Source organism: Altericroceibacterium endophyticum (assembly GCF_009827595.1).
Taxonomy (GTDB): domain Bacteria; phylum Pseudomonadota; class Alphaproteobacteria; order Sphingomonadales; family Sphingomonadaceae; genus Altericroceibacterium; species Altericroceibacterium endophyticum.
Genome location: NZ_WTYT01000005.1, coordinates 1 through 427979, shown reverse-complemented (window position 1 = coordinate 427979; position 427979 = coordinate 1). Strand labels below are relative to the sequence as shown.

Below are 427979 nucleotides of genomic sequence, written 5' to 3'. Positions count from 1 at the left end.
CGTGGCTCTCGGCGAATAGCTGCCGGTCCGCTTTCGGGCATTCTCTGGCAGAGCTCGGACGTCCGAAATTAGGGCGCAAAACAGACGTCCGGTATCCCGATTCGAAACGTTCGCCCTCTAAATCTGTGCTCTTGCAAGTTGCCCTTCCGGAGCACCCAACAAACAATCACAAAAAATCATGGAAAAATTGGTATTTTTGCCATGTATTGAAATGGCTGGGACCATCCGAAAGCGCTGATAGAGATAGCAGATGTTTCGATCGGTGATGCCGCACGTTCTTTGCGCCTAATTCCGGTCATTCGATCACGCGTGGCATGATCCTAAAAGTTGCCGCTCACTTCGGAGGGGCTTCGCCATCAATTCCCGCTCGGTGGCCAGTTCTCCAAGAGGGAGGCGCATCCACTTTGTCTCCTCGCTGGGATGGCGATGGAAATACCGTTTAACATCGCGGCTAAAATGCGCCGCGCTAGCATAGCCGACCCGCGCCGCGATTGATAGTGTGGGGTATGCACTCGCGTGGAAAGACAAAGTATTGGTAAAATAATATAACTAGAAAATTATTAATTTAGAATTATTTATATTAAATAAACACTGAAATTTATAATTATCTTTTATTATTATTTTCTTAAATACATAAAATATCACCCATTTCTGAATGATGAGTTCCATTCCTCGACCTCTTCTTGACGGTATTGGGAATGCTGCATATCCTCCATTGAAAACAATAAAGGCGAGGATTGAGATGGTGGGGGAGAGGCCACAATCTGCAGTTTCGGCAAGGGGCTGGTCTACTGATTATGCCATTTATCCGTCTGCGAAGTATTCAGGTGCGCCTCCGCGTCCAATACTGCTCGGCGCGAATTCTAGCGGAGTTGATGGAGTACAGCTTCTCGACTGGATTGTGCCGGATCGCGTCGAAGTTGTCAGCGAAGGGGCCCGCTCCTGTAAGCCGATCGGCGAACGCTCAAGCAAATTCTGCATTTATATGGCGGATCGCACAACTTGGGTCGGCCGCGACCGGGGAGACTTGCGTCAGGCGCCCCCACATCGCGTGGTAGTCATAAACACTGATGAACCGATTATCACTGTTAGCCCAGAGGATACGCGGCATTTGACTTTAGTGCTCCCCGGCTGGTTGGTCTGTCGACATGCACCGATCCCCGAACAGTTGGTATTTTTTCAGCAGCCAGCGGAACACGTAAATTTTGCTGCGGCCCGTGAAATCATGCTCGCCTTGCGCGCATGCTTGGATATCTCACAGTTTAGCAGCGTCAGCTCTGATCTCGTCGCAGGTCTGCTCAAGACGCTTTCGGGCTCCGGACACGTATCGCTGCCGCATGCGACACGTCACTCGTTGTCGACGCGGATGGAACTGGTGAAACGTACAATTGCAGAGAACTACAGCGATCCTGATTTCGGGACGGAGGAGCTTGCTAAAATATTATGCGTATCGCCCCGACATCTTGCGACTATCTGTGCAGGGGTCGACTCACCGGGAAAGCTGATCCGCACTTTTCGGCTTGAACAAGCATTGGCGCTTCTTCGTTCGCCGCCTTGGCGCGATCGATCGATCACCGACATTGCCTTTGCCTGCGGATTTAACAGCAGCAGTCATTTCAGCACGGCATTTCGCCATTATGTCGGATGTTCGCCGCGGCAATGCCGGGCGCAGGCTGAACAGCACGGGAATTCGCAACTTCTCTGCTGATTTATGAAAGACAGCAGCCGGGTTGCCCAGTTACCCATCTCAGCAACAATAAGAGATTGGGAAGGATGACTGGTATGAAAATGGCGTCACGCTGGCCGCTTGGATGCGCTCTACTCGCTTCCGTCGCAGCTCCACCGGCCTTGGCACAGGCGCCCTCTATGCAAAAGGCGCCATCAACTGCCATTCCCGAAATCGTAGTCACCGCACGTCGTACTACCGAAACGCTGCAACGAGCTCCGGTGGCCATCACTGCACTTGATGGCGATGCAATCCAACGGTCCGGCATAACCTCGGTTACCGAGTTGGAAAGCAACTTACCGGCAGTCCAGTTCCAAGTTGCGACCAGCATTCCGATCATCACCGTTCGGGGCGTGGGAACTTTCAGCACCCAGGCCGGTGTCGATTCTGCTATCGCCTACACGGTTGACGGCATTTTTCTCGCCCATCCGCAGGCCTATCCGCCAGTGCTGGTCGACATTGCTCGGGTCGAATCTGTACGCGGCCCCCAGGGAACTCTATATGGTCGCAATTCCAATGGTGGGGCGATCAACTTCATCACGAACGAGCCACGTTTGGGGCAACTCGAGGCCAACCTTTCGCTGACGGTCGGCAATTACGACTCCCTCGCCTCCGAAGCTGTGCTGAACGTCCCTGTCGGTGAAGACGTTGCGATCCGTGGTGCGTTCGGTTCCAGCCGGCACGATGGATATTATGATGATGGCTACAGCAATGCCGATGATTGGGTTGGTCGTGTCCGGTTGCTGGTACAGCCGAGCAATCAGTTCCGTATGGTGCTCAGCGCTGACAAGTATAGCCTCGACAACGTCGGTGCGGGATGGGACTACTGCCCTCCGAATACCGCAAGTGCGCAATGCGCCAATCAAAAATTTCAGCCGTACACTGGCCTAAGCGGTCGCAATCCGGATGATTTCGGTCGCACTCGCACTTGGGGTGTCTATAATCAGGCCGACCTGACGCTCGATGGGTTAACTATCACCTCGCTCACAGGGTATCGTGATAACGATTTTCTCGCTCGGCAGACACAGATCCTCGCTCCCGCTCGATCGTCCGGGTTCATTCAGGGAGTCATCAGCCGGCTGTTCACTCAGGAACTGCGTCTGGCGGCTCCTGATAGTTCCGATGTAAAGTGGTTGGCTGGCGCTTTCTATGCACGCGAGACCGGTCCCGCCTCGCAGACATTCAATCAGGATGGTGTTCCTTATTTCTCGAGCGAACCGTTTCTGAAGTCCATTTCCACAGCCGTCTTTGGTGAGGTCACGGTCCCGCTGACAGAGGGTTTCAGGTTGATCGGCGGCCTACGCTATACCGACGAACGCAAGTCTGCTGTCGGTGTCGTCAGCACGGTCAATGACGACACCACTGCCCAACTGCCGATTGATCAAAGGTTTCGTACAAAGAAGTGGACGTGGAAAGCCGGGGTGGAGCTCGACTATTCTGATAATGCGCTCGCCTATGCCAACATCAGCACCGGCTTCAAGTCGGGAGGAATCAACCAGGTCCCATCATTACCGGGCTTCACTGGATCGTACCGGCCTGAAACGATTACCGCCTATCAAGCGGGTCTGAAGACCCGCCTGTTCGACGATCGCCTCCAGCTAAACGGCGAGGGATTCTACTATGACTATACTGATTTCCAGGCCCTGCAGGTGATCCGCGATGCTGCGATCCCGGGCTTCTTCATTCAGACCACCAATTCGCAGAAATCGTCGATGTACGGCGCTGAATTGGAGGCGCAAGCCGCCATCTCAGGCAATACGCGAATATCTATGCAAGGCACCTGGCTGCATGCTCGGTTCGACAAATATATCATTGGCTCGACTGATCTATCAGGCAACCAAATTCAGGCTGCTCCCGACTTTACCGTGGGCGCTGCGATCGAGCACAGTTTCGATCTCAGCAACGGCGACCGTATCCTCTTTGGCGCAGACACCAAGTGGGTGAGTGGTCATTTCGTAGCCAATAGCAACGCACCCGGCTCGTACCAAGACGATTACCTGCGTAGCAACGCGAGTCTGACATACAGTTTAATTGACCTCAGTTTGGAACTTACTGCCTTCCTGCGGAATATCGAGAACAATGCCCAAATCGCTGCCTATCAACCGAGTGCCAAGGGCGATCTGGTGCTACTGAATCCACCGCGCACCTTTGGTATTCAGGCCTCGTGGCGATATTAGGCCTCTGCTGGAAGATGGTTGGATCAGTATGGATGAGAGAACAACCATGAATATGCGGGAATCTCGATTGTTCGAGCCCTTCGAAGTACGCGGTATGAAGCTGGCCAACCGCTTTGTTCTGCCAGGGATGCAACGCGGCTGGAGCGTGGGCGGCGCACCGACAAGCAACCTCATCGACTATTACGTGCGGCGGGTGCGAGGCGGTGTAGGACTTCTTATCACCGAATCTGTGGCAGTCGATCATCCCAGCGCGACGCGCGGGCCCACGTTTAGTCGGCTCAATCGCGAGACCCTTGAGGCCTGGCGAACCTGCATCGCTGCGGTACACGACGCCGGCGGAAAAATCATGCCCCAGCTTTGGCATGAGGGTGCGATCCGCAAAGAAGAGGAACCGGGCTCCGGCGGCAAAGTCGTGCCGACGCTAAGCCCCTCGGGCCTGATGAAGGAGAACCGTCCGCGCGGTCGTGCAGCCACCAAGCAGGAACTCGAGGATATCAGGCGCGCCTTTGTCACCAGCGCCCAATTGGCGCAGGAAGTAGGGGCCGACGGGGTAGAGCTGCATGGCGCTCACGGCTATTTTCTCGACCAGTGTTTGTGGCACGAGACCAACCAGCGCGACGACGAATTCGGCGGGCCGACGCTTGCCCATCGCGCGCGCTATCCAGCCTCGATTGCGCGCGCCGTGCGTGAGGCGTGCGGGGACGACTTCGTCATCTCATTCCGCTTTTCGCAGTGGAAGGAAATCGATCTGAACGCCCGAATCGCCGAGACAGTGGAGGATCTAGGCCACTTCGTGTCGATACTTCGCGACGTGGGGGTGGACCTGCTTCACGTTTCGACGCGGCGCTTTTGGGAGCCAGCGTGGCCCCATTCTGACAAGACAATGTCTCGCTGGGCTAAGGAGCTTTCGGGATTGCCGGTGATCGCCGTTGGAAGCGTTGGCCTCAGTTCCGATATTATGGAGACCGCCCAGGGCGTCGAATCCGAAGACCAAATCAGCAAGAGCGTTGCCTTGCTCGAAGCTGGAATTTTACGCGGCGATTTCGACCTTATAGCCGTCGGCCGCGGGCTGATCAGCGATCCGGAGTGGGTAAGCAAAGTGCGCGAAGAGCGCTTCGAGGATATCATCCGTTTTGAGCGGAGCCACATAGGCCGCCTTGACGGCGAGACTGACCACATGGAAGGCGTCGCCCCGAAGGATAAACGATGACTCCACCGTCGGCATCCAAGGTCGCGTCGCTTGCGCCGCTCGCAACCAAGTCAACAAATTCCCGTGTTTCATCGGTAGCACTGTCGATCCTGCTGCTCGCCTATTTGCTCAACAACGTCGACCGCTTCATCCTGTCGATCCTCTCTCAGCCAATCAAGGAAGACCTCCAACTTACCGACACGCAACTAGGTTTACTTACCGGGTTTGCGTTTAGCCTACTCTATGTGGTGTGCGGTTTTCCAATGGCACGTTGGTCGGATCGTGGCAATCGCAAGGTCATTCTCTGCACCTGCATTACGTTTTGGTCAGTCATGACAGCCTTGTGCGGTCTCGCTGCAAACTTCGTCCAGCTTTGCCTGTTCCGCGCCGGAGTGGGCGTAGGTGAGGCCGGGTGCTTGCCCGCATCCCATTCACTCATCAGCGATATGTTCCCGGCTGAAGCGCGCACCAAGGCGATGGCAATCTTCGGTCTCGGCATGCCGCTGGGAGGGCTGGCTGGCATGGTCATTGGCGGTTTTGTTACCGACCATTGGGGCTGGCGTGCGGCACTACTGGTGGTTGGCCTGCCGGGACTGATAGTCGCCGCGCTTATACTACTTGTGATTAAGGAGCCGGAGCGTGGCCGTTTCGACGAGGTTTCCGCGGCCCCGACCGTTCGCACCGAAACTATGCTTGATATCGGCAAGGTGCTCTGGCGCTCACCGGTCGCGCGCAATGTAATTTTGGCACTGATCGGCGCCGGATTGATGGGCGCCCCGAACGTGGTTTTCATGGGCCCCTACATGATCCGCCGGTTCGATCTCGGTTATACTGAGCTAGGCGTAATCCTTGCTCTGACCTTCATGCTCGGCTCGGCAATCTCAACCTTGGGTGGGGGGCTGCTAATCGACCGCGTTGCGCGACGGGATCGGCGATGGACTCTTTGGATTCCAGCTATCGGAATTGGCCTGAGCGCACCAGTGTACGTCATTGGCTACGTGCAGTCTTCTTGGCCGGCATTCTCGGCTCTGCTTTTTATCGGTGCGGTCCTTAACTCGACGTACCTCGCTCCGTCTTACGCGGTACTTCACGACACCGTCGGCCCAAGCGGCAGAGCCTCAGCTTCAGTAATCGCCGCTTTTTTCCTCAGTATGGTGGCGGGTGGCATTGGTCCGCTGCTTGGCGGATACGCGATTGACTGGCTGGCCAGCGGACTATTCGACAGCGCATTAGCGGCGAGCTTTTTAGAGTCATGTCCCGGCGGGATCGCCCCTGCCGGCTCCGGCTCCGAGCTGGCGATGGCGTGCGATACGTCCCTTATCTCTGCCACCCAATATGTTATCGCAGGGACGCTCGCGTGCATGGTATGGCCCGCTTGGCATTATGCGCGAGCAGCCAAAGCGATGGGATCTCGGACGGCGGCTCAGGCAGAATGTTAGTCTACAGCTCGTCGCAACCGTCATGAGGATGCTACTTGAGCGGACCACGACGACGGCCGGTCCCAAACCTGTCAAAGATTTTCAGTTGGGCGGTTGGTTATGCACTGAACCGTTGAAGCTCCGATTGTAGCTAGAAGGAGCCCGGTGCGGATGGAGCGTTCGCCGATCCAGCTGAGCCACTCCTAGACGACATTTTTCATAAGCTTTGTACCGTCGTCGGACCTGATATCTGCCGGAGCGCGGACGTTCAACAGGTCGGCAAGCGACGCCAAGACGTCTTGGCGCAGGATCCGTCGCCTCACCACCAGCCCCAAGCATCCTGCCGACCTTATAAATATGATCAGGATCCGGAACTTGCGACCGTCATGGGTTGCTCCTTAACTGAAATCATCGCCCAGAGCACGGACATTCAGGTCGGAGCCGGATGTACGAACCGACATTGAGGAGGAAGTGGCCCAGTAACTGTTCGCCATTCTAACTTTAAACTCGCTATTAATGGCACTTGTATAATTTTACCATGATTGACTGAGATTGGGCCGGGAGCGGACCGGCAAGTTTCGGCGTGGAATTGGCGATGACAGCCGGTTGAAAGCTGTACTGATAGAGCGGCTTCAATTCGTCCCATTGGGCCGTTCCAGCGCAAAACAGCACGCCCAAAAGCGGACATGAAACTGCGGGGCGCTATCGGCTTCAATCGGGCCGTGCCCTGATTAAGCCGATCGCGTTCGGGTGCTTAGCGCGAACAAAAGCAGTGAAAATTGCCATCCCGTCGCTCTCTAATCTTTGAAGAATAGGCGCGACGGAATGGCGAATGATGCCTAAACGGGAAGCCTCAGGTGAGGGGCGGGTAGTCCGTGTAGCCCTGCTCGTCGCCCACATAGTAGCTGTCTGGGTCAGACGACGCCAAGGCGGCATTTTGACGGAAGCGTTCCGGCAGATCCGGGTTGCTGATGAAGAGCGTTCCGAAGGTCACTGCGTCGGCTAAGCCCGACGCGATCGCCTGTTCGCCGGTTTCCCGATCATAGCCTACGTTCACGATGAACACACCGGAGAAGCGCTTTCTTGCTTCGGGGGCCAGCGGCTTGAGGCCATCGGGAAGTTCCGCCGCTTCCATGAAGTGAAGTATGCCCACCTTCCTGGCCTCGAGAGCCTCTACGGCAAACATGTATGTGCCTTCCAAATCGCTGTCGCCCATGTCGTTATAGGGAATCCGAGGTGACAACCTTACGGATACCCGCGATGGCCCAAACACCCGGATGGCAGCGTCAGTCGCTTCGAGCAGGAAGCGGGCGCGGTTCTCGATAGGCCCGCCGTAAGCGTCCGTTCTCTTGTTTGGACCGTCTTCGAGGAATTGGGCCGGGAGGTAGCCATTGGCACCATGCACTTCAACACCATCGAAACCTGCGGCTTGGGCTGCGCGTGCAGCGGCCTCGTAGTCTGCAATTGTGGATTGGATTTCCTCCAAAGTCATGGCGCGCGGGGTGACGGTTGGCTTCGGCCCCTCAGGCGTAAAGGCCTGGCTTTCGAAGGGCACTGCCGAAGGCGCCACCGGCAAAGCTCCGTCATGGAAGTCTGGATGAGACGCACGGCCCGTGTGCCAGAGTTGCGCAAAGATAAGGCCACCTGCTGCATGAACAGCGTCAGTAACCTTGCGCCATCCTTCAATCTGTTCGGATGTATGGATCCCAGGTGTATTCGTCCAGCCGATCGCTTGCTCGCTGATCTGCGTGCCTTCCGAAATGATCAGGCCTGCCGAGGCACGTTGGGAGTAGTAAAGTGCAGTCCGATCATTTGCCACATGGTCGGGCGTTCTAGCCCTTGTCATGGGAGCCATGAACACTCGGTTCTTGAATTCGAAGGTGTCGGTTTTTAACGGGGTCAGTAGTTTCAGGTCAGTCATTTGATGCTCCAGTAAATCTGGAGGCCTAGATATACATTGTAGACCTGACATCAATTAGGCACCTTGGGTCGCCTAGGTAGGACTGAGTAAACCTACCACCCGTTTGACGAGACTTAACCCGCACGTTTTCCCACCTGAACACCACTGAAGCCGTCATCCGATTGGCGCGCATCGAACGCTTCCCGTGCAGCATTGACATCCGGAAGATTGTCTAGCGTCCACTGGTGAAGTTTTCGCAATGGCTCTTGCAAGGTGCGGCCCAGCGCGGTGATCTCGTATTCGACAGCAACTGGCGAAAGGGAAATGACGCGGCGGGTGATCATCCCATTGCGCTCGAGTTTGCGCAGGCATTGTGTAAGCGCTTTCTGACTAACGCCCTCCAACCGCCTGCGAAGAAGGTTAAACCGATGAGGCTTGTCGGACAGGACCGTCAGCACCATCGTCGACCATTTGTCGGCGATCTGATCGAAGAGGCCCCGGCTCGGGCAGTCCGATGAGAAGCAAATCGGATCTAATTCCGTGACATCACGCATTTTATGTTCATCCAAAAATTTGTGTTTCGGACATGCTGGTATAAAATCTATACCTAGCTTCTTGGCTTGGCACTTGCACGAAGAAAGTCGGAATGCGGCTTAAGGTGGGCACAGGAAACATAGTCCCACACGAATGCCGGACGATGGTATACGCGCTGGGCTGTTTATGCCGGTGCAGCGGTCACCCAGCGGGTAAACACAGCAACGCCCTCGGGAACCGCCCATCCCAACGCACTTCAAAGAAGCCGTGGAGTCGCAATTGGTCGAATAGCTGCCATCAGACCAAAGCTCATCGAACGGCCGGTTTCACGGTTCTTAATGGGCTTGCCCGGTGCTCGAAGCTTGAGCGCGTAACCGCCGCCATGGGTATGTTGATCGAACGTCTGCTCTCGGATGCTTTGGGCTGCAGCCGGAATTACCGATCTTGGGGCGCATAGCTGACACGCCGGTTTGCCGCCCAGAGTCCGCTATCCAGTTCTGCACTTCCGAAAGCAGACTTACCGGATTGTCCAACGTTGCGGTCGTTCTTGTGAGAGACGATTGATGTCCGCTTTCGGGCGGCGCGCCAGATTGGGCACGATCAAATCCGCATGGTGCGCGATGTGTTGTCCGATGCGGAGGCGCCGCTGCCCGCTGAAGCGCTCGCCAACCTATTCAAGGGGCACACCTCGTCCAAGCGCAAGGCCTGTGTATCAGGGGGGACGAACTGCTCTTCGCCACTGGGGCTGCGCACCGCAGCGACGAGGGATATTTTCTGTCGCTCTGCCGTAATGATGTAAGGTCTATTGAAACACTTTGCTTAAGCGGTATACATTTATGTAAATCAAGTGGCTGTAAGTACTGAAAAAATGTTACGTTTTCGTGGAATGTCTACATTCCCCTCGGCTCCACCAGTGACCAGCTAAGTCCTTAAAGCGGAACGAATAGCTAGAAAATTAGCCATTTATGCCATCGGGATACCGGACTGAAGAAGCTATGTGATCATATAGGTAGCTGCAAGTCTAAGAGAACCCACCAAAGGTTACATAGACTTTTCCATATAGACGGCCTGGCCACCATAGGTCGCAAGTTTGGCATTTAGCGAGGGGCTTTCCTGAGGCTCGAAACCCTGCGCTTTCCAGAAAGATGTCGCATTGCCCACAGCAACCAGGCCGCAAAGCGCCAGATGCTGACTAATCGCGTACTCTTCGATTTGTTTCAATATCCGGGAAGCGGCACCGCTTCCGCGCGCGGCAGGGGAGATTGCGAGGTCGTGGATATAGAAGAGCTCGGCTTGCGCGGGAAGGGCGCCGAGCAGCGTGTCCAATGCCGGCGGGGAGGCGCGCTGCCATGGATGGGAAATGAAATAGCCTTCGCACTTTTCTCCGCTGGCGAGCACGAAGCAGCCCTCCGGGTAGAGGGAGAGCTTTTCTGCAAATATTTCCGGACGTTCGGGATAATCTTCGTGAATTGCGTCCGCCAGAGCGGAAACTTGCGGTAGGTCGCCCTGTGTCATGGGGCGCCAGACTAGCTTCCTCTCAGCCATTTTTCACTCCTCTCCATGCAGAAATCGTGCGTGCTTTGCCTTTGATCGCTTTATTGTGCAAGATTGAGGCCTTGCGCATTCAGGACCTTACCTACACCCATGTCTGACGAAAAACCATTCGGCGCCCTTCCCGATCGCAAGGACATTCCGCCCTTTGCTGCTTTGCGCGCTTTCGATGCGGCTGCGCGCCTTGGCGGGGTACGCAAAGCTGCCCGTGCTCTTCAGCTCGATCATGCTGTGATCAGCCGTCATATTCGCTCGCTTGAGAGTTGGACCAATCTCATGCTGGTGGACCGCTCTCATTCCCGTCTGACGTTGACCGAGGAAGGCCAACAATATCACAAACGCGTTGCGCAAGGGATTGATCTGTTGGCTGAAGCGACCCGCGATCTGATCAAGCAGCACGATGCAAGTGAACTGACGATCTGGTGTACACCGGGCTTTGCATCCAAATGGCTGCTTCCACGGCTCGGTCAGGTTGAAGAGGCGCTGCCACAATTGGGAGTGGATGTTCGTCCGGCCGATCAGCTGCCCGACTTCAATCGGCAGGAAGGTGATATCGATATCCGCTACGCTCCGATTTACGGGCAGCCCCTCGTTTTGCCTCCTAATGTACGTAGTTTTGAATTTGCTTCACCTGATGTGATCCCGGTCGCATCGCCGGCCTATCTTGAACAGGCGCCCCCGGTCCGCACAGCACGCGACCTTGTCGATCATCCCCTGATTCACGAAGAGAGCTTTGAAAACTGGCAGACCTGGCTGACCCGTCATGGTGCTGATGCGATCGCGGTTAGTGGACCAAAACTCTGGCATGCGCATCTTACGATTGATGCAGCAGTGCAGGGTAGGGGCATCACACTCGCCAATCATTTCCTGGCAGCAGACGCGCTAGCAAAGGGAGATTTGGTGGAGGTCGAGGGCAGCGAAGACCAGTTTGAGCGTATCTCGCTTGGGTCCTATCTTCTTGTGGCCCGAAGCGACCGCTGGAATACCTTGCCAATTTCGCGTTTTCGCGACTGGCTTGGGGCTGCTGTGGCCAGCTCCACCCGGAATGCCGCCTGATGCGGTGACTGTGGTGCACCAACAAGGCCTCGGTTGGCATCTTGTTTTCAATCACCCAAGATGAAAATCTCACCTTCTCGAATTCTACTCAGAAGGGGGTACTCTTGTCCCGAAATGCCGATCTCCAGTCCCGCCGTATCGCGGCTATTCCACGCGGCGTCGCCAATGCGACCGATCGCTATGTCGCGCGAGCGCGCAATGCCGAGATCTGGGATCTGGATGGGCAGCGCTTTATAGATTTCGCTGCGGGCATCGCGGTGCTCAATACCGGTCATTGTCATCCGCGGGTACTCACCGCCGTGCGCGAGCAACTCGACCGTTTCACCCACACTGCATTTCAGGTGCTGCCTTACGAGCCCTATGTCCAGCTGGCCGAGCGCCTGAATGCCATCGCGCCTTTTTCAGGTGAGGCGCAAACTATCCTTTTTACAACCGGCGCTGAGGCCGTTGAAAATGCAGTCAAAATTGCCCGTCGTCACACGGGTCGGTCGGATGTAATTGCTTTCACAGGCGCTTTTCATGGCCGCACGCTGTTGGCTTCCACGCTTACCGGTAAAGTCACACCCTACAAAGCCGGGTTTGGCAATTTGCCGGCGGGCATTCACCATGTTCCTTTCCCCTCCGGCGAAGTGAGTGTGGAAGAAAGCCTAAGGGCGCTCGACCTCATGCTGAGTTGCAGCGTTGATCCTCAGCAAGTCGCCGCCATTATTATTGAACCGGTGCAGGGGGAAGGCGGGTTTTATCCCACGTCCCATGCTTTGCTCAGGGCGCTGCGCGAGATTTGCGATCGCTACGGTATCATGCTGATCGTGGATGAGGTGCAGACCGGATTTGCCCGTACTGGCACCATGTTCGCGATCGAGCAGAGCGGCGTTGAACCCGATATCGTTTCAGTGGCCAAGGCGCTTGGTGGCGGTTTCCCGCTGGCTGGTGTCATCGCGCGCAAGGATATTATCGATTCCGTGCCTCCCGGAGGGCTCGGTACGACCTATGGCGGATCGCCGCTTGCTTGTGTCGCTGCGCTTGAAGTTCTGGATATCATTGAGGACGAGGCGCTGGCAGCCAGAGCGCAGTCTATCGGAGCGAAATTGCAGCGGGCGATCGCGAATTTCGGTAAGCGGAATGATGCAGTCCGCATTTCGGCTCCGCGAGGGCTGGGCGCCATGGTGGCTTTCGATGTGCTGGATGAGAACGGTGATTACGATCCAGCGGAAGCCAAGGCTATCGTTTCCCGGGCGCTCGAAGAAGGTCTGTGCATTCTGACCTGTGGTGCGATGGGGCAGGCAATCCGAATTCTGGTGCCGTTGACGATCGAGGACGACCATCTGCATGAAGGTATCGCCATGCTGGAACGCGCGCTTACGGGAGCGGCCTCATGAGCGATTTTGCGTGTCTTTCGCGCCGGGATCTGGTTCGGGAAGCGGCTTATATCGCGGGTAGATGGCAGGCAGATGGCTCCTGCATCAGCGTGACAAACCCCGCAAATGGCGAACTGCTCGGGAGCATTCCCGATTTCGGTGCAGAAGAAACCCGGCAAGCTGTGACAGCGGCGCACCAGGCCTTGCCCGCGTGGCGCGCCTTGCCCGCCCGCGAGCGAGGAAGGATTCTGCGCCGCTGGTTCGAACTTGTGCGAGATAATCTCGAAGATCTGGCTCGTATCCTAACGCTCGAGCAGGGAAAGCCACTCGCCGAAGCGCGTGGGGAGGTCGCCTCCAGCGCAGCCTATCTGGAATGGTTTTCGGAAGAGGCGCGGCGCTCTTATGGTTCGGTCATCCCCGCAAATCAAACCGATAAGAGGCTGCTGGTGACGAAAGAACCGGTCGGTGTGGTGGCCGCGATCACGCCGTGGAATTTCCCTTCCTCCATGATCCCGCGCAAGGTGGGCCCGGCGCTTGCCGTCGGATGCACGATGGTGTTGAAGCCCTCGGAACTCACCCCGTTTTCAGCGCTGGCGCTTGCCGTTCTGGCTGAAGAAGCGGGTGTGCCAGCGGGCGTCTTCAATGTCGTAACCGGCGCCCCCCAGCCTATTGGGGATGTGCTGGTCGAAGATGAAAGAGTCGCCAAGTTTACCTTCACCGGCTCGACCGCAGTGGGCAAGGCTCTGGCAGCGCGCTGTATGGGCACGGTCAAGCGGGTAAGCCTTGAACTCGGCGGAAATGCACCATTCATCGTTTTTGCCGATGCTGATATCGATGCCGCAGTAGACGGCGCATTGATGTCGAAATTCCGCAATGCAGGCCAGACCTGCGTCTGCGCGAACCGCTTCTTCGTTGAAGATGCGATCTATGACGTCTTCGTTCTGCGGCTGGCGGCAAAAGTGAACGAATTGCGCTCCGGCAACGGGCTGGAAGAAGGCATCACGCAGGGACCTCTTATTAATATGCAGGCACGCCAGAAGGTGGAGCGGCATCTTGAGGATGCGGTGGCGCGGGGCGGCAGAATTCTCACCGGTGGCTGTCCGGATAACAGGTCGGGAACTTTCTTTCCCCCGACTGTGCTCGCCGATGTCGATCGCGATTCCTTGCTTTGCCGGGAGGAGACTTTCGGCCCGATTGCCGGCATCATTCGGATAAGCGGGGAAAATGATGCCATTGCGCTGGCGAATGATAATCGGGCCGGTCTGGCCGCCTATGTCTATACAGGTAATCTGACCCGAGCGCACCGGATCAGTGAGCGGTTGGAATATGGTATGGTCGGCGTCAATACGGGCCTTGTGAGTTCCGAAGTGGCCCCATTTGGCGGTATGAAGGAATCTGGGTTCGGACGCGAAGGGGGCCGGGAAGGGCTTGATGATTACTGCAATACGAAGCTTACGGTGCTCGATATTCCGGCTGGTGGAACATGAGTGAAGCCACCCCGCCCCCCGGCCAGTTCGCACCCGAAGCCTACCGCGCGGCTGATCCCGCCGCCATCGTGCGGGCCTACCCGTTCGCAACGCTGACAACGGCGAACAAGCAGGGAATTTACGCTACGCAGACACCGATCTTTTTTGAGCATGACGATGACGAGATGGTGCTGATTGGCCATCTCGCGCGGCGCAATTCGCAGGCGCCCGCGCTTGCCACCGGTCAGCACGCTCTGGTTATGTTTACCGGACCGCATGCCTATATTTCGAGCCGTTGGTACAAGGACAAGCCGCAAGTTCCGACTTGGGATTACATCTCTGCTCAGGCGCGGGGGACGCTGGAAGTACTGGACGACGATGAAAGCCAGTTGATGGTTCTTCGGCGCAGTGCCGATTTGCTTGAACCTAAGGATGGCACGGGATGGACACTGGAGGATGCGCCGGAGGACCGTATCGAATTGCTGCTGCCTATGATTCGGTCGTTCCGGATAAGGCTGGACAAGCTGGAAGGCGTGACCAAGCTCACTCAGACTCACCCGCGGCCCGACCAGTTGCGCGTTGCCGAAGCTCTGGCGCAAAGCGAGGATAGTCGGGCGATTTCCCGGATGATCAAAGCCCTGCCTGAAGACGGGTGACCGAGACGGTCAGATTGCAGAAGGAAAGCCCGGTGTCGCAGCCGGGCTTTTTTGTGCCCCGGTTCACCCGCCCGGCTGTTATTTTGGCCTTAAAGTTGCGCGTGTCGCCTCTCAGATAGTATCAGAATATAAACAATGGAGAATGCCATGAGCAGCCAACCGACCAATCCGATCATCTATGTCAAAAGTGCCTGTCCGTTCTGCCTCAAATTGCGGATATTTCTGACCGAGGCCGGACTTGCGGATATTTTCTACTTTGTCACATTCGAGGATGGCGATGAAACGCATAAGGCGCTGCGCAAGCGGATGCAGGATGCCGGTCAGGAACCGAGCTTCCCCGCCGCTGAACAAGCCGACAATTCGTTGAAAACGGGCAGCGACGATCTGATTACTCTCTATGCTCGGGAGGCGAATATCGATCCTGCGCAACTGGATCTTCTGACCTATTACGAAAATGGCGTTTTTCCCGCGCATATCGAGATGTTTCGCAAACTCCAGTCCTAGGGCTGAAGGCGCTTTTCGCATAGTCACGGAGAGCAAAAGAGCCGGGCGATTGGCCCGGCTCTTCCCGCACGATCTTTCAACTGGGGAATGCCCAGGCCTAATAGCGATAGGCAGCCGTGATGCCGACGGTTCTGGGCCTGAACGTTGAATTGGTCAGCAGCGGTGAGCCGTAGAACAGCCGGTAACGGCCTAGTTCGGGCCTGCTATCCAGAAGATTGTTCACGAAGAGCGAAATATCGACCGGTCCGCGATCGATGCCCGCGCGCAGATTGAGCATATTGGTCTCATCCGCATTGGTAATCATCGGATCGTAATCATAGGCGTTCGGGTTGGGGGCGGGTGCCTTTGACCCGTAGGAATAGTCGACCCGGGCATATCCATCGCGTTCCGGCCCGAAAAGCGGGAAGGCATATTCACCCGAAAGAGTGAAATTCCAGCGAGGGCCATTATAGACATATTGCCCATCCTCCACGATCACGACGCTGTTGCTGACGATAATGTCCTCGTCGAATTTTGCATCGACGAAACCCACAGCGGCCCCCAGCGTCAGACCATCCGTTGGCCGCGCTTGCAGAGAGAGGTCGAAACCGTTGCTGGTCGCTTCACCCGTATTCTCGATGAAACTTGACCCGCATGTCGGCAGATAGAGCGACGTTTGAATGTCGTTCCACTTGATATGAAACGCGCTCGCTTCGACTGACAGGCCGCGTCCGAAGGGAGAACTTTTGACCCCGGCTTCATAGGACCACACACTATCGGAATCGTAGGTGGTCGGCGATTCATCATAGCCAAGACCCTGCACATCTGCGCTGCACAATTGCGGAACCTGTGTCTGCGCGCCGCCCGGACGGAAGCCCTTGGCAACGGTGCTGTAGAGCATGGTATCCGGCGTTGCCTGCCACTTGACACCGAAGCGCGGCGTGACTGAGGTTTCACTTGCTTTACCCCTTGTCTCGATCGTGCCCCCCGCAAAGGGTCCCACGGCATATTGCTGATGCGTCACCTTGATGTCGGCGACACGCACCCCAGCAAGCAGCGTTACCCCGTCCGTCACTTGGAAATTGGCTTCGCCAAAGCCGGCAATCTGCTTGGTCTTGGTGAAAGTGGTGCTGTCATAAATATAGAAGTCGTCGAGATAGCCTTGGCCGAAGAAGGTCTCTATACCGAAACCATAGGCATTCTGGATCAGTGTATCGAGATATTCATCGCGGTTGCGCTGATAGGCTGTCTGGCGCTGATTGCTGTAAAAGCCGCCGATGACGACATTGAAGGCACCGCCATCGTCATATTGCGCACGAAGTTCCTGCGTGAAGTTGCGCTGACGGTCCCCGAAATATCCGGTTGCGATCTGTCCCTCCAAGGTAGGATAAGGGCTGCCAGGAAGAACAAGCTCGGCATCGAAATTGGTGTAATCGCGAATTTCGTCCTGATCGCGATGAAACCACGATGTGGTCGAGATCAGCTGAAGCGATCCCATGTCCCATTCGACATTGACCGAGGGGATGTAGAATTCGTCATCCTGCGATTGCGGCTGAACATAGGCGTTTCGGAAATCGCCTTCACCGGAATTGCTCAGACCTTCCCAATAGCCGCTCGTATCGTCGATTTTGACCTTTTGATAGAAAATCGATGGCGTGATGCGCAGATTGGAAGTCGGTTCCCAAGCGAGAGCACCCTTCAGCGCCAATGTGTCCTGGCTATTGGCATTTTCGCTGACCACATCGCCGCTTACCCGATCGACCCGGTTCACCCATCCACCATCGCGGCGATAATAGGCGCTGGCGCGAAAACCGAGCGAACCTTGCGCCAATGGGCCGCCAAGTGCCGCGCCGGCTTCATAGCTGGCAGCACCATCGCGGGTGGTGGCAAGTTCCGCCCGGCCGTAGGCCGAGTATTCGTCGAGATCGGGCTGCGGCGTGATAAAACGCACAGCCCCGCCTTCGGCCCCGGCACCGAACAGCGTGCCTTGGGGCCCGCGCAGAACTTCGACCCGCTGGAGATCGAAGACTTTCGGATAAGTGTTGGCAGAAGAGAAACCCACAGCGCGCGATTGGATCGGTACGTCGTCAATATAGATTCCGGTCGTCGCGGCACCATCTGTCGACTGGATACCGCGGATCGAGATATTTGTGTTGGAACCTGAAAAGCGGCTTTCGCGCCGGAAGTTGAGGCCGGGGGTCAGGCGGGTGAGATCCTCGACCGAGCGAACACCCTGATCATCCATCTTCTCCTGCGAAAAGGCGGCGATGCTGGCTGGTACATCGCTCACCCGTTCAGCCCTGCGGGTAGCGGTAACTACAATGGTGGTGTCCGTTCCGCTGCGCTCAGCACTTTGTCCACCGCCGGTTGTCTGGGCGTGCAGCGCAGCGCACCACCATGGGGATGCAAGCATGGTCGCCGCTACAGCAGTGGTTTTGATTGTTTCCCTGAACCTTTTCATATCGGCCCCTTTTCTTTGAAGGATGCCCAGCTGCCCTCTGTCACGTGGCTGCAGTCTTGCTGCATTATCCTGAGCCGTCTTGTTGTTCCTGCGGTGGGCATGATCGCCCAAAAGCCGGTTTTCGTAAGTTGCCAATGATGTGATCAGTGGTGCGTGAACGGCACCATTCAGAGAGACACCACACCAGCCTCTCGCAGAGCTGGCTCGCAAGCGTCCAGTGCATCACGGGCAATCAGCATGATCCTGTCGATTTCCTCGTGGGTAATGATCAGAGGAGGGCTCATGACCAAAGTGTCCTTAACAGCACGCAGCATCAGCCCGCGCTCGATACAGGCATCGCGGATCAGCGCGCCGGCTAGTCCGGGCTTTGCGCCAAAGCGCTGCGAGGTGCCTTTTTCGGATGTGATTTCAATGGCGCCCAGCAGACCGATCGAGCGTACTTCGCCCACCAGAGGATGATCCGACAATGTTTGTAATGCTTGCGCAAGATAGGGGCCTGTGTCGGACTTCGTCCGCATTACCAGTCCTTCGCGCTCGATTATATCGATATTGGCCAGCGCGACCGCTGCTGCGGTCGGGTGGCCTGAATAGGTATAGCCATGAACGAAGGGAGCGTGGGCGGCGCGAATGGTTTCCACCACATGGTCTGCCATGGCAGTGGCTGAAATTGGCAGATATCCTGAGGACAGCCCCTTCGCCATCGAAACCAGATCAGGCTGGATGTCGAAATGCTGGAAGCCGAACCATTCTCCGATCCTGCCATAGCCGCAGATCACTTCGTCGCAGCCCAGCAGAACGCCATATTTACGGGCGATTTCTTCCACGCGTTTCCAGTAACCGCGCGGGGGTATGATAACACCGCCAGCCCCTTGCACCGGCTCGCCGAAAATCATGGCCACCCGTTCAGGCCCGACTTCGATCAGCTTGTTCTCAATCGCCTGTGCCGCGCGTGCGGAGAAAGCGTCTTCATCTTCATCCTCGCGCTGTTCCTCGAAGGAATAAGGCTGCATCACATGTTCATGGTCAGGAACCCAGGGGCCGCCCTGATTATGCATGGAGACCATGCCGCCCATGCTGACACCACCGATGGTGGAGCCGTGATAGCCATTCTTGCGCCCGATGATCACGGAGCGCTGCGGCTCACCCTTTGCCTGCCAGTAATAGCGGGCCGTGCGGACCAGCGTATCAACCGCTTCGGAGCCCGAATTGTTGAAGAAGACATGCGAGAGCGAACCGCCCAGCAGATCTGCGATGCGCGCAGCAAGCGCGATTGTCGGCGGAGCGGCGGTGCGGAAGAAGGAATTGTAGAAGGGGAGCTGCACCATCTGTTCATGCGCGATATCGGCCAGTTCCCTGCGCCCGTAACCGATTTGGGTACACCACAGGCCAGCCATCGCATCGAGGATTTCGTTGCCTTCCGCGTCCCAGATGGTGGAACCTTCCCCCCTGACGATGATCCGGCTGCCTCCGGAGCTTTCCTGAAGGGCCCAGTCCTGTTGCGGAGGAAGGTGATGCGCCACATCGAGACGGCGCAGATCAGCATTGTCGTAGGAAGGCGCAGAACGCATAGGAAATCCTTTCCGAAATCAAGAAGAAGAGCATCAGAGGCGCATGGCGCGTCCTAGCGGGCGGCCCAGAAGCAGGATGGCGAGGCCACCGCTCGCGACGATCGCCGCATGCATCAGCCAGAAGGTTGCGCTTGGGACAACCTCGTAGAAGCGTCCCATCCAGCCGCTGGCAATGGAACCGAAGAAAATCGCGATGTAAAATACGGACATCATCAGCGCGTTGATCGATGCCGGCGCAACTCTGGCGAAGAGAGCGAGCCCGATCGGCACCACGAAAAGATAGCCCGATGCGCAGATGAAATGAAAAGCGATCGGCCAGATAATGGCGACCCGCCCGCTGCCGGCAAGGAACTGCCCCAGCGCCAGTGTCAGGCAAGCTGCGGCAAAGAGAAAGCAGCCGGTCATCAGCTTGCCCAGATCGCCCGGCTCGATATTCCGTGTCGCCTGTTTGCGCCATAGAAACATGATGGCCGGCGCCAGCAGCAGCACGGCGAGGGCGTCGATGGACTGAAACCAGGTGATCGGAACAGTCAGACCCATCAGGCCGCGATCGACATTATCGCGCACCCAGAGCGGATAGGTGTTCCACACCTGCGTCTGCGCGGTCCAGAACAGGGTCAGGATCACCAGCATCGCGAGCAGACCGAAAATCGCTCTGCCGTCGCCAGGCTGTAATGTCGCTCTGTCCTCTCCGGTGGTTTTCGGCTCAGCCGGAAGATGATGCCGCCCGGCCAGATAGGCGATCAGGCCCAATGTCATGCCGACACCGGCAGCGCCGAAACCGTAATGCCAGCCATAGACTTCGCCCAGCGTGCCGCAGATCAAGGGCGCAATGAACGCCCCCAGATTGACGCCGACATAATATATGGAGAATGCCCGGTCGCGGCGCTGATCTTCAGGCTTGTAAAGCATGCCCACCTGCGCGGCGAGATTCCCCTTGAGCAGCCCGCAACCCAGCACGATACACAGCAGCGCGATAAGGAAGGCGAATTCGAACGCCATCAGGAAATGGCCGAGCACCATCACACCCGCGCCGAGGCTGACGGAAAGCGTCCGCCCCAACACCCGGTCGCCCAGCAATCCGCCAAAGACCGGCATAAGATAGACCAGCCCGCCATATATTCCGAAAATCTGCGTGGCGAGCGCCTGTGTCGTCAGGGGACCGAAAACCGTTTCCACGAGCCAACGAAACATCGTGAAGCCGGCGACATTTTCGATTGTACCGGGATGCAGAAGATAGCCGGTCATATAGAGGACCAGCAGCGCCTGCATGCCGTAGAAGGAAAACCGCTCCCACGCTTCGGTGAAGACGATATAGACGAGGCCGCGCGGATGGCCGAACAGCTCCGCGCTCTGCTTCGGCGCGCGGGTTGGTTTCCCGGCAAGGGCGGTCATTGCAAAGCCTCCACTGCAGCATTGAAGAAATCGTCATCTGCGACCGCTTCAGCGCCCAGCGCTTTGGAGCGTGCGCTCCAGACCACGATCACCACATTTTGCGCGGGATTGACGTAAATATACTGGCCGAAAATGCCGCCCGCCCGGAATGCGCCGTCGCGATACGATCCATCCGACCCGCAGACGGGCCACCACATATAGCCATAATGGCCCAGGCCCGGCGCTTCGATTGCGGGCCCGCCGGCATCGCGCACCCAGCCTTCGGGCAATAGTCGCTCGCTGCCGATTTTGCCGTCACTGGCCATGAACAGACCCAGCCGTCCATAATCGCGCAGGGTCGCGCTCAGGCCGCTGCCCGCCACTTCCAGCCCCCCAGGGGCTTCCAGCCACCAGGCCGCGTCGCTGTCCATGCCGAGGCGCGACCAGAGCGTTTCGGAAAGATAATCGGCGAGAAATTTTCCGGTCGCCGCCTGAACCAGCGCGCCTGCAATATGCGTCTCGCCGGTGCTATATGTCCATTGTTCGCCCGGCTCAGCTACGCGTGGCAAGCCTGCCATATAGCGCATGATCGCGCCCGGCTCCTGCGAGAGTTGCAGATCAAGCATGGTCCGCCTGTCCGACGCCGGATCATTGTAATCTTCACGCCAGCGCACACCGGAAGCCATGCGCAGCAACTGGCCGACGGTCACGCCGTCATAAGCGCTGCCATGCAGGCCGGGGAGGTAGCCGGTCAGAGGATCATCGATACTGCCAATATACCCCTGATGCAGCGCGATGCCTGCGAGTGTCGATGTGACCGATTTGGCCATCGACATCGACATCCAGCGCGATTGCGCATCATGGCCATATTCGTGATTTTCAAAGCGGACCGCACCGTCTTTGAGGATCAGCAGACCGACCCCGCGATTGCGCGAAATATAGTCATAGATGTCGCAGGTCTTGCCGCTCGATAGAAACTGGAAATAAGGCAGTTCTTCGGTGTGTTTGACCAGCGGAGAGGACGCGTCCCCTTTCCGAATGATGCGGGTGGGGAAGGCATGGCGAATGGCGCGAAACGCTTCAATCTGTTCGCCGGGCAAGAGACGCCCGCCATAAATCGCGTGCAGCCAGTCGGCCGATAGAGGGCGGGCCGACAGCTCATTCTGCGGGCCGATACTGCCAAGAACCTTGTCCGTGTCGGCCCCCAGCAGCGGAGGTGCGCGGCGATAGGTGACGGGGGTTGCCGAAAATTCGATCGGACAGGCGACCCCCGGCAGATCGCCATGCGTCCTGGAATGAAAGCTGATCTGGCGTCCGCGCTCGCGAATCTGCCGCTCGGCAAACAAATCGCGGATTGTATTGACCGGGCCGCTAGGGATGCCCGCAGCGAGCAAGGCTGCCAGCCAGTCTTTGGCACTGCGTTTCATGAGCTGGACGGTGACAAGGTCGCGCAAGGCGCTGCGATGAGCCACCCGGTCGGCATTGGTGACAAAGCGGGCATCGTTGGCCAGTTCAGGAAGGTCGATGACCTCGCAAAAGCGGGCGAATTGGGCGTCATTGCCGACCGCCAGAATGATATCCCGGTCGCTGGTGGCAAAAACGTCATATGGGGCGATGCTGGGATGCGTGTTCCCGAGGCGCTGCGGATTTTCGCCTGATACGAGATAGGAAAGCGCCTGATTGGCAAGGGCAGCCGTCATGCTGTCCAGCAGCGACACGGAAATATGCTGTCCCCGGCCGGAAATTGCGCGCTCATGCAGCGCCGCCAAAATGCCATTGGATGCATAGAGCCCCGTCAGAATATCGACCAGCGCGACGCCCACTTTCACTGGCCCGCTGCCGGGTTCTCCCTCGGGCGTGCCGGTGATGCTCATGAGACCGGATATGCCCTGAATCAGCAGATCATAGCCCGGGCGGTCCGCATCCGGCCCGTCCTGACCGAAGCCGGTTATAGAGCAATATATCAGAGCGGGGTTTTCTACCCCCAGCGCAGCGTAGTCGAGACCGTATTTCGCCAGCCCGCCACGCTTGAAATTCTCCACCACCACGTCTGCGGTGCGGGCCAGAGCCCTGATCTGCCCGGCACCTTCTTCGGTAGCCATATCGATACAGACCGATTTCTTATTGCGATTGGCGCTGAGGAAATAAGCTGAGAGATCCTCCACCTCTTCATTCGAACTTTTTGCATAAGGTGGCCCCCAATGGCGGGTGTCGTCGCCGAGGCCGGGCCGCTCGATCTTGATGACCTCCGCGCCCATATCGCCAAGCAGCTGCGTGGCCCACGGTCCGGCCAGCACACGGCTGAGATCGAGTATGCGAATGCCTTCAAGCGGCCCGGCCTTGTGATCGCTCATGCGAAGGCCGCGATGCCGGTCTGGGCTCGGCCAAGGATCAGCGCGTGAATATCATGCGTGCCTTCATAGGTGTTCACCGCTTCCAGATTGCACATATGTCGCATGACATGAAATTCATCGGCAATGCCGTTGCCGCCATGCATGTCGCGCGCGGCGCGCGCTATTTCCAGCGCTTTGCCCGCGCTGTTGCGCTTGATCAGGGAAATGACTTCCGGGGCACAATCCCCGGTGTCGAGGAGACGCCCGGTGCACAGGCAGGCTTGCAGGCCCAGCGTGATTTCCACCTGCATGTCCACCAGCTTACGCTGGATCAGCTGATTGGCCGCCAGAGGGCGGTTAAACTGCTTTCGTTCCAGCACATAGTCGCGACTACGATGCCAGCAATCGCGCGCCGCACCGAGCGCTCCCCAACCGATCCCGTAACGCGCTTTATTGAGACAACCGAAGGGCCCGCCGAGGCCAGAGGCATGCGGCAGGAGATTGGCGTCCGGGACCAAAACATTGTCCATCACGATTTCGCCGGTAATGGAGGCGCGCAAGGACAGTTTACCGTGTAATTCGGGGGTGGAAAAACCATCCATCCCGCGTTCCAGCACGAAACCGCGGATCACCCCGTCCACCTTGGCCCATACCACCGCTATGTTGGCAATCGGGGCATTGGTGATCCAGGTCTTGGTGCCATTGAGGCGATAACCGCCTTCGACTTTTTCGGCTCGTGCTGCCATATTTCCTGGATCGGAACCGTGATCCGGCTCGGTCAGGCCGAAACATCCAATTGCCTCTCCCGTTGCGAGGGTGGGCAGCCAGCGTTCCTTCTGTTCCTGCGTTCCGTATGCATTGATAGGGTGCATCACGAGCGAGGACTGGACGCTGAGAGCCGAGCGATAGCCGGAATCCACCGCTTCCACTTCATGCGCGACCAATCCATAGACGACATGCCCGGCATCCAGTCCGCCGAACTCCGCCGGAATGGTCACGCCCAGCAGGCCGAGTTCGCCCATTTCGCGCATGATAGCCGGGTCGAAAATTCCGTCGCGATTGGCCTGCAATATGCGCGGAGCGAGCTCCCTTTGAGCATAGGCACGAGCGGTGTCGCGGACCATTCGTTCCTCGTCTGTGAGTTGCGCGTTGAAATTGAGGGGGTCGTCCCAGGAGAAGGGTGGCCTGGCCATGAAAATCAGTTTCCTTGCGAAGTTTCACGCACAGCCCGCTGTTCCCACGGGCCGGGGTTGATGATGAGCGCGTCATTTTCGGAGAAGTGGAGCGCCATCGGATAGCGACCGGGGATAATGAAACCGTCTTCCACCGGCACCAGTTCTTTTCGTTCTCCGGACGGAATCGAGAAAATGGCGCGCCGGTCGCTCGCCATGCCATAAAGCTTGCCGCCCTCCGCAGTCACGCTGAGGCTGGCAATCGGGCTGAAGCGATAAATGCCTTCGATTGCCTGCAGCTGACTGGCCGAGACGCGGCGGCGTTTATCGACTTTCGCGACCGCCTTTGGTTGCTCGGGTACCGAGCTTAAAATAGCATCCCACATCGCCTCGCTGGCGATGGTGGCGATATCTACGGCAGCATATCCGGGCTCGACCGGATCGACTTCCCCGGTTGATACCGCCCACAAGACATCGCCATCGAAAATAGTGGCGAAAGGCTGAATTCCCCGACCCATTGACGTGTGAACCTGCACGGCGAGCCTTTTTAGCTCCGCCGGCGTCATCTTCACGTTGGTCACGACAAGACTGACGGTTGTGTTCTTGCGCATCCCCTCCTTGGGAACCCCGGCCCAGCCGGGAAGGCGACTGTCTGGCAAGCCATTGAGCAGATCGGTCACTTTCAGCTTATCGGGCCAGCCGGCATCCTTGTTGCAGGCCACTACATTGCCGTCACGATCCACCACCGCGCCGAGCGAATTGACCACAGTGAAGGCGGCAATCTTCACGCCATCGACTTCGCGAAATGCACCGCCTTGTCCCGAATGGGCGTTGCAGCCGAACAGGCCGCCGCTTTCGGCCATGCTCCCGGCGCCATGCGGCCCAAGCGGAAAGACGCCCGGTCTGGCCGCGCGAACAGCGGCCTGTGCGAGTTTCTTGTCGGGATAGATTTCATTCAGGCGGCGATTGCCGAAGTCGTAAATGATCGAACCGACCGAAAGACCGATATTGTTCCAATAGCCGCTGCGCTCACCATCATCCTTCAAGGCGCTATCCACGGCGGTGACGCTTTCAAGCCCGTACCAAGACCCGCCCGACAGCACGACCGCATCGAGATCGGGCGTCTCATAGCCGAGATTGAGGAAATCGCTGTTCACCGTACCGGGCGCTCCGCCGCGGACATCCACCGCACCCAGGACCTTGCGACCAAAGTGAATCACGGTGACGCCGGTTGGCCCCTCGCGATATTCTCCGGTGCCTATCTTCATCATCGGCCAGTCGAAAGTCAGTTCGCGCCGGGCTTCAACATTGATTCGTGGTTGAAGAGTAGACTGATCAATGGTCGGTTGACGTACCGGCTTCTCAGGTTGCTTCGCTGCGGCCGGAGCCGACAGTGCAAATGCAGATATCAGGCTGAACATTGTAAAAGCGGATCGACTTTGTGATGACATGCCAAACTCCGTCTCGGGATGAAAACCTCGATCCTTAGACCATGGGCCAGAGCAATCACGCAACGGAAGGCGACTATGGGGCAGGCAATGGTGCTTTTTGAGCACCATTGTCGAATGTACGGAGCAGTATTGGTTGCCGGTTGCGTGCCGAAATGGGCTATACGACGGGGGCCGCCAGTCAGGTGGCGATCGCTCCACATCGCTGGCGCCGCCAGAGTTGGCGAATGGTTCGCCTCCTCGTGTTCTTATCCTAGCGCCTACCCTTCCGAAGGCTCGGCCGAACGGTGTGCGGTCTGCAGAATCTTGCCGATGGCGAGCATATCCTCGTCAGCCTAGCCCTAGCCCTAGCCCTAGGGTTTGCAGAAATGTCTGCCGGCTGAGGTGTGAGAATCAAGAGGCTTTCATTGACTAAGGTTTCGGTGGCTTGGACGCGGCGAGCCTTGGCCTGGTCGTTGCTGCTTTGGAGCATCTTCACTCTGACGGTCGGCGTTTTGGTGTGATTAGTCAAGTGGAGGAACGCAATGAGCAGATACCTGCGAAGGTCTAGGTCACCCCAATCTCTCGCGGCCGCAGCGAGATCTCGATTTCTATCGATTGAAGCTAACGATAAGCGACCGCTTATACCGGCGAGAGATAGGCCCTCAGACTTTGCATAAAGACAGTTAGGGAACTTTCTGGGTTTGTCCCGCTCTTAGGAAATCAGCAGATTGAGCGGAATGACCTAAATTAGGCGCTAAGCTGACATTCGACATTGCCGCATCGAAGGGCAACTATCCGCAAGCTGCGCCCTGAAACCTGCCGTTCCGGTCAGTCCGACATTCCAGCCAATTCGCACGAGCTCATTCTATGTCCTGCTTTCAGAGAACCGGCGGCAGAGCTTTAGTGACTGATTATGGCGCGGCAAGGGCGCGCGGTATCCCGTTTCGAAACGTCCGTTGTTTAAATCCGTGCTGCTGAAAGCGCCCGTTTCGGTTTTCTTTTAAAATCAGTCACCACAAATCATGGCAAAATACCAATTTTGCCATAACTTCATTCGGAATTCTTGTCATAGCGCTATTCCCCGAAATCCCCGATGTGTGACGGGTATGACCCACTGATGGCGCTACAAAACGCCAAATCTATCCAGTGTTACACCCACCCAACTCTTAAATTCCTCTCTATAGCCCAATTTACCTCCCCCAGAGCACTATCCAAGCCAGATTCCCGAAATCATCCCATCCCATTGGTACATTTTTAAAGCATGAATGCGCCCCCCAATCCCCAGGGACCAGCAGGGTGTTATCCCCCCTATTTCTTGAACTTGCTCAAACGCAGACAATGGAAGCGAAGGGGCTCCAGCTCATAGCTGACTTGGGAAATTACTGGCTTGGGAACTTATCATCCGACGTTTCTCGAGAAAAACCATAAAAAATAATAAACATTAAGAAAAATAAATAATTCTAATCCTTATTAAGAAAATGCTTTTCTGTATATTCTAAAGATTCTGGTATGTTTCTATGAAATCTGTTGAGAAATTCAATAAATTTTGATCTTTCTTCCTCGGAAAAGCCCTTGAGAAGTATTTCTTCCCTCGCGCGGGCCATTTGTACGATCTTGCGGTGGGCGGGTTCGCTTTTTTTAGTAGGCCGGGCGAAGCGGCCTTCGCGGCGTCGTTCGATTTCTATCAATTCCTGCTTCTCAAGAGTCTTGAGGCTCTGACTGACGGTGGCTTTATTCATGCTGAGAATATCGCATATTCTCCAAGCCTGTAATTCACCATATTCGTAAAGAATAGAAAGGATGCGTGTTTCGTTCACGCCAAATCCAAGCACATCAAGATAGAGCTTGGATGCATGCCAAGCGTAACTATTATTCGCGACAGTTAGCGCATGCGGCAAAAAGCGATCATTGCGCAGGCAGTCTTCACCATCATATTCTGATGGGTCTCGTTCGGTGGGATTCTCTTTCATCATCTTCCTGAAATATTCGGGCCTTTGAGCTGAAACAAGTGAATGGCCCAGAGGGGGTTGACTGTCCATAGTTTATCCCTAAACGATGAGTTTAGAAACAAACTATAAGTTTGGGTATAAACAAATTGGGAGAGAGTCGGAATGAGCGGCACTGCACGCCGTGCCCCTGTGGAATTGGGCATTGATCCTTTTGCGGAAACCACGCTTCGCAACCCTGGGGCCTTCGATGACGCGGCGCTTGCCGCCGATTCGGTCCTCTATCTTCCGAAATATGATCTCTATGCCGTGGCGAGACATGAGCATGTGAAAGCGATTTTCACGGATTGGCGCCGCTATTCCTCTGCTGCGGGTACCGGACTTACCCATATCGGCAAATCGGGCAATTGGCGGCGGCCCAGTCTTATCCTTGAAAATGATCCTCCCGATCATGCGCGCTATCGCAAGATAATGGCGGCGATTCTGACAGGCGCGACACTCAGGGAAATCCGTGACCGCTTTTCCGAAACAGCCGACAGGATGGCCGCAGATCTGGTTTTGCGCGGCACATTCGATGGCGTGAAGGATTTGGCGGAGGCGTTTCCACTTCTGGTGGTTCCTACGATGCTCGGCCTGCCGCAAGAGGCACGGGATCTGATGCTGGTCTATTCCGAGCTGAACTTCAATTCCATGGGGCCGAAGAATGAGGTCTGGAAACGCTCCAAGGAGAGGGCTGACCCAATCGTCGCGCAGGTCATGGAATTATGCCAGCGCAAACATCTTGCGGATGATGGGCTGGGAGCGCGTATCTACGAGAAATGTGCGGACGCCGGAATGCCGGAAGAGGATGCGGCGACGCTGGTGCGGACATTCTTTTCCGCCAGTATGGATACCACGATGAATGGTGTGGGGTTTGCGCTCCAGGCGCTGGCCCAGCAGCCCGCGCAATGGGCGACTTTGAGAGAGAATCCCGATCTCGCCACCGCAGCCTTCGAGGAAAGTCTGCGCTATCGTTCTCCCAGTCCCTATATCGGTCGTACGACTGTCTGTGAGGTCGAGGTAGACGGCGTTATCATCCCCGCCGACAGCAAGGTTCTGCTGCTGGTGGCTGCGGCCAATCGTGACCCAGCCAAATTCGATCGACCGGGCGAATTTGATCTGACCCGGAACCCCGCCGGGCATGTTGCCTTCGGTGTCGGGATTCACGCTTGTATCGGACAGATGGTGGCGCGGCTTGAAGCGGAGCTCGCGCTTGGTGCGCTTGCACGCCACGCCAAATCGATCGAGCTTGACGGTACGCCAACCTATCAGATCAACAACTGGCTGAGAGGATTATCCGCCTTGCCGCTGCGGGCAGAACCGGCATGAGCGGGGTATCACCTGCAATCGGAGAGGACGCCCGATCCGGCTGGAAATATGGCGCCGCTCGTTCCTGGTTCGTCGTCATTCTCCTGCTGCTGGCCTATACGATTTCGCTGATTGATCGCCAGGTCCTAAGCCTGCTTGTGGTTCCCATTGAGCAGAGTCTCAATATCAGCGATACGCAGATCAGCCTGCTGCATGGTCTGGCCTTCGCTATCTTCTACACTTTGTTCGGAATTGCGATCGGGCGGGCTGTCGACCGCTATAATCGCCGCAACATCATTATATGCGGTATGGTTCTCTGGTGCCTGGCAACCATGGCCTGTGGTCTCGCAAGCAGCTTTGCTGGCCTGTTCGTCGCCCGCATGTTCGTCGGGGTTGGTGAAGCGACGCTTTCACCAGCCGCATTTTCGATGATCGCCGATTACTTCCCGCCGGAGAAGCGAGGGCGTGCGATCAGCGTCTTTTCAATGGGGGTCTTCGCCGGTTCGGGTCTGGCGCTGATCGCCGGGGGGATGGCGATCGATGCCATGGACCAATGGGCGGGAGCGCCACTGCCTGTTCTGGGCAAAATGGAGAGTTGGCAACTGGCGTTCTTCGCGGTTGGCGCCCCCGGTCTCCTGGTCGCGGCACTGATCATGACGATCCGCGAGCCGAAACGCCGCGAAATGAGCGATGACGGGTTGGGATTCTCCGAAACGCTGGCCTTCTTCCGCCGGAAGGCGCCCGCCTTGCTCACGATGATCCTCGCATTCGGGGCCAACGGCCTGATCAACTTTGCTCTCGCCGGTTGGGCGCCGACTTTCTTTATCCGGGTCTTCGGCTGGAGTGCAGGTGAAATAGGCGCGGTTTACGGCACGTTGCTCATGGTCTGCGGCTCTGCCGGTATCTGGGTCGGCGGCGCATTGTCGGACTGGCTGGTGAAGCGGGTCGGCAAAGGCGGTGTCCTGATGGTCATGCGCGGCTCCGCGCTGTTGATGATCCCTTCGCTTGCCGCGTTCGGCTTCGCGTCCGATTCCACCTATGCGCTCATTGCTTTGGGCTGGTCGTGCTTCGTGCTGGGTCTGCCCACCGGCCTGGCGCCGGTCGCGCTCTATGCCATTACGCCCAATCAGTTCCGCGGACAGGTGACGGCTTGCTATCTCTTCTCCGTCACGCTGATCGGGATGATGCTCGGCTCCACTCTGATTGCGCTCGGCACCGATTACCTGTTCCAGGATGTCAATGCGGTGGGCAAATCGCTCGCGCTGGTCGCAAGCTGCGCGGCGCTCTTCAGCTTTGTCTCTCTGTCGTTCTCGCAGAGGATTCAGAAGCGGGACAATTACGCATGAAAAAACTCATCAATAAACCCGATGCCGTCGTATCCGATATGCTTCGGGGTATGGTCAGTGCGGATGACGGCCTTTGCCTGATGCCAGCGCATAATGTGGTCCTGCGGGCCGATTATCAAAGGCTGAAGGACAGCGTGCAGGTCGCGCTGATCTCGGGCGGCGGTGCGGGGCATGAGCCAGCGCATGCGGGTTATGTCGGCCCAGGCATGCTGACTGCCGCCGTCGCCGGGCCGATATTCACTTCACCCAGCGTAGATGCGGTTCTGGCGGCCATCAGGCTGACGACGGGGCCCGCCGGCTGCCTGTTGATCGTAAAGAACTATACCGGCGACCGACTTAATTTCGGACTGGCGGCAGCGATCGCCCGGAGCGAAGGGCTGGCGGTCGAAATGGTGCTTGTCGATGACGATGTCGCGCTCGATACGGGGGCCAGCAGGGCGGGGGCACGCGGTATTGCCGGAACGGTTCTGGTGCACAAAGTGGCCGGTGCGGCGGCAGCCGACGGCATGGAGCTAACCGAACTCGTCACTCTGCTGGAAGGCTTCATCCAGAATGTCGGTTCGATGGGGGTTGCCCTGTCCCCCTGCATCAATCCCTCGGCCGGCGAAGCGAGCTTTGCGCTTGGCGAAAGCGAGATCGAATATGGTCTCGGCATCCATGGCGAGCAAGGCGTTTCCCGCGAGGAAATCGCTGCAGCACAAACTATCGCCGAGCGGCTGGTCGAGCGGATCGTTCGCGAGAAAGGCCTGAAGAACGGCGACCGCGTGGTGCTGCTTGCCAATGGTCTCGGTGGTACGCCGCCACTGGAAATCGCGATCATGCTTGGCAGCGCGATCACGGCGGCACGGGCGCATGGGCTGCGGGTGGAAAGAGCTCTTAGCGGTACGCTGCTGACGGCGCTCGAAATGGCCGGCATATCCCTATCACTCGCTCGTATCGACGATCGTCTGATCGCGATGTTGGACAGGCAAACCCGGGTATCGGCCTGGCCGGATGTCACCCATCCCGGAGCTGAGCCTCTTCTGGTGAAAGAGCCTCAGGCACATGACGAGGATGTTGCCGCATCCTTGTCACCGCTTTCCTCAGCACAGCAGGAGCTGCTGCTGCAGACCGTCAGAGCCACTGCCAGTGCCTTGATCGACGCTGAAGAACATCTCACGACGCTGGATCGCGAGGTTGGCGACGGTGATCTCGGTATCAGCCTCGCGAGAGGCGCCAGGGCCGTGCTCACGGATATTCAGAAACTCAATGTACGGCATCCGAGTGCCACGATGAAAGAGATTTCGCGCATCTTGCGGCGAAGCCTCGGCGGTACTTCCGGTCCGCTTTACGCTGCCTTTACACTCGCGATTTCGACCCGGCTGGGCGAAACCGGAGATGTTCCGGACTTCGGCGAGTGGGCTGCTGCAATGGAAGCGGGATGCGAAGCGATTTCGCAACTTGGCGGGGCACAGCTGGGCGACAGCACGATGCTCGATGCGTTGATACCGGCGGCGAAGTCGCTGACCGCATCTGCCCAAAGTGGGAGTGGCGAAGCGCAGGCTCTCGCCGACGCGCTGGCTGCAGCGGAGCAGGGAACCCGCTCCACGGCTGAACTCAAGCCGCGTGTCGGGCGCGCAAGTTATGTCGGAGAGCGTGCCGCCGGCCATGTCGATCCGGGAGCCCAAGCGGTCACCATCTGGCTTCGGGCGATCGGCCAGCACTTTCAATAACAATTATAAAACATGGGAGAGAGAAGTGAAAAACATGACGATTAAACACAGCTGCCTGATCGGTTCGGCACTGGCGCTGACCTCGCTTTCGGCGAACCCGGCCTATGCGCAGGATGCTGCCGCTGAGACAGGCGCTGCGAACGAAAACGGAATTACTGAAATTGTCGTCACGGCGCAGTTCCGGGCGCAGAATCTACAGGATACGCCGCTAGCGATCACCGCGGTCAACGGCGAAATGCTGGAAGCGAAGGGTGCATCGACCGTGCTCGACGTGGCTTCCTCGGCCCCAAATGTGACAATGCGTGAGGCGGGCGGCGCCAATAGTGGTGCTGCTCAGATTTTTGTTCGTGGTGTCGGCCAGTCCGACGCTTCCTTCGCATTCGAGCCTGGCGTCGGCATGTATATTGATGACGTTTATTATGGCACGGTGTTCGGTTCGATCTTCGACCTGCTCGATCTTGACCGCGTGGAAGTCCTGCGGGGGCCACAGGGGACACTAGCCGGAAAGAACTCGATCGGCGGCGCGGTCAAACTCTTCTCGACCAAACCGAAAAATGAAACCAGCGGCTATGTCGAGGCGGCCTATGGACGCTTCGACCGGCTTGAGCTGAAAGGCGCGGCCAATTTCGTTCTGGTTCCCGACAAGGTGATGGCCCGTATTTCCGGCGTGTCCAAACAGGTGGACGGATATCTGCAGCGTTATGATTATGGCTGCCTCAATCCCGATAGCGGTGTGCCTTCTTTTACGCCCGACGGTGATTGCAAGAACGGTACTGAAGGTGGCCGCGATTTCCAGGCGGGCCGGCTCGCCCTTCGTGTGTTGCCGAGCGACAATCTGGAAATCAATCTCATCGGGATGGTGAGCAGCGAGAATTCGGAAGTTACGGCGCAGAAGCTCCTCGATATCACCCAGACTGCCAATATTCCTGAAGGGATTGATCCGACAATTTTCATAACCGGTCCGAAGAGCCGGACAAACTATGCCACCTATATGAGCACGGCTTTTAGCGATCCCGCGAAATATGATGGGATAGCGGGCGCGGGCGAACATCCGGCTGTGGCGATGGAGCCTGAATTCCGGTTGCGGACACAGAGTGTTTCGGGATCGATAGACTGGGAGCTGTCGGATAACGTCCAGCTGACATCGATCACTGCCTATCAGCATTATACCGGTTCTAATGCCACCGATCTCGATTTGACGCCTTTCGCTCTAAACACTGTGGCCCAGCGTTACGAGTACGAGCAATTCACCCAGGAAGTACGAGTGGGCGGCTCGATAATGGACGATCTGATCGACTATGCGATTGGGGCCTTTTACTTCAAATCGACTGCGGAATTCACCGGAAGCAATCTGTTGCTTCCGGGAACGGCACGTGAAAATCTCTATGCTCAACGTGATCGCATTCCCTCTGAGAGCAAATCGGTCTTCGCCCACCTGACGGCAAACCTGACCGATAAACTGTCTGTCATTGGAGGCATCCGTTATACGCACGATAAGAAGGAATATTTCTTCCGGCGGCTCAATCCCTTCGACCCCAGCATGCCAGCTTATACCGCTGCCGGTGCGATTGACGGTGTGTCGGGCGAATATAAGGGTGATAATGTCGATTATCGGGCGAATGTGCAATATCGCTGGTCGCCAGATTTCATGACCTATCTGCAATTTTCCACGGGCTATCGTGGTGGCGGCGTCAATCCGCGGCCCTATGTGCTTGAGCAGGTGGTTTCATTCGAGCCGGAAAAGCTCAAAGCTTATGAGGCAGGCTTTAAGGCGGATCTTCTTGGGCGTGCGGCGCGCATCAACGGCTCTGTGTTCCTGAACAAATATACGGATATTCTGTTTAACAACCAGACGCCGACTCCCAACAGCGTTCTCAATGCGACGCCGATCAATGCCGGCGATGCGAAGTTCTGGGGCGCTGAACTGGAAGTAAATTTGCGTCCAATGCAGGGACTGTCGATCGATGCATCGGGCAGCTATCTCGGCTTTGAATTTGAAAGCATCGGTGCGGCCGGGGCGACGATCAGAGGGATCACTTTGGATAATCGCGCGCCTTTTGCGCCCAAGTGGAAGGCCAATCTGGGGATTCAGTATAAGATTGAGACCCAGAATATTGGCTATTTTACACCGCGCTTGGATGTCAGCTACCAGTCGTCATTCTTTCCGCAGGTGGACAATGATCCGCGAGCGGAGATCGACGGTTATACGCTCGCAAATGGACGTGTTACTTGGGAGAATTTCGACGAAGATCTGCAGATATCCCTCAATGTCACGAACATCTTCAACAAATATTACTATCTGAGCGCGTTGAAGTATCCACTGGGAATCGTTTCTGCCACGCCAGCGCGTCCGCGGGAATGGAAAGTCAGTGTCCGCAAGAGCTTTTAACGATAATAATGCCGGGAGTTCGCGCTCCCGGCACGATAATGATGGAGGTTGTCGTGAAGGGTAAGAAACTTCAGAAATATGTCGGGATTCCGATGGCGGCCGTGTCCGCTGTGCTGGCGGGGGGATTGCTGCCGGGGCCTGCCCTTGGTCAGGAACAAGCTCCCGCTTTTCCTTCACGCCCGAAACCCCCTGCCGATGCGCCCAATATTCTTGTCGTCATGACCGATGATGTCGGATTCGCCGCTGATAGTTCGTTTGGCGGGCCTATCCCCACACCCAATCTTGATGCACTGGCCGCCAACGGACTGCGCTATAACAATTACAACAACACCGCGATGTGCTCTCCGACGCGGGCTGCGCTGCTGACCGGGCGCAATTCGCATTCGGTTGGCTTCGGTGTCATCAGTGAAGAAGCTTCGCCAAAACCAGGCTATAATTCTGTTATTCCGGATTCTGGGGCTACTTTCGCGCAGGTCCTGTCCATGAATGGCTATGATACGGCGATGCTGGGCAAGCATCACAACACGCCACTATGGGAAATCACGTCGGTTGGTCCATTCGATCACTGGCCCAACGGTCTGGGCTTTGGCTATTTTTACGGTTTTATCGGGGGTGCGACCAACCAATTCGCTCCCGCGCTCTACGAAAATCGCAATGAGCGAGAAGTGCCGCAGGACGACCCCGGCTACATTCTCGACACGGATCTAGCGGACCATGCGATCGACTGGATCAATATGCAGCATGGGGTTCGCGGCGATACGCCGTTTCTGATGTATTACGCCCCGGGGTCTGCCCATTCGCCTCATCAGGCGCCGCCTGAATGGATTGCCAAGTTCAAGGGGCAGTTTGATCAGGGCTGGGACAAGATGCGCGAAGAAAGCTTTGCACGTCAGAAAAAGCTTGGGGTTATCCCAGAAAATGCTGTGCTGACACCGCGGCCTGATGCAATCCCAGCGTGGACATCGCTGAGCGCAGATCAGAAAAAAGTCTATGCGCGAATGATGGAAATCTATGCTGCGCAGCTTTCCTACTTTGACGAACAGTTTGGCCGGATCGTTGATCAGCTGAAGGCGAACGGTCAATTCGATAACACGCTTATCCTGTTCATTCAGGGCGACAATGGCGGCAGCCTTGAAGGCTCGCCCCAAGGCACCGTCGATGAAATCGCTCGAGGCAAGAACCACATGCCTGACGATCTGCAGGATCAGTTGGCGCATCTTGATGATTTCGGCACCCGAAATTCATGGAACAATTACCCGGCGGGCTGGGCCTGGTCGATGAATACGCCTTTCCAGTGGGGTAAGGCGATCGCTTCCCACCTAGGGGGAGTGCGCAATGGCTTGGTGGTTTCCTGGCCCGGCCACCTCGCCGGCGAAGGTCAGGTGCGATCGCAATTTACACATGTGACCGATATTGCGCCCACGATTTATGAAGCAGTCGGTATCGAAATGCCGGAAGAAGTGGATGGCGTAAAACAGCTGCCGCTGGCCGGCACCAGCTTCGCCTATAGTTTCACGCAGCCGGAGGCACCTAGCAGGCACAGCCAACAATATTTCGAGTTGCGCGATAATATCGCCTTTTATGATGAGGGCTGGCTGGCTTCGACAAAGCCGCGTGTCATGCCATGGGATAAGGAAGCGCCGCCTGCTGAGGGGACGCCGGTGGAATGGGAGCTTTATGATCTTTCGAAGGATTTCAGTCAGTCTAAAGATCTGGCCAGACGTTTCCCGGGAAAGCTAGAGGAACTAAAAGCTGAATACGCCGAAGTGGCAGATCAGTATGATATTGGCGTGTCTCGCGAAAAGAAACCCGTTCCGCGTCCTTTCATCAGCAATGACCAGAACCACTTCGTATTCCGCAACAGCTCGCATCGTTATTCGCGCTATGGCTTCCCCAGTATGATGAACCGTACTTGGACCATAAAGGCCGATATCATTGTGCCCGCCGACGGTTCGACTGACGGTGCCATCATCGCGCAAGGTAGCCGGTTGTGTGGCTGGGGGCTGACAATCGAGAATGGGGTTCCGATCTTCCGCTACAATGCCTCGATTGAGGATCGCGATCGCACCACCATTGCCGCATCCGCCCCACTTTCTCCTGGCAGCCATGAACTTACTATCGTTTTCGATTATGATGGCGGCGGGAAAGGCAAAGGCGCTGACGTGGAGATGCGCGTGGATGGACAGAACGTCGCGCAAGGAAGAGTGCCGCGCACGCCGGGCTTCCTTTTCGTGAGCGAAGGGGGAGCTTCGATCGGGCGCGATTACGGGACCACGCTGAGCGCTTCCTACGAAGCGCCCTTCATCTATCCCGGTGCGATCAATCAGGTGACGATCGATTTCCCGGAATAGGACAGGCGGCGCACGATAGGCGCTTTGCAATCTCATCAATCAGTACAGGAAGATAGTCGTAAGATGGCTGAAATTCATGTCGTCACCCGCGAGGGCGAACGAAAGACCGTGCCTCTTGAACCGGGCAAAAGCGTGATGGAAACGATCAGGGATGCGGGCATCGATGAGATGCTCGCCCTCTGTGGCGGGTGTTGTTCCTGCGCCACCTGCCATGTGCATGTTGATCCGGCTTTTGCCCCGATGCTCTCCGCCATGAGCGAGGACGAGGATGATCTGCTGGACAGTTCGGAAAGCCGGAGCGAATTTTCTCGGCTCGGATGCCAAGTCGAAGTGCGTCCTGAGTTGAACGGGATGACCGTCTGGATAGCGGAAGAGGATTAAGGTTCGCCTATTGGCATATTTGCCTTCCAGCTGTTCCCTGCCTTCACGTGTAGCCACAGCTCGCTTTCAGAAATCACCCCATCCCATTGGTACATTTTTTAAAGCATAAATGCGCCCCACAAATCCCCAGGGATCCGCAGGGCGCTACACCACCTATTTCTGCAACTTGCTCAAACGCAGACAATATAAGCGAAGGGGCTCGAGCTCAGAGCTGACTTGGCGCTTGGTCGTTCTGTGATCCTTATCTCGGACTATTGCCCGTTCCAGCTCTTCAATCTCGCAGATGGACGAAGCCGGTGGGAGCAGCTTTTCCGCTTGAAACTCGGTCAGCAGCAATTCTCGGTCCTTTCGTCCATGATAGACGATCCCGGCACAGGCCTCGATCTCGTCTCGCGAGAGGGCTGGCAGCTTGCCTGCCTTGACCTTGAGAACATTGGGGGAGCCCACCAGATCCAGCACCGTCTGAACGGGGCTGCGCTCATCCCTTGATCCAAGATGGCGACGATACATCTCCAGTGTGATTGCAGCCGGCATATAGCTGAGCGGCAGAACCTTGTATCTGCGGGCCAGCCGACCGGCTGCATAGACCAGACCAAAGGCGTCACAGACGCGCACCGCAGACCCGTTGTTTAGGTCCACCTCGGCCTTTGCCCGGAACTTTTCGAGGCTCTCCGCAATATCTTCGCGCAGCTTTTTCTCATCCTCGGCTCGCCGTTTTACCAGTATCCGGATGAACCTGCGCAGGGCCGTGCCATAATAACGGGTCATGGCGGCTTCCAGGGATTGGGAGAATTCCGAGCCGCTGCTGAAGCGCTCTGGCAGACTATCAAATATCCCATAGCCATTGTCCGGTACGGGCAATGTCAGCAGGCGATCCATGGCGGCGGCCTCACGATCGGCGCTGCCTCCCCGCATGGTCTGAGCGGCAGGCTCGTTGGAAGACAGAACAAAGATAAATCTATATTGGCGGGAAGAGAGCTGTTCGAAGCGTGTTCTTATACGGCCCTCTCCCAGCTGGATTGCGAGCTGAACCATGGAGCGCGCTCGGTTTGACAGGCTTTGGTCAGGCATGAACAGACCCGCTTCATCCAGCAGCATGGGCATGTCCTGATGGCGCTGCATCTGCGTTTCTAGGCCCGCATGAGTGGAGTTGAGGCTCTGCCAATATGCGCCCTGTCCATTATCGATCCCAGCGCCGGCTGTGGTGGCCATCAATTTAAGGACCGTCGTTTTCCCGGTTCCCTTTGCGCCCACTATCTCGAAGCCGAAATTGTCTGTCCTGGTCGTCAGCTTTAACAAGGGCGCGGCAAAAGCGGCCATAAGCAGGAAAGCCGGTAGCATCTGACCCGCCAGCGGCTCCGCGATGCTATCACGCCATTCCTCAACGGTCCCCAAACTTGCGCGTCGGATCATTGGTCGGAAGAGGGCGCGGGCCTTCGGCTTCGTGCTGCTGATGACCGTGCCGCAAGGGAAGGCGAAACAATTGCCTGCCCAGCCGGGCTCCTCGAGCAAGGGTGCCGGCTTGAACTCGGTCAAACCCTGTACTTCTGCACGGAACTTATGAAGGGTGGGAGGCAGAAGAACCATCGACTGCTCCTTCAGACATTTGGTAAGCTCCCCTCCGGGCATGAACTCAGCATAGGGTATATAAGCGGTCTTTCCCTTGTATCTTACCCTCACATATTTTCGGCCTGACATTGATTTGACGCCGCGGACCTTAATCTCTGCCCCGTTGCCGGTCTGGTTGTTCTTGCTCTTTGTCATTGGCTTATCTTTCATGGATTTTGGACGAGCGGGCTCACCCTCCGGATCGCGGAAGTTTGAAACTCTCTGAATTTTGGTGGGTGGGAGCCCGCTCTCAGGGTGTTAAAACGCCCACTATAGGAACGGTTGGAGCGGTGCGTCTATTTTGGTTTTGTACGGCGGAATCCGAAGGAGCCGGCTCCCATGCCCACCATCAATGTTATGTCATTGAGGTTGAACTGATCGAACCAGAGCAGCAGCAGGCTGTGATATGGTTCGGGCAGGCGATGTTTGCGTTCCGCTGTCTTAAAAGTGCCGTCAGCGCCCACCGGCTTGCGCCAGACGCTGTTCCAGCAGGATTTGAGCACATAGGTGCAGGCTCTGGCCCAGTCACCGGTGGAGCGCCTGATCTCAATCGGCCGATAAATCGGAACGCAGCCAGGTGTTTCCTTGCGTATTGGGCGGTACTTGCTCCGTTTCCTGAGGTTATCGATCACGCCCTGCATCTTGGCACTTGCGAAACCGTGGAGATGCACGGCAAAGAGCTTCCGCTCCGGTTCAAACGCAACATCGATGCCGACGATTAACCAGCCACCGGACGCCCGGGCGCCCGATCTATCCAGATCCCCGCGGAAAGCACGCAGCAATTTGCGTGGGCACAGGTTCATGAGCTGCTCGGGTGCAACCGCCCATTTGTGAGAGATGACGGTCAGAAAGCCCGAGTGCTTTTCTCCTTGGAGAAAGCGGAGCAGAGCCCCGGCAAATCTGAGTCGGTAGCGCCACATATAGCGCCGGGATGCAAGCGTTCTGGCGGGTTTTCCGCTTTCCGCCCCTCGGCTAAGACGATGGGCCAGATCCTCGGCATTGGCAGGGCAAATCAGCGCACTGCCCAGCGCTTTGGAAGAGCGCAGTTTTTGGGCGCGAATAGCATCTTCGGCGGCAGCCTGCTTGACCGTCTCGAAGCCGGTGGCTTTGATTGCCTTTCGCTCCTTCGGACTCACTGGCGGGATACGATGAATAGAGGGTCGAGCCATTATTCTGGCTCCACCTTGGATTGAGCTATAAAAGCCTCGACACTCTCCATAGTAATAAGAGTGCGGCGTCCGACCTTAATAGTGTCGATGCGCTGCTCAGAGATGAGTTCGTACGTTTTTGTTTTTCCTAAACCTAAAAGTCGGCAGAACTCGGATACATTAATCAATAGTGGTTTCATTTCTTTCTCCTTTCCGGCCGATTTTCACTCGGCGGGGAGGAGATTTCTGAATGGATCTGTCGCTAATGTAATCGGTCCAATTCGAAGTTACCAAAAGCGTGATTTTTTCGGTTTTGAAACCGACATTAGGGCAACTGGTAGAATTTCATTCCTACCAGTTGCCATCCTTCCTGTCAGTTGGATGCTATCACGCGGCCCCACGCCTCGTGAGCGAACCGCCTGATCGTTTCATCGTCCAAGCTGTTCAACTCGCCCGCAGCCGCAGTGCAATCGGTAAGGTATTTTTCAAGCGAAGCTTTGTTTGGAAACTTCTCTTCGTTCAATAAGGCGTTTCGTTCGAGCTTTAACATGTCTTCGAACAAAATGGCCCATCCGGCATACTTAGGTTTTCTGCCTCGCTTGGATGGGGGTTTGGAGAGGTTTAGGATGTCCTTCTTCTTGAACTTCACACCTTCGACGATTGTGCGCGATGCAGGTTTCTTTGACTGTGTGGCAACGAAGCGCCCTTCCGGCCAGCGCCAGTAGTCGAGATCCCATGACCAATGTCTGCTTGAGCGCCACACGGCACTGTCGAGTTCAATATTCCGCTCGACCTCAGCTTCCTCTTCGTCCTTGAGAGTCTCCTCTCGATTCTTCCAAGCTGCGTCGAGAGACTTATCGGAGGATTCCCAGGCTAGATCAGCGTGGCAATCGATCAGCCCATCCTTCAATTTGTCAGCGATGAACTCTTTTGTATTGGCGCCATATCGGGGTTCCAGTACCTCAACCGCTTCATTCGGTGAAATCCAATCCGATGCGACAAATTCATCCTGCATTCGTAGCGTGCTCCATTCTTATAGTTAACAGGGGCCGATGCTTTTGAGGAGTTACTGACTGAGCGCAAATGTGTCAGCTGAAATCACGACAGTTGTCTGCGAGCCGAGTTTACCCATGGATGACGTCGAGCCACCTGTCCTCGGTGCGAAAAATCGGACCAAGGCAGCTTCTCGAATCAAATCAGATCAAGAAGCGAGCTTTACGCCTACAGCCGTGAAAGCTCGCTGGATGCCGATCCAGAAGTGGGCATGAAAGTGGGTGTGGGGCTAAAATCTCACCGAAAATTCAAAGAAGTCATAGATTTATGGCGGAGCGGGTGGGATTCGAACCCACGATACGGGGTTACCGTATACACACTTTCCAGGCGTGCGCCTTCGACCACTCGGCCACCGCTCCGCATGCCCTGGGGGCGAGCCGAGGCCACTAGCGGGACATTGGGGGGAGCGCAAGCGGTTCACTGCAAAAACCTTTGCCGACGGGTAATATAAGGGCTTGTCTATCCCCTAGCGCCTGCCATTGTCGGGCGATGTCGATATCCCCACGCGCCGCGCTCGCCCGTTTTGCCTTTTCCTGTGCTCTGACCCTGAGCATGACGGTCCCGGTCCTGGCTGAGGAGCCGGGCCTTCCCACCACGCCAGAGGCTGTCCGCGATGCGGCACCGGAGGCGGATTGGGCGCCCATTGCGGCGGAGGATCTGCTGGTTATGACCCTGGCGCCCGCCGATGACGGTGCGCAGCGGCGGGTTATCATTCAATTGCTTCCAGATCCGGTTTCCGCCGGATGGGTCAGCAATATCCGCCTGCTCGCCAATGCGCAGTGGTGGGACGGGACCAGCGTTTACCGCGTGGTGGATAATTGGGTCGCGCAATGGGGCGATGGGGATGAAACCAAACCTTTGCCGGGTGGGATCAAGACCATTCCTGAAAGTGCCTATACAGTGCCGCAGGCGGATCAGGCCATGCCAGAACCATGCTCTGCCGATGGCAGCGATGCGAACAATCTGTGCGACACCTATGCGCCCCGCGGATTCTTCCGGCAGGGCTGGCCCATGGCGTCGGACGGGGAAAGGGAATGGCCAGTCCATTGTTATGCCAGTGTCGGCGTTGCGCGCGACCTGTCGCCCAATACGGGCAGCGGGTCGGAGCTATATGCCGTGATCGGGCAGGCCCCGCGCCAGCTCGACCGCAATATCGCCGTCGTGGGCCGGGTCATTGACGGGATTGAGCATCTTACCACATTGCCGCGCGGTGAGGGGCCTGCCGGCGTCTATGCCGATACCAATCGGCGCACGCCTATTCAGAGTGTCCGGCTGGCTTCTTCGCTACCGGCGGCTGAGCAGCCGCTATTTGAATATCTGCGCAGCGATAGCGACAGTTTTGCACGCTATCTGTACCTGCGGGCCAATCGGCAGGATAGTTTCTATCAGCAGCCGGCGGGCGGTGTCGATCTTTGCAATGTCGGCGTGCCGGTGCGTGAAGCAGGTTGAGCGGGAGCGCGGATGGGTGGGTTTTCTCTGCCGTAACCCCTGCCGTGCCTACATAAAAACACTCATTCTCAGTCGGGCCTCCACTTTGGGCTGGCTTTGTGAGACAAGTTAGGCGCGCATTCAGGTCACCTATTATGGGAGCACTCCATGGCCGGCCCAATCAGTCTTAAAGTTACGCGACGCGGTATTCTTGCCGGTGGCGCGATGTCCGCCGCCGTTTCACAGGTCGCTCTGGCCAAAGGGCAGGTGGAAACGCCGTCGGCCCCGCCGCCTGCACATCAGAAAGTGCGGCTGACGGTCAATGGCCGCGATCGCGAGCTGGATGTCGATACGCGGGTGACACTGCTCGACGCTCTGCGTGAACATATGAAGCTGACCGGCACCAAGAAGGGCTGTGACCACGGCCAGTGCGGGGCCTGCACGGTGATGGTGAATGGCGAAAGGATCAATTCCTGCCTCAGCCTGGCGGTGATGCATGATGGCGATGAAGTGACCACGATTGAAGGGCTGGGCACACCGGAAAACCTCCACCCGATGCAGGATGCCTTCATCGAATATGATGGCTATCAATGCGGTTATTGCACGCCTGGGCAAATCTGCTCCGCCGTGGCCGTGCTGGAGGAAATCAAGCAAGGCGTGCCGAGCCATGTGACGCAGGATTTATCGAGCAAGATGCAACCGACAAATCTTGAAATGCGCGAACGGATGAGCGGCAACATCTGCCGCTGCGGTGCCTATTCCAACATTGCCGAGGCGATGGCCAAGCTGGCGGTGGAGAGCTGATCCATGCGTAGTTTTACTTATGAGCGCGCGAAAACGCCGCAACAGGCCGCCGCCGCAGTGGCCGGCACACCGGGCGGGAAATTTATCGCCGGGGGCACCAATCTGCTCGATCTGATGAAGCTCGAAATCGAAACGCCGGTGCATCTGGTGGATGTACAGGATGTGGGCCTCGACCGGATTGAGCCGACCGAAGCGGGCGGTTTGCGCATCGGGGCGCTGGTTTCCAACACCGCCCTGTCGGCGGATGCGCGCGTGATGCGGGATTATGCGGTGCTGACCCGTGCCATTCAGGCGGGTGCCAGTGGGCAGCTGCGCAACAAGGCGACAACGGGCGGCAATCTGCTGCAGCGGACACGGTGCCCCTATTTTTACGATACCAATATGCCCTGCAACAAGCGTGACCCGGGGGCAGGCTGCGCGGCAAAGGACGGCTATTCGCGCCAGCTCGGCGTGATCGGCATTTCTGAAAGCTGCATTGCCACCTATCCGGGCGATATGGCCGTGGCGCTGCGGGTGCTGGATGCGGTGGTGGAAACCATTGATGCCGATGGCGAAACACGCAGCATTCCGATCGCCGATTTCCACAGCCTGTGGGGCGATACGCCGCATATTGAAAATGTGCTGGCAGATGGTGAAATGATCACGGCGGTCACCTTGCCCCGTCCACTGGGCGGCAAGCATATCTATCACAAGGTTCGTGACCGGCGTTCTTATGCCTTTGCACTGGTTTCGGTCGCCGCGGTGATTCAGCCCGATGGAACCGGCCGGGTCGCCTTTGGCGGCATGGCACCGAAACCCTGGCGCGTAGCTGCGGCAGAGGCGGCTTTGCCGCAAGGGGCAGCGGCCGTTGCCGCGCGCGCTTTTGCCGATGCGCAGCCGACCGACCATAATCGTTACAAGATCTCGCTGGCAGAGCGTACGCTTGCCGGTGTGCTTGCTGAAGCGAGGAGCTGAGCGCCATGGAATACAACGCACCAGCCGGAAAAAACCTGTTCGATAATGCCAAGGTGGTCGGAAAGCCGACACGGCGGATCGACGGTCCGCTCAAGACCACGGGCACGGCGCCCTATGCCTATGAACGGCATGATGTCGTGCCGGGACAAGTCTATGGCTATGTTCTCGGCGCAGGGATTGCCAAGGGGCGGATCGCTGCGATGGATGTCTCGGCCGCGCGGGCCATGCCCGGCGTGCTGGCAATCGTGACGGCGCCCGATACCAAGCCGGTGGGCAAGGGTATGGGCAATACCGCACCGCTGTTTGGTGGCCGCGATATTGCGCATTATCATCAGGCGATTGCGCTGGTGGTGGCCGAAACATTCGAGCAGGCGCGGGCTGCGTCCAGCGTGATCCGGGTGGAGTATGAACGGCAAAAGGGGGCATTCGATCTCGCCTCTGCCGCGCCGGGTGCGCCGCTGGATACCACGCGCGGCGGTGAACCGGATCAAGTACGCACAGGTGATTTTGAAGCTGCCTATCATGCCGCTTATGTGCAGCTGGATGAGCGTTACACCACGCCTGATGAAAGCCATGCGATGATGGAACCCCATGCCAGCATTGCGGCTTGGGAAGGGGAAAAGCTGACCCTGTGGACATCGAACCAGATGATCGCCTGGAACAAGGGCAGTGTGGGCGATATTCTGGATATGGAGCCAGATAATGTCCGGCTGGATTCCCCCTATCTGGGCGGCGGATTTGGCGGCAAGCTGTTCGTTCGCGCGGATGCCGTTCTGGCTGCGCTGGGCGCAAAGGCCGCTGGCCGACCCGTGAAGGTGATGCTTCAGCGTCCGCTGATTTACAACAACACCACACACCGCCCGGCAAGCATTCAGCGGCTGCGTATTGGGGCCGGGAAAGATGGACGCATCAGCGCGATTGCGCATGAAGGCTGGTCGGGCAATCTGCCTGGCGGCTCCGGCGAAAATACCGTGCAGCAGACGCGGCAGCTTTATGCCGGGGACCACCGGCTGACGGCGAATTACCTCGCCACGCTTGATTTGCCGGAAGGCAATGCCATGCGCGCGCCGGGGGAAGCTTCGGGGCATATGGCGCTCGAAGTGGCGATGGATGAACTGGCCGAGAAGCTGGATATGTGTCCGGTGGAATTGCGGATCGTCAATGATACGCAGACCGTGCCGGATGAACCGGAGATCAAATTTTCCGACCGCAATCTGGTGCGCTGTCTGCGCGAAGGGGCAGAGCGTTTCGGCTGGGCCAACCGCAACAAGACCCCCGGCGGCCTGCGCGATGGGCGCTGGCTGATCGGCATGGGGATGGCGGCTGGTTATCGTAATGGTCCGGTGGGGAAATCGGCGGCACGGGTGAAGCTCGATCGCCGTGGCCGCGTGACGGTGGAAACCGACATGACGGATATCGGCACGGGCAGCTACACCATCATCGCCCAGACCGCGGCCGAGGTGATGGGCGTCCCGCTCAAACAGGTTACCGTCCGGCTGGGCGATTCAGCCTATCCGGCATCTGCCGGATCCGGCGGGCAATGGGGCGCAGCCAGCAGCACCGCCGGTGTCTATGCCGCTTGCGTCAATCTGCGCCGCGCCATTGGTGAAAAACTGGGCTTTGATGGCGATGCCGCCACTTTCGATAATTCGCGGATCGCGGTTGACGGGGGCAGCTTTGCCCTGACCGATGCCGGGGCACTCTCCGCAACCGGTGAGATGACCTATGGCGATTTTCAGGATGATTACTCGGTTGGCACCTTCGCCAGCCATTTCTGCGAAATCGCCGTGGATGCCTATACCGGGGAAAGCTTCATCCGCCGAATGCTCTCCGTGTGCGATGCGGGGCGTATTCTGAACCCCGTTTCGGCGCGCAGTCAGGTGATCGGTGCCATGGCCATGTCGGTCGGGGCGACGCTGACCGAAGAGCTGGCGGTGGATAAGAGATTCGGCTTTTTCGTCAATCACGACATGGCCGGATATGAAGTGCCGGTCCATGCCGATATCCCGCATCAGGAGGTCGTCTTCCTCGACACGCTCGACCCGGTGATTTCACCGATGAAGGCAAAAGGGGTGGGTGAGCTTGGCATTTGCGGGCCGACTGCTGCCGTGGCCAATGCGCTTTACAATGCAACCGGCATCAGAGTGCGGGAATATCCGCTTACTCTGGACAAATATCTCGACCGTCTGCCTGCGGTCTGATTGTTTAGAACAATCTAATATAGAAGTATGAAACACCGCCCGGTTTCTAGCACGCCGGGCGGTAAACCGCGAGGCCGCCGAGCGAGGTTTCCTTGTAACTGTCCTTCATATCGGCGCCGGTGCGCCGCATCGTATCGATCACCTGATCCAGACTGACATGGTGAATCCCGTCACTCGCCAAAGCGAGCCGCGCGGCGTCAATCGCTTTCACTGCGCCCATGGCATTGCGTTCGATGCAGGGTATCTGCACCAGTCCGCCAATCGGGTCGCAGGTCAGGCCCAGATTGTGCTCCATCCCGATTTCGGCGGCATTTTCAATCTGTTCATTGGTGCCGCCCAGTACAGCGCAAAGCCCGGCCGCCGCCATCGAACAGGCCACGCCTACTTCACCCTGACAGCCGACTTCAGCCGCAGAAATGCTGGCATTGCTTTTATAAAGACCGCCAATGGCGGTGGCCGTCATCACAAAGGTCGCGCGCCCTTCTGCCGTCCCGGCGTGATACCGATCATAATAGCGCAGCACGGAAGGGATGATGCCAGCCGCGCCATTGGTAGGGGCAGTCACCACGCGTCCGCCGGCGGAATTCTCCTCATTCACGGCGATTGCCCAGAGGTTGATCCAATCCAGGGTCGATAGCGGATCGGCCAGAATACGTTCCAGACGATCAGCCAGGGACTGGCGCAATTTGGCGGCCCGGCGTGTAATATTCAGCCCTCCGGGGAGGGTGCCGCTCTGGTCCAGCCCGCGATCGATACAATCGCTCATCACACTGCAAATCTGCTCGATCCAAGCCAGCGTTTCTTCGCGCGGGCGCCGGGCATCTTCATTGGCCAGTGCAATATCGGCGATGGAAACACGCTGCTCCTTCGCAAAGTTCATCAATTCTGCGGCGGAGCGATAGGGATAGGGGGCGGGGTCTTCCAGCTTCTCGGAGCTGTTATCGCGCGTTTCGTCCTGATCCAGCACAAAGCCGCCGCCAACGGAGTAATAGGCACGTTCCTCCACCAGTTCCCCGGCATCGTCAAAGGCGCGAAACTGCATGCCATTGGGGTGGAAGGGCAGTTTTTCGCGCCCCCGCCAGAGAATGTCGCGTTTTTCTTCAAATGGGATCAGATGGGCGCCCCCCAGCGGAAGCTGATGCTTGTCGCGCAAATCGGCGATGACTTTCACTGCCTCGTCAGGATCAATCTGGTGCGGTTCAAGCCCGTGCAGCCCGATCATGATCGCCGTATCGGTGGCATGGCCAAGCCCGGTCAGCGCCAGCGATGCATATAGCGTGGTTTCAACGCGGGTGACCTTCGCGATATTACCACTTTCAGCTAAACGGCTGACAAAACGCTGGGCCGCACTCATCGGCCCCATCGTGTGCGAACTGGACGGGCCGACTCCGACCTTGAACAATTCAAATAGGCTAACGGGCATATAATGTCGTCCAACGGAAAGAAGAATAGCGAACCAGCTTAGCCTATTTCGGCGGACCTGTAATCCCTCCTCCCGTCAAGCGTGATGCAGGTGCTATTCGTCAGGCCGTAAACGCATAAACAGCACCATCGAGGTTTGAAGCGAAATGGCTCAGCGTCAGGAAAGAAGGCGTGGTAATATGTCGATATTTCAAGGCTTCTTGACGCAGCGATGGGCCATTTTGGCCAAATCGCTTTGCGACGCCCAAATGGCTTCCCTCTCGAACCAAATCGCCCTTGGAAAGGCAAACAGCCTTCCCGGCGGGCGCTTTGCCCCGATATGTTCGCCATTTGGGCGCCTCGACGGCGCTGTTTATGCGTTTACGGCCTAGTCTGATCCGGTGTCGTCCTTTGCCACGGACCCGGGGCATCTGCGCCCTTGGGGCGGGCGGGACCGATTTGGGCGAAATAATTGGTGACACCATCCGGGTCATTCAGCCAGACAAAGGTCAGGTCGAAATTGGGCAATTTGCCGAGCGGCGTTTCAACAGTGATCTTGCGCTGTTTGCCGAGGGCATCCACCGCAGCGGCATCCCTCACCACATATTGAATGCCGGCGCTGCCTGTATCTGCTGGCAGATCATGCCCGATCGAAAACAGCTCCAGCGTGGTCGCCCCATGGCGATAGGGGTAGATCATCGTTTCCAGGAGAGGAGACAATTCTGCGCTCTCTTGCTCCAGACCTACGAAATCGCGGTAAAAAGCCCGGCTTTCCGCCAGATGGGAAGCGTTGATGCCAATGCGGACCTTCCCATATTGCGCAGGGTCGGCATCGCTCCAGATCACGAGCTTCAGCATGAAGCCTGCCGGATCAGCGACGAAGGCTGCCTGTTTGCCACCTCCAATGGGGGTAAATTGCGGTGCGGCATAGCCCGCCTCTTCAAACCGCTGGGTCAGTGTTTCGGCATCGGGGAAGAACAAGGTGAAATACCGTATTCCCGTCGCCGCCCCCACGCCGCCAAGGTGGTATTTCCGTCCTTCCATATGGCCCGCTGCCAGCTTGATCTGACTATCACCGATACCGAGCAGAATGATGGTCTGTTCTGCATTGAGCTGAATGGGCTGGAGCGGTTTCAGCCCCAGAACCTGCGTGTAGAAATTCACCATTTCCTGTGTCTTGTCCGGCAGAAACCGGCGAAACACATTCATGAAATCCTGCTCAAAATACGCTGCTGCGCTTTGATCGGATTCACTGCCAATTTCTGCTTCATCTGCGGCATGGGCGGCAGCGGCAGGCATAAGAGCGGCGCTCATCCAGGCACTCCACACTATAATCCGGCGAAGTCGAAGCATTGTTATTCTCCCCATATGCGCGCCCTTATTCGGGCAGAGCAAAGACCATCAGCGATTCATTGTTGAGCGGTTTGCCATCAGGTCCGCGCGGGCTGGCGCCGAAATTTGCCGCCACTACCGCCACATATTGCCGTCCATCTCGGCCTTCATAGGTGATCGGTACGGCTTGTGCGTTATATTCCAGTCTGGTGGACCAGAGCTCTTCCCCATTTTGAGAATCGAATGCGCGGAAACGTTGATCATCGGTGCCGCCAATGAAGACCAGGCCGCCCGCCGTGACGATCGGCCCGCCGAAGAAATTGGTGCGGCCGGTTTTCTGCTGCCCCTCTGGCAGGGCGTCGGTTGTTCCCAATACGGACTCCCAGGCGATTTCGCCCGTATTGGCATCGATGGCGAATAGCCGGCCCCATGGCTGCGGGGTGCAGGGCAATTCTATCGAGTTGCCATCGGCGTCGATATAATCGGCGGCGAAGTGAGAATAGGCACCGGGGCCGCTCAGGCTGGCGCGGTCATATTCCTGCGTTGAACCGCCTGCGCCGCGGCCATAATCGCCGCCTTCCTTGCGCTTTTCGACAAAGCCAATGGTGCCGCCTTCGCTCGAATTAACGAAGACATAGCCCGTATTCGGGTCTGCCGCGCTGCCGCCCCAATTGGAACCACCATTGATCGGCAGATCGATCGAGGCGAGCACGGGCCCGCCTTCTTCATGCAGCATGAAGGGCGTGAAGGGGCCGGTATTGTAAAATGTGCCGCCATATTCATCGAGCAAGGCGTGGCAGGCATCGACATGTTGCTGGCTGGTCTGTTGGGCGGTGACGATCTTGTCGGGCGACCAGTAGCTTTGCGAGAGCCGGGGCGGTTTGACCGGAATGGGCTGTGTGGGGGAGTAATATTCCCCCGGAACATTGCCGGCAGCGACCGGCACTTCATCCACGCCGAAAATCGGCTCCCCCGTCTCGCGATTAAGGATGTACATATAGGCCGTCTTGCCGGTTTCGGCGAGCGCGGGGATGATCTTGCCGTCCTTCTCTATATCGATCAGCACAGGCGGCGCGGGCAGGTCCTTGTCCCACAGATCGTGATGAATGGTCTGGAAATGCCACTTATATTCGCCGGATTCGGCATCCACCGCGACCAGTGAATTGCCGTAAAGATTGTCGCCCGGACGATCACCGCCATAATAATTGGGCGAAGGGCTGCCGACGGGCATGTAAATCATCCCGGTTTCCTCATCCACGGTCATGTACCAGATCCAGACATTGGTACCTGACCGGCCCTTCCAGCCATCACCCCCCCATGTCTCATGACCCGGCTCTCCGGGCTGCGGAACGGTGTTGAATTCCCAGATCTTTGCACCCGTGCGGGCATCAAAGGCGCGGCTGTTGCCCGATGGGCCAACCGGCATTTCATTCACATTGGCCCCGATGATCAGGACATTGCGAAACACAGTGGGCGGCCCGCGATAGGGAATGTCGAGTTTGAGCACGCCCTGATCGGCAAAGTCCGTGGCCAGCTTTCCGCTTGCCGCGTCCAATGCGACGATCTCATCCCCAGTGGAATAATATATGCGCGCTGCCAGTTCGTCGTCGCCCGGCCAATAAGACACCGTCCGCCGGGCCAGACCGCCCCCCGTGTCATGCCGCCACAGCTCCTTCCCGCTGTCGCCATCGAGTGCGACCACGGCATTGCCGATTGGCAGGAAGAGCACATCATCAATCACGATCGGCGTGGCGGAGGTGACGATACTGCCGCCGCCTTCAGGGCGCACCTGGAAGCGCCACGCCACCTCCAGCTGATCCACATTATCGCGGTTGATCTGGGTCAGCGGCGAAAAGCGGGTTCCGCCCAGATCGCGCGTATAGCGGGGCCAGTCGCCGGGGGCGGGATCTTCAGCCAGCAGCTGCGTTGCAGGGGCAAGGGCCATAGTGGCCAGAGCACTCGCGAGGATTGCGGAGCGGAAACGCATTAGTCTTCTCCCATCTATAGGTGTTTGGTCCCGCTTCACTCTGCGGCGATTTCAGGAACCAGCTCGGAAAGGATCTCTCCGACATTTTCGTAAATTGCGTGGGGTTGGCGGCTCTCCTGTTGGTTCCGCCATTCCGCACGAGACGTCGTGCCACTGGTTACGGCAATGCCGATGGAACCGCCTTCTCGCGCCATCTGGATTTCGACCCGCGGATCATCGCCGATCACTGCAATATCCTCCGGCTTAAGCCCCAACTGGCTGGCCACAAAGCGCATGGCATGGAGCGATGGCTTGCCGGTGACCTCAGGCTCCTGACCGGTTACGCGCGCAATCGCACCCACGATTGCGCAGCTATAGCCAAAGGCCGGCCCAGACTGGGTGGCGAAGAAGGGAACATCCGAAGCCGTCAGAAATGCCGCACCCTCCAGCACTCGGCCAGCGGCCGCGTGAATATCATCCATGCTGCATTCGGGGTGCCAAGCGACATAGACGGCATCGGCAGCAGAGGCTGCGGCATCGCCGGGCAGGCACACGGGAATGCCAAATTCTGTCAGCGCGTCCAACACGCCCTGCGTGCCGAGCACCATGACCCGGCGATAGTTTCTGTCCTGCATGATGGTTGCAGCGACGCTGTTGGGCGTAAACAGGCGGTCATCACGGATCGGCAGGCCGGCACTACGCAGGCGGGGTCCCTGAACGGAGGCGGGATAGGCGCTGCCATTGGTGAGCACCAGAAAGGGAGTGGCGCGATCCTCCAGCGTTTCGAGCAGTTCCACCGCGCCGGGCAGAACACTATAGCTGCCAAGCTGCCGATTGCTGAGGATCAGTGTCCCGTCGAGATCGAACATGAAGCCCTTGGGGCGCACGGTGAAAGCTGCGTTCATGCCGGTTCTTCGTCGCTTTCCAAGTCGAGTTTAAAGCCCGCTCTGGCCACGCTGACCCGGGTGAGGTCGGTGCGCTGAAGCAATTGGCGCAGCAATGACATGACTGGCGCGTTTGCCGGGACGTAATGCCGCGGGGCGGGGCCGGCACTCTGCATCGCATCGACCTGCTCCGCCGGCATCGTGGCGCGCAGCAGAAATTCTTCGTCGGACAGATTGGAGCCAATGCGCCGGCGCAATTCAGGTAGCGGCGCCATGCCGTCTTCGGCCTGCAATTCTTTTGCGCGGGGGGAGGCCATGATCCGGTCCATCACCGCATCATCTATCGGCCGGTTGGGGCGGCCGAATTTGCCGAGTGCATAGCGGATAATTTCATCCGGGATGGTGGCGTAGCGCTCCTTGCCCGTGACATTCATCACGGCCTGCGTCTGCAGCATCTGGGCGAAAGGCGTCATCACAATTGGCCAGCCCAGCTCCTCGCGCACGCGGCCCAGTTCCTCGATCACGGCACCTTCCAGATGGGACACGCGGTGGTCGGCCAGATGGCGGCGCATCGTGCCCACCATCCCGCCGGGCAGTTGATGGCGCAGATAGGCCGCATCGAAGGCCATCGGGCACCCTTGTGGCAGGTTCTCTGCCTCGGCCAGATCCGTGAAATAATCGGCCACTTCAGCGACTGCCTCTTCATCCACATCCACAGTGTGGCCGAAGGCGCGCAGATTGGCGATTATGCGCTGAATGGGCGGGTTGGACGTGCCATCCGCCGCGCCGCCGCTGGCGCATTGCAGGCCGGCAATGCCAAGCTCTGCCGCTTCGAGATACGCCGGTTCTGCCTGTCCGATGGTGCAATGGGCGTGCAGTTCCAATGGCTTGCCGCCAATTTCCCGTTTGATGGCCGGGATGAGTGTCTGCGCGCGTTTGGGGGTCAGCAATCCGCCGGGGTCCTTGATATAGAGCGCGTCAATATCCGGGCTTGCCGCCATGATGCGGGCGGCTTCGGCATAATGCGCGTCATCATGGATCGGGCTGATCGTATAGACCAGCGCGCCGACCACTTGTTCACCACCCGCGCGTTTGATCATTTTGGCTGCCTGCACATTGGCAGCGGCATCATTCATCGGATCGGCGAGGGCAAAGCGGCGAATGCCATTGCGGGCCAGCGTGCGGTAGGCCAGCTCCATGAAGTCCGGGCTGGCGGTTTGCCAGGCAATGAAGCGAAAGCCGGTGGAGAGGAATTGCAGCGGAGTATTGCGGCAGATGTCCGCCATCGACCGGATGCGTTCCCATGGGTCCTCCTGCTTGAAACGCACCGCTACGCCCATATGGGTGGAGGTAGTGAAGTCGATCGCATGATAGCCGGCGCGTTCCATAGCGGGCGCGATGCTGAGCGTTTTGGCGGTGTCCACGCCCAGGGCCCCCCACAGACATTGATTGCCATCGCGCAGCGAGGTTTCGACGATCTTTATATCGGCCATCAGGCGGCCTCCTCATGCTTGGCCAGCCAGCGGGCGAGAAAGCCTGTATCCACGCCCCCATGACGAAAATCGGGATCGTCCAGTATTGCCGCCTGGAACTGGCAATTGGTGTCGATCCCGCTGATCTGCACCGCATTCAGCGCTGCCTTCAGCCGGGCGATCGCCACCGCGCGGTCAGGTCCATGGGCGATGACTTTGGCGATCATGCTGTCGTAAAAGGGCGGAACACTGGCACCATCGACAATATGCGTATCGACGCGAATGCCCTCACCAACCGGCCAGCGGGCGGTGCTGACCGTGCCGGGGCTGGGCATGAAGCCGCGTTCCGGCGCCTCGGCATTGATCCGGCATTCCACCGCATGACCGGAAAAGTGCACATCCTGTTGCAACAGGCGCAAACCTTCACCTGCCGCGATAGCGATTTGTTCGGCGATCAGATCAATCCCGGTTACCGCCTCGGTCACCGGATGCTCCACCTGAATGCGGGCATTCATTTCGAGGAAGTAAAACTCATCCTGCGCGATATCGTATAGAAACTCCACCGTGCCCGCGCCGCGATAGTTCAGCCTCGCCGCAAAACGGCAGGCCGCATCGCGCATTTGATCACGGATTTCCTCGGGCAGAAGCGGGGCGGGGCTTTCCTCGATCAGTTTCTGGTAGCGCCGCTGGACCGAGCAATCGCGCTCTCCGCAATGGATAACACGGCCTGCCCCATCGCCCAGCAATTGCACCTCGATATGCCGCCCGCTGGCGACATAGCGCTCCAGATAGACCCGGGCATCGCCGAAAGCTGCGCTGGCCTCGGCGCTGGCCATATCCATCACTGCGGGAAGCTCTGCGAGATTTTCGACCAGCTTCATGCCGCGCCCGCCGCCGCCGCCCACCGCCTTGACCAGCAGAGGCGCACCGATTTTCTCGGCCAGACGCGCTGCTTCATCGGCGCTGTTCACCGCGCCGCCGGGAACCACCGGGACATTGGCGGCGACAGCTTCAGCGCGGGCCCGCAGCTTGTCGCCCACCGCCTCTATTTGCGCCGCAGTGGGCCCGATGAAGATGACCTCCTCTGCCTCACACATATGTGCCAGATCGGTTCTTTCAGAGAGAAATCCATAACCGGGGTGGATTGCATCACAGCCTGTCGAAAGCGCCGCCTGCATCACGGTTTCGGCTTTGAGGTAACTCTGCGCGGATGGGGACGCACCAATACACACGGATCGGGTCGCCATTTGCGCTGGCCGCGAATGGCGATCGGCTTCGGAAACGCCCAGAACGGTTTCAATGCCCAGCTGCTGACATGTGCGGAGGATGCGCAGGGCAATTTCGCCGCGATTGGCAATGAAGATGCGCTTTATGTCCATGTCAGTCCGGCCGGACCAGCATCAGCACTTCACCATGTTCGACCATCTCACCATTGGTAGCGCAAATTTCGACGACTTCGCCGCTGATCCCGGCGCGGGCAGAGTTCATCAGCTTCATCACTTCGATAATGCCGATGATGCTGTCTTCCTCCACACGGTCGCCCGGCTCGACAAAGGGATCTTCGCCGGGCTTGGGCGCGCGGTAAAACACGCCCAGCAAAGGAGATTTCACTTCAAGCAAGCCATCTTCGGCGGAACGCCGCGATGTAGGTGTGGGCGCCGCGCTTGCCGCCGGGGAAGTGGCTGCTGAATCCGTGCCTTGCCTTTCTGTGGAAGGCGCGGGTGCAGACGGTGCCACGGTGGCTGTCCGAGCCTTGCTGCCCTCACGTACCAATTCCAGCTTCAAGCCGTCCATTTCCAGACTGAGCCGATCAAAGCGCGAGCTTTCCAGAAGAGCCATGATCTCCTCGACATCCTTGCCGCTGAGGCTCATTTCTTCCCTCCGAAAATCGTCATGACATGGTTCAGCGGGTTGCCTTCCGGCTTCTTGACAGGCTGATTTTTATCACGGGTGGACCAGACGGTTTCGGGGCGGCTTTGCAGCAACAGGATCTGCCCAGCCTGATCCACCGCCCATTCTATATCCTGCGGTTTGCCGTAATGCCGTTCCACTTTGCGCCCGATTTCGCGCAAGGTAAGCAGGTGCTCATCACTGAGGCAGGGCTGGGTGCGCCTGTCATCATCCAGCGCAACCTCGTGAATCCCGCCGCCTGCGGCCTGAACCTGCATGGCGTGTTTGTCAGAAATATCGCGGGTTGAGATTTCTCCGGTGATCTTGCCGATAACCCATCGGTCGGGCGTCACTTCACCAGAAACCACCGCCGAGCCCAGCCCCCATGCTCCTTCGATCGTGATCACGGATTTATCACCCGTGGTGGGGCTGCGGGTGAACATGACGCCAGCCGCACGGGAATCCACCATCACCTGCACCACCACGCCCATGGCCACCCCCTCTTCTGGCAGGCCATGCTTGCGGCGATAGGCGATGCTTTCCAGCGAATAGAGGCTGCCCCAGCATTCGCGAATGCGGCGGATCATGTCCGATGCATTCATCACCCACAAAAACGTATCCTGCAGCCCGGCAAAACTGGCTTCATCGGCGTCTTCGGTGGTGGCGGAGGAGCGGATGGCCACGGGCTCACCCCCTTCGCCCAGCTGCGCATAGGCGCCCGCTATCGCCTGTTCGACATGGGTGGGGAGCGGTTCCTCCTCCACAAGCCGTCGCAAATCCTGCGACACGTCACGGATTGCGTCCAGATCGGAGGGATCGAGATCGGCGACGCGTGCACGAACCGGACCGCGTGTTTCCATCGCCTGCAAGAACATCTCGAAAGCCGATGTGGTGACGACGAAGCCCGGGGGGACGGCAATCCCCGCCCGAGTCAACTCACCCAGACTTGCCCCTTTGCCGCCGACTGATGGGCGATCGGCCAGTCCGACCTCGGAAAACCATGCAATCGGCTGTTCGGTGAGTGCTGCGTTCTCAGCCATTTGCCGGAACCTCCTCATCATCGAGGATGGTGACGAGGCCGCGGCTGCCATCCACACGAATGCGCTGGCCATCCTTGATCCTGCTGGTGGCTGAGCCTGTGCCGACTACGGCGGGCAGATCATATTCGCGCGCGACAATGGCCATATGGCTCATCGAACCGCCAATGTCGGAGACGGCGGCGGAGATTTTCTGAAAGATCGGCGCCCATGTCGGGTTGGTGACCTGGCAGACCAGAATATCGCCCTGCTGCAACCGGCCGATTTCCTTGACCGACTTTACTACCCTAGCGGTGCCTTCCACCAGGCCGGCGCAAGCGGCGAAGCCTTTCAGCTCCTTCTCATTTTCCGTTCCGTCATCCAGCCAGCTATCGAGATTGTCGCGGGTGATGCCCCAGAGCATGACAATTGCCGGGTCGTCGATCACATCCGGCACGACGCCCAGGGCCGGTGGCACGGTTTCGTCTGCCCATAGATTAATGGCCTGTTTGCGCTCCGCCACGATGGCGGGCCAGTGGCCGGGGCCGAGGGGCTGAGATCCTGATGACCATGCCAGCATCAAATCGATGATGGCGCTTTCCAGCTCATAATGCGTGAGATGGAAGACGTCTGCTTCTTCGGCGAAGAACCCGTTTTCAGCCAGAAGTGCGCCGAATTCGCGGATCTTGTTGAAGAACAGATTGGTGTACCAATGTTCGCAATAGAACTTGTGGCCCTCCACATAAGGGAAGACACGGTGGGCCAGGTCAATCAATTGATCGTAAGTGGCCTTATCCTCATCACTGTCCAGCAATTCGCGGTAATCGGATACCAGCTGGTCACGCTCTTCGATCAGCCGGTCCATTGGCCGTTCGATATTCTCGCCGGCCTTCACCTTTTCGATATAGCCGGGCAATGCGGCAAAGGGCATGGACAGATCATCGTTCCATGACCGGTGATAATGGTAGAACCCGTCCCCCACATTGACGTTGAACCATGGATTGCGGCTGGTTTCCAATTCGTCCAGCCATGCCCGGCCTTTGTCGCCCAGCTGATCCAGAGCGGCCAGAACATCCTCTATCACCATATTGTCGCTGAAATGATGATCCACGCCAAGTTCCACGGCGCGGCGGGCGAGGCGTTTGACCTCCTCATCCGGTTTGAAGATTTCGGCCTCCATCCCCGCGACCATCCGGCTGATCGCCTGATCGGATATTTCGGGGAAGGCGCGTTTGCAGAAATCGAAAAAGGTCAGATAGGCCCCATATCCGAGCAGCAAGAACTCGAAATGATGGTGCCACATGCGGAAATAGCCCTCCAATTGCTGGCGATAAATATCGAGCAGCGAATGGTTGGAGGCGATGCCTTTACCGCTATGGGTGGTTTCTATCGGTTCCCATTCGGGCAGTTCCGGCCGGGGCAGGGCCTGCGCATCGGCGATCAGCGCCTTCATCTTATCCTTCCACTGGGCGTAAAGATCCTCCCAGTTTTCGTAATAATAGAAGGCCCGTTCCTGAAATTTCTCCTGCCTCAGGGCGATTTCATCAGGGTCTGTTACCGGCACACCGCCGATAAAGACGCGGCCATTGATTACCCTGTGATCGATGCCCTTGGTGGTGGGCAGGACATGCACGCGGGTGTTGAATGCGCCGAGCGCGCAATAGGCCGCCTCCGCCGTAATCAGGTCGAAATGATGCATCGGTTCAGGGAAATGCATGGAGTTATAGAACCAGAAGCGCGCATCATCTTCGGGCACGAACTGGGTATAATAGGGGAGCGCGGCTTGGGCATTTTCGGTGCCGGGCACCACTTTTACCGAACTTGGCAGCGGGAAGCTCTTCGGGTCGCTCATGCGCCTGTCCTCTCTTGGGCCATAGCGGCAGCTTTGTGCTGTCTCGCACCGGCTTTGGCATCTCTCTGGAAAGGCAGATTAGGGGCAGCCAGTGGCGGACCAAAGGATTCGCGCGCAATGCAAATAGGACAAATGCGCAGAGCGGTTTTACACCTCAGGCAGTTCCGCCCATGCGCCAGCGGCTGGGCGTCACGCCAAAACGCTTGCGAAATTGCCGCGTGAAATATCCGGGATCGAGGAAGCCGCAGCGAAAGGCGATATCGCTGATCGGCAGGTTCTGACCATGCTGCTCAGTCAGAATTTCGGCCGCGTTTTCCAGCCTTGTGGTGTTGAGCTCCTGAGTAAAGCTTGTGCCCTGTTGCGCAAGCAGCGCCTGCAGGCTGCGCTGCGAAATGCCCAGATCATGCGCCATCCCGCTGCAGCTCAGCTCCGTATCGCGGAAGTCACGTTTGATTCTGTTCAGGATTTCCTGTGCCAATTGGTGGCGTTGATAGCTGGGCGGCAATTTCTGAATGCCACTTGCCAGGGTCAGTAATGTGCCCAGTTGATCCGCGATCATGGCACGGGGAAGGGGGGAGCGGTCCATCCCGGCAAGCATGGTTTCCAGCAAGGCGCCCAGGGGTGAGCCCCAGCCTGTATGGGCATCAATTGGGCGGCCCAACAACTCGCCGGGATCGGGCAGATACCGGTCGAGCCAACCTTGCGGCATCATCAGGTCCACGACGTCATGCGGGGTCTGCATTTCCATCTGATAAAACCGGGTATTGTCCAGCAGTACGAACTGGCCCGGCTGAATGGCAAAGCGGCGCCCGTTCATATGCGTGTCGAGCGCACCTTTGCGCGTGTAGATCAGCTGGATCGTGGGGGGCGCTTGTCCTGCGCTGCCATCCTGGCCGCAATGGACCACCCGCTGCGCCGGCGCATGCATATGCAGCATCTGCAAATGGCCCAGCGCCTGACTTTCCCACCGTGCCTGAAAGTGCTGCTGTTCAAATACCCGCACATCAATCGGCGCGATCGTGCAGGCAGCCCAATCCTGCCATTCGCGGATAGCAGCCCGCTGCGACAGCCCGGAAGAGCTCCAGCTGCTATCTTCGTGAAATCGTGCCCTCTCCATGCATCGCCTTCTTGTTATCGTTTGAAAGCTATCTACTCTGGCCAATGGAAATAGAGTCTCGAATCGGCTCTATCCAACGGATAAATATCGCAATTCTCCCAATTACTGCCACATATCCGTATTATGAGACGTATTTTTGGCAAGAAGATCAAGAAAATACTGGGAAGAGGCCGATGATATTATCAAACAAGCGAGCCAATAGTCTGGCCGGCAGCGCAATGGTGATGGCACCGCTGTTGATGATCTTTGCCGCTGCGGGGCATTCAGAGGCGCAGGCGGCTGGCCCGGCACCCAAAGGCAGTGAGCCTGCGGCGGCGAAAACCATGCAGCAGGGGCGGCAATTGTTTCAGGACTGGTCCTGCGGTGCCTGCCACGTTCTCCATGATGCGGGCGGCCATGGGCAGGCCGGGCCATCGCTCGATCAAGGGCACCGGAGCATCCAATATATCGCTGGGCGGATTGCCAATGGGGGCGGGCCAATGCCGCCTTTTGCCGGATCGCTGAATGATGATGAGATCGAGGCGCTGGCCATCTATATCGCGCAGGAACCGGGCCGCTAATCCGGTAGCTACGCAGTCAGGCTGAGGCCGAAGCCCTTGCGTCGCAACAGGGTCGCGGCCTAAATTCAGTCGCCTTTGCCAAGCATTTTCTGAAGATCGTCACGCCATGACCGGCTTTCGATTTCTCTGAGCAAGGCGATGTCGATCGGCTCGCGCAGAGCGCTACCGGCCGGCAGTGCGATACCATAATCCTGCCGACCGAAACTCCCCGGCAGCATGCGCAGATTGCCCAACTGCATCTGCTTGACGCTGTAGCGCAGCAGCGGCGCATCATAGACGAAGGCATCCAGCTCACCGGCATCGACGGCTTCAAGTCCTGCCGCCACATCGGGATAATGGGAAAAGCCAACCCCTTGATCGGACAGCCATTCATCACTCGCCGACTTTTCGATCGAGCCGACTTTCACGCTGTCGAGTTCGTCCGGGCCGGAAATGGCGCCCGAAATCTGTCCTGCCGTCAGGGAGGAAGCAATCATGCCGGTGAATGTGGAAATGATAATGATGGCGGCGAACATCCATATCAGCGCCAATATCTTGCCCGCAGTGGAACGCGGCGCTTTGTCGCCATAGCCGACCGTGGTCATCGTCACGGCTGAAAACCAGAAGCCGGAACCGATCCCCCGTGCTCCCTCGGGAAATTCCTCTGTGTTGTGTTTGCGCTCGGCAAGCCAGAACAGCACACCCACCAGCATCAGCAGGGCGGACAATGCCAGCACCGCTTTGAGGAAGCCCAGAGTGAAGAAATTGTTGAACAGATTGAGCCATCCGGGGGACGATTTGCGCGTCACGATACCGAAGCCGGTGGCGTAAAATGGATGGGTGAAATCAACCAGTTCCTCCCGCTCAGCCGTGATGGTAAGCGCGCCGACACTGGCATCGTAGCGGCCATCTTGCAGCCCATCGATCATGCCCGCCAGATCGCTCTCCACGAAACGGTAATCATAGCCTTTTCCTTCGGCGATATTGCGCCAAAGTTCGATGGCGAGCCCGTGCCATTCCCCATCTTCGTTCTTCATCGCAAAGGGCGGTGCTTCGCGGGTGGCGACCACCATAGAGTTTGCGCCATTTTCGGCGGTACTTTCCTGCGGGGAAGCCTGTGTCTGCGCCTGCGCACTAACGGCCAGCGCCATCAGCACCATGCTGATCAGCATCCGCAAGATAAGCGAAATCCGTCTTGAAAATTGATCGGCCATTTTCTGCTCCCCCTCTTGGCTGCTGACAGGCAGCGCCGAAATTTCTCCGGGCAAACAGCAGGCCAGCAATGTTTTGAAACGCTATGAAAAAGACTGAGCAATGTGAAGGGGATTATCGGGCGACGCAGAATAATACCGAGGAGAGAAGAATGCTGATGTCCCTGTTGCTCGCTGCTGGTGCGGCAACCTCCGTGACGCCCGGTTTCGATGCGGTCGCGCAGCCGGAAGCTGCCCTGGCCCGGCGCTGCCACCCCTATCGTCACAAGACCTCCGCCTGTCATGCGGCGAGAGTTGCGGAGCGCAGGAATGAGCAGGCGGCCAGAAGCAAGGCAGAGACTGCCCGCGCAGAGCAGGGCGCGGTGTGCCATCGCGGACCGCGCAAGGTTGCGCGCTGCAACAAGGGAAATCAGGGCAAGGGCGACACGGTTCCGCAAACGCGGGTTCGTTTCGGCTCTTGATGGCTTCGCTCAGCACTCCTATTCGGTCGGGATAATATTTTGGATAAGTCGCCCCACAGCATGAGTGCCGCATCGATTGTATTGGTGGAAGATGACCCGCAATTGCGGGTGCTGACCGCGCGCGCCTTGCAGGAACATGGATATCGTGTCCGCAGCGTGGCAACGGGGGCGGAGATGTGGGTGGCGCTGGATAATCAGCCCGCCGATCTGATCGTGCTCGATATCATGTTGCCCGGCACGAATGGCATCGATCTGCTGCGCCAGTTGCGCAAGGAAAGCGAAGTTCCGGTGATCTTTGTCAGCGCGCGTGGGAGCGAGCAGGACCGAATTCTCGGGCTCGAACTGGGCGCGGACGATTATCTCGGCAAACCGTTCGGATCGCGGGAATTGCTCGCCCGGATCGGCGCGGTTTTGCGGCGCGGTGCCAGCGATGGTGAAGGGGAGCGCAAGCGCGCAACCGAAGTCCGTTTCAATGGCTGGTCGCTGTCTTTTGCTCGCCGCGAATTGCGTTCACCCACCGGCGCCCTGGTGGACCTTACCAGCGCCGAATTCGATTTGCTGACCACCTTTGTTCAGGAAAGTCAGCGCGTGATCGGGCGTGAAAGACTGATCGAATTATCGCGCAGCCGGCTGGGCAATTCATCCGACCGCAGCGTCGATGTGCTGGTCAGCCGGCTGCGCCGAAAACTGTCCGAAGCAGGGCGAGAGGCACCGATCGTTACCGTGCGCGGTGTCGGCTACATGTTCAATGCCGAGGTCGAGCGACCTTGAAGTGGTTTCGATCGACCGGGCTGCTTGGCCGGTTACTGGCGATTTTCGTGCTGGTGGTCGGGATCGATCTGCTCGCCAATGCCCTGCTGTTTGAACGCGCCAACGAGTTTTCTTTGCAGGAAGAAGATGCGGAGCGCATGGCCGAACATCTGGTGGTGGCACACCGATTGCTGGATGACACGGCGCCTGCACGGCGCAGCGAGATAGCGCGAGAGCTGAGCACGGAGCGGTTCCGGATCGGTTGGGCGGGCGACCGTCCGCAAATTGTCCCCAATCTGGAACTGGATGGTTTGCGCCAGCAAATTCTGACGGCGGAGCCGGATCTGGCAAGCACATCTTTGCGCCTGCATCTCTCGGCTTTGAGCGATGGCGGCGACATTACCGGATCGCTGGTGCTGAGCGATCAATCCACTTTGTCATTCCGTACCTATCTGAATGATACATGGTCGCTGAATGCCGGAAGAATTGCGCGTATTCTGTTGCCTGCATTGTTGCTGGTGTTGCTGGCGGCCGTTCTGGTCAGCGCGGCCTTGCGCCCTTTGCGCAAATTGGTGGAGGCCAGTGCGCGGGTGGGGGAGGACCGGCCCGAAGCCATTCCCGAAAAAGGGCCGTCTGAAATTCGTCAGCTTATCTGCGCTTTCAATGCGATGCAGAACCGGATTCATGAACTGATCGTCAACCGCACCACAACCATTGCCGCTATTGGCCATGATCTGCGCACCCCATTGTCGCGGCTGCAGATGCGGCTTGAAAATCTGCCTGTGACGGAGGATCAGCGCACCGGCCTGCTGCGTGATCTGGATGAAATGCGGGCGCTGCTGGGATCGATGCAGGCCTTTGTCGATGGCGAAGATACGCGCGGCGATCCGGTACGGCTGGATCTGGCCGCGATGGCGGAGACGCTGATCGATAATGCGCAGGATGAAGGGCATGACGCACGCTATGAAGGGCCCGATCATTTTGAAATCACGGCCCATGTCGTGCCGCTGCGCCGTGCACTGACCAATCTGATCCAGAATGCCGTCCATTATGGCGGCAGTGCGGTTGTACGGCTGAAATATGATGCAAGGACCGCCACCGTATCGCTGATCGTGGAGGATCGCGGACCCGGGATACGCGCCGACCGGCTGAAGGATGCGTTACAACCTTTCGTACGGCTCGATGATGCCAGAGCGCGAACGACACCGGGAATGGGGCTGGGTCTGGCCATCGTTGACCGCATCGCAAGCGCAGAGGGCGGGACGCTCACGCTGGTCAATCGTGATGGCGGAGGCTTGCAGGCGACGCTGACCCTGCCATGCCTCGCCGGGAATTCGCAGCAGAACGGCTGATTTCTCTGCGCGGGCAGAGATTTTGCTGCGCAGCAACATATTTTTACAAAGGCGCCAATTTCGAGAAATCACCTGACCGTATGTCTGGCATCCACTCCGCGAAATGCACTGCGGAACATGCAAGCAAAGGGTCTGAAAATGAATGAACTGATTGGCCGTGTCTTCAGCTTCGAGAAGACCATTTTTCCAAATAGCAGCGACCTGTTCAGCAAGCTGACGACCGATGGGCAGAGCCCCAAAGCACTCATGATTTCCTGCGCCGATTCCCGGATCGTGCCCGAACAGATTATGCAGGCCCAGCCCGGCGATCTGTTCGTCTGCCGCAATGCGGGGAATATTGTTCCGCCTTATGCAACCATGAATGGCGGCGTTTCCTCTACGGTTGAGTTTGCGGTTGCGGCGCTAAAGGTACGCGACATCATTGTCTGCGGCCATTCTGACTGCGGCGCGATGAAGGCACTCAGCCAGCCCGAAATGCTCGAAGGAATGCCCAATGTTGCGGCATGGCTGCGCCACGGTGCGGCGGCATCGCATGTTGTGGACAGCTGCCAGCCCGATCTTGAAGGAACCGAACGCGTTCGTGCCCTGAGCCTTGAAAATGTGATGGCGCAAATCGCTCACCTGCGCACACATCCTTCCGTCGCCGCTGCCATCGCACGCGGGGAAATGGCACTCCATGGCTGGTTTGTTGATATTCACGCGGGTCAGGTGCTGGGCCTGAATGGTGAAACCGGTGAATTCGTGCCGCTGCGTGAAGATGAAGAGCTGCCCGTGGCCCTGCCTGCACGCGCCCGTCACGGCCATGCAAATATCGAATTGGAGGCTGCCGAATGAGTGCTGCTGCTTCCACCGGAGAAAAAACGGGCATTTTTGCCCATTTCTCGCGGGATTTTACGGCATCGATTGTCGTGTTCCTGGTGGCGATGCCGCTCTGCATGGGCATCGCCATCGCCTCGGGCGTGCCGCCTGAAAAAGGTCTGATCACAGGGATCATCGGCGGCATTGTCGTGGGCCTCTTTGCCGGGTCCCCGTTGCAGGTCAGCGGTCCGGCGGCTGGTCTGGCCGTGCTGGTTTTTGAATTTGTTACCGAATATGGCCTGTCTGCGCTGGGCCCGGTGCTGGTGCTGGCGGGTGTCATTCAGTTCGCCGCCGGGGCGATGAAGCTTGGCGGGCTGTTCCGCTCCATCTCTCCGGCCGTGGTCCATGGTATGCTGGCGGGGATCGGCGCGCTGATTGTGATCGGTCAGTTTCACGTGCTCTTTGATGCGCAACCGCTGTCAGGCGGGCTGGCGAATATTGCAGCCATGCCGGCGCGTGTTCTCGGCCTTGAACCGACCAATCTTGCTGCCACCGAAATGGCGCTCGCCGTCGGTTTGCTGACCATCGGCATCATGCTGGGTTGGGAAAAAATCCGTCCGGCAGGCATGGGGCTGGTTCCCGGCGCTCTGCTGGGCGTGGTTGCCGCAACATTGGTTACCTGGGGCTTTGATCTCAACATTACCCGGATTGATGTGCCGGAATCGATCACCGGAGCCATCGTACTCCCCGGCGATGGATTTCTCGCGCCGCTGATGCAGCCGGCCGTGCTGGTTGCAGCGATTGCGATTGCCTTCATCGCCAGCGCGGAAACGTTGTTATCCGCGGCCGCGGTGGACCGCATGCATGATGGCCCGCGGACCGATTATGACAAGGAATTGCGGGCACAGGGTGTGGGCAATCTGCTCTGCGGTGCGGCAGGCGCCTTGCCGATGACCGGGGTTATCGTGCGGAGTTCGGCCAATGTTCAGGCTGGCGGTAAAACGCGGCTTTCCACCATCCTTCATGGTGTCTGGATCCTCGGCTTCGTGTCGCTCTTGCCCTGGCTCTTGCGGGAAATCCCGATGGCGGCGCTGGGCGGTGTTCTGGTGGTGACCGGTTGGCGGTTGGTAAGCCTCAAACATGTGCGGCATCTCTACACTTCCTACGGCGCTCTGCCTGCGGCGATCTGGGCGGCGACCTTCGTCCTGGTGGTAACGGTCGATTTGCTGACGGGCGTGTTGACCGGTCTGGCCCTGACTGCGCTGGAATTGATCCCACATTGGCGCGGCCTGAAACTCAAGGTGGATGAAGCGCATGATGATGAGGAAAGCCACGTTGCCCTCGCTGGCTCTGCCACCTTTGTCAGCCTGACCCGTCTGATCAAACGGCTTGAGCTGATTCCTTTCGGCAAACAGGTGAAGCTCGATCTGCATCAGACCCGGTCGATGGATCACACGACCATGGAGATGATGCGGGAATGGCTGGCCCGGCGACGCGATAAGGGGACGGCAGTGGAAGTTGTCGGTCCGCCGCACTTGCTCGACCGATTAGGTCACGCAGCCTGAACCTTTCCACTTAGGGGCCGGGGGGCCTGTCCCCTCGAGCCTTCCGGTCCCGCTTTTTAACTTTCAAGGCCGCTTGCACATCGCGTGTAAGCGGCCTTTCTTATGGCCTCTATAGGTGGAGCCACTGATTGTTTCGCACCGATACGGACCGATATTTTCCCTTATTCAACGGGTAAGGGAACAGCTTCAAAATGCAGCTATTTATAGCGCGCAGGCGGCCTTCATTAAGGGGGGAACCGCTGTGCCGACACGCTCGCGCGCCGGTTGCGCTTCGGCAGCCGCGATCATCCAAACGCCAGACTGCGCATAATCACTCCAGATTGGATCTAGTTCGGCGTGCCACCTTGGTCCCGCTGCCTAGAATGACGGTATTCGATGCAGCTGCGGGGGCACACTCCTCTGCGGCGATCCGCTGCTCCAGTGTAAGAGGATTGCAAAGCAATGGCTAAAAAAGGTGCCCCGCACGGGCCTCTGATCACCTTGTTGAAGGGGGAACTCGGGCCTTATGCGAAGGCGATATTCATCTTCACTCTGGTGGTGAACATCACGCTGCTGGTGTCGCCGCTTTACATGCTTCAAGTCTATGACCGGGTGCTCACATCCGGCTCTTTGGAAACCCTGGCGCTTGTTTCGATGATCGCCGTGGTGATGCTTGGCGTTTACGCAATTGGCGAAGGCGCACGGCGGCGTTCATCGGCATTGGCAGCGGTTCGGTTACAGAATCTCTATGATTCCGCAGTTTTTGCCAAGGGCCTGTCCAGCCAGTCTTCCGGCCAGCTGAGGGAGGATCAGCAAAATCTGACGACTTTGCATAATTTCCTTTCACACGGGATGGCGCTGCCGCTTTTCGATCTGCCTTTCGCGCCTTTCTTCATTGCCATCATGTTCGTGGCGCATCCGCTGATCGGCGCCTTGGGGCTGGGCGGGGCCATCCTGATGGTAACGATCGCCGCAATCGGGGAGCATGTCGGCCGGCCCCGTGTAGAGGCTGCGCAGTCTGCAGAAACCGCAACCTCAACCTATGCCGGAAGCCTGGAGCAGCAGAAATCAGCTATTCTGGCGATGGGGATGGTGGGGTCTTCCTATAATGCCTGGCGAGAGAGAAAGGACGCCGCTGGCGGGCGTTCGCTCGACACGGCCAGCGAAAACGCCGCCTACACATCGGTGACGCGCGGCTTGCGGCAAATGCTGCAGATCGCCAGTCTGGGACTGGGCGCCGTATTGGTGCTGCAACAGCAGGCAACGCCTGGTGTTATCATCGCCAGTTCCATTCTGCTGGGGCGTGCGCTGGCTCCCATCGATCAATCGGTGGGAATCTGGCGGCAACTGATCCGTACCCGTACCGCCTGGAGTGAACTGGGCGTCAGGCTGGTCACAACCGAGCGGCCCGAAGCAGTGATGCCGATGCCACGTCCCGATCCTCAGCTCGTGGCGGAAAATCTCGAAATCGCTGTCCTTGGGGGAACGAAGCCGCTGGTTCCGAAATTCTCGGTCAGTTTTGAGCCCGGCAGCCTCACCGCCCTCGTCGGCAGTGTAGGTTCCGGTAAGACGACACTTCTGCAAAGTCTGGCCGGATCATGGCCCGTTTTGGGCGGAACGGCACGTTTGGGTGGGCGTGACATTCACCGCTGGGCTACGGATGATCGCGGCCGCTATGTTGGCTACACGCCGCAAAGCGCGGAATTGCTGCCGGGAACAGTTGCGCAAAACATCGCGCGGTTTGGTGAAGCCACTCCGGAATCCGTTATCGAAGCGGCCAAGAATGCCGGCGCCCACCGCACCATTCTCAATATGCCCGATGGATATGAAACACGGGTCGGGCCGGGCGGGACGCATCTCTCTGCGGGGCAGAAGCATATCGTCAGCCTGGCACGGGCCTTCTACGGCGATCCTGTGCTCTTATTGCTGGATGAACCGTCAGCCAATCTGGATCGGCACCTGCATGAATCTCTGTTTCAGGCACTTATGAATGCCAGACGGCGGGACGCGGTCATTCTCGTCGCCACACACGACCCTCGGTTGATCGAGAAATGCGACCGTGTCGTGTTGATGTCGCCGCATCGCGTCGCCTCGGCAACCCCGCGCGATTACCTCGATGCACCCCTTGCCGTTGCGCAAAATCAAGAAACGAAACGGGCAGAATAATGCAAGCCATTCTGGAAGATACCTGGCTCAAAAGAGCCCTGATCGCGTGCGGATGCGCACTTGGCCTGTTCCTTCTGTGGGGCGCTCTGGCACCGTTGGCAGAAGGGGTGACGGCTTTTGGTAAAGTCACCAGCGACACCGACCGGCGTGTCGTGCAACATCTTGAAGGCGGGATTATCGAAGATATCCTGGTCCGCGAGGGGGATATTGTCCAGGCGGGGCAGACATTGATGGTCTTGCGGGACGTATCGGCCGTATCGGGCCGCGACCAGGTGGCGATCGATTATGCCGATATCAGTGCCACGATTGCCCGCCTGCTGGCCTTGTCCGGCAAAAGCGACAGCTTCAAGCCCGACGGTATTGAATTCGGCATGATCGATGCTGCCACGATTGACGAGATCATCCGCCGGCAGACCCAATTATTCGAACAGCAAAAGCGGAAACTGAGTGCGGACATCTCCGTTCTCGCTGCCCGGCGCGCGGGCTTGCAGCAGACTGTCCGCAATTCTGAGACGGAAATAAATTCCAGTCTGCGTCAGTTGGAAATTGTCCGCCGCGAACTGGCTGACAAGCGGGACTTGCTGGCAGAACAGCTGATCCCCGCCGATGAAGTCATTCGGCTGGAGCGGGACGAGGCGCGTTTGAGTGCCGAAATCGGCCGCCTGACGACTGCTCGCCAATCTGACGCGGCGCAGGTTCAGGAACTGGGCGAACAAATCGCGCAGATACAGGCGAAATTTGACGAGGAAATCGCGCAGCAACTGGTGGAGGCGCGGGCAAAAAGCTCTGAATTTGCGCAGAAACTGACCGCGATGGAGGATGTCGTTGATCGTTCGATGATCGTCGCGCCGACCTCTGGGACGATCCTGAATCTGGCCTATACGACTACAGGCGGCGTGGTGCGTGCCGGGGAACCCATTCTGGAAATCGTCCCCAACAATGACGAATTGCTCGCCACCGTGGAAATCCGCCCGTCAGATATCGAAAATGTCTATAGCGGGTTGAAAGTGCGCACGCGCTTTTCCGGCCTCGCATCATGGGATACTCCCAGCCTTGCGGGTGAAGTCGCGCAGGTTAGTGCTGATCTGAAAACCAGCCCCTCTGGCGATTACAGCTTTTACGAAGCACGTATTCGGATGAGCGCGAGTGAACTGGCGCAGATGGATTCATCGGTCATCCCTGGCATGCCGGTGGAAGCCTTCATCGCCTCCGGGCACACGCGCACGCTGATCGACTATCTGCTGGAACCTCTGACCGCGACCATCCGCCGGGGAGCGCGTTCATGAGCCGGATTGCGTCTCTTTCCGTGGGACCCATTGCTCTTGCGGCTGTTGGCGGGATGCTTGCTGGCGGTGTGACACTGCCGGTCAGGCAGGCGCAGGCCCAGATGGTGGCTTCTGTTCAGCGAAGCTGTGTCACCATGCCCGATGCTTTGCGGGCAGGAGCCAGAACCAGTCCTGAGATCGCCATTGCCAAGGCCCGCCAACGTGCTGCTATGGGGCGGATCAAGAAAGAGCGTGGCACCGGGCTGCCCAGTCTTTCCGCATATGCCCGGGGGGCCGATGGGGATAGCGGGCTGGTTGATGGGCGTGCCAATACCCAGACCGGTATTATCGCATCACAGCGGATCTATGATTTTGGACAGGGGCATTATCGTCTCAAATCCGCCGCCGCCCGCGCAAGGGAGGCGAAATTCAACATCCTCGATGCCCAGATTCAAAGCCGTGCCGCGGCGGGGCTTGCCTTTTTGGCGGTGCTGGAGGCTCAGGAACGGCTGACGGTTTCAAAAAGCCGCGAGGCCCGCTTTCTCGCCCTGGCAGAAGGTGTCGATCGGCGACTCGATCGCGGGCTGATCACTGTGGCGACAGCCAGCAGCATTCGTGCCGAAGTGGCCTCGGCAACGGCGCAGCGGGTGGAGCAACAACTGACATTGCGCAATGCGGAAACCGAACTGGCCATTGAAACCGGTTTGGCACTGCTGCCATGTTCACAGACAGAGGAGTTGCCGAACTTGCTGGCCGTTCCGCCGCTGCCCACGGATTTTGATGTGCAGCATGCCACCAGCCTTGCCCCGGCAATATTGGGCGCCAAGGCGGCGCGTGATGCGGCGGAGGCGAATGTCGAACTGGCGCGGCGGGTCCAGCGTCCGACGATTTCAATCGAAGGTGTCGGGGCCTATCAATATGACAACTTCACCAAGGAGTGGGAGCCAGCAAAGAAGATCGGGCTGGATGTGTCCATGCCCATATTCAGCGGCGGCAGTTTTGGCGGAGAACGCGAGGAAGCCTGGGCCAACATGGAAGCTGCGACGAGCGAAATTGACCGGCTGAAGCGCGTTTACCGGCGCGATCTTCTGCAGGGTATGCAGCGTGTGGACGCCTATGCCGATCTCGCTGAAGCGCGCGAAAACGCCGCTTCTGCGCAGCGCGACGAGGTCAATGCCGTCAGGAAACAATTTGAGCGCGGTCTGCGGCCGTATCAGGATTATGAGCGGGCTGAAGCGGATCTCGCCCTATCGGAAATTTCCGCAATCCGGTCACGCTATGCCTCGCTTCGTCAGCGGATTCAGGTTCTCGCTCTGCTTGGCAGGTTAACGGATGTGGCGCCCTGATGGACTAATTAACAGGAAACATTTGAACATAAGCTTGTGAGACGGAGCCGGAATGGTTTCGCCAGGACGCTGCCTCAGCCCGGTTTCTGCCACCAACAAGGCATAGGTGGCACTGCTTGACCCGAGACCTAGCTAGCCCAATCCGCCCACATGGCATACGAAAGCGACCAGGTCAGGAGTGGCCCCGCCTGCTATCTTTGCCGGAATGAGCGGAATGTTCAGGGACCGGCGTTCACGCAAAGACACGATAGCATCATCCATGCTCTGGTCTAACGCGTGCCAGGTTTTGGATCTATTCCATCCGGATCACATATCCGCTCAGCCGATCGATCTCTTCGGGGTTATGACTGACATAGAGAATGGGCAGGCGCAATTCATCACGGATGCGCTCTATCAGCCGCAAAATTTCCTCCGCCCGCGCAGGATCAAGCGAAGTGAGCGGTTCATCCATCAACAGGAAATGCGGTGCGGCCAGCAATGCGCGGCCGATCGCCACGCGGCGTGCCTCACCGCCCGACAGTGTGGAGGGGTAGCGATCCAGCAAGTGCTCAATCGCCAGAAAGCTGCACATCTCCTGCAAGGTGATCCAGCGCTCATCCGGGGCTGTCAGCTTCATCCCATAGGTCAGATTCTGTTGCACGCGCAGATGCGGGAACAGGCGATTATCCTGAAAAATCACGCCTGCGCGGCGCTGCTCTGGCGGCAGGTCGATGCCGGAGCTGCTGTCAAATAGCAGCTTTCCGCCGATGGATATCCGCCCATTGGCAGGGCGGGACAGGCCGGCCAGACAATGCAGGATGGAAGTCTTGCCAATACCGGAAGGCCCGACCAGCCCGGTCAGCAGTGCTGCGCTACGTGCATTCAGCTCCAGCGTTCTGCCGCCAATCTGATGGGTCAGGTTCAGCTCAAAGAACATGTGCGTCCCGGCCTGCCTTGCGCATCATCACTTCGGAGAAAAGCAGCGCCCCGACTGACAAGGCCACTGATATCAGAGCCAGTCGCGTGACGGCCATTTCACTGCCGGGAACCTGCAGGCCGGTGTAGATGGCGAGCGGAAGGGTGCGTGTTTCGCCGGGGATGTTGGACACGAAGGTTATGGTTGCACCAAATTCGCCGATCGAACGGGCAAAGCCCAGCACTGCACCGGCCAGAATTCCGGGAATGGAAAGAGGTAGGGTGATGGTCCGGAAGGCATGAAAACGTGAGGCTCCGAGCGAGCGGGCCGCATGGATCAGGCGCCGGTCGACATTCTCTATCGAAAGCCGCATGGCGCGCACCATCAAGGGGAGTGCCATGATCGCGGCAGCCAGCGCCGCCCCGGTCCACCGGAACATCAGCGTAATGCCGAGCTGCGTTTCCAGCCAGTTGCCCAGCACTCCGTTGCGCCCGAATGTCAGCAATAGTAACCAGCCCGTGACCACGGGCGGCACGACCAGCGGCAAATGAATGGCCGCATCCAGCAGTAATTTGCCCGGAAAGCTGCGCCGGGCCAGCAGCCAGGCAAGCGCATAGGCCAGCGGTAATGTCAGCGCGATGGCCACCAGACTGACCCGCAGGGACAAAGCGATAATCGTCCATTCCGTGGCGCTGAACATCGCGGTCTATTCCGCCCGCCCGGCTGAGAAGCCATGTTTGACGAAAATTGCCTGCCCCTGAGGAGACAGCAGAAAATCACGGAAATCCATTGCATCGGAATGGGCAGAGCCAGCCAGTACCGCGAGGGGGTAGCGGATTGGCGGGTGAGATGTTTCCGGAAAACGCGCGATAATTGTCACCCGGTCGGATGCCGCCGCGGCGTCGGTCGCATAGACAATTCCCAGTGGCGTTTCCCCGCTTTCCACCAGACCCAGTGCGGCGCGAACATTATCCGCTGGCGCGATGCGGTCAGACAAATCCGGCCATAGACCCAGATTTTCCAGCGATGCCTTGCCATAACGGCCGGCTGGCACAGCCTGCGGATCGGCCATCGCAAGGCGCCCCCGGTCGCCCAGCGCCGCTGTAAAACTGCTGCTATCGCTGAGATTAATGGCTTGGTTTTGCCCTTTGGGCGCGATCAGTACAATCTCGTTACCGACCAAATTGGCACGACTACCGGCGCGCAGTAATCCAGCCGGTTCGACGCTGTCCATCCAGTCCTGATTGGCGGAGATAAAGAGATCCGCCGGTGCCCCATGCAGCAATTGGCGAGCCAGCGATGACGATGCCGCAAAGGCGACAACGGGCTTTGGATGGCCAGAATCATGCCATTGCTCGGCGGCATCCAGCATCGCCTCCTGCATACTCGACGCGGCAAGGACCAGGGGGCCTTCATCGGGGGATGGAGCGCGCGAACAAGCGGCAAGCCCCAGAGCAAAGAGTGTAAAAATCAGTGTGAGCGCCCGCGCTTGCCACGTCCGGTGTGCCTGATGGGAAGGAGGGCTGGTCATGACAGCGCTATATCCGCGCATATATAGTTGGTCCAGCGCCGTTTCTGCTCTATTCCGTTCACATCAAGGGACAGTCGATGGCGCATCTGAAAATCAAGCTTCAGCTCTATTGCGGGGAAGAGATCGCGATGGGGCCGGGCAAGGCCGATCTGCTGGAGGCTATTGCCAGCGAGGGCTCCATCTCTGCCGCGGCGCGCAGTATGGGCATGAGCTATCGCCGTGCGTGGTTGCTGGTTGATACGATGAACCGGTGTTTTCGGGAGGCTTTGGTGGAAACGCGGCCCGGTGGCGGGGAGCGTGCCGGCGCCTGTCTTACCCCCGCTGGCCATGCGGCTCTGTCCGCCTATCGCGCGCTGACTGCGCAGCTGATTGAACGGGCCGAGGGTGATGCCTGCCGAGACCTTGAAAATGCGCTGCGCGCCGCGCCGCAGGAATCCTGACGCACATTATTCTTGCGACAGGAATTCCGGCGGCCGGGCGGCGCTTATAGCTGCGCCTGACAGAGATATTTCACATTCAGATATTCGGCGATGCCATGGTGGGAGCCTTCACGGCCAAGACCGGACATTTTTACTCCGCCAAAGGGGGCAAGTGGCGTTGAAATCAGCCCGGTATTAATCCCGACCATGCCGCTTTCCAGCCCCATGCTGGCGCGTTCGATGGTCTGCGGATCGGATGCACACAGATAGGCGGCAAGGCCGAACGGGGTCGCATTAGCGAGCTCCAGCCCTTCCTCGAAAGTGGTAAATCCAAAGACGCTGGCGAGCGGGCCGAAGGTTTCCTCCTGCGCCGGTTTCGCGTCCTTTGGCAGATCGGCGATCAGCGTGGGCGTGAACAAACGGCCATCCGCATCGCTGCCGCCAGCGAGGCACTTTGCGCCCGCCTGCAACGCAGTGTCGCGGTGTTCGCGGACCTTGGCGAGGCCGTCGCGGTCGATGAGCGGGCCGATATCGGTTCCCTCGGCAAAGCCGTCACCTGCGGTGAGGCCCTTCACTTTGGAGGCGAAGGCGGAAAGGAAGGCATCGCGGATACCATCCTGCACATAGATGCGATTGGCCGCGACGCAGCTCTGCCCGCTATTGCGGAATTTGGCGGTCATCGCGGTTTCCACCGCATTGTCGAGATCGGCATCGTCAAAGATCAGCAGCGGTGCATTGCCGCCCAGCTCCATGGAGATTTTCTTCATCGTCGGGGCGCATGCTTCATACAGCTTTACGCCCACTTCCGTGGAGCCCGTAAAGGTCAGTTTGCGGACGGTCTGGGATTGCGTCAATGCGTTACCCAATACGCTGGCTTTGCCGGTCAGGCATTGAAACACGCCTTTTGGAATGCCGGCTTCCTGACCCAATTTTGCGAAGGCTAGGGCTGTAAGCGGCGTCTGGCTGGCCGGTTTGGCAATCATCGTGCAGCCAGCGGCGAGTGCTGGGCCGACTTTGCGCGTCAGCATGGCGAGCGGGAAATTCCAGGGGGTAATCGCCGCGCAAACACCTACGGGTTGTCGGTCGGCCTGCATCCGGCGCCCCGGCTGATTGGCGGGAATAATTTCCCCCAATGTGCGGGTGGCTTCCTCGGCATAAAATTCCATGAAGCCATTGGCATAATCCACCTCGCCCTGCGCTTCGGCGAAAGGTTTGCCGTTTTCCAGCGTGATGAGAGTGGCCAGATCATCCCGGTTCTCGGCAATCAGATCAAACCAGCGGCGCAGCAATTTTCCGCGTTCCTGCGCTGTGCGGCCAGCCCATTCCGGAAAGGCACTGCTGGCCGCTGTGATCGCGCGCTGCGTATCCTCTTCACTAAGCGAGGGGACTTCGGCAAAAACCTCCTCGGTAAAGGGATCATCTATTGTGATGGGCTGCTGAGATCCGGCGATCCAGTCGCCATCGATCAGTGCCTTTTCGATGAGGAGATCTGATTGCGTCAGCGTCTTGCGCGGAGTGGGCATATGTCTGGTTCCTTTATCGCTTTACCAGACCAATGCATGAGGACGAATTTTGAGCCTAGTTTGCGCTGTGACCTTTTGCCCCATGGCCAATGAGGCCAAATACCCAGGCGACCAGCACCATTGCCGCAGCGCCCGCGGCGAGGTTGCAGCACAATTCGGCCAGATAGATTGCATCGGCACCCATGCTGGCCGTGAGGATCCATGCCATCGGCACCATGACGAGCAGAACGCGGGCGAGCGAGAGCAGCAAAGTGGTGCCGGCCCGGTCAATCGCATTGAGCGCACCGTTGCAGACAATCAGCAGGCCATAGCCGGCATAACCCCAGACCGAGATTTCCAGATAACGCATGGTTGCTGCAATGACTTGCGGGTCATCGCTGAATCGCTCTGCCAGCCAGCCTCTGGTGAAATAGAGCGCGCAGGCCGCAGCCAGACCGTAAAGCAGGCAGAAACTGCCCGCGCCCAGCATGGCCGAACGCGCCCTGTCAAAGCGTTTGGCACCCCAATTTTGCCCTACAATCCCGCCGATTGAGCTTGATAATGCCAGCAGCGGCACGACGGCAAAGGTCTGCAACCGTCCGCCCGCGCCAAACCCAGCCACTGCGGCCTGACCCTCACTCGCCAGAAAGGCGGTGAGAATGGACAGGCCGACCGGGTTGATGGAATTGGAAAAGGCTGCTGGTGTTGCAACCCGGAAAATCGCCAGCGTCCCGTCTTTCCAATGGGCGCGGCCCAAGCTGGCCGGGCTGAAGCGGATCTGGCTCTTTTGCAGCAGGGTAAAGCCGGTAACCAGCCCGACCAGCCAGCCCAGCAGGGTGGCATAGGATGCCCCGGCGATGCCGAAGCCCTGCCAGCCAAAGGCACCGTCAATCAGGATAGGGTCGAAAACCAGATTGGTCAGCGCATAGGCCATCAGGATTGTGGTGCTGCGTTTGGCCGCGCCTTGCGCGCGTAGCACGCCATTGATCCCGTTCATCATCAGCAACAGAGGGAAGCCGATGGCATAGGGCGTCATGTAATCATCGATCAGCGGCAGCAGCGCATCATCCGCCTGCATCAGCCGGAATAGCGGCTGGCGCAGGAGAAACAGAGTCAGGCCCAGCAGCAGGCCCAGCATCATGGCCAGCACTATGCCCAGATTGGCCCGGCGCACCGCCTGTTCCGCATTCCCGGCGCCGAGCAGGCGCGACACGACCGAGGCCACGCCGACCATGACGCCCACGCCAAGGCTGGAAAGCGCGGTAATTACCGGGAAGATGAAGCTGACCGCCGCCAAAGCGTCACCGCCGACCCGGCCAATGAAATAGGCATCGGTCAGTCCGACTGAAACGATGGCATAAATGCCAATTATTGCGGGCGTTGTTTGTCCCACCAGATGGCCGACTATGGAACCTTGGGTGAGACGAGCAATGTGTTTTTCGGCCATGCGCCCTTTAGATGGGTGGCCGGTCGTGCATTCCTAGTGCTGCACCGACTTTAATCGCCGAGCGGCGCTTTGATGCAAGGATTGGCCGGGGCAGCACATCTGCATATCGAGCGTAATTCCCGCCGTGCAGCGGGTATTGCTCGCATCCTTGCACGGTGTCGCAGCGGCCGACATACACCACGATCTCGTCCGTGCAGGGGGTGGATCGGGCAGGGTCTTCACCGCCAAAGGCTGGTGCAGACCCTGCATGACGGCCGCGCGCGGGGTTCAGGCTTCTTCGGAAATACGCAAGACCGGCTTTACCACCTTCCCACTTTCGCTGGCTTCGAATGCTTCGTTAATGTCCTCAAACGGGAAATAGCCGATCAGCTTGTCGAAGGGGAACTGGCCGTTCATGTGATATTCGATCAGCTGGGGCAGGAAGTGCTGAAGATCACTGTCGCCGCCCAGAATGCCCATGACCCGGCGGCCGCCGCCCATGAATTCGGATTCATTGAATTTCAGCATATCAGCAGGGTCGGATGCGCCGACCATGCCGACGATACCCATGGGGGCGAGCAAGCCGAAGAGATCCTGGATCACCTTGTTGATCCCGGTCGTGTCAAAGGCATAGCCAAGTCCCTGCGGCAGCAGATCCTTGATCTTGCCCATCGCATCATCCTTGGCATTGAAGGTATGGGTTGCGCCCAGTTCCTTTGCCATTTCCAGCCGCGTTTCATTCATATCAACGGCAATGATCGGATCAGCCCCGGCAATCTTGGCGGCCATGATCGCGGCCATGCCCACCGTGCCGACACCGACAACTGCCACCGGCAATCCAGCGCGAACCTTCATGCTGTTGAGCACTGCACCTGCGCCGGTCATCAGCCCGCAGCCGACCGGGGCGAGGCGTTCCAGCGGCAGATCCTTGGCCTTGTCCGGCACCTTCACCACATTGCGGTCATGCGCAATTGCATGGGTTGCAAAGCTGGACTGGCCAAAGAAGTTGGCATTCATCTTGTCGCCATTCTTCAGCACGGTCGCGCTGCCATCGGGCCGCCCGCCGGACCAGTTATGCGGGAAGAAATTATAGCAATAGGTGGGGGCCTCAATCTCGCAGCTGGGGCAATGGCCGCAGCTGTTGAAACTCATGATCACGCGGTCGCCCACTTTGGCAGAGGTAACAGCATCGCCCACTTCTTCGACAATTCCGGCGCCTTCATGGCCCAGAACGACGGGCAGGGGTACAGGCAATTGCTGATCCCGCACCGCCATGTCGGTATGGCAAATCCCGCAGGCAACGACGCGAATGCGCAATTCATCGGGGCGCAACTCGGCCAGCTCGACATCCTCGATCTTGAAGGGTTCAGAATTGCCGTTGCAAATTGCGGCGCGTGCTTGGGTTGCCATGTTTTTCAGTTCCTCAATCATCGAAATCTAATGGTTTGACGGGGCCAAGTTGCATCCCGCCATCAATCATAACGTGCGAACCTGTCATATAGCTTCCTGCATCGGAGGCCAGCAACAAGGCCAGCGGTTTGATCTGATAGGTTTCCGCCACCGCGCCCACCGGCACCAGCTCGTCCCACGCCTTGCGCGCGGCGGGGTCTTTTTTGAGCCAGCCTCCGCCAATATTGGTCACGAAGGGACCCGGCGCGATGGCATTCACGCGGATGCCGAAAGCGGCCAGTTCATAGGCCATGTGGCGCATGAAGTGCTTCAACCCGGCTTTGGCGGGCATATAGGGGACGCCGACGATCGCTTCATTCACTTCCGCCGCGTTGGAGGATGTCATGACGATCGACCCGCCACGCCTGCCGGTGCGGCTTTCGTTCTCCTTCATCACCCGCGCCGCTTCGCGCACTGTGTGGAAGGCGCCGGTCAGGTTGATGCGAATTGAGCGATACCAGAGCTCCGGATCATAATGATCGATCTGTCCTTCAGGATTGCGCTTCCCCTCGGGTGTCCAGAAACCATTTCCGGCATCCCATCCGGCATTGGCAAAGGCGATGTCGCAGCCCCCGAAATCAGCGACATGCCCATCAAAGGCGGCGCTCACCTGATCCAGTTCGGCCACGTCGCATTGCCGGGCGCGGGCATCATATCCTTCGCTGCGGAGGCGCGCCGCTTCACGTTCTGCGCCCTGGCCATCCAGATCGGTCAGTGTGACACCAGCACCGGCTTCCGCAGCGGCTTCGGCATAGGCAAGGCCTATCCCGGAGGCCGCCCCGGTAATCAGGGCAGAGCGGCCCGAAAGATCGAATTGATCAAGTGTTTTCATGTCACGCTCACCAGTCAGAGATAGAGTTTAGGATTGGGAGTGAGGCCGTGCTCGCGGCAATGGGTTTCATAGTGGTTGATGAACCACCAGACATCGACCGATTCGACGAAATTGGCGTCTTCATCGTAAAATTCGATTGGCCCCTGCATCCAGCCAAACAGCTTGCAGCCCTCAGGATGATCGGTCACCAGAGTGTGGCTTTCGCCCGGCGTTTCCAGAATTAGGCCGCCGGGAGTGCCGACCCAGTCATATTCCAGATAACGTACGCTACCCTCCAGCGTGACCATCGTCACCGTGCCGCGGTGTAGATGTGTGCCGATCGTGCCGGGGCCCTTCACCCACAAGATATTCGAATATTGGTTTTGCCGCACATCGAAGGCCAGATGCTTGATCGCGGCATTGTCGCCAAAGGGAACCCAAGGGGAATCATCGTCGGTTTGCGCGTCGATATAGCGCCCACCGGGGCTGAGCCGTTCGACCAGGTGCTTGTAGTTATTGGGAACGTCCACGATTTGCCTGCGCGATGAGGGCGGGGCTTTCATCTGACTTGCCATATATCCTCTCCATTTATCCCCATCGCTCCGATTATTGGGCCGGATTCGATGTGTGCGCCATCATTGCGCCTTTGGTTGATTTTGTCACGCGGCGAGCAGTCCAATCTATCCGCTGGCGCGCGGGGCTGAGCCGCGCTAGGGACAGGGCATGTCGAAAATGACTGTTAATGAACGGCCGGTGCAATTCGATATGGACCGCGACACGCCTTTGCTCTGGGCATTGCGCGATGCGGCCAACCTGACAGGCACCAAATATGGCTGCGGCGTGGGTGATTGCGGCGCCTGCATGGTGCTGGTGGATGGGGAGGCTCTGCGATCATGCCTCGTCACGATCGGAGAGGCAGAGGGCCGCTACATCACCACTATAGAGGGGCTGTCCCGCGACCGGTCGCATCCTGTGCAGCAAGCTCTGGTGGCAGAACAGGCCATTCAATGCGGTTTTTGTACCCCCGGGATCACGATGGCGGCGGCGGCGTTGCTGGACCGATCGCCCGTGCCGGGGGAGACGGAAATCCGGGAAACAATAAACAACCTTTGCCGCTGCGGGGTTTATCCGCGCCTTGTGCGTGCTATCCAGCGTGCCGGACGGGTCGCCTTGCGCCGCGAAACAATCAGCGCGGCACCGGCGCCCGGTATCAGTGCAGAGGATGCCGCGCGGGCCGTTCCCGCGCTGGCTAATCCGGTTGAAGATGAAGGACTTGATTGAGTGAAAGCGACCATCTGGCATAACCCCAAATGCAGCAAGTCGCGCCAGGCTCTGGCGACGCTGGAAGAGCATCCGGACATCGATCTGGAAATTGTCGAATATCTCAAGAATCCGCCCAGCCGTGACACTCTGGCACAACTTTATCGTACAGCCGGAATGAAGCCCGCAGACGGGTTGCGCCTGTCCGGAACAGACGCGAAGGAACGCGGTCTGCCCGATGCCGATGATGAAGAGGTACTGGATGCTATGGCAGCCGACCCCAAATTGATTGAACGTCCGCTGGTGCAGACCGGCAAGGGCGTCCGCCTGTGCCGCCCGCCTGAAAAGATCAAAGAAATCCTCTAATTATCCCAACATATACGGAATAGGACGCAGCCTCTCTTGAAAAAGTTGGCAATATTTGCGAACGGCGGTTCGGCCGTCGGCTCCGATCTTCCGGGGCGCAATCAGCGGGGACGGATCTAAATGGATGGAAGTGAGCTTACCGAAGAGCGCAAGGTGACCAAGCTGAAGCGCAAGTTTCGGCAGATGACCGGCCCCTTGGGCGTCTTCTTCGAAGGCTTCGTGAAAAACCCGGTGATGGTGGGATCGATTATCCCCTCCTCACGCTACACAATCCGGCGCATGCTTGAGCCTGTCGATTGGGCCAATTGCAAGCTGTTCGTCGAATATGGGCCGGGTGTCGGAACATTCTGCCAGACTGTGCTGGATCATTTGCCGCGCGACGGCGAATATATCGTCATCGACACGAACCCGTTGTTTATCGACTATCTCAACCGCACGATCCACGATAGCCGCTTTCATGCGGTGCTCGGATCTGCGGAACATGTCGAACAGATCGTGCGCCGTCACGGGCATGAGAAAGCCGATTACGTTCTTTCCGGCCTGCCTTTCTCGACACTGCCTGAAGGGGTCGCGCCGGCCATCGCCGCGGCGACATATCGCGTGGTGCGCAAGGGCGGGGCATTCCTGACCTATCAGTTCAGCACTGTCGCACGCGATTTCACTGCGCTTCATTTCAGCCGCGTTGATACCGGTTTTGAATGGATCAATATCCCCCCTTGCGTGCTCGCGTGGGGTTGGAAAGATACCGACTGACTGTAATTCCGACGACCCGTCGAAACAGAAAAGGCCCGGAGCGCATGAGCGTCCGGGCCTTTCTTTTGCGCGGTGCAGAGGCGTCTTAATCGAAGGTTGAGCCGATCGCCTGCGTCGAAGGACCCGACAGCTGGTGATGGATGCTCGCCAGAAGCGTGGCAAACAAGGAGGTGGCGGCAGCGCCGATCAACCCGGAGACCACGGCATTCAGAAACAGGCCGATGGTCGATCCGCCCAGAGCCAGAACCAGCCCGCCCATAACCAAGCCGATGACCAGCGAGATGACGAGGTAAGCGACCAGAATCAGCGCGTAGAACAGCAGCAGGCGCACGGAATGGCCCTTGGTCAGGGTCCATGACCGGCGCAATGCACCCACCGGGTTCAGGATATTTTCAATCGCCATCACCGCCGTCAGCAGCGAAAACCTCACGCCCAGATAGAAGAATGCAGCAAGGGCGATGGCCATGCCAAGTGCGGCAAGGGCAGGAATCCCGGTGATCGAAAGCACGCCGACGATCAGCACAAAGACCATCATGAAAATGACACTCATGATGATCGAGGCCAGGATATAAGGCAGCAATGCCTTCAATCCGGCCATCAATGCCTCACCTACGGTTGGCTTGCTGCTATCGCGCAGCAGCGCAATCATTCCCAGAAAACCAATTCCCTGTGCCAGCACTACGATCAGGAACAACCACCAGTAATTGGTGTAAATCTGTGTCAGCATCGCGATCATTGCTTGGCTGTCTTCCGGGTTCGCCATCGCGCCGGACATATCGGGCAGCACGATCGAGGCGAGCAATTGTGGCAGGAAGAAAAATATCCCCGCTACAATCAGCAACACTTCGCGATTGGCGGAAAACATATCCATGGCCCCCCGCCAGGCGCGGTTCATGTCGAAAGTCATCGGTACGTCCCCTATATGTGTTGACGCTTGATAAGCGAGGCATGAGGCTTCACGCAAACATGATGTTGCAAAAACGGAATCATATGGCGACCAATGAACTGGAATGGCGCAAGAGTGGTGCCACGATTTCCTATCGCACCGCGCTGGATGAGATGACAGCGCGCAATGCGGCAATTGCCGCTGGTGAGGCGGAGGAACTGATCTGGTTGCTGGAACATCCACCGGTTTACACCGCCGGGACCAGCGCGGCTGCGGCAGATTTGTTGGACCCGCGTTTCGAGGTCGTCGAAACCGGGCGCGGCGGGCGCTACACCTATCACGGGCCGGGGCAACGGATCGGCTATGTCCTGCTTGATCTGTCGCGGCGGGGACGCGACGTGCGCGCTTTCGTGCACGCGCTGGAAGACTGGGTCATTGCGACATTGTCCGACTTCGGGGTTGAGGGCTGGCGCGCAGAGGGCAGAATCGGGATCTGGACCCGCGATATTGATGGCACAGAGGCGAAAATCGGTGCCATCGGCGTTCGGGTGCGCAGATGGGTGACGATGCACGGTTTTTCAGTCAATTTATCGCCCGACCTATCCCATTTTTCCGGGATCGTGCCCTGCGGTATCAGCGATTTCGGGGTGACCAGTCTTGAGCGACTGGGCCTTTCAGTTGCGCCGGAGCAGTGGGATAGGGCAATGGAGGCACGCGCCGCTGATTTTCTTGGCGCGCTGGAGGAGAATAGATCATCGTGAAGCGAGCCACATGGTACATGACGCGCGCCCTCTTGGCGGGATGCCTGACATTGGGAATTGCCGCTTGCGGTGATGACCCCGCGGAAGAAGGCGCCAGCGGTACGGTTTCGGGTGAAGTGCTCGAAGGCACGATCAGCGATGCGATGTTGCCGGAGGACAAATTGCGTTCGCGTGCTCCGGCGCTGAAGGTGGATTCTTCCGGCGATGCCTCTGATCCAGCGTCAGATGGCAGCGGTGACGATCAGGCGGAACCGGCGGACGATGGTGCCGCTGAAGCGGATTCTACCGCGGAGCAAACATCATCGGAAGCGGATACGGGCGAAGCGGCGGATTAAACCGCTCCGCCGAGCATGACGTGCATGCTCCGGGCCAGTGTGCGTCATGGCCCGGGCAAGATTACGCCGGAAAAGTCAGCCGCTGACCAATCCCTCAGGCGCGATCGAGCAATTTGCGCGCCTGCACCAGATGTGGCTGATCCACCATTTTGCCATCCACCTGCAGCACGCCGGCGCCGGGATTGGCCGCAAATGCATCCACGATTGCTTGCGCCTGCGCCCGCTCTGCGGCGCTGATGGCAAAGGCCTCATTGATGATTTCCACCTGTGCGGGATGAATGGCCAGCATTCCGGCAAAGCCATCGGCCCGCGATTCCGCCGCAATCCGTTTCAGCCCATCCAGATCGCGGAAATCGGCATGTAACGTGTCGATAGCGGCGACTTGTGCGGCATGGGCGCTTAGCAGCACCTGCGAGCGGACCATGCGGAAGAGATCGGTCCATTCGCCCGCTGCATTGCGTTTGCGGCTGGCCCCGACGGCGGCGGAAAGATCCTCTGCCCCCCAGGTCAGCCCGGCCAGGCGCGGAATGGATGATGATCCATAGGCGGGAATGGTCAGCGTCGCCTGCGGTGTTTCACTCACCAGGGGCATGATGCGGGTGGAATTGCTGCGCAGGCCATTATCGGCTTCCACTTCCAGCAAGGTCTTGGCTAGCATTTCAACCTGCGCGGGACCGGCCGCCTTGGGCAGCATGATACCATCAGGCGCAGCGCGGAGCACAGCTTCCACATCATCGCGCCAGAAGGGCGTATCCATTGCATTGATCCGGGTCCAGCGCGGTGTTTTGCCTTCACCGCGTTCCTCACGCAACCACTCGCAGGCCATCTCACGTGCTTTGGGTTTTGCGTCAGGTGCCACGGCATCTTCCAGATCTACGATCAGAATATCCGCGCCGCAGCTTGCCGCTTTGGCCAGCTTGCGCTCGCTATCTCCGGGAATAAACAGCCAACTGCGCATTGTGTGTCCTCTCCTGTGCAGCATCGGGCGCTGGTCGCCTGCCCGAATTCTTGGTAGCGATCTGCGCTATAGGATTATTATCGGAGTGAAGCCATGCGTCGTGTGTTGAATGTTGTTTCGGTCCTGGCTCTGACCGGATGCGCGACCATGCCGGATCAGGCCCCTGTGGAGACAGCGCAAAGCGCCGCGCCAGAAGCGGATGATACGGCGGAGGGCCCCATGGATCACGCCTTTGGTGAGATCGTCGATGCCTATGTCGATACGCTGCTCACGCTTAATCCCGTTACCGCCACGCAGTTGGGTGATCATTCCATGGACGGGGATCTGCCCGTGATCAGCGAAGCGGGCCGCAATGCGCGGCAGAATGCTAACCGGATATTCCTCGCATCGCTGAATAAGGTGGATTTCAATCAGCTGTCGCGGGATCATCAGGTCGATTACCGGATGCTGGAAAATCAGCTCGAATATGCGATCTGGCAGGAAGACGTGTTGCAGGAATATGCCTGGAACCCGCAATATTATAACGATATTGTCAATTTTTCGATCTACAGCCTGATCGCGCGCGATTTCGCGCCATGGCCCGACCGATTTGAATCCATCGTCGAGCGGATGGAGAAAATTCCGGCCTTTCTGGCCGAAGCGCGCCAGCAGCTTGACCCTGCCAGAGTGCCCAAGGTCTATGCTGAAACCGTGGCGAAACAAAATCAGGGATTGCTGGACATCATTGATGCTGCGCTTCTTCCCGAAGTGGAAAGCAGCGGTGTGCCGCGCACCCGGTTCGATGCCGCGCTTGCCAATCTGAAACGCGCGGCGGCCGAGCATCAGCGCTGGCTGGACGAGGAACTTGTGCCTGCCGCCAAAGGTGACTTCCGGCTGGGCGCGAGGCTCTATGATCAGAAAATGGCTTTCGCCATGATGAGCCCGATGGATCGCAGTGAATTGAAGGCAAGGGCTCTGGCCACGAAACGCGATATTCGCAGCCAGATGTACGCTTTGTCGCGCGAGATCATTCGCGATCGGCAGGGGGAGGATTTGCCGGAGGTCCCCTCTGCCGGAACGCAGCAAAGCGCGATCGAACGGGCACTGAGCTATAGTTACGCAGCGCGCCCAAAGAGGGATGAGCTGGTCGAAGCCGCCAGCGAGACATTGGCGGAGGTCACGGCCTTCACCAAGGAAAAGGATTTCGTCACCATGCCCGGCGGTCCGGTCAAGGTGATCACCGTCCCCAAATTCCAGCAGGGCAATTTCGTGGCCTATGATGATCCGCCGGGGCCACTCGAGAAGAACCAGCCCAATTTCTATGCCATTTCTCCGATCCCCGCAGATTGGAGCGACGAACAGGCAAAAAGCTTCCTGTCCGAATACAACACCTACATGCTGCAGGATCTGTCGATCCATGAAGGCGTGCCAGGGCATTATCTCCAACTGGACCATGCCAATAAGAATGACGATATTCTGCGCGCGGTGCTGATGAGCGGGCCCTTCGTGGAAGGCTGGGCCGTGTATAGTGAAGGGCTGATGGTGGAGCAGGGCTATATGGCCGATGATCCGCTGTTTGAACTCATCGTGCTGAAAATGCGGCTGCGCTCGGTCACCAACACGCTGCTCGACATTGGCGTGCATACGGAAGGTATGACGCGCGGTGAAGCGATGGAGCTGATGATGGAAGGCGCATTCCAGCAGGAGCGCGAGGCTGCGGGCAAGTGGCTGCGCGCCCAATTGTCATCGGTCCAGATGCTCAGCTATTTCACCGGCTATGAAGAGCATCTGGCGCTGCGGCGCGAGGCAGAGCGGCGCGCGGGCGATGATTTCGATCTGAAGCGCTACCACGACAGCCTGCTGGCCCATGGCGCCCCCCCGGTGAAATATGCCCGGGCGCTGCTGTTCGATCTGCCGGTGGAGTAAGCGCTCCGTCAGACCGGCAGATTGCCCGCCAGTTCGTGCAAGGCGGTTGCGGCCGCATCGACATCTTCGGGGCTGTTATGCAGAGCCGGCGTGATCCTGACGCAGGCACCGCCGGCAATCCCGTCACGGTGTACGGTGAAGATCCGGTGCCGGTCGAGCAGCGCTTTGGCGATGGCTATATTGTCTTTCACACTGGTCTTTCCGGCAAAGCGGAAGGAGGTGATCGCGCCATGCATTCTGGGATCGTCGGGCGTCAGAACCTGGAGCCCGGCAATATCACGGGTCGCGGATACCCAGCGATCGCGAAGATATTGCAGACGCTTTTCCATGGGCGCACCGCCGATTGACTGGCGGAAATCGAGCGCATCATTCACGCTGAGCAGGGCGGCAAAATCGGTCGTACCGGTATGCACTCGGCTATCGATCCGGTCTTCCCCGCCTTCGCCATTGGTCGGGTCAGGCGCGATGGCAGAGAGACGTGATTTGCGGATATAGGCGGCCCCGACGCCGAGCGGGGCGCCGATCCATTTATGCAGATTGAGTCCGACGAAATCGGCACCGAGTTCGGGCAGAGTGATATCGAGCTGACCCCAGCTATGTGCGGCATCGACAATCGCATCGATCCCGCGGGCCCGCGCGGCTGCGACGATTTCGCGCACAGGAATGACCAATCCAGTGCGGTGGCTGAGGTGGGTGAGCAGCACCAGCTTGAGATCGGGGTTCGCGTCAAAAGCGGCCTCATAGGCAGCGATCACATTTGCATGGGTCGCCGGTTCAGGCAGATCGATCCGCGCAATTCGCGCACCCTGGCGGCGTGCATGACCGATCAGCGCATTCTGCATGCTGTCATAGTCCAGATCGGCAAGCAGCACGGCATTATCCGGCCCGAGACCACGATAGCCATAGATAAGCGCCTCCAGCGCCTCTGTAGCGTTGCGGGTGAAAACGATTTCTTCCGGCACCACGCCCAGCGTTTCGGCCACCCTTGCGCGGATCGCCATGGCATCGGGCCAGAATTGGCGCCGTGAGTAATAGCTGGTGTCACGGTTCACGCGATCAAGATGCACCTTGTAGGCATCGAGAACGGGCCGGGCCATCATTCCCCAATTGCCGTTTTCGAGCTGGATGACGTTTTTGGTCACGTCATATTGACTGGCGATCCGCGCCCAATAGGTTTCGTCATCGGCGGTAATGCCGGCTCGTGGCGCTGCCTCTGGTGCCAGGGCGTGAAGCTTCGATGTGGCGAGGGCGGCACTGGTTAGCGCCGCCCCTTTCACGAACATTCTGCGATCAAATGTCAAACCAGCGTCCTTAGAACTTGAAACCGACACGGACATAATACTGGCCGCCATCGGTGTCATAGGGGGCGTTGCGCGAATAGATGAGGCCACGCACCGACTGATAGGTAGCTTCATCGGGATAGCTGTCGAAGAGATTTTCGGCACCCACACGCAGGCTGATATTGTCGGTCAGATCATAATCGACGGAGAGATCGACGAGAACCATCGACCCGAAATCCTGGAAAATCTGGCCATCGGCATTGTCCGAATAATCCGTCCAGGAGCCATAATAACGCCCGCGTGCGAGAATGCCGAAACGCCCGATATCATATCCCAGCGAAGCGGTGGCGTTATGCTTGGGCAGGGCGTTTTCGAAGCGCTGGCGCTGCTCGTCGCTACCGATTGTCGCGGAAAGTCCGTTGCGGACATTCGTGTCGTTGTAATTATAGGCCAGCGATCCTGAGAACTGCCCTTCACCGAGGCGCGACTGATAGCTCAGCACGACGTCAATGCCTTGCGTACGCGTGGCAAAGTCGTTGGTGTAGTAATTGACCGAGCTGTAGCCATTGGGATTTTCGACGCCATCTGGCACCGACTGGCTGGCCGACAGGCCGAAGCGGTCATCTACATCCACCCGGTAGAGATCGACACTGGCCTGAAAACCGCGGGCCGGCTTGGCCGTAAAGCCGAGTGTGATGGATTTCGAGGTTTCCGGCTTCAGCGGCTCTGCGCCGAGCGCAACGGCGATCGGATCGCTGGGCGAGAGACGGCCCGAAGTGAAGATCGTCATCGTGTTGGTATCGAGGCCCTGCGTGGTCTTCGATGTGTTGAGCTGTCCCGGCGTCGGAGCATGGAAGCCGGTGGCATAGGTGCCGCGCAGCGCGAAAGTGTCGGTCAAATCCGTACGAGCGGAGAGCTTGTAGGTGAACTTGCTGCCGAATTCGGAGAAGTCTTCATACCGACCCGCCGCACCCAGGGTCAGCATCTCTACCGGTTGCCATTCCAGATCGGCATAGCCGGCATAGCTGGTCTGATCCCATTCGCCGGCAACGTCTTCGCTGAAGCCGGGGAAGCCGTTTGAATTGGCTGAAAGACCCTCTGCGGCACCGGGGCCAATGGCATAGCTGGCAGGATCACCGGCTGTGATCGCGTAGGTTTCCACCCGGCGCTCGCCACCAAATGCGATATTGATCGGCGCGTAGCCGCCGGTGTCGAGACGATAGACGAAATCGGCGTTGAGGTTGAATTCACGCTGTTCAAGTTGCCCCAGATAGAATTCGGTCGGGCTGTCCGGGCCGAGCGAGGCATTCAGCGACTGGGACATGTTGTAATCGATCTGGCTACGGCCCCAGCTCGCACTGAAATCATAGGTAAAATCTGACAGACGGTCAGCGCTGCGGATGCCGCCGGCGGTCTGGATGTCGTTATAATCGGTGCCGAATTGTGGGGTGAAGCCGGTCGGATAGATGCTGGTGAAATTGAAGCCGGGAAAGGCTTCCGTGTCCTTGAACACATTGCCGGTGTTGGCGGGATTGCGCCAGTTGAAGTCGGTTACGCCGTTGCCGTCGTTATAGGTGCCGAACGCATAGAGCTCCGCGCTGTCGGTGATCTCGTAATCGGCATTGACTGCTGCTCTGAAGGATTCGAGTTCGGGCTGGCCCCAGCGCTGCACCGGATCGGGCACGTCGAGGTCGGGATTGGCTTCCTGAAAGGCAATCGCATCAGCCCGCTGGCGCGTGCGCGATGTTGCTTCAGACTTGTTATATTCTCCGGAAAACACGATCGAGCCGCGATCGGCCAGACCGAAACCGGCCTGCAAACCGCCCTGATAGGATTCGCCGTCACCTTCATAATATTGGGAGAACTGGCCGTAGCCGTCGATCCCCGGCTGATCATCAAGGATGATATTGATCACCCCGGCAATGGCATCCGAACCATATTGCGCCGACGCACCATCGCGCAGAACTTCGATCCGCTTGATCGCCGAATTGGGGATGGAGGCAAGGTCCGTCGCCTGTGCCCCGCGATTACCGAGCAGCGCAGAGCGGTGGTACCGCTTGCCATTCACCAGCACGAGTGTCTGGTCAGGCGACAGGCCGCGCAGTGTTGCCGGGCGGACGAATGCCGCACCGTCGGCTGCGGGCAGGCGCTGCACGTTGAAAGAAGGCAGGAGCTGGGCGAGGGTGTCGGAAAGATCGTCCGAAACGCTGGCATCGATCGCGGTGTCGCTCAGCACATCGACGGGGGCGATCGTATCGAACTGCGTGCGCGTCGCTTCGCGCGTGCCGGTTACGATAATGGTTTGATCGATCGTCGTGTCTGCTGCGCTGGCAGTTGACGCATCATCGGCAGCGTGCGCGAAACTCGGCGCGCAAAAAAGCAGCGGCGCCGCCATTGCGAGACGAAGGAAATTGATTTGCATGAGGTTTACCTCTGGGACCCGTTATTGATGACGGGCGCCTAGGGGTGCTTCATGACACCGTGTTTACCGATATAAGTCTATTGCGTTGCGAAATTATGTTTCGGCGTCAAGAAACTGTCGTTCGTCTGGCGGGTCAGAGGGTAGCACCTGACTGTCCATTTTCTGGCAAAAGCGAACATAGCGGGCCTCCACATCCACCAAAGCGGGGCCACGCAGGGCTTCACGCGCCTGATCGATCAGGCGATCACCTTCAAGCTTGAGACGCGCTTTGCGGGATTCATTGGTAAGCGTGAGGGATGCGTTGACCAGCGTATCGAAGGTTACCAGACAGGCGATGCGATTGGCTGCGACTGCGCTGCGCAGGGCGCCAAATCCCCGCGTCAGATAATGTTCGTAATTATCATCGAGCAGAATCAGATGATCGGAACTTGTGCCGCTATCATCCTGAAAATGCATGCGCAGATCACGCATGCCGATCACTGCAGTCGCGGCGCCCAGCCAATGAATTGCCGTGATAGCGGTGAAGGGGTCGTTGATACCGGGCGAAAGCGCGCGGCAACCGATTTCCACCAGCTCGTCGATCAGAAACTGGATATCCTGCCCCGGTGTGCGCATGCCGCCAAGTGAGAAACAGTCGCGAATGTCGTCATCCGGGCTCTCTTCGATCGAGGAGGGGTCAGACCAGAAGGCCAGAGGGATGGCGGGATGTACGAAGTCGCCCGGCCTCAGCCCAAGCACGAGCTTGGCTTCCTTGGCGGACGCGATGGATTGCAATTTGTCGAAATCGATGAACTGCACATATCCTGTACCGGCGGCACAAATAGGCAAGCCGTCTGGCCGGCTGAGCGGCACGTCGCCGCGATCTTCATCGGGGAAACGCCTTTCAATACCGCGGAGCAGGCGCTGTCCGATGCCTTCCAGAACGGTATTGACCCGGATTGAAGCCGGAATGTGGTTCAGGAAATAGACCAGGACCATAATGGAAATGGCCGTCAGCGCATAAGCGACCAGCAGGGAAAGCTGCGGCACGAAACCGGGCAGGGAATCGTTTCCCTGCATCAAGAAGCCAGCGCTTTCATCCTCACCGCGCACGGTGCGCAGCACCGTGATGGCGTAGACGAAGGTGCCGATAAAGGTGGCGAGGCTAAGCTGGTTACCCCGGTCTTCCATGAAATTGGTCAGCAGGCGGGGCCCGTAATTGCCGCTGGCATAGGCCACCGCTGCGATCGTGATCGAAAAGACGGTTGCAGCCACGCCGATCATCGCACTGGCAATCACGCTCAGCAACGTGTTCGCCCCATCGGGCCGGGCGGTGTGGATGAAGGGAATATTGCTGATCCATTCGGTGTGGCCGCTGCGATCCAGCCAGATCGTGCCAAGCGCCAGAATGAGAGCAGTCAGGGCAAACAGGCCGGGATAGAACCAGTAACTGGCATTAAGTCGGCGCCATATCTCGCCGATGCGGGTGATCATGCGGCTTCTCCCACACAGTTTCGACGGGCGCTTTCCAGAGTCTCCCGGTCCAGATGCTGCTGCGTTTGCGCAAGGGCGTGATCGGCCAGAGCGTCGGCCTGTGTACATAGAAACGCGCGTAACTCAGGTGATCGGTTCATCATTGCATCGTGATGCAGCAGACGACCGAAATTGTCGATCATCCGCGCGGCAATGGCGGGGTAATCGGCGGCGGATTGGCGCAAGGTGGCGAGTGGACCGGCAAACAGGGCGGCAAAATCCTGCCCGGGAATTTCAAACCGGCAATCATCTGCATAAAGCGGCTGATCAGCGCGATCGACCCAGGAGCCTAGCTGCCCCGCCATGGCGTGGGTCAGTGCATCGCAGGCAGCGCGTGCAGTGTAGGAATCATTAATACCGGGCGACAGCGCCCGTGCCGCAATTTCCACCAGCAGCCGGATGAAAAAGACCGGGCCTTGCCCATCAGAGCGGAAGTCACCAATCGCAATGGCCTTGTCGATATAGTGCGGATCGACACCATCGCGTTCGCACAGGACCAGTGCCTCTCCCTCCAGCACATGCGCGCCGGGGGCCTTGCAGAAATGAAGGCGGCCGGGGTGATCACTCAGTTTTTTGGCGAGCCAAGCGTAATTGATGCCTTCAACATAGCCTGTGCGCCTCGCGGGGATGGTCTGTGCCCATTCACCGCGCCATGCCTCGCCTGCCGTAACAGGCAGATTGGGGGTCGCAGCATCTCTGCCAATTCTGGCAATCGAGCGATCGACAAACATGGTGCGGCCCAGATCATGCAGCGATACGCCCATCATGGCGATGTTGATCATCTGGAGGATGATCAACACCAGCAAACTGAAAAGGGGCACATCGGCCATGTCGGCTGCAGGATCGATCGCGGCCAGAATGATCAGGGAAAAGACCAGACAGAACGCCAGTCCGGCCATGGAAATGCGCACCAGCCGTTTGTCGATCCAGCGATCAATCAGGCGCACGCCCAGATTGCCCGCCGCGAGGGTCAACACCAACAGGGTAATTGAAAAATACAGAGTCAGGAAAGCGGCGGTGACACCGGTTGCGGTGCTGGCGAGCTCTTTCGCCGTTTCGGCGCTGGCAACCGGCGCCAGATCACGTGCCAGCAGAAACTCGCTCGCCCCATGCTGGCCCAGCCACAGGCTGACAATGGCGGCGACCGGTGCCGCGATGACGGCGATGAGGGGCAGGGCCCAGTAATTTATGATGAGCTGGCGCAGGGTCCAGAACGCCGCCCCGCCAAATTGTGCTTCTCGCCTCAAGGCCCGTAACCCCCGCCATTTCGTGCAATGACCCGTTCGGAATATAAATTCCCGAACGGGTCTATTGGTTGAGGCAACGAGTGGAGAAGGGAAGAGTGCCCGATTGTCGCGGCACTCTGTCCGTATTCAGCTGTCCAGACTTGAGCGGATCCGTCCGAGGTCGCCCTGTCCGATCGTGCCGGATGCCATATCCAGCATATTGTCGAGGCTGCGTTTGGCCTTCAGGCGCAAATCCTCTTCAATCTCGATCCGCGGTTCGAGATCGCGCAGACAGATGTAAAGCTTTTCCATCGTGTTAAGCGCCATATAGGGGCAGATATTGCAATTGCAGTTGCCGTCTGCGCCCGGCGCACCGATGAAGTTTTTCTCCGGCAGCGCTTTTTCCATCTGGTGGATAATATGCGGTTCGGTTGCAACGATCAGCGTATCCCCTGCAAAGGTCTTGGCATATTGCAGGATGGAGCTGGTCGATCCGACATGATCCGCATGGTCGATAATATGCGGCGGACATTCGGGATGGGCAGCCACCGGTGCATCGGGATGCTGTTCCTTCAGTTTCAGCAATTCGCGTTCGCTGAAGGCTTCATGCACGATGCACACGCCGGGCCAGAGCAGCATGTCGCGATCGAATTTACGGTTCAGATAACCGCCGAGGTGACGGTCCGGGCCGAAGATGATCGGCTGATCCTTGGGGATTTGCTGCAGGATCGTTTCGGCGCTGGAGCTGGTGACGATCACGTCGGACAGCGCCTTCACCTCGGTCGAGCAATTGATATAGGTCAGCGCGATATGATCGGGGTGCTGTTCGCGGAAAGCGCGGAATTTGTCCGGCGGGCAGCTGTCTTCAAGACTGCAACCAGCGTCCATATCGGGCAGGACAACGATCTTTTCCGGGCTCAGGATCTTGGCCGTGTCGGCCATGAACTTCACGCCGCAAAAGGCGATGACATCGGCATCCGTCTCTGCCGCCTTGCGCGACAATTCCAGACTGTCTCCGACGAAATCTGCCAGATCCTGCAATTCGGGCCGCTGATAATAATGGGCCAGGATCACGGCATTGCGCTCTTTACGCAGCCGATCGATTTCGGCGCGCAGATCAGTGCCGGTGGGGAGCTTGGATTCGACGCTCATTGGCTTTCTTCTTCTCCGTCGAAGCGAATTTGGATTTTAACGTCGCCATAGCCTGCAACTTGCAGGGGGATGGCGAGATTCTGATACACGGCTTCCTTAGCAGCTGTTCGCGCAAGGTCCATGAGTACGGGATTGGCGGCCTGTTTTACTGCTTGCTGTTCTGCCAGACGGGTGTTGTCACGGGTCAGCTTGTCCTGCGCATCGCTGGTAATCCAGATGCCTTCGCGCAGATATTGCGCCCGGGCACTGTCCAGATTTGGTTTGCCCACCTGAACTGGCGGCAGCTGGACGGATAAGGTATCGTTTGCTTCATTCCAGCGCAGCCGGCTGGCATCCACCGCGCCCATATTCAGCGTGTAATTTACCTGAGCCGGAATAACGGCGACCTGCCTGCTCTTGATCGCGCCGAACAGGCGGCTGTCGGTGGAGGCAACGACCGGCGACAGGCTGGCGGAAAAGACGGTCAGCTCGTTCCGTTTTTCAAACGCCGTCAGGCTGGTAGCCAGCGGATCGCCCAGATCGTCGGGTGCATAGGCGCGCCAGCCCAGAAAAGCCGCCAGCGCCATCATTCCGATGAAGAGCAGCCACGGCACGGCCTGCACGCGTGCCAGAGACTTCTCGCGCCTGGGCGCAGGGGGATCAGAGGGCAGCTCGGTGCTGCTTGTCTCATCCGTGGTCAGCTTGTTGTTTGCCATAGATCTCCTGAACGGATGACCTCGCCCCGACGTTCCAGATCCAGCAAATGCGCCGTCACTGATTGGCCCGCGGCAGGATAGAGTTGCTCTTTGAGCCCCTTATACATCAGCGGCACCATCTCCGGTAAAACGCGCGGCTCCTCTGCCAATAGCCGCAAGATCTGACGCTCGCGCTGGCGCCGATGACCCATCATTCCGCGCACCAATTGACGGGGTTTCGTGATCGCAGGGCCATGGGCCGGGTAATAGATGCGGTCGTCGCGCTGATACAGCTTGTCCAGACTGGCGAGATAATCCGCCATATTGCCATCTGGCGGGGCGACCACACTGGTGGACCAGCCCATGACATGATCCCCAGTAAACAGCGCGCCACTTTCCTCCAGCGCATAGCACAAGTGATTGGAGGTATGGCCGGGCGTGGAAACCGCCGTCAGCGTCCAGCCATCGCCGGTGATGCTATCCCCATCCTCCAGCACCCGGTCGGGCGCGTAATCCTGATCAAACGGCGCGTCTGCGCGCGGTTCATCGCTTTGTATGGTGAGCGCAGCACAGCCGATTATCGGTGCATCGAAGTGGCTGGACAGCAATTTGGCGGCAGGCGAATGGTCGCGATGCGTGTGGGTGCAGACCACGGCGACGACGCGGGCCTGCCCGATGGCAGCTATCAGAGCATCGACATGGTCTGCATGATCCGGGCCGGGGTCGAGCACGACCAGTTCTTCCTGCGTCCCGATCAAATAGGTTTGCGTGCCGGTGAATGTGAAGGGGGAACCGTTGGGAGCCAATATGCGGCGTATCAACGGTTCGATATCTTCGCAGTGGCCGGTTGGCCATGGTTTGGGCGGCAACGTCATAGCCGGGATATGGGCCCCCCGACACAGACTGTCGAGGGGGCGGTTATATGAGCAAAGCTATCTCACTAGTAATAGGCCGCGCTACGTTGGCCTTTGGCGGCTGCGGCAGGTTCGGCACAGCGTTCCCGCTCGGCACGCCAATGGCGGTCAAGCCGCGCAATGCGGATATAAAACGCATTGATCTGCCCGATCAGGTCTGGCGTTTGGCCCCCCGATATCGACCAGGATTCCTGATCAATGAGGCTCGGCAAGGCGGGCTGCATCTCAAGCTGCTGAGCGCTGATCATGCCGTCCAGACAAGCCCGCCGATCCATCAGCCAGGCGATGGCATGCATGATGCGCGTGGTGGTCCTGAAGGTTTCTTGCGAAAACGCGGTTGTATCTGCGACAACAGTCTGCGTTCCATCAATCCTATTTTCGCGAGCCCGGTTCTTTTCTTCGACCGTCTGCTGCAGCTCTTCGGCAAGGCACAGTGCTTCCCAGTAAAGAGACTCCAGCAGGGTCTGATTGAGTTTTGTTTTATAGGTCATGGTAGGACCAGGAAATAACGGCTGTTTTCGGCGCGCGCCAGCCAGTCAAAAGCCTTAAGGGCAAACATCCTTAGGGTGTGTCCTAATCAAACATAGGTGGCCCTACTTAATGTACTGCGCGATTCTGTCCCGAATCAGGCAATGATGTCTGGAGTCAGATAGTCCTCGATCATCGACATCTGATCCCGCAATTGCAATTTGCGCTTTTTAAGCCGCGCAATTTGCAGCTGATCGAGTGATTCAGCGGAAGTCAGAGCATCGATCGCGGCATCCATATCGCGATGTTCGATCTTCAGGCCGGTCAGTTTCTTGCGCATCTCCTCTTCGGTCATATTCACCTTCCCGGGATGCTCCCGTGCCTGCCCGCTTCCATGCGTACTACCTTTCGTTTCGCGCGGTTCATCTCTGCGCTGTTTGCCGATCTATAACTATTATGATTTTATGACAATTGCACGGCGCGAAAGTTAGCGATTCTTGCTTGCGATTGCGCCGTGCCATGATCGTTTGGGATCAATGACAGATAAGGAGAACGCATATGGTGACATCGCATGTGTCAGCACTTCAGGCAAAGCATCTCGGTCTGGAGCGTAGCTTGCGAGAGGAACTCAACCGGCCTTCTCCCGATGTTTCGAAAATACAGGCGCTTAAGCGTCAGAAACTTCGGCTCAAGGAAGAAATTGCGCTGCATTAAAAGGCAGGCAATCTGATCATCCCAAGAGCGGCGCCGCCTGATTTTTCAGGCGGTATGCCGCTCTTGCTTTATGAAGAGCTGTTTTGGTGCTCAAAAGAGTAACAAAATCACCAAATGCGATAAGTAACATTCACAAGCGACGTAATGTGGGGTAATCCTGTTGCATGTCCGCAGTCGCCGCCGCCCGATCAATCCTGACCCAGCTGCATGAAGTCATGGCATCGCGCCTCCATGCTCAGGGAAAGCTCAATCAGGTCGTCGATATCATTGGCGAGGCTCTGCATAGCGAAGTGTGTTCGGTGTATCTGCTGCGGGTGGGTATGCTGGAATTATTCGCCACGCGCGGCCTCAATCAAAGCGCGGTTCACGTAACCCGCATGGGCGTGGGCGAGGGGCTGACCGGCACTATCGCGCGCAATGTCGAAACGCTGAACCTGGCTGAAGCCGCCGCGCATCCTGAATTCCAGTACCGCTCGGAAACGGGTGAGGAAAAATTCCATTCCTTCGCCGGTGTGCCCATCGTCCGCAATGAGCGGGCGATCGGCGTGCTGACGGTCCAGCATGTCGAACCGCGGCGATACGAAGAAGTTGAAATCGAGGCGCTGCAAACGGTGGCGATGGTACTGGCCGAACTGATTCACAATGCCAATCTGGTCGATGACGATGACAAGAGCGGCCTGTCGCAGGCGCATTCTGGTCAGGAAACACTCACCGGCCTGACATTGGTCAAGGGGCTGGCGAGCGGTGCCGCCGTGTTCCATCAGCCGCGCATCCGGATCGAGCAGACAGTTGCCGAAGACACAGAGTCGGAGCGGCAGCGTGTCTATCTCGCTTTCGACAAAATGCGCGAACAGATCGAGCATATGACCAACCAGGCCGAATTCGGCGTTGGCGGTGAACATGATCAGGTACTCGAAACCTACAAGATGTTCGCTTATGATGAGGGCTGGGGACGCCGCATCAATGAAGCGATCGATAGCGGGCTGACAGCAGAAGCAGCGATCGAACGGGTGCAGCAGCGTACGCGGATGCGCATGCGCGAGATTGACGATCCGCTGCTGGCGGACCGGATGCATGATCTGGAAGATCTGGCGAACCGCTTGTTGCGGATTGTCTCGGGTCAGCTGGGGACCGCCGCCAGTTCCGGTTTGCGGCAGGATTCCATTCTGATTGCCAAGAATCTTGGCCCCGCAGAATTACTCGAATATGACAAGCGCCGCCTGAAGGGTGTGCTGCTGGAGGAAGGCTCGCTCACCGCCCATGTGGTGATTGTGGCGCGCGCCATGGGGATTCCCGTCATTGGCCGCGTGCGCAATGCCCGCGCAATAATCCGCGAAGGTGATGAAGTGCTGGTGGATGCGGACCGCGCGGCAGTGACCGTGCGCCCATCACAAGGCGTGCTCGATACATTTGATACGCGCTTTACCCGCAGCAAGGAAAAACAAGCCGCTTACGCAAAGATGCGCGATGTCGAACCGCGCACCCGCGACGGCCAGCGCATTACCGTGATGATGAATGCCGGGCTGCGTGATGATTTGCCCATGCTGAGCATGACCGGCGCCGATGGCATTGGCCTGTTCCGCACCGAGTTTCAGTTTCTGGTTTCCGATGCGATGCCCCAGCGTGACCGGCAGACGCGCCTTTATCGCGATGTGCTGGATGCGGCGGGAAAGAAACCGATTATCTTTCGGACCGTAGATATTGGCGGCGATAAGAGCCTGCCCTATCTGGTGAATGATACCAGCCGGGAAGATGAAAACCCGGCGATGGGCTGGCGGGCTCTGCGACTGGCATTGGAGCGGGAAGGCCTGCTGAAGGTTCAGGCTCGTGCATTGATCGATGCTGCGGCCGGGCGGGTGCTCAACGTGATGTTTCCGATGGTTTCCGAACCATGGGAGTTCTACGCCGCGCGCAACGTTTTTGAGAGCCAGCTGGCCTTTCTGAAGGCGCGCAAGCACACTTTGCCCGAAGCCATCCGCTACGGCGTCATGCTGGAGGTGCCATCACTGGCTGAAACGCTGGATCTGATCGCGCCTAAGCTGTCCTTCATATCGGTTGGCACGAATGATCTGACGCAGTTCCTTTTTGCGGCCGACCGGGCGAACCCCAAACTGGCGGAGCGCTACGATTGGGTCAGCCCGTCCATTCTGCGCTTCCTGCGCCGGGTGGTGCGGCAGCTGGATGGGTATTCGGTCGATCTGGGTGTTTGCGGCGAGATGGGCGGACGACGCCTGGAGGCGATGGCGCTGATTGGTCTGGGCATTCGTCGCCTGTCGATCACTCCGGCGGCCGTCGGGCCGATTAAAGAGCTGATTTGCAAATTAGATTCGGCTGAAATTTCGGCCGCGATGGATGGTTGGCTCGCCAATCCGCCAGAGAATATGCGGACAACATTGCAGCAATGGGCCGAGGCGCGCGGAATAGAAGTCGAATAGCTGCTTGCAAGCTCTCGCCGGGTTGACTCGCAGGGTTCGAAACTAGCATTTGATTGCAAATTGGATCGTTTCAGACCGACAGCGCAAGCGGGAGCGTGCATGGCCGAAGAATTAGACGAAAATACAATGTCAGCCACCGAGTCCTCAGGGGTCGGGCCTGATCTGCGTGCAGCGCGGGAGGCCAAGGGCCTGTCGGTGGATGAGGTTGCGCAGGAGACCAAGATCCCCCGGCGGCATATTCGGCACATCGAAGCCGGCGAATTCAACGAATTGCCTGCGCGCACCTATGCGGTTGGCTTTTCGCGAACCTATGCCAAGTTGCTCGATCTGGACCCGGAAGAGATCACCGGCCGTGTCCGTGCAGAGCTGGATGCAATGGAACCCAGACAAGCGCCTCGCGCTGTCAGCTTCGAACCTGGTGATCCGGCCCGTGTACCTTCGGGCAAGATGCTGTGGGTTGTCGTTGTTCTGGGCCTCGCTTTACTGGCCGCAGCCTTGATTTTCTTCCGCACCTTGTTCGTCCCCGCAGCGGAGCTTCCTCCGCTGGCAGAAGAAACGCCCGCCGCTGAGCAGGTGGTTCAGGATGATGCAGACACCGCTGCCGCTGACGCGCCTGCGACTGCCGATGCTGCGGCAAGCGGCCCGGTCGTGTTCACCGCGATGGAAGATGGTATCTGGGTGAAATTCTACGATGCGGATGGCAAGCAGCTGATGCAGAAGCAGATGGCCAAGGGCGAAAGCTATACCGTCCCGGCGGAGGCCAAGGGGCCGCAGCTCTGGACCGGCCGCCCCGACGCCCTGACGATCACCGTTGGCGGGAAGGAAATTGGCCGGCTGGCGGATGATGACCAGATCATGCGCGATGTACCGGTAACGGCTCAGGCTCTGCTCGCACGATAGGGATCCTTGCCAGGATCACGTATCGGCGGCGGTCTTTGCTCGACAAAGGGCGCCTTTATTGGCTAGGTGGTTACGAAATATCGTTAACGCAGGGTTTATTCGTGCCATGCAAGGTTGCGGATTGCTGCGCAGGAGATTGCAAGTGAAAAGCAAAACCCAGGGGCGTTCACGCACCTTTATTATGGCATGTGTTGCGATTGGACTGGGCGCCGGAAGCCTGCCTGCCGTGGCTCAGGCTCAGGATGACGACGCACGTTTGCGTAAGATCGAAGCCGAAGTCAGGGCATTGCAGCGCAAGGTATTTCCGAATGGCGATGGGCGTTTCTTTACACCTGAAGTGCTGACGCCGACGCCCGCGCCCAGCCAGTCGGCGGCTGCGCCATCGCCGACGGTAATAACGGATATTCTAACCCGGCTCGACGCGTTGGAAGGGCAGTTGGCACGCCTCACTGCACGGGGTGAGGAAAATGCCAATGCGATCGCGCAATTGCAGCAGCAAATGAACGTATCTGCCTCGACCAACACTTCTACCGCCTTTACTCCCCAGTCTGCGGCCAGTCAGCCTACCGGAGTTATTCCGGCACCTGGCAAACCACAGGCTCAGGCCCCGGCGCAGCAACAGGTCGCCGCAGCCGCGCCCAGTGCTGCACGCGTGGCCGCCGTACAGGCTATTCCCAAGCCGCAAACCGATGATGCGGGCGACGATGAGTATGTTTACGGGTTCCGCTTGTGGGATGCAGGCTTCTTTCCCGAGGCGCAGCAGCAGCTTGCCTTATTCGTGAAGAATTATCCCAATCATTCGCGCATTACCTATGGTCGCAATCTGCTGGGCCGGGCCTATCTTGATGATGGGAAGGCAGAACAGGCTGCACCTTATTTTCTGAGCAATTATCAGGCCGATAAACAGGCAGCACGCGCGCCGGACAGCCTGCTTTATTTGTCCGAAGCGATGATAGCGATGGGGGATACCAAGCGAGCTTGTATTGCTCTTGCTGAATTTGGCGATACCTATCCTGCACTCGCAACAGGAAGGCTTCAGGGACAGTATGAACGCGACCGATCCCGCGTCAAATGCCAATGATGGTTTCCCGCACCGGCTGATCGCCCGGTTTGCAGGGGATCTGGCAAAGTTGTGGCCAGAGGGGAGCAGGCTTGGACTTGCTGTCTCTGGCGGGCCGGACAGTCTGGCGTTGCTGTTGCTGGCAGAGGCGGTCCTACCCGGTAGGGTGGAGGTGGCGACGGTTGATCATGGCCTGCGCCCCGAAGCCACTGGTGAATGCTCCATGGTGAAGGAACTTTGCGCCGGGCATGGCATCCCTTGCGAAATGCTCAAAGTAGAGGTGCAGTCGGGCAATTTGCAGGATCGCGCCCGCGCGGCACGCTATGCCGTGATGGGCCAGTGGATGAAGCGGCGGGGGCTGGGCGCCTTGGCGACGGCCCACCATGCTGACGATCAGGCAGAAACTTTGCTGATGCGCCTCAACCGGGGCAGCGGCGTTGCCGGTCTGGCCGGGGTGCGTGCCAGAGGCGTTGTGCCGGGCACCAAATTGACCCTGCTGCGCCCGGTTCTGGGTTGGCGCCGGTCAGAGTTGCGGGAGGTGATTGATCTTGCCGGTCTCAGCCCGGCGCTTGACCCCAGCAATGAAGATGAGCGTTTCGATCGCGTGAAGATGCGCAAGAATCTGGCTGATGCCGACTGGATCAATCCGGTCGCTCTGGCGGCCAGTGCCGCGCATCTGACGGAGGCGGAACAGACGATCGAATGGGCAACCACGCGCGAATGGAAAGAGCGTGTGACCGTGAGCGAGGGTGAGATCCGCTATCGTCCGGAAACGCCGCGACTGATCGTGATGCGCATTGTCATACGCGCGATCCGCATGTTGGGCGGTGATCCGCGCGGCGGCGCGGCGGCGCGGCTGGTCGCGCGTCTGCGTCAGGGCAAGGATGCGACACTGGGCGGTGTGGTTGTGCGTATCAGTGGCAGCGAATGGGTGTTCCGCAAGGAACCGGCGCGGCGGGTTCAGGGGCAGTAAGCCCGTTCCGTCAACTTTCTATCAGCAGATCGCCGACGCCCGCCATCTTGCCGCGCGTTATGATGACCCTGTCCCCCTTGGATGCCAGCGCGAACAGCTTGGCGGCGAAGGGTTTGGGCGTACCGATACAGCCATGGCTGGCATAGCCATTTTCCACCTGTGAGCCATGGATCGAAATCCCATCCCAGGTGAGCCGTAACGTGTAGGGCATCGGTGCGTCATAAAGGCTCGACACATTGTCGCGGTTCTTTTCCAGGATAGGAAAGGTGCCAAGCGGGGTGGGGTGGTCCTGCGTACCCAGCAGCACGGCAGTCGCGCCTATTTCATACCCACCGCGAAACACCGACAGAACGCGGGCGTCCAGATCGACTGTCATGACCAGCGGTCCGTCAGCCGGTGCCCCGGTTTCATCCCAGTGCCATTCGCCATAACGTAGCGGGCCGTCGATCGGCATGATGTGCTTTATGACGAAGGGGCTGGCGGCCTTCTTGGCAGCAAGGGCTGGCGCAGGCGGGGAATCGAGTTCGACGTCGACTGATGTAGCAGCACCTTCTGTGCTGGTATCGGCGCGCTGAACAGATGGATTGTTCGTAGCAGGGGCCGGTGCGGAACCGTCCGCGGAGGCCGTGGCTGAACCGGCGGCCTTAGCGGGCTGCGCCATCATCTCTGCATCTGATTGCGCGGAAGACAGCGAATGACCGAGAAACATAACGGCCAGCAAAGCCAGCAGAATGGCCGCCGTAGCACCACCGATCCATTTTACAATAAGGGTCATTACCTATCTATGCCGCATTGGCGGCTGTACTGCCAGCGCAAGCTTCGTGCCTGTACCGTCCCGATACGTTCTTTCGATGATGTCCAAGTGCACGCCCGATCGAGATCGAGCGTGCACATGTCATGCAAGGAGAAGACGCCTAGCCATGCGCGCCGAATTCATTGGCGATCGCGGTGGAAATCCGCAGAGACAGGCCATAGGCGCGGTCAATGGGTTCAATATAATCGCGGCGAATAGCGCCGTAGCCTTCATCCGCACGATCGGGCCAATCGCTGGCTTCATCAAGTGCAAAATCGCCAATTTGCGGGAAGCTGATCGGATAGGCCCGCCGCAATTGTGCCAGCGCATCGTCAATCCGCAGAGTGAACACCATTTCCAGCACATCGTCGCGGCTGATGTCATTGGCGCGGCTGAAGGCCGGGATGGAAACGGCGCGAATGAACATGTGCTGGAACAGCGCCAGCCGCAAAGCATGCATGACACCGATGGCCCGCCGCACATGTTCGCGGTCTTCCATCGGTTCTTCGTCCGGAATCAGTTCCAGCAGCCGGTGTAGCTTGAGCGCGTCCACTCGCAGGCGTGAGGCAAGCCGACGGAACACGCCCGTGCGGTCATCCTTGATCAGATATTCTGCCAGGGCTTCACAGGGTTCTGACAGATGGCTTTCAAACCCGCGATAGGGGCGGCTGGCCCAATAGGCGGAATTGAACAATTCGCCATGTGCAGCGACCGTCTTGATACTGGCCAGCGCATTGGCTGACCGCACCAACCTGATCAATTGCTGGCCGCGCGCACTGTCGCGCAGCAGCTCGGCCAATTCTTCATAATTGCCATCCGCCGCGCTGCCGATCCCGGCAATCACATTCACGGGGTAGCCCAGTTGCTGCAGGATGGAATTATGCGGAATGGCGCGGATCTGCCGCAGGCTCATCTCGCGATCAGCCGACAAATCCGACTGACGGCGAGATACGCGGCTGCCGGTAGAATTCAGCAAGCCCAGACCAAAGGCCGTGATGGCGCGCGAATAGGTCCGGCTTTCGAGATGATCATGCTGATGATCGCGAATAGCGCGATAGAAATCGAGGCTGATATCCGTGCGGCGATAAAACGGGTCGGTCGGCGCATCGGGATCGGTCGCGGCGGGCCGTGCCTCTGCAATCCGCGTCAAGGTGGCCAGCGCCAGATCGCTCGTCGCGAAATACATATAGCCATCGCCGCCCTGAAAACTGACTTCAGGTTCGAGCTGGATATTGGCGCGGACGAAACGGCGGCGGGCCCATGGGCTCAGCGGCCATGCCAGCCGATCCTCAAAACTGTTCGCATGCGCGCCGCGTCCCATGCTTTCACCATGGGTGTTGAAAATCAGCGCGGAGGTTTCAGTCAGGCCATTCTGCTTCATCGCTTCGGCAAGGCGGCCCTGCAAACGCTCTATGGCGAGGCTGGCAGGGATCTGTCCGACAAAGCGGCCCGCATCGGAAAAACCGGTCTGGATGGCAATGCGGCCGCGCTTACGGGCATAGTCACGGTAAATATCTTCCGCCAGCAGAGCATCGAGGAAACGCCCGCCATGCTCCAGCGCGCTTTCGGTCTCGAACAGCGGCGAGACATCGACTTTTTCGTCAATCCCGAACAGCTTGGCAAAATAGAGTGCGGCGAGAATGGTGGCCGGCTCTTCACATTCGGCAATCAGCATGCGGATCGGCGCATCGCCGTCAATGTGGTGCAGGATCTGCGCCATCGCCAGAAACTGCCGGATGGCGGTGCTGCTTTCGATGGCCAGCGCAGCAAAATTGGTGCGCAGCGGGGTCACTTCCTTGAGTGCTTTGCGCAAGGTGGCAATGGCGCTCATGCTCGAAAGGTTAAGCCCGCCATCACTATCCAGCCGCCGGCGAATGGCATTGTGCAATTGCTTGGCGTTAACGCGGAAGTGGATCCACCCCATGCCCAGCCCATCGGCGCGCATCGCGGCGGTCAGGGTTTTGAGCGCAATGGCGCGTTCCTTGTCACTGTCACGCGCTTCGGCTTCCAGCTGATCGATTACCGGGGTGAGCGAGACCAGCTTATCGGGATGCTCTGCCGTCAGATCATTGGCCGCGGCGCTCAGCGCTGCGGGGTCTGACAAATCTGCGCGGAACGCCGCAGCTTGCTCGCCCGCACGCTTCTGCGCGGCTTCGAGGGTCTTCAGAACTTTATGGTCCGGATCGATCCGTGCCAGCGAGACGGCATAGGCACCCAGTCGCCGCTCCTTTTCGGCCAGACGGAAGGCGATGGAGGTGTACCAGGCAATATCGGTGCGACCATCCATGTCATAGCCGACCCAGCTGGCGAAGCGGAATGGCAGCGGTTGCATTTGCTGCCAGGCATCGGGCCAGCTTTGCTGGGCCTTGCGCAGGATTGCTTCGACCAGCGTGTCACGCGCGGCACCGGCATTGGCAATGGCCTGCATCGCCTCATCATGTTCGTAATCCAGCGTGACGGCAGGCCGCTCTGCGCCGATGCTGCATGTGTCCGTGTCGATTGCCTCGTCGCTGCTGGCCGCTTCGGCCACGGTGCTGGCCTGGTCATGCGGCAACAGAAAGGTGGGATGGGCTGTGAATACCGCATGCAGCTGCGGTTCTTCCCAGCGGGCACGAAAGGCGGAAAGATCGCCTGATTCCTGCGACAAAAGCGCCGCAAAGCGATCGGCATTCGTCTCGACATTCACCGGATCGACCATACGCTGAAGGCGCTTGGCGCGGCTTTGCAAGGCGTCGCATTCAAGCTCCCCAATCAGCGCCTCACACTGATCGAGCGTCAGCTCTCCTGCCTCAAGCTTGCGGGAGAGTTCGAGGGATAGCTGAAATACCGGATTGAACAGCGGGGTTTCCGCGGTCCGGTGATGCAGTTCCTGCAGTCTGTCGAGAAGATCGCCTACGCTCATCATACCCCCAGTTCGCACGCCTTTTGCGCGGCTGCTTCGATTGCCGTGTAATCAACTGACCCCTTTGGCGCGATCCAGCTGCCGCCGACGCATAAGACGGGATCAAGGCTGAGCCAGTCTGGTGCGGTGTCCAGCGAAATTCCGCCTGTCGGGCAGAATTGGCACTGACCAAAGGGAGCGGCGAGCGCTTTCAGCGCCGGTATGCCGCCAGCCGCCACGGCCGGGAAGAATTTGAAATGCCGCAGCCCCAGATCGAGGCCGCGCATAATGTCTCCAGCATTGGCGATGCCGGGCAGAAACGGAATGCCCGCAGACATGGCCGCTTTGCCGAGATTCTCGGTCAGGCCGGGGGAGACGATGAATTCGCTTCCCGCTGCTATTGCCGCGTCCAGCTCATCCGGATTGGTGACTGTGCCTGCGCCGACAATGGCGCCTTCGACCTGCTTCATCTCGCGGATCGCATCGAGCGCGGCGGGGGTGCGCAAGGTCACTTCGAGGACTTTCAGCCCGCCTTTCACCAGCGCTTCGGCCAAGGGACGCGCCTGCGCCGCATCATCGATCACCAGCACCGGAATAACCGGGGCTGTCCGCATGATCTGTTCAATATTGTGGGCCATGGTCATGCTGTCTCCGAAAGATGTTCACGCTGAAAAGCTGCGGCAGCGCCAAACAGCCCCGGCTGTGGATGGGTGATGAGTTTGACGGGAAGGCGCATCATCGCCTGTTCAAACCGGCCCTTGAAACGGAACCTGTCGGCAAAGCCGGACCGTTTGAGCGTTTCGCGGATGCGATAGCCAAGGCCGCCTGCAATAACGACCGCGCGGGAGCCATGGGCGAGGGCGTAGTCGCCGCTCGCACTACCCAGAGCGAGGCAGAAATGCTCGATCGCAGCCTCGGCCAGCTTATCTTCGCGTTTCATGCCGCGTTCCCAGATCGCGCGGTCGCCCAGATCATCCACCGCCTTTTTTTCCAGCGCGGCGAGGGTGTTGTAGATTTCGACGATACCCGGCCCCGAAACCACGCGTTCGACCGATACCCGGCGATGTCGCGCGCGCAGGCGGGACAGGATCGCATCTTCAATATGGTCGGTTGGGGCGAAATTGATATGTCCGCCTTCGCTCGCCTGCACGTGATAATGCTCTGCACCACTGCGCCAGAGATGCGCAACGCCGAGGCCTGTGCCGGGGCCGATCACGCTGATCGTACCATTTAGCGGCAGCGGCGTTTCCGGGCCGGTCAGATGGAGGAACTGATCCTCCGGTGCGCGGGCCACGGCATGGGCGACGGCGGCAAAATCATTCAGCACGCAGACGCGGTCGAGCCCCAGCTGTTCATCCAGAGCACCGGTATGGATCGCCCAGCTATTATTGGTCAGCCGCACGGTTTCACCGGTTGCCGGGCCGGCGAGGGCAAGCGCGGCAGCACGGGGAACGGGGCCATCGACCCGATTTTCAAATTCTTCCCAAGCGGTTTGCAGGCTGACGAAATCGCTGGTTTTCAACGTGATGGGGTCATCCATCGCAATCGAACCATCTGCTGCGAAACGCACCAATGCGAAACGAGCATGGGTGCCGCCAATATCGAGCGCGACCAGATCACTGGCTTGGCCTTGCATGGTTTACAGGCCCCCCATGGCCAACATGGACGACGCGCCCTTTTCGGCGCTGTCAGCATTGGCGCGGAACATGCCGAACAGTTCCCGGCCCATGCCCATTGCCGCTGCCGGGCGTTCGGCCGGTTCCCGTGCACTGAGGTCGGCCGTCGTTTCCAGCGTGCCCTCTTCAGCGCAAAGCCGGATCACATCGCCATCACGCAGCAGAGACAGCGGTCCGCCGCCCAGCGCTTCGGGTGTGCAATGGATCGCGCAAGGCACCTTGCCACTGGCGCCCGACATGCGGCCATCCGTGACCAGCGCGACCTTGTAACCGCGATCCTGCAGCACGCCGAGCGGCGGTGTCAGCTTGTGCAATTCGGGCATGCCATTGGAGCGGGGCCCCTGAAAACGAACAACGACCACCACATCGCGGTCAAGTTCGCCTGCGGAGAAGGCCTTGGACACATCCTCCTGACGTTCAAAAACGCGGCAGGGAGCCTCAACCGTCCAGCGCTGTTTCTCAACCGCGCTGGTCTTGAAACAGGCGCGGCCAAGATTGCCCTGAACCAGCCGCATTCCGCCATCGGGCTGGAACGGGTTGCTTGCCGGACGCAGCATGGTGTCATCGCCGCTCGGCCCGACGGGGCGCCAGGTGAGCGTGTCGCCATCAAGAATGGGTTCTTCGGCATAAGCGGACATATCCGCGCCGCCGACCGTCATAATATCCTTATGCGCCAGCCCGGCATCAAGCAGTTCGCCAACCACATAGCCGATCCCGCCGGCATCGTGGAAATGGTTCACATCGCCCGATCCATTGGGATAAACATGCGCCAGCAGCGGTACGACGGAGGAGAGTTCGGCCAGATCGTTCCAGTCGAGATCGATCCCGGCGGCGCGGGCCATGGCGGGCAGGTGGATCGCGTGATTGGTGGACCCGCCGGTGGAGAGCAGGCCGACGGCGGCATTCACAATGGCTTTTTCATCGACGCAGCGGGACAGCGGACGGTAATCGTCGCCATCGCTGGTGATTGCGGCCAGCCGGTGCGTTGCCGCACGGGTCAGGGCCTGCCGCAAGGGGGTGCCGGGATGGACAAAGGCCGCGCCGGGCATATGCAGGCCCATCAGTTCCATCATCATCTGATTGGAATTGGCCGTGCCGTAGAAGGTGCAGGTGCCGGGCGAATGGTAGCTCTTGCTTTCGCTTTCGAGCAATTCGGCGCGCGTTGCCTTGCCTTCAGCATAAAGCTGCCGGACTTTCTGCTTTTCCTTATTGGCAATGCCGGTCGGCATCGGTCCCGATGGCACGAACACGGCCGGCATATGGCCAAAGCGCAAAGCGCCGATCAGCAGTCCGGGCACGATCTTGTCGCAAATCCCCAGCAAGGCCATGCCATCATACATCGCATGGCTGAGCGCGACTGCAGTGGAGAGCGCGATTACATCGCGGGAAAAGAGCGACAGCTCCATCCCGTCCTGCCCCTGAGTCACGCCATCGCACATGGCCGGAGTGCCGCCAGCAACCTGCGCCGTGGCGCCCACTTCGCGGGCATAGATCTTCATTTGCGGCGGGAATGCGCCATAGGGCTGATGCGCCGAAAGCATATCATTGTAAGCGGTGATAATCGCGAGATTGGGGCCGCGCTGGGTCTTGATTGCCTGCTGGTCTTCCTCCGCGCCGGCAAAGGCATGGGCAAGATTGGAGCAGGAGAGCGAATTGCGATCGGGCTGGCGTTCCGCCTCGCGGTCCATCAGCTCCAGATAATCGCGCCGCGAATCCTTCGATTTCTCGATGATCCGGTCGGTCACGCGCTCAACCACGGGGTTGAGATTACTCATGCCAGCTTACTCCATCCCGTTCCGCCAGCGCGATGGCGGCGCTTGGGCCCCAGCTGCCGGAACTATATGTTCTAGGTTTTAGCTTTTCACTGGACCATTGGTTCCGAATTCCGTCGATCCAGCTCCATTGCGCCTCGACTTCGTCGCGCCTGACGAACAGGGTCTGATCCCCTTCGATGAGGTCCATCAGCAGCCGTTCATAGGCAATGCGGCGATGTGTCCCGGTAAAGGCATCAGGCATCGCAATGTCGAGCGGAACCGGGCGCAGCGACAATCCGTCACGGTCCAGTCCGGGTACTTTCGCCATGAGGGTCAGCGAAATGTTCTCTTCGGGTTGAATGCCAATCACCAATTCGTTCGGCACTGTTTTGGCATCGAAGATCGAATGGGGGATGTGCCGGAAGCGGACGACAATTTCGGTCACGCGTTCGCTCAGCCTTTTGCCGGTGCGCATGTAGAAGGGCACGCCCTTCCAGCGCCAATTATCGACATGGGCCTTCAGCGCGACGAAGGTTTCCGTGTCGCTGTCGCGGCCCAGTTCTTCATCATATCCGGGGACGATTTTCCCACTGACTGCGCCGCCGCGATATTGCCCGGTTACGCTTTCGCCTTCACCAATGGGCCGCAAGGCGCGCAGCACTTTGACCTTTTCATCGCGCACAGCGGCGGCGTCAAAGCTGGTGGGCGGTTCCATCGCGACCAAGGCCAGCAATTGCAGCATATGGTTTTGCACCATGTCGCGCAGCGCGCCGGCATCGTCATAGAAATCGACCCGGCTTTCCAGCCCGACCGTTTCGGCAACGGTGATCTGAACATGTTCGATATGGTTGGCATTCCACAGCGGTTCGAACAGAATATTGGCAAAGCGCAGGGCCAGCAGGTTCTGCACCGTTTCCTTGCCAAGATAATGATCGATCCGGAAAATCCGGTCTTCAGGGAAGGCCGAGGCCACCGCATCATTGATTTCGCAGCTGGAGCCCAGATCGGTGCCGAGCGGCTTTTCCAGTCCGATGCGGACATTGCCATTTGCCAGACCGCTATGTTGCAGGCCCTTGATCGTGGGTTCAAACAGGCTGGGGGCGGTCGACAGGAAAATCGCCAGGCCCTTTTCCGGCTGGCCGACTTTTTCCGCCAATTCGTCGAACCCCTCCAGCGTGGTCGCATCAAGCGGCTGATAGCGCAGGCGATTGAGGAATTCGGCCATACCGCCACGGCGATCCGCCGGCAGGAACTTTTCCAACGCGGCACGGGCGAAATTGCGAAATTCGGAATCGGTCATTTCCGAACGGGCCGTGCAGATTATGGAGAGTTCGGAATCCAGCAATCCATCCGCATCCAGTGCGCATAAAGAGGGCAGCAGCATTCTTTGCGCCAGATCCCCGGTCGCGCCAAATAGGAGAAGACGGTCGGCGGTGAAACTCATACGCATAACTCCGGTATAGTCCGGTTGAAGTCGATGTTTTGGCGGTCGCATATACCACCAGCAGCGCCGCCACCTTCACAGGTCATGTGCATTCCCTGCAAGTGCTATATTGCCGTTATCCGGAAAAGAGTGTGCTGCTGCGGCGCCGGATAAGCGTCCATACCGAGTGTCTCTATATCTTGTAGCGCTATATTCAACCTTGTCGGCATTCGATTTGTTTATCACCAAAGGTGCAGGGGCCGAAACTGGTGAGGAAGCTGACATCTGCTGCATCGCGGCCGATGCCGATTTTTACGCTGGTATCGGGCGTTGCCATGTCGGTGGCATCAACCAGATGCCATGCGCCGCCGTTGGGTATCGTGGGATCGGCGAGGAATACTTCTGCCACGGCGTGAAAATCCGGCGGCTGCACACCGGGCGCATAGAGGCTGACATACCGTGCGGGAATGCCGGAAGCGCGGGCCAGAGTGACCACCAGATGCGCATAATCGCGGCAAATTCCCTGCCGGTCGAAAAAGGTGTCGAGGGCGGTGGTGCTGGGGGTGGAACTGCCCGGTTCGTAAGTCAGGTGATCGCGGACCCAGTCACGAATGGCGACAATCTTTGCACCGCCCGATACCGTGCCGAATTCCTCCAGCGCAAATGGCTGAAAGCGGTCAGCGGGACAGTAGCGCGAATCAAACAGATATTGGACTGCGCCGCCAGGCAGGTCATGCGGTTCCATCGCGGCCAGATCTGCCATATTGACGCTCAGCCGTTCAATCTCGACCGTGGCGGAATATTCGACCTGACAGCGGCCTTCCTTGCGCAGCCAGATCCGCTCGCCAATGTCATCCTGCGCCGGAACGCGGGCGAAATAATCCGATTTGTCGATCTGCGTCGTGGCAGAAATGATGGTTTGTTCGGGGATCGCAGCCGCTTCAAATTGAAGAAGCAGATCGGTGGGCTGGTCCAGTTCGAAACTGAAATGCGCGGTGATGTGTATAGCCATATGTTTCAGCAACCATCGCCGGCAGAAACTGTTTCCCGAAACCCGCGCCTATTCGCCCAGCAGATGCAAAATGATCCGCCGCCGATGCGGCCGGGCCCGATGTTCGGCCAGAAATACGCCCTGCCACGTGCCGAGCATCATCTGTCCCGCCGCGACGGGAATGGTCAGGCTGTTACCGGTCAGCATGGCCTTGATATGGGCGGGCATATCGTCCGGGCCTTCATCGTCATGCGCATAGTGGCTCCCTTCTGGCACCGTCCGATCGAGCCAGCGCAGAATATCGCCCGGCACTTCGCGTGCGGCATTCTCATTGATGAGCAGGGATGCGGAAGTGTGCTGGCAGAAAATCGTCAGCAGGCCATCCGAGATACCGCTATCGCCGAGCCAGTCGGCAATCTCATGGGTACATTCATTAAGGCTTTGCCCCTGCGTGGCGATGGTCAGCGTGGTATGAATCTGGCGCATGGCTGCCCATATAGGCGACATGCACAGCCAAGGCGACTTCTTTGCCGACACACCACCTGCGTTTACGGTGCCCGGCCTCACTCTGGTGGAGGAAGCCATCACGTGTGAGCAGGAGCGCGACTATGCTGCGGCGATCGATGTCGCGCCGCTCGCACCCTTCCGCTTCGGTCAGTGGGAGGGCAAGCGGCTGACGGTAAATTACGGTTCAGCCTATGATTATGCCCGCGGCAAAGTGACCGACGCGCCGGATTTTCCCGCATGGCTGGAGGCGCTGAAGCATCAGCTTGCGCCGTTGTTTGATCTTGACCCTGCGGCTCTGCGTCAGGCGTTGCTGATCCGTTATGATCCTGGGGCAGGGATCGGCTGGCACCGCGACCGGCCGCAATATGGCGATGTGTTGGGCCTGTCGCTGAGCGCACCAGCGGTGCTGCGTCTCCGGCAGCGGCAGGAAAGTGGCGGCTTCCGGCGCCATACCGTCCCGCTCGCTCGCCGGTCAGCCTATCGGCTATCCGGCAAAGCGCGGCAGGAATGGGAGCATTCGATCGTGCCGATGGAGGTAACCCGGCATTCAATCACGCTTAGGACGATGCGCTAGGCGTTAGTCCGTGGCAATCACACCATAGAGGTCATGCGCGTCGGCATCTTCAACCATGACATTCACGAAATCGCCTTGCTTCAGCGTTTCAGGAACATTGCGCAGATAGACGGCGCCGTCGATTTCAGGAGCATCGGCACGGCTGCGACCAGTGGCACCAATGTCGCCATCTTCATCCGGCTCCCCGACCTCGTCGATGATCACCTGTTGCAATCCGCCGACCTTGGCGGCGAGCTTGGCCGCGCTGATCGCTTCGGTCTTCTCCATCAGCCGGGCGTAGCGCTCTTCCTTCACGTCCTCCGGCACCTGATCAGGCAGCGCATTGGCCTGCGCCCCTTCAACCGGTTCGAAGCGGAAACCGCCCACGCGGTCGAGCTGTGCTTCCTCGAGCCAGTCGAGCAGATATTCGAAATCGGCCTCGGTTTCGCCGGGGAAGCCGACCACGAAGCTCGATCGCACGGTGATGTCCGGGCAGATCTCACGCCATTTTTTCAACCGATCAAGCACCTTGGCCTCATTGGCCGGGCGCTTCATGGCTTTCAGCACGGATGGCGCTGCATGCTGGAAGGGAATGTCGAGATAGGGCGTGATCAGCCCCTCCGCCATCAACGGAATGACCTGATCGACATGCGGATAGGGATAGACATAATGCAGCCGCACCCATGGCGTGTCGCCGTCCGGCGTGCGCAGCTGCCCCAATTCGCGCGCAAGATCGGTCATATGGGCGCGGGTTTCGCGGCCCTTCCACAAGCGTGCCTCATGTCTTGTATCAACGCCATAGGCGCTGGTGTCCTGACTGATGACCAGCAGTTCCTTCGTGCCGGCAGCGACCAGCTTTTCCGCCTCGCGCAGCACGGCATCAATCCGGCGGCTGACCAGTTTTCCGCGCAGATCGGGGATGATGCAGAAGGCGCAGGAATGGTTGCAGCCTTCTGAAATCTTGAGATAGGAATAATGCCGCGGGGTCAGCTTGATATCGGGCTGGGGCACCAGATCGATGAAGGGCCCTTGGCTGGGCGGGGCGGCCACATGCACGGCATCCACCACATCTTCATATTGATGCGCGCCGGTAATCGCCAGAACTTCGGGGAACTTGGCGCGGATCGCCTCCGCTTCCTCGCCCATGCAGCCGGTCACGATGACGCGGCCATTTTCCTTGATTGCCTCCCCAATGGCGGAAAGGCTTTCTTCCTTGGCAGAATCGAGGAAGCCGCAAGTGTTGACGAGCACGACATCAGCCCCGGCATAATCGGGGCTCATCGCGTAGCCGTCGGCACGCAGCTTGGTGAGGATACGCTCGGAATCGACAAGAGCCTTGGGACAGCCAAGACTAACCATGCCGACACGGCGCTGTTCGGGAATGCGGGTGGCCATGATGCGCGCCCCTAGCTATTGAATGTCCGGAAGTCACGCGCGAACCGTTCGCGCTAAGCAGCGATAATGGGACCAATCATGGGCGAAATCAATATGCTGGCGGTTTTTCTGGCCGCTTGCGCTTTCTTTGCAGTGGGCATGATCTGGTACGGATTGCTGTTTGGCAAGCTGTGGCAGCGCGAAGCGGGCCTGACCGATCAGCATATTGCCGATGGCAAACCGATGGTGTTGATTCTCGCGCTGGCATTTCTGTTTGAACTGCTGATCGCACTGATGCTGGGCCACCAATTTGCTCGCACCAGCCCGAGCGTGCGGGGAATGATGATGATTTCCAGCGGTTTTGGTCTGACCATCATGACACCGGCGCTGGGCATCAATTACCTGTTTCAGCGCAAATCAGGCAAATTGTTCGCGATTGATGCGCTGCATCTCATCACCGGGATGACGGCGATGGGTTTGGTGTTTCTGGCGTTTCGTTAATTTGAAGCGGGTCTAGGCCGTAAACTCATAAACAGTACCATCGAGGTTTGAGGCAAAATGGCTCAGCGTCAGGAAAGAAGGCGTGGGAATATGTCGATATTTCAAGGCTTCTTGACGCAGCGATGGGCCATTTTGGCCAAATCGCTTTGCGACGCCCAAATGGCTTCCCTCTCGAAACAAATCGCCCTGGAAAGGCAAACAGCCTTCCCGGCGGGCGCTTTGCTCCGATATGTTCGCCATTTGGGCGCCTCGACGGTGCTGTTTATGCGTTTACGGCCTAGCTTGCCACTTCATCATCGGTGACGGGCTCATCGCGCGACGGGCGGATTTCGACCACGATATCGCCCGATTGCAGCATGCCTGCCTCATCTTCCCAGAAGCCATGCGCCCCGGCACCGCGATAGACGCGCAGACCTTTACCGCCCGTGGCCAGTTCGGCCAGCGGCTTACCCACTTCTTCGGGCAAGACAGAGCGTTCGACAAGCTGTACCCGCCCTGTCACGGAGGCCAGATCGGCCAGATAATCGGCAATATGCGCCCCTTGCGCGCTACCGGCGAGGAGCAGGCCGGTAAAGCGCACCGGGTTGATCACATTGTCGGCCCCGGCCTGATGGGCCAGAATTTCATTATCGGCCGCGCGCACCACGACGCTGATCGGGACATTGGGTGCCAGATGACGCACGGTCAGCACGATCAGGATAGAGGCATCGTCACGCCCGGCTGAAACCAAAACGGTCTTTGCCTTGCGAATGCGCACCGCCATCAGACTTTCGTCGCGCGTGGCATCGCCCTCGATCACATTGCAGCCCAGCGCCTCGGCATGGGCCAGGCGATCCTTATGCGTGTCCATCACGACGATACAGCTGGGATCGGTGCCGCGTTCGATCAATTCGCCGACGGCTTCAGAGCCGGAAACACCGAAACCCAGCACCACGAAATGGTCGGAGAGCTGTTCCTGAATGCGGGCCATGCGGAATTTCTCCCAACTGCGTTTGATGATGAAATTGTAGGCGGTGCCCACGAAGATGAAAATGACCGCAAAGCGGATCGGAGTCACGATGAGCGCCTCCACCAGTCGGGCGCGATCGCTGATCGGGGCGATATCGCCAAAGCCGGTGGTGGTGATGGATATCATCGTGAAATAGACGACGTCGAGGAAGCTTACCTCGCCATCCAGATTATCGACCAGCCCGTCGCGGTCCCACCAATGGACCATCACCACCAGAAAGACGAGGCCGAGGGCGGCGGACAGGCGGATGCCGATATCTGCCCAGACCGGCACACGCACGGCACGTTTCAGCGGTGTGAACCGGCGGCTGCGCACAGCGTCATTATATTTGCGGGAGCGGTGCGACTGCGCCATGCCGCTTTAGCTGCTTTGGGCGAAGGTTTCACCCAGATCGCCGAGCGACGCATAATGGGTGAGATCAAGCTGGATAGGCGTCAGCGAAATATATCCCTCGGCCACGGCTTCCAGATCGGTGCCGTGGTCAAGCGAATGTTCGATATCGTCCAGCCCGAACCAGAAATAAGGCCGCCCGCGCGGATCGGTCGCTTCCACCAGCGAGCCGCGGGCATAATCGTGGAAACCCTGCCGCACCACGCGAATGCCTTTCACCTCGGCGGCAGGCAAAGCGGGGAAGTTGACGTTGATGACGCAGCGCCGGGGAATTTGCGTAGTGAGCAAAGGGCGAATGACTCTCTCGGCCCATTGCTCGGCTGCATCGAAACCCGGGCCGTCAGCGCCGCCGCGCATGGACTGGCTGAGCGCGATGGCCGGAATGCCGGCCAGGGCGCCTTCCATTGCGGCTGAAATCGTGCCCGAATAGGTCACGTCATCGGCCAGATTTTCGCCATTATTGACGCCTGAAATGATCAGGTCGGGCATTTTGTCAGCAAAGAATTTGCGCAGGGCCAGATTGACCGAATCGGTCGGCGTTCCGGTCACGGCATAGCGTTTTTCACCATGCTCCTTCAGCCGAACGGGCTGGTGCAGGGTCAGCGAATGGCCGGCGCCGGAATTCTCCTCAGCCGGGGCGCAGACCCACACATCGTCGGAAATCTGCCGCGCTATATTCTCCAGAACCGCAAAACCGGGTGCGTGAATACCGTCATCATTGGTGAGGAGAATGCGCATGAAATCCTTTCGCTTATTATTGTTTTACGCTGGTGTCAGACGCTCCATCCCACCGCAATAGGGTTTGAGCGCATCGGGGATTACCACCGAACCATCTTCCTGCTGCCCGTTTTCGAGCAGCGCGACAAGGGTGCGTCCGACGGCCAGGCCCGATCCGTTCAGCGTATGGACGAATTCGGTTTTCTTTGCACCTTCAGGACGATAGCGGGCATTCATGCGCCGGGCCTGATAATCACCGCACCAGCTGACCGAGCTGATTTCCCGATAGGCGCTCTGGCCCGGAAGCCAGACTTCCAGATCAAAGGTCTTCTTCGCCGTCGCGCCCATGTCGCCGGTGCACAGCAGCATCTTGCGATAGGGCAGCTCAAGCGCTTGCAGAATGGCTTCGGCCGACGCTGTCATATAGTCATGCTCTGCCTGCCAGTCTTCCGGGCGGCAAATGGTGACGAGCTCCACCTTGTCGAATTGATGCTGGCGAATATAGCCGCGCGTATCACGTCCCGCCGCACCCGCTTCGGAGCGGAAACAAGGGGTCAGGGCCGTCAATCGCAAAGGCGCTGAAAGATCATCGATAATCTGTTCGCGCACCGAATTGGTCAGGCTGACTTCCGCCGTCGGGATCAGCCAGCGGCCATCGGTGGTGCGGAACAAATCTTCCGAAAATTTGGGCAATTGCCCTGTGCCGAAAACAGCCTCGTCACGCACCAGCAAAGGCGGGGCACATTCCATATAGCCGCGCGTCGCTGTCTGGAAATCGAGCATGAATTGCGCGATTCCGCGCTGGAAACGCGCCATCTGGCCTTTCAGAAAGGTGAAACGCGCACCAGCAATGGCGGCGCCGGTTTCAAAATCGAGACCAAGCGCGGGGCCGATATCGGCATGTTCCATGGGTTTAAAGGAAAATTCGCGCGGAGTGCCCCAGCGGCTGACTTCCTGATTGTCATCTTCATCCGTGCCTTGCGGCACACCGTCCATCGGCAGATTGGGCAGGCGGGCGATCAGATCATTGAGTTCGGCGGAGAGCACGCGGTCCTGCTCTTCAAGCTGGGGCAGGGTCTGTTTCAGTTCAGCCACTTCGGCCTTCAGACTTTCGGCGGTTTCCGTGTCACCCTGGCCCATCGCCTTGCCGATGGCTTTGGACGCCTCGTTCCGGCGGCTTTGCGCCTCCTGCATGCGGGTGGAAACGCCGCGGCGCTGTTCATCCAGCGCCAGGATTTGCGCAGCAGCAGGCTCTGCCCCGCGCAGGGCCAGTCCGGCATCGAAAGTTTCGGGATTGTCGCGAATAAAACGAAGGTCATGCATGGCTGCGCGCTATGCCCGTTCAGCGCGGGACTTGTCCAGTAGGGACAGTGCCGGAAAGGGCGTTTTCGATGCCGGTCTATAATATCGATGACAACTCAAATAAATTCTCTACTTTGCCATGCCATAATTGAGGGAGAGGACATAGATGATGCTTGCCAGACCATTCGCCTTAGCCGCGGCGTTTGCCATTTTCCTTCATCCTCTCAGCGCACATGCGCAGTCTGCGCCCGCGGCGAAAGAAGAATGGGTCACTGTTCACAGTGACGCGATTGCCGGCAACCTTGAGGGAAACGATGCGAACCGTGATGTTCTGGTCGTTTTGCCGGCCAGCTATGAGACGCATCCGGAGGCACGCTATCCGGTGGTCTATTTCCTCCATGGCTATCTCGGCACTCCGAAGGGATATGATGAATATCTCGATTTTTCCGGGGCGGTCGCCGGCGCGGAGGCTGAAGGTAACGAGCTGATTATGGTCGTGCCTGACGGGAACAGCAAACATGGCGGTGCGATGTATTCAAATTCCCCAACCACCGGGAATTTCGAAGATTTCGTCACGCATGAGCTGGTGTCCTATGTTGACGAAAACTATCGGACGATTGCCGAACCGCAGTCACGCGGCTTGGCGGGGCATTCCATGGGCGGATATGGCACTTTGCGTTTGGGCATGAAGTATCCCGGTATCTTTTCCAGTCTCTACGCCATGAGTGCGTGCTGCCTCTCCCAGCGCCCCCTTACGCTTGCCGATGCCAAAGAAGCGGAGGCGAATGACGGAACGGACGACGAGAATATGGACTTTTTGCAGCGGAGTACGCTGGCGGTTCTTGCCTCCTGGTCTCCCGATCCGGCGCGTGAGCCCAACTATATCGACACCGGAATTGAGGGGGATGCGCTCGATCCGCTTGTTATCGGGCGAATGGCCGCCAATGCGCCTCTGGTGATGATGGCGCAATATGTGCCGGCATTGAAGAGTTACGAAGCGATTGCGCTGGATGTTGGTGACGAGGATAACCTCTACAACGACAATAACGCGGTGCATGGTGAACTGTCGCGCTTCAACATCGCACATGATTGGGAAGTGTATTCTGGCGACCATGGCAATCGCATTGCGGAGCGTTTGCGGAGCAAGGTCTTGCCTTTCTTCGGCGAACATCTGGACAGATCTCCGGCGGCGAAGTCACGCTGAGCCACTCGGAAGAACTAATCCCCTAACGTGTCCTGTAGCCTGTCGACTTCCTCGGACATGTCTCTGATGGCCTGCGAAAGGCGGTTCTTGTCCTCTTCGGAAATGGAGTGCGTTAGGGTTTGATAATAGGTCCGGCGATGATCTCTGATCTTGATAAACAAATCCTGACCTTCCGGTGTCGTATGGATGATCAGCCGGCGCTTATTATTCTCGGCAGGTTGCCGCGTGACCAGCCCAGCCTCAGTCAATCGGGACACTGCCCTGCTGATCTCAGCGCGGTCGACATGACCATCGCGCCCGATCAGGCTGGCGCTTGATGGCCCCGCAACACCGATAAAAGCCAGCACGCGCCACTCCGCCAAAGTCAGCCCAAATTCGCCGTGCAAATGCCGGGTGGCCTGGCGGTCAATCTTCTTGGCCAGGATAAGCAATTGGTAAGGAAAGTGATCGCTGCCGTACAGGGCAGACATGGATGAAGGCTTCATCCGATTGAAATTGCCTGAGCCAAGCGGGAAATCAACTTTAAAGATGTTGACGGATCAACAAAATTAGGACTAGCTGCCATCAGATATAAATAATCGTCTGGTGAACCCCTGAAAATGTGCGGCTCCGTCCTGCCTTTCAGGGGGCTGGCGCGATATCCCAGGGGAGATGCTGTTGAACAAGAATGACGAGGAGCATCTGCTCTCCCCCTCCTATCGGCGAATGTTCATTGGTCTCGTATCGCTTGTGGCGGTCTTCAATTATGCGGACCGGGCAATTTTTGCCGCACTGGCTGAACAGATCAAAATCGATCTGAATCTGTCCGATTTGCAGCTCGGCATTCTGCAAGGGCTCGCCTTTGCCTTTCTCTACGCATTGCTTGGTTTGCCGATCGGGCGTCTTGCCGAACGCGCTTCACGCACGAAGATCCTCGCGGGGGCGATCATTCTCTGGTCGGCCATGACTGCGGCCTGCGGCCTGATCGGTAATTTCGTCCAGTTGCTGCTATGCCGGGTCGGCGTAGGTATGGGCGAGGCCGCAGCGCAGCCCGCGACGGCATCTTTGGTGGGCGATCACTTCCCGCGTGATAAGCGCGCATCCGTCATGTCGCTGGTGCTGCTCGGGTCACCCATAGGCAGTTTTCTCGGTGCATCGGTGGGCGGCTGGATCGGAGGCATCTGGGGGTGGCGGGCGGCTTTCATAGCCCTTGGCATTCCTGGTGTGGTCGTGGGGGTTCTGGTGCTGCTGGTGCTGCGCGAACCACGCCGCGGCCTGGTCGATAATACGCCGGTTACACGCACGCCGCCACCTGATTTCCGGGCTTTCCTGCGTGCGATACGGCGGAAGCGGGCGCTGCTCTTCGTCATTCTCGGGGGATCACTGGCCGGTTTTGGCATGACCTCGATCTCTCAGTTCATGGCGGTGTTTCTGATCCGTACCTATGATTTGCCGGTGCAATATGGCGGGACATTATATGGCGTCATATCGGGCGTGTCTTTGACGCTGGGCCTGCTGATCGGCTCTTTCGGAACCGACTGGCTTGCCGGGCGCGGAGATATCCGCTGGCCGGCCTGGGGCGCGGCTGCAGGGCTGATGATAGCACCCTTTCTTTACTGGATCGCTTTCAGCACGACGTCGGTTGCGCTGGGCACGGGCATGCTCATTCTGTCCGGCGCGTGCCTGCTGCTATACTTCGGCCCCACCCAGGGGATGATCCAGAACATGCTGGAGCCGCGAATGCGGGCAACAGGCGTGGCCCTGTTCAGCATACTCTATACGATTTTTGGTTACGGGCTGGGTCCGACCTTCGTGGGGTGGCTCAGCGACTATTATGCCAAAATCTCGTTTCAGGGTGATTTCGCGGCCCAATGCCACGGGCCGAAAGCGGCTATGGCGGCATCCCAATTGCTCGGCCCTGACCCTTGCGCGATAGCAGCGGCCTATGGCGTCAAATCGGCATTGATGAGTGCAGTCGGGATATTCTTTGTCGCCGCGCTCTGCTTCCTGCTGGCATCGCGAACCATGGATAAGGATTATTATATGCCGGGGGATGAAGCATGACCGAGCGGGGCGATCTTCGCGACTGGTTTGAAACCTATCTTGCTGCCTTCAACCGAGGGGATTCTGAGGAATTCGGAGCCTATTATGCCGATCAGGTGGTCTTTCAGGGACAGGCGGCGCAAGTCGTTGGCCGTGATGCGGTGATCCGTTTCTATGATGAAGTGCGTCAATATCTGGAGGAACGGGTCGAATTGCTGAGCTTCGTCGGCGCCGGAGACGGACAGCATATATTCGCCGAATTGCGTACCAATCTGCGTGCTGTGAAGGATTGGCCCGACATGCCAACTGGCGCAATGGCAGCAGGCGATGAGCGCTGGAGCGTCAACTTCGCGCTCTACGATATTGAGGATCAGCGCTTCACCCGCGTGCGGACAGCGCGCGTTGCGAGCAGCAAGAGGGCTTCGTCATGACCGATACAATAAGCCCCGAAGATCACTTTCGCGCCTATATGGCCGCTTTCAATGCCAGCGACTGGGCCGCGCTCAGCGACTTTTATGCGCCTGACATTCGCCTCACCATCGGCAATGGTACCGAGCTGATTGGCCGGCAGGCGATTATTGATTTCTATACGGGGGTAAAATCCCAGACCCGCCGGACGATCAAGGTGCTCAATTGCTTCAGTGATGGGCCATTGCTGGCCGCCGAGCTGGAATCTGAATTTCTGGCGCTTGAAAACATTCCCGACTTCACGTCTCGCCCGCTGAACAAGGGCGATCGCTACTACATCAACAGCGTTGCCTTATATGAAGCCCGGGCGGGGCAGTATATTCGTATTCGCGCAGCGGTGATGAAGCGGGAATACCGTCAGGCTGGCTAGGCCATAGACTCATAAACAGTGCCTCGATGGTGCTGTTTATGGGGCTACGGCCTAGGTCTCAGAACGATATGTGCAGCGGTTTTTCCTGTGCCAGCGAGCCGGGCCAATCGAAGCCGTCCTGCGGAATGTTGGAGGGCTCTCTTGGTTCGAAAGAGGATGCTGAATTGACGTCACCGCCAAGATAACGCGTGCCTGTCGGATAGGCGTAAAGCGGTCGTGTCCGAATGGTGTCATCGTCAAGTGTGGCCACGGCAGTGACCGCATCGGGCGCTTTCCCCGTTTCCACCCAATTGACCACCGCCCCAAGGAAATCCTGATCGTAGGGCACATAGCCGCCGACACAGTGATAACCGCCCGGCACCAGAAACATGCGGGCGAAGCTGCGCACATTATCGAGACCGCCCATCTGGTCGCGCATCGCCTGATAATAGTCGAGCATTCCATAAGCACCGGCCGCATTATCGGCAAAGCCCTGCCACATCAGCAATTTGCCACCAGCGTTTTGAAAGGTGGAAATATCAGGCTGACCGGCATCATACAGCTCTCCCCCCTTGATCAGGCGTTGCAGGCTCTCTTTTGAAAAGCGCCAGTCACGCCATGTGAAATCGGCGGGAAGATCGGGCAGCAGCAGATATTGGAGAAAGGACTGCGCGGCAAATTTGCCAGTCTCGATCGGGCTGCCCCGACCGATCCAGCCGAGCTCTCCGCCATAAGGCGCGCCGCCGGGAAACAGGGCATGACCGTCGGCATCGCTGGGGCCCCGGTAATAGGCGCGTGCAGCCGCAACCTGATCGGCGTTGAGACAGGTGGCATCGCCGTCTTCTCCTTCGCTGCAAGCCAGCTCTGCCGGATCGAAACGGCATTGGCGCGGATCGTCGATCTGGCGGTCAGGAATTCCATCCAGAGTGTCGCAGGCATCGAGCACTTTCCGGTGCAGCAGTTCTACAGCCGCGGAAGTGAAGACGGGCCGGCCATCGTCATAGAGACCCTGCTGCGCTTCCCACAGAAACAGTTGCATCGCAGCGGGCATCGCAACGGAAGACCCGGCGACGACACCGTCGAAATCCTCCGGATATCGCTGCACTTCCACCAAGGCTTCACGGCCACCGCCAGAACAGCCGGCAAAGTAACTCCATTCGGGAGGGGCGCCATAAAACTGCTGGATGATGGATTTGGATGCTACTGCCACGGCATGGGCGGCCTTATGCGCAAATTGTTCGCGCAATTCAGGATCGCCGACAGCCCAGGTCGCGTCGCCTATGCCGGCGCTGTGATGGCCGCCATTGTTGAAGGCGACGGCGAATCCACCGGAAACGGTATGCGCATTGCTGCAACGGGGCGTGATCTGGGTGCCGATGACCCCGCACATGCCGCCGCAGCCCCCCTGAAGAAACCGGCCGTTATAGCCGGACAGTGGGAGGCGCAGCTCGAATTCGGTCTGCGGTGCCGTGTATCCTTTGACGAGGCATGATGCGGGATGTTCCTGATCCGCCTGTTCGCGTGTCGCGGATCGTATGCGATAGACAATATCGCCCGAGTTCTGGGAAACCGGAACGACCAGAGCGTCGCAATCCATCACGGGCGCGATTTCCGCGCGCTCAGGCAGAGCAATCAATGGTGCCGATGATGCAGATATTGGTGCAGCACGGGCCGGTTCGGGCGCTGCAGCAGTCACCAGCCCCGCGATGAGTGAAACACACAATATCGAGAGCTGCGTGAGCTGCTTACGCATATTTTTCCACCAGTAGCTGTTCCGCTTTCAACGGATCGTTGCTTGTCGAAATCTCCGTGTCGAAAATCATCGTCGCACGGCTATCCGCCGCATATTCCGGCCAATCGGGCAGGCAATCGCCATTCGGATTGCCGCTGCGGGCGAAATTGGCCCAATAGGCACTCATCACATCGGCAAGTTGCTGAGCGCTGGCCGCGCGTTCACCAATCGAAGAATAGGCTTCTGCTACATTGTCGAAAACCATGGGCACTTCGACACCGTGCGGGCTGCGCAGCTTCCCACCTTGAGCGGGAGATTGCCATTTGACGAGATAGCCAAAAGCAGGTGCGGTCGCGCCATGCGCTCTGGATTCCAGCACAGTTCTGGCATTGCGTCCCATGCCAGCCTCGGTCGTGATCGCGAAAAACAGATCGCTCGGGCTCGCCTCCGGCCGCAATGTGCGGAATGCGGCGACCAGAGCCTCGGGGTCGCGTACCCGACCCTCCAACGCGCGCGGAAGGCTGTCCCAGTCGAGACTGAACGCATTTTCCGGCGGGAACAGCACGGTCGTTTCGGTGCTGGTATGGCCGGTCAGAACCGGGATGTCCGGCGAGATGACCGGCAGATCAGGGCCAAACGGGGTCTGCTTCATCACTGTGCCATCGGGAACAAGTCCCGGGCCCAACATGGGATTGCCCCCGGTAATTTTCTGTAGCGCAGCCAGCAGCCGAGGAACGGGTATGTTTCGCAAGGCGTCAACATCACCCGCGCTGACTCCCAGCGTGGAACAAAGCCGGGCGGTTATGCGCTCGGCATCTTCGGGCGCGACCGTCACCGTGCCGAAACCACTTTGCAGGATCGCGCGATGGAACAGGCCCTTTGCCTGCGGCATGGCCATCAGGCCGGCGATTTTCAAACCACCGCCTGAATGGCCAAAGATCGTTACATTGTCAGGATCGCCGCCAAATTGCGCGATATTGTCCCGCACCCATTCCAGCGCGGCCGCCTGATCCAGTTGCCCCGGATTGGCCGCCACCGATGGATCATCGCTCAAGGAACCGAAATAGAGATAGCCGAACAGGTTGAGCCGGTGATTGATCGAAACCACGACCACATCCTGCCGCGTGGCCAGATGCGTGCCGTCGGTAATCGGGCTGGCGCCCGAGCCCACCGCCAGCCCGCCGCCATGGATCCAGACCATGACCGGGCGCCGTTTCCCGTCATCAAGTCCGGGCGTCCAGACGTTGAGGGCAAGGCAGTCCTCTCCCGCAGCGGCAGGCTCCGCCCATGAACTGAACGGGTCGTTTCCAGGCTCGCCATTCTGGGGCGCGCGCAGGCCGAAAGTTGTTGCATCCCGCACGCCGCTCCATGGCTGCGGAGGACGAGGCGGAGCAAATCTGTTCGCTCCGCCCGTATCCGCGCCATAGGGAATGCCGCGGAAGATATTCACGCCTACGCGGCAAATTCCGCGAAGTTTGCCGGCGGCGGTTTCCACCACTGGGGTGGTTTCTGCCGCGAAGGCAGGCATGGCAAACAGCGCCCCGGCCATAAGCCCGCATCTGCGAGAGAATGTCCGCCGGGTGATGCCCGCCATTCGCGCATTACTGTGTGCCATGCCTGCTCTCCACAATTTGGCAGTACGCTTAGAAGTTACTGCGGACCCCCATCCGGTAGCGGCGGCCGACATTGTCATAATAGACGGCGTTGTTGTTACCGTTCCAATAGGGCGGGGGCATCACGTCAAACAGGTTGTAGACATTCGCGAACAGCTCAACCTTGCGCACACCATTGTCGATGAGATCATAGGTGACGCCCAGATTGGTATAGAACCGTGCGGGCACGCGGTTGGTGTTGATGCTGTTCGGCAGGTCTATGGAATACCCTTCATCTTCCGGGCCGATCAAAGTGGCATCATATTTACCAGCGGAAATCAGGCGTCCCTGCAGGTTCAGCCCGACAGGTCCGAATTCGACCGAGGCGAACGCATCGACGACCCAGTTGGGAATGCCGCTGGCGCCGTTGTCTCCAGCGCGATCAATGCCGGGCTGGGCGCTGTTGGTGAAGTCGAAGGTCTTGCTCGCCAGGATGCGCAGATCGAAGGAACTGTCTGAACCCAAAGCTCGGCTATAGCTGGTTTCGATATCGAGACCGCTGAGTTCCTGCTTGTTGAGGTTGAGATAGAGCGCCGAAATCGTATCGAGATAGCCGTCCGCATTGCGCGTGACCAAGGCGCAGATATCTTCCGCCCCGGTGTCGTTGCAGGTGTTGATGATAACCTGAACGGGCAAGGTCGAAATCGCGTTGTCGATCTTGATCTTGTAATAATCGACCGAGAAACGCAGGCCGCGCAGACCGCCTTCTGGCTGGATCGTCACACCGGCAGTGAAGGTCTTGGCCTTTTCCGGTTTCAGATTGATGTTACCGCCGGTCAGCGTCTTGGCGAAAATTTCACTACCCGTGACCGAGTCATAGAAAGCACCCACGCCGCCAACAGGCGTAGTGAAAAGTTCCGCCGTGTTCGGTGCACGAATATCCCGCGACTGGGTGGCGCGCAGCATCAGCCATTCGACCGGTTCGTAGGTAAGACCGATTTTCCAGGTGGTGGCGTTGAAGGTGCTGTCGCTATTCGCATTGGTGTTCTTGTAATGCGCCTGGCGAATGGCGCCGTTCAGCTCGAGACTTGATCCGAGCGGACCGTCACGCATCAGGGGCACGCCGACTTCCGCATAGCCTTCAACCACGCTGGTATCGCCGGAGGAAGGCGTCTGGTTGAAGACATAAAAACCGTTCGATGCCGAGATCGGATCGACTTCGATATCGAGCGTGTTGCGGCGTGCTTCAACACCGGCCGCAAAGGCCACTGGCCCGGCCCAGGTGTCGAATGGCATGCCCTGAATATTCGCGGCACCTGCAAGCTGCGTATATTTATTATCCTGCATGGACGTTCCGAAGGCATAGGCCTTGGCGGCGTCCGAATAGGTGGTCTCACCCAGAATGTTGAGCGGGACACATGCCGGGTCATCATTTGACGGATCGCTATCGGCATTCACGCGGCACACCGGTGTTCCGTCACCATTGGCCACCACATCGATGGCCTTGGCATAACGGGCGGATATGCGGTTGTTGATCGTGGACTGACTGTAGTCGGTCTGGCCATATTGCATATGGGCATCCCACGACCAGCCGCCGCCAATATCGCCATCCAGCCCGGCGAGCACGCGATAGGTGTCGCGCGTGGAGGTGCTGTCCATGTTGCCGAAACTCGTGCCCAACTTGCCGATGGTCAGACCGGCGATGTCATTCTCTTCCATGATATCGCGGACGGAATCGGGCAGAAAGGGGTTGTCGATGCCAATGACACTGCCGCGCCCCGGGAAGCCCCCATCGCGGATTTCGGGCCCGCGTGTTTCGCCTTTAACATGACCGTAGCTGCCCTCGATAAATCCCGAGAGAGACGGAGAGAACTCGTAGGAGAGATGCGCCAGGCCATTATAGCGCTCGACCGGAATGGAAAGCAGGGGATCATTGAAGAATGCATTGAGACCGGCGCCTGAGCCACCCTTCTGAAACAGGGCATTGGCATATTCGCCATAGGTGAATTCCGTGGGTGAGCCGTCGGCCGCAAACTGCACGCCGCCCAGTACACCGCCCCTGGCCGCTGTCCGATTACCGGCTGCATCGATGGTAGCGGTGATGAGACCGCCTGGTGTCAGCGTGGCAGGGCGGATGCCGGTGGTGATATTATGCGCAGGCCGCCCGTCGAAACCGGGCGCGCCGGTCAGATCGCCTATTTCATTGCCGCAGAACTCACGGGTGTAGCACCCGCCAGTGCCTTCATTCTTGTTATATTCGCCGCCAATAACGAGATGACCGCGTCCATCGGCAAAGTTTGTGCCGCCAGCGAGCTGGACAAAATATTCATCACCATCACCGCGATCGGTAACGCCGTAGCCTGCGGCCGATTTGATGCCTTCCAGTTCCGTGTCGAGCCGGAGATTGATCACGCCGGAAACAGCATCCGAACCATAGGCTGCAGAAGCGCCGCCTGTGACGATTTCCGTGCTTTTGATGAGCAATGTCGGGATCAGGTTGAGATCGATTGTACCCGCAGACGTGCTGGGGGTGAACCGGCGGCTGTCGACCAGCACCAGCGTCCGTGCCGGGCCCAGACCACGCAGATCGGAAATTCGCGCACCGGCATTACCGGGGAAAATATTCTGCGTATTGGGCGTGCTGGAAGGGCGGAATGACGGCAATTGTGCCAGCGCTTCACCCACGGTCGGGGACGCGGTCTTGGCAATGCGGTCCGCACCCATCACCGTGACGGGGGAGGGGGCGTTGAAGCCGGACGCTTCGAGCCGGGTACCGGTCACGACAATCGCCGGATCGCCGCTCATCACCGTATCATTATTGACTATTTCAGGCTCGACATCCTGTGCATAGGCGGGGCCGGAGAAGGCACCAAACAGGGCCGCGGAAAAAAGCAACGTGTGCTTGAGCGCGGTCTTGCGCTCATCCGAAACAAACACTCTCATGTAACATCTTCCCAATGAGTTTATTTTTTTGAGAAACTTTTGGAAATGCGCCCCCAACCTTCGCATGACAGAGGGTGTTGCGGGTCTGCCTTCTATACATCATCCGGCAGATTTTCCGGCTTATTGCTCCAACCTATTCCCTGCATCTTGTTGAGACATCAATATTGAGTTGTCAACTATATTTTCGGGCTTGTGCCGGGCTTCCAATTTTCGGCTGACGGAAGGTAATGACTGCCTTCAGGGAATTTAGAATAGGTGGAGGATCAGAACGCATGCACACCGCCTATTCCACGTTTTCGCATGAAAACGCAGGGCATCTCACTAACTAAGTCATTGAAAAGATGGTGGGCGCGGCAAGGATTGAACTTGCGACCCCACCCGTGTGAAGGGTGGGAAAACGGCTTTTGGCGCATTTACACGAACAAAAAATCTAGTAAAAACAATCATAGGTGTGCGTGAGTGTGTGCCTGTGTTTTTCATGTTTTTTTCATGGATTTTGGAAGGCCGGAAAAATGCCTGATCTGAGCCGCATTGGAGAGCGCGAGAAATTGAAGCCAAAGGCTGGAGATGAGCCGCACTGGCAACGCCTGCGACAAGGCGTTTATCTCGGTTATCGTCCATCCAAGAAGAAAGTCGGCGGCACGTGGTTTGCGCGCTTCTATGATCCCGAAGCCAACCGCAATATCCGTAAGCGGCTGGGCGATTATGGCACCTTGTCAGGTCATGACGTGTTCAAGCAGGCCAAGGCGGATGCCGAGATGTGGGCCGAAACGGTTGAAAGCGGCGGAGAGCTTGCCCGCAATATGGTAACGGTCAAGGATGCTTGCGAAGCCTATCTGATCGAAAGGCCCGGATCGATTGCGGCGGGAGTATTCCGGCGGCACGTCTATTCTGATCAGATTGCCAAGGTGAAGCTCGACAAGTTGCGGCGGCACCATCTCAAGGCATGGCGCAAACGGCTGGAACAAGCCCCGGCGCTGGTGACGCGCACCAAGGATGCCGATAAGAAACGCATGAAAGAACGCTCTAAGTCGACCGTGAACCGCGATATGGTGCCCCTGCGTGCCGCTCTAAGCTTGGTGTTAAAGCTCGGTGCGCCGAATACGGATGCAGCATGGCAAGAGGCGCTGCGCCCGTTCAAAGGTGCTGATAAGCGCCGGGAACTGTATCTTGACCGTGATGAACGCAAAAAACTGATTGATGCCACGTGCGAAGAAGCGTGCGCCTTCGTGAAAGGTATGTGTCTTCTACCGCTGCGCCCCGGCGCGCTGGCTGGTCTGAAGGTGCGAGATTTCGACAAACGCACCCGTGCGTTAATTGTAGGCAAGGACAAGAACGGCAACCCGCGCCAGCTCACCATGCCCCAAACAATTGCCGATTTCTTTGAAGAGCAGGTGAAGGGCAAGCTTCCAGCCGCATCGATCTTCGCCCGCACTGGTGGAGAGGCTTGGAACAAGGATGCTTGGAAATATCCGATCAAGGAAGCGGTGAAGGCGGTTGGTCTGCCCGGTGCTGCATCAGCCTACACGCTTCGACATAGTGTTATCACCGACCTCATCCGCGCCCGCTTGCCCATTCTTACCGTGGCGCAGCTATCGGGAACAAGCGTTGCCATGATTGAAAAACACTATGGTCATTTGGTGCGTGATGATGCCGAGGAGGCGCTGGCGAGCATTGCCGTATAAGCTCATTTACTATCAAGTGCCTTTTGCCCTAGCTTCCATTTGATGCCTAATATTTATCCCTCCCTCCCGTCAGAACAAGAAATTGACAGGATTTTAGCTCCCGTGAATTTGAAGGCAGCCTCTGGGAAGTGGGTGACAGCGCGACAAGCGATAGCAATGGTTCAAGAGGTATCTCACGTAAATGACGAGGACGCCAGAATAGCTTTGTGCAAGCGAGCGGTTGTCGTGATCCCACTGAACTGCACGTCATGGGCTGTTAACGTTCAGCCTCATGACTACATTGATCGCTTCAAATATCTTGCGAACGAGAAGCGTCAAAATAAACATTTCAAGCGGTATATTGATCAACAATCGTTAGCTGAAATCCTTCACTTTTTCGAGATTTTACTTGAGAAGGAAAATTATAAGGATTCATCACCGATAAGATATGCGAGTTGGCAAACTGGTGATTTCGAAGTTGATCTTGAGCAAGATTTCTCGACGGTGACGTTATCAATAGTAGGGCTGCAATTCGACCGGATTGCTCTTGAGAATTGTCTTGCGGACGGTACTGATGAAGAACCGAAACTGACTTCAGCGATATCGAAAAAGCGAGGCGGAAGGCCACCAAGTGCAGCTTGGCCACGTTGGGTCGCGGAGCTGGTCCATTACATTCACGAAAATGGTTATCCTGATGGCGAAGGTGCGCAAGGCCAAGAAATGCTGATCAATTCGGTCGCCGATAGATTGGCAGAACAAGGCTTTCCTTCACCGTCGCGGTCTACAGTCCAGCGTTCTATTCAAGCGGTTTTAGATCGTTTTCGACACGGCTAGTGTTCAGTTTCCGGCATTTCCGGCAAATTCCGGCAGCAATTTGATCAATTTCGCCGATGATTCCCTGCATCCGCTGGCACCCGTCAGCACTATAAAGGGAAACATTCTATGGAGCCTCTTCTCCTCTCAATAACTGAAGCTGCCAAAGCACTCAGCCTTGGTCGCACGTCTCTTTATGAACTGATCCGCACCGGTCAGCTTGATACCCGTAAGATGGGCAGGCGGCGGCTGGTCACGGTTGCATCGATTAAGCGCTTGGCCGAGAAGCAGGACTGAGGGCGAGGCGATGAAGCGGATCAATCCGCGCCTTGCCAAGAAGCACCGCGCCTACACAGTGCAGGAGCTTGCCGAGAAGCTTGGCGTGCATAAGCACACGGTACGCGGTTGGCTGAAAAAGGGATTACCCGCAATCAGTGACGCAAAGCCTACGCTGATTCACGGCGCCCAATTTCAGGAATGGTGGGCGAAGCAGCGCAAGGTAGCGAAGCGCCCGTGCAAGCCGGGGCAGATGTATTGCTTCAAGTGCCGGGAGCTGACGCGTCCTGCTTTGGGCATGGTGGAATATACCGCCACAAATGCCGCCACGGGCAATCTAAAGGCTATCTGCGAGACTTGTGACACGATGATGCACCAACGTGCCCGACTGGCCAATCTTTCCGCCAGAATGCCTGGGTTGGACATTCAAATCACGCAGGCACCTTCACGCATAGTTGAGCGGGCGCGTCCCTCTTCAAATTGTGCCAAAACCGAAGGAGCCTAGACTATGGCAAAGCACAACGCGGCAAACACACGGATCAAACGCGTATACTTCGACTATCTGGAGCACGCTCAGCGCCGCCATGAAGCATCAATCGATCAAGTGGCAAAGGCTATTTCTCGCTTCGAAGAGGGGACGGGATTTAAGGATTTCAAAAAGTTTCACCGAGAACAGGCAAAGGCATTCAAGCTCAAACTGAGCACCACGATGAATGCGCGCACCGGTAAGCTCTTGTCGCGGGCGACGGTGCATTCCACCCTATCGGCCTTGCGCGCCTTCTTCATCTGGCTGGCAGGCCAGCCGGGCTACAAGAGCAAGATTTCTTACAGCGATGCCGACTATTTCAATCTGAGCGAGAAGGAGGTTCGCATAGCGAAGGCGACCCGCGAAAAGCCAGTGCCGACGCTGGAGCAAGTGCATCATGTGCTCACCACCATGCCAGCCGAAAGCGATATTGAGCGCCGTGATCGCGCCTTAATTGCTCTTGCCCTACTTACCGGCGCTAGAGCGGCGGCTCTTGCCAGTTTCAAGCTGAAGCACATCGATTTAAAGGGGGGCTGCATCAATCAGGATGCCCGCGAAGTGAAGACGAAGAACAGCAAGACCTTCACTACATGGTTTTGCCCTGTGGGCGGCGATGCGCTCCAGATCGTCACTGACTGGTGCGATTATCTGCGCAAAGATTTGCTCTGGAGCGAAGACGATCCGCTCTTCCCGAAAACGCAAATCGGCATTGGCGAACAAGGCGCCTTCGCGGCAATGGGCCTAGCGCGGGAGCCCTGGAGCGGAACGGGTGCAATTCGCACCATTTACAAACAAGCCTTCAAAGCGGCGGGCCTGTCATATTTCAACCCGCATTGCTTCAGGAACGTGCTGACCACGCTGGGCGAGCGCATTTGCACCACGGTGGAGGAAATGAAGGCGTGGTCGCAAAACGTTGGACATAATAATGTCATGACGACCCTGATGAATTATGGCGCAGTGCCAGCGACAAAGCAGGCCGAATTGATCAGGGGCATGGCAGACCGCCAATCATCGACAGATGAGGAGGCAAAGCTCGCGGCTGAGATTGCCAGTCTCATGCGCAAACACCGGAACGTTGCTTAACAGACAATCGCGCAATGGGTAGGGATGGGTAAATCTCTACGGCCTGCCAGCCGGAGGCCACCGTGATTAACGTGTTCAATTGCTAAGCCAGTTTCTGTCCCGCCCGCATATTCGATTGTCTTGCTGGCTGGCTCCGATAGGTATGCGACCGAAAGTTCAGAGGGTGAATAAGTGACCAGTCAACAACAACGTGATGCGCTTTACCGTCAAATTTGGGCGATTGCCAACGAGGTGAGGGGCGCAGTCGACGGCTGGGATTTCAAGCAGTTCGTGCTGGGTGCGCTGTTCTACCGCTTCATAAGCGAGAACTTCACCAGCTACATCGAGGCGGGTGATCCGAGCGTCAACTATGCCAAGATGCCCGATGGCGCCATTCCTGAAGCGGTGAAGATCGATGCGGTCAAGACCAAGGGATATTTTATCGCACCCAGTCAGCTCTTCGCCAATGTCGCGGCGAGCGCGAACAGTAATGACAGCCTCAACACCGATCTGGCGACGATCTTCAAGGAGATCGAAGGCTCTGCCAATGGTCATCCGTCTGAAGAAGACATCAAGGGCCTATTCTCCGACTTTGATACCACCAGCAACCGGCTGGGCAACACGGTGAAGGAAAAGAACACGCGGCTTGCCAAGGTGCTTAAGGGCGTTGAGCAACTCCCGCTCAAGTTCGAGGAAAACCATGGCGACCTGTTTGGCGATGCCTATGAGTTCCTGATCTCTAACTATGCCGCCAATGCGGGCAAATCAGGCGGCGAGTTCTTCACCCCGCAACACGTCTCGAAGCTGATCGCGCAACTGGCCGTGCATGGTCAAAACAGCATCAACAAGATTTATGATCCTGCCTGCGGTTCTGGCTCGCTGCTGTTGCAGGCCACAAAGCACGTCGACGAGCATCTAATCGAAGAGGGCTATTTCGGGCAGGAGATCAACTACACCACCTACAATCTCGCCCGAATGAATATGTTCTTGCACAATATTAATTATGACAAGTTCAACATCCAGAACGGCAACACGCTCGAAAATCCGCACTTTCTGCATGATAAAAAGTTTGATGCCATCGTCTCGAACCCGCCTTATTCGGTGAGGTGGGCGGGGTCTGACGATCCCACGCTGATCAATGATGATCGCTTTGCGCCCGCTGGCGTGCTGGCCCCTAAGTCCAAGGCGGACTTCGCCTTTGTGCTCCACGCGCTGCATTATCTTTCAGCCAGAGGGCGCGCGGCCATCGTCTGTTTCCCCGGCATTTTCTATCGCGGCGGGGCGGAGCAGAAAATCCGCAAATATCTGGTCGACAGCAATGTGGTGGAAACGGTTATCGCGCTCGCGCCCAATCTGTTTTTCGGCACCACGATTGCAGTCAATATTCTGGTGCTAGCCAAGAATAAGTCGGACACCAAAATTCAGTTTATCGATGCCAGCGGTGAGGAGTTCTTTGCCAAGAAAACCAACACTAATGAGATGACTGATGTCCATGTGGCGCGCATTATCGAGCTGTTCGCCAGCAAGGATAATGTGCCGCACGTCGCCGAGACAGTGGACCACCAACGGGTGCTCGATGCCGACTATAATCTCTCGGTTAGTGCCTATGTCGAGCCGAAGGACACGCGGGAGCAGGTGAACATCACTCAGCTCAATGCGGAGCTGAAAACCACCGTTGCCAAGATCGACCGGCTGCGCGGCGAGATTGATACGATTGTCGCGGAGATTGAGGCGTGAGCGATATGCGCTTCCTTGAGAAGCTGCTGGATGGCGGCCAAGTTGAATGGAAGCCACTTGGCGACGAAGAATTTTTCGAGATTGCAAACAGGGGGCGCAAACCAGTCAAGCAGTCGCTACGCGTTGCTGGTGATACGCCTTATTATGGTGCAAACAATATCCAAGACTATGTTGACGGGCACACGCACGAGGGCGAATTTGTCCTGATCGCTGAAGACGGTTCGGCGAGCTTGGAAAACTACTCAATTCAGTATGCGAAAGGCCGTTTTTGGGCGAATAATCATGTTCATGTCGTGCGCGGGAACGACCAGATAAACACCCGATACCTGTTTCACTATCTTTGTATCACCAACTTTCAGCCATACCTGTCAGGCGGAGGCAGAGCGAAGCTCACTAAAGGGAGATTGGTTGAAATCTCCGTCCCAATTCCCTGCCCGGAGGAGCCAGAGAAGTCGCTGGCGATACAGGGGGAGATTGTGCGGATTTTGGACAGCTTTACCGAGCTGACCGCCGAACTGACTGCTGAGCTTGAGGCGCGCAAAAAACAATCCAACCACTACCGCGACCATCTGCTGAGCTTTCTAGATGTTGAGTCCACATGGATCGCTTTGGATGACCTTTGCATTTCTATAACGGCTGGGGGAGACGTGCCCAAGCCATGCGCTAAGGGCCAAACCCATCCGAATGACGAGTACCCCTATCCAGTTTATGCCAATGCAGTGGGTGAGGGGGGGCTCTATGGGTTCACAGATAGCTATAAGATCGAAAGCGATGCAGTGACTGTCTCAGCCCGTGGTGCGAAGGTTGGCTACCATGCGATTAGAGAGGGAAAGTTCACCCCGATCATACGACTGTTGGTTCTAGTCGCGGACAAGAGTCTAATCTCAACGGCTTTTCTCAATTACGCTCTGGATATGACGCTAATTGGAGGGACAGATGGTGGGATTCCTCAGTTGACCGTGCCGATGGTTAAGAAGATCATGATTCCCATACCTTACCCGGACGATCCTAGGAAATCGCTAGCAGAGCAAGCCCGCATCGTCGAAATTCTCGACAAGTTCGACACGCTCACCACCTCGCTCAGCGAAGGCTTGCCCCGCGAAATCGAACTGCGGCAAAAGCAATATGAATATTATCGCGACCTGCTCCTGAGCTTCCCCAAACCAGGCGAGGCGGCTGAAGCATGAGCCAGACCCTCGAACAGATTGCCCAAAAGCTTCACGCCACGAACAAGAAGGTCCAACTGATCTACGCCTTCAATGGCACCGGCAAAACTCGCCTTTCTCGCGCCCTGAAGAAGCTGATCGTACCTAGAACCGATGGTGATGAGGAGGAAGACCTTACGCGGCGCAAAATCCTGTACTACAGCGCCTTTACTGAAGATCTGTTCTACTGGGATAATGACCTGCTAGACGACAGTGAGCCCAAGCTGAAAATTCAGCCTAATGAGTTCACTGACTGGGTTTTGCGAGACCGAGGGCAGGATCGCAATATCGTCGACAACTTTCAGCGCTACACCAGTCGAAGCATAACCCCTAATTTTGTGCCCGAGGAACTGGTAATTGAACATGATGGGAGGCGTGAGAATACGCAGACTTTCCCGGAAATACGTTTTAACTATACAGGCGGCGACGATGTTGAGCAAAACGTCAAAATATCGAAAGGCGAAGAGAGCAATCTGATCTGGAGTGTGTTTTATGCCATTCTTCAAGAAGCGGTAAGTATTCTTCAGGAAAAAGACCCTGCTCTGCGCGAAGATGAGCAGTTTGATGATTTGCAGATCGTCTTTATTGATGACCCCGTAAGCTCATTAGATGATCCACATTTGATTGAGCTTGCAGTGGATTTGGCACAGCTTATCAAATCGTGCGAATCTAGTCTGAGATTCATAATCACAACTCACAACCCACTTTTCTACAATGTCCTGCATAATGAGCTCAAGAACTCGTTCAAGAAGGAACGGGGAGGGGAGTTGACGACTGTTTACAGGCCCAGCCAAGCGATGCGGTGGCGGCTGGAAAAACTGAGGGATGGCCGCTTTTTGCTGATTGAGCAGGATAGCCGAACTCCGTTCTCCTATCATCTGCTCCTGATTTCTGAGCTCAAGAAAGCTATTGATGCCGAGAATCTGCAAAAGTATCACTTCAATTTTTTGAGGAATGTTCTGGAGAAGACAGCGACATTTCTGGGCTATCAAAAATGGGGGGATTTGCTTCCGCAGGTCGATGGTGCTCCCGATCCATTTGCAGCCCGGATCGTGAACCTTTCGAGCCATTCTGCCCATTCAGGGGAGGAAATCTCAGAACCTGATGTTAAGGATAAAGAGAAGCTGGTTGGGCTCGTAAATTACTTATTCGATCGCTATCATTTTCTAGTGCAGGAAGCAGAAGATGGTTGAGGTGACAAAGCCCATAGCGGAGTCGAAGAACTTCATTGTTCTGGACAAATACACCAGCGATTGGAGCATTGCGGATCACTATCAGAGCGAGGCCGAGCTTGAGCGCGAGCTGATCAAGGACCTCGTCAATCAGGGCTACGAGTTCCTAGCCGAACTTACCTCTCCCGATGCCATGCTGGCGAATGTCCGCGTGCGGCTCGAAGCGCTGAACAAGGTAAGCTTTTCAGATGCCGAGTGGTCGCGCTTCGTGGCAACCTATCTCGACAACCCTAGCGACGGGATCATCGACAAAACTCGCAAGGTCCACGATGATTACATCCACGATTTCGTCTTCGATGATGGCCGCATCCAGAACATTTACCTTTTCAGGAAGGACAATGTCGCGCTCAACAAGCTGCAAGTCATCAAGCAGTTTGAGCAGACCGGAACACACGCCAATCGCTATGATGTGACGATCCTCGTCAATGGCCTGCCGCTGGTGCAGATCGAGCTGAAAAAGCGCGGGGTGGCCATTCGCGAGGCGTTCAATCAGATCCACCGTTACAGCAAAGAGAGCTTCAACAGCGAGGCTTCGCTCTACAAGTTCGTCCAGCTGTTCGTGATCTCAAACGGCACCGATACACGCTATTTCGCCAACACCACGAAGCGCGACAAGAACAGTTTCGACTTCACCATGAACTGGGCGAAGGCGGATAACGGGCTGATCAAGGACCTGAAGGACTTCACCGCCACCTTCCTTGAGAAGAGCACGCTGCTCAACGTGTTGCTGCATTATTCAGTTTTCGATGTCAGCAACACGCTGCTGGTGATGCGCCCCTATCAGATCGCAGCGACCGAGCGTATCCTCAGGAAGATCAAAAGCTCCTTCAATACGAAGAGCTGGAGCAAGCCTGAGAGTGGCGGCTTCATCTGGCACACCACCGGATCAGGCAAGACGCTGACCAGCTTCAAGGCTGCTCGACTGGCAACTGAGCTGGACTTCATCGATAGAGTGTTCTTCGTCGTCGACCGCAAGGACCTCGATTATCAGACGATGAAGGAATACCAGCGCTTCTCGCCTGACAGCGTGAACGGCTCGATAAATACGGCGGCGCTGAAGCGTAACCTAGCCAAGAATGATCAGAAAATCATCGTAACCACGATCCAGAAACTCAATAATCTGATGAAGAGCGAAGGGGACCTGCCCGTTTATGGGGAGCAAGTGGTTTTCATCTTCGACGAATGTCATCGGAGCCAGTTCGGCGAGGCGCAGCGGAACCTCAAGAGGAAGTTCAAGCGGTTCTATCAGTTCGGCTTCACAGGCACGCCAATCTTCCCTGAGAACGCTTCAGGATCAGAGACGACTGCCAGCGTTTTTGGCAGCGAGCTTCATTCCTATGTCATCACCGATGCCATCCGCGATGAGAAGGTCCTGAAGTTCAAGGTGGACTATAACGACGTGCGCCCGCAATTCCGGCGCATCGAGACTGAGCAGGACGAAGCCAAGCTAAGTGCTGCTGAGAATAGGAAGGCCTTGCTGCACCCCGAGCGGATCAGGGAAGTTTCGCAGTATATTCTCAACAATTTTCGTCAGAAGACGCACCGTACCAATCCCGGCGGTGGCGGGTTCAATGCGATGTTTGCCGTCAGCAGCGTGGACGCTGCGAAGCTTTACTACGAGACCTTGAACCGACTCCAGGAGGACAGTGAAAAGCCGCTCAAGATCGCGACCATCTTCTCTTTCGCGGCGAATGAGGAACAAAACTCTATCGGCGAAATTCGCGATGAAAGCTTTGATGTGTCTGCCATGGATAGCACCGGCAAGGAATTTCTGGATGCGGTCATCCGCGACTACAATTCGATGTTCGGATCAAGTTTCAGCACTGACGGAAACGGTTTTCAAAACTACTATCGCGACCTTGCCAATCGGGTGAAGTCGAAAGAGGTCGACCTCCTCATTGTCGTTGGAATGTTCCTGACCGGCTTCGATGCGCCCTCATTGAACACGCTCTTCGTGGACAAGAACTTGCGCTTTCACGGGCTTATTCAGGCTTATTCTCGCACCAACCGCATCTTCGACGCGACCAAGACATTCGGCAATATCGTGGCGTTTCGTGATCTGGAGCAGGCTACCATCGACGCGATCACCTTGTTTGGCGACAGCAACACCAAAAATGTGGTGCTGGAGAAGAGCTACAAGGAATACATGGAAGGCTTCTCCGACATCGCTTCCGGGACTGCCAGCCGAGGCTTCAAGATGATCCTAGCCGAGTTGGAGCAGCGCTTCCCTGATCCGAGCGAGATCGTGAAGGAAATAGACAAGAAGGAATTTGCGAAGCTCTTTGGCGAATTTCTGAAGGCCGAGAACGTGCTCCAAAACTTCGACGAGTTTGTTGCGCTTAAGGCGCTTCAGGATGTCGACCAAAGCGATCCGGAAGCGATTGAGGCGTTCAAGGTGCAGCATCATTTGGAGGATGCGGACATCGAACAATTCGGGGCATTCCAGCTTCCATCCGAGCGCGTGATCCAAGACTACAAATCGACCTATAACGACATTCGTGATTGGCTGAGGCGCGAAAGGGAGGCTAATGCGACCGAGGAATCGACCCTAGATTGGGATGATGTTGTTTTCGAAGTCGATCTGCTCAAGTCGCAGGAGATCAACCTCGATTACATTCTTGAGCTGATCTTCGAGAAAAATCGGGGCACGATGGATAAGGGCAATCTCATCGAAGAGGCGCGGCGGATCATCCGGACGAGCCTAGGCAACCGGGCGAAAGAGAACCTAATCGTTGACTTCATCAATCAGACAAACTTGGATGAGATCGATAGCAAGGCAGAGATCATGGAAGCTTTCTATGAGTTTGCCCAAGGTGAGCAGCGTCGCGAGTTTGAAGAACTGGTCGCCACGGAGGGTCTGAACCCCGAGGCTGCAAGGCGTTACGTGGCAAGCTCCGTAACGCGGGAATATGCGACCGAGAATGGCAATGACCTGAACGCAATTTTGCCGAAGATGAGCCCGCTCAACCCTTCATACCTGACCAAGAAGGCGACAGTCTTTCAGCAAGTCTCGGATTTCGTCGCGAAGTTCAAGGGTGTTGGCGGGCAGCTCTGACCGGGGAAAATTCCCGTTGGGGAGGCAATTCTCACGCCCCGTTTTTCATGTTTTTTTCATGGAAATGTGGACCATCTCTTCTAAGTCATTGAAAAGATGGTGGGCGCGGCAAGGATTGAACTTGCGACCCCACCCGTGTGAAGGGTGTGCTCTACCACTGAGCTACGCGCCCGCTCGTCTTGTGACGGCAGGGGCGCGCATTTGCCATGGGTTTGGGGCGAAGGCAAGCCGGCAATTTGCGGAAATTGCCGGCTTGCTTGCATGTTCAATTGTCCGCCGCTGATCAGCGGAATTGTGTCAGCTGCCCATCAGCGATGAAAACAGGGCCCTTTTGAACAAGGACTGGCCGGAAATGGAGGACGCATCATTGCGCTGGCGCAGCGGCATTGCCGGGCATTCGAGGCAGCGCGCCTGCAGTCCCTTTACCGCCATCAGCGAATCGAGATCGTCAGCGATGCGCGTCGCGGCATCCTGCTGCGCCCGGGCGAAATGGCCCATCATATCCATGCCCTGCGGGGCGGAGCTTTGACTTGTACCGAGCAGCCATTGCTCGATCATCTGTTCATAAGGGTCGGGCTTATCCGCCAGATATTCGACATGCCAGTCATCACCGGCCTGCGCGCTTTTGGCGGCATAGGCGATCGCGGTGTCAAGGTCGCCGAATTGATCGACCAGCCCGAGTTGCAGCGCGCTGCCCCCATCCCAGACGCGGCCCTGCGCGATCTCATCGACCCGCGAAGGCTCCATATTGCGGGCCTTGGAGACCAGATTGACGAAGCGCCGATAGCCATATTCGATAGTGCTCTGAACCAGCGTTTCGGTTTCCGGGGTCAAACCGCCGAGGATATCCGGCTGGCCCGATAGCGGCGTGGTGCGCACGCCATCCGAGGTGACGCCCCATTCTGCCAGCGCATCTTCGAAAGTGGGCAAAACGCCAAAAATGCCGATCGATCCGGTAATGGTTTCGGGCTCGGCAAAAATCCGGTCACCAGCGGTCGAGATCCAATATCCGCCACTGGCCGCAACATTGCCCATGGAAACGATCACCGGAATATTCCGCTCCTTCTGCCGCAGGATAGCGCGGCGGATGGCCTCAGAGCCGGTGACGGTCCCGCCGGGCGAATTCACCCGGACGACCAATGCGGCCAGATCACGGTCCAGCGCATCGTCAAGCAGGCGCGTTATTCTTTCCGCACCCGCGCTACCCGGTCCGGCATCGCCATCGCTGATTTCGCCATCCACCGTGATGATGCCGATCGCCTTGCCATCGCTGCTGACGGGCAGCGTGCCGAGATAATCGGCATAATCATTCTTGGCGAAGGCGCCGGGCGAGCGGTCCCAATCATCCTCACCCGAAATCTGGGCCAGCCGCTTGCCCCATTCGACGCGCGTGCCGGTGCGATCGGCCAGCCCGGCGGCGAGGGTGGCGGCAGCCAGATCTCCCTTGCTCTGGGTCAGCCAGTCGCCGATATTTTCAGTGACCAGGGTAATGTCGGCCTGGGGGCGGGCCTGTTTTACATCGGCCTTCCATTCTTCCCAGATCGCTCCATACAGCGCTTCGGCATTTTCGCGCGCGGCGGGCGACATGCCATCGCGCAGATAGGGTTCGACGGCGCTTTTATAGGTGCCGACGCGGAAGACATGGGCCTTCACTTTCAGCTTGTTGAGCAGGCCTGCATAATAAAGATTGGTTCCGCCGGGGCCGGTAATGGCCGCGCCGCCCATCGGATCGACCCACACTTCGCTGGCATGCGCGGCCAGCATCATGGCGTCATCGCTATAGGCTACGGCATAGGTGAGCACGGGTTTCTTGGCAGTGCGGAAACGGTCGATCGCGTCGGCGATGGATTGCATATGCACCTGTCCGCCGCCGGCAAAGGTGGTGAGATCCAGGGCAAGCGCGTTGATCCGCTCATCCGCTGCGGCGCTGTCAATCGCGCGGATAATATCCTGCGCGGCATATTGCTGCACCGGGATGCTGGATGACAGCAGGGTGGACAATGGGTCGATGCTGGATTTTTCCTCCACCACAGCGCCGTTCAGATCCAGCAGCAAGGCACCGTTGCGGATCTGGGTGGGGGAGGGGCGCGCGCTTAGCGCTGCGAAGAGCAGGGCAAAAAATATGAGCATGAAAAGGAGCACCAAAGCGTCTTTGATGCCCACCAGCAAACGCCAAACCTTACCTGCAAACGCCATGCATCGACCTTTTTGAAATGCCACGATCCCGTAAACTGCCATCACCCTAACCATCGTAAAGGCGATGTTCCACTGGAAACCGCTTGAGTGCCTCATGGTGCATGATTAAGGGCTATGTTTTAATGACAGCTTCGCACATATCTCCCGCAGCCAGTGACCGATATCCGGCCGGTGGCCTCGCCTTTCCGCATCGCAGCCTGCTCGGTATTGGCCATCTTGAAACGCATGAGATTCTGTATCTGCTCGACGAGGCGGAACAATGGGTCGAGCTGAACCGCCAACCGACCAAGCATTCCGATGCAATGGCCGGGCTGACCATCATCAACGCCTTCTTCGAAAATTCGACGCGGACTTTGCTGAGTTTTGAAATCGCCGGTAAACGGCTCGGCGCCGATGTGGTGAATATGCAAGCTGCGCAAAGCTCGTTGAAAAAGGGCGAAACGCTGATCGATACGGCGGTGACGCTCAACGCCATGCGCGCCGATGCCATCGTGATCCGCCATGCCTCCAGCGGGGCGGTGGCGCTGATTGCCGACAAGGTGGATTGTCCGGTGCTGAATGCCGGCGATGGTCAGCATGAACATCCCACACAGGCACTGCTTGACGCCCTGGCACTGCGCCACAAGCTGCGCGAGCGGGGGCGGAGCGAATTCAACGGTCTGCGCGTGACGATCTGCGGCGATATTCTGCATAGCCGCGTGGCGCGCTCCAACGCGCTGTGCCTGCGCGGCCTTGGCGCGAAAGTGCGCTTCTGCGCGCCGCCTGCGCTGATGCCTGCCGGGGCAGAACAGGCCTTTGGCGCCGAAGTGGTGCATGATTTCGAAGCCGCGCTGGACGGCGCGGAAGTGGTGATGATGCTGCGGCTGCAGAATGAACGGATGCAGGGGCAGTTCATTCCCTCTCCGCGTGAATATCGCCATCTTTACGGCCTGACCGAAAAACGGCTGGCACTGGCTGAGAAAGACGCCATCGTGATGCATCCCGGCCCGATGAACCGCGGGGTGGAGATTGACAGCGTCGTCGCGGATGATCCTGATATTTCACTGATTACCAAGCAGGTGGAAATGGGTGTTGCCATCCGCATGGCCTGCCTCGACGTGCTGACGCGGCGCGCGCGGGGTGTCGATGGCTGGTCGGAAAGCGATTGGGGAGGCCGGGCATGAAACAGACACGCGCTCTGACCATTACCGGCGGTCAGCTGGTCCTGCCCACGGGCCTCACCAGCGGTGCTCTGCGCTGCGAAGATGGCCTCATTTCAGCCGTCGGCGATGCCGATATTCGCAGCGATGACGATGTGGTGGATGCCGGGGGCAAGCTGATTGCGCCGGGGCTGATTGATTTCGGCAGCTTTGCCATCGACAAACCGGCTTTCCATTTTGGCGGGATCACCCGCGCGGCGCTGATGCCCGATCAATCGCCCGTGCTGGACGTGCCTGCACGGGTCCGGTTCGCGGCGCAAAGCGGCAAGCCGGATTTCTGGGTCCATCCGCTGGCCGGTGCGACAATCGAACTGGAGGGCCGCGAACTCGCTGAAATTGCGATGATGCGTGATGCCGGGGCCAAGGCCGTTGCGACCGGTCGCAAATGGATTGCGGATTCGGGTATTATGCTGCGTCTGCTGCAATATGCCGCGATGCTGGGCATGGTTGTGGTGACACATGCCGAAGATGCGGCACTGGCGGGCAATGCGGTGGCGACCGCCGGGGAAATGGCGACCCGGCTGGGCCTTCCCAGTGCCCCCGCCGAGGCTGAAGCACTGGCGGTTGCGCGCGACATTGCCCTGGCCGAAATGAGCGGCGCACGGCTGCATTTTCGGCAAGTGACGACGCGGGCGGCGCTGGATCTGGTCCGCGCGGCCAAGCTGCGCGGCGTGGCGGTGACGGCGGGTGTGACCCCGGCGCATTTCATGCTGTCCGATCTGGCGCTGAAGGATTTCCGCACATTCGCACGGCTTTCGCCGCCCTTACGCGAAGAGGCAGAGCGGCAGGCGGTGATCGAAGCTCTGGCCGACGGCACGCTGGACGTGATTGCATCGGGCCATGATCCACGCGGGCCGGAGGATAAGCGTCTGCCTTTCTCGGATGCGGCGGCGGGAATGGCCGGGGCGGAAACATTGCTGCCACTGGCGCTGACGCTGGTGCGCGATAACATTATTTCGATGGAGCGCCTGTTCGATCTGATCGCGCGTAACCCGGCTCAATTGCTGGGTGTCGAGGCCGGCGAACTGCGGGTCGGATATGAGGCCGACATTGCATTGATCGATCCTGAGCGCCCGTGGGTGGTGGATTCTGACCGGATGGAGGCGCAGGCCGGAAACACGCCCTTCGACAAACAGCCGGTGCAGGGCCGCGCAACCCATTTATGGAAAGGCGGCGTCGCCGTTGGCGATTAATGCCGGCGTGTGTCTTGCGGCGCACAAGGGCTGATATCTGGCAGCGTCTGATCCGACGGGGCTGAAAATCAGGCCCCGAGGAAAAACACGCTGATCAACGCGCGGATTAGCGACGGGCCAGTTTGGCGCTCTCAGCAATCGTGCCGGGAAGGGTCGTGTCGGCGGCATAGGCAAAACAATCCTGCCCATTGGCCTTCACCGCGCTGCACAGGCTGGCGGCTTCCCCTGCATCGCTGGCCGGTGCAGCCACCCGCCAATATTCGCGTCCATTAATGCGCGCGCGGGTCAGCACCATCTCGCTGCCATTCAATTGAGCATATTGGGCCGTATATTTTGACCATGCCTGATCGGCGTGCTGGCGGCTGAGAAAGCTGCCGAGTTGAACCCGGTGGCTGTTATCCTGTGCTGTCCGGCCTTTGATCATCCGCTGCGCGCCGACGGAATTGCCAGCGGAATTAATGGCATCCGCAAAGGCCAGATTGGCTAATTGCTGCGGAGTATTGCCAGCGGGGATCGATTGCACCACCGGACGCGATACCATGGCCGGGCCATTCGGTGATGGCGCAGCGGCCAGTTTGGTTTCTGCCACCGGCTGCAATTCGCCAGGGCCGGGCTGTGACGGAGCGGCATAGGGCGATGCGGCCACAACCGGTTGGCTCAGCTCAGCATTTGCCGCCAGCAAGGGCGCAGGTTCTGTTTGCATTTGTGCCGGAGCTTTGGCCTCTTCCTGAACCGGGGTGGGTGTTCCTGCATTCGCATCCGCCAATCGGCGTTCTGTGGGATTGAGTGCCAGCATCAGCGGCATTCCGCGATCATTAACGCCGTGGGGCAGGTTCAGCAGGCTGGCCACGCGCTGTTCCGGCGCCGATGGCAGCACACTTTGCGACCATTCCTGCATGCGCTTGCCGATCTGTTCGGGCGGAACATCTTGCGCCGCGATAGCGCGCGCCTTGCCCCATTCTCCGGCCAGTGCATAGCTGTAACCAAGGTTCTGGCGCAGCTTGGCGCTGTTATATCCCTGCTTCAATCCATTGGAGAGGATCGCGATCCCCTGCGATGGTGCGCCGGCGAGAGCGACGGCCAGACCCAGATCGGCCGGAGCGATGCGATCTTGTGCATCACTCAGAACGTGCAGGGCAGCCTCATCCTCGCCTTGCGCGGTGAGCGACAGAGCCAGCTGCAGAGCTGTCTTTGGGGTTTCGTCACCCAGCGTCATCGCTTCTGAAAACGCCTGTGCTGCAGATGTGAAACGACCGGCATCAAGATAGGCCGCGCCCAGCTGTGCACGAACGGAAGGATTGCCCGGATCATTGGCCGTGGCCTGTTCCGCCAGTTCAACGGCTTTGCTTGTCGCTCCAGTCGCAGGCGCATCGGCATCATCCAGCGCAGCCTGAGAGGCCGACATGCTGGCGGAGGAAGCACAGCCCGTCAGCATCGTACAGACCATGGCCGAGCCAAGCGACAGGAGCAGCTGTTTGCGGAGAGGAAAGCGCGCGTTCATGACTGGCCTCGGTTCGTTAAATCGGGATTGGCTTCGGCCAGCATAGGGCCGGGGGCATTATTTGCCAGCATTTGCGCGCATGGCAACACCAGGTTGACCAGCGCGATTCTGGCTGAAGCACCAGTGGGATCAGCAGTGATTGCGATATTGTGCAAAGATAGCTCCCCAGATCCATTGCGCCCGCAAAGGGTGGCGCTTCCTTGCCGCGACCTTGCGTGTTTATCACTAATTTTGCGTTAATCGGATAAAGAAAATGGCTTTAATCCGCTGTTTGTGGTTTTGTCGCATCGCGGGACAGGGGGCAGTGCGCGCTGTTCCTTAACCGCGATTCACTATCGAGTGGCGCGCATCTTGCGCGGTTGAAAGGTTGCCCATGCGTTCACGTTCTTCCCTCTCTGCCGGTGTTGCCCTGGCCCTGATTTTTTGTTCGGGGCAGGCGCTGGCTCAGGCCAATGACGTAAAAGACGGGGTCGAGGCATGGTCTGAGGGCGATTACGCGGCGGCGGTAGAGCTTTGGCAGGAGCCTGCAGCGGCAGGGGAGGCGGATGCCTTGTTCAACATGGCGCAGGCTTACCGGCTGGGGCGCGGTGTGCCCGCAGATCCTGCCCGAGCGAGAGCGCTCTATGCACGCGCAGCAGAGCAGGGGCATTTGCGCGCGGCGGATATTTACGGGCTGATGCTGTTTCAGGATGGGGAGAAGGCGCAGGCCATTCCCTATATTGAAGATGCCGCGAAACGCGGTGATCCGCGCGCGCAATATCTGCTGGGTATCGCCCTGTTCAATGGTGACGAGGTGAAGCAGGACTGGGTCCGCTCCTATGCCTTGCTGACCCTGGCCAATTCGCAGGGCCTGCCGCAGGCGCCGCGCGCCATTGCGCAGATGGATAAACATATTCCCATGAAACAGCGCAGTGAAGCTGTGGAACGGGCACAGCGTATGCGGCTGGAGGCTGATGCGCTGCGCGCCAGCCGGCTCGCCGCGGCAGATCTGGCGATGCAGGCGGGGGATGAAGCACCCGCAATAGCGCAAGCTGGTGCGAACAAGGCGGCCAGCACGCCATCATCCGCAACACCCACACCAACATCGGCCCCCGCGCAGGTGGCGGCAAACACTGCGCCGCCCATCCTCCGCACGAAACAGGCGCTGCGTGATGCGCGCATGGCGGATGGAACCAGCGATCCTGAAATGGCCGGGGCGACCTATACCCTCCCGGTTCGGGCTCCAACGCCAACGCAAACGAGGCCGCAGCGTCAGGCTTCGGCGCCTAAGCCAGCCGCTCCTTCACCTGCGGCACCAGTGCAGGTGGCCTCGCGCCCTGTGGTGCAGAAGGCTCCCGAACGGTCCGCTGCCCAGACTGCGGCGCAACGTGCGGGTCAAGCGGCAGCCAGTCAGCCCCGCCCTTCATCCTCGACCAGCCCATGGCGGGTGCAGCTGGGGGCCTTTGGTGTCGATGGCAATGCGGAGCGGCTATGGGCGAAACTAGCCAGCCGGCCTGAACTGCGCGGGCGGCAGCGTCTGCTTATTCCCGCGGGTAGAGTGACAAAATTGCAGGCCGGCGGCTTCGCCAGCAAAGCGCAGGCAGAGCAGGCCTGTGCCGCGTTGAAGGCATCTGGTCAGGATTGTCTCGTCACGCGTAAATAGGCTATAGCGCCTGCCGGGGGCGCCGGTGCCCTATAGGGGCATGTCATGGCGTCAGATTTTCCACATGAAGCTGGTGGTCCAGCATCCACACCTGATCAACCTGTGCAGGCCGCAGAACGGCTGGTGTCGCTCGATTTCATTCGCGGAATCGCGGTACTGGGGATTTTGTTCGCCAATATAACCGCGTTCGGCCACCCGATGCTTGCCTATTACTGGCCCGGCGCCTTGCCAGATGGCGGCAATGAGGCCGACCGCTGGGTCTGGCTGTTTCAGTTCGTGGCGGTCGATGGCAAATTCCGGGGCTTGTTTTCCATCCTGTTCGGCGCGGGAATGATGCTGTTCATTCAGCGCGTCTGGGCACGGGGCGATACGCGCTGGCTGCAGGCGCGGCGATTATTCTGGTTGCTGCTGTTCGGTCTGGCTCATTTCTACCTGCTGTTTATCGGCGATATTCTGTTCCTTTACGCGATGTCCGGCTTTGCCGTGCTGGGCATGCTGCATTGGAGTGCGCGCAAGCAGTTCTGGTGGGGGCTGATCTGGTATTTGCTCGGTTCGCTGGTCTTTAGCGGCCTGCTGGGGATGCAGGCGGCGATGGAAGCACAGCCCGAAGTGCAGACGCAGCCCGGCATGGCTGAGCAGTGGCAGGCGATGGAACGAGGCTGGGAAATCACGCTGGGGCACGCAGAGGCGGAAGCCGAAGTGCTTTCAAACGGCTCCTATGGCGCGGTGCTGGACTATCGCTTTACCGAACAGAGCGGCGATCTGGCACAGGTGCTGTTCGTGGCCGTGTTTGAAACGATCCCGCTCCTGCTGCTGGGCATGGCGCTGTATCGCTTCGGTTTCTTTTCGGGCGGGTTGGACCCGATGAAAATGCGCAAATGGGGCTGGGCCAGCCTTATCGGCGGAACCATCCTGTCGGGGGCGCTTGGCTGGTGGGTTCTGGCGCGCGATTTTCCGCCCTTTCTCACGCAATTTGTCTTCAACGGCGCATCCACTCTGCCGCGCTTCGCCATGATCATCGGGCTGGCCGCCCTGCTGGCGCAATGGGCGCCAAAGGTCGCGGACGGACCAGTGGGAAGCCGTTTTGTCGCCGCCGGGCGGATGGCATTCAGCAATTATATCGGCACCTCGCTGGTGATGCTGTTCATCTTTCAGAGCTGGGCCGGGGGGCTGTATGGCGATCTGCACCGTCTCGCTCTGCTCCCCATCGTGCTGGTGGGCTGGGCACTGATGCTGCTCTGGTCGAAACCATGGCTGGCACGTTTTCGTTACGGTCCGCTGGAATGGCTGTGGCGCTGCCTCACCTATTTCCGCCTGTTTCCGTTCAGGCGATAGCTGGGCATGATGAATTGCTGAAAAGATGGAGAAAAAGACTTGCTACTGCAATCCAGTCGCATTAGCTTGTTCTTCGAAGTCTTGGAGAGCCAGCTATGTATATCTGCATTTGCAATGCCATCCGTGAAAGTGATCTGCGCCGCGCCGCGCGGCATTGCGGGGGTGATGCGGACTCTGTTTACGCCAAGCTTGGCAAGCGTCCCCAATGTGGCCAATGTCTCGAAGATGCCGATGATGTTTTGTTGGAAGAGCGTGAAATGGGGATGATGTCCGCCCAGGCCGCCTGACTGACTATATTGATATCTATTTTCAAAAGCGCGGATTTCCGCGCTTTTTCTCGTTTTAACTGTGGCTTTTTCTTGCATCTTGCCCCCTACAGGGCGCAAATGCTGCGAAAGCGAATAAAAGGATTATGGAATGAAGGGCGACCAGCAGGTCATCGACTATCTCAACAAGGCTCTCACGAATGAGCTGACGGCGATAAACCAATATTGGCTGCATTACCGCACGCTCAACCATTGGGGTGTGCACAAGCTGGCCGAGTATGAGCGGCACGAATCGATCGACGAGATGAAGCATGCCGACTGGCTCTCGGAACGCATCCTGTTCCTCGAAGGGCTGCCGAACTTTCAGGCGATCCACAAGCTGAAGGTCGGTGAAACGGTCGAGGAAATTCTGAAAGCCGATATGGCGATGGAACTGGAAGCCATTCCGCTGCTGCGCGAGGCGATCGCGCATTGCGAAAAGGTGCAGGATTACGTCAGCCGCGACCTCTTCCGCCGCATCCTCGATAGCGAAGAAGAACATGTCGATTTCCTCGAAGTGCAATTCGACCAGATCGAACTGATGGGTCTGCAGAACTACGTGCAGCTCAACAGCAGCTATGCCGCTGCCGGTGGCACGGGCGACTGATTTTTCGTCAACACTGACTTGATGAAGGCGCGGGCGGCAGAGGCTTCCCGCGCCTTTTTATTGGCGCAATGGTTCCTTTACACGATGCCGGGGCAGCTTTGTCGCAGTGCGAGGTCATCGGTTACAATATTCCGATATTCTGTAGCCATTGCTTGGCCTGCCTTGGCCATTGGGGCGTAATCGCTTCCTCGGTCGGCCGCATGCCGAAAGCTTGACCACCCTCGGCACAGATCCGCATATCGACCTGGACGCCCGCTTCCTTCAGCGCCAGTGCTTACGCCAGCGGATGGCGGATATCATCTACCGAATCGTTCACGGCGTGAATGATCAGCGTAGGGGGCGCATCGCTGCTGATATGGACCCATGGTGCCAAGGATAGATCGTTATCCTGCGCATCGGGATCTCTTATCCTTGCGGTATAAGCGATAATCGCAAATCGGGCCGCGCTGATATCCGGTAGGCTGCGTCAGTCAGTTTATAGCTGCGTTCGAATGTGTTGCTCATATTCGCGGCGAGATAAGCGCCGGCGGAAAAGCCGATCACGCCGATCTTGTGCGAATCGATACCGTAATTCGTGGCATGTTGGCGCAACAACCCCATCGCGCGCTGCGCGTCTTCATTATTGGGCGCAGTCGGGCGAAAAATCGTTATGGTGGGGCGGGTAACATAGGTGGCCCAATGCCATTTGCGCCCGCCAGACGCCCTCCGTCTCAATCTTCGGGACCTCGACTCTTTCTGATTTGCCCCATGCAGCACCGGGCGCGCCCAAGATGATGCAGAAGAGAGCGACAGTGCGGAACCACGAAATAGAGTGAGCGCCTTTCAAACGGTTGGGAATCGTTCCACCCCGGTATAAGTTCAGGGAATGGTTCCGATGGTCGTACAGCCAATCATCTGCCCGGCAATCCCGATTTGAGGCATAAATTGAAGAGACGCTGTTGGGCAGCTTCCGGCAATTTCAATTTGTTGCGGGATCGGCGGAAATGGGATGGTTAGCTGCCATGCAGGTGATAGCGATTTATCCGCAATCGCAGCCATGCGGCTATGGGCCTAAGCGCCACCCGCACGTTCGCCTGCCTTCTTTGTCCATGCTGGCCCGACTTTTTCGATTGCGTCGGTCCAGATTAGCCCGTCGAAGCCTGACGGAACAGCATCGAGATCGTCAGGGTCCGTGATGCCGGGTGCACCATTTTCGTTTTCAATGTCTCCAAGGAAGATCACAGTCGTGTTGGATTGGCGCATTCGGTCTAAAAACCGGTTGGGCCATCCCCATACCAGATGTCTGTAATTGATCGGCACCCCGATAACGCTGCCAGCGCAAGAGGCCGGCAAAGCCGTGCTCCATCCAACCTTCATGTAGTCGAGGGTGCACGTTTTCATCGCGGCTTTGGAGAAGGCAAAGCCGGCCGGATTGATTGCTTTCCAGCGCCTGACAGGCTTGTCGTGGCCATAGACCATGATCCTGTCATCGATCGTGATTCCATGCCGCTTGAGATACTCTTGCAAAAGATCCGCTTCCCGAAGCCATCGGCTTTTGAAATTTATCAGGAAGCGTTGCTCGGGAAAGGCTTTCAGGACTTCGGCCAGCGACGGCATCATGCCCTTGCCCTTTCCGCGGAATGGGAATGTCTTGCCGCCATCGGCAGTATATCCATAGCCTACGTCGAGCGACTTGAGATATTCCAGCGACTGATCACGGGTGACGCCGCTGCCTTCGGTCCGGCAATCGATTGTCCAATCGTGGAAGACCACAAACTCATTGTCGATCGTCGGGTGAATATCGATTTCGAGGATGTCGGCGCCCGCCTGAAAGCTGGCTGCAATCGATGGCAAGGTGTTCTCGATAAAAGGGTTCGTCGGGGGCAGCATGCGGTTGGCGGTGCAAGTGTCCTTGTCGATGCTATCCCGGTCGTAAAGCTGATGAATCCCCCTGTGGGCCATAAGCCGCGCTTTGCCCTCAGGCTCGGGCGCAAGCCACGACGCGTTTGCGAAATAGACCGCGCCGACCACCATCAGCGTTGCAAGAAGGAACGCGCAACGTGGATACATATGTCGGTGTCCAGCCTAGATTTAGGTGCCTGTCTTTAAGCACATATTGCCCTTGGAGGAATAGCGGAATTTGGGGTCGTATCCGGAACGTCCGGTTTTCCTATAGGTGATCCGGAACCGGCCATCGCGCGCATTTGAATTCCAGAACATCCGAACTCAATCGTCGCCATCGCCCGCCTGCGCTTCGAGCGCGTGCATATCGTCGTCGGAAAGGCCGAAGTGATGGCCGACTTCGTGGATCACCACATGCGCGATCAGGTCTTCCAGCCGTAAATCCCGTTGCTGCATTTCGGCGAGCAGGGGGGAGCGGAAGAGGGTGATCACCGGCGGCATCTGGCCGGACGACCAGACGGATTGCTTGTCCAGCGGCTGTCCGTGGTAGAGGCCGGACAGGTGCCAGGGATTGTCGAGCCCGACCGCGGCCAGCGTGTCGGCATCGGCGAAATCCTCCACCTGCACGCGAATACCGTCCAGATAGTCGCAAAACGGCGCCGGGATGCGGCTAAACACGTTGAGCGCAATTGCCCGCATCGCCTCGGCAGAGGGGCCTCCTGCGACCGGTACAGGCGCGCCGGTCATCATCAGCTCTTGGTCGCGTAGGGGTTCTTGGCGCTGCGCAGATGCAGCCGCACCGGAACCGCGCCGAAGCCGAGATCGCGGCGCAGGCTGTTGACCAGATAGCGTTCATAGCTGGTTGGCAATTGCTCAAGCCGGGTACCGAAAATCACGAAGGTCGGCGGGCGGCTCTTGATCTGGGTGATGTAGCGCAGCTTGATCCGCTTGCCGCCGGGGGCAGGGGGCGGGTTGGCGTCCAGCGCATCGTCGAACCAGCGATTGAGCCCCGATGTCGGTACGCGGCGGCTCCATGCCTCACGCGTGTCGAAAGCGGCGGTGAGCAGCGTGTCGAGACCCTTGCCGGTCATGGCCGATACGGCGATCAGCGGCACGCCGCGCAATTGGGCCAGACCTTCCTCCAGCGCGGAGCGAATGCCATTGAACAGCGAACTGGGGCCTTCCGCGACATCCCACTTATTGATCGCGATCATCAGGGCGCGGCCTTCTTCCAGCACCAGATTGGCGATCTTGAGATCCTGCGTTTCCAGCCCGCGCGTGGCGTCGAGCAACAAAACGACGACTTCGGCATAATCCACGGCCCGGCGGGCATCGGCGACAGAGAGGCGTTCCAGCTTGTCGGTGATGCGCGCCTTTTTTCGTATGCCGGCCGTATCGACCAGCTTGATGTCGCGCATCTCACCCGTCTTGGGTTCTTCCCATTGCCAGTCGATCGCGATGGAATCGCGCGTGATGCCAGCTTCGGGGCCGGTCAGCAGGCGGTCTTCCTGCAGGAAGCGGTTGATCAGCGTGGATTTGCCCGCATTGGGGCGTCCGACAATGGCGAGATGGAGTGGGGCAGAGCGGGCGATGGTGGCGCCGCCGTCCTCATCCTCAACCTCGTCAAAATGGGCTGCTTCGGCTTCGTCCTGAACCTGCAGCGGCTCGATCAGCGGCTGAAGCGATTCGAACAGGTCGACCAGGCCTTCGCCATGTTCGGCCGAAAATGGCACCGGATCGCCCATGCCGAGCGAATAGCTTTCCAGAATGCCCGTTTCGCCCGATTTGCCCTCTGCCTTATTGGCAATGAGAATGACCGGCACGCCTTGTCCGCGCAGCCAATGGGCGATTTCTTCATCCAGCGGGGTGAGACCGGCGCGCGAATCGAACACGAACAGCGCCACATCGGCGCCATGCAGCGAAACTTCGGTCTGCGCGCGCATGCGGCCCGGCAAACTGTCGGGATCGTCATCTTCCCAGCCCGCCGTATCGACGATGGAGAATTCGAGGCCCAGCAGATAGGCCTCACCGAATCGGCGGTCACGGGTGACACCGGGCTGATCATCCACCAGCGCGAGCTTTTTGCCCACGAGCCGGTTGAACAGCGTCGATTTGCCGACATTGGGCCGGCCGATGATGATGACTTGGGGGAGTTTACGCGCAGACATACACGGCCAACTGGAGATGGACGCGCCACTTGGCAAGGAAAAGCGCGCATGCACGGTTATTTACCGCAGCAAGCGCGCCTTCAATGTGACAGGTGGTGATGAAGATGTGGGGCGATCAGGCCTTGGCTACGGGCGCGTCATCGCCGAGATCTTCAAACCATGCTTCAACCGGCCCGTTGAGTTTGATGGTGAGGGGGTTGCCCTTGCGGTCCATCGTCTTGCCGGCCTGAACCCGCACCCAGCCTTCGGAAATGCAGTATTCTTCCACATTGGTGCGTTGCACACCTTTGAAGCGGATACCCACACCGCGCTGCAGGACGTCAGCATCGAAATGGTCACTGCGCGGATTGATGGCCAGATGATCGGGCGGGACATCGTTGCCGGCCGGTGTTTCTGGGCTCTTGGGCGTATCTTGGGTGTTTTCGTCTGTCATGTCGCGCGCTTAGCCACCATTGAAGAAGAAAATCAATTGCCGGATCGTATGCCGGTTTATTTGGATGGCGTTACGCCGCCGGGTTTGCCCTCTTTGGCGGGTGTTTTGCCACCCCCGATTTCGATTTCGCTGGGCGTGTCCGTGTCGATCTTGTCCCCAGGCCCCGGCGGTGCCTCATCAGGTGTGTCACCCGGATTGATGCTGTCATCCTCCAGCCCGCGCTGGAATTCTGCCGGATGTTTGCCGGGAAAGTCGCTGTCGCCCTTGTCATCGGTCAGCGTGGCGGCTTCCTCCGGATCGGCATTCTTGTCGATCACCGGCGGGGTGCCCGGGGGAAGGTGGGGTTCGCGGTAGTCGTTTTCGGAATAGTCATCATGCGCCATGGATTTTGTCCTCAAATTATGCTGGATCAACGTTTCGTCCCGCCTCACTGTTCCATTTATGCGGATCAATTGGCCGTTTCGCTTGCCCTTTCTGTCCTGCGCTTATAAGGGCGGCTCCCTGTTTGGCAGGTATTGGCCTGTGAAGTTTTAGTCAGGCTGCGGGCGTGGCGGAATTGGTAGACGCGCTGGATTTAGGTTCCAGTATCGTAAGATGTGGGGGTTCGAGTCCCTTCGCCCGCACCAGTTCCTGACATCTCGGGGGCTGGGTCAAGTTTGGAAGGCACAGAATGCAAATCGTCGAAACCACGAATGAAGGCCTGAAGCGCGGCTATAAGCTGACCGTTCCGGCTGCTGATATTGAAGCGCGGATCGATAGCGAGGTAAAGAAAGCTGCACCCCAGGTGCGGATGCCTGGCTTCCGTCCCGGTAAAGTTCCCGCCAATCTTGTGCGCAAGATGCATGGCGAGGCGCTCCATTCCGAAGCGCTGAACAATGCGCTGCGCGAATCGGTCGATAATCTGATGCGCGAAAAGAAGCTGCGCCCCGCGCTGCAGCCGCAAGTCGATCTGGAAACCGGATATGAGCAGGGCAAGGATGCCGTGGTCACCGTCGATCTGGAAGTGCTGCCGGACATCGAAGCGCCTTCGATCGAAGGTCTCAAGCTCGAAAAGCTGACCGTTGCCGTCACCGATGAAGCGCTGGACGAATCGCTGGGCAAGATTGCCGAGAACCAGAAGAGCTACAAGGATGCGGCCAAGACGAAGAAGGCAGCTGAAGGCAATCAGCTGATCATCGATTTCGTCGGCCGTGTTGATGGCGAGGAATTCGAAGGTGGCAAGGCTGAAGACGCTGCGCTGGTCATTGGTTCCGGTCAGTTCATCCCGGGCTTTGAAGAACAGCTGACCGGCGTGAAGACGGGTGATGAAAAGACCATCACGGTTACTTTCCCCGCCGATTACCCGGCTGAGCATCTGAAGGGCAAGGACGCCGAATTCGACGTCACCGTCAAGCAGGTGAAGGTCGAAGCTGAAACCAAGCTGGATGATGACTTCGCCACGTCGCTGGGCCTTGAAAGCCTCGACAAGCTGAAGGAATTGCTGCGCGGCCAGCTGGAGCAGGAAACTGCCGGCCTGACCCGTACGCAGATGAAGCGTCAGCTGCTCGACACGCTGGCTGCGGATTATGATTTCCCCGTGCCGCCGAGCATGGTGGATGCCGAATTCGACCAGATCTGGCAGCAGCTGCAGGCTGAAGCCGCGAAGGAAGAAAATCCCGAAGACGCGATGAAGGAAATCGAAGCCGAGAAGGACGATTACCGCAAGATCGCCGAACGCCGTGTGCGCCTCGGCCTGCTGCTTTCGGAAATCGGCCAGGCCAACGGGGTCGAAGTTTCCAATCAGGAAATGCAGATGCTGGTGCAGCAGGCTGCTCAGCAATATCGCCCAGAAGACCGTCAGCGTTTCGTGGAATATGTGCAGCGCGAACCCATGGCTCAGGCCCAGCTGCGCGCGCCGCTTTATGAAGACAAGGTCGTCGACTTCCTCTTCGAAAAGGCTGAAGTGACCGAACGCGAAGTAACGCGTGAGGAACTGGAAGCCGCGATCGAAGCCGAAGAAGGCGAAGAAGCGAAGCCCGCCGCCAAGAAGAAGGCTCCGGCGAAGAAAAAGGCTCCGGCCAAGAAGGCTGACGACGCGAAGGCTGATGACGCCAAAGCTGATAAGGCCGAGGATAAGCCCGCAGCCAAGAAGAAGGCTCCGGCTAAGAAAGCCGCGGCAACCAAGGCTGATGATGCGGCCGAAGCAAAGCCTGCTGCCAAGAAGGCCCCGGCGAAGAAGAAGGCTCCGGCCAAGGCTGGCGATGCCGCCGAAGCAAAGCCTGCTGCCAAGAAGGCTCCGGCCAAGAAGAAGGCTCCGGCCAAGGCTGCAGCCACCAAGAAGGCGGCTGACGACAAATAAGCCGCTCTTGAGAGCGTAAAGTTTGAAAGGCCCGCTGCACGGTTCCGTGCAGCGGGCCTTTTGCTGTCCGCTTCGGCTTTGCGCGGCGGCGCATTTGGGGAACGGGACGAAACAGCCGGGATTGATAGCCCATGATCGAGAATTGGGTTCAGGAGTTCACGCTGGCCATTTCGCTGGCCGTAGAAGCGATCGCCGCCTTGCTGGTGGCCTATGCAGTGGGTGAGGCGGTCTTCCACCTTATCGGGCGATTATATCGGCGGGGAACGGCGCGAGAGGGCCGTGAAGCGATTCGCTTGCAGCTTGGCCAATGGCTGGCGCTCGCGCTGGAATTGCTGCTCGGCGCGGACATCCTGCGTACCGCAGTGGCGCCGAGTTGGGCTGAAATCGGCAAGCTCGCGGCCATCGCCACGATCAGGACGGCTTTGAACTATTTTCTTCAGCGGGAAATCGAAGCGGAACGGAGGCGCAGCCCATCACCCTCCAATAGTTCCATGCCGGAGTAGGGGGGGAGAAGGTTCCGTTCCTCCTCGTGATCAGTCTTTACCGCTGCGCTCTTCATCCGTGCTCGCTTTGAGCCCATCGGGGGTGAGATAGGCGATATCCTCATCCGCACCGCGGTGGAGATGGGCGCCCACATCCTCGACACTGCGCATGAAGCGGGTGGTGGTCACGCCATGCACCACGATCGAGATGAGGATGGCAAAGGATATCCCGGCCCACAGCATGTCCAGCTGGCCGAATTCGCCGTGATTCTGGGCATAAGCGAGATAATAGATCGACCCCATGCCGCGAATGCCGAGGAAGGACACGGCCAGCTTCCCTTTGAAGGGCAGGTGGTTGAGGCTCTCCCCCAGCAATCCGCTCAGCGGCCGGATGAGGAAGATGAGCAATAGCGCCATAATTGCAGTGGGCCAGTTCAGCCCGTCCAGCACCCCGCCGGCGAGCATCCCGCCAAAGGCGAACAGCACCATCACCAGCACGATCTTTTCGATCTGGTCGATGAAATGATGGGATATCTGGTGATAGCGGCTTTTGTTTTCGCGCTGCCGGGTGGTCACGGCACCCACGAATACCGCGATGAAGCCATAGCCCTCGATCAATTCGGCCAGTCCATAAGCGAGCAGCAAGGTGCCCAGAACGATCAGTCCTTCGCTGGTGTTATAGTCACCAATCGACACGTCCTCTTCGTCCTGCACGCCATCAGCGCCGCGTTCGAAGACATACCAGGCCCCGGCCCGACCCACCAGCCAGCCAACCGTAACCCCGGCGACAATGGCCCAGACGCCGCTGACCGCAAACCATTGCAGCGTCCAGCCGCCGATTGAGGTCATGCTCACGGCAGCAATGGCGAGATAGGTGAAGGGGAAGGCCAGCCCGTCATTCAGTCCGGCTTCCACCGTCAGGCTGAAGCGCACGTCATGACGCTTTTTCTCGCCAGGTGGTCCCACCTGCACGCTGCGGGCCAGAACCGGGTCTGTGGGGGCGAGGGCAGCGCCAAGCAGGATCGCGGCGGCGGGGGCCAGACCCATCATCCACCAGCCCCACAGCGCAACCCCGGCGATGGTCAGCGGCATGGTGATGGCGAGGAGCGGCCAGACCTGTTTCCAATTGCTCCAGTTCAGCGGGCGGTCGATGGCAATCCCTGCCGCCATGAGCGAGACGATGACGATGAATTCGGTCACCAGCTCCAGCGTGACGGCGTCAAAACCATCATGCACCGGATTAAGGTCGGGCATGCCCAGTGGCAGCGAGAAAATCGCGTAACCGACGCCCACATAAATGATGGGAAGGGACAGCCAATGGGTCCGCGCCAGCAACCGTTCCAGACCGACCGCAAAGATCAGCCCGAAGCCCACCATCACAAAACCAAAAATCCGTGGATCCATCAGGCCCGCCCCCTCTGCGCCTTTGCAGGGGTGAAAGGCTGGCAGGCAGTCAAAGGTTCCGCCAGTGCGAGCATTGCTGGCTCTTTCACGGGAGCGTTACTTTCGGTTCGGGCATTATGGGCGTGCTGCCATCGGGAAATGTGAGCCAGTTCTGCCAGATGACATGCGTTCTCTGACGTGTCAGAGCGATGCGGCAGGTCAGGTTCATGGCCCCGCGGATGGTCCCGCTGCTCCAGTAATAATACAGCGCACCGCATTCATGCTCGCGATAGTCTTCCCACGCTTTTTCCGCAGCGAGAAACGCGCCGGGCGCCTCTGCCTCCATTGCATCGGAAAATTCGCTTGCACTGTCTTTCATCCGCTTCAGTGCGGCAGAGGCATAGCGTTTTCGTTCTGCATCCGCGGTTTCGAAGTCCTGATACAGGCATTCATTGATTTCTATCGTTGTCCTGCCGGGGCATTGCGGCGCGGATGCATCGGGAGAGGAATTGTCTGACGCCGATGCCTCAGTGTCGGGCAGCGCAGCCGCTGCAGCGGGTGCTGCACTGAGAATTGTCGCCGCGAGAACGAACGGAAAATATGATGTCATAGCCATGCTAAGGGTTTAGGGGAAAACAACGAGAATGTCTGTCACGGGTTAATCCCCTTGAACATCGCGCCTACAAACGCGACATAGGGCGTCAGTCAAGACAAGAGGAATTCCATGATCGATCTGTTCGGCTCTGCCGGTGAAACTTATGGCGCACAGGGCCAGTTCCAACGTGACCCCGTAACCGGCGCGCTGGTGCCGGTCGTGGTGGAGAGCACCAGCCGCGGTGAACGCAGCTTTGACATTTTCAGCCGCCTTCTGCGCGAACGTATCGTCTTCGTCACCGGTCCGGTGGAAGACAATATGGCGTCGCTGATCGTGGCTCAGCTGCTGTTTCTGGAGAGCGAAAACCCCTCCAAACCGATCAGCATGTATATCAATTCGCCCGGTGGTGTGGTGACGGCCGGCATGGCGATCCATGATACGATGGCCTATATCAAGCCGCGCGTCAGCACGGTTTGCGTGGGGCAGGCGGCATCCATGGGCAGCTTCCTGCTTGCCGCAGGTGAGCCCGGCATGCGCATCGCGCTCCCCAATGCGCGGATCATGGTGCATCAGCCCTCTGGCGGTGCACAGGGCATGGCTTCGGATATCGAAATCCAGGCCAAGGAAATCCTCCGCATTCGCCGGCGGATGAATGATCTGTATGTGAAATATACCGGTCAGAGCCTGACCGACATTGAAAAGGCGCTGGATCGCGACACCTTCCTCGAAGCGGATGAAGCGATGAAGTTTGGCCTTGTGGACAAGGTTTTCGAAACCCGCCCGGATGCCGACCACATCGGTGACGAGAGCGGATCGGGCGGCGCACCGGAATAATCGCCCGGCTAAGTGCTATAACCGGATCGGCATTTATGCCGAAAATCGGCTTAGTACTTTGGCAACCCTAATGTTTCAGGCTGGAGCAAGTCTGACAGTTTTAGGGTCGCCCGATTGATATTGAGTCATGGGGAGTTACACTCTCCCCATGAACCTTCTTTGCGACTCCGTAGGGGAGGACAGGAATAAGGCATGACCAAATTGAGTGGATCGGACTCCAAAAGCACCCTTTATTGCAGCTTCTGCGGCAAGTCCCAGCATGAGGTACGTAAACTCATTGCCGGGCCGACCGTCTTCATCTGCGATGAATGCGTGGAGCTTTGCAACGACATCATCCGCGAGGAAACCAAAGGTGGCCTGGCGGGCAAGAAGGATGGCGGCGTTCCGACCCCGAGGGACATTTTCGAAACGCTGAACGATTATGTTATCGGGCAGGACCGCGCCAAGCGCGTTCTCGCCGTCGCCGTGCACAACCATTACAAACGGCTGAAACATTCGGGCAAGTCGGACGAGGTTGAACTCGCCAAATCGAATATCCTGCTGGTTGGCCCCACGGGTTCGGGCAAGACATTGCTGGCCCAGACGCTGGCGCGCACATTCGATGTGCCGTTCACCATGGCAGATGCCACCACACTGACCGAAGCCGGTTATGTGGGTGAGGATGTTGAAAACATCATTCTCAAGCTGCTGCAATCTTCCGACTACAATGTCGAAAAGGCGCAGCACGGCATCGTCTATATTGACGAGATCGACAAGATCACGCGCAAGGCGGAAAACCCCTCCATCACCCGTGACGTGTCGGGTGAAGGCGTGCAGCAGGCACTGCTCAAGCTGATGGAAGGCACCACCGCTTCCGTTCCCCCGCAGGGTGGGCGCAAGCATCCGCAGCAGGAATTCCTGCAGGTGGATACGACCAATATCCTCTTCATCTGCGGCGGTGCCTTTGCCGGTCTTGAAAAGGTGATCGCCGATCGCCTGCAGAAGCGTTCAATCGGTTTCGGCGCCCATGTGGCCGATCCGGATAAGCGCCGGGTGGGTGAGCTGCTTGAGAAATGCGAACCCGAGGATCTGCTCAAATTCGGGTTGATCCCTGAATTTGTTGGCCGTCTGCCGGTTATCGCAACGCTCAACGATCTCGATATCGAAGCTCTGGTCAAGATCCTTTCCGAGCCGAGAAACGCGCTGGTCAAGCAATATCAGAAGCTGTTCACTCTCGAAGATGTGGAACTGACCTTCACGTCGGAAGCGCTTGAATCCATCGCCAAGAAGGCGATTGAGCGCAAAACCGGCGCGCGTGGATTGCGGTCCATCGTTGAAGGATTGCTGCTTGATACGATGTTCGATCTGCCGAGCATGGAAGGCGTCACGGAAGTGGTGGTTGATGCCGAAGTGGTCGCAGGGCGCAAGGAACCCGTCCGCGTGATGGGGGACAAGGATCAGGCGGAAGAAGCGGCCTGATCGTCTTATTCTAGACCGGTCCTTGGGATCGGTTGGCCGCGCCTCTTGGTGCGGCCCATATTGCCCGCCACCCTCCTCGGGGTGAGCGGGCAATAATTTTGGACGCTGCCTCTTTCGTGGAGCGCGGGTGTTCCCTAAGAAGCTCATAACCAGTTATATAATGTGTTATGGAGTCGTCTAGTGGACGTATTGGCAGATCTCGGACCCGTTTTTTTGGGCAGTCGGTTGAAACGGCTGTCGGAGCGCTTGCAGAGCGATGCAGCGGATGTCCTCGCCGAAGTGCAACTTGGTGTGCAGCCGGGCCAGATGCCGGTGCTGGCCGCGCTCGACCGGAAAGCCATGCTGATTGGAGAGCTTGCTGAGGCCATTGGCATGAGCCAGCCGGGGGTTACGCGCAATGTCGCGCAATTGGTGGATATGGGGTTGGTGCAGATCGAAGGGGCTACTGATCAAAGGCGCCGCCTCGCTTCGCTTACCTTGGCCGGGGAGGGAGTCATGGCGCGTGCCAAGGCGTTGATCTGGCCGCGCTTCCGGGCTGCTATGGATGAAATTTGCCCGATTGCACCGGAAATTTTCTGCGAACAGATTAGCGCTATCGAAGCCAAGCTGGCTGATAAGTCGCTTGGTGAATATGGGCCTTGCCATCATTCCAGAGCGCTGCGTTTGCGTGAATATGACGAAGAAACGCGCCCCTATTTCCGCGACATAAATCTGGAATGGATCGGCGAGATGTTCACGGTGGAGGATGCTGACCGGGAAGTGCTCGACCATCCCGATGAGGCGATCATTCAGCCGGGTGGAGATATTCTGTTCGTCGAGGCACCGGAACTGGGCGTGATCGGCACCTGCGCCTTGCGAAAAACCGGTCCGGACAGTTTTGAACTCACCAAAATGGGTGTGGTATCAGCCGCGCGAGGGCTCAAGGCCGGAGAATTTCTGCTCGCTGCGGCTATTGACCGTGCGCAGCAACTCGGCGCGCAAGAGTTGTATTTGCTGACCAACAGCGCCTGCGGTGCCGCGATTCATCTCTATGAAAAGCTGGGCTTCGTCCATGATTTCAGAATTATGGACCGCTATGGCGCGCGCTATGCCCGCTGCGATGTGGCTATGCTCTATCAGGGCTGAGCTAGGCCGTGAACGCATACACAGCACCGTCGAGGCGTCGAAATGGCGAACATATCGGGGCAAAGCGCCCGCCGGGAAGGCTGTTTGCCTTTCCAAGGGCGATTTGGTTCGAGAGGGAAGCCATTTGGGCGTCGCAAAGCGATTTGGCCAAAATGGCCCATCGCTGCGTCAAGAAGCCTTGAAATATCGACATATTCCCACGCCTTCTTTCCTTGCGCTGAGCCATTTTGCCTCAAACCTCGATGGTGCTGTTTATGAGTTTACGGCCTAGGAATGAGAGGGGCGCACAGCCCCCTTTCACCCAACCAATATTCCGCGCGGCCTTGAAGTCGGGCGAGGTCCTCCTCACCTTGCCGGGAAGCAGATTCGAATCGTCGCATGCACCTGGCACTGTCCAGAGCATCGATGCCTCACGCCGGGCGCCTCAGGCGCTCAGGTCACATGCCCACAGCAACAGGGCACATTTCAGGAGAATTTCATGTCCACGAACGCACAACTCGCCGCTCAGCTTCTCCGCGATGCCGGTTCCTTCTTCCGCGATGTCGGTCAGCAGAACCCGGAAATCTCCGAGCAGATGAATGACAATGCGCAGGTCTATGACCAGGTCGCGCAGATGGTGGAAACCGATCCCAACGGCCAGCTTCCGGTTCAGGAAGAAGGCGGCGAAGCGCAGCAATAAGCGCAGGATCAAGATCTGTGTCTGGTGCCGTTGCTTCAGGCAATGGGCCAGCGCAGATCGCCTCCGCGCCTAGGCGCGGACAGAACGCTCTGTGCACCGGCAGTTTTTAGACATTGTAGCTGAATGGTCCTGCGCACATCATGATGCCAGACCGTAGAAAAATGTGCCGGGGCAATCGATATCAGACGCGCTGATGCAATGGGGCTTTGGCAAGCTTTAGTCTGATCAGAGTCAGCAAGGCCTGAAGCACCAGCTTCAGATTGTGCTCTCATCTTCCAGCGCGCAATTTTCATGCCCGCATTCGACCTGAATGGTCGGGTGATGGATACCGAATCGGTGATCCATCTCATCGGCAACATCATGCAGAAATGCATCGCCCGGATGGCCGCCCGGCATTACCAGATGCGCCGTGAAAGCGGTTTCGGTGGTGCTCATCGGCCAGATATGGAAATCATGCACTGCGGCCACGCCGGGCAGGCCGGACAGATATGCGCGAACCTCTGTCTCGTCGATATTATCTGGCACGGCGAGCAGGCTCATCTTCACACTGTCTTTCAGCAGCCCCCAGGTGCCCCATCCGATGACGGCCACGATGACAAGGCTGGTGACGGGGTCGATCCACATCGCGCCCGTGAGCAGGATCAACACGCCAGCCGCCACGACGCCGACAGAGACCAGCGCATCGGCCGCCATATGCAGGAAAGCCCCGCGAATATTGATGTCATGCTTGCGTCCGCGCATGAACATCAGCGCCGTGACGGTATTGATAACCACGCCGATTCCGGCGATCCAGATCATCGTCCAGCCCTGAACCTGCGCCGGTTCGAACAATCGGCGCACCGTTTCCACCAGAATGGCGCCGATGGCGATCAAGAGCAGGCCGGCATTGGCGAGCGCGGCGAGAATCGAGCTGGATTTGTACCCATATGTGAACCGCGCAGAGGCTGGCCGTGCTGTCATGACCGCTGCGCCCCACGCGATGAGCAGGCTCAGCACGTCGGATAGATTGTGTCCGGCATCCGCGACCAGCGCCATCGATCCTGACCAGAAACCATAGCCTGCCTCAACAGCGACAAAACCCGTGTTCAGGACGATCCCGATGGCAAAGGCCCGGCCAAAATTGGCCGGAGCGTGGCTGTGTCCATGGGAATGGCCGTGGCTGTGAGAATGAGAATGCGCGTGCATAGGCATCTAATATAGGCCGCATGGCGGGCTGACAATGGAGGGTTTTCGGCAATCGGTGGCCGAAACAGGGATGGGGCGTGGCAAAAATGCCGCAGTGCGGCATCAATCGTGCACAATTGAAACCAGATTGAAACATATTTCACCCGGTTTCAGTGCTGAAAGCCGCTGAAAACAGCCATTTTTGGTCGATTCCCAGGATGTTCGAGCGCTACCCAAACTGTCTTTTCTGAGTCACAATTAACAGGCTAAGCGCTGCGACAGCAAGCCAGAACGCTCAAGGGGGCGGTGGTTTAGCAAGTAACAGCTCCAGTTGAGGGATCAACAGAATGAAGAAAATGCTACTTCGCAGCACCGCGCTGCTGGCAATGGTCGCACCGGTCGCAGCGAACGCTCAGTCGACCGGCTCACTCGACTTTAACGAAGATGAAATCGTCGTAACCGGCGCGTGGCAGCGTGACGTAAACGGCGTGGAAATACCTGATACGCCTAAGGCCAAGCAGGTTCTGAGCCAGGAAATCATCCGCGCGCAGCGCCCCGGCCAGACGGTGAACGATATCATCAACCTGGTCCCCGGCGTCAGTTTCCAGAACAACGATCCCTGGGGTTCGGGCGGTGGTAGCTTCACCATTCGCGGCTTTGCAGCGGACCGCGTCTCTCAGACGCTGGACGGCATTCCGCTGAACGACTCGGGCAACTATGCCATGTACACCAACCAGCAGGTCGATCCCGAAATCCTGCAGGAAGTGAACGTCAATCTGGGCACGACCGATGTCGACAGCCCGACTGCTTCCGCCGTGGGTGGTACGGTCAATCTGCGTACCCGGCTCCCCAATGAAGTGGGCAGCGTCATGGCGTCTGCAAGCTATGGTAACGTGCTGGCTTCCGGTTCGGGCGATCGCCCCTATCACCGCCTGTTCGGTATGTTTGACACCGGCAACCTGACATCTTCCGGCCTGCGTGCTTTCTTCTCCGCCAGCCAGACGGGTTATGACAACCCGTTCAACAATTATGGCAAGAACGAAAAGAAGCAGTTCAACGGCCGTATCTATCAGCCGCTGGGCGAGATGGGTGATTTCATCTCCGTCGCGGCGCATTATAACGTCAACCGCAACAACTTCTTCGGTTCGCAGCGCTTCACCGGCGAAGGTGACACGACGGATAACTTCCCGGACACCAAGGCTGAGCGTTTCTATGACATCGATTATCCTTGCGTCGTGCCGGGTGGTAATAGTGGCGTTGCAGACGTGCCCAATTATGATTGCGGCATGGAATTCGACCGCCGGTACAACCCGTCAAACACCGGCAACATTCGCGGTTCTTCGCGTTTCACCTTGTCCGATGCTCTGGTTCTGACAGTTGACCCCAGCTATCAGTGGGTGAAGGCCAATGGCGGCGGTGACGAAACGCTGCTGGAAGGCAGGAGCGACCTTGGATATACCGGCTTTATCGGTAACAAGTACTACTACGGTATGGATCTCAATGGCGACGGCGACATGCTCGACGAAGTCAATGGTAACGATCCGAGCCAGACGAAGACCAGCCGCTATGGCGTGATCGCGTCGCTGGCCTATGAGATCAATCCTGACCACCGTGTTCGTATCGCCTACACGCTCGATCATGCGCGTCATCGTCAGACCGGTCAGACGGCCGTCATGCGTGCCGATGGCGAAATCAAGACGGTGTTCCCGATTGATGATCCGCAGCTGACGGCTGATGGTTACGCACTGAACAAGCGTAACCGTAAATCCTTTGCCATTCTGAACCAGGTGTCGGGCGAATATGCCGGTAACTTTGGCCCGCTGGCAGTCAATCTCGGCCTGCGTGCGCCGTTCTTCAAGCGTGAGCTGAACCAATATTGCTACACCACCTCGGCGGCTGGCTATGTGGATTGCCTTGGCACTCAGGACGGCACGGCTTACGAAGAAGCTAATCCGAATGCCGTTCCGCCGATTTCGCGGACGTATAAATATGACAAGCTGCTGCCGAATGTCGGCTTCACGCTTGACGTGATGGATAATTCGTCGGTCTTCTTCAACTACGCCAAGGGCCTGTCGGTCCCCGGCACCGATCCGCTGTATAACTCGCTCTACTTCGTAGATGATGAAAATGCGCGCCCGGTCCCGGAAACAACCGACAGTTTCGATCTGGGTGTGCGTTATCAGAGCGGCCGTGTTCAGGCGCAGCTGGCCAGTTACTTCACGCAGTATAAGGACCGTCTGGCATCCTCTTACAACCCGCTGCTCGACGTTGCGACGTATCGTAACCTCGGCAAGGTGAATAAGTGGGGCATCGATGGCAGCATCGCTTACAAGCCCACGCAGCAGAGCATGCTGTATGTCTTCGGTTCCTGGAACGATTCAGAAATCAAGGACGACATCCAGACCGGTGTTGATGATATGGGGAACCCCACTTTCATCGCAACTGGCGGCAAGCGCGAAGGTGGCGCCCCGAGCTGGAGCATGGGTGGACGCGGCCAGATTGAATTTGGTGACTTCCGTCTTGGCGCACAGGTGAAATATACCGGTTCGCGTTATCTGAACGACATCAACTCGATCAAGATCGACGGCTACACGCTGGTGGATCTGGATGCGCGTTACAATGTCACTGACGCCATTGCGGTTCAGGTCAACGTGTCCAACCTGTTCGACGAACTGTATGTCGGCAGCGCCAGCAATGGCCTCGATACGACGAGTGAATATGTGCAGATCGGCGCACCGCGCGCGGCCAGCATTTCACTGATCGTCGGTTACTAAGACGCAGCGAAACCATATCGCGAAATCAGGCGCGGGGAGGGCAACCTTCCCGCGCCTTTTTTGTGGGGTGAGACGGTCTTTACCGGGCAATCCACAGGGTAATTATGCACCGTGCCTGCCGCCATCTGGACACATCTGTGCGAAGCGGCTTAGCGGGGCGGCATGAGTATCGTCGCAACAATCATGAACAGCCGAACCGGTCGCCCCATCCAGAAGATGACCTTTGGCCGGATGCCCAAGCCCTGGGCGTCCTTCAATCTCGAAACCGGAGAGCTGGTGAAGGCCGACCGGGTTGACGTCGGCAAGCCAGCCCCCGGCAAATTCATCGCGCCTGTCGATGTGTGGGTAACACCCAAGGCCGAAGACTAAGCGCACCGCAAAGGGCGCGCGTGGTGCGCCACTTGCGACTGTTTGGATGATGCTGTTATTCGGCGGCGATGGATCAATCGGCTGACATTCTGTGGGAGCGTTACCGCTCCCTTGACCCGGCGGCTCCCGCAGCCCTTCCGCCTCGCTTCCACTTTTGCGATAATCGCGAAGACGCTGATCTGTGCGCGGCGCTGGTCGTCGCAGGGCGCAAGCGCGCTACAGCGACATCGCTGGCCGAGCTTGACCTTGCAGGCGACACGCTGCCGCAAAGAGGTGAATTCGCGATCGTGACCGATTGGGATGGGCGCGCGAAGGCGATTATTCGCACGATTTCGGTCGAGATCAAACGGTTCGGAGACATTGACGGCGACTTTGCCGCGAGGGAGGGCGAAGGCGACCTCACGCTCGAATGGTGGCGGACGACACATAGAGCCTATTTCGAGCGCGTACTTGCCGGCACTGCTCACCAGGTCGATGACAATCTCGAAATTGCCTGTGAGGATTTCGAGGTCGTCATGGCAGCCTGAGCGCCTCAAACCGCACTTCGGCCTCAGATTCTCACTGATAGACGCAGGCATCCAGTTCATCGCGCCGGACGGTGCCGATCCGTGATTGGATGGTGTTGCCATAGCGGGCGGTGAAGCCGGTAGGGTTCTTGACGCTGCGGGTTTTGGGTTGGGGCAGGGCAGCGGCCATGCGGGCCGCTTCGGAGCGTGTCAGCCGTGCGGCGCCATGGTTGAAATAGCGCTCTGACCCGGCCTCGACACCATAGGTGCCGATCCCGGTTTCCGCGACATTGAGATAGACTTCCATAATCCGCCGTTTGCCCCACACGCTTTCGATCAGCATGGTGAACCAGGCTTCCAGCCCTTTGCGGATATAGCCGCCATTCTGCCACAGAAACACGTTCTTGGCGGTTTGCTGGCTGATGGTGGAGCCACCGCGTATCCGGCCGCCCTTGGCATTATGTTCGATGGCTTTTTCGATAGCTTCGCGATCGAAGCCATTATGGCTGCAAAATTTGCTGTCTTCTGCGGCGATCACGGCGCTGACCATATTGCGGTCTATCCGGCTGAGCGGTTCCCAATCCTTGGTGATGCTGTTTTCATCCATCAGCATTGTCATCGTTACCGGCACGGGAACGAAGCGATAGAACACGACCAGCCCGGCGCTGATTATGCAGAACCAGACGATGATCAGCAGAAAGAATCGGATGATGCGAAAAACCATGCGACGGGTTTAGCGGCGCATGGTTTTTTCGAAAGTCGCAGTCATGCAAAAATTCCTCGCGCCCACTTCCCCTGTGGGAAGAGGCGCGAAGAAGGGTCTTTTAATCACGCCGCAGTGAGCATTTTCTCACCGGCGACGCGCTGCATCGCCTTTTGCAGTTTTTCAAAGGCGCGCACTTCGATCTGGCGAATGCGTTCGCGGCTGACATCATACACTTGCGACAATTCTTCCAGCGTTTGCGGATTGTCGGTCAGCCGGCGCTCGGTCAGGATATGCTTCTCGCGGTCATTCAGCGCATCCAGCGCATCGACCAGCATATCATGGCGAACGGAGGCTTCTTCCTTATTGGCGACGGTTTCGTCCTGCAAAGGACGGTCGTCTGTCAGCCAATCCTGCCACTGGCCTGAACCTTCTTCGTCGCTGCGCATGGAGACGTTCAGCGATGAATCGCCGCCCATCATCATGCGGCGGTTCATATTGACCACTTCCTGTTCCGGCACGCCCAGATCCTTGGCAATCTTGGCCACATCATTGGGCGCAAGATCGCTATCCTCATAGGCTTCCAGATTTTTCTTCATCCGGCGCAGGTTGAAGAACAGCTTCTTCTGCGCGGCGGTCGTGCCCATTTTGACCAGGCTCCACGAACGCAGGATAAATTCCTGAATGCTCGCCTTGATCCACCACATGGCATAAGTCGCCAGACGAAAACCCCGATCGGGTTCGAATTTCTTCACGCCCTGCATCAAGCCGACGTTGCCTTCGGAAATCAGATCGCTGACGGGCAGGCCATAGCCGCGATAGCCCATGGCGATTTTCGCCACGAGACGCAGATGGCTGGTCACCAATTGCTTGGCCGCATCGGGATCTTCATGTTCCTGGTAACGCTTCGCGAGCATATATTCCTGCTCGGGCTTGAGTACCGGGAACTTCTTGATTTCGGACAGATAGCGGTTGAGGCTCTGCTCCCCGCCGAGCGCCGGAACGCTCAAAGCGCGGCTGCTTCTGTTGCTGTTATTGTTCACGTCCCTAACCTTTCTTCGTCGACCGCTATTTCCGGACCCCTGATGGGCATCCGCAGGGTGCGGCCACATCTGATGCCCTTATACACCAAAACCTTTCACATGTTCGTGCATTTCATCGATTTAAATGACCGGTTTGGTCGATCAGTTCCCGCATGTCGCGCGGCAGGTCGCTGTTGAAGCGCATCCTGTCGTTTGTGATGGGATGATCAAAACCCAGCACAGCGGCATGAAGGGCCTGACGCTGAAAGCCCAACTGCTTGAGAATCGGTCTTAATCGCGAATTCGCACGCCCATATACAGGATCTCCTAATAGCGCATGACCGATTGACGACATGTGAACACGCACCTGATGGGTACGGCCCGTTTCCAGGCGGCATTCAACTAGCGCGCAGTCCTGTAGGAAATCTATCACGCGATAATGCGTAATCGCGTGTTTGCCGCGCTTCGCATCATCGGGCAGCACGGCCATCTTCTTGCGATTGACGTCCGATCGACCGATTCGGGCATTGATCGTGCCCGCTGGCGGCACGGGGCGGCCATTGACGACGGCCAGATATGCCCTTTCCAGAGAGTGATCGGCGAATTGGCGCGCCAGCCCCTCATGCGCGGCATCGCTCTTCGCCACGACCAGCAGGCCGGATGTGTCCTTGTCGATGCGGTGCACGATGCCGGGCCGGGCCACGCCGCCAATACCGGAAAGCCCGCCCGCACAATGATGCAGCAAGGCGTTGACCAGCGTGCCGTCCTGATTTCCGGCAGCGGGATGCACCACCATGCCGGCGGGCTTGTCCACCACCACCAGATGATCATCCTCATAGGCGATGGAAAGCGGGATATCCTCCGGCTTCGCATGCGGTTCGCTGGCAGGTGGCAGATCTATGATGAAAGCCGCACCCGCTGCGGATTTGGCCGAGGGGGAGGTGACGGTTTTTCCCGCAACCTGCACGCGGCCATCCGCGATCAGGGCTTTCACGCGTTCGCGCGACAGCTCACAGGCCTCCGTCAACGCCTTATCCAGACGCTGGCCACCGCTCAGCACACCTTCAATGACTTTTGCGCCCCCCATGCTACAGAAGATGGGTGCCAGATCTTACCCTGACAAGACCTGCCTATCGGGCAATTTTACACGCTGCGGCGCAAGCTGCCCCGCATGAATGCTGCGGCCTGTTATTGGGCACGCGTGATGCGCGGGGAGTGATAGTTGAAGAAGCCCGCGCGGCCGCCAATATCGCCGCCGATCCCGCCGCGCATTTTGAACTCGACCCGCAGGCTCTGTTCGATGCGTTGCGCGCCGAACGGGCAGGGGGGCTATGCGTATTGGGGTATTACCATTCGCATCCCAATGGCCGCGTGGGGCCATCTCCGCGTGATGAAAGCGATGCCGCCGGGGACGGAAAAATATGGGCAATCGCCGCGCAGGGCGATGTAACGTTCTGGCGCAGCGACAGTGCGGGCTTCACCCGCCTTTTCTATGTGATTGCGGGCGTTTAAGGCTGCATTGGAAAGTCGGCATGACTATGTCGCAGAATCGTCGAACCAGGAAATGCGTGATATTTTTACGACCGGCTTGAGAAACTTGAAGGGTTTACCGCATAGGGTCATGTCACATCAGTCACTTCTGTCATTTTTGAATTATAGTAATAGGCGGCAAACTTTATAATGACGCAAAGCTCCACCGATCTTGCCGCGCTGCTCTGCTCGCGCCTGTGCCACGATATGCTCAGCCCGGTTGGCGCCCTGACCAATGGTCTTGAGCTGCTGTCCGATGAACAAGACGATGATATGCGCCAGCGCTGCTTCGAATTGCTTCAGCAAAGCGCCAAGACCAGCACCGACAAGCTGAAATTCTTTCGTCTCGCCTTTGGGGCCGCAGGCGGTTTTGGCGAAGATGTTTCTGTCTCTGAACCCGAATCGCTCATCTCGGCGCTGGCGGGCAATAATGGGCGGATTTCGCTCAATTGGGGTGTCGAAGGGGACACGCTGCCCAAACGCGCGGTGAAGGTGCTGCTCAATCTGGCCTCCATCGCGATCGAATCACTTCCGCGCGGCGGGACGCTGGATATTGCCGCTGAACGGGGCGCGGATGCTACGGAGCTGGTGGTGCGCGCGGCGGGTGCCCGTATTTCCTTTGATCCGCGTGTTGGTGAAGCGCTGGATGGCGGGCTCGACCCGCTGGATGTCAGCGTGCGCACGGCGCCTGCGCATATGATTGCCTTATTGGCGGCGGAATGCGGCGGGGGGCTGCAACATGCGCTGTCTTCCGATGCGCTGGTGATGGGTGCCGTCCTGCCACATGGGAACGATTAAGGATGAATGAGCTGATCCATCGGGATGTGCCGTCGCCCAATTTCAACGCGCGCAAACGGCCTGTCTCGATGGTGGTGCTTCATTATACCGGAATGCAAACCGGGGCCGCCGCGCTGGAACGGATGTGCGACCCGCAGGCGGAAGTCTCTGCCCATTATATGATCGAGGAAGACGGCACCGTCCTGCGGCTGGTGGCCGAGGAACAGCGTGCCTGGCATGCCGGAGCCAGTTACTGGCGCGGAGAAACCGATGTGAATTCGGCCTCGATCGGGATCGAACTGGTTAATCCCGGCCATGAATGGGGATATCGCCCCTTTCCCGATGCGCAGATGGATGCATTGCTGCCGCTGCTGGCCGATATTGTCGGGCGGTATGACATTCCGCGCGCCAATGTGGTGGGCCATTCCGATGTGGCGCCCGCGCGCAAGGATGATCCGGGTGAATTGTTCGATTGGGAATGTCTGGCCGCCCACCGTTTGGCTCTGCCGCGCCCGAAGGTGAATCTGGGCGATCCGTTTGAGAATGAAGGTGCCTTTTACCTGGCACTGGAACGCTTTGGTTATGACATCACCGATGGCCATGCGGCGGTGCGTGCATTTCAGCGCCGCTGGCGGCCAAACCGGATCGATGGCGAAGTCGATCTGGAAATAGGCGCTCTGCTTTTTGCCTTGCTGCTTGATCGTGACCGCGGAAAGGCTAGATAGCCCCTGTGCCAGGGGGCTGGGCAGCCGCGTCGGAGCTTTTGCTTCGCCGAGGAAAGTCCGGGCTCCACGAAACAAGGGTGGCGGGTAACGCCCGCCGGCTTCCCTTCGGGGGAGCAAGGGATAGTGCCACAGAGAGCAGACCGCCAACCGGCTCGTCCGGAAGGTAAGGGTGAAAGGGTGCGGTAAGAGCGCACCGCATGTCCGGCAACGGAGATGGCAAGGTAAACCCCACCCGGAGCAAAACCGAATAGGGGCGCCGTGCCGGCTTGATCGGCGGGTCTGTTTCGGACCCAGGACGCCCGGGTTGGTTGCTGGAGCGGCGCAGCAATGCGTCGCCGAGATGAATGGCTGCCCTTGCGGATACGGTCCGGTTAATCGGATACCGTCCGCGAGACAAAACCCGGCTTACAGGCCCCCTGGCATATTTTAGGCCGTAAACTCATAAACAGCACCGTCGAGGCGCCCAACTGGCGAACATATCGGGGCAAAGCGCCCGCCGGGAAGGCTGTTTGCCTTTCCAAGGGCGATTTGGTTCGAGAGGGAAGCCATTTGGGCGTCGCAAAGCGATTTGGCCAAAATGGCCCATCGCTGCGTCAAGAAGCCTTGAAATATCGACATATTCCCACGCCTTCTTTCCTTGCGCTGAGCCATTTTGCCTCAAACCTCGATGGCGCTGTTTATGAGTTTACGGCCTAGGGCTCATCTGCCTCAAACGGCGCGGCGGTGATGGCGCCATCGTCGGAGATGCGGGTTTGCAGGTAGCGCCGCTCTGTTCCTTCCAGCACCACGGCCGTCAATGCGCCGGAGCGATAGGCCCCGGTATCCAGACCGATCCGGTTGCTGCGATTTTCCGGCCGTTCGGTGATCGTGTGCCCGTGTACGACCACATGGCTATGCGGCGCGGCGTGGGACAAAAACGGCTCGCGGATCCAGCGCAGATTGCGCTCATCCTGATCACGCAGCGCCTTGCCCGGTTCGATTCCAGCATGGACGAACAGATAATCCCCGATTTCGATGGCATTGTGGAAGCTGTTTATAAAGCTCTTATCCCTGGCCGGGACCTTCGCAATCAGCAGATTTTGCAACTCTTCATAGTCGCACAGATCGTAATCCTGCGCAGACAGGCCATAGCTCAACAGCGTTTCACGCCCGCCATGATTGAGGAAGGGCGCCAGAACGGATCGGTCCTCCATACTGCGCAGCAGCATTTCTTCATGATTGCCCATCAAAATGCGGACATCACGGGCTTTTTGCAATGCGCGCGCGCGCGCAACCACGCCGGCGGAATCGGGACCACGATCAATCAGATCCCCCAGCAATATGATGGTGACTTTTTCGGGCGCGCTGCGTCTCTCATCATCTTCGATCGCGGTGATCATCGCTTCAAATAGATCGAGGCGCCCATGAATATCGCCCAGCGCATAGACTCTCTGGCCATCCGGTATCTGGGGAGCAAAAGACTTCGGTCGACCTTTTAGCATGTGCAGCAATTTGTTGATCATAATATACTTTAACGTCTGGGCAGGAAATTTGAGTATAGCGCATCAGGCCGGGTTTTTTTAGCCCCAATCACGAAAATGGTGTGGTGCACAAAATCCACACAATTCGCCTTAATGTGTATCATCGCGCAATTTAACTTGTCGGGTGACGCAAGAGGCTGCAGTTTAATTACACCTTCGCAAACGGGCCCGCAAAAAAGAGGTCACGGGGCGAATTCGCAGGTGGGACGAAGCTCGAATTTCAATTGAGGGGAATACGAATGCTCACGTCCGTCCGCAGCCTTATGGCTGCAACAATCCTTGCTGGCGCCGCTTTTGCTGCAACCCCGGCCATGGCGCAGGATTCCGAAATTTCGATCTCCGGCAATGCATCAATCGTCAGCGAATATCGTTTTCGCGGCGTTGATTTGTCGGGGGGTGATATCGCCGTGCAGGGCGGTGTCGATCTCGCACATTCCAGCGGCATTTATGTCGGCACCTGGGGCTCTTCGCTGGATGAAGACACCGTCGGCTACGGCCACACCGAACTCGACGTTTATGCCGGGTGGAGCGGTTCGCTCACCGACACGGTTTCGTTCGATATCGGCGCACTGTATTATCTGTATCCGAATTCACCGGATGTGCCGGGCGCTGAATATGATTATATCGAATTCTATTCTTCGGTGGGTTTCGGCCTCGGCCCGGCAGATCTGACTGTCGGCGTTGCCTATGCACCAAAGCAGGATTCGCTGGGCAGCACAGACAATCTCTACATCTATAGTGATCTGGGCATTGGCATTCCCAATACGCCGATCTCGCTTGCCGGCCATCTTGGTTATACCGATGGTTTCCTGACCTACACTGGCAACAGCAAGGCGTGGGACTATTCCATTGGGGCGGACGTGGCGATCGGTGAGAACCTTTCCATCGGCGTGGCTTATGTCGGTGCCGAAGGTGATTATGCACCGGGTCAATATGAATTCACCGATGACACAGTGGTCGCTACGCTTGGCGTAAGCTTCTGATCACCTGATCATCATGTGATGTTTTTCATGCGGGGGCCCGCGTCGGAGACGGCGCGGGCTTTCGCGTGAAGCGGCCGCAACATCACATGGCGCCTCCACGGCGCGGCGATTGCACTGCAGCATCGGCTTTGCCTTGTCAGACTTGCCGCGTTAAAGGCTGCCTATACGCATCCCAGCCCAAGGAGCCGCATCCGTGGTTAAATATTTGCATTCCATGATCCGTGTCAGCGATCCTGACGCTACAATCGCTTTTTTCGACCTGATCGGGCTCAAGGAAGTCCGCCGTCAGGAAAGCGAGAAGGGCCGTTTCACGCTTATCTTCCTCGCCGCACCCGGCGAAGAAGGCATTGCTGAAGTGGAACTGACCTATAATTGGCCGTCCGAGGATGGCTCACCAGCTGAAACTTACACCAATGGCCGGAACTTCGGCCATCTGGCCTATCGCGTCGATAATATCTACGAAACCTGTCAGCGCCTGGCCGATGCCGGTGTGACGATCAACCGACCGCCGCGCGATGGCCATATGGCTTTTGTCAAAAGCCCGGACGGCATCTCGGTCGAACTGCTGCAGGATGGCCATTTGGAGCCTCAGGAGCCCTGGGCGAGCATGGAAAATACGGGCAGCTGGTAAGCCCGCTCTGTAATTTGCATTTAGGAAGCGCGCTCACCGTGAAGGTGGGCGCGCTTTTTTATGGGCGCATGGCGTTGGTGCCAAATCGATGGCTTTTGCTGCAAGGCGCGATGCAAAACGCAGCGTCAAAGCTTGAAAGCCAAGCCGCTGCGCGGTGTGGCTGTGCGCTATGCTGACCTACGGGCCAACGCGCTTAACTCTCTGTCACGCCCTTCTTGCCCGGGGCAAAGCGCAGGATGCAGAAGCCCAGCAGCGCGGAAACCACAGAGCCGCCGACAATACCGATCTTCGCTTCCTCGATCAGAAGATTGCTGGAGAAGGCGAGGCCTGAGATGAACAAGCTCATCGTGAACCCAATACCGCACAGGACCGATGTACCCCAGATCTGCAGCCAGCTGGCATCTTGAGGGCGCGGCGCGAAGCCCAGCCTGTCTGCGACAATGATCGAGCTGAAAATGCCGATCTGCTTACCAAAGACCAGACCTGCCGCCACGGCGAGCGGAAGCGGGGCAAATATCTGTTCCATGCCCAAACCGGCAAAGGCGATCCCGGCATTGGCAAAGCCGAATAGCGGCACGATCAGATAAGCGTTCCAGCCCACCAGGCCATGCTCGATATTTTCCAGCAGACTGTTGCCGTCACGGCGGTGCATCGGAATGGTCAGCGCGGCCACTACGCCGGCAATCGTGGCATGCACGCCGGAATTGAGCACGCAGAACCACAGTACCAAAGCGACCACGATATATGGCCAGATCTTGCTCACTCTCATCCGGTTCATGGCGATCAGCACGCCCACGACAACCATGGATGCGATGAGCCACGCCAGTTTGATATTCGCTGTATAGAACAAGGCGATGATGAGGACGGCGCCAACATCATCCACAATCGCAACAGTCAGCAGGAACAGCCGCAGCGGAGCGGGCACCCGGCTTCCGAGCAGACCGAGTACGCCCATGGCGAAGGCAATGTCGGTCGCGGCAGGAATGGCCCAGCCGCGGTGAAGATTCGCGTCGCCGCCAATCAGCGTGAAAAAGACCAGAGCCGGCGCGGCCATACCGGCAATCGCCGCAAGCACAGGCAATCGCCGCGCATTGGGGTCCGCCAGATTTCCCGAAATCAACTCGCGCTTCACTTCCAGTCCGACGACGAAGAAGAAGATCGCCATCAACCCATCATTGATCCACAAATGCAGATTGTAGAGCTTGGCGATGGGCGTCCATGCCAGGGCACCATGAAACAATTCATGATAGCTGTGGGCCAGCGGCGTGTTTGCGATCACCATGGCCGAGGCGGCCACCAGGATCAGGAGAATGCCTTCTGAGGCGTCGCTGACGAACAGCGCCTTGAAAGGGCGAACGGCGGCGGCAATTAGCTTTGGCTGTGGCATACCTTCCCTTTTCCCAAAACTGGCCCTGTTGCAACCCCTTGCGGCCTCGTCTTGCGCAAAAATTAATTTAGTATTAACACATATGACAGTGTGGGGGGTGACGTGGATTTTTCGATTGAACATCTTGTCAGCTGGTTAGGCGTTGTCGAATTAGAACTGCTGATATTTACGAGCGTGTTCTTGCTGATTGGTGCTTTGGATGAAGCATTAATGGATGTTTTCTGGTTCTTTCTTCGCTTAAGCGGGAAAGTGCCGGCCAGACGGGCGAATCGTTCCCAACTCGAAGCAAAACCCTTATCCGCACCGACCGCTGTGATGATCGCTGCCTGGCAGGAAGCGCGCGTCATTGGCGGCACTATTGAACATATGTGCCATGCGTGGCCACAGGCCAATTTGCGGATCTATGTCGGCTGCTATTGCAACGATCCGGCGACGATTGAGGCGGTCATGTACGCCGCACAAAGCGATCAGCGTGTACGGATTGTCATCCATGACCAGTTTGGCCCAACCACCAAAGCGGACTGTCTGAACCGGATTTACCGCGCCATTTGCACCGATGAAGCACGTAGCGGCACGACGCGCCGGATGATCGTCATGCATGATGCGGAAGATATGGTGGATCCGGCTGCCCTGGCGCTGATGGATGGCGCGATTGCAAATTCCGATTTTGTCCAATTGCCCGTTCTACCCGAACCGCAGCACCGCTCCCGCTGGGTTGGCAGCCATTATTGTGAAGAATTTGCCGAAGCGCATGGCAAGGCGATGGTGGTTCGCGATGCGATTGGTGCAGCGCTTCCCAGCGCTGGTGTCGGCTGTGCGTTTTCCCGTAAGATATTGTCCGAAATGGCATGGCGGAACGCCGGAAACGGGCCCTTCTCCGAGGATTCTCTCACCGAGGATTATGAGCTCGGCCTCCGTATAAAAGCGGCGGGTGGGCGGTCGCGTTTCTTGCGCTGCCGGGGGGATGACGGCGAGTTGATTGCGACCCGCGCCTGTTTCCCTTCTCATGTCGGCGCCGCTGTGCGGCAGAAAGCACGCTGGCTGCACGGGATCGCCCTTCAGGGGTGGGACCGCATGGGCTGGAGCAACACGCCGGTCGAGTTGTGGATGCGCTGGCGCGATCGCCGCGGGCCTATTTCTGCGCTGGTCCTCGCCGCAGGATATCTGCTGCTGATCGCGACTGGGCTGCATATCTTCTGCTTTTGGCTCGGCTATGGCAACCTGTGGTATCCGGGGCCGCTGCTGACCACTTTGCTCGCGCTGAATATGGTGAGTTTCGTGTGGCGGGCATTCATCCGCTTCATTTTTACCGCCCGCGAATATGGCTTTTCGGAGGGATTGAACGCAGTTCTGCGTATCCCGCTGGCCAACCTCATCGCCATAATGGCCGGGCGGCGAGCGCTGATGGCCTATTTTCGCGCCCTTGGTGGCGGTAAACTGTCCTGGGACAAAACCCGGCATGATGATCATCCTCCGGGTATGAAACAGGCGCGCGGAGCACAATCGTAATGCTTCGCAGTCTCACCGGCAAACCGGTCTTATATTACAGCGCCATGCTGACGATGTGGGTGATGGCGCGGCTTTTTACCGGAGAAGCCACTGAGGAGTCGCTCTCGTTGACCTCCCATATGGATATGGGGCATGAAATATCCGGACCGCGCTTATCCCGCTGGGACGGAATGTCCTATTTTGCGGGGGGGGCTCTGCCCACGCACACGACCAGCATAGGCACGCGCAATGTGGCAACGGATCGCGCGGTAAATGCTCCGGCGGCCAGCCTGTATGCGCCGCTCCGTCCGCTGGATTACCCCGGATATTCCTCTTCCGTGACACCTTATGATCCTTCAGCACAGGGCCTGGCGTCAGGCCGTGATATGCCGGAGCCGAGGTCCGGCCTCATTAGCCGGGTCATTCCTTCGCGGCGCGATGCGCAATTGGCGGAGTTTGGAACATATCGCTCATCCGTTCCGCTGGCGCCGGGGCCGCTGACAGGGCGGCAGCGGTTGAGCAAAAATGGCCGTCCCGATCGGCTCAGCGTGGACAGCTGGATGTTTGTCCGCAAGGATGGATCGGCTGCGATTTCTGGTGCGCCGACCTATGGCGGCAGTCAAGCAGGCGCCATTCTTCGTTATCGCTTCAAACCGTCGAGCGGGCTTGATCCCTTTGCCTATATTCGCAGCAGTTCGGCGCTGCGGGCCAAGGAAAGCGAATTGTCGGCCGGTGTCGCCGCGCGGCCATTGGCATCGGCACCCCTGCGGCTGGCGGCGGAAATGCAATTGCATAATGTCCGTGGACGCAAGGAATGGCGGCCTGCGCTTTACGGTATCAGTGAGGTGCCACCCTTCAGCATGCCGCTTGGCCTTGAGGGTGAGATGTATGTGCAGGGCGGCTATGTCGGCGGCGATTACAGCACCTATTTCACCGATGGTCAGCTGCGTGCGGATCGCCGGTTGCTGTCGCTGAAGGATATCGAGCTTTATGGCGGGCTGGGAATCTGGGGCGGGGCGCAGAAAGGTGTCCAGCGGCTGGATATGGGGCCGTCAGCCCGCATGATGCTGGATGTGTATGACACACCCGCACGCGTCACACTGGACTGGCGCATGAAAGTGGCGGGCAATGCAGAGCCTTCGTCAGGACCGGCATTGACGATTTCTGCCGGTTTCTGATGCCAAACGCATAAAGCTGGCTTTTCTCCGCGCGCGGGCTGGGCTAACCCCGCAGGATGGATGTTTACCTCCCCATAGCCAATCTCTCGGTCAACGGGCTGGTGATCATATTGCTCGGTCTGGGAACAGGCCTGCTTTCGGGCATTTTTGGCGTCGGTGGAGGGTTCCTCACCACGCCGCTCATGATATTTTACGGGATTCCACCGACCGTGGCCGCCGCCTCGGCCGCCAGTCAGGTAACCGGGGCCAGTGTCTCCGGCGTGTTCGCGCATCGCAAACGCGGCGGCGTTGATTATCAGATCGGCATCGTCATGGTGGTGGGCGGCGCGATCGGCACCGGTATTGGCGCGTTGCTGTTCAACCTGCTCGAGGCTTTGGGCCAGATCGATGTCGTCATCAGCATTCTCTATGTCCTGCTGCTCGGTACGATCGGATCGCTGATGGGGCGGGAAAGCCTGCAGGCAATGTCATCCAGCAAGTCCGGGACAAAGAAACGCGCGGCCAAACGCCGCCATCACCCGCTGGTTGCCACTTTGCCGCTGCGTTGGCGCTTCTATCGTTCAGGCCTCTATATTTCACCGCTGGCGCCGCTTCTGCTGGGGCTGCTGGTCGGTATCCTGACCATGCTGATGGGCGTTGGTGGCGGCTTCATTCTGGTGCCCGCGATGCTCTATATTCTGGGAATGAGCGCCAATGTGGTGGTTGGCACCAGCCTGTTTCAGATCCTGTTCGTGACCATGGTTACCACCATGATGCATGCGCTCACCACCAAGGCGGTGGATGTAGTGCTGGCCGGGCTGCTGCTGGTGGGGTCGGTGACAGGTGCGCAGATCGGGGCGCGTTTCGCCCAAAATGCGAAGCCTGAATATCTGCGCCTCATTCTGGCCGTGGTCGTGCTCGGCGTTGCGCTGCGCATGGCATTTGGCCTCGGTATTCGGCCCAGCGAAGTCTATTCGGTGGTGCCGCTATGAACCGGCGCATGGCACTCTGGCCCTTTCTGCTGCTGGCCTTTTTCGGGCTGACGGCGCAGCGGGACCCCATTCTGGTGCCCGAAGTGTCGCAGCATGAAGTTCAGGTCCGGCAGGGATTCACTGGTAAAGAACTGCTGCTCTTCGGCGCCATTCTCGATCCTGATGGTACAAGGGGCGGGGGCGATTACGATATTGTCGTGGTGCTGAAGGGACCAACCGAAGCGATCCGTTTGCGTGAAAAGCAGAAGGTCTTCGGGATCTGGCTCAATGCGGAAAGCACCGGATTTCGGTCTGCGCCATCCTATTTCGCCATGGCCAGCTCTCGCCCGATTGGTGAGATCGTGGATGAGCGGACAGCGGCAATTTATGAATTGGGGCTCGATTTTCTGCAGCTTTCTCCGATCGGGACGATTGATCCGCAGGAGCAGGATCGCTTCAAGGCGGGGCTGGTCGATCTGCGCAGCCGCAAGGGGCTGTTCGGGCAGCAGGATAATGGCGTCACCATGAGCGAGGATGTGCTGTATCAAGCGCGGATCACTCTCCCCTCCAGTGTGCAGACGGGCACATATACAGCGGAAACATTTGCGATACGCGGCGGCCGGGTCATTGCCTCTGCCACGGCCCATGTTGATGTGCGCAAGGAAGGGTTCGAACGCTTCGTTGCCGATACTGCGATGAACAGTCCCGTTCTCTATGGCCTGTTTGCCATGGCGCTGTCCGTGTTCATGGGCTGGCTCGCCGGACGCTTGTTCTCGCTCGGTTAGAGGCATCGCATGGGGTTGCCGCACGTCTATTGATGGAGCCCAGTCACTCCAAAGAACTGCCCGCGTTATATTGGCGTCTATCAGGCGACGAGGCGGACCTGTCGCATCAGGTCGCGCCGCATTCTGCCACCTTGATCGGAGCGGTGCCTTGCGCGGCATTCCGGCTGGCTGCGAGGGGCCGGCCAGCGGTCCAGTTTTCCTGCATCCGCACTTTGGGATTGGGGGCGCACCAGATTTCGCCCGTACCGTCGATCGCGGTGACCCAAATGAGATTATGTTCGATGCCATAATCTATGACACCAAGGGCAAGGCCTTTGCCCTTATCCAGAACGAATAGCGGCAGGGGAGGATCAAGACGGGTAAACATGCGCATTCTCCATGTTAGCGCTGCTTAACGTCAGAAGCGGGGTAAAGGCTCCCGCGGCATGATTATTTATGTATATCAGAAATTTAATTGCCTTTTGGGGCTGCTGAGCGCTCGCATCACAGCGGCTTTTCTGACACAGACAGCTTATGTTTATAGATCCTCCATTTGATGACAGCATCATTCGCGGTTTCGCGCTCGCGCCCATCGCGCTCCTCTGGGTAATCTTCCTTGTGCGGATGATCGGCCTGCGCGCTTTTTCCAAAATGACGGCCTTTGATTTCATCGTTACGCTGGCGACAGGCTCGCTGCTTGCCAATGCCGCCACTGTCACCAGCTGGCGAGCTTTCATTCAGACGGTGCTCGCGATCGCGGTTCTGCTCATCATTCAATATGTGTTGGCGTGGCTGCGCCGGTATTCAGGCGCGGCGGAACGGGCGATGGGGAATGAGCCCTTGCTGCTGATGCGGGACGGTGAATTCTGCGAGGAGGCTTTGCGCAAGAGCCGCGTCGACCGCAGCGATGTCTATGCCAAACTGCGTGAAGCGAATGCGCTGGAACTCTCAAAGGTGCGCGCCGTCGTGCTGGAAACGACCGGGGATATTTCGGTGCTGCATGGCGACCGGCTGGACAGCGTGCTGCTCGATGGGGTGCGGGGCGCAGATTAAGAGCCCTACGGCCGGCCACTTACTCAATATTAACCGCCACGCCCTTACGCTTCGCCTTTAATCTAAAGGGCGCAGCGCATTATGATAGATCAGGAAAATCAGGGCTTTGGCCAGACTGCGGCACCCTCTCAGGGCGCTGCTTCGGATTCCATGCTTGGCCTTGGTGAAGAAGGCGCGAAGCCGATTGGCAAGCTGGTCGAAATCGCTGGGTCCAGTTCGCTTGCCGCACTGGATTTGCAGCGCCTGATTGAATGTTCGCAAGACGCCGATGCCTCGATCGCACAGGCCGGGCAGGTCGGCAGCCAGATCAAGATCCGCACCTCCGATGGCTGGCTGATTGCCAGCGTGCGTAATCAGCGTCAGGACCGAGAGGGCGATGGTTCCACTGTCATGGCCAATATCGATTTCCTGGGTGAAGGGGATGAGGAGAAGCTGACAGGCAAGATCCACCGTTTCCGCCGCGGCATCACCCGCTATCCTATCCCCGGCGCGCTCATCTATGCCGCCAGTGACGCAGATCTGCAGCAGGTCTATGCCTCTGACGGGCGGTCATCGATCCAGATCGGCACCGTCTATCCGACAAAAGACATCCGCGCCGGTCTGTATGTCGATGCGATGCTGGGCAAACATTTCGCGCTGCTGGGCTCCACCGGTACGGGTAAATCGACCAGCGCCGCGCTGATCCTGCACAGGATCTGCGATGCTGCGCCGCAGGGCCATATTGTGATGGTCGATCCGCATGGGGAATATGCGGCGGCCTTCAAGGATACCGGCATGATCCTGAATGTCGATAATCTGCAAATGCCCTATTGGCTGATGAATTTTGAGGAACATTGCGAAGCCTTCCTCACCACATCAGGGTCGGAGCGGAATGAGGATGCCGATATTCTGGCCAAATGCCTGCTGAAGGCGCGGAGCAAGAACCGGCTGGCGGAATCGATCGGCAAGATCACAGTGGATTCACCCATTCCTTATCTGCTCTCTGATCTCACGCAGATATTGCAGGATGAAATGGGCAAGCTCGACAAGGCCAGCTCCTCTGCACCCTATATGCGGATCAAGAACAAGATCGACGAATTGCGCAATGATCCGCGCTACGGCTTCATGTTTTCTGGCATGCTGGTGGGGGACACCATGCGGGCCTTCATTTCCAAGATTTTCCGCATGCCGGGTGAAGGCAAGCCGATTTCGATCATCGATGTGTCAGGGGTGCCTTCCGACATCACCTCCACCGTGGTCGCGGTACTCAGCCGGCTGGTGTTCGATTTCGCCATCTGGTCGCGCAATGATCAGCAGCGGCCGATCCTGTTCGTCTGCGAGGAGGCGCATCGGTATGTCCCGAATGAGAAGAATGCCGAGAGCAGCGCGGTGGGCCGGATCCTGTCGCGGATTGCCAAGGAAGGCCGTAAATATGGTGTTTCACTGGGCCTGATAACGCAGCGCCCCTCGGACCTTGCCGAAGGCGTGTTGTCGCAATGCGGCACCATTATGGCCATGCGGCTCAACAATGAACGCGATCAGTCCTTCGTGAAAGCCGCCATGCCGGAGGGGGCGCGTGGCTTCCTCGATTCCATCCCCGCCTTGCGCAACCGCGAATGTATCATTTGCGGAGAAGGCGTTTCCATTCCGATCCGCGTATCCTTCGACAATCTGGAAGAAGAAAAGCGCCCATCCTCGGACGATCCGAGCTTCGTATCGCTGTGGCAGCAGGCAGGCGGAGAGGAAGATCTGGTCGAACGCACAGTCGAGCGCTGGCGCTCTCAGGGCCGCAAGAAAGCCGATACGTCACTCTAGCCTGCGCGGAAAAAGGGGGGGCGCACGGGGGGGGATTCCCGCCGCCTCTCCCTTACACGCTGGGGGCGAACCTGCCGGCGGGGTCGCCATCCGTGTTGGATTGTTCGCGCGCTTCCTCTTCGCTTTCGGCTATGGCCTTCTGTCGCCAGCCGGGACGGCGATAGAACCACCAGGCGAGCAGGAGCGCGGCAAGGGCGGCCACCGGGAAGGAAATCCAGATCGCATCCGAACCCAGCCAGTCATAGGTGAGGTAATAGAAGCCCAGCCGGACGGGATAGAGCGCGATCGCCAGAATGATCAGCGGGATCGTCACGGCGCCGCCAGCCCGCATCGTGGCGGTCAGCACCATGGTCACGCCAAACAGGATGAAGTTCCAGCTCGCCAGCAATTGAATATGCCGCGCGAGGGGCACGGCGGGGCTGTCGGGCCCGAGAAATAGCCCCAATGCCGGGCGATCGAACAACAACAGCAGAATGGTCAGCGCCCCGGTCATGCCCAGATTGACCAGCACGCCTGCCCGGGTCACATGATCCAGCGCATCCCATTTGCGCGCGCCGATATATTGCGCAGCCATCGCACTCACCGCGCCGCCGATCGCCATGGCAGGCATCTGGATATAGGTGAAAAGCTGCATCGCCGCGCCATAGGCGGCAGTCATCAGCATGCCTTCGCGGTTGACGAGCCCGACCACGATGATTCCGGCAGCCGACATGATCAGCATCTGCCCGCCCATCGGCACGCCCTTGGCAATGATGAAGCGCAATTCCTCCCGCGTGGGTTTCAGATAAGCGAGTTCCGCACCGCGCAGGCGCAGCGGCAAATCCTTGTAATAGACATAGGCGACCATCGCGATCAGCGAGAGGATATTGGCGATGACCATCGACAGGGCGGAGCCGACAATGCCCAGTTCGGGCAGCGGGCCGAGGCCGATAATCAGCATGGGGTTGAAGATGACGTCCAGCAGAACGGTCAGCCCCATGAAGATCAGCGGTGTGCGTGAATCACCTGCACCGCGCAGGCCCATGGATAGAATTACTGTAACCATCACCATCGGCATGGCGACAAACACCATGCGCAGATAGCCCAGTGCCAGATCACGCGCCGCGCCCGGCGTGCCCAGCGCGTCCAGCAAAGCCGGCGCGGCCAGCCAGCCAATCAGGCCGACGACCAGCGAGAGCAGGAAGCAAAAGCCCACAGCGGTGCCGAAGGTGCGCCGCGCACCGTCCAGATTGCGTGCGCCATACCGCTGGCCGATCTTCACCGTGCCAGCCATGCCGAAGCCAAATGCCGAGGCGGACACCAGAAACATGATGATATTGGCATTGGCCGTGGCTGCCAGTGCCTCTTCCCCGATCAGGCGGCCGACCCAGATCGAATTGACCGTGCCATTCAGCGATTGCAGCGAATTGCTGAGCAGGGTGGGCACGCTGAAATAAATCAGTGTCTTGAAAATCGGACCGTTGGTCAGATCGCCGGAAAGATCGGGAACATGATTCGTATCGTGACTTTCGGCTGTATTTTCAGATGGATGCAAGCCGGTGTCAGAGGGTGGTTGAGAACTCATGTACCTCTACTGTCGCCAAACAAATCAATATGCAAGCGCTTGGACATAGTCAATTTGTGCTGAATGCAGAACGGTGCCAGCCACGCTTCGCGCTGAGACAGGGTTTCGCTGTCCACACCTTCGCCCATCAGCATGATCTTGTGCCGGGAGATTGCGTGCGTTTCGGCCAGTGCCAGCGCTTCCAGTGCATCCGCTTCGCTGGCGACGACGAATTTCAACCAGGCGCGTGGCTCCTTTGCCCATTGGTCCAGCCTTTCAGGGATCAGCGCGATGGACGCCGGATTGCCTGAATGCGCCAGTTTGGGGCTGACATTATATTGGTGGATCAGCGGGTCCAGCGCGGGATGGGGGGCAACGCTGCCATTGGTTTCCACCTCCACCACCATGCCCGGCAGCAGCGCCAGCATCCGGGCGAGGGCGGGGGCCTGCAACATCGGCTCTCCGCCAGTGATGATCAGCCGGTCCTGCCCCAGATCGCGTATGCGCTGCGCGGCGTCCTCTTCGGACAATTTCACCTGATTGGCCGCGCGGGACACGGTGTCAGCGCTGCGATGCGGGCGATTGTCACCCTCGAAATGCCACGTATAGGCGGTGTCGCACCATTCACAGGCAAGGTTGCAGCGTGACAGGCGGATGAAGGTGCAGGGCTTGCCCATGCTCGCGCCTTCGCCTTGCAAGGAGGCGAAGATCTCCGGCTCGCCCGGCGTGACGGTGGCGAGGGTCAGGGACATGGCTTGCTTCCCGGTCCGTTCCGGTCATGCCCGGAACTTCTCTCACCGTCCCCCGGCAGGCCGGAATCCAGCGAAGATCTGCGCGATCCATTCTGGATTCCCGCCGGCACGGGATTGACGAAAGGAGAGGGACCGCTTCCGCGCATTACCCCAGACGGGCCAGTGCAGCGTCGAGCCTGTCGGCTTCCGCCGCATGATGGGCGTGGTCGGCCTGCGCCTTTTCGACGGCTTCGGGCTTCGCCTTTTCGACGAATTTCGGATTGCCCAGCCTTTTGGCAAGACTGTCGCGTTCCTTCTCCGATGCCGCTTTGGCCTTGGTCAGCCGGGCCTTCTCCGCCTCAATATCGATCACGCCTTCGAGCGGGATAATAAAGACATCTTCGCCGGCGGTGATCTGCATGGCGGCGCCAGCAGGGGCTTCAGCAAATTCCACCGGAGTCAGGCGCGCCAGACGCTCGATTGCGGCGGCACTGCGATCGACCACGCGCTTGGCGAGATCGGACGGGGCGGGGCAGAAGGCGGCGAGCTTGGCCCCCGGCGCAATGCCGAGTTCGTTCTTCGCCGCACGAATGGCGGTGGTGAGCTGGATCACCCAGTCGATCGCGTCCACTGCGCCCTGATCCACCTGTGCCTCCGGCGCGGGCCATTTGGCGAGGATCAGTTCGTAGGGGCGATCCCCCTGCGCATGCCATAATTCTTCGGTGATGAAGGGCATGAAGGGATGCAGCATGACCAGAATCTGGTCCAGCGCCCAACCGGCAACCGCGCGGGTTTCCTTGGCCGGCATGGCATCGGGATCGCCCTGGAAAACCGGCTTGATCAGTTCGAGATACCAGTCGCAGAAGGTCGCCCAGGTGAACTGATAGATCGTGCTGGCGGCCGCATCGAAGCGCAGATCGGCCATGGCCTTGTCCAGCGCTTCAGCGGTTTTGACGACTTCGCCGATGATCCACTGATTGGCGGCGAGTTTCGCCTCCGGTGCGGCCACGCTGTTGCTGGCGCCGATGCCGTTGGACTGGCAGAAACGCGTCGCATTCCACAGCTTGGTGGCGAAATTGCGATAGCCTTCGACGCGCTTCTCATCCATCTTCACATCGCGGCCCTGACTTTCCATCGAGGCCATGAAGAAGCGGAGCGCATCGGCACCATATTTGTCGATCAGCGTCAGCGGGTCGACGACATTGCCCTTGGACTTGGACATTTTCTGCCCATCGGCGGCGCGGACGAGGCCATGGAGATAGAGCCGCTTCCACGGCACGTCCCCCATGAATTCCATCCCCTGCATCGCCATGCGCGCATCCCAGAAGAACAGGATGTCAAAGCCCGAGACGAGCAGATCATTGGGGTAATGCTTGCGGACCAGTTCGGTATCGTCGGGCCAGCCCAGCGTGCCGAAGGGCCACAAAGCGGAGGAGAACCACGTATCGAGCACGTCGGAATCGCGGGTAAGCGCCACGCCTTCTCCGGCGATAGCCTGTGCCTCTTCCTCGGTCCCGGCGACATAGACCTTGCCATTGTCGTCATACCAAGCCGGAATCTGATGACCCCACCACAGCTGGCGGCTGACGCACCAAGGCTGGATGTTTTCCATCCAGTTGAAGAAGGTTTTCTCCCAGCTCTTGGGGACGATTTCGATCCGGCCATCGCGCACCGCCTGCATCGGCGGCTGGGCCAGCGTTTCGGCATCGACATACCATTGATCGGTCAGCCAGGGTTCGATCACCACGCCGCCGCGATCGCCAAAGGGCGTCGCCACGGTGCGCGGCTCTGCATCATGCAGTTCTTCCTCGCCATCCTTGTTTGTGGTGACATGCGGGATGAGGCAACCGGCTTCCTTCATCCGTTCGACCACCAGCTTGCGCGCATCGAAACGGTCGAGACCGAGGAATTCTTCGGGCACCAGCTCGTCGGCGGTCTGTACCACGGCGGCATGCTGATCGAGCATGTTGAGCATGTCGGCGGGTTTGATCCCGGCGCGCTTGCCCACGTCAAAGTCGTTGAAATCATGCCCCGGCGTGATCTTCACCGCACCTGAACCCAGTTCCGGATCGGCATGTTCATCGGCAACGATCCTGAAACGGCGCCCGGTGATCGGCTGCAGGATCTCCTTGCCGACTACGCTCTTGTAGCGCTCATCATCGGGATGCACGGCCACGGCCATATCGGCCAGCATGGTTTCGGGCCGGGTGGTGGCGACTTCAATGTAATCGCGCCCATCATCCAGCGTCACGCCATCGGCCAGCGGATATTTGAAATGCCAGAAGCCGCTCTGCACATCCTTGGTCTCGACTTCGAGATCGGAAATGGCGGTCTTCAGCTTGGGGTCCCAATTGACCAGCCGTTTGTCGCGGTAGATCAGCCCCTTATTATAGAGATCGACGAAAACCTTGAGCACCGCCTTGGAGAAGTGATCATCCATGGTGAACTGTTCGCGGCTCCAGTCCATCGAACAGCCAAGCCGGCGCATCTGGCGGGTGATCGTGCCGCCCGATTGCTCTTTCCATTCCCAGACATGTTTCAGGAACGCCTCGCGGCCGATGTCGGCGCGTTTGATGCCCTGCGATTCGAGATTGCGCTCCACCACCATCTGCGTGGCGATACCGGCATGGTCGGTGCCGACGACCCACAGGGCGTCCTTGCCCTTCAAACGCTCATAACGGACCACGATGTCCTGCAGCGTGTTATCGAGCGCGTGGCCGATGTGCAGTGATCCGGTCACGTTGGGCGGCGGATTCACGATGGTGAAGGGCTGGGCATCCGGTCGCTCAGGACGGAACAGGCCGTTTTCTTCCCAATGGGCGTACCACCGGCCTTCAATGGCGGCGGGGTCGAAGGTTTTGTTTAGCTCGCTGGTCATGACGGCTCAGGCCTTTGCCAGCGGCTTTGCCGAAGGGCAACTTGTTTGCCATACTTGTTTGGCTTGTCGAAACATCATTTTACCATCATAGCAGGCACAATGCGCGAATGGGCCGAATATAAACTGGATGAATCGGATGGGGGCAGCACTGTTTCCATCTCCGGACCCTTGCTGATTTCCACGATTGGAGTGCTGGACCGGGAACTGCGCGAGTTTGAAGGCTCTGTGCAGCGAATCGATCTTTCCGGCGCGACTGAAATCGATACGGTTGGTGCCTGGGTCGTTCGCCGTTTTTCCAAAGAGCAGGACGCCGAAATTTCGGGCGCCAGCGATCAGGCCAGCGATCTGCTGGCGAAGGTCGAGGAAAGCGAAAGCACCGCCGATATCAAGCCGCAGCGGCCGCGCACTCTGGAACGCGTGCCGGAGGAAATTGGCGAACGGGTGATCGAATTTGGGCACGGCGTTGTCCGTGTGGTCGGTTTCCTCGGCGCGGTGGTGGCGGGTTTCGGCACATTGCTGCGCCATCCCTCGCGCTTCCGCGGTAAAGCTCTGGTGCGTCAGCTGGAACTGGTCGGTGTATCTTCGCTCGGCATTATCGGGTTGATGAGCTTCCTGATCGGGATTGTGATTGCCCAGCAGGGCGCGGCGCAATTGCGGCAGTTCGGCGCAGAAATTTACACCATCAACCTCACCGGACGGCTGACCTTGCGAGAGCTGGGTGTCCTGATGACGGCGATCATGGTGGCGGGCCGATCCGGCTCGGCCTTCGCGGCGCAGATTGGCACGATGCGGCTGACCGAAGAAGTGGATGCGATGCGCACGATCGGTGTCTCACCGATGGAGGCCTTGATCCTGCCGCGTATTCTGGCCGCGGTGTTGATGATGCCGCTGCTGGGTTTTTATGCCTCGGTGGTGGCGATTATCGGCGGTGCCTTCGTATCGGAATTGACGCTCGACATTCCTTTCCTGACATTTCTGTCACGGATTCAGGACGTTGTGCCGATCTATGACCTTTGGGTGGGGCTGATCAAGGCTCCGGTCTTTGGGCTGATCGTCGCGCTGTCCGGCTGTTATCAGGGCATGCAGGTCAAGGGCAATGCCGAGGAAGTCGGCCTGCGGACGACCCAGGCCGTGGTTATGGCCATCTTCATGGTGATCGTGCTCGACGCATTCTTTGCCGTGTTCTTCAGCGAATTGGGTTGGGCATGAGCGAAGACCACATCGAAGAACAGGTGATTTCCGAAGCGCATGACGAAACCGCGGAGCATTTCGATGGGAAATATCCGATCGAGATTGAAGGGCTGACCAACAGTTTCGGTGATCAGGTTATTCACGAAAACCTGTCGCTAAAAGTAAAACGCGGTGAAATTCTGGGCGTCGTCGGCGGTTCCGGCACCGGGAAATCGGTGCTGATGCGCAGCGTGATCGGCCTGCAAATTCCCGATACCGGCACCATCAAGGTGTTCGGCAATGATGTGACAGCTGCCGAACCGGATGAAGAAATCGGCATCCGGTCGCGCTGGGGCATTCTGTTTCAGGGGGGTGCGTTGTTCTCCACGCTGACGGTCGGGGAAAATGTCGAGGTCCCGATCAAGCAGTTCTACCCTGAACTGGAACCGGAATTGCGGCATGAAATTGCCCGTTACAAGACTGTGATGTCAGGTCTGCCGGCAGAGGCGGCCAGCAAATATCCTTCCGAATTGTCCGGCGGCATGAAAAAACGCGCCGGTCTGGCCCGCGCTTTGGCGCTGGATCCGGAATTGCTGTTTCTGGATGAACCGACTGCCGGGCTTGATCCGGTGGGCGCAGCAAAATTTGATGAGTTGACGCGGGATCTTGCGGACACTCTGGGACTTACAGTATTTCTGATCACGCATGATCTGGATACGCTATATGCAATTTGTGACCGGGTGGCGGTGCTGGCTGACAAGCAGGTGATCGCCGTCGGGACGATACCGGAATTGCTGGAAACCAAGCATCCCTGGATCGAAGAATATTTCAACGGGCCCCGCAGCCGTGCCGCAAGCGCCACGCATGAACGCGCGCAGGCCATGGACAAGCAGCCGGAATCGGGGGCATAGGGAAGTCTGATGGAAACGCGCGCAAACCATATCTGGGTCGGGATCGTCACGCTGGTGCTGATGGCGGCGCTGGCCGTGTTCATCGTCTGGCTGGCTCAGCTGGGCACCAATGACCGCAAGGAATATGACATTTTCTTCAAACAGTCGGTTGGCGGTCTCGCCACTGGCTCGGAAGTGGCATTTTCCGGTGTGACGTCCGGGCAGGTAAAGAAAATCGAGCTCTGGCGGCAGGACCCCGAATTCGTCCGCGTGCGGATTGCGGTCAACGATTCTATCCCCATTCTCCAGGGTACGACCGCCTCGATACAGGCGAGTTTTACCGGCGTTTCGACCATCTTGCTGGATGGCGCGGTCAAGGGCGCCCCTCCGATCACCGAGCCGGGGCCGGAAGGCGTGCCGGTTATCCCGACCAAGCGGGGCGGTCTGGGCGAAATTCTGGCAAGTGCGCCGCTGTTGCTGGAGCGGCTGGCGACGCTCACAGAGCGATTGTCGGCCACCTTGTCGGATGAAAATCAGGAATCGATTCAGGGCATTCTGGCCAATACGGAACAGATGACGGCGACGCTGGCGGATACGGCACCGCAAGTGAAGGCGACGCTGGCAGAATTGCAGGGCACGCTCAATCAGGCGACCGACACGCTGGGCGCGTTTGAAACGACGCTTAACAGCACCGATCAACTGCTGAACAAGGAAGGTGCCTCGCTGGCGGATGAATTGCGTGAGACGCTGGTGTCGGCACGCAAGGCCTCCGAAGCACTTGAAGGAACGCTCAATGATGCCCGGCCTGCGGCTCAGCAATTGAGCCAGGATACGCTGCCCGCTGCGGAAGCTACGCTGCGCGACCTGCGCCGGACCAGCGAATCCCTGCGCAAGGTGACGAACAAGCTTAATGAACAGGGCGCAGGCGGCCTGCTCGGCGGCAACAAGCTGCCGGATTACGAAAAATGAGGATGAGTGCGATGCATAAGGCTAAGGGCAACATGCGCTTTCGCGCCACTTTGGCGGCTTTATCCGGCGCAGCGCTCCTGCTTGGCGGATGTGTCAGCTTTGGCGAAGATCCCCCGGCCAGCCTGCTCACGCTGACGTCTGACGCGGCGGCCCCGGCGGGTGCGGCGGCGCGCGGAACGAACAAAGTGGCACTGGCGGTGCTGGATATTGGCGCGCCCCAGCGACTGGATGTCAACCGGGTCCCGGTGCAGATGACATCCTCCAAGCTGGCCTATCTCAAGGATGCTGTGTGGGTTGAAAAGCCGGCCAGCCTGTTTGCCCGGATGCTGGCGGAAACCATCCGCGCCAAGGGCAACCGGCTCGTGGTGGAGGGGGCGCAGCTGCAATATGGCGCAGCCACGCAGCTCTCCGGTCAGCTTGTGGATATGGGCTATGATGTCGGCAGCCAGAGCGCGGTCGTGACCTTCGATGCAACCTTGCAGACCGCCGATGGTGAAATCCTGACGCGCCGCTTTCAGGCCGAACGTGGCGGGATCGCAGCCGAAGCAGATGCGGTTGGTCCCGCGCTGAATGATGCCGCCAATGAAGTGGCCGATCAGGTCGCTGAATGGGTCGGCTGATTTTGAGTTTATGGCTTAAGGCTCGAAGGCAGGCTGATAGCCGGGCGGTGTCGTCTGCCCGGCATCTGCAAAATCAGCTTCGCAGCATTTCCAGATAATGCATGGCCTGCGTGAAGGCATCCAGCCGCTTCTGGCGGATGTCTTCGGCCTCGGCATCCCAGCCCCATTGCTCCGCCTGCCAGTCTTCCTCCGCATTGGAGATGGCATAGAGCGTTGCCGGATCGTGCCCGCCCTCCAGCGCGGTGAGCGCGATGGTGAGCGAGGCGGCAAGCGAGGCCAGCGTCAGCAGGCCGGCCATCGTGAAGGCATCCTGCTGTTCCAGTTTCGCCCGTAAAGTGGCCAGCGTTGCTGCGGGCTGGGGGCGATGGATGATGCCGCTGATCAGTTCGAAGCGGATATCATGGCGGTTTTCCAGCCGGGTCAGCACAGGCTCCCACAGATCCTGCTGCCGCTGGAAGAAGGGCTCATCGGGCGCGGCCTGATAGCACAGCGTATCGGTTTCCCCGAAGGCCAGCAATTGGTCGACATGCGCGGCGTGATCGCTGCCGATCTGATCGATCGCGAAATCCACCAGATCGCGCAGGAACAGGCTGCCCGTGTCGACTTCATCCCCTTGCGCGGCCCATTCAGCCGCCATCGCTTCTGCCAGGCTTTCACTCGGGACGATCTGCGGCGCTCCGCCAACCGTTTTTAGCCCGCGATCATCCAGCAATATCTGATAGCCGCCTTCGAGAGGGGCGACGGAGACGTTCTTGTAGAAGCGCTTCACGAATGGCGTCCTCCGCCGCTCCGCCATTTACGGGCGAGATAGCGGGTGGCGCCGAACATGGTCAGCACCCCGGCCACGGCCAGCACCACAGCAACCGCATCAGGCGCGTGGATTTCGTTGTAATAGATCATCATGGCCAGCAGGATCATCGCCAGACCGGCGATGCGCACCAGCGCGATGATGAAGAAACGGCCCTTTGCCGGATCAGCCATTGATCAGATTCTCCAGATCGGCAGGCGTCGCGGCTATCGCCTGCGCGCCGGCCTTCAGCAATTCTTCGGGTTCGTGATAGCCCCAGGCGACCCCAAGGGCGCGGACGCCGATGCTGCGGGCCATTTCGATGTCATAGACCGTGTCACCGATCATCACTGCATTTTCCGGCCGGGCGAGCGTATCATCCAGCGCCGCCTCCAGCATGGCGGGGTGCGGTTTTGACGGGAAGCTGTCGGCGGTTTGCAGTGTCTGAAACAGATCGCCAATCCCATGCGTCGCCAGCGTGCTTTTCAACCCGCGATAGGATTTGCCGGTGGCTACGCCGAGTAACCAGCCGCGCGATTTCAGGGTGCGCAGCAATTCCGGGATGCCATCATACAGCGGTTCATGGAGCGATCCGTCGAGCCGGGCCTGCCGGAATGCCGTTTTGTAGTTTTCGACGATATCGGCGCAGCGTTCTTCGCTTTCCTGTGGAAGGAGCTGCGGAATTGCACGATGCAGGCTGAGGCCGACAATCCGCCGCACCCGATTGCGGTCCGGCGCGGGCAGGCCTGCTTCGGCAAAGGCGATGTCCATCGCCTCGCAAACCGCCGCCTGTCCGTCGCTCAGCGTGCCGTCACAATCAAAAACGGCCAGACGAATGCTCATTTACCGCCCTTTCGCGGCCCCGATGATGGGCGGGAGGACGGGCGACCTGAAGGCCGCTTCGAAGACGGCCGTCCGGTTGAAGAGCGCGAGGGCCTGGGGGCGGGCTTGCCGCCGGCCTTCTTGTTCAGCTGAGACTTGGGCACCGGGCTGCCTTTGCCCTTTTTGGGGCCGGATTTCTTGACCGGCCGGTCTGCCGGGCGGCCGCTGGTCCGTTCTGCTGCTGGTCCGTCCGCGCGTTTGCGCCGTTCGCCCCGGCGTTCCTTGCGGTATTGTTTGGCATGCTGCCGCGCGGCCTGCTTTCTTTCTTCCTTGCCCGGCGGGGGTGGGCCTTGCTCGGGTTCGGCATCGCTCAATGTCAGGTCGAAACCCAGCTGTTCCATACTGGCGGCGAAATGCTCCGGCAGTTCGGCCATCACATCCAGCTTCTCACCAACAGGGTGGTCGATAATCAGGCGCCGTGCATGAAGATGCATCTTGCGGCTGATCGTCCCGGTCAGGAAGGCATCCTGCCCGCCATATTTGCCGTCGCCCACAATCGGGTGGCCAATGGCGGCCATATGCACGCGCAATTGGTGTGTGCGGCCCGTCAGCGGCTCCAGTTCGATCCAGGCGGCGCTGTTGCCGGCGCGTTCAACCATGCGGTAGCGCGTTCGGGCGAGCTGGCCATGTTCTTCATCGACCTGCATCTTCTCGCCGCCAGAGCCGGGCTGTTTCGACAGTGGGGCGTCGATCATGCCTTCGGCAATGTCAGGCACACCAACGACCAGTGCCCAATAGACCTTTCTGGCCGAACGACCCGAGAAGCGTTTCGAGAAGAAGGCGGCACTGCCCGGCGTACGGGCCACCAGCAAGACGCCGGATGTGTCCTTATCGAGCCGGTGGACCAGACGCGGACGCGGATCATCTTCCCCCGCGAAGGCATCCAGCAGGCCATCGACATGCTGCGTCGTGCCGGTGCCGCCCTGTGTGGCGAGGCCCGGTGGTTTGTTCAGCACGATGGCGGAGCGATCCTGCGTGATCACCATTGCTTCGGCTTTGAGGATCTGTTCTTCGGTCAGTTCGCGGCGCTGGCTGGTCTTGCGCTGGGCGGGTTCGCCGCCGGGCGGAACGCGCAGGGTCTGGCCCGATGCCAGCCGGTCTTCGGGTTTTACCCGTTTGCCATCGACCCGGATTTGCCCGGTGCGTGCCCATTTGGAGACAGTGCCAAAGCCAATTTGCGGCAAATGCCGTTTGAACCAGCGATCCACCCTGATCCCGTCATCATCATGCTGCACGGTGAATTGCCGTACATTGTCTGAAGGTCCGTTATTACTCATCCTGCCACTCGCATCACGATAAGGCCGATATAAAGGGCGGTAAGTCCGGCCAGAAGAGACACAGCGCCATAGGTGAAGGCCATCAGGCCCTGTCCCCGTTCGATCAGCAGCATCATTTCGAGACTGAAGGAGGAGAAAGTCGTAAAGCCGCCAAGCAGGCCGACGCCGATCAGCAATCGGGCCTGTTCACCGCCCTGTCCGTGCCGCGCCAGCCATCCGGCCAGCAAGCCCATGGCCATGGAGCCAATGACATTGGCCGCAAGAGTCGCCCAGGGAAACGCCATCACAACGGAAGATCCCAACCAATGGGTCAGGAAGCGACCGAGTTGATAACGTAGCACGGCGCCGACTCCGCCGCCACAGGCGACATAGAGCGAAGCGGAAAGGGGGGAGGGTAGAGACATGGCCCGGCCTTAGACGCACAGAAGCCATCTTGAAAGTCCCGCAAAACGCACCATATTGAGCTTTCAGACGAATGTACTGCGCGGCGTGAGGCTTTCCGGGCCGTTCCATGCTTGCCAAACACGTGAAATTTGCTTAAAGCGCGCAGCCTGATAGCCGACCCGAAGCGGATTCGGCGCTATTTTCGTTGAATCTTTACCGGTGATTCCCGCGAATCGGGGGCCGGAACCGAGTTTTGAAAGAGGTGGCTTAGTTTATGCAGATCGTCGTTCGCGATAACAATGTGGAGCAGGCTCTCCGTGCACTCAAGAAGAAGCTGCAGCGCGAGGGGGTGTATCGCGAGATGAAGCTGCGTCGCCATTACGAAAAGCCCAGCGAAAAGCGCGCCCGTGAAAAGGCCGCTGCTGTGCGCCGCGCCCGCAAGCTGGAGCGCAAGCGCGCTGAGCGTGACGGCGTCAAGTAAGGCAAACACGCTTGAACCCAGCCTTGGGATAAGCCAAAGGGGCGCGGAAACATATTTCCGCGCCTTTTTTGTTTCAGGCAGACTCGTTCCTTTCAGACAGGCCGGTTCTTTGCGAAAAGAAGGCCGGTTCTTTGCAAGCAGGATAGTCCGATGACCGAAGTGACCCGTGTCCCCCTTCATCCGATCGCCAAGGGTTCGCTCACCAAATTGTGGGTTGGCCTGTTTGTTGCCCTGCTGATCGCAGCAGGCGTGGCATGGGCTTCCGCCCCCCATTTTGAACGTCTGAAAGATGGCGTCATGCTGGAGGTGCTGGAAGAAGGTATGGGCAAAAGCCCGACCAAGGACGATTACGTGCTGGTGAATTATCGCGGCACCTTGTCCGACGGCACTGTCTTTGATCAGAACGATCAGGCGGCATTCCCGGTATCCGGCGTGGTTCCGGGTTTCAGCACCGCGCTGCAGGAAATGCAGACGGGCGGCAAATATCGCGTCCGCATCCCTGCCGACCAGGGTTATGGCGATCAAGCCAAGGGCGACATTCCGGCGAATAGCGACCTGACCTTTGAAGTCGAACTGATCGAATTCAAGAGCGCTCAGGAAGTGCAGCAGATGCAGCAGCAAATGATGCAGCAACAGCAGATGATGCAACAGTTGCAGCAGATGCAGGGCGGTCCGGCCGGCCCCGCAGGGCAGTAAGCATAATCAAGCCATAAACGCCGGAGGGGCAGCCTGCCTGTTCCCCCGGCGCATTGCAGGTCCGCTGCGCGGCTGATACGCGCAGGGACACTCACAACCGCAAGGAAGGACGGAGACGATATGTCCGTCGATAAGGCCACTGTGGCTAAAATCGCGTCACTGGCGCGGATCAATATGAGCGAGGACGATCTCGACACTCTGGTGCCTGAGTTCAACAATATCCTCAGCTTCGTCGAACAATTGAGCGAGGTGGATGTTACCGGTGTTGAGCCGATGACATCGGTCATCCCCAATCAGCAACGGCTGCGCGAAGATGCTGTGAATGCCGACCCGCTGACCGGCGGCGACATTCGCGACAAGGTGCTGGCCAATGCGCCGGTGGCCGAACATGGCTTCTTCGGCGTGCCGAAAGTTATCGAGTGATGCGGCTTTGCCGCTCCTCCCGACACTAAAATCAGGACACGAATTGTGACCGACCTTACAGAACTCGGCATCAAGGCAATCCGCGAAGGCGTGAAAGCCGGTGATTTCACCGCCCGCGAAGTGGCGGAAGGCTTCAACGCCAATGTCGCCGCGGCCGAAAGCCTCAACGCTTTCATCACCGCAACGCCGGACAAGGCGCTCGACGCTGCCGACCGCGTGGACGCAGACCGTGCAGCGGGTAAAGAGCTCGGCTCCATGGCCGGCGTGCCGATCGGCATGAAGGATCTCTTCGCCAGCGAAGGCGTACAGACCTCCGCCGCCAGCCACATTCTCGAAGGCTTCAAGCCCCCATATGAAAGCACCGTCAGCCGCAAATTGTGGGAAGCGGGCGCGGGGATGCTGGGTAAACTGAATCTCGATCAGTTCGCCATGGGCTCCTCCAATGAAAGCTCCTATTTCGGCGAAGTGGTCAGCCCCTGGCGCAAGCAGGGCAGCGATGCGAAGCTGGCCCCCGGTGGATCATCGGGCGGCTCCAGCGCCGCCGTTGCCGCGCGGCTTGCCCCGGCAGCCACCGGCACCGATACGGGCGGTTCCATCCGTCAGCCTGCGGCCTTCACCGGCATTACCGGGATCAAGCCGACCTATGGCCGCTGTTCACGCTGGGGCATCGTCGCCTTTGCTTCCTCGCTCGATCAGGCGGGGCCGATGGCGCAGGACGTCACCGATTGCGCGATTATGCTGGAAGCGATGGCCGGGTTCGATCCGAAGGATTCGACCAGTCTCGATATGCCGGTGCCCAATTGGGAAGCCGCGCTTTCTTCTGACCTCAAGGGCAAGACAGTCGGTATCCCGAAGGAATATCGGATGGACGGCCTGTCCGCCGATGTCGCCAAGGCATGGGATGATGGCATTCAGTGGCTGAAAGATGCCGGGGCCGAAGTGGTCGAGGTGAGCCTGCCGCATACCAAATATGCGCTGGCGTCTTATTACATCATCGCGCCTGCGGAAGCCTCTTCCAACCTCGCGCGCTATGATGGCGTGCGCTACGGCCTGCGCGATCTGCCCGAAGGGGCCAATCTGCAGGAGATGTACGCCGCCACTCGCGCCGCCGGGTTCGGGGATGAGGTGAAGCGCCGTATTCTGATCGGCACCTATGTGCTCTCGGCCGGTTTCTATGATGCCTATTACACGCAGGCGCAGAAGGTCCGCACGCTGATCCAGCGCGATTTCATGAACGCGTTCGACCAATGCGACGTGATCCTCGCGCCGACCGCGCCGACCGCCGCCTTCGAACTGGGCGAAAAAACCGGCGATCCGCTGGAAATGTATATGGGCGACGTATTCTCGGTCCCCGCATCGCTGGCGGGCCTTCCGGCCATGTCGGTTCCCTCGGGCGTCAATGGAGACGGTCTGCCGCTCGGCCTGCAGATCATCGGCAAGCCTTTCGACGAGCAGGGCGTGCTGAATGCCGGGCTGGCCTTGGAAGAACGTGCTGGCTTTACAGCCAAACCGCAGAAGTGGTGGTAAGATGAGCAACTATCGTATTCAGGGCGCAACGGGTGAATGGGAGGTCGTTATCGGCCTCGAAGTCCATGCGCAGGTGACATCCGAGGCGAAGCTCTTTTCGTCTTCCTCCACCAGCTTCGGTGCGGAGCCGAACACGCAGGTTTCGCTGATCGATGCGGCCATGCCCGGCATGCTGCCCGTGCCCAATATGGAATGCATCCGGCAGGCCGTGCGCACCGGCCTCGCCATCAATGCGCAGATCAACAAATGGTCGCGCTTCGACCGCAAGAACTACTTCTATGCCGATCTGCCGCAGGGCTATCAGATCAGCCAGCTCTATCACCCGATCGTGGGCGAGGGCGAATTGCTGATCGAAGCCGATGAAAAGGCAGGACTGCCCGAAGACAAGATCATCGGGATTGAGCGCATTCACGTGGAACAGGATGCGGGCAAGCTGATGCATGATCAGCATCCCTCCATGTCCTATGTCGATCTCAATCGCTGCGGCGTGGCGCTGATGGAAATCGTCAGCCGCCCGGATATGACCTCGCCCGCCGAGGCCGGGGCCTATCTCGCCAAATTGCGCTCCATCCTGCGCTATGTCGGATCATGCGACGGCAATATGGATCAGGGCTCGATGCGGGCCGACGTGAATGTTTCCGTGCGCCGTCCGGGCGAAGAACTGGGCACGCGCACCGAAACCAAGAATGTGAACTCCGTCCGCTTCGTGATGCAGGTGGTCGAAACCGAGGCGAACCGTCAGGTCGAAGTGCTCGAAGATGGCGGCAGAATCGTGCAGGAAACACGCCTGTTCGATCCCACTGCCGGGACCACGCGCAGCATGCGCAGCAAGGAAGACGCGCATGATTATCGCTACTTCCCCGATCCCGATCTGCTGCCGGTGGAACTGGACGACGCCTTTGTGGAAGCCTGCAAGGCCAGCCTTCCCGAACTGCCCGATGCAAAGCGCACGCGCTATGTCGAAACGCTCGGCCTGACGCCGTATAATGCGCGCGAACTGACCGCCGAGGTGGAAACCTTCGCCCGCTTCGAAACGCTGCTGTCCGAAACTGCCAGGGCTCTGGGCAAGGATGAAGCAAAGCTGGCGACGCAGGTGGCCAACTGGTCGCTTTCGGTGGCGCCGGGCGTGCTGAAATCGCTGGGCGATGAAGCCGATCCGGCGAATTCCACGGCAGAGGCACAGGCCAAGATCCTGAAATTGCAGGATGCCGGTGAAATTTCGGGCGGTCAGGCCAAGGAAATCTACGAGATCGTGCTCAAGACCGGCCGTGATCCGGAAGAAATCGCTGAAACCGAAGGGTTGAAGCAGGTTTCCGATACGGGCGCGATCGAAGCGCAGATCGATGAAATCCTGCGCGCCAACCCTGAAAAGGTCGAGGAATATCGCGGCGGCAAGGACAAGCTCTTCGGTTTCTTCGTCGGTCAGACGATGAAGGCGATGAAGGGCAAGGGCAATCCCGCCGTGGTGAACCAGATCCTCAAGCAGAAGCTGGGCTGAGGTCCGGCCAACTGCGCGAGGCAGGCGAAAGGTTCGGCTGTGGCTGACAAGCGCATGGCCATCGTGCTGGTCCAGCCCGAGATCCCCGGCAACACCGGGGCTGTCGGGCGGACCTGCGTCGCGCTGGATCTGGAACTGATCCTGATCCACCCGCTGGGGTTCCAGATTTCCGACAAGCGCGTGAAGCGCTCTGGCCTCGATTACTGGCCGCATGTACAGCTGACCGAATATCGCGGCTGGGATCACTTCGTCACCGAACGCGCGCCGCGCCGCAACCAGATGTTCCTGTTCGAGGAATTCGGATCGCGCAGCTTTTATGAGCCCGATTATCCCGAGGATGCCTTCCTGATCTTCGGGCGCGAGACCAAGGGTATTCCGCAAGAGATCATCGCAGAGTGGCAGGACAGGCTGTTCCACCTGCCTATGCGCTCCGACCATATCCGCTCGCTCAACCTCGCCAACAGCGCCACGGCGGCGGCGTATCAGGCCATGCGGGGCAAGTTGGGATAGACGGAAGGCGGCTTTCTCAGCTTGCCTGTCTATCCGTGAGCAGATTTTCGCTGCTCTGGACCGCAATGTAGCCATCGGACCATAACACGCTTCCTGCGCCGTCCTGCAAGACCTCGGGGCCGAAGAAGCCGCCAGCAAAAATCTTGCTGTGCTTTTTGCTCGTGAGATTCTTGAAAGTATCGCGATCCAGATCGAGAGCGAAGGGAATTATCCCCTCCAGCCGAGTGAAGCCCGCTGTCAGAGCAGCCTTGGCAAGCAGGCCGTCTTCGGCGGCCCACTGCGCAATATTGGCGCTTTCTTCGTAGGATCGCTTTTCCAGCTGTACGCTGCTCAGAAATCGCTGTGCGAAAACTTCTTTGCGCGTTCCGGTATCGAACACGCTCACATCCGCCATAATCTGAATTTGCGTGAAGTCTGGCGAGAGCTGATAGCGGTAGCTGACAAACGTGGATTGCGGCGCTGTCTGCGCGGCGACAAAATCTTCCGCAGGGGATTCGACAACATCCGGCATGCGTTCAATGGGGCCAGCATGAAACCATGTCGTGGCCGCCAAAGCATGCTGAGTGGTTTCGAGAGCGAGCCGTTCGATATCGAAATCCTCAAGCGCGGAGAATAGCGGCTGTGCCACCTTCTCCGCATCGCGAGTGGCGTGGGCGGACATGATCTCGCGCTTGTCGTCCATTTCCGTAATGATCAGCCACCCGATCAGCCCGCCTCCGGGGCTGTCGACCGCCAGGCGTCCGATATCGACAGAGGTGGCAAGCCCGTCCTGGGGCAGCCACAGCGCAACAGGGCGTTCGCCCGCAATTTCGCGTTCCTTCGCCGTCATGACGGAATCGCCACGGGTTGCGGCTGCGGGGGCGTGCAGAACCCCCATAGCCGCAGCCAATGCCAGAAGAGCGGCACTTTTCATGAGCGGCACCCCTGTGCCATCGGGCTGATCATATCTTCTTCGAATATTCGAGAAAGTTTTTCACGAAAGCTTCGCGCAGATCCGCATCGGCGGCTTCGATGCCATCTTCGTTTTCGGGCGGGAAATGCGACAGTCCATTGCCGCCGCGTCCCTTGACCAGCTTGGCTTTCTGGACGCCGTCGCGGAAGTCTTTGAAGATGAAGCGGTTGTTGAGCGAACGCCCGTAAATCATCTTCTTCTGATAGAGGTTCTGCGTGATGACGAGTTCCGCGTAGCAGGGAGCGGATGAATCGCTCAGCCGGGTCTTAGCCTTTGTGGTGATCTTGCGATCGGCGATCGGTGTTTCATAAACGATCTGTGTGTCAGCCGGCATGCTCAGCTCGGCCGGAAGATCAACCGACTGAAGTGCTTCCATCTGCATTTGCGGGCCCAGGGCGTCGCGAAGATATTCGGCATCGCTGACATTTTTGCCCTTGTGGGAAGCCGCGTCGGCGACAGCGCCCAGCACGCCCATCCCGGACAGGAGCGATGTAGTTTGCGCCTGACCTTCCGTCGTCGGGAAAACGTGGAGTTCGCATGCACTCGGCTGAGCCGTTGCGCCATTTTGCGCGGCTACAGGGGTTTCCGCATCCTGCGCTATAGCCGTTCCCGTCAGATTCAGCGCAACTGCCAGCCCGATACCCCATTTACCTAAATTCATCTGTTGATCCCCTTTTAAAGTGTCAACGGGAACCTTGGTGCAAGTCATACAGAATGCACACAATAATACCCTCATGCGATATGCAATTGCATATTACATGGTGATTATATGTTCACGTTGTGACGAAATTGTGACTAAGCCCCGTTGCCCTGACGTGTATTAATTAATCAGCTAGTCAAAAAATGTCGATATTTATTAAGGAAAAATGGATTATGGGCTAAGTTACTGTTTAATCAGGGGTGATATTAGAGAATATAGCGTCATTGCTTTTAGCTATATTACTCTACGCCTTCCAGATAACGCACCGGCAGGCCGATATCGGCGAGCTGCGGTTCGACTACGCTGCGATCACCCACCACCACGATGGTCATATTGCCCGGCTGGAGATATTCCGCCGCGGCCTGATCGATCACCGTGCCGTCAATCGCGCCGTAGATTGCGGGCAATTGCGCGTAATAATCGTCGGGCCGGCCGAGCTGCTGGTTCTCCATGATCCCGCCCAGCACCTGCGCATTGGTCTGGAACCGGTTGGGAAGACCGCGAATATTGCCTTCGGTGACGCGTTGCAATTCGGTGGTGTCGACCGGCGTACTGGCGGGGAAGGCTTTCATGTCATCCAGAATGAGACGGATTGAATCCGCCGTCCGGTCGGCCTGAACCGGGGTGAAGACGGTGAAGCTTTCCGGCCCTTCGCTTTCCGACAGCGCACTGCGGATGCCATAGGTCCAGCCCTTGTCCTCGCGCAGGTCCATGTTGAGCCGCGAGAGGAAGCCATTGCCGATCACTTCATTGGCGAGTTCGAGCGGTTCCTTCCCCGGCTCGCTGCCGGTGATCGGCAGAACCTTGGCGAAGAGCAGCACGCTTTGCGGTGAATTGGGACGGTCGATCACGAAGATCTGCGGCTGCTGCGGAGCGGTGGGCAGTTGGGCTTCGAGGTTTTTCTGCGGAGTTTCGCTGGTGGGGAGCTGCCAGTCGCCAAAGGCGCGTTCGAGCTGTGGCAGCAATTCCGCCATGGTTACATCACCGACCACGGTGATGCGCGCCGTGTCCGGGCGCAGCCAGGTGTCATGCACTTCCTTCAGCGCTCCCGGCGTGAGGTTTTCGATTACGTTCGCGCGGCCGAGTGCGCCCACCGTGCCATAGGGGTGATCCTGACCGTAGATCAGCGGGCCGATGGCGCGCTGCGCCAGGCCGATGGGGGATGCCTCCGCCTGTGCGATTTCGGCCAGTCGCTGATCCTTGACCCGCGCCACGTCGTCCGAGGTGAAGGCGGGGTTGCGCACCACATCGGCCATCAGCTCCAGCGAGGGGGCGAGGTTGGCGGTGAGGGCGGAAAGCATGACCGTGCTGGTATCGCGCGCGGCACCGGCGGAAATCGATGCGCCGAGCCGCTCCTGCGCTTCGGCGAGTTCCACCGCGCTGAGGCTGGTGGTGCCTTCTTCCAGCATGTCCATCATCATGCTTTGCGTGCCCGCGCGCGCGGCGCTGTCAGCGGCGTAGCCAGCATCGAATTCCAGCGCCAGGCTGACTTTGGGAACGGCCGTGCGGCGCGCGAGGGCGACTTCGATGCCGTTGGAAAGATAGGCCCGCTGGATGACCGGGAAGGTGAGCTTGGGCGTGGTCGACAGGGCTGGCGCCTCGCGCGGCGGACCGGCCTCTGCGCGAGCGGCAAGCTTCGCTTTCTCAGCGGCGGAAAGTGCCTGCTGCGGTCCGGCGTCATTTGCCCCATCATCGCTCCAGCCGCCCATGGTGGCGCCATCTTCGACCCGGTCACCCGGCACAACGGTGAGCGCATAGACCGGGCGTGAGAGCCAGCTTTGCAGCGCCTGCGTCACTTCCGCCGGTGTGAGGGCAGCAATATGCTCCAGCTCTTTCTTGTACCATGCGGGATCACCGGCATAGAGCAGCCCTTCGGCGAGTGTCGAACCCTTGCCGGAGAAGCCGCCGACCAGTTCCAGTGCACCGATCTGGCTGGAGACATATTCGGTTGCGGCGCGGGTCAGTTCGTCCTGTGTCGGGCCTTCGGCGACATATTGCGCGACGACTTCCTGCAACCGCTTTTCGGCCATTGCGCGATCGACGCCCGGCTTCACATCCATCTGGATCTGCAGGAAGCTGGTCTGTTCGAATTGCTGCACATAGGCCGATACGCTGACGGCGAGCTGTTCGTCACGCACCAGCACATTGTCGAGCCGGGAGGACGCAAGGCCGCCGAGCACATGCATGCCGATGGCCAGCGGGGCGGCATCCTTGCTGGTCCAGCCGGGGCCGCTCCATGCGCGGATCAGCCGGGTGACGGGAACCTGATCCAGCATTTCACGGCTGACGGGGGTATCCAGCGTCACCGGTCCGGCGCTGGTGTCGGCCACTTCAGGGCCGCGCGGGATGTCGCCGAACCATTGCTGCACCTTGGCGCGGGAGGTTTCCGCGTCGATATCACCGGCCAGCGCGATCACGACGTTGTTGGGGCCATAATTGTCGACGAACCATTTGCGCACATCGTCGAGCGTGGCGGCATCGAGATCGGCCATCGAACCGATGGTGGAATGGCGATAGGGGTGGCCGACCGGGAACAGGCCGTCGCCGATCGCATAATCGACCAGACCATAGGGCTGATTGTCGCCCTGCCGCTTCTCATTCTGGACCACGCCGCGCTGCTTATCGAGCTTGTCCTGGCTGACCGCTGGCAGCAGGTGGCCCATCCGGTCGCTTTCCATGAACAATGCCAGGTCGAGCGCGCCGGTCGGCACGGTTTCGACGTAATTGGTGCGGTCATACCAGGTGGAGCCATTGGTGCTGGTGGAACCGGCAGCCTCCAGCGGAATGTCGAAATTGGGCACATTGCGGCTGCCCCCGAACATCAGATGTTCGAACAGATGAGCAAAGCCGGTCTTGCCCTCGGGCTCGCTCTTCGATCCGACCCGGTAATAGACGGTGACGCCCACGACCGGCGTCTTGCGGTCGGTATGGACCAGCGTGGTCAGCCCGTTTTCCAGTGTGAAGCGCTCATAGGGAATGTCGACCTGCTTCACCAGTTCGGCCAGCGGTTCGGGAGCGGCTGCCTGGGGCAGTGTTTCCGGCGGCAGGGTTATGACGGGCTTTTCGCGGGCACTGGCGGTCGCCGGAGCCATAGCAAGGCTTGCCAGCACGAGGGGAAGGGCGGCGGAAAGGTGAAAATGGCGCATTTAGGATAAGCCCCGCAGGATGGTTTCAGGTCCGCACCCTAGCACCACCAAGGCTGGAGGGAAGTGACAAAGAATGGCCAGAATCTTTCGCGGAGTTTTTCCAGGAATTTTTCCCGAAATTTTTTATTGTCCTACAGCGAGTAAAGCATTTCCCTTGCCCCGATACTTGCAGGCTCAAGTGAGCGCCCCATTTTGAGCGGGAGCAAAGGCCGCGGAGCAGATACGCCGTATTATGCGCCATAGAACAGTGTCACTTCCGTTCCATGTCTGTGTTGCGCAGGCAATACAGACAGAGTGTGGCAAAGATTCATCGCCTGGGCTCTTGTGTTGCGTAAATGCAACACTATCTAGAGGCGGAAAGGAATAGGGATAGCCATGAATCTCGAAAAATTCACCGACCGCGCGAAAGGATTTCTCCAAGCCGCGCAGACCGTTGCCATTCGCCTGAGCCATCAGCGGATCAGCTCCGAACATATCCTGAAAGCGCTGCTGGACGATAATGAAGGGATGGCCGCCGGGCTGATCCAGCGCGCCGGAGGCAACCCGCAAATCGCGGTGGCCGAAGTCGACAAGGCGCTGGAAAAAATCCCGGCTGTATCAGGCGGCGGTGCGCAGCAGACGCCGGGGCTGGATAATGATGCGGTCCGCATGCTGGATCAGGCCGAACAGATCGCCACCAAATCCGGCGATGCCTATGTCACGGTGGAGCGGTTGCTGCTGGCGCTGACGCTGGCGGGCACCACTCCCGCAGGGCAGGCGCTGAAGGCGGCCAATCTCGATGCCAAGGCGTTGGAAGAAGCGATCACCGAATTGCGCGGCGGGCGCAAGGCCGACACGGCCAGCGCCGAGGAAAGCTATGACGCGATGCAGAAATATGCCCGCGACCTGACCGAGGCTGCGCGTGAAGGCAAGCTCGACCCGGTGATTGGCCGCGACGAGGAAATCCGCCGCACCGTGCAGATCCTTGCCCGCCGGACCAAGAACAACCCGGTGCTGATCGGTGATCCCGGCGTGGGTAAGACCGCCATCGCCGAAGGTCTGGCGCTGCGTATCGCCAATGGCGATGTGCCCGACAGTCTGAAAGACCGCGCGCTGATGGCGCTCGATATGGGCTCGCTGATTGCGGGTGCGAAATATCGCGGCGAGTTCGAGGAACGGCTGAAGGCGGTGCTCGATGAAGTGAAGGGCGCCGAAGGCCACATCATTCTGTTCATTGACGAAATGCATACGCTGATCGGTGCCGGTGCTTCCGAAGGCTCGATGGATGCCGGCAATCTGCTGAAGCCTGCTCTGGCGCGCGGTGAACTCCACTGCATCGGCGCGACCACGCTCGACGAATATCAGAAATATGTCGAGAAGGACGCGGCGCTGCAACGGCGTTTCCAGCCGGTCTTTGTTGATGAACCGACCGTTGAGGACACGGTATCGATCCTGCGCGGATTGAAGGAAAAATACGAACTCCATCACGGCGTGCGCATCACCGATGGCGCAATCGTGGCGGCGGCGCAGCTTTCCAACCGCTATATCACCAACCGTTTCCTGCCGGACAAAGCCATCGATTTGATGGATGAGGCGGCAAGCCGCATCCGTATGGAGGTGGAGAGCAAGCCCGAGGAAATCGAAAATCTCGACCGGCGGATCATCCAGCTCAAAATCGAGGAATCGGCGCTGACCAAGGAAAGCGACGATGCGTCGAAGGATCGGCTGGCCAATCTGCGCGAAGAGCTGGCCAATCTGGAGCAGCAATCATCCGAACTCACCACGCGCTGGCAGAATGAGCGCGACAAGATCGCTGCCGAAGGCAAGATCAAGGAAGAACTCGATCAGGCCCGGCTGGAACTGGAACAGGCCCAGCGCAGCGGCGATCTCGCCAAGGCGGGTGAGCTGTCTTACGGCAAGATTCCGCAGCTCGAAAAAGCCCTCGCCGCGGCGCAGGAGCAGGCCGGTACGGCCATGCTGCGCGAAGAAGTGACCGATGAGGATATCGCTTCCGTGGTCAGCCGCTGGACCGGCGTGCCGGTCGACCGGATGATGGAAGGGGAGCGCGAGAAACTGCTCAATATGGAAGAGGCTCTCGGGAAGCGCGTGATTGGCCAGAAACAGGCTGTCACCGCTGTCTCCAAGGCGGTCCGCCGTGCGCGGGCTGGCCTGCAGGACCCGAACCGTCCGATGGGCAGCTTCCTGTTCCTCGGCCCCACCGGCGTCGGCAAGACCGAGCTGACCAAATCGCTGGCCGAATTCCTGTTCGACGATGACAGCGCAATGGTGCGTATCGACATGAGCGAATTCATGGAGAAACACGCGGTCGCCCGGCTGATCGGTGCGCCTCCGGGCTATGTCGGTTATGAAGAAGGCGGCGTGCTGACCGAAGCCGTGCGGCGGCGGCCCTATCAGGTCGTGCTGTTCGACGAGGTCGAGAAGGCGCATAGCGATGTCTTCAACGTGCTGCTGCAGGTGCTCGATGATGGCCGTCTGACCGACGGTCAGGGGCGCGTGGTGGATTTCTCCAACACGCTGATCATTCTCACTTCCAATCTGGGGAGCCAGTATCTCTCCAATATGGAGGATGGGCAGAATGTGGCCGATGTCGAACCGCAGGTGATGGAAGTCGTGCGTTCGCACTTCCGCCCCGAATTCCTCAACCGTCTGGATGAGGTGATCCTGTTCCACAGGCTGGGTCAGGCCGATATGGCGCCGATCGTGGATATCCAGGTCGACCGGGTGCAGAAGCTGCTGAAAGACCGCAAGATCACGCTTGATCTGACCGATGCCGCACGTCGCTGGCTCGGCCGGGTGGGCTATGATCCCGTCTATGGTGCAAGGCCGCTGAAACGCGCGGTTCAGCGCCACCTGCAGGACCCGCTGGCAGAGAAGCTGCTGCGCGGCGAGATCCCCGATGGCTCCAATGTCCATATTGATGAGGGCGAAGGGGAACTGAAGATCGAGGTTGCTTGATTATGTCCGAAAGCGGGAATAGACCGCCTGCAATTATACAAAGCCCCCGTCCGGCATAGCAGCCGGGCGGGAGGCCGGATCTGGGAGAGTTGAGCAATGAATATCGATCAAACGATTGCCGCAGTGGTGACCGGCGGCGCTTCGGGGCTGGGCGAAGCCTCCGCCCGGGCGCTGGCCGCCAAGGGCGCGAAGGTCGCCCTGTTCGACCTTAACGAGGAACGCGGCGAAAAAGTCGCGGCCGAGATCGGCGGAACATTCTGCAAGGTCGATGTGTCGGATGAAGCATCGGTCGATGCCGGCTTTGAAAAGGCGCGGGCGGCGCATGGCCAGGAACGCGTGCTCGTCAATTGCGCGGGTATCGGGACGATCGGCAAGACCACCCGGCGTGACAAGGAAACCGGCGAGATCAGCCACCTTTCGGTCGATCTGTTCCTGAAAACGCTGAACGTCAATTTGAAGGGCACGTTTCAGTGTATCGCCAAGTCCGCCGCCGGCATGATGACACTGGGCGGGCTGGAAGATGGGGAGCGCGGCGCGATTGTCAGCACGGCATCGGTCGCCGCGGTTGATGGCCAGATCGGGCAGGTCGCCTATTCCGCTTCAAAGGGCGGCGTGGTTGGCATGACCTTGCCGATTGCCCGCGATCTGATGAGCGAAGGCATTCGCGTCAACACGATCCTGCCCGGCATTTTCAACACGCCGTTGATGAAGGGGCTGCCGGAAAAGGCACAGGAATCGCTGGCTGCTTCTGTTCCGTTCCCCAAGCGGCTGGGTAAACCGGAAGAATATGCCAATCTCGTCCTGACCATGGTCGAAAATGGCTATTTTAATGGTGAATGTGTGCGGCTGGATGGCGCCATTCGGATGCCACCGCGCTAAATAGAGGCGATTTTATGCAGGGGGCAGACTGGCATATCGGGGTGATCGGCGGATCGGGGCTTTATGCTCCGGGTGGGCTGGATGATGCGCAGACGATTACGGTCGAAAGTCCGTTTGGCGCGCCGTCCGGTACAGTCACCACCGGCACGCTGTCGGGCATTCGCTTCAGCTTCCTCGCCCGGCATGGGGAGGGGCATCGGCAATCGCCGTCCTCGATCAATTATCGTGCGAATATCGATGTGCTGAAACGCTGCGGGGTGACCGATATCCTCGCGCTTTCTGCTATTGGCTCGCTGCGTGAAAATATCGCACCGGGTGAATTTGTGGCGGTCGATCAGCTGATCGACCGCACATTGCTGCGCGAACGGAGCTTCTTTGGTGAAGGGCTGGTGGCGCATGTCGGGCTGGCGGACCCGGTCTGTGCGCGGTTTTCGGCCATGGCAGCAACTGCGGCGCAGGCTGCCGGGGCGACGGTTCACCGGGGCGGCTGCTATGTCGCCATAGAGGGGCCGCAATTTTCTACCCGCGCGGAAAGCCACATGTATCGCGGCTGGGCGGCGGATGTGATCGGCATGACGGCCATGCCCGAGGCGCGCCTCGCCCGTGAAGCAGAGCTGCCCTATGCCTTGCTCGGCATGGTGACCGACTACGATAGCTGGCGCAGTGATGAGGCCGGTGTCGAAGTGACCGATATTCTTAAAGTCATGCGCGGCAATAGCGATCTGGCGCGCGCCACCTTGCGCAAACTGGCCAGTGCGCTGCCGGCGCAGCGGGCGCCATCACCCATTGATACAGCCCTCGATCATGCAATGCTGACCGGGGAAGCGCAATGGTCGGCAGAGCGCGTTGCGCAACTCGACGCGGTTGCAGGACGGGTTTTACGTAAGAAAGAAACAAGATAAACTAGGCCGGGGGAAAGATCTAAAAAGCTTGCCATTTGGCGCAAGTTCCAAGAGATAGACGACCCATGTCCAACACAACGCGCCTTGCCAGCTTTTTACCTTATCAGCTTTCGATCACTTCCAACGCGGTGAGCACCCGCATTTCTGACGAATATCGTCAGCGGTTCGGGCTCAAAATCCCTGAATGGCGGGTGATGTGCGTGCTGGGTGATACGGGCGGCAAGACCCAGCGTGAACTGACCCAGCTCACGGTGATGGACAAGGTTGCGGTCAATCGGGCCTGTAAGACATTGGAAGATCGCGGCCTCGCTCAGCGTATGCCGAACAGCCATGACGGCCGCTCCCACACGCTGGAACTGACCGAAAGCGGTCAGGAAATGTTTGCCCAGATCATGCCACTGGCCACGGAGATGGAGCGGCGATTGATGTCCGGTTTCAGCGAAGAGGAATGCAATTGCATGCGCTCCATGCTCTCGCGCCTGCGCGATCAAGTGGATGATCTCGACGCCGCCGATATCGATAGCGGCAATTTCGGGATCTCCTGATCAGGATTAGCCCGGCCTGATGGCCCCTCTGTTCGTTTCGTTTAGCCGCCCATCGGTCCTTCGGAGAAGGCATCGGCAATCGAACATGCAGCCGGTCCCAGAATAACCACAAACAGAACCGGCAGGATGAACATGATCAGCGGCACCGTCATAATGGCGGGCAGCCGCGCGGCCTTTTCCTCGGCGCGCATCATCCGTTCATTACGGAATTCGGCAGAGAGAACCCGCAATGCCGATGCCAGCGGCGTACCGTATTTTTCTGTCTGAATCATGGTGGTGATCATATTGCCGACCGAATCCAGATCGACGCGGTAGGCCAGGTTTTCAAACGCTTGCCGCCTTTCGGTGAGGAAGGAGAGCTCAATCGCGGTCAGCGCGAATTCTTCGCCCAGTTCCGGATAGGCGCGGCCAAGTTCACGCGATACGCGGTTGAAGGATGCATCGATGGTCAAACCGGCTTCAGCACAAATCACCAGCAGATCGATCGCATCGGGAAGCCCTTTGCGAATGGCGTCGGAGCGTTTCTTCGCTTTGTTGCTGAGATACAGATCGGGGGCTTTATAAGCGATCAGCACGCTGCCCGCGAAGGCCAGGAAGCGCTTGAAACTGCCCCATTCAGGAAAGGTGTTGCTGAAATAGACGAGCACTACGGCGATCAGCCCGACAGCGATGGGTAAGACCATCCTGCCAAGGATCACCATCACGGCCAGTTCCTTGTTGCGATAACCCGCCTGGGCCAGTCGCCGCTGCACGACCTTGATCTGGCTTTCTTGGAGCACGCTCATTTTCTGGAGCGTATCGCGCACGGAATCGGTGGTGTCCGAGCGGCGAACGATACTTTGCCGCTTCTTGGGGCGCGGCGCCATAATGCCGGCCTTGAGCTCCGCCCGGCGGGCGTTAAGCGATTTGACCCGTTTGGCCATCGGGTCGCGCACCGTCACAGCGGCATAGATCGCGAGCATGATGGCGGCGGCGGCCACCCCGGCAAGGATGGTGCCAACCAGAATAACATCAACGCCAAGGAGCGTGGGGCCAGTGGATTGTGTCATCTCAGCCCCGCCTCAGATCTCAAAGCTGACCATCTTGGCCATTACAAAGGCCCCGATGCTCATCCAGAGAAGTCCACCGAGACCGACCGCAATCAGTCGGTCATCGGTGAAGAAACCGCCAAGATATTCGGGGTTGATCCAATAGATCATGGTAAACACGGCGAAGGGCAGGAAGCCGACAATATAGGCAGATGCCTTGGCTTCGGAGCTGAGCGCCTTGATTTTCAGCTTCATCTGCGTGCGTTTGCGCAGCACGTCGGACAAATTGGCCAGCGTTTCGGCGAGATTACCACCGGTTTCGCGCTGAATGGCGAGCGTGATGACGAAAAACTGGAATTCTGGCGTTCCCAGCCGGTCAGCCGTCACCTGGAGGGCTTCCTCCATTGTGCGGCCGATCTTGATCCGTTCAACCACACCGCGAAACTCCTTGCCCACCGGGCCACCAATTTCGCTCGCCACCAGAGTAAATGTTTCCGATACCGGCAAGCCGGAGCGCAGACCGCGGACCAGCAAGTCGATCCCATCGGCGAATTTTGCATTAAATCCGTTGATCCGCCGCTTGATCATCCAGTTGACGATCATATGCGGCAATCCTGCCCCGGCTGCGACGCCAATGCCAAGTGAGAGCAAGGCAGCTCCGGTCTGCAAGAACAGCAACACGGTGAAGACAACCGCAATCCCGATGGAGACATAGAGATATTGCGAGAGTGACCAGCCAAGCCCGGTGCGTTCGAGGCGCACGGAAAGTGCTTCGACCCGCGAACCTGAACCTGCCATCCGATGAGCGCGGGGGCGCCGGGAGGCAATGGCCTTGCGCAACTGCGATTCAACCTTGTCGGTTGTACTGGCGGCATGCCGAAAACGCACAGCCTGCAAGCGGCGCTGGCTGGCTTTATTGGCTGATGGGCCGCCCAGCAGGCGATAGGCCACATAGCCAAATACCAGCACAATCGCTGAAAGAAGGATGATTTCGGTCATGCCCATTATGTTAGCCGCCGTGCTTCATTTTAAGCGCGTCATTACACCTTTTCGTGAGTGGTTGGTTTCGCCTTTTTCGAAATCAATGACTTGAGATCGAACTTATCCAAAAAGGAGGTCGGTCCGGTGTCGGAAAGATCGATATCGCCATCTTCACTTGCCTCAACCATCGCCTCGGCCACTTCCTTGAGAGCGGTAGCCAGTTTGCTGGAACTGCCTGCTTGCGCCACGGTCTGGCCCAGTTTGGCGGCGTTGACGGAGGCTTTGCGGTCTTCGGGAAGCGCGAAGTTCACCTTATGCTCAACCGAGCTTTCAAAATCTGCTTTGCTGATTTCCTGAGCACCGCTCTGCATTCGGTTGGCAACCAGGATCGTGGTCGTCTCCGGCGCATTGTTCTGAAGCCAGGCAAGAATGCGGATCGTGTCGCGCGCAGAAGCGAGCGTCATTTCCGCCACCAAGACAATCGCATTCACGCCCTTCATCATTTCAGGGAAGTGGATCATAATCTCCCGCGGAAGATCGATCACCGTCATGTCGAACGCTTGCCGAAATTCTTCGGTTAGCTGCACGAATGAGGCGCCATCGGTCATCAATTCCTTGTCGAGTGGGGCCTCGGCTGAAAGGATGGCAAGTTTTTCCTCGGGCCGGATCATCGCGCGTTCGATAAACAGGCTATCAATCCGGTTGGGATTGGCGATAGCATCCACCAACCCGCGTCCAGGCTCAAGATCCATCGACAATGCGGCCACGCCAAAATGGATGTCCAGATCCAGCAAGGCGGTGTTGCGATTATGCTTTGTGGCGAGCAACCAGGCCAACGATGTGGCCACAGTCGATCCGCCCGAACCTCCGCGCACACTGACCACGGCCGTGGCTAAATGCTCATTGGCCCGATCTGCTTCACTGGTTTTGGGCGCGGCAAATACCAGTTGGGCACTGGCCAGAGCGGTTTTGACCTGTTCGACATTCAGGGGTTTGACCAGATAATCGTGAATGCCGCTGCTCAGAAGATTGCGGTACAACTCCACGTCATTGGTGCGACCGATGGCGATGACGACTGTTCCGGGTTCGCAAACTTCCGCCAATGCATTGATGTCGTTGATGGGGTCACTGCTTTCCGACAGATCAACCATCAGGATGGACGGACTGGCCGAAATCGACAGGGACTGCACAGCAGTGCGCAGGCCACCTTTTTTGCATTTTTCTGTTGGCCAGCCCATTTCAGTGATCACCGGACGGATGACATCAACCGAAGCATCATCACAGATGAACGCGGCAAAGGGATCGCGGTTGGCAGGCATACCGTTCGTCATGATCAGTTCTCTCCGGCCGATTCCTCGCTCAACCCTTCACCGCCGGTGAGCTGTCTGTTGCGATAGGCGTCAACGGATTTGTTGGCGGTAAGACCGGCGGCGATCACGCTGTCATCACTATTGCCGCGGATCAGGTCTTCGGGATCAGCCACCATGGCGGCAAGGTTGCTATTGACCGCGCAGCCATAATTGTCGTCCGTCGCATTTTCGAGAAAGCTGGCTATTCTGTCCGACCAATCGGGGCAGCCGGGCACATAGGCGCGTGAACGGCTGACCACGACGCGCACAGTTCCAGGCGCCAGCGGTTCGGCGACGGCTGGCGGAACGTCGCTCAGCAACAGGCCATAACGGGCCGCCACTGCGCCGATGCTTTCCTTGGTTTCGCGGGCAGTGCCGGAACCGGCGATGGCAATCCGGTCGCCATAACCCAGTTCGAGGGCATTGAACCATTCACCGAGCCTTTGCTGCTCTGGCATGGAGAGACCGCCATAGCCTTCACGCAGATCCATTGCCAAAGTGTGTCTTTCGACCACGGGCTGCTTCACGCTGTAGAGCGAAGCATTGGTAGGGGTGTCGCCGCAGGCCGACAGGCTGAGGCCCAACATGGCGACTGCTATTCCGGCGCCGGCTCGTTTCAGGAAAACTTGCATCACGAAACCCTTTTTAGTCGAAGCTGAAGCCCGCATTGGGCGTATTGGCGGGATCTGCGGCGTTTTCGCGGTTGCGATCATCCGCCTGGCTGTTGGCGCTGGGCGTGGCTGGAGCCGGAACGGCAGGCGCGGGGGCCAATTGAGGCATGGGGCGCGTGCCGCCCGTTCGTCCATCATGGTCTATATTGAAGAAGTGTTCGGCGGCATCGGCCGATTCAAAGCCATCCGTCGGCAATTTTATGTCGTTCGCATTTACCGGTTTCACCAGATAGGGCGTCACGACGATGACCAGTTCGGTCTGTCCTTTCTGGAATTCGCGCGATTTGAACAGATTGCCGAGTACGGGCAGATCACCCAGGCCCGGCGCTTTGTCGATCGCTTTCTGGGCGTTGTTGCTCAGCAGCCCGGCAATCATGAAGCTTTGACCCGAGCCAAGTTCCACCGTGGTTTCTGCCCGGCGAATGGTCAGGGCGGGGATGGAATAGCCGCCGAGTGATACCGCACCTTCGCTGGAAAGCTCCGACACCTCAGGACGGACCCGCATCGAGATACGGCCATTGCTGAGCACGGTGGGCGTGTAGGCGAGACTGACACCATATTTCCGATATTCGATCGAGACGGTGCCGAAACCTTCACTGATCGGGATCGGATATTCCCCGCCTGCCAGAAACTCTGCGGTTTCACCGGATAGAGCGGTCAGATTGGGCTGTGACAGGGTTGTGACCAACCCATTGCGTTCCGCGAGGTCGAAGGCAGCGCCGATATCCAGTCCGAGCAACTTGCCGATGCCGCCAATGGTCGTGCCGCCGGGACTCTGGATAATTGAACTATTGCCGGTGCCATCCTCAGCGAAGTCAATGGCACCAGTACCGCGCCCCTGGCCGATACCGAACTGGAAACCGCCGGTTTTGTCTTGCGTCGCGAGATTGGCCCCCATGGAGCGCACCAGCGAACGGCTGACTTCCGCGATCCGGACCTGCAGATTGACCTGCTGCGGAGTCGACATTTTCAGGCGTGAAACGACCAGCACATCGTCACCTGAAAAGGCCTGCACAAGCCGTTCGGCCTCGGCCACGTCTTCCGGGCTGGCTACCGTTCCGGTCAGCAGCAAGGCATTGGAGCCCATGGTGGCCACACCGATGGTTGCATCCGGCATGGCCAGAGACAGCATCTGGTCGAGGCTGTTGATATTATTCCCAACCCGCACGGTGGCGGACCAGATGATGTCGCCGGCGGAATTGCTGGCATAAACGGTGGTTTCGCCGCCGGAACGGCCGAACAGATAAAGCTGTCTTGCTGATTTTATCTTCACATCAGCCACGGCTTCATTGGCGATGAAAACATCGCTCATCCGCCCCGGTATGGTCAGCAGATGACCGCGACCGATTGACAGGTTAATCTCCTCGCGCGGTTCCTGTGTCACAGCCTGCGCCTGAGCGGGGGCTGTGCTGACCGGAAGCAGGGGCACCAGTGCACATGCAGCGCCCAGAGCAGCCTTCAAAACGGTCCTCGTCATTGTGCAATCATCCGAAATATCGCTGGGGATGCGAGCTGTGTTGGACATGGCGATCAATTCCCCAACGGTACTTCTACGGTGTTTTCGCCGCGTGTCACGCGAACTACCGGACCGTTGTTGCTGCTTTGCTGCGCGGCAGGTGCGGCGGCCATGGCCGTCGGGGGAGGCGCAACATTATTATTGGCCGCCAGGTTCTGCGGCGGGATCGAGCTGCGCTGAAAGCGTGAGACATCGCCGCCCGTGACATAGGTTGATCTTCCATCCTCGGGGCGGGAGCTGGCCGCTTCCAGAATGGCGGCTTCTTCTTCGGGGGTGGCGTTATCAGGAACGGATACGTCACCCGATGCGATGGCACGCTCAAGCTCGGTGCGGTTATCCGCCAGCGAACGCAGCGAGAATGACAATTCACCAATGGTTTGCGCGACCGAGATCTTCTCTGCGATCCGCGGTGTAACCTCCAGCGTGACCAGGCTGAAAGTGCGCACCTGTGTCTTGCCGTCATCACCCTTGGTGGTTTCCGTGGACTGGTCTGTTGCCAGAACGCGCAAATTGCGGAGGATCGTTTCCGACGCATGCAGCGCGCGGCCGTCCCCCTCAACCGATTGCGTCAGCATCAGATCGACCCGGTCACCGGGAAAGATAAAGCCTGCGACACCGGTCTGTGCGGATACGGGAACGGTCACGGCGCGCATGCCCGGTGTCAGAGCTGCGGCCAGGAAGCCGCGGTCACCGGGTGCGACCAGAGTGCCCTGTGTAATCGGTTCACCGGCGGTAATGGGGTTGCGCACAACGGTGCCCAACAGGCTCTGAATATCGGCTTCGCCGTCAATGTAATAGGCGTCCTTAACCAGTTCCTTTGGCCAGAGCTGGAAACTGACGGAATCGGCGGTCAGGATTGTTCCCACCGGCAGGGAGCGCTGGGCGACAAGCACTTTGGGGCCTTGCGGTTCGGCCATCACGGCCTCCGCTTCCGGAGCACCGCTGCCCGCGAAGATGCTGCGTGCCGCCATGGCTGTGCCGATCGCAATGATCAGCGCACCAATCAGCAATACGAGCTTTCTTCTATCCATGGTCCGTTATGCCCTTCATGCTGGCGTTGCCGCCGGTTTCTTATTGCGACTGCCTAATGCTATGATCCCAATGGTTAAAATGAGGTTCATGGCCTCACACCATACTGGGCGTGAGGGGCGCGAAGTAATGCACGGCCAGAACCCACAGACCGGCAAAGGCAATTGCCACGCCATAGGGAATTGCGATGCGATCCTTGCGCCGACGCATGACGTGAAATGCGCCGAAGATGATCGTCAGCACGCCGCCGGCGATTGCGGTGATAATTACCAGTTTCAGGAACCATATGGGTGATATCCAGAGGGCCAGTGCGGTGAGCAATTTTACATCGCCGCCGCCCATGGCCCGCAAGGCGAACAGGCCGCTCAAAACCACCAGCGTCACCAGCATCAGCCCGATCTGTATCGCGATATCCGGCCACAGGCTTAAATTGCTGGACCACCAGAAAACCGGTGCGCCCAGCGCAATCGCGCCATTCAGCCAGTTTCCGATCCTGCGCGAGCGCAAATCTGTGAAGGCAGCAATCAGCAGGCCGATTGCCAGGATCAGTAGCAGGCCATACTGGATTGTTTCTTTCGTCATCAAAAGGCCCCTGTGTTTCGAAGCCTCGTGCTACAGATCAGGGCTTACCAAATAGTAACCACGATAGGAGCAGGTCATGGCCGCACCGCTATCCTCTGACCGTGCATCGTTCGACCCGCGTGAGATCCCGCAAGACGTATCGGAAACGCGCTGGCAGGCGCCCGACGGCCATTCTATCCGGCTGATCGAATGGCCGCAGCAGGTGGGGCAAAAGGGCACCTTGCTGTTCCTGCCGGGGCGCGGCGATGCCTATGAAAAATATCTCGAAGCGTGCGATCACTGGGCCCGAAATGGCTGGCATGTGGTGTCCACCGATTGGCGCGGACAGGGGGCATCGGGGCGATTCGGGAAGGATGCATATACCGGCCATATCGCGGACTTTGCCATCTGGCTGGATGATCTCGCGGCCCTCTGGCAGGCGAAAGTTGCCGGGCAGCCGGGCGCGCATATTCTGCTTGGGCATTCGATGGGGGGGCATTTGGCGATGCGTGCCGTGGGTGAGGGACGCGTTGCGCCCGATGGTCTCATTCTATCCGCACCGATGGCCGGATTGCTGCCGGAAAAAGTGCCTCTGCCGATCCTGCATGCGATCGCCAAATTCATGAGCCGGATTGGTGATGATCGCCGCCCGGCCTGGAAGTGGAGTGAAAAACCCGGCGCTTTCCCCGAAGCGCGCAGCATGCTGCTGACCCATGATCACGAGCGCTATCGGGATGAACAATGGTGGCGCGAAGCCCGCCCGGAAATCGTGATGGGGCCGGGGAGCTGGCGCTGGGTCGAACGGGCGCTGGCATCGATCCGGGTGCTTGAGCAGCCCGGTTTTCTGGAGAAGATTACCATACCGGTATTTCTGTTCGGCACGCGGGCGGACCGATTGGTCAGTTTTCGTGCGCTCGAACGCGCGGCGCAGCGTTTGCCCAATTGCGAAACCTTGTTTTTTGGCGAGGAGGCGCGCCACGAAATATTGCGCGAAGTGGACCCGGTGCGGCATCTGGCACTTGAAAGGATCGACAACTTCCTCGACCGCATCACCCAACCATGAACAATCGATTCGATATTGCGATAATCGGCGCCGGAATGGCTGGAGCCAGTCTGGCCGCAGAGCTGGCAGGCGATGCAAAGGTTTTGATTCTGGAGGCTGAGGACAGGCCCGGTTATCACGCGACCGGACGCTCGGCTGCCTTCTGGGTGGAAACCTATGGCGGGCCGGGCGTGCAGCCGCTGACCACTGCCGCTGGCCCCTATCTGCAAGAACAGGGCGTTCTGGTTGATCGCGGCGCATTGACCATCGGGCGCAGTGATCAGCAGAGTGAAGCGGATGCCTTTGCCAAGAGATTCGCTGCATCCGGTGTCGAGATGCACATGCTCGGACGCGCAGAGCTGGCCGAGCGGATTCCCGGCTTGAAGCCCGATTGGACGATCGGAATATTGGAGCCCACTTGCTGCGATATCGATGTCGCGGCTTTGCATGCGCATTACCTCACCCGCTTGCGGCGTGCAGGCGTAACGCCGCGAAGCCGGGCGCGCCTTGTCCGGGCGGAGCGGCGCGATTGCGTCTGGTTTTTGGAAACGAGTGACGGGCAGCAATTTGAAGCAGCGGTGGTGGTGAATGCGGCGGGGGCATGGGCTGATCCGGTGGCGCAAAGCTGCGGCGCCAACCCACTCGGCATAATTCCCTATCGTCGTACGATCGCGCAATTGCGGACCGATCCCGCGCCATCGGCCAATCTGCCGCTCGTGCTTGACCTTGCAGAAAAGTTCTATTTCAAACCCGAAAATGGACGGCTCTGGCTAAGTCCGCATGACGAAACGCCCAGCGTTGCATGTGATGCAGCGGCCGAGGAACTGGATGTAGCTCTGGCCATCGACCGGTTGCAGCAAGTCGTCGATTGGCGCGTCGATGTATTGGAGCATCGCTGGGCCGGATTGCGCAGTTTCGCCCCGGATCGTTTGCCGGTCTATGGTTTCGACCCGGATTGTGAGGGCTTTTTCTGGTTCGCGGGGCAGGGTGGTTTCGGCATTCAGACGGCGCCCGCGGCGGCGCGGCTGGGGGCACAATTGCTGCTGGATCAGTCCAGAGATGCGATGACGCACGATCTTGATCCGGCGGCCTATTCGCCCAGCCGTTTCAGGTAAGCTGTTGCTGTTCGGCGAAAGCCGGTTTGCCGCTTAAAGCGCTGCGGCCGCGTCGCTGGCGAGCTGGTCCACCCGCTCATTTTCGACATGGCCGTCATGTCCTTTGACCCAATTCCATGTGATATCGTGCGGTTTGATTGCCGCCAGCAGCTCCTGCCAAAGATCGGTATTGGCGACAGGTTTCTTGGAGGCTGTCTTCCAGCCTTTTTTCTGCCAGCCATGGATCCATTTGGTGATGCCATCGATCACATATTTACTGTCTGAATAAATATCGACCCGGCATGGCTGGTTCAGCGCGTTCAGACCCTGAATGACGGCCATCATTTCCATGCGGTTATTGGTGGTCTCCGGCTCGCTGCCAACCAATTCCTTCTCATGCTCGCCCATGCGCAGCAAAGCACCCCAACCGCCGGGGCCGGGATTACCTTTACAGGCCCCGTCAGTGAACAATTCGACATATTTCATGATTGGACCTTGCAGCCGGGGAAGGCGGCGCTGCCCGTTTCAGCATAGAAATTCAGCCTGCGGGCAAAGGCCATCGGGTCCTTGCGCGTGACCATGGCGTCCGCCGGCGTATTCAGCCAATCATAAGCCCGCGTTGACAGGAAGCGCATGGCCGCGCCCTGACCCAGCACGGGCAGGGCGTCATATTCTGCGGCTGAGAGGGGACGCTGGCTGCTATATCCCTCCAGCAGGGCAGCCGCGATGTCTGGCTGGAACTGATCATCATCATCAAAGCACCATGCCGCATGTGTTACGGCAAGGTCGTAAACGGTTGTGTCATTGCAGGCGAAATAGAAATCGATCAGCCCGCTGACCTCATTCCCGCGCATCAACACATTATCGGGGAACAGATCGGCGTGAATCACGGACTGTGGCAATTGCCGGGGCCAGTTATCATCGAGGAAGCTCAGCTTTTCGCTGACCAGATCGGGCAGCGTCGGATCGATACTGGCAAGGCCCTGCCGCCCGCAATCCTCGAGCAATTCCCGCCAGGCGGACAGGCCCATTGTATTGTCCCGGCTGGGTTCGAAATCTGCCGAATCCTTGTGCAATCCGGCCAGCGCCGCGCCGACCGCGCGTGCTTGCTGCGGCTCAGGCGTGCCGATGGAAACGCCTGACATGAATTCGATCAAGGCAACCGCTTTACCGTCCAGCATCCGGTAGGCGGCGCCTTCCCGATCATGAATCGTGCGCGGCACCGGGCTGCCCTTGGCGGCCAGATGATCGAGCAGGCCAAGGAAATAAGGCAGATCTTTGAGATCCAGCCGCGTTTCATACATGGTCAGGATATAGCGATCGCGGGTGGTTTCGATCAGCCAGTTGGAATTGGAAACCCCCTCCGCAATGCCCTTTGCGGAAATCAGGTCGCCAACATCATAGGCATGGATCAGCTCGCCCAGCTTTTCGGCGGACAGATGCGTGTAAACGGCCATGAGCGTGCTCTATTCAGTGACTTCGCGGGGGAGTTTGAAGACCATTTTTTCTTCGGCGGTCACCAGCGTATGCTCTTCCACCTCGCGCCATTCGGCCAGACGGTCGATCACTTCACGCACCAGTTCCTCTGGCGCCGACGCGCCTGCGGTCAGTCCCAGCGTTGCGACACCTTCCAGCCATGAGGGCTCCATTTCGGATGCCCGCTGAATCAGATGAGCCTTTGTGCCAAAACGCTCGGCGACTTCGACCAGACGCAGCGAATTGGATGAATTGGGCGCGCCGATCACCAGCACCAGATCACTGGCCGGGGCAATTTCCTTTACCGCCGCCTGCCGATTCGATGTGGCGTAACAAATATCCTCTGCTTTGGGTGCGACGATATTGGGGTAGCGCTGTTTCAACGCCTCGACGATAGCAGCGGTGTCATCGACAGAAAGCGTGGTCTGGGTGAGGAAAGACAGCTCTTCTCCTTCCGGAAAGTCCAGTGTTTCGACATCACTCAGCGTTTCGACCAGAGTCATTCCGCCGGGGGGAACCTGACCGAATGTGCCGATGACCTCGGGATGGCCGCGATGGCCGATAAACAGAATATGCCGCCCCGCTTCGATCTGCCGTTCGGCCTGACGATGCACCTTGCTCACCAATGGGCAGGTGGCATCAACATAGGTCAGGCCGCGTTCTTCAGCCTCGGCCGGCACCGATTTGGGGACGCCATGCGCGCTGAAAATCACCGGAACCCCATCCGGCACTTCGTCCAGTTCCTCGACAAAAATCGCGCCTTTGGCCTTCAGACCATCCACCACATAGCGGTTATGCACGATTTCATGCCGGACATAGACCGGCGCGCCGTAGCGTTCGATCGCCCGTTCGACGATTTCTATCGCGCGGTCGACACCGGCGCAGAAGCCCCGTGGTGCCGCAATCAGCACGGTTAGGGGCAATTTAGCCGCGTCTGCGGCGCGATTTGGAAAGGGCGCGTTCATACGGCTCGCTCTAGCGGTTGTCGGCCTGCGGCGAAAGGGCTAGGAACGCCGCGATTATTCCTGATTGAGGATCTGTGATGAAATTTCGCGCTTTGCTCACCGTTGCTGCTGCCGCCACCGCGCTGGCGGGTTGCAAGTCTGAAGGCGACATTGTGGTACAGCAGGGCGTGGGTATCACTGCATTAAGATCAGTGTGCCCGGCCGTTGGTGTGCCTGACTATACCGGGGATGTGACCCTGTTCTCGCCCGCCAATGCCCGCACGGCTGATGCCATTGATGTGACGGCCAGCATTACCAATGTCCGCACGCAATGTGATGATCTGAACGCGCAGGATGTCCGCGCGACGGCCAGTTTCGATGTGTATGCCCAGCGCCGTGATACACGCGGTGCGCGCAGCGTTGAATTGCCCTATTTCTCTTCCGTCGTTCGCGGCGGGAGCGCGGTTGTGGCCAAGCGCCTGGGCACGGTGACGCTTCAATTTGCCGATGGCGAGGCGCGCGCGCATGCAAGCGCCAGTGCCGGGGCTACGATCAACCGGGCAGAGGCAACCCTGCCGGATGAGATTCGTGAAAAAATCACCCGCAAGCGCAAGGCAGGCGATGCGGATGCGGCGATTGATCCGTTGACGCAGCCAGATGTCCGCGCCGCTCTGGCGCGCGCCAATTTCGAATTGCTGGTCGGCTTTCAGCTGACCGAGGATCAGCTGGCTTATAACGCAACACGTTAAATGCCGGAGTTTTGAAGGGAGCTAAGGATGGGGCGCTGCCCCATGAAAAGATGCTCCCTTCTTCCCCCCGGGGGCAATAGGCGCTAACGGCGCCTCTATGTCTAAGCAGCAAACTCTGTATGCGGCCTATGCCGCAAAGATCGACGCGGTGCTCGATGCACTGGAAGCCGAAGCCGTTCTGCCCGCCGGTACGCCGCGCGGGAATGTTGCGGTCGAACCGCCGCGCGATCCCTCCCATGGCGATCTGGCCACCAATGCCGCGATGGTGCTGGCGAAACAGGCCAAGACCAACCCGCGCGCTCTGGCTGAAAAGCTGGTGGAGAAACTGGCCGATGATCCACAAATCGATGCGGCTGAAATCGCCGGACCGGGCTTCATCAATCTGCGGCTGGCCCATTCGAACTGGCTGAAAGAGCTGGATCTGATTGCGGCGCAGAAGAGCGATTACGGCCGCTCCACGCGCGGTGCAGGCCGGACGGTCAATGTCGAATATGTCTCCGCCAATCCGACTGGTCCCATGCATATGGGCCATTGCCGGGGCGCGGTCGTGGGCGATGCACTGGCGGCCTTGCTTGAATTTGGCGGGCATGACGTGATCCGCGAATATTACGTCAATGATGCCGGTGCGCAGGTGCAAACACTCGCCCGCTCAGCCCATCTGCGCTATAAAGAAGCGCTGGGGGAAGACATTGGGGAAATCCCCGAGGGCTTCTATCCCGGCGAATATCTGAAACCCGTGGGGCAGAAGCTGGCCGATGAATTCGGCGATCAATATGCCGCCGCGCCTGAGAGCGAATGGCTGACGCTGTTCCGCGAAAAATCGGTCGCCGCTATGATGGACATGATTCGCACCGATCTGGCCATGCTGGGCATTCATCACGATGTCTTCGCGTCCGAAGCCGAATTGCAGGCCGCCGGTAAACCCGAAGCGGCAGAGAAATGGCTGCGCGCGCATGATCTGGTTTATGATGGCATATTGGAGGCGCCCAAGGGCAAAACGCCCGAAGATTGGGAGCCGGTTGAACTGCCGCTGTTCCGCTCCACCCGCTTTGGCGATGATCAGGATCGCCCGATCAAGAAGAGCGATGGCAATTGGACCTATTTCGGTGCCGATCTCGCCTATCATATGCAGAAGGCGGACAAGGCCGACGAACTGATCGACATCTGGGGTGCTGACCATGCCGGTACGGTAAAACGGATCAAGGCGGCGGTGGCCGCGCTGTCCGAAGGCGAAGGCACGGCGATTCCCTTTGACGTGAAACTGGTTCAGATGGTGCAGTTGCTGCGCGGCGGTGAGCCCGTGAAAATGTCCAAGCGCTCGGGCAATTTCATCACCATTGCCGATATGGTGGAGGAAGTGGGCAAGGATGTGGTGCGTTTCACCATGCTGACCCGCAAGCCGGAAGCGCAGATGGATTTCGATTTCGCCAAAGTGGTGGAAGCGAGCAAGGACAACCCGGTCTTTTACGTCCAATATGCCCATGCCCGCATTCATTCCACTTTGCGCAAGGCCAAGGCCGAGGCCGGAGTGCAGCCATCTGCTGACGCGCTTGACCGGATGGGCGATGATGAAATGACCCTGATCAAGCAGGCGGCCCAATTCCCCCGTCAGGTGGAAGCCGCCGCATTGGCGCGTGAGCCGCACCGGATCGCATTTTATCTGTATGATCTGGCGGCTGCGTTCCATGCCTTCTGGAACATGGGCAATGATGACCCCGGCAAACGGATCATTCTGGCTGAGGATGCCGAATTGACCGCAGCGCGGCTTTTCCTGGCCGATCAGATTGGGCAGGTGATCCGCAATGGTCTGGCATTGCTGGGTGTGGAGGCAGTCGAGGAGTTGTAATTCATGTCCACGGCAGGCGGGAACTGGGGCAGTAGCAGGGATGCGCAGGATCGTGCTTTCGATCTTGAGATCGAAGAGGATCGTCTTCCCTGGCTGGCAAGCCCGGATGACGATTCGGATCGGCGCGAAGTGGATACGGCCCGCGTCGTGGCTTTCTCCCTGTCGGGACTGTTCCTGCTCCTTCTGATTATCGGAGGACTGTGGTGGGTTTTTCACGGCGATTCTGAGGACACAATCCAGCCCGATGGCAGCACCATCGCCGCGCCGGAAACGCCCTATAAAACACGGCCGGAAAACCCCGGTGGCATGACCTTTGAAGGGACCGGGGACACCAGCTTTGCCGTGGCCGAGGGACAGAGCCGTGAGGGACGGATAGCAGAGCTGCCCGACGTACCGGACCCGGCAGACGCGGCATCAGGCGATGCCTCTGACAGCAAATCCGACCAGGCTGAGATGTCGGATGTCGGCGTACAGGTCGGGGCCTATACATCGCGCGAAGATGCCAGACAGGGCTGGAGCGAATTGCATCGCCGCTACCCCGTGTTGCATGATGTGAAGCACCGGATCGTCGAAGGGCAAGCGGATATTGGCCGGGTGTATCGCCTGCAGGCCGTGAGGGCGTCACGCAAGGAGGCCCGATTGCTGTGCCGCGAATTGCAGGCACTGGGCGCCGCCTGTCAGGTCAAACGCTGAGCGCTAGCACGCGACCGGCCATGCGACGCTTGCACCGCATCGCAATTGCTGCAAACTCGCTTCCATGACACCAGCTATATTCGGCCTTTCCGGCCTGACCCTGAATGATGATGAACGCGCTTTCTTTAAGGAAAGCGATCCGGCGGGCTATGTCCTGTTCGCCCGCAATATCGAAAACCGGCAGCAATTGCGCGCTCTGACTGATGATTTGCGCGCGGTGCATGGGCGCGATGATCTGTTGATATCGATTGATCAGGAAGGCGGGCGGGTCGCCCGGATGAAACCGCCGGAATGGGACGCTTTTCCCTCCGGCGCAGTCTTTGCCGATCTCTATGATCTGGCCCCCGCCAGCGCGATAGAGGCCGCGCGGGTCAATGCGCAAATGCTGGCCTTCGATCTTGCTGAAGCGGGCATCAATGTCGATTATCTGCCCCTGCTGGATGTTCGCCAGCCCGGCGCGCATGATGTGATCGGCGATCGCGCCCTGGGCGGAAGCCCGATGCAGGTTGCCGCCCTGGGCCGGGCCATATTGGACGGCCTGGCGAGCGGCGGCGTGACGGGCTGCATCAAGCACATTCCTGGGCACGGCCGCGCCGGGGCGGACAGTCACAAGGAATTGCCGGTGGTGGATGCTGCCCGCGATGAGCTGGCGATTGATTTTGAACCCTTCCGCACGCTGAATCACGCGCCGATCGGCATGTCGGCCCATGTGCTCTACACGGCGCTCGACAGCGACCGTCCGGCGACCCTATCGCCCACGATCATTACCGATATTATTCGCGGAGAGATCGGCTTTGACGGTCTGTTGCTGACCGACGACGTGGATATGGAGGCCTTGTCCGGTACGGTGCCGGAACGCGCCGCAGCGGCTCTGGCTGCAGGCTGCGATATTGTGCTGAATTGCTGGGCAAAAATGGCCGATATGGAAGGGATTGCGGCGGCGTGTCCGAGCATCACCGAAAATGCCGCCGCGCGTTTGCAGCGTGCCCTTCACCCTGTCCAAAACGCCGCTGACCTTCCGGACCGCAGTGAATTGGCGGCGAAGCGCGATCAATTGCTTGATCTGGTAAAACAGAACGCATGAACCAGACCGGTGCCTCGTCAGGCAATGCTGCCTTTCCCGGCGCCGAGGAATGGGACCGCCTGCCGGGCAGTGCGCCAGCGGCGGATGAGCGTGAGGCGCTCTATCTCGAACTGGACGGGTGGGAGGGGCCGCTCGATCTGCTGCTCGATCTGGCACGGCGGCAAAAAGTGGATCTGCGGACCATTTCCATCCTGTCGCTGGTGGATCAATATCTCAGCTATATTGACGAGGCAGAGGCGCTGAAGCTGGAGCTGGCGGCGGACTATCTGGTGATGGCAGCATGGCTGGCCTACCTTAAATCAGCGCTGCTGCTGCCGACGGATGAACAGGAAGATCCCAGCCCTGAAGAACTGGCCTTGCGGCTCCAATTGCGTCTCCAAAGGCTGAGCGCGATGCGCGAAGCGGCAGCCCGGCTGATGGCGCGTGACAGGTTGGGGCGCGATGTCTTTGCGCGCGGTGCTCCCGAGGGTTTGCGCGTTGACCGCAAGCGCGCCTGGGATTGCGAATGGTTCGATCTGGTGCAAGCCTATGGCTGGGTTCGCGCCCGAACCCAGCCCAGCGTGCATATGGTGCGTGAGCGGCCCGTCATGACCCTTGAAAGCGCGCTGGAAAGGGTTTCCTCCATGCTGGGCGTGACGCTGAACTGGGTTGAATTGCGCGACTTCCTGCCCGCTCATGCGGAAGAGCGCCTGCGTCGTTCGGCCCTGGCCTCCAGCTTCGTCGCTGCGCTGGAACTGGCGCGGTTGGGGCGGGCGGAACTCCGGCAGGACGAGGCCTTTGGCCCGCTGCATCTGCGGCGGCTCAGCTGATGAGTGAAAAGCCGCTTTCGGATGATGTGCTGCGTGCTGTGGAGGCAACGCTGTTCGCCGCGGAAGAACCCCTGAGCGCAGAGGCGATTGCGACGCATCTGGGGGCCGAAGATGTCCGGCCGGTGCTGCGCGAATTGCAGGAATTCTATGAGGGACGCGGGATCAGGCTGGTGGAAATCGGGCGGCGCTGGCAATTCCAGACGGCGCCTGATCTGGCGCATTTGTTGCGCAAGGAAAAGGCGCAGATCCGCACCCTGTCCCGCGCGGCAACCGAGGTGCTGGCGATCATCGCCTATCACGAACCGGTCAGCCGGGCGGAAGTCGAATCCATTCGCGGTGTGCAGACAGCCAAGGGCACGCTGGATGTGTTGATGGAAGCGGGCTGGGTGCGTGTCGCCGGACGACGCGAAGTGCCGGGACGTCCGGTGATTTATGCAACCACACCCGATTTTCTGCAACATTTCGGCCTTAAAAGCCGCCGGGAGTTGCCGGGACTGGACGAATTGAAAGCCGCCGGGCTACTCGACCCGGTGGAAGATGCCTATGATGCCCTGATGGGGGACACTGGCTCTGATGCCGAGGGCAATGCCAGCGAGGGCGGCGAAGAGCGGCAGAATTCAGTAACATCGAATGATACAGATTCATCTTCGCGCGTATCAAAGCTGGAAAATCCTGAGCAAAGCGCCTAGGTCAGTCACACATTTTTGGAGTTTCCCGCTGTGAATATCGGACCCTTTCAGATCATCATCATTGCGCTGGTCATTCTTGTGCTGTTCGGCCGTGGCCGGATTTCCGAGATGATGGGCGATTTTGGCAAAGGCGTGAAAAGCTTCCGCCAAGGCCTTGGTGAAAACGAATCTACCCCAGAGCCCACCAAGCCCGCGCCGCGGATTGAAGGCCCTGTGCATGAGGCAAAGCCCGCCGAACAAGCGGCGCAGGACCCGAAGCCTGCGGAACCGGCCGCGCAGGAGCCGAAGCCCGCCGACAAATCCACCCATTGATCCGCAGCATTTACAGACACAGGACGGGCGCCGCCCATGCTTGATATTGGTGCGAGCGAGTTGCTGATCATCGTGGTGGTGGCGGTTGTCGTCATTGGCCCCAAGGATATGCCGCTCGCCATGCGGACTGCCGGACGCTGGATCGGCAAGATGCGCCGCGTTTCTTCCCATTTCCGTACCGGTCTCGATACGATGATTCGAGAGGCCGAGATGGAGGATATGGAAAAGAAATGGAAAGAGCAGAACGCCAAGATCATGGCTGAGCATCCGGCAGAGGAAATGCGCCCGCTCACTGATCAGAGCGATACTGGAAAAAGTGATGGGGCCGATGACGGGAATGCATCGGCTGTGGCGGGATCGGCTGAAAGCCGGGCCGCGGCCAAGTCATCGCCGACGCTGGATAAAAGCGCGGGCGCGCAGGCCTCAACATCTGCGCCTTCCGGCAGCGCCGCAAGCGGAACAGGCTCCGCCGCACAGGACCAACCCGCTGAAGAGCCGCGCGTGCCGCTCGACAAGCCTCAATCAGAGCGCTGAACCCCATGGCTTTTTCGCTCAAAGATATTGATGACACGCAGGCACCGCTGCTCGAACATCTGATCGAATTGCGTAACCGTTTGATGCGCTGCGTCATTGCGTTGGCGATCACTTTTGCCATTTGCCTCTATTTCGCAGACGATATTTTCGGATTTTTAGTTCGTCCGCTGACGCAGGCCTTTCCCGCCGGCGAAGGCAAGCTGGTTTATACCGCGCTTTACGAAGCGTTCTTCGTAGAAATCAAAGTGGCGATTTTCGCGGCATTTTTCCTGAGTTTTCCGGTGATTGCCAACCAGCTATGGGCCTTTATCGCACCAGGTCTTTATGCGCGCGAAAAGAAGGCGTTTCTGCCCTTCCTGATTGCTACCCCGGTCCTGTTCACGCTGGGCGCGTCGCTGGCCTATTTCATCGTTATGCCCACCGCTTTCCGCTGGTTCCTGCAATTTGAGGGCGAGCGCGGCGGTTTGCAGCAGGAAGCCCTGCCGGCGATGGGGGAATATCTCTCGCTCGTCATGCAGTTCATTCTGGCCTTCGGGATCAGCTTTCTGCTGCCCGTCCTGCTGATGCTGCTGAACCGTGCGGGCATTGTGTCACGCGAACAATTGGTCAGCGCTCGCCGCTATGTCATTGTTGGCGTGTTCGCCGTGGCGGCTCTGATCACGCCGCCGGATATCGTCTCTCAATTCCTGTTGGCAACACCGCTGATCGTGCTGTTCGAAGGCTCGCTGATGCTGATGTATTTCAGCGAGAAGAAGGATGCTGAGGAACGCGCGAAGGCAGAAGCAGAGACCGGATCGGTTGACGAAGCGGCGCCTGAGGAAAAAGACCCAGTCTGATTTTGGCTGTGTGATTATCGGGGCCAGATCATCAATGGCTGACCGATAAAACACGCGGAATGAACGGAAAGCTGACCGGGCCGAATGATCAGTGTCATTCGGCCCGGTGTGTTTGTGCGGATGATGTTGGGTGTCAGGTCGGGCTGGGCATCAGCGGCCAATTTCGCCCGTATCTTCCCCTGCCGTATCTGCCTGCATCGTGTAGTCTTCTGCCGGATCGTAATCAGCCGCGTCATCTTCAGTTTCAGTCTTTAATTCTTCCATGCCGTCGCGGGCATCATAGACCTTCACGCCGCCAATCCATGTCTGCAGAACCCGCGTTTCGCGAATATCCTCGGGATTGTTGAGGGCGGGGTCGCGGTCGACCACGATGAAATCGGCATGCTGCCCTTCCTTGAGTTCGCCAAAGCGGCCCTCACCAAAACCGGCATAGGCACCCACTGAAGTATAAGCGGCCAGCGGCTGCCCCAAGGAGACCGTTTCCTGCGGCTGCCATCCGCCAAAGGGTTGCCCCTGCGCATCGGCGCGTGACATGGCAGCGGCTATGCCGGCGAAGGGATCGGGAGCTTCCACGGGGGCATCCGATCCGAAGGCGAGCGGCGCGCCGGTTGCCGCGATCGAGCGCCAGGCATAGGCACCGGCTAGCCGATCGGGGCCGAGCCGCGCTTCGGCCATCAGCCGGTCGGATGTCTGATGGATCGGCTGCATGGATGCGATCGTGCCATGCTGGCCGAAACGCGGAATATCGACAGGATCGACGATCTGCGCATGTTCGATCCGCCAGCGCCGGTCCCCTTCGTAGGATTCGGACAGCTCATCCACCGCGTCCAGCACTTCGGCATTGGCAAAATCGCCGATCGCATGAATGGCCACCTGAAAATTATCCATCGCCGCGCGGCTCATCAGATTGCGCAATTGGGTGCCATTCAGCAATTGCAGCCCCGAGTTGCCCGGGTCATCGGCATAAGGCTGCTTCAGCGCGGCCCCGCGCGAGCCAAGCGCTCCGTCGAGATAGAGCTTGATTCCATTCAGCCGCAGCCGGTCCTGATAAAGCCACGGTGTCGGCCCGGTCCCGCCGATCAGCAGCATTTCCGGCAGGCTGGCGGCATAGGACATGATGCGAATGGTCAGGTGGCCTGTGTCGCCCGCACGGCGATAGGTCATCCAGTCTTCAATACTGGTGCCCATATCGGCGGCCGCCGTTACGCCTTGGGCGGTCAGCAGGGTTTGTGCATTATAGAGCGCCAGATCGCGGTCTTCAGGGCGGGGCGGGGGGACCTGCTGATCAACCAGCGATGTTGCCGCATCCACCAGCACCCCGGCGGGGGCCTTCGACCCGGCCTGCCGCATGATCAGGCCACCTTCGGGGTTTTCGGTCTGTTCGGTGATCTCGGCAAGGGCCAGAGCACGGCTGTTGGCCCAGCCGGCGTGGCCATCCACCCGCATCAGCCAGACGGGTCGATCTGCCACTGCCGCATCCAGTTCGGCTGCGCTCGGAAAGCGATCAAGACCCCATTGCTCCTGATTCCATCCGCGTCCGACGATCCATGGGCGGTCGGGGAAGCGGGCGGCATAGGCGGCGATTTTCTGCTGCGCCTCGGCAAGGCTGCGCGTCTCGGAAAGGTCGAGCGACAGGGTGGCGAGGCCGACCCCCATCAAATGGAGATGCGAATCCACCATGCCGGGCAGCACCACACGGCCCTCTCCATCCTCCCGGTATTCGACATCTTTCGGTGGCTTGTCATCCCGCTTCAGAATGTGGGTGATTCGGCCATCGTCGCCGACCACCATCGCGGCAAAACGGTGAATTTTCCCGTCACGGCTGATCGACATGCCATTGATATTGTCGAACAGCGTATCGGCCTGCGCCGGCATGCTTAGCGCGGAAATGGCCAGCGCGGATAGCGCCGCTCCGGCGCGCAGGCAGGTCACCTTGTTCATCATGCATCGCCCTTGGGCAGATGGCGGATCAGCGCGCTGGTATCCTGCCGCGCGCCGCCTTGGGCCTGAACCTGCGCGTAAAACTGATCGACCAACGCCGTGATGGGAAGCGAGAGACCGCGATCCTTCGCTTCGCTCAAGGCAATGGCCAGATCCTTGCGCATCCAGTCGATCGCGAATCCGAAATCGAACTCCTCGCGCGCCATGGTTGCCCAGCGATTTTCCATCTGCCAGCTTTGGGCAGCACCGCCGGAAATTGCGGACAGCAACTTATCCATATCCAGCCCGTTGGCATCGGCCAGACGCACCCCTTCGCTGAGGCCTGCCAGGATGCCGGCAATGCAGATCTGATTGACCGCCTTGGTCGCCTGACCCGCGCCTGCATCCCCGACATGGGTAACGCGCGCCGCATATATGCTGATTATGTCATGCGCCGCTGCCATGGCTGCATCGCTGCCGCCGCACATGATGGAGAGTTTGCCATTTTCTGCTCCGGCCTGACCGCCGGAAATCGGTGCATCGAGCGCCAGCAGATCGCGCGCCGCCGCCGCATCGCTGATTTGCCGCGCAATGGCGGGGGACACCGTCGTATGATCGACGAAACATGCGCCCGGCTTCATGGCGGCCAGTGCGCCATCATCGCCCAATGTGACCTGGGCCAGATCAGCATCATTGCCGACACAGGTCAGCACCAGATCCTGCGCTGCAGCGGCCTCCGCCGGAGTGGCCGCCATGGCGACGGAATGGCCGCGTGCCTGATGGTCAGCCAGCCATTTCTCCGCCCGCGATGCCGTGCGATTATAGACGGTGACATGGTGGCCGGCAGCGGCCAGATGGCCGGCCATGGGGCTGCCCATTACGCCGAGCCCGAGAAAAGCGATCCGTTTTGCTGTAGTCATAGCTGCGCTTGGTGCCCCGTCATTGCCCACAAAGCAATCCGTTACGAAAGGCAATAAGGACGAAGCCGCCGTTCCCCTATGGCGTTTTTTGGGTTACGGGGCGCTCACCATGACAGAAACAGATAATTCCGCCGAGCTCCTCACCATTGATCATATCCGTGCAGCTGCCTCCCGAATTGAGGGTGCAGTGCAGCGGACGCCGACTTTGCATAGCAAGACGCTGTCGCAGATTACCGGGGCGGAAGTCTGGCTCAAATTTGAAAATCACCAGTTCACCGCCGCTTATAAGGAGCGTGGTGCGCTCAACAAATTGCTGCTGATGGACCCGGCTCAGCGTGACCGCGGCGTGATTGCCGCTTCTGCCGGGAATCATGCGCAGGGCCTGTCCTATCACGGCACGCGGCTGGGCGTTCCGGTAACGATAGTGATGCCCAAAACGACTCCGCTGGTGAAGGTCATGCAGACCGAACAGGTAGGCGGCAAAGTGGTCCTGGAGGGCGAGACATTTGATGATGCCTATGCCCATGCGCTGGAACTGGAAAAGGAAATGGGCCTCACCTTCGTCCATCCTTTCGATGATCCCGATGTTGCCGCCGGGCAGGGCACCGTTGGTCTGGAGATGCTGGAGGATGTGCCTGATCTGGATGCGCTGGTCGTGCCGATTGGCGGGGGCGGACTGCTTTCCGGCATCGGGACGGCGGCGCGTGCGCTGAAGCCTGATATCGGGCTGTATGGTGTGCAGGCGCAGCTCTATCCCTCCATGTATGGCATGGTTAAGGGCGAAGATCTGCCCTGTGGCGGAGACACTCTGGCCGAAGGTATCGCGGTCAAAAGCCCCGGAAAATTCACGTCTCAGGTCGTCAAGCGGCTGGTCGATGAAATCGTGCTGGTGGGTGAGGAGCAGCTCGAAGGCGCGCTCGCGCTGCTGCTGCAGATAGAGAAAACCGTGGTTGAAGGCGCCGGTGCCGCCGGTCTGGCTGCTGTGCAGGCCTATCCCGAGCTGTTTCGCGGCAAGAAGGTGGGCATCGTCCTGTGCGGCGGCAATATCGACACACGCCTGCTCGCCAACGTGCTGCTGCGTGATCTTGCCCGTTCGGGCCGTCTGGCGCGGCTCCGGGTCTTCCTGCAGGATCGTCCGGGCGCTTTGTACAAGGTGATGGGCGAATTCAACAATCACCAGGTCAATATCCTGGAAATCTACCATCAGCGTATTTTCACCAATCTCCCTGCCAAGGGGCTGGTGACGGATATTGAATGCGAAGCCCGCGACCGCCAGCAATTGGAAGCTTTGATCGTGGCATTGCAGGCCAAAGGCTATGCCGTCAGCATGGTGGAACTGGATTGATCGGAAATGGGGCAGACAATATTTGCGCTGCCTCAATCTTCGAATCTATGTCAGTGTTCAGCTAGTGTTTTGAAAAAGCGCTTCAAACAAGCCCTATGACACTGCATAATGCAGTGAAGACGTTGTAACATTTCCATTTGGCCGAGAGGACCGCCTTGCCGTGACGGCTCCCGTCAGTTTTCCGCGTTTCTTCGTGACCAGTCCGGCACCGTGCCCCTATCTGCCTGACAAGACAGAGCGGAAGGTGTTTACGGAGCTGAAAGGCGCGAATGCAGACCAGCTGAACGATGCGCTCGGGCGGATCGGTTTTCGGCGGAGTCAGACTGTTGCCTATCGTCCAAGCTGCGCCGACTGTCAGGCCTGCGTGTCCGTGCGGGTTGTGGCATCTGAATTTACGCCCAGTTCATCGCAGAAACGCGCCTTTCGCAAAAATTCTGATCTCGAAGTCAACGAATGCCGCCCATGGGCAACGGTCGAACAATTCGAACTGCTGCAAAAATATCTGGCATCGCGTCACCCCGGCGGTGGCATGGCCGCGATGGATGAAATTGACTATGCTGACATGGTTGAACACACGCCGGTCTCCAGCGTGGTGGTTGAATATCGGGAACCTGCGGTAAACGGGAAGCCGGGACGGCTCGTCGGCGCCTGTCTGATGGATCGGCAGGGCGACGGTTTTTCAATGATTTACAGCTTTTATGATACGGAGCCTGGCGCGCGCACCGGCCTCGGTAATTTTATCATCCTCGATCACATTTTTCGCGCCGCGAAGCAGGGCCTGCCATATGTCTATCTGGGCTATTGGGTCGAAGGGGCTGACCGGATGCAGTATAAGATTCGCTACCGTCCGCTCGAACGGCTCAGCCCTGATGGATGGACGCGCTTTTCCGGCAACGAACAATCCCGCCTTATTGCTGACAGCGCCAATGCACCGCGCAGCTCCTCATGCAGCGCCGCCAGCAGCGGGAAGGATGGAATTACCGCTTCCGGCGATTCCAGAAGTTTCGGTTAAGACCGGGGCTTCCATGCGCAAAATTTCAGCGGCTCTGGCTGCGTCGGCTGCGATGCTGGCCGTGCCCGTCATGGCTCAGGACTATGATGCCCCCGCGTCGCTGGAGGATCTGATCCCGGATGAAGCGGTTGATAATCCGGAGGATTGGGCCAGTCAGGGCGTGTCGGATGGGACGGTTGAGGCTGAGGACCTGCCGCCTGAAGTGGATCCCGATGCACCGCTCGCTGAAATGCCAAGCCTCACCGTGCCATGGCCCAATGATACCGAACTGCCCAAGCTGGCCCCCCTGTCACCCGATACATCAATCCAATTCGCTGATTTTGGTGATGATATGCCGCGCCGCCGCGATGCGGATGTCGAAACGCTTTCGGACGAACTGACACTGGCATTCCCGTCAGACGATGACTTGCTGGCGGAGCGGGAGGAATTCGTCAAACGCTTCACTTCGCTCTCCACTATCCTTGAGCTGGACGATGATGATAGCGAGGCCCGGCTTGCCGCCCAGGCCAAGGAGGATGAGAAACTTCTCACCCGGTTGCTCGATATTTATGGCTATTATGACGGCCAGATTTTCCGCTCTGCGAATGCTGCGGCGGGCGGTGATGGTACCGGGCAAAGCGGGCCGAAAATCCGCTTCGATATCCTGCCGGGCGTCCAATATAAATTCGGTGCCATTGATCTTGGTTCGTTGAGCGACGCCACTGCGGATTATGACATGTTGCGCGGCCGTTTCGGGATCCAAACCGGCGATCCGCTGCTGTCTGATGTGATTGAGGAAGAGCGGGACGATCTTGATCGCGCGCTTGGCGAGAATGGCTACCCCTTCGCCCATATGGACGAACCTGAATTGCTGATCGATCATGCGCGCGAGGAAGGCGATCTCAGTCTGCTGGTGCAGCCGGGCGGCAAATATGCCTTTGGCACCGTCACCAGCAATTTGCCTGATTTTCTCTCCGGCCAGCATTTGGCGAGGGTCGCCCGGTTTGATCCGGGGCAAACCTATCAGCGCAGTCTGCAGGATGATTTACGCCGGGCGATTATGGCGACCGGGTTGGTTTCGAGCGCGACACTGACCCCGGTAGAGCGTGAGGCGCCCACGCAAGGTGCGCCCGGCACAGTGGATATAGCGGTGGAACTGGCAAAGGCTCCGCTGCGCACCATTGCCGGATCGATCGGTTATGGCACAGGTGAGGGGTTCCGCGCTCAGGCAAGCTGGGAACACCGCAATCTCTTTCCGCCAGAAGGCATGCTGCGACTACGCGGGATCGCCGGGACGCGGGAACAACTGGCAGGGGTGACGTTCCGCCGCAACAATGTGAAGGGGCGTGACCGGATTCTGACGCTCGACGCCTTTGCTACGACCAAGGATTTTGAAGCCTATGAAGCCAAGACGGCTTCGCTCGTTGGCACCTATGAACGGCAAAGCACGCTCCTGTTCCAGAAACCGCTCGGCTGGTCGATCGGCGCGGAATTGATTGCAACGGCGGAAAGGGAACGCGACGCGGCCGGAAACAAGGCGCCTGAGGAAACCTATCTGATCGCCGCGCTGCCGCTTTATGGGCAAGTCGATATGTCGGATGACTTGCTTGATCCGAAGCAGGGCTATCGCCTCAGCACACGGCTATCACCTGAAATCTCCCGTCATAATGGCAGCCAGAGCATCTATTTGCGCAGCCAGATAGAGGGCACCTATTATCAGTCGATGAGCGATCGCATCGTGCTGGCTGCGCGGGCGAAGCTGGGCAGCATTCGCGGCTCATCCATCACCAATATAGCCCCGTCACGGCGCTTTTACGCCGGCGGCGGCGGGTCCGTTCGCGGCTATGGCTATCAGGCAATCGGGCCGAGCGATTCTGAAGGCGATCCCAGCGGTGGCCGTTCGCTGGTCGAATTTTCTCTCGAAGCACGTATCGGCACCGGGTTCTTTGATGGTGCCCTGTCGGTTGTGCCATTTGTCGATGCGGGCGCTGTCGATAGCAGTCAGACACCCACTTTCAGTGATATCAAGGTCGGTGCCGGATTGGGCATCAGATATAATACCGGGTTTGGCCCGATCCGGGTGGATGTGGGCACGCCGATCAATCCCGGCCCCAATGACGCCCCGATTGGTGTCTATGTCGCTTTCGGGCAGGCATTCTGATGGCGGCCAGCGATGAAAATCTGCATCCGGGCAGCGACACGGCGGATCAAACAGCATCCGTAGCCACGCCGGATGGTGAAGCGAAACGCCAGCCTTATGCCTTCCTGAAATGGCCGCGGCGGATTTTCCGCGCGGTCAGCTACATCATCGCCGGGCTGCTGCTGCTCGTGCTGCTGGCCATCGGGTTTCTGCATACGCCTCCGGGGCGGCAGTTCATTGTCGATCAGCTTTCGGCCTATGCACCGGCATCCGGCCTTTCCGTTGATGTGGGAAGCATTGACGGGTCTGTCCTGTGGAGCGCGAGCTTCAATGATGTGAAATTCTACGACAAGAACCAGGTGTTGTTTCTGGAAGTGCCGGAAATTGACCTGAACTGGCGGCCTTACAAATTTCCCTTCAGTGGTCTCGATATCCGGTCCGTAGCGCTGCACGATGGCACTCTGTATGCCGCGCCAGAACTTGGGTCCGGCGATCCCGAGGCGCCCACACTGCCGAATTTCGACATTCGCGTGGACAGGTTACTGGTTGACGATCTGCATGTCGCAGAAGGTCTGGCGGGTGCGGAAAGACTGGTGAATTTACGCGCGAAAGCCAATATCCGAGATGGTCTGGTCTATCTCGATGCCAAGGGAGAGCTGGGCGGGGGGGATCGCCTGTCGGCCCTCATCCATGCAGAGCCTGATGGCGACATATTCGATGTGGATGTCGATATTCGTGCTCCGGCGGACGGGCTTCTGGCGAATCTTGCTGGTCTCGAAACTTCCACCCGGATTCGCGCCGTAGGTGATGGCAGCTGGTCCGTTTGGGACGGTGCGATTGTCATCGATCAGGGCGAGACGCGGCCTGTTGCCTTGCGGCTGTTCAACCAGCGCGGAATGTACAAGCTGGTCGGGCAGGTGCGGCCTGGCGCCTATCTGTCTGGCCTGCCTGCCGATGCGCTGGGCGAGGTAGCGAATGTCGCATTGGTCGGAACTTTGAAGCAGAGCGTATTCGATGGTGGCTTCGCCTTGCGCGGCTCGGCCATTACGCTGGATGCACAAGGTTCCGTCGATCTGAATGACAATATATTCAATGATGTCGCGATAGAGGGCACACTGACCAACCCTGGCCTGCTGGGCCGGAATGTTCGCCTGCGGGGCGCACGAATTGTGGCCACATTGGATGGCCCTTTCCGCAAGGATCTGAGTATCCAGCATCAGGTGAATATTGCCGCGCTCGAGATAGATAAAACCATTTTGGAGGGCGTTCAGCAGCGGGGCACACTCCGATATAATGGCCAGCAATGGACCCTGCCGCTTGATTTCACGGCGGACCGCATTGTGACTGGCAATGATCTGCTCGATCCGAGGCTGCAAGATGGCAGAATTCGCGGTACAGTCTTGCTGAACGGTCAGACTTTGCGATCGGATAATCTGGCCATTCGCTTCAAGGGACTGCGGGCGGACTTGTCTGCGCGCGGTAACCTCAAGGGAAATGGCTATGCTCTGGCCGGCCCGGTGGAGGCGCGCGGTCTGGTACTGGACGGTCTGGGCACGCTGGATGGCGGGGCCAAAATCCGCTTCAAGATCGGCCAGAATACACCGTGGAGCCTGCGCGCCAATTTCAACGGGCGGATGGCCAGGGTGGCGAACAAGACATTGACTACGCTGGCCGGCGACAACATTCGCTTCCGCGGCGGTGTCGCGCTCGGGGCGAAACGACCGATTATCCTGAATGATGTGCGGGTGGATGGCAGCAAGCTGAAGCTGCAACTGGATGGCCGCCTGCAAAACGGCGAGACCACTCTGGCCGGCAGCGGGGAGCACACCGAGTATGGGCCCTTCACCGTCACAGCTGAAATGGGCGATGATGGCCCCCATGCAATATTGACCTTCGCCAGCCCGCTGCCCGCCGCCGGCCTCAAGGATGTGCGTGTTGAAATAGGGCGTGAAAAACAGCGTGACGGGCAGCCTTCCGGCTTCCGGATAGTGACTGATGGCCAATCCACGCTCGGCCCGTTTGATGGCAGGGCTTTGCTGTTGACGCCTCCAAATGCTCCAGCCCGGCTGGATGTTGACCGGCTGACTGTGTGGAAAACGGATGTGAGGGGATCCATCGCCTTTGCCGAAGGCGGTGTCGATGGGGCGCTAGACATTCGCGGTGGCGGTCTGGACGGTTCAGTCACATTACAACCTCGCGATGCGGGGCAGGGTTTTGATCTGAAGCTGCGGGCACGAAATGCGCGCTTTGGTGGAGAGGCTGATCTGGCAATTGCGCGCGCAAATATTGAGGCCGCCGGAACGCTCGACAAAGCGGGCGCCACAATCACGGGTAACATCAGTGCGCGGGGCCTGCGCTATGGCTCGATCTTCATTGGCCGCCTGGCAGCGCGGGGCAATATCGATAAGGGTGTGGGGCAGTTTAATGCATCGCTGACCGGGCGGCGCGGTGCGCGCTTCGCGCTGCAATTGGAAGGTGATGTTACGCGGCAGAAAATCGGCGTGGCCGCTCGCGGAACCTATGCCGGGGACCGGATTACCATGCCGCGGCAGGCCGTGGCGCAAAAACAGGCTAATGGCGGCTGGATCCTGCAAAAGACTCAGATTTCCTACGGATCGGGCTATGCCATTCTGGAAGGCGGCTTTGGCGGCGAGAATCCTGCCCAAGCCAAAGTCAGCCTGTCGAAAATGCCGCTTTCGCTGATTGATGTCGTGGCGCCGGATATTGGTTTGACGGGGTCAATTTCCGGTGTGGTCGATGTCGATTCTGGCGCCGATGGTGTGCCCAGCGGTAATGCCCGGTTGCTGGTTTCCGGTTTTAGCCGTTCAGGGCTGACACTCAGTTCACGCCCGATTGATCTGGCTGTCGTTCTCAAGCTGACACCCGATCTGCTGCAAACGCGCGCGGTGATTCAGGATGGAGGCGGGATTAAGGGACGGCTGCAGGGCCGGATTGCCAATTTGCCTGCCAATGGTGGTTTGATCCAGCGGCTTCAGGCAGGCGATTTGTTTGCCCAATTGCGCTATTCCGGGCCAGCAGATGCACTCTGGCGTCTGACTTCCGTCGAAATTTTCGACATTACCGGCCAGCTTAGCCTGACGGCGGATACGCGCGGTTCGCTGCAGAATCCGCAGGTCACAGGGTCTCTGGCTGGTGACGCGCTGCGTTTGCGCAGTGCCGTAACCGGCACCGATCTATCCAATGTGAAACTGCGGGGCAGCTTTTCAGGACCGCGTCTGCAACTGACCAGTTTTTCCGGCACGGCCCCCAATAATGGCACCATAACGGGCAGTGGGATGGTGGATTTGTCCGGGCTTGGGCCGCGCGGACCGAAGATAGACGTTCGTCTGGCGGCAAAGAATGCTGAAATTGTCGATCGCCGCAATATGGGCGCCACCGTAACCGGACCGTTGCGCATCGTTTCCAATGGCCGGGGCGGCACCATTGCGGGCCGCGTTCGTGTGAACAAGGCACGCTGGACTCTCGGAACCTCCGATGCCGAGGCTGACCTACCCGACATCAAAACGCGTGAGATCAATCTGCCGCCAGACATGGGGCCAGTTGCAAGACAGTCTGCGCCGTGGCGTTATCTGATCGACGCGAGTGCCGGTAACAGCATCAAGGTGACCGGAATGGGGCTGGACAGCGTCTGGGGCGGCGATGTGATCATCCGGGGCACCACCGATGACCCGCGCATTGGCGGCGCAGTCGAGATCGCCCCACGTCAGGGTTTCTTCACATTCGCAGGCACGCAGTTTGAACTCACCCGTGGGCGCATCGATTTTGACGAAAATGTCCCCATCAATCCGCGTCTCGATATCGAAGCGGATACCCAGGTGGACAATTTGCAGGTCACGGTGAAAGTCGATGGTTACGCGGAGAAGTCCGATATTACCTTCAGTTCAACGCCGTCTCTCCCGCAGGAGGAATTGCTCGCGCGCATGTTGTTTGGCGGATCGATCACCAGCCTGTCGGCCACTGATGCCTTGCAGTTGGGCGCCGCGCTGGCCGCATTGCAGGGTGGTGGGGGATTGGACCCGATCAACGAATTGCGCAGCGCCATTGGGCTCGACCGCTTGCGGATCGTGCCGGCGGATCAAGCACTGGACCGGGCAACGTCGGTGGCGCTGGGCAAGAATTTCGGCCGCAAATTCTATGCTGAAATTATCACTGATGGGCGTGGATATAATGCCAGCGAAGTCGAATTTCGGGTGACGAGCTGGCTGTCTTTGCTGGCCACGGTTTCGTCGCTTGGGCGTGAGGGGATCTCGGCAGAAGTCAGCAAGGATTACTGAGCGGGCGCGGACCCCCCACGAGTATAGTCACTAGTCAATAATCGACGTGCGTTATTCGGGTGCTTGGATATTCTCTTGGCCGGGCTTCACGCTGCGCTGGTCCAGCTTTACATCCTTCAGCACGACATCAATAGGGATCGCCACGCCATTGCTGCCTTCCAGACTTTTTTGGGCAAGATGCGCCCTCTGGCCATTCTCGCTTGTCACAACCAGCCCGGATTGGGCGTGTGAAAATGTGATGAAATGGTTGCCGAGCGTACGCATCCGGACCTCTCCGCTATCAGCCGCTTTCACAGCATTATCGATGTCCTGACGTGTCAGATATCCGGGAATGATGTGATCGCGCAAAATGGCGGCCATAATGGGCGCTTGTTCTGGTTGCTGGAGATAGGTGCCTGTTTCGCCGAGTAATCCGAATGCATCATCATCAGGCGCCAGAATGGTGTAGGAGCCAGCGCCGTCAAATACGGGCGCTATACCGATATCGCGCAAGGCGCGTGCGGTTATGGTCAGGCCCGGCGCATCGGAAATGGTCGCCGCCAGCGTCTGCGTTGTGTCCTGCTGCGTCGAGGGAGCCGGTTGCTGATCCTTCTCGGAAGAGCACGCACTGAGCGGCAAGAGGACCACCGCGGCGGCGCAGAGCAAAAACGAACTTCTTTTTGAACGTCCGATTGGGAAGCGGTTGGCCAGATTTGTCATGTAATATGTCCTCAAGCAGCAATCAGTTCGATCGCGGCACGGATTTTCCATGATCTTGGATCGATTTTGTAAATATAGCCATCGGCATAGCGATAGGCCGTGTCTTTGCTATCGGCATATTGTTGGCGATAGATGCTGGGAATGTTGTAGATATCATACCCGTCGGGCATTTTTTGGCCGACGATGAAGCGGTCGCCGGACAGCAATGCGGCGATGCCGGTGATTGCTCTGCTGTCACTGTCCAGACGATAAACGACGTGGTTCGCATAGCGATAGGACCGCTGAGGCCCGAGATCGTAATAATCGATATAGTAGCGCGGGATGGTTCCGAAACCATAATCGCCGGGCCAGATATTTCCGATGGAGAGCGCTCCGCCGAGAACCGGCAAATAGGCCGACACCTGATTTTTATCATTCAGTCTCAGCAGATAGCCGGAACGATAATAGACGGAACTACGCGCGATATTTTGCGCCGAGAAGCCCCACCAATTGCCGGTTCTGCGCGAAAGAACGGAGGCTCGATCGCTGCTATCTGTTGATACGAAACATTCTTTCGTTCGTTTGGATGCGTCCTGTGCGTCCTTGTCGACGGGGCAGCCTTTTAGGAACGTGCTGACTTTTTCTGGCAGGCTGGGATTGAACCCTGCCCGGGTGAAATAGCGATAGCCATCTTTTTCGGAAGCTCCGGGAAGCCGTTTGGGAGCATCGGGAGAAGCCCTGCGTCTGGCCTGCTCGGCCTGCGCGCGCCTGGCAGCGATCAGGGCGGCAGTTTCCTCTGTGCTATCGGCATCTGTCCGGGCCCGGGGCGGCGTTGGTGAACTACCTTGTTCCGTGCCGCCGGTATCAGTGTCAGCTGCAGATGGCTTTTGGTCTTGCTTTGCCGCTGTGGGTGCTTCCCCGGCGCTTAGATCTTTTGCTTCTTGAGACCCGCCGGAAGATCCAGTTTTACCCGGATCAGAGGTCAGCTTTCTGCTGTGCAGATCAGGCGGTAAAATGATGATCGGTACAGTGCCATCCGGGGCTTTTGCGATCAGGCTTTTTTTCGCCGAACTTTCCGGGATGACGCTTTCGGCATCAGAAGTTTCAGAAACCTGAGTTCCCGATTGGGCACTGCTTTGCTGAGCAGACACACCACTGACGGCGGTCATAGAAAGGACAAGAATTGGGAGGGCGAACCCGGTTTTCATTATTTTAAAGGACACTCCATTCACTCACCTAAACTGGCGCTATGACTGCAAGTTCCGCGATGCGGGGCGGAATCTTCAGTTGTCACGTAGCGGGACAATATTACTCCCTTCTGGAATATAGCTCTGCCTCCGCTGCACGGCGCCGCGATAATCCGGCAAGCACGCGTCCGCCGGCCTTGTTCCAACGGGCAAATTCTTGCGCAGCTCCCTCGAAGTCGCCTGCACAATGCATGCGGGTGAGTGTGGCTCTGGCGATCGCTCCGGTGTTGTAGTGAAAGGATACCAGCGCATCGAATTGATTTTGCCGGGTTGGACAATCGCCGATGGTGTGGGCCACCTCCGCGGCAAACCGCGCCGTATCGCGCTCCAAACGGTCATCGCATTGCGCCTGTGTCCAGATAGTGCCGGGGCCGATCTCTGGTCCGGTTGCGCCCCAGCCAATGGTCCATGGTGCACCTCCGGTTCCGGGGTCGGGATAGGCTTCAATGCGTCCATCGGCCCGGATGCGGGCACAGCCTTCAAACCGTTTGATCAATGCGAGCCCTTCCGGGCTGAACTGGTGCCTGGCAGTGCATGCCGTGTCATCAATCGCACAATCTAGCGCCCGGTCGAGCCGGGATACTTCACCTTGCGTGAAACCTCTTCCCAATATCTGGCGGATCGTATCGAACACAGCTTTTCGCATGGCGCCCTCCTTGGTTTGGAAAGCGGGCATCGGGGCGCTTGCGTTCTGTAGGAAAGCCTTATTGCGCACTGTGCGTATCAGATGGTTTGGCGAAAACGATGGCAGGGCAGGGGAGCTGCAATGCCCTATCAAGAAAAAGGGCGCCCGGTATTCCGGACGCCCTCTTTTTACGTACTGATCGTAATATGATCAGGCGCTGTAATACATGTCGAATTCGGCGGCCGAAGGCGTGGTTTCGACGCGCATCACTTCTTCCCACTTCAGTTCGCAATAGGCTTCGATCTGTTCCTTGGTGAACACATCGCCCGACAGCAGGAAGTCGTGATCGGTAGCAAGAGCTTCCAGAGCTTCACGCAGCGATCCGCAAACGGTTGGGACTTCTGCCAGTTCTGCCGGCGGCAGATCATACAGGTTCTTGTCCATGGCTTCGCCCGGATGGATCTTGTTCTGGATACCGTCCAGACCAGCCATCAACAATGCAGCATAGGCAAGATACGGGTTTGCCATTGCATCGGGGAAACGGAATTCAACACGCTTCGATTTTTCGCCCGTGCCATAAGGAATACGGCAGGAAGCGGAACGGTTGCGTGCGGAATAGGCCAGCAGAACCGGTGCTTCGAAGCCCGGCACCAGACGCTTGTAGCTGTTGGTGGTCGGGTTGGTGAAGGCGTTCAGAGCCTTCGCATGCTTGATCACACCGCCAATGTAATAGAGGCAGTTGTCGGACAGGCCAGCATAGCCATTACCCGCGAAGGTCGGCTTGCCATTGTCCCAGATCGACATGTGGGTGTGCATGCCCGAACCGTTATCGTCCTTGATCGGCTTCGGCATGAAGGTTGCGGTCTTGCCATAGGCATGGGCAACCTGGTGCACGACATATTTGTAGATCTGCATGCGGTCGGCAGTCTGCGTCAGCTTGCCGAAGGTTACGCCCAGTTCGTGCTGTGCAGCGGCCACTTCGTGGTGATGCTTGTCGCAGGGCAGGCCCATTTCGAGCATGGTAGAAACCATTTCGCTACGAATATCGACGGCGCTGTCCACCGGAGCAACCGGGAAATAGCCACCCTTGACCTTAGGGCGATGGCCCATGTTGCCAATGTCATATTCCTTGCCGGAATTGGTCGGCAGTTCGATATCGTCGATGGTGAAACCTGATCCGGCATAGCCGTCTTCAAACTTCACGTCGTCAAACATGAAGAATTCAGCTTCCGGGCCGACATAGACGGTGTCGCCAATGCCGGTCGTGTTCAGATAGGCTTCTGCACGTTTCGCGGTCGAGCGCGGGTCACGGGCATAGAGTTCGCCGGTCGAAGGTTCGACGATGTCGCAGAACACGATCATCATCGGCGTGGCGCTGAAAGGATCGATGTAGACGTCTTCCAGATCCGGTTTCAGGATCATGTCGGATTCATTGATCGTCTTCCAACCGGCGATCGATGAGCCGTCAAACATCAGGCCTTCTTCAAGCTCGTCTTCGGTAAGAACGGAAGCAACCATCGAGAGGTGCTGCCATTTACCCTTGGGATCGGTGAAACGAAGATCGACCCATTCGATCTCCTCATCCTTGATCCGCTTAACGATTTCCTTTGCAGTGGCCATTGTATTCCTTCCTTAGAAATAGAGCCGTTTTAAGAATGACTGCCGGTTGCCGGCAAAGTCTGTCCGTCCGCCGGATGGCGGAAGATCTGATCAGATTGCGGCGTCGTCTTTTTCGCCAGTGCGAATGCGCAAGGCGGTTTCGACATGGGAGACGAAAATCTTGCCGTCACCAATCCGTCCGGTCTGCGCCGCAGCGGCGATCGCTTCGACGATGCGGTCTGCCAATTCGTCGCTTACAACCACCTCAAGTTTTACCTTGGGCAGGAAGTCGACAACATATTCGGCCCCGCGATAGAGTTCCGTATGGCCTTTTTGCCGGCCAAAGCCCTTGGCTTCGGTAACGGTGATGCCAGAGACGCCGACTTCATGCAGCGCTTCCTTCACCTCGTCGAGCTTGAAGGGCTTGATGATTGCTTCGATCTTTTTCACGTGACCCCTGAGCGCATATCGGGCGCCCTCAACAGGCGCGCAAAAGTTCCGAACAAATCCTTAGCTGAGATACTAACAAGAATCGTGCCAAGGCGTGTCAGCTAGGGGTAGCCAATAGTGCACTCCGGCGAAAGGGTGCAATTGGTAAGATATGAAGCTTCCCTAGTGTTTCCGTGGAATATATGTGCGATCGCCAAACGCATATTCATGCATAAAAAACAGGCAGCCACCGCCTATAATTTAAGCACTACAGTCGGAGGCCCGCAGTTTCCGCCAGACCTGCCATCAGGTTGAGCGACTGGACCGCCGCGCCACTTGCACCCTTGCCCAGATTGTCGAGCAAAGCGATTAATCTGGCCTGCTCACCATTCTCATCGGCAAAGACATGCAGTTCCAGTGCGTCGCTCGGTTCAGCCGAACCGCGCAGCAGCAATTCACCCGGCGCGCTTTCACCGGCGACCCGCACAATCGGGCTGTCGCCGTAATATTCCTTCAGTGCTTCGCGCATTTCGGAAGGGCTCGCCGCTGCGCGCATGGCTTCCAGCGGGAGCGGCACATCGACCAGCATTCCGCGAAAGGCCGGAACGACCGATGGCGAGAAGACGGGGGGATGTTCCAACCCGGCATGGGTCTGCATTTCGGGCACATGCTTATGCCCCAGGGTCAGGCCATAGGCGCGAAAGGCGATGTCGCGGTCCTCTTCGAACCGTTCGATCAGCGCCTTGCCGCCGCCGGAATAGCCCGACACGGCATTGACGGTGAACGGATAATCAGCGGGAAGCAGTCCTTCGCGCACCAGTGGCGCGACCAGCGCCAGAAAGCCGGTGGGGTAGCATCCGGGGTTGGCCACACGGTCGGCCCCGGCAATGACCTTTTGGCCGACGATTTCCGGAAAGCCATAGGACCAGCCACTGGCAACACGATGCGCCGTTGAGGCGTCGATAACACGTGTCGATGCGTCTTCATCGATCAGGGCCACGGCTTCGCGCGCGGCGTCATCTGGCAGGCACAGAATCGCAAAGTCGCTGCTGTTGAGCGCTTCGCGGCGTGCCTCAGGGTCTTTGCGCCGGTCATCGTCCAGAATAACCAGATCAAATTCGCTGCGGTCTGTCAGCCGTTCCCTGATTTCAAGGCCGGTGGTTCCGGCTGCGCCATCGATAAAGACTGTTTGTGCCATTAGTTGAGCGGCTCCAACCTATCCAAATGTACATAACCGACCGGACCGTTTGGCCCGAGGCAGCCCCATGCCCAGCCGGCTGAGATATCGAGAACTTCGAAACTGTCACCTTCCATCAGGGTGCAGATTTCCTCGGCACTTTCTGCCGAAGCGGTGTGCAGTGCCGCGCCGCCCGGCATGACGATGCGGGGCTGGGGGACGGCATAATGCGGTACGAAATACTGTCCGGCGAGCGCAATATGGGCCAGGTCGCCGCGCAGCGGAACGCTTTGCAGATCGGGTCGGCTATCCACCGGACCGGACAGTGCAAAGGGCCCTTTGGGGGCCTGAACCGTCGCTTCTGTTTTATCGCTGTTGCTCACATGGTCCTCTTGAGGCGATTTCTGCGCAAAGCGCGCCGAGTAGACGCGCCTTGCTCACGGGGCAAGTCGGCTGTGTTAACCCCGGTCAGGCAAATCGTTCGGCAATCATATGCCAGGCGGCCCGCAAACCCAGTGCTTCCCCGCCTTTGGGGCGGCCTGGTTTTGCGGTGGGACGCCAGGCAAAAGTGTCGAAATGTGCCCAGTCAATGCCTTCACTGACGAACTTTTCAAGGAATAGCCCGGCCACACTGGCACCAGCGAATGCGTTTCCATGAGCGTTATTCGTGTCGGCAATATCCGAATTGAGCCATTCGGCATAGCTTGCCTCCAGCGGAAGCCGCCAGACACAATCATCATGCGCCTTGCCGGCGGCGATCAGCGCATCGGCAGTTTCATCGCGCCGGGCGAACAAGGCGGGCAGGTCGGGGCCGAGCGCCACGCGGGCCGCGCCGGTCAGCGTAGCAAAATCAAGCAGCAAATCGGGCTCTTCTTCGCAGGCCAGCGTCAGCGCATCGGCCAGGATCAGGCGTCCTTCGGCATCGGTATTGCCGATTTCGACGGTCAGCCCCTTGCGTGATTTCAGAACGTCTCCGGGGCGGAAGGAATTGCTGGCAACGGCATTTTCCACCGCCGGCACCAGGCAGCGCAGACGCACGTTCAGGCCGTTTTCCATGATCAGTCCGGCCAGTGCCAGAGCATGAGCGCCGCCGCCCATGTCCTTTTTCATCAGCTTCATTCCGCTGGCGCTTTTGATGTCGAGCCCCCCGGAATCGAAACAAACCCCCTTGCCGACAATGGTCAGGCGCGGGGCATCCTCACGGCCCCAGCGGATATCGATCATGCGCGGGGCATGTTTACGCGCAGCAGCCCGGCCAACCGCATGAACCATGGGGAAGCCCTGTTCCAGCGCGTCGCCTTGCGTGATGGTGATCTCGGCCCCATTCGCCTTGGCCAGTTTTTCGGCCACTTCTTCGAGGCCCGCCGGCCCCATATCTTCAGCCGGCGTATTGACCAGATCGCGGACCAGCGCGACCGCGCGGGCCTCGGCCTGAATCCGGTCGATCCGGCCGACATTGGTGGTCAGAAGAATGCGCGGGCCCGTGGCATTTTCATCCGCGGAATAGCGCGTGAAGCGATATTGCGCCGTTTGCCAGCCATGCATGGCGGCACCCGGATTATGCCGGGCCAGACGATAGGTGCCGGCTGGCAGGGTTTCCGCCAGCTTCGCCAGGCACCAGCTTGACAGATTTTCGGGATCGGCAACGCCGCCCAGCGCAAACCAGCTTTCACCATCGGGCACGATGGCGGTTTCATTCGCACCGCCGGTGAATTTCTGCGCGTCCAGCGCGGCCCGCTGACCAATGGTCAGGCCTTTTCTGAAATCGGAAGCATCCGCCTGATTAACAAGATGAATCGCAATGGCGTCCTGATCGCGGTCAGGCTGGATAAAGTCTGTGTTCATATGCTGTGTGCTTGTGCCCTCTTCATAAAATGTCTTGGCGGAGTGCATGCCCCTTTGCCGAGATGATGAAAAGGGAACGCTTCATGAAAACTCTGGTTTCGCTTCTTTCACTATCTCTTGCCCTGACCGCCTGTAACGGCGCAAAGGATGCCGCGCCTGATGCGCAGACCGCTGAGGCCACAGCCACGGCGAAGGCGCAATCGCCCGATGAGAGCGACGGTGGTGGCCGGAACGTGTCGGCGAAGACAGATGATTATGAATTCAGTTATGAATATCCTCAGCAAGTTCAGAACATACCCGAGCTGGAGGCAATTTTCGACAGCCGCTTGCATGACAAGCGCGAGGAGCTTCAAAAGCAGGCGGCAGAGGCCCGGGTGGATGCGGCGAAGAATGATTACCCCTTCCGCCCATATTCGCTCGATGTTGAATGGGATGTGGTTGCCGATATCCCTGCATTTCTGAGCCTGTCCTCCGAATATTATACCTATACGGGCGGCGCACATGGCATGGCGGTCTTCGATGCTCTTGTCTGGGACAAGCAGGTGAAAAAGGCGCTCGAACCGATCGAGATGTTCACCAGCTCAGCCGATCTGGCCGATGCGGTGCGCAGCGATTATTGTGCGCAGCTTGATAAAGAGCGTGCGGAAAAGCGTGGCGAACCGGTGAAGGATGACGGTTCGATGTTCAATGATTGCATCGACCCGGTGGAAAATTCCATGATCATTGTCGGATCCTCAAATGGGGAGACATTTGACCGGATTGGTTTTCTGATTCCACCATATAATGCCGGGCCTTATGCGGAAGGAACCTATGAAGTGACCTTGCCCGTAAGCGCTGCCGTGAAGGCGCTGGTCAGCCCGAAATATCGCGATGCATTTACGACGGGCGACTGAGTGGCTCGCATTTTTCCGCAAAAGGCTTAAATGGGCGGGCATGACCGAATATCAGCACATCACCGGAGACGAAGCCGTCCTGCGCGACGGTACTATCAAACTGCATGGGGCCGAGGGCTTTGAAGGTATGCGTAAGGCGGGGCGGCTCGCGGCCGAAATCCTCGACGCGCTGGTGCCTCTGGTAAAGCCCGGCGTGACGACGCAGGAACTCGATGATGTGGTCCGTGAGATGACGCTCGATGCTGGCGCTGTGCCAGCAACGCTGGGTTATCGCGGCTTCACGCATAGTTGCTGTATTTCGATCAACCATGTGGTGTGCCACGGCATCCCGTCCAGCAAGGTGATCAAGGATGGCGATATTCTGAATATCGACGTCACCCCGCTGCTGGATGGATGGCATGGTGATACCAGCCGGATGTATGTGGCGGGTGATGCCTCCATCAAGGCGCGGCGGCTGATTGATGTGACCTATGAATGCCTGATGATTGGCGTTGATATGGCGCGACCTGGCATTCGTCTGGGGGACATCTCCGCCGCAATTCAGAAACATGCCGAAAGCCACCGCTACGGCGTTGTGCGCGAATTCTGCGGGCATGGTGTCGGGCGTTTGTTCCACGATTCGCCCGAAGTGGTCCATGCCGGAAAGGCAGGCACTGGCCCGGAATTGAAGCCCGGCATGTTCTTCACGATCGAGCCGATGATCAATCTGGGCAAGCCTGCGGTGAAGATGCTCAATGACGGCTGGACCGCAGTGACGCGCGACAAATCGCTGACCGCGCAGTTCGAACATTCCATCGGCATTACCGAAGACGGGCGCGAAATCTTCACCGAAAGCCCCAAGGGACTGCATCAGCCGCCCTATCAGGGCTGATCGGCGGCTGAATATAAACGCTGTGTACGCTTAGTTTTCGCGGGCGGCCCGGATGGCTGCGCCGCCTGCGAAAGGCGTAATTGCCACCAGCACCAGGCTGAGCGCGGCGGTTAAGGCCAGCCCGCCTTCGCTGCCGGTCGAAAGGCTCCCCGCACCAAAGATCAGCAGCGGTACGGCGAGCGGAATCAGCAGCAGACCCGACAGCGCGGCACCACTTTTGAGACCGACTGTCAGCGAGGCAATGGTGACGCCAATGGCTGCCAGCCCCGGCGTCCCGGCCAGCAGGCCTATTTCCACGATCCGCAGCGCATTGCCATCAATTCCGAGCAGTGCAGCGGCAGGCAGTGCAGCCACCATCAAGGGCGGCCCGAAGCTTAGCCAATGGGCGAGCACCCGGATGGCGATGACGGCCTCTTCAGAGATGCCGCGCAAGGCCCATTGGTCGAAGAAACCCTGTTCCAGATCGGGCGCGACCAAGCGGTCGAGCGGCAGGATGGCGGCCAGCAAAGCGGCCACCCAGATCACGCCGCCGCCGGTTTTGGCCAGCAGCGGAGCATCCGGTCCAACCGCAAAGGGATAGAGCATTGCCACGGCCAGAAAGAACAGCAGCGGGAGCAGGCTGCCGCCGCCGCGGCCACCACCGGGAAACAGCATGGCGAGATCGCGCCGCAGGATGGTCCAGAGCGCGCTCATATGACGCTCTCAGATGAAAGTGCCGGGTCTTCTGCCGACGATGAGGTCACCGCGAAATCGGCCAGTTTCAATTCCGTCATGCCGCTGATGCGCATGCTTTGATGGGATGCGATGATCGCGATGCCGCCCTTGTTACAATGGCGCTCCACCATCGCTTCACATACGGTGACGGCTTGCGTGTCGAGCCCGTTGAGCGGCTCGTCCAGCAGCCAGATCGGTGCGCCTTGCCCCATAAGCCGGGCAAAGGCCGCGCGTTTGCGCTGGCCGGTGGAAAGATACCGCACCGGCACCTCCATCAAGGCTTTGAGGCCCAGTTCCTGGAGAGCCTGATCCTGTTCCCCGTCCAGATTACGCCAGAAGCCAAGCGCGTTGCTTAAGGGGCGATGTTCATCAAGGGCGGGGCGTTCATCCAGCAGTCCGGCCGCGCCATTGCGCTCTACCGCCCCCGCAAAGGGACGTGCCAACCCGGCAAGAATTCGGATCAGGCTGGATTTGCCCATTCCATTCGGCGCCGTGATCTGCAGCGCCTGTCCCGCCTCCACAGCACAATCGAGCCGGCGGAAGAGCAACCTGTCGCCCTTACGGCAGGCAAGATTCGAAGCAGCGAGGCGGCACGCATTCATGGTGGGTGCGTTAGGGAAAAGAATGGGAATCGACAAGCTGCCCGCATGGGTCGCGTGGCGATTAGAAAATGCCTTTGAAGGAGAGAGTAGATGGCGATCGAAAAACTGACTGAAGAAGAGTGCGATGCCGCACTGGCCGATCTGGATGAATGGAAGTTGGCGGATGACCGGCAATCAATCTCGCGTGTTGTCAAATTCGGGGATTTCAGCGCGGCATTCGGGTTCATGACCCGCGTCGCGCTGATTGCCGAAAGCATGGACCATCATCCTGAATGGTCCAATGTCTACAATACGGTCGATATCACATTGACCACGCATGATGCCGGGGGACTTTCCAACCGGGATATCGCCATGGCGGGCAAGATCGACGCGCTTCTGTAAGCTGAGAATCAAATCCCCCGTGCGGATTTTGCAGCACGGGGGATTGCAAGGATTAGTCAGCCACAGCTTCTTCCAGCCCTTCGACAAAATCTGCGCCGGTAACGATGTCGGCCGTGGAGGCCTCCAGCGTGTCACCGATCCGCTCGGCTCGTCCGCCAAGGCAGGTGGCGAGGAAGTTTTCCGCCACAGCGTTGAAGGCGATGTTGTTTTCCGGACGATGGAAACCATGCCCTTCATCGGGAAACAGCACATAGGTCACCGGAATGCCCGATTCCTGCATCGCGCCCACAATCTGGTCACTTTCCGCCTGTTTGACGCGCGGATCATTGGCTCCCTGTCCGATCAGCAATGGCTTGGTGATCGCATCGGCGCGATAGAGCGGGCTGCGATCCTTCAGCAATTGCAGCCCTTCTTTGGTATTGGGATTGCCCATGCGTTCATGAAACTGCGCCACCATCGGTGCCCAATAAGGGGGGATGGTTTCCAGCAATGTCTCGAGATTGGACGGACCGACAATATCGACCCCGCAGGCGAATTTTTCAGGCGTGTAGGTCAGGCCGACCAGCGTTGCATAGCCGCCATAAGACCCGCCCATAATGGCAACCTTGTCAGGATCGGCGATGCCTTCGCCCACGGCCCAATCCACTGCATCGATCAAATCATTATGCATAGTACCGGCCCATTCCAGATTGCCGGCATTGATGAAATCCTTGCCGAAACCGGTGGAGCCGCGGAAGTTCACGCTCATCACCGCATAGCCGCGATTGGCCAGCCATTGGTGCGCACGGTTGAAGCCATAGCTGTCGCGTGCCCAAGGGCCGCCATGCACCAGCAGCACCATCGGCACCGGCTTGCCGCTGCTTTGGGCACCGGCGGGCAGGGTGAGGTAAGTCGGCAGCGTTAGCCCGTCGCGCGCCTTCAATTCCAGCGTCTGCATTGGCTGCAACGGTGCGCCTTCCAGCTCAGGCCGGGTGGTGTAAAACTCGGTCAGCGTTTCCGCTTCGCGGTCAAACAGATAGGTCTTGCTGGGGGAGATCAGCGGATCGTTCCAGATCAGCCACTTGCTGTCATCCTCGGTGCGTGACTGGACGCCGAAATCACCCTCCAGCCGTTTATCCAGCCAATCAAGCGCGGCCCCGATTTGCGGGTTGAGCGCGTGCCATTCGGTCGTCAGATAATCGACGGAATACGCTTCGACTTCACCCGTTTTGGGATGCGTCATAACGCCGCCGATATCGGCCTTGTCGCTTTCCCCCAGAATCGTCTTTTCGCCGGTTTCGACATTCTGTGCGATCAGCGCTGCCGTATTACGGTCACGGCTGTCGAGCCAATAAAGCGTATTTCCGTCAGTGGTATAGCCCAGCGCTGTGGTGGTGAGCGCGTCCTCCAGCGTCGTGCTTTCTGCCGGATTTTCGGCAATGGTCCCATCACTGATGGGGAACATGTCCATTCCGCCCTCGGCATTTTGCTGCATGGCCCAGCGCAGGGTCAGGCTGTCGTCGGCCAGAAAGCCGATATAGCCATTGTTCTCCAGCACAGGTGTCAGCTCGCCGCTATTCAGATCAAGCTGATAGACGTCGTGAAAACGCGGGTCGCGGTTGTTAAGGCCGACCAGCAATTGGTCCCGCATGGATTCGGACGTGCCGACCAACTGCACACGGGTATTTTCAAATGGTGTCAGGCTCCGTTCAACGCCGGATTCCACATCGACCCCGTAAAGCAGGTAATTCTCGTCGCCGCCTTTGTCCTGAACGAACAGCAGGCTGCGCGAATCCGGGGCCCAGAAATATTGCGGAATTGGTCGCTCGCTCGCATGGGTCATGACCCTGGCCGCATCGGGATTGTCGGCCGGGGCAATCCAGACATTCATCACGCCATCTTGCGGGGCCATCCAGCTCAGCCATTTGCCATCCGGGCTGATCTGACCGGAGGAGCGCGTCGGATTCCCATAAAGCGCATCCCTCGGGATCAGCGGCGTATCGGCAATATTGGTGGCTTCGCGAATGCTCTGATTGGCTGTCATCGTCTCTCCTGATGTGTCTGTTCTGGCGTCCTGAGCCTGTGCCCCGCCGGCAAGGGCGATACTGGCAGCAAGGCTCATCGCGGTAAGTGGCTTCTGTTTCGTCATGATTGAACAACTCCCCCGATCGTTCTTACGCAGGCGAGTGTCAGGCCAAACCGGTCTTTGCGCAAGGGGGCGTTGGCCTAGTTTCGGCCAGTGGGCCAGTGCAGGCGACAGGACGCTGCCAAGACCGCGGAACCGCTGCGTGAGCGCCGATTTTGGCGGGCCCGCCTACAAAGCGGGATTGTTGCAGCAATGCCATGTCAGGATGGCCGCGGCTCCGCGATGGGGACGCCAGCTTTCCGCCAGCAAGCGGGTTTCCTTCTCGCTGGGGCGTTCTGGCAGGCCGAGAATCTTGCCTATGCCGACCTGCACGGCGAGGTCGCCCGCGGGCCAGATGTCTTCCCGACCTTCGGCAAACAGCAGATAGATCTCCGCCGACCAGCGGCCGATCCCCTTGATCCGGATCAGTTCGGCAATCGCGGCTTCATCATCTTGCGGCAGATTGGCCAGATCCAGATCATCATTCACCACCAATTCGCACAGGGACCGGGCATAGCCCTGTTTCTGGCGAGAGAGACCACAGGCTCTCAGCGTGTCGAAATCCTGTTCCAGCAAGAGGTCGGGCGGAATATCTTCACCCAGCAGCGTCTCCAGCTTGGTCCAGACACTGGCGGCGGCGGCAACCGATACCTGTTGCCCCACAATGGTGCGCAACAAGGTGCGATAGCCGGTCGGTCGGATCCGCGCATCGGGATACCCCGCCACAGCGAGTGCGCGGGAAATGGCGGGCTCCTGCTCTGCTATTTTATCAAGCGACAGGCGGAGCCTCTCAGACGTCATTCCCATATTTCTGCTTGCTCCAAAAATTGATGGTCCGGCCATCGAAACTTTGCCGAATGCGCATTGTTGCCGCCGATTGCTTGCCAATTGCGGTGCTATTTCCTAGCAGGCCCCTAACTGGTGATCATGCCGTATCCCTCAAGGAAAGAGTAAGCGATGCCCAAGTTGCAAGTTGTAAACCGTGAAGGCGAGGAAAAAACCGTCGAGGGCGAAGCTGGCCTGACGGTAATGGAAATTATCCGGGATAGCGGTTTTGACGAATTGCTGGCGCTGTGCGGCGGCTGCTGCTCTTGCGCGACTTGCCACGTATTTGTCGATCCGGCTTTCAAGGACAAGCTGCCGGCCGTGAGCGAAGATGAAGACGATCTGCTCGACAGTTCCGACCATCGCAATGCGGATTCGCGCCTGTCTTGCCAGATCAATTTCAACGATGATCTGGACGGTCTGCGGGTCACGATCGCTCCTGAAGATTGAGCGTATCTGAAGTTTGAGCGGAAACAGCAGGGCGCACAGGCAGAACTTGATCTGTATTTAGCGGATCTACATTGCGCATGAGGGGCGGCGCGCCTAACTCTGCAATCATGAATGTGCTCCCTGCTACGACAAATACGCTCGACCTTATCGGCCACACCCCGCTCGTCCTGCTCGAGGGGCCAAGTGAAGCGGCCGGTTGCGAAATTTACGGCAAATGTGAATTTGCCAATCCCGGCGCATCCGTGAAGGATCGGGCCGCGCTCTGGATCATCAATGATGCGGAGGCGCGCGGAACGCTGAAACCGGGCGGTACGGTCGTGGAGGGCACGGCCGGAAATACCGGGATCGGTCTTGCCCTGGTGGCCAATGCCAAGGGCTATAAATCCATCATCGTGATGCCCGAAACGCAATCGCGCGAAAAGATGGATACGCTGCGCGCTCTGGGTGCGGAGCTGGTTCTGGTACCCGCTGCCCCCTACAAGAATCCCGGCCACTTCGTGCATACGTCTCGCCGTCTGGCCGAAGAGACCGAAGGCGCCATCTGGGCCAATCAGTTCGACAATATCGCCAATCGCAAAGCCCATATTGAAAGCACGGCCCCCGAATTATGGGCGCAGCTAGATGGACGGATTGACGGTTTTACCTGCGCCGCGGGTACCGGCGGCACGCTGGCCGGTGTCGGGATGGGACTGAAAGAATTCAATCAGGACATTTGCATCGCGCTGACCGATCCGCATGGGGCCGCGCTGTATAATTATTTCGCCAATGGGGAATTGAAGGCTGAAGGGTCTTCGGTGGCCGAAGGTATCGGGCAAGGTCGTATCACCGCCAATCTGGAGGGTGCACCGATTGATGATCAATTCCGCATTTCCGATGAAGAGGGCCTGAAATGGGTCGCACATCTCTTGCGCGAAGAGGGGCTGTGTCTGGGGCTGTCTTCAGGGATCAATGTCGCCGGCGCCGTGGCTCTGGGGAAAAAACTCGGCCCCAATGCCCGCGTGGCCACCATTTTGTGCGATACCGGTTTCCGTTATCTTTCCTCGCTCTACAACCGTGAGTGGTTGCAGGAAAAAGGATTGCCGGTTTTCGACTGGTTGAAGTGAGCGACACGCGATGGCCAAGGATCATGTGAAATCTCTGCTTCCTCCCCGGGAGGAGGGTGAACAGGCCACGGTCACGCTGTCAGGATCGCGGTTTCATTCTGTTCAACGGCTGCAGATCGGTTTTGCCGGACTGGCGGCAATGGTGCTGATGGTGGGGCTTGCCAATATCGTGATGGAACGCGCGGCCGTGGTCGAGGCCACCGCCGTGCCCGAGGCGGCCTCCACGGTTGGTCCGCAAAGCAATCAGGGCGAAGGCGCAGGCGATCCTCTGGCCGATGCCGGGGTTGTCCCAACATTACCGGCGCCGCAGCCCCAGAAGCCTGCATATGACCCCGACATGCTGCCGGAGACTGGCGATGTCCCAGTGGCGCCACATTCTGACTAGGCTCTTTTCGGGCACTTTCTCGCTCCTGCTTACCATGTCGATCCCGGGCCTGCTGGTTCCGGTTCAGACTGCCTTTGCGCAGGAGAGTGCGGAGCAGGTGTCAGGCGGCGGAAAGATCGCGGATGAGGTTGCTGCAGATCCTGCCAGGAAGCTGCCAGAGCTGGGCCTGATGGGCACGGTGCCGATTTACTGGGGCAATGCGGCCAGTGTGGAAGATGCGCTCAGGGTGGACGCAGAACCGCATTGGGCGCGGGCGATTATCGAGCGCAGCTTTCACCTGAAGCCGATCTCCTTTCTGGATGCCGAGCGGCTGAAGGATGTATCCTACCTGCTGCTGGCGCAGCCTCGAATCCTGTCACCGCAGGAAAATGTCGCGCTGGATGATTGGGTGCGCGGCGGGGGGCGTCTGCTGCTGTTTGCCGACCCGATGATGACCGGCCATTCCCCCTTCGGGCTTGGCGATCCAAGGCGGCCGCAGGGTGTGATCCTGCTGTCCCCGATATTTGATCGCTGGGGGCTCGAACTGCTCTTCACGTCGGATCAGCAGGATCATGTTCATCTGGCGCAAGGCTGGATTGCTCCGATTCCGATATTTCTCGCTGGGGAAATTGCGGGAAGGCCGGAAAAATCAACCGCGCCGGGGGCCTGTAAATTTGCCGCAAAGGGTGTGCTGGCTCTGTGCGAAATCGGGGCAGGGCACGTCACAATCCTGGCAGATTCGGTGATTCTTGACGATGAAGTGCCTGAAAAAAATAGAATATTTGCGCTTGAAGCATTGTTGGGGCAACTCAGGGGCGAATCCGGGGATATTGCGGGCGAGCCCGATTCCTGAGTCGGTCCCTCTACGGGAAATCCAGTGATTTTAACGACTTCGTAAGGAAATCTGCCACTGACAGATAGTTCAGCAAGTAAATGAAATTGTTATAAAACAATAACTTGCGATGTATTCCCCAAATTTCCCGTGTTTTCCCCTTTCCTCCCGGAATTGGGCGGGTTAGTTATTGTCCATATCGGAGACATCACCCGCTTTGCGCCTCTGACGGGGCGATCGAGCCGCGCTTCGGCGCGTGTCCGAGCGGGTGAGATATGACCGATGGTGTACAATTGTAGCCAGGGGCACAGCGTCAGTGGCAGGGCAGCCAGTCAATTACAGCGGACAGGGCTTTTCGCTTCGCGGCGATAAAGGTCGGTTCGTGCTGCCTCCAGCCTTTCGCAAAGCCGTTGCCGAAAGCAGCGATGATCGTATCCTGTGCCTTGCCAAGCACGACCGCTGGAACTGCCTGACCGCCTTTGGCCTGTCACGCCGTGATGAGCTGGCCAACCAGATCGACCGCGAAGAAGAACGCGCCATCCGGCTGGGTCAGGATTTCGATCGCGATCTGCGTGCCATGCAGCTCTACGGCTTCAGCGAATTGCCCTTTGATGCAAGCGGTCGCTTCGTGATGCCCGATCATTTGGCAGAGCTGGGCTGCATGGATCAGGGGGTCTATTTTCAGGGTGCCGGTTCCTTCTTCACCCTGTGGAACCCCGCTGAGCTTTATCGCATGGGCACGGGCTGGGAAGGCGCGCAGGCGGCCTGCCGTAAGTTGGAAGCCGAAGCTGCTGCCAAGGGGAAAAAGGCATGAATGCGCCGCATATCCCCGTCTTGCTTGATGAAGTGATCGACGTGCTTGGTCCGGCTCAGGATGCCGTCATCATCGATGCGACTTTTGGCGCAGGCGGCTACACGCGCGCGCTGCTGGATGCGGGCGCGCGGGTTCATGCATTTGACCGGGACCCTGATGCCATCACGGCTGGCCGTGAATGGCCTGAAACCCAGGGCAGTGAACCCCGGCTGGTGCTGCATGCGCGGCGTTTTTCCGAAATGGTCGCGGCGATGGCGGAAACCGGCATAGAGCAAGTTGATGGCGTGGTGATGGATATTGGCGTGTCCTCCATGCAGCTTGATCAGGCCGGGCGCGGCTTTGCCTTTTCGATGGACGGGCCGCTCGACATGCGGATGAGCCAGGAAGGGGATAGCGCGGCCGATTTTCTCAACACTGCAGATGAAGCGGCCATTGCCGATGTGCTTTATCTGTATGGGGAAGAACGCCAGTCACGCCGGGTGGCGCGGGCAATCGTTGCAGCGCGTCCGCTCACCACGACAGGGGATCTGGCGCGGATCGTGCGCAAGGCTTTGGGGTATCGCCAGGGCGCACCGAAGGATCCGGCCACACGGACATTCCAGGCCGTGCGCATTCATGTGAATGCGGAACTGGATGAATTGAAACAGGCGCTGCATGCGTCCGAGCACTTGCTGCGTCAGGGGGCGCGGCTGGCTGTGGTCAGTTTTCATAGTTTGGAGGATCGTATCGTCAAACGCTTCCTGCGGGATGCGTCGGGCGGCAATGCGCGTGTTTCACGTCATTTGCCGGATATCGGGGAGGGGGCTCAACCAACATTCACCGGGCTGTCCAAGGCCATTCGGGCCGGGGACGCCGAAATCGCGCGTAATCCACGTTCGCGTTCCGCCATTTTGCGCGGTGCCACGCGGACGGCGACTGCCGCGAGGGAGGCCACATGATACCGCAAAGCCGTCTGCGCCGGATGGGCTGGATCGCCGTTCTGGCGCTCTGCACCGGGCTCTATCTCGTTCTGCATCTCAAAGTGCACGCCGTGCGCAGCGATGTCGTGCGCGCAGAACGCCAGATCGTGCAGCTGGAGCAGGACAAGCTGTTGCTCGAAACCGAATTTGAAACGCGGGCCAATCAGCAGCAATTGGCGAATTGGAACCGCCTCGAATTCGGCTATCGCGCGCCGACGGCCGAACAATTTGTCGAAAGTGAACGGAAGCTGGCACAATTCGGCGTTCCGCGCGGCAAGGATGCACCGGCGCCTATCCGCGTCGCGCGTAATGATGCGGCCGATGGTGGATCGCCGCCTTTCCCCCGGCTGGTTTCTCCCCTGACTGGCAAGCCTGTTGCCTCCGACCTGCTGGCACCGCCAGAACAGGATGAAGAGCAGGAGGCGATCTCCAATGGACCGATGCGTGTGGCGCTGGGGACCGTTGCGGGGGGCTCCGTTAAATGACATCGCTGACCGCGTCCGGGGCTTTGGCCAGCGGGCGGGTTCGCCTCGTCAATATCCGTGAGCGCTTGCTGCTGACGGCGCGATTGCGCGTGCTTTTGATTATTGTCTGTTTTCTCGCTCTGGCTCTGGCGGCGTTGTTGCGGATTGCCTGGATCGGACTGGTTCAGCCGACCCCGTCGGAACAATCCATGGCGGAGGCACTGCTGCCATCGCGCGGTGAAATTACGGATCGCAATGGCGTTCCGCTGGCGCGCGCGTTTCCGGCCTATGCCCTGTGGTATAATCCCAAGGCATTGGGTGACGGCGGCTCTCCTCTCGTGAAATCCCCGCGTGTGGTCGCGCAGCAACTGGCCGCCATCTTTCCGGGAATGGATGTCGACGACATAGCCGAGCGGCTGGAGGCCGGAAAGGCCGGCTATCTGCGCCGCCGCGTTCTGCCGGAAGAAGCCAACCGTGTGCACGACATTGGCGAATTGGCGCTGGAATTGCCGCGCGAAAGTGATCGGCATTATCCGCAAGGGTCCATGGCGGCCCATGTACTGGGCTATGTCGCGGCGGATGGGCATGGCCGCGTGGGCATGGAATCCGTGCTGGATGATCAATTGCTGGACCCGGCGACCCGCGGAACGCCGACGCCGCTGTCTATCGATATGCGCGTGCAGGGTGCGCTGGAGGATGAACTGCGCCGCGGCATGCTGGCGGTGGATGCACTGGGTGCAGCAGGCATTGTGCTGGATGTGGATACGGGTGAAGTGCTGGCGCTCGCTTCCTTGCCGGAATTCGACCCGAACAAGATCGATGAACAGGGTGAAAAACTCATGTTCAACCGGGTGACCAACCAGGTTTACGAATTGGGGTCCACCTTCAAGCCGCTAACGGTAGCTGCTGCGATCGATGCTGGTGTGGTGACGGATCTGTCGCGCCGATATCAGGCAAACCGACCGCTGAAGGTGGGTGGTTTCCAAATTCGCGACAGCCACACGATTGGCGCCTCGCTGAATGTTCCGGAAACGTTGATCCATTCCTCCAACATCGTCACCGCGCAGATTGCTGATGAACTGGGGGCCAAGCGTCTGAAGCGGACCATGGCCGATCTCGGCATGAATGAACGGCCTTATATCGAACTCCCTGCGCGCGGTTTTCCGATCTGGCCGAAGGGCGAATGGCGGCGGCTGCGTGCGATGACGGTCAGCTATGGCCACGGTATCGCGGTGACGCCGCTGCATCTGGCATCGGCCTATGCGACGATGGTGAATGGCGGCATCTGGCGGCCGGCAACATTGCGTAAGGTCGCACCCGGCGCTGCGCCGCGCGGACGGCGGGTGTTCAAGGCCAGCACCAGTGCGCGGATGAACCAGCTGCTGCGTATGATTGCGGTCTATGGCACGGGGCGCAATGCCGATGCGCCCGGCTTCCGGGTGGGGGGCAAGACCGGATCGGCGGAGAAGCCTGGTGCAAATGGTTATCGCCACCATACGCTGGTTTCCACTTTTGCCGCCGCCTTCCCGATGGACAAGCCGCGCTATGTCATTATCGCGATGCTGGATGAGCCGAAGGGCACAGCTGCCAGTTCCTATCAGCGGACGGCGGCATGGAACGCCGCGCCGATTGTGGGCAAACTTGTCCCCCGAATTGGACCACTGCTTGGGGTGACGCCGGATTCGACCCACGATATCGATCTCACAGATCTCAAGCCTTTGGTTAAGGGGGATGAGTAATGAAGTTGAGCCAGCTGGTCGATAACGTACCAAGTGGCGCGGATGTTTCGGTTACGGGATTTGCCATTGACCACCGCAAAGTGGCGCCTGGCACCGTTTTCGGTGCCTTTCAGGGCGGCCGGGTGAATGGGGAGGATTTCATTCCCGCCGCGATTGCCGCCGGAGCAGTGGCAATTGTCACCCGTCCGGGTGTCAGCGTGGACGGCGCCGTGCCAATTACCGATGCGCAGCCGCGGCGCGCGTTCGCGCGTCTGGCGGCGCGTTTTTTCCGTCCCGTGCCGCCCAATATAGTTGCCGTCACCGGCACGAATGGCAAAACTTCCACCGCCGAAATGACCCGCCAGCTATGGCGTATGTGCGGCGAACGTGCTGCTTCAATCGGTACGCTGGGCGTGACGACGCAGGATGAAAGCGTGTCCACCGGCCTCACCACGCCGGATATCGTTACGTTCCTGTCGAATATGACCGGCCTTGCGCGTGAAGGCGTGACCCATGTCGCTTACGAGGCATCCAGCCATGGATTGTCTCAGTATCGCAATGAAGGTCTGCCAGTCTTGGCCGGAGCCTTTACCAACCTCAGTCGTGACCATCTCGATTATCATGCCGATATGGATGATTATTTTGCGGCCAAGATGCGCCTGTTCGACGAAGTGGTCGATCCGGGTGGCACGGCCGTGGTCTGGGCGGATGATGAATGGTCGGCGAAGGCGGTGGATCATGCGAATGCGCGTGGATTGCGTGTCATGACCATCGGCGAAAACGGCGAAACGATCAGATTGAACGGGCGTGAGCCGGGCCAGCTGGGTCAGGTTCTTTCGCTTACCTGCGGGGGGCAGGATTATACGGTCAATCTGCCGCTGATCGGTGCCTATCAGGCGGCCAATGCCCTGACCGCAGCCGGGCTGGTCCTGGCATGTGGCGGGGAAGCGGACAGGGTGTTTGACGCCATGAGCCGTTTGCAGCCCGTTCGCGGGCGGTTGGAACGCGCGGTGATTACGGCGTCACGTGCGCCGGTTTATGTCGATTACGCCCATACGCCCGATGCGTTGGGGGCCGCCATCGCGGCATTGCGGCCGCATGTGACGGGCAGGCTGATTACGATCTTCGGTGCTGGCGGTGATCGGGACCGGGGCAAGCGCGCACCGATGGGGGAAATTGCCCAGGCCCAATCCGATCTGGTGATCGTGACCGATGATAATCCGCGGGGTGAAGATCCGGCGACGATCCGTGCCGAAATCATGCAGGCTGCGCCGCAAGCGCGCGAAATTGCAGGGCGGAGAGAGGCGATTGCGGCGGCACTGTCCGAGGCTGGTCCGGCCGACATTGTGCTGATCGCGGGCAAAGGCCACGAACAAGGGCAGGTCATTGGCGCTGGCGACACGATGCGCGTTATTCCTTTTGATGATGTTTCGGTTGCCCGGGAGTGTGCCGCTAGCGTGGGAGGAGGCGCCGGATGAGCGCGGTAAGAAAGATTCTCAGCTGGCCCGGCCGGGCGGGAGACACAAGACCCACCGCTTTGTGGACGGCGCAGGAAATCGCTGACACCACAGGCGGAACAGCCAGTGGATCTTTCCAGGTTTCCGGTGTTGAAATCGATTCCCGTGATGTTCTGGCGGGTGATTTGTTCGTCGCGCTGATCGGCGAAAGCATGGATGGCCACCGTTTCATCGACAAGGCGTTTGCCAATGGTGCCGCCGCTGCCATCGTGGATCGGCCGATTGCCTGGCCGCATGTGTTGGTGAAGGATACCGGCGCGGCGCTGGAAGATCTGGCCCGCGCAGCCCGTGCCCGCGTTGATGCGCGCATTATCGGCGTTACCGGATCGGTTGGCAAAACGGGCGTGAAAGAGGCGATTTTTGCGGCGTTGCAGCGTAGCAGCCGAGGCAAGGCGCATCGCTCTATCCGTTCCTACAACAACCATGTCGGCGTTCCTCTCAGCATCAGCCGGATGCCGCCACGCAGTGCCTATGGCATTTTTGAGATGGGAATGAATCATGCAGGTGAGATTCGCAATCTGACCGCGCAGGTGAAGCCCGATATTGCCGTCATAACCACCATCGCGCCTGCCCATATTGAAAATCTGGGCAGTGAAGCCGCGATTGCCGATGCCAAGACCGAGATTTTCGAGGGATTGAACCCGGGGGGCGTGGCCATCATCCCGGCGGATAATCCGCACTATGAACGGCTGTGCGCCGCGGCGGAAAAGCACGGGGCGCGGATTGTTTCTTTTGGCGCGGACCCATCGGCCGATATGCGCTTGCTGGATGCGATTCCCGCCGCCACTGGCGGTTCTCTGGTCACGGCGCAGCTGCATGATCAGCGTTTATGCTACACGGTGGCAGAGCCGGGCGACCATTGGGTCATGAATTCGCTGGCAGTCATGGCCACCGTCCATGAAGCGGGCGGTGATCTGGGTGCGGCTGGTCTTGCACTTGGCGAAATGGGCGGGCTCAAAGGGCGCGGCGCGCGGCACCGCGTCGTGGCACCCGGCGGGCATGTCTTGTTCATTGATGAAAGCTATAATGCCAATCCTGCATCCATGCGGGCCACATTGGCGCAATTAGGGCAGACTCCCGCCACGCGCAGGGTCGCAGTGCTGGGTTCGATGAAGGAACTGGGCGATTTTGCCGCCGCCTTTCACAGTCAGATCGCCGAACCTCTGGCGCAGGCCAATATCGATTTTGCGGTGTTGGTGGGCGAAGAAATGGCTGTTCTGGCTCAGGAATTGGGGAAAGGCCCCAGCGCAACGCTTGGCAAAACAATCGGATTCGCTCATTGCGATGGTCCGGGCGATGCCATCGCCGCACTCGAAGCCTATGGGCTGGTAGGCGGTGATGCGGTGCTGGTTAAAGGGTCAAATTCAGTCGGACTGGGGCAAGTCGTTGCCCGCTTTACCGACAGGGAACGCTGAATGCTGTATTTTCTTGCGCAATGGATGGAATTCGAGGGAATTTTCAACCTCGTGCGCTATCAAACGTTTCGCTCCGGGGCCGTGCTGATCACGGCTTTGACGATTGGCCTGATCATCGGCCCGCGCTTCATTTCAATGCTGCGCGTCCGGCAGGGTAAAGGCCAGCCGATCCGGGAAGATGGCCCTAAATCGCATCTGGCGAAAACCGGCACCCCCACCATGGGTGGGCTGATGATCCTGATCGCTTTGCTGCTGGCCATGCTCCTCTGGATGGACCTCACCAATCCTCTCGTCTGGGCCTGTATGGCGGTGACGGGGGGATTTGGCCTGATCGGTTTTGTCGACGATTTCGACAAGGTGACCAAGCGCAGCCACAAGGGCGTGTCGGGCAAAGTGCGTTTGCTGGCGGAATTCGCGGTGGCCGGGGTCGCCAGCTGGATCATCGTCAGCCAGCTCAACACCAATCTTTATGTGCCCTTCCTGTCTGACTTCGCGATTCCCTTGGGCCCGTTCTATTACATATTCGCCGCTTTCGTGATTGTCGGGGCGGGCAATGCCGTCAATCTGACCGATGGTCTGGACGGTCTGGCGACCATGCCCGTTATCGTTGCGGCGGGCACTTTCGCGATCATCTGCTATCTGGTTGGCCGGGTCGATTATTCCGAATATCTCGGCATTCCTTATGTCGAAGGCGCAGGCGAACTGGCGATATTCTGTGCCGCGATCATGGGTGCGGGTCTGGCCTTTTTGTGGTTCAATGCCCCGCCGGCGGCAGTGTTCATGGGTGATACGGGCAGCCTTGCTCTGGGCGGTGCGCTGGGCGCGATCGCCGTGGCCGCGCATCATGAAATCGTGCTGGCGATCGTGGGCGGCTTGTTCGTTCTGGAAGCCGTGTCGGTCATCATTCAGGTGTTCTTCTTCAAACGCACCGGGAAGCGGGTGTTCCGTATGGCCCCCATCCACCATCACTTTGAACAGCTGGGCTGGGCCGAAAGCACGGTTGTGATCCGGTTCTGGATTGTTTCCATCATGTTGGCGTTGCTGGGTCTTGCGACGCTCAAGCTCAGGTGATTACTTCCCCTGCCTTCTCCGGAAAACGCTATGCAGTGCTGGGTCTTGCCCGATCAGGGATGAGCGCGGCGGAGGCTTTGCTCGCCAGCGGCGCACAGGTCACGGCATGGGACAGGCGCGACACGCCGCGTGAGCAACTGGCCGGACGTGCTGACATTGCCGATCCGCTGACAATTGATCTGACCGGATTTGACGGGATTGTATTGTCCCCCGGCGTGCCGCTGAACACCCATCCGATTGCGGATAAGGCGCGCGCTGCAGGTGTGCCGATAATTGGCGATATAGAGCTGTTCGCACAAAGCCGGGCGGCCTTGCCCGCGCATAAGGTGATCGGCATCACCGGCACGAATGGCAAATCCACCACGACCGCGCTGGTCCATCATTTGTTTGCTGCCGCGGGCGTACCGGTTCGCATGGGCGGGAATATCGGCCTGCCCATTCTGGGCGAAGAACCGCTGCCGGAAGGCGGGGTCTATGTGCTGGAATTGTCGAGCTACCAGATCGACATCACCCAGTCGCTCGCCTGTGAAGCGGCCGCGCTGACCAATATCACACCCGACCATCTCGACCGATATGACGGTTTCGCGGATTACGCCTTTTCCAAATCACGGCTTTTTTCGATGCAGGGCGCCGGGCAATTTGCCGTCTTTGGCTGTAATGACCCCTCTACCAATGCGGTGCATCTGGCCGAAGCAAGCCGCCGTGCATCGGGGCGGGTATTATGCGCGGACATGAGCCATTGGCGGGAATATCAGGCAGACTGGCCGAGCCTGCAAGGCCCACATAATCTCCAGAATGCGGCCATTGCGGCCAGCCTGGCGCTGGAGCTGGGACTGACGCGGTCCCAGGTCGAAAGCGGGCTGGCCAGTTTTGCGGGGCTGCCGCACCGGATGGAGCGTCTGGGAGAGCGAAACGGCGTCCTGTTCGTCAATGACAGCAAGGCGACCAATCCAGCCTCCACCGCGCCGGCTCTGTCGGCCTTTCCGCCCAATCCAAACCCGCGTATTCACTGGATTTGCGGTGGTTTGCCCAAGGCGGACAATCTGGATGAATGTGCGGATGCCTTCGGCAACATCATCAGTGCCTATACGATCGGGGAAGCCGGGGCGATGTTCGCGGATTTGTTAGGCGATCATATGCAGGTTGAACCTTGCGAGCTGCTGCATGAAGCAGTTCGGCGGGCGATCGCAGCGGCGCAGCCGGGCGAGGTCGTGCTGTTTTCGCCTGCTTGCGCGAGTTTCGACCAGTTTCGCGATTACGAGACACGGGGCAATATCTTCCGCTCGATCGTCGATGAGCTTACCGGAGATAGAGAGAACGGGGCGTGACAGCAGCTAGGCCCTATATTCCCACAGCTACGCGGGAACGGAATGATACGCCGCGTTTTCCGCAAAGCCGCAAGGCGCAGCTTAAAGTGTGGTGGCGCGAAATTGACCGGGTGCTGCTGGCGCTGATCATCACCTTGATGGCGATGGGGATGGTGGCCGTGGCGGCAGCGTCCCCCGCCAGCGCGCATCGTCTTTCGACCTCCCAGACAGCGCTGAACGATCTCTATTTCTACTGGACACATTTACGCTGGCAGGCGCTGGGCCTGATTGTGCTGTTCATCACCAGCATGGTCCCGCGCGAATGGGCACGGCGCGGCTCTGTCCTGCTGGCCGGTGCCATGTTGCTTGCCCTGATGCTGGTGCCGATATTGGGCGTGGAAGTGAATGGCGCGCGCCGCTGGATCAATCTGGGGGTGCGCTTTCAGCCCAGCGAGTTTCTGAAACCTGCCTTTGCCGTGACGATGGCCTGGATATTGTCCTGGCGGCTGCGCGATCCGGGGATGCCGGTTATTGGCATTACTGCGGGCGTGCTGGCACTGATTACAGCTTTGCTGATGATGCAGCCCAATCTGGGTGAAGCGATATTGTTCGTCGGGTGCTGGCTGATCATGGTCATTCTGGCCGGTTTACCGTTGCAGAGAGTGGGCATTATCGGCGGTGCCGGTATAGCGCTGCTGGCTGCGGCCTATACATTTTATGATAATGCGCGGCACCGGATCGATGCCTTTCTGGGCGGCGGCACTGCCTTCGATCAGGTCGATCTGGCGCGGCGGACGCTGATGGGCGGCGGGTGGACCGGCACTGGATTATGGCTGGGCGCGCGCAAGATGAGCCTGCCCGAAGCACATACGGATTATATTTTCTCGGTAATCGGGGAAGAATTCGGTCTGCTGGTATGCGGCTTGGTGGTGATCGTCTATCTCGCTATCGTGCTTCGTGTACTGTACCGCCTCATGAATGAAGAAGATCTCTTTACCATCCTCGCCGCGTCGGGGTTGATCGCCTTGTTCGGTGGGCAGGCTTTCATCAATATCATGGTCAATCTGCAGCTGTTCCCGAGCAAGGGGATGACGCTGCCATTGGTCAGCTATGGCGGCTCTTCGACAATCGCGCTTTGTTTTGGCATTGGGCTGTTGTTGTCGATCACCCGGCGGAACCCGTTTCTCAGCCGGAGCAAATTTGATCTTCGCCGCCTGTTGGAAAAGGAGCGCGCCGCATGAGTGGTGCCAGCAAACATTTCATTCTCGCTGCGGGAGGCACTGGCGGCCATTTGAGCCCGGCCTTTGCCCTGGCGCAGGAACTGCATCAGCGCGGGCATAAGGTGGAATTGATCACCGACAGCCGAGGGGCGGCCATTCCCGGCAAACCCGATTTCATGCCTGCCCATGTGCTTCCCGCCGGACGGTTCGGCAAAAATCCGTTGAAATGGCCGAAAGCTATTCTGGCGGTTCTGAAAGGCCGGCGGATGGCCTTGCGTCTGATCGACAGTTTCGCGCCCACCGCGATCGTCGGCTTTGGCGGCTATCCCGCAATGCCTGCCTTGCTGGCCGCACGCGGTGCCGGCGTGCCCAGTGTCATTCACGAACAGAACGCTGTGCTCGGGCGGGTCAACCGCCTTCTGGCGCGCGGGGTGAATGCCATCGCTACAGCCTATCCCAAAGTGAACCGGTTGCAGCCGCGCTTCACCGACAAGGTTCATCTGGTTGGCAACCCGGTGCGTGCAGAAGTGCTGAGCTTGCGTGATGAACCCTTTCCCGACCTGACGGCTGACGGGTTGGTGCGGGTGCTGGTCACTGGCGGCAGTCAGGGTGCACATGTCCTGTCGGAAGTGGTGCCCGATGGACTGGCAATGCTGCCCAATGCGCTGCGCAACCGTTTGCAGGTGACGCAGCAATGCCGCCCGGAAGATCTTGAAGCTGTGCGGCAACGCTACGCCAATCACGGGATCGCGGCAGAACTGGGCACTTATTTCGAGGATATGCATCTCCGCCTGTCCGACGCGCATATTTTTATCGGCCGGGCCGGTGCATCGACCATTGCGGAGCTGACCGCGGTTGGCCGTCCTGCCATTCTGGTACCGCTGCCCATTGCGACCGATGATCACCAATCCGCCAATGTGCGGGAAATGGTCGAGGCCGGCGGTGCCCGGTCGATCCGTCAGCCGGCCTTTACTTCCAAGGAACTGGCCAAGCAGATCCAGGCTTTGGCGCAAAAGCCCGAAACGCTCGCCAATGCGGCGCATGCAGCGTGGAATTGCGGCCGGCCCGATGCCGCGCAAAAACTTGCCGATCTGGTGGAGAGTTTCGGCGCCAGCCCCATTCAGGATGTTATTCGCGTGACCAGTAAAAAGCCTGCCGCCATTGGTGAAGCCTTGCCGAGTGGAGGCGCTGCATGAAGGGCGTCGGCACAGATATCGGCACGATCCATTTTGTCGGCATTGGCGGCATCGGCATGTCCGGCATTGCCGAAGTGATGCACAATCTGGGGTATATCGTGCAGGGGTCCGACATTGCCGAGGGGCCAAGTGTCGAACGGCTCCGCGCGCGCGGCATGCATATTGCCGTCGGCCATGCGGGTGAAAATGTGGAGGGCGCCGCCGTGGTGGTTACCTCCACCGCTGTGAAGCGGGATAACCCCGAAGTGGTCGCCGCGCTTGAGGGCCGTATTCCGGTGGTTCGCCGCGCGGAAATGCTGGCCGAACTGATGCGGCTGAAACATACGGTGGCGGTTGCTGGCACGCATGGCAAAACCACCACCACATCCATGATTGCCGCGCTGCTCGATGCAGGCGACATCGACCCGACCGTGATCAATGGCGGGATCATTGAAAGCTACGGTTCCAACGCACGTCTGGGTGACAGTGAGTGGATGGTGGTCGAGGCGGATGAAAGCGACGGCAGTTTTCTGAGGCTGGATGGCACAATCGCGGTTGTCACCAATATCGATCCTGAACATCTCGACCATTATGGCTCCTTCGATGCGGTGAAGGATGCTTTTGTCGAATTCATCGAAAACGTGCCCTTTTACGGCGCGGCTATCCTGTGCATCGATCATCCGGAAGTGCAGGGCGTGATTTCAAAAGTGCGCGACCGCCGGGTTGTCACCTATGGTTTCTCTGCGCAGGCTGATTTGCGCGGCGACAATATTCGTCCGCATGAAGGCGGCAATCGCTTTGACGCCGTCTGGCGTGAACGGGACGGCACCTTCCGCCGGATCGAAAATATCGATCTGCCGATGCCGGGGCGGCATAATGTGCAGAATGCACTGGCCGCTGTGGCTGTGGCGATTGAAATGGGTTGCCCGGATGAAACGATCCGTACCGGCTTTAGCAAATTCAGCGGTGTCCGCCGCCGCTTTACCAAAGTGGGCGAAGTGGCCGGCGCGACGGTGATCGACGATTATGCGCATCATCCGGTTGAAATTCGCGCCGTGCTGTCCGCCGCGCGGGAAGCGGCCACCAATCGCGTGATCGCGGTGATGCAGCCGCATCGTTATACCCGTTTGCGCGACCTGATGGATGATTTTCAGGGTGCCTTCAACGATGCCGACATCGTCTATGCTGCGCCGGTCTATGCCGCCGGGGAACAGCCGATTGCGGGTGTTGACGCGGCCACTCTGGTCGAGGGGCTGAAAGCCCGCGGCCATCGTCATGCGCTGGAAGTTAGCGGTCCGGCTGATCTGGCCGAAAAACTCTCTGAAACCATTCAGCCGGGCGATCTGGTCGTCTGTCTGGGCGCGGGCGATATCACCAAATGGGCGGCGGGTCTTGCCGGTGAAGTGGCCAATTGGCAGGGCCGCAAGGCATGATTCAGCCGGGCGACGATATGGCCAATGGTGGCGCGCCGGGTTCGGCGCAGGATCACGAGGAGCGGCTTAAAATCCCGCAAGATGTGCGGGGCAAGCTGCGGCGTGATGCGCCGCTGGACAAGCTGGTCTGGTTCAAGGCAGGCGGCGTGGCAGACTGGCTGTTTGAACCCGCTGACCGGCAAGATCTGATCGCATTCATCAATGCGTTACCGCCCGGTGTGCCGGTCATGCCGCTGGGGCTGGGGTCCAATCTGATCATCCGCGACGGGGGAATTCCCGGCGTGGTGGTGCGATTGGGGAAAGCCTTCGCCGGCGTCGAAACGGGCGAGGGCAATGTGCTGCGCTGTGGTGGCGGTGCCAGCGGTATTCTGGTGTCCTCCACCGCGCGCGATGCCGGGGTGAAGGGCCTTGAATTCCTGCGCGGTATCCCCGGTACTGTCGGCGGTTTCGTGCGCATGAATGGCGGCGCTTATGGGCGCGAAGTGGCTGATATTCTGCTGGATTGCGATGTTATTTTGCCGAGCGGTGATTGCGTCACGCTATCCTCCGCGGAACTGCGCTATTCCTATCGCCACTCTGCTTTGCCCGAAGGGGCGATCGTTTTGTCTGCCCGGTTTGAGGGTGAACCCGGCGATCCCGCCGAGATCGGCGCGGAGATGGACCGGATTGCCGCGGCGAGGGAGGAAAGCCAGCCTTTGCGGACCAAGACCGGCGGATCGACTTTCAAAAATCCCGATGGTGACAAGGCCTGGCGTCTGGTCGATGCGGCGGGATGCCGCGGATTGACAATGGGTGACGCGCAAGTGAGCGAGAAACATACCAATTTCCTGATCAATAAGGGCGAAGCGACCAGCACCGATATTGAAGGGTTGGGCGAAGAAGTGCGTCGCCGCGTGGCGGAAAGTCAGGGGGTTACGCTCGAATGGGAAATCAAGCGGGTGGGACGCCCATGAACAATCAGATAAAATTGCCTGAAGATCTCCATATTGCCGTCCTGATGGGCGGTTGGGCCAATGAGCGCGACGTGTCGTTGATGTCGGGCGAGGGTATTGCCAAGGCACTGGAAGAACGCGGCCACCGCGTGACGCGGATCGACATGACCCGGCAGGTGGCGGCGCAGATTGCCGAAGTCGCCCCCGATGTTGTCTTCAACGCGCTGCACGGTGTTCCCGGAGAAGATGGCACGGTGCAGGGTATGCTGGATCTGATGGGTATTCCCTATACCCATTCCGGCCTCGCCACATCGGTGATCGCGATTGACAAGGAACTGACCAAGCTGGCGCTGGTCCCGCATGGCATCCCGATGCCCGGCGGGCGAATCGTCAAAAGCGCGGATTTGTATGAAAGCGATCCGTTGGCGCGGCCGTATGTCCTCAAACCCGTCAATGAAGGGTCATCGGTGGGCGTAGCCATCGTGACCGATGACAGCAATTTCGGCAATCCGATCAGCCGCGATGCTGCCGGGCCGTGGCAGCAATTCAGTGAATTGCTGGCAGAACCCTATATTCGTGGGCGTGAATTGACGACCGCTGTGCTGGGTGATCAGGCGCTGATGGTGACGGAGCTGGTCCCCAAGTCCGGCTTTTATGATTTCGATGCCAAATATACCGATGGCATGACCGAACATGTCTGCCCCGCCAATATTCCTGAAAATATCGCTGATTTGTGCCGCCATTATGCACTCCAGGCGCATCGCCGCCTTGGCTGCCGCGGTACGAGCCGGTCGGATTTCCGGTGGGATGATGAACGCGGTGAAGACGGTCTGTTCCTGCTGGAAACCAATACGCAACCGGGCATGACTCCGCTCAGCCTGGTGCCCGAACAGGCGCGCCACTGCGATATTTCCTATGGTGAACTGGTCGAGATTATTATTGCCGATGCGCTGAAGCATTTCGGGCGCCTGCCTGCGGGAGAGGCCGCCAGCTCATGAGCCGGACCATCAGTCGCAAGGCCAAGGGCGCCCGGCGACAGGCGCGCTCTCAGGGCACGAAACGCCAGATGCGCAAAGCGCAGGCGACGACGAATTCCTTTATCGATGCGCTGATGCGCGTGCTGCCCTTTACCGAAGAGCAGCTTCAGCGCGCTTTTCTGGTGCTGATTCTGGTCGGATTGCTGGCGCTGGCATGGGTCATTGCCAGCGTGTCCGGCCTCACCGTTCTGGTAGAGCAGCAGGCTGCCAAAAGCGCTGCCGAGGCCGGTTTTCAGGTGCGCCGCGTGGAAGTGCGCGGCGTGGAGCGGATGAACGAGCTCAAAGTATATGAGCGGGTTCTGTCCCAGCGTGATCAGTCGATGATGCTGGTTGATCTGGCGGATCTGCGGCAGGAATTGCTGACCCTGCCATGGGTGCAGGATGCGCGGGTCTCCCGGCAATTGCCCGATGCGGTGGTGGTCGATATTGTCGAACGCACGCCCCATGCGGTGTTGAAAAAACCGCGGCGACTGATGCTGATTGACGGAACCGGGCATGAGCTGGAGCCTATTTCTCCCGAAAAGGCCGAAGGTATGCTGATAATCAGCGGACCGGGCGCGGCGAAGAAAGTGGGTGATCTCACGAAATTGCTCGACGCTGCACCGGCGCTGAAACCACAGGTCGCGCGCGCCGAATGGGTCGGCAATCGCCGGTGGAACCTTACCTTCAAAACCGATCAGATTCTGGCGTTGCCCGAAGGGGAGCAGAAGGCCGCCGGGGCATTGGTGTCCTTTGCCAAGCTGGACGGAGTGAACCGTTTGCTCGGCGGAGATGTCACGCGCTTTGATATGCGGACGGGTGACCGGCTCTATATGCGCGTGCCGGGGCGCGAAAAGGCGCAAAGCCTCGCCGCGTCAAAGGATACATAATGGCTAGTCAGGCCCGCCTTTCGCGCGTTTTCGGAGCCGTCAATATCGGCTCTTTCCGGGTGTCTGCCATGATCGCCGGGCTGACTGAGAATGGCGAAATGGTGGTGCTTGGTTCGGGGCACCGCGCGGCACAGGGGATCAAGCGCGGCTATGTGGTCGATATGGCGGCGGCGACCCATGCCGTGCGCGCCGCGATTGAAAAGGCGGAGAAATTCGCCGGACATGAAGTGTCCAGCGTCTGGATCGGATCATCCGGCGCCGGGCTTTCCAGTATGATCGAGAGTTTTCAGCTCGATATTGGCGGCCGCCGGATCGAGGATGAAGATATTGAGCAATTGCTGGGGGAAGCGCGCAAGGGCTTGCCCGGTGAAGGGCGCATGGTGCTGCATGCCCATCCGGCCTGTTACATGCTGGACGGGGCCGAAGGTGTGGCCAACCCCAAGGGGCTTTATGCAGAGCGGCTGGGCGTTGATGTCCATGTGATCATGGCGGACAGTGCGCCTGTCCGCAATCTGCGGGAAGCGGTTCAGAACGCCCATCTGGATATCGAACGGATCGTCGCGGCACCCATTGCTGCTGGTTATGCCTGCCTGACGCCTGAGGAACGCAATTTGGGTGTGGCACTGGTGGAATTTGGCGCCGAAGTGACCAATGTCGCCCTATATGCAGGCGGAATGCTGGTGGATCTGCATGTCATACCCAGCGGATCGGCCGATATTACCGATGCCATCGCCTCCTCCTTCGGAATTCGGCGGTTTCAGGCAGAACGGCTGAAATGCGTTTCCGGATCGGCCAATGCCAGCCCAACCGACCACCGGGAAATGGTGTCGATAAATGGTCCGGATGATGAGCAGACCGGGCCTCTGGCGCTGGGCGCTGATGACAAGAACCGTATTCCTCGTTCTGAACTCATTGCCGTCATCACCAAGGAATTGGATCAGTTGATGAGCGAAGTGGGGCGCTCGCTTCAGAAAATGGGTTTTGCGGCGGCTCAGGGCGGGCAGGTCGTCCTCACCGGTGGCGGCGCGGAACTGGCCGGGCTGGCTGATTATACGCAAAGCGCGCTGGGCAAACCGGTGCGTATTGGCCGCACGCCTGCCTTGCGCGGCCTGCCAGAAGCGCATGCCGTGCCGGGCTTCGCCACGCTCGCCGGGCTGGTGCTTTATGCCGCAGAGGCGCCGCCGGACATTCTCGACATGAAGCTGCGCGGGGGCGTTTCAGGAAATTACGGCGGCCTTGCGCTGATAAAGCGCATATGGTTGGCAATGAGAGATTATTTTTAACCGCTTGTCTCACTTCATGCGAAATCAAGGCGAGGTTGTGGAAAAGGGAATTTACCTTTTGTACCAATGATTCGCTTTGTGGCACAAGCGAGACGCATTTTTATACGACTGCCTCCCTGGAGAGCTTGAATGAGCATCAATATCGGCCCGCCCTCTGTCGAAGAGCTTCGCCCCCGTATCACTGTTATCGGTGTGGGCGGCGCGGGCGGAAACGCCATTGCCAACATGATCGAAGCCCAAATCGAGGGCGTCGATTTCATCGTGGCCAATACGGACGCGCAGGCGCTGAACAATGCGATTGCAGAACATCGCATCCAGCTCGGCCCTGAAATTACGCAGGGTCTTGGCGCCGGGTCACGCCCCGAAGTCGGCCGTGCTGCGGCCGAAGAAACGGTTCAGGAAATCGAACGCGCGCTGGACGGCGTGAACATGGTCTTCATTGCGGCCGGCATGGGCGGTGGTACCGGTACAGGGGCTGCCCCCGTGATTGCGGAAACCGCCCGCCGCATGGGTGTGCTGACCGTCGGCGTCGTGACCAAGCCCTTCCTGTTCGAAGGTACGCGGCGCACGCGCTCGGCCGATTCGGGTATTGAAGAGCTGCAAAAGCATGTCGATACGCTGATCGTCATTCCCAACCAGAACCTGTTTCTGGTGGCCAAGGCGGATACCACCTTCAAGGAAGCGTTCCAGCTGGCTGACGAAGTGCTGCAGCAGGGCGTACGCTCGATCACCGATCTCATGGTCATGCCGGGGCTCATCAATCTCGACTTTGCCGACGTTCGCTCCGTGATGGGTGAAATGGGCAAGGCGATGATGGGAACAGGCGAGGGCGAAGGCGAAGGCCGCGCTCTGGAAGCCGCCGAACGCGCGATTGCCAATCCTCTGCTGGACGGTGTTTCCATGCAGGGCGCCAAGGGCGTGATCATCTCGATCATTGGCGGCGAAGACATGCGCTTGCTGGAAGTGGACGAAGCGGCCAACCACATTCGTGAACTGGTTGATCCCGATGCGAACATCATCTGGGGCTCGGCGTTCAATCCCGACCTGGAAGGCAAGATCCGCGTTTCCGTTGTTGCCACGGGCATCGAAGGAAATGGCGATCAGCCGCAAATGGCGAAGCCGGCCGAGCAGTCGCTCAGCCTTTCGTCCTCGCGCGGCCCGAAGAAGCCGGTGACGCCACTTGCCCCGGGGCAGGCTCCTGCCGCTCAACCGGAGCGTTCCAGCGCGGCATTTGAATCTGATATTCAGGCAGATGCAGAACCTTCTCCTGCCCCCAGCCCGGCGCAAACCGATGCACGTCAGGCAGATGATGCGAATGACACGCTCGAATTGAGCCTGGATTCCGCTGAAGACAACAATCAGCCGGAAACGGGCGAAGACGAACTGCTGCTCGATTCCAGCGATCTGGCTTCTCCCAAGCCGGAAAGCGCGGAAGCTTCCGACCGCCGCAATCTGATGGGGGCCTCCGCGGCAGATCCCGATCCGGCAACAACGCCTGCGCCGCGTCCGGCACCGTCCGGCGGCGGAACACTGTTCGAACGGATGGCCAATTTGTCGCGCGGCAATGCGGGCGGTGATGAAGAAGAGGCGGATTCGGATGACAATGCCTCTCTGCGCATCCCCCGTTTTCTGGGGCGCCAGAACAATCAGTGAAGCATTCGCCGGAGGTTAACCGGGGCCGTTATATTGGCCGTGGGTGAATAGGCGAGTTGGAGTCACTATGGGTTGCGTGTTGAAAGCTGCTTTAACCGGTGCGGTCCTGTCGATCACGATGGGACCGGCCTATGCACAATCCGGCAATGATGGCTCCTATGCGGTGGTGCAGCCAGTGCCGCCGCAAGCCGCCGGTGATCTGAACGCCGCACTGCAATTGCTGGCGCGCGATTCCACCAATGTCGATGCTCTGGTTGCGGCAGGCGATGCCGCTTTGCAGCTGGATGATCTGGACGCATCGCTGGGCTTTTTTCAGCGCGCACAGTCGCTTGCCCCCAATGATGGGCGGGTGAAGGCCGGACTGGCCGGCATTCTGCTCAAGAAAGACCGTCCGGTCCAGGCGCTGGGTTATTATAAACAGGCGGAAGCTGCCGGCGTGGCGATGGACCGATACGCAGCCGATCGCGGTCTGGCTTATGATCTGGTCGGCCAGAACGCTGTGGCGCAAAGCTATTACCGCAAGGCACTGGCTACCGCGCCCGAACCACTGGTTCGCCGCCGTCTGGCAATGAGCCTGGCCATATCGGGCGATGGAGAAGGTGCCGAGGCGGCTTTGCTGCCGTTGCTGCAGCAACAGGATCTGGCCGCCTATCGCACGCGCGCCTTTGCTCTGGCGGTTCTGGGCCGGGATGATGAAGCGGCTTCTATTGCGGAAACGGTTTTGCCCGAACGCATATCAAGCCGGCTGGTCCCATATTTGCGCTATATGGTTCGCCTGACACCGGCGCAGCAGGCTGCGGCGGCCAATCTCGGTGCCTTTCCTTCGGCGGCGGAAATAGGTCAGGACGGCCCGGAAGTTGCGCAATTCGCACAGGCTCATCCCGCACCATCATCCGAGTTGCCACAATTTGCTTCTGCGCAGCCTGCTGGCTCGTCGCGGAATGGGGATGAGCGTTTGCGGCCGAGCGGCCGTCCCTTGGGACCGCGCACGTCTCAGGAAGTCACGAAAAATAGCGCTGAAACGGGCAGGAAATCTGCAAAATCTGCGGCCAAGCCGGGGCGCACGCCTTTGCCGGAGAAAGCGCCTGTCACTGGGGAGCTTCCGCCGGTCGATGGCTCTTCCACGGATCGGGTTGATGTTGCGAAATCGGCCGATCCAGCCGCATCGGATCTGCCACCCGGTTTTGTCGTGAATACGCCGGCCGCATCGAGCAGCACAGCACGGAAAGATGCAGAAAGGGCAACACCTGCACTTTCGCGCACAGACATGACGCCAGCGCCGGCACCGACCGATGGTTCATCGCTGCAAAATCCCGTGCCAGAGAAATCCGCGCCGGAAAAACCAGTCCATCGCTCCGTCGCGGCACCTTCTGTTCTGGCCAGGACAGACCCTGATGCGGGTGCGGTCGAGCCGCTCCCGCTCCCGGGAGAAGATCCAGCGCCCTCCGTGCCAGCAGCCATCAATAAGCCAGCGGCAGCGAGCCCATCGCTGGATCAGGCATTCGCCGATTTCCGCTTGAGCAGCGATAGCGAGCCGACCCCGGCAGCGGGTGCAGTGGACATCACAAGCATCGAGCCACCCCGCGAACGGCCCGAGCCGCCCAAACCGCCAAAGCCCCAATATCCATCACGTCATTGGGTTCAGGTTGCCACGGGCAAGAATATCTCGGCATTTGCCTATGACTGGAAGCGGATTCAGCGCAAAGCCGGGGGCCTGCTGGATGGCAAGGAAGCCTTCATGACCCCATGGGTTGAGGCAAATCGCCTGCTGACCGGTCCCTTTGCCAGCAGTGATGAGGCGCAGGACATGGTGACGAAACTGAAAAAAGCGGGCGTGGATTCGTTCTCTTTCACCAGTGCCGAGGGTGAAAAGATTACTGCGATCAAGTAATTTTTCTGAATGATGACGAGGCAGGGCTGAATTTATTCAGCCATTATCCGCAGCTTTCCCCCTTGCTATACACAACTTGTTAACAGCCTTGTAGAGTTTCCCCCAGAGACCAGAACCCGCTTCATTGCCATTCGGGGGGCAAACATCCCATGCATGTGTTCGACGCGAATGTGTGCGACGCTGGGGATGGGGCGCAAGGCTATGAATTTCGAAAGACGGATAGATGTTGAACAGGGCGAGCAATCGGCTCCTGTCGATATGCTGGCACAATTGTTCGAAGCACGTGGCTGGCCTTGCGAATTGCTGAGCGATGATGAGCTGGCCGGTGAGGTCACCGGTAGCTGGACCACCTATCAGCTGCGCTGCGTATGGCGTCAGGAAGATCAGGTTCTGCAGATGCTCGCACTGCCTGATATCCGCTTCCCGGAAGAAAAACTGCATAGCGGATATCACTTGCTCGGCCTGATCAATGAACAGGTCTGGCTGGGCCATTTCGATATCTGGTCCAATGGCTCGGTGCTGCTTTATCGCCATGGGGTCATGCTGGGTGAAGATGGCATGCTCGGCCTGCCGATGGCCCAATCGCTGGTAGAATCCGCGATTGAGGAATGCGATCGTTTCTATCCTGCTTTTCAGTTCCTTCTATGGGGCGACAAGAGTCCCCAGAATGCATTGGAAGCGGCGCTGGTCGATTATGCCGGTGAGGCCTGACTAAGATACGCTGAAGCGCAGGGCAGGGGGGTGACTTCGCGCCCGTCATGCGCCACATGGGGGGGCATGAAACAGATTGAATCCATGCTCATCATCGGTTGCGGCAATATGGGTGGAGCCATGCTCGACGGCTGGCTTGCTGCCGGATATTCGCCGAAAACCTTCACTGTTGTTGATCCCAAGCGCGAAGAGCTGCCGCAAGGTGTTGAATTGCTTCGTGAATTGCCAGAGGGTCGCAGCTTCGATTCCATCCTGCTGGGCGTAAAGCCGCAAATGCTTGGCGACGTCGTGCATGATGTCGAAAAGCTGGCCGGCCCCGATGTGGTCATGCTCTCCATCCTTGCCGGGGTTCAGCTCGACACGCTTGCAGAACGCTTCCCGCGTGCAACCAATGTGCGGGTGATGCCCAATCTTGCAGTCGCTCTGGGCAAGGCGCCGGTTGCGCTGGCGGCAAAGGACCTTCCCGAAGCGGATCAGGCCGTCATCAAGACATTTATGGACCCGCTCGGCACGCCGGAATGGATCGATGAAAGTGATTTCGATCTCGTCACCGCTTTGGCCGGGTCCGGCCCCGGTTTCGTCTATCGCTTTATCGACGCACTGGCGAAAGGCGCCACGGCGCAAGGCCTGCCGGCTGATCAGGCGGAAAGACTGGCCGTGGCCATGGTCGAAGGGGCCAGCGCTCTGGCTGCGGATTCGCCGCATAATGCCGGGGAACTTGCCCGCCGCGTGGCCAGCCCGGGCGGCGTGACGCAGGCCGGGCTCGACGTGCTGGATGATGGTGAAGCGATAAACAAGCTGATGGAAAACACGCTTGCCACCGCACGCGACCGCAGTCTGGCAATGGCCGAGGAAGCCCGGTCGGGCGACTGATTGTTACGAAACATTGCTGAAATCCGGTTTTCCTTGAAAATCGGGTGTGAAAACCCGATATTGTAGAGGAAACCGGCTCGCACTCATGCGAGCTTTCAACGGAGTAGGACTCAAATGGCTAATTGGAATGACCCGCGGACAGGCCGGAATGGTCTTGGTGCGTCGTCAGGCCTGAGAGGTGATGTCGCAGGCCAGGCAACAACTTTCGACGCAGGTCTGCGTCGGCACATGCTGTCGATTTATAATTACATGGCATCCGGCGTTCTTTTGTCGGGTGTTATTGCGTTGCTTTTCGCGCGCTCGGGCATGGCTGCTTCGGTAATGACTGGCGGCCTTGGCTGGCTGATCATCCTGTCGCCGCTGGCGATCGTGATGGCGATGAGCTTTGGCGCCAACCGTTTCTCCACGGGCACGCTGCAGGCGATGTTCTGGGGTTTCGCAACTCTCATGGGCCTGTCGCTCTCGACCGTGTTCCTCGTTTATACGGGCGGATCGATCGCGGCGACATTCTTCGCGACGTCCGGTGCCTTCGCTGGCCTCAGCCTGTTCGGTTACACCACGAAGAAGGACCTGTCCGGTATGGGCAGCTTCCTGATCATGGGTGTTGTCGGACTGATTATCGCCAGCGTGATCAACATGTTCCTCCAGTCTCCCGGTCTTATGTGGGCGGTGAGCTTCCTGGGTGTGCTGATTTTCGCCGGACTGACGGCCTATGATACGCAGATGCTGAAGCGTCAGTATTATGCGGTTCGCGGCACGGAATTTGCCGGCAAGGCAATCGTCCTTGGTGCGCTCAGCCTGTATCTGGACTTCATCAACATGTTCCAGTTCCTGCTGATGTTCATGGGCCAGCGCGACTGATCTTCTTTAAATACCTGAATATCGCGCCCGGGACATTTTCGAATGTCTCGGGCGTTTTATTTGCGGCCAAAGCAGTTTAAGGGCTACAGCTTAATCTCAGGGCAAGGCGCAAGATGTACAAATCTTGAAAATGCGTCAGAGGTGAGGGGCCGGTCCACATATGTTTTCAATTCGTACATTTCCCATGCGCAAGGCACTGGTCGTAGCCGGTCTCGCATTTCTGGCAGGCTGTGCGACACCGCCGCCGCCCCCTCCGCCGCCACCGCCGCCGCCACCTGCCCCCGAACCTATTCCGGCACGGCCAGTGGCGCCCGGGAACGCCTCGCCCAAGATGGCTACTCCTTCCAAGGGGCTGGATGGTGTGCGCCAAACGGTAAATGTAAATTTGTCATCCGCGCAGATGACATGGAATTTACGCTCGGCCATGAATGTGGCGGCGCTGAACTGTCTGGGGCCGAAATATGAGCCCATCCTCACGGCCTATAAGGCTATGCTGGATGGTCATGGAAAGCGCTTGAAAGCCGCAAACCGCTCCATGGATAGCGAGTTCCGCCAGAAATATGGCCGGTCTTATGGCGATGAGCGTGAAGATTACATGACGCGGGTGTATAATTACTTCTCCTTGCCCCCGGCACGATCCTACTTCTGCGGAACAGCCCTCGACCTGTCAGAGAATTTTCTGGTTACGCCGCCGGACGATATCGATACTTACGCAGCCATGGCGCTGCCCAGGTTCGAAGCGGCGATGAATGAATTCTACGACGATTTTGAACGCTATCAGGTCATGTCGGCCATGTGGGACATGAAATATGGCGCAGAATACGGCGAACAGAGCGGCGTAAAATCAGCCGTGCTGGAAGGCAAACCTGTGCCCGCGACAGGGGCAACAGTTATGAATGTGCCCGCTGACGCTGAAAATCTGGACACACCCACCCAGCCTGAAACCAGCGGATCTTAACGCAGCAAGGCGGCGAGTTAAGCCTTTCAAGGCCTCGCCGCTTTCGCTAAAATATCACTGTCAAAGCGGCTCCGCCGCACTCCACTGGAACGGGGCCGTAGCTCAGTTGGGAGAGCGCGTCGTTCGCAATGACGAGGTCAGGGGTTCGATTCCCCTCGGCTCCACCAGTGACCAGCTAAGTCCTTAAAACGGAACGAATAGCTAGAAAATCAGCCATTTATGCCTGCTATTGGGATACCGGACTGGTATACAGGAAGGCATGAAAGACGTGTCAGACAGGCTGCATCTCCATTCAATGCAGAGATTGAATTGGATATTCTCTGCAATCCAGATGACCATCGACAAGACCAGCTGATCGCCATCGCTGAGGGCCACACTTTTTCAAAACTAAAAGCTGAGTTGACCGGTAGCGATCAAGAGTCCCGATTCGGTGAGACGGTGTGGCAGGGCCTGATGCGCTTGCGCAGTAAGGAAAAGATCCCCGATGCGGATATGGAACCGCATCGGGGATGATATTCAAGGTCCGATCGTTTGACGCATCGCCAATCGATCTATCGCGGTGACCTTCGCTTTGCGCAAAGGCACATTCCTTGCGCTATCCTGTCAGAAGCGTTTGCTTACCGTCACTGCCCATTCGCGAGGGCGCCCCGGTTGGCCAGCCACCGATCCCTGTCCCAGTGTCTGATCAAATGACGTCACCAGATAATATTTGTCGAAAATATTGGTGGCCGAGAGAGAGATGTCGAGATCGTCTGCGGCATTGCTCCAAGTCAGGCGCGCATTGGCGAGCGTATAAGAGGAAATGTAGCTCGTGGGTGCATTGTTCGCAGCGGTGTAAAGGCCCGATTGATATGTCACGTCAAAACGGGGCGTGAGCGTGGACCCACCTGGCAATACTGCCTCATATTGCGCGCCGATGCTCCATTTCCATTTGGTCGTGAAGGGCGCGACATCGTTAAGCTCAACACCCTGCGGGCCGCTGGCGGCAGGTGCAATGCTGGTATATTCGAAATCGATATAGCTCAGCGATGCATCGATCAGCATTCCCGCAAGCGGACGGATCGTGGTTTCAGCCTCGAACCCTTTGACATCGGCATTGCCCGCATTGGCTGTCATCGAGCAGGGCGCCACAGCGTTGCCAGGGGTGAATGCCGGGCAGGATGTCAGCACCAGCTGAATGTCGCGGTAGCGATTGTAATAGGCCGAGAGATTGAGCCGAACAGCGCGGTCCAGAAAATCGCTCTTCAGGCCGATTTCATAGGCATTGATGCTTTCCGAACTGAAGGGCCGCACCTGGCTTGCGAAATAAGGCCGGGGATTGATACCGCCCCCCTTATAGCCAGTGGAGAACTGGGCATAGGTCATCAGGGTTGGCGTCCATTCATACTGAATGTTTGCCCGATAATCCCAACGGTTTTCGCTATATTCTCCCGTCTCGCCATCAAGTGACCCCACGATGGGCTGCCCCACGGAGCCATCGGCAAAGCGGCGCGAGAAGGTATAATCCTTGCTCTCATGCGTGCGGCGGATGCCGGCATTGACCGTCAGGCCGTACAGCACTTCCCAGGAAACATGGCCGAAGAAGGCGAGGGATTCGGCAGGCACTTCATCGCCAAGGCTTGCGAATTGCAGGCCAGCATAGCGGATGTCCTGAATATTCGCGAAACTGGTCTTCATGTCACTGTAATAGCCACCGACGGTGTAATTGATCGCATCCGCAGCCAAGGTCCCGCTGAGGCGGATTTCCTGGCTAAAGAAGTCGGTCGAAATATCGGTCGATGAGCCGTTCACCGGCAAGGGCGAAAGGTCCGCATCCGAACCGAAGGAGCTGTCGAAGGAACGATAACCTGTGATCGACTTCAATTGAAGATTGTCAGACAGCGTGAGATCGATCGTGCCGGAAAGACCATAGCCTTCATATTTCGTCGTCTGCGGCTGCCGTGTCGCATAAGGAATCCCGTTCTCGGGATCTGCCGGCATTACGGTCGTGGCGTAGTTACAATAGCGCCCGCAGATGAAACGGGAATCGAAGGGAACATTGTAATAGTCGCCGCGCAGGGCGCCGGTGGAATCATTATCCGCCGAGACCAGCACTGATGCTGACTGAGCGCGATTATCGGACACGTAATCGGCCGAGAGATTGATATCCAGCGTGTCGCTCGGATTGTAGCGCAGCTGTCCGCGCACCGCCTGATAATTCACATCACCCATTGTCCCGGTCTGACAATCACCGGTCGGTTGGATCGCGGGGATGCCGCCTTCGGCAGGGTTGTTCGCACTGCCGGGAGGGTTCACGCAGCCGTAATCATAGACTTTAACGTAGCCATTCTGGCGCTTGGCTGCGGCTGAAATCCGTGCACTGAGAGTATCGGTCAATCCGAAATCGGCGGCACCGCGGATATCGACACGGTTGCGGCTGCCGTAGGTGGCCTGCAACCTGCCGGACCCGTCGCCTTGCGGTTTCTTGGAATAAAGCTTGATCGCACCGCCAATCGAGTTGCGGCCAGCCAGCGTCCCTTGCGGCCCGCGCAGAATTTCGACCCGATCGAGATCGAGAAGGTCAAAGACGCCGCCAGTCAGAGAGGGATAATACACATCGTCCACATAGAGACCGACACCCGGCTCCACTGCCGGGCTGGGATCATATTGCCCCACGCCGCGAATCGAGGCGGCCATGGAAGGGCCGAAATTGGCATTGTTGGGCTGGAGATTGAGACCGGGCGCCTGGCCTGCGACCTGCGAAATGTCAGTCTGGCTGCGCGCGTCCAGCATATCTGACGAAACTGCGGTAATGGCGATGGGCGTATCCTGCAGATTCTGCTCGCGGAACTGGGCCGTAACCACAATTTCATCAAAGTCGCCCGCTGCAGATCCGGCAGCATTTTGACCGGACTGCTGTGCACCATCCTGAGCAAAGGCCGCCGGCGAAATGGCAAGGGCTGCCAACGCTGCGCAGGACATAAGACTCGTTTTGAAAGGCTTCATTCTTGCTCTCCTCTCGTGACCAGCTGTTCCCACGGCATCTTCGTGCCGGCTTGCAGCAGCAGGTCGTTATTATCGGGTCGGCGGATCGCTTTTGTCGGGCAATACCGTCGGTGGAGTGTCTCTAGGCCGCGCCACAGCATGTCACTTGCATGACAGTGCCGTTATTGGTCTCGTTGTGCCTTTGCTGTGGCGCGGCGGTCTCAGTTGGCTAATGCGGTTTCCGTGCGCCGCCAGCGTGCGGCCCACAGCATGTGAAGGCCGCTCCAGATATAGAAGGCACCGAAACAGGCGATGGCATAACGGATGCCCGTTGCTGCAGCGCTCGCACAATCCGAACCGGGCACCTGCCCTGCGGCTCCCGCGCAGACGGTACTGAAATTGCCGCCACCATATGACCAGGCGGAAATGGCATCGCTCACAATACCGGCGATGGGAGGGCCAAGGCCTTGTCCGGTAAGGTGCATGATCAGCAGAAAGATGGCCGAACCGGTCGCGCGACTGCGTGAATCGAGAAGCGCGTGGAGGGCCGCAATGGCTGGCCCCATCGCCATGTAGAAGAAAAGTGATCCCGTAAGCATCAGGCCGAAAGCGAGTGGCAGGCTATTCTGCATGAGACCGGTGATGAAGATCGGTGCGCCAATCACGGCACCCAACCCGGGCACCGCTATCAACCAGCGCGGATCGCGCCGCGCGAGCCATTCGCTGCCATATCCGCCCGCTATCGTGCCAACCGCAGAGGCGATGCCGGTGAGAAGGCCGAACAGCGTTCCGGCTTCCCCAACGCCAAGCCCGTAATTGCGCGAGAAGAATGCAGGCAGGAAGGTGTTCATCCCAAAAGCACCCAGGCTGATTATCGATACGCCCAGCAGGATGTGCCGCATGCAGCGATCACCCACCATAACTTTGAAAACCGTCTTGATGCCGGGATTGTTTTCTGACAATGCTTCCGATTGTGGCGTAGCCTTTGCCGCGACTTCACCGCGTGCCGGTTCGCGAATGAAGAGGAACGAGATGAAGGAAACGATCATGCCCATGCCGCCGATCACGTAAAACGTCGCCCGCCAGCCATATGCTGCGGCCACAGTTCCTCCGGCTGCAGAGCCGATAAAGGCGGCGATCGGTACGCCCAGCATGAAGAGCGACATAGCCGAAGCGCGTTTTTCCGGAGGATACATGTCCGAAATCATGGAATGTGGCGGCGCTTCTGTGCCTGCGCTGCCTCCTGCCATGCCCAGCCTGGCGAGAACCATATGGAAAAAATTGCTCGCAAAGCCGAAAATACCGGTGAAAATTGATGCAAGGAGCAGTGATCCACCGGCGATCCATTTGCGCGGGTAGCGATCGGCCAGCCAGGCCAGGGGCAGCGCAGCAAAGGTGTTCACCACCGCGAAGGCGGTGCCGCCCAGCAAGCCGATCTGGAAGTCGCTGATTCCGAAGTCGGCTTTGATATCCTGAGCTACCAGCGCGATGACGATGCGGTCGATAAAACCGAAACCGTAAATCACGGTCAGTAACAACAGAGCGGTTCTGCGTGCGGCAGGGCTCATCGCGGCGATCTCTCCTAAACTTTATTGTCCGCGATGTAGGATGGGGGAGGCCAGCGCCGCGTGGACGGGAGCGCCTCTATGTGGCTGCCAGTGCAGCTATACCGATTATGCGCTGATGTCCGCCGCCCGGAAGCGGCGGTGTATCAGTGAACCAGATTGCCGTTACGGAAATCGCGCGGCGATGTGCCGAAGCGCATCTTGAAGGCACGACTGAAATGCTGAGAATCGCTGAAGCCCCAGGCATGAGCGATCTCCGTAATGGACCGGCGCGACTGAGACGGATCAAGCAGTGCGTGTCGGCAATGGTCGAGCCGCCGGTTCCAGATCAGACGATTCAGCGTGGTAGCTTCCTCTGCGAACAATTTATGCAAAGTGCGCTTCGAATAGCCCAAAGCTTCCGAGATCCAGCTGATGGAGAGGTTGGGGTCGGCAAGGTTGCGCTCAATGAAATCCAGCACTGCACGGCGGCGCGCGCGGTGTGTTCTGGCCCCGGAGATCTGCGGGTCGGCTTGCCAGACCATGTTGAGCATCTCGACCAGAACGTCACCCAGCCGCGCGCGATCGCGCCTTCCGAGTACGGTTGCTGCGTTGATCGCAGAAGCCGCACTTTCGTGCAGCACATTGCCGGCGCCGTTCAGAAAACATTCTACCATCGCAAAATGACGCGGAGCTCCGCGCAATTCTTCGAGCCGTCTTTTGGGGATGGCGATTGCCAATTGCCGTGTGGCACCGCGGGCTTCTGTCCGGAAGGGCAGAGTCTTGTCGATCGCGCACCACTGTCCGGCAAAAAGGGAAACTGAACGACCACTTTGCTCGACCAGGCATTCACCTTCTTCGAGAAACAGGAATTTGACCAGCCCATTTTCTGGATCAGCCAGAACCGCCCGATCATTTTCAAGCCGATGCTCACCCATCGCGACGGAGGCCAGTCGCAGCTCACCCAGATCGCAGCCTCTGATCGAAGCTTCGCGATCATCACCCAATTCTGCCGAAGGTGCGCGCGTGATCATCTGCCATTGCGCTGAGCGCTCCTGACGGCTGGCGGCCTTGGTCGAAAAATTGAGATAATTCATTCTATCTCTCCCGCGGATATGCCTTTGTTTTTTCTATATCTAAGAGAAGCTGCCCGGCATTTGCGCCCTCCTTGGCCCGCTGCGAGGATATCGCGCAGACCGGTTAACTATAGCGTCAATCGCCATTCTGTCCATTGGTCCATAACGGTCGGTCTATCTGTGATCGTGCTCTGTGGCACTTAGTCAATGCACGTCGAAACAAGTTTTGCTGTTGCGGCAGGGGTAGGACGAAGGTGGATAATATCCGGACTTTCCGGAGACCGGCAGATAAGAATACGAAAAGAGGATTATGAACGCTAAAATAATGCGCCGCGCACCGGCACTCTATATCGGTGGCGAATGGCAGGAAGCACAAAGCGGTCAGGTAATCGATGTCGTGGACCCGGCGACGGAAGAGCGTCTGGGCGAAGTTGCAGCCGCCGGTAAGGAAGATATCGACCGTGCCGTGAAGGCCGCTTCGACTGCGTTGAAGAACTCCTCCCGCAATGGCTGGACACCGGCAAAAAGGCAGGACGCCCTGCTGGCTCTGGCGGGCAAGATCGATGAACATGCCGAGGAACTGACCGAGCTGGAAATGCTCGATACCGGCAAGCCGATCAACAATGTGCGCAATCTGGATGTCCGCCAATCCGCAGCGGGTCTGCGTTATTTTGCCGGCTGGGCAACGAAGCTTGCGGGTGAGACCATGGAATTGTCAGTGCCGGGCGACTGGTATGCGTCAACCATCCGCGAACCTGTGGGCGTGGTCGGGCAGATCATTCCGTGGAATTATCCGCTGATGGGCGCGGCGATGAAGATCGGGCCTGCGCTGGCAGCGGGTTGTGCGGTGGTGCTCAAACCAGCGGAACAGACGTCTGTTTCGGCGCTGCGCCTTGCCGAACTGATCGATGAGTGCGGTTTCCCGGAAGGGATGATCAACATCGTTACGGGGCGCGGAACCGAAGCCGGTTCTGCACTGGTGGCCCATCGTGATGTCGCCAAGATTTCCTTCACCGGCTCCACCGCGACGGGGCGGATCGTATTGCGCGATGCAGCAGCCAATGTGAAACGCGTGACCGCCGAACTTGGCGGCAAGTCGCCCGTGATCGTGATGCCTGATGCCGATCTTGATGCCGCGGCACGTAACATCGCCATGGGCATTTTCTTCAATTCCGGCCAGACCTGTTCCGCCGGTTCGCGGCTGCTGGTGCACAGCTCCGTGCTTGAAGAACTCACTGCCAAGGTGGCGGAGATCGCGGGCGGTCTGAGCATGGGGCAGCCGCGTGACCCGGTGACTACGCTCGGCCCGGTCATCAGCGATGTTCAGCGGGACAAGATCTTCGCCTATATCGATCAGGCCATTGCCGATGGTGCGCGCTGCGCAATTGGCGGGGAGCGGCCGGGCGGGAAGGGCTATTTTGTACCGCCAACCGTGCTTGCCGGACTTGATCCCGCTGCCCAAGCCGTGCGCGAGGAAATTTTCGGTCCGGTGCTGGTTACCATGCCCTTCGACACGCTGGATCTCGATGAAATCGCCGATCTCGCCAATGACAGCGATTATGGGCTCGCGGCCTATGTCTGGACCCGCAATGTCAGCCATGCACTGGGTCTGACCAAGCGCCTTCGTGCTGGCACTGTCCGGGTCAACACTGCGGGCGGAAACGATTTCGTCTTGCCGTCGGGCGGTGTCGGCCAGTCAGGCAATGGCCGGGAAAACGGCCGCGCTGGTGTTGAAGCCTATACCGAACTCAAAGCCGTGACAGTGGCGATCTAAGAGGAAGCGACGATCATGAATCTCGATCACGAAGATATGCCATCGCCGGGTCTGAAACCCGTATTCACGCTTGATCAGCAATTCGGTGAAACGATCGATTTGGGGCGGCTGGCCACCGGGGGACTGCGGTCCATGCGCATGGTGACCGGCGGGACCATCGCTGGCGAGCAACTGAATGGCCACATTCTGTCGGGCAGCGAAACCTATCTGACCCGTAAGGATCAGGTGACAACGATTGAGACCGTCTATGTCATGCGGAGTGACGATGATGTGATCATCCGCGTCATCGGCACAGGCAATTCTTCCGCCAAGAATGATTTCGACGGCATCCGTCTGACACTTGTCTTCGAAGTTGATGAAGCAAGCCCCCGTGCATGGCTCGCGACGCGGGCCTTTGTGGCCGAGCGCAAGCGCGACTCCGCTTCCCTTTCCATAGTTCAGATCGTCTGAGGGCCTTTCCATGAAACTCGAATTTGCTCTGGAAATCCGTGTCTCTCTCGGCGCGCGCATGCATATGCATATTGCCGAGGATTACACACGCGGTGCGGTCCTGATCGAAGGCGGTAGCTTTTCCGGTATCGACGGCCTGTCCGGCATCATCGTGCCAAAGAGCGGGGGTGATTTCCCGCTGGTGCGCGCTGATGGCGGGGGCCGGTTTGAATCGCAATATCTTCTGCAAACGGATGATGGCACCACCATTCTCAAGCGCAGCGCGGGCGTGCGTCATGCTCCCCCCGAAGTGGTCCGTAAATTGCTGGCCGGAGAAGAGGTCGACGCGCACAGCTATTACATGCGTATGACGCCGCGTTTCGAGGCGCCGGAAGGGCCCTATGACTGGCTCAACCGGACGATTTTCGTCGGGGTGGGGCGGCGCAATCCCCAAGGGTCCATTTTCCGTTACTGGAAAGTGATATAAGCATGAGTGAAGAGCGTTTTGACTTTATCGTGGTTGGCGCAGGCTCGGCAGGCTGCGTCCTCGCCAACAGGCTGAGTGAAGATGGCAGGTCGCGTGTGCTGCTGCTCGAAGCAGGGGGAGAGGGCGACCGGCTTGATGTCGCCATGCCGCTGGCCGTATCAAAGCTCTGGCCTAATCCCGACATCACCTGGGGCTTCATGTCCGAGCCGGAGCCCGAGCTGAACGGGCGGCAATTGCCGGTCGCACGCGGCAAGATGCTCGGCGGAACCTCCTCACTCAACGGCATGATGGCCATTCGCGGTCAACCCAGTGATTATGATCGCTGGCGCGATCAGGGTCTGCCCGGTTGGGGGTATGAGGATGTTCTTCCTTATTTCCGCAAACTGGAAAATCACTGGCGCGGAGAAAGTGACCTGCATGGGAGCGATGGCCCCCTATCGGTTCAGCCGCATCCCGCTCCCAGCCCGCTCTTTGCCAGGGCCAAGGACGCTGCGCGGTCGATGGGTTTTCCTGTCACGGATGACTTCAATGGCGATCAACCCGATGGTTTCGGAATGCCCGATTTCACCATCACCAAGCGCGGCCGCCGTGCAAGCACGGCTCTGGCTTATCTCAAGCCAGCCCTGAACCGGGGCAATCTTACGGTGCGGACTCATGCCGAAGTGCAGAAGGTCATCATCGAAGGGGGCCGTGCAAAAGGCGTGCTCTATCGCCGTGACGGGCAGGAGCACCGTGTTCAGGCCGATGCGGAAGTGATCCTGTCTGGCGGTGCGATCAATTCACCGCAATTGCTGATGCTGTCAGGCATCGGCGCGGGTCAGGATTTGCAACCCCTTGGCATCGAAACGCTGACCAACAGCCGTGATGTCGGTGCCAATCTGCAGGACCATCCCGGAGCGGCGATGGAATTCGAGCTTGATCGCCGCTGGGCGTTTGAGGAGGAAGTCAGGGCAGATCGTCTGGCGCGCTCATTGCTGAACTGGACCGTGCGCGGCAAGGGTATTGCCGGTGCACCGCCACTAGCCGTTTCTGCCAATGTTGCCACGCATCAGGGCAATCCGGAGGTCAATCTGCACTTCCTGTTGGTGCCGCTGGCGATGGAAACCCAAGTCTGGTTCCCCGGCGTGAAGAAGCGTTTCGGTGCAAGGCTCGGAGCAATGTGGTCACTCAACTATCCGCGTAGCCGTGGGAAATTGAGCCTCAAGACCCCGAATGCCGCCGACCACCCCGCCATTCAGTTCAATCTCCTGTCCGATCCGCATGACCGGGCAGAGATGATCCATGGTTATCGCACCTTGCGCCAATTGGTTGGTCAGCCGGCTCTTGCCGATGTCACCGGCGCGATGACACGGCCAGAAAGGCCTGAAAGTGATGAAGCCATTCTCGATCACGTGCGCAATACCGGGGCCACTGCCTATCATCCTTCCGGAACATGCCGGATGGGTTCTGACGCGGATGCGGTGGTCGATGGTTCGCTGAAGGTCAGGGGTGTGGACGGCCTGAGGGTGGTCGATGCATCGATCTTTCCGCTGCTGCCCGGCGGCAACACGAACCTGCCCGTCATCATGGTGGCGGAAAAGGCGGCGGACCTGATCCGCAAGGGTAAGTGACCGAAACGAACAAAATGCGACTGGTCCAGCGCCTCCATTTCGGAGGAGTTGGACCAATTAATACGAAGCGCATGCAATAAAGTTGAGGAGGATGTCTTGGGTAGATTTCGCAAATGTATCAGTAGGCGTTTAACGGGTACGGCTGCTGCCACCATGGTGATTGCTGCTGCGGCCCTGACCAGTCCGGTAGCGCATGCACAGGATCAGTCCGCTCAGGAGCCACCTGTCGCAAAGGACGGGAAGTGGCAGTATTATCCTGTGTCCAGGGAAGCGCCGGAAGGTGCGCCGAACGTTCTGGTGGTGATGACGGATGACGTCGGCTATTCGGCGGCGACCTCTTATGGCGGCCCGGTGCCCATGCCCAATTTTGACAGATTGGCGAAAGATGGCCTGCAATATACGCAGATGCACACGACAGCGATGTGCTCGCCCAGCCGGGCATCGCTGCTGACGGGAAGGAACCATCATGCGGTCGGCAATGGCTCGATCAGCAATGTCTCCATCGATGCGCCGGGTTACACAGCGGTCATTCCCAAAAGTGCCGCCACGCTGGGCCGCGTTTTGCGCGACAACGGTTATGATACCGGTTTTTTTTGGAAAGAACCATAATACGCCCGACTGGGATCTGGGGCCGATGGGGTCATTCGAAAACTGGCCCATCGGATGGGGCTTCAACTATTTTTACGGCTTCAACGCAGCTGGTACCGACCAGTTTAATCCCCCGCTGCTTGAAAACATCAACTTCGTGCGGCGCGATCCCAATGATGAGAACTATATTTTCGATCGCGATCTGGTCGATCATATGCTCGGCTGGCTGAGCGCACAGCATGGCGCTGCGCCGGACAAGCCGTTCTTCATGTATTATTCGCCCGGAACGGTTCACGGTCCGCAACAGGCTCCGCGCGAATGGATCGACAAGTTCAAGGGTAAGTTCGATATGGGCTGGGATGAGCTGCAAAAGCAGACATTCGCCCGGCAAAAGGCAATGGGCCTGATTCCGCAATCGGCTGAAATGCCTGAGATGACGTCAGACGTGCCCCGGTGGAATACGCTGACGGATGATCAGAAACGGCTATATTCCCGCATGATGGAAGTGGCTGCCGGTCAGCTGGCCTTTATGGACTATCAGTTCGGACGCGTGCTCGACCGCCTCGAGGAAACCGGCGAGCTCGACAATACGCTGATCATCTATGTGCAAGGCGACAATGGCGCTGCCTTGCATGATTTGCATGGCACCACCAACACCTATTCCCAGTTCGCCGGTGTCCGCCCGACCGAAGAGGAAATGCTCAAGCAGTTTGATGAACTGGGCGGCGAAGACACATTTGGTGACTATCAGGTAGGGTGGGCGCTTGCTCTGAACACGCCGTTCCCCTGGGGCAAGACGGTGGCTTCCAAACTGGGGGGACAACTTGATGGAATGGTCGTTTCTTGGCCGGACCAGATCAAGGATACCGGAACGCTAAGGACACAGTTCACCCATTTGATCGATATCGCACCGACCATTTACGAAGCGACCGGCATTACGCCGCCTGACACAGTTGATGGAGTGAAGCAGCAGCCGATCGACGGCATTTCGTTCAAATATACGTTCGACAATGCCGACGCTCCTGCCCGGCATCGTGAGCAATATTTTGAGATGCTGGGAAGCCGCGCCTATTACAAGGATGGCTGGCTGGCTTCGACCATCGTCAACTGGAAACCATGGGAAGCGAACAAGACCGATCCGTACAAGACGCCGTGGGAACTCTATAATCTCAATGAAGACTATACGCAGGTTCACGACGTTTCGGACAAATATCCCAAGAAGCTTGAAGAGCTGAAAGCCGACTTCGACGAGGCTGCAGAAAAGTATAACATATATCCTCTTTCGGCAGATTTCTTCGGGCGTATTGATCCCAAATACCGGCCTTCCGGTGTGCAGGAGGGCGTGCCGCATACCTATTATCCAAGCGACTTCCGCTATCCGGCACGGGCATTTCCGACCATGACCAATGATTGGCACGCAAATGCCCAAGTGACCGTCAATGGCCAAAGTGATAGCGGACCTATCGCTGTTCAGGGCGGCAAATTCTCCGGCTGGGCCTTGTCCCTTGAGGATGGGTTCCCCCAGTTCATCTACAATCCCAGCGGGCGTGCTGAAGAACGGCGCATCCTGCGCGGCATGAATGCGCTTGCGCCGGGCAAATACCAGATCGATGTAGGCTTTACGCCTCAGGAGCAGGGTTTCCTGCTCACAATGAAAGTCGATGGCACGCTGGTGGATCAGGTGAAGGTCGATCGCGTGATTGGGAGCCTGGCCGGTGAAGCTCTGATTGGACGCCCGCAAGTGGATGATCGTAAAGGCCCCCGGCGTTGCGACTGCACGGTCGGCCCGGTAACTTTTACCAACTGATCGCGGGGAAACATAATATTGCAGACGGAGCGCCAGCAATGGGTGCTCCGTCTGTACTTCAATCCGGCAAGCCAATGCTGGATAGGCGGATGGCGCCGGCTGTTCCTGTCACTCGCCATGATCGGCAGGAACAGGTCCGCGCCGTTCGAGCAGATAGCGGCTTGGCGGTTTACCGACCATCTTGCGAAACATCGTCACGAAACTGCTGGCGCTTTCATAGCCGAGATCCATCGCGACCGCCTGAACGGTCTCGCCGGCGCTCAGATGCCGCAAGGCAAGGACAATATGCAGCTGACGGCGCCAGCGCCCGAAGCTCATGCCCACTTCCTCCGTAAGCAAGCGGCTCAGGCTCCGCTCGCTGAGCGCAACGCGCGACGCCCACTGGGCCACGGTTGCACGGTCGGCAGGCGCAGCGATCAACAGGTCGGTGAGCTTTTTCAGACGGGGATCGCTCGGGATCGGGAGGCGGAGATCTTCGATCGGTGCCACGGCCAGTTCGTCAAAGATAACGGATACGATCCGGCCATCCGGGCCATCCGGATCATAAAGCTCCGGCAGTTCGTTGGCCCGCAGCAGCAAATGCCGGAAGAATGCCGACACTGTGATCGTACAGCACTCTTTCGGAAGATCCGCAGATTCAGGCGGGTCAATGAAGAGCGAGAGGCACTCCACCTCTCCCGAGCCGAAAACCGTATGGGGCAGCCCGCCGGGAATCCACACCGCGCATTGCGGCGGCACGATCCAGACCGCGTCGTCCACTTCGCAATTGATGACGCCGCGGACGGTGAAAAGCAGTTGCGCCTTCTCATGATGGTGGCGCGGTGATTTTTCCAGCGCCTCAAGATTGGCGACAGCGTTGGATGCGACAAGCGCGCGCGGAACCTCATCGACATGGGAAAGCCAATCATTGCGGACGTCAATATGCATAAAAGGTCTCGGTATATGTCTTTGGCCGAATCAAAACATATAATGGCAGGATTACGCAATGACGTCATTAGCCGACTGTCGTATTGCTTGCAGACAGAAGGGGCGCGTGGAGCCGTCCCGTTGAGCAAATTCGGATCGGAGTTTTGACGTGATCGACAATAACCCAGCTAAGCTCGCAGTGGCATGGCTCATCCCGGCGGTGGGTGCTGTCTTCTTCGTCACGATCCAGAGCTTCTCTTTTCTGAACGATTATGTCGCAAGCGGCGGAACGATCGAGGCCATCACCTTCAGTCCTGCCGCCATGTGGGGCGTCGCCCTTTTTTATGGAGCATGGATTCTCCCGCCTTTGCTGGCACTGGCCGGAACGCGCGCGACCGACTGGGCCATGCTGGTTCTTGGCGGGTTCCTTTTCATCATGAGCACGCTGGCCGGCGTGACGGACGGGCTGCGTGACGGCACCCATCTCGTGGGGCTGGAATTGTTGGCCGTCACGCTTCCGGGCGTGGTCGCGATGAGCATGTCGTGGCGGCATATCCGCTCGAATTGACATCACCCACCCCTGCAAGGAGACGACCCATGCCTTTAGACATTACCAACTTCCCGCTCGTGTGGATGAGCTATGAAAAAACACCCGATCACGACCACGATGAGGATTTCAAGGCGTTGGAGGCCAGCTTTGCACGCGGCGAACCATTCGTGATCTTGACCGATAACGCTCCGACGGAAGACCATGAGCACAGCCAGGAAGAGAAGAAGCGCACCGCGCTATGGCTGAAGAACCACAAGACCGAATTGCGGACACTCGTGCAGGCGATGATCGTGATTGAACCAAGTGCCACCAAGAGGATGGCCTTCAAACCTTTCGGTGTGGCCTTTGGCAAACTCTGGGGATTTCCGCTGAAACTCACGTCGTCTCGCCAAGAGGCAATGGATATCGCTGGCCAATTGTTGGCACAGCGCACCGGAACCGTAACGGCCTAAGCCACGATCACCGAATCCTCTCTCCTTCATGCAATCAGATCACCGCTTTGAAGGAATTGGCCAATATGTCCCTCAGCTCTGGATGGGCATCGCTACGGCTCGCAAGGGTGAACCAATAAGCTTTGGCCTTTGGCTTGACGACTTCCAGGTATCCCTCCGACACAGCCTCCGCCGCGTGATCGTCGAGTATGAAAATTTTCGCCTGGCGTTTGATCGATTCCTCGATAAGCTGGTCAATGAAAGCCGGGATCTCGATAATGAGTGGCGCCCCCTTCGCAGTTTCCTGCGCCGCTTCGATCGAAAATCCGTTTATTTCAAGATTGTACTGTGGGGTGATGAAAGGAACTTCGTTTTCTTTCAACAAGCCCGAGCGGATCTTATCGCACACTTCTCTTGGGGCAAAGACCGAAGCGTTGCTTTCTTTGAGATAGGAAAAAGTCAGACCCTTGCGTTCCTGGAGACCTCCCCGAAAGAACGCAAATGCATTGGCATCGCGCTCCAGCAGAGAAAGTATCTCATTGGTCGTTTCGACGATGGTGAAGGATGCTGTTTTGGGCCAGCCAGCCTCGTGCAATTTTGCCAGATTAGGCCTGATGAGAGATTGCATCAGGAAGGGACGAATGATCAATTTGGGCGAGGGGGGAAGGGCTGCGGATTCGGTGCCACCCTGCAACTTTTCCTGCAACGCCAATGTCTGTTTCGCAACGTTCAGGATGCTCTGCCCCTGCGCCGAGAGTTGGGCAGGTCGGCCTCTCTCCCTCGTAAATAGGGGCTGACCGCCAGCGGTTTCCAATGCCTTCATCTGCTTGCTGACCGATGCTTCGCTAATATGCAGTTCATCTGCCGCTTTGCGAAAACTGCCGCATCTCACGATTGTCAAAAACACTTCGAGCTGGCGTTTTGTAGCCATTGCGATACCCCTCCGATGCCTAACCGATAACCATTAGGTTGTTGGTGTGATATCGCTTCATGCCGTTGCTTTGCAACTCTTCCATGCCGATTGCTTGTTCCAAAGCGCACTTAAAGAGGCGCGAGATAATTTGTGGAGGGATATGAAGGCATGCGTAAAGCTACTCGTTTACTGGCGTCTGGCGCCACTCTTTTCATCGCAACGTCAACCGTATTGGCATCTCCTGCACTAGGTCAGGACCGGACCTCGTCTGGAAGCGTGCAGGAAAGCGATGCAAAGGATAGCAACTCGATACGTGAAATTGTGGTGACGGCGCAATTTCGGGAGCAAAGTCTACAAGACACGCCGATTGCAATCACAGCGATGGACAGTGCTGGCCTTGAAGCGCGTAGCTACAATACCATAACTGACCTTACGAATAGCGCCCCGAACGTGGTTTTGAAGCCCACGACATCAGCCTTCGGGCCGGGGGCCGCGATTTATATTCGCGGAGTTGGTCAGGCGGATACGAATTTTGCTTATGAGCCTGGCGTCGGCCTGTATGTCGATGATGTCTATCACGGTTCGGTCTTTGGCTCTCAATTGGATCTGCTCGATCTCGACCGCGTCGAGATTCTTCGTGGACCGCAAGGGACCCTCGCAGGCAAAAACTCGATCGGCGGTGCCGTCAAGCTCTACACCAAGAAACCGCAGGGTGAAGGTGGCTTCGTGGAAGGCACGATCGGCAGCTATGACCGGATCGACCTGCGAGCGAGCGCGGATTTCGCACTCGTTCCCGACAATGTCTTTGTTCGCCTGTCCGGCGTAACGCGTCACAAGACTGGCTTTCTCAAGCGCTATGATTTTGGCTGCCGCAATCCCGGCAACGGCATATTTGAAGGCTCTGCCGCTAGCGGGAAAAATTGCGTCATCGGCCACGAAGGCGGCAAGGATTACACAGCAGGCCGAATAGCATTGCGCTGGGTTGCAAGCGACGATGTTGAGGTAAATATCGCGGCCAGTCGGTTGGTAGATGATTCCGAACCGGGCGCAACGAAACTGCTGTCGATCGGCGTTTCACCCGCGCTGACACCGGGGGTGAGCGATCAAAGCATCTTTGTCACCGATCCGCATGAATACAGCAATTATGCGACCTACACGACTCCGGCATTTACCGATTCAGCCGGAAGCCACGATACGACCGTGTGGAGCCCCAACACGCGCCTGCGTAGCTGGGAAGTGTCCGGTACGATCGACTGGACGATCAATCCCGACCTGTCTCTGAAGTCGATCACGTCCTATCAGAGCCTCTCTGGTCGATACGGCACGGATTTTGATACGACCCCCTTCGGGATCAACACAAATAATGTCACGAATACGCACCATCAGCTCACCCAGGAACTGCGGCTTAGTGGTACGAGTTTCGACCGTTTTCTCGATTGGACCTTGGGCACATATTATTACGACGCCACTAGCTATATCGAAGGCGGCAATATCATTGCTCCGGGTTCTCCCTTCACTTCAGTGTTCTATTCTGACGACAGAATTCCGGCGCGAAGCATTTCAGGCTTTGCCCATGCGGTGATGCATCTGACCGATCGGCTCAACCTCACCGGTGGCATCCGCTACACCGATGACCGCAAGGATTACTATTTCCGCCGGCTCAACCCCTTCGACACCAGCGAGGTAAGCTACACCGCACAGAGCAAGATCGACGGTGCCGTCGGCAATTTCCACGGAAAACGCTGGGATTACCGGGTAAATCTGGATTATCGATTCAGTGATCAAGTGCTCGCGTACGCACAATTCTCGACCGGTTTCCGAGGGGGCGGGATCAATCCGCGACCCTTTGTCATTCAGCAGGTCCAGCCTTTCAATCCGGAGACGCTGAACGCGTATGAGATCGGTTTGAAGAGCGATCTCTTCGATCGAGCCGTACGTTTCAACCTGTCTGCTTTCATTAATGATTACAGCAATATCATCTTCTCAGATACCGCTCCGACGGTCGTGGACGGAGTAGTCATTACCCCGCAAAATGCCACCCCGACCAACGCCGGCGATGCGCGTTTCAAGGGTATTGAAGCAGAATTGACCGCAGAGCCCATATATGGACTGACCATCGATGGTTCGCTCAGCTATCTCGATTTCGATCTCAAGAGTATCGGAGCCGAAGGCGCCAAAATAGCCGGTATCACGCTCGATTCCATTGCTCCGTTCGTCACCAAGTGGAAGGCGAGCATGGGAATTCAATATCAAGCCGAGATCGGCAATGCCGGCACCCTGACGCCGCGTTTCGATCTGGCCTATCAATCCTCTTTCTTCACCGCATCCGACAATAATCCTGCGGCGCAGGTTCCCGCTTATACGGTTATGAATGCGCGCCTCACGTGGGATTCCCCCGATCGTGATTGGCGTGTGGCGCTCGCCGTCACCAATCTGGCGGACAAGTTCTATTATCAGAACAAGACCAGGCTGCCGATCGGAATTGTCATTGGTTCGCCAGCCGCGCCACGCGAGTGGTCACTGACTGTACGCCGCTCCTTCTAATCTGCAGCGCCGCCCTCTGGCCAGGCAACGGACAGTTCTTTCTGATCGAAGTTTCGACCTGTGAAAGAATGGCTGTTGCTTGCCAGAGGGCGGCCCTCACTCCGGTGATGAACAACCACCTATACCTAAAACGATGAGGCCTTCTTCGTAAGGGACCCTCAGCCTTGTTTCTGACCGGCACCATCCTGACACAGCACCGGCGGGAAAATCACGGGGCAGCCCATTCTGGAACGCAGCGAGGATATTCATGACGACGAGACGCAAATCTTCCATTCCCCGCCTTGCGGGCGTAGCGTTCGCGCTGCTTCTGCTGACCCATTCTCCGTCCCCGGCTATCGCGCAGGAGGGAGACGATACGCAATGGAAAGCCTATCCGCGTGCGGCTGAGGCACCCGAAGGCGCCCCCAATGTCTTGCTCATCATGACCGATGATGTCGGTTTTTCTGCTTCTTCCACTTTTGGCGGAGCGGTGCCGACGCCGGCTTTTGACGAACTGGCACGTCAGGGTCTGCGCTATAACGCGTTCCACACTACGGCGATGTGCTCTCCAACGCGCGCTGCCCTGCTTACCGGACGCAATCATCATGCGGTTGGCAGCGGATCGATCGCGGATGTTTCCCTGGACGAGCCCGGTTACACGTCGGTCATTCCCAAAAGTGCAGCCACCATCGCGCAGGTGCTTAAGAAAAATGGGTATGACACCAGCTTTTTCGGCAAGAATCACAATACGCCGGTTTGGGAGAACACGCCGGTCGGGCCGTTTGATAATTGGCCCAACGGAATGGGCTTCGATTATTTCTACGGTTTCAATGCACCCTTTGCAGATCAGTTCAACCCAGCGCTGATCGAGAACAGAAACACGGTCCGCCCGCCTGACGAGGCGGATTATATTCTCGATCGCGATTTGGCCGATCACCTCATTCACTGGCTGAATGTGCAAAAGGAACTGCGGCCAGATCATCCCTTCTTCGCCTATTTCGCATCCGGTTCCACCCATGCGCCGCATCATGCACCTGCCGACTGGATCGCCCGCTTCAAGGGCAAGTTCGACATGGGCTGGGACAGGCTGCGCGAAGACACTTTCGAGCGGCAGAAGAAGATGGGCATTATTCCGCCCGACGCCGTTCTGACCCCCCGTCCCGAGGGCTTGCCCGCCTGGGATAGCATTTCTCCAGAACTTCAGGCTGCCTATGCCCGGACGATGGAAGTCGCGGCCGCGCAGCTGGCCTATTTCGATTCCCAGATCGGTCGCGTTCTCGATACGCTGAGCCAGTCGGGGCAGCTTGAGAACACTCTGGTCATCTATATTCAGGGGGACAACGGGGCGAGCGAGGAGGACCTCAACGGTTCGGCCGACCTTGTGCGCGTCATTTCGGGATCACCCATGACCAATGCAGACCTGATCGCGGCGAAGGACGATTACGGTGGTCCCTCGACCTTCGGCACCTATCCCGCGGCCTGGGCCTGGGCGACCAACACGCCTTTCCAATGGGGCAAGCGCGTCGCATCCCATTTCGGAGGTCTGCGCGATGGCATGGTGGTCAGCTGGCCCGCAGGCATTAAAGATAAGGGCGAGGTTCGCGATCAGTTCACGCACGTCATCGACGTTGCGCCGACCATTTACGACGCTGCGGGTATTACCCCGCCGGAAAAGGTGGACGGGGTAGTCCAGCAGCCAATCGACGGAATAAGCTTCACCTACAGCTTTGATAACGCCTCGGCGCCCGAGCGCCATAAAGAGCAATATTTCGAAATGCTCGGCAACCGGGCCTATTACAAGGATGGCTGGATTGCATCGACCATTCCGGGACGTATGCCATGGGATTACGCGGCCCGGACTGCGCCGGAGGATTTCAAATGGGCGCTTTACGATCTGAAGAATGACTGGTCGCAGTCGCGGGACGTTTCGGCGAATTATCCCGAGAAACTGGCTAAACTCCAAGCCGATTTCGATGCTGCGGCAAAGAAATACCACGTCTATCCGCTCAATGCCGATCTCAACGCCAACATGGCGGCGCAGCTCCGTCCCAGCCGGCTCGGTTCACGGACCAGCTTCACTTATTATCCCGGCGATACGCGCTACAACAATTATTCGTTTCCTTCCGTATCGGCAGGATGGGAAATCATTGCGAATGTCGGAATTTCAGGCGATGCGTCCAACGGCCCGGTCCTTGTCCAGGGGGATCACTTCGGCGGTCAGGCAATGATCATCGATAGAGGAAAGCCGACTTATATCGTCAATCCGGGCAGTGCTGGTTCGCCGGTAACCGTGCAGCCAGACGCGCCGCTTCCGGCCGGTCAATATGAAGTAAGCGTAGCGTTCCTCCCTCTGCAGCAGGGAGGCACCCGACTGGAGATGCGCGTAGACGACAAGCTGGTAGCGTCCCGCGAGACCGCGCTGACCATCCATGGGCGTGGGGATGCCTATATCGGGCGACGAAGCATAGCGCCCTTTTTCTCCGATCCGCTGGCAGAACGGATAGCCGAACGCTGTAGTTGCTCTATCCAGTCAGTCACGCTGCAAAAGATGAAGCCGTAAAACAGAGAAATTCGCCGGAATTCATCAAAAACCATTTAAATAATAGCAGTTTGGAGAGCGACCATGAAAAGTTTATACAAATTTCGTCACCCGCTAGGCGGTGCGGCTTTTGGCTTGCTGTTTGCTGCTCAAGCTCTTGCGGCGCCTTCTCAGGTGGCTCCGGGGGATCGTCCTGCACCCGATTTCGGCTCGGAAAGGCAGGAACGCTGGAACAACTATCCCGAGCCTCCCCGCGCTCCCGCAGGGGCTCCCAATGTTCTCCTGATCATGACGGACGATGTCGGTTTCGGATCGGCTAGCACTTTCGGTGGGTTGATCCCCACTCCGACCTTCGACGAATTGGCCCGGCATGGCCTGCGTTATAACGAATTTCATACAACGGCCATGTGCTCGCCTACGCGCGCAGCGCTACTGACGGGGCGTAACCATCACGCCGTCGCCACCGGATCGATCACGAATGTTGCGATCGATGAACCTGGCTATACCTCTGTGATTCCTGACAGCGCAGCAACCGTCGGGCGAGTTTTACGCGATAGTGGCTATGACACCGCGTTTTTTGGCAAAAATCACAATACGCCGATCTGGGAAACCGGGCCGATGGGCCCCTTCAATCACTGGCCCAATGGTCTGGGATTCGACTATTTCTATGGTTTCAACGCGGCGGCGGCGGACCAATTCCGGCCTGAGCTGATCGAAAACCGTAATGCGGTCGAGCCGCCGGAGGACCCCAGTTACATCTTCGACAAGGACCTTACCGATCACATGATCAACTGGCTGCATGTGAAATGGAGCCAGAAGCCCGACGATCCCTTCTTCATATATCTTTCCCCTGGCACGATGCATTCCCCGCATCAGGCACCTGCCGACTGGATCGCCCGCTTCAAGGGCAAGTTCGACATGGGCTGGGACCGCATGCGCGAGGAGATCTTCAAACGCCAGAAGTCCATGGGCGTCATTCCGCAGGACGCCGTGCTGACCCCGCGTCCCGATGCACTTCCCGCCTGGGACAGCCTCAGTCCCGAAGCGCAGAAAACCTACGCTCGCCAGATGGAAGTGGCGGCCGCTCAATTGTCGTTCTTCGACAATCAGCTCGGCCGGGTCATAGATGAGCTGCGCTCTTCCGGTCAGCTCGACAACACGCTCATCATCTATCTTCAGGGTGATAATGGCGCGAGCATGGATAGCCGGCGCGGCGCGGTGCAGGAATTGCAGAGCCTGGTCGGGATCGAACCCACCGAAGCAGAACTGATAGAAAAATCGGATGAGAACGGCACGCGCGACAGCTATTCCAACTATAATGCCGCTTGGGCCTGGGCCCAGAACGCGCCTTTCCCATGGGGTAAACAGGTCGCTTCTCATCTGGGCGGTTTGCGCGACGGTCTGGTGATAAGCTGGCCTGACCGTATTCATGCTTCAGGCCAGACCCGCCGGCAGTTTCATCATGTTATCGACATCGCTCCGACCATCTACGAGGCAGCGGGAATTCATCCGCCTGAAAAGGTCGATGGGGTGGCGCAGCAGCCGATTGATGGCGTCAGCATGGTCTACAGCTTCAGTCATCCCGATGCGCCCTCCACCCGGCATCAGCAATATTTCGAAATGCTCGGTAACCGTTCCTTTTACAAGGAGGGCTGGCTTGCTGCGACGACACCGCCGCGTGCTCCATTCGACCGAAGCACAAAGCCGCTCGATCCCGCCAAGTTCAAGTGGGAACTGTATAATCTGACCGTCGATTATTCACAGGCGCACGACATTTCCGCCCAGTACCCCGGCAAGCTTGCCGAACTTAAAGCGGATTTCGACGAGGCTGCGAAGCGCAACCATGTCTATCCGATTGAGGCCGATCTGATTGGCCGGGTAGGGCCGGGCAAGCGCCCCTCGCTGATAGAGGGCCGCGATCACTTGACCTTCTATCCGGGGGATACGCGCTATGCGGCGGGCAACTTCCCCTCGCTGAAAATAGGCTGGAAGGTCGATGCCCATGTCACCGTGACCGGCGACGGGGCGGAAGGACCGGTCGTGATCAATGGCGACGAAGCGGGGGGAGCGGGTCTGCTGCTTGATGATGGCCGGCCACTCTATCTGTATAACCCGTCCGCGCGGGCGCAGGAGCGGGTGGAACTCGTTGGTGAGCCCCTCCCAGTTGGCGACCATACGATCACCATCGCTGCGACGGCCGATCCTGAACACGGCCCGCGCGCTGCCCTCCTTTCCATGCTGGTTGACGGAAAGACTGTGACCTCGGCAGAAGTGCCCATTCTCTATCCGGCCCGCGGCAGCGGTGTGGTGGGGCGATACAATGTGCGCACCCTGCTGAAAGGCATGGACGAACCGTCGATGCGTAATCTCTCAATCAACTACGTGGAATTCACGAGGAAGTAGTCTGTGCCTGCCCGGCAGGCCGGCGGCTCACCTCAATGGAGAGAGGGTGCTGCTTCGTTGCCGGGGCAGCCGCTGCTGACCGAAAAAACTGAACAGGAAGGAAGTGTCATGTGGTTTAGAAAATTAGGTCACTTGAAGACGATGGCGACGGCGAGTGTCTCAGCCATGGCCGCTTTTTCTATGGTGGCAGCGCCTGCCCATGCGGCAGAAGAGCCCGCTGATCATCCCAATATCGCGCTGATCATACTCGACGACATCGGAACCGACACGGCCTCGGATATGTACCCCGGTCTGATAGACCAGCTTGAGGATATGTATGGACCGTCGGGCCGCAACCATGCGGACTATGCGAAGATTAAGGGGGCACCGGCGTCGACCCCTGTTCTCGATCATTTCGCGGCACAGGGCATGACATTTAGCGAGGCGTGGGCTCAGCCGTTCTGTTCACCCTCTCGCGCCTCGATTCTTACGGGTCTCTATGCTTCCAAGACGGGCGTGCGCGACTATACAAACTGGCTTACTCAGGACAGTCACTCCATTGCGCTGGATCTCAAACATGCCGGGTACAGCACAGCGATCTTCGGAAAATGGCATTTGGCTGGGCTCAATCAATATCCCGGCATGAAGCCCAAGCAGGCCAGCTTCGATTTGTTTCGCGGCAATATGAATGGCGCGATTGAGGGATATTGGGACTATACCTATCAGGTTCAGGACCAGAATTCGAAAGCGGACCAGGTGCGTGATGAAGCGGCGCCCGCCAACGCGCTGCCGGGGATCAAATCGACCACCTATGCACCGGTCACGAAGATTGCCGATGCGATAGACTGGATCAATGATCGCGAAGCGGATGACCCCGATAAACCGTGGTTCGTCTGGATGGCCTATAACCTTTCCCACATCACATCGAAGATGGGCGCTCCGACGGTGGTGCCCAATGAGGACGCGCTGGATGAAGCCTCGCGCAAGGAAATGATCGCCTGCGGGGGGCAATTCGGCACCGCCAATGTCGGGAATTGTTCGGCTGAGGCGATGAATCGGGCCATGACCAATTCCATGGATACGACGATCGGCAAACTATTGGACTTTATCGATAAGACCGATCCGAACACCTACGTCATCATCGTTGGCGACAATGGCACGCCAATGTACGGACCTGAATTCATCAATTTCATCGACAACATGTACATTACCCGCGTCGGCCGGGGCAAAGGCACCGGCTATGAAAGTGGCATGCGGGTCCCCCTTGCGATCCGGGGACCAGGCATCGAACCGGGCACGACGAGCGCTGCCTACCTCCATGTCGCCGATCTGTTCTCGACCATTCTGGATCTCGCCAAGGCTCCTGTTCCGGAAAATGTGTCCAATCGGGAAGGCACTGGCATGGTCACGCTTGATGCCCGGTCGCTGGCGCCGGTCCTGTTCGGTGAAGAAGCGAACGTCCGCGATCCCGTTCATGACTATATTGTTTCGGAAACCGCAGTGCCCATCCTCGAAGACCTCACTCCGACGGGAGAACTGTCAAAGTATCAGGTCGCGGTACGCAACGCGACATACAAGGTTCTTTGCACCGAAAAGCAGGGCAGCACGAATTGCGAATTCTATAATCTGGTGACCGATCCAATTGAGGAATATCCACTCACAGCGCCCACCAGTTGCCCGAAGCAGCTGAACAGAAACTTCGCGGCTGATGATCAAGCTGCCAATTTCTGTTTTCTGCGTCAGGCGGTGCGGGAGCAGGCGGACATCTAGGCATTCGCCACGTTGATCGAGGCGCGCACCGCCTCCAAGCGGAAGGCCTATGTATCTGACGCGCTGGAAACGAACAGGAGAGCAGATGAAAGGATAGGCTTACACCACTTCTCGCGCCAGTTGCGTTTGTCATTCGAGCGGCGCAGCCGACCTGCGCGATGGTGGGCAGGGCGAAGAGCGTGAGTGCGGTCGCGGTCACTAATCCATCTATCTCCACCGTTGCCTGTGGACGCTTAACTTCTGCGCCCACTGGCAACGGTCGCGAGGGCCATCGAGACAAAGCCGGACGAAGTCACCAGCTCGGTCATCCGCACCGGGCGCAGCCTCGCGAGTGCGCCGCGAGAGAGCGCGTCATCGAACGATATGCCCCTGTCTTCTTTCGCGGGGCCACAGGACAACCCAATCGTGCCTAATTGCTCGCGAGCTCGGGGTTCGACCACCCTCCGCCCAAGGCGCGAAACAGATCGATCTGCGCGCGGGAAACGGCACCGTCCTGGCTGGATTGCACGGCGCGTGCCTCGGCCAGCGTACGCTCTGCATCGATGACTTCGAGTGAGTTTGCAGTCCCCTCCCGCAGGCGGGCGCGGGTAATACGGGCCGCTGTTTCGGCGGCACTGGTTGCCGATTGCAGGCTCTCTTGCCGGCGCAGGGCCTGCGCATAATTGGACAATGCCGTCTCGGTTTCCTGCAAGGCCTGCAGCACGGTGCCGTCGAATGCGGCAAGTGCGATTGTGGCATCCGCCTCGGCCGCGTCAATGCGCGCGCGGACAGGTTCGCGATTGGGAAATGTCCAATCGATCAACGGGCCGACGAGGAAGCGGAAGGCGCCTCCTGTAAACAAGTCACCGATGCTGGTCGAAGTCGCGCCGGCGGACCCGCCCAGCGTGATGCGCGGGTAGAGGTCTGCAGTGGCAATTCCGATGCGTGCGGTGTCTGCCGCCAGACGGCGTTCTGCGGCGCGAATGTCGGGGCGCCTTGCCAGGAGCGCGGCCCCATCACCGATGGGGAGCGGGGAGGTTATTTTGAGAGCGACACTGCGCTCGCTGGCTACCTCTGGGAGCTCCGCCGGAGCGCGGCCGGTTAGGGTGGCGAGAGCAAACAGGGCGGCGTTGTGCTGCGCTTCCAGTGTGGGAATCTCGGCTGCCCGCTGTTCGCGCAATGCCTTGATGCGGGCAACGGCGAGACCGCTTTCGAGACCGACTTCATGGCGCCTGCTTGTCAGGCGCAAAGTGTCGTCCAGAAGCTGAACTATCTGGCGGGCAACGTCGATCTGGGCCTGAGCGCTGGCCGCATCGGCATAGGCGCCCATGGTTTCGGCGACCACCATCACCCTGACGGCATCGGCATCGGCTTGCGCACTCTCGACATCGGCGCGCGCGGCTTCGATCCCGCGCCCGACCCTGCCGAACAGGTCAACCTCATAGGAAACGTCGAGCCCGGCATCGAAGGCGAAGCCTTCACGGTCAGTGCCGCGCGCTGTCTGACCTTCGCTCACCCGCCCGTAAGTGGGGGATGCCGAGATTCCTGCCTGCGGCAATCGATCCGCTGAAGCACCACGAAGGGCGGCCCGTGCCCGGGTGATCCGGGCGCTTGCCTGGCGGATGTCGGTATTCTCCGCCAGTGCATCTTCGACCAGGCCATCCAGCACTGGATCATTGTAGAGCCGCCACCATTCTGCGGGCAGGGGACTGGGGGTGACAGCCTCATAATCAGCGGAAATGAAGGGGCCGGTTGCCGCGGGCGCAGGGGGGGACGGGGCGACATAATCCGGCCCCGCCGCACAGGCCGCAAGGGCCAGTGCGGATAACGAAGCGAGGAAGAAAGAGCGAATGCGCATGGTGTGCATTTCCTATTCGGCGGGAGTGGCGTGGGGGGCTGCGATCGAGCCGTCCGATGACTTGCCGCGATGGCGCGATTCATAGATCCGGTCGCCGAGCGCACGGCACACGACATAGAAGGTGGGGGTGAAGAGGAGGCCGAAGCCGGTCACGCCGAGCATCCCGAAGCACACAGCGGTGCCAAGTGCCTGGCGCAATTCGGCTCCGGCCCCGGTTGCTATCACCAGTGGAACGGACCCCAGGATAAAGGCGAAACTTGTCATCAGGATCGGGCGCAGGCGGGTCCGTGCGGCCTGAACCGCTGCTTCTACGGGAGAAAGCCCGTCGCGCTGCTCACCCTGGCGGGCGAACTCGACGATAAGGATGGCGTTCTTCGCCGCCAGGGCAACGAGCACGATCAGGCCGATCTGCGTCAGGACATTATTATCCATCCCCCGCAGGTTCACGCCGATCATTGCAGCCAGCAGGCACATGGGCACGATCATTATGATCGCCAGCGGCATGACCAGGCTTTCATATTGCGCAGCCAGCACGAGGAAGACCAGCAATACGGCCAGGGCGAATACCAATATCGCCGTGTTTCCGGCATTGTCCTGCTGATAGGCGATGCCAGTCCATTCGGTTTCATATCCGGAGGGTAGCGCCTGTGCGGCGACTTCTTCCATGGTCGCCAGTGACTGGCCGGTGGAATAGCCCGGGGCAGTGTCGCCATCCACGGCCACGGCAGGCGCAAGATTATAGCGCGTAACGCGGTAAGGTCCGGTTGTGTCGCTGAAATTCGCCACCGATCCCAGCGGGACCATCTTCCCGTTGGACGAGCGGGTGTGAAGCGCGGCGATGTCGGAAGGTTCATCACGAAAAGGCGCGTCTGCCTGCGCTGTGACGCGATAGGTGCGCCCAAGCAGGTTGAACTCGTTGATGAAGGCGCTGCCGAGATAGACCTGTAATGTCTCGAAAATGCTTGAAGGAGACACGCCGAGGATCTGCGCCTTGTCACGATCGATATCGGCTTTCACGCGGGGTGTGCTGGTGTCGAAGAATGTATAGACGCCAGCGAGACCTTCGCTGTTGTTGGCCTGCCCGATCAACGCATAGGCGGCATTCTGCATGGCCTTGAAGTCCTGCCCGCTGCGATCCTGGATCATCATGCGGAAACCGCCCGCCGAACCGATCCCGCGGATGACGGGCGGCTTCACCACCATCAACCGCGCCTCGCTAATGTCGGCGGTGGCTGCCTGCGCCTTTGCGATCAGAGTATCGATGTCCTGTCCCTTGCCGGCACGCTCATCAAAATCGCCGAGGACCCAGTAAGCGGCGGCCGCGCTGGCGGATTGTGTTTCCGAAGTGCCGTCAAAACCCGACAGCATCACGGAGTTGGTAATCCCCTCGATCGGCAGCACACGATCTGCCACTTTTTGCAGCACTTCATCGGTACGGGTGGTGGAAGAGCCAGGCGGGAGCTGGATGACGGTAAGAAAGTAGCCCTGATCCTGCTGCGGGATGAACCCGCCAGGCGTGAGGGCGAGGGCGGCACCGGTAAGCCCGATCAACACGCCATATACCGCCATCATCCTGCGCGGCATCCGCACCAGCTTCAGGGTAAGGCGCGCATAGGCATCACTGGCCCGTTCGAAGGCGGCGTTGAACTTCTCGCCGGCGCGATCGATTCCGCGGCGCCAGCGGGGGGCATCGGCGGGCAATTCCTCATGCTTGCTCAGCAGAATGGCGGATAATGCCGGTGACAGGGTCAGCGAGACGATCAGCGAGATGATCGTCGCCGCGGAAATAGTCACGGCGAACTGCTGATAAAACGCGCCAGACAGGCCGCCAATGAACAGGGTCGGCACGAACACTGCGCACAGTACCAGCACAATGGCGATCAGCGCGCCGCCGACTTCGTCCATGGACTTACGCGCAGCAGCGAGCGGCGAGAGCCCTTCCTCGAGGTTGCGTTCGACGTTCTCGACCACCACGATCGCATCATCGACCACGATGCCGATCGCCAGCACCAGGCCGAAAAGAGACAGATTGTTGAGTGAATAGCCCAGCATTGCCAGCACCGCGAAGGTCCCGACCAGCGATACGGGAATCGCAAGAACGGGAATGATCGAAGCCCGCGCCTTCTGGAGAAAAGCGACGATTACGATGACCACCAGGATCACCGCCTCGAAAAGGGTGTGAACGACGGCGCTGATGCTTTCGGAAATGAACTCGGTCGGGTTGTAGACGATCCGGTATTCCATCCCCGCGGGAAAGCTTTCGGAAATTGTGGCCATCACCGACTTGATCTCGTCAGCCGAAGCCAGTGCGTTGGAGCCAGGCTGCTGCAACACCGGGATGATCACGGAGCCCTGCTTGCCCAGATAGGCTGAAGTGGCGTAATCCTGTGCGCCGATTTCCACCCGTGCAACATCGCGCACACGCACCTGCCGACCGGCTTCGTCGGTGCGGATCACCACATTTCCGAACTGCGCCGGATCGGTGAACCGGCCCTGCGTTTCGACATTGAGCTGGAAGGCACTGTCGGGGCTGGGCTGTTGGCCCAATGTGCCTGCGGCGACCTGCACGTTCTGTGCACGCAATGCCTGGACAATATCGCCCGCCGTCAGATCAAGGGCGGCCGCGCGACCTGGATCGATCCAGACCCGCATCGACAGCTCACGCTGACCGAACAATTGCACGTCGCCCACGCCTTCGATCCGCTGCAATCGGTCACGAATGCGAGTCTGGGCAAAGTTCGACATATATTCACGGCTGATCGACCCATCGGGGGAGATCAGGTTCACGATCAGCAGGAAGTCTGGCGTGGTCTTGCGCGTCACAATGCCCAGACGCTGGACTTCCTCGGGCAGGCGGGGCTCGGCGATAGCGACGCGATTCTGCACCAGCACCTGCGCTTCATCAAGATCAGTACCCGGCTCGAAAGTCACGGTAATGATAGCGCGTCCGTCACCGGTCGACTGGCTGGAAAGATACAGCATCCCGTCGACGCCGTTGATTTCCTGCTCGATCGGATTGGCAACGGTATCAGCAACCGTCTCTGCCGAGGCACCGGGATATGTCGCGTTCACGGTGACCGTGGGCGGGACGACTTCCGGATATTGGCTGATCGGCAGGAAAAAGTACGAGATCGCGCCAATCATTGTTATGATGATGGCGATGACCACCGCGAAAATCGGTCGGTCGATAAAGAAGCGGGAAAGGCGCATAGGAGCCTCCGTGCGAGGGATAACTGGAGTAGGGCGGTGGTACGGCGCTACGGCTGGGGTCAGCCGCCCGGAGCAGGATCGGCGGCGGCTGCGACAGCGGGATCGGCGCCCTTGATCTGACCTGCCTTGGGTTTGACCTTCTGTCCGGGCATGGCCATTTGCACACCGCTGATGATCACACGATCACTCGCCTTAATGCCGCTATGGATCACCCGTAAGCCATTGACGATCGGCCCCAGTTGCACTTCGCGTGCGGCGACTGTGTCATCATCGCCAACGACCAGCAGCAATTTGCGCGTCTGGTCAGTGGTGACGGCCGTATCGGGAACCAGCAGCGCCTCGGAAGTACCGCCGGTCGCCATGCGCATATTGCCGAAGAGGCCGGGGGTGAGAAAACCTTCGCCATTGCGCAGGATGGCGCGGGCGCGGACCGTACCGGACTGTTGATCGAGGGCGTTGTCGGTGAAATCCAGCGTGCCGTGCCAGCGAAAATCGTCCTCATCCGCCAGGCGGATTTCGATCGGTGTGTCCCCGTCGAGCCCTTCACGCCGAGCCTTGAGGAACATTGCTTCGGAGCCTTCGAAACTGAAGTAGATCGGGTCGATCGCGTTAATCGTTGTGAGCAGGGTGTTGGCATCGCCCCCGCCTGCGGCCACAAGATTGCCAGCATCCACGCGGCGATCGGAAATGCGGCCCGATATCGGTGCGCGCACCGTTGTGAACTCGACATCGAGGGCGCGCGAGCGCACCGCCGCCTTTGCCGCGGCCAGTGATGCCTCGTTGGCGCGGACTTCGGCTTCAAGCCGGTCGATCTCGGTAGCAGCGACGGCATCTTCCTCGATCAGGCGCCGGGCGCGGTCGAGATTGCTGCGCGAAAGGGCGAGCGCGCTGTTGATGGTTTCGACGCGTGCCTGGGCTTCAGCCAGCGCCGCCCGGTAGGGGCGGGCATCGATAGTAAACAGCGGCGTGCCGGAGCGTACAAATTGGCCATCGGTGAAATGCACCCGGGTAATCTGGCCCGAAACACGCGGCCTCACGTCCACACTGCGGCTGGCTTCGAAGCGGCCGATGAAGTCGTCCCACTCGGTCACTTCCTGTTGCAGAGGACTGGCAACGGTCACTGTCGGGACGGGCGGCGCCGCGGCAGGTGCCTGCTCTCCGGTCAGTAGCCACCAGCTGACGACGATAGCGGCGAGTATACCGAGCAGCGCGAGCCACTTCCGTGAGCGGCGCGGAGTATCCTCCTCCACCGCCTCGCCTTTTTGGGTGTCAGATGCGGCAGCGGCTTTGCGATAGCGCTCGTCGTTTTGCTCATCGAATGGTGTATCAAACATGACTTCTTCCCTTGCCGGCGCCGCAGGACGCAGGTGTTCCTTCCCGAAAGCCTGATCGGCACGGGTTGGCAGACAATTTTGGATATGCTGGCCTGATGCGGCACGGAACTGGCGCTCGCTGTCCCGCATGGATGCGGCACAACGAACCCGTCGTTCAGCAGCTATACTTCTGTACCGCTAAGTATGTAATCTGAGGTTCAGGTCAAGGGATAATTATGTATCGACCGGTATTTTTTTATGCAGTGCAGCATTCAGCGCCGCTTTAACGCGATGGCCACCCAGCCAGCGTGGCTTCTGCAACTTGTTGAAGTTCTTCAAGTTTTGCCCCGGCCTGGGCTTGAACAGACATGCCCTGCAGCACGGCTTTCAAATAACGCGTGATGGCTTCTGCATCGGCAGGCTCTGGGAAATCTCCATCGTCGATCCCCTTCTGCATGCGCTCAACCAGTGCGCGATGTGACGATTCATTACGCCGGTGAAGGTCTTCGCGAATAGTGGCCTCGGCGTCCTGGCAAATAACCGATGCAATCACGCCCATGCAGCCGCGACATTCGCCGTCGGTCATCGTTTCGATCGCACCATTCAACATTTTGCGTGCGACACCCTTTGCGGTTTCGCTCTCTAGTGCCTGACCAACATATGCCAGCTTTACTTCTTCATAGAGATCGAGCGCCTGCTTGAAGAGCGCTTCCTTGTTACCAAACGCAGCATACAGGCTGGGACGGGTAATTCCCATCGCCTCTGTCAGGTCGCTCAGGGAAGCCCCTTCGTAACCTTTGGTCCAGAAAACGCGCAGTGCCGCGCTCAATGCCTCATCAACATCGAATTCGCGCGGGCGGCCTCTCGTAGCAACTTTTTCCATAACGGCCGGTATATAATCGCTTACGCCGCTCGTAGCAAGCTGGACTGGACGCTAACGCGTCCTGATGCGCAGCGCATGTCCCTGTTTTTTAACCGATAAATGACCGATCCGCTCGAAAAAAATCAGGCGGAATACGCTCCATTTTCTGTGTGCGGCTGGTTCATCCCGGACCTGGGTCGCTTTGATTCGACGACACAAATTGGTCAGCAGCACATCTGTACCCCCGCGGGGTGACTTGCTGATCTCATGGGGGCGGGGGACTATCCGGCAAGTCAAAAAGACAAGCAGGCAAGGAACGGGGCTACCAATTATCGACACATAGTGGCTATTTCGTTCAGCCGACGATCCTGGCTGAAACAACGCCCGATATGGCGGTGGTACGGGAAGAGATCTTCGGCCCGGTTCTGGTGTCATCCGCCTTTGCTGACGGAGATGTGGCCGGCGCGGTAAGAGAAGCCAATAACAGTATCTACGGGCTGGCGGCGAGCATCTTCACGCAGGATATTGACAAGGCGCATGTCGTCGCGGGAAAGATCAAAGCCGGCACTGTCGGGATCAACACCCACCATGTGATCGATCCGGCCCTTCCTTTCGGCGGGTTCCGTCAGTCGGGCTGGGGCCGCGAAATGGGGTGGAGCGCCATCGAACTTTACACCGAACTGAAGTCGATCGGTGTTGCGCTAAAGCACTGAAGTCAGGAGGCGCCGCAGATACAGCCGGGCATGGTGGCAGCCATCCGGGCAACATCTCTGTTCGACTGCAGGCTCGTTTCAATGTCGGCGGGCCTTGTCAATGGGCAGGGCCGCGCCATACTGCGGCTATTCCCGGCTATGGGGATAAATGACGATCTTGCGGCACATATTTACAGGAGAGGCAGGATGATGAGGACGGTTCAAGCTCTGGGCACGCTGGCGATCGCTTGCATGGCAACACAGGCATCGGCTGAAAACACCGATAAAAAGGAGCCCGGTGCACCGCAGACGGAGCTCGTTTTCACCGAAACGGTGCTGCTTGGCGAGGCGATCGATGCGGGACAGACACCGAAGGGCGGACGGACCATCATTCCGATCACAGGCGGCACATTCGCAGGGCCGGATATGCGCGGGCAAGTGATGCCGGGTGGTTGGGACTGGCAGCTTCATCTCGCCAATGGCTGCACCCTTGTGGAAGCCGATTATTTCCTGAAGACGGATGATGATGCGATCATCAATATCGTCAACAAGGGCACTCTATGCCCGCCGGAAACACCGGCTGAAGAGTCGGGTTTCGCATTTCTGGCATTTACTCAGCCCGTTCTCGAAGCGCCGCTGGGTAAATATGAATGGGTGAACGGCGCAAGCTTCGTTGGCACTCTTCAACCTGGTCAGGGCCCGGAGGGTGAACCCGCAGTCATTATTGGGGTGTACAAGGTGAAGTGACACCGGAATGCAACACTCCTGGTGAAATCTGCAATCGATTGCTGGACTGTTTTGGCAGTCGCTGGTCATGGTGACGTCGCGGTGGCCTCGTGGTCATTGCTGGTACCCATCTGTTTTCAATTGATAATTTGAAACCCAAACATCGCGCTGCGTCTGCCTTCCAGATGCGTCGCGCGATGTTTGGGTGCGGCAGTTGCGCCCTTGCGTCTCCGGTTTTAACGGCTAAAGACGACAACAATCGATTGCAAAGATGATCGAGGAGAGAGATGCGACTGACCGTGCGACCGGCATTCCCGAGCTGTTCTGCTCATTGCTGGCTTTCATGAACTGTCCTCCTGGTGTTCTCCGACACCTTTCTCCTCGTCTCGAAAAGGTGTTTCAGCCTTTCGGATCGAGAGTGATGTGTTTGATAGAGGATATGCACGTGAGAAAATTTGTTTGGCTGACCGCCGTCAGTATGGCCGCCGTTGCCAGCCCCGCTGTGGCTCAGGAAAGCCAGAGTGTTTCCGACGAGAAACCCGCCTTTGACGAGATCGTTGTCACCGCGCAGAAGAGCGAAGAACTGCTCTCCAAGGCAGCGGTTGCCGTCTCGGTCGTTTCGCAGGATTCGCTGGATCGCCAGAACATCAGCACGGCCGAAAACCTCGTCAGTACAGCGCCGAACCTCCAGCTGAGCCTCAACGGTTTCTCGATCCGCGGTATCGGTTCGAACAACGCCTATAGTGGCTATTCGACCGTGGCGACTCAGATCGATGGCATTTATGAGCCGTCATCTCAGGTGTTGAAGCTTGGCCTGTTTGATCTCGCATCAGTCGAAGTGCTGCGCGGTCCGCAGGGCACGGTCTATGGCCGCAACGCTACTGCCGGTGTTGTGAACATCAACACGCGCGATCCGGGCAATCAGTTCGCAGTCGATGGCGATTTCCAATATTCGAGCTACGACAGCGTGCGCACCCGCCTGGGTGTCGATCTGCCGGTGACGGATGACTGGTCGCTGCGTTTCTCGGCCATGCATGAAGTGAATGACGGGTATGAGCCCAAGCTCAATGCCGATGACAATTTCAGCAAGACCGATACGACCGGCCTGCGCCTCACCAGCCTTGCATATCTGACCCCTGACCTCGATTGGCGGGTGGCCCTGTCCTATGGCAAGAACAAGGGCACGACGCCGCTCACCTATCTGCGCAGCTACGTCTATTATCCCGATGCTGATCTCGTCACGGGGACTTTCGGTGACGGTGTGCTGGTCAATCCCGAAGACGGCACGATCAACCCCGGTTCGCGCTCGATCGAAGACAACCAGCAGGATCTGACCTATTACAGCGCCCGTTCGCGCCTGACCTGGAATGCCACGGACAATCTTACCGCCACGCTGATTTCGGGTTATTCTCACATCGAGGATGACGGCATGGACGCTGCAACCGGTGTGTATGATCAGCAGGGTATCGGCATCGCCACCAAGAGCTGGTCGAACGAACTCGACATCAATTACGAAAACGGCCCGCTGTCGATTGTTGCCGGCGCCTATATCTACGAAGACAAGCAGGACGAAGGCAAACGCCTGATTCACGCTGGCAACACCGCGCCTTTCCCGTTCAATTCTGTGTTTAACGCCGTGGGCGCCAACTATGCTGGCGAAGGCTTTGAAATCTCGACGATCAATGCGGTCGACGTGATCACTGCGCCGAGCAATGTCGGGAGCCGTTCGCAGGCGCTTTTCGGCCAGATGAAATATGAACTGACCGATAGTCTGCGCCTCACCGGTGGTATTCGCGCCACCTGGGATCAGGTGTATAATCAGAATATTCAGCTGGTCTGCTCGGGCGGGACTGTCACGCGTGAGAATATCAGCCTTGATTCCTGTCCGGTCGCGCAGGTCGCCTTTACGGATGACACCAATCGCGACAAGGCGACCTTCAGCAAGGTGAACTGGAAACTTGGCATCGACTACGACATCACTCCCGATGTTCTCGCCTATGCCACGGTCAGCACGGGCTATCGCTCAGGCGGACTTGAAGCGAGCACCAATCCGGAAGGCTTCCGGGGTTATGAACCGGAAACGGTCACCAATTACGAAGCCGGTCTGCGTGCCGATCTGTTCGGGCGGATGCTCTTCGTCGGCCTGACGGGCTATTGGATGGATTACAACAATCTGCAGGTTTCCAGCGTGATCGTCGACCCGATTCAGGGACCGGTTCCCGTCACCACCAATGCCGCCAAGGCGCGCATTCGCGGTGTCGAACTGGAAACGACGTTCCGTCCGACGTCGCAGGATCGCTTCAGCGGGTATGTTTCCTTCCTGGATACGGATTTCCGTTCCTATCCCGACGGTCAGGACAATCTCTATTCCGCGGATACGATGTATAACATCTTCGCGCCGAGCTTTGGCTATGCCACGATCCCTTCGGCGACGGCGGACTTCACGGGTAACCGTCTGGCCAATGCCCCGAAATGGAGCGCGCGTTTCAGCTATGCGCATGACTTCTATGTCTTCAACGGCACGCTGACGCCTTCGGTGGACTTCTATGTCCAGTCGGCGACCTATGCCGATGTGGCCAATTATGTGCAGAGCCGGAATGACAGCTACACGAAGACGGATATCAACGTGACTTACGAGCCGGATGACTCGCCGATCACGCTGACTGCTTTCGTGACCAATCTGGAAAATGAGCGTCAGCCCAGCACTGTGACGACGACCTGGAGTTCCACCGTGGTGAATTACAAGGCACCGCGGATCTGGGGCGGCCGGATCGGCTTCCAGTTCTGATGGATCGATCATGAGGGTGGGGGAAACTCCGCCCTCATCATCTTTCCATAAGATGCTGCCCGACTTCTTTCCGGGTGAACAAGAAAGGCTGAGTTACAAGAAATGAAATGGATCGTTTTCGCCGCCTCCCTTCTGGTCGCTACCACTCCGGCTGTGGCGGCGGATCTCCCACAGCGATCCTTTCATGCTGGTGCCGTGCGTGAGGATATAACTCCTCCGCCGGCCCAGCTCCCTGATAATTTCGATGGCGTGCTGGACCCGCTCTATGTGCGCGCTCTGGTGCTTGATGATGGGCAGGAGCGTGCCGCGCTGATAACGGTCGATGCTATCGCCCTGCGGACGGAAACCTGGGACCATATCGCGGCCGGCATTGAGCGCGAGCTGCATATCCCGCGCGAACGACTGATCCTGGCGGCATCACATAGCCACAGCGTGCCCTTCTTCGACGGCGAAGATTTTGAAAATCAGGTGATTGCCGCGGTGAAGGACGCAGCCGGCAGGCTGGAACCTGCCGAAATGCGTTTCGGCACCGGTGTTTCCTACATCAACGTCAATCGCAATATGATCGACCCGGAAACGCAGCGCTGGAGAGAAGGCCCGAATTACGATGGCCCCTCCGACAAGAGCGTGGCCGTGCTGCAATTTACGCGGCCCGATGGCAGCCCGATCGCCGTCTATTACAATTACGCAGTGCACGGCGTGCTTACGGGTATGCTCGACAAGGTCAGCGGTGACATCCCTGGCGCATCCTCACGCTATATCGAACAATCATTGGGCGATGGCGCGGTGGCACTGTGGAGCATGGGCGCGGCGGGTGATCAGAACCCGATCTATTTTCAGCAGACTTATGATCTGCGCCAGATCCGCATCGATGATTTCGCCGCGCGCGGTGAAGACATCAGCAACACGATGCCGCCCGGCGGGAAGGGGCTCGACAAGAGTGATCCCGAGGTGAAAAAGCTGCTCGATCAGCAAGCCAGCATGGCCAGAACCATGGGGCAGATGCTGGGCGAGGAAGTGCTGCATGTGATGCGCGATAATTCGCAGCGGCCCGTGCGCGCGCCGCATCTTGCTGGGTTGCAGAAGAGCGTCACCTGCCCGGGGCGCAAAAGAACCGATAGCGGCAGAGCGGGCTACCCCGGAAGCTATGTCGATTCCGACCCTGTGGATTTGCGACTTGGCGTGCTGGCGATCGGCGATACGGTCATCGGTGCAGTGGACGCGGAACTGTTCACGCGTATCGGACAGCACTTCAAGCAGGAATCGCCTTACAAGAACACGCTGGTCGTGACGCTTGCCAATGGCGCCGCGCCGTCGGGTTATATTCCTTCCGAGGAAGCTTTTGGATATAACACGTTTGAAGTATTGTCATCGCGGTTGAAGCCGGGCTGTGCCGAGAATGCTATCGTTGAAGGGTTGATCGACCTGACGGAAGAAGTGGGCAATTAAAGCGCCATCTGGGAGCGGGAAATGACAGAATTGACGGTGGGCCGACGCGGCTTTCTTCTGGCAGGCGGAGTAGCTGCGGCGGCGATCAGTGCGTCGCCGGCTGTCGCGAAGATGATGACCCCGCAGGATGCGATCCGGCGTTGGCGCCAGATGCCGGTGATGCCTCTGTGGCCTCAAGGCACCCCGGAGGGCGGTTTCAAGGCGCAGAAACTGCCTGGCGACTGGCCAGCGTTCTTTCTGCGCAACACCGACCAGCCCGAATTGCGTATTTTCCGGCCAGAAAAGCCGAATGGCCGGGCCCTGCTGGTAATGCCGGGCGGGGCCTATACTTTCGTGTCGATCGGCAATGAAGGCCTCGACATTGCCGACCGGATGACGGCGAAGGGATACACGGTTTTCGTGCTGTCCTATCGTCTGCCGGGCGAGGGCTGGGGGCATCGCGAAGACGTACCGCTGCAGGATGCGCAGCGCGCTATGCGTTTGATCCGCGCAAATGCCGCGAAGTTCGGGGTCGATCCGGCGCAGGTCTATGCGGTCGGGTTTTCGGCTGGTGGGCACCTTGCTGCCAGCCTTGAAACAGCATTCGACGAAGACGTCTATGACCCGCGCGATGCCGCTGACCGGCAAAGCGCGCGTCCCGCTGCCGTCGGGCTCATCTATCCGGTGATCACTCATACGCCGGGGATCGGTCATGTGGAATCCAGCCTTCAGCTGCTGGGTGAAAATCCCGATCTGATGGTCATTAACAGGCGTTCGCCGGCCTATCATGTAACGGATAAGACCCCGCCGACTTTTCTGGTTCACGCATTGGATGATCCGGCCGTTTCACCCGATAACAGCCTGATCATGATGCAGGCGCTGCGCGCCGCCAAGCGGCTGTGTGAAGCGCATTTCTTCGAAGAAGGTGGCCACGGATTTGGCCCCGGTGATCCCGCCTTGCCGGTGCATAGCTGGATTGATCTGTTTGCAGCCTGGCTGGACCGCCAGGCAGGTTGAGCGACGTCCACAGCGGCGTGTGAATGGGAAGGATAAGGCGAAATGAACAGGCGTGAATTTGCAAAGCTGGGCGGCGTGGCACTGGCAGGAACGATGCTGGCCACCCCCGGATTGTCACTGGCTGCAGAGACGGCAAAAACCGATCCTGCCCTGGCCTTGAAATATGTCGCTCCCGAATTGCGTCCGGCCGCGCAAAGCGTGCTGGATATGATGGCGTCCATGCCGCCTTTCGATGCCGAAACCATCCGCCAACCGCCCCCGGAAGGTGCACAGATAATCGCGCCGCGTCTGCCCGACATTGCGGTGGAAGAGCTCAGCGTGCCCGGCTCCAACGGAGAGCCTGACGTAACCGTCTTTGTCATAAATGCAGGCAAGAAAGGCTCCCGGCCTGCAATCCTTCATACGCATGGGGGCGGTTTCATTCTCGGTTCGGCGGAATCCGAAGTGGGCCGTTTGCAGGCTTTGGCAAAGGATCTCGACTGCGTCATCGTGAGCGTCGAATATCGCCTTTCGCCCGAGGTGACCTATGCTCAATCCATCGAGGATAATTATGCCGGGCTGACCTATCTCTACAGAAATGCAGAGAAGCTCGGTGTGGATACCACACGGATCGCGGTGATGGGGGAGAGTGCAGGTGGCGGGCATGCTGCTCTGCTGGCGTTGACAGCGCATGATCGCGCTGAAGTTCCCATCTGCTTCCAGTCGCTCATCTATCCCATGCTGGACGATCGCACCGGGTCGACCCGCCAGCTTCCCCCCTATATCGGCGTGATCGGATGGGATGCACGGGCCAATAAATTCGGCTGGGAAAGCTTCCTGGGCTGTGAACCAGGCGGCGCAAATGTGCCTATTGCCGCGGTGCCGGCACGGCGCGAGGATCTCAGCGGCCTGCCGCCGGCCTTTATCGGTGTGGGCGGTGTCGATCTCTTTATCGATGAAGATATCGAATATGCCCGGCGGCTCACCGATGCAGGCGTGCCGACGGAGCTTTTCGTCACTCCCGGCGCCTTCCACGGCTTCGATCAGGTGGCAGCCGGTACGAGCCTCGCTGATCAGTTCACCAAGGTCAAAATGAACGCGCTGCGCCGCGCATTTGGCCAGCCTATGGTCATCTGACTCGCGTGATTGCAGTTCGGGGGCTGGGTAAGGTTACTCGGCACCCCGCGCTGCACTTCCAACCTCTGGCAAAACTAGCGCGACTGACCGTTGTTCAATGCGGCTGCATCAAGCGCCAGCGCAACAGCGCCCATCGGGCCGGCGTCGGCGCCAAGGCCGGGCGCACGGATGATGTCTCCGATGGTTTCGCGGGTTACGAAGGGCAAATATCCCGCAAGGCGCTCGATGACATGTTCATGCACGAGTGGCAGCAATGCTTTGCGAGCGATGCCGACACCGCCGCCGATCAATATCTGCCGGCAGGAGCCTGTAAGAAGGATGGTTATGACCATCTCGGCCAAATCCGATGCAACGAATTTCCAGCGTGGGTCGCTGTCCGGTATCTGAGCAGGATCGCCGCCGAAACGCGCCGCCAGGGCGGGGCCGCACACCAGGCCTTCGAGGCAATCGCCGTGAAACGGGCAAGCGCCGGAGAAACTGTCGCCTTCCGCGCGGCGAATCCGCAAATGGCCGATTTCCGGATGCATCGCGCCATGAATAGGCCGTCCGTCAATCAGAAAGCCGCCACCTAGCCCGGTGCCGATTGTCACATAGCACAAGCTGTCGCTGCCTTGCGCTGCGCCCCAGCGATGTTCTGCAAGCGCGGCAGCATTGACGTCCGTATCGATCAGTACAGGGCAGCAAAGCCCGCTGCTCAGCGTGCCAAGAATGTCGGCACCGCTCCAGTTCGGCTTGGGCGTCGGCAGCATTCTGCCGAAATCGGCTTGATCCTGCGAAAGCTGAAGTGGACCGAAGGAGGCTATGCCCAGCGCCTGAAGGGGGGCCTGTGCATGCCATTTTTGCAGCAATGTATGGATCGCAGAGAGCGTTTCTTCGGGCGTCGTTGTCGGCGCGGTGACACGCTCGAGAATATTCTCTCCCTCGGTCAGCAAGGCGATTGCCTTTGTTCCGCCAAGTTCAACCGCGCCAAGCCGCTGCACGTCTCTCTGCCCCGTCATCGATCAGGCCGCCACGCTGGCACGCGCTCCATCGAGCTGCAATGTCACGTCCGGCGCAAAAGTCCCGCCAAAGCGGCGTTCTCCCTCGGCCAGCTTAGCCGGGCCCCATTGATCGGCAAAACTTGTGACCGTGAGATCCGGCATGACGAGCCAGCTATAGGCCTGCTTGGATGCCTCTGCCGGATTGGCAAAGACCAAGCCGGTTTCATTGATCGGGCGCCACCCGTGATCAGGATGTTCCGAAACCATGCCGTAAAGTCCGGTTGGCCCGAGGGGGCCAGAGGGATCGAACACATGCCGCTGGGTCGACCAGAAAAGATAATACAGCCCCTTGTGGTGGATCACATGCGGGCGCTCCAGCTCATTATTGAGCCCCTCGGCGCTGATGATCGGGGGGTGTGTTTCCCATTCGTCTAGCGCCGGGTCCATGCAGCTTGCCATGCCGACCACACCGTTAAAAGCTGATGCGGAACCGGCCAGTGAAGCGGCAAAATAGAGGAAATGACGGCCAGTTTTCTGGTCATGAAAATAGGCCGGATCGCGAAAGGCCTTGATGGTGCCGACCTTGCCGGTGCCAGCGTCGCTCGGCATATACCATTCCGGTTTTTCCGGGATGATTTCGGTAAGATCTCTCCAGTCGGTGAGTGCCGGAGCCTCGCCCTGAACAAGGGTCGATCGGGCACTGAACATGCGCTGTAAAAAGGTCAGTTCACTTTCACCGCGCTGACCGGTTGCGGTGAAATAGAGCGTCAGCGTCTTCCCATCCTCGTCGAGTACGGCGGACCCCGACCATTCACGGCTTCCGGGAGAGAAACCTTCCGGCATGGCCGGCCCCAGATGGACCCAGCTTCCGTCACGCCGCATCAGCAGATGTATCGCTGCATGGCCATGGCGCTCCTCCGGATCATCGAAACGCGGCGCCGCGAGCGCCATCCACAAGGTCTCGCCTCCTGCAAGACGGGAGGGCGCACCGCCGCGCTCCTGAATTGGCCATGCGTCCCAGATGTCTATCCCCGGAGCTATGGGCTCGAGCATGTCAGGGCCGAAGGTCGGTGTCTGCGGAAAGTCACTGCCGCCCAGCGCAAGCAATGGTGAGGCCTCCCAGCGAACCGGAGGCAGGGGGGCAGCAGACGTATTATCGGAGGGCACGGCTTTGACGACCAAGGTTATTTCGCTCTCTTGTGACGCAAGAGACGAACGCCATGCAAGGCAATGTTAGCCAGATCATGCCAGTCCCTCTCTCGATTGTTTCTTTTGGCCTGCCTAGCCGATAGAAAGTGTCTCCGCAATCGATTGTAAGACTCTGGCGCGTCAAAAATGTCAGGTGCTTGATCCGCGGACGATCAATTCCGGGTTGAGCACGATCGAGCCGGTCGTTTGCCCATTGATACGCGCGAGCAGGCTCTCGACGAGATGACGCGCGCCCTGGCGAATATCCTGGCGAATGGTGCTGAGTGTCGGGACACTCGTTTGGGCGAGCAGAAGGTCATCATAGCCCATAACGCGGACATCGTCCGGCACGGACATTCCCCGGCTTGCCAGCACTTGAATGGCCGTGACGGCGATGAGATCGGAGGCTGCGAGTATGCCGTCGGGCATGATGGACGTCGCATCAAGAAATGCGTCGATATCGACGCCGCTCGCTTCTGCGGCGAGATGGGTGGGGGATTCGAGCAGGGTGATGTCTTCGCCAGCGCGCGCGACCGCGGCCCGTGCACCGTCAAGGCGTAGCGCAATCTCGATGGCTTGCGGATTGCCGAGAAAGGCGAGTCTTTTGCAGCCTCTTTCGATAAGGTGGGATGCGGCGAGCGAGCCGCCGAGATAATTGTCGGAGCCGATTGCGCAGTGGGTCTGGCCCGGAACGAAAGCACCCCAGGCGACCATGGGCAGGTAATGGCGAGCAGCCTTGTCGAGAATCTCCGACTGATTTGACTGACCGATAATGATGAACCCATCCACCCGCGCGGAATCAATCATGTTTTCGAGCCAGTCGTCATGGTCCGGAATGACCCGTGAGAGCATCAGGTCAAAACCTTTCTCCGTCAGCTCATCGGCAAGCGCGCCGATAAGCGTCATGAAGAATGGATCGCTGATATGCTGGCCCTGATCATGGCCGAGCGGGATGACAACACCGATCGCGCCCTTGCGCTGAATGCGCAGGTTGCGCGCCAGCGAACTCGGCCTGAAGCCGTGTTCCTTGGCCAGCTCCCTGATCCGTTCGGCTGTCTTCGCGCTGACCACGCTGCTACCGGCAAGAGCACGCGAAACGGTCGCGCCGGAGACACCGGCGAGCTTGGCGAGATCATAAATGGTGCGAATTTTCTCTGACATCGTCTCTCAATCTGCGTTCAGCGGCCACTCCATGACGTTCGCGCAGGTCAGGTCAAGCCTTTCCGCGAGGGGAGATACGCGCGCTGTGCCTTGCAATATCAAACGGCGCAGACCGTCAGGAAACGCCCTGCGCTGCGCCCTCGGCCAGGGGAACATCGCCATAATCAGCGCTGTTGCGTTCGGCCAGTTTGCGAGCAATGGGCTGAGCTATCAGGTTCCATAGGCACAGTACCGCCAGAACGCTCGCAAAGACGCTTCCGAGCACCATCGAATAGTCGCTATTGTCGAGCCAGTCGCCGACTGCCCCCATCGCAAGCGGAGCGATGACCGCGCCGACGCAGGTGAAGAAAAGCAGGAAGCCGGCAATCGACCCATGGCGCGCCTTTTCGAAACAGGAAATACCGGTCGAATTCATGGTCGGGTAGAGGACCGACATGAAGATGCCCGTGGCAGGCAGGGCAAATACCGCGACATTTCTGCCACCGGCCACGCCGATCCAGAACAGGATCGCCATGGCGGTGCTGCAGATTGCGATCACCTTCGTCCAGTCGAGCTTTGAGAGCAGCCAGGCACCAAAGAAACGGCCAACCGCGCGCAAAACAAAGAAGACCGATACGAGATAGGCTGCGAGCCAGGTGTAGGAGCCGTCATAATCGGCGAAATAGGTCGGCGCCCAGACATAGATGGCTGCCTCCGCGCCGACATAGAGCATCAACGCGGCGGCAAAGAACAGCGCAAAGGGATCGCCCAGCATGCGGAAGGCTTCGCGCGTATCGGTCCTTTCCTCAGCGCCAGACGCGGCCTGGGTTTTGGGAAAGGGCGCGAAGAGGGTGCCGATGACCAGCAAGAAACAGAGCGCGGCGGCAATGAGATAGACGATTTTCCAGCTGGCGCCGCTATGCAGTGAATATGTCACGATCGCCGGACCGATCACGGCCCCCACACCGAAGAAGCCTTCAACCAGATTCATATTCGCCGCGTGCTCTCTGGTGGAATGAGAAATTTCACCGATGAGGGCAAGGGCCCCGGCCTTGAAGATACCGATGCCAAGCCCCGAGACGAACAGCAGCAACACGAAAATCGCAAAACTGTTACCTATGGCAAACAGCGCGCAGGTCGCGCAGAATAGACCGAGCCCGAGCAGGATGGTCGCCTTGCGGCCGAACCGATCGGCCAGAAAACCGAGCAAAATTGCAGCCAGGCCAATCCCTGACATCGACGCATAATGGAATGCCCCGGCTGCAGTCATGCCCAATTGGTAATCGCGAATGATCTCCGGAATGATCGTTCCGACAGAATCCGTGGTCATCGCAAAACTTGCGAACATCAGGAAGATCAGCAGCTTAAGAAGCCTGGTCGAGCCAGCCTGAGCGGTCATATCGGAATTCATCAAAGAGGCTTTCGTTTTCAGAGCTGATTATCGCACGCAGACGAAATCGTCGGCGCTTTCACCAGAGGTCTTGCCGGGGGCAGGCCGCGCGGTGAGCGGATAGGCGCAGATCGGGCGGCTTCGGCCGGGCCAGGGCGTGGCAGGGCCGGCCTTGGCGACGAGTTTCTGCGGCGCGTTATCTGTTTCCACCCAGTCGACCAGAGCCGACAGAGCATCATATTGATCGGTCGCCGGGCCGCCCTGGCAATGGGCCATTCCCGGCACGGGGAATACACGCGCAAAACTGGAGGCCTTGCCGCCGGTGTTGTGATTGACTTCATTCCACCATTGCAGAGTGTCATTGATGGAAAACACGGGATCGGAAAGCCCATGCGGCACGATCAGTTTGCCGCCACGCGCCTGAAATGTGCTCAGATCAGATGATCTCGCATTGATCACATCCCATGCCGATTGCGTGAATGTGCTGTTCGTTGCGTAGATCTTGGCCGTGTCGCGATCGAAATCGAAGGCCTGCTGATAGGCCAGATAATCGGGTAAGGATGTACCAGGCAAGTGCGGCGGGGTGCTGAAGATAATCGCGAGAGACGGCGCGCCCATCGCGACATTGATGGCTGGAACATTTCCATCGGGTGTCCCGATATGCCAGATCCTCCAACCCATATCACCCCATCCCGCATCCCAGGGCGCGCCGGGATAAAGCTGTTCACCAGCGCTGCTTTGCGGCCCTTGGTGCACTTTTTCGAGGGCGTCGATCTGCAGCTCGGTGAGGCATGGCTCCGCGCCGCCTGTCTTGCAGAGATTCTGCTTCAGGCTCGGGACCACCTTCGCGCTGGTGCATTGAGCATAGTCATTGACCATCCCGTCCTTTGCGCCGTCATCTGCGTCGCATGCATCGAGAATGGCGCCGCGCACCAACCCCATTTCACCTGTTGTAAAGGTGGAAGCGAGATTTGCGAGCGTGACCGGTTTGTTTTCGGCTTCCAGAATCCCGGCATAGGCCTGGGTATTCCAGGCTTCCGCGACTGCTGCGCGGGGGAGCGAGAAACCCGGTGCGGCAGCGACAATCCCGTCGTAAAGTTCGGGATATTGCTGCGCAAGCGCCATCCCTTCCTGCCCGCCCTTGGAGCAGCCGAAGAAATAGGAATAATGCGGATCGGCGCCGTAATATCTGCGGATCAAGGCTTTTGCGGCGAGCGTAACCGGCTTGAGCGAAGCCCCGCCATAATCGCGACGAGCCTGAGGGTCGAAACCAAATGCTGTGTCGCCTCCGCGATCGGGCTGTGAGTTAATCTCGTTGCTGTGGCCGGAATCCTGCGACAACACCGCGAACCCTTGGGCGAGGGCAGGGGCAACGCTGCCACCCGTGAAGCCGAAAGCATCGCCGAGATTGCCATTGGTGCCGCCGCCGCCTGTGAAAAGCAGTCGGCCCGACCACTGAGCAGGCAAGCGCATATGGAAACGAATGGCATAATTCTGGCCATCGACGCCTGTACGCTCATGCATGATGCCGGTAATTTCACAGTGAGCAGGCAGATCGACCGGTGGGCGCTGCATCCCCGGCGGTCCAGAGGGGGAGGGCATGGGACCAGCCTCGTGAAAGACACTGGATGTCAGCCTCGTGCCCGCTTCCGGCCAGCGCCCTGCCATGTATTTGGCAAGCGCATCGCATTGGCGCTCAGGGGCAGAGCGCAGGTCTGGCTCGGCACTGGCAAGCGTGTCGGAGGGCGAAGCGGCGCAGCCTGCCAGAGCTGCAGTTCCGGCAAGCAGCATTGCGGAGGCAATTTTGTGAAGATCAGCCATTCTTTTTCCCCTCAGAAACGAAGTGATGCGCGTGCGGCATATTTTATCCGGCCCGCCCACACTGACCAAGCTGCTCATGCGATTGTGCCAGGGCGCTCTGATGAAGGCCTGCTGCTGACATCGTTTGTGGCGGATATAGCATCGCCTTCTTCATGACCTTCCTCTTTCCCGGCTTTCTGGCTCTTGCGGCTAGCGGCAAGTCTAGGAGAATTTCAATCGATTGCAAAGAGAAACGCATGCGCCTGAAAAAGCGGCCTTGGATAGCGTAAGAGGGGCCGTCTTTGACCTCTCCTCGTTTCCAGCTGACTTCGTTTCAGAAAGAACGCGTGATGCGCATGAAATAGGAGCGCGGCTCTCCACCATAAAGCTGCACGTTGGAAGACACGCTGGAACTGACGCGCGTCGCTCCAATCGAGTTGAGAACATTTTCGATGCCCATGCCTATCGTCCAATCGCGATAGTCGAAGCTGACAGAGGCATCAAAAACGACATGGCTGCTCAGCTTTTCATAAAATTTGAAGCTGTGGTTGAATTTTGAATGTGTGCCGCTGATCCCCTTGGCATTGACCTGAAAGACGGCTGAAATCTCCGGGCTAAGCGAGGTCTTCCAGACGCTGCCGAAGGAATAGCTGAAAGGCGTGATATCGGGCAGTCGGTCGCCCGGCTGTGCGCCCAGTGCGAGAGCGCCTGAATCCGCGAGCCGGGCGTCTGTATAGCTCAGGCGCGCCTGCACAGACCAGAGAGGCGCCAAAAGGAGATTGAAGCGCGCCTCCAGCCCATTGATATTCACGCTGCCGACATTTGCGTTATAAAAGAACGCACTATTGGGGCTTCCTGTGAAATATATCATGTCTTCCCAGTCGACATGATACACCGAAGCCTCAATATTACTGCCTTGCCCCATCTGCAGTTTTGTCCCCGCTTCATAGCTCCAGAGCTTGTCGGAATTATAGATCTGCTCATCCATGCTAAGGCCGGGCGTGATGTTCACCCCGCCGGGCCGAAATCCTTCGCTGGCGCGCAAATACAGAAGGATATTCTTATGGGGCTCGTAGCTCAGTTCGAATTTCAGTGAAGTGCCGCTCGCACGGGTGGAGAAATGGCCTTCGGCTATATCGCCGGTTCCTGTAATGATATTGGGCACCGCGACGTCGCCATAGGCTTCCCGCCGATAGAAGAAGCCGCGCAGACCTGCGGTGAATTTCCACCTATCCGTCAGGTCAAAACGATATTCCCCGAACAGGGCGCGCTGTTCGAGCCGGGTCCGGATGAACCGCAGGCCCGTGATATCGAGCGGAAGAACAGGCGTTCCGCTCTTCGCATCGGCGCGTACCGTATAGCTATCCGCCCGGTCCGCGCGATTTTCGAAAAATGCCCCGAGGCTCCATTGTGATGCGCCATCGCCTGCCGATTGCAGCCGGATTTCACCGTTTACGCTATGAACCCCCATCGGCTGATAAAGCATGCCGGGCAGGCGTGAATCCACGAAATCCCCGTACTGCTGAAAAGCTTCGGCGCTGCATAGCTCCCCCGGATCGAGCCCGTACAGCCTTGCGCATCCGGCCTGGCTTTCACGTTGGGCAGCAAGAACCCGGGTGAAGTCATTCTGCCGCAGCAAGTTCCATTTGTAATAGGACACGGTCGCGAACAGGCGAACCTTGCCAATATCTTCCGACACCGAGAGGCTGCCTAACCTGAGGCGACTGGAATAGGGCGTCCTGACAGAATCGTAATTCTGATAGCGTTTTGCGCCCATCTGCCAGCTGAGGCTGTCATCGAGCGACAGGCGATGGGAAAAGCCCGTGGCGGTCAGCGCAAAACTCTCGCTTGGTTGCCAAGAAAGGATCAGCCTTTCCCCCCGTCTTTTTACGCTGCCCACATTGGTCAGATCGAGAGCGGGCTTGTCGATGAAGCCAGAAGATGCGCTGCGATAGATGACCGCACGCACCGCCAGTTCGTCCTTGATGATCGTGGCATTGAGAACCGCTGATATCTTGCCGCCCGGGTCGCCGTGTTGGGCGATCGAGGCGCCTGATGTAACCGTTTCGGACCAGCCGGACATGTCCGGCTGTTTGAACAAAAGGCGTAGCGTGCCCCCCATGGAACTTGCGCCATAAAGCGTTCCCTGTGGTCCGCTCAGCAATTCCACCCGGTCCATATCCACCAGTTCGATATCGGGTGTGGTGCCGCTGGGGTCGAGCGTGGTCCCCGACGGTCCGCTGACAGGGGTTTCACCGAAATAGACCCCCACCGTGGCTTCTCCGGTGCCGTAAATGCCGCGGATGGCAATGCGCTGCTCGCCATTTCGGGAATCGATTACCGACAGGCTGGGGCTCACCTTCACCAGATCGCGCAATTCGGTGAGGTTCTGGAAGGCAATATCCTCCTGCGTAACCACATTGACCGTGCCGGGCGTTTCGAGAACCAGGCTCGGTCGTTTGAGGGCGGTTACGATGATGTTCTGCGGAATGGGCGCGGTTGGCGCTGTCTTCGTGTCTGCTCGGTTGTGCCAGCTTGGCGGACGGAAGATCAGGATTAATCCACCGTCGAGGAGCCTCGCCTCGAGGCCGGAGCCGCGCAAGATTTGCTGCAGGCCGACCAATTCATCGGTGGAAACGGAAATAGAGGCAACGCGCTTTCCGCGAACAAGCGCGGGATCAAAGAGGATCTGCCGATCCGTGCGCGCAGCATAATGTTTCAAGGCTGCGCTCAATGAACCGGAGGGGATGGTAATCGGAGTCTGAGCTTGAACGGAAACGGGGAGAAAACCGCAGGTCAATGCAGCTACAATAGCTGCTCTTGCTATCCAGCACCTGATCGTGGCGCGACGTATCAGCAAATTCATCCTTAAGCTGGGTAAAGCTACGGGAGATTTCATTCGAGACGCGCAGCCCCCCAAAAGCCTGCGATAATCTACTATGCATACTTGACGGATGTTTGACAACGCAGCACGATACCCCAAGCGCATCTTTCTTTTCGGGATTATGCGGGGGGAACATATGAGCAGGGGACATGCCGCCGCGACCCGACATGCTGAGATGGAGAGGGATAAGCATGGTCTCGGGGGCGAAGTAATTCAGCAATATCTGCGCGCCGTACGGGGCTTTTTCGTCGGTCGCGTGCAGCCTTCAGAAGTGGATGACATGGTTCAGAATGTCGCATTGCGCATTCAGAACCGGGGCGCTCGTGAAGGGGTAGATAACCCCGAAGGCTATATCTTCCAGGTCGCGCGTAGCGTGATGATCGATCAACATCGCAAGAATCTCAGCCACCATACGAAACAGCATGACAGTCTGGAGGAATGGCACCATCCGGTAGAAGAGATTTCGCCGGATCGTATCGTCGAAAGTGCCGATGCTCTTCAGCAGGTCATGAATGCCCTGCAGCTCCTGCCTGAGCGAACCCGGCAAGCATTTGTTCTCCATAGATTCGAACATCTCAGCTACAGCGATATTGCGCTCGAGATGGGAATCTCTATGAGCGCTGTAGAAAAACACATAATGAGAGCGATCCGAAAGCTAAGCGTAGCCCTAGAATGAATGATGATGTTCGACCCTCCGGCAAAATGGATGAGGCGGCCACGTGGTATGCGCGGCTGAATGCACCTGATTGCTCGGCAGAGGATCGGCAGCGCCTGAGCGAATGGCGCAAGGCCAATACGCGCAATGAAGCCGCCTGGCAGGGCATCTTAGCCGCTGATCGCCGCATGGATGCTGTGGCAAGTCACCCCATGATTGCCGATATGATTCGGGATGCCCGTTCCCTACCGCCAGTCTCGGCGGACGCATCCGGGCAGGAGCGCGGCGGTGAAGCGTCCTTCACGTCGTCTCGGCGGAGCTTCGCTGGCTGGCAATATGGCATTGCCGCTGCGCTGACACTGGCTGTCGGGCTCGGCGGCCTGGCCGTATGGAACAGGATGAACAGTCCTGCTCGTGACGCGGTCCAGATTGCTGACGTGACAAGCTATACCACGACCATTGGCGAAACACGCCTTGTTACATTGGCTGACGGCTCGCGCATCACGCTCGATACGGATAGCGCAATCGAGGTTCCGCAATGGAAAGATCGCCGGATCGTCCATCTGACAAAAGGACGCGCTTTCTTTGAGGTGGCAAAGGATGCCGCGCATCCCTTCGTCGTGGAAAGCGATGGCAAGTCGGTCGAGGCGCTGGGCACGTCTTTTACAGTACGCGATGAGGGCAAGGCATACAGTGTCGCCCTGCTGGAAGGCCGCGTGAAAGTGGATCTCGGCATGGCCGGAGCACGCAGCACCATTCTGGCCCCGGGTGACACCTTGTCACTGATGGGAAAAACGGTGGCGGTTCGGCATCAGGATGCCGATCGGCTGTCCGGTTGGTTGAACGGGCGTCTGACATTCGAACAGCAGCCGCTGGGGACCATCGTTGCTGAAATGAACCGGTATTCGGCACGCCACATCGTGCTCGCCGATCCCGAACTCGAAACACAGAAATTCAGCGGGACATTCACCCTCGATGGGAGTGATGCCCTGATCCGCGCGCTTGATGCTTATGGAATTGCCCGTGTGCTGCGACGCAGTTCCACTGAAGTGGTGCTCGGCGCTCAATAAGGGCTGGAAGCGTCACCGGGTGCTGTACGCAGCGTGACACATGAAAAGCAAAAAGTCTGAGCGGCCGATCCGATGTGCCGGACCGGCCGCGCTTAATCGTGTGATGTATCAGTCGCCTTTGGAGACGTTGTCGCGATAATCGAGCGGCGGTGCACGATCACCTACCAGAGCCTCATATTCGAAATCAGGCCCCACACGCTCAGCCAGCTCTTCCTTGGCTTCATCGATGACGTCGGGACTGCGAAACAATTCGGCGGCGGTAAGCGCGAGCGTCTTGGTGGCGACCACCGCGCCCTTGATACCGACACTGGACCCTGCAGCCGCCGTATTCTGCCAGCTATGCCCCGGTGATCCGGGGACGAATGTGGCGGTGGAAAGGCCCACGGTCGGGACTATCCAGCTGACATCCGAAACGTCGGTGGAGCCACCCATTGCTTTATCATAAAGCTGTGCGTCCTCCACTTCGCCCACCGTATCAAGCGCCGGTGCTTCACGGCCGAAACTCTTCTGAATCGCAGCGCCGAAAGCCTTTTCTTCCTCCGTCCAGGTGATCCCGCCGACACGATGCAGATTGCGGTCCATCACATGCATCAGCGTTTCGTTGGGCATCATCGAATAAACGCCGCCGGTCTGCTCGAATTCGACTGTCGTCTGCGTGCCGAGTGCCGCACCTTGCGCTGCCTGCTTCACCCATTCCATAACATTGCGAACCACTTCCGGGTCCTGATGGCGGACGTAATAATACGCCTCGGCAAAGTCGGGCACGACATTCGGTGCCTTGCCGCCATTGGTGATGACGTAATGGATGCGGGTATAATCAGGGATATGCTCGCGCATCATGTTGACCATGTCATCCATGGCTTCGACGCCATCAAGCGCAGAGCGCCCCTTATCCGGATTGCCGGCCGCATGGGCAGAGATGCCGTGAAAGCGAAATTTGCCGCTGATATTGGCCAAGGTGGGGCCCTGCGACGCTGAATTCACATTTCCGGGGTGCCAGTGAATGGCGATGTCGACATCGTCGAAATAGCCATCGCGCACCATAAAGGCTTTGCCCGATCCGCCTTCTTCGGCAGGCGTCCCATAGACGCGGACTTCGCCCTTGATATTGTTGGCCTTCATCCATTCTTTCACGGCAATGCCGGCATAGGTGGAAGCGGTGCCGAACAGATTATGGCCGCAGCCATGACCGGCAATGCCGCCGGCGGATTGCTGCGTGCCCACCCCGGCTTTCTGTGACAGGCCGGGCAGGGCATCGAATTCGGCGAGCAGAGCGATTACCGGGCCATCGCCATTCTTGTAACTGGCCAGGAAAGCGGTGGGTTCACCGGCAATGCCCGGGGTAATGGAGAAGCCGGCTTGCTTCAGTCGCTGCTGTAACAGGCCGGAGCTTTGCGTTTCCTTGTAACCCAGTTCAGCGAAGTCCCAGATCGCAAGAGCGGTTTCTTCAATCGGCTGGGCATCTTCGCTGACATTTTCGAGGATTTCACTCTCGTCCGTGCTGCTCAGCTCGGCGTAGGCGGGCTGGGTCAGAAAAGTGGATGCAGCAAGTGCTGCCAGTGCGAAATATTTCATGGCGATCCCTTGTACGGTGCACAGGGTGATGATGCATTTGATCATTACCCAAAAAAAGCCCGGCGACAGTGATGCCGCCGGGCAAGTGGGTGGCTCAGAAATTCTTCTTTAGGCCGACGAAGAAGTAGCGGCCAAGGACATCGTAATTCTGCGCATCGTAATTGCCTTCTCTGTTACCAACCTGCGGCGGTTTACGATTGAACAGATTGGTGACGCCAACCCGCATCTCGGTTTCGGCCGGCAACATCACACGCCCGTTCAGATCGAAGATGTTATAGGATTCCACGCCGCGCGTCGTGCTGTCCGGATTGACCACCTGGCTGGATGATTTCATCGCATCGATGAAGCGCCAGCGCAGGCCGATACTCGCGTCACCCAGCGTATAGGTGAAGGACGTGACCGATTTCCAGCGCGGGTGCGCGGTTCCGGCATTGCTCTCGATCGATTTGCCGATGCTGCCGGCATAGTCATAGGTCGGGGCGCCCGGCAGATTCTGTATCTTGAAGCTGTCGAGATAGCTTATCGCCGTATTGATATCGAAGCGGCCGCTATTCGTTCCTACACCCAGATCTTCGAGATCGAGTCTCCAGTCGACCTGAATATCGATGCCGCTGACCGAGAACTGGCCCAGATTGAGCAGTGGCTGTTGCGGATTAAGGGGCACACCGCTGGCTGGATTGCGTTCGATGAGCGAGCAATAGTAATTGTCCGGATCGAATGTTGGGTTGTTGCCGCCTTCGTCGAAGCAGAACTGGAAACCCTGGGCGATGGACAGCGGACCCACAGCATCCTTCACCTTGATCTTGTACCAGTCGACCGACAGCGACAGACCGCTGAGCATGGGCGAATAGAAGGGGGAGCGGATCACACCGCCGAAGGAATAGGTATCGGCCTTTTCCTCCTGCAGATCGGGATTCCCCCCGGTCAGCGCGAAAACCTGCGCCGTTCCGAGCTGATAGGAATCAATCAGCGCTTCGGGAACACCCTGGGCGAGGCAAAGGGCCGCCACATCATCCCCATTTGGCCCCTGGCGATAGGACGAACGCACATCGCAGGGGTCGCCTTCCGAACCGGTAGGCGTGGGGTTGCCGATGTTGACGCTGCCGGTTGAAACCGGCGCGTAGAGCTCACCTACGCTCGGTGCGCGAATGGCGCGATTATAGCCGCCACGAAAGCGCAGCCAGTCAGTGGCTTGCCAGTCCACATCCGCCTTGTAGGTGTGCACTCCGCCGACCGAACTGTAATCGGAATAGCGATAGCCAAGATCCAGATCGAGTTTCTGGATGAAGGGCAGATCATGCAGCAGGGGCACCAGCAATTCGGCGAAGAACTCAGTCGTATCGACCGAGCCTCCGGCTGGCCGAAGCACGCTATACCCCAGAATATCGCTTGTGCCGTCGGGCTGGTTAAGCTGCGCATCGGGCTGGAAGTCATAGCTGTTGTAGCGGTAATCGCCGCCAAGTGCGAAGCGCACCTGACCTGCGGGCATGTCGAACAATCCGCCCTGAACACTGCCTTCCACAATGCGCTGTTTCAGCTCGTTGGTGTTCAGCGTGCGCCGATAGATATAATCGACACACTCCTGAGAAGGCGTGACATTGCCGAAGGGATTGAAGCCGCCTTCGCAATATTCGGTGCCTCCGGTCGGGCTGTAGAGAAGACGCTCAAGCGCCGAAGCGCTGGCCCCGCCAACCTGTTCGTTTTCGAACTTCGCGCGGCTGACGCTGCCATAGACATCCCAGGTCAGGTCTCCGAGCCCCAGATCGCCTGAGAAGCCCCCGGTGATCTGATAGACGTCATAGCGATATGACTGGATACGCGGCCCGAGGATGTTGAAGGCCTTGTAGAAGGTGAAATCTCCCGTGGGATCGGGGCGGGAGGCAAGAATGCTGGCGAAGTCGTCGGTAATGAACGGATTTGAAGAGGGAACGCTCAACCCGTAGACATTGGACGCCAGCGTCGGATTGCCGGTCGCTATGCTTTCATAATTCACATAGCTGAATTGCAGGAAGGAACGGATGCTGTCCGTGAGTTCGTAATCAGCCTTGCCGAAGACGGAGTAGCGTTCCAGATTTGCCTGTAAGGCACCATCGGCATAGCCATAATTGATCTGCTGACTGTTGGGGCCGCTGTCTACGATATAGGCTTCGTCGGTTTCCGGATCACGGAAATTCTGCACCGGCACGCCCGAGGTCGTGAACAGCGTCTGGTCGGTGTTGAAACCGATCTGGCCGGTATAGTAGCCGTCGCTGCCCGAAATCGGATCGAAACCATACCCAGAAAAGACCGAGTTTACCGCATCAAGCGTGGGCCGGTTGGCACCGAAGATCGTGTTCCCCTGCGGAATGGTAGCGAGGCCGGGGGTCGTACGGCGGAAGAAGAAATAGTCACGATCACCTTCCAGAGCGCGCCAGCGCTTGGTGTAATCGACCGACAGCACCGCATTGCCGCGTCCATCGGCAAAATTGCCGCCCAGCGTGCCGTTGATCCGGAAGCTGTCGCCATCGCCATAGTCGCTGATGCCATATTGCGTGCCGACGGTAAGACCTTCGAAGTCGCGCTTGAGGCGGAAATTCACGACCCCTGCGGTGGCATCCGAACCATAGGTTGTCGACGCGCCGCCGGTGATGACTTCGACATTTTCGATCAGTGCTTCGGGAATGATGTTCAGATCGACCGAACCATCCGGGTTGGAAGGCTGCATGCGCCGCCCGTCGAGCAGCAGCAGGGTGCGTTTGGAACCGAGGCCGCGAAGGCTCGCATAGGATTGGCCGCCATTCAGCGACGTGCTGGTGCTGCGCGTGTTGGACTGACCGAAGGAGCCGGTGAATTGCGGCAATTCCGACAGCGCACGTTCGACCGTGACCTGGCCCGAATTTTCGATCGCATCTTCACCGATCGAAACGATCGGGCTGTTGGCCTGATAATCCGGCCGCGCAATGCGGGACCCCGTTACGACGATCTCGGTCGGTGGCACAGCACCCGGCGCTGTATCCTCCGTATCCGGCGCTTCGATCTGGGCGAAGGCTGGCTGTGATACCAAGGTCGCAAATGCGCTCCCACAAAGCAGAACACTGCGCGATGACACTTTAAAAGTTTTCATTCCTAAATCCCCCGTGTTGCTAGGAATATTTCGTCGCCAGGAAGATTGACGCAGCGCAGCAAAGGCCCCTCACTCGCCGATTTCATTTTTTTGTCATGAATAGGAAAAGGGCCGGGCATTGCTGCCCGGCCCCTCACGCCCCTCAGAAAGGGAATGGCTTATTTCGTAGCGGCAGGGCCGTAGAACAAGCCGTTGAAAAGGAACTTGAAAGTTGCATAGGGCTGGGCGCGCTGGGTGACTTCAGGGCCCATCATGAAGACCTTTCCGTCGCCCAGATCGGCATCGAATACGGCGACCGTATCTTCCAGCTTTTCCTGACCCAGTGCCCATCCGCTATGCAGCGGATCTGCTGAATCGTACCAGGAAATCGGCGTGGTGCCGCTGCCCTTGGCCTTGAAGGACTGGCTGTTGTCGAAGAACAAATCCACCGTGTCGGGCATGCCGAAAGCCAGTGGCTGGGTGTTGTCGACACGGGCCGTGACCAGAGAACCAGGAATGTAGAATTCACGCCGGTCAAGAACTTCGCGCTTGTTGCCGTCCTGTTTGTAAAGCGCCGCTTCAACCGGCGCGCCGATCAGTTCTGCCAAGCGATTGGCGCTGCCCACCGTGATCACCGTGCCGCCTTCACGCGCGAAAGTGGCAATGGCAGGGACGGTCTTGTCCTGCGTGATTTCGCCAAGCCACGGGCGGTACTTTGCGGGAATGTCCTGTGGGTCCGGCTGCCGGGATTCGCGCGGTTTTTGATACAGGCTGTCCTCGTCACCGGGCACTGTGCCGTTGGCGAAGATCAGGACATCATATTTGTCTTCGAGATCGCCCTTGTCGAGTTCTTGCGGATAGACGACCGAGAAGGGGAATTCATATTGTTCCAGCAGCCAGCGGGTCCAGCCCGAGGGCATGCTGCCGCCATATTTGTCGATCAGCCCGATCCGCGGCTTGGTGAGGGAGAGCATTTCGGCTGTCGGACTGGCGGAGAGGCCGTAAGCATTCACGCCCAATTCGTCGGCGCCGAGGGTCATGATCTGTTGCGCGGCAGCGGAAGCGGGAACCCAGATTGCCCCCGGCTGAAAATCGCGGCCGGCAGCGTTAATCGGCTGTTTGATCCATGAGACAGGGACACCGGCTTCCTGCAGGCGGTTGGTCAGGGCGAAGCTGTTATTGCTGGTATGCGGAACCAGCCAGCCGGCACTCGCCGTACCGCTAATCGTCCCGTCCGGCGTATCGATCAGGTCTGGGACAAGCGTGAAGGGGCCGTCAAAACCATCCAATATCCGGTCGAACTGGATGCCCATCTGATAGGCCAGCGTGTAGCCGGTGATATCATAGGGCGGCTTAGGCGGGCCGCCGGGATATTCGAAATCATGCGGGTGGTCCTGTGGTTCGAACATGTCGAGCACGTGCGGGCGATAGGCCTGCGCCGTCTTCACCACATAGGAACCGGCCGGATATTGCGTGCCGCCCACGGTGAAGTCGCTGGTCGCCTGTTCCACGTCCACCCCGTTCTTGATCAAGGCGTTGAGAAACGTGACGACGGTCGGCATGTCAGCCTGTCCGGCCGGGATGACATAACCACGCGGATCGCGATTTTCCGGCTGTTGCAGCATGGAATACAGATCGGATGCCACGCGTCCCTTGGCGCGGTAGACGTTAATGCCTTCCTCTGGGGGAGGCGCTTCATCTCCCGCTGCTTCCTTCAGTGCATCGACGTCTCGCGGGGTAATCGTCCAGCTGTCTTTGTTGCCCTTGGCGATGTTGGTCGCGCCCATCTTGTAGAAATTGAGCAGCAATTTCTCACGGTTTCGCGAGGCGTAGTCGAGCACTGCGCGATTGAGGAACCACTGATATTCCAGACTGTCCTTCAGATGCCATTCCTGCGGCGCAATGGGCATGGGCTCATCATTGCGGGCAAGCTGCGTGTCGGGCATCAGCGGGATGCGCTGAGGTGTCGGGCCGCCGATGATTTCAGTCAGCAGTCCGACCGAATTGTGAAAATAGGCGATCGAGCGGAACATGCCGTTATGCCAGGTGGAATAGGGGGCCACGCTGCGCATACCCGAGCCCGGTTTGTCTTCCGCAACCAGACGGCTGTGCATAGTGGACCCGACTTCATCGAGCGTGGTCATCACCAGCGGATTGTAATTGTAATTGAACGGGTCGCGGAAGGGCGGCACGAATACGACCATTCCCGCCGGACCGGTCTGGTGCTGATTGTAGATTATCTGCGGATACCATTCGCGAAACATCACGCGATTGGCATTTTCCGTTTCCGGCATCTGCGCCATGAAACTATCGCGATTGTTATCATGGCCGACGTATTTCTGGTAAAGCCGGGGGATAGAGTCGAACTCGCGTTCCTTCGGGTCCTTCTTGCGCATATACCAGTCGGCCACGAGATCGAGCCCGTCAGGATTGTCATGCGGGAAGAGCATGATCACATCGTCGAGCTCGCGCAGCGTTTCGGGATCGTTCTGGCTCAGCAGGCGATAAATCACATGGATCTGGCTCTGCGTGGTGACCGTTTCGGTCGCGTGAAGACCGGCGTCGATCCAGACCACCGCTTTGCCTTTGGCGGCCAGCGCCGCCGCTTCCTCTTCGCTGAGGTCTTTCGCGCGGGCAAGGCGGCTGGCGATGTCACGATATTCATCCAGACGGGCGAGATTTTCCGGGGAGGATACGATCGCCATCCACTGATCTCGCCCTTCCGCCGTCTTGCCGATATTGACAAGCTTCATCCGGTCGGACTGCTTCTCCAGCTTTTTCAGATAGGCTTCATATCGGGTGTAATCGGCAAGGAAGTAATCGCTGCCCGGCTCTTGCGGGAAGGCGTCGGCGGGGGCGGTGATGCCCATGTCATTGCCGCCTGATATCCGGTCGTCCTGAGCCGCAACTGTGGCCGGGTATGCGGCCATGGTCAGAATGGCGGCGCTGCAAAACAGAAAATGTCTCATTATTCCCCCTCGCGTCTGAAAATTCGGCCTGCTTCCCATTCAAAAGTCGGCAGGCCCCAATTGTAACGACGCGGCAGGAAAGCTTCCCCTCACCCCGGTCGTGAAATAAAATGTAACTTTATATCCCGGGCAATATGTCAAACGCCACGGTGAGGCGTTTTGCATCGCCTGAAAATACTTCCGTGCCGTGCCACAAATAGCTGGGAAAGATGGCGAGCATGCCGGGCTGGGGGCGGATGTAATGGAAAGGCTCCAGTGCGGGACGTGTCGGAATGCCCGGCCGGCCGAAGGCCAGCCAACCCTCCCGGCCGCGTTCAACCGCAGGCGGCAGGTCGACATAGAAGGCTGATGACATCCAGCCCTGCGGATGCACATGGTCGACATGGAAACCGCCGGGCGACAAGGCGACCGACCATGCGGGGCAGAGACGGAACCGACCGTTGGAACGCATCCGTACCGGATCTTTCCCGGCGCCCAGCGCGGCGATGTGGCGTTCGATCACCGGGCGTATTGCCACGAAAAGCGCGTGGATGGCCGGGTCGCTGGATTGGGTCAGATCTTCCTGCGTCTGGCTTCCATGGCGCAGTGATTGATCCAGCGGATGGCTTTTCCAGGGGTGGCGCCGCAGGAGCGCTGCCTTGAGATCATCCAGATAGGACGGCAAATCGTCCCAGCCTGATGGCGTCTCGATCATTCCTGAGGAAACGAGGCCGAGCTGGGTACAGAATGTTTCATGCCGCGGATCGCCCCTCATGCGCCAGGCCGTCGTCAGCAACGCGACAATGCCCTGATCGCCGGGGTGCGCCTGCAGAATGCGGATGGCCAGATCTTCGGCTTCCTGCGCGCGGCCGCAATGTAGCAGCGCTTCCAGAACGGCCTTGGCGGCGGTGTGGGAAGAGCGATCGAGCTGCAGTGCTTGGCTCGCAAAGGCCAGTTGCGCGTCGGCTTTCCCCTGCCGGGCGGCAATTTCGGACTGCACGATCCGCAGCTTGGGTGCTTCGGGCGCCAGGGTCGCGGCACGTTCTATGGCCGTCGCCGCTTCCTCCAGACAATCGGCTGACCGCAGGATATGCGCTTTGAGTTCAGGCAAAGCGGCGTTTTCGGGATCGCGTGCCATCTCCCTGTCGATTGCTGTGGAAGCCTGCCGGGCATCGCCGCTCAGCATCCAGCGCAACTGGGCGAGATCGTGATGCGCCTCGATAAAGGAGGGGCGGGCGGCGAGCGCTTGCTCAAAGCTCTCTTCCGCCTTCGCGAAATCGCCTTGCCCCTGTTGCGCGCGGGCAAGCACCAGCAGGCTTTCGGGCGCCTCACGGTTTAGCCGTACAGCTTGTTCTGCCCAATGCCGGGCTTCGGAGAAGCGCGTCATATCCCCCAGCAACGCCGCCAGATTATGGGCTGCAACCGCATTGCCGGGGTCAGCTTCCGCCGCGCGGCGATAAAGTGTGAGCGCTTGGTCGAGCTGCCCCGCTGCCTTGTATTGACGCGCCTGCGCAGACAGCGTGCGAAGGTCTTGGGCGGAAGAAGACAGCGTCATGACCGCCACCGCAAAGGCCCGTTCGACCACCCGAGAAATCTGTGACCGGTCATGACCGGACCAGAGGCCGAAACGCTGAACGTGCAGACACGGGCGATTATCATGGCGGCAAACATGCCATTGGAAAGGGACACTGACAATCGCCCGCGCGCTGATAATTTTGACAGCGGTTTTGGAGGCCTATTTGCTGAGCGATCGGCGGTTCACTCGCTGGCGGAAACGCTATACGTTGCGCGCAATTGTGGCCCTCAAACGCTCCGGCGTCACCGCATAGTCTCCTTTTTACGTGCCTTCTGAAGCGGCTTCTCTCTGCCTGCTGACCTTGTTTTGTGAATTATTCTTGCCACCCGGAATTTTTATTCCTAGGCTCATGAATAAGTCGATAAAAAACGACGATTGGGAGAAGAATGATGAAGTTGCAGCTGCCCGTAAGGGCTTCATGGAGTACATTGGCTTTGCTGGCTTTTGCGGGGTCGGGAACGGTTTACGCGCAAGATAGCCAAAGTCCGGCGCAGGCCGATCAAAGCGGCCCGGTGCAAAGTCAGGGTAACGCGTCTGTCGGTATTGCCGATATCGTGGTCACCGCACAGCGAATCGAGGAAACTGCACAACGCGCGCCCATCGCGATCGATGTGGTCGATGCGGACGAACTCGTTCGGCAGGCGGTCACACGGCCGGAAGATCTGGCGAAGTCAGTCCCCGCCTTGTCCGCGACCAATTCAGGCGGCCCCTATTCGGTTTTCTTCGTACGCGGCGTGGGCAATTCATCGCTCAATGCCTATTCGGACCCGGCGATCGCCTTCAATTATGACGGCGTCTATGTCGGACGTCCGTCCTCCACCAGCGGCGTTTTTTACGACCTGCAGCGGGTCGAGGTGCTGAAGGGGCCGCAGGGTACGCTCTATGGCCGTAATGCGACCGCCGGTGCGATTAACGTGATCCCCAATCGTCCTGCTCTGGGCGAGCTGGGCGCGGGCGTGGTGGCGAGCTACGGCAATTACGATGCCATCAACGCTCAGGGCTATGTCAATCTGCCAGTGGGTGAAACGTCCGCTTTCCGCGTGTCCGGCACGATGGCCAAGCATGATGCCTGGCTCAACGATGGCACGGGCGATCAGGACGAATGGGGCGTGCGCGGCCAGTTCCTGACCGAGATTTCTCCGGCGATCGACGTGCGGATCGGGGCTGATTACTCGCATCAGGGCGGTGTCGGCTCCTATTCAACCTATCTCGGCAATGTCACGCCGACATTCGGGCCAACGGGCTTTGCCGGTTATCAGCTAAACTCCACCGGTTTCGACCCGGATAACGGAATACTCAGCCCGCAATCGCGGGAATATCTTGCCTCTCTCTTCGCGCCGCAAGCCGGCCGTGCAGGGCAGGTGACGGAGGGAATGCCCTATAATGACAATAGCTATTGGGGCATCAATGCCGAACTGAATGCCGATATCGGTGACGGAACGCTGACGGTTATTCCTGCCTATCGCAAAGCCAAGCTCGATAATCTGTTCACCTCCGGCATGAGCGGCGCCGGTACGCAGGAAGAGGATGAACAGACCAGTCTGGAAGTCCGCTATGCGGGTAATATCGGGGACCGTTTAGATTATATTCTCGGCGGCTTCCTGTTTCGCGAAAACATCGAGACCAGCACCTATTTCTCGCAATTCACGATCGTCCCCTATCAGGATTTCAAAACCAACACCGATTCAGAGGCGATATTCGGCAAGCTTACCTACGAAGTCGCGCCGGGCCTCGAGCTGACTGCGGCGGGGCGCTACACCTGGGACAGCAAGAGTTTCGACGGGCAGGCCGACGTGCTGGCGCTGTTCTGTGGCAATCCCGGCAACCAGCCGCCTAACGCGTGCCCCGATCTGCCTTTCATTCCCTTGCGGGACAATGCGCAGGACGTGCGCGATTTCTACGCTGATCTTGGGGTGCCGATCACCCCTGTCCCGCTGTTCGCTCTGCCGCCGCAGGCGGGTGGATCGCAGACTGCACCATTCCTGCTCGACGTTCCGCCGCTGGTCATCGATGAATCGCTGGACAATAAGAAGTTCACCTATCGGCTTGCCGCAGAATATGAATTCAGCCCGAGAAACATGGTCTATGCCAGTTTCGAAACCGGTTATCGCTCAGGCGGTTTCGCCTTTGCGCGCGGGCTGGAGACCTATCGTCCTGAAACGCTCGATGCCTGGACGCTCGGCACCAAGAACCGTTTCCTCGACAACCGTTTGCAGGTGAATGTGGAGGGGTTCTACTGGAAGTATAAGGACCAGCAGTTCAGCCAGTTTGGATATGATCTTGGTACACCGCCCACCACAGTCTTCCTGACCCGCAATATCGGTCAGGCCACGATCTATGGTTTCGATGCGGATGTGCAGGCGCTGCTCAGCGATTTCACCACGATCGGCGGACAGGTCCAATATCTGAAAAGCGAATATGACAGCTTCAACTATTTCCTGCCTAATCAGGGTCTGCCTCCTGTCACGAGCTGTGATTATGCGCCGACGACCCAGTCGGTGAACGGATCGGAAATTGCCGTTTTCGCCGTGGATTGCTCAGGCAAACCGGCGCTTAATTCGCCGAAATGGTCGATCAACATGTTCGTCGAACAGGTTGTTCCGGTGGGCGATTACCGGATCAAGCTTCATGCCGATGGACGGTATCGTTCTGCCGCTGAGATCGACGCCAATTTCTCGCAATTCTTCAAGGCGGACGAAGCTTTCGTGGCGAATGCCGCGATCACTTTCGGACCGGAGGATGAGGCGTGGTTCGCAACCGCCTTTGTCAATAATCTGACTGACGAACGCCGTCTGGCCTCCACCTCGCTGATATCGAGCGTGAATGTGCAGATTGGAAATTACGAGCCCCCGCGCACATATGGGCTGCGTTTGGGCTATCGCTTCCCGTAAGGTGAGCAAAATAATCGAACATTCCGGGCAGCCCCCACAGGCTGCCCGGATCAATGAAGAGGAAATATGAATGCCTAGCGTTACCGACCTTCACTATGTCTCGCTCGCGGTGCCAGACCTCGCGGCGGAGCGCCGCTTCTTCGGTGAAACCTGGGGGCTGATCGAAGTCGCCGAACAGGACGGTAAGGTCTACTTCGCCGCTGAAGGCATGCCGCATCCCTATGTCATCGTGTTGCGAGAGAACGAGGAACGGATGACCGACCTGATCGGCTTCTCGGCAGAATCGCGCGAGGATGTCGATGCGCTGTTCGAGCAGGTGAAGGCATCCGGTTCGAAAATCATCTCTGAACCCGGACCGGCGGATGGCCCGGCAGGGGGCTATGCCTTCCGTTTCTTCGATCCCGATGGCCGAGCGATGGAGGTCATCTCCGACACGACGCCCCGCGAATTCCGCGAGCTCGACAAGGGCGAAGCCATTCCGATCGGCATCAGCCATGTTGTCTTCCATTCACCCGACCACAAGGGCCTCGCGAACTGGTTCGAAAATGCGCTGGGCTTCCGGCTTTCCGACTGGATCGGCGAATTTATGGTATTTCTGCGCTGCAACAAGGCGCATCACCGGCTGGCTATCCTGCCTGGCCCGCCGGCGCTTAATCACATCGCCTTTGACGTGTCCTCCGTTGACGAGATGATGCGCGGTCTTGCCCGGATGCATCGCAACGATGTCGAGCTGAGCTGGGGGCCCGGTCGCCATACGGCGGGCAACAACACCTTCAGCTATTTCCTGACGCCCAATGGCAATGCCGTGGAATACACGTCCGACCTGGAGGAAGTGGATGAGGAAACATGGGAAGTGACCCATTACGAGGCGACACCGGACATTACCGACCAGTGGGGCACGGGACGCATCATTACGGGCAATGTTCCCCATGCCGAGATGAGCCCGGACAAGGCTCTCTGGCAGGTCCCGGCGTGAGGATGACACGATGATAGAAAAAGCCCTGGTGGTCGGCGGCGGCGTCGGCGGGATGAGCGCGGCCCTGTCACTTGCCAAGCGCGGTGCACAGGTCGAATTGATCGATATCGATCCTGACTGGCGAGCCTATGGCGCAGGCATCAGCGTAACCGGCATGTCGCTGCGCGCGTTTGACGATCTGGGTATTCTCGACCGTGTGCGGACAGAAGGCTTTGTCGGTTCCGGCATTCGTCTGCGCGCGGTGGATGGCACGCTGATCATGGAAAGCCCTCCCATGGCGGGCACTCCTGATCCGGTCGATTGCGGCGGCGGGATCATGCGGCCGGTCCTTCACGCAATCATGCAGGACAAAATCCGCACCACCGACATTGCGGTGACGCTGGGGGTCGAGGTCACGCGCTATGAAGAAGATGCTGATGGCGTGGAGGCCCATTTGTCTGACGGCAGCAGCCGGCGGGTGGATGTCGTCATTGCGGCTGACGGTATTTCTTCATCAACGAGGGCGAAGCTGTTTTCCGACGCGCCGAAGCCGCTCTTCACCGGACAGGGATGTTGGCGGATCGTGGCTGACCGCCCTGCCGAAATCGACCGGACGGAAATGTATCTCGGCGGCCCGGTCAAACTGGGGCTCAACCCTGTGTCGGACGACAAGCTCTATGCGTTCATCCTTGAGCATGTGCCCGATAACCCCTGGTATGCGGAGGATCAGCTGCTTCCCCGCGTGGCGGAGCTGCTCGAACCTTTCGGCGGTGTGATCCCCGAAATCCGGGCCAATCTCGGCCCGCAATCGCAGGTCAATTATCGCCCGCTTGAATGGCTGATATTGCCGGCGCCGTGGCATCGGGGGCGCGTGGCGCTCATCGGGGATGCCGTTCATGCGACGACACCTCACATGGCCTCGGGCGCCGGCTTGGCGGTCGAGGACGGCCTCGTGCTTGCCGAAGAACTGGCCGCGGCGGACAATGTCGAAGCGGGCCTGACGGCCTTTGCCGCCCGCCGGATGGAACGGGCCCGCATGGTGGTAGAAAACTCGGTAAAGGTCGGTGAGATCGAGATGACCGGGGGCGATCAGGTACAGGCCAATGAGATGTTGGGCGGAACCATGGCGCGTTTGAAGGAACCTTATTAATGAATTTCGGACTGGCGACAGTAGCAAATCAGGCGGTGCTGGTGCGGGAAGGGCGCTATGTCCCGCTCGCGCATTGGGGTGAGGAGCGCGCGCTTCTCGCACTGCTGAGTGATTGGGGAAATATCCTGCCACAGATCACGAGCTGGGCAGCGGACTCTGCGACTTTTGAAAATTCTGCTGACTTTGATGCTGCGGAAATTGATCTGCCCTACCGGCCCGGACAGGTCTTTTGCACGGGGGCCAATTACAAGAAGCACGTGGTCGGGCTGATCATGGGCGATCCCTCCATGCGCACGGCGGAACATGAGAATATCTCGGAAGAGGAACGCCGCAAGCTGGTTGAAGAGAAGATGGATCAGCGCGCGCAGTCGCTGCCCTTCTGTTTCATCAAGCTCCCCTCATGCGCTATTGGCGCGCGCGACGAGGTCATCCTGCCCTCCAATGTCGAGAAGCCCGATTGGGAGCTCGAACTGGGGGTCGTCATCGGCAAGCGCACGCACCGCGTGGCTGAAGATGAGGTGATGGATCATGTCGCGGGCTTCACCGTGGTCAACGACGTCACCGCGCGCGAGCATATCTTTCGCAAGGATGGATCGGCCATCGGCGCGGACTGGCTGTCGGGCAAATGCTTCCCGACATTCCTGCCGTTCGGACCGATGATCGTGCCGCGCGATCAGGTTGCCGACCCGTATGATCTCAACATCCGGCTGTCGGTCAACGGCAAGGTCTATCAGAACGAAAGCACGGCCGACATGATGGCCTCCATCGAACGGCAGATTGCCTTTCTTTCGGACCGGGTGGTGCTGGAGCCGGGCGACGTCATCTGCACGGGATCGCCCTATGGCAACGGATCGGCCTTCGGCGTTTTCCTGAAGCCGGGCGATGTGATGGAAGGTGAGATTACCGGCCTTGGCACGCAGCGCAATCGCTGCGTGGCCGAAGGTGATGGGGCCGCTGGCTAACGCCGCTGCTTAAGTGTCCGCGTCTTCTGCTCGTTTGCGCAAGCCATCGAGCAGAAGACGTTCGACAAAGGCTTCATACTCCTGGGCCAGCTCATCCATGTCGGTATCTTCCGGCACCAGCAGTTCGATCAGTGGCCGCCCGGTGACGAAGAAGTCACTGATGCCAATGACGGCCAGATGCAGAAACAATGGGTTGAAGTCTGTCAGGTGGCCCTTGTCGTCCAGCTCCTGCAACCCGGCGTAATAATCGACCGGCACCTTGTTCCACTCCCGCACGCTTTCGCGCATTTCGGGGGAGCTGGTGGAATCGAGTTCATCGATCATCAGGCGCTGCATATTGCGCGCGGAACGTGTGAAGCGAAATGTGGCATGGATGAAAGCACCCAGCAGCTCGACCGGATCACCCTTGGTCGGCGGCTTTTGATTGCTTTCCTCGCCAATGCGCTTGGCCACTTCCAGCAGCAGGTTTTCGCGATTGCCGAAGTAATATCTCACCAATGCCGGATCGCCGCCTGCCTGACGGGCGATGGCGCTCGCCGTCACCAGCGCGGGCGGCGATTCCTGCAGCAATTCTCTGGTGGCGGCGATCAACGCCTCGCGCCCGACACCACTTTGTTTCGCAGGGGGGCGACCCTTGCCCCGTTTCTTTGGTTCGCTTCCAGCCATGCCCAGACTGCTACGCCCGATCCGCAGCAATATCTATACCGCGGCCCTCAGAAATATTCTTGCAGGCAGGAATTAAACCATTAGGGTCGCCGCCGAGGAGAGATGCAAACTATGACGAACTGGCCTTTTACCCAGGGTGTACACGATATTGGCAATGGTCTTTATGGCTATGTCCAGCCGGACGGGACGTGGGGTTGGTCCAATGCCGGACTGGTCACATCCCGCGGGCAGACGCTCCTGGTCGATACGTTGATGAGCGTGCCGCTCACGCGCACGATGCTGGAGGATTTTTCGCGGGTTGCAGGCGGCGACCATGTTGATCAGGTGGTCAACACCCATGCCAATCCCGATCATTTCTTCGGCAATGGCGTGGTGGGTGATGCCGAGATCATTTCCACGGCGACAACCCGTGAGGAAATGAGCGAATTTGACCCCCGCGCATTGGCCGGCCTGGCCGACAATTACGACAAGATGGGCGAGGCGGGCGAATTCCTGTTCGAGACAATGGGGCGCAAATTCGACTTCTCCGGCGTGGATGAGCTGACCTTGCCCAACCGCACTTTCGACAAGAGCCTCAAGATCGAAGTGGGGGACAAGACCGTCGAACTGACCGATCTCGGACCCGCCCACACCCTGTCGGACACGATTGCCTTCGTGCCAGAGGACAAGGTCGTCTTTACGGGTGATCTGCTGTTTAACGAAGGACATCCCATCATCTGGGCCGGCCCCACCTCCAACTGGATCGCGGCTTGCGAATTTATCGAGGCTCTGGAGCCCGATGTGGTGGTGCCCGGTCATGGGCCCATTTGCGATGTCTCAGCGGTGCGCAACATGAGGAGCTATTTCGAGCATCTTCGTGATGAGGCACGCGGACGGTTTGAAGCCGGGATGGACTGGCGCCAGGCGGCGCGGGATATTCCGATGAAGGAATATGCGCACTGGACCGATCCCGAACGGGTCGTTGCCAATGTCTATTCGCTCTACCATCAATGGGACCCCAACATGGAAGCGGCCCCGCCGCCGACCCTGTTTGCCGAGATGAACCGCTATCGCCACGAACATGGCGCGGGAGGCTGCGGACATGACCATGGAGCTTAATCTCACCCATGATGCTCAGCGGCGCAGCTTCGTCGAAAGCGCCAATGTCGACAGCACCGACTTTCCCATCCAGAACCTGCCCTTTGGCGTGTTCGAAGATGCCAAAGGTGCGCGCGGGGGTGTGGCTCTGGGCGATTCCATTATCGACCTGTCCCGCCTGATCGAGGATGGAGCGTTTGGCGGGCCTGCTGCTGAGGCAGCGCTCGCTGCGGCACAGCCTGATTTGACGGGCCTGTTCGAAGCCCCGGCAGCATCGGTATCGGCGCTGCGCAGCGCCCTTTCGGATCTCTATCGCCGTGATACGGATCGCCGCGGCATGGCCGAAGGCGCTTTGCTGCCAGCGTCTTCGGTCACGATGAAGATGCCGGCAAAACCGGCGGCCTTCACCGATTTCTGCACCAGCGCCGACCATATTCTGCGCATGGCAAAATATGGCGGGCGTCCGGCACAGCCGGCATGGGCCACGCTGCCCGTTGCCTATAATGGCCGCGCCAGTTCTGTGGAGGTCAGCGGAACACCGGTGGTTCGCCCGATGGGACAGGTCGTTCCCAAGGGCAGTAGCGAGATGCAGTTTGCAGCGGAGCCGATGCTCGATTTCGAGCTCGAATTCGGTGCCTGGCTGCGCGGTCCCGGCAATCCGCTGGGCGAGCCGATCGATATGGCGCGCGCCGAGGATTTGCTGTTCGGCTGCTGTCTGGTCAATGACTGGTCCGCCCGCGCGATCCAGTTTTACGAGATGATCCTCGGCCCCCATCTGGGCAAGAGCTTCCTGACCACGATTTCACCGTGGATCGTGACCATGGAGGCGCTGGCTCCCTTCCGCGTCCCCGGCCGTGGCCGCACCACGGATGAGCCTGCGATCCCGGATTATCTGAACGCCCCCTATGACCGGCAGTCCGGTGGTCTCAATGTTGAACTGACTGCGGAGATCGATGTCGGAACCGGCCCGCAGCAGATTGTGCGAACCAACGCGGCCGAGCTGTTCTGGACGCTCGCCCAGATGCTGACGCATCAGGCGAGCAATGGCGCTCCTTTGGAGGTGGCAGACCTGATCGCGACCGGGACCGTGTCTGGCGCAGCCGATGAGGCGCGCGCGTGTCTGGTGGAGCTTACCAGCCTGGGCCAGGAACCGCTTGAGCTGGAAGGCGGCGTGACCCGCACCGCTCTGGAAGATGGAGACATTCTGTCGCTGCGCGGACGGGCAATGGCAGAAGGATATGTGCCGATTGGCTTCGGCGAGTGCAGCGGCACGATTACACCAGCAAGGAAGATGGCATGAGCGGCGAAATTTTTACCTGCGGCGACCAGCAGCCGATACCGGTCAATGCCCGCGGACAGCATCTGGTGGTGGACATCCACTGCCATCTAGGCATTCCGGCAGCCGATGCGATCGTGCAGGCCAAATATCCCGGTCCGCCTCCCGGGATCAATGATTTTACCAGCCCGAAAACCAGCGAGGTCAACCGCGCGCAATTCGGCAAGATTGGCCGCACGCTGAATTCGCTCGACGGGCGGCTGGCCGATATGGACCGGCTGGGGATCGACGTGCAGGCGCTTTCACCCAGTCCCGGTCAATATTTCTATTTCACCGATGCGGATACGGGACGCGCCGCCGCGCGCGCGGTCAATGACGGCATGGCCGAAGCGGTCGCCACGCATCCTGACCGGTTGGTGGGGATGGGCAGCGTCCCCTTGCAGGACCCGCGGCTGGCGATTGAAGAGATGCGCCGCTGCGTCAAGGATCTCGGCCTGCGCGGGATCGAGATCAGCTCGAATGTCGAAGGGCGTGATCTCCACCGCGAGGAATTCCGCCCGTTCTGGGCTGCGGCAGAGGAACTGGGTGTTCTGATATTCCTCCACCCGCTGGGCTTTACCCATGCCCAGCGGATGAGCGAATATTACTTCAACAATCTGATCGGCAATCCGCTGGAATCCACGCTGGCGCTCGGCCACCTTATCTTCGGGGGCGTGCTCGATGACTACCCCGGGCTGAAGATCTGCGTTGCCCATGGCGGCGGCTATATGCCCTCCTATTGGGGGCGGATGGACCATGGCTGGCGCGCGCGGGCCGATTGTTCCGAACATTGCCAGCACGAACCCTCAAGCTATCTGCGCAAGATCTGGTTCGACACGCTGGTCTTCGACCGCGATGAGCTGGACAGCCTGATCCGCACACATGGCGTGGATCGGCTGTGCCTTGGCACCGATTATCCCTTCGACATGTCGGAGCCGGACCCGGTTGGTTTCCACGATCGGATCGACGGAGAAGCCCGCGCAAAGATCCTCGGACTGAATGCGGCTGAGCTGCTGGGACTGAAAACCGCGCAGTGATCCCGCCGATGTGAGGGTATGATCCCGGATTGTGAATGTTCAGAGTGAGAGCGGGACACGGCCCGCTCTCACCCGGTGCCTTGGCCTGCCGGATCAACCGGACTGCTTCGTACCGCGCAGGCCGAGAAAGCGAGCAGCGCGGCGGCTGCGTTTGACGGTGATCGATTCAAACAGCGTGACGAGCGCCAGACTGATACCGAACAGGGGCATCAGGAAAGCCAGTGCCAGTGTCGCGCCGACCAGCGCCCAGACATGCGGAACATGTCCCGTGGCAGGCGGCGCGCCCAAACCCTCCTCCGGTCGTCTGCGCCACCACATGATCACACCCGATACGGAGAGCAGCATCAATCCAATCAGGATGGCCAGATTGATCAGCTGATTGAGCAGCCCGAAAAAGGCGCCTTCATGCAGCGCGACACCGTATCCCACTGTCTGGTCGATCCAATGCCGGCTGGAGAAAGGCTCGGTGCCGATAATGGCCCCGGTTCCCCCATCTATTTCCACGGTTACCCGTTCGGGGCGGTTGTAGGTGTTGGACACGATCCGCCATCTGTTACCGCCATCCTTCGGCGGGGTGATCTGCACGGGGGCGGGCAAGGCAAGATCATGCGCAGCGGGTATCAGCCGGTCGAGCGGCTTCAGCGTGAAGGAAGCGGCGGCTGGCGCCATATTATGCTCGGCATGGATGCCGCCGGAAGCAGCCGCGCCGGCGGAATGTGGTTTCTGGCGCAATTGCCGGTCAAGCTGCGCGCGTTCCCTGGCATCGCTCTCCGATCCGCTGGACCAGTCCTGTTTGACCGAGGCCGTTCCGGTCAATGTGCGGATTTCCCGGAAATAGCTTCCCCAATTTTGCGCCCAGGGCAGGCCGGACATGATCAGCAGCAGCGCTCCGACGGAAATCCAGATTCCGGTTACGGCGTGAATATCGCGCCAGAAGATACGCCGCCCCTTCCGAAGGCGTGGATAGAGCGTGCCGGCAAGCCGCCTGGCCCCGCGCGGCCACCACAGAAACAGGCCGGTAATCAGCATGATGATGGTCCAGCACGCCGCGAGTTCGATCAGCATGGACCCGAAACGGCCGGCCAGCAGCTCCCCATGCAGGTGGAAGATCACCCGCATGAAGCGGTCCTGTTCGCCGATCTGTTTCAGCACCTCGCCATTTGCGGGGTTCACATAGACCCGCGTTTCCTCGGCCCCCTGACCGACGACTATCTGATGCGCCTGTGTGGGCGAAGCGGGCAGGATATAGTGATGCAGGACCGATCCCGGCACTGCGGCCTGGGCCTTGGCAGCGATTTCGGAAGGCTGCAGCCTGTCCGGCCCGCTCGCCACCTTTTCATATGGCCGATCGAGCATGTTTTCGATCTGCGGCCTGAACAGATAAATCGCCCCGGTGGCGGATAGCCACAGGACGAACGGGATGGTGAAGAGCCCGGCGTAAAAGTGCCAGCGCCACACGATCTGGTACCACCGCTCCTTTCGGAGCGGCGGTGCTGACAGGGCGGGGCCGGCCATTACAATCCGCCTTTCCAGTGCAGCCCGATGGAGACAGTCCGCCCCGGATAGGGATGGAATACGAAGGCCTTTTCATCGAGCAGATTGTCGACGCCCACGGACAGATCGACCGCGCCCAGATGGGTCGTGGCTTTCAGATCGACAAAGGTGAAGGGCGATACGCAATAATAGGTGCCGCAGCGCGACGAACTGTTGTTTTCAATATTGCGGTCGGGCGTATTCTGATGCCGGACATTGGCCGCCACATCCAATGCGTCTGACACGCGGTACCGTAAAGACGCATTGGCGCGCCATTCGGGCACCCTTGGGAAGCGATTGCCGACCAGCGCGGGATTGAGCGGATTTTCGGTGATCTTTGCATCAATCCACGACAGATTGGCATCGAGATCCAGCCCGTCGAGAATCAGGTCCTCCGCAGCCACGATCAGATCAATTCCCCATGTTTCCACTTCGCCAATATTGGTAATCAGCGACTGGCTGACGATCGTGCCGGGATCATCGGAAGAGGGGATCAGGATGGACTGGGAAAACAGCGTGTCCTCCACCGCCTGACGATAGCCGCTGAGCGTGACCTTCACATTGTCGATCCGGCGCGATGCGGTCAGTTGCAGGTCGAAGCCCTTTTCGGGGGTCAGATCGGGATTGAAACCGTCCAGATCCACTTCGCCGACATTCGGGCCGTAGGAAATCAGGCTGGCCTGATACAATTCGCCAATCGTGGGAAAGCGGGTCGCCCAGGCGGCCGATGCGGTGAATTCGGTCATCGCATCGGGGCGCCAGGTCAGCGCGGCTTTGGGCGACCATGCATCGTCGCTGCGCGAGGCGTAGTCCACCCGGTCATCCCCATTGAGCAGGAAGCCGTTTTGCGCACGCCAATGTTCCCAGCGCAGGCCGAGCGTGGCGGTGATTTCCGGGGTCAGCGCAAGCGCATCTTCAGCGAACAGCCCGACCAATTCGGTTTCACCGCCCGACGCGTTCTGCAGCACCGGATCGCTCATGCTGCGCCATGCCGTGGTCGCGCTGGTTTCCGAATTGCCATAATATCCGGTGTAGGACGCCCCGAGGCTCAGGGAATGGATGCCCAGTACCCGTTCGGCGGTGGCATTCAGCGCTGTCCAATGCGCATCATCGTCAGTGACCTTTCCGCTATCAGGAATGATCCCCGTGGTGACATCGGCCGGGTCCGATTGGCGCTGACGATCTTTCAGCAGGGTGAAGCGGCTGGCGGCCAGATCAACCGACCAGCCGGAAATAGTGCCGTTCAGACCAAGACCGGTCAGCAATTCGTGGCTTGTCGAAAGCCCCTGGGTGATCCCGCTGATCCCGATGAATGTCGGCGCACCGCTTTCATCGCGCAGGAAGCTTTTGGGGTTGGTCGTATCATCCTGATCAATCAGCAGTGCGGCAAGTGCCCGCATTGTCCAGCCCTGACCAAGGTCATAATTGCCGCGTAAACGGAATTGATCTTCGGTGGCATCGGCAATCGCATCCTGCGCGGCGATCCGCAGCGGGAAGCCAAGCCCCATATCGACGATGGCCTGATCAGCATAGGGCGTTCCCGGCGTAACCGTGCGCCATTGCTGCGGCTGGCCTTCATTTTCAAAATGGCGATATCCGAAGCTGATTCCGCCGCGATCATCCAGTTTCAGATCGGCCTGCGCATCCAGCGAATAGCCGTAGAGATCTTCATCGGTGTCGTAATATTTGTAATTCTGAAAGAAGCCCTGCGCGTTCAGCCGCAGCGCGTTTTCGGTAATTTCGCGCGTGACCAGTTCCAGCGTGCCGCCCAGCGAGTTGCCGGAATAGCGGGCCGAAGTCGGGCCATAGATAATTTCGGCGCGGGCAATATCGCCCGGTGCCAGAACGGCCCATTTGGGGGCGGTGCTATAGCTGGCGCCGAGAAAGTCGGAGATCAGGAAGCCATCCACGGTCACCAGCGCGCGCGGCGTCTGCGTGGTGTGCATATTGCGGAAAGACAGGGTGGCGTTGGCATCACCAATATAGCGTTTACGCACGATCAGATTGGGCGCGTAACGAATGGCGTCCTCTGTATTGATCGTGTTGATCGCGCCGATCTGCTCTGAATCGATACTCACGCCCAGCGCGGGAGATTTCAGTTTCTGCAATTCGCGGCTTTCCAAGGTACCGGTGACGACGATCTCACTATCTCGCACGCGTTTTCCAATGGCCGATGCCTCGGCATCGGCTGCGCTGGTGTCCGCACTGGCGCCCATACTGGCGCCCATACTGGCGACCGCGCTTGCAGTGAAAGGAATGTCGGAAACAGAATGGGAATTGGAATTGGCGTGGGAAGGGGCATCGGAAGGGGCGGGTGCCGCGGCGATTGCCGCTGCCAGCGCAATAAGGCTGCTGCTCATGTATAAAATGTCCTGATCTGCCGCGCAGGTTTGGCCTGCGGGCGGCCCGCAAGGCGGCGGGCCAAGAAATATCCGATCCGGTGGGATCTGGCTGTTTCAGCAACACGGCGGATGGCATCCCATGCTAGGCAGAGCCAGCAGAGGTCGCACCGTGGATCAGGCGTGTGCGGGCGGTCCTCTCAAGGGAGGACGCAGATACTCATTGCGCGTGGCCGCGACGGCTCTTTGCGGCTCAAAGCCGAGCGCGAGAATAAAGGCGAGCTGATCTGCGAGAAGGTCCGCATCGGCGGCAGGCATCGTCGCCATCGCCAGCGCGGCATAGGGGCATTTATGCGTGTCGTCCGCGTCACTGTCGCCGGTTTGATCGCGGCTCTGGGGAACATGGATCGTGGCGCCCGCGCTGTTGGCGAGGCCTGAGCAAATCTCGATCGTGAAACTATCCGAATCCTGGCTAATCATATAGCCAGTGGGGATCAGGGCTTTCAGAAGCAAAGCCGCCGCCACCAATGCCATGCCCATCAGGCGCAGTGATGGCAAAGAGGGGGCGGCTGGTTTCATGGCGCGGCACCTAGCGTTCAGACCCGTGCTTGTCATGCCCAAAAAGCGGATGGGGATAGAGATGGGAAGATATTGGACCAGCCGCTGCACCGGGGGCGCATCTCCGAAGCGTGGGACCTTTCCTGCGAGCAATTACGGGGCCGCCCCCCTTATGGATCGTAACACGCTGGCGAACGTTGGCGGGGTTATGAAATTCCTCCGCCAAATCTTGTGCCTGCTCCTGCTGATGGTTGCGACTGCGCCTGCGGCCGCTCAATTGCTGACCACTCCGACGCCGGAAGCATCCCAGGCGGCCGACCCCTATGGCCGTGAAACACCGCGCGGCACCGTCACCGGCCTGATCGATGCACTGGCTGCACAGGATTACACGCGCGCCAGCAACTTCTTTGCCTTCACCAAGCGGGAAACCTCCGCCGGGCTCGATAAGCAGGCCGATATTGCCCGCCGGATGCAGGCCGCATTGGATAGCGGGGGCAAGCTGGAGCCTTTCGCGGCATTGTCCAGTGACGACACCGGCCGCGTGGATGATGGCCTGCCAGAGGATCAGGAGCGCGTCGGCACGTTTGGCGGGAATGAGGATGTCCCCTTCCTGCTCAGCCGAACGGAAAACGATACGGGCCGGAAGGTCTGGAAAATATCGCGCAAGACGATCCGGGAACTGGGCAAAATCGCGCCGTCGGGCGATGCGGTGGATAGTGCTGGAGAGCAGAGCGGGCTGGTCATTGGCGGTGCGCCGCTGGGCGACTGGCTGCTGCTGATCGGCATCGCCATCGGCAGCTTTCTGCTGTTCTGGTTGAGTGCCTATGGCATTATCGCTGTGTTGCGCATGTGTATAAAAGACCGGGAAAAGAGCACCTTTTTCCGCTTAATCTATGCGGCGCTTCCCCCGCTCAGCCTGTTTCTGTCGGTCCTCTCTTTTCAGTTCTGGACGGAAAGTCTCGAAGTGTCGATCGTCGCGCGGCAGACGCTGCTGCGCTATATCGGTATTGTTGCCTGGGTCGCGCTGGCATGGTTCGCGCTGCGTCTGGTGGATGCGGTTTCGCGGCTCACCATCGCGCGGATGGAGCGGCGGGAGCGCCGTCAGGCGGCCTCAGTCGTGGCTTTGGCACGGCGCGGTGCCAAGGTCATGTTGCTGGCGATGGCGGTCGTGGCCGTCCTCGATACCTTCGGTTTTGACGTGACCACCGGTATCGCTGCGCTGGGTATTGGCGGTATCGCACTGGCTCTCGGCGCGCAGAAAACGGTCGAAAATCTGGTCGGCAGCGTCAGCGTGATTGCCGACCGGCCGGTGCAGGTGGGCGATTTCTGCCGGGTGGGCGATGTGATCGGCACGGTGGAAGATATCGGTATGCGGTCAACCCGGGTCCGCACGCTTGATCGCAGCCTTGTCACCATCCCCAATGGCGATTTCTCCTCCCGCGAGATCGAGAATTACGCCAAGCGTGATCGCTTCCTGTTCGCTCCCGTTATCGGCGTGGAATATGGGATATCGGCTGACAAGCTGCGTGAAGGGGCGGAGATCATCGAACAGATCCTGCGCGATCACGATCAGGTGGAAACGCACGGAATGCGCGCGCGCTTTGCCGATTTCGGTGCCAGTTCGCTGGATATCGAAGTGTGGGCCTATATTACCACTTTCGATTATGCGGAAAGCCGATTCATCCGCCATGATCTGATGCTGTCGATCCTCGAACAGCTGGAGGCTGCGGGTCTTTCCATCGCCTTCCCGACGCGAACAGTGCATCTGGTGCAGGATAAAGTTCCTGAATCTTCCAATAATGACGATGAATTGTAGCAATTTGGCAAAATTGCGTCGTAGCACTTCCGATTCCCGCGCTTATTGCCTACATCGCCCTCATGCATTTTCTCGATCAGGCCAAAATCTACATTCGCTCTGGCGCGGGTGGCCCCGGAGCCGTTAGTTTTCGGCGCGAAAAATATATTGAATATGGCGGTCCCGATGGCGGCGATGGCGGGCGCGGTGGTGACATCGTGTTTGAAGCTGTGTCCGGCCTCAATACGCTCATCGATTTTCGCTATACGCAGCATTTCAAGGCCAAGCGCGGCAATCACGGCATGGGTAAGGATCGCACTGGCAAGGGCGCGCCTGATCTGGTGATCGAGGTTCCCGTCGGCACGCAGATACTGGCCGACGATCAGGAAACTGTGCTGGCCGATATGCTCACCGCCGGACAGCGTGTCACCATGCTCGAAGGCGGCTTGGGCGGGCGCGGCAATGCCAGTTACAAGACGTCCACCAATCGCGCGCCGCGCAACCATCAGCCGGGTGAACCCAGTGAAGAAATGTGGGTGTGGCTGCGGCTCAAACTGCTGGCCGATGCCGGCATGGTCGGGCTGCCCAATGCCGGCAAGTCGACCTTCATCAATCAGGTAACGAATACCAAGGCCAAGGTGGGTGATTATGCTTTCACCACCTTGGTGCCGAAACTCGGCGTGGTGCGGCATAAGGGCCGCGAATTCGTGCTGGCTGATATTCCCGGCCTGATCGAAGGGGCCGCAGACGGCGCGGGCATTGGCGATCGTTTTCTGGGCCATGTCGAACGCTGCCGCGTGCTCATCCATCTGATCGATATTGCCGGGGAGGACCCGGTCGAGGCATTGCGCGTGGTCGAAGGTGAACTTGAGGCTTATGGCTCGGGCCTCGAAGGCAAGCCGCGGATCGTGGCTCTGAACAAGGTCGATCTGGCCGATGCCGAACTGGTTGATGCCTTTGCCGAGGAATTGAAGCAGGCCGGCGTGGACCGCGTCTTGCCGATTTCCGGTGCGACCGGTGCAGGCATTCAGGAATTGCTCGACGCCGTGCTGGCTTATCTGCCTGAAAAGAGCGCCATCGAAAATCCATCGCAACCGCCCTTGGCGGATGGCGATGAAGGAGAGGCCGATGCAACTTGGTCGCCGATTTGAGTTGAAGCGCTCTCGCGCTGCGACACGGCAACGGCCAAAATAATACAGCCGGTTCTCATTTACACGAAGCTCGGTTAAAGGGTTCCGATATGTCTATATCAAAGCTTTCTGATCTCGCTGATCCCGTCAAAACTCCCCGCATCGTTTTCAAGATCGGCTCTTCGCTGCTGGTCGAAAAAAGCGGGGATCTGCGCAATGTCTGGCTGAACAGCCTCGCCGGTGAAATTTCGGAGGCCCGCAAGAGAGGGCAAGAAGTCATCGTGGTGAGTTCTGGCGCCGTGGCGCTGGGTGCTGCGCGGCTGGGCCTTGAAAAAGGTGGCCGTGGAAGCCTGGCCGATAAGCAGGCTGCCGCCGCTGTTGGTCAGATTGCACTGTCCGGCCTGTGGGCTCAATTGCTCAGCCAATATGGCCTAGTCGCGGCGCAATTGTTGCTGACGCTCGAAGATCTCGAATATCGCCGCCGCTATCTCAATGCCTCGGCGACCATCGGGCGGCTGCTGAAGGCCGGAACCGTGCCGATCGTGAACGAGAACGATTCGATCGCGACCAACGAACTGCGTTTTGGCGACAATGACCGTCTGGCCGCACGTGTGGCGCAGGCGGGGCAGGCTCAGGCGATTGCACTGTTTTCTGACGTGGACGGTCTGTTTGACCGCGACCCGAAGCATCCCGACGCCAATCTGCTGGAGCGGATCAAGGGCGTGACGGAGGACCATCACCAGATGGCCAGCGGGGCCTCCAGCTCGGGCGTTGGCACCGGGGGCATGTCCTCCAAATTGCTGGCCGTGGAAATTGCCGAACGCGCGGGGATTTCGCTCGCCATTCTGAATGGTCTGGAAGATCAGCCTTTCCGCAACGCGATAGAAAGCGACACCGGTACCCTGTTCCTGCCGCGCCGCCACGACACGGCGCGCAAGGCATGGCTGGGCGGGCGTCAGCGTATGCGCGGCACCCTGATCGTCGATACGGGCTGCGCCGGCGCTCTGGTTGATGGGGGCAGCTTGCTTGCCGCCGGGATTACCGAAGTGCAGGGCAATTTCCAGCGCGGTCAGCCTGTTGCGATCAAGAATGAAGAGGGCAAGAAAATTGCCCAGGGCATGGTCGAATATGACCGCGAAGATGTCGAAAAGATTATGGGCCACACCAGCGAAGAACAGGAAGAGCTGCTTGGCTATTCCCCGCGTTCGGCTGTGGTCCATCGTGATCAGTTGGTGGTTCTGTGACATTAGCCATTACTGGCGCGACGGGTTTCGTCGGCCAGGCGCTGTTGGATAAAGCGGCCGCAAGGGCGCTGGATATGCGCGCGCTCACGCGGCGTGATCAGGCAGCGCGATCTTATGTCGAATGGGTCAGCGGTGATCTGTCCGATCGGGCCGGATTGCTTCGCCTGATGAAACAGGCGGAATGCGTCATCCATGTTGCGGGCGTGGTCAATGCGCCCGACCGGATGGGTTTTCAGACCGGAAATGTGAACGGCACCCTGCAAGTGGTGGAAGCCGCCGTTGCAGCAGGCGTGCCGCGCCTGATCTTCGTGTCATCGCTGTCCGCGCGTGAGCCTGGCCTGTCCGATTATGGCGCGTCCAAACGTCAGGCGGAACGGCTGGTCGCGGCCAGCGGGCTGGACTGGACGATTGTCCGTCCACCGGCAATTTATGGCCCGCGTGACAAGGAAATGCTGGAGCTGTTCAAGGCTGCCAAATGGGGCGTCGTGCCGATGCCTGCCGGTGGCCGCGCATCGGTGCTGCATGTTGAGGATCTGGCACGTTTGCTGTTGGCGCTGGTGCCATCGGGCCGGGACGTTAGTTACCGTCTGTTTGAACCCGATGATGGGCGTGAAAATGGCTGGAGCCATCCCCGTCTGGCGCGTGAAATCGGGCGGGCCATGGGGCGCCCCGGTGTCTGGGTGCCGCAATTGTCCCCCCAAATGATGCAGCGCGCGGCGAAGCTCGACGCCATGTTCCGCAAGGACAGGGCCAAGCTTACCCCTGACCGGGTGAATTACATGACCCATCCGGACTGGGTCTGCTCACCGGAACTGTCGCCGCCTGCGCGCCGCTGGGCACCGCGGGTCGAAACCACGGAAGGTCTGGCTCAGACCGCGCAGTGGTATCGCGACAATAAGTGGCTGTGACCATACGCTAAGAAGCGGGAAAGGCGTACTCCCCTCCCGCTTGCTTAGTCTCAGACGCCCGTAAATCGGGGGTTCCGACCTAGGGTTAGAATGCCGGTTCGTAACCCGGGGGCAGATCGTTCTGATCGCCATTCCCTGCATCGGGATTATTGGGGCTGTGAATGCCGCATTCGGTCTTGTCCCAGCCCGACCAGCGGCCCGAGCGGGGATCTTCGCCTTCGGCCACGCGGCTGGTGCAGGGCATGCAGCCGATGGAGGGATAGCCCTGTTCAACCAGCGGGTGACGCGGCAGATCATGCTCCTCGAAATAGGCGGCGATATCGTCTGAATTCCAGTCGATCAGCGGGTTGATCTTGAGCCGGCCCTGACTGTCCGAACTGTCGATTTCAAAACGCGGCAGATTGGCGCGGGTGGAGGACTGGAAGGCCTTGCGGCCGGTGATCGAGGCATCGTAATGCGCCAGCGCCTTGGCCAGCGGCTTCACCTTGCGAATTTCGCAGCAGCCATCCGGGTCCCATGACCAGCGCAGCTCATTTTCATCCTTGGCGGCCAGTTCTTCCGCGTCAGGCGTCAGATTGACCAGATTGGTGAGGCCGAGCCGTGCGACCAGTTCATCACGATAAGCGAGCGTTTCGGGGAAATGCTTGCCCGTTTCGAGAAACAGAACCGGTGTATCGGGCGCGACCTGTGCCACCAGATGGAGCAGTACTGCGCTTTCAGCGCCAAAGCTGGAGACCACCGCGACATCACCCGCCAATCCGTCATTGAGAACGGATGACAGCATCTCCAGCGTTTCCTGCCCGCGAAACATTCGGTTGAGCCGGATCGCGTCGGATTCGCTGAAGCGTGGGCCGGTGTCGATCCGGTCCAGCTGGCGGGCCTGTGTCTGAGTGGTCTCAGCCATCATACTTACCTTTCGTGCCGCAAATTCCAGATCGGCGTGCGATCATCGGCGGCGGATTGATAGACATGCGGCCAGCGGTCGAAGGCCGCCTTGGCATCATCTTCATTAAGGGGGGCGTCGGGAGCGAAGGCATCGAAGCCGCAACGCTTCATGTGGGACAGCTGATCGATCAGCACATCGCCCACGGCGCGCAATTCACCGGCATATCCCGCTTCGCGCAGGATGCGCGCGGCGGAATAGCCCCGGCCATCGGTATAGGCCGGGAAATTCACCTCCACGAGCGCGATGCGGTCCAGATGCGGCAGCAATTCACGCGCATCATCACCTGGTTCAATGCGCACGGCCACGGCATTGCTCTGCCCCACAAAGGCATCCACCGTCACTGCCGGATCGCTAACCAGTTCGTCATCGCGAAACCGGAACTGCACATCGCCGGAGGCAAGTGCTTCGGCGGGATTTTCGGAAATCAACTCAGCCATAAAGCGCCTCCTTGAACGGGGCCATGCCCACGCGGCGATAGGTGTCGAGGAAGCGTTCGCCTTCCTGCTTTTCATTGAGATAGACTTCGGTGGCTTTTTCCACCGCGTCCACGATGCCGTCTTCATCGAAGCCGGGGCCGGTGATCTTGGCGAGCGAGGTGTCCTCACCCTCCGATCCGCCGAGCAGGAGCTGGTAGTTTTCCTTGCCCTTCTTATCGACCCCCAGAATGCCGATATGGCCGGCATGGTGGTGGCCGCAGGCATTGATGCAGCCCGAAATCTTCAGCTTCAATTCGCCCAGCGTATTGCTCTGGCCTTTTTCTTCGAAGCGCTGGGCGATTTTCTGCGCCACGGGGATGGAGCGCGCATTGGCAAGGCTGCAATAATCAAGGCCGGGGCAGGCGATGATATCGCCGATCTGGTCCAGATTCGCCGTGCCGAGGCCGGCCGCTTCCAGCTTCTGCCACAAGGCATAGAGATCCGCCTTCTTCACATGCGGCAGAACGATGTTCTGCGTGTGCATCACGCGGCATTCGTCAAAGCTGTATTCACGCGCGAGATCGGCCATCAGGTGCATCTGCTCAGCCGTGGCATCACCCGGAATGCCGCCCACCGGCTTCAGGCTGATAACCGCGCTGACATAGCCCGGTGCCTTATGCGCATGGGTGTTGGTATCCACCCACAAGGCGAAATCGGGATCACTGCGGTCGATGTCATCGGACAGGCCGGTTTCAAAGGCCGGATCGGCGAAATAGGGGCGAATGCGTTCCAGCTCGGCAAAAGGCGGTTCAATGCCCTGATCGAGCATGTGCTGGAATTCTTCCTCGACCTGACGCGTATATTCTTCCTTGCCCAGTTCATGGACCAGGATCTTGATCCGCGCCTTGTACTTATTGTCGCGCCGGCCATAGCGGTTGTACACACGCAGGCAGGCTTCGGCATAAGTGATCAGCTGATCGAGCGGCACGAATTCGCGGATCATCGGGGCGATCATCGGCGTGCGGCCCATGCCGCCACCGACATAGAATTGCGCGCCCAGTTCACCCTCGTCATTCTTCACGATCTGAATGCCGATATCGTGCAGCTTCATCGCCGCGCGGTCTTTGTCAGCACCAATCACGCAGATTTTGAACTTGCGCGGCAGATAGGTGAATTCCGGGTGGAAGCTCGACCACTGGCGCATCAATTCGGCATAGGGGCGGGGATCGACCAGCTCATCCGCCGCGGCGCCGGCAAAGTGATCGGCGCTGATATTGCGGATGCAATTGCCGCTGGTCTGGATGGCGTGCATTTCCACCTTGGCCAGATCGGCCAGAATGTCGCCCGCATCCTCCAGCTTGATCCAGTTATACTGGATGTTCTGGCGGGTGGTGAAATGGCCGTAACCGCGGTCATATTTATCGGCAATGTCGGCCAGAGCATCCATCTGCTGGCCATTCAGCGTGCCATAGGGCACCGCGACGCGCAGCATATAGGCATGCAGCTGGAGATAGAGCCCGTTCATCAGCCGCAGCGGCTTGAACTGGTCTTCGGTCAGATGGCCTTCCATCCGGCGGCGGCACTGGTCGCGAAATTCCTCGACCCGGGCATCGACCATGGCCTGATCATATTGGTCATACTTATACATTACAGCACCTCTGCGATCGCGTTTGGATCGTTTGGCTTGAGGGTAAGATCGGGCCGGACCGTCGGGCCAAGAGCGCGCACGCGGTCCTTGATATGGGCCGGGCGGACCCGTCCATCATCCAGTCGTTCAGCGTCAATCGCATAGGCGCCAACAACGCGGCGTTCGGCTTCTTCGGTGGCGAGGAGCGTTTCGAACTCCTCCCCGGCATCCACCGCGTCGTCAACATGGAGGGACCAGCCTTTGCCTTCCCACCACACGACCGCGCCGGTTTCCAGATTGTTACCCGTCAGGATCTTCATTGATGCGCCTCCAGCGCGATTTGTGCGAGCGCTCCGTCTTCACGGTGCGCAGTTACATCCCCGATCACGATGAGAGCGGGGCTTTTGACCTTTTTGGCCTCGACCATGTCCGGCAGACCGGCGAGGGAGCTGCGCAGCACGCGCATTTCAGGGCGCGCGCCATTTTCGATGACGGCAATGGGCATATCGGGCGACAGGCCATCGGCCATCAGCTTGTCTGCGATCGCCGGGGCGGTCTTTACGCCCATATAGATCACCAGGGTGCGGCCCTTGCCGGCCAGACCGGCCCAGTTCTGTTCGGACAGGCCCTTGCACTGGCCCGCCACGAAACTGACGATGCTGGCATGATCGCGGTGGGTCAGCGGGATCTGCGCCGCAGCAGCGGCCCCGTTCGCGGCGCTGATGCCCGGAACGATTTCCACCTCTACGCCATGCGCACGGCAAAATTCGGCCTCTTCCCCGCCGCGTCCGAAGATGAAGGGGTCGCCGCCTTTCAGCCGCACGACATCGCGTCCGGCCTGTGCTTCGCGCACCAGCAAGGCGCTGATTTCTTCCTGCGGAAGCGTGTGGTGGGACCGGCGCTTGGCCACGGACACCAGCTTCGCATCGTGATGCGCCATCGCCAGGATCGAGGGATCGACCAGGCCATCATGCACGATCAGCCTGGCTGACATCAGCAGCCTGGCTGCGCGCAGGGTCAGCAGATCGGGATCACCGGGGCCTGCGCCCACAAGATAGACAGTTCCGGTATTTTTCATGGGGCCGAGATGGCCCTGTTGGGCACCACCTTCCAGCGAGAATGGTTTTCCGGCCAGTTAGCGGAACTTTACTCGCTCGCTTTATCCGGCTTTCCGCGATCATCCATACGCTGAGAAATGGCGGCAATAAGCTGTTCAAACTGTTCATTGCCGCGCAAATTGACATCGCGCTGCGGGAAGGGAATTTCGATTCCCTTTTCCTGAAACTGCCACCACAGGTTTTTCAGCACTTCGGACCGGACATTGCCGACGCCTTCTTCCGGGTCGCTGATCCAGCATTGAATGACGAAATCGACCGAGGAATTGCCATAGCCATCCAGCCAGACGGTCGGGGGCGGGGAATCGAGCACGCGCTTGGCGGACTTGGCCGCTTCCAGCATCAATTCTTCGGCCAGTTTGATATCGCATTGATAGGATACGCCGACCGGCACCTGAATACGCACCGTCTTGCTGGAATAGGACCAGTTTTCCACCTGATTGATCATCAGCTGTTCGTTCGGGATCAGATATTCCCGCCGGTCGCGCGTGGTGACGGACACCGCCCGAATGCCGATCTTGCGGATTTGTCCGAAGGTGGAGTTGCCCGCCTGGTCGCTGACCGCGATCACATCCCCCGGCTTGATGGAACGGTCCATCAGCAGAATGATCCCGGCAATCAGATTACCGAATGTTTTCTGCAGGCCGAAACCGATGGCGAGGCCGAAGGCGCCGGAAAACACTGTGAGCGCGGTGAGATTGATCCCCAGCACATCGATGCCGATCAGGATCGCTACCGCCCAGACCACCAGCGTCAGCAGTTTTTCCCCCAGCAATTGCTGGGCCGCGCCGAGGCGGGTGAAGCGTTTGAACATGGAATGGGCGGCCATGCTGCCAATGCGGGCAAAGACGATCACGGCCGCAATCACCAGCAGCACGAGCAGCGCGCCCCAGACCGAAACGCGCGTGGTCCCGACCGTAAAGCCGATAGCGTCCAGCTTGTTGATCAAATCACCAATCGTAAGACTATGCTGACTGATGGCATTCTTGATGCTGTCTGCCGCTTGAACAGCCTCCTGCCCCGATGCTTCGGGCGTGGGCACAGAGGTCGGAATGGCTGAAGCCGCTGCGCTGGGGCTGGCGGAAGGTTCGACCATCGGCATCAGCTCATCGACCATGGGATTGCCGGTCGTCGAACTGGTCAGCATGTCCAGGATCATGTGTTCGTCATGTGTCTGAAAGCCTGTTCCAAATCCAAAATCAGATCATCGGCGTCTTCCAGGCCGATGGCAAGGCGCACGCCCAGCCGGTCTTCCCTGCGCACGCCGGATGGCGGCCAGGACGTGGCGCTGCGGGCGCGGGAGGGTTCAAACGGAATCGCAAGGCTTTCGAAACCGCCCCAGCTATAGCCGATGCCAAACAGGTCGAGGGCATCGACGAAGCGGGACTGCATGGCAATATCGGCATCTTTCAGCAGGATGCTGAACAGGCCGCAGCCGCCGGTAAAGTCGCGCTGCCACAGATCATGGCCGGGCGCGCCGGGGAGCATCGGGCACAACACATGCGCCACCTCTGGCCGTTTGGAGAGCCACTCCGCCAGTTTTACCGCGCTGGCCGCGGTGTGTTTCAGACGCAGCGGCATCGTGCGCAAACCGCGCAGAGCCAGCGCTGCATCATCGGGAGACACGACAATGCCCAGCGCCTGTGCCTTCTGGCGCAGATGGGTGTAGAGCTGCGTGTCGCGGCAGGCGACCGACCCCATCATGACATCGGAATGGCCACCCACATGCTTGGTCAGCGACATGATCGCAATATCGCAGCCACGCTCCAGCGCAGGCAGACCAAGCGGGCTGGCCCAGGTATTGTCGATCAGACTGAGCGCGCCCTTTTCGCGGGCGATGGTGGTCAGCGCGGGGATGTCGGAAATTTCCATCGTCAGGCTGCCGGGGGCCTCCAGCAGAACCGCCTTTGTCCGATCGCAGAAATGGCCGGCAAATCCTTCCAGATCGAGCGGATCGAAGAACCGCGTTTCAATGCCGAAATCGCTCAGCAGGCTGTGCGTCATCATGCGGCTGGGATCATAGGCATTGTCGGTCATCAGCAGGACATCACCCTGCTTCAAAACGCCCAGCAAAGCGCCCGATATGGCGGCAACGCCGCTGGGATAGAGCAAGGTGCCGCAGGCCCCCGGTTCCAGTTCGGTCAGCGCCTCTGCCAGCGACCACTGGGTCGGGGAGCCGCGCCGTCCATAGTGGAAATAGCCATCCTCATTCGGGTGGCCGCGCTTCAGTTCCGCGCTGGTTTCATAGAGATGCGTGCTGCCGCGCCAGATGGGCGGATTGACCACTTTGCCGGTCCATTCCTCGCGCCGTCCGGCATTGACTGCGCGGGTTGCATTGCCGCCTTTTCCCGGCGCGCTCAAGATGCGGCTCCGGTCGCCTTGGGCGTTGCGGGATCAACGGCCCATTCGCTCCAGCTGCCATCATAGAGCGCGACATCCTGCTTGCCGAACAGCTGGGCCGCGAACAGCAGCACGGCCGCCGTCACGCCGCCGCCGCAGGTGGTGATCAGCGGCGCATCGGGATCAATTCCGGCTGCGACAAATTCCGCGCGCATCGCGCCCGGTGATTTGAACGTACCATCAGTGTGAAACAGCGCGGTGAAGGGCAGGTTGCGTGAACCGGGGATATGGCCGCTGGGCACGTTGGGGCGGAAATCGGGTATCTCTCCGGCAAAACGGCCCGCATCACGCGCGTCGAGCACTTGTTCACGCGCGCTTGAGCAATTGGCCAGCATGTCCGCTTTGTCGCGCAGCTGACCGGTCTGGGCCGCAAAAGCGCGCTGTTCGGGCTCGGTCGCCGGGGCTTGAGCCTGATGCGCGCCGCTTTCCAGCGGTTGTCCCTCTGCCCGCCATTTGGCCAGTCCGCCATCCAGAATGGCGAGGTTTTTCAAACCATAGAGGCGAAAGATGAACCATGCGCGCGCCGAGGTTTTTACCTCGCTATCGTCATAGAAGACGATCCGCATTTCTGGATCAATGCCCAGATCCTGCAACCGCCGGGCGAATTGCTCCGCTGTTGGCAGAGCCGCCGGGACGGTGCTGTCCGTATCGATCAGCGTGGTCAGATCCAGAAACCGCGCGCCGGGAATATGCGCATCGGCAAATTCGGCCCCCGCATCGCGCCCTGCCATGGGCAAGTGGCTGGAAGCATCCAGCACGCAAAGATCGGGGGCGGGGTGAGTGGCTGCGAGCCACTGGGTAGAAACGAGACTGTCCATAGGGCAGGGATACCCCGCCGGGCGTTGCAGGTCGAGACCTGTGTGCGCCTGCTTTACCGAAAAGTCCGCTGTGCAAGTTCCGTCACATTATGCGGCCCGCGATCGAGCCGGATTGGGAGCAATCCGCTACCGGGACGCGGCGAGAGCTGGCCGATGACGGAGGTTTGGATCACCGGCGTCTCAAGCTGCTCTGCCACGATCCTGAAGCGGGCGAGCAGCAGCAGCATGGCGGCGTCACCTTGCCTGATGGGGCGAATGCTGGGCAGCGGCAGGCGGAAGCTGCCGGTCATGACATGGCTTTGGCCGGGCGCGAGGCGGGCAATCCGCTCCTGCTCCGGCAAAGCGGCATGGGGGGAGGCCAGCTGCTGTTCCTGCGACAGCGAGGCATGGGCCGATATCATGTCAGCCTGCACGACGAGATCGGTCAATCTCTCATCACCGCTGTTGCTCAGCAAAAGCCGGTAATTGAGCGTGGCATTGATCAGCGTCAGGCTGAAGCGCAGCGGTTCAAAAGCCAGACGAAGTGTGGTTTCGGCTGCATCCTCTTCGTCTTCTGCCGTCGCTGCGGCGTTCGGCATAGCGGCGGGTGCAGCCTTTGCGGCAGGCTTCGCGGCAGGAGCCGTTTTGGCGCCGGGTGTTGCCGTGGGCGTCTGCGCCGTGGCGGCGTCCTGATTCTTCTCAGGAGCCATGCCCTGCTTCGCGCTGCCTTCGGTGTCCTTGAAGCGGAACGGGATCGGGGGCTCTTCGTCCTGCACCGGTGCGGGCAGGGCCAATTGCCGATTGCGCCTCTTCCAGGCCCAGAAAGCGAGCAGAATCACCGCCAGACCGCCTAGCCCCACTATTATCCACCAGAACGGAATCGCGCCGTTATCGCCGGCTTTCTGCGATTGGTCGGCGGCGTCATCGGTCGGGTCTGCCACGACAGGACCAGCGGGCGCAGCCGAAGTGGATATATCCGCCGCCGGCGCGTCGCTGTCAGGCTGGGCAGAATTATCTGCAAGGCTGGACGATGACGCGTCATCGCTATCCTGCTCCGGCGCTGGCGCCGCGCTGTCTGCGGCAGGGGTGGGCGCAGGTGATGGCGTCCGGCTCTGCGTGGGGCTTGGGGCAGGGCTGGAGGCTGTACGCGGGGAAGAGGTGGCCGCCGTGCTCGGCTGAGATGTCGGAGCCGCTGAAGGCTTTGAAGTCGGTGCTGCGCTCGGGGCAGGCGTGGGCGTCGCAATGGGTGATTGTGTGGGCGCCGGACTGGGCGATGCATCGGGACCGGTAACGCGCGGGGCCGGTACGTCTTCCACGATCGGCCCCTGAATCTCAGGATTTCCCGCCGTATCCGGGGGGAGACGGAATTCGGTTACCGAACCCGGATTCGCGGAAGCGGGAAAAGCGGCAAACAGGGCGATGGCCGGGAGGATATGGAAACGAAAATTCATGATGCCGATCAATTTCTCCGCGCGAAAGGCGCGGATGGCGCTGAATAGCGGCTGAATTGCGCGCGTCAATTCGCTGACTTGTGCGCAGCGCCTGATCAGGGCATTGCGGGCGCATGACCAAGGATGACACTTCACCCCAGCCGCTTCATCTCGGACAAGCGAGCGCGTTGCCCGCATCGCCGGATGAGGCCGTGCTCGATTATGTACCCAATCCGCGCAAGGGCAGCCTTTATCTGGTGCGTTTTGCCGCGCCTGAATTCACCTCGCTCTGCCCGGTGACCGGACAACCCGACTTTGCCCATCTGGTGATCGATTATGCCCCCGGTGACAGCATAGTGGAATCCAAGAGCCTGAAGCTTTTTCTCGGCTCTTTCCGCAATCATGCCGGTTTTCACGAGGATGTGACGGTCGGAATCGGCCAGCGTCTGTTTGATGAAATGAAGCCTGCTTGGCTGCGCATTGGCGGATATTGGTATCCGCGCGGCGGCATACCGATTGACGTGTTCTGGCAGAGCGATGCGCCGCCCGCAGGTCTGTGGGTGCCCGATCAAGGGGTCCAGAGTTACCGGGGGCGCGGCTGATCGCGCTTCCCCGCCTGTACCGCCGGTAACATTGGCCCGGCGGTACCATAGGACAGTCAGGGCTTTGGCTTTGCCCGTTTGATATTGCCGTCGATCAGCCATTCGGCCCGGTCGATCAGCTCGCGCGGTTTGAAGGGCTTGGTGATATAATCATCGGCCCCTTCATAAAATGCGATATTCTGATCGGCATCGCCGGAATGTGCGGTCAGCATCAGCACCGGGATCATGGCCAGGTCAGAATCGGACCGCATGGCCCGCAAGACCTGCACCCCGCTCAATCCCGGCATTTCATAATCCAGAATCACCAAATCCGGGGTGCGCGCCTTGATGGCTTCGAGTGCTGAATCGCCATCTTTCAACCAGCCAACAGCATGGCCAGCATCCATCAGGGCATCGGACACGATCTCCCCCACAATCTCGTCGTCTTCGGCGTAGAGGATGCGTGCCATCCATCAATCTCCTGAATATACTTGTATTTTCTTTGCGACCCTGTGTTTCAGGGGACCGGATCAGCGCAGCGAAATGGAGGTGTCTCTATTTTCCAGCAACGCATTTCGGGAGCGCCGCGAGCGCTGCATGTGTGAGGCCATCTCTGTCAGTCCTTCTTTCGAAACAAAGTTTTGGCCCCATAAAATGCGTTGCGAGGGACGACCTGATTATTCGGTTCGCTATTCCGACATCGCTATCATAGGGGAAAATACGTAAAAGTTCGTTAACCTGCGCCTGTGTGTGATCTCGCAATGGAACTCAGAAATCAGCTGCCTGTTCCGGACTGCAATGGTTAATTGGCACAAGCGAATAAGTCACTGTAATACAGTCGGTAAATGCCAGAGGACCCGCATCTGGCGGCGCGGACTTTTTGCGGATCACGATGTGTTGCTACGGCGGCTGGGCGCAGACTGAATGCGCGACACCGCGCCTGCCTGCATTCAGGTGAAGGCCGGAATGCCTGTCTGCGCGCGGCCCAGAATGAGCGCGTGAATATCATGCGTCCCTTCATAGGTGTTTACCGCTTCCAGATTGCACATATGGCGCATGATGTGGAATTCATCGGAAATGCCATTGCCGCCATGCATGTCACGCGCGGCGCGCGCTATATCCAGCGCCTTGCCCGCGCTGTTGCGCTTGATCATCGAAATCACTTCGGGCGCGCAATCGCCATCGTCCAGCATTTGCCCGGCGCGCAGGCAGGCCTGCAGGCCCAGCGTGATCTCCACCTGCATCTCCACCAGTTTGCGCTGAATGAGCTGGTTGGCGGCCAGCGGACGGCCAAATTGCTTGCGCTCCAGCACGTAGGTACGGCTGCGATGCCAGCAATCACGCGCAGCGCCCAATGCGCCCCAGGCGATCCCGAAACGCGCCTTGTTCAGACAGCCGAAGGGGCCGCCCAGACCGGCTGCATGCGGCAGCAGATTGTTCTGCGGCACGATGACATCTTCCATCACGATCTCCCCCGTAGAGGAGGCCCGCAAAGACAATTTGCCATGTATTTCGGGCGTGGAAAATCCGTCCATCCCGCGTTCCAGTACGAAGCCGCGGATCACGCCGTCGAGCTTGGCCCATACCACCGCTATATCGGCAATGGGTGCATTGGTGATCCAGGTCTTGGTGCCATTCAGGCGATATCCGCCCGCGACCTCTTCGGCGCGGGAGGCCATATTGCCCGGATCGGAGCCATGATCCGGCTCTGTCAGGCCGAAACAGCCCACCATTTCGCCGCGCGCCAGCGAAGGCAGCCAGCGTTCCTTCTGTTCCTGAGAGCCATAGGCGTTGATCGGGTGCATCACGAGCGAGGATTGCACGCTGAGCGCCGAACGATAGCCCGAATCCACCGCCTCCACTTCATGCGCGATCAGGCCATAGACCACGTGGCCCGCGTCCAGACCGCCGAACTCAGACGGAATGGTAACGCCCAGCAGGCCCAGCTCGCCCATTTCGCGCATGATCGCCCGGTCGAAAGTTCCCTCCCGATTGGCCTCTAGGATTCGCGGGGCGAGCTGTTTCTGCGCATAGGAACGGGCGGTATCGCGCACCATCCGTTCTTCATCTGACAGCTGCTGGTCGAAATGGAGTGGGTCGTCCCAGGTAAATGTCGGCTTGGCCATGAAATGAGCATCCTTGCGCAAGGTTGCGTCCGGGCGGCGTGATCGACGTCCGGGGTGAATGATCTGATCCTTATATCGTGCCTCTTACAGCACGGTGCGCTGTATTTGCGAAGTGTCAGCGCGCATAGAGGCGTGAAAATAGTAACGATCGTGACCGGATGGCGGGAGCGATTGCAATTGCCCTGCATTCTCTCTTACTGAAGCCATAACTGACCACCATTGGAGCAATTCATGTCGTCCCCATCGCAACGTCCCACCCTGCAGGACACCCTGCCTCTGTTCATCGGAGGTGAGCAGCGGCTCACATCGGACACGTTCAAAGTTTTCGATCCGGCAAATCCTGATGAACTTATCGGAACCGCCGCGTCTGCGTCAGAGCAGGACGCGCTGGATGCCGTGGCTGCCGCCGATCGCGCCTTTCCCGAATGGAGCGCCATGGCTGCGGAAAAGCGGGCCGCCATGCTCACCGATGCTTTGTCCGCACTGGCCGATGGTCTGGAAGAGCGCACCGAACTGCTCGTGCGTGAAAATGGCAAGGTCCGCATGGAAGCGGGCATCGAAATGCATGTGTTCGAAGGGCGCTGCCGTCTCGCCGCCGAGCTCGCAGCGGAAATGGACAAGATTACCCATTTCTCGGCTGAATCGGGTGAAGGTCTGTCACGCGCACCGATCCCTTACACATCCGAAGTGAGCCGGATGCCGATGGGCGTCATTTCGATCATAGTGCCGTTTAACTGGCCACTCGCCATTCTGGCCGCCAGCCTGCCTTATGCGCTTGTGGCGGGCAACACCGTGACCGTGAAGCCGCCGCCAACGACGCCGATCGCCACCACGCTGACCCTGATGAAGCTGGCCGCACGTCTGCCGGCGGGTGTTCTCAACATCGTCAGCGGTTCGAATGAAGCGGTTCGCCCGCTGCTGGTCGATCACCGCGTGCGCAAGGTCGTCTTCACCGGCAGCACGGGCGGCGGGCAGGCGATCCAGAAAGAATGCGCCGGCAATCTCGCCCGCCTGACGCTGGAACTGGGCGGCAATGATCCCGCGATCCTGCTGGATGATGTCGAATTGAACGACACCGCTTTTGGCCGTCTGAAAGCAGCCGGTTTCCTGACGACGGGTCAGGTCTGCATGGCGATGAAGCGGCTCTATGTGCATCGTTCGCGCTATGATGAAGTGGTGGACGGCCTGTCGGCCATGCTGAAGGATTACCGTATCGGCCACGGGCTGGATGCAGATGTGTCCATGGGCCCGCTCAACAGTGCCGCACAGCGCGATTTCGTCGTGAAACTGCGCAAGGAAGCCGAAGCATCGGGCGCGGAAGTCCGCGAATTCGGCACGATGACCGACGAAGCAGAGCAGGGCAATGGCCACTTCCTGAAACCCTCTCTGGTGCTGAACCCCGACCCGTCGATCGGCGTGGTGGAGCAGGAACAGTTCGGCCCGATCCTGCCGATCATTCCGTTCGATGATGTCGAACCGCTGATCACCAGCGTGAACAATCACTGGTCTGGTCTGTGCTCCTCCGTCTGGAGTGCCGATCTCGATCGTGCGGCGGACATTGGCCGCCGTCTGCGCACGGGCACGACCTGGATCAACAATGCCAATGCCGTGACGCAGGATGACCGCACCCCCTTCGGCGGCTTCCGCATGAGCGGCGTCGGGCGTGAGCTGGGCGTGACCGGGCTGATGGCCTTCACCGAAGCGCATACGATGACCTTCGCCAATGATGGCGGTCATTGATCGGCAGCGCCGATACACTGTGCTGAAAAAATGCCGGGCTAAGACACCCGGATGAATTGCTGGCGCCGGCGGCGAGAGGATTACCTCTCACCACCGGCGCCATTTTTGTGACCAGTCAATCGCGCCGTCACATGAAACTGTGCTGGGATGGCGCTAATTGGCGCGAGCCGCCGAAACGATATCCTGAAAGAACACGATAAGTGACGGATCAAAACTCTCCTGGTTGATGGCCAGAAGATCGTGACGGTCATAGACAAGCGCATAGCCCAGTTCCGTCAGCCATTCTTGAAGATCTGCCGATGCCGATGCTGAGAGATGCACATGTTCAAGCTGCAGAACGTCTGGCTTGTGTCTGGAAACTGCTGGCAGTGGAGGCAGTTGAAACTGTTGGAATTTTCCCACGCCGCTTAGCAAAGATGCCTGGCTGTTCGTGAAAAGCGTTCCTCGCAAAACCGTTATTTAGCGCTCCATTGTTAACGATCTGAAAAGGCGTCTGGCGTATTTGGTAGATATGCGTGGTGCAGGAATCAATTTTGACGAAAAACAGCGTCTTAAGGCGCTGCTCGACCTTGGGGTCATGGACACGCCGCCCGAAGAGCAATTTGACGGGCTGGCGCGTCTGGTGGGGGCTGCCTTGGGCGTGCAAAGCGCCGCGGTGAGTTTGATCGATGGACACCGGCAGTGGTTCAAGGCACGGATCGGTATCGATTTTAGCGAGACACCGCGCGATGTTGCCTTTTGCGATCATACGATGGCCGCGCGGGAGGTGTTTGTCGTGCTGGATGCGCAGGCAGACCCCAAATTCAAAGATAATCCGCTGGTTACGTGTGAAAATGGCATCCGCTTTTATGCCGGTGCGCCTCTGTATCTCGACAGTGGCGAATGTGTCGGGACCCTGTGCGTCTTCGACCCGCATCCCCGCGATGCCATTACGGACGAACAGGTTTCGCTGCTGCGCGATCTGGCCGATGTCGCGGCCGAGCGGATACAGGCACGCAGCAGCCGCCATCTGAACGAAATTGCCGCGAAGCTGGTGGAAACCACCCCTGACGCTGTGATGGCGGCGGATAGCAATGGGTTTATCGTCTATTGGAATCAGGCTGCATCGGAGATGTTCGGCCATTCGGTCGATGAGGCACTGGGCCAGTGTATGAAAATGCTGACGCCTCCTGACATTCGCCCCAGCGTCAAAGATATTCTGGAAGAAATAGCGTCCGACCCGGAGAACCCCTTATTGGGGCAGGTCCATCAATTTACCGGATACAGGGCTGATGGCTGTACATTCCCGATGGAAGTGTCGCTGGCGGAATGGCGCATATCTGAAAGTGAGCGCGGTCTGGCAGCGATCATGCGCGATATTTCCGATCGTACCGAACTGGAGAAAGACCGCCAGAGCGCGCAGCAATTTCTGGATGCGGTGGTGTCCAACCTACCCGGCATGCTGTTCGTCAAAGATCTGGAAAGCGGTAAATACGTCTTCATCAATGACATGGGGCAGCAACTGATCGGCCTGCCCGAAGAGGAAATTGTCGGCAAAACGGATCATGACTTGTTCCCCGGTCTGGCGGAGGGATTTCAGGCGCTTGATCAAGCCGCGTCGGAGCAGGATGAGCCGCTTGTTTACGAAAGCGACTTCACCAATCAAGCTGGTGATCGCACGCAGCTCAGAACGACGCGGGTGATCATTGATGGCGAGGATGAACGCCAGTATGTTCTGGGTCTCACCGAAAATATGACTGTCACACGTCAGGCGCAGGCAGATGTTTTCCGGCTTGCCCGCTATGACATGCTGACAGGGCTGCTGAACCGCGCGTCTTTCAGCGAATTGTTGCATTCTCTGGTCGAGAAGGGCGAACCCTTCGCGATGCTCAGCCTTGATCTGGAGCGGTTCAAGGCTGTGAATGATCAGTTTGGTCATGGTGTAGGCGATGCGGTGTTGCGCGAAGTCGGGCTGCGGCTGAAGCGGCTTACCGGAAGCGAAGAACATGTCGCGCGGATGGGGGGCGATGAATTTGTTGCCATCCTTACCGGGCAAAACCTGCGAGCACGTGGAGAGCGACTGGGCCGCGCCATTGCCGCCAATATTTCGCGCCCGATCGAGGTGGAGTCCATTTCCGTCTATATCGGCGTGGCGGCGGGTATCGTCCTGTATCCGCAGGATGGTGCGACTACGGAACGGCTTCGTGAAAATGTGGATCTGGCACTATACCGGGCCAAGCGTGACCATCGCGGCATTTGCCTGTTCGATGCCAAAATGGATGCTGAAATGCGCGATCGGCGCAGGCTTGAAAACGCTTTGCGCAAAGCCGTCGAGGCCAACCAGATCGAGCTGGCCTATCAACCTGTGATATCCACCTATCAGGGGCGTGTTTCCAGTGTGGAAGCGCTGGCCCGTTGGTCCCATCCGGTGCGCGGGCCGATCCCCCCTGATTGCTTTATCGATCTGGCAGAGGAATGCGGTCTGATTAACAAGCTGGGTGAGCAATTGCTTCACAGAGCCTGCCGGGAAGCATGCGACTGGCCGGCGAATGTCGCCGTCGCAGTCAATCTGTCGCCGCTGCAGTTCCAGTCGGGCGATCTTCTGGATACGGTGGCCTGCGCGCTCAAGGAATCAGGCCTGCCGGCGCAGCGTCTGCAGCTGGAAGTAACAGAGGGCCTGATGATCAAGGATGTCGACCGGACATTCAGGCAGCTGGAGGAATTGCGCAGCCTGGGGATTGCGATCCTGATCGATGATTTTGGCGTGGGTTATTCCTCGCTCAGCTATTTTGAACGTTTCCCTTTCGATAAGGTCAAGCTCGACAAATCCTTTGTCGACCGGATCACCACCTCCAAGACATCGCAGGCCATTGTTCAGGCCGTTGCGGGTCTGGGGGAGAAGCTCGACATGGCAATTGTTGCAGAAGGGATCGAGACGAAGGCACAGGCCAGATTGCTGACCGAATATGGATGCACCCATTTGCAGGGCTATCTCTTCAGCCGTCCCCTGGCACCGCAATCGGTCCGGGATTTTGTCAGCGAGACGAAAGTTTACGCCCATGGCTGAGCGCGCTCGGGCAGGCTGCTAATCCGATTTTCGTCTCAGCGTAGCTGCTGACCACGCTCCAGCGCAAAGCCGCTCAGATTGAGTCGGTCTGCGGCGTGCTGTCCCCATCTTCGACATGATCGCCCGACAATACGCGCCATGTGATGGCGGTAATCACGATAAAGCCGCCGAGATAGCCGACCGCCACCGACCAGGCGATGCCCGGGGAGCCATATTGAAGCAGGAAGAAGCCGGCAGTAATCCCGATGGCAATCGCGCAGAGGCGTGAAAACAGAGACAGGATGGCACGCCCCGTGGCATGCAGGACCGGCTCATAGGCGATACTCGCCAGTTCGAGCGAGCAGCCCAGAGCCAGCGGTATCAGCACCGTATGGCCTGCGGAAAAGGCATCGCCGCCGATAAGGTCGAGAATTTGCCGCCCGCCGATTGCCGCGATCAGCAGAATGATCAATCCGCCAAGGCTGGCCATGATGCTGACCCGCGCGACGAGACGTTTGAAATGCTTGCGCGTTTCCGCAACATTGGCATTGGCGATTTCAGAATAGAGGGCCCGCGCCAGCAGGGCGGAAAGCTTGCTCAGCCCCTGTGCGAGCTGGTCCGCCAGGCGATAAATGCCGGCAGCGCTGGTGCTGAGGAAGAAACCGACTGCCAGCAGCGGCCCCTGCTTGAACAAGGCATCCATGCTGGACCCGGCATAGGTAATGCCCAGAAAACGCAAGATACCGGGATAGGTGTCGATGGTCTTCCGAAACTGACCGAAATGGCTGAGCCGCAGCGCGTCCGGGGCCAGCCGCCAGGCCGCGATCCAATAAATGGCGCTGGTGATCAGATCGATCGCCGCCCAGGCAATCAGAAAGGCCAGCACGCTGGGGCCGGTTGCCCAGATGGCAAAGGCTGCCAGCAAACGGCTGATCGGCACGATCGCTTCGACAAAGACAGAGATATCGAACCGGTCGAGCACCCGCAAAATGCCTGCCGCCGCCGTGGTTCGTGCCCAGAGCAGCGCGCAATTGAAGGCGAATGTCATATTCACAAAATCGGGATTGAGCCCCAGCTCATCGGCAAAACCGTAATAGATGATCGCGGCAAGAACGCAGCCCGAGGCCGCGCCCAGCGCATCGATCAACCCGCACATCAGTGACAGCCGCCCGAAGGATTCGTGATCGCCGGCATGGATCGGTCCTGCGCCATATCGGACAACGGTTTGCCAGGTCTGAAACCCGGCCAGTGCGACCAGCGCCTGACCCGTACCGAAAATCAGCGAGAAGTGTCCGAAATCCTTGATCCCCAGCGACCGGGCCAGCACCGCCAGATAGATGATGCTGCACACCGCGCCGAGGCCTTTGCCACCCACCAGCCAGCCCAGATTAGACAGAATATTCCGCAATCGGCTGTCAAGCGTAGGGCTTGCGGATCTGTCTCGAGAGGTGAAAGCCAATTGTCTGCCGCGTTAATTGATGTGGTTTACATAGCAGTGCCAAACGTGGCAGCGCGCTTTACGCGTATCAACTTCACTCTGGATCCACTAGGGCGCGCTCTATGCGACGAATCTGCTTTCTGTTCAACCATGAACAATTGCACCAGGTGGCCCACAGCCTGCCGATTGCAATGCGTATGGTCGAGATCGAAGGGGCGCAGGTTACGCTGGCCTTCTCGGATCCACGGCTGGAGGCGCATGCCAGAGCGATAGCGGGAGCGATGTGGAGCCGTTTCCGCGTCGTGCAAATCGGGCTGCGGCGGCGCGCTTCAAAGATAATTTCAAGCACCCTGCAATCAGTGGTTCCCGCGCGCAAGATCTTGCTTTACCGAGACAATCTGGATTTCTTTCGTGGGTTTGATGCGCTGGTGGTGCCGGAAAAGACATCGCTGCTGCTCAAAACCCGTTACGGGCTGGAGGATGTGAAGCTGATCCATACGCGCCATGGGGCAGGGGACCGCGCGATTGGTTTCAATCCGCAAAGCCGCCTGTTTGATCTGACGCTGGTGTCCGGCCCGAAAATCGCCCGGCGCTTGACGGAGGCCGGCGTGGACCCTGCGCGCATTCGCATGGTCGGATATCCCAAATTCGATCTCTATGCCGAAAACAAACCCGCATCACCCTTTGCCAATGATTGGCCGATCGTGCTGTATGCGCCGCATCCGTCACCCAAATTGTCCAGCTATTATCTGATGGGCAAGCAGGTGATTGAACAGATTGCAGGGGCGGGGCGCTATAATCTGATCTTTGCACCGCATGTCATGCTGATGCGGCGGCGCTGGACGCTCACGATTGCGCCGCCCGCCCTTGCCAGAGTGCCGCAGCCTGATCCGGCCATCATGGCGCAGGCCAATGTCCTGCTCGACACGGGCAGCCCGGCGCTCGCGGATATGAGCTATACCAATCTGGCGGATATCTATGTGGGCGATGTCAGCAGCCAGATCTATGAATTCCTGCTGCATCCACGGCCATGCCTCAACCTCAATGCGCATGATGTGCCCTGGCAGGGTGATCCTGATTACGGCCACTGGCGTTCAGGACCCGTGATTGGCGCGCAGGATGATATATTGTCCGGGCTTCTTAATGCTGTAGCAAGTTGGCCCGAATATAGCGGCGTACAGCGTGATCTGCGCGACGATACATTTTCGATGACGCAGCAGCCGGCCGGTGTCCGGGCGGCCCAAGCAATATGGACATATCTTAATGCCGAAAAATGACCTGTGCACTCTGACGGGGCATTCCGTATGGGTCATGGCCAAAGGCTTCAGGCCGGATGAAGGCGGCATGCAGACTTATGCTGCCGGTGTGGCCGATGCCTATGCAGAGCGCGGGGCCAGAGTAACCGTCTTCACACAGACGAGTGTGGGCCCGCGTCAGGTGCGATGCAGCGATGTCTGGCTGCATGATGTCGGTCCGGGCAATGGTGCGGCCACTTTCTGGCGATTGTTCAAGGCCGTGAAAAAGGCAAAGCAAGAACACGGGCCCCCCAGCTTTGTGCATGGCACGACATGGCGCACATCGGTTGTGCCGATGCTGCTCGACCTGCCGTATCTTGTGACATTTCACGGACGCGAATTCATGGGCGGCGGTAAGCTGCTCACCGCGCTGATGCACCGGATTGCACGCAAGGCGATCTGCGTGGTTACGGTCAGCAATTATAGCGCGCGAAAATTGTGCGCCCGGCTGGGCGAGGGGCGAAAGCCGGTGGTGGCGCATAATGGCACGGGGCTGCGCATTGGTGCAGCAGAGAGAAACATCTGTGCTGCCGCCAAGATAACCGATGCTCCGACCAGGCTGTTTTCGCTCTGCCGGCTGGAGCCGCGCAAGAATATCGCCGCCTGCGTGCGCGCGGCGCGGCGCCTGAAAGATGCCGGATACACATTCCATTATGTGATCGCGGGCCGGGGCCCCGAATATGAAACGCTGAAGCGGATGATTGCCGAGCTTGATGTGGCCGATGTGGTTGATCTGGTCGGCTTTGTCAGTGATGAGACCGCGCGGCGTCTCTATGCCGAGGCGGATATCTTCATTCATCCGCAGATGGAAATTGCCGGTGGGCGCGACTTTGAAGGTTTTGGTATCGCAATCGCCGATGCCATGCTGTTCGGCAGCGCGGTCATTGTCGGGCAGGAAGGCGGCGCCGTTGAACTGGTCGAACATGGGCATTCCGGCCTGATCGTGAACGGCCGTGATGACGATCAGCTTACCCAGTCAATCGAAAGCCTGCTGGTCGATGAATCCTATCGCCGGTCGATGGCCAAGGCAGGACATGACCATGCGTGTGAGAATTTCACCTGGATGCGCCATGTCGAGATCATCCGGCAAGCCCATCTGGCGAAGGGCGCTGACGCCAGCCTGATCACCGCCTAGAGTGCGGCACGTTTTACTATCCGGCTGCTCGGGCGGCGGAAAATCAGCCATCCTGGCGGAATTGGACCGGAGAGGTTTCGCCACTGTGCCCGAGCCTGGTCGCAGGATCATTGAGGACGAGTTACGTGGTAGCGGCATAGCGCTGCCCTGGGTGAATATGCGTGCCTTCGCAGAACGCGCCATCGATGTTGCCGCCGCTGATCGCAAGCGCGTAGCAGAGGAACCGGGCTGGGTGTTCTTCGACCGAGGTTTGGTCGATGCTGCTGTAGCCTTAGAGCATGTTTCGGGGCGCTCAGCGCGCGAGACGCTCGCGTCCTTCGACCGCTATCATGAGACAGTTTTTCTCGTCCCTCCCTGGCCGGAAATCTATCAGAATGACGATGAGCGTAAGCACGGCCTGTCCGAGGCGATCGCCGAATATGAGCGTTTGGTAACCGCTTACAACGACCTTGGATACAGCACGATCATCCTGCCTAAAACCAGCGTCGATGAACGAGCAGATTATATTCTCGGCTGTCTCGCCAAGTGACGCTATTGCAAACGCTGGGGCATGTCCCCGCACCGGGATTTCGTATCGGAAGCCGATAGCCGGCAATCCAAGACTTTTCGAATTTTCGCTCGATCTCTGAACGTGGACATGACAGCCTTACGGGACTTATGGCCGAATGCTGCTGTTCCGCATACGACCCAATTCCGGACCTTCCCTGGCGACACTGATTGCAGTGCACATAACAGTCGCTATCATTCAGAAATGATTTCGTGTGAACAGCCGAAGGCCAAAGTCTCTGCGTGGAGCATTTTGCGTCTTCTGGGTCCCCTTTTTGTCGGGACCATCCTTTCTGTTGGTCCCTTGCGCGCGGATAGCTGGACGCTTCCCACAGTCGTTACCTACATGTCTTCTCACGGTCAGGCCCGCGCGATTGTCACGCCCCGTGACCTCGACAGCCAAATGACCTATTTCGAGGACAAGGTGAAGGGCGTCGAACCGGCGGGGCAAGAAAAGTCAGGGGCACCCGCAGCCAACGCTGAGCTACAACGGAAGCAAAATGGGCGTTGGGTGGTGGCTTGGAAGGCACCATTGACGAACGATGTCGCACCTGTCGACGCGATTATTCGGAACGACGGAGCCTATTTCGTTACGTTCGACGATTGGCATAGCCTCGGTCACGGACCTAATGCCGTGGTTATTTACGGTTCCGAAGGCGAACGTATAGCTAGGCTCGCTCTCGTTGATATAGTGCCCGCTAACTACATCGAAGTTTTGCCTCATTCTGTAAGTTCTATCCATTGGCGTGGCGATCCGCGCTTCTCCAGAGATGGCAAACATGTCGTAATTCCCGTGCCCATTCCATCAGAAAAATTTTCCACGCCTAGGACCGTCGATTTGGCTATCAGCCTTGCTGATGGCTCGGTGTCACCTCTCGATTCTGCTGCTTGGAAAAAAGCAGTTGAAGCTACCAGTTTAGTTCGCACGGCGCGAATGGCGGAAGCTCGCGCCGTTAGGGAAGCTTTTTTCGCTCCACTGTTGGGCCCCCGCGAGAACACCCAACGACATTGGCACATTTATCTGCGCGAAGCAGTCGCCCGCCTGATCGGCGATGGCAACACGCCGTCCACGACTGTCCTGCGGTCGCCCGGCGAACCTGATTATGCAGTGTCAGAATCATGGATTCGGGAGGCCCTCCTCGAACCAACGGGTGACAAGGTCGCTTTGGCGACGCTCTCTGAATCCAACCTCGCAAGGACGCTGGCGAAGATTGCTCCGAAAATTACGCCTGACTCTCTGTCACAAACGACCATCTTCGTCGCAGTTTCGGATAAATATTGGTCAGACATAGTGGCGGCAATGCGGCCTACAGGCGCAAAGCTCGTTCAACTGAACCCCAGCATTCCTCTCGAGCAACGGCAGGAACGCATTGAGCGGCGCTACGGTTCGAGCGCAGCTGGCCTGCTTCAGAGCGATCAAGGTGTCCTGGGCCATCCCGCAGGAAGCGTCGCTTTGTTGGCGGGGGTCCTGTGCATTTTTCTTGCGGGGTTCTGGATGGCTTGCCGTCGTTACCGTCGACCCTCCTAGCCGAAGTCCGCTTTCCTCCCCAATATCAGACATTCGGGGCAGCTGACGGACGTCCCACCAGCAGACCGGCAGCTTGGAGCGTTCTTGGCCCGAAAGCAGCCGGTCGGCAAACGACCCCATTGCGGACGTTACGGTTGGTCGCCAAACTCTTGGCAATGAGCACAGGCCTTTCCTTTCGCTACCAACATGACGGCGACCCGAACGACGACTTTGGCTGGTTGGATGTAGAGGTCAAAGGCGAACAATTCTCAGGCAAGGGCGGCTTCTGGGTCCAATGGCAGGATGTAAGAGACTTCGGCGAAAAGCTGGCCACCTATCCTATCGTGCAAGATGCCCCGGTCGAAGCATCCTGGGGATACGAGCCTTGGGAGGGCGACTCACTCGTCGTTAGTGTCTCAGTCGCGCCAGCAGACACCCGGGGCAATTTGTCGGTTCAAGTTTGGCTTCGTGACTACACCGAGAAAGGCGAAGGGAAGCCGCTGAACTGCGTTCGCACGACCTTCAAAACCAATTATCCCGACCTTGAAAACTTCCGTCAGGGTATCGCGCAGCTGATGGACGGTAAGTCTGACGAGGCCATTTTGGTCGGGCAATAAATGTCCGCTTCCCACGACAATGGTATTATTTCGGCATTTCCAGACAGCGTTGCGGATGTTTGATGCGATAAGTAGGTTGTGTTGATGGGTAAGCGATCTGGCGTTCCACACAGAGATGATGAACTGGATAAGCTGAGCAGCGATGAACTGCGGTCAGAGCTTGCCCGGTCGCGGACGCGATTGAGTATCGCACCTTCAACCAAAATGGCCAAGCTGTCGCAAAAACGCATTCACTGGCTTGAGAGTGCTCTCGCCGTGCGCGAGATCGAATGACTGCTTTCCACCCTAATTCCCGCCGTTCCCGCATTAGTCAAAAGTACGGTAAAGCAGTCGGTCGGCTTCGGAACCGGCTTTCACCCCATTTCTCGGCTTCGCGTTAGAAACCGCCTTTGCGCAGTTGCACCACGGCCTTGTCGAGTTCCTGCAGGAAACGGGAGCGGTCATTTTTGGAGAAGGGCGGGGGGCCGCCGAGTTGGTCGCCGCCGGCGCGCAGGTCGGCCATGATCGCGCGGGTGGCGATTGCGCCGCCGATGGAGCCGGCAGTGAAGGGCTTGCCGTTGGGAGCCAGCACGGTTGCGCCTTGCTTCAGACAGCGATCGGCCAGCAGAATGTCGGCGGTGATGACCAGACTGCCCGGCGCGCAGGCCTCTGCAATCCAGTCATCAGCAGCGTCGAAACCGTCATCCACCACCACCCGCCGGATGCTCTGGTTATCAGGCACCCGGATCGGGCTGTTGCTGACGATGGTGACCGGCAGGCCGTAACGTTTGGCGACCCGGTAAATTTCTTCCTTCACCGGGCAGGCATCGGCATCGACTAGGATGGCCACAGACATCGCTTAATCAGCCAAACGGATCAGAGCGGGGCTTGCCGCCGCCGGGTTTGCGCTTGAAGCCGCTGTCCTTGCGGAAATTGCCCTTGCCACCGGGGCCGCCTTTGCCGCCGCCGGGTTTCCGATCGCGGAAAGGGGGTTTGCCATTCTTGGCATAGACGCGCGGCTTGCCGCCCGGACCGCCGCTGCCGCGATTGTCGCGCGCGCTTTCACGCGGGCCTTCCGAAGGTTCGATCAGGATTTCGTCACCCTTTTCGGTGCCTTCACCCGTGCGAGACAAGGCATCTTTGAACTTGTCGACCACGCTGCGCGGAACCTGAAAATGGGTTTCGGCCTGGCCAATGCGGATCGCGCCGATTTCATTGCGGGTGATATGGCCGCGGCGGCATAGCAACGGCAGGATCCAGCGTGCTTCGGCATGCTGACGCCGGCCCACATCCATGCGGAACCATTGCACATCTTCGAAACCGGGGCGGTGGCGTTCCTGCTGCGCTTCGCGCCGCGCCTCGGGCGTGTTGGCGATCATTTCCTCTGGCTGCGGCATGGCGGCGCGGTGGGCATGGACCAATGCGGCGGCAATATCCTCGGCCGGACGCTCTGCCATCAGCCGCTCGGCCAATGCGCGGTCTTCATCGTCATATTCGGCCGGGGTAAGCAGCGCGGTCATCAGACGTTCGCGGTCCTGCTTGCGGATATCCTCCGGCTTGGGCGCATTCATCCATTCGGCTTCGATCTTTGCACCGCGCAGCATGCTTTCGACACGGCGGCGGCGTGGATACGGCACGATGATAACCGCCGTGCCCTTCTTGCCCGCGCGGCCGGTACGGCCTGAACGGTGCTGCAGAGTTTCGGCATCACGCGGGATTTCCACGTGAACCACCAGGCTCAGGCTGGGCAGATCGATCCCGCGCGCGGCAACATCGGTGGCGACGCAGACGCGTGCGCGCTTGTCGCGCAGCGCCTGCAGTGCGTGGTTGCGTTCCGACTGCGAATGTTCGCCCGACAAGGCGACGACGGCAAAGCCGCGTTCCTGCAAGGTAGAGTGAAGCCGGCGCACATTGTCACGCGTGGCGCAGAACAGGATGGCGGTTTCCGCTTCGTGAAAACGCAGCAGATTGACCACGGCGGCTTCGGTTTCGGCGGGCGAAACGGTCATCGCCTGAAATGCGATATCGCCATGGCCGCGCCCTTCGCCCTTGGTCGAAATGCGCAGGGCATCGCGCTGATAGCGCTTGGCGAGCGACACGATCGGCTTCGGCATGGTGGCGGAGAACAGCAGCGTGCGGCGCGTTTCCGGCGTTGCGTCGAGAATTTCCTCGAGATCTTCGCGGAAGCCCATGTCGAGCATTTCATCCGCTTCATCGAGCACCACGGCGGCGAGGCGCGAGAGGTCGAGCGCGCCGCGTTCCAGATGGTCGCGCAGACGGCCCGGTGTGCCGACCACGATATGCGCGCCATGGCGCAGCGAACGCCGTTCCTTGGATGCGTCCATACCGCCCACGCAGGTGGCGATGCGGGTGCCGGCTTTGGCAAACAGCCATTCCAGCTCGCGGCTGACCTGCAGCGCCAGTTCGCGCGTCGGCGCGATCACCAGCGCCAGCGGGGACTGGGCGGGGGCGGAAAACTTATCGAGCAGATCATTGGCAAGGGCGATACCGAAGGCAACGGTTTTGCCCGAGCCGGTCTGCGCCGATACGATCATGTCGCGTCCGGCGGCTTCTTCGCCCAGGACCGCTGCCTGAACCGCGGTCGGTTCGGCATAGCCGCGTTCGGAAAGAGCTTCGGAAAGAATGGGGGGGAGAGTAGAAAAAGAGGACATTGCGCTCACAAATAGGCCCGGCTGCGACGGCGGCTGGGCAGGAATCAGGGTAATGCAGGGCAGCCCGTCTCAAGGCGTTCTCTTGAGCGATGCTCAGGAGAATCACGGCCGCCGATAAGCTGCACAACTCGCAGCTTCGGGCGGCCCTTACACGAAAAAGCCGAGTTTGGCTTCTATTTTGTTGCGCTGCGGGAAAAGCGCCTGTCTCGCAGCGGGATTCAGGCCACCTCACCAGGCGGAAGAATAGCGTTTTCGCGCTTTTCCGGGCGGACGTAGATGGAGGTCAATTCGGGAATTTGCGCGATCAGTTCCTGTTCGAGTTCCTCGATCAGTTGTTCCGCCTCCCCGATAGAGATGCTGTCCACCATATCCGCGCTGATCGCGGCGAAGATCTTGCGCGGGGATGTGTGCAGCGTGCGGACATGGTTGACCGAGGTGATCCATTCCTGCTCCCCGACGATATGCCGGATCTTGTCCACCACCTCGACATCGGCTGCTTCGCCGATCAGCAGGCCCTTGGCCTCGCGCGCCAGCAACACCGCGACCATGGCCAGAATGACGCCGATCACCATGGAGGCCGCACCGTCCAGCTGCGGCGCGTTGTAATAATGGCTTGCCCAGATGCCGATGGCGGCCACGATCAGACCGGCCAGAGCAGCGCTGTCTTCAAACACCACCACGAAGAGCGAGGGGTCTTTCGAGCGGCGCATGGCCGACCACCAGCCAAGCTTGCCCTTGCGCGCGGAGAATTCACGGATGGCGATGAACCAGCTGGTTCCTTCCAGCAGCATCGCGACGCCCAGCACGATGTAATTCACCGTCGGATCGCGCAGCTCCTCGGGGTCGATGTAATGTTTGAAGCCTTCATAGAAGGACAGCCCTGCGCCCAGACCAAAGATCAGGATCGCCACGACGAAGGCCCAGAAATACAGCTCTCGCCCATAGCCGAAGGGGTGGGCGCGGTTGGCCGGGCGATCGGCGCGATGTTCGCCATAGAGCAGCAGCAGCTGGTTCATGCTGTCGACCACCGAATGGATGCCCTCCGACAGCATCGAGGATGATCCGGTGATGCTCGCCGCGACGAATTTGGCGATCGCAATGCCGAGATTGGCGGCGAAAGCCCCCAGCAGGACGATGTTCTTGCGGATATAAGCGAATACAGACATTTCAGTCTTTTAGCGGCAGTTGCGGGAATAGCGAGCGGGCAAATCACCCGCCCGCCAAATCAATCTTACGCAGCCCCTTCGAGCAGCTCGCCGGCTTCGATCCACGCGGCTTCGGCGGTTTCGAGGTCGCCCACCAGAGCCGCGCGCTTTGCCGCCAGCGTCTCCAGGCCCTCACCGCCCGGTGCGGGTTTGCCGGAAGAGACATCGAGCATCGCCGCGTCCACCTTGGCGATCTGATCCTGCACCTTCGCCATCCGCTTTTCCGCCTCCACCAGTGCCTTCTTCGCCTGTTTCGCGGCGTGGAAATCGAGCTTCGGTTTTTCCGGTTCGGCGGGTTTGGCCGGCGCCTTCGCTGCGTCCTTCTTGCCGCCATCCTTCTTCGGCTGGTTCCGGCCGAGCACGAAGTCGATATAATCCTCCATGCTGCCGGCATATTCCTTCGCCGTGCCGCCATCGACCAGCACCAGCCGGTCGGCGGTCAGTTCCACCATATGCCGGTCATGGCTGATCAGGATCACCGCGCCGCCATAATCATTGAGCGCCTGCACCAGCGCCTCGCGCGCATCGACATCGAGGTGGTTGGTCGGTTCGTCCAGAATCAGCAGATGCGGCGCGTCGCGGGTGATCAGCGCCAGCGCCAGCCGCGCGCGTTCACCGCCCGACAGGCGCGATACTTCGGTCGTGGCGCGCGGACCGGAGAAGCCGAACCGCCCCAATTGCGCGCGCACGGCGGTGGGCGCTTTGCCCTGCATCGCGCGGGTCATATGGTCGAGCGGCGTCGCGTCGGAGGCCAGCTCCTCAACCTGATATTGCGTGAAATAGCCGACCTTCATCTTGCCCGATGATTGCATCGAACCTTCCATCGGGGTGAGCTGCGCCGCCAGCAGGCGCGCCATCGTCGTCTTACCATTACCGTTGCGGCCGAGCAGCGCGATGCGGTCATCCGGGTCGATCCGCAAATTGAGCCGTTTCAGCACCGGCGTTTCGGCATAGCCCACTGCCGCCAGATCCAGCGTGATCAGCGGCGGGCGCAGTTCCGCTGGGGCCGGGAAGCCAAAGCTGAGCGTCGGATCATCCGCCAGTTCGGCAATCGGCTGCATCTTGGCCAGCATCTTGGCGCGCGACTGCGCCTGTTTGGCGGTAGAGGCGCGGGCGCTGTTGCGCGCGACATAATCGGAGAGGCGCGCGCGCTGCGCATCCTGCGAAGCCTTGGCCGCGGCCAGATGCGCCGCCCGTTCGGCCCGCTGCCGCTCGAAATCGTCATAGCTGCCGGGATAGACGGTCAGCTTGCCGCCCTGCAGATGCAGGATCGTATCGACCACATTGTTCAGCAGATCGCGCTCATGGCTGATAATGATCAGCGTGGCGGGATAGCTTTTGAGGAAGTTTTCCAGCCACAGCGTCGCTTCGAGATCGAGATGGTTGCTCGGTTCGTCCAGCAGCAGCACGTCGGGCGCGGAAAAGAGCAGGGCGGCCAGCGCCACGCGCATTTTCCACCCGCCCGAAAAGCTCGAAAGCGGCTGGTCCTGCATCTCTTCGTCAAAGCCGAGGCCCGTCAGAATCCGCGCCGCGCGGGCCGGGGCGGTATAGGCATCGATGGCGATCAGCCGGTCATAGAGATCGCCCAGCCGGTCCGGGTCCTCGCAGCCCTCGGCCTCTTCCATCAGCGCGGTGCGCTCGGCATCTTCGGCCAGCACGCGTTCGAAGGGCGTCTGCGTCCCGTCGGGGGCCTCCTGCGCGATATAGCCGATGCGCGTGCGGCGCGGCACGTCGATCGATCCGCCATCCGGCTCGATCTGGCCCAGCAGCACCTTCATCAAAGTGGACTTGCCCGCGCCATTGCGCCCGACAATCCCCGCCTTGGCCCCCGGCGTCACCGAAGCGCTCGCCCCGTCGAGAATCAGATTGCCGCCCAGGCGCACGGAGATGTCGTTAATCGTAATCATCGCGCGCCCTTACCAGCGGGGCCGGGGGATGGGTAGGGGGATGCTGTGAGCGTGGTAGCTTTGCGCCCCAATTTCGGCCATAGAGCCTGTAATTCCAGTTTCCTGAAAGCGGGCATTACTCTTAACTAGGGCAGTTCACTGTTGGTGTCTTTGGCGTAGAGGTAACCCCCGGAAACGTTCCGCGGCGACTTCCCTATTCGAAAACGGTAAATCCTGGAACGACCTCACCATCGGCAGGGTCGTAGACCACTGCCACAGTATGCCTCGCCCGAGTGAGGCCGACATAGAGTTTTGCGCGGGTTTCTGGCTTCAACGGCGATTGGGCATTCTTTAGCCAGTTCATCATTTCTTTGGTGGGATAAATAATGACACGGTCGAAGCCGAGGCCCTTGGACCTTCCAAACGTTAACGCGGGCAGATCGGTAGATGAGATCTTGACGGTCGAGCTCCATCGGAGCTGCACCGGCCGTTTTGTATCGAGGTAACGAAGCAGGTCCTTACGCCGCACAATGACCAGACCCGCATCAAGAGGGACTAATTGCCTACAGCCGGGACATCCGCAAGCAGTCGTAGCAACCAAATTTGGATAGAGCTTCGACGACAATTCGCAAATAGCTGGGCTATTGCGGTGCGATTCTAAGAGGCTAGTCTCATCGATATCACACGTAACTTTCCGGGGAAGTTCCTCCCGAATGAAGTCGGCAATGCGTCCGTCCCTGTACTTCTTGAGGCGAGTCTCTAGATGGGTTACATAAGTGACTTGACGTGGATCACCCACCATGACGACGTTGGCGGGACTTTTGAAGAGCGCCGCCAAAATGTCGAGGTCGTAACCTGCCAGATCTTGCACCTCATCTACGAAAACAAAGGGGTAGATACGGGAAAGTCGCTCGATGACAGCGCCGTCCGATGCGTCGTTGCACCGTATCATCAGTCTCGACAATTTGTCTGAGTAGACGCGATTTCGACGATCGAAGTAGCAGCGTCTGAAATCTTCCTCACCCCAATAGATGGGACGGCCTTGCCAGTTGCGCCCGCGAAAACCGGATCTCTGCGAAACCAGAAGCATGCCATCGACATCCCAATCGAACAGCTTGCCTTGAAAGGGTTTGATGCCGTGCTTGATTAGCAGACTGAACCAGGTCTGGATATGCACGTTGCCCGGAACCGAGCCATTGATTTCGAAGAATTTGCGCCGGATCTCTTCTTCGTTCGATTCCGTGTAGGTGGTGATGAGGACCCGTTTTTGTTCAACCGCAAGCGCCTGCCTGACGAGGTAGGTAGTCTTCCCCGAGCCTGCCGCAGCAATGACGAGCTTATTCGGCCCCATCATTCGGCAATCGCATCCAGAATATATTGCGGGTAATTGATATCTGTCTTTGCTGAGAATATCGCCAGCGCACACTCGGTCTTGTTGTTCTTCATATAACGATGGAGGCCATCTAGGTCATAATTGGTATCGAACAGCTTGTTGAAAGTCTCGACGCTATTGGATTTGACCAGTTTCGGCTCAAGGGTATTATAATTGAAAGGCTTGCCAGCGTGCATCATGCCGCCCTCATCCACCACAGGATCGTAGCAGATTTTGATATGATCGAATTTCTGGTAATCGGCGTACTTCTTATCAAGCGCGCCGATATCTCCATCATTGTCGGTTGCGACTACGACGGGGATTTTCAGTGCTGTCGCCAGTTCTAGAAAACGCAGGAATGAAAGCCCCACTGAGATGACATCGATCTCGTCGTCGATTGGCAACTTTCCTTCATTAGTATCCATATACGCACGCTGGATGACCAGTTCGTCCGCATCGCCCTCGACAAGGATCGACTTTTTCGAAAGCACAAGACGAAGGGTGTCATAACCAGGTAGCTTATGGAAGAAGTCGCTCGCGTTCAGATCCTTGATCCGAGCGACCTTCGCTTCCCGCAACAGTATGAGATGTTGCAGTCCGAGTTTGTTCGCAACGAAGCTGCTATGAGTAGTGATGATGACCTGCTTGCCGCTGTTATCGGTACTGATATCGCTGATGAGCTGGTTGAGCTTCGAGTGCGACAAGTGGTTTTCCGGCTCCTCGATTAGCAATACAGTCGCTTCGTTGTTCTTCTTGCTGCTCAACGCGAGGCGCGTTTTGACGATGCACTGCTCACCCTTGCCGATATAGTGGAAAGGGACATCTTCTATATAAGTCATCAAGCTGTTTTCCCAGGCACGATGGGAAGACATATCCACTGAAATGCTAACCCTTTTTCGGCTGATCTTAGCCGCTTCCGCTAATCTTTCATTGATAGCGCCGACATTGCCGTCTGCTTTAAAGGCGTCTTTTAGCTTACGGTGGGCTTGAGATATCGCAACTTGTTCCTTGTCGTCCAGAAACTCCCTGACGATGCGGGAGATGTACATGTCCGAGCCGCTCTGCATTCGCGTGCTCGTTGAATCGATAAGGGCTGATTTGACAGGAATCTTGCGAGCCGTAGCCGGTTGGCGGGAGAACTCGCACCATTGCACCTGATAGAATTCCAAAGGTATCGAATTGATCTCTTCGGCTTTCAATAACTCAGTGTAGGGACCATCGTATTTCTTATCGAACTCGATTGAGAAGAGAAGACCTCGCGCCTTATCGTTCTTCTCCGAATTGCCGTTTCCACGAAGGTCTTCCAGCGCATCGTCATTTCCGTCAAGAAACAGTTCGATCCGTATTTCCGGCGGTTGAAGTGGGTGTTTCGTAGCAAGACTCTCCAGATAAGCTCGCTCGACCCTCCTGTTAAAAAGATAGGGAGATAACTCATTGCGCAGATATTTCCCATTCAGCACGCCCGTCAGGCAGAGATGGATGGCTTCGAGCAGTGTGGATTTTCCTGCCTCGTTGTTGCCGACAATAATATTGACGCCCTGATTGAAATCAACCTCGAACCAGTCTTCGAAGCATTTGAAATTCTTTATTTTTACCTTATTTATAAACATCGCTCGTCCCCCTTTCCGCGAGGCAACTATAGCTTACTTCGAGAAAAAAAGTGAGCCAACGTTAGACATTGTTATAAATTGATAGTGACCGGACTGATGTCAGAACCTCTCGATACTCTTACATTCCAAGTGATCAGCATCGCCAGCCTCGGAAAAGCAGTCCTGCATAACGCTAGAAGTTCGTTCGTTCAGACCGTGGCAGCGCCCTAGGTGAAAACAACCTGTTCGAAATACGTCCCATACGGCTGTTCAGGCGCGCGGATCTCGAGCCGAAAAAAAAGCGGCCCATGGAGAGGCGTGATTGAGCGCGCTGGACGCTGATCTAAATCACCGAACAGCGCAAACAGTGAACGATAACGGCCTTTCCTTGCCGAACACCAGTTCAACAGCTTTGATCAGCCAACCGGCAATGGCTTTTTCTTTTGCCAGGTAGCGCCCTAAAAGCTGACTGACCGCTCCCTGCCTAGACCCAGTCGTTCCTCCTCCCCCCTTCCCAAAGCGCCCGCTGACCCCCACATCCTCCGCAACCAATTCCGGTCCTCCTGCGTATCCTTCACGCATGGCTCTTGACCCACACGAACATTTGCGGAACATCTCCCTTCATGGCTCTTACCAAAATTTCCGTCCGCGGGGCGCGCGAACATAATCTCAAAGGGGTGGATATCGATCTGCCGCGCGATGCGCTGATCGTCATCACCGGGCTCTCCGGCTCGGGCAAATCCAGCCTGATGCTCGTCAGGTCATCATCCGGTCGAGGGGCTCCTGCGCCGGGCGCCGCGTAACAGGTGCTGACGCCAGAGCCAGAAAGAGGTGGGAGGGCTTTGATCATACAGAAAGAGAAGCCTCGGCTTACCGGCCCGGTACGGCCATAGAAACCCGCTTTTACGCGTGAATCTATGACCGGTTATTCCGATTTATTGACTTTTCATACATTCAGGTATCTGCCCACCATTCTGCGCCATTTGCTGCGCTGCGACCTCTTCGACATGACGCTGATAGGCATCTTTGTGCTTCTGATAGAATTCCATATTCTCGGGGCTGACGATGCGGTCGGTATCGCTGTGGATCTCAGCCCCGGGGATTTGCGACATCGTATCTTTCGCCGCAGCGGAGACGAGAATCATCATGCCTGTCAGCATTTCACGCGCGGTGAGGCCGTGCCGGTCGAGCGCTTCCTGCACCCCAGGCCGGGCAGCGAAACGCTCCGCCGCTTCCTCGATCGACCGCGCTTCATCCGCGCCGCTTCCGCTCGGCATGGCCGGGGAAAGCGCGCAGGGGCGCTCCGCCGCCTCGTCGCTGAAAGCCTGATAGCGCGTGAGGAAATCCTCGGTAAGGCGGAAGTCGCGGATCGCCGCGAGTTGCCCTTCAGCTCCGGGTTCAGTGCCGCCGCCAGCAGCGTTCGCGGCGCTGATCTGAGTATCTTCTTCGCCATTCGCTCCGCCATCCGCGTCCGCATTGCCTCCCCCGCAGGCGCTGAGGCTGAGTAGGAATGTGCATGTAAGCGCGGGGAGAATAATGCGTTTCATTGAGGGGGCTCCTTTTGATGAACGAAAATTCTCATCGTAGACATGTCGATCGGAGGGCAAAAGGGGAGGCCGCCCGGTGTCGCGGTGCGCAGAGCCAGAAATCGTTCGAGATGTTTCATCGGCTGGATAAAACCCGCGCAGAGGCTATCCTTGTGCCTCCCCCCTTCCCAAAGCGCCCGCTGACCCCCACATCCTCCGCAACCAATTCCGGTCCTCCTGCGTATCCTTCACGCATGGCTCTTGACCCACACGAACATTTGCGGAACATCTCCCTTCATGGCTCTTACCAAAATTTCCGTCCGCGGGGCGCGCGAACATAATCTCAAAGGGGTGGATATCGATCTGCCGCGCGATGCGCTGATCGTCATCACCGGGCTCTCCGGCTCGGGCAAATCCAGCCTCGCTTTCGATACGATCTATGCCGAGGGGCAGCGGCGCTATGTCGAAAGCCTGTCCGCCTATGCGCGGCAATTCCTCGAAATGATGCAGAAGCCCGATGTCGAGCATATCGAGGGGCTGTCCCCCGCGATCTCGATCGAGCAGAAGACCACCAGCCGCAATCCGCGCTCCACCGTCGCCACGGTGACGGAGATCTATGATTACATGCGCCTGCTCTGGGCGCGGGTCGGCGTGCCCTATTCGCCCGCCACCGGCCTGCCGATCGAGGCGCAGACCGTCTCCAACATGGTCGACAGGGTGATGGCTCTGCCGGAGGGGACGCGGCTCTATCTGCTCGCCCCGGTGGTGCGCGGGCGCAAGGGGGAATATCGCAAGGAACTGGCCGAATGGCAGAAGGCGGGCTTCACCCGCGTGCGGATCGATGGCGAAATCTACGAGATTCAGGACGCGCCCGCGCTGGAGAAGAAGCTGAAGCATGATGTCGAGGTGGTTGTGGACCGTCTCGCCGTGCGCGAGGGGATCGAGACGCGGCTGGCGGATTCCTTCGAAACCGCGCTGAAACTGGCCGAAGGGCTGGCCTATGTCGACCTTGCCGATGGCGTGGTGCCGGGGCGCGAGGATGAGGCGAGCGGGGAGGGCAATCTGAAGGGCGCCGGGCTGCCCGCCAACCGGATCGTCTTTTCGGAGAAATTCGCCTGCCCCGTTTCGGGCTTCACCATCGAGGAGATCGAGCCGCGATTGTTCTCCTTCAACGCGCCGCAGGGGGCCTGTCCGACCTGTGACGGGCTGGGGGAGAAGCAGCTCTTCGATCCGCAGCTGGTCGTGCCGAATGAAAGCCTGACGCTGAAGAAGGGCGCGATCGTCCCCTGGGCGAAGAGCAATCCGCCATCGCCCTATTACATGCAGGTGCTCGAAAGCCTCGCCGCCGAATATGGTTTCGACCTGACGACGCCGTGGCAGGATATGGCGGTGGAGCACCGCAATGTCATCCTGTTCGGGACGAAGGGCAAGCGGGTGCCGCTGACCTTCAAGGACGGGCGCAAGAAATACACGGTGGAAAAGGCGTTCGAGGGGGTCATCGGCAATCTCAACCGCCGGCTGATGCAGACCGACAGCGCGTGGATGCGCGAGGAGCTCAGCCGTTTTCAGGCCGCGCAGCCTTGTGAAACCTGCGGCGGCGCGCGGCTCAAGCCCGAGGCCTTGTCGGTGAAGATCGCGGAGGAAAGCATTTCCGGCCCGGTCCGCCTGCCCGTGGGCGAAGCGGTGCAGTGGTTCGCCACGCTGGAGGAGAAGCTCACCAGCCAGCAGGCGCAGATCGCGCGGCCGATCCTGAAGGAGATCAACGAACGGCTCGGCTTCCTCGACAATGTTGGGCTCGACTATCTCAATCTCGACCGCAATTCGGGCACGCTTTCGGGCGGGGAGAGCCAGCGCATCCGCCTCGCCAGCCAGATCGGCAGCGGGCTGTCGGGCGTGCTCTACGTGCTCGACGAACCCAGCATCGGCCTGCATCAGCGCGATAATGACCGGCTGCTGGAAACGCTGAAGCGCCTGCGCGATCTCGGCAATACGGTGATCGTGGTGGAGCATGATGAGGACGCGATCCGCGCCGCCGATTACGTGGTCGATCTCGGCCCCGGCGCGGGCGTGCGCGGGGGCGAGGTGGTCGCCGAAGGCACGCTGAAACAGGTGCTGAAATCGAAGAAATCGCTCACCGCGCAATATCTGAGCGGCGCGCGCGAAATCGCCGTTCCGGCCAAACGGCGCAAGGGCAATGGCAAGAAGCTCACCGTCCATGGCGCGCGGGCGAACAATCTGAAGAATGTCACCGCCTCCATTCCGCTGGGCACCTTCACCTGCGTCACCGGCGTGTCCGGTTCGGGCAAGTCCAGCTTCACCATCGACACGCTCCATGCCGGCGCGGCGCGGCAGCTCAATGGCGCGCGGATGATCGCCGGCCCGCATGACAAGATTACCGGCCTCGACCATTGCGACAAGGTGATCGAGATCGACCAGTCGCCCATCGGCCGCACGCCGCGCTCCAACCCGGCGACCTATACCGGCGCCTTCACCAATATTCGTGACTGGTTTGCCGGCCTGCCGGAATCGCAGGAGCGCGGGTACAAGCCGGGCCGTTTCAGCTTCAATGTGAAGGGCGGCCGGTGCGAGGCCTGCCAGGGCGACGGCGTGATCAAGATCGAAATGCACTTCCTGCCCGATGTCTATGTCACCTGCGAGGAATGCGACGGCAAGCGCTACAACCGTGAAACGCTGGAAGTGCGCTTCAAGGGGATGTCGATTGCCGATGTGCTGGACATGACGATCGAGGATGCCGAAAGCTTCTTCGAAAATGTCCCCCCGATCCGCGACAAGATGCACATGCTGAACGAAGTCGGGCTGGGCTACGTCAAGGTGGGTCAGCAGGCGACGACCCTGTCAGGCGGGGAGGCGCAGCGCGTCAAACTGGCCAAGGAACTCGCTCGCCGCTCCACCGGGCAGACGCTCTATATTCTGGATGAGCCGACCACCGGCCTGCATTTCGAAGATGTGCGCAAGCTGCTGGAGGTGCTGCACCGGCTGGTGGATCAGGGCAATTCGGTGGTGGTGATCGAGCACAACCTCGATGTGATCAAGACCGCCGACTGGCTGCTCGATATGGGCCCCGATGGCGGCGTGCGCGGCGGCGAACTGGTCGCCGAAGGCACCCCCGAACAGGTCGCCCAAAATGCGCGCAGCTTTACCGGGCATTATCTGAAGGGGATGTTGTCTTAAAGTGCCTGAGCCCGCTCGACGAAGGCGTGTAAAGCGCCCTCTTAGTTCAGGCCTATCGATTTCTTGCCAGACTTGCTAGTTGCTTTCCGTTTGTCGACCTCTTTGCCGAGTTCCATCACAGCAAAGCTTAGCTCTAAGGATGAAGCAATCTCTAAATTTCTATAATAGGGATAGTGGCTCAAAAATATCGGAGAGGAAACTTTTGGATCCCAATTTATTGCGGTCCCATCTTTATTTTTTCTTCGATGAGATCTGTGGAAAGCAATCTTGTAGCCGTTTGGCGTAACACCTTTTAGTGTCTCAAATCTGACTTTGTCATTCCTGTGCGGTTGGTCAATTGCAACGGAGTCATTATAAAGCTCGTGAACTAGACTTTTGGGGTAAGGTTGAACATACACGACCCGCTGGATGCCTGCCGCTATTATCAATCGCGTGCATAAATGACATGGCATGGTTGTACTGTAGAGCGTCGCTCCCTGTGTTGTTTTGTTTGAGCGGGCTGCGTCAGTGATGGCGTTCATTTCAGCATGAACCATGCGCCCATATTCCATCACGTCTGATATCATAGACCCTTTGAGTGGAGAATCTGGGGCATCAAATGCCCGGTATGCCAGTTCTTCAGGTTTGAGATCTGAGTATTTTTTATCCAGCCAATCGGGCTGCAGTCTCTTAAGTGCGTCCGTTGCCATATCTTCACGCACTTGATGATTGGAATCGCGTCCCAGCACGTAATCACGTCGATCATCGGCATCGTCGCTCCAATATGTACCTCCGCCCGCTTTAGGGACTTCATTGCATCCCATAGAGACTATTTCGCAATTCTGGTTGAATATCGCTGCTCCAACCTGTCGTGACAGGTCAAGTGATCGGTAGGCCGCTGCGTTAGCGTGATAACTGCAATATTCGTCGATCTTTGGCGATATAAAAGGGCTGCCAAAGTAAATTTCAACGAGCCTCTGACAAGACTGTGAGAGATCCATCTTTGACTGGCAATCCAGTACATAATCAGCGTGCTGATAACAGTCTAATACTCTTTGCCCTGCGACATGTCCTCGTTCATCTTCATCAATTGCAATTATTTTTAATGCTTCAGACTCAAGATCAGTGCGCGATCTACCCCTCTGAGTTTTTAGCAATTTCTTAACAAGATTGTTTATTCTATTTTCTCTACTATCATAGCAGGAGACAAATAAAATATTTCTTCCGAAGGTATTCTTTAGAGTTTCGATTTCCTCAGGCCTCTTTATTTGCCTGAAAATATGTATGATATTATTCGGTATTTCATCACCAATATCACGATCAGAGAATTCTGTTAACTTATGGATTCCATAAAGTGCGAAAATATCATTTCGTTTTGAATCGACTCTTAATTTGTCGCCAGCTGAGATTAGCTTTTGGTATCGTTCGAATTCATTTTTTATATTCAAGTCATAGTCGTGTTCTATGTCTTTGAATATTTCTGTCAACCTTAACCTGTTGGTCTCATATTCGACCAATTTAAACTGATTTGTTAAACAAATTTCAACTTCATTCAGGTCTACTCCAATGGGAGCTATCAGAGCTACAAAAGCTTCGCGGCGATCAGAATTATTTGTCATTATCCCCCCCAATCTCGGGAAAACGCATATTGTCTTATGGTAATTTGGATCCCAATCGGGATATTGGCAAGCAGATGAGTCATCTTGGGGAGTGTTGTGGAAAAATCAATTAGAGGGTCAGAATGGCTGATCAATTCGTTGTCTCGCAGTGGCAGAAGTTATTTGCAGCTTCCGAAGGCGGTGCAGAGTAGATCTTCTGTAGGAGTACCAGCCGGTCCGGTTTCGCCTAAGTCGCCTAAACAGGATTCAGACTTTTAACATAACTTTAAAGTCTTCCCTACACCCACACAGCCATGCCTCACCGGAGGGTCTTTCAACCCACCGATGAGTCTCTGCCATGTCCATTTCCCGTCCGCCCTCCAATGATTCGCAAGCGCTGGAGCATTTCGCCCGCTGGCTCGATCATCTCGCCGCAGGCCGCATAAAGACCGACGTGGGCACGACCGTAGCCCAGCGCGCGCGGCATAGGCGGCATGAGGCGCTGCTGTGCGGGGCTGTGCGGCGGAGGGCAGTGTGATGGGGGCGCAGGACTTTATCCCGCATCGCCCCGCCTTTGATCTCTCGGCCGGGGAGGCAGCTCCGTGGAGCGCCGCGCTGCTGGCCACGGGCGAAAGCGGGGCGGCGCAGAGCGTGACCCAGCATAATGGCTTTGCGCCCGAGCGGATGGTGGGCTTTTGCGATCATCTTGCCGGCGCTGGGTCAGTCCGGGCGGCCTGCGCGGCCATGGGGATTGCGCCGCAGACCGCCTATCGCGCGCGGCGGCGCAATCCGGCCTTTGCGCGCTGCTGGGATGCGGCGCTGCTGCTGGCGCGTGACCATGTCGAGGCGGTGCTGGCCGAACGCGCGCTCAACGGGGTGGAGGAAGCGGTGTTTCATCGCGGCGAGCAGGTCGCCACGCGGCGGCGGCATGATGCGCGGCTGCTGCTGGCCTTCCTCGCGCGGCTCGATGCGCGCTGCGGGCCGGCGTCTCCGCGCGGGGAAGCGGCGGATTTCGACACGGCGCTGATGCGGCTCGGCGGAAAGGGCGCGGCGCTCGATGCGGCGGGCGGTGATGAACAGGCGCGTCTGACCTATCTCGATCGCTGCGCGCGGGAGGCGGAGGAGGCGATGGCCGAGTGCTGCGAGCGTGAAATGGCCGAGGCTTTGTTCAGTGACGCGGATGAGGGGCTGCATCCGCGCGAGCGCGAGGCCCTGAATGCCGACCGTGTCTATGAGGCGGGCGCCTCTGCCCGCGCCGAGGCTGCTGCGCGCTGGGAGGCGGCCTTTCAGGCGCAGCGCGGCGCGTTCGATCCGGCGGGGGAAGTGGATGCGATGGTCGCCCGCGCCGCCGGCGGTATGGAGGCTGGCCGGTCAGAGGAGGATGGCCCGTCAGAGGGGCGCTTTTCCGTCCCTCAGAACAGTGTCACTTCCGTTCCATCCCCCTGCCTGACACGCCGCGCCGATGCGCGGGTGCAGCGGGTCATATCCGCCGGGGAGGGCGGATCACTCGGCGGCGGGGGCCGTGTTGCTGAGCTCGCCGTCACGGGGGCCAGTGCCAGTGCCGGCGTCGGGCTGGATACGGCCTTTCCACGGCGCGCCGGCGCGGGGAGAAAAAGTGATGATCGCGGCGGCCATGGCGATCAGCGCGGCATTGATCGCGAGCGAGCTGAGCGGTGCGAAACCGAAGATCAGCCCATGCGCCAGAGCGGTGATCACCAGCCCGGCGGCGAGGCTGTAGCGCAGGATGGGGGCGATCCAGACCGAGGGGCGGGTCATTCCCGCGAGCATCGCCACGGGCAGCGCGACCCAGAAAAATGCCGTCAGCGGCATGGCGGGGCCGCCAATCATCCGGAGCCAATAGGCCATGATCAGCAGCAGCGGGCTGCCCCAGACGGTGATGCTCCAGAAGGCCTCCAGCCGGGGTTCGGCCAGTCCGCGCGCACGGCGCTTCATCAGCCAGAGCGACATGCCGGTGGCGGTCACGGCGCATAGGCCCAGCCCGAATAGGATATAGGCCAGCTCCACCGGAATACCGGCAAAATTGCCGAAATGGAGCTTATAGGCCGACGCGATGGCCTGCTGCCCCAGGGCACCGTCGGACAGGCCGATCTTGCCATCGGGAAAGCCGTCGCCGTCGAAGACATAGCTCTCCCCATAGATCAGCCGCTGATCATGGTCGGCGAGGATGGAAATCTGCTGGCCCGCCGTTTGCGGATGCTCCAGCGTGACATAGGTGATGCGCCGCTGAGGGTGGTTATCCGCCATCCAGGTCAGCGCAATGTCGGCCCGGGCAAGCGGGGCGGGGGCCGGGTCCTCATGCGGATGGTCGCCAAACAGGGGGCCGTAAACCGCCTCCATATCGCCGCCAAACCGCTCGGCCGCGATGCCCTGGAACACCGCCACGCCCAGCCCGATGGCTGCCCCGGTCAGCGCCACGGCCAGCGTGAAGGGCAGGGTCCAGCTGCCGATGCGGTTGTGCCAGTCGGCCTGCGCCAGCTGTTTCTGCCCGCGCGGACGCAGGCGGAAGGCATCGCGGAAAATCCGCGGATGCGCCAGCACGCCGGTTACCGCCGCCGCCGACAGCGCGACGCCCACTATCCCGACCAGGATCAGGCCGGGCGTCATCGGCAAATTGAGGTAATAATGCAGCGCGAGGATAAACTCGGTCCAGACATGATCCTCCGGCGCGGCCAGCTCGCCATCCTCGGTCACATAATGCGCCGAATAATCGGTGGTCACGATCACGCGCGGCAATTTGTCGGTCGGCATGTGGAGATAGGCATGGGTGGTGGGCTTGCCATCTGCCGCAATCGCCGCCTCCAGCGCCGCCTGTGCCGCAGCCGGGGAAATATCGGTCATTTCCGGCGCAGCGGGTTCTTCCCAGCGTTGCCAGCGCTCCGCACTCACCGCCAGCACCCCGGAGAGCGAGAGGAGGAAGATCAGCGCACCAGCAATCAGACCAATCGCCGCATGTCCGCGCAGCGCACGCTTGGGGAGGTCGTCTTTTTCTATCTGATCAGCCACAGGGCACCTCCGGCAAGAAACAGGGCGGCCGGGGCCAGCGCCATTCTGAAAAGTGTGCCGCACAGCATCTGCCAGCTCATCGCGATGGTCCAGATGATCGGCGCGGCAATCACGGCGGTCGCCATACTGTTTGCCTCGGAACTGCCGCTGGCCACGGCGAACGCCTCCATCCGCACCGCCAGAAACAGCGTTGCCAGCAAAGTCAGCGGAAAGGTGATGATGAAGACGCCCCAGCGCCTTGCAATGTCCGGCCAGTCTGGTGCGCGGCGCGCTTTGCGTTCAGGGAGACGGCCCTTCGCCAGACGTCCTGCCGGCGTGCGCAGCGCCGCCACGGCGAGCAAAACACTGGCGCTCGCTATTGCCGCACATGTCCCGATGGCGAGCCCCCATGCGCCATATTCGAAGGTGAGCAGCACGGCGGCCATCGTGAGCAAAGCCCAGCCGCCCATGATCCATCCTGATTTCCGATGCCAGCCGAGCCGCAACATAAGCGGCCCCAATAAGGACAGCACAATTCCGTAGGGAAGCATCATAGTGCTGTGCCGACCGCCTGTTTACAGGCGGAGCCGAAAGCTGTGACAACACTTTTCATAAGGCAGGAGATCATCTCGCCATCCTGTAAATGCGAGTAGTTAGCACTAGTCTTGCTCCTAGGGACCGGGCAAGCAGGCGTCAACTTTCGCGCACCGTTCAGGCGGCGCTGGCGATAATCTTCAGGATAACAGAGGGGTAACCGGCCGGGCAGGCCATCAGTCTCTATTCGGCGGAGGCGGTGCTGGTACCCAGATGGGGCAGGCCAATGGTCCGCCTTCCACTATAATCGGTCCGCATGACGATCAGGCCGGTTTTTTCGAAATGTTCGAGCAGGCGGCGGATCCGTCCGGCGGAATTGGTGCCATATATGCGGGCCAGTTCGTCATCTGGCGGGCAGGATCGTCCCTCCTGCGCGGCTCGAGCGATCGTCAGGAAAGGGGCGAGCAAATCATCCGAGAGTGACCGGCCCAGTTCCAGCATGGCGGCGTGATCCTCATCATGCGAAGACACTCCCGCCACGGCCATGGCGAATTGCCGGCGGAAGCCGCTCATATCCAGCCCGTGCGTGATGCGCTGCATCCGGCAGCGGAGAGTAAAATCCTGAAACAGCGAGGAAGCCGCCTGGAAACAGGCATTTTCCTCCGCAGCCATATCGCTCAAAATATCATCGATGATTTGCTGACGATCGGAATCGTCGGCATTTTCCGGGCTTTCTCCAGATATCCCCATGCCGCTGTCTTCGCCTTCAATATCGGCGCCCCCGGGGTGCGGGGCTTCATAGGTGGCGATCCGCTGCGCCATGGCATCGGGATCGGAGGATGGACGCGGGGGCGGTGGAGGCGGCGGAACGATGGCTGTGGACGCGCCCAGATCGGCATGGAGCAGCGCGGACATATCCTCTGTCGAGGATGTCGGCGGTGGCATCATGCCATGGGATGTGGTGCGAGCGGATGTCTGCACAGCGCCGATCTTCACCGCGATCGGGCGGCGGCTGATGGCCGGACCCAAACCCAGAAAGCGGCCGCGCTCCAGATCGCGGATCTGTTCCGCCTGTCGGCGTTCCATGCCCAGAAGGTCCGCCGCGCGCACCATGTCGATATCGAGAAAGGTCCGCCCCATCAGGAAATTGGAGGCTTCGGCGGCAACATTTTTCGCCAGTTTTGCCAGCCGCTGCGTCGCGATGACGCCCGCCAGGCCGCGTTTGCGGCCCCGACACATCAAATTGGTCATGGCGGATAGCGACATCCGGCGCACTTCTTCGCTCACATCACCCGAACTAACGGGAGCGAACATCTGCGCTTCGTCGACCACCACCAGCGCCGGATACCATTGTTCACGCGGGGCATCGAACAAGGCAGAGAGGAACTGCGCGGCGCAGCGCATCTGCGCGTCGATTTCCAGCCCGTCCAGCGCCAGCACGACCGAGGCGCGATGTTGACGAATACGTCCGGCAAGTTCGATAATCTCGGCATCGCCATAATCGGCGCCTTCAATGACCACATGGCCGAAGGGCTCCGCCAGAGTGACGAAATCACCCTCCGGGTCGATCACGACCTGCTGTACCAGAGCGGCGCTTTCTTCCAGCAGGCGGCGCAGCAGATGGGATTTGCCAGAGCCGCTATTGCCCTGCACCAGCAAGCGGGTCGCCAGCAGTTCTTCGATGTCGATGGGGACATCCCGTTCTGCCGCATCGGACCCGATGATGATGGAAGCGCTCACGCCCAGCCTGTTAGCGCCCTTGGTGGAAGAGCCAAAGCCGCGCCACGGGGTTTTCCATAGGTTTGGTGATCAGGAGGCGCTTTGCGTGGCAATATGCTGTTGCTTTTGGCGTTTCGCATCGGAGCGGGCACTGCGGTTCAGCCAAAGGGTTGCGAGTGCGATCAGTCCCAGAAGTGCCGCAAATCCAGTCAGGATCGGGCGATAGCTGCCGGTGGTGTCCGCCACCCACCCTGCGCTGACGGGACCAACCACCGCGATGGTGGTGGCCATGGTCGCCATTGCCACCAGATCGCCGATAATGCTCTTCCCAAAATAGCGCAGCAGCAGAGTGTTCGCGCTAAGCCATGCCGCACCCCAGCCAAGCCCGGCGAGAACGGCGCCGAGATAGGCCCAAATGGGTGCCGTGGCTGCAGCAAGCGTGGCCATGGATGCGGCCTGAAGAATGAGGCCGGCGACCATCAGCCATTGCGCATTGAACTTTTCAGCAAGACCGCCCGATATGCCTTTGGAAATTGTACCCGACAGCGCCAGAGTGCTGAGGGCAATGGCCCCGGCGGTGGAGCCGGTCGTGAAAGAGGCCATATGCATCACCAGAATGGAATGCAGCGTGGTGTAAACGGTCTGCATCGCGGCCATGGTCAGGGCGAGGATGATGAAGGCCCGGCTGCGCAAGGCCGCCTTTACTGTCCAGCCATTGGCATCGGCTGAGGCGGGCGTTGCGGCATTATCCGGGCTTTGCTGCCTGGTTGGCGCTGGTGTGCCTGTATCGTCCTGCTGATCACGAATGCCCAGAGCGCAGGCAAGGGCGAGGATGAGAGCCAGCGCTGCCATGATGGCCCAGTGCAACCGCCAGCTGCCTGAAAGCGCGACAATGGCACCGACCAGCAAGGGCCCGATCACCCCGCCGAAGGAACCGGCCATGAAATAAACACCGATCATGCGCGGGGCGCGGTCCCCGAACCAATTTGCCATCAGGAATACGCCGGGCGCGGGAGCGAGGAGTGAAAAACCTGCGCCCATCAGCGTCGTGGCGAAGAAGAACAGGATCAGTCCGGGCGTCAGAGCAGCGGCTAGAAAACCAGTGGCGAGTACCAGGCTGCCACTGACCATGGTGATGCAGGTGCCAAAGCGTTTCATCATGATGGCCGGAAGCGGGCTGGAGAGGCCGCAGGCAAGACCGAGCAGGGAAAAGCTCATCCCGGCGGCCGTACGGCTCCAGCCAAGATCTTCTGCCATGGTGAAAAGGATATAGCCAAGCGACGTGAAGGTCGTCGCGGTGACAAGGAAGAAGGCCGAGCAGGCCACGATCAGCACCCAGATTGCACGCGGCACACTTCACCCCCTTTGGCCCGATTGCCCCGACTATGAGCGTTGTGCGGCTGTGCTGGCTTGATTGCCTGCGCCGAAATGTTTGAGGTTCAGCCCCGCGGCTCTTACGCCAAAAAAACGGGGCGCATTGCTGCGCCCCGTACCAAGGTCATGACTTCGGGGTGGTTAGAAATCGAAGCCAATTGCGAAGATGAACTGGCGCGGAGCGATATAGGTCTCCATCGTCTGCGCACTTCCGTAAGGATCGGAAAAGCGCGAATTGACGCCATCTTCATCAAAGAGGTTTGTGACGGTTGCGGAGAACTTGAGCGCACTGCCTTCAGGCTCGTAGCCGAAAAACAGATTGAACTGTTCATAGGACGGCGTGACGTCAAATTCGGAATTGTTGAACAGGCGGTACTGATATTCCCCGCGATAGATCAGCTGTGCCCGGGCAGTGAAATCCCCGCCAAACAGGTAATTGTTATAGGTCAGCGCCGCCGTCCCCTGAACATCGGGAATCTTCGGCACGGAATTGCCATTGATATTCATCCGTGCGCCGTCGCGTGCCATGATCCCCGGGAAGAAATTCTCATCCAGCCAGATCAGGTAATCGGCGTAGCCCGCTTCATTCTGTGCTTTGGTGGCCTCTGCGGGGTCGAGAGCGAAGTAATCCTCGGTGAATTCGCCATCGAGGAACGCAACGGAGCCATCGAACCGGAAATAGTCATTGATGACCCATGACCCTTCCAGCTCAAGACCATAAATCTCGGCCTTGGGGGCGTTGCTGGTGCCCTCGCCATAAGGAATGGGGTCTTCCTCAAGGAATTGCATGTTGCTGTAATCGTAATAGAACGCCGAAGCATTCAGCTGTAACGTATTGCCCGCAAAGCGGTTTTTTGAGCCGATTTCAAAGGAATTGACGGTTTCAGGCTTATAGGTCGGCAGGATACTATAGGAATTGCCTCCGGCCGATGCCGAGTTGATACCGCCCGGTTTGAAACCACGCGTAAAGCTCGCATAGACCATATTGGCGGGTGTGAATTTGTATTCCAGCGCCAGCTTTCCGGTCCACTCGCTCGTGGAATAGCCATCGACAGACTCTGGCTGGAGATAGACACCAGACGTATAATCTGCAGTGTCGGAGTTGGTCGCGCTTTCACCATCATACTTATCGTGATTGTAGCGAATACCGGCTGTCAGGCTCAGCGCGTCCGTCATCTCATACGTGCCTTGGAAGTAAGCAGCCCAGGCCTTGCGTTTGATCGACGAAAGCTCGGCGTAGGTCACCGAAGACAGAACGGGATCATCAAAGGCTGTAGTGAGCGGCAAAGGCGGGCGGAGCAGATTGTCGTCGTCTCCCCGATATTCGACGATGTACTGGCTGTTCTTGGATTCCAGGTAGACTGCGCCTGCAATCCAGCTCAGCGGACCATTGCCGTTGGATGTAAGATTGACTTCCTGTGTCCAGCTCTCGGTGTCGCTTTGCCAGGTGCCGACATGGTCATAACGAACGCCGGTGAAGGAATCCGGGCTATAGCTCAGATCATAGAACAGGTCTGCGGTCAGGCCGTCAGCGTCCCAGGACTGTTCGGAATGCAGCTTTTGATAGGAGGTGATCGATTTCAGCGTCGCGAAACCCATGTCGAGCGCCATCGTGCCATAATACAGCTCGGTATCGACCACCGACTGGCCCGGAAAATCCTGCGTCAGTTCACGTGGATCGGGATTGGGATCAAACACGTTCTTCTGTGCCTGACCATGTGTGTCGCTGCTATATTGGATGGTGTTCAGCGTGATCGAGAAATTGTCGGTAGGTGCCCATTTTGCGGCTGCTTTCCACGCAGTTTCATTGGCATCGTCCAATTCCCATTCGCCGAAATTCACGACGTCTGTCGTCTTCGCATAGCCATCATGCGACTGGTGCTGGCCCGCTACACGCACAGCCAGAGTGTCGGAAATGGGCAGGTTGGCACCGGCTTCCGCCTGAACCAGGCTGTAATTACCCAGACCAACGCGGGCATTTCCGCTGATTTCATTCAGTTCGGGTTGACGCGTGGCGACGTTGATCGTGCCGCCGGTTGAGCCCTGGCCAAACATCGTGCCCTGCGGTCCGCGGAGAACCTCAACCTGAGCCACATCAACAAAAGCGGCATTCGCGGCGATTGAGTTGAAGATATAGACGCCGTCGACGTGATAGGAGACGCCCGGCTGGGTGTTGGTATTTTCGGGTGTTTCCGAGCCAATACCGCGAATGGAGATAATGCGTTCTGCACCGCCGCTCTTGGCGACGACCAGACCGGGCACCAGGCCGTTCAGACCGGTAATATCGGTGACATTGCTTTCCTTGAGGCTTTCATTGCTGATGGCCGAAACCGCAATGGGGGCATCCTGCAAACCGACTTCACGGCGTTCCGCCGTCACAACAATATCGGTAATCTGGTTCCCCGGCGCGGCATCGTCAGCCATTGCCATATCGGCAGTAGCATCATCGGCCGCAGCAGCCAGTACCTGGGTCGGGGCAATCGCCAGCAGCGATATCCCCGCGGCGAGTACCATTTTTGGATTCATTGAGTTCGTCATGGCGTATCCCCCACTGATGAAATTGCGTCCTCCCGTGACCAGCCTCTTCATGAGCTGTCTCAACGATCGCCATAGAGCCCTGAGAACAGCAATTCGTCTTGAGCCAAGGCGAAAAAGTAATTGACGAAATATCCCTGCCATAGTGGCGCAGTAGCGCAGCAGGGGGTGTTCCTTGCGAAGGAATATGCCGTTAAGTATCTGTTTTTATGTGGGGAGTGGGTTTCTGGTGGCTGCAAAACGAACTGGCCCGGACCTTGGATGGACCGGGCCAGATATGTCGCCAAAAGATGCCCGATTTGAGCGGGCGCAGAAAACGGTGATACGAAAACGACTGATTTAATGCCGAGGCGCCGCGTTTTGACGCTGGCGCCCCGATTGGATGAGAATCAGCCAAGAACTGTTTCGGTCGGCGTCCATTCATAGCCCAATTCGTCCGCCACGGCCTTATATGTGACCTGTCCGGCATGAACATTCAGACCGGCCGCCAGATGCGGATTGGCGCGCAGTGCGTCCTTCCAGCCCAGATTGGCGATCGCCAGAGCATGCGGCAGCGTGACATTGTTGAGCGCATAGGTGCTGGTCCGTGCAACCGCACCGGGCATATTGGCTACGCAATAATGCACTACGTCATCGACGATATAGGTCGGGTCCTGATGCGTGGTGGCCCGGCTGGTTTCAAAGCACCCGCCCTGATCGATGGCCACGTCCACCAAGACGGCGCCTGATTTCATTTTCTTCAACAGATCGCGGCTAACCAGTTTGGGGGCCGCCGCGCCGGGAATCAAAACCGCTCCGATCACCAGATCCGCCTCGCATACGCTTTCTTCCAGATTGGCTTCATTTGAGAACCGCGTTTTTGCGCGGCTTTCAAAATGAATGCCCAATTGTTCCAGCACTTCCGGGTCGCGATCCAGAATGGTCAGGTCCGCGCCCAGTCCAGCGGCCATCTGCGCGGCGTTAAATCCCACTACGCCGCCGCCGATAACGGCCACCTTCGCTGGCATGACACCCGGAACACCGCCGAGCAGCATGCCGCGGCCGCCATTGATCTTTTCTAGCGCGGTGGCGCCGGCCTGAATGCTCATACGTCCGGCCACCTGGCTCATGGGTTTCAGCAGCGGCAACCCGCCACGCTGGCCCGTGACCGTTTCATAAGCGATCGCGGTAACGCCGGATTTCAGCAGATCTTGCGTCTGCGGCGCATCGGGGGCCAGATGGAGATAGGTGTAAAGAATCTGGCCTTCGCGCAATTGGGCGCGTTCTTCCGCCTGCGGCTCCTTAACTTTCACCACCATCGTGCATTCGGCGAAAATCTCTGCGGCTGATGGTTTGATGATCGCGCCAGCGGCTTGATAATCCGCGTCGCCTGCCCCGATACCTGCCCCGGCGCCGCTTTCGATCCAGACTTCGTGGCCGTGCACGACCAGCTCTCTTGCGCTTTCGGGGGTCAGGCCGACCCGATATTCGTGGTTCTTGATTTCCTTGGGGCTACCGATGCGCATAAAAATCTCCTGAATTCCGAGTGCGGAAAGGATAATGCAGAAAGAGTGAAAAGACTTTCCTTTCTTTCCCGCCTGTGGCGTATAATCGGGAAAATCCACCAGATATAAAAAGGTTTCCGGTTTGCTTTCCATCTCCGATGTTGATCGCGCCTTGCTTCGTGCGCTTCAGGCGGACAGTTCGCGCCCGCTGGTACAGCTTGCCGAACAGCTCGGCCTGTCGACCTCTGCCTGCCACCGGCGAATCAAGGCGCTGGAGGAAAGAGGGATCATAACTGGCTATGTGGCGCAGCTCGATCCGCTCAAATTCGGCTATTCGCTGATCGCCTTTGTCGAGATAACTCTGGCCAGTCAGAGCCGGGCTGCGATGGAGGCGTTCGAAGAGGCTGTGGCCGAATTTGACCAGATATTGGAATGTCATCTCATGACGGGCGGAGCCGATTATATCCTGCGGATTATCGCCCCCGATCTGGAGGCATTTTCCGAGATTCACCGCGATTATTTGTCACAATTGCCCGGCGTTTCCTCCATGCGGTCCAGCTTTTCGATCAAAACCGTCAAGCTGCGCAGCCAATACCCAGCTTAACGGCTGTGACATTCCTGCATGTGGTGAGCGGCAGGCGGGTCAGCCCTCCCATTTATGTTGTTTGCGATAGATCGTGGATGGGCTGATTGCGAGCGCACGGGCCGCATCGGTAATGTTACCATCTGCCTGCGCGATCGCGATTTCGATGATGTGGCGTTCCAGCTCATCCATTGTGCATGTGGCAACAAGAGTTTCCAGCCCGGCTGATCTGCGCAGGGCCGATACCGACATTCCCTCCGGCAAAGTGGGAGAAAAATTGTCCGATTGGGCGGTGGAAGGTGATGGCAATGGTTCCGAAGATACCAACGGCGTTTCCGGCGGTGGCGGTGGCATTGATGCTGCTGCAGCCGGAACCCCTCGCGGTGCCGCCCGGTCATTCTGCTGCAGCTCCAGCAAAGGCCCGCTGCCGGTAACAACCGCACGGCGCACGGAATTTTGCAGCTCACGCACATTGCCCGGCCAGGTGTGATTGTTTAGCCATGCCACGCTGGCTTCCGACAAATCATCGAATTGCCGCCCTTCATCATGGGCAAAGCGTTCCATAAAGGCGCGGGCGATTTGCTCCACATCATTGCCCCGTTCGCGCAAAGGGGGCAGCTCCAGCGGGATCACGTTCAGGCGATAAAACAAATCTTCGCGAAAGCGGCCTGCGGTAACCTCCGCGGACGGGTCACGATTGGTGGCGCAGACGATCCTGACATCAACCGGCTCGGGCTGGCTTGATCCGACCTTTTGTACCATGCCGGTCTGCAGGAAACGCAGCAATTTAACCTGCAGCTTAAGCTCCATTTCGCAGATTTCATCGAGAAACAGAGTGCCGCCATTTGCCTCTCTTGCGGCGCCGGGGCGATTTTCGATGGCCCCTGTAAAGGCGCCTTTGACATGGCCGAACAATTCGGACTCCAGCAGATTTTCAGGGATAGCCCCGCAATTGACTGCGATGAAGGGACCCTTTGCCCGTTGTCCGCTGCGGTGAATGGCCTCGGCGGCGACTTCCTTACCCGTGCCGCTTTCACCCGTGATGAAGACGGTCGCGCGGGAATCCGCGACATTCTCTATCTGCCGATAGATCGCCTGCATGATTGCGGATTTGCCGATGAAGCCCTGAAACTGTTCGCGTCTTGCGGCCTTGCGTACGGTTTTGACTTCACGCGCCAGACGTCCCCGCTCGGCCGCATTGCGCACGGTTGTCAGCAGTCGCTCTCCGGCGACGGGCTTGACCAGAAAATCATAAGCGCCGAGCCGCATCGCGGTGACCGCGCGCTTGAGCGAACCATCCGCCGTGACCACGATGAAACTGGTTTCGCTCAGCTTCTCGCGGTAGCTTTCCAGCAGATCGAGCCCGTCGCCATCGGGCAATTGCAGATCGAGCAAGACGGTGTCGAAAGCGGCGCCGTTCAGCTGAGCGCGCGCGGATGCCAGATCGGCAGCGATTTCGATCGCATGACCGGCTTCTTCCAGTTGGGCAGCATAGCCAAGCGCGAGCGAAGCGGTGTCTTCGACGATGAGAACCCGCGCGCCGCTCATGACACGATCCGGAAAGTTGCGTGGTCGGACTGATTGTCATCAACCCATTCCAGACAGCGCGTGTCGCCGTAATGTGAGAGCGCACCCGAAACGAGCCCATAGGCAATATGGGCGAAGGGGCGGTGGGATTGATATTCGATCACCAGCACATCTCCCTCTTTCCTCGCCGTTACACACGGGGGCACGGCATCGGGGTATAGTAGTTTGACTTCCTCGTGAATATGGGTGTTCACATGAGTTAACAGCGCGTCTGCGGTTGAGTATGCCGCCAAAAGATTAGCATATAGTTTAGTAAATCGATCGAATAGAAATTCGCCATATTCACGGCAAAGTTTATCAGCCGGTATTCCTGACAGTTCACTGGCAGCACTGACGAGCGACGTCGCATAATGCGAAGGATACAGACCGACTGTCGTGAAGGCAGCATCATTTGGCAGATTGGCTTTTTCCAATACTTGCTCGGCGAATACCATTCCGGCTTTGGCCTCGATAAAGCCAAGCAACTCGGTGAATATGATACCTTTCATGGCATGCTCCGGATGTGATCTATGTTCTCAGGAGCATACAATGCAAAATACATGCCAGCCGGGAGCCCACGCAATTGCGTCGATTGTCGCGTAAGCGGGCATGCAAAATGCAAAATGCATCGCAATTTGCGAAAAAAGCGATTTGAAATTGGCAATTTGCGAATCGCAAAATGCGAAACCCTAGGCATTCTCTACTATTCTGAAACTGGCACGACTCTTGATGAGGGAAGGGAAAGATCCCGCCCCGGATCAGGAGGAGAAATCAGATGTACCGCAAGACCGCTTCCATTGTTGCTTTGGCTTCCGCTCTGTTGACCGCCGGCTGTGTTGCTGGTCCGGCGCCGGAAAATTATTCAAGCGCCCGCTGGGCGCCTGGTCAGGTTGCACAGGAAACGGGCCATCCTGAAGGCGATTGGGTTGCCCCTACGCCGGTGGGCCGCGGTGCGCCAAGCTGCGACTGGACTCAGCCGCGTGAAATCAGCCAGTTGCGCCGCGCTGCGCCCGGTGAATTCCTCGATCGGATGAGCCCGCTTGCCGCTGGCGACCGTCTGGATATTCAGATCCTCGGTGACGCCGGCCGCCTTTCGGGCATTTACGTAATCGGCAGCGATGGGAGGATCGATGTTCCCGGCATCAACCCGCTCAATGCTGCGGGGCTTTCGGAACGTGATGTCACCACGCAATTACACGCTGCCCTGGTCGCGGCGCAGATTGTCCGGCCGCTGCGCAATGCGGTTCGTCTCTCCCTGGTTGAATCGAGCGGCGTTCCGGCGGCTGTCTCGGGTGCGGTTTTCGCGCCGGGGGCTGTTCGTGCCGGAGAGCGCAACCCCGACAGCCGCATCGGTTTGAAAGAAGGCGCCGTTCGCGGTGATGACAACATCAGCCGCTCCGTTTCCAGCGCGATCCGTGCGGCTGGCGGGGTGCGCCCTGACGCCGATGTTTCACGCATCTATCTGATCCGCGCCGGCGCCTATATGGAAGTCGACCTTTCCGGCATGATTTATGGCTGGGCATCGCGCGATGTGAATGTCACGGCGGGCGACCGGATTGTGGTCCCCAGCCGGACCTGCTTCGACCCCGAACTGGTCCGCCCGACGCCGCTCACCATTCCGGGCATTCGCGTTTACATGTCCAACCTGACGCGCAGCGCCAACAACAATGCCGGCGCCGCGATTGGGAAAGAAACCACATCGCTGCCCTATGGTACCCGCTTGCTGCAGGCGCTGGTCGCAATGAACTGCGTCGGCGGCAGCTATATGGCGTCAGACCGGCGTGCAGTTCTGATTTCACGCAATCCCATGAATGGGCAGAGTGTGGTGGTGGAACGCGATATCGAGAAGCTGGTCCGGCTGGCCAATCGCGACAGCGTGAACCCCTATCTGATGCCGGATGATGCCATCGCCTGCTATGACAGCCGCTGGACCAATTTCCGTGACGCTCTGGGCATGGTCTCAGAAGCGGTTTCGACCGCGACCCCCGCAATCCTTATCGGACAGGCAGCAAACTGATGCATATGCGAGTCACACGTCCGCCGCAGCTTAAAGCTGACACCAAACCGCGCCGTCTGGTTCGTCTGTGGTGGCTGGTTCGCGATGGTCTCCCTGCGATGGGGCGGTATCGCCGCTATTTCATCGCGCTGGCCGCGCCGCTGGCTGCTATCTGGATCCTGACCGGTGCCTATCTGGCACTGGTTCCTGATCGCTATGACAGCCGTATGACGCTGATCCTGCCGGGTTCTGGTTCGGGTGGTTCGCTTAATCTTGAATCCATTGGTCAGGCTTCGGCCAGCACATCCTCCGCATTCTCCAGTTCGACCCTCAGCCCTACCGAGAATTACAAGCGGCTGCTGATGTCCGATCCGGTTCGCGGAGAGGCCGCACGCCAGTTGGGGGAAGATGTTGCTGGTTTTCCGGCTCCCGACATTAAATTGATCGACCAGACCAACCTGATTGAACTGCGCATGTCGGGTGCCAATCCGGAGCAGGCCAAGGCGCGGATGGAGGCAGTTCGCAATGCCTTCCTCGATTCCCTGTCCAACCTGCGCGAGGATGAAGCCGCCAAGCGTGAAAGCGCCGATGCGCTGAGAATCGCTGAATTGCAGGCCAAGGTTGATAGCGCCCAGAAAGCTGTTCTCGCCTTTCAGGGGGAAACAGGACTGGTTTCGCTTGATCAGTTTGCTGGACGTGTTGCCGCGCTGGACGATCTGCGTGGACGCGAACGGGATCGCCGCACTGAACTGAGTGAAGGCAATGCCGTCGCCGGTCGGCTGGCCTCAACTCTGGGTATTTCGCTGCCTCAGGCACGCCAGGCGCTTCTTTTAAAGGGCGACCCTGTTTTCCAGGAGCTCTTGTCGCGCTATGCTACCAGTGTGGGAGACAAAACACAGAAGAGCGGAACGCTGGGTCCGGCTCATGGCCGGATGGAAGAGCTGAACGCTGAAGGCCGCGAATTGCGCGCAGCCTTGTCTTCGCGCGGGGCAACCCTGTCGGGTCTCGCGCCAAAGCAGGTCGCCGCTTTTGCCGATCTGTCGGTTTCGGAAGGGCGTGGACGTTTGATCGAAGCCTTTGTCGCACGCGATAGCGGCCGGGTCGGTTCTGCGGCGGCCTTGAGCGAAATCCGCCGGCAAATCGCCGAGCAGGAAAACGGCTCCGAAGAATTGGTCGAACAAGCCGCTCAACTGGCTGATCTGGTCCGTGACCTGCGCGTTGCCGAGGCGGTGTTCTCCTCCGCACTGGCGCGGCTGGATACCAACAAGTCCGATCCTTTCGCTTCCTATCCGCTGGTTCAGACGCTGGAGGCTCCCACGCTTCCGGGCGGACGGGCCGCGCCATCGCCGATTATCGCTATCGCCGGTGCAATGGGCGCCTCGCTCGTCATTATCTTTGGATTTTTGCTGCTGTGGCTGCGCCAGCCCATCATCCGCAAACTCCTCCCGAACGCCTGATCGCGGCAGCGATCGGTGCCAGCTGGGCGCTGTGGCTGATCGGGGGATTGTACCCCGCCGGCCCGGCGCTCGGTTGGATTCTGGCCTTCCTGGCGGCGGGTCAGTTTTATCTTTCCCCCGCATTGGGCGCGGATAATCAGCCGGAAAGAGTACCGTTCACAATCTGGTTGTGGGTGGCGGGAATGCTGGCGATGCTGGTCATTCTATGGGCCGGCCATGCCAATTACGATCTCGGCACTGGCAAAACGATCAAGAGTTCGATCGGTTGGGCCAAGGGCTGGGCCTTGCTGGCTCTGTTCCCGCTGGCCGGGGCTGCGCTGAAGATCCGGCCCGAAGTGATCTATCGCGCAATCTGTAAATTGGGGCTCCAAACTCTCATCTTGCTGCCGCTATTTCTTGCAGCTCCCTATATTGGCCTGCCCAGCCAGCTCTGGGTTTCACCGCTCAAGATAATCGGCGGCTCGGGCCCGGAATATTTTGCGGCGATTCTTTATACGATAGAACCGGGCGTGGGCACGCCGCGTTGGCAATTCTTTGCCCCTTGGTCCCCGGCTGCGGGCATGGTCGCGGTTATCTATGTGCTGCTTGCGGCGCAGGAGAAGGCGCTGGGCTGGAAAATCATCGGCATTACGGCGGGCCTGGCACTGGCGATTTTTTCGCAATCGCGCCTCGCCCTGGTTGCCCTGCTGGTGATTGCACCATTCTGCTTTGGGGCAGGTCGGATCGCGCGCCCATCCACATGGATGCTGGCGGCACCTCTGTTGCTGATCGTCGGTTTTTTTGGGCCCGCTCTGCTGGAATTCGCTGATCAATTAATGAGTGATTTTTCCTCCGCCAGAGCGGATTCCAGCCGGGTGCGCGCAGCATTGGGCCGCATTGCGCTGCACCGCTGGGAAACAGAGGCACCGTGGTTTGGCCATGGTATCGTCGAAAATGGGCCGCATCTGGTGGAATATATGCCGATCGGCAGCCACCATACATGGTACGGGCTGCTCTTCGTAAAGGGGCTGACCGGCGCGATTGCGCTCGCCATTCCGCTTATCGTCAGTTTTGTCGTGCTGTTCTGGCGTGCGCGCTGGGGCTCGCTTCAGCGTGCCGGCCTGGCCATGGTCATGGTGCAACTTCTCTATAGTTTCGGTGAGAATCTGGAGATGCTGGCCTATCTTACCTGGCCGGGCCTGATGATTATCGGGATCGCTCTGGGGCAACAAGAGCCGCCCAAAGACGAAGCTGAACCTGAGACTGAAGCTGCTTGAAGCAGGTCTGCCCGACCGTCCTCATTTCCCCCATCACCTTCTCATATCTGATGGGCCACGAGTCCTGAGCGTAAGGTGTGGTTCGCCAGGCAAATGGGGCAGCGCCTAAGTCGAGAGCTGCCATGTTCGCAAAGCAGGACAGCGCTTCGGCGGTTGCAAGTAAGCCGGAGATCCAAAAACAACGCGGCAAGCCAACCCGGACAGCAGGCAAAGAAAAGGCCCGCCTGAGGGAGAATGGCGGGCCGTAAGTTACGGGGGAGGGAGGGCTCAGGCTGAGAGCCGTGCGGGGTTGTGCCCGTCTGTTTGATAATTGGCGGCCCGGCCGTGATGGGCGCGCAGATATACGCCGCGCCATCCGGCCAGGACTTCACTTTCGATATTGCGGGCAGCCTGCCGGCCCCGCCACCCCATTTCGGACAGCGGCAAGGTGCGGAAGTGGCGGATCGCGCGTTCTATATCATCGGGTGTGCGCATTTCGGCGACCAGCCCGGCAGGATAGGCTTCACCCACTTGTTCGGGCAGGCCGTCAACATTGGCGACCAGAATTGGTCGGGCGGCAAGCCGGGCTTCTGTGGCGACCAGACCGAAAGCTTCCCATTCGGAAGGCACGATCAGGGCGTCGCATTCACCCAGAAATGCGGGCACGTCGTCGATCATTCCGTGAAAATGGATGCTGCTGCATCCTTCCGTACTTGCGCGCATTTCTTCCTCATCCGGACCGGTGCCGCCAAGGTGGAGCTCCACCTCACCCGGCTGGAACCGGCGAACGGCCTGGATCGCGGCGAGGAAGTTCTTTGGCTCGGCAAACCGGCCATAGGCGGCAAGGCGAAGTGGTGCGTTTTTGGCGAGCGGCTTGAGCTGTTCCACCTGAAGCAATTGGGCGCGGTTGGACCATGGATTTATAACTATCGGTTTTTTATGGTCCAACCGCGCGGCTTCTTCGAGCCAGTCCGCCTGCGCCTGAGAGACGCAGAGGATTTCGTCGAAGAAGCTAAGCGCCAGCGTGAGCATGGTTCTGAACCGTGCTCTTTTTGCGACCCGCCGGGCTTCAAAACTCTTGGTATAGCTGTGTTCGACATGGATCAGGCGCGCTTTAGGGTTGCGCAGGCGGAGGCTCGCCAGAAAGCTCAACCTTTTCCATGACGGGGGGAAGTGGGTGATGATCAGATCGGCGTCGTAATGCGGGGCCACGCGGCAGCTCGCCGCAACCGGGACGACCGTGGATCGTGCGATCGAAGCCAGCTCCGGGCGTTCATGCAGCAACAGGCTGCGGGTAACACCGCCCATGGCGAAATCGTCGAGCAGGTGAACAGCGCGGATCATGCGACGGCTCCTTTCAGATAACGCGTGGCAACGCGGCGGAAACGCTCCGGGCCGAGGATATTGGCAGCCAGGACGGCGGCGCCTGTAACACCGGTCTTGATCGGTTCAGCGAAGGCGATCCGGGGTGATGTGGTCAAGGCTTCGCTCAGCAGGGATTTGGCGAAATGGGCATCACCCAGCTGAACTGCGCGGCGAGAGAGGTAGCGCAGCTGATAGGCGCGGGCCTGATGGCCGTGGCGGGCAATCAATTCCGGTGCATATTCGCGGGTTTTGCGCAGCATGGCATTCCAGCTGAGATATTGCTTCACGATATTGGCTGACAGCGCACCGGCAACGATACGGTAATCGGTCAGCAAACCTTCAATACCTTCAAACAGGACACCGTGCTTCGCAGACAGGCGGATCCAGAATTCGATATCTTCGGACTGGCGGAAGCTCTCATCAAACCAGCAGCGGCGATAGGGTTCACCTTCCATGTTGAAGATGGCCCGGTCGATGGCCGAACGGCGCAAAACGGCTGCACTGCCATTGCCAATCGGATTGCGGCGCAGGATCTGCGCGGAATCAATTCCGGTCAGTTTCGGACGCATGGCGACAGACAGCGGATTTCCTTCAGCATCGATCATCCGTGATCCGGCATAGCTGACACCGATCATCCGGTTTGCTTCCAGATGGACGAAATGCAGGCGCAGCTTGTCGGGGTGGTAGCAATCATCCGAATCCAGCAGCGCGATGTAATCCCCCTGCGCCGCAGCGATGCCGGTATTGCGTGCACCAGCAAGGCCGCGATTGATCTGCGAAACGATGTGGATCCGCGGATCATCATAAGAGCGCGCGATTTCAATCGAATTGTCGCTGCCGCCATCATCAACGATGATCAGTTCGAAATCTTCGAAGCTTTGGGCGAGGACGGATTCGATCGCCGCACCGATGTAGGCTTCGACATTGTAAACGGGCATTACGACAGAGATACGAGGCGTGTTCATGAGCTTTACTCCGTTAAAGATGTGATCAGGCAAACAGATGCGGGCGAAGATTGCGGGGGATGGCGGGGGACAGGGCAACGCCCAGTAGGGTCATCCATCCACGGCGCATGTCGTTGAAAAATGCGGTTGCGTTGCGGTTCAGCCCCTGGCGGGCAAAGCGATAGGCGCTGCTGACAGGGGCGCCGGTGCGCAGCGCGCGGCGGGCGAGGTAACGGCAATAGATCGCTTCGGCGCCGGACATGTCGCGGCTGCCGGCATAACGCTCAACCAGAGAGCGCCAGCCATTCAGCATCGCGTCGAGATCGGCGGAAAGACCGTCATCGCTCATCCGGTAATCGACCAGCAATTCATCGATCCCGCACAATGCGAAACCGTGGCAGATCAGCCGGGCGAGCCATTCCTGGTCTTCCGCGTGGTTGAGACCAGCTTCGAACGGGCCGGTGGTGTGGAAGGCGGCGGCCGAAACAACCAGATTGCTGGTGGTGCAAACCGGGTTTTCCGAAAGAATCTGCATCAGGCTCAGCGGACCCTGCGGCACCGAGGAAAGCGTCTTGGCAGGCTGAAGCGTGCCGCGGCGGTCTTCACGGAAGGCGATCTGGCCGAAGCTGGCCGCGACATTCGGATTTGCGGCATGGAAGTGGCGGTGAGCCGCCAGCTTGTTCGGGTACCACTGATCGTCTGCGTCGAGGAAGGCGATGAACAGGCCGCGGGCCATTTCAACGCCCAGATTGCGGGCTTCGGAAACGCCGGCATTCTCGCGGGAAACCACATGGATGCGGCGATCATCAACTGCCAGATGCAGCGCCTTGCGCAGGGTCGAATCCTGCGAACCATCATCGATGACGATCAGTTCGAAATCGTCTTCGGACTGTTCCAGCGCGCTGTAGATCGCAGCTTCGATGGTCTTTTCAGCATTATATGCGGGCATGATGATCGAGAAGAGTGGCTGGGTCATGACGTGGCTTCCTTCGCGGTGTGAATGGGGCTCGTGGGCAGCACTCTCTTGAGCGCGGCGGGGATGAGGGTGATGGCAAGGCCAGCGGAATATCCGGCGCAGGCCAGGGTGAGAGAGTACGTCGCGCCGACGGTGAGGCCGGCAAGGCCTGCGGCGGTGGCGATAGCGGCCAGGCGGGTTTCGCGGCCCGGCCGCTGATCGGCGCGGTATGCGGCGCTGAGGGCGCTACCGCAGAAGAGCGGCAATGCGGCCAGGCACAGCAGGGAAAGATAAGGGGCTGCTGGCGTCCATTCATTTCCAAAAAGGAACGGGACATAGAAGGGAGCGAGCAGCCCCTGCGCGGCGATGAGAGGGACCAGGAACAGGAGGCCCAAGGAGGAGGCTTCACGGAGGCGAGCCTGCCGTTCCTGCTCATCGCCGGCCCGGCACAGGTGAGGGAATACAACTGTGCCGAAAGCGGAAGTGAAACTCTGGGTAATGCCGAGGCCGGCATTGAAGGCGAAGTAATAGAGGCCGAGCGCTTCAACGCCGAGCAAGGCGGCAATGATCAGCTTGTCAGCCTGCAGTCGCAGCGCGCCCAGCAGTTCCGAACCAAGAATAGCGAAACCAAAGCCGTGAAAGTGGCGGACGGGGGCATAGCCGGCGCTGCGGTCGGGCGACCAGGGCTGCGCGCGGCGGGCCAGAACCGTCCAGATCGGCGCGGTCAGCAATTTGGGCAGAACGATGGCCCAGGCGGTTGGCCAGATCAGAACCAGACCAACGGTGAAGATATGATCAGCCATCGTCTGCGTCGCACCGATCCGGGCGGTGGCGCCCAGACGTCCGGCACGCATCAGCAGAAAGATCTGAACCAGCCCCGGGGGCATAATCAGATAAACGGCTGACAGAACGGCCAGCATCAAGGCGGCTTCATCCTGCACGGTGAAGAGATACAGGCCGCCGGCAATGGTCAGCTGAATGATCGAAACGGACAGGCAGATCGCCCAGAACAGCCGTGCTGCCGTGTTGCAGATTGCGGGCAGTTCGGCATCCGATGCGGCGATGATGCGCTGTCCGATACCGGCATTGGCCAATACGCGGATCAGTTCAAACAGGCTCAGCGCAGCAGCAGCGGTGCCGAGCAATGCGGGGTCCGTCCGGCGAGCGATAACAAGGATCGCACCGATGCGGACAACACGGGTGATCATCTCTGCCGAAGCATAGGCGCTCAGACCGGCAAGAACCGGCCGCACCGAACGCGGCAGATATTTGTCTAGGCTGAGATGAATGAATTGCATGAATTGAACTCCGTGTTTGCCCAGAGCAATTCAATTTGCGTGCCACTTTAATTAAATAATTGAAAAACAACGATTAAGTGAAATCAGCTAAGGATCACTACTCAGTTTCCGCAATTTGCAACGCTGCAATTTGCAAATTGCGAAGAACGGCCGTCGCATTTTGCGAAATGCAGAAAATTCAGATGGTTAAGATCAGGTGTATTCGGTGTAGGTATTTGATTTATATGTAAATTTCAGATTCTGGCACGGCCCTTGCCGAAGAGCTCTCATTCACTCGCAACAGGAGAGCCGCCATGAAAGCCATGTCCTTTGAAGCCGGTGCCGTTCTTTCACCGGCAGAAGCACTCGAACTGATCAATGGGCGCAGCAAATTTGCTCTGCGCCGTGAAACGATCTTCGGTCTTCCGCTGGTCCATGCCCAAAGAACTGAAATGGCACAGGAAATTGTGCGTCGCGCCAGCTTTGGCGTCACCAGCACGATCAATTTCGTCAATGCCCATTGCATCAACACCTATTTCCGCGATGCCGATTATGCGCAGTCACTTGAAAGCAGCGATCTGATCCTGCCTGACGGCAGCGGCATGAGAGCGGCTTCGAAATTATGCGGGGTTGAGCTTGGCGACAATCTGAATGGCACGGATCTCTTCCCGGAAATCTGCGAAGCGGCTGCGCAAAATTCCGCGCCGATCTATCTGCTCGGCGGGTCGCCTGACATTGCGGCTGAAGCTGGCAACACCATGCAGGCGCGGTTTTCGCAATTGCAGATCGCCGGCACGCAGGATGGCTATTTCACGGCAGAGCAGGAAGCGGATGTGATCGCCAAGATCAATGCATCCGGGGCGCAGATCCTGTTTGTCGGTTTCGGCGTTCCGCTTCAGGAAAACTGGATTGCCCGCAATCGCAGCCGGATCACGGTCCCAGTTGTGCTGGGTGTTGGCGGGTTGTTTGATTATTATTCCGGCCGCATCCCCCGCGCACCCGCGCTCTTCCGCGCCGCGGGATGCGAATGGGTCTGGCGTCTGGCGATGGAGCCGCGCCGTCTGGCCAATCGCTATCTGGTCGGCAATGCTGTTTTCATGCTGCACGCCCTGGCAGCGGCCAGTGTTCAGCGTGGTTACGCGGAGCGCGCGTCACTTGCTACAAAGCGAGCAATGGATGCCGCGCTCTCTGCCTTGGCAATTATCATGCTGTTGCCGATCTTTTTCGCGGTGGCCCTGGCGATCAAGCTGGAAGATCGCGGCCCGGTCTTCTTCCGCCAGACCCGTGTTGGGGAAAGGGGGCGCAATTTCGGCATGCTGAAATTCCGGTCCATGCATATTGATGCAGAGGCGCGGCGCGCACAATTGCTGGCCCTGTCCGAACGCGATGGAACTTGCTTCAAGATGAAGCACGACCCGCGCATCACCCGGACCGGACGGATTCTGCGCCGCTTCTCGCTGGATGAATTGCCGCAATTGGTGAATGTTCTGAAGGGTGAAATGTCTCTGGTCGGCCCGCGTCCAGCCTTGCCGGTGGAAGCGGAAAAATACTCGGCTGCGGCATTCAACAGATTGTCTGGCAAACCCGGCATCACTTGCATCTGGCAGGTCAGTGGCCGCGCCGATATTGCCTTTGATCAGCAATTGGAAATGGATTGCAGCTATCTCGAAAGCCGTTCTTTCAAGACCGATCTCTCCCTGCTGTTCCGGACTATTCCGGCGGTTGTCAGCGGCCGCGGTGCCTATTGATTGGCAATCTTTTCGGTAAACAGATTGCCGCAGGCGGTAACGCTTGCGGCAATCGTGCGTTCAACGTCGGGCCAGTGCTCCGCCGCCTGGGCCGGGTCTGCACGCCGCAGCTGCGCCACGGAATCCATCAGCCCATTGGCACCGATATTCCCGGCAACACCTTTGAGACTATGCGCGGCGCGGCGCATATTTTCCTCATCCCCGGATAGTGCTGCCTCGTGCAGATCCCTGCCATAGGTTTCGATATCCTGAAACACGGCCTCCAGCAGGCGGGGGCGATAGGATGGGGCCAGCGCCAGGAAGGCCTGGCAAAAAGCCTCGCTATCAATCAGCGCGCTTTCCGCAGTAGTCGGGCTTTCATCGGATTGTGTCAGATATGATGCAATCGCGACGCGCAGATCGTCACGGCGAACCGGTTTTGTCAGGCAGGCGGACATGCCCAGATTGATCAACCGGTCGCGTTCCGATTGCAGGCTGTGCGCTGTGATGCCGATGATGGGTGTCCTGGCGGCGCGGTCATCGGGCAGGGCGCGGATCGCCTGCGTCGCTTCCGCACCATCCAGCACCGGCATCATCACATCCATCAGGATAATGTCGAAATGTTCGCGGCTGATCGCGTCCAGCGCCAACTGTCCGTTTTCAACGCTCAGGGTTTCGCAGCCCAGACTTTCAAGCTGGCTGGTGATGACATAGCGGTTGGTCGGCGTATCTTCGGCCAGCAGAACGCGCGGTGTTCGGCCATCGGGCAGGGACAGTGCGCCGTCTTGTCTGGCAGTGGTTGATGGATCAGGCAGGTCAAGCGGCAGAGAAATCTGCAAAGTGCTGGGCTGGGGGAAGTGTATCGTCCCGCCCATCGCCCGCACCAGTCGGTGGGCAAATCGCAGACCAGGGTCTTCGATCTGGCCGGTGTCGCGTTGCAGAGAGGCAGGCCAGTGGCCGCCTTGTACCTCTGTTTGCAGGATCAGCGCATCCTGCCACGTCACCTGCAGCGTGATATCGCCGCCGCTATCGAGGCACGACCCGATCAATCCATCCAGCAATATGCGAAACCGTGCCGGATCGACCATCAGCATTGCTGGCAAATCCTCAGCAAGATGCAGCGTCAGCCGCGAGGCTTCCGGATGAATTTGCTGCCAATAGGCGATACTCTCCTGAAACGCAGTGTGGGTATTCACTGGAACTGGCGTCAGCGTAACTTCGCTTAACTCGCCTTCCGCTTCTTCGATCATTTCGGTGATCAGGGCGGATAATTGCCCGGCAGAGCGGGTCGCAACATCAACGCGGCGCTTCTCCTCCGGATTATGCGCCTCGATCGCAAGCAGATCGAGCGATCCGGTGAGGGACGAAAGCGGGGTCCGCAGATAATGCCCCATGGAGGACAGAAATTTATCGCGTGTTTGCAGGGCGGTTTCCGCCTGTGCCTTGGCCGTCGTCAATTTGCCGGTAAGTTGCTTAAGATCGCGGACGCGGCGCTCGGCACGTAATTGCAGCGCTTTTACCTCACGCTGGGTGCTGCGCTGCTCGGTCACATCCCGCACACTGCCGTAGATGCGCAATATCTCGCCGGTGTCGCTATTCTCTTTGCGCAACGCCCAGCGGAACCAGCGGGTTTCGCCATCCGGCCTGATGATCCGATGGTCAAATATGTGCGATTGCTGATCCGGCATATCGTCCATGAATGATCGGTAAGCGTCGAACACTCTTATATGGTCTAGTGGATGCAGCCGCTTTGTCGCTGTCTCGATTGTAATTGGCACGTCTGCATCCAGACCGAGCAGCGCCCCCAATTCACCGGAAGAGGAATAGGTGTCGCCCTTTTCCCAATAGACGGTCGCAAGCGCGGCGGTACGCTGGGCATCGAGCAGTTTACGGTTCTCGATCGTTAGCCGGCGGGCGAGATCCTCTTCGCGTTTCTGTAATTCACGATTGGCAGTGTCGAGCTCGCGCAGGCGCGCCTCGAGCGCAGTCTCTGCCTCCCGCAATGCGGCCTCGGTGCGCGAAAGGCGCTTGGCAAGAATGGCCGCCCTGTCTTCGGCGGATATCTCAGAGGAAGAGTCCGGGCCGTTGAAGCTCATTTTGTCGTCGCCCGGTGCAGCTCGGCAATATCAAGCGGCTTGTTGAGAGTGGGTATTCGCTGGTCGGCCAGCTTTGCCTTCAGTTTGGTATTATCGGTTGAGACGAGGGCGAGGACTTGCACCTTGTCGGCCACCATATTCGTGCCGGGCCAATCATCATCGGACAAAGTGTCCGCATCACAGATGACGAACTCGTAGTGGGTCAGTTCCTCCTGCGTAGGGAGATCGTCGCGGCATTCCACTTTGAAACCCAGCTGTGACAGCAGTGCGCTCGCCGTCAGTTTACCGGTGGCGCTGCGATCTATCAGCAAGGCGCTGCGAAGGGGTTCCGATGTTTCGGTTGTGGTTTGCTGTTTCAGCGGCACCTCGAAGAAGACGCGGCGATGGTCTGGGCCAGCGTCCTCAATCCCGATCTGGCCCCCCATTTCATGCGCCAGCCTGCTACATATTGTCAGGCTGAGGCCAGCCTGCTGTTTGTCTCCGGGGTGATTGCTGGCAAGCCGTTCGACCGTATCGAACAGATAGTCCGTGCCATCCTTGCTCGAAGGACGGCCGCGATCCTCAATATAGAAATGGGCGAGGGTGGTGCCGGGCGGACTATCCGGCCGGCAGACACAACCGATGACGATTTCCTGCCGCACCGAAAATTTGATCAGGCTGGTCATCAGATTGGTAAGAACCTGTTCGACCCGTGCGGGGTTTCCGGAAAGGGTTTCACTGCATGAGCCATTATTCTGCAGAATAATGCCCTTACGTTGGGCGAGCCGCTGAAGATCGGTAACGATCTTTTCCATCATGGCCTTAGGATTGAAGGTGCCGCTTTCAGATATCGGCGCTCCCGCTTCAAGACGCGCTTCCTCGACGGCATTATCCAGCGTCCGCAGCAGATTGTAGGCGGACAGTTCGATAATCTCGAAGGCCTTCGCGCGGGTTGCGCTGCGAGGATCGTCTTTCGCCTGGTCGACCATCCCGACAATTCCCGAGACAGGGGTACGCAAATCGTGACTCACCTGACCCAGGATCTTCAGCCGCTTCTCGGCGAGGCCTTGTGTTTTGAGCAGCTGTGTCTCGGTCTCTCGCTGCAAGGCTTCGGTTTCTTCCAGCCGCTGCTCCAAGGCGGCCTTTTCTGTGACCAGATCTTCGACGTTAAGTCTCTCAGGCCCTGCGGCGACATTCTCGCCACCGGATAGGTTGACGGTATCGTCTGCATCATCACGCCAGGTTTCCATCTGCCGACGAATCTTCGCCAGGCGGAATCGGCCGACCGCTACGCCCATTGAAAAGATCAGACCGGCGGCGATAGCCATCAGGAGCATGTTCAGGGGGTCATTCACAGACAAAACAGCACCATTTTCACCTAAAACTGAAGCGCTAGCAAAGAGCGCCTAAAAGCAGTCCATAAAGCACATACTATAATAGGAACGGCAACCGGGCACGGCACAGGCTTGATATCAGGATCGGATATTGGCTTTAATATGACTATCATTCTCCGCCGGGCATCTTCTCGTAATCACATCAGTTAGACCGATTTTGCCAAGCCATGAAGCAAGATTTTTATATCTGTTATGACTAATTTTACCTTTCGATCACCGCAAATGGAGCAGATTTTAGAGGCGAATTGTTCGTTCCGGGTGATCCATTCTCGAAAGCAAAGGGGATTCGCTTTCGTCACCGCGATCACCACCTCGCCAAGGCTCTGAAAGACGCTAAAAATAACAAAAGATCGATTTATTTTCAGGGGCTTATCAAAAACCGCCACAAATCTGCAATGTGAGTGTTGACGCCAAGGGGTGATCCTCATAGAAGCCATCTCACCGGACGGGGCGCGGCGGTTTCGCCAGCTTCTAACGGTCGCCCAAATAGACGGAC

Annotated in this window: 360 protein-coding genes, 4 tRNA genes, 1 other RNA gene and 1 pseudogene; 188 read left to right on the top strand and 178 right to left on the bottom strand. The window is 58.8% G+C overall.

All coding sequences use genetic code 11. The annotated features are described in order from the left end of the window. Positions 1-742: 742 nt before the first annotated feature. The 4 genes from GRI91_RS13085 (at position 743) to GRI91_RS13070 (ending at position 6531) form a co-directional block, all read left to right on the top strand. On the top strand, positions 743-1708 hold the full coding sequence (locus GRI91_RS13085; protein WP_160737123.1) for a helix-turn-helix domain-containing protein: 966 nt from the start codon (positions 743-745) through the stop codon (positions 1706-1708). A 158-nt stretch (positions 1709-1866) separates the two neighbouring features. After that, complete coding sequence (locus GRI91_RS13080; RefSeq protein WP_160737122.1) at positions 1867-3903, top strand: TonB-dependent receptor; 2037 nt, start codon at positions 1867-1869, stop codon at positions 3901-3903. Positions 3904-3949: 46 nt separating this feature from the next. Beyond that, a complete protein-coding gene (locus GRI91_RS13075) occupies positions 3950-5113 on the top strand; it encodes an oxidoreductase (protein WP_160737121.1) in 1164 nt (387 codons plus the stop codon). Beyond that, positions 5110-6531, top strand: coding sequence for a spinster family MFS transporter (locus GRI91_RS13070; RefSeq protein WP_160737120.1), 1422 nt, complete (start codon positions 5110-5112; stop codon positions 6529-6531). The genes GRI91_RS13075 and GRI91_RS13070 overlap by 4 nt, the downstream gene beginning before the upstream one ends. Positions 6532-7363: 832 nt before the next feature. Here the strand turns inward: GRI91_RS13070 and GRI91_RS13065 are convergent. The 3 genes from GRI91_RS13065 to GRI91_RS13055 form a co-directional block, all read right to left on the bottom strand. Further along, positions 7364-8431, bottom strand: a complete 1068-nt coding sequence (locus tag GRI91_RS13065) for an alkene reductase (protein ID WP_160737119.1) — start codon at positions 8429-8431, stop codon at positions 7364-7366. A gap of 113 nt (positions 8432-8544) precedes the next feature. Next, positions 8545-8964 carry a winged helix-turn-helix transcriptional regulator gene (locus GRI91_RS13060; protein ID WP_160737118.1) on the bottom strand — a complete coding sequence of 140 codons (420 nt, stop codon included), beginning with the start codon at positions 8962-8964 and terminating at the stop codon, positions 8545-8547. 1021 nt (positions 8965-9985) lie between these two features. Then, positions 9986-10489: a GNAT family N-acetyltransferase gene (locus tag GRI91_RS13055; protein WP_160737117.1), complete on the bottom strand. Its 504-nt coding sequence runs from the start codon at positions 10487-10489 to the stop codon at positions 9986-9988. Between the two features lie 99 nt (positions 10490-10588). Here GRI91_RS13055 and GRI91_RS13050 point away from each other — a divergent pair, with 99 nt between their 5' ends. From GRI91_RS13050 to GRI91_RS13030, 5 genes are all read left to right on the top strand, one after another. Then, positions 10589-11551: a LysR substrate-binding domain-containing protein gene (locus tag GRI91_RS13050; RefSeq protein WP_160737116.1), complete on the top strand. Its 963-nt coding sequence runs from the start codon at positions 10589-10591 to the stop codon at positions 11549-11551. A 104-nt stretch (positions 11552-11655) separates the two neighbouring features. Next, positions 11656-12930, top strand: coding sequence for an aspartate aminotransferase family protein (locus GRI91_RS13045; RefSeq protein ID WP_160737115.1), 1275 nt, complete (start codon positions 11656-11658; stop codon positions 12928-12930). Next, positions 12927-14396, top strand: a complete 1470-nt coding sequence (locus GRI91_RS13040) for an NAD-dependent succinate-semialdehyde dehydrogenase (protein ID WP_160737114.1) — start codon at positions 12927-12929, stop codon at positions 14394-14396. Before GRI91_RS13045 ends, GRI91_RS13040 begins: the two co-directional genes overlap by 4 nt. Beyond that, positions 14393-15031 (top strand): FMN-binding negative transcriptional regulator, encoded by a 639-nt coding sequence (locus GRI91_RS13035; protein ID WP_160737113.1) that lies wholly within the window; start codon positions 14393-14395, stop codon positions 15029-15031. The genes GRI91_RS13040 and GRI91_RS13035 overlap by 4 nt, the downstream gene beginning before the upstream one ends. 147 nt (positions 15032-15178) lie before the next feature. Beyond that, positions 15179-15535 (top strand): thioredoxin domain-containing protein, encoded by a 357-nt coding sequence (locus tag GRI91_RS13030; protein ID WP_160737112.1) that lies wholly within the window; start codon positions 15179-15181, stop codon positions 15533-15535. Between the two features lie 97 nt (positions 15536-15632). Here the strand turns inward: GRI91_RS13030 and GRI91_RS13025 are convergent, their stop codons facing one another. The 7 genes from GRI91_RS13025 to GRI91_RS12995 all read right to left on the bottom strand — a co-directional run bounded on the left by GRI91_RS13025 (position 15633) and on the right by GRI91_RS12995 (position 27891). After that, positions 15633-17975, bottom strand: coding sequence for a TonB-dependent receptor (locus GRI91_RS13025; RefSeq protein ID WP_160737111.1), 2343 nt, complete (start codon positions 17973-17975; stop codon positions 15633-15635). 167 nt (positions 17976-18142) lie between these two features. Then, positions 18143-19543 (bottom strand): aminotransferase, encoded by a 1401-nt coding sequence (locus GRI91_RS13020; protein WP_160737110.1) that lies wholly within the window; start codon positions 19541-19543, stop codon positions 18143-18145. A 33-nt stretch (positions 19544-19576) separates the two neighbouring features. Continuing rightward, positions 19577-20938, bottom strand: coding sequence for a peptide MFS transporter (locus tag GRI91_RS13015; protein ID WP_160737109.1), 1362 nt, complete (start codon positions 20936-20938; stop codon positions 19577-19579). Continuing rightward, on the bottom strand, positions 20935-23271 hold the full coding sequence (locus tag GRI91_RS13010; protein ID WP_160737108.1) for a CoA transferase: 2337 nt from the start codon (positions 23269-23271) through the stop codon (positions 20935-20937). Before GRI91_RS13010 ends, GRI91_RS13015 begins: the two co-directional genes overlap by 4 nt. After that, entirely contained in the window at positions 23268-24443 is a 1176-nt protein-coding gene (locus tag GRI91_RS13005; protein WP_160737107.1) for an acyl-CoA dehydrogenase, read from the bottom strand. Before GRI91_RS13005 ends, GRI91_RS13010 begins: the two co-directional genes overlap by 4 nt. Positions 24444-24448: 5 nt before the next feature. Beyond that, complete coding sequence (locus GRI91_RS13000; protein WP_160737106.1) at positions 24449-25873, bottom strand: P1 family peptidase; 1425 nt, start codon at positions 25871-25873, stop codon at positions 24449-24451. 1439 nt (positions 25874-27312) lie between these two features. Continuing rightward, positions 27313-27891, bottom strand: a complete 579-nt coding sequence (locus tag GRI91_RS12995; RefSeq protein WP_160737105.1) for a MarR family winged helix-turn-helix transcriptional regulator — start codon at positions 27889-27891, stop codon at positions 27313-27315. A 72-nt stretch (positions 27892-27963) separates the two neighbouring features. Between GRI91_RS12995 and GRI91_RS12990 the strand changes: the two genes are divergently transcribed. The 6 genes from GRI91_RS12990 (at position 27964) to GRI91_RS12965 (ending at position 37324) form a co-directional block, all read left to right on the top strand. After that, positions 27964-29166 (top strand): cytochrome P450, encoded by a 1203-nt coding sequence (locus GRI91_RS12990; RefSeq protein ID WP_160737104.1) that lies wholly within the window; start codon positions 27964-27966, stop codon positions 29164-29166. Next, positions 29163-30491 (top strand): spinster family MFS transporter, encoded by a 1329-nt coding sequence (locus GRI91_RS12985; protein ID WP_160737103.1) that lies wholly within the window; start codon positions 29163-29165, stop codon positions 30489-30491. Before GRI91_RS12990 ends, GRI91_RS12985 begins: the two co-directional genes overlap by 4 nt. Continuing rightward, positions 30488-32203, top strand: coding sequence for a dihydroxyacetone kinase subunit DhaL (dhaL, locus tag GRI91_RS12980; protein WP_160737102.1), 1716 nt, complete (start codon positions 30488-30490; stop codon positions 32201-32203). Before GRI91_RS12985 ends, dhaL begins: the two co-directional genes overlap by 4 nt. Before the next feature lie 34 nt (positions 32204-32237). After that, complete coding sequence (locus tag GRI91_RS12975; protein ID WP_160737101.1) at positions 32238-34592, top strand: TonB-dependent receptor; 2355 nt, start codon at positions 32238-32240, stop codon at positions 34590-34592. A gap of 53 nt (positions 34593-34645) precedes the next feature. Continuing rightward, positions 34646-36943, top strand: coding sequence for a sulfatase-like hydrolase/transferase (locus tag GRI91_RS12970; RefSeq protein WP_160737100.1), 2298 nt, complete (start codon positions 34646-34648; stop codon positions 36941-36943). A gap of 63 nt (positions 36944-37006) precedes the next feature. Continuing rightward, a complete protein-coding gene (locus GRI91_RS12965) occupies positions 37007-37324 on the top strand; it encodes a 2Fe-2S iron-sulfur cluster-binding protein (protein ID WP_160737099.1) in 318 nt (105 codons plus the stop codon). A gap of 153 nt (positions 37325-37477) precedes the next feature. On the opposite strand, the gene GRI91_RS12960 is transcribed toward GRI91_RS12965, so the two are convergent. The 5 genes from GRI91_RS12960 to GRI91_RS12940 form a co-directional block, all read right to left on the bottom strand. After that, the gene (locus tag GRI91_RS12960) at positions 37478-38911 is read right to left on the bottom strand and encodes a DUF927 domain-containing protein (RefSeq protein ID WP_160737098.1); all 1434 of its coding nucleotides are present in this window, start codon (positions 38909-38911) and stop codon (positions 37478-37480) included. Between the two features lie 317 nt (positions 38912-39228). After that, positions 39229-40101, bottom strand: coding sequence for a hypothetical protein (locus GRI91_RS12955; protein ID WP_160737097.1), 873 nt, complete (start codon positions 40099-40101; stop codon positions 39229-39231). Continuing rightward, entirely contained in the window at positions 40101-40280 is a 180-nt protein-coding gene (locus tag GRI91_RS12950; RefSeq protein WP_160737096.1) for a helix-turn-helix domain-containing protein, read from the bottom strand. Before GRI91_RS12950 ends, GRI91_RS12955 begins: the two co-directional genes overlap by 1 nt. A 173-nt stretch (positions 40281-40453) precedes the next feature. After that, on the bottom strand, positions 40454-41095 hold the full coding sequence (locus tag GRI91_RS12945) for a hypothetical protein (RefSeq protein ID WP_160737095.1): 642 nt from the start codon (positions 41093-41095) through the stop codon (positions 40454-40456). A gap of 306 nt (positions 41096-41401) precedes the next feature. Beyond that, a tRNA-Ser gene (locus tag GRI91_RS12940) sits at positions 41402-41492 on the bottom strand. A 130-nt stretch (positions 41493-41622) separates the two neighbouring features. Here GRI91_RS12940 and GRI91_RS12935 point away from each other — a divergent pair. The 4 genes from GRI91_RS12935 to paoC all read left to right on the top strand — a co-directional run bounded on the left by GRI91_RS12935 (position 41623) and on the right by paoC (position 46520). After that, a complete protein-coding gene (locus tag GRI91_RS12935; RefSeq protein WP_160737094.1) occupies positions 41623-42582 on the top strand; it encodes a peptidylprolyl isomerase in 960 nt (319 codons plus the stop codon). Positions 42583-42729: 147 nt separating this feature from the next. Next, entirely contained in the window at positions 42730-43365 is a 636-nt protein-coding gene (gene paoA, locus GRI91_RS12930) for an aldehyde dehydrogenase iron-sulfur subunit PaoA (protein WP_160737093.1), read from the top strand. Positions 43366-43368: 3 nt separating this feature from the next. Further along, positions 43369-44319, top strand: a complete 951-nt coding sequence (locus tag GRI91_RS12925) for an FAD binding domain-containing protein (RefSeq protein ID WP_160737092.1) — start codon at positions 43369-43371, stop codon at positions 44317-44319. Between the two features lie 5 nt (positions 44320-44324). Continuing rightward, positions 44325-46520: an aldehyde oxidoreductase molybdenum-binding subunit PaoC gene (gene paoC, locus GRI91_RS12920; protein ID WP_160737091.1), complete on the top strand. Its 2196-nt coding sequence runs from the start codon at positions 44325-44327 to the stop codon at positions 46518-46520. Positions 46521-46566: 46 nt separating this feature from the next. Here the strand turns inward: paoC and GRI91_RS12915 are convergent, their stop codons facing one another. The 10 genes from GRI91_RS12915 to GRI91_RS12870 all read right to left on the bottom strand — a co-directional run bounded on the left by GRI91_RS12915 (position 46567) and on the right by GRI91_RS12870 (position 59450). Next, positions 46567-47943, bottom strand: a complete 1377-nt coding sequence (locus tag GRI91_RS12915) for an L-serine ammonia-lyase (protein ID WP_160737090.1) — start codon at positions 47941-47943, stop codon at positions 46567-46569. A 359-nt stretch (positions 47944-48302) separates the two neighbouring features. After that, entirely contained in the window at positions 48303-49235 is a 933-nt protein-coding gene (locus GRI91_RS12910) for a VOC family protein (protein WP_160737089.1), read from the bottom strand. Between the two features lie 64 nt (positions 49236-49299). Continuing rightward, positions 49300-51240: an outer membrane protein assembly factor BamB family protein gene (locus tag GRI91_RS12905; RefSeq protein WP_160737088.1), complete on the bottom strand. Its 1941-nt coding sequence runs from the start codon at positions 51238-51240 to the stop codon at positions 49300-49302. A 35-nt stretch (positions 51241-51275) separates the two neighbouring features. Then, positions 51276-52124 (bottom strand): HAD-IIA family hydrolase, encoded by an 849-nt coding sequence (locus tag GRI91_RS12900; RefSeq protein ID WP_160737087.1) that lies wholly within the window; start codon positions 52122-52124, stop codon positions 51276-51278. Next, on the bottom strand, positions 52121-53596 hold the full coding sequence (locus GRI91_RS12895; RefSeq protein ID WP_160737086.1) for a biotin carboxyl carrier protein: 1476 nt from the start codon (positions 53594-53596) through the stop codon (positions 52121-52123). Before GRI91_RS12895 ends, GRI91_RS12900 begins: the two co-directional genes overlap by 4 nt. Further along, positions 53596-54954: an acetyl-CoA carboxylase biotin carboxylase subunit gene (locus GRI91_RS12890; protein WP_160737085.1), complete on the bottom strand. Its 1359-nt coding sequence runs from the start codon at positions 54952-54954 to the stop codon at positions 53596-53598. Before GRI91_RS12890 ends, GRI91_RS12895 begins: the two co-directional genes overlap by 1 nt. A gap of 1 nt (position 54955) precedes the next feature. Then, positions 54956-55447, bottom strand: coding sequence for an acetyl-CoA carboxylase biotin carboxyl carrier protein (locus tag GRI91_RS12885; protein WP_160737084.1), 492 nt, complete (start codon positions 55445-55447; stop codon positions 54956-54958). Then, complete coding sequence (locus GRI91_RS12880) at positions 55444-56505, bottom strand: PEP/pyruvate-binding domain-containing protein (RefSeq protein ID WP_160737083.1); 1062 nt, start codon at positions 56503-56505, stop codon at positions 55444-55446. Before GRI91_RS12880 ends, GRI91_RS12885 begins: the two co-directional genes overlap by 4 nt. Continuing rightward, a complete protein-coding gene (locus GRI91_RS12875; protein WP_160737082.1) occupies positions 56498-58333 on the bottom strand; it encodes a PEP-utilizing enzyme in 1836 nt (611 codons plus the stop codon). The genes GRI91_RS12880 and GRI91_RS12875 overlap by 8 nt, the downstream gene beginning before the upstream one ends. A 154-nt stretch (positions 58334-58487) precedes the next feature. Then, positions 58488-59450: a helix-turn-helix transcriptional regulator gene (locus GRI91_RS12870; RefSeq protein WP_160737081.1), complete on the bottom strand. Its 963-nt coding sequence runs from the start codon at positions 59448-59450 to the stop codon at positions 58488-58490. A 173-nt stretch (positions 59451-59623) separates the two neighbouring features. Between GRI91_RS12870 and GRI91_RS12865 the strand changes: the two genes are divergently transcribed. Next, complete coding sequence (locus GRI91_RS12865) at positions 59624-60010, top strand: c-type cytochrome (protein WP_160737080.1); 387 nt, start codon at positions 59624-59626, stop codon at positions 60008-60010. A 65-nt stretch (positions 60011-60075) separates the two neighbouring features. On the opposite strand, the gene GRI91_RS12860 is transcribed toward GRI91_RS12865, so the two are convergent. Next, on the bottom strand, positions 60076-61203 hold the full coding sequence (locus tag GRI91_RS12860) for a transporter substrate-binding domain-containing protein (RefSeq protein WP_237437852.1): 1128 nt from the start codon (positions 61201-61203) through the stop codon (positions 60076-60078). Positions 61204-61352: 149 nt separating this feature from the next. Between GRI91_RS12860 and GRI91_RS12855 the strand changes: the two genes are divergently transcribed. From GRI91_RS12855 to GRI91_RS12820, 8 genes are all read left to right on the top strand, one after another. Next, a complete protein-coding gene (locus GRI91_RS12855) occupies positions 61353-61661 on the top strand; it encodes a hypothetical protein (protein WP_160737079.1) in 309 nt (102 codons plus the stop codon). 60 nt (positions 61662-61721) lie between these two features. Continuing rightward, positions 61722-62432: a response regulator gene (locus tag GRI91_RS12850; RefSeq protein WP_160737150.1), complete on the top strand. Its 711-nt coding sequence runs from the start codon at positions 61722-61724 to the stop codon at positions 62430-62432. After that, positions 62429-63763 (top strand): ATP-binding protein, encoded by a 1335-nt coding sequence (locus tag GRI91_RS12845; RefSeq protein ID WP_160737078.1) that lies wholly within the window; start codon positions 62429-62431, stop codon positions 63761-63763. The genes GRI91_RS12850 and GRI91_RS12845 overlap by 4 nt, the downstream gene beginning before the upstream one ends. A gap of 138 nt (positions 63764-63901) precedes the next feature. Continuing rightward, positions 63902-64597, top strand: a complete 696-nt coding sequence (locus tag GRI91_RS12840; RefSeq protein WP_160737077.1) for a carbonic anhydrase — start codon at positions 63902-63904, stop codon at positions 64595-64597. Next, positions 64594-66126 carry a SulP family inorganic anion transporter gene (locus GRI91_RS12835; RefSeq protein ID WP_160737076.1) on the top strand — a complete coding sequence of 511 codons (1533 nt, stop codon included), beginning with the start codon at positions 64594-64596 and terminating at the stop codon, positions 66124-66126. The genes GRI91_RS12840 and GRI91_RS12835 overlap by 4 nt, the downstream gene beginning before the upstream one ends. Positions 66127-66567: 441 nt before the next feature. Then, positions 66568-68271, top strand: a complete 1704-nt coding sequence (locus GRI91_RS12830; RefSeq protein ID WP_160737075.1) for a type I secretion system permease/ATPase — start codon at positions 66568-66570, stop codon at positions 68269-68271. After that, the gene (locus tag GRI91_RS12825; protein WP_160737074.1) at positions 68271-69557 is read left to right on the top strand and encodes an HlyD family type I secretion periplasmic adaptor subunit; all 1287 of its coding nucleotides are present in this window, start codon (positions 68271-68273) and stop codon (positions 69555-69557) included. Before GRI91_RS12830 ends, GRI91_RS12825 begins: the two co-directional genes overlap by 1 nt. After that, complete coding sequence (locus GRI91_RS12820) at positions 69554-70882, top strand: TolC family protein (protein WP_160737073.1); 1329 nt, start codon at positions 69554-69556, stop codon at positions 70880-70882. The genes GRI91_RS12825 and GRI91_RS12820 overlap by 4 nt, the downstream gene beginning before the upstream one ends. Before the next feature lie 292 nt (positions 70883-71174). On the opposite strand, the gene GRI91_RS12815 is transcribed toward GRI91_RS12820, so the two are convergent. The 3 genes from GRI91_RS12815 to modA are packed head-to-tail and all read right to left on the bottom strand — an operon-like array spanning position 71175 to position 73308. Further along, positions 71175-71798 (bottom strand): ATP-binding cassette domain-containing protein, encoded by a 624-nt coding sequence (locus tag GRI91_RS12815; RefSeq protein ID WP_160737072.1) that lies wholly within the window; start codon positions 71796-71798, stop codon positions 71175-71177. Beyond that, complete coding sequence (modB, locus tag GRI91_RS12810) at positions 71788-72477, bottom strand: molybdate ABC transporter permease subunit (RefSeq protein ID WP_160737071.1); 690 nt, start codon at positions 72475-72477, stop codon at positions 71788-71790. The genes GRI91_RS12815 and modB overlap by 11 nt, the downstream gene beginning before the upstream one ends. 6 nt (positions 72478-72483) lie before the next feature. Then, positions 72484-73308: a molybdate ABC transporter substrate-binding protein gene (modA, locus tag GRI91_RS12805; protein ID WP_160737070.1), complete on the bottom strand. Its 825-nt coding sequence runs from the start codon at positions 73306-73308 to the stop codon at positions 72484-72486. 77 nt (positions 73309-73385) lie between these two features. On the opposite strand from modA, the gene GRI91_RS12800 reads away from it, so the two are divergent. Next, positions 73386-73748: a winged helix-turn-helix domain-containing protein gene (locus tag GRI91_RS12800; RefSeq protein WP_160737069.1), complete on the top strand. Its 363-nt coding sequence runs from the start codon at positions 73386-73388 to the stop codon at positions 73746-73748. Between the two features lie 44 nt (positions 73749-73792). Here GRI91_RS12800 and GRI91_RS12795 read toward each other — a convergent pair whose 3' ends face one another. From GRI91_RS12795 to GRI91_RS12775, 5 genes are all read right to left on the bottom strand, one after another. Beyond that, complete coding sequence (locus GRI91_RS12795; RefSeq protein ID WP_160737068.1) at positions 73793-75250, bottom strand: NAD-dependent succinate-semialdehyde dehydrogenase; 1458 nt, start codon at positions 75248-75250, stop codon at positions 73793-73795. 55 nt (positions 75251-75305) lie between these two features. Then, entirely contained in the window at positions 75306-76676 is a 1371-nt protein-coding gene (locus GRI91_RS12790; protein ID WP_160737067.1) for an MATE family efflux transporter, read from the bottom strand. A gap of 267 nt (positions 76677-76943) precedes the next feature. After that, positions 76944-78065, bottom strand: a complete 1122-nt coding sequence (locus GRI91_RS12785) for an NAD(P)-dependent alcohol dehydrogenase (protein ID WP_160737066.1) — start codon at positions 78063-78065, stop codon at positions 76944-76946. A 13-nt stretch (positions 78066-78078) separates the two neighbouring features. Beyond that, positions 78079-78936, bottom strand: coding sequence for an SDR family NAD(P)-dependent oxidoreductase (locus GRI91_RS12780; protein ID WP_160737065.1), 858 nt, complete (start codon positions 78934-78936; stop codon positions 78079-78081). 14 nt (positions 78937-78950) lie between these two features. Continuing rightward, entirely contained in the window at positions 78951-79490 is a 540-nt protein-coding gene (locus GRI91_RS12775) for a 2,4'-dihydroxyacetophenone dioxygenase family protein (RefSeq protein ID WP_160737064.1), read from the bottom strand. A 148-nt stretch (positions 79491-79638) separates the two neighbouring features. On the opposite strand from GRI91_RS12775, the gene GRI91_RS12770 reads away from it, so the two are divergent. From GRI91_RS12770 to GRI91_RS12760, 3 genes are all read left to right on the top strand, one after another. Continuing rightward, positions 79639-80196 carry a (2Fe-2S)-binding protein gene (locus tag GRI91_RS12770; protein WP_160737063.1) on the top strand — a complete coding sequence of 186 codons (558 nt, stop codon included), beginning with the start codon at positions 79639-79641 and terminating at the stop codon, positions 80194-80196. After that, the gene (arsC, locus tag GRI91_RS12765; protein WP_160737062.1) at positions 80197-80541 is read left to right on the top strand and encodes an arsenate reductase (glutaredoxin); all 345 of its coding nucleotides are present in this window, start codon (positions 80197-80199) and stop codon (positions 80539-80541) included. Between the two features lie 120 nt (positions 80542-80661). Next, entirely contained in the window at positions 80662-81294 is a 633-nt protein-coding gene (locus GRI91_RS12760; RefSeq protein WP_160737061.1) for a class I SAM-dependent methyltransferase, read from the top strand. A gap of 85 nt (positions 81295-81379) precedes the next feature. Here GRI91_RS12760 and GRI91_RS12755 read toward each other — a convergent pair whose 3' ends face one another. Beyond that, positions 81380-82201 (bottom strand): hypothetical protein, encoded by an 822-nt coding sequence (locus GRI91_RS12755; RefSeq protein ID WP_160737060.1) that lies wholly within the window; start codon positions 82199-82201, stop codon positions 81380-81382. Between the two features lie 62 nt (positions 82202-82263). On the opposite strand from GRI91_RS12755, the gene lipB reads away from it, so the two are divergent. Together lipB and GRI91_RS12745 are read left to right on the top strand one after the other, a co-directional pair. Next, positions 82264-82941 (top strand): lipoyl(octanoyl) transferase LipB, encoded by a 678-nt coding sequence (gene lipB, locus GRI91_RS12750; RefSeq protein ID WP_272917854.1) that lies wholly within the window; start codon positions 82264-82266, stop codon positions 82939-82941. Positions 82942-82958: 17 nt separating this feature from the next. Further along, a complete protein-coding gene (locus tag GRI91_RS12745) occupies positions 82959-83276 on the top strand; it encodes a hypothetical protein (RefSeq protein ID WP_160737058.1) in 318 nt (105 codons plus the stop codon). A 94-nt stretch (positions 83277-83370) separates the two neighbouring features. Here the strand turns inward: GRI91_RS12745 and GRI91_RS12740 are convergent, their stop codons facing one another. Next, complete coding sequence (locus GRI91_RS12740; protein WP_160737057.1) at positions 83371-84234, bottom strand: HpcH/HpaI aldolase/citrate lyase family protein; 864 nt, start codon at positions 84232-84234, stop codon at positions 83371-83373. A 93-nt stretch (positions 84235-84327) separates the two neighbouring features. On the opposite strand from GRI91_RS12740, the gene GRI91_RS12735 reads away from it, so the two are divergent. After that, positions 84328-86139, top strand: a complete 1812-nt coding sequence (locus tag GRI91_RS12735) for a DUF885 domain-containing protein (RefSeq protein WP_160737056.1) — start codon at positions 84328-84330, stop codon at positions 86137-86139. An 8-nt stretch (positions 86140-86147) separates the two neighbouring features. Here GRI91_RS12735 and GRI91_RS12730 read toward each other — a convergent pair whose 3' ends face one another. The 9 genes from GRI91_RS12730 to GRI91_RS12690 form a co-directional block, all read right to left on the bottom strand. Continuing rightward, a complete protein-coding gene (locus GRI91_RS12730; RefSeq protein ID WP_237437851.1) occupies positions 86148-87440 on the bottom strand; it encodes an aminotransferase class V-fold PLP-dependent enzyme in 1293 nt (430 codons plus the stop codon). Between the two features lie 10 nt (positions 87441-87450). Beyond that, complete coding sequence (locus GRI91_RS12725; RefSeq protein ID WP_160737055.1) at positions 87451-89841, bottom strand: TonB-dependent receptor plug domain-containing protein; 2391 nt, start codon at positions 89839-89841, stop codon at positions 87451-87453. A 93-nt stretch (positions 89842-89934) separates the two neighbouring features. Then, positions 89935-91314, bottom strand: coding sequence for a DUF2254 domain-containing protein (locus GRI91_RS12720; RefSeq protein WP_160737054.1), 1380 nt, complete (start codon positions 91312-91314; stop codon positions 89935-89937). Beyond that, positions 91311-92600, bottom strand: coding sequence for a DUF2254 family protein (locus tag GRI91_RS12715; RefSeq protein ID WP_160737053.1), 1290 nt, complete (start codon positions 92598-92600; stop codon positions 91311-91313). Before GRI91_RS12715 ends, GRI91_RS12720 begins: the two co-directional genes overlap by 4 nt. Positions 92601-92726: 126 nt before the next feature. Next, positions 92727-93731 (bottom strand): quinolinate synthase NadA, encoded by a 1005-nt coding sequence (nadA, locus tag GRI91_RS12710; protein ID WP_160737052.1) that lies wholly within the window; start codon positions 93729-93731, stop codon positions 92727-92729. After that, entirely contained in the window at positions 93728-94426 is a 699-nt protein-coding gene (locus GRI91_RS12705) for a DUF4230 domain-containing protein (RefSeq protein ID WP_160737051.1), read from the bottom strand. The genes nadA and GRI91_RS12705 overlap by 4 nt, the downstream gene beginning before the upstream one ends. Beyond that, a complete protein-coding gene (locus GRI91_RS12700; RefSeq protein WP_160737050.1) occupies positions 94408-95280 on the bottom strand; it encodes an MBL fold metallo-hydrolase in 873 nt (290 codons plus the stop codon). The genes GRI91_RS12705 and GRI91_RS12700 overlap by 19 nt, the downstream gene beginning before the upstream one ends. Before the next feature lie 65 nt (positions 95281-95345). Continuing rightward, positions 95346-95810 carry a DUF1465 family protein gene (locus tag GRI91_RS12695; RefSeq protein WP_160737049.1) on the bottom strand — a complete coding sequence of 155 codons (465 nt, stop codon included), beginning with the start codon at positions 95808-95810 and terminating at the stop codon, positions 95346-95348. A gap of 134 nt (positions 95811-95944) precedes the next feature. Beyond that, positions 95945-96142, bottom strand: coding sequence for a YdcH family protein (locus GRI91_RS12690; RefSeq protein ID WP_160737048.1), 198 nt, complete (start codon positions 96140-96142; stop codon positions 95945-95947). Between the two features lie 203 nt (positions 96143-96345). Here GRI91_RS12690 and GRI91_RS12685 point away from each other — a divergent pair, with 203 nt between their 5' ends. The 5 genes from GRI91_RS12685 to tilS all read left to right on the top strand — a co-directional run bounded on the left by GRI91_RS12685 (position 96346) and on the right by tilS (position 101869). Further along, positions 96346-96501 carry a YdcH family protein gene (locus tag GRI91_RS12685; protein ID WP_160737047.1) on the top strand — a complete coding sequence of 52 codons (156 nt, stop codon included), beginning with the start codon at positions 96346-96348 and terminating at the stop codon, positions 96499-96501. A 164-nt stretch (positions 96502-96665) separates the two neighbouring features. Then, positions 96666-98936 (top strand): phosphoenolpyruvate--protein phosphotransferase, encoded by a 2271-nt coding sequence (gene ptsP, locus GRI91_RS12680; RefSeq protein ID WP_160737046.1) that lies wholly within the window; start codon positions 96666-96668, stop codon positions 98934-98936. A gap of 99 nt (positions 98937-99035) precedes the next feature. Beyond that, on the top strand, positions 99036-99836 hold the full coding sequence (locus GRI91_RS12675) for a helix-turn-helix domain-containing protein (RefSeq protein ID WP_160737045.1): 801 nt from the start codon (positions 99036-99038) through the stop codon (positions 99834-99836). 142 nt (positions 99837-99978) lie between these two features. Beyond that, a complete protein-coding gene (locus tag GRI91_RS12670) occupies positions 99979-100917 on the top strand; it encodes a tetratricopeptide repeat protein (protein ID WP_337190371.1) in 939 nt (312 codons plus the stop codon). After that, complete coding sequence (gene tilS / locus GRI91_RS12665; protein WP_160737044.1) at positions 100883-101869, top strand: tRNA lysidine(34) synthetase TilS; 987 nt, start codon at positions 100883-100885, stop codon at positions 101867-101869. Before GRI91_RS12670 ends, tilS begins: the two co-directional genes overlap by 35 nt. 10 nt (positions 101870-101879) lie before the next feature. On the opposite strand, the gene GRI91_RS12660 is transcribed toward tilS, so the two are convergent. From GRI91_RS12660 to GRI91_RS12625, 8 genes are all read right to left on the bottom strand, one after another. Next, positions 101880-102644 carry a L,D-transpeptidase family protein gene (locus GRI91_RS12660; RefSeq protein ID WP_160737043.1) on the bottom strand — a complete coding sequence of 255 codons (765 nt, stop codon included), beginning with the start codon at positions 102642-102644 and terminating at the stop codon, positions 101880-101882. A gap of 139 nt (positions 102645-102783) precedes the next feature. Next, the gene (locus tag GRI91_RS12655) at positions 102784-105567 is read right to left on the bottom strand and encodes a phosphoenolpyruvate carboxylase (RefSeq protein ID WP_160737042.1); all 2784 of its coding nucleotides are present in this window, start codon (positions 105565-105567) and stop codon (positions 102784-102786) included. Then, positions 105564-106187, bottom strand: coding sequence for a bifunctional 4-hydroxy-2-oxoglutarate aldolase/2-dehydro-3-deoxy-phosphogluconate aldolase (gene eda, locus GRI91_RS12650; RefSeq protein WP_237437850.1), 624 nt, complete (start codon positions 106185-106187; stop codon positions 105564-105566). The genes GRI91_RS12655 and eda overlap by 4 nt, the downstream gene beginning before the upstream one ends. Next, a complete protein-coding gene (gene glk, locus GRI91_RS12645) occupies positions 106184-107179 on the bottom strand; it encodes a glucokinase (RefSeq protein ID WP_160737041.1) in 996 nt (331 codons plus the stop codon). The genes eda and glk overlap by 4 nt, the downstream gene beginning before the upstream one ends. Positions 107180-107182: 3 nt before the next feature. Continuing rightward, positions 107183-108994, bottom strand: a complete 1812-nt coding sequence (gene edd, locus GRI91_RS12640; RefSeq protein WP_160737040.1) for a phosphogluconate dehydratase — start codon at positions 108992-108994, stop codon at positions 107183-107185. After that, on the bottom strand, positions 108987-110417 hold the full coding sequence (gene zwf / locus GRI91_RS12635) for a glucose-6-phosphate dehydrogenase (protein ID WP_160737039.1): 1431 nt from the start codon (positions 110415-110417) through the stop codon (positions 108987-108989). The genes edd and zwf overlap by 8 nt, the downstream gene beginning before the upstream one ends. Positions 110418-110610: 193 nt before the next feature. Further along, complete coding sequence (locus GRI91_RS12630; RefSeq protein ID WP_160737038.1) at positions 110611-111408, bottom strand: transglutaminase-like domain-containing protein; 798 nt, start codon at positions 111406-111408, stop codon at positions 110611-110613. Between the two features lie 48 nt (positions 111409-111456). Then, a complete protein-coding gene (locus GRI91_RS12625; protein WP_160737037.1) occupies positions 111457-111873 on the bottom strand; it encodes a secondary thiamine-phosphate synthase enzyme YjbQ in 417 nt (138 codons plus the stop codon). Here GRI91_RS12625 and GRI91_RS12620 point away from each other — a divergent pair. Continuing rightward, complete coding sequence (locus GRI91_RS12620) at positions 111872-112468, top strand: alpha-ketoglutarate-dependent dioxygenase AlkB (protein ID WP_202385577.1); 597 nt, start codon at positions 111872-111874, stop codon at positions 112466-112468. The two genes, GRI91_RS12625 and GRI91_RS12620, sit on opposite strands and share 2 nt — an antisense overlap. Before the next feature lie 3 nt (positions 112469-112471). On the opposite strand, the gene rimO is transcribed toward GRI91_RS12620, so the two are convergent. Then, a complete protein-coding gene (gene rimO, locus GRI91_RS12615) occupies positions 112472-113842 on the bottom strand; it encodes a 30S ribosomal protein S12 methylthiotransferase RimO (RefSeq protein ID WP_160737036.1) in 1371 nt (456 codons plus the stop codon). 78 nt (positions 113843-113920) lie between these two features. Between rimO and GRI91_RS12610 the strand changes: the two genes are divergently transcribed. Further along, complete coding sequence (locus GRI91_RS12610) at positions 113921-114322, top strand: DUF1761 domain-containing protein (RefSeq protein ID WP_160737035.1); 402 nt, start codon at positions 113921-113923, stop codon at positions 114320-114322. Positions 114323-114334: 12 nt separating this feature from the next. On the opposite strand, the gene GRI91_RS12605 is transcribed toward GRI91_RS12610, so the two are convergent. From GRI91_RS12605 to serS, 4 genes are read right to left on the bottom strand one after another with little or no spacing between them, the layout of a single operon-like run. Further along, positions 114335-114562: a hypothetical protein gene (locus GRI91_RS12605; protein WP_160737034.1), complete on the bottom strand. Its 228-nt coding sequence runs from the start codon at positions 114560-114562 to the stop codon at positions 114335-114337. 37 nt (positions 114563-114599) lie between these two features. Beyond that, positions 114600-115685: a potassium channel family protein gene (locus GRI91_RS12600; RefSeq protein ID WP_160737033.1), complete on the bottom strand. Its 1086-nt coding sequence runs from the start codon at positions 115683-115685 to the stop codon at positions 114600-114602. Between the two features lie 6 nt (positions 115686-115691). Next, entirely contained in the window at positions 115692-116459 is a 768-nt protein-coding gene (surE, locus tag GRI91_RS12595; RefSeq protein ID WP_160737032.1) for a 5'/3'-nucleotidase SurE, read from the bottom strand. Positions 116460-116483: 24 nt separating this feature from the next. Then, positions 116484-117761 (bottom strand): serine--tRNA ligase, encoded by a 1278-nt coding sequence (gene serS / locus GRI91_RS12590; protein WP_160737031.1) that lies wholly within the window; start codon positions 117759-117761, stop codon positions 116484-116486. Between the two features lie 145 nt (positions 117762-117906). Between serS and GRI91_RS12585 the strand changes: the two genes are divergently transcribed. Continuing rightward, positions 117907-118944, top strand: a complete 1038-nt coding sequence (locus GRI91_RS12585) for an alpha/beta hydrolase (protein ID WP_237437849.1) — start codon at positions 117907-117909, stop codon at positions 118942-118944. Positions 118945-118958: 14 nt separating this feature from the next. Here the strand turns inward: GRI91_RS12585 and GRI91_RS12580 are convergent, their stop codons facing one another. Then, entirely contained in the window at positions 118959-119414 is a 456-nt protein-coding gene (locus tag GRI91_RS12580; RefSeq protein ID WP_160737030.1) for a MarR family winged helix-turn-helix transcriptional regulator, read from the bottom strand. A gap of 187 nt (positions 119415-119601) precedes the next feature. Here GRI91_RS12580 and GRI91_RS12575 point away from each other — a divergent pair, with 187 nt between their 5' ends. The 3 genes from GRI91_RS12575 to GRI91_RS12565 are packed head-to-tail and all read left to right on the top strand — an operon-like array spanning position 119602 to position 121804. Further along, entirely contained in the window at positions 119602-120987 is a 1386-nt protein-coding gene (locus GRI91_RS12575; protein WP_160737029.1) for a spinster family MFS transporter, read from the top strand. Next, on the top strand, positions 120984-121397 hold the full coding sequence (locus tag GRI91_RS12570; protein WP_160737028.1) for a nuclear transport factor 2 family protein: 414 nt from the start codon (positions 120984-120986) through the stop codon (positions 121395-121397). Before GRI91_RS12575 ends, GRI91_RS12570 begins: the two co-directional genes overlap by 4 nt. Then, positions 121394-121804, top strand: coding sequence for a nuclear transport factor 2 family protein (locus GRI91_RS12565; RefSeq protein ID WP_160737027.1), 411 nt, complete (start codon positions 121394-121396; stop codon positions 121802-121804). The genes GRI91_RS12570 and GRI91_RS12565 overlap by 4 nt, the downstream gene beginning before the upstream one ends. Before the next feature lie 58 nt (positions 121805-121862). Here the strand turns inward: GRI91_RS12565 and GRI91_RS12560 are convergent, their stop codons facing one another. Genes GRI91_RS12560 through GRI91_RS12550 form a run of 3 tightly spaced genes read right to left on the bottom strand, consistent with a single transcriptional unit; the run spans position 121863 to position 128050 of the window. After that, the gene (locus GRI91_RS12560) at positions 121863-123536 is read right to left on the bottom strand and encodes a tannase/feruloyl esterase family alpha/beta hydrolase (RefSeq protein WP_160737026.1); all 1674 of its coding nucleotides are present in this window, start codon (positions 123534-123536) and stop codon (positions 121863-121865) included. Further along, a complete protein-coding gene (locus GRI91_RS12555; protein WP_160737025.1) occupies positions 123529-125130 on the bottom strand; it encodes a carboxylesterase/lipase family protein in 1602 nt (533 codons plus the stop codon). Before GRI91_RS12555 ends, GRI91_RS12560 begins: the two co-directional genes overlap by 8 nt. A gap of 28 nt (positions 125131-125158) precedes the next feature. Next, positions 125159-128050: a TonB-dependent receptor domain-containing protein gene (locus GRI91_RS12550; RefSeq protein ID WP_160737024.1), complete on the bottom strand. Its 2892-nt coding sequence runs from the start codon at positions 128048-128050 to the stop codon at positions 125159-125161. A gap of 758 nt (positions 128051-128808) precedes the next feature. On the opposite strand from GRI91_RS12550, the gene GRI91_RS12545 reads away from it, so the two are divergent. The 9 genes from GRI91_RS12545 to GRI91_RS12505 all read left to right on the top strand — a co-directional run bounded on the left by GRI91_RS12545 (position 128809) and on the right by GRI91_RS12505 (position 139620). Beyond that, the gene (locus GRI91_RS12545) at positions 128809-129735 is read left to right on the top strand and encodes a tyrosine-type recombinase/integrase (protein ID WP_419866840.1); all 927 of its coding nucleotides are present in this window, start codon (positions 128809-128811) and stop codon (positions 129733-129735) included. A gap of 42 nt (positions 129736-129777) precedes the next feature. After that, a complete protein-coding gene (locus GRI91_RS12540; RefSeq protein WP_160737022.1) occupies positions 129778-130548 on the top strand; it encodes a hypothetical protein in 771 nt (256 codons plus the stop codon). A gap of 108 nt (positions 130549-130656) precedes the next feature. Continuing rightward, positions 130657-130824, top strand: a complete 168-nt coding sequence (locus GRI91_RS12535; RefSeq protein ID WP_160737021.1) for a helix-turn-helix domain-containing protein — start codon at positions 130657-130659, stop codon at positions 130822-130824. A 10-nt stretch (positions 130825-130834) separates the two neighbouring features. Next, entirely contained in the window at positions 130835-131308 is a 474-nt protein-coding gene (locus GRI91_RS12530) for a helix-turn-helix domain-containing protein (protein ID WP_160737020.1), read from the top strand. Between the two features lie 3 nt (positions 131309-131311). Continuing rightward, positions 131312-132412 carry a tyrosine-type recombinase/integrase gene (locus tag GRI91_RS12525; protein WP_160737019.1) on the top strand — a complete coding sequence of 367 codons (1101 nt, stop codon included), beginning with the start codon at positions 131312-131314 and terminating at the stop codon, positions 132410-132412. Positions 132413-132583: 171 nt separating this feature from the next. Next, positions 132584-134128: a type I restriction-modification system subunit M gene (locus tag GRI91_RS12520; protein WP_160737018.1), complete on the top strand. Its 1545-nt coding sequence runs from the start codon at positions 132584-132586 to the stop codon at positions 134126-134128. A 5-nt stretch (positions 134129-134133) separates the two neighbouring features. Then, on the top strand, positions 134134-135315 hold the full coding sequence (locus GRI91_RS12515) for a restriction endonuclease subunit S (protein WP_202385591.1): 1182 nt from the start codon (positions 134134-134136) through the stop codon (positions 135313-135315). Continuing rightward, positions 135312-136526 (top strand): AAA family ATPase, encoded by a 1215-nt coding sequence (locus tag GRI91_RS12510; protein ID WP_160737016.1) that lies wholly within the window; start codon positions 135312-135314, stop codon positions 136524-136526. The genes GRI91_RS12515 and GRI91_RS12510 overlap by 4 nt, the downstream gene beginning before the upstream one ends. Beyond that, entirely contained in the window at positions 136519-139620 is a 3102-nt protein-coding gene (locus tag GRI91_RS12505; protein WP_160737015.1) for a type I restriction endonuclease subunit R, read from the top strand. Before GRI91_RS12510 ends, GRI91_RS12505 begins: the two co-directional genes overlap by 8 nt. Before the next feature lie 97 nt (positions 139621-139717). Here GRI91_RS12505 and GRI91_RS12500 read toward each other — a convergent pair. Further along, positions 139718-139792, bottom strand: a tRNA-Val gene (locus tag GRI91_RS12500). A gap of 125 nt (positions 139793-139917) precedes the next feature. After that, on the bottom strand, positions 139918-141816 hold the full coding sequence (sppA, locus tag GRI91_RS12495) for a signal peptide peptidase SppA (RefSeq protein ID WP_160737014.1): 1899 nt from the start codon (positions 141814-141816) through the stop codon (positions 139918-139920). A gap of 122 nt (positions 141817-141938) precedes the next feature. Here sppA and GRI91_RS12490 point away from each other — a divergent pair, with 122 nt between their 5' ends. Further along, positions 141939-142979, top strand: a complete 1041-nt coding sequence (locus GRI91_RS12490) for an aspartate carbamoyltransferase catalytic subunit (RefSeq protein WP_160737013.1) — start codon at positions 141939-141941, stop codon at positions 142977-142979. Next, entirely contained in the window at positions 142976-144208 is a 1233-nt protein-coding gene (locus tag GRI91_RS12485) for a dihydroorotase (protein ID WP_160737012.1), read from the top strand. Before GRI91_RS12490 ends, GRI91_RS12485 begins: the two co-directional genes overlap by 4 nt. A gap of 106 nt (positions 144209-144314) precedes the next feature. On the opposite strand, the gene GRI91_RS12480 is transcribed toward GRI91_RS12485, so the two are convergent. Next, the gene (locus tag GRI91_RS12480) at positions 144315-145709 is read right to left on the bottom strand and encodes an SPOR domain-containing protein (protein ID WP_160737011.1); all 1395 of its coding nucleotides are present in this window, start codon (positions 145707-145709) and stop codon (positions 144315-144317) included. Positions 145710-146082: 373 nt separating this feature from the next. On the opposite strand from GRI91_RS12480, the gene GRI91_RS12475 reads away from it, so the two are divergent. Together GRI91_RS12475 and GRI91_RS12470 are read left to right on the top strand one after the other, a co-directional pair. After that, the gene (locus tag GRI91_RS12475) at positions 146083-147351 is read left to right on the top strand and encodes an SPOR domain-containing protein (protein WP_160737010.1); all 1269 of its coding nucleotides are present in this window, start codon (positions 146083-146085) and stop codon (positions 147349-147351) included. A gap of 45 nt (positions 147352-147396) precedes the next feature. Continuing rightward, the gene (locus GRI91_RS12470; protein ID WP_160737009.1) at positions 147397-148686 is read left to right on the top strand and encodes a DUF418 domain-containing protein; all 1290 of its coding nucleotides are present in this window, start codon (positions 147397-147399) and stop codon (positions 148684-148686) included. On the opposite strand, the gene GRI91_RS16415 is transcribed toward GRI91_RS12470, so the two are convergent. Beyond that, positions 148656-149051 carry a hypothetical protein gene (locus tag GRI91_RS16415; RefSeq protein WP_474078557.1) on the bottom strand — a complete coding sequence of 132 codons (396 nt, stop codon included), beginning with the start codon at positions 149049-149051 and terminating at the stop codon, positions 148656-148658. The genes GRI91_RS12470 and GRI91_RS16415 overlap by 31 nt on opposite strands. Before the next feature lie 52 nt (positions 149052-149103). On the opposite strand from GRI91_RS16415, the gene bfr reads away from it, so the two are divergent. After that, positions 149104-149598 (top strand): bacterioferritin, encoded by a 495-nt coding sequence (gene bfr, locus GRI91_RS12460; RefSeq protein ID WP_160737007.1) that lies wholly within the window; start codon positions 149104-149106, stop codon positions 149596-149598. Positions 149599-150003: 405 nt separating this feature from the next. On the opposite strand, the gene GRI91_RS16180 is transcribed toward bfr, so the two are convergent. From GRI91_RS16180 to GRI91_RS12425, 7 genes are all read right to left on the bottom strand, one after another. After that, a complete protein-coding gene (locus GRI91_RS16180; RefSeq protein WP_237437844.1) occupies positions 150004-150312 on the bottom strand; it encodes an alpha/beta hydrolase in 309 nt (102 codons plus the stop codon). A 144-nt stretch (positions 150313-150456) separates the two neighbouring features. After that, positions 150457-150636, bottom strand: coding sequence for a hypothetical protein (locus GRI91_RS12450; protein ID WP_160737006.1), 180 nt, complete (start codon positions 150634-150636; stop codon positions 150457-150459). 12 nt (positions 150637-150648) lie between these two features. Next, positions 150649-151647, bottom strand: a complete 999-nt coding sequence (locus tag GRI91_RS12445) for a glycerophosphodiester phosphodiesterase family protein (protein ID WP_237437839.1) — start codon at positions 151645-151647, stop codon at positions 150649-150651. Between the two features lie 156 nt (positions 151648-151803). Next, positions 151804-152226, bottom strand: coding sequence for a metallopeptidase family protein (locus GRI91_RS12440; protein ID WP_237437837.1), 423 nt, complete (start codon positions 152224-152226; stop codon positions 151804-151806). 2 nt (positions 152227-152228) lie between these two features. Further along, entirely contained in the window at positions 152229-153647 is a 1419-nt protein-coding gene (gene der / locus GRI91_RS12435) for a ribosome biogenesis GTPase Der (RefSeq protein WP_160737005.1), read from the bottom strand. Positions 153648-153762: 115 nt separating this feature from the next. Further along, the gene (locus GRI91_RS12430; protein ID WP_160737004.1) at positions 153763-154080 is read right to left on the bottom strand and encodes a DUF3297 family protein; all 318 of its coding nucleotides are present in this window, start codon (positions 154078-154080) and stop codon (positions 153763-153765) included. A 56-nt stretch (positions 154081-154136) separates the two neighbouring features. Then, a complete protein-coding gene (locus GRI91_RS12425; protein WP_160737003.1) occupies positions 154137-154463 on the bottom strand; it encodes a hypothetical protein in 327 nt (108 codons plus the stop codon). 158 nt (positions 154464-154621) lie between these two features. Between GRI91_RS12425 and GRI91_RS12420 the strand changes: the two genes are divergently transcribed. The 3 genes from GRI91_RS12420 to GRI91_RS12410 all read left to right on the top strand — a co-directional run bounded on the left by GRI91_RS12420 (position 154622) and on the right by GRI91_RS12410 (position 156921). After that, positions 154622-154706, top strand: a tRNA-Leu gene (locus tag GRI91_RS12420). A gap of 44 nt (positions 154707-154750) precedes the next feature. Further along, on the top strand, positions 154751-156418 hold the full coding sequence (tig, locus tag GRI91_RS12415) for a trigger factor (RefSeq protein WP_160737002.1): 1668 nt from the start codon (positions 154751-154753) through the stop codon (positions 156416-156418). Positions 156419-156549: 131 nt separating this feature from the next. After that, positions 156550-156921, top strand: a complete 372-nt coding sequence (locus tag GRI91_RS12410) for a DUF1622 domain-containing protein (RefSeq protein WP_160737001.1) — start codon at positions 156550-156552, stop codon at positions 156919-156921. A gap of 30 nt (positions 156922-156951) precedes the next feature. On the opposite strand, the gene GRI91_RS12405 is transcribed toward GRI91_RS12410, so the two are convergent. Beyond that, entirely contained in the window at positions 156952-158304 is a 1353-nt protein-coding gene (locus GRI91_RS12405) for a cation:proton antiporter (protein WP_160737000.1), read from the bottom strand. An 85-nt stretch (positions 158305-158389) separates the two neighbouring features. Continuing rightward, complete coding sequence (locus tag GRI91_RS12400; protein ID WP_160736999.1) at positions 158390-158893, bottom strand: lysozyme inhibitor LprI family protein; 504 nt, start codon at positions 158891-158893, stop codon at positions 158390-158392. A gap of 114 nt (positions 158894-159007) precedes the next feature. Here GRI91_RS12400 and GRI91_RS12395 point away from each other — a divergent pair, with 114 nt between their 5' ends. From GRI91_RS12395 to GRI91_RS12380, 4 genes are all read left to right on the top strand, one after another. Beyond that, a complete protein-coding gene (locus tag GRI91_RS12395; RefSeq protein WP_160736998.1) occupies positions 159008-159712 on the top strand; it encodes an ATP-dependent Clp protease proteolytic subunit in 705 nt (234 codons plus the stop codon). A gap of 192 nt (positions 159713-159904) precedes the next feature. Beyond that, positions 159905-161170, top strand: coding sequence for an ATP-dependent Clp protease ATP-binding subunit ClpX (clpX, locus tag GRI91_RS12390; RefSeq protein ID WP_160736997.1), 1266 nt, complete (start codon positions 159905-159907; stop codon positions 161168-161170). A gap of 180 nt (positions 161171-161350) precedes the next feature. Next, complete coding sequence (locus GRI91_RS12385) at positions 161351-162295, top strand: GNAT family N-acetyltransferase (protein WP_160736996.1); 945 nt, start codon at positions 161351-161353, stop codon at positions 162293-162295. A gap of 478 nt (positions 162296-162773) precedes the next feature. Beyond that, positions 162774-162974, top strand: coding sequence for a hypothetical protein (locus tag GRI91_RS12380; protein ID WP_160736995.1), 201 nt, complete (start codon positions 162774-162776; stop codon positions 162972-162974). Between the two features lie 255 nt (positions 162975-163229). Here the strand turns inward: GRI91_RS12380 and GRI91_RS12375 are convergent, their stop codons facing one another. Then, on the bottom strand, positions 163230-164165 hold the full coding sequence (locus tag GRI91_RS12375) for a cation diffusion facilitator family transporter (protein ID WP_160736994.1): 936 nt from the start codon (positions 164163-164165) through the stop codon (positions 163230-163232). Positions 164166-164485: 320 nt separating this feature from the next. Here GRI91_RS12375 and GRI91_RS12370 point away from each other — a divergent pair, with 320 nt between their 5' ends. The 3 genes from GRI91_RS12370 to GRI91_RS12360 all read left to right on the top strand — a co-directional run bounded on the left by GRI91_RS12370 (position 164486) and on the right by GRI91_RS12360 (position 167808). Next, positions 164486-166912 carry a TonB-dependent receptor gene (locus GRI91_RS12370; protein WP_160736993.1) on the top strand — a complete coding sequence of 809 codons (2427 nt, stop codon included), beginning with the start codon at positions 164486-164488 and terminating at the stop codon, positions 166910-166912. A 162-nt stretch (positions 166913-167074) separates the two neighbouring features. Then, positions 167075-167281 (top strand): hypothetical protein, encoded by a 207-nt coding sequence (locus GRI91_RS12365; protein WP_160736992.1) that lies wholly within the window; start codon positions 167075-167077, stop codon positions 167279-167281. 68 nt (positions 167282-167349) lie between these two features. After that, a complete protein-coding gene (locus GRI91_RS12360; protein WP_160736991.1) occupies positions 167350-167808 on the top strand; it encodes an ASCH domain-containing protein in 459 nt (152 codons plus the stop codon). A 31-nt stretch (positions 167809-167839) separates the two neighbouring features. On the opposite strand, the gene mtgA is transcribed toward GRI91_RS12360, so the two are convergent. The 3 genes from mtgA to GRI91_RS12345 all read right to left on the bottom strand — a co-directional run bounded on the left by mtgA (position 167840) and on the right by GRI91_RS12345 (position 170599). Beyond that, positions 167840-168511, bottom strand: a complete 672-nt coding sequence (mtgA, locus tag GRI91_RS12355; RefSeq protein ID WP_160736990.1) for a monofunctional biosynthetic peptidoglycan transglycosylase — start codon at positions 168509-168511, stop codon at positions 167840-167842. Positions 168512-168615: 104 nt separating this feature from the next. Next, positions 168616-169455 (bottom strand): RNA polymerase sigma factor RpoH, encoded by an 840-nt coding sequence (gene rpoH / locus GRI91_RS12350; RefSeq protein ID WP_237437888.1) that lies wholly within the window; start codon positions 169453-169455, stop codon positions 168616-168618. A 190-nt stretch (positions 169456-169645) separates the two neighbouring features. Beyond that, entirely contained in the window at positions 169646-170599 is a 954-nt protein-coding gene (locus tag GRI91_RS12345) for an RluA family pseudouridine synthase (protein ID WP_160736988.1), read from the bottom strand. A 14-nt stretch (positions 170600-170613) separates the two neighbouring features. Here GRI91_RS12345 and GRI91_RS12340 point away from each other — a divergent pair, with 14 nt between their 5' ends. The 4 genes from GRI91_RS12340 (at position 170614) to rnpB (ending at position 172968) form a co-directional block, all read left to right on the top strand. Then, the gene (locus GRI91_RS12340) at positions 170614-171024 is read left to right on the top strand and encodes a M67 family metallopeptidase (RefSeq protein WP_337190370.1); all 411 of its coding nucleotides are present in this window, start codon (positions 170614-170616) and stop codon (positions 171022-171024) included. A gap of 168 nt (positions 171025-171192) precedes the next feature. Further along, entirely contained in the window at positions 171193-171840 is a 648-nt protein-coding gene (locus GRI91_RS12335; RefSeq protein WP_160736987.1) for a histidine phosphotransferase family protein, read from the top strand. Between the two features lie 2 nt (positions 171841-171842). After that, on the top strand, positions 171843-172544 hold the full coding sequence (locus GRI91_RS12330; protein WP_160736986.1) for an N-acetylmuramoyl-L-alanine amidase: 702 nt from the start codon (positions 171843-171845) through the stop codon (positions 172542-172544). Between the two features lie 8 nt (positions 172545-172552). Beyond that, positions 172553-172968: RNase P RNA component class A (gene rnpB / locus GRI91_RS12325), an RNA gene on the top strand. A gap of 268 nt (positions 172969-173236) precedes the next feature. Here rnpB and GRI91_RS12320 read toward each other — a convergent pair. Further along, on the bottom strand, positions 173237-174046 hold the full coding sequence (locus GRI91_RS12320; RefSeq protein WP_160736985.1) for a metallophosphoesterase family protein: 810 nt from the start codon (positions 174044-174046) through the stop codon (positions 173237-173239). Positions 174047-174303: 257 nt separating this feature from the next. On the opposite strand from GRI91_RS12320, the gene GRI91_RS12315 reads away from it, so the two are divergent. Together GRI91_RS12315 and GRI91_RS12310 are read left to right on the top strand one after the other, a co-directional pair. Continuing rightward, complete coding sequence (locus GRI91_RS12315; protein ID WP_160736984.1) at positions 174304-175047, top strand: TorF family putative porin; 744 nt, start codon at positions 174304-174306, stop codon at positions 175045-175047. A 193-nt stretch (positions 175048-175240) separates the two neighbouring features. Next, on the top strand, positions 175241-175678 hold the full coding sequence (locus tag GRI91_RS12310; RefSeq protein ID WP_160736983.1) for a VOC family protein: 438 nt from the start codon (positions 175241-175243) through the stop codon (positions 175676-175678). Between the two features lie 193 nt (positions 175679-175871). Here the strand turns inward: GRI91_RS12310 and nhaA are convergent, their stop codons facing one another. After that, a complete protein-coding gene (gene nhaA, locus GRI91_RS12305) occupies positions 175872-177065 on the bottom strand; it encodes a Na+/H+ antiporter NhaA (RefSeq protein ID WP_160736982.1) in 1194 nt (397 codons plus the stop codon). A 90-nt stretch (positions 177066-177155) separates the two neighbouring features. On the opposite strand from nhaA, the gene GRI91_RS12300 reads away from it, so the two are divergent. From GRI91_RS12300 to GRI91_RS12285, 4 genes are read left to right on the top strand one after another with little or no spacing between them, the layout of a single operon-like run. Continuing rightward, the gene (locus GRI91_RS12300; RefSeq protein ID WP_337190369.1) at positions 177156-178574 is read left to right on the top strand and encodes a glycosyl transferase family protein; all 1419 of its coding nucleotides are present in this window, start codon (positions 177156-177158) and stop codon (positions 178572-178574) included. Beyond that, the gene (locus GRI91_RS12295; RefSeq protein ID WP_160736980.1) at positions 178574-179731 is read left to right on the top strand and encodes a hypothetical protein; all 1158 of its coding nucleotides are present in this window, start codon (positions 178574-178576) and stop codon (positions 179729-179731) included. The genes GRI91_RS12300 and GRI91_RS12295 overlap by 1 nt, the downstream gene beginning before the upstream one ends. A gap of 56 nt (positions 179732-179787) precedes the next feature. After that, positions 179788-180702, top strand: coding sequence for a sulfite exporter TauE/SafE family protein (locus GRI91_RS12290; protein WP_160736979.1), 915 nt, complete (start codon positions 179788-179790; stop codon positions 180700-180702). An 8-nt stretch (positions 180703-180710) separates the two neighbouring features. Continuing rightward, a complete protein-coding gene (locus GRI91_RS12285; protein ID WP_160736978.1) occupies positions 180711-181466 on the top strand; it encodes a TIGR02186 family protein in 756 nt (251 codons plus the stop codon). 106 nt (positions 181467-181572) lie between these two features. Here GRI91_RS12285 and GRI91_RS12280 read toward each other — a convergent pair whose 3' ends face one another. Further along, the gene (locus tag GRI91_RS12280; RefSeq protein ID WP_160736977.1) at positions 181573-181833 is read right to left on the bottom strand and encodes a hypothetical protein; all 261 of its coding nucleotides are present in this window, start codon (positions 181831-181833) and stop codon (positions 181573-181575) included. 146 nt (positions 181834-181979) lie between these two features. Here GRI91_RS12280 and GRI91_RS12275 point away from each other — a divergent pair, with 146 nt between their 5' ends. Together GRI91_RS12275 and GRI91_RS12270 are read left to right on the top strand one after the other, a co-directional pair. Then, positions 181980-182498 carry a DUF421 domain-containing protein gene (locus GRI91_RS12275; protein WP_160736976.1) on the top strand — a complete coding sequence of 173 codons (519 nt, stop codon included), beginning with the start codon at positions 181980-181982 and terminating at the stop codon, positions 182496-182498. Between the two features lie 150 nt (positions 182499-182648). Beyond that, on the top strand, positions 182649-184292 hold the full coding sequence (locus GRI91_RS12270) for an ATP-binding protein (RefSeq protein WP_237437886.1): 1644 nt from the start codon (positions 182649-182651) through the stop codon (positions 184290-184292). Positions 184293-184344: 52 nt separating this feature from the next. Here GRI91_RS12270 and GRI91_RS12265 read toward each other — a convergent pair whose 3' ends face one another. The 3 genes from GRI91_RS12265 to GRI91_RS12255 form a co-directional block, all read right to left on the bottom strand. After that, entirely contained in the window at positions 184345-185856 is a 1512-nt protein-coding gene (locus GRI91_RS12265) for an MATE family efflux transporter (RefSeq protein ID WP_160736974.1), read from the bottom strand. After that, on the bottom strand, positions 185853-186587 hold the full coding sequence (locus tag GRI91_RS12260) for a 7-carboxy-7-deazaguanine synthase QueE (RefSeq protein ID WP_160736973.1): 735 nt from the start codon (positions 186585-186587) through the stop codon (positions 185853-185855). Before GRI91_RS12260 ends, GRI91_RS12265 begins: the two co-directional genes overlap by 4 nt. Before the next feature lie 145 nt (positions 186588-186732). Next, entirely contained in the window at positions 186733-189444 is a 2712-nt protein-coding gene (locus tag GRI91_RS12255; RefSeq protein ID WP_160736972.1) for a valine--tRNA ligase, read from the bottom strand. A 99-nt stretch (positions 189445-189543) separates the two neighbouring features. On the opposite strand from GRI91_RS12255, the gene GRI91_RS12250 reads away from it, so the two are divergent. From GRI91_RS12250 to GRI91_RS12235, 4 genes are read left to right on the top strand one after another with little or no spacing between them, the layout of a single operon-like run. Then, positions 189544-190653 (top strand): ABC transporter permease, encoded by a 1110-nt coding sequence (locus GRI91_RS12250; RefSeq protein WP_160736971.1) that lies wholly within the window; start codon positions 189544-189546, stop codon positions 190651-190653. Then, positions 190650-191525, top strand: a complete 876-nt coding sequence (locus GRI91_RS12245) for an ABC transporter ATP-binding protein (protein WP_160736970.1) — start codon at positions 190650-190652, stop codon at positions 191523-191525. Before GRI91_RS12250 ends, GRI91_RS12245 begins: the two co-directional genes overlap by 4 nt. Positions 191526-191534: 9 nt before the next feature. Next, on the top strand, positions 191535-192473 hold the full coding sequence (locus tag GRI91_RS12240) for an MlaD family protein (protein ID WP_160736969.1): 939 nt from the start codon (positions 191535-191537) through the stop codon (positions 192471-192473). Positions 192474-192484: 11 nt separating this feature from the next. Beyond that, positions 192485-193093, top strand: a complete 609-nt coding sequence (locus GRI91_RS12235) for an ABC-type transport auxiliary lipoprotein family protein (RefSeq protein ID WP_237437834.1) — start codon at positions 192485-192487, stop codon at positions 193091-193093. 73 nt (positions 193094-193166) lie between these two features. Here GRI91_RS12235 and GRI91_RS12230 read toward each other — a convergent pair whose 3' ends face one another. Genes GRI91_RS12230 through crcB form a run of 5 tightly spaced genes read right to left on the bottom strand, consistent with a single transcriptional unit; the run spans position 193167 to position 196443 of the window. Beyond that, positions 193167-193862 (bottom strand): ATP12 family protein, encoded by a 696-nt coding sequence (locus GRI91_RS12230; RefSeq protein WP_160736968.1) that lies wholly within the window; start codon positions 193860-193862, stop codon positions 193167-193169. Continuing rightward, entirely contained in the window at positions 193859-194074 is a 216-nt protein-coding gene (locus tag GRI91_RS12225) for a hypothetical protein (protein ID WP_160736967.1), read from the bottom strand. The genes GRI91_RS12230 and GRI91_RS12225 overlap by 4 nt, the downstream gene beginning before the upstream one ends. Continuing rightward, positions 194067-194723 (bottom strand): HAD-IA family hydrolase, encoded by a 657-nt coding sequence (locus GRI91_RS12220; protein WP_160736966.1) that lies wholly within the window; start codon positions 194721-194723, stop codon positions 194067-194069. Before GRI91_RS12220 ends, GRI91_RS12225 begins: the two co-directional genes overlap by 8 nt. Further along, positions 194720-196039 (bottom strand): RluA family pseudouridine synthase, encoded by a 1320-nt coding sequence (locus tag GRI91_RS12215; RefSeq protein ID WP_160736965.1) that lies wholly within the window; start codon positions 196037-196039, stop codon positions 194720-194722. Before GRI91_RS12215 ends, GRI91_RS12220 begins: the two co-directional genes overlap by 4 nt. Beyond that, positions 196036-196443, bottom strand: coding sequence for a fluoride efflux transporter CrcB (crcB, locus tag GRI91_RS12210; RefSeq protein ID WP_160736964.1), 408 nt, complete (start codon positions 196441-196443; stop codon positions 196036-196038). The genes GRI91_RS12215 and crcB overlap by 4 nt, the downstream gene beginning before the upstream one ends. 254 nt (positions 196444-196697) lie before the next feature. On the opposite strand from crcB, the gene rpsU reads away from it, so the two are divergent. From rpsU to GRI91_RS12180, 6 genes are all read left to right on the top strand, one after another. After that, positions 196698-196904, top strand: a complete 207-nt coding sequence (rpsU, locus tag GRI91_RS12205) for a 30S ribosomal protein S21 (protein ID WP_160736963.1) — start codon at positions 196698-196700, stop codon at positions 196902-196904. A 150-nt stretch (positions 196905-197054) separates the two neighbouring features. Next, positions 197055-197600 (top strand): FKBP-type peptidyl-prolyl cis-trans isomerase, encoded by a 546-nt coding sequence (locus tag GRI91_RS12200; RefSeq protein WP_160736962.1) that lies wholly within the window; start codon positions 197055-197057, stop codon positions 197598-197600. A 120-nt stretch (positions 197601-197720) separates the two neighbouring features. Next, complete coding sequence (gene gatC / locus GRI91_RS12195; RefSeq protein ID WP_160736961.1) at positions 197721-198023, top strand: Asp-tRNA(Asn)/Glu-tRNA(Gln) amidotransferase subunit GatC; 303 nt, start codon at positions 197721-197723, stop codon at positions 198021-198023. Positions 198024-198068: 45 nt separating this feature from the next. Next, complete coding sequence (gene gatA / locus GRI91_RS12190) at positions 198069-199550, top strand: Asp-tRNA(Asn)/Glu-tRNA(Gln) amidotransferase subunit GatA (protein WP_160736960.1); 1482 nt, start codon at positions 198069-198071, stop codon at positions 199548-199550. Position 199551: 1 nt separating this feature from the next. Beyond that, positions 199552-201048, top strand: a complete 1497-nt coding sequence (gatB, locus tag GRI91_RS12185) for an Asp-tRNA(Asn)/Glu-tRNA(Gln) amidotransferase subunit GatB (RefSeq protein WP_160736959.1) — start codon at positions 199552-199554, stop codon at positions 201046-201048. Between the two features lie 39 nt (positions 201049-201087). Then, positions 201088-201558, top strand: coding sequence for a tRNA (cytidine(34)-2'-O)-methyltransferase (locus tag GRI91_RS12180; RefSeq protein WP_337190368.1), 471 nt, complete (start codon positions 201088-201090; stop codon positions 201556-201558). A gap of 16 nt (positions 201559-201574) precedes the next feature. Here GRI91_RS12180 and GRI91_RS12175 read toward each other — a convergent pair whose 3' ends face one another. The 3 genes from GRI91_RS12175 to GRI91_RS12165 form a co-directional block, all read right to left on the bottom strand. Then, positions 201575-202471 (bottom strand): hypothetical protein, encoded by an 897-nt coding sequence (locus GRI91_RS12175; RefSeq protein ID WP_160736958.1) that lies wholly within the window; start codon positions 202469-202471, stop codon positions 201575-201577. A gap of 28 nt (positions 202472-202499) precedes the next feature. Further along, positions 202500-203171 carry a hypothetical protein gene (locus GRI91_RS12170; RefSeq protein WP_160736957.1) on the bottom strand — a complete coding sequence of 224 codons (672 nt, stop codon included), beginning with the start codon at positions 203169-203171 and terminating at the stop codon, positions 202500-202502. 278 nt (positions 203172-203449) lie between these two features. Then, positions 203450-206356, bottom strand: a complete 2907-nt coding sequence (locus GRI91_RS12165) for a M16 family metallopeptidase (protein WP_160736956.1) — start codon at positions 206354-206356, stop codon at positions 203450-203452. A gap of 375 nt (positions 206357-206731) precedes the next feature. Here GRI91_RS12165 and clpB point away from each other — a divergent pair, with 375 nt between their 5' ends. The 4 genes from clpB (at position 206732) to GRI91_RS12145 (ending at position 211637) form a co-directional block, all read left to right on the top strand. Continuing rightward, positions 206732-209311 carry an ATP-dependent chaperone ClpB gene (gene clpB / locus GRI91_RS12160; RefSeq protein ID WP_160736955.1) on the top strand — a complete coding sequence of 860 codons (2580 nt, stop codon included), beginning with the start codon at positions 206732-206734 and terminating at the stop codon, positions 209309-209311. A gap of 96 nt (positions 209312-209407) precedes the next feature. After that, a complete protein-coding gene (locus GRI91_RS12155; protein WP_160736954.1) occupies positions 209408-210190 on the top strand; it encodes an SDR family NAD(P)-dependent oxidoreductase in 783 nt (260 codons plus the stop codon). Between the two features lie 14 nt (positions 210191-210204). Next, positions 210205-211092, top strand: a complete 888-nt coding sequence (locus tag GRI91_RS12150) for a phosphorylase family protein (RefSeq protein WP_160736953.1) — start codon at positions 210205-210207, stop codon at positions 211090-211092. Between the two features lie 65 nt (positions 211093-211157). Further along, positions 211158-211637 (top strand): MarR family winged helix-turn-helix transcriptional regulator, encoded by a 480-nt coding sequence (locus GRI91_RS12145; protein ID WP_160736952.1) that lies wholly within the window; start codon positions 211158-211160, stop codon positions 211635-211637. Positions 211638-211678: 41 nt separating this feature from the next. Here the strand turns inward: GRI91_RS12145 and GRI91_RS12140 are convergent, their stop codons facing one another. From GRI91_RS12140 to GRI91_RS12110, 7 genes are all read right to left on the bottom strand, one after another. Beyond that, positions 211679-212686: a type II secretion system F family protein gene (locus GRI91_RS12140; RefSeq protein ID WP_160736951.1), complete on the bottom strand. Its 1008-nt coding sequence runs from the start codon at positions 212684-212686 to the stop codon at positions 211679-211681. Between the two features lie 12 nt (positions 212687-212698). Beyond that, positions 212699-213670: a type II secretion system F family protein gene (locus GRI91_RS12135; RefSeq protein WP_160736950.1), complete on the bottom strand. Its 972-nt coding sequence runs from the start codon at positions 213668-213670 to the stop codon at positions 212699-212701. A 35-nt stretch (positions 213671-213705) separates the two neighbouring features. After that, positions 213706-214977 (bottom strand): CpaE/TadZ family protein, encoded by a 1272-nt coding sequence (locus GRI91_RS12130; RefSeq protein ID WP_160736949.1) that lies wholly within the window; start codon positions 214975-214977, stop codon positions 213706-213708. 2 nt (positions 214978-214979) lie between these two features. Then, a complete protein-coding gene (locus GRI91_RS12125; RefSeq protein ID WP_160736948.1) occupies positions 214980-215627 on the bottom strand; it encodes a CpaD family pilus assembly protein in 648 nt (215 codons plus the stop codon). A 13-nt stretch (positions 215628-215640) separates the two neighbouring features. Continuing rightward, a complete protein-coding gene (locus GRI91_RS12120; RefSeq protein WP_160736947.1) occupies positions 215641-217143 on the bottom strand; it encodes a type II and III secretion system protein family protein in 1503 nt (500 codons plus the stop codon). A gap of 53 nt (positions 217144-217196) precedes the next feature. Further along, the gene (cpaB, locus tag GRI91_RS12115; protein WP_160736946.1) at positions 217197-218213 is read right to left on the bottom strand and encodes a Flp pilus assembly protein CpaB; all 1017 of its coding nucleotides are present in this window, start codon (positions 218211-218213) and stop codon (positions 217197-217199) included. 94 nt (positions 218214-218307) lie between these two features. Next, positions 218308-218793, bottom strand: a complete 486-nt coding sequence (locus GRI91_RS12110; protein ID WP_160736945.1) for an A24 family peptidase — start codon at positions 218791-218793, stop codon at positions 218308-218310. A 76-nt stretch (positions 218794-218869) separates the two neighbouring features. On the opposite strand from GRI91_RS12110, the gene GRI91_RS12105 reads away from it, so the two are divergent. Then, positions 218870-219835 (top strand): alpha/beta fold hydrolase, encoded by a 966-nt coding sequence (locus GRI91_RS12105; protein ID WP_160736944.1) that lies wholly within the window; start codon positions 218870-218872, stop codon positions 219833-219835. Continuing rightward, entirely contained in the window at positions 219832-220929 is a 1098-nt protein-coding gene (locus tag GRI91_RS12100) for an NAD(P)/FAD-dependent oxidoreductase (RefSeq protein WP_160736943.1), read from the top strand. The genes GRI91_RS12105 and GRI91_RS12100 overlap by 4 nt, the downstream gene beginning before the upstream one ends. Positions 220930-220962: 33 nt before the next feature. Here GRI91_RS12100 and rnhA read toward each other — a convergent pair whose 3' ends face one another. Genes rnhA through ispH form a run of 3 tightly spaced genes read right to left on the bottom strand, consistent with a single transcriptional unit; the run spans position 220963 to position 223349 of the window. Continuing rightward, positions 220963-221394, bottom strand: a complete 432-nt coding sequence (gene rnhA / locus GRI91_RS12095; protein WP_160736942.1) for a ribonuclease HI — start codon at positions 221392-221394, stop codon at positions 220963-220965. After that, positions 221391-222365, bottom strand: coding sequence for a homoserine kinase (gene thrB / locus GRI91_RS12090; protein WP_160736941.1), 975 nt, complete (start codon positions 222363-222365; stop codon positions 221391-221393). The genes rnhA and thrB overlap by 4 nt, the downstream gene beginning before the upstream one ends. Before the next feature lie 9 nt (positions 222366-222374). Next, positions 222375-223349: a 4-hydroxy-3-methylbut-2-enyl diphosphate reductase gene (ispH, locus tag GRI91_RS12085; RefSeq protein WP_160736940.1), complete on the bottom strand. Its 975-nt coding sequence runs from the start codon at positions 223347-223349 to the stop codon at positions 222375-222377. A gap of 77 nt (positions 223350-223426) precedes the next feature. Here ispH and GRI91_RS12080 point away from each other — a divergent pair, with 77 nt between their 5' ends. From GRI91_RS12080 to tatC, 9 genes are all read left to right on the top strand, one after another. Continuing rightward, complete coding sequence (locus GRI91_RS12080) at positions 223427-224077, top strand: hypothetical protein (RefSeq protein WP_160736939.1); 651 nt, start codon at positions 223427-223429, stop codon at positions 224075-224077. A 97-nt stretch (positions 224078-224174) separates the two neighbouring features. Then, the gene (argS, locus tag GRI91_RS12075; protein ID WP_160736938.1) at positions 224175-225923 is read left to right on the top strand and encodes an arginine--tRNA ligase; all 1749 of its coding nucleotides are present in this window, start codon (positions 224175-224177) and stop codon (positions 225921-225923) included. Positions 225924-225926: 3 nt separating this feature from the next. Then, positions 225927-226616 carry an SPOR domain-containing protein gene (locus GRI91_RS12070; RefSeq protein ID WP_160736937.1) on the top strand — a complete coding sequence of 230 codons (690 nt, stop codon included), beginning with the start codon at positions 225927-225929 and terminating at the stop codon, positions 226614-226616. A gap of 64 nt (positions 226617-226680) precedes the next feature. Then, on the top strand, positions 226681-227700 hold the full coding sequence (gene nagZ, locus GRI91_RS12065; RefSeq protein WP_160736936.1) for a beta-N-acetylhexosaminidase: 1020 nt from the start codon (positions 226681-226683) through the stop codon (positions 227698-227700). After that, a complete protein-coding gene (locus GRI91_RS12060) occupies positions 227697-228509 on the top strand; it encodes a segregation and condensation protein A (protein ID WP_160736935.1) in 813 nt (270 codons plus the stop codon). The genes nagZ and GRI91_RS12060 overlap by 4 nt, the downstream gene beginning before the upstream one ends. After that, complete coding sequence (gene scpB, locus GRI91_RS12055) at positions 228509-229198, top strand: SMC-Scp complex subunit ScpB (protein ID WP_160736934.1); 690 nt, start codon at positions 228509-228511, stop codon at positions 229196-229198. Before GRI91_RS12060 ends, scpB begins: the two co-directional genes overlap by 1 nt. A 30-nt stretch (positions 229199-229228) precedes the next feature. After that, positions 229229-229510, top strand: coding sequence for a twin-arginine translocase TatA/TatE family subunit (gene tatA, locus GRI91_RS12050; protein ID WP_160736933.1), 282 nt, complete (start codon positions 229229-229231; stop codon positions 229508-229510). Between the two features lie 36 nt (positions 229511-229546). Beyond that, the gene (tatB, locus tag GRI91_RS12045) at positions 229547-230044 is read left to right on the top strand and encodes a Sec-independent protein translocase protein TatB (protein WP_160736932.1); all 498 of its coding nucleotides are present in this window, start codon (positions 229547-229549) and stop codon (positions 230042-230044) included. A 5-nt stretch (positions 230045-230049) separates the two neighbouring features. Further along, positions 230050-230880 carry a twin-arginine translocase subunit TatC gene (gene tatC, locus GRI91_RS12040; protein WP_160736931.1) on the top strand — a complete coding sequence of 277 codons (831 nt, stop codon included), beginning with the start codon at positions 230050-230052 and terminating at the stop codon, positions 230878-230880. Between the two features lie 150 nt (positions 230881-231030). Here tatC and GRI91_RS12035 read toward each other — a convergent pair whose 3' ends face one another. Both GRI91_RS12035 and GRI91_RS12030 read right to left on the bottom strand, forming a co-directional pair. After that, entirely contained in the window at positions 231031-232824 is a 1794-nt protein-coding gene (locus GRI91_RS12035) for an amidohydrolase (RefSeq protein ID WP_160736930.1), read from the bottom strand. Then, positions 232821-233720: an NAD(P)-dependent oxidoreductase gene (locus tag GRI91_RS12030; protein ID WP_160736929.1), complete on the bottom strand. Its 900-nt coding sequence runs from the start codon at positions 233718-233720 to the stop codon at positions 232821-232823. The genes GRI91_RS12035 and GRI91_RS12030 overlap by 4 nt, the downstream gene beginning before the upstream one ends. Positions 233721-233829: 109 nt before the next feature. Between GRI91_RS12030 and GRI91_RS12025 the strand changes: the two genes are divergently transcribed. The 4 genes from GRI91_RS12025 to GRI91_RS12010 all read left to right on the top strand — a co-directional run bounded on the left by GRI91_RS12025 (position 233830) and on the right by GRI91_RS12010 (position 242491). Next, complete coding sequence (locus tag GRI91_RS12025) at positions 233830-235065, top strand: threonine ammonia-lyase (protein WP_202385574.1); 1236 nt, start codon at positions 233830-233832, stop codon at positions 235063-235065. 160 nt (positions 235066-235225) lie between these two features. Further along, a complete protein-coding gene (locus tag GRI91_RS12020) occupies positions 235226-236077 on the top strand; it encodes an arginyltransferase (RefSeq protein WP_160736928.1) in 852 nt (283 codons plus the stop codon). 13 nt (positions 236078-236090) lie between these two features. Beyond that, positions 236091-238217 carry an autotransporter assembly complex protein TamA gene (locus GRI91_RS12015; protein ID WP_237437833.1) on the top strand — a complete coding sequence of 709 codons (2127 nt, stop codon included), beginning with the start codon at positions 236091-236093 and terminating at the stop codon, positions 238215-238217. Further along, entirely contained in the window at positions 238217-242491 is a 4275-nt protein-coding gene (locus tag GRI91_RS12010) for a translocation/assembly module TamB domain-containing protein (protein WP_160736927.1), read from the top strand. The genes GRI91_RS12015 and GRI91_RS12010 overlap by 1 nt, the downstream gene beginning before the upstream one ends. Positions 242492-242542: 51 nt before the next feature. On the opposite strand, the gene GRI91_RS12005 is transcribed toward GRI91_RS12010, so the two are convergent. From GRI91_RS12005 to GRI91_RS11970, 8 genes are all read right to left on the bottom strand, one after another. Further along, entirely contained in the window at positions 242543-243136 is a 594-nt protein-coding gene (locus tag GRI91_RS12005; protein WP_160736926.1) for a fasciclin domain-containing protein, read from the bottom strand. A 65-nt stretch (positions 243137-243201) separates the two neighbouring features. Continuing rightward, positions 243202-244338 carry a hypothetical protein gene (locus GRI91_RS12000; RefSeq protein WP_160736925.1) on the bottom strand — a complete coding sequence of 379 codons (1137 nt, stop codon included), beginning with the start codon at positions 244336-244338 and terminating at the stop codon, positions 243202-243204. 139 nt (positions 244339-244477) lie between these two features. Further along, entirely contained in the window at positions 244478-245062 is a 585-nt protein-coding gene (locus GRI91_RS11995) for a lysozyme (protein WP_160736924.1), read from the bottom strand. A 189-nt stretch (positions 245063-245251) separates the two neighbouring features. Then, on the bottom strand, positions 245252-246661 hold the full coding sequence (gene glnA / locus GRI91_RS11990; protein ID WP_160736923.1) for a type I glutamate--ammonia ligase: 1410 nt from the start codon (positions 246659-246661) through the stop codon (positions 245252-245254). A 90-nt stretch (positions 246662-246751) separates the two neighbouring features. Beyond that, entirely contained in the window at positions 246752-247090 is a 339-nt protein-coding gene (locus GRI91_RS11985) for a P-II family nitrogen regulator (RefSeq protein WP_160736922.1), read from the bottom strand. A gap of 247 nt (positions 247091-247337) precedes the next feature. Beyond that, positions 247338-248267 carry an N-acetyl-gamma-glutamyl-phosphate reductase gene (gene argC / locus GRI91_RS11980; protein ID WP_160736921.1) on the bottom strand — a complete coding sequence of 310 codons (930 nt, stop codon included), beginning with the start codon at positions 248265-248267 and terminating at the stop codon, positions 247338-247340. After that, a complete protein-coding gene (locus GRI91_RS11975; RefSeq protein WP_337190367.1) occupies positions 248267-248629 on the bottom strand; it encodes a hypothetical protein in 363 nt (120 codons plus the stop codon). Before GRI91_RS11975 ends, argC begins: the two co-directional genes overlap by 1 nt. Positions 248630-248714: 85 nt before the next feature. Next, positions 248715-250091: a leucyl aminopeptidase family protein gene (locus GRI91_RS11970; RefSeq protein WP_160736920.1), complete on the bottom strand. Its 1377-nt coding sequence runs from the start codon at positions 250089-250091 to the stop codon at positions 248715-248717. An 83-nt stretch (positions 250092-250174) separates the two neighbouring features. Between GRI91_RS11970 and GRI91_RS11965 the strand changes: the two genes are divergently transcribed. Continuing rightward, the gene (locus GRI91_RS11965; protein WP_160736919.1) at positions 250175-250984 is read left to right on the top strand and encodes a DUF4163 domain-containing protein; all 810 of its coding nucleotides are present in this window, start codon (positions 250175-250177) and stop codon (positions 250982-250984) included. A gap of 40 nt (positions 250985-251024) precedes the next feature. Next, positions 251025-251855 (top strand): type I methionyl aminopeptidase, encoded by an 831-nt coding sequence (gene map, locus GRI91_RS11960; RefSeq protein ID WP_160736918.1) that lies wholly within the window; start codon positions 251025-251027, stop codon positions 251853-251855. A gap of 30 nt (positions 251856-251885) precedes the next feature. Here map and GRI91_RS11955 read toward each other — a convergent pair whose 3' ends face one another. Next, positions 251886-252548, bottom strand: a complete 663-nt coding sequence (locus tag GRI91_RS11955; RefSeq protein ID WP_160736917.1) for a heme exporter protein CcmB — start codon at positions 252546-252548, stop codon at positions 251886-251888. After that, positions 252545-253171, bottom strand: coding sequence for a heme ABC exporter ATP-binding protein CcmA (gene ccmA / locus GRI91_RS11950; RefSeq protein ID WP_160736916.1), 627 nt, complete (start codon positions 253169-253171; stop codon positions 252545-252547). The genes GRI91_RS11955 and ccmA overlap by 4 nt, the downstream gene beginning before the upstream one ends. Before the next feature lie 90 nt (positions 253172-253261). On the opposite strand from ccmA, the gene GRI91_RS11945 reads away from it, so the two are divergent. Beyond that, on the top strand, positions 253262-253552 hold the full coding sequence (locus tag GRI91_RS11945) for a 4a-hydroxytetrahydrobiopterin dehydratase (protein ID WP_160736915.1): 291 nt from the start codon (positions 253262-253264) through the stop codon (positions 253550-253552). A 52-nt stretch (positions 253553-253604) separates the two neighbouring features. On the opposite strand, the gene GRI91_RS11940 is transcribed toward GRI91_RS11945, so the two are convergent. Continuing rightward, a complete protein-coding gene (locus GRI91_RS11940) occupies positions 253605-255680 on the bottom strand; it encodes a S9 family peptidase (RefSeq protein WP_237437832.1) in 2076 nt (691 codons plus the stop codon). Positions 255681-255845: 165 nt separating this feature from the next. Next, the gene (locus GRI91_RS11935; RefSeq protein ID WP_160736914.1) at positions 255846-256463 is read right to left on the bottom strand and encodes a DNA-3-methyladenine glycosylase family protein; all 618 of its coding nucleotides are present in this window, start codon (positions 256461-256463) and stop codon (positions 255846-255848) included. A gap of 150 nt (positions 256464-256613) precedes the next feature. Between GRI91_RS11935 and GRI91_RS11930 the strand changes: the two genes are divergently transcribed. The 27 genes from GRI91_RS11930 (at position 256614) to GRI91_RS11800 (ending at position 283904) form a co-directional block, all read left to right on the top strand. Further along, positions 256614-256931, top strand: coding sequence for a 2Fe-2S iron-sulfur cluster-binding protein (locus GRI91_RS11930; RefSeq protein WP_160736913.1), 318 nt, complete (start codon positions 256614-256616; stop codon positions 256929-256931). A gap of 107 nt (positions 256932-257038) precedes the next feature. Further along, a complete protein-coding gene (locus tag GRI91_RS11925) occupies positions 257039-258034 on the top strand; it encodes a cysteine synthase A (RefSeq protein ID WP_160736912.1) in 996 nt (331 codons plus the stop codon). A 10-nt stretch (positions 258035-258044) separates the two neighbouring features. After that, positions 258045-258419 (top strand): hypothetical protein, encoded by a 375-nt coding sequence (locus GRI91_RS11920; protein ID WP_160736911.1) that lies wholly within the window; start codon positions 258045-258047, stop codon positions 258417-258419. Next, on the top strand, positions 258391-259251 hold the full coding sequence (locus GRI91_RS11915) for a motility-associated ABC transporter substrate-binding family protein (RefSeq protein WP_160736910.1): 861 nt from the start codon (positions 258391-258393) through the stop codon (positions 259249-259251). The genes GRI91_RS11920 and GRI91_RS11915 overlap by 29 nt, the downstream gene beginning before the upstream one ends. Before the next feature lie 295 nt (positions 259252-259546). Beyond that, on the top strand, positions 259547-260044 hold the full coding sequence (locus tag GRI91_RS11910; protein ID WP_160736909.1) for a division/cell wall cluster transcriptional repressor MraZ: 498 nt from the start codon (positions 259547-259549) through the stop codon (positions 260042-260044). Then, on the top strand, positions 260041-260982 hold the full coding sequence (gene rsmH, locus GRI91_RS11905) for a 16S rRNA (cytosine(1402)-N(4))-methyltransferase RsmH (RefSeq protein ID WP_160736908.1): 942 nt from the start codon (positions 260041-260043) through the stop codon (positions 260980-260982). The genes GRI91_RS11910 and rsmH overlap by 4 nt, the downstream gene beginning before the upstream one ends. Next, positions 260979-261488 (top strand): hypothetical protein, encoded by a 510-nt coding sequence (locus GRI91_RS11900; RefSeq protein ID WP_160736907.1) that lies wholly within the window; start codon positions 260979-260981, stop codon positions 261486-261488. The genes rsmH and GRI91_RS11900 overlap by 4 nt, the downstream gene beginning before the upstream one ends. Continuing rightward, positions 261485-263206 (top strand): peptidoglycan D,D-transpeptidase FtsI family protein, encoded by a 1722-nt coding sequence (locus tag GRI91_RS11895; protein ID WP_160736906.1) that lies wholly within the window; start codon positions 261485-261487, stop codon positions 263204-263206. The genes GRI91_RS11900 and GRI91_RS11895 overlap by 4 nt, the downstream gene beginning before the upstream one ends. Next, positions 263206-264663, top strand: coding sequence for a UDP-N-acetylmuramoyl-L-alanyl-D-glutamate--2,6-diaminopimelate ligase (locus GRI91_RS11890; protein WP_160736905.1), 1458 nt, complete (start codon positions 263206-263208; stop codon positions 264661-264663). Before GRI91_RS11895 ends, GRI91_RS11890 begins: the two co-directional genes overlap by 1 nt. After that, positions 264660-266117, top strand: coding sequence for a UDP-N-acetylmuramoyl-tripeptide--D-alanyl-D-alanine ligase (locus GRI91_RS11885; protein WP_160736904.1), 1458 nt, complete (start codon positions 264660-264662; stop codon positions 266115-266117). Before GRI91_RS11890 ends, GRI91_RS11885 begins: the two co-directional genes overlap by 4 nt. Further along, complete coding sequence (mraY, locus tag GRI91_RS11880; RefSeq protein ID WP_160736903.1) at positions 266118-267188, top strand: phospho-N-acetylmuramoyl-pentapeptide-transferase; 1071 nt, start codon at positions 266118-266120, stop codon at positions 267186-267188. Beyond that, positions 267185-268516: a UDP-N-acetylmuramoyl-L-alanine--D-glutamate ligase gene (gene murD, locus GRI91_RS11875; RefSeq protein WP_160736902.1), complete on the top strand. Its 1332-nt coding sequence runs from the start codon at positions 267185-267187 to the stop codon at positions 268514-268516. The genes mraY and murD overlap by 4 nt, the downstream gene beginning before the upstream one ends. After that, positions 268513-269736, top strand: coding sequence for an FtsW/RodA/SpoVE family cell cycle protein (locus GRI91_RS11870; RefSeq protein ID WP_337190366.1), 1224 nt, complete (start codon positions 268513-268515; stop codon positions 269734-269736). The genes murD and GRI91_RS11870 overlap by 4 nt, the downstream gene beginning before the upstream one ends. Beyond that, positions 269733-270911, top strand: a complete 1179-nt coding sequence (gene murG / locus GRI91_RS11865) for an undecaprenyldiphospho-muramoylpentapeptide beta-N-acetylglucosaminyltransferase (RefSeq protein ID WP_160736901.1) — start codon at positions 269733-269735, stop codon at positions 270909-270911. The genes GRI91_RS11870 and murG overlap by 4 nt, the downstream gene beginning before the upstream one ends. Further along, positions 270908-272323: a UDP-N-acetylmuramate--L-alanine ligase gene (murC, locus tag GRI91_RS11860; RefSeq protein ID WP_160736900.1), complete on the top strand. Its 1416-nt coding sequence runs from the start codon at positions 270908-270910 to the stop codon at positions 272321-272323. Before murG ends, murC begins: the two co-directional genes overlap by 4 nt. 17 nt (positions 272324-272340) lie before the next feature. After that, complete coding sequence (gene murB, locus GRI91_RS11855; RefSeq protein ID WP_237437868.1) at positions 272341-273276, top strand: UDP-N-acetylmuramate dehydrogenase; 936 nt, start codon at positions 272341-272343, stop codon at positions 273274-273276. After that, positions 273273-274253, top strand: coding sequence for a D-alanine--D-alanine ligase (locus tag GRI91_RS11850; protein WP_237437831.1), 981 nt, complete (start codon positions 273273-273275; stop codon positions 274251-274253). The genes murB and GRI91_RS11850 overlap by 4 nt, the downstream gene beginning before the upstream one ends. Beyond that, complete coding sequence (locus GRI91_RS11845; protein ID WP_160736898.1) at positions 274250-275161, top strand: cell division protein FtsQ/DivIB; 912 nt, start codon at positions 274250-274252, stop codon at positions 275159-275161. Before GRI91_RS11850 ends, GRI91_RS11845 begins: the two co-directional genes overlap by 4 nt. Continuing rightward, positions 275161-276444: a cell division protein FtsA gene (gene ftsA / locus GRI91_RS11840; protein WP_160736897.1), complete on the top strand. Its 1284-nt coding sequence runs from the start codon at positions 275161-275163 to the stop codon at positions 276442-276444. The genes GRI91_RS11845 and ftsA overlap by 1 nt, the downstream gene beginning before the upstream one ends. 129 nt (positions 276445-276573) lie before the next feature. Beyond that, complete coding sequence (gene ftsZ / locus GRI91_RS11835; protein WP_160736896.1) at positions 276574-278097, top strand: cell division protein FtsZ; 1524 nt, start codon at positions 276574-276576, stop codon at positions 278095-278097. A gap of 79 nt (positions 278098-278176) precedes the next feature. Further along, positions 278177-279988 (top strand): tetratricopeptide repeat protein, encoded by a 1812-nt coding sequence (locus tag GRI91_RS11830; protein ID WP_160736895.1) that lies wholly within the window; start codon positions 278177-278179, stop codon positions 279986-279988. Between the two features lie 201 nt (positions 279989-280189). Further along, positions 280190-280699, top strand: coding sequence for a type III secretion system chaperone family protein (locus GRI91_RS11825; RefSeq protein ID WP_160736894.1), 510 nt, complete (start codon positions 280190-280192; stop codon positions 280697-280699). A gap of 66 nt (positions 280700-280765) precedes the next feature. Beyond that, a complete protein-coding gene (locus tag GRI91_RS11820) occupies positions 280766-281572 on the top strand; it encodes a pyrroline-5-carboxylate reductase family protein (protein ID WP_160736893.1) in 807 nt (268 codons plus the stop codon). Between the two features lie 114 nt (positions 281573-281686). Beyond that, a complete protein-coding gene (locus tag GRI91_RS11815) occupies positions 281687-282433 on the top strand; it encodes a Bax inhibitor-1/YccA family protein (RefSeq protein WP_160736892.1) in 747 nt (248 codons plus the stop codon). 160 nt (positions 282434-282593) lie between these two features. Next, positions 282594-283391: a hypothetical protein gene (locus tag GRI91_RS11810; protein WP_160736891.1), complete on the top strand. Its 798-nt coding sequence runs from the start codon at positions 282594-282596 to the stop codon at positions 283389-283391. A gap of 91 nt (positions 283392-283482) precedes the next feature. After that, positions 283483-283558, top strand: a tRNA-Ala gene (locus GRI91_RS11805). Between the two features lie 52 nt (positions 283559-283610). Next, positions 283611-283904 (top strand): hypothetical protein, encoded by a 294-nt coding sequence (locus tag GRI91_RS11800; protein ID WP_160736890.1) that lies wholly within the window; start codon positions 283611-283613, stop codon positions 283902-283904. A 90-nt stretch (positions 283905-283994) separates the two neighbouring features. On the opposite strand, the gene GRI91_RS11795 is transcribed toward GRI91_RS11800, so the two are convergent. The 3 genes from GRI91_RS11795 to GRI91_RS11785 all read right to left on the bottom strand — a co-directional run bounded on the left by GRI91_RS11795 (position 283995) and on the right by GRI91_RS11785 (position 288996). Beyond that, a complete protein-coding gene (locus tag GRI91_RS11795; RefSeq protein WP_237437830.1) occupies positions 283995-286376 on the bottom strand; it encodes a TonB-dependent receptor in 2382 nt (793 codons plus the stop codon). A gap of 200 nt (positions 286377-286576) precedes the next feature. Then, on the bottom strand, positions 286577-287923 hold the full coding sequence (locus GRI91_RS11790) for a spinster family MFS transporter (protein ID WP_160736889.1): 1347 nt from the start codon (positions 287921-287923) through the stop codon (positions 286577-286579). 143 nt (positions 287924-288066) lie between these two features. Continuing rightward, positions 288067-288996, bottom strand: a complete 930-nt coding sequence (locus GRI91_RS11785) for a helix-turn-helix domain-containing protein (protein ID WP_160736888.1) — start codon at positions 288994-288996, stop codon at positions 288067-288069. A gap of 289 nt (positions 288997-289285) precedes the next feature. Between GRI91_RS11785 and GRI91_RS11780 the strand changes: the two genes are divergently transcribed. The 6 genes from GRI91_RS11780 to GRI91_RS11760 all read left to right on the top strand — a co-directional run bounded on the left by GRI91_RS11780 (position 289286) and on the right by GRI91_RS11760 (position 295670). Beyond that, the gene (locus tag GRI91_RS11780) at positions 289286-290749 is read left to right on the top strand and encodes an aldehyde dehydrogenase family protein (RefSeq protein WP_160736887.1); all 1464 of its coding nucleotides are present in this window, start codon (positions 289286-289288) and stop codon (positions 290747-290749) included. A gap of 15 nt (positions 290750-290764) precedes the next feature. Then, positions 290765-291199, top strand: a complete 435-nt coding sequence (locus tag GRI91_RS11775) for a DUF3237 family protein (RefSeq protein WP_160736886.1) — start codon at positions 290765-290767, stop codon at positions 291197-291199. A gap of 10 nt (positions 291200-291209) precedes the next feature. After that, the gene (locus GRI91_RS11770; RefSeq protein WP_160736885.1) at positions 291210-291665 is read left to right on the top strand and encodes a DUF3237 domain-containing protein; all 456 of its coding nucleotides are present in this window, start codon (positions 291210-291212) and stop codon (positions 291663-291665) included. Between the two features lie 2 nt (positions 291666-291667). Continuing rightward, the gene (locus GRI91_RS11765; RefSeq protein ID WP_160736884.1) at positions 291668-293275 is read left to right on the top strand and encodes a GMC family oxidoreductase; all 1608 of its coding nucleotides are present in this window, start codon (positions 291668-291670) and stop codon (positions 293273-293275) included. A 153-nt stretch (positions 293276-293428) separates the two neighbouring features. After that, on the top strand, positions 293429-293884 hold the full coding sequence (locus GRI91_RS16175) for a sulfatase-like hydrolase/transferase (RefSeq protein WP_237437829.1): 456 nt from the start codon (positions 293429-293431) through the stop codon (positions 293882-293884). Between the two features lie 25 nt (positions 293885-293909). After that, entirely contained in the window at positions 293910-295670 is a 1761-nt protein-coding gene (locus tag GRI91_RS11760; RefSeq protein ID WP_237437828.1) for a sulfatase-like hydrolase/transferase, read from the top strand. A 108-nt stretch (positions 295671-295778) separates the two neighbouring features. On the opposite strand, the gene GRI91_RS11755 is transcribed toward GRI91_RS11760, so the two are convergent. Continuing rightward, positions 295779-296597 (bottom strand): AraC family transcriptional regulator, encoded by an 819-nt coding sequence (locus tag GRI91_RS11755; RefSeq protein WP_160736883.1) that lies wholly within the window; start codon positions 296595-296597, stop codon positions 295779-295781. 148 nt (positions 296598-296745) lie between these two features. Between GRI91_RS11755 and GRI91_RS11750 the strand changes: the two genes are divergently transcribed. Further along, on the top strand, positions 296746-297144 hold the full coding sequence (locus tag GRI91_RS11750) for a hypothetical protein (RefSeq protein WP_160736882.1): 399 nt from the start codon (positions 296746-296748) through the stop codon (positions 297142-297144). Between the two features lie 29 nt (positions 297145-297173). Beyond that, positions 297174-297578, top strand: a complete 405-nt coding sequence (locus GRI91_RS11745; protein WP_160736881.1) for a hypothetical protein — start codon at positions 297174-297176, stop codon at positions 297576-297578. A 34-nt stretch (positions 297579-297612) separates the two neighbouring features. Here the strand turns inward: GRI91_RS11745 and GRI91_RS11740 are convergent, their stop codons facing one another. Further along, complete coding sequence (locus tag GRI91_RS11740; RefSeq protein WP_160736880.1) at positions 297613-298488, bottom strand: LysR family transcriptional regulator; 876 nt, start codon at positions 298486-298488, stop codon at positions 297613-297615. Between the two features lie 150 nt (positions 298489-298638). On the opposite strand from GRI91_RS11740, the gene GRI91_RS11735 reads away from it, so the two are divergent. The 4 genes from GRI91_RS11735 to GRI91_RS11720 all read left to right on the top strand — a co-directional run bounded on the left by GRI91_RS11735 (position 298639) and on the right by GRI91_RS11720 (position 307684). Then, positions 298639-301014, top strand: a complete 2376-nt coding sequence (locus GRI91_RS11735) for a TonB-dependent receptor (RefSeq protein WP_160736879.1) — start codon at positions 298639-298641, stop codon at positions 301012-301014. 247 nt (positions 301015-301261) lie between these two features. Next, a complete protein-coding gene (locus tag GRI91_RS11730; protein WP_160736878.1) occupies positions 301262-303553 on the top strand; it encodes an arylsulfatase in 2292 nt (763 codons plus the stop codon). A 63-nt stretch (positions 303554-303616) separates the two neighbouring features. Next, on the top strand, positions 303617-305935 hold the full coding sequence (locus GRI91_RS11725; RefSeq protein WP_160736877.1) for an arylsulfatase: 2319 nt from the start codon (positions 303617-303619) through the stop codon (positions 305933-305935). Between the two features lie 165 nt (positions 305936-306100). Further along, positions 306101-307684, top strand: a complete 1584-nt coding sequence (locus GRI91_RS11720; RefSeq protein WP_160736876.1) for a sulfatase-like hydrolase/transferase — start codon at positions 306101-306103, stop codon at positions 307682-307684. Positions 307685-308093: 409 nt separating this feature from the next. Here the strand turns inward: GRI91_RS11720 and GRI91_RS11715 are convergent, their stop codons facing one another. The 4 genes from GRI91_RS11715 to GRI91_RS11700 form a co-directional block, all read right to left on the bottom strand. Beyond that, positions 308094-309521, bottom strand: coding sequence for an efflux transporter outer membrane subunit (locus GRI91_RS11715; protein WP_160736875.1), 1428 nt, complete (start codon positions 309519-309521; stop codon positions 308094-308096). 12 nt (positions 309522-309533) lie between these two features. Beyond that, positions 309534-312731, bottom strand: coding sequence for an efflux RND transporter permease subunit (locus GRI91_RS11710; RefSeq protein WP_160736874.1), 3198 nt, complete (start codon positions 312729-312731; stop codon positions 309534-309536). Positions 312732-312790: 59 nt separating this feature from the next. Beyond that, positions 312791-314065: an efflux RND transporter periplasmic adaptor subunit gene (locus tag GRI91_RS11705; RefSeq protein ID WP_160736873.1), complete on the bottom strand. Its 1275-nt coding sequence runs from the start codon at positions 314063-314065 to the stop codon at positions 312791-312793. 262 nt (positions 314066-314327) lie between these two features. Then, positions 314328-314927 (bottom strand): TetR/AcrR family transcriptional regulator, encoded by a 600-nt coding sequence (locus tag GRI91_RS11700; RefSeq protein WP_160736872.1) that lies wholly within the window; start codon positions 314925-314927, stop codon positions 314328-314330. Between the two features lie 317 nt (positions 314928-315244). On the opposite strand from GRI91_RS11700, the pseudogene GRI91_RS11695 reads away from it, so the two are divergent. The 6 genes and pseudogenes from GRI91_RS11695 to GRI91_RS11670 form a co-directional block, all read left to right on the top strand. Then, positions 315245-315619, top strand: a pseudogene (locus GRI91_RS11695) (aldehyde dehydrogenase family protein); the annotation flags it as partial. Between the two features lie 186 nt (positions 315620-315805). After that, a complete protein-coding gene (locus GRI91_RS11690; protein ID WP_160736871.1) occupies positions 315806-316345 on the top strand; it encodes a DUF3237 domain-containing protein in 540 nt (179 codons plus the stop codon). A 424-nt stretch (positions 316346-316769) separates the two neighbouring features. Then, positions 316770-319112 carry a TonB-dependent receptor domain-containing protein gene (locus GRI91_RS11685; protein ID WP_160736870.1) on the top strand — a complete coding sequence of 781 codons (2343 nt, stop codon included), beginning with the start codon at positions 316770-316772 and terminating at the stop codon, positions 319110-319112. Between the two features lie 102 nt (positions 319113-319214). Further along, positions 319215-320561, top strand: a complete 1347-nt coding sequence (locus GRI91_RS11680; RefSeq protein WP_160736869.1) for a neutral/alkaline non-lysosomal ceramidase N-terminal domain-containing protein — start codon at positions 319215-319217, stop codon at positions 320559-320561. 21 nt (positions 320562-320582) lie between these two features. Further along, positions 320583-321557: an alpha/beta hydrolase gene (locus GRI91_RS11675; RefSeq protein WP_160736868.1), complete on the top strand. Its 975-nt coding sequence runs from the start codon at positions 320583-320585 to the stop codon at positions 321555-321557. A 42-nt stretch (positions 321558-321599) separates the two neighbouring features. Continuing rightward, positions 321600-322673, top strand: coding sequence for an alpha/beta hydrolase (locus tag GRI91_RS11670; protein ID WP_160736867.1), 1074 nt, complete (start codon positions 321600-321602; stop codon positions 322671-322673). 74 nt (positions 322674-322747) lie between these two features. On the opposite strand, the gene GRI91_RS11665 is transcribed toward GRI91_RS11670, so the two are convergent. The 6 genes from GRI91_RS11665 to GRI91_RS11640 form a co-directional block, all read right to left on the bottom strand. Continuing rightward, a complete protein-coding gene (locus GRI91_RS11665; protein WP_160736866.1) occupies positions 322748-323671 on the bottom strand; it encodes an ROK family protein in 924 nt (307 codons plus the stop codon). A 3-nt stretch (positions 323672-323674) separates the two neighbouring features. After that, positions 323675-324835, bottom strand: coding sequence for a glycoside hydrolase family 68 protein (locus GRI91_RS11660; protein ID WP_237437827.1), 1161 nt, complete (start codon positions 324833-324835; stop codon positions 323675-323677). A gap of 156 nt (positions 324836-324991) precedes the next feature. Beyond that, positions 324992-326002, bottom strand: a complete 1011-nt coding sequence (locus GRI91_RS11655; protein WP_160736865.1) for a LacI family DNA-binding transcriptional regulator — start codon at positions 326000-326002, stop codon at positions 324992-324994. Positions 326003-326117: 115 nt separating this feature from the next. Then, entirely contained in the window at positions 326118-327392 is a 1275-nt protein-coding gene (locus GRI91_RS11650; protein ID WP_160736864.1) for an MFS transporter, read from the bottom strand. 27 nt (positions 327393-327419) lie between these two features. Beyond that, the gene (locus GRI91_RS11645; RefSeq protein ID WP_160736863.1) at positions 327420-329192 is read right to left on the bottom strand and encodes a tannase/feruloyl esterase family alpha/beta hydrolase; all 1773 of its coding nucleotides are present in this window, start codon (positions 329190-329192) and stop codon (positions 327420-327422) included. A gap of 313 nt (positions 329193-329505) precedes the next feature. After that, positions 329506-331893: a TonB-dependent receptor gene (locus tag GRI91_RS11640; RefSeq protein WP_160736862.1), complete on the bottom strand. Its 2388-nt coding sequence runs from the start codon at positions 331891-331893 to the stop codon at positions 329506-329508. A gap of 232 nt (positions 331894-332125) precedes the next feature. On the opposite strand from GRI91_RS11640, the gene GRI91_RS11635 reads away from it, so the two are divergent. Together GRI91_RS11635 and GRI91_RS11630 are read left to right on the top strand one after the other, a co-directional pair. Further along, positions 332126-332731 carry an RNA polymerase sigma factor gene (locus GRI91_RS11635; RefSeq protein ID WP_237437826.1) on the top strand — a complete coding sequence of 202 codons (606 nt, stop codon included), beginning with the start codon at positions 332126-332128 and terminating at the stop codon, positions 332729-332731. Further along, entirely contained in the window at positions 332728-333780 is a 1053-nt protein-coding gene (locus GRI91_RS11630; RefSeq protein ID WP_160736860.1) for a FecR family protein, read from the top strand. Before GRI91_RS11635 ends, GRI91_RS11630 begins: the two co-directional genes overlap by 4 nt. 108 nt (positions 333781-333888) lie before the next feature. Here GRI91_RS11630 and GRI91_RS11625 read toward each other — a convergent pair whose 3' ends face one another. From GRI91_RS11625 to GRI91_RS11610, 4 genes are all read right to left on the bottom strand, one after another. Then, positions 333889-335355 carry an amidohydrolase gene (locus GRI91_RS11625; protein ID WP_160736859.1) on the bottom strand — a complete coding sequence of 489 codons (1467 nt, stop codon included), beginning with the start codon at positions 335353-335355 and terminating at the stop codon, positions 333889-333891. A gap of 94 nt (positions 335356-335449) precedes the next feature. Continuing rightward, the gene (locus GRI91_RS11620; RefSeq protein ID WP_160736858.1) at positions 335450-338458 is read right to left on the bottom strand and encodes a TonB-dependent receptor domain-containing protein; all 3009 of its coding nucleotides are present in this window, start codon (positions 338456-338458) and stop codon (positions 335450-335452) included. Between the two features lie 158 nt (positions 338459-338616). After that, positions 338617-341406, bottom strand: a complete 2790-nt coding sequence (locus GRI91_RS11615; RefSeq protein WP_160736857.1) for a M14 family metallopeptidase — start codon at positions 341404-341406, stop codon at positions 338617-338619. 118 nt (positions 341407-341524) lie between these two features. Beyond that, complete coding sequence (locus tag GRI91_RS11610) at positions 341525-342970, bottom strand: putative 2OG-Fe(II) oxygenase (protein ID WP_160736856.1); 1446 nt, start codon at positions 342968-342970, stop codon at positions 341525-341527. A 377-nt stretch (positions 342971-343347) separates the two neighbouring features. Here GRI91_RS11610 and GRI91_RS11605 point away from each other — a divergent pair, with 377 nt between their 5' ends. The 4 genes from GRI91_RS11605 to GRI91_RS11590 all read left to right on the top strand — a co-directional run bounded on the left by GRI91_RS11605 (position 343348) and on the right by GRI91_RS11590 (position 348919). Beyond that, positions 343348-345852, top strand: coding sequence for a TonB-dependent receptor (locus GRI91_RS11605; RefSeq protein ID WP_160736855.1), 2505 nt, complete (start codon positions 343348-343350; stop codon positions 345850-345852). Between the two features lie 70 nt (positions 345853-345922). After that, positions 345923-346828 (top strand): VOC family protein, encoded by a 906-nt coding sequence (locus GRI91_RS11600; RefSeq protein ID WP_160736854.1) that lies wholly within the window; start codon positions 345923-345925, stop codon positions 346826-346828. 10 nt (positions 346829-346838) lie between these two features. Continuing rightward, positions 346839-347957 carry an FAD-dependent oxidoreductase gene (locus tag GRI91_RS11595; protein ID WP_160736853.1) on the top strand — a complete coding sequence of 373 codons (1119 nt, stop codon included), beginning with the start codon at positions 346839-346841 and terminating at the stop codon, positions 347955-347957. Then, complete coding sequence (locus GRI91_RS11590; protein ID WP_160736852.1) at positions 347957-348919, top strand: fumarylacetoacetate hydrolase family protein; 963 nt, start codon at positions 347957-347959, stop codon at positions 348917-348919. Before GRI91_RS11595 ends, GRI91_RS11590 begins: the two co-directional genes overlap by 1 nt. A 9-nt stretch (positions 348920-348928) precedes the next feature. Here GRI91_RS11590 and GRI91_RS11585 read toward each other — a convergent pair whose 3' ends face one another. After that, a complete protein-coding gene (locus GRI91_RS11585; protein ID WP_160736851.1) occupies positions 348929-349585 on the bottom strand; it encodes a TetR/AcrR family transcriptional regulator in 657 nt (218 codons plus the stop codon). Positions 349586-349696: 111 nt separating this feature from the next. Between GRI91_RS11585 and GRI91_RS11580 the strand changes: the two genes are divergently transcribed. The 3 genes from GRI91_RS11580 to GRI91_RS11570 are packed head-to-tail and all read left to right on the top strand — an operon-like array spanning position 349697 to position 353014. Beyond that, on the top strand, positions 349697-350683 hold the full coding sequence (locus tag GRI91_RS11580; protein ID WP_160736850.1) for an MBL fold metallo-hydrolase: 987 nt from the start codon (positions 349697-349699) through the stop codon (positions 350681-350683). Further along, positions 350667-351962 carry a fumarylacetoacetate hydrolase family protein gene (locus GRI91_RS11575; RefSeq protein WP_160736849.1) on the top strand — a complete coding sequence of 432 codons (1296 nt, stop codon included), beginning with the start codon at positions 350667-350669 and terminating at the stop codon, positions 351960-351962. Before GRI91_RS11580 ends, GRI91_RS11575 begins: the two co-directional genes overlap by 17 nt. After that, positions 351959-353014: an amidohydrolase family protein gene (locus GRI91_RS11570; RefSeq protein WP_160736848.1), complete on the top strand. Its 1056-nt coding sequence runs from the start codon at positions 351959-351961 to the stop codon at positions 353012-353014. The genes GRI91_RS11575 and GRI91_RS11570 overlap by 4 nt, the downstream gene beginning before the upstream one ends. A 93-nt stretch (positions 353015-353107) precedes the next feature. Here GRI91_RS11570 and GRI91_RS11565 read toward each other — a convergent pair whose 3' ends face one another. The 3 genes from GRI91_RS11565 to GRI91_RS11555 form a co-directional block, all read right to left on the bottom strand. Next, positions 353108-354529: a PepSY-associated TM helix domain-containing protein gene (locus tag GRI91_RS11565; RefSeq protein ID WP_160736847.1), complete on the bottom strand. Its 1422-nt coding sequence runs from the start codon at positions 354527-354529 to the stop codon at positions 353108-353110. Next, positions 354529-356907 carry a TonB-dependent receptor gene (locus GRI91_RS11560; protein ID WP_237437825.1) on the bottom strand — a complete coding sequence of 793 codons (2379 nt, stop codon included), beginning with the start codon at positions 356905-356907 and terminating at the stop codon, positions 354529-354531. Before GRI91_RS11560 ends, GRI91_RS11565 begins: the two co-directional genes overlap by 1 nt. 156 nt (positions 356908-357063) lie before the next feature. Beyond that, positions 357064-357465, bottom strand: a complete 402-nt coding sequence (locus GRI91_RS11555; RefSeq protein WP_160736846.1) for a DUF2946 family protein — start codon at positions 357463-357465, stop codon at positions 357064-357066. Between the two features lie 187 nt (positions 357466-357652). On the opposite strand from GRI91_RS11555, the gene GRI91_RS11550 reads away from it, so the two are divergent. From GRI91_RS11550 to GRI91_RS11535, 4 genes are all read left to right on the top strand, one after another. Next, positions 357653-359260 carry a mechanosensitive ion channel family protein gene (locus GRI91_RS11550; RefSeq protein WP_160736845.1) on the top strand — a complete coding sequence of 536 codons (1608 nt, stop codon included), beginning with the start codon at positions 357653-357655 and terminating at the stop codon, positions 359258-359260. Positions 359261-359322: 62 nt separating this feature from the next. Continuing rightward, positions 359323-360390 (top strand): GTPase ObgE, encoded by a 1068-nt coding sequence (gene obgE, locus GRI91_RS11545; protein ID WP_160736844.1) that lies wholly within the window; start codon positions 359323-359325, stop codon positions 360388-360390. An 89-nt stretch (positions 360391-360479) separates the two neighbouring features. Next, positions 360480-361613 carry a glutamate 5-kinase gene (gene proB / locus GRI91_RS11540; protein WP_160736843.1) on the top strand — a complete coding sequence of 378 codons (1134 nt, stop codon included), beginning with the start codon at positions 360480-360482 and terminating at the stop codon, positions 361611-361613. Beyond that, positions 361610-362521 (top strand): NAD-dependent epimerase/dehydratase family protein, encoded by a 912-nt coding sequence (locus GRI91_RS11535; RefSeq protein WP_160736842.1) that lies wholly within the window; start codon positions 361610-361612, stop codon positions 362519-362521. Before proB ends, GRI91_RS11535 begins: the two co-directional genes overlap by 4 nt. Before the next feature lie 85 nt (positions 362522-362606). On the opposite strand, the gene GRI91_RS11530 is transcribed toward GRI91_RS11535, so the two are convergent. From GRI91_RS11530 to GRI91_RS11490, 9 genes are all read right to left on the bottom strand, one after another. Beyond that, positions 362607-363425 (bottom strand): phosphoadenylyl-sulfate reductase, encoded by an 819-nt coding sequence (locus GRI91_RS11530; RefSeq protein WP_160736841.1) that lies wholly within the window; start codon positions 363423-363425, stop codon positions 362607-362609. Between the two features lie 5 nt (positions 363426-363430). Beyond that, positions 363431-363904 (bottom strand): DUF934 domain-containing protein, encoded by a 474-nt coding sequence (locus GRI91_RS11525; RefSeq protein ID WP_160736840.1) that lies wholly within the window; start codon positions 363902-363904, stop codon positions 363431-363433. Beyond that, complete coding sequence (locus GRI91_RS11520) at positions 363897-365531, bottom strand: nitrite/sulfite reductase (RefSeq protein ID WP_160736839.1); 1635 nt, start codon at positions 365529-365531, stop codon at positions 363897-363899. Before GRI91_RS11520 ends, GRI91_RS11525 begins: the two co-directional genes overlap by 8 nt. Continuing rightward, positions 365531-365830: a DUF2849 domain-containing protein gene (locus GRI91_RS11515; RefSeq protein WP_160736838.1), complete on the bottom strand. Its 300-nt coding sequence runs from the start codon at positions 365828-365830 to the stop codon at positions 365531-365533. Before GRI91_RS11515 ends, GRI91_RS11520 begins: the two co-directional genes overlap by 1 nt. Then, a complete protein-coding gene (gene cobA / locus GRI91_RS11510; RefSeq protein ID WP_160736837.1) occupies positions 365827-366588 on the bottom strand; it encodes a uroporphyrinogen-III C-methyltransferase in 762 nt (253 codons plus the stop codon). Before cobA ends, GRI91_RS11515 begins: the two co-directional genes overlap by 4 nt. Positions 366589-366656: 68 nt before the next feature. Then, entirely contained in the window at positions 366657-367742 is a 1086-nt protein-coding gene (locus GRI91_RS11505) for a mechanosensitive ion channel family protein (protein ID WP_160737129.1), read from the bottom strand. 38 nt (positions 367743-367780) lie between these two features. Beyond that, the gene (metC, locus tag GRI91_RS11500; protein WP_202385571.1) at positions 367781-368986 is read right to left on the bottom strand and encodes a cystathionine beta-lyase; all 1206 of its coding nucleotides are present in this window, start codon (positions 368984-368986) and stop codon (positions 367781-367783) included. Next, on the bottom strand, positions 368983-369843 hold the full coding sequence (locus GRI91_RS11495; protein ID WP_160736836.1) for a sulfurtransferase: 861 nt from the start codon (positions 369841-369843) through the stop codon (positions 368983-368985). Before GRI91_RS11495 ends, metC begins: the two co-directional genes overlap by 4 nt. A gap of 53 nt (positions 369844-369896) precedes the next feature. Beyond that, positions 369897-371273 carry a hypothetical protein gene (locus tag GRI91_RS11490; protein ID WP_160736835.1) on the bottom strand — a complete coding sequence of 459 codons (1377 nt, stop codon included), beginning with the start codon at positions 371271-371273 and terminating at the stop codon, positions 369897-369899. A 113-nt stretch (positions 371274-371386) separates the two neighbouring features. Here GRI91_RS11490 and queF point away from each other — a divergent pair, with 113 nt between their 5' ends. Beyond that, positions 371387-371854 carry a preQ(1) synthase gene (gene queF, locus GRI91_RS11485; RefSeq protein ID WP_160736834.1) on the top strand — a complete coding sequence of 156 codons (468 nt, stop codon included), beginning with the start codon at positions 371387-371389 and terminating at the stop codon, positions 371852-371854. A gap of 56 nt (positions 371855-371910) precedes the next feature. Here the strand turns inward: queF and GRI91_RS11480 are convergent, their stop codons facing one another. Both GRI91_RS11480 and GRI91_RS11475 read right to left on the bottom strand, forming a co-directional pair. Then, positions 371911-372303 carry a response regulator transcription factor gene (locus tag GRI91_RS11480; RefSeq protein WP_160736833.1) on the bottom strand — a complete coding sequence of 131 codons (393 nt, stop codon included), beginning with the start codon at positions 372301-372303 and terminating at the stop codon, positions 371911-371913. Positions 372304-372783: 480 nt separating this feature from the next. Then, complete coding sequence (locus GRI91_RS11475) at positions 372784-373959, bottom strand: acyl-CoA dehydrogenase (RefSeq protein ID WP_160736832.1); 1176 nt, start codon at positions 373957-373959, stop codon at positions 372784-372786. A 231-nt stretch (positions 373960-374190) separates the two neighbouring features. Here GRI91_RS11475 and GRI91_RS11470 point away from each other — a divergent pair, with 231 nt between their 5' ends. Next, positions 374191-375699, top strand: a complete 1509-nt coding sequence (locus tag GRI91_RS11470) for an aldehyde dehydrogenase family protein (protein ID WP_160736831.1) — start codon at positions 374191-374193, stop codon at positions 375697-375699. A gap of 153 nt (positions 375700-375852) precedes the next feature. Here GRI91_RS11470 and GRI91_RS11465 read toward each other — a convergent pair whose 3' ends face one another. Further along, positions 375853-376101, bottom strand: a complete 249-nt coding sequence (locus GRI91_RS11465) for a hypothetical protein (protein ID WP_160736830.1) — start codon at positions 376099-376101, stop codon at positions 375853-375855. Between the two features lie 109 nt (positions 376102-376210). Here GRI91_RS11465 and GRI91_RS11460 point away from each other — a divergent pair, with 109 nt between their 5' ends. Then, entirely contained in the window at positions 376211-378745 is a 2535-nt protein-coding gene (locus tag GRI91_RS11460) for an EAL domain-containing protein (RefSeq protein ID WP_160736829.1), read from the top strand. Positions 378746-378818: 73 nt separating this feature from the next. Here GRI91_RS11460 and GRI91_RS11455 read toward each other — a convergent pair whose 3' ends face one another. Then, on the bottom strand, positions 378819-380132 hold the full coding sequence (locus GRI91_RS11455) for a lipopolysaccharide biosynthesis protein (protein WP_237437823.1): 1314 nt from the start codon (positions 380130-380132) through the stop codon (positions 378819-378821). Positions 380133-380284: 152 nt separating this feature from the next. On the opposite strand from GRI91_RS11455, the gene GRI91_RS11450 reads away from it, so the two are divergent. From GRI91_RS11450 to GRI91_RS11430, 5 genes are all read left to right on the top strand, one after another. Then, positions 380285-381439, top strand: a complete 1155-nt coding sequence (locus GRI91_RS11450; protein WP_160736827.1) for a hypothetical protein — start codon at positions 380285-380287, stop codon at positions 381437-381439. Continuing rightward, positions 381426-382592: a glycosyltransferase family 4 protein gene (locus GRI91_RS11445; RefSeq protein WP_160736826.1), complete on the top strand. Its 1167-nt coding sequence runs from the start codon at positions 381426-381428 to the stop codon at positions 382590-382592. Before GRI91_RS11450 ends, GRI91_RS11445 begins: the two co-directional genes overlap by 14 nt. A gap of 1 nt (position 382593) precedes the next feature. Then, positions 382594-383121, top strand: coding sequence for an AAA family ATPase (locus GRI91_RS11440; RefSeq protein ID WP_160736825.1), 528 nt, complete (start codon positions 382594-382596; stop codon positions 383119-383121). A gap of 420 nt (positions 383122-383541) precedes the next feature. Further along, the gene (locus GRI91_RS11435; protein WP_160736824.1) at positions 383542-384666 is read left to right on the top strand and encodes a hypothetical protein; all 1125 of its coding nucleotides are present in this window, start codon (positions 383542-383544) and stop codon (positions 384664-384666) included. Between the two features lie 134 nt (positions 384667-384800). Then, complete coding sequence (locus GRI91_RS11430) at positions 384801-385262, top strand: hypothetical protein (RefSeq protein WP_160736823.1); 462 nt, start codon at positions 384801-384803, stop codon at positions 385260-385262. A 376-nt stretch (positions 385263-385638) separates the two neighbouring features. Here the strand turns inward: GRI91_RS11430 and GRI91_RS11420 are convergent, their stop codons facing one another. The 7 genes from GRI91_RS11420 to GRI91_RS11390 form a co-directional block, all read right to left on the bottom strand. Next, positions 385639-386091, bottom strand: a complete 453-nt coding sequence (locus tag GRI91_RS11420; protein WP_160737127.1) for a YaiI/YqxD family protein — start codon at positions 386089-386091, stop codon at positions 385639-385641. Between the two features lie 13 nt (positions 386092-386104). Then, positions 386105-387913: a DEAD/DEAH box helicase gene (locus tag GRI91_RS11415; protein WP_160736821.1), complete on the bottom strand. Its 1809-nt coding sequence runs from the start codon at positions 387911-387913 to the stop codon at positions 386105-386107. A 218-nt stretch (positions 387914-388131) separates the two neighbouring features. Further along, entirely contained in the window at positions 388132-389079 is a 948-nt protein-coding gene (locus GRI91_RS11410; RefSeq protein ID WP_160736820.1) for a cation diffusion facilitator family transporter, read from the bottom strand. Between the two features lie 65 nt (positions 389080-389144). Further along, positions 389145-391025 (bottom strand): ABC-F family ATP-binding cassette domain-containing protein, encoded by a 1881-nt coding sequence (locus tag GRI91_RS11405; RefSeq protein ID WP_160736819.1) that lies wholly within the window; start codon positions 391023-391025, stop codon positions 389145-389147. A gap of 193 nt (positions 391026-391218) precedes the next feature. Next, complete coding sequence (locus tag GRI91_RS11400) at positions 391219-392358, bottom strand: UvrD-helicase domain-containing protein (protein ID WP_160736818.1); 1140 nt, start codon at positions 392356-392358, stop codon at positions 391219-391221. Beyond that, positions 392355-393986: an ATP-dependent nuclease gene (locus GRI91_RS11395; RefSeq protein WP_160736817.1), complete on the bottom strand. Its 1632-nt coding sequence runs from the start codon at positions 393984-393986 to the stop codon at positions 392355-392357. The genes GRI91_RS11400 and GRI91_RS11395 overlap by 4 nt, the downstream gene beginning before the upstream one ends. Positions 393987-394313: 327 nt before the next feature. Further along, a complete protein-coding gene (locus GRI91_RS11390) occupies positions 394314-394547 on the bottom strand; it encodes a hypothetical protein (RefSeq protein WP_160736816.1) in 234 nt (77 codons plus the stop codon). Positions 394548-394588: 41 nt separating this feature from the next. Here GRI91_RS11390 and GRI91_RS11385 point away from each other — a divergent pair, with 41 nt between their 5' ends. Further along, complete coding sequence (locus GRI91_RS11385) at positions 394589-394768, top strand: hypothetical protein (protein ID WP_160736815.1); 180 nt, start codon at positions 394589-394591, stop codon at positions 394766-394768. Between the two features lie 132 nt (positions 394769-394900). On the opposite strand, the gene GRI91_RS11380 is transcribed toward GRI91_RS11385, so the two are convergent. Further along, a complete protein-coding gene (locus GRI91_RS11380) occupies positions 394901-395512 on the bottom strand; it encodes a hypothetical protein (RefSeq protein ID WP_160736814.1) in 612 nt (203 codons plus the stop codon). Between the two features lie 276 nt (positions 395513-395788). On the opposite strand from GRI91_RS11380, the gene uvrA reads away from it, so the two are divergent. Next, positions 395789-398683 carry an excinuclease ABC subunit UvrA gene (uvrA, locus tag GRI91_RS11375; protein WP_160736813.1) on the top strand — a complete coding sequence of 965 codons (2895 nt, stop codon included), beginning with the start codon at positions 395789-395791 and terminating at the stop codon, positions 398681-398683. Between the two features lie 41 nt (positions 398684-398724). Here the strand turns inward: uvrA and GRI91_RS11370 are convergent, their stop codons facing one another. Beyond that, on the bottom strand, positions 398725-400281 hold the full coding sequence (locus GRI91_RS11370; RefSeq protein WP_160736812.1) for an anti-phage dCTP deaminase: 1557 nt from the start codon (positions 400279-400281) through the stop codon (positions 398725-398727). A 337-nt stretch (positions 400282-400618) separates the two neighbouring features. Between GRI91_RS11370 and GRI91_RS11365 the strand changes: the two genes are divergently transcribed. Continuing rightward, positions 400619-400798 (top strand): hypothetical protein, encoded by a 180-nt coding sequence (locus tag GRI91_RS11365; protein WP_160736811.1) that lies wholly within the window; start codon positions 400619-400621, stop codon positions 400796-400798. 182 nt (positions 400799-400980) lie between these two features. Here the strand turns inward: GRI91_RS11365 and GRI91_RS11360 are convergent, their stop codons facing one another. From GRI91_RS11360 to ald, 7 genes are all read right to left on the bottom strand, one after another. Continuing rightward, complete coding sequence (locus GRI91_RS11360) at positions 400981-401454, bottom strand: hypothetical protein (RefSeq protein ID WP_160736810.1); 474 nt, start codon at positions 401452-401454, stop codon at positions 400981-400983. 309 nt (positions 401455-401763) lie between these two features. Continuing rightward, positions 401764-403284 (bottom strand): PepSY domain-containing protein, encoded by a 1521-nt coding sequence (locus GRI91_RS11355; RefSeq protein ID WP_160736809.1) that lies wholly within the window; start codon positions 403282-403284, stop codon positions 401764-401766. Beyond that, positions 403269-403817: a hypothetical protein gene (locus tag GRI91_RS11350; RefSeq protein WP_160736808.1), complete on the bottom strand. Its 549-nt coding sequence runs from the start codon at positions 403815-403817 to the stop codon at positions 403269-403271. The genes GRI91_RS11355 and GRI91_RS11350 overlap by 16 nt, the downstream gene beginning before the upstream one ends. A 223-nt stretch (positions 403818-404040) precedes the next feature. Then, the gene (locus GRI91_RS11345; protein WP_160736807.1) at positions 404041-405537 is read right to left on the bottom strand and encodes a helicase HerA domain-containing protein; all 1497 of its coding nucleotides are present in this window, start codon (positions 405535-405537) and stop codon (positions 404041-404043) included. A 69-nt stretch (positions 405538-405606) separates the two neighbouring features. Then, positions 405607-406869, bottom strand: a complete 1263-nt coding sequence (locus tag GRI91_RS11340) for an MFS transporter (RefSeq protein WP_160736806.1) — start codon at positions 406867-406869, stop codon at positions 405607-405609. 162 nt (positions 406870-407031) lie between these two features. Then, positions 407032-409404: a TonB-dependent receptor gene (locus tag GRI91_RS11335; RefSeq protein WP_237437822.1), complete on the bottom strand. Its 2373-nt coding sequence runs from the start codon at positions 409402-409404 to the stop codon at positions 407032-407034. 410 nt (positions 409405-409814) lie between these two features. Beyond that, positions 409815-410930, bottom strand: coding sequence for an alanine dehydrogenase (gene ald, locus GRI91_RS11330; protein WP_160736805.1), 1116 nt, complete (start codon positions 410928-410930; stop codon positions 409815-409817). Between the two features lie 130 nt (positions 410931-411060). On the opposite strand from ald, the gene GRI91_RS11325 reads away from it, so the two are divergent. Next, the gene (locus GRI91_RS11325) at positions 411061-411513 is read left to right on the top strand and encodes an Lrp/AsnC ligand binding domain-containing protein (RefSeq protein WP_160737125.1); all 453 of its coding nucleotides are present in this window, start codon (positions 411061-411063) and stop codon (positions 411511-411513) included. Between the two features lie 39 nt (positions 411514-411552). On the opposite strand, the gene GRI91_RS11320 is transcribed toward GRI91_RS11325, so the two are convergent. Further along, positions 411553-413040, bottom strand: coding sequence for a sigma-54-dependent transcriptional regulator (locus GRI91_RS11320; protein ID WP_160736804.1), 1488 nt, complete (start codon positions 413038-413040; stop codon positions 411553-411555). Then, positions 413037-413567: a heme NO-binding domain-containing protein gene (locus tag GRI91_RS11315; protein WP_160736803.1), complete on the bottom strand. Its 531-nt coding sequence runs from the start codon at positions 413565-413567 to the stop codon at positions 413037-413039. The genes GRI91_RS11320 and GRI91_RS11315 overlap by 4 nt, the downstream gene beginning before the upstream one ends. Before the next feature lie 266 nt (positions 413568-413833). On the opposite strand from GRI91_RS11315, the gene GRI91_RS11310 reads away from it, so the two are divergent. Genes GRI91_RS11310 through GRI91_RS11300 form a run of 3 tightly spaced genes read left to right on the top strand, consistent with a single transcriptional unit; the run spans position 413834 to position 417767 of the window. Then, complete coding sequence (locus tag GRI91_RS11310; protein WP_160736802.1) at positions 413834-415075, top strand: polysaccharide biosynthesis/export family protein; 1242 nt, start codon at positions 413834-413836, stop codon at positions 415073-415075. Positions 415076-415080: 5 nt separating this feature from the next. Further along, positions 415081-416511, top strand: a complete 1431-nt coding sequence (locus GRI91_RS11305; protein WP_160736801.1) for a GumC family protein — start codon at positions 415081-415083, stop codon at positions 416509-416511. Then, the gene (locus GRI91_RS11300) at positions 416466-417767 is read left to right on the top strand and encodes an O-antigen ligase family protein (RefSeq protein ID WP_160736800.1); all 1302 of its coding nucleotides are present in this window, start codon (positions 416466-416468) and stop codon (positions 417765-417767) included. The genes GRI91_RS11305 and GRI91_RS11300 overlap by 46 nt, the downstream gene beginning before the upstream one ends. Before the next feature lie 267 nt (positions 417768-418034). On the opposite strand, the gene GRI91_RS11295 is transcribed toward GRI91_RS11300, so the two are convergent. Genes GRI91_RS11295 through GRI91_RS11280 form a run of 4 tightly spaced genes read right to left on the bottom strand, consistent with a single transcriptional unit; the run spans position 418035 to position 422308 of the window. Continuing rightward, positions 418035-419090, bottom strand: coding sequence for a glycosyltransferase family 4 protein (locus GRI91_RS11295; protein WP_160736799.1), 1056 nt, complete (start codon positions 419088-419090; stop codon positions 418035-418037). Then, the gene (locus GRI91_RS11290) at positions 419087-420076 is read right to left on the bottom strand and encodes a glycosyltransferase family 2 protein (RefSeq protein ID WP_160736798.1); all 990 of its coding nucleotides are present in this window, start codon (positions 420074-420076) and stop codon (positions 419087-419089) included. Before GRI91_RS11290 ends, GRI91_RS11295 begins: the two co-directional genes overlap by 4 nt. Before the next feature lie 25 nt (positions 420077-420101). Further along, the gene (locus GRI91_RS11285) at positions 420102-421031 is read right to left on the bottom strand and encodes a glycosyltransferase family 2 protein (protein WP_160736797.1); all 930 of its coding nucleotides are present in this window, start codon (positions 421029-421031) and stop codon (positions 420102-420104) included. Further along, positions 421028-422308, bottom strand: a complete 1281-nt coding sequence (locus tag GRI91_RS11280) for an oligosaccharide flippase family protein (protein WP_160736796.1) — start codon at positions 422306-422308, stop codon at positions 421028-421030. Before GRI91_RS11280 ends, GRI91_RS11285 begins: the two co-directional genes overlap by 4 nt. A 293-nt stretch (positions 422309-422601) precedes the next feature. On the opposite strand from GRI91_RS11280, the gene GRI91_RS16290 reads away from it, so the two are divergent. Continuing rightward, the gene (locus GRI91_RS16290; protein WP_272917851.1) at positions 422602-424035 is read left to right on the top strand and encodes a WecB/TagA/CpsF family glycosyltransferase; all 1434 of its coding nucleotides are present in this window, start codon (positions 422602-422604) and stop codon (positions 424033-424035) included. Here GRI91_RS16290 and GRI91_RS11270 read toward each other — a convergent pair. From GRI91_RS11270 to GRI91_RS16155, 3 genes are all read right to left on the bottom strand, one after another. After that, positions 424029-426110: a response regulator gene (locus GRI91_RS11270; protein WP_160736795.1), complete on the bottom strand. Its 2082-nt coding sequence runs from the start codon at positions 426108-426110 to the stop codon at positions 424029-424031. The genes GRI91_RS16290 and GRI91_RS11270 overlap by 7 nt on opposite strands. Continuing rightward, a complete protein-coding gene (locus tag GRI91_RS11265; protein ID WP_160736794.1) occupies positions 426107-427417 on the bottom strand; it encodes a sensor histidine kinase in 1311 nt (436 codons plus the stop codon). Before GRI91_RS11265 ends, GRI91_RS11270 begins: the two co-directional genes overlap by 4 nt. A gap of 212 nt (positions 427418-427629) precedes the next feature. Continuing rightward, positions 427630-427979: hypothetical protein (locus GRI91_RS16155; protein WP_237437821.1), on the bottom strand; the 350-nt coding region annotated here is incomplete at its 5' end.

Coding starts and splice junctions, on each gene's coding strand:
- GRI91_RS13085 (WP_160737123.1), top strand. CDS start 743: ATGGTGGGGGAGAGGCCACAATCTGCAGTTTCGGCAAGGGGCTGGTCT.
- GRI91_RS13080 (WP_160737122.1), top strand. CDS start 1,867: ATGCAAAAGGCGCCATCAACTGCCATTCCCGAAATCGTAGTCACCGCA.
- GRI91_RS13075 (WP_160737121.1), top strand. CDS start 3,950: ATGAATATGCGGGAATCTCGATTGTTCGAGCCCTTCGAAGTACGCGGT.
- GRI91_RS13070 (WP_160737120.1), top strand. CDS start 5,110: ATGACTCCACCGTCGGCATCCAAGGTCGCGTCGCTTGCGCCGCTCGCA.
- GRI91_RS13065 (WP_160737119.1), bottom strand. CDS start 8,431: ATGACTGACCTGAAACTACTGACCCCGTTAAAAACCGACACCTTCGAA.
- GRI91_RS13060 (WP_160737118.1), bottom strand. CDS start 8,964: ATGCGTGATGTCACGGAATTAGATCCGATTTGCTTCTCATCGGACTGC.
- GRI91_RS13055 (WP_160737117.1), bottom strand. CDS start 10,489: ATGGCTGAGAGGAAGCTAGTCTGGCGCCCCATGACACAGGGCGACCTA.
- GRI91_RS13050 (WP_160737116.1), top strand. CDS start 10,589: ATGTCTGACGAAAAACCATTCGGCGCCCTTCCCGATCGCAAGGACATT.
- GRI91_RS13040 (WP_160737114.1), top strand. CDS start 12,927: ATGAGCGATTTTGCGTGTCTTTCGCGCCGGGATCTGGTTCGGGAAGCG.
- GRI91_RS13035 (WP_160737113.1), top strand. CDS start 14,393: ATGAGTGAAGCCACCCCGCCCCCCGGCCAGTTCGCACCCGAAGCCTAC.
- GRI91_RS13030 (WP_160737112.1), top strand. CDS start 15,179: ATGAGCAGCCAACCGACCAATCCGATCATCTATGTCAAAAGTGCCTGT.
- GRI91_RS13025 (WP_160737111.1), bottom strand. CDS start 17,975: ATGAAAAGGTTCAGGGAAACAATCAAAACCACTGCTGTAGCGGCGACC.
- GRI91_RS13020 (WP_160737110.1), bottom strand. CDS start 19,543: ATGCGTTCTGCGCCTTCCTACGACAATGCTGATCTGCGCCGTCTCGAT.
- GRI91_RS13015 (WP_160737109.1), bottom strand. CDS start 20,938: ATGACCGCCCTTGCCGGGAAACCAACCCGCGCGCCGAAGCAGAGCGCG.
- GRI91_RS13010 (WP_160737108.1), bottom strand. CDS start 23,271: ATGAGCGATCACAAGGCCGGGCCGCTTGAAGGCATTCGCATACTCGAT.
- GRI91_RS13005 (WP_160737107.1), bottom strand. CDS start 24,443: ATGGCCAGGCCACCCTTCTCCTGGGACGACCCCCTCAATTTCAACGCG.
- GRI91_RS13000 (WP_160737106.1), bottom strand. CDS start 25,873: ATGTCATCACAAAGTCGATCCGCTTTTACAATGTTCAGCCTGATATCT.
- GRI91_RS12995 (WP_160737105.1), bottom strand. CDS start 27,891: ATGGACAGTCAACCCCCTCTGGGCCATTCACTTGTTTCAGCTCAAAGG.
- GRI91_RS12990 (WP_160737104.1), top strand. CDS start 27,964: ATGAGCGGCACTGCACGCCGTGCCCCTGTGGAATTGGGCATTGATCCT.
- GRI91_RS12985 (WP_160737103.1), top strand. CDS start 29,163: ATGAGCGGGGTATCACCTGCAATCGGAGAGGACGCCCGATCCGGCTGG.
- dhaL (WP_160737102.1), top strand. CDS start 30,488: ATGAAAAAACTCATCAATAAACCCGATGCCGTCGTATCCGATATGCTT.
- GRI91_RS12975 (WP_160737101.1), top strand. CDS start 32,238: ATGACGATTAAACACAGCTGCCTGATCGGTTCGGCACTGGCGCTGACC.
- GRI91_RS12965 (WP_160737099.1), top strand. CDS start 37,007: ATGGCTGAAATTCATGTCGTCACCCGCGAGGGCGAACGAAAGACCGTG.
- GRI91_RS12960 (WP_160737098.1), bottom strand. CDS start 38,911: ATGGTTCTTCTGCCTCCCACCCTTCATAAGTTCCGTGCAGAAGTACAG.
- GRI91_RS12955 (WP_160737097.1), bottom strand. CDS start 40,101: ATGGCTCGACCCTCTATTCATCGTATCCCGCCAGTGAGTCCGAAGGAG.
- GRI91_RS12950 (WP_160737096.1), bottom strand. CDS start 40,280: ATGAAACCACTATTGATTAATGTATCCGAGTTCTGCCGACTTTTAGGT.
- GRI91_RS12945 (WP_160737095.1), bottom strand. CDS start 41,095: ATGCAGGATGAATTTGTCGCATCGGATTGGATTTCACCGAATGAAGCG.
- GRI91_RS12935 (WP_160737094.1), top strand. CDS start 41,623: ATGTCGATATCCCCACGCGCCGCGCTCGCCCGTTTTGCCTTTTCCTGT.
- paoA (WP_160737093.1), top strand. CDS start 42,730: ATGGCCGGCCCAATCAGTCTTAAAGTTACGCGACGCGGTATTCTTGCC.
- GRI91_RS12925 (WP_160737092.1), top strand. CDS start 43,369: ATGCGTAGTTTTACTTATGAGCGCGCGAAAACGCCGCAACAGGCCGCC.
- paoC (WP_160737091.1), top strand. CDS start 44,325: ATGGAATACAACGCACCAGCCGGAAAAAACCTGTTCGATAATGCCAAG.
- GRI91_RS12915 (WP_160737090.1), bottom strand. CDS start 47,943: ATGCCCGTTAGCCTATTTGAATTGTTCAAGGTCGGAGTCGGCCCGTCC.
- GRI91_RS12910 (WP_160737089.1), bottom strand. CDS start 49,235: ATGAGCGCCGCTCTTATGCCTGCCGCTGCCGCCCATGCCGCAGATGAA.
- GRI91_RS12905 (WP_160737088.1), bottom strand. CDS start 51,240: ATGCGTTTCCGCTCCGCAATCCTCGCGAGTGCTCTGGCCACTATGGCC.
- GRI91_RS12900 (WP_160737087.1), bottom strand. CDS start 52,124: ATGAACGCAGCTTTCACCGTGCGCCCCAAGGGCTTCATGTTCGATCTC.
- GRI91_RS12895 (WP_160737086.1), bottom strand. CDS start 53,596: ATGGCCGATATAAAGATCGTCGAAACCTCGCTGCGCGATGGCAATCAA.
- GRI91_RS12890 (WP_160737085.1), bottom strand. CDS start 54,954: ATGGACATAAAGCGCATCTTCATTGCCAATCGCGGCGAAATTGCCCTG.
- GRI91_RS12885 (WP_160737084.1), bottom strand. CDS start 55,447: ATGAGCCTCAGCGGCAAGGATGTCGAGGAGATCATGGCTCTTCTGGAA.
- GRI91_RS12880 (WP_160737083.1), bottom strand. CDS start 56,505: ATGGCTGAGAACGCAGCACTCACCGAACAGCCGATTGCATGGTTTTCC.
- GRI91_RS12875 (WP_160737082.1), bottom strand. CDS start 58,333: ATGAGCGACCCGAAGAGCTTCCCGCTGCCAAGTTCGGTAAAAGTGGTG.
- GRI91_RS12870 (WP_160737081.1), bottom strand. CDS start 59,450: ATGGAGAGGGCACGATTTCACGAAGATAGCAGCTGGAGCTCTTCCGGG.
- GRI91_RS12865 (WP_160737080.1), top strand. CDS start 59,624: ATGATATTATCAAACAAGCGAGCCAATAGTCTGGCCGGCAGCGCAATG.
- GRI91_RS12860 (WP_237437852.1), bottom strand. CDS start 61,203: ATGGCCGATCAATTTTCAAGACGGATTTCGCTTATCTTGCGGATGCTG.
- GRI91_RS12855 (WP_160737079.1), top strand. CDS start 61,353: ATGCTGATGTCCCTGTTGCTCGCTGCTGGTGCGGCAACCTCCGTGACG.
- GRI91_RS12850 (WP_160737150.1), top strand. CDS start 61,722: ATGAGTGCCGCATCGATTGTATTGGTGGAAGATGACCCGCAATTGCGG.
- GRI91_RS12840 (WP_160737077.1), top strand. CDS start 63,902: ATGAATGAACTGATTGGCCGTGTCTTCAGCTTCGAGAAGACCATTTTT.
- GRI91_RS12835 (WP_160737076.1), top strand. CDS start 64,594: ATGAGTGCTGCTGCTTCCACCGGAGAAAAAACGGGCATTTTTGCCCAT.
- GRI91_RS12830 (WP_160737075.1), top strand. CDS start 66,568: ATGGCTAAAAAAGGTGCCCCGCACGGGCCTCTGATCACCTTGTTGAAG.
- GRI91_RS12825 (WP_160737074.1), top strand. CDS start 68,271: ATGCAAGCCATTCTGGAAGATACCTGGCTCAAAAGAGCCCTGATCGCG.
- GRI91_RS12820 (WP_160737073.1), top strand. CDS start 69,554: ATGAGCCGGATTGCGTCTCTTTCCGTGGGACCCATTGCTCTTGCGGCT.
- GRI91_RS12815 (WP_160737072.1), bottom strand. CDS start 71,798: ATGTTCTTTGAGCTGAACCTGACCCATCAGATTGGCGGCAGAACGCTG.
- modB (WP_160737071.1), bottom strand. CDS start 72,477: ATGTTCAGCGCCACGGAATGGACGATTATCGCTTTGTCCCTGCGGGTC.
- modA (WP_160737070.1), bottom strand. CDS start 73,308: ATGACCAGCCCTCCTTCCCATCAGGCACACCGGACGTGGCAAGCGCGG.
- GRI91_RS12800 (WP_160737069.1), top strand. CDS start 73,386: ATGGCGCATCTGAAAATCAAGCTTCAGCTCTATTGCGGGGAAGAGATC.
- GRI91_RS12795 (WP_160737068.1), bottom strand. CDS start 75,250: ATGCCCACTCCGCGCAAGACGCTGACGCAATCAGATCTCCTCATCGAA.
- GRI91_RS12790 (WP_160737067.1), bottom strand. CDS start 76,676: ATGGCCGAAAAACACATTGCTCGTCTCACCCAAGGTTCCATAGTCGGC.
- GRI91_RS12785 (WP_160737066.1), bottom strand. CDS start 78,065: ATGGCAACCCAAGCACGCGCCGCAATTTGCAACGGCAATTCTGAACCC.
- GRI91_RS12780 (WP_160737065.1), bottom strand. CDS start 78,936: ATGAAAACACTTGATCAATTCGATCTTTCGGGCCGCTCTGCCCTGATT.
- GRI91_RS12775 (WP_160737064.1), bottom strand. CDS start 79,490: ATGGCAAGTCAGATGAAAGCCCCGCCCTCATCGCGCAGGCAAATCGTG.
- GRI91_RS12770 (WP_160737063.1), top strand. CDS start 79,639: ATGTCGAAAATGACTGTTAATGAACGGCCGGTGCAATTCGATATGGAC.
- GRI91_RS12760 (WP_160737061.1), top strand. CDS start 80,662: ATGGATGGAAGTGAGCTTACCGAAGAGCGCAAGGTGACCAAGCTGAAG.
- GRI91_RS12755 (WP_160737060.1), bottom strand. CDS start 82,201: ATGACTTTCGACATGAACCGCGCCTGGCGGGGGGCCATGGATATGTTT.
- lipB (WP_272917854.1), top strand. CDS start 82,264: ATGTTGCAAAAACGGAATCATATGGCGACCAATGAACTGGAATGGCGC.
- GRI91_RS12745 (WP_160737058.1), top strand. CDS start 82,959: ATGACGCGCGCCCTCTTGGCGGGATGCCTGACATTGGGAATTGCCGCT.
- GRI91_RS12740 (WP_160737057.1), bottom strand. CDS start 84,234: ATGCGCAGTTGGCTGTTTATTCCCGGAGATAGCGAGCGCAAGCTGGCC.
- GRI91_RS12735 (WP_160737056.1), top strand. CDS start 84,328: ATGCGTCGTGTGTTGAATGTTGTTTCGGTCCTGGCTCTGACCGGATGC.
- GRI91_RS12725 (WP_160737055.1), bottom strand. CDS start 89,841: ATGCAAATCAATTTCCTTCGTCTCGCAATGGCGGCGCCGCTGCTTTTT.
- GRI91_RS12720 (WP_160737054.1), bottom strand. CDS start 91,314: ATGATCACCCGCATCGGCGAGATATGGCGCCGACTTAATGCCAGTTAC.
- nadA (WP_160737052.1), bottom strand. CDS start 93,731: ATGAGCGTCGAATCCAAGCTCCCCACCGGCACTGATCTGCGCGCCGAA.
- GRI91_RS12705 (WP_160737051.1), bottom strand. CDS start 94,426: ATGGCAAACAACAAGCTGACCACGGATGAGACAAGCAGCACCGAGCTG.
- GRI91_RS12700 (WP_160737050.1), bottom strand. CDS start 95,280: ATGACGTTGCCGCCCAAACCATGGCCAACCGGCCACTGCGAAGATATC.
- GRI91_RS12695 (WP_160737049.1), bottom strand. CDS start 95,810: ATGACCTATAAAACAAAACTCAATCAGACCCTGCTGGAGTCTCTTTAC.
- GRI91_RS12690 (WP_160737048.1), bottom strand. CDS start 96,142: ATGACCGAAGAGGAGATGCGCAAGAAACTGACCGGCCTGAAGATCGAA.
- GRI91_RS12685 (WP_160737047.1), top strand. CDS start 96,346: ATGGTGACATCGCATGTGTCAGCACTTCAGGCAAAGCATCTCGGTCTG.
- ptsP (WP_160737046.1), top strand. CDS start 96,666: ATGTCCGCAGTCGCCGCCGCCCGATCAATCCTGACCCAGCTGCATGAA.
- GRI91_RS12675 (WP_160737045.1), top strand. CDS start 99,036: ATGGCCGAAGAATTAGACGAAAATACAATGTCAGCCACCGAGTCCTCA.
- tilS (WP_160737044.1), top strand. CDS start 100,883: ATGAACGCGACCGATCCCGCGTCAAATGCCAATGATGGTTTCCCGCAC.
- GRI91_RS12660 (WP_160737043.1), bottom strand. CDS start 102,644: ATGACCCTTATTGTAAAATGGATCGGTGGTGCTACGGCGGCCATTCTG.
- GRI91_RS12655 (WP_160737042.1), bottom strand. CDS start 105,567: ATGATGAGCGTAGGCGATCTTCTCGACAGACTGCAGGAACTGCATCAC.
- eda (WP_237437850.1), bottom strand. CDS start 106,187: ATGACCATGGCCCACAATATTGAACAGATCATGCGGACAGCCCCGGTT.
- glk (WP_160737041.1), bottom strand. CDS start 107,179: ATGCAAGGCCAAGCCAGTGATCTGGTCGCGCTCGATATTGGCGGCACC.
- edd (WP_160737040.1), bottom strand. CDS start 108,994: ATGAGTAATCTCAACCCCGTGGTTGAGCGCGTGACCGACCGGATCATC.
- zwf (WP_160737039.1), bottom strand. CDS start 110,417: ATGAGTTTCACCGCCGACCGTCTTCTCCTATTTGGCGCGACCGGGGAT.
- GRI91_RS12630 (WP_160737038.1), bottom strand. CDS start 111,408: ATGGCTATACACATCACCGCGCATTTCAGTTTCGAACTGGACCAGCCC.
- GRI91_RS12620 (WP_202385577.1), top strand. CDS start 111,872: ATGGCTGCCCATATAGGCGACATGCACAGCCAAGGCGACTTCTTTGCC.
- GRI91_RS12625 (WP_160737037.1), bottom strand. CDS start 111,873: ATGCGCCAGATTCATACCACGCTGACCATCGCCACGCAGGGGCAAAGC.
- rimO (WP_160737036.1), bottom strand. CDS start 113,842: ATGGCCACCCGCATTCCCGAACAGCGCCGTGTCGGCATGGTTAGTCTT.
- GRI91_RS12610 (WP_160737035.1), top strand. CDS start 113,921: ATGGGCGAAATCAATATGCTGGCGGTTTTTCTGGCCGCTTGCGCTTTC.
- GRI91_RS12605 (WP_160737034.1), bottom strand. CDS start 114,562: ATGGCGAACATATCGGAGCAAAGCGCCCGCCGGGAAGGCTGTTTGCCT.
- GRI91_RS12600 (WP_160737033.1), bottom strand. CDS start 115,685: ATGGCGCAGTCGCACCGCTCCCGCAAATATAATGACGCTGTGCGCAGC.
- surE (WP_160737032.1), bottom strand. CDS start 116,459: ATGCGCATTCTCCTCACCAATGATGACGGTATTCACGCACCCGGTTTT.
- serS (WP_160737031.1), bottom strand. CDS start 117,761: ATGCATGACCTTCGTTTTATTCGCGACAATCCCGAAACTTTCGATGCC.
- GRI91_RS12585 (WP_237437849.1), top strand. CDS start 117,907: ATGATGCTTGCCAGACCATTCGCCTTAGCCGCGGCGTTTGCCATTTTC.
- GRI91_RS12580 (WP_160737030.1), bottom strand. CDS start 119,414: ATGTCTGCCCTGTACGGCAGCGATCACTTTCCTTACCAATTGCTTATC.
- GRI91_RS12570 (WP_160737028.1), top strand. CDS start 120,984: ATGACCGAGCGGGGCGATCTTCGCGACTGGTTTGAAACCTATCTTGCT.
- GRI91_RS12565 (WP_160737027.1), top strand. CDS start 121,394: ATGACCGATACAATAAGCCCCGAAGATCACTTTCGCGCCTATATGGCC.
- GRI91_RS12560 (WP_160737026.1), bottom strand. CDS start 123,536: ATGCGTAAGCAGCTCACGCAGCTCTCGATATTGTGTGTTTCACTCATC.
- GRI91_RS12555 (WP_160737025.1), bottom strand. CDS start 125,130: ATGGCACACAGTAATGCGCGAATGGCGGGCATCACCCGGCGGACATTC.
- GRI91_RS12550 (WP_160737024.1), bottom strand. CDS start 128,050: ATGAGAGTGTTTGTTTCGGATGAGCGCAAGACCGCGCTCAAGCACACG.
- GRI91_RS12545 (WP_419866840.1), top strand. CDS start 128,809: ATGTGGGCCGAAACGGTTGAAAGCGGCGGAGAGCTTGCCCGCAATATG.
- GRI91_RS12540 (WP_160737022.1), top strand. CDS start 129,778: ATGCCTAATATTTATCCCTCCCTCCCGTCAGAACAAGAAATTGACAGG.
- GRI91_RS12535 (WP_160737021.1), top strand. CDS start 130,657: ATGGAGCCTCTTCTCCTCTCAATAACTGAAGCTGCCAAAGCACTCAGC.
- GRI91_RS12530 (WP_160737020.1), top strand. CDS start 130,835: ATGAAGCGGATCAATCCGCGCCTTGCCAAGAAGCACCGCGCCTACACA.
- GRI91_RS12525 (WP_160737019.1), top strand. CDS start 131,312: ATGGCAAAGCACAACGCGGCAAACACACGGATCAAACGCGTATACTTC.
- GRI91_RS12515 (WP_202385591.1), top strand. CDS start 134,134: ATGCGCTTCCTTGAGAAGCTGCTGGATGGCGGCCAAGTTGAATGGAAG.
- GRI91_RS12510 (WP_160737016.1), top strand. CDS start 135,312: ATGAGCCAGACCCTCGAACAGATTGCCCAAAAGCTTCACGCCACGAAC.
- GRI91_RS12505 (WP_160737015.1), top strand. CDS start 136,519: ATGGTTGAGGTGACAAAGCCCATAGCGGAGTCGAAGAACTTCATTGTT.
- sppA (WP_160737014.1), bottom strand. CDS start 141,816: ATGGCGTTTGCAGGTAAGGTTTGGCGTTTGCTGGTGGGCATCAAAGAC.
- GRI91_RS12490 (WP_160737013.1), top strand. CDS start 141,939: ATGACAGCTTCGCACATATCTCCCGCAGCCAGTGACCGATATCCGGCC.
- GRI91_RS12485 (WP_160737012.1), top strand. CDS start 142,976: ATGAAACAGACACGCGCTCTGACCATTACCGGCGGTCAGCTGGTCCTG.
- GRI91_RS12480 (WP_160737011.1), bottom strand. CDS start 145,709: ATGAACGCGCGCTTTCCTCTCCGCAAACAGCTGCTCCTGTCGCTTGGC.
- GRI91_RS12475 (WP_160737010.1), top strand. CDS start 146,083: ATGCGTTCACGTTCTTCCCTCTCTGCCGGTGTTGCCCTGGCCCTGATT.
- GRI91_RS12470 (WP_160737009.1), top strand. CDS start 147,397: ATGGCGTCAGATTTTCCACATGAAGCTGGTGGTCCAGCATCCACACCT.
- GRI91_RS16415 (WP_474078557.1), bottom strand. CDS start 149,051: ATGCAAGAAAAAGCCACAGTTAAAACGAGAAAAAGCGCGGAAATCCGC.
- bfr (WP_160737007.1), top strand. CDS start 149,104: ATGAAGGGCGACCAGCAGGTCATCGACTATCTCAACAAGGCTCTCACG.
- GRI91_RS12450 (WP_160737006.1), bottom strand. CDS start 150,636: ATGGCTGCGATTGCGGATAAATCGCTATCACCTGCATGGCAGCTAACC.
- GRI91_RS12445 (WP_237437839.1), bottom strand. CDS start 151,647: ATGTATCCACGTTGCGCGTTCCTTCTTGCAACGCTGATGGTGGTCGGC.
- GRI91_RS12440 (WP_237437837.1), bottom strand. CDS start 152,226: ATGACCGGCGCGCCTGTACCGGTCGCAGGAGGCCCCTCTGCCGAGGCG.
- der (WP_160737005.1), bottom strand. CDS start 153,647: ATGTCTGCGCGTAAACTCCCCCAAGTCATCATCATCGGCCGGCCCAAT.
- GRI91_RS12430 (WP_160737004.1), bottom strand. CDS start 154,080: ATGACAGACGAAAACACCCAAGATACGCCCAAGAGCCCAGAAACACCG.
- GRI91_RS12425 (WP_160737003.1), bottom strand. CDS start 154,463: ATGGCGCATGATGACTATTCCGAAAACGACTACCGCGAACCCCACCTT.
- tig (WP_160737002.1), top strand. CDS start 154,751: ATGCAAATCGTCGAAACCACGAATGAAGGCCTGAAGCGCGGCTATAAG.
- GRI91_RS12410 (WP_160737001.1), top strand. CDS start 156,550: ATGATCGAGAATTGGGTTCAGGAGTTCACGCTGGCCATTTCGCTGGCC.
- GRI91_RS12405 (WP_160737000.1), bottom strand. CDS start 158,304: ATGGATCCACGGATTTTTGGTTTTGTGATGGTGGGCTTCGGGCTGATC.
- GRI91_RS12400 (WP_160736999.1), bottom strand. CDS start 158,893: ATGACATCATATTTTCCGTTCGTTCTCGCGGCGACAATTCTCAGTGCA.
- GRI91_RS12395 (WP_160736998.1), top strand. CDS start 159,008: ATGATCGATCTGTTCGGCTCTGCCGGTGAAACTTATGGCGCACAGGGC.
- clpX (WP_160736997.1), top strand. CDS start 159,905: ATGACCAAATTGAGTGGATCGGACTCCAAAAGCACCCTTTATTGCAGC.
- GRI91_RS12380 (WP_160736995.1), top strand. CDS start 162,774: ATGTCCACGAACGCACAACTCGCCGCTCAGCTTCTCCGCGATGCCGGT.
- GRI91_RS12375 (WP_160736994.1), bottom strand. CDS start 164,165: ATGCCTATGCACGCGCATTCTCATTCTCACAGCCACGGCCATTCCCAT.
- GRI91_RS12370 (WP_160736993.1), top strand. CDS start 164,486: ATGAAGAAAATGCTACTTCGCAGCACCGCGCTGCTGGCAATGGTCGCA.
- GRI91_RS12365 (WP_160736992.1), top strand. CDS start 167,075: ATGAGTATCGTCGCAACAATCATGAACAGCCGAACCGGTCGCCCCATC.
- GRI91_RS12360 (WP_160736991.1), top strand. CDS start 167,350: ATGGATCAATCGGCTGACATTCTGTGGGAGCGTTACCGCTCCCTTGAC.
- mtgA (WP_160736990.1), bottom strand. CDS start 168,511: ATGGTTTTTCGCATCATCCGATTCTTTCTGCTGATCATCGTCTGGTTC.
- GRI91_RS12345 (WP_160736988.1), bottom strand. CDS start 170,599: ATGGGGGGCGCAAAAGTCATTGAAGGTGTGCTGAGCGGTGGCCAGCGT.
- GRI91_RS12335 (WP_160736987.1), top strand. CDS start 171,193: ATGACGCAAAGCTCCACCGATCTTGCCGCGCTGCTCTGCTCGCGCCTG.
- GRI91_RS12330 (WP_160736986.1), top strand. CDS start 171,843: ATGAATGAGCTGATCCATCGGGATGTGCCGTCGCCCAATTTCAACGCG.
- GRI91_RS12320 (WP_160736985.1), bottom strand. CDS start 174,046: ATGATCAACAAATTGCTGCACATGCTAAAAGGTCGACCGAAGTCTTTT.
- GRI91_RS12315 (WP_160736984.1), top strand. CDS start 174,304: ATGCTCACGTCCGTCCGCAGCCTTATGGCTGCAACAATCCTTGCTGGC.
- nhaA (WP_160736982.1), bottom strand. CDS start 177,065: ATGCCACAGCCAAAGCTAATTGCCGCCGCCGTTCGCCCTTTCAAGGCG.
- GRI91_RS12295 (WP_160736980.1), top strand. CDS start 178,574: ATGCTTCGCAGTCTCACCGGCAAACCGGTCTTATATTACAGCGCCATG.
- GRI91_RS12290 (WP_160736979.1), top strand. CDS start 179,788: ATGGATGTTTACCTCCCCATAGCCAATCTCTCGGTCAACGGGCTGGTG.
- GRI91_RS12285 (WP_160736978.1), top strand. CDS start 180,711: ATGGCACTCTGGCCCTTTCTGCTGCTGGCCTTTTTCGGGCTGACGGCG.
- GRI91_RS12280 (WP_160736977.1), bottom strand. CDS start 181,833: ATGTTTACCCGTCTTGATCCTCCCCTGCCGCTATTCGTTCTGGATAAG.
- GRI91_RS12275 (WP_160736976.1), top strand. CDS start 181,980: ATGTTTATAGATCCTCCATTTGATGACAGCATCATTCGCGGTTTCGCG.
- GRI91_RS12270 (WP_237437886.1), top strand. CDS start 182,649: ATGCTTGGCCTTGGTGAAGAAGGCGCGAAGCCGATTGGCAAGCTGGTC.
- GRI91_RS12265 (WP_160736974.1), bottom strand. CDS start 185,856: ATGAGTTCTCAACCACCCTCTGACACCGGCTTGCATCCATCTGAAAAT.
- GRI91_RS12260 (WP_160736973.1), bottom strand. CDS start 186,587: ATGTCCCTGACCCTCGCCACCGTCACGCCGGGCGAGCCGGAGATCTTC.
- GRI91_RS12255 (WP_160736972.1), bottom strand. CDS start 189,444: ATGACCAGCGAGCTAAACAAAACCTTCGACCCCGCCGCCATTGAAGGC.
- GRI91_RS12250 (WP_160736971.1), top strand. CDS start 189,544: ATGCGCGAATGGGCCGAATATAAACTGGATGAATCGGATGGGGGCAGC.
- GRI91_RS12245 (WP_160736970.1), top strand. CDS start 190,650: ATGAGCGAAGACCACATCGAAGAACAGGTGATTTCCGAAGCGCATGAC.
- GRI91_RS12240 (WP_160736969.1), top strand. CDS start 191,535: ATGGAAACGCGCGCAAACCATATCTGGGTCGGGATCGTCACGCTGGTG.
- GRI91_RS12235 (WP_237437834.1), top strand. CDS start 192,485: ATGCATAAGGCTAAGGGCAACATGCGCTTTCGCGCCACTTTGGCGGCT.
- GRI91_RS12225 (WP_160736967.1), bottom strand. CDS start 194,074: ATGGCTGATCCGGCAAAGGGCCGTTTCTTCATCATCGCGCTGGTGCGC.
- GRI91_RS12220 (WP_160736966.1), bottom strand. CDS start 194,723: ATGAGCATTCGTCTGGCCGTTTTTGATTGTGACGGCACGCTGAGCGAC.
- GRI91_RS12215 (WP_160736965.1), bottom strand. CDS start 196,039: ATGAGTAATAACGGACCTTCAGACAATGTACGGCAATTCACCGTGCAG.
- crcB (WP_160736964.1), bottom strand. CDS start 196,443: ATGTCTCTACCCTCCCCCCTTTCCGCTTCGCTCTATGTCGCCTGTGGC.
- rpsU (WP_160736963.1), top strand. CDS start 196,698: ATGCAGATCGTCGTTCGCGATAACAATGTGGAGCAGGCTCTCCGTGCA.
- GRI91_RS12200 (WP_160736962.1), top strand. CDS start 197,055: ATGACCGAAGTGACCCGTGTCCCCCTTCATCCGATCGCCAAGGGTTCG.
- gatC (WP_160736961.1), top strand. CDS start 197,721: ATGTCCGTCGATAAGGCCACTGTGGCTAAAATCGCGTCACTGGCGCGG.
- gatB (WP_160736959.1), top strand. CDS start 199,552: ATGAGCAACTATCGTATTCAGGGCGCAACGGGTGAATGGGAGGTCGTT.
- GRI91_RS12175 (WP_160736958.1), bottom strand. CDS start 202,471: ATGAAAAGTGCCGCTCTTCTGGCATTGGCTGCGGCTATGGGGGTTCTG.
- GRI91_RS12170 (WP_160736957.1), bottom strand. CDS start 203,171: ATGAATTTAGGTAAATGGGGTATCGGGCTGGCAGTTGCGCTGAATCTG.
- GRI91_RS12165 (WP_160736956.1), bottom strand. CDS start 206,356: ATGCGCCATTTTCACCTTTCCGCCGCCCTTCCCCTCGTGCTGGCAAGC.
- clpB (WP_160736955.1), top strand. CDS start 206,732: ATGAATCTCGAAAAATTCACCGACCGCGCGAAAGGATTTCTCCAAGCC.
- GRI91_RS12155 (WP_160736954.1), top strand. CDS start 209,408: ATGAATATCGATCAAACGATTGCCGCAGTGGTGACCGGCGGCGCTTCG.
- GRI91_RS12150 (WP_160736953.1), top strand. CDS start 210,205: ATGCAGGGGGCAGACTGGCATATCGGGGTGATCGGCGGATCGGGGCTT.
- GRI91_RS12145 (WP_160736952.1), top strand. CDS start 211,158: ATGTCCAACACAACGCGCCTTGCCAGCTTTTTACCTTATCAGCTTTCG.
- GRI91_RS12140 (WP_160736951.1), bottom strand. CDS start 212,686: ATGACACAATCCACTGGCCCCACGCTCCTTGGCGTTGATGTTATTCTG.
- GRI91_RS12135 (WP_160736950.1), bottom strand. CDS start 213,670: ATGGGCATGACCGAAATCATCCTTCTTTCAGCGATTGTGCTGGTATTT.
- GRI91_RS12130 (WP_160736949.1), bottom strand. CDS start 214,977: ATGACGAACGGTATGCCTGCCAACCGCGATCCCTTTGCCGCGTTCATC.
- GRI91_RS12125 (WP_160736948.1), bottom strand. CDS start 215,627: ATGCAAGTTTTCCTGAAACGAGCCGGCGCCGGAATAGCAGTCGCCATG.
- GRI91_RS12120 (WP_160736947.1), bottom strand. CDS start 217,143: ATGACGAGGACCGTTTTGAAGGCTGCTCTGGGCGCTGCATGTGCACTG.
- cpaB (WP_160736946.1), bottom strand. CDS start 218,213: ATGGATAGAAGAAAGCTCGTATTGCTGATTGGTGCGCTGATCATTGCG.
- GRI91_RS12110 (WP_160736945.1), bottom strand. CDS start 218,793: ATGACGAAAGAAACAATCCAGTATGGCCTGCTACTGATCCTGGCAATC.
- GRI91_RS12105 (WP_160736944.1), top strand. CDS start 218,870: ATGGCCGCACCGCTATCCTCTGACCGTGCATCGTTCGACCCGCGTGAG.
- GRI91_RS12100 (WP_160736943.1), top strand. CDS start 219,832: ATGAACAATCGATTCGATATTGCGATAATCGGCGCCGGAATGGCTGGA.
- rnhA (WP_160736942.1), bottom strand. CDS start 221,394: ATGAAATATGTCGAATTGTTCACTGACGGGGCCTGTAAAGGTAATCCC.
- thrB (WP_160736941.1), bottom strand. CDS start 222,365: ATGGCCGTTTACACGCATCTGTCCGCCGAAAAGCTGGGCGAGCTGATC.
- ispH (WP_160736940.1), bottom strand. CDS start 223,349: ATGAACGCGCCCTTTCCAAATCGCGCCGCAGACGCGGCTAAATTGCCC.
- GRI91_RS12080 (WP_160736939.1), top strand. CDS start 223,427: ATGAAATTTCGCGCTTTGCTCACCGTTGCTGCTGCCGCCACCGCGCTG.
- argS (WP_160736938.1), top strand. CDS start 224,175: ATGTCTAAGCAGCAAACTCTGTATGCGGCCTATGCCGCAAAGATCGAC.
- GRI91_RS12070 (WP_160736937.1), top strand. CDS start 225,927: ATGTCCACGGCAGGCGGGAACTGGGGCAGTAGCAGGGATGCGCAGGAT.
- nagZ (WP_160736936.1), top strand. CDS start 226,681: ATGACACCAGCTATATTCGGCCTTTCCGGCCTGACCCTGAATGATGAT.
- GRI91_RS12060 (WP_160736935.1), top strand. CDS start 227,697: ATGAACCAGACCGGTGCCTCGTCAGGCAATGCTGCCTTTCCCGGCGCC.
- scpB (WP_160736934.1), top strand. CDS start 228,509: ATGAGTGAAAAGCCGCTTTCGGATGATGTGCTGCGTGCTGTGGAGGCA.
- tatB (WP_160736932.1), top strand. CDS start 229,547: ATGCTTGATATTGGTGCGAGCGAGTTGCTGATCATCGTGGTGGTGGCG.
- tatC (WP_160736931.1), top strand. CDS start 230,050: ATGGCTTTTTCGCTCAAAGATATTGATGACACGCAGGCACCGCTGCTC.
- GRI91_RS12035 (WP_160736930.1), bottom strand. CDS start 232,824: ATGATGAACAAGGTGACCTGCCTGCGCGCCGGAGCGGCGCTATCCGCG.
- GRI91_RS12030 (WP_160736929.1), bottom strand. CDS start 233,720: ATGACTACAGCAAAACGGATCGCTTTTCTCGGGCTCGGCGTAATGGGC.
- GRI91_RS12025 (WP_202385574.1), top strand. CDS start 233,830: ATGACAGAAACAGATAATTCCGCCGAGCTCCTCACCATTGATCATATC.
- GRI91_RS12015 (WP_237437833.1), top strand. CDS start 236,091: ATGCGCAAAATTTCAGCGGCTCTGGCTGCGTCGGCTGCGATGCTGGCC.
- GRI91_RS12010 (WP_160736927.1), top strand. CDS start 238,217: ATGGCGGCCAGCGATGAAAATCTGCATCCGGGCAGCGACACGGCGGAT.
- GRI91_RS12000 (WP_160736925.1), bottom strand. CDS start 244,338: ATGACCGCCGTCAGTGGTGTGTCTGCTCAGCAAAGCAGTGCCCAATCG.
- GRI91_RS11995 (WP_160736924.1), bottom strand. CDS start 245,062: ATGCGAAAAGCTGTGTTCGATACGATCCGCCAGATATTGGGAAGAGGT.
- glnA (WP_160736923.1), bottom strand. CDS start 246,661: ATGGCCACTGCAAAGGAAATCGTTAAGCGGATCAAGGATGAGGAGATC.
- argC (WP_160736921.1), bottom strand. CDS start 248,267: ATGGCACAAACAGTCTTTATCGATGGCGCAGCCGGAACCACCGGCCTT.
- GRI91_RS11970 (WP_160736920.1), bottom strand. CDS start 250,091: ATGAACACAGACTTTATCCAGCCTGACCGCGATCAGGACGCCATTGCG.
- GRI91_RS11965 (WP_160736919.1), top strand. CDS start 250,175: ATGAAAACTCTGGTTTCGCTTCTTTCACTATCTCTTGCCCTGACCGCC.
- map (WP_160736918.1), top strand. CDS start 251,025: ATGACCGAATATCAGCACATCACCGGAGACGAAGCCGTCCTGCGCGAC.
- GRI91_RS11955 (WP_160736917.1), bottom strand. CDS start 252,548: ATGAGCGCGCTCTGGACCATCCTGCGGCGCGATCTCGCCATGCTGTTT.
- ccmA (WP_160736916.1), bottom strand. CDS start 253,171: ATGAATGCGTGCCGCCTCGCTGCTTCGAATCTTGCCTGCCGTAAGGGC.
- GRI91_RS11945 (WP_160736915.1), top strand. CDS start 253,262: ATGGCGATCGAAAAACTGACTGAAGAAGAGTGCGATGCCGCACTGGCC.
- GRI91_RS11940 (WP_237437832.1), bottom strand. CDS start 255,680: ATGACGAAACAGAAGCCACTTACCGCGATGAGCCTTGCTGCCAGTATC.
- GRI91_RS11935 (WP_160736914.1), bottom strand. CDS start 256,463: ATGGGAATGACGTCTGAGAGGCTCCGCCTGTCGCTTGATAAAATAGCA.
- GRI91_RS11930 (WP_160736913.1), top strand. CDS start 256,614: ATGCCCAAGTTGCAAGTTGTAAACCGTGAAGGCGAGGAAAAAACCGTC.
- GRI91_RS11925 (WP_160736912.1), top strand. CDS start 257,039: ATGAATGTGCTCCCTGCTACGACAAATACGCTCGACCTTATCGGCCAC.
- GRI91_RS11920 (WP_160736911.1), top strand. CDS start 258,045: ATGGCCAAGGATCATGTGAAATCTCTGCTTCCTCCCCGGGAGGAGGGT.
- GRI91_RS11915 (WP_160736910.1), top strand. CDS start 258,391: ATGTCCCAGTGGCGCCACATTCTGACTAGGCTCTTTTCGGGCACTTTC.
- rsmH (WP_160736908.1), top strand. CDS start 260,041: ATGAATGCGCCGCATATCCCCGTCTTGCTTGATGAAGTGATCGACGTG.
- GRI91_RS11900 (WP_160736907.1), top strand. CDS start 260,979: ATGATACCGCAAAGCCGTCTGCGCCGGATGGGCTGGATCGCCGTTCTG.
- GRI91_RS11895 (WP_160736906.1), top strand. CDS start 261,485: ATGACATCGCTGACCGCGTCCGGGGCTTTGGCCAGCGGGCGGGTTCGC.
- GRI91_RS11890 (WP_160736905.1), top strand. CDS start 263,206: ATGAAGTTGAGCCAGCTGGTCGATAACGTACCAAGTGGCGCGGATGTT.
- GRI91_RS11885 (WP_160736904.1), top strand. CDS start 264,660: ATGAGCGCGGTAAGAAAGATTCTCAGCTGGCCCGGCCGGGCGGGAGAC.
- mraY (WP_160736903.1), top strand. CDS start 266,118: ATGCTGTATTTTCTTGCGCAATGGATGGAATTCGAGGGAATTTTCAAC.
- murG (WP_160736901.1), top strand. CDS start 269,733: ATGAGTGGTGCCAGCAAACATTTCATTCTCGCTGCGGGAGGCACTGGC.
- murC (WP_160736900.1), top strand. CDS start 270,908: ATGAAGGGCGTCGGCACAGATATCGGCACGATCCATTTTGTCGGCATT.
- murB (WP_237437868.1), top strand. CDS start 272,341: ATGGCCAATGGTGGCGCGCCGGGTTCGGCGCAGGATCACGAGGAGCGG.
- GRI91_RS11850 (WP_237437831.1), top strand. CDS start 273,273: ATGAACAATCAGATAAAATTGCCTGAAGATCTCCATATTGCCGTCCTG.
- GRI91_RS11845 (WP_160736898.1), top strand. CDS start 274,250: ATGAGCCGGACCATCAGTCGCAAGGCCAAGGGCGCCCGGCGACAGGCG.
- ftsA (WP_160736897.1), top strand. CDS start 275,161: ATGGCTAGTCAGGCCCGCCTTTCGCGCGTTTTCGGAGCCGTCAATATC.
- ftsZ (WP_160736896.1), top strand. CDS start 276,574: ATGAGCATCAATATCGGCCCGCCCTCTGTCGAAGAGCTTCGCCCCCGT.
- GRI91_RS11825 (WP_160736894.1), top strand. CDS start 280,190: ATGAATTTCGAAAGACGGATAGATGTTGAACAGGGCGAGCAATCGGCT.
- GRI91_RS11820 (WP_160736893.1), top strand. CDS start 280,766: ATGAAACAGATTGAATCCATGCTCATCATCGGTTGCGGCAATATGGGT.
- GRI91_RS11815 (WP_160736892.1), top strand. CDS start 281,687: ATGGCTAATTGGAATGACCCGCGGACAGGCCGGAATGGTCTTGGTGCG.
- GRI91_RS11810 (WP_160736891.1), top strand. CDS start 282,594: ATGTTTTCAATTCGTACATTTCCCATGCGCAAGGCACTGGTCGTAGCC.
- GRI91_RS11800 (WP_160736890.1), top strand. CDS start 283,611: ATGCCTGCTATTGGGATACCGGACTGGTATACAGGAAGGCATGAAAGA.
- GRI91_RS11795 (WP_237437830.1), bottom strand. CDS start 286,376: ATGAAGCCTTTCAAAACGAGTCTTATGTCCTGCGCAGCGTTGGCAGCC.
- GRI91_RS11790 (WP_160736889.1), bottom strand. CDS start 287,923: ATGAGCCCTGCCGCACGCAGAACCGCTCTGTTGTTACTGACCGTGATT.
- GRI91_RS11785 (WP_160736888.1), bottom strand. CDS start 288,996: ATGAATTATCTCAATTTTTCGACCAAGGCCGCCAGCCGTCAGGAGCGC.
- GRI91_RS11780 (WP_160736887.1), top strand. CDS start 289,286: ATGAACGCTAAAATAATGCGCCGCGCACCGGCACTCTATATCGGTGGC.
- GRI91_RS11775 (WP_160736886.1), top strand. CDS start 290,765: ATGAATCTCGATCACGAAGATATGCCATCGCCGGGTCTGAAACCCGTA.
- GRI91_RS11770 (WP_160736885.1), top strand. CDS start 291,210: ATGAAACTCGAATTTGCTCTGGAAATCCGTGTCTCTCTCGGCGCGCGC.
- GRI91_RS11765 (WP_160736884.1), top strand. CDS start 291,668: ATGAGTGAAGAGCGTTTTGACTTTATCGTGGTTGGCGCAGGCTCGGCA.
- GRI91_RS16175 (WP_237437829.1), top strand. CDS start 293,429: ATGGTGATTGCTGCTGCGGCCCTGACCAGTCCGGTAGCGCATGCACAG.
- GRI91_RS11760 (WP_237437828.1), top strand. CDS start 293,910: ATGGGGTCATTCGAAAACTGGCCCATCGGATGGGGCTTCAACTATTTT.
- GRI91_RS11755 (WP_160736883.1), bottom strand. CDS start 296,597: ATGCATATTGACGTCCGCAATGATTGGCTTTCCCATGTCGATGAGGTT.
- GRI91_RS11745 (WP_160736881.1), top strand. CDS start 297,174: ATGCCTTTAGACATTACCAACTTCCCGCTCGTGTGGATGAGCTATGAA.
- GRI91_RS11740 (WP_160736880.1), bottom strand. CDS start 298,488: ATGGCTACAAAACGCCAGCTCGAAGTGTTTTTGACAATCGTGAGATGC.
- GRI91_RS11735 (WP_160736879.1), top strand. CDS start 298,639: ATGCGTAAAGCTACTCGTTTACTGGCGTCTGGCGCCACTCTTTTCATC.
- GRI91_RS11730 (WP_160736878.1), top strand. CDS start 301,262: ATGACGACGAGACGCAAATCTTCCATTCCCCGCCTTGCGGGCGTAGCG.
- GRI91_RS11725 (WP_160736877.1), top strand. CDS start 303,617: ATGAAAAGTTTATACAAATTTCGTCACCCGCTAGGCGGTGCGGCTTTT.
- GRI91_RS11720 (WP_160736876.1), top strand. CDS start 306,101: ATGGCCGCTTTTTCTATGGTGGCAGCGCCTGCCCATGCGGCAGAAGAG.
- GRI91_RS11715 (WP_160736875.1), bottom strand. CDS start 309,521: ATGCGCATTCGCTCTTTCTTCCTCGCTTCGTTATCCGCACTGGCCCTT.
- GRI91_RS11710 (WP_160736874.1), bottom strand. CDS start 312,731: ATGCGCCTTTCCCGCTTCTTTATCGACCGACCGATTTTCGCGGTGGTC.
- GRI91_RS11705 (WP_160736873.1), bottom strand. CDS start 314,065: ATGTTTGATACACCATTCGATGAGCAAAACGACGAGCGCTATCGCAAA.
- GRI91_RS11700 (WP_160736872.1), bottom strand. CDS start 314,927: ATGGAAAAAGTTGCTACGAGAGGCCGCCCGCGCGAATTCGATGTTGAT.
- GRI91_RS11690 (WP_160736871.1), top strand. CDS start 315,806: ATGATGAGGACGGTTCAAGCTCTGGGCACGCTGGCGATCGCTTGCATG.
- GRI91_RS11680 (WP_160736869.1), top strand. CDS start 319,215: ATGAAATGGATCGTTTTCGCCGCCTCCCTTCTGGTCGCTACCACTCCG.
- GRI91_RS11675 (WP_160736868.1), top strand. CDS start 320,583: ATGACAGAATTGACGGTGGGCCGACGCGGCTTTCTTCTGGCAGGCGGA.
- GRI91_RS11670 (WP_160736867.1), top strand. CDS start 321,600: ATGAACAGGCGTGAATTTGCAAAGCTGGGCGGCGTGGCACTGGCAGGA.
- GRI91_RS11665 (WP_160736866.1), bottom strand. CDS start 323,671: ATGACGGGGCAGAGAGACGTGCAGCGGCTTGGCGCGGTTGAACTTGGC.
- GRI91_RS11655 (WP_160736865.1), bottom strand. CDS start 326,002: ATGTCAGAGAAAATTCGCACCATTTATGATCTCGCCAAGCTCGCCGGT.
- GRI91_RS11650 (WP_160736864.1), bottom strand. CDS start 327,392: ATGAATTCCGATATGACCGCTCAGGCTGGCTCGACCAGGCTTCTTAAG.
- GRI91_RS11645 (WP_160736863.1), bottom strand. CDS start 329,192: ATGGCTGATCTTCACAAAATTGCCTCCGCAATGCTGCTTGCCGGAACT.
- GRI91_RS11635 (WP_237437826.1), top strand. CDS start 332,126: ATGTTTGACAACGCAGCACGATACCCCAAGCGCATCTTTCTTTTCGGG.
- GRI91_RS11630 (WP_160736860.1), top strand. CDS start 332,728: ATGAATGATGATGTTCGACCCTCCGGCAAAATGGATGAGGCGGCCACG.
- GRI91_RS11625 (WP_160736859.1), bottom strand. CDS start 335,355: ATGAAATATTTCGCACTGGCAGCACTTGCTGCATCCACTTTTCTGACC.
- GRI91_RS11620 (WP_160736858.1), bottom strand. CDS start 338,458: ATGAAAACTTTTAAAGTGTCATCGCGCAGTGTTCTGCTTTGTGGGAGC.
- GRI91_RS11615 (WP_160736857.1), bottom strand. CDS start 341,406: ATGAGACATTTTCTGTTTTGCAGCGCCGCCATTCTGACCATGGCCGCA.
- GRI91_RS11605 (WP_160736855.1), top strand. CDS start 343,348: ATGATGAAGTTGCAGCTGCCCGTAAGGGCTTCATGGAGTACATTGGCT.
- GRI91_RS11600 (WP_160736854.1), top strand. CDS start 345,923: ATGCCTAGCGTTACCGACCTTCACTATGTCTCGCTCGCGGTGCCAGAC.
- GRI91_RS11595 (WP_160736853.1), top strand. CDS start 346,839: ATGATAGAAAAAGCCCTGGTGGTCGGCGGCGGCGTCGGCGGGATGAGC.
- GRI91_RS11590 (WP_160736852.1), top strand. CDS start 347,957: ATGAATTTCGGACTGGCGACAGTAGCAAATCAGGCGGTGCTGGTGCGG.
- GRI91_RS11585 (WP_160736851.1), bottom strand. CDS start 349,585: ATGGCTGGAAGCGAACCAAAGAAACGGGGCAAGGGTCGCCCCCCTGCG.
- GRI91_RS11580 (WP_160736850.1), top strand. CDS start 349,697: ATGACGAACTGGCCTTTTACCCAGGGTGTACACGATATTGGCAATGGT.
- GRI91_RS11575 (WP_160736849.1), top strand. CDS start 350,667: ATGACCATGGAGCTTAATCTCACCCATGATGCTCAGCGGCGCAGCTTC.
- GRI91_RS11570 (WP_160736848.1), top strand. CDS start 351,959: ATGAGCGGCGAAATTTTTACCTGCGGCGACCAGCAGCCGATACCGGTC.
- GRI91_RS11565 (WP_160736847.1), bottom strand. CDS start 354,529: ATGGCCGGCCCCGCCCTGTCAGCACCGCCGCTCCGAAAGGAGCGGTGG.
- GRI91_RS11560 (WP_237437825.1), bottom strand. CDS start 356,907: ATGAGCAGCAGCCTTATTGCGCTGGCAGCGGCAATCGCCGCGGCACCC.
- GRI91_RS11555 (WP_160736846.1), bottom strand. CDS start 357,465: ATGAAACCAGCCGCCCCCTCTTTGCCATCACTGCGCCTGATGGGCATG.
- GRI91_RS11550 (WP_160736845.1), top strand. CDS start 357,653: ATGAAATTCCTCCGCCAAATCTTGTGCCTGCTCCTGCTGATGGTTGCG.
- obgE (WP_160736844.1), top strand. CDS start 359,323: ATGCATTTTCTCGATCAGGCCAAAATCTACATTCGCTCTGGCGCGGGT.
- proB (WP_160736843.1), top strand. CDS start 360,480: ATGTCTATATCAAAGCTTTCTGATCTCGCTGATCCCGTCAAAACTCCC.
- GRI91_RS11530 (WP_160736841.1), bottom strand. CDS start 363,425: ATGGCTGAGACCACTCAGACACAGGCCCGCCAGCTGGACCGGATCGAC.
- GRI91_RS11525 (WP_160736840.1), bottom strand. CDS start 363,904: ATGGCTGAGTTGATTTCCGAAAATCCCGCCGAAGCACTTGCCTCCGGC.
- GRI91_RS11520 (WP_160736839.1), bottom strand. CDS start 365,531: ATGTATAAGTATGACCAATATGATCAGGCCATGGTCGATGCCCGGGTC.
- GRI91_RS11515 (WP_160736838.1), bottom strand. CDS start 365,830: ATGAAGATCCTGACGGGTAACAATCTGGAAACCGGCGCGGTCGTGTGG.
- cobA (WP_160736837.1), bottom strand. CDS start 366,588: ATGAAAAATACCGGAACTGTCTATCTTGTGGGCGCAGGCCCCGGTGAT.
- GRI91_RS11505 (WP_160737129.1), bottom strand. CDS start 367,742: ATGGTCGATGAGCTGATGCCGATGGTCGAACCTTCCGCCAGCCCCAGC.
- GRI91_RS11495 (WP_160736836.1), bottom strand. CDS start 369,843: ATGGACAGTCTCGTTTCTACCCAGTGGCTCGCAGCCACTCACCCCGCC.
- GRI91_RS11490 (WP_160736835.1), bottom strand. CDS start 371,273: ATGAATTTTCGTTTCCATATCCTCCCGGCCATCGCCCTGTTTGCCGCT.
- queF (WP_160736834.1), top strand. CDS start 371,387: ATGACCAAGGATGACACTTCACCCCAGCCGCTTCATCTCGGACAAGCG.
- GRI91_RS11480 (WP_160736833.1), bottom strand. CDS start 372,303: ATGGCACGCATCCTCTACGCCGAAGACGACGAGATTGTGGGGGAGATC.
- GRI91_RS11475 (WP_160736832.1), bottom strand. CDS start 373,959: ATGGCCAAGCCGACATTTACCTGGGACGACCCACTCCATTTCGACCAG.
- GRI91_RS11470 (WP_160736831.1), top strand. CDS start 374,191: ATGTCGTCCCCATCGCAACGTCCCACCCTGCAGGACACCCTGCCTCTG.
- GRI91_RS11460 (WP_160736829.1), top strand. CDS start 376,211: ATGCGTGGTGCAGGAATCAATTTTGACGAAAAACAGCGTCTTAAGGCG.
- GRI91_RS11450 (WP_160736827.1), top strand. CDS start 380,285: ATGCGACGAATCTGCTTTCTGTTCAACCATGAACAATTGCACCAGGTG.
- GRI91_RS11445 (WP_160736826.1), top strand. CDS start 381,426: ATGCCGAAAAATGACCTGTGCACTCTGACGGGGCATTCCGTATGGGTC.
- GRI91_RS11435 (WP_160736824.1), top strand. CDS start 383,542: ATGACCTATTTCGAGGACAAGGTGAAGGGCGTCGAACCGGCGGGGCAA.
- GRI91_RS11415 (WP_160736821.1), bottom strand. CDS start 387,913: ATGTCCTCTTTTTCTACTCTCCCCCCCATTCTTTCCGAAGCTCTTTCC.
- GRI91_RS11410 (WP_160736820.1), bottom strand. CDS start 389,079: ATGTCTGTATTCGCTTATATCCGCAAGAACATCGTCCTGCTGGGGGCT.
- GRI91_RS11405 (WP_160736819.1), bottom strand. CDS start 391,025: ATGATTACGATTAACGACATCTCCGTGCGCCTGGGCGGCAATCTGATT.
- GRI91_RS11400 (WP_160736818.1), bottom strand. CDS start 392,358: ATGATGGGGCCGAATAAGCTCGTCATTGCTGCGGCAGGCTCGGGGAAG.
- GRI91_RS11395 (WP_160736817.1), bottom strand. CDS start 393,986: ATGTTTATAAATAAGGTAAAAATAAAGAATTTCAAATGCTTCGAAGAC.
- GRI91_RS11390 (WP_160736816.1), bottom strand. CDS start 394,547: ATGCGTGAAGGATACGCAGGAGGACCGGAATTGGTTGCGGAGGATGTG.
- GRI91_RS11385 (WP_160736815.1), top strand. CDS start 394,589: ATGGCTCTTACCAAAATTTCCGTCCGCGGGGCGCGCGAACATAATCTC.
- GRI91_RS11380 (WP_160736814.1), bottom strand. CDS start 395,512: ATGAAACGCATTATTCTCCCCGCGCTTACATGCACATTCCTACTCAGC.
- uvrA (WP_160736813.1), top strand. CDS start 395,789: ATGGCTCTTACCAAAATTTCCGTCCGCGGGGCGCGCGAACATAATCTC.
- GRI91_RS11370 (WP_160736812.1), bottom strand. CDS start 400,281: ATGACAAATAATTCTGATCGCCGCGAAGCTTTTGTAGCTCTGATAGCT.
- GRI91_RS11365 (WP_160736811.1), top strand. CDS start 400,619: ATGTCCATTTCCCGTCCGCCCTCCAATGATTCGCAAGCGCTGGAGCAT.
- GRI91_RS11360 (WP_160736810.1), bottom strand. CDS start 401,454: ATGCAGCCCCTCATCCGCGTCACTGAACAAAGCCTCGGCCATTTCACG.
- GRI91_RS11350 (WP_160736808.1), bottom strand. CDS start 403,817: ATGATGCTTCCCTACGGAATTGTGCTGTCCTTATTGGGGCCGCTTATG.
- GRI91_RS11335 (WP_237437822.1), bottom strand. CDS start 409,404: ATGGTACTCGCCGCGGGGATATCGCTGCTGGCGATTGCCCCGACCCAG.
- ald (WP_160736805.1), bottom strand. CDS start 410,930: ATGCGCATCGGTAGCCCCAAGGAAATCAAGAACCACGAATATCGGGTC.
- GRI91_RS11320 (WP_160736804.1), bottom strand. CDS start 413,040: ATGAGCGGCGCGCGGGTTCTCATCGTCGAAGACACCGCTTCGCTCGCG.
- GRI91_RS11315 (WP_160736803.1), bottom strand. CDS start 413,567: ATGAAAGGTATCATATTCACCGAGTTGCTTGGCTTTATCGAGGCCAAA.
- GRI91_RS11310 (WP_160736802.1), top strand. CDS start 413,834: ATGTACCGCAAGACCGCTTCCATTGTTGCTTTGGCTTCCGCTCTGTTG.
- GRI91_RS11305 (WP_160736801.1), top strand. CDS start 415,081: ATGCGAGTCACACGTCCGCCGCAGCTTAAAGCTGACACCAAACCGCGC.
- GRI91_RS11295 (WP_160736799.1), bottom strand. CDS start 419,090: ATGATCCGCGCTGTTCACCTGCTCGACGATTTCGCCATGGGCGGTGTT.
- GRI91_RS11290 (WP_160736798.1), bottom strand. CDS start 420,076: ATGAACACGCCTCGTATCTCTGTCGTAATGCCCGTTTACAATGTCGAA.
- GRI91_RS11285 (WP_160736797.1), bottom strand. CDS start 421,031: ATGACCCAGCCACTCTTCTCGATCATCATGCCCGCATATAATGCTGAA.
- GRI91_RS11280 (WP_160736796.1), bottom strand. CDS start 422,308: ATGCAATTCATTCATCTCAGCCTAGACAAATATCTGCCGCGTTCGGTG.
- GRI91_RS16290 (WP_272917851.1), top strand. CDS start 422,602: ATGAAAGCCATGTCCTTTGAAGCCGGTGCCGTTCTTTCACCGGCAGAA.
- GRI91_RS11270 (WP_160736795.1), bottom strand. CDS start 426,110: ATGAGCTTCAACGGCCCGGACTCTTCCTCTGAGATATCCGCCGAAGAC.
- GRI91_RS11265 (WP_160736794.1), bottom strand. CDS start 427,417: ATGGCTATCGCCGCCGGTCTGATCTTTTCAATGGGCGTAGCGGTCGGC.